Origin of the sequence: Tersicoccus mangrovi, from assembly GCF_036881825.1 — a bacterium.
GTDB classification, from domain to species: domain Bacteria; phylum Actinomycetota; class Actinomycetes; order Actinomycetales; family Micrococcaceae; genus Tersicoccus; species Tersicoccus mangrovi.
Genome location: NZ_JBAJMW010000001.1, coordinates 338764 through 768440, shown reverse-complemented (window position 1 = coordinate 768440; position 429677 = coordinate 338764). Strand labels below are relative to the sequence as shown.

Annotated in this window: 416 protein-coding genes, 2 tRNA genes, 9 pseudogenes and 1 riboswitch (1 of these 428 running past the window's edge); of the genes and pseudogenes, 255 read left to right on the top strand and 172 right to left on the bottom strand. The window is 72.0% G+C overall.

Going from position 1 to position 429677, the window contains the following annotated elements; translation table 11 throughout:
* The first annotated feature begins 86 nt into the window (after positions 1-86).
* From V6N00_RS03785 to rplI, 7 genes are all read left to right on the top strand, one after another.
* Positions 87-1286, top strand: coding sequence for an MFS transporter (locus V6N00_RS03785; RefSeq protein ID WP_334230710.1), 1200 nt, complete (start codon positions 87-89; stop codon positions 1284-1286).
* 50 nt (positions 1287-1336) lie between these two features.
* Positions 1337-2266: an ABC transporter ATP-binding protein gene (locus tag V6N00_RS03780; RefSeq protein ID WP_334230709.1), complete on the top strand. Its 930-nt coding sequence runs from the start codon at positions 1337-1339 to the stop codon at positions 2264-2266.
* On the top strand, positions 2263-3177 hold the full coding sequence (locus V6N00_RS03775; RefSeq protein ID WP_334230708.1) for an ABC transporter permease: 915 nt from the start codon (positions 2263-2265) through the stop codon (positions 3175-3177). The genes V6N00_RS03780 and V6N00_RS03775 overlap by 4 nt, the downstream gene beginning before the upstream one ends.
* A 155-nt stretch (positions 3178-3332) precedes the next feature.
* On the top strand, positions 3333-3638 hold the full coding sequence (rpsF, locus tag V6N00_RS03770; protein WP_334230707.1) for a 30S ribosomal protein S6: 306 nt from the start codon (positions 3333-3335) through the stop codon (positions 3636-3638).
* Between the two features lie 67 nt (positions 3639-3705).
* Entirely contained in the window at positions 3706-4272 is a 567-nt protein-coding gene (locus tag V6N00_RS03765) for a single-stranded DNA-binding protein (protein ID WP_334230706.1), read from the top strand.
* A 131-nt stretch (positions 4273-4403) separates the two neighbouring features.
* Positions 4404-4643: a 30S ribosomal protein S18 gene (gene rpsR, locus V6N00_RS03760; protein ID WP_076694200.1), complete on the top strand. Its 240-nt coding sequence runs from the start codon at positions 4404-4406 to the stop codon at positions 4641-4643.
* A gap of 20 nt (positions 4644-4663) precedes the next feature.
* Positions 4664-5113, top strand: a complete 450-nt coding sequence (rplI, locus tag V6N00_RS03755) for a 50S ribosomal protein L9 (RefSeq protein WP_334230705.1) — start codon at positions 4664-4666, stop codon at positions 5111-5113.
* 81 nt (positions 5114-5194) lie between these two features.
* On the opposite strand, the gene V6N00_RS03750 is transcribed toward rplI, so the two are convergent.
* From V6N00_RS03750 to V6N00_RS03735, 4 genes are all read right to left on the bottom strand, one after another.
* Complete coding sequence (locus V6N00_RS03750; protein ID WP_334230704.1) at positions 5195-6421, bottom strand: acyl-CoA dehydrogenase family protein; 1227 nt, start codon at positions 6419-6421, stop codon at positions 5195-5197.
* Entirely contained in the window at positions 6418-7446 is a 1029-nt protein-coding gene (locus tag V6N00_RS03745) for a 3-hydroxyacyl-CoA dehydrogenase NAD-binding domain-containing protein (protein WP_334230703.1), read from the bottom strand. Before V6N00_RS03745 ends, V6N00_RS03750 begins: the two co-directional genes overlap by 4 nt.
* 100 nt (positions 7447-7546) lie before the next feature.
* Positions 7547-8338 carry a crotonase/enoyl-CoA hydratase family protein gene (locus tag V6N00_RS03740; protein ID WP_334230702.1) on the bottom strand — a complete coding sequence of 264 codons (792 nt, stop codon included), beginning with the start codon at positions 8336-8338 and terminating at the stop codon, positions 7547-7549.
* A gap of 35 nt (positions 8339-8373) precedes the next feature.
* Positions 8374-9714: a CaiB/BaiF CoA transferase family protein gene (locus V6N00_RS03735; protein ID WP_334230701.1), complete on the bottom strand. Its 1341-nt coding sequence runs from the start codon at positions 9712-9714 to the stop codon at positions 8374-8376.
* A 93-nt stretch (positions 9715-9807) separates the two neighbouring features.
* On the opposite strand from V6N00_RS03735, the gene V6N00_RS03730 reads away from it, so the two are divergent.
* Complete coding sequence (locus V6N00_RS03730) at positions 9808-10611, top strand: IclR family transcriptional regulator (RefSeq protein WP_334230700.1); 804 nt, start codon at positions 9808-9810, stop codon at positions 10609-10611.
* A gap of 477 nt (positions 10612-11088) precedes the next feature.
* Positions 11089-12459: a replicative DNA helicase gene (dnaB, locus tag V6N00_RS03725; RefSeq protein WP_334230699.1), complete on the top strand. Its 1371-nt coding sequence runs from the start codon at positions 11089-11091 to the stop codon at positions 12457-12459.
* A 112-nt stretch (positions 12460-12571) separates the two neighbouring features.
* On the opposite strand, the gene V6N00_RS03720 is transcribed toward dnaB, so the two are convergent.
* Both V6N00_RS03720 and V6N00_RS17250 read right to left on the bottom strand, forming a co-directional pair.
* Positions 12572-13540: a reverse transcriptase family protein gene (locus V6N00_RS03720; protein WP_334230698.1), complete on the bottom strand. Its 969-nt coding sequence runs from the start codon at positions 13538-13540 to the stop codon at positions 12572-12574.
* A 364-nt stretch (positions 13541-13904) separates the two neighbouring features.
* Complete coding sequence (locus V6N00_RS17250) at positions 13905-15305, bottom strand: phosphoribosyltransferase-like protein (protein WP_465192699.1); 1401 nt, start codon at positions 15303-15305, stop codon at positions 13905-13907.
* Between the two features lie 218 nt (positions 15306-15523).
* Between V6N00_RS17250 and V6N00_RS03715 the strand changes: the two genes are divergently transcribed.
* From V6N00_RS03715 to V6N00_RS03700, 4 genes are all read left to right on the top strand, one after another.
* The gene (locus V6N00_RS03715) at positions 15524-15835 is read left to right on the top strand and encodes an alpha/beta fold hydrolase (RefSeq protein ID WP_334230758.1); all 312 of its coding nucleotides are present in this window, start codon (positions 15524-15526) and stop codon (positions 15833-15835) included.
* 62 nt (positions 15836-15897) lie between these two features.
* Positions 15898-17076 carry an acyl-CoA dehydrogenase family protein gene (locus V6N00_RS03710; RefSeq protein WP_334230697.1) on the top strand — a complete coding sequence of 393 codons (1179 nt, stop codon included), beginning with the start codon at positions 15898-15900 and terminating at the stop codon, positions 17074-17076.
* A gap of 115 nt (positions 17077-17191) precedes the next feature.
* Positions 17192-18160, top strand: a complete 969-nt coding sequence (locus tag V6N00_RS03705; RefSeq protein ID WP_334230696.1) for an amidohydrolase family protein — start codon at positions 17192-17194, stop codon at positions 18158-18160.
* 4 nt (positions 18161-18164) lie between these two features.
* A complete protein-coding gene (locus V6N00_RS03700) occupies positions 18165-19565 on the top strand; it encodes an amidohydrolase family protein (RefSeq protein ID WP_334230695.1) in 1401 nt (466 codons plus the stop codon).
* A gap of 41 nt (positions 19566-19606) precedes the next feature.
* On the opposite strand, the gene V6N00_RS03695 is transcribed toward V6N00_RS03700, so the two are convergent.
* Positions 19607-21037, bottom strand: coding sequence for an MFS transporter (locus tag V6N00_RS03695; protein ID WP_334230694.1), 1431 nt, complete (start codon positions 21035-21037; stop codon positions 19607-19609).
* Positions 21038-21216: 179 nt separating this feature from the next.
* On the opposite strand from V6N00_RS03695, the gene V6N00_RS03690 reads away from it, so the two are divergent.
* Together V6N00_RS03690 and V6N00_RS03685 are read left to right on the top strand one after the other, a co-directional pair.
* Positions 21217-21858 (top strand): NAD(P)-dependent oxidoreductase, encoded by a 642-nt coding sequence (locus tag V6N00_RS03690; protein WP_334230693.1) that lies wholly within the window; start codon positions 21217-21219, stop codon positions 21856-21858.
* Between the two features lie 52 nt (positions 21859-21910).
* Complete coding sequence (locus V6N00_RS03685) at positions 21911-22717, top strand: phosphotransferase (RefSeq protein ID WP_334230692.1); 807 nt, start codon at positions 21911-21913, stop codon at positions 22715-22717.
* Here the strand turns inward: V6N00_RS03685 and V6N00_RS03680 are convergent.
* Together V6N00_RS03680 and V6N00_RS03675 are read right to left on the bottom strand one after the other, a co-directional pair.
* A complete protein-coding gene (locus V6N00_RS03680; protein ID WP_334230691.1) occupies positions 22714-23229 on the bottom strand; it encodes an SRPBCC family protein in 516 nt (171 codons plus the stop codon). The genes V6N00_RS03685 and V6N00_RS03680 overlap by 4 nt on opposite strands.
* Positions 23226-24017, bottom strand: a complete 792-nt coding sequence (locus tag V6N00_RS03675) for a DUF899 domain-containing protein (RefSeq protein WP_334230690.1) — start codon at positions 24015-24017, stop codon at positions 23226-23228. The genes V6N00_RS03680 and V6N00_RS03675 overlap by 4 nt, the downstream gene beginning before the upstream one ends.
* A gap of 114 nt (positions 24018-24131) precedes the next feature.
* On the opposite strand from V6N00_RS03675, the gene V6N00_RS03670 reads away from it, so the two are divergent.
* Entirely contained in the window at positions 24132-25148 is a 1017-nt protein-coding gene (locus V6N00_RS03670) for an alcohol dehydrogenase (protein WP_334230689.1), read from the top strand.
* 45 nt (positions 25149-25193) lie between these two features.
* On the opposite strand, the gene V6N00_RS03665 is transcribed toward V6N00_RS03670, so the two are convergent.
* Together V6N00_RS03665 and V6N00_RS03660 are read right to left on the bottom strand one after the other, a co-directional pair.
* A complete protein-coding gene (locus tag V6N00_RS03665; protein ID WP_334230688.1) occupies positions 25194-25841 on the bottom strand; it encodes a 4a-hydroxytetrahydrobiopterin dehydratase in 648 nt (215 codons plus the stop codon).
* A 95-nt stretch (positions 25842-25936) separates the two neighbouring features.
* On the bottom strand, positions 25937-27388 hold the full coding sequence (locus V6N00_RS03660) for a D-alanyl-D-alanine carboxypeptidase family protein (protein WP_334230687.1): 1452 nt from the start codon (positions 27386-27388) through the stop codon (positions 25937-25939).
* Between the two features lie 180 nt (positions 27389-27568).
* Here V6N00_RS03660 and V6N00_RS03655 point away from each other — a divergent pair, with 180 nt between their 5' ends.
* Together V6N00_RS03655 and V6N00_RS03650 are read left to right on the top strand one after the other, a co-directional pair.
* Positions 27569-27859 (top strand): DUF1905 domain-containing protein, encoded by a 291-nt coding sequence (locus V6N00_RS03655; RefSeq protein WP_334230686.1) that lies wholly within the window; start codon positions 27569-27571, stop codon positions 27857-27859.
* Between the two features lie 54 nt (positions 27860-27913).
* On the top strand, positions 27914-28912 hold the full coding sequence (locus V6N00_RS03650) for a phosphotransferase family protein (RefSeq protein ID WP_334230685.1): 999 nt from the start codon (positions 27914-27916) through the stop codon (positions 28910-28912).
* A gap of 3 nt (positions 28913-28915) precedes the next feature.
* Here V6N00_RS03650 and V6N00_RS03645 read toward each other — a convergent pair whose 3' ends face one another.
* Both V6N00_RS03645 and V6N00_RS03640 read right to left on the bottom strand, forming a co-directional pair.
* Entirely contained in the window at positions 28916-29260 is a 345-nt protein-coding gene (locus tag V6N00_RS03645; protein WP_334230684.1) for a hypothetical protein, read from the bottom strand.
* Positions 29261-29419: 159 nt separating this feature from the next.
* Complete coding sequence (locus V6N00_RS03640; RefSeq protein ID WP_334230683.1) at positions 29420-30646, bottom strand: multidrug effflux MFS transporter; 1227 nt, start codon at positions 30644-30646, stop codon at positions 29420-29422.
* Positions 30647-30878: 232 nt separating this feature from the next.
* On the opposite strand from V6N00_RS03640, the gene V6N00_RS03635 reads away from it, so the two are divergent.
* The 4 genes from V6N00_RS03635 (at position 30879) to V6N00_RS03620 (ending at position 34100) form a co-directional block, all read left to right on the top strand.
* Positions 30879-31703 carry a DUF4397 domain-containing protein gene (locus V6N00_RS03635; RefSeq protein WP_334230682.1) on the top strand — a complete coding sequence of 275 codons (825 nt, stop codon included), beginning with the start codon at positions 30879-30881 and terminating at the stop codon, positions 31701-31703.
* A gap of 151 nt (positions 31704-31854) precedes the next feature.
* Complete coding sequence (locus V6N00_RS03630) at positions 31855-32565, top strand: class F sortase (RefSeq protein ID WP_334230681.1); 711 nt, start codon at positions 31855-31857, stop codon at positions 32563-32565.
* Positions 32566-32647: 82 nt separating this feature from the next.
* On the top strand, positions 32648-33220 hold the full coding sequence (locus tag V6N00_RS03625) for an RNA polymerase sigma factor (protein ID WP_334230680.1): 573 nt from the start codon (positions 32648-32650) through the stop codon (positions 33218-33220).
* Positions 33201-34100, top strand: a complete 900-nt coding sequence (locus V6N00_RS03620; protein WP_334230679.1) for an anti-sigma factor — start codon at positions 33201-33203, stop codon at positions 34098-34100. The genes V6N00_RS03625 and V6N00_RS03620 overlap by 20 nt, the downstream gene beginning before the upstream one ends.
* Positions 34101-34187: 87 nt before the next feature.
* Here the strand turns inward: V6N00_RS03620 and V6N00_RS03615 are convergent, their stop codons facing one another.
* The gene (locus tag V6N00_RS03615) at positions 34188-36425 is read right to left on the bottom strand and encodes an MMPL family transporter (protein WP_334230678.1); all 2238 of its coding nucleotides are present in this window, start codon (positions 36423-36425) and stop codon (positions 34188-34190) included.
* A gap of 95 nt (positions 36426-36520) precedes the next feature.
* Here V6N00_RS03615 and V6N00_RS03610 point away from each other — a divergent pair, with 95 nt between their 5' ends.
* The 6 genes from V6N00_RS03610 to V6N00_RS03585 all read left to right on the top strand — a co-directional run bounded on the left by V6N00_RS03610 (position 36521) and on the right by V6N00_RS03585 (position 39861).
* On the top strand, positions 36521-37174 hold the full coding sequence (locus V6N00_RS03610; RefSeq protein WP_334230677.1) for a MarR family winged helix-turn-helix transcriptional regulator: 654 nt from the start codon (positions 36521-36523) through the stop codon (positions 37172-37174).
* Positions 37175-37199: 25 nt separating this feature from the next.
* The gene (locus tag V6N00_RS03605) at positions 37200-37490 is read left to right on the top strand and encodes a helix-hairpin-helix domain-containing protein (protein WP_334230676.1); all 291 of its coding nucleotides are present in this window, start codon (positions 37200-37202) and stop codon (positions 37488-37490) included.
* Between the two features lie 32 nt (positions 37491-37522).
* A complete protein-coding gene (locus V6N00_RS03600) occupies positions 37523-38371 on the top strand; it encodes an NAD-dependent epimerase/dehydratase family protein (RefSeq protein WP_334230757.1) in 849 nt (282 codons plus the stop codon).
* Positions 38372-38387: 16 nt separating this feature from the next.
* Positions 38388-38633: a hypothetical protein gene (locus V6N00_RS03595; protein ID WP_334230675.1), complete on the top strand. Its 246-nt coding sequence runs from the start codon at positions 38388-38390 to the stop codon at positions 38631-38633.
* A 379-nt stretch (positions 38634-39012) separates the two neighbouring features.
* The gene (locus V6N00_RS03590) at positions 39013-39420 is read left to right on the top strand and encodes a hypothetical protein (protein ID WP_334230674.1); all 408 of its coding nucleotides are present in this window, start codon (positions 39013-39015) and stop codon (positions 39418-39420) included.
* Positions 39421-39579: 159 nt separating this feature from the next.
* On the top strand, positions 39580-39861 hold the full coding sequence (locus V6N00_RS03585; protein WP_334230673.1) for a YciI family protein: 282 nt from the start codon (positions 39580-39582) through the stop codon (positions 39859-39861).
* Positions 39862-39874: 13 nt separating this feature from the next.
* On the opposite strand, the gene V6N00_RS03580 is transcribed toward V6N00_RS03585, so the two are convergent.
* Complete coding sequence (locus tag V6N00_RS03580) at positions 39875-40642, bottom strand: phosphatase PAP2 family protein (protein WP_334230672.1); 768 nt, start codon at positions 40640-40642, stop codon at positions 39875-39877.
* Positions 40643-40727: 85 nt separating this feature from the next.
* Positions 40728-41639, bottom strand: coding sequence for a cation diffusion facilitator family transporter (locus V6N00_RS03575; protein ID WP_334230671.1), 912 nt, complete (start codon positions 41637-41639; stop codon positions 40728-40730).
* 167 nt (positions 41640-41806) lie between these two features.
* On the opposite strand from V6N00_RS03575, the gene V6N00_RS03570 reads away from it, so the two are divergent.
* From V6N00_RS03570 to V6N00_RS03535, 8 genes are all read left to right on the top strand, one after another.
* On the top strand, positions 41807-42610 hold the full coding sequence (locus tag V6N00_RS03570; RefSeq protein ID WP_334230670.1) for a Rossmann-like and DUF2520 domain-containing protein: 804 nt from the start codon (positions 41807-41809) through the stop codon (positions 42608-42610).
* A gap of 13 nt (positions 42611-42623) precedes the next feature.
* Positions 42624-43487: a pantoate--beta-alanine ligase gene (gene panC / locus V6N00_RS03565; protein WP_334230669.1), complete on the top strand. Its 864-nt coding sequence runs from the start codon at positions 42624-42626 to the stop codon at positions 43485-43487.
* Positions 43487-43876 (top strand): aspartate 1-decarboxylase, encoded by a 390-nt coding sequence (panD, locus tag V6N00_RS03560; protein WP_334230668.1) that lies wholly within the window; start codon positions 43487-43489, stop codon positions 43874-43876. Before panC ends, panD begins: the two co-directional genes overlap by 1 nt.
* The gene (panB, locus tag V6N00_RS03555) at positions 43873-44754 is read left to right on the top strand and encodes a 3-methyl-2-oxobutanoate hydroxymethyltransferase (RefSeq protein ID WP_334230667.1); all 882 of its coding nucleotides are present in this window, start codon (positions 43873-43875) and stop codon (positions 44752-44754) included. Before panD ends, panB begins: the two co-directional genes overlap by 4 nt.
* 27 nt (positions 44755-44781) lie before the next feature.
* The gene (locus V6N00_RS03550) at positions 44782-45651 is read left to right on the top strand and encodes a shikimate 5-dehydrogenase (protein WP_334230666.1); all 870 of its coding nucleotides are present in this window, start codon (positions 44782-44784) and stop codon (positions 45649-45651) included.
* Between the two features lie 48 nt (positions 45652-45699).
* The gene (locus tag V6N00_RS03545) at positions 45700-47685 is read left to right on the top strand and encodes a penicillin-binding transpeptidase domain-containing protein (protein ID WP_334230665.1); all 1986 of its coding nucleotides are present in this window, start codon (positions 45700-45702) and stop codon (positions 47683-47685) included.
* Between the two features lie 120 nt (positions 47686-47805).
* Positions 47806-48870 carry a YeeE/YedE family protein gene (locus V6N00_RS03540; RefSeq protein WP_334230664.1) on the top strand — a complete coding sequence of 355 codons (1065 nt, stop codon included), beginning with the start codon at positions 47806-47808 and terminating at the stop codon, positions 48868-48870.
* Positions 48871-48901: 31 nt separating this feature from the next.
* Positions 48902-49129 carry a sulfurtransferase TusA family protein gene (locus V6N00_RS03535; protein WP_334230663.1) on the top strand — a complete coding sequence of 76 codons (228 nt, stop codon included), beginning with the start codon at positions 48902-48904 and terminating at the stop codon, positions 49127-49129.
* Position 49130: 1 nt separating this feature from the next.
* Here V6N00_RS03535 and V6N00_RS03530 read toward each other — a convergent pair whose 3' ends face one another.
* Positions 49131-50573, bottom strand: a complete 1443-nt coding sequence (locus V6N00_RS03530; RefSeq protein ID WP_334230662.1) for an MFS transporter — start codon at positions 50571-50573, stop codon at positions 49131-49133.
* A 127-nt stretch (positions 50574-50700) separates the two neighbouring features.
* Between V6N00_RS03530 and V6N00_RS03525 the strand changes: the two genes are divergently transcribed.
* The 4 genes from V6N00_RS03525 to V6N00_RS03510 all read left to right on the top strand — a co-directional run bounded on the left by V6N00_RS03525 (position 50701) and on the right by V6N00_RS03510 (position 54759).
* Positions 50701-51246: a hypothetical protein gene (locus V6N00_RS03525; RefSeq protein WP_334230661.1), complete on the top strand. Its 546-nt coding sequence runs from the start codon at positions 50701-50703 to the stop codon at positions 51244-51246.
* A gap of 234 nt (positions 51247-51480) precedes the next feature.
* Positions 51481-53067: an MDR family MFS transporter gene (locus V6N00_RS03520; RefSeq protein ID WP_416385017.1), complete on the top strand. Its 1587-nt coding sequence runs from the start codon at positions 51481-51483 to the stop codon at positions 53065-53067.
* Positions 53068-53293: 226 nt separating this feature from the next.
* Positions 53294-54220, top strand: a complete 927-nt coding sequence (locus V6N00_RS03515) for an HNH endonuclease (protein WP_334230660.1) — start codon at positions 53294-53296, stop codon at positions 54218-54220.
* A gap of 47 nt (positions 54221-54267) precedes the next feature.
* Complete coding sequence (locus tag V6N00_RS03510) at positions 54268-54759, top strand: SRPBCC family protein (protein WP_334230659.1); 492 nt, start codon at positions 54268-54270, stop codon at positions 54757-54759.
* A 122-nt stretch (positions 54760-54881) separates the two neighbouring features.
* On the opposite strand, the gene V6N00_RS03505 is transcribed toward V6N00_RS03510, so the two are convergent.
* The 8 genes and pseudogenes from V6N00_RS03505 to V6N00_RS03470 form a co-directional block, all read right to left on the bottom strand.
* The gene (locus tag V6N00_RS03505) at positions 54882-55589 is read right to left on the bottom strand and encodes a LutC/YkgG family protein (RefSeq protein ID WP_334230658.1); all 708 of its coding nucleotides are present in this window, start codon (positions 55587-55589) and stop codon (positions 54882-54884) included.
* Positions 55586-57246: pseudogene (locus V6N00_RS03500) on the bottom strand (lactate utilization protein B). Before V6N00_RS03500 ends, V6N00_RS03505 begins: the two are co-directional and overlap by 4 nt.
* Entirely contained in the window at positions 57243-58043 is an 801-nt protein-coding gene (locus V6N00_RS03495; RefSeq protein ID WP_334230657.1) for a (Fe-S)-binding protein, read from the bottom strand. Before V6N00_RS03495 ends, V6N00_RS03500 begins: the two are co-directional and overlap by 4 nt.
* Before the next feature lie 83 nt (positions 58044-58126).
* Positions 58127-59245, bottom strand: a complete 1119-nt coding sequence (locus tag V6N00_RS03490; RefSeq protein ID WP_334230656.1) for an alcohol dehydrogenase catalytic domain-containing protein — start codon at positions 59243-59245, stop codon at positions 58127-58129.
* Positions 59246-59273: 28 nt separating this feature from the next.
* Positions 59274-60131 carry an ABC transporter ATP-binding protein gene (locus tag V6N00_RS03485; RefSeq protein WP_334230655.1) on the bottom strand — a complete coding sequence of 286 codons (858 nt, stop codon included), beginning with the start codon at positions 60129-60131 and terminating at the stop codon, positions 59274-59276.
* Entirely contained in the window at positions 60128-60931 is an 804-nt protein-coding gene (locus tag V6N00_RS03480; protein ID WP_334230654.1) for an ABC transporter ATP-binding protein, read from the bottom strand. The genes V6N00_RS03485 and V6N00_RS03480 overlap by 4 nt, the downstream gene beginning before the upstream one ends.
* A 159-nt stretch (positions 60932-61090) precedes the next feature.
* Positions 61091-62020, bottom strand: a complete 930-nt coding sequence (locus tag V6N00_RS03475; RefSeq protein WP_334230653.1) for an ABC transporter permease — start codon at positions 62018-62020, stop codon at positions 61091-61093.
* Entirely contained in the window at positions 62017-62970 is a 954-nt protein-coding gene (locus V6N00_RS03470) for an ABC transporter permease (protein WP_334230652.1), read from the bottom strand. The genes V6N00_RS03475 and V6N00_RS03470 overlap by 4 nt, the downstream gene beginning before the upstream one ends.
* 107 nt (positions 62971-63077) lie before the next feature.
* Between V6N00_RS03470 and V6N00_RS03465 the strand changes: the two genes are divergently transcribed.
* Positions 63078-63386 (top strand): hypothetical protein, encoded by a 309-nt coding sequence (locus V6N00_RS03465; RefSeq protein ID WP_334230651.1) that lies wholly within the window; start codon positions 63078-63080, stop codon positions 63384-63386.
* 27 nt (positions 63387-63413) lie between these two features.
* Here V6N00_RS03465 and V6N00_RS03460 read toward each other — a convergent pair whose 3' ends face one another.
* Both V6N00_RS03460 and V6N00_RS03455 read right to left on the bottom strand, forming a co-directional pair.
* On the bottom strand, positions 63414-65018 hold the full coding sequence (locus V6N00_RS03460) for an ABC transporter substrate-binding protein (protein WP_334230650.1): 1605 nt from the start codon (positions 65016-65018) through the stop codon (positions 63414-63416).
* A 143-nt stretch (positions 65019-65161) separates the two neighbouring features.
* Positions 65162-66292, bottom strand: coding sequence for an alpha/beta fold hydrolase (locus tag V6N00_RS03455; protein ID WP_334230649.1), 1131 nt, complete (start codon positions 66290-66292; stop codon positions 65162-65164).
* A gap of 160 nt (positions 66293-66452) precedes the next feature.
* Between V6N00_RS03455 and V6N00_RS03450 the strand changes: the two genes are divergently transcribed.
* From V6N00_RS03450 to V6N00_RS03440, 3 genes are all read left to right on the top strand, one after another.
* On the top strand, positions 66453-67808 hold the full coding sequence (locus tag V6N00_RS03450; protein ID WP_334230648.1) for an MATE family efflux transporter: 1356 nt from the start codon (positions 66453-66455) through the stop codon (positions 67806-67808).
* Positions 67809-67861: 53 nt separating this feature from the next.
* Positions 67862-68413: a hypothetical protein gene (locus V6N00_RS03445; RefSeq protein ID WP_334230647.1), complete on the top strand. Its 552-nt coding sequence runs from the start codon at positions 67862-67864 to the stop codon at positions 68411-68413.
* 71 nt (positions 68414-68484) lie between these two features.
* The gene (locus tag V6N00_RS03440; protein ID WP_334230646.1) at positions 68485-68850 is read left to right on the top strand and encodes a hypothetical protein; all 366 of its coding nucleotides are present in this window, start codon (positions 68485-68487) and stop codon (positions 68848-68850) included.
* A gap of 125 nt (positions 68851-68975) precedes the next feature.
* Here the strand turns inward: V6N00_RS03440 and V6N00_RS03435 are convergent, their stop codons facing one another.
* From V6N00_RS03435 to V6N00_RS03425, 3 genes are all read right to left on the bottom strand, one after another.
* Positions 68976-70109 carry an endo-1,4-beta-xylanase gene (locus V6N00_RS03435; protein ID WP_334230645.1) on the bottom strand — a complete coding sequence of 378 codons (1134 nt, stop codon included), beginning with the start codon at positions 70107-70109 and terminating at the stop codon, positions 68976-68978.
* A 273-nt stretch (positions 70110-70382) separates the two neighbouring features.
* Positions 70383-71465, bottom strand: a complete 1083-nt coding sequence (locus V6N00_RS03430) for a LacI family DNA-binding transcriptional regulator (RefSeq protein ID WP_334230644.1) — start codon at positions 71463-71465, stop codon at positions 70383-70385.
* 139 nt (positions 71466-71604) lie between these two features.
* Positions 71605-72153 carry a CGNR zinc finger domain-containing protein gene (locus V6N00_RS03425; protein WP_334230643.1) on the bottom strand — a complete coding sequence of 183 codons (549 nt, stop codon included), beginning with the start codon at positions 72151-72153 and terminating at the stop codon, positions 71605-71607.
* An 80-nt stretch (positions 72154-72233) separates the two neighbouring features.
* On the opposite strand from V6N00_RS03425, the gene V6N00_RS03420 reads away from it, so the two are divergent.
* Entirely contained in the window at positions 72234-73232 is a 999-nt protein-coding gene (locus V6N00_RS03420) for an EamA family transporter (protein WP_334230642.1), read from the top strand.
* 12 nt (positions 73233-73244) lie between these two features.
* Here V6N00_RS03420 and V6N00_RS03415 read toward each other — a convergent pair whose 3' ends face one another.
* The 4 genes from V6N00_RS03415 to trxB all read right to left on the bottom strand — a co-directional run bounded on the left by V6N00_RS03415 (position 73245) and on the right by trxB (position 77652).
* Positions 73245-75542 carry a heavy metal translocating P-type ATPase gene (locus V6N00_RS03415; RefSeq protein ID WP_334230641.1) on the bottom strand — a complete coding sequence of 766 codons (2298 nt, stop codon included), beginning with the start codon at positions 75540-75542 and terminating at the stop codon, positions 73245-73247.
* Positions 75543-75603: 61 nt separating this feature from the next.
* Positions 75604-75828 (bottom strand): heavy-metal-associated domain-containing protein, encoded by a 225-nt coding sequence (locus tag V6N00_RS03410; RefSeq protein WP_334230640.1) that lies wholly within the window; start codon positions 75826-75828, stop codon positions 75604-75606.
* A 49-nt stretch (positions 75829-75877) separates the two neighbouring features.
* Positions 75878-76558, bottom strand: coding sequence for a DUF305 domain-containing protein (locus tag V6N00_RS03405; protein WP_334230639.1), 681 nt, complete (start codon positions 76556-76558; stop codon positions 75878-75880).
* A gap of 122 nt (positions 76559-76680) precedes the next feature.
* Entirely contained in the window at positions 76681-77652 is a 972-nt protein-coding gene (trxB, locus tag V6N00_RS03400) for a thioredoxin-disulfide reductase (protein ID WP_334230638.1), read from the bottom strand.
* A gap of 190 nt (positions 77653-77842) precedes the next feature.
* Between trxB and V6N00_RS03395 the strand changes: the two genes are divergently transcribed.
* Positions 77843-78562, top strand: coding sequence for a hypothetical protein (locus V6N00_RS03395; RefSeq protein WP_334230637.1), 720 nt, complete (start codon positions 77843-77845; stop codon positions 78560-78562).
* Entirely contained in the window at positions 78559-79206 is a 648-nt protein-coding gene (locus V6N00_RS03390) for a hypothetical protein (protein ID WP_334230636.1), read from the top strand. Before V6N00_RS03395 ends, V6N00_RS03390 begins: the two co-directional genes overlap by 4 nt.
* 240 nt (positions 79207-79446) lie before the next feature.
* Here the strand turns inward: V6N00_RS03390 and V6N00_RS03385 are convergent, their stop codons facing one another.
* A complete protein-coding gene (locus V6N00_RS03385) occupies positions 79447-80343 on the bottom strand; it encodes an SDR family oxidoreductase (protein ID WP_334230635.1) in 897 nt (298 codons plus the stop codon).
* The gene (locus tag V6N00_RS03380; protein ID WP_334230634.1) at positions 80343-80735 is read right to left on the bottom strand and encodes a nuclear transport factor 2 family protein; all 393 of its coding nucleotides are present in this window, start codon (positions 80733-80735) and stop codon (positions 80343-80345) included. Before V6N00_RS03380 ends, V6N00_RS03385 begins: the two co-directional genes overlap by 1 nt.
* A 116-nt stretch (positions 80736-80851) precedes the next feature.
* Here V6N00_RS03380 and V6N00_RS03375 point away from each other — a divergent pair, with 116 nt between their 5' ends.
* Positions 80852-81388 carry a TetR/AcrR family transcriptional regulator gene (locus tag V6N00_RS03375; protein WP_334230633.1) on the top strand — a complete coding sequence of 179 codons (537 nt, stop codon included), beginning with the start codon at positions 80852-80854 and terminating at the stop codon, positions 81386-81388.
* A gap of 178 nt (positions 81389-81566) precedes the next feature.
* On the opposite strand, the gene V6N00_RS03370 is transcribed toward V6N00_RS03375, so the two are convergent.
* A complete protein-coding gene (locus V6N00_RS03370; RefSeq protein ID WP_334230632.1) occupies positions 81567-82421 on the bottom strand; it encodes an EamA family transporter in 855 nt (284 codons plus the stop codon).
* A 92-nt stretch (positions 82422-82513) separates the two neighbouring features.
* Here V6N00_RS03370 and V6N00_RS03365 point away from each other — a divergent pair, with 92 nt between their 5' ends.
* From V6N00_RS03365 to V6N00_RS03355, 3 genes are read left to right on the top strand one after another with little or no spacing between them, the layout of a single operon-like run.
* Positions 82514-83677, top strand: a complete 1164-nt coding sequence (locus V6N00_RS03365; protein WP_334230631.1) for a molybdopterin-dependent oxidoreductase — start codon at positions 82514-82516, stop codon at positions 83675-83677.
* Complete coding sequence (locus tag V6N00_RS03360; RefSeq protein ID WP_416385016.1) at positions 83674-84108, top strand: YidH family protein; 435 nt, start codon at positions 83674-83676, stop codon at positions 84106-84108. The genes V6N00_RS03365 and V6N00_RS03360 overlap by 4 nt, the downstream gene beginning before the upstream one ends.
* 47 nt (positions 84109-84155) lie before the next feature.
* The gene (locus V6N00_RS03355) at positions 84156-84488 is read left to right on the top strand and encodes a DUF202 domain-containing protein (RefSeq protein WP_334230630.1); all 333 of its coding nucleotides are present in this window, start codon (positions 84156-84158) and stop codon (positions 84486-84488) included.
* Between the two features lie 41 nt (positions 84489-84529).
* Here V6N00_RS03355 and V6N00_RS03350 read toward each other — a convergent pair whose 3' ends face one another.
* Positions 84530-85009, bottom strand: a complete 480-nt coding sequence (locus V6N00_RS03350; protein ID WP_334230629.1) for a septum formation family protein — start codon at positions 85007-85009, stop codon at positions 84530-84532.
* A 169-nt stretch (positions 85010-85178) separates the two neighbouring features.
* Here V6N00_RS03350 and V6N00_RS03345 point away from each other — a divergent pair, with 169 nt between their 5' ends.
* Positions 85179-86471: a GAF domain-containing protein gene (locus V6N00_RS03345; protein ID WP_334230628.1), complete on the top strand. Its 1293-nt coding sequence runs from the start codon at positions 85179-85181 to the stop codon at positions 86469-86471.
* Between the two features lie 10 nt (positions 86472-86481).
* Here V6N00_RS03345 and V6N00_RS03340 read toward each other — a convergent pair whose 3' ends face one another.
* The gene (locus tag V6N00_RS03340) at positions 86482-86949 is read right to left on the bottom strand and encodes a GNAT family N-acetyltransferase (RefSeq protein WP_334230627.1); all 468 of its coding nucleotides are present in this window, start codon (positions 86947-86949) and stop codon (positions 86482-86484) included.
* A gap of 121 nt (positions 86950-87070) precedes the next feature.
* Here V6N00_RS03340 and exaC point away from each other — a divergent pair, with 121 nt between their 5' ends.
* The 3 genes from exaC (at position 87071) to V6N00_RS03325 (ending at position 90167) form a co-directional block, all read left to right on the top strand.
* The gene (gene exaC / locus V6N00_RS03335; RefSeq protein WP_334230626.1) at positions 87071-88594 is read left to right on the top strand and encodes an acetaldehyde dehydrogenase ExaC; all 1524 of its coding nucleotides are present in this window, start codon (positions 87071-87073) and stop codon (positions 88592-88594) included.
* 126 nt (positions 88595-88720) lie between these two features.
* Positions 88721-89755, top strand: coding sequence for an alcohol dehydrogenase AdhP (gene adhP / locus V6N00_RS03330; protein ID WP_334230625.1), 1035 nt, complete (start codon positions 88721-88723; stop codon positions 89753-89755).
* Complete coding sequence (locus V6N00_RS03325; protein ID WP_334230624.1) at positions 89748-90167, top strand: DUF779 domain-containing protein; 420 nt, start codon at positions 89748-89750, stop codon at positions 90165-90167. The genes adhP and V6N00_RS03325 overlap by 8 nt, the downstream gene beginning before the upstream one ends.
* Positions 90168-90180: 13 nt before the next feature.
* On the opposite strand, the pseudogene V6N00_RS03320 reads toward V6N00_RS03325, so the two are convergent.
* A pseudogene (locus tag V6N00_RS03320) lies at positions 90181-90468 on the bottom strand (hydroxymethylglutaryl-CoA lyase); the annotation flags it as partial.
* A gap of 175 nt (positions 90469-90643) precedes the next feature.
* Positions 90644-92074 (bottom strand): AAA-type ATPase lid domain-containing protein, encoded by a 1431-nt coding sequence (locus V6N00_RS03315; protein WP_334230623.1) that lies wholly within the window; start codon positions 92072-92074, stop codon positions 90644-90646.
* 218 nt (positions 92075-92292) lie between these two features.
* On the opposite strand from V6N00_RS03315, the gene V6N00_RS03310 reads away from it, so the two are divergent.
* From V6N00_RS03310 to V6N00_RS03290, 5 genes and pseudogenes are all read left to right on the top strand, one after another.
* A complete protein-coding gene (locus V6N00_RS03310) occupies positions 92293-93354 on the top strand; it encodes an amidohydrolase family protein (protein ID WP_334230622.1) in 1062 nt (353 codons plus the stop codon).
* A complete protein-coding gene (locus tag V6N00_RS03305; protein WP_334230621.1) occupies positions 93351-94214 on the top strand; it encodes an iron-sulfur cluster assembly protein in 864 nt (287 codons plus the stop codon). The genes V6N00_RS03310 and V6N00_RS03305 overlap by 4 nt, the downstream gene beginning before the upstream one ends.
* A gap of 1 nt (position 94215) precedes the next feature.
* Positions 94216-95250, top strand: coding sequence for an NAD(P)-dependent alcohol dehydrogenase (locus V6N00_RS03300; protein ID WP_334230620.1), 1035 nt, complete (start codon positions 94216-94218; stop codon positions 95248-95250).
* A gap of 199 nt (positions 95251-95449) precedes the next feature.
* A pseudogene (locus V6N00_RS03295) lies at positions 95450-95742 on the top strand (DUF779 domain-containing protein).
* Between the two features lie 203 nt (positions 95743-95945).
* Positions 95946-98006, top strand: coding sequence for an acyltransferase family protein (locus tag V6N00_RS03290; RefSeq protein ID WP_334230619.1), 2061 nt, complete (start codon positions 95946-95948; stop codon positions 98004-98006).
* Between the two features lie 15 nt (positions 98007-98021).
* On the opposite strand, the gene V6N00_RS03285 is transcribed toward V6N00_RS03290, so the two are convergent.
* Positions 98022-98444 (bottom strand): MarR family winged helix-turn-helix transcriptional regulator, encoded by a 423-nt coding sequence (locus tag V6N00_RS03285; RefSeq protein ID WP_334230618.1) that lies wholly within the window; start codon positions 98442-98444, stop codon positions 98022-98024.
* A 115-nt stretch (positions 98445-98559) separates the two neighbouring features.
* Here V6N00_RS03285 and V6N00_RS03280 point away from each other — a divergent pair, with 115 nt between their 5' ends.
* The gene (locus tag V6N00_RS03280; protein ID WP_334230617.1) at positions 98560-100401 is read left to right on the top strand and encodes an ABC transporter ATP-binding protein; all 1842 of its coding nucleotides are present in this window, start codon (positions 98560-98562) and stop codon (positions 100399-100401) included.
* Positions 100402-101112: 711 nt separating this feature from the next.
* Complete coding sequence (locus V6N00_RS03275; protein WP_334230616.1) at positions 101113-101745, top strand: TetR/AcrR family transcriptional regulator; 633 nt, start codon at positions 101113-101115, stop codon at positions 101743-101745.
* A gap of 62 nt (positions 101746-101807) precedes the next feature.
* On the opposite strand, the gene V6N00_RS03270 is transcribed toward V6N00_RS03275, so the two are convergent.
* Positions 101808-102251 carry a pyrimidine dimer DNA glycosylase/endonuclease V gene (locus V6N00_RS03270; RefSeq protein WP_334230615.1) on the bottom strand — a complete coding sequence of 148 codons (444 nt, stop codon included), beginning with the start codon at positions 102249-102251 and terminating at the stop codon, positions 101808-101810.
* A 113-nt stretch (positions 102252-102364) separates the two neighbouring features.
* Here V6N00_RS03270 and V6N00_RS03265 point away from each other — a divergent pair, with 113 nt between their 5' ends.
* Both V6N00_RS03265 and V6N00_RS03260 read left to right on the top strand, forming a co-directional pair.
* Positions 102365-102988 carry a class I SAM-dependent methyltransferase gene (locus tag V6N00_RS03265; RefSeq protein WP_334230614.1) on the top strand — a complete coding sequence of 208 codons (624 nt, stop codon included), beginning with the start codon at positions 102365-102367 and terminating at the stop codon, positions 102986-102988.
* A 119-nt stretch (positions 102989-103107) separates the two neighbouring features.
* Positions 103108-104343, top strand: a complete 1236-nt coding sequence (locus V6N00_RS03260) for an MFS transporter (protein WP_334230613.1) — start codon at positions 103108-103110, stop codon at positions 104341-104343.
* Between the two features lie 113 nt (positions 104344-104456).
* Here the strand turns inward: V6N00_RS03260 and V6N00_RS03255 are convergent, their stop codons facing one another.
* Positions 104457-105359: a LysR family transcriptional regulator gene (locus V6N00_RS03255; protein WP_334230612.1), complete on the bottom strand. Its 903-nt coding sequence runs from the start codon at positions 105357-105359 to the stop codon at positions 104457-104459.
* Between the two features lie 50 nt (positions 105360-105409).
* Between V6N00_RS03255 and mdlC the strand changes: the two genes are divergently transcribed.
* A complete protein-coding gene (gene mdlC, locus V6N00_RS03250; RefSeq protein ID WP_334230611.1) occupies positions 105410-107020 on the top strand; it encodes a benzoylformate decarboxylase in 1611 nt (536 codons plus the stop codon).
* Between the two features lie 93 nt (positions 107021-107113).
* Entirely contained in the window at positions 107114-108571 is a 1458-nt protein-coding gene (locus tag V6N00_RS03245) for an aldehyde dehydrogenase family protein (RefSeq protein ID WP_334230610.1), read from the top strand.
* A 69-nt stretch (positions 108572-108640) separates the two neighbouring features.
* Here the strand turns inward: V6N00_RS03245 and V6N00_RS03240 are convergent, their stop codons facing one another.
* From V6N00_RS03240 to V6N00_RS03190, 11 genes are all read right to left on the bottom strand, one after another.
* Entirely contained in the window at positions 108641-109126 is a 486-nt protein-coding gene (locus tag V6N00_RS03240) for a hypothetical protein (RefSeq protein WP_334230609.1), read from the bottom strand.
* Positions 109127-109347: 221 nt separating this feature from the next.
* Positions 109348-110043, bottom strand: coding sequence for an NADPH-dependent F420 reductase (locus V6N00_RS03235; RefSeq protein WP_334230608.1), 696 nt, complete (start codon positions 110041-110043; stop codon positions 109348-109350).
* A gap of 113 nt (positions 110044-110156) precedes the next feature.
* Positions 110157-110807, bottom strand: coding sequence for an A24 family peptidase (locus tag V6N00_RS03230; protein ID WP_334230607.1), 651 nt, complete (start codon positions 110805-110807; stop codon positions 110157-110159).
* On the bottom strand, positions 110804-111694 hold the full coding sequence (locus tag V6N00_RS03225) for a type II secretion system F family protein (RefSeq protein ID WP_334230606.1): 891 nt from the start codon (positions 111692-111694) through the stop codon (positions 110804-110806). The genes V6N00_RS03230 and V6N00_RS03225 overlap by 4 nt, the downstream gene beginning before the upstream one ends.
* Before the next feature lie 14 nt (positions 111695-111708).
* Positions 111709-112719: a type II secretion system F family protein gene (locus tag V6N00_RS03220; RefSeq protein WP_334230605.1), complete on the bottom strand. Its 1011-nt coding sequence runs from the start codon at positions 112717-112719 to the stop codon at positions 111709-111711.
* Entirely contained in the window at positions 112716-114077 is a 1362-nt protein-coding gene (locus V6N00_RS03215) for a CpaF family protein (protein WP_334230604.1), read from the bottom strand. The genes V6N00_RS03220 and V6N00_RS03215 overlap by 4 nt, the downstream gene beginning before the upstream one ends.
* 254 nt (positions 114078-114331) lie before the next feature.
* Positions 114332-115534, bottom strand: a complete 1203-nt coding sequence (locus V6N00_RS03210) for an AAA family ATPase (protein ID WP_334230603.1) — start codon at positions 115532-115534, stop codon at positions 114332-114334.
* Positions 115531-116304 (bottom strand): Flp pilus assembly protein CpaB, encoded by a 774-nt coding sequence (cpaB, locus tag V6N00_RS03205; protein ID WP_334230602.1) that lies wholly within the window; start codon positions 116302-116304, stop codon positions 115531-115533. Before cpaB ends, V6N00_RS03210 begins: the two co-directional genes overlap by 4 nt.
* A gap of 12 nt (positions 116305-116316) precedes the next feature.
* Positions 116317-117225, bottom strand: a complete 909-nt coding sequence (locus tag V6N00_RS03200) for a pilus assembly protein TadG-related protein (protein ID WP_334230601.1) — start codon at positions 117223-117225, stop codon at positions 116317-116319.
* A gap of 38 nt (positions 117226-117263) precedes the next feature.
* Positions 117264-117632, bottom strand: a complete 369-nt coding sequence (locus V6N00_RS03195) for a TadE/TadG family type IV pilus assembly protein (RefSeq protein ID WP_334230600.1) — start codon at positions 117630-117632, stop codon at positions 117264-117266.
* A gap of 163 nt (positions 117633-117795) precedes the next feature.
* Entirely contained in the window at positions 117796-118002 is a 207-nt protein-coding gene (locus V6N00_RS03190) for a Flp family type IVb pilin (RefSeq protein ID WP_334230599.1), read from the bottom strand.
* 229 nt (positions 118003-118231) lie between these two features.
* On the opposite strand from V6N00_RS03190, the gene V6N00_RS03185 reads away from it, so the two are divergent.
* Positions 118232-118912, top strand: coding sequence for a DUF429 domain-containing protein (locus V6N00_RS03185; RefSeq protein WP_334230598.1), 681 nt, complete (start codon positions 118232-118234; stop codon positions 118910-118912).
* A 3-nt stretch (positions 118913-118915) separates the two neighbouring features.
* Here the strand turns inward: V6N00_RS03185 and V6N00_RS03180 are convergent, their stop codons facing one another.
* Positions 118916-119308 carry an MFS transporter gene (locus V6N00_RS03180; protein ID WP_334230597.1) on the bottom strand — a complete coding sequence of 131 codons (393 nt, stop codon included), beginning with the start codon at positions 119306-119308 and terminating at the stop codon, positions 118916-118918.
* 133 nt (positions 119309-119441) lie between these two features.
* On the opposite strand from V6N00_RS03180, the gene V6N00_RS03175 reads away from it, so the two are divergent.
* On the top strand, positions 119442-119660 hold the full coding sequence (locus V6N00_RS03175) for a type II toxin-antitoxin system Phd/YefM family antitoxin (RefSeq protein WP_334230596.1): 219 nt from the start codon (positions 119442-119444) through the stop codon (positions 119658-119660).
* Positions 119651-120046: a type II toxin-antitoxin system VapC family toxin gene (locus tag V6N00_RS03170; protein WP_334230595.1), complete on the top strand. Its 396-nt coding sequence runs from the start codon at positions 119651-119653 to the stop codon at positions 120044-120046. Before V6N00_RS03175 ends, V6N00_RS03170 begins: the two co-directional genes overlap by 10 nt.
* Positions 120047-120117: 71 nt before the next feature.
* Here the strand turns inward: V6N00_RS03170 and V6N00_RS03165 are convergent, their stop codons facing one another.
* Positions 120118-120963 (bottom strand): helix-turn-helix transcriptional regulator, encoded by an 846-nt coding sequence (locus V6N00_RS03165; RefSeq protein WP_334230594.1) that lies wholly within the window; start codon positions 120961-120963, stop codon positions 120118-120120.
* 103 nt (positions 120964-121066) lie between these two features.
* Between V6N00_RS03165 and V6N00_RS03160 the strand changes: the two genes are divergently transcribed.
* A complete protein-coding gene (locus tag V6N00_RS03160) occupies positions 121067-121873 on the top strand; it encodes an SDR family NAD(P)-dependent oxidoreductase (protein ID WP_334230593.1) in 807 nt (268 codons plus the stop codon).
* 26 nt (positions 121874-121899) lie between these two features.
* Here V6N00_RS03160 and V6N00_RS03155 read toward each other — a convergent pair whose 3' ends face one another.
* On the bottom strand, positions 121900-123258 hold the full coding sequence (locus V6N00_RS03155) for a nuclease-related domain-containing protein (protein WP_334230592.1): 1359 nt from the start codon (positions 123256-123258) through the stop codon (positions 121900-121902).
* Between the two features lie 122 nt (positions 123259-123380).
* On the opposite strand from V6N00_RS03155, the gene V6N00_RS03150 reads away from it, so the two are divergent.
* Positions 123381-123926: a DUF4396 domain-containing protein gene (locus V6N00_RS03150; RefSeq protein WP_334230591.1), complete on the top strand. Its 546-nt coding sequence runs from the start codon at positions 123381-123383 to the stop codon at positions 123924-123926.
* A 293-nt stretch (positions 123927-124219) separates the two neighbouring features.
* Here V6N00_RS03150 and purB read toward each other — a convergent pair whose 3' ends face one another.
* Positions 124220-125644 carry an adenylosuccinate lyase gene (purB, locus tag V6N00_RS03145; protein ID WP_334230590.1) on the bottom strand — a complete coding sequence of 475 codons (1425 nt, stop codon included), beginning with the start codon at positions 125642-125644 and terminating at the stop codon, positions 124220-124222.
* A gap of 117 nt (positions 125645-125761) precedes the next feature.
* Between purB and V6N00_RS03140 the strand changes: the two genes are divergently transcribed.
* Positions 125762-126928 carry an amidohydrolase gene (locus V6N00_RS03140; protein ID WP_334230589.1) on the top strand — a complete coding sequence of 389 codons (1167 nt, stop codon included), beginning with the start codon at positions 125762-125764 and terminating at the stop codon, positions 126926-126928.
* A gap of 431 nt (positions 126929-127359) precedes the next feature.
* On the opposite strand, the gene V6N00_RS03135 is transcribed toward V6N00_RS03140, so the two are convergent.
* From V6N00_RS03135 to V6N00_RS03105, 7 genes are all read right to left on the bottom strand, one after another.
* On the bottom strand, positions 127360-128001 hold the full coding sequence (locus V6N00_RS03135; protein ID WP_334230588.1) for a rhodanese-like domain-containing protein: 642 nt from the start codon (positions 127999-128001) through the stop codon (positions 127360-127362).
* Positions 128002-128113: 112 nt separating this feature from the next.
* The gene (locus V6N00_RS03130; protein ID WP_334230587.1) at positions 128114-129241 is read right to left on the bottom strand and encodes a HoxN/HupN/NixA family nickel/cobalt transporter; all 1128 of its coding nucleotides are present in this window, start codon (positions 129239-129241) and stop codon (positions 128114-128116) included.
* A gap of 235 nt (positions 129242-129476) precedes the next feature.
* Positions 129477-130829: an MBL fold metallo-hydrolase gene (locus V6N00_RS03125; protein WP_334230586.1), complete on the bottom strand. Its 1353-nt coding sequence runs from the start codon at positions 130827-130829 to the stop codon at positions 129477-129479.
* Positions 130830-130888: 59 nt separating this feature from the next.
* Complete coding sequence (gene trxA / locus V6N00_RS03120) at positions 130889-131278, bottom strand: thioredoxin (RefSeq protein WP_334230585.1); 390 nt, start codon at positions 131276-131278, stop codon at positions 130889-130891.
* A gap of 42 nt (positions 131279-131320) precedes the next feature.
* On the bottom strand, positions 131321-132184 hold the full coding sequence (locus tag V6N00_RS03115) for a sulfite exporter TauE/SafE family protein (RefSeq protein ID WP_334230584.1): 864 nt from the start codon (positions 132182-132184) through the stop codon (positions 131321-131323).
* A gap of 34 nt (positions 132185-132218) precedes the next feature.
* Positions 132219-132515 (bottom strand): rhodanese-like domain-containing protein, encoded by a 297-nt coding sequence (locus V6N00_RS03110; RefSeq protein ID WP_334230583.1) that lies wholly within the window; start codon positions 132513-132515, stop codon positions 132219-132221.
* 40 nt (positions 132516-132555) lie between these two features.
* Positions 132556-133143, bottom strand: a complete 588-nt coding sequence (locus V6N00_RS03105; RefSeq protein WP_334230582.1) for a rhodanese-like domain-containing protein — start codon at positions 133141-133143, stop codon at positions 132556-132558.
* A 132-nt stretch (positions 133144-133275) separates the two neighbouring features.
* Between V6N00_RS03105 and V6N00_RS03100 the strand changes: the two genes are divergently transcribed.
* Together V6N00_RS03100 and V6N00_RS03095 are read left to right on the top strand one after the other, a co-directional pair.
* Positions 133276-133533, top strand: coding sequence for a metal-sensitive transcriptional regulator (locus tag V6N00_RS03100; protein WP_334230581.1), 258 nt, complete (start codon positions 133276-133278; stop codon positions 133531-133533).
* On the top strand, positions 133530-133937 hold the full coding sequence (locus V6N00_RS03095) for a DsrE family protein (protein WP_334230580.1): 408 nt from the start codon (positions 133530-133532) through the stop codon (positions 133935-133937). The genes V6N00_RS03100 and V6N00_RS03095 overlap by 4 nt, the downstream gene beginning before the upstream one ends.
* Positions 133938-134076: 139 nt before the next feature.
* Here the strand turns inward: V6N00_RS03095 and V6N00_RS03090 are convergent, their stop codons facing one another.
* Entirely contained in the window at positions 134077-135096 is a 1020-nt protein-coding gene (locus tag V6N00_RS03090; RefSeq protein ID WP_334230579.1) for a zinc-dependent alcohol dehydrogenase family protein, read from the bottom strand.
* Positions 135097-135227: 131 nt separating this feature from the next.
* Between V6N00_RS03090 and V6N00_RS03085 the strand changes: the two genes are divergently transcribed.
* Complete coding sequence (locus tag V6N00_RS03085; protein ID WP_334230578.1) at positions 135228-136106, top strand: helix-turn-helix domain-containing protein; 879 nt, start codon at positions 135228-135230, stop codon at positions 136104-136106.
* A gap of 100 nt (positions 136107-136206) precedes the next feature.
* Here the strand turns inward: V6N00_RS03085 and V6N00_RS03080 are convergent, their stop codons facing one another.
* Entirely contained in the window at positions 136207-137529 is a 1323-nt protein-coding gene (locus tag V6N00_RS03080) for a glycoside hydrolase family 6 protein (RefSeq protein ID WP_334230577.1), read from the bottom strand.
* A gap of 207 nt (positions 137530-137736) precedes the next feature.
* Positions 137737-138255 (bottom strand): GNAT family N-acetyltransferase, encoded by a 519-nt coding sequence (locus V6N00_RS03075; protein ID WP_334230576.1) that lies wholly within the window; start codon positions 138253-138255, stop codon positions 137737-137739.
* Between the two features lie 283 nt (positions 138256-138538).
* On the opposite strand from V6N00_RS03075, the gene V6N00_RS03070 reads away from it, so the two are divergent.
* The 8 genes from V6N00_RS03070 (at position 138539) to V6N00_RS03035 (ending at position 149052) form a co-directional block, all read left to right on the top strand.
* Positions 138539-138856: a hypothetical protein gene (locus V6N00_RS03070; protein ID WP_334230575.1), complete on the top strand. Its 318-nt coding sequence runs from the start codon at positions 138539-138541 to the stop codon at positions 138854-138856.
* A gap of 106 nt (positions 138857-138962) precedes the next feature.
* The gene (locus tag V6N00_RS03065) at positions 138963-140621 is read left to right on the top strand and encodes an alpha/beta hydrolase family protein (RefSeq protein WP_334230574.1); all 1659 of its coding nucleotides are present in this window, start codon (positions 138963-138965) and stop codon (positions 140619-140621) included.
* Between the two features lie 69 nt (positions 140622-140690).
* Positions 140691-142370, top strand: a complete 1680-nt coding sequence (locus V6N00_RS03060; RefSeq protein ID WP_334230573.1) for a formate--tetrahydrofolate ligase — start codon at positions 140691-140693, stop codon at positions 142368-142370.
* A 54-nt stretch (positions 142371-142424) separates the two neighbouring features.
* The gene (gene hsdR / locus V6N00_RS03055; RefSeq protein ID WP_334230572.1) at positions 142425-144884 is read left to right on the top strand and encodes an EcoAI/FtnUII family type I restriction enzme subunit R; all 2460 of its coding nucleotides are present in this window, start codon (positions 142425-142427) and stop codon (positions 144882-144884) included.
* Between the two features lie 67 nt (positions 144885-144951).
* Positions 144952-145539 (top strand): type IV toxin-antitoxin system AbiEi family antitoxin domain-containing protein, encoded by a 588-nt coding sequence (locus V6N00_RS03050; RefSeq protein WP_334230571.1) that lies wholly within the window; start codon positions 144952-144954, stop codon positions 145537-145539.
* Positions 145536-146405: a nucleotidyl transferase AbiEii/AbiGii toxin family protein gene (locus tag V6N00_RS03045; protein WP_334230570.1), complete on the top strand. Its 870-nt coding sequence runs from the start codon at positions 145536-145538 to the stop codon at positions 146403-146405. The genes V6N00_RS03050 and V6N00_RS03045 overlap by 4 nt, the downstream gene beginning before the upstream one ends.
* Positions 146402-147913, top strand: coding sequence for a class I SAM-dependent DNA methyltransferase (locus tag V6N00_RS03040; protein WP_334230569.1), 1512 nt, complete (start codon positions 146402-146404; stop codon positions 147911-147913). Before V6N00_RS03045 ends, V6N00_RS03040 begins: the two co-directional genes overlap by 4 nt.
* Positions 147910-149052: a restriction endonuclease subunit S gene (locus tag V6N00_RS03035; protein WP_334230568.1), complete on the top strand. Its 1143-nt coding sequence runs from the start codon at positions 147910-147912 to the stop codon at positions 149050-149052. The genes V6N00_RS03040 and V6N00_RS03035 overlap by 4 nt, the downstream gene beginning before the upstream one ends.
* Positions 149053-149071: 19 nt before the next feature.
* Here V6N00_RS03035 and V6N00_RS03030 read toward each other — a convergent pair whose 3' ends face one another.
* Positions 149072-149749: a JAB domain-containing protein gene (locus V6N00_RS03030; protein ID WP_334230567.1), complete on the bottom strand. Its 678-nt coding sequence runs from the start codon at positions 149747-149749 to the stop codon at positions 149072-149074.
* A gap of 84 nt (positions 149750-149833) precedes the next feature.
* The gene (locus V6N00_RS03025) at positions 149834-150271 is read right to left on the bottom strand and encodes a phage holin family protein (RefSeq protein WP_416385015.1); all 438 of its coding nucleotides are present in this window, start codon (positions 150269-150271) and stop codon (positions 149834-149836) included.
* Positions 150272-150448: 177 nt separating this feature from the next.
* On the opposite strand from V6N00_RS03025, the gene V6N00_RS03020 reads away from it, so the two are divergent.
* The 8 genes from V6N00_RS03020 to V6N00_RS02985 all read left to right on the top strand — a co-directional run bounded on the left by V6N00_RS03020 (position 150449) and on the right by V6N00_RS02985 (position 160752).
* The gene (locus V6N00_RS03020; RefSeq protein WP_334230565.1) at positions 150449-151579 is read left to right on the top strand and encodes a histidinol-phosphate transaminase; all 1131 of its coding nucleotides are present in this window, start codon (positions 150449-150451) and stop codon (positions 151577-151579) included.
* 441 nt (positions 151580-152020) lie between these two features.
* Positions 152021-153121: a thiamine pyrophosphate-dependent dehydrogenase E1 component subunit alpha gene (locus tag V6N00_RS03015; RefSeq protein WP_465192717.1), complete on the top strand. Its 1101-nt coding sequence runs from the start codon at positions 152021-152023 to the stop codon at positions 153119-153121.
* Positions 153122-153210: 89 nt separating this feature from the next.
* The gene (locus tag V6N00_RS03010) at positions 153211-154170 is read left to right on the top strand and encodes an alpha-ketoacid dehydrogenase subunit beta (RefSeq protein ID WP_334230754.1); all 960 of its coding nucleotides are present in this window, start codon (positions 153211-153213) and stop codon (positions 154168-154170) included.
* Between the two features lie 11 nt (positions 154171-154181).
* On the top strand, positions 154182-155705 hold the full coding sequence (locus tag V6N00_RS03005) for a dihydrolipoamide acetyltransferase family protein (protein WP_334230563.1): 1524 nt from the start codon (positions 154182-154184) through the stop codon (positions 155703-155705).
* 1 nt (position 155706) lies between these two features.
* On the top strand, positions 155707-156678 hold the full coding sequence (locus V6N00_RS03000) for an oxygenase MpaB family protein (protein WP_416385014.1): 972 nt from the start codon (positions 155707-155709) through the stop codon (positions 156676-156678).
* A 111-nt stretch (positions 156679-156789) separates the two neighbouring features.
* Positions 156790-158934 carry a 4-alpha-glucanotransferase gene (gene malQ / locus V6N00_RS02995; RefSeq protein WP_334230562.1) on the top strand — a complete coding sequence of 715 codons (2145 nt, stop codon included), beginning with the start codon at positions 156790-156792 and terminating at the stop codon, positions 158932-158934.
* Between the two features lie 358 nt (positions 158935-159292).
* On the top strand, positions 159293-159871 hold the full coding sequence (gene sigK / locus V6N00_RS02990) for an ECF RNA polymerase sigma factor SigK (RefSeq protein WP_334230561.1): 579 nt from the start codon (positions 159293-159295) through the stop codon (positions 159869-159871).
* On the top strand, positions 159868-160752 hold the full coding sequence (locus V6N00_RS02985; protein WP_334230560.1) for an anti-sigma factor: 885 nt from the start codon (positions 159868-159870) through the stop codon (positions 160750-160752). The genes sigK and V6N00_RS02985 overlap by 4 nt, the downstream gene beginning before the upstream one ends.
* Positions 160753-160773: 21 nt before the next feature.
* Here the strand turns inward: V6N00_RS02985 and V6N00_RS02980 are convergent, their stop codons facing one another.
* A complete protein-coding gene (locus tag V6N00_RS02980; protein ID WP_334230559.1) occupies positions 160774-162030 on the bottom strand; it encodes an aminotransferase-like domain-containing protein in 1257 nt (418 codons plus the stop codon).
* 86 nt (positions 162031-162116) lie between these two features.
* On the opposite strand from V6N00_RS02980, the gene V6N00_RS02975 reads away from it, so the two are divergent.
* The 7 genes from V6N00_RS02975 to V6N00_RS02945 all read left to right on the top strand — a co-directional run bounded on the left by V6N00_RS02975 (position 162117) and on the right by V6N00_RS02945 (position 168902).
* The gene (locus tag V6N00_RS02975) at positions 162117-163175 is read left to right on the top strand and encodes a glutathione S-transferase family protein (protein WP_334230558.1); all 1059 of its coding nucleotides are present in this window, start codon (positions 162117-162119) and stop codon (positions 163173-163175) included.
* Between the two features lie 73 nt (positions 163176-163248).
* Positions 163249-163731: a MarR family winged helix-turn-helix transcriptional regulator gene (locus V6N00_RS02970; protein WP_334230557.1), complete on the top strand. Its 483-nt coding sequence runs from the start codon at positions 163249-163251 to the stop codon at positions 163729-163731.
* A 127-nt stretch (positions 163732-163858) separates the two neighbouring features.
* The gene (locus V6N00_RS02965; protein ID WP_334230556.1) at positions 163859-164776 is read left to right on the top strand and encodes an SDR family oxidoreductase; all 918 of its coding nucleotides are present in this window, start codon (positions 163859-163861) and stop codon (positions 164774-164776) included.
* 84 nt (positions 164777-164860) lie between these two features.
* Complete coding sequence (locus V6N00_RS02960) at positions 164861-165664, top strand: SGNH/GDSL hydrolase family protein (RefSeq protein WP_334230555.1); 804 nt, start codon at positions 164861-164863, stop codon at positions 165662-165664.
* A 70-nt stretch (positions 165665-165734) separates the two neighbouring features.
* Positions 165735-166214 carry a tRNA-dihydrouridine synthase gene (locus tag V6N00_RS02955; protein WP_334230554.1) on the top strand — a complete coding sequence of 160 codons (480 nt, stop codon included), beginning with the start codon at positions 165735-165737 and terminating at the stop codon, positions 166212-166214.
* 46 nt (positions 166215-166260) lie between these two features.
* Complete coding sequence (locus V6N00_RS02950; RefSeq protein ID WP_334230553.1) at positions 166261-167460, top strand: glutathionylspermidine synthase family protein; 1200 nt, start codon at positions 166261-166263, stop codon at positions 167458-167460.
* Complete coding sequence (locus V6N00_RS02945) at positions 167457-168902, top strand: APC family permease (protein WP_334230552.1); 1446 nt, start codon at positions 167457-167459, stop codon at positions 168900-168902. Before V6N00_RS02950 ends, V6N00_RS02945 begins: the two co-directional genes overlap by 4 nt.
* 45 nt (positions 168903-168947) lie before the next feature.
* Here V6N00_RS02945 and V6N00_RS02940 read toward each other — a convergent pair whose 3' ends face one another.
* Together V6N00_RS02940 and V6N00_RS02935 are read right to left on the bottom strand one after the other, a co-directional pair.
* On the bottom strand, positions 168948-169607 hold the full coding sequence (locus tag V6N00_RS02940; RefSeq protein ID WP_334230551.1) for a hypothetical protein: 660 nt from the start codon (positions 169605-169607) through the stop codon (positions 168948-168950).
* Between the two features lie 70 nt (positions 169608-169677).
* Positions 169678-170412 (bottom strand): DUF4386 domain-containing protein, encoded by a 735-nt coding sequence (locus V6N00_RS02935; RefSeq protein WP_334230550.1) that lies wholly within the window; start codon positions 170410-170412, stop codon positions 169678-169680.
* Between the two features lie 123 nt (positions 170413-170535).
* Here V6N00_RS02935 and V6N00_RS02930 point away from each other — a divergent pair, with 123 nt between their 5' ends.
* A complete protein-coding gene (locus tag V6N00_RS02930) occupies positions 170536-171267 on the top strand; it encodes a TetR/AcrR family transcriptional regulator (RefSeq protein WP_334230549.1) in 732 nt (243 codons plus the stop codon).
* A 12-nt stretch (positions 171268-171279) separates the two neighbouring features.
* Here V6N00_RS02930 and V6N00_RS02925 read toward each other — a convergent pair whose 3' ends face one another.
* Positions 171280-171777 (bottom strand): hypothetical protein, encoded by a 498-nt coding sequence (locus V6N00_RS02925; RefSeq protein ID WP_334230548.1) that lies wholly within the window; start codon positions 171775-171777, stop codon positions 171280-171282.
* 321 nt (positions 171778-172098) lie between these two features.
* On the opposite strand from V6N00_RS02925, the gene V6N00_RS02920 reads away from it, so the two are divergent.
* Positions 172099-172575: a peroxiredoxin gene (locus V6N00_RS02920; RefSeq protein WP_334230547.1), complete on the top strand. Its 477-nt coding sequence runs from the start codon at positions 172099-172101 to the stop codon at positions 172573-172575.
* Between the two features lie 32 nt (positions 172576-172607).
* On the opposite strand, the gene V6N00_RS02915 is transcribed toward V6N00_RS02920, so the two are convergent.
* Complete coding sequence (locus V6N00_RS02915; RefSeq protein ID WP_334230546.1) at positions 172608-173021, bottom strand: MmcQ/YjbR family DNA-binding protein; 414 nt, start codon at positions 173019-173021, stop codon at positions 172608-172610.
* 121 nt (positions 173022-173142) lie between these two features.
* Positions 173143-174753 (bottom strand): malate synthase A, encoded by a 1611-nt coding sequence (gene aceB / locus V6N00_RS02910; protein WP_334230545.1) that lies wholly within the window; start codon positions 174751-174753, stop codon positions 173143-173145.
* A gap of 262 nt (positions 174754-175015) precedes the next feature.
* On the opposite strand from aceB (V6N00_RS02910), the gene V6N00_RS02905 reads away from it, so the two are divergent.
* Positions 175016-175759, top strand: coding sequence for an SDR family oxidoreductase (locus tag V6N00_RS02905; RefSeq protein ID WP_334230544.1), 744 nt, complete (start codon positions 175016-175018; stop codon positions 175757-175759).
* A gap of 35 nt (positions 175760-175794) precedes the next feature.
* On the opposite strand, the gene V6N00_RS02900 is transcribed toward V6N00_RS02905, so the two are convergent.
* Together V6N00_RS02900 and V6N00_RS02895 are read right to left on the bottom strand one after the other, a co-directional pair.
* Entirely contained in the window at positions 175795-176880 is a 1086-nt protein-coding gene (locus V6N00_RS02900) for a DUF2332 domain-containing protein (RefSeq protein ID WP_334230543.1), read from the bottom strand.
* Between the two features lie 120 nt (positions 176881-177000).
* Positions 177001-177768 carry an IclR family transcriptional regulator gene (locus tag V6N00_RS02895; protein ID WP_334230542.1) on the bottom strand — a complete coding sequence of 256 codons (768 nt, stop codon included), beginning with the start codon at positions 177766-177768 and terminating at the stop codon, positions 177001-177003.
* Between the two features lie 149 nt (positions 177769-177917).
* On the opposite strand from V6N00_RS02895, the gene V6N00_RS02890 reads away from it, so the two are divergent.
* The 18 genes and pseudogenes from V6N00_RS02890 to V6N00_RS02805 all read left to right on the top strand — a co-directional run bounded on the left by V6N00_RS02890 (position 177918) and on the right by V6N00_RS02805 (position 196391).
* Entirely contained in the window at positions 177918-179102 is a 1185-nt protein-coding gene (locus V6N00_RS02890; protein WP_334230541.1) for a glycerate kinase, read from the top strand.
* 157 nt (positions 179103-179259) lie between these two features.
* A complete protein-coding gene (locus V6N00_RS02885) occupies positions 179260-179625 on the top strand; it encodes a hypothetical protein (RefSeq protein WP_334230540.1) in 366 nt (121 codons plus the stop codon).
* Positions 179626-179810: 185 nt separating this feature from the next.
* Positions 179811-180827 carry an LLM class flavin-dependent oxidoreductase gene (locus V6N00_RS02880; protein ID WP_334230539.1) on the top strand — a complete coding sequence of 339 codons (1017 nt, stop codon included), beginning with the start codon at positions 179811-179813 and terminating at the stop codon, positions 180825-180827.
* Positions 180828-180929: 102 nt separating this feature from the next.
* Complete coding sequence (locus V6N00_RS02875) at positions 180930-182228, top strand: MFS transporter (RefSeq protein ID WP_334230538.1); 1299 nt, start codon at positions 180930-180932, stop codon at positions 182226-182228.
* A 52-nt stretch (positions 182229-182280) separates the two neighbouring features.
* Positions 182281-183126 carry an HpcH/HpaI aldolase/citrate lyase family protein gene (locus V6N00_RS02870; RefSeq protein ID WP_334230537.1) on the top strand — a complete coding sequence of 282 codons (846 nt, stop codon included), beginning with the start codon at positions 182281-182283 and terminating at the stop codon, positions 183124-183126.
* Between the two features lie 118 nt (positions 183127-183244).
* The gene (locus tag V6N00_RS02865; RefSeq protein WP_334230536.1) at positions 183245-184279 is read left to right on the top strand and encodes an iron-siderophore ABC transporter substrate-binding protein; all 1035 of its coding nucleotides are present in this window, start codon (positions 183245-183247) and stop codon (positions 184277-184279) included.
* 43 nt (positions 184280-184322) lie between these two features.
* Positions 184323-185408, top strand: a complete 1086-nt coding sequence (locus V6N00_RS02860; RefSeq protein WP_334230535.1) for a FecCD family ABC transporter permease — start codon at positions 184323-184325, stop codon at positions 185406-185408.
* Positions 185405-186463, top strand: coding sequence for a FecCD family ABC transporter permease (locus tag V6N00_RS02855; protein ID WP_334230534.1), 1059 nt, complete (start codon positions 185405-185407; stop codon positions 186461-186463). Before V6N00_RS02860 ends, V6N00_RS02855 begins: the two co-directional genes overlap by 4 nt.
* 53 nt (positions 186464-186516) lie before the next feature.
* A pseudogene (locus V6N00_RS02850) lies at positions 186517-187368 on the top strand (ABC transporter ATP-binding protein); the annotation flags it as partial.
* 164 nt (positions 187369-187532) lie between these two features.
* Positions 187533-188639 carry a siderophore-interacting protein gene (locus V6N00_RS02845; RefSeq protein WP_334230533.1) on the top strand — a complete coding sequence of 369 codons (1107 nt, stop codon included), beginning with the start codon at positions 187533-187535 and terminating at the stop codon, positions 188637-188639.
* Positions 188640-188685: 46 nt separating this feature from the next.
* Complete coding sequence (locus V6N00_RS02840; RefSeq protein ID WP_334230532.1) at positions 188686-189363, top strand: nucleoside/nucleotide kinase family protein; 678 nt, start codon at positions 188686-188688, stop codon at positions 189361-189363.
* Between the two features lie 72 nt (positions 189364-189435).
* Complete coding sequence (locus V6N00_RS02835) at positions 189436-190230, top strand: SGNH/GDSL hydrolase family protein (protein WP_334230531.1); 795 nt, start codon at positions 189436-189438, stop codon at positions 190228-190230.
* Between the two features lie 540 nt (positions 190231-190770).
* Positions 190771-191007 carry a 50S ribosomal protein L28 gene (gene rpmB, locus V6N00_RS02830; RefSeq protein ID WP_334230530.1) on the top strand — a complete coding sequence of 79 codons (237 nt, stop codon included), beginning with the start codon at positions 190771-190773 and terminating at the stop codon, positions 191005-191007.
* 1 nt (position 191008) lies between these two features.
* Positions 191009-191176, top strand: a complete 168-nt coding sequence (gene rpmG / locus V6N00_RS02825; protein WP_076694457.1) for a 50S ribosomal protein L33 — start codon at positions 191009-191011, stop codon at positions 191174-191176.
* 3 nt (positions 191177-191179) lie between these two features.
* Positions 191180-191485, top strand: a complete 306-nt coding sequence (rpsN, locus tag V6N00_RS02820; RefSeq protein ID WP_334230529.1) for a 30S ribosomal protein S14 — start codon at positions 191180-191182, stop codon at positions 191483-191485.
* Between the two features lie 271 nt (positions 191486-191756).
* Positions 191757-192038 carry an HU family DNA-binding protein gene (locus tag V6N00_RS02815; protein ID WP_334230528.1) on the top strand — a complete coding sequence of 94 codons (282 nt, stop codon included), beginning with the start codon at positions 191757-191759 and terminating at the stop codon, positions 192036-192038.
* A 172-nt stretch (positions 192039-192210) separates the two neighbouring features.
* Positions 192211-194430 (top strand): bifunctional copper resistance protein CopD/cytochrome c oxidase assembly protein, encoded by a 2220-nt coding sequence (locus tag V6N00_RS02810; protein ID WP_416385013.1) that lies wholly within the window; start codon positions 192211-192213, stop codon positions 194428-194430.
* Positions 194427-196391 (top strand): NHL domain-containing thioredoxin family protein, encoded by a 1965-nt coding sequence (locus V6N00_RS02805; protein WP_334230527.1) that lies wholly within the window; start codon positions 194427-194429, stop codon positions 196389-196391. The genes V6N00_RS02810 and V6N00_RS02805 overlap by 4 nt, the downstream gene beginning before the upstream one ends.
* A 79-nt stretch (positions 196392-196470) precedes the next feature.
* Here the strand turns inward: V6N00_RS02805 and V6N00_RS02800 are convergent, their stop codons facing one another.
* The 7 genes from V6N00_RS02800 to V6N00_RS02770 all read right to left on the bottom strand — a co-directional run bounded on the left by V6N00_RS02800 (position 196471) and on the right by V6N00_RS02770 (position 203480).
* Positions 196471-197472 (bottom strand): hypothetical protein, encoded by a 1002-nt coding sequence (locus V6N00_RS02800; RefSeq protein WP_334230526.1) that lies wholly within the window; start codon positions 197470-197472, stop codon positions 196471-196473.
* 1 nt (position 197473) lies between these two features.
* Positions 197474-199054, bottom strand: a complete 1581-nt coding sequence (locus V6N00_RS02795; RefSeq protein ID WP_334230525.1) for a helicase HerA-like domain-containing protein — start codon at positions 199052-199054, stop codon at positions 197474-197476.
* Positions 199055-199094: 40 nt separating this feature from the next.
* Entirely contained in the window at positions 199095-200018 is a 924-nt protein-coding gene (locus tag V6N00_RS02790; RefSeq protein WP_334230524.1) for an AEC family transporter, read from the bottom strand.
* Entirely contained in the window at positions 200015-200320 is a 306-nt protein-coding gene (locus V6N00_RS02785) for a protealysin inhibitor emfourin (protein WP_334230523.1), read from the bottom strand. The genes V6N00_RS02790 and V6N00_RS02785 overlap by 4 nt, the downstream gene beginning before the upstream one ends.
* A gap of 58 nt (positions 200321-200378) precedes the next feature.
* Positions 200379-201554, bottom strand: a complete 1176-nt coding sequence (locus tag V6N00_RS02780) for a M4 family metallopeptidase (RefSeq protein WP_334230522.1) — start codon at positions 201552-201554, stop codon at positions 200379-200381.
* A 150-nt stretch (positions 201555-201704) separates the two neighbouring features.
* A tRNA-Gly gene (locus V6N00_RS02775) sits at positions 201705-201778 on the bottom strand.
* 307 nt (positions 201779-202085) lie between these two features.
* Positions 202086-203480 (bottom strand): CAP domain-containing protein, encoded by a 1395-nt coding sequence (locus V6N00_RS02770; protein ID WP_334230521.1) that lies wholly within the window; start codon positions 203478-203480, stop codon positions 202086-202088.
* A 194-nt stretch (positions 203481-203674) separates the two neighbouring features.
* On the opposite strand from V6N00_RS02770, the gene dcd reads away from it, so the two are divergent.
* Complete coding sequence (gene dcd, locus V6N00_RS02765; protein ID WP_334230520.1) at positions 203675-204256, top strand: dCTP deaminase; 582 nt, start codon at positions 203675-203677, stop codon at positions 204254-204256.
* 54 nt (positions 204257-204310) lie between these two features.
* Here dcd and V6N00_RS02760 read toward each other — a convergent pair whose 3' ends face one another.
* Positions 204311-205663, bottom strand: coding sequence for an MFS transporter (locus V6N00_RS02760; RefSeq protein ID WP_334230519.1), 1353 nt, complete (start codon positions 205661-205663; stop codon positions 204311-204313).
* Positions 205664-205871: 208 nt separating this feature from the next.
* On the opposite strand from V6N00_RS02760, the gene V6N00_RS02755 reads away from it, so the two are divergent.
* The 6 genes from V6N00_RS02755 to mnhG all read left to right on the top strand — a co-directional run bounded on the left by V6N00_RS02755 (position 205872) and on the right by mnhG (position 212272).
* Positions 205872-208814: a Na+/H+ antiporter subunit A gene (locus tag V6N00_RS02755; protein ID WP_334230518.1), complete on the top strand. Its 2943-nt coding sequence runs from the start codon at positions 205872-205874 to the stop codon at positions 208812-208814.
* Positions 208811-209332, top strand: a complete 522-nt coding sequence (locus V6N00_RS02750; RefSeq protein WP_334230517.1) for a Na(+)/H(+) antiporter subunit C — start codon at positions 208811-208813, stop codon at positions 209330-209332. Before V6N00_RS02755 ends, V6N00_RS02750 begins: the two co-directional genes overlap by 4 nt.
* Positions 209329-210948 carry a Na+/H+ antiporter subunit D gene (locus V6N00_RS02745; RefSeq protein ID WP_334230516.1) on the top strand — a complete coding sequence of 540 codons (1620 nt, stop codon included), beginning with the start codon at positions 209329-209331 and terminating at the stop codon, positions 210946-210948. The genes V6N00_RS02750 and V6N00_RS02745 overlap by 4 nt, the downstream gene beginning before the upstream one ends.
* Complete coding sequence (locus V6N00_RS02740; RefSeq protein ID WP_334230515.1) at positions 210945-211508, top strand: Na+/H+ antiporter subunit E; 564 nt, start codon at positions 210945-210947, stop codon at positions 211506-211508. The genes V6N00_RS02745 and V6N00_RS02740 overlap by 4 nt, the downstream gene beginning before the upstream one ends.
* Positions 211505-211765 (top strand): MrpF/PhaF family protein, encoded by a 261-nt coding sequence (locus tag V6N00_RS02735; RefSeq protein ID WP_334230514.1) that lies wholly within the window; start codon positions 211505-211507, stop codon positions 211763-211765. Before V6N00_RS02740 ends, V6N00_RS02735 begins: the two co-directional genes overlap by 4 nt.
* A gap of 96 nt (positions 211766-211861) precedes the next feature.
* Entirely contained in the window at positions 211862-212272 is a 411-nt protein-coding gene (gene mnhG / locus V6N00_RS02730; RefSeq protein ID WP_334230513.1) for a monovalent cation/H(+) antiporter subunit G, read from the top strand.
* A gap of 63 nt (positions 212273-212335) precedes the next feature.
* Here the strand turns inward: mnhG and V6N00_RS02725 are convergent, their stop codons facing one another.
* On the bottom strand, positions 212336-212596 hold the full coding sequence (locus V6N00_RS02725) for a DUF4235 domain-containing protein (RefSeq protein ID WP_334230512.1): 261 nt from the start codon (positions 212594-212596) through the stop codon (positions 212336-212338).
* A 74-nt stretch (positions 212597-212670) separates the two neighbouring features.
* A riboswitch (TPP riboswitch) is annotated at positions 212671-212815 on the top strand.
* Between the two features lie 37 nt (positions 212816-212852).
* On the opposite strand from V6N00_RS02725, the gene V6N00_RS02720 reads away from it, so the two are divergent.
* Genes V6N00_RS02720 through V6N00_RS02710 form a run of 3 tightly spaced genes read left to right on the top strand, consistent with a single transcriptional unit; the run spans position 212853 to position 215946 of the window.
* The gene (locus V6N00_RS02720) at positions 212853-213473 is read left to right on the top strand and encodes an ECF transporter S component (protein WP_334230511.1); all 621 of its coding nucleotides are present in this window, start codon (positions 212853-212855) and stop codon (positions 213471-213473) included.
* A gap of 50 nt (positions 213474-213523) precedes the next feature.
* Positions 213524-215122, top strand: a complete 1599-nt coding sequence (locus V6N00_RS02715; RefSeq protein ID WP_334230510.1) for an ABC transporter ATP-binding protein — start codon at positions 213524-213526, stop codon at positions 215120-215122.
* On the top strand, positions 215119-215946 hold the full coding sequence (locus V6N00_RS02710) for an energy-coupling factor transporter transmembrane component T family protein (protein WP_334230509.1): 828 nt from the start codon (positions 215119-215121) through the stop codon (positions 215944-215946). The genes V6N00_RS02715 and V6N00_RS02710 overlap by 4 nt, the downstream gene beginning before the upstream one ends.
* A gap of 36 nt (positions 215947-215982) precedes the next feature.
* Here the strand turns inward: V6N00_RS02710 and V6N00_RS02705 are convergent, their stop codons facing one another.
* From V6N00_RS02705 to V6N00_RS02685, 5 genes are all read right to left on the bottom strand, one after another.
* The gene (locus V6N00_RS02705) at positions 215983-216864 is read right to left on the bottom strand and encodes an aminodeoxychorismate lyase (RefSeq protein WP_334230508.1); all 882 of its coding nucleotides are present in this window, start codon (positions 216862-216864) and stop codon (positions 215983-215985) included.
* A 63-nt stretch (positions 216865-216927) separates the two neighbouring features.
* Positions 216928-217575 carry a nucleoside/nucleotide kinase family protein gene (locus V6N00_RS02700; protein ID WP_334230507.1) on the bottom strand — a complete coding sequence of 216 codons (648 nt, stop codon included), beginning with the start codon at positions 217573-217575 and terminating at the stop codon, positions 216928-216930.
* Positions 217533-218057, bottom strand: a complete 525-nt coding sequence (locus V6N00_RS02695) for a low molecular weight protein-tyrosine-phosphatase (protein WP_334230506.1) — start codon at positions 218055-218057, stop codon at positions 217533-217535. Before V6N00_RS02695 ends, V6N00_RS02700 begins: the two co-directional genes overlap by 43 nt.
* A gap of 64 nt (positions 218058-218121) precedes the next feature.
* Positions 218122-218946, bottom strand: coding sequence for a methyltransferase domain-containing protein (locus V6N00_RS02690; protein WP_334230505.1), 825 nt, complete (start codon positions 218944-218946; stop codon positions 218122-218124).
* Between the two features lie 72 nt (positions 218947-219018).
* Entirely contained in the window at positions 219019-220269 is a 1251-nt protein-coding gene (locus V6N00_RS02685) for a helix-turn-helix domain-containing protein (protein ID WP_334230504.1), read from the bottom strand.
* A 179-nt stretch (positions 220270-220448) separates the two neighbouring features.
* Here V6N00_RS02685 and V6N00_RS02680 point away from each other — a divergent pair, with 179 nt between their 5' ends.
* Positions 220449-220823 carry a hypothetical protein gene (locus V6N00_RS02680; protein ID WP_334230503.1) on the top strand — a complete coding sequence of 125 codons (375 nt, stop codon included), beginning with the start codon at positions 220449-220451 and terminating at the stop codon, positions 220821-220823.
* Positions 220824-221166: 343 nt separating this feature from the next.
* Here V6N00_RS02680 and V6N00_RS02675 read toward each other — a convergent pair whose 3' ends face one another.
* Positions 221167-221610, bottom strand: a complete 444-nt coding sequence (locus V6N00_RS02675) for a DUF1810 domain-containing protein (protein ID WP_334230502.1) — start codon at positions 221608-221610, stop codon at positions 221167-221169.
* A complete protein-coding gene (locus V6N00_RS02670; RefSeq protein ID WP_334230501.1) occupies positions 221607-222245 on the bottom strand; it encodes a DinB family protein in 639 nt (212 codons plus the stop codon). The genes V6N00_RS02675 and V6N00_RS02670 overlap by 4 nt, the downstream gene beginning before the upstream one ends.
* A gap of 183 nt (positions 222246-222428) precedes the next feature.
* On the opposite strand from V6N00_RS02670, the gene dnaK reads away from it, so the two are divergent.
* The 4 genes from dnaK (at position 222429) to V6N00_RS02650 (ending at position 226661) form a co-directional block, all read left to right on the top strand.
* A complete protein-coding gene (gene dnaK, locus V6N00_RS02665) occupies positions 222429-224306 on the top strand; it encodes a molecular chaperone DnaK (protein ID WP_334230500.1) in 1878 nt (625 codons plus the stop codon).
* A 2-nt stretch (positions 224307-224308) separates the two neighbouring features.
* A complete protein-coding gene (locus V6N00_RS02660) occupies positions 224309-225040 on the top strand; it encodes a nucleotide exchange factor GrpE (RefSeq protein WP_334230499.1) in 732 nt (243 codons plus the stop codon).
* Between the two features lie 123 nt (positions 225041-225163).
* On the top strand, positions 225164-226174 hold the full coding sequence (locus V6N00_RS02655) for a DnaJ C-terminal domain-containing protein (protein WP_334230498.1): 1011 nt from the start codon (positions 225164-225166) through the stop codon (positions 226172-226174).
* Positions 226175-226229: 55 nt separating this feature from the next.
* Complete coding sequence (locus V6N00_RS02650) at positions 226230-226661, top strand: heat shock protein transcriptional repressor HspR (protein WP_334230497.1); 432 nt, start codon at positions 226230-226232, stop codon at positions 226659-226661.
* A 34-nt stretch (positions 226662-226695) separates the two neighbouring features.
* On the opposite strand, the gene trmB is transcribed toward V6N00_RS02650, so the two are convergent.
* Complete coding sequence (gene trmB / locus V6N00_RS02645) at positions 226696-227496, bottom strand: tRNA (guanosine(46)-N7)-methyltransferase TrmB (RefSeq protein ID WP_416385012.1); 801 nt, start codon at positions 227494-227496, stop codon at positions 226696-226698.
* 327 nt (positions 227497-227823) lie between these two features.
* Here trmB and V6N00_RS02640 point away from each other — a divergent pair, with 327 nt between their 5' ends.
* On the top strand, positions 227824-229395 hold the full coding sequence (locus V6N00_RS02640; protein ID WP_416385011.1) for a DEAD/DEAH box helicase: 1572 nt from the start codon (positions 227824-227826) through the stop codon (positions 229393-229395).
* A gap of 73 nt (positions 229396-229468) precedes the next feature.
* Here the strand turns inward: V6N00_RS02640 and V6N00_RS02635 are convergent, their stop codons facing one another.
* A complete protein-coding gene (locus V6N00_RS02635; RefSeq protein WP_334230496.1) occupies positions 229469-230881 on the bottom strand; it encodes an amino acid permease in 1413 nt (470 codons plus the stop codon).
* Between the two features lie 264 nt (positions 230882-231145).
* Here V6N00_RS02635 and V6N00_RS02630 point away from each other — a divergent pair, with 264 nt between their 5' ends.
* From V6N00_RS02630 to V6N00_RS02620, 3 genes are all read left to right on the top strand, one after another.
* The gene (locus V6N00_RS02630) at positions 231146-231580 is read left to right on the top strand and encodes a YccF domain-containing protein (RefSeq protein WP_334230495.1); all 435 of its coding nucleotides are present in this window, start codon (positions 231146-231148) and stop codon (positions 231578-231580) included.
* Between the two features lie 2 nt (positions 231581-231582).
* Positions 231583-232596: an aldo/keto reductase gene (locus V6N00_RS02625; RefSeq protein WP_334230494.1), complete on the top strand. Its 1014-nt coding sequence runs from the start codon at positions 231583-231585 to the stop codon at positions 232594-232596.
* 75 nt (positions 232597-232671) lie between these two features.
* Complete coding sequence (locus tag V6N00_RS02620; RefSeq protein ID WP_334230493.1) at positions 232672-233172, top strand: pyridoxamine 5'-phosphate oxidase family protein; 501 nt, start codon at positions 232672-232674, stop codon at positions 233170-233172.
* Between the two features lie 22 nt (positions 233173-233194).
* Here V6N00_RS02620 and V6N00_RS02615 read toward each other — a convergent pair whose 3' ends face one another.
* A complete protein-coding gene (locus tag V6N00_RS02615; RefSeq protein WP_334230492.1) occupies positions 233195-234064 on the bottom strand; it encodes a PhzF family phenazine biosynthesis protein in 870 nt (289 codons plus the stop codon).
* A gap of 187 nt (positions 234065-234251) precedes the next feature.
* On the opposite strand from V6N00_RS02615, the gene V6N00_RS02610 reads away from it, so the two are divergent.
* The 3 genes from V6N00_RS02610 (at position 234252) to V6N00_RS02600 (ending at position 237327) form a co-directional block, all read left to right on the top strand.
* The gene (locus tag V6N00_RS02610) at positions 234252-236090 is read left to right on the top strand and encodes a glycoside hydrolase family 3 N-terminal domain-containing protein (RefSeq protein ID WP_334230491.1); all 1839 of its coding nucleotides are present in this window, start codon (positions 234252-234254) and stop codon (positions 236088-236090) included.
* Between the two features lie 107 nt (positions 236091-236197).
* Positions 236198-236908: a DUF899 family protein gene (locus V6N00_RS02605; RefSeq protein ID WP_334230490.1), complete on the top strand. Its 711-nt coding sequence runs from the start codon at positions 236198-236200 to the stop codon at positions 236906-236908.
* The gene (locus V6N00_RS02600; RefSeq protein ID WP_334230489.1) at positions 236905-237327 is read left to right on the top strand and encodes a VOC family protein; all 423 of its coding nucleotides are present in this window, start codon (positions 236905-236907) and stop codon (positions 237325-237327) included. Before V6N00_RS02605 ends, V6N00_RS02600 begins: the two co-directional genes overlap by 4 nt.
* 78 nt (positions 237328-237405) lie before the next feature.
* Here the strand turns inward: V6N00_RS02600 and V6N00_RS02595 are convergent, their stop codons facing one another.
* From V6N00_RS02595 to hutG, 3 genes are all read right to left on the bottom strand, one after another.
* Positions 237406-237954, bottom strand: coding sequence for a Dps family protein (locus V6N00_RS02595; protein WP_334230488.1), 549 nt, complete (start codon positions 237952-237954; stop codon positions 237406-237408).
* A gap of 63 nt (positions 237955-238017) precedes the next feature.
* Entirely contained in the window at positions 238018-238626 is a 609-nt protein-coding gene (locus V6N00_RS02590; RefSeq protein WP_334230487.1) for a putative antibiotic biosynthesis monooxygenase, read from the bottom strand.
* 60 nt (positions 238627-238686) lie between these two features.
* The gene (gene hutG, locus V6N00_RS02585; protein WP_334230486.1) at positions 238687-239664 is read right to left on the bottom strand and encodes a formimidoylglutamase; all 978 of its coding nucleotides are present in this window, start codon (positions 239662-239664) and stop codon (positions 238687-238689) included.
* A 99-nt stretch (positions 239665-239763) separates the two neighbouring features.
* Here hutG and V6N00_RS02580 point away from each other — a divergent pair, with 99 nt between their 5' ends.
* The 9 genes from V6N00_RS02580 to V6N00_RS02540 all read left to right on the top strand — a co-directional run bounded on the left by V6N00_RS02580 (position 239764) and on the right by V6N00_RS02540 (position 250876).
* Positions 239764-240540, top strand: a complete 777-nt coding sequence (locus V6N00_RS02580; RefSeq protein ID WP_416385010.1) for an IclR family transcriptional regulator — start codon at positions 239764-239766, stop codon at positions 240538-240540.
* Positions 240541-240727: 187 nt separating this feature from the next.
* Positions 240728-242479: a urocanate hydratase gene (gene hutU / locus V6N00_RS02575; RefSeq protein ID WP_334230484.1), complete on the top strand. Its 1752-nt coding sequence runs from the start codon at positions 240728-240730 to the stop codon at positions 242477-242479.
* Between the two features lie 2 nt (positions 242480-242481).
* The gene (gene hutI / locus V6N00_RS02570; protein ID WP_334230750.1) at positions 242482-243678 is read left to right on the top strand and encodes an imidazolonepropionase; all 1197 of its coding nucleotides are present in this window, start codon (positions 242482-242484) and stop codon (positions 243676-243678) included.
* Between the two features lie 42 nt (positions 243679-243720).
* Positions 243721-245295 carry a histidine ammonia-lyase gene (gene hutH / locus V6N00_RS02565; RefSeq protein WP_334230483.1) on the top strand — a complete coding sequence of 525 codons (1575 nt, stop codon included), beginning with the start codon at positions 243721-243723 and terminating at the stop codon, positions 245293-245295.
* Positions 245296-245414: 119 nt separating this feature from the next.
* Positions 245415-248021 (top strand): ATP-dependent chaperone ClpB, encoded by a 2607-nt coding sequence (clpB, locus tag V6N00_RS02560; protein ID WP_334230482.1) that lies wholly within the window; start codon positions 245415-245417, stop codon positions 248019-248021.
* A 90-nt stretch (positions 248022-248111) separates the two neighbouring features.
* On the top strand, positions 248112-249158 hold the full coding sequence (locus V6N00_RS02555; RefSeq protein ID WP_334230481.1) for a hypothetical protein: 1047 nt from the start codon (positions 248112-248114) through the stop codon (positions 249156-249158).
* 83 nt (positions 249159-249241) lie between these two features.
* On the top strand, positions 249242-249727 hold the full coding sequence (locus tag V6N00_RS02550) for a VOC family protein (RefSeq protein ID WP_334230480.1): 486 nt from the start codon (positions 249242-249244) through the stop codon (positions 249725-249727).
* Positions 249727-250113: a DnaJ family domain-containing protein gene (locus V6N00_RS02545; protein ID WP_334230479.1), complete on the top strand. Its 387-nt coding sequence runs from the start codon at positions 249727-249729 to the stop codon at positions 250111-250113. Before V6N00_RS02550 ends, V6N00_RS02545 begins: the two co-directional genes overlap by 1 nt.
* Before the next feature lie 43 nt (positions 250114-250156).
* Positions 250157-250876, top strand: a complete 720-nt coding sequence (locus V6N00_RS02540; RefSeq protein WP_334230478.1) for a DsbA family oxidoreductase — start codon at positions 250157-250159, stop codon at positions 250874-250876.
* A 108-nt stretch (positions 250877-250984) separates the two neighbouring features.
* Here V6N00_RS02540 and V6N00_RS02535 read toward each other — a convergent pair whose 3' ends face one another.
* The 3 genes from V6N00_RS02535 to V6N00_RS02525 all read right to left on the bottom strand — a co-directional run bounded on the left by V6N00_RS02535 (position 250985) and on the right by V6N00_RS02525 (position 254284).
* Positions 250985-251953, bottom strand: coding sequence for an aldo/keto reductase (locus V6N00_RS02535; RefSeq protein WP_334230477.1), 969 nt, complete (start codon positions 251951-251953; stop codon positions 250985-250987).
* A 190-nt stretch (positions 251954-252143) separates the two neighbouring features.
* On the bottom strand, positions 252144-253904 hold the full coding sequence (locus V6N00_RS02530; RefSeq protein ID WP_334230476.1) for an HNH endonuclease signature motif containing protein: 1761 nt from the start codon (positions 253902-253904) through the stop codon (positions 252144-252146).
* Between the two features lie 74 nt (positions 253905-253978).
* Positions 253979-254284 carry a hypothetical protein gene (locus V6N00_RS02525; RefSeq protein WP_334230475.1) on the bottom strand — a complete coding sequence of 102 codons (306 nt, stop codon included), beginning with the start codon at positions 254282-254284 and terminating at the stop codon, positions 253979-253981.
* A 340-nt stretch (positions 254285-254624) separates the two neighbouring features.
* Here V6N00_RS02525 and V6N00_RS02520 point away from each other — a divergent pair, with 340 nt between their 5' ends.
* On the top strand, positions 254625-254846 hold the full coding sequence (locus V6N00_RS02520) for a DUF3073 domain-containing protein (RefSeq protein ID WP_334230474.1): 222 nt from the start codon (positions 254625-254627) through the stop codon (positions 254844-254846).
* Between the two features lie 127 nt (positions 254847-254973).
* On the opposite strand, the gene purM is transcribed toward V6N00_RS02520, so the two are convergent.
* From purM to V6N00_RS02495, 5 genes are read right to left on the bottom strand one after another with little or no spacing between them, the layout of a single operon-like run.
* Complete coding sequence (gene purM / locus V6N00_RS02515; RefSeq protein WP_334230473.1) at positions 254974-256116, bottom strand: phosphoribosylformylglycinamidine cyclo-ligase; 1143 nt, start codon at positions 256114-256116, stop codon at positions 254974-254976.
* Entirely contained in the window at positions 256113-257684 is a 1572-nt protein-coding gene (gene purF / locus V6N00_RS02510; protein WP_334230472.1) for an amidophosphoribosyltransferase, read from the bottom strand. Before purF ends, purM begins: the two co-directional genes overlap by 4 nt.
* Before the next feature lie 7 nt (positions 257685-257691).
* On the bottom strand, positions 257692-258123 hold the full coding sequence (locus V6N00_RS02505; protein ID WP_334230471.1) for a hypothetical protein: 432 nt from the start codon (positions 258121-258123) through the stop codon (positions 257692-257694).
* Between the two features lie 49 nt (positions 258124-258172).
* The gene (locus V6N00_RS02500; RefSeq protein WP_334230470.1) at positions 258173-258550 is read right to left on the bottom strand and encodes a sterol carrier family protein; all 378 of its coding nucleotides are present in this window, start codon (positions 258548-258550) and stop codon (positions 258173-258175) included.
* A gap of 30 nt (positions 258551-258580) precedes the next feature.
* Entirely contained in the window at positions 258581-259597 is a 1017-nt protein-coding gene (locus V6N00_RS02495; RefSeq protein ID WP_334230469.1) for an asparaginase, read from the bottom strand.
* A gap of 69 nt (positions 259598-259666) precedes the next feature.
* Here V6N00_RS02495 and purD point away from each other — a divergent pair, with 69 nt between their 5' ends.
* The 3 genes from purD to V6N00_RS02480 all read left to right on the top strand — a co-directional run bounded on the left by purD (position 259667) and on the right by V6N00_RS02480 (position 262500).
* Complete coding sequence (purD, locus tag V6N00_RS02490; protein ID WP_334230468.1) at positions 259667-261040, top strand: phosphoribosylamine--glycine ligase; 1374 nt, start codon at positions 259667-259669, stop codon at positions 261038-261040.
* A complete protein-coding gene (locus tag V6N00_RS02485) occupies positions 261037-261963 on the top strand; it encodes a phosphoribosylaminoimidazolesuccinocarboxamide synthase (RefSeq protein ID WP_334230467.1) in 927 nt (308 codons plus the stop codon). Before purD ends, V6N00_RS02485 begins: the two co-directional genes overlap by 4 nt.
* A gap of 90 nt (positions 261964-262053) precedes the next feature.
* Positions 262054-262500 carry a peptidoglycan-binding domain-containing protein gene (locus V6N00_RS02480; protein ID WP_334230466.1) on the top strand — a complete coding sequence of 149 codons (447 nt, stop codon included), beginning with the start codon at positions 262054-262056 and terminating at the stop codon, positions 262498-262500.
* A 48-nt stretch (positions 262501-262548) separates the two neighbouring features.
* On the opposite strand, the gene V6N00_RS02475 is transcribed toward V6N00_RS02480, so the two are convergent.
* The 6 genes from V6N00_RS02475 to V6N00_RS02450 form a co-directional block, all read right to left on the bottom strand.
* Positions 262549-263151, bottom strand: coding sequence for a PadR family transcriptional regulator (locus tag V6N00_RS02475; RefSeq protein ID WP_334230465.1), 603 nt, complete (start codon positions 263149-263151; stop codon positions 262549-262551).
* Between the two features lie 69 nt (positions 263152-263220).
* Positions 263221-264633, bottom strand: coding sequence for a vanillate/3-O-methylgallate O-demethylase (gene ligM, locus V6N00_RS02470; protein ID WP_334230464.1), 1413 nt, complete (start codon positions 264631-264633; stop codon positions 263221-263223).
* Positions 264634-264673: 40 nt separating this feature from the next.
* On the bottom strand, positions 264674-265546 hold the full coding sequence (purU, locus tag V6N00_RS02465) for a formyltetrahydrofolate deformylase (protein ID WP_076694553.1): 873 nt from the start codon (positions 265544-265546) through the stop codon (positions 264674-264676).
* Positions 265547-265551: 5 nt separating this feature from the next.
* Positions 265552-266496: a methylenetetrahydrofolate reductase gene (locus V6N00_RS02460; RefSeq protein ID WP_416385009.1), complete on the bottom strand. Its 945-nt coding sequence runs from the start codon at positions 266494-266496 to the stop codon at positions 265552-265554.
* A 126-nt stretch (positions 266497-266622) separates the two neighbouring features.
* Positions 266623-268116 carry an aldehyde dehydrogenase family protein gene (locus V6N00_RS02455; RefSeq protein WP_334230463.1) on the bottom strand — a complete coding sequence of 498 codons (1494 nt, stop codon included), beginning with the start codon at positions 268114-268116 and terminating at the stop codon, positions 266623-266625.
* A 59-nt stretch (positions 268117-268175) separates the two neighbouring features.
* The gene (locus V6N00_RS02450) at positions 268176-269564 is read right to left on the bottom strand and encodes an aminomethyl transferase family protein (protein WP_334230462.1); all 1389 of its coding nucleotides are present in this window, start codon (positions 269562-269564) and stop codon (positions 268176-268178) included.
* A gap of 170 nt (positions 269565-269734) precedes the next feature.
* Between V6N00_RS02450 and ligM (V6N00_RS02445) the strand changes: the two genes are divergently transcribed.
* The 8 genes from ligM (V6N00_RS02445) to V6N00_RS02410 all read left to right on the top strand — a co-directional run bounded on the left by ligM (V6N00_RS02445) (position 269735) and on the right by V6N00_RS02410 (position 278729).
* Entirely contained in the window at positions 269735-271138 is a 1404-nt protein-coding gene (ligM, locus tag V6N00_RS02445) for a vanillate/3-O-methylgallate O-demethylase (RefSeq protein WP_334230461.1), read from the top strand.
* 164 nt (positions 271139-271302) lie between these two features.
* Positions 271303-272085 (top strand): ABC transporter ATP-binding protein, encoded by a 783-nt coding sequence (locus V6N00_RS02440; protein WP_334230460.1) that lies wholly within the window; start codon positions 271303-271305, stop codon positions 272083-272085.
* Complete coding sequence (locus V6N00_RS02435) at positions 272072-272782, top strand: ABC transporter ATP-binding protein (protein WP_334230459.1); 711 nt, start codon at positions 272072-272074, stop codon at positions 272780-272782. Before V6N00_RS02440 ends, V6N00_RS02435 begins: the two co-directional genes overlap by 14 nt.
* A 5-nt stretch (positions 272783-272787) precedes the next feature.
* Positions 272788-273669 carry a branched-chain amino acid ABC transporter permease gene (locus V6N00_RS02430; RefSeq protein ID WP_334230458.1) on the top strand — a complete coding sequence of 294 codons (882 nt, stop codon included), beginning with the start codon at positions 272788-272790 and terminating at the stop codon, positions 273667-273669.
* Positions 273670-273738: 69 nt separating this feature from the next.
* Positions 273739-274782: a branched-chain amino acid ABC transporter permease gene (locus tag V6N00_RS02425; RefSeq protein WP_334230748.1), complete on the top strand. Its 1044-nt coding sequence runs from the start codon at positions 273739-273741 to the stop codon at positions 274780-274782.
* Between the two features lie 2 nt (positions 274783-274784).
* Positions 274785-276050: an ABC transporter substrate-binding protein gene (locus V6N00_RS02420; RefSeq protein ID WP_334230457.1), complete on the top strand. Its 1266-nt coding sequence runs from the start codon at positions 274785-274787 to the stop codon at positions 276048-276050.
* A 171-nt stretch (positions 276051-276221) separates the two neighbouring features.
* Positions 276222-277295 (top strand): GlxA family transcriptional regulator, encoded by a 1074-nt coding sequence (locus V6N00_RS02415; RefSeq protein ID WP_334230456.1) that lies wholly within the window; start codon positions 276222-276224, stop codon positions 277293-277295.
* 207 nt (positions 277296-277502) lie between these two features.
* Positions 277503-278729, top strand: a complete 1227-nt coding sequence (locus V6N00_RS02410; RefSeq protein WP_334230455.1) for an integrase core domain-containing protein — start codon at positions 277503-277505, stop codon at positions 278727-278729.
* 59 nt (positions 278730-278788) lie between these two features.
* On the opposite strand, the gene V6N00_RS02405 is transcribed toward V6N00_RS02410, so the two are convergent.
* From V6N00_RS02405 to V6N00_RS02395, 3 genes are all read right to left on the bottom strand, one after another.
* Positions 278789-278865, bottom strand: a tRNA-Pro gene (locus V6N00_RS02405).
* A 398-nt stretch (positions 278866-279263) separates the two neighbouring features.
* Entirely contained in the window at positions 279264-280214 is a 951-nt protein-coding gene (locus tag V6N00_RS02400) for a metallophosphoesterase (protein ID WP_334230454.1), read from the bottom strand.
* An 84-nt stretch (positions 280215-280298) separates the two neighbouring features.
* On the bottom strand, positions 280299-282542 hold the full coding sequence (locus tag V6N00_RS02395) for a transglycosylase domain-containing protein (RefSeq protein ID WP_334230453.1): 2244 nt from the start codon (positions 282540-282542) through the stop codon (positions 280299-280301).
* Positions 282543-282577: 35 nt separating this feature from the next.
* Between V6N00_RS02395 and V6N00_RS02390 the strand changes: the two genes are divergently transcribed.
* The 3 genes from V6N00_RS02390 to V6N00_RS02380 all read left to right on the top strand — a co-directional run bounded on the left by V6N00_RS02390 (position 282578) and on the right by V6N00_RS02380 (position 284229).
* Complete coding sequence (locus V6N00_RS02390; RefSeq protein WP_334230452.1) at positions 282578-282784, top strand: DUF4177 domain-containing protein; 207 nt, start codon at positions 282578-282580, stop codon at positions 282782-282784.
* 61 nt (positions 282785-282845) lie between these two features.
* Positions 282846-283334 carry a RidA family protein gene (locus V6N00_RS02385; protein ID WP_334230451.1) on the top strand — a complete coding sequence of 163 codons (489 nt, stop codon included), beginning with the start codon at positions 282846-282848 and terminating at the stop codon, positions 283332-283334.
* Between the two features lie 4 nt (positions 283335-283338).
* The gene (locus V6N00_RS02380; RefSeq protein ID WP_334230450.1) at positions 283339-284229 is read left to right on the top strand and encodes an NUDIX hydrolase; all 891 of its coding nucleotides are present in this window, start codon (positions 283339-283341) and stop codon (positions 284227-284229) included.
* Between the two features lie 89 nt (positions 284230-284318).
* Here the strand turns inward: V6N00_RS02380 and V6N00_RS02375 are convergent, their stop codons facing one another.
* Positions 284319-284996, bottom strand: a complete 678-nt coding sequence (locus V6N00_RS02375; protein ID WP_188666104.1) for a Crp/Fnr family transcriptional regulator — start codon at positions 284994-284996, stop codon at positions 284319-284321.
* Between the two features lie 319 nt (positions 284997-285315).
* On the opposite strand from V6N00_RS02375, the gene V6N00_RS02370 reads away from it, so the two are divergent.
* Positions 285316-286497, top strand: a complete 1182-nt coding sequence (locus V6N00_RS02370) for a MarP family serine protease (protein ID WP_334230449.1) — start codon at positions 285316-285318, stop codon at positions 286495-286497.
* 12 nt (positions 286498-286509) lie between these two features.
* On the opposite strand, the gene aroQ is transcribed toward V6N00_RS02370, so the two are convergent.
* Both aroQ and acs read right to left on the bottom strand, forming a co-directional pair.
* Entirely contained in the window at positions 286510-286965 is a 456-nt protein-coding gene (aroQ, locus tag V6N00_RS02365) for a type II 3-dehydroquinate dehydratase (protein ID WP_334230448.1), read from the bottom strand.
* Between the two features lie 57 nt (positions 286966-287022).
* On the bottom strand, positions 287023-288978 hold the full coding sequence (gene acs / locus V6N00_RS02360) for an acetate--CoA ligase (RefSeq protein WP_334230447.1): 1956 nt from the start codon (positions 288976-288978) through the stop codon (positions 287023-287025).
* A gap of 237 nt (positions 288979-289215) precedes the next feature.
* Here acs and V6N00_RS02355 point away from each other — a divergent pair, with 237 nt between their 5' ends.
* The 3 genes from V6N00_RS02355 to V6N00_RS02345 are packed head-to-tail and all read left to right on the top strand — an operon-like array spanning position 289216 to position 292695.
* On the top strand, positions 289216-291165 hold the full coding sequence (locus V6N00_RS02355; protein ID WP_334230446.1) for a hypothetical protein: 1950 nt from the start codon (positions 289216-289218) through the stop codon (positions 291163-291165).
* A gap of 13 nt (positions 291166-291178) precedes the next feature.
* Positions 291179-292003, top strand: coding sequence for an endonuclease III (gene nth, locus V6N00_RS02350; protein WP_416385023.1), 825 nt, complete (start codon positions 291179-291181; stop codon positions 292001-292003).
* A complete protein-coding gene (locus V6N00_RS02345; RefSeq protein WP_334230445.1) occupies positions 292000-292695 on the top strand; it encodes an NUDIX hydrolase in 696 nt (231 codons plus the stop codon). The genes nth and V6N00_RS02345 overlap by 4 nt, the downstream gene beginning before the upstream one ends.
* A gap of 62 nt (positions 292696-292757) precedes the next feature.
* Here V6N00_RS02345 and V6N00_RS02340 read toward each other — a convergent pair whose 3' ends face one another.
* Complete coding sequence (locus tag V6N00_RS02340) at positions 292758-294407, bottom strand: bifunctional 3'-5' exonuclease/DNA polymerase (protein ID WP_334230444.1); 1650 nt, start codon at positions 294405-294407, stop codon at positions 292758-292760.
* Positions 294408-294755: 348 nt separating this feature from the next.
* Here V6N00_RS02340 and ssd point away from each other — a divergent pair, with 348 nt between their 5' ends.
* From ssd to V6N00_RS17200, 8 genes and pseudogenes are all read left to right on the top strand, one after another.
* A complete protein-coding gene (gene ssd, locus V6N00_RS02335) occupies positions 294756-295889 on the top strand; it encodes a septum site-determining protein Ssd (RefSeq protein WP_334230443.1) in 1134 nt (377 codons plus the stop codon).
* Entirely contained in the window at positions 295886-297091 is a 1206-nt protein-coding gene (locus V6N00_RS02330) for a TadA family conjugal transfer-associated ATPase (protein ID WP_334230442.1), read from the top strand. Before ssd ends, V6N00_RS02330 begins: the two co-directional genes overlap by 4 nt.
* Positions 297092-297336: 245 nt before the next feature.
* On the top strand, positions 297337-297960 hold the full coding sequence (locus V6N00_RS02325; protein WP_334230441.1) for a type II secretion system F family protein: 624 nt from the start codon (positions 297337-297339) through the stop codon (positions 297958-297960).
* A gap of 40 nt (positions 297961-298000) precedes the next feature.
* A complete protein-coding gene (locus V6N00_RS02320) occupies positions 298001-298621 on the top strand; it encodes a type II secretion system F family protein (RefSeq protein WP_334230440.1) in 621 nt (206 codons plus the stop codon).
* Between the two features lie 170 nt (positions 298622-298791).
* Positions 298792-299313 (top strand): DUF4244 domain-containing protein, encoded by a 522-nt coding sequence (locus V6N00_RS02315; protein ID WP_334230439.1) that lies wholly within the window; start codon positions 298792-298794, stop codon positions 299311-299313.
* Position 299314: 1 nt separating this feature from the next.
* Positions 299315-299848 carry a TadE family type IV pilus minor pilin gene (locus V6N00_RS02310; RefSeq protein ID WP_334230438.1) on the top strand — a complete coding sequence of 178 codons (534 nt, stop codon included), beginning with the start codon at positions 299315-299317 and terminating at the stop codon, positions 299846-299848.
* On the top strand, positions 299845-300219 hold the full coding sequence (locus tag V6N00_RS02305; protein ID WP_334230437.1) for an Rv3654c family TadE-like protein: 375 nt from the start codon (positions 299845-299847) through the stop codon (positions 300217-300219). Before V6N00_RS02310 ends, V6N00_RS02305 begins: the two co-directional genes overlap by 4 nt.
* A gap of 64 nt (positions 300220-300283) precedes the next feature.
* A pseudogene (locus V6N00_RS17200) lies at positions 300284-300415 on the top strand (EspF repeat-containing protein); the annotation flags it as partial.
* Here V6N00_RS17200 and V6N00_RS02300 read toward each other — a convergent pair.
* Together V6N00_RS02300 and V6N00_RS02295 are read right to left on the bottom strand one after the other, a co-directional pair.
* Complete coding sequence (locus V6N00_RS02300; protein WP_334230436.1) at positions 300387-300941, bottom strand: GNAT family N-acetyltransferase; 555 nt, start codon at positions 300939-300941, stop codon at positions 300387-300389. The pseudogene V6N00_RS17200 and the gene V6N00_RS02300 overlap by 29 nt on opposite strands.
* A 202-nt stretch (positions 300942-301143) precedes the next feature.
* Positions 301144-303492: a DEAD/DEAH box helicase gene (locus V6N00_RS02295; protein WP_334230746.1), complete on the bottom strand. Its 2349-nt coding sequence runs from the start codon at positions 303490-303492 to the stop codon at positions 301144-301146.
* A 205-nt stretch (positions 303493-303697) separates the two neighbouring features.
* On the opposite strand from V6N00_RS02295, the gene V6N00_RS02290 reads away from it, so the two are divergent.
* The 7 genes from V6N00_RS02290 to proC all read left to right on the top strand — a co-directional run bounded on the left by V6N00_RS02290 (position 303698) and on the right by proC (position 312745).
* The gene (locus V6N00_RS02290) at positions 303698-304123 is read left to right on the top strand and encodes a pyridoxamine 5'-phosphate oxidase family protein (RefSeq protein ID WP_334230435.1); all 426 of its coding nucleotides are present in this window, start codon (positions 303698-303700) and stop codon (positions 304121-304123) included.
* 22 nt (positions 304124-304145) lie between these two features.
* Positions 304146-306026 (top strand): DUF7059 domain-containing protein, encoded by a 1881-nt coding sequence (locus tag V6N00_RS02285; RefSeq protein WP_334230434.1) that lies wholly within the window; start codon positions 304146-304148, stop codon positions 306024-306026.
* A 34-nt stretch (positions 306027-306060) separates the two neighbouring features.
* Entirely contained in the window at positions 306061-306726 is a 666-nt protein-coding gene (locus V6N00_RS02280; RefSeq protein WP_334230433.1) for a pentapeptide repeat-containing protein, read from the top strand.
* A 190-nt stretch (positions 306727-306916) separates the two neighbouring features.
* Entirely contained in the window at positions 306917-309679 is a 2763-nt protein-coding gene (topA, locus tag V6N00_RS02275) for a type I DNA topoisomerase (RefSeq protein WP_334230432.1), read from the top strand.
* 46 nt (positions 309680-309725) lie between these two features.
* Positions 309726-310757 carry a Ppx/GppA phosphatase family protein gene (locus V6N00_RS02270; protein ID WP_334230431.1) on the top strand — a complete coding sequence of 344 codons (1032 nt, stop codon included), beginning with the start codon at positions 309726-309728 and terminating at the stop codon, positions 310755-310757.
* Positions 310754-311578, top strand: coding sequence for a sugar phosphate isomerase/epimerase family protein (locus V6N00_RS02265; RefSeq protein ID WP_334230430.1), 825 nt, complete (start codon positions 310754-310756; stop codon positions 311576-311578). Before V6N00_RS02270 ends, V6N00_RS02265 begins: the two co-directional genes overlap by 4 nt.
* A gap of 294 nt (positions 311579-311872) precedes the next feature.
* On the top strand, positions 311873-312745 hold the full coding sequence (gene proC / locus V6N00_RS02260) for a pyrroline-5-carboxylate reductase (RefSeq protein ID WP_334230429.1): 873 nt from the start codon (positions 311873-311875) through the stop codon (positions 312743-312745).
* 207 nt (positions 312746-312952) lie between these two features.
* On the opposite strand, the gene V6N00_RS02255 is transcribed toward proC, so the two are convergent.
* Together V6N00_RS02255 and V6N00_RS02250 are read right to left on the bottom strand one after the other, a co-directional pair.
* Complete coding sequence (locus tag V6N00_RS02255; RefSeq protein ID WP_334230745.1) at positions 312953-313591, bottom strand: potassium channel family protein; 639 nt, start codon at positions 313589-313591, stop codon at positions 312953-312955.
* Between the two features lie 22 nt (positions 313592-313613).
* A complete protein-coding gene (locus V6N00_RS02250; protein ID WP_334230428.1) occupies positions 313614-315023 on the bottom strand; it encodes a TrkH family potassium uptake protein in 1410 nt (469 codons plus the stop codon).
* A 161-nt stretch (positions 315024-315184) separates the two neighbouring features.
* Between V6N00_RS02250 and V6N00_RS02245 the strand changes: the two genes are divergently transcribed.
* The 5 genes from V6N00_RS02245 (at position 315185) to V6N00_RS02225 (ending at position 318001) form a co-directional block, all read left to right on the top strand.
* Positions 315185-316300 carry an acetoin utilization protein AcuC gene (locus V6N00_RS02245; RefSeq protein ID WP_416385022.1) on the top strand — a complete coding sequence of 372 codons (1116 nt, stop codon included), beginning with the start codon at positions 315185-315187 and terminating at the stop codon, positions 316298-316300.
* A 13-nt stretch (positions 316301-316313) separates the two neighbouring features.
* Positions 316314-316934 carry an ArsR/SmtB family transcription factor gene (locus V6N00_RS02240; protein WP_334230427.1) on the top strand — a complete coding sequence of 207 codons (621 nt, stop codon included), beginning with the start codon at positions 316314-316316 and terminating at the stop codon, positions 316932-316934.
* Between the two features lie 203 nt (positions 316935-317137).
* On the top strand, positions 317138-317347 hold the full coding sequence (locus tag V6N00_RS02235; RefSeq protein WP_334230426.1) for a helix-turn-helix domain-containing protein: 210 nt from the start codon (positions 317138-317140) through the stop codon (positions 317345-317347).
* Positions 317348-317531: 184 nt separating this feature from the next.
* A complete protein-coding gene (locus tag V6N00_RS02230; protein WP_003792170.1) occupies positions 317532-317630 on the top strand; it encodes a 30S ribosomal protein bS22 in 99 nt (32 codons plus the stop codon).
* 110 nt (positions 317631-317740) lie between these two features.
* Positions 317741-318001, top strand: a complete 261-nt coding sequence (locus V6N00_RS02225; protein WP_334230425.1) for a glutaredoxin family protein — start codon at positions 317741-317743, stop codon at positions 317999-318001.
* A 60-nt stretch (positions 318002-318061) separates the two neighbouring features.
* Here V6N00_RS02225 and V6N00_RS02220 read toward each other — a convergent pair whose 3' ends face one another.
* A complete protein-coding gene (locus V6N00_RS02220) occupies positions 318062-318949 on the bottom strand; it encodes a hypothetical protein (protein WP_334230424.1) in 888 nt (295 codons plus the stop codon).
* Between the two features lie 155 nt (positions 318950-319104).
* Positions 319105-319668 carry a YceI family protein gene (locus V6N00_RS02215; protein WP_334230423.1) on the bottom strand — a complete coding sequence of 188 codons (564 nt, stop codon included), beginning with the start codon at positions 319666-319668 and terminating at the stop codon, positions 319105-319107.
* A gap of 148 nt (positions 319669-319816) precedes the next feature.
* Here V6N00_RS02215 and V6N00_RS02210 point away from each other — a divergent pair, with 148 nt between their 5' ends.
* The 5 genes from V6N00_RS02210 (at position 319817) to ccsB (ending at position 324673) form a co-directional block, all read left to right on the top strand.
* A complete protein-coding gene (locus tag V6N00_RS02210; protein WP_334230422.1) occupies positions 319817-320473 on the top strand; it encodes a histidine phosphatase family protein in 657 nt (218 codons plus the stop codon).
* 9 nt (positions 320474-320482) lie between these two features.
* A complete protein-coding gene (locus tag V6N00_RS02205) occupies positions 320483-321100 on the top strand; it encodes a TlpA family protein disulfide reductase (protein ID WP_334230421.1) in 618 nt (205 codons plus the stop codon).
* A 74-nt stretch (positions 321101-321174) separates the two neighbouring features.
* Complete coding sequence (locus V6N00_RS02200; protein WP_334230743.1) at positions 321175-321885, top strand: cytochrome c biogenesis CcdA family protein; 711 nt, start codon at positions 321175-321177, stop codon at positions 321883-321885.
* Positions 321882-323621, top strand: coding sequence for a cytochrome c biogenesis protein ResB (gene resB, locus V6N00_RS02195; RefSeq protein WP_416385008.1), 1740 nt, complete (start codon positions 321882-321884; stop codon positions 323619-323621). The genes V6N00_RS02200 and resB overlap by 4 nt, the downstream gene beginning before the upstream one ends.
* Positions 323621-324673: a c-type cytochrome biogenesis protein CcsB gene (ccsB, locus tag V6N00_RS02190; protein WP_416385007.1), complete on the top strand. Its 1053-nt coding sequence runs from the start codon at positions 323621-323623 to the stop codon at positions 324671-324673. The genes resB and ccsB overlap by 1 nt, the downstream gene beginning before the upstream one ends.
* A 288-nt stretch (positions 324674-324961) precedes the next feature.
* Here ccsB and V6N00_RS02185 read toward each other — a convergent pair whose 3' ends face one another.
* Positions 324962-325423, bottom strand: a complete 462-nt coding sequence (locus tag V6N00_RS02185) for a PLD nuclease N-terminal domain-containing protein (protein ID WP_334230419.1) — start codon at positions 325421-325423, stop codon at positions 324962-324964.
* Between the two features lie 83 nt (positions 325424-325506).
* On the opposite strand from V6N00_RS02185, the gene V6N00_RS02180 reads away from it, so the two are divergent.
* Positions 325507-325944, top strand: coding sequence for a DUF4229 domain-containing protein (locus V6N00_RS02180; RefSeq protein WP_334230418.1), 438 nt, complete (start codon positions 325507-325509; stop codon positions 325942-325944).
* A 35-nt stretch (positions 325945-325979) separates the two neighbouring features.
* Here V6N00_RS02180 and V6N00_RS02175 read toward each other — a convergent pair whose 3' ends face one another.
* From V6N00_RS02175 to V6N00_RS02165, 3 genes are read right to left on the bottom strand one after another with little or no spacing between them, the layout of a single operon-like run.
* Entirely contained in the window at positions 325980-326861 is an 882-nt protein-coding gene (locus tag V6N00_RS02175) for a 1,4-dihydroxy-2-naphthoate polyprenyltransferase (RefSeq protein ID WP_334230741.1), read from the bottom strand.
* 2 nt (positions 326862-326863) lie between these two features.
* Positions 326864-328096, bottom strand: a complete 1233-nt coding sequence (locus V6N00_RS02170; RefSeq protein WP_334230417.1) for an AMP-binding protein — start codon at positions 328094-328096, stop codon at positions 326864-326866.
* Between the two features lie 16 nt (positions 328097-328112).
* On the bottom strand, positions 328113-329087 hold the full coding sequence (locus tag V6N00_RS02165) for a 1,4-dihydroxy-2-naphthoyl-CoA synthase (protein ID WP_334230740.1): 975 nt from the start codon (positions 329085-329087) through the stop codon (positions 328113-328115).
* 102 nt (positions 329088-329189) lie between these two features.
* Here V6N00_RS02165 and V6N00_RS02160 point away from each other — a divergent pair, with 102 nt between their 5' ends.
* Entirely contained in the window at positions 329190-330143 is a 954-nt protein-coding gene (locus V6N00_RS02160) for an L-lactate dehydrogenase (protein ID WP_334230416.1), read from the top strand.
* Between the two features lie 365 nt (positions 330144-330508).
* Here the strand turns inward: V6N00_RS02160 and V6N00_RS02155 are convergent, their stop codons facing one another.
* Both V6N00_RS02155 and V6N00_RS02150 read right to left on the bottom strand, forming a co-directional pair.
* A complete protein-coding gene (locus tag V6N00_RS02155) occupies positions 330509-331069 on the bottom strand; it encodes a hypothetical protein (protein ID WP_334230415.1) in 561 nt (186 codons plus the stop codon).
* Between the two features lie 1583 nt (positions 331070-332652).
* The gene (locus V6N00_RS02150) at positions 332653-334023 is read right to left on the bottom strand and encodes an ABC transporter permease (RefSeq protein ID WP_334230414.1); all 1371 of its coding nucleotides are present in this window, start codon (positions 334021-334023) and stop codon (positions 332653-332655) included.
* A gap of 128 nt (positions 334024-334151) precedes the next feature.
* On the opposite strand from V6N00_RS02150, the gene V6N00_RS02145 reads away from it, so the two are divergent.
* The 4 genes from V6N00_RS02145 (at position 334152) to V6N00_RS02130 (ending at position 337917) form a co-directional block, all read left to right on the top strand.
* The gene (locus tag V6N00_RS02145; RefSeq protein ID WP_334230413.1) at positions 334152-334763 is read left to right on the top strand and encodes a TetR/AcrR family transcriptional regulator; all 612 of its coding nucleotides are present in this window, start codon (positions 334152-334154) and stop codon (positions 334761-334763) included.
* Between the two features lie 279 nt (positions 334764-335042).
* Positions 335043-336239, top strand: a complete 1197-nt coding sequence (locus tag V6N00_RS02140; RefSeq protein ID WP_334230412.1) for a thiolase family protein — start codon at positions 335043-335045, stop codon at positions 336237-336239.
* A gap of 2 nt (positions 336240-336241) precedes the next feature.
* On the top strand, positions 336242-337054 hold the full coding sequence (locus tag V6N00_RS02135; protein WP_334230411.1) for an enoyl-CoA hydratase/isomerase family protein: 813 nt from the start codon (positions 336242-336244) through the stop codon (positions 337052-337054).
* Positions 337051-337917: a 3-hydroxyacyl-CoA dehydrogenase family protein gene (locus tag V6N00_RS02130; RefSeq protein ID WP_334230410.1), complete on the top strand. Its 867-nt coding sequence runs from the start codon at positions 337051-337053 to the stop codon at positions 337915-337917. Before V6N00_RS02135 ends, V6N00_RS02130 begins: the two co-directional genes overlap by 4 nt.
* 107 nt (positions 337918-338024) lie before the next feature.
* Here V6N00_RS02130 and V6N00_RS02125 read toward each other — a convergent pair whose 3' ends face one another.
* Complete coding sequence (locus tag V6N00_RS02125) at positions 338025-338387, bottom strand: hypothetical protein (protein WP_334230409.1); 363 nt, start codon at positions 338385-338387, stop codon at positions 338025-338027.
* Between the two features lie 100 nt (positions 338388-338487).
* Between V6N00_RS02125 and V6N00_RS02120 the strand changes: the two genes are divergently transcribed.
* Together V6N00_RS02120 and V6N00_RS02115 are read left to right on the top strand one after the other, a co-directional pair.
* On the top strand, positions 338488-339474 hold the full coding sequence (locus V6N00_RS02120) for an aldo/keto reductase (RefSeq protein ID WP_334230408.1): 987 nt from the start codon (positions 338488-338490) through the stop codon (positions 339472-339474).
* 150 nt (positions 339475-339624) lie between these two features.
* Complete coding sequence (locus tag V6N00_RS02115; RefSeq protein ID WP_334230407.1) at positions 339625-340563, top strand: 5'-3' exonuclease; 939 nt, start codon at positions 339625-339627, stop codon at positions 340561-340563.
* A 12-nt stretch (positions 340564-340575) separates the two neighbouring features.
* Here V6N00_RS02115 and V6N00_RS02110 read toward each other — a convergent pair whose 3' ends face one another.
* On the bottom strand, positions 340576-341814 hold the full coding sequence (locus tag V6N00_RS02110; protein WP_334230406.1) for an MFS transporter: 1239 nt from the start codon (positions 341812-341814) through the stop codon (positions 340576-340578).
* Between the two features lie 104 nt (positions 341815-341918).
* Between V6N00_RS02110 and V6N00_RS02105 the strand changes: the two genes are divergently transcribed.
* Complete coding sequence (locus V6N00_RS02105) at positions 341919-342485, top strand: helix-turn-helix domain-containing protein (protein ID WP_334230405.1); 567 nt, start codon at positions 341919-341921, stop codon at positions 342483-342485.
* Here the strand turns inward: V6N00_RS02105 and V6N00_RS02100 are convergent.
* Positions 342482-343969: a helix-turn-helix domain-containing protein gene (locus V6N00_RS02100; protein WP_334230404.1), complete on the bottom strand. Its 1488-nt coding sequence runs from the start codon at positions 343967-343969 to the stop codon at positions 342482-342484. The two genes, V6N00_RS02105 and V6N00_RS02100, sit on opposite strands and share 4 nt — an antisense overlap.
* A gap of 138 nt (positions 343970-344107) precedes the next feature.
* On the opposite strand from V6N00_RS02100, the gene aceA reads away from it, so the two are divergent.
* The 3 genes from aceA to V6N00_RS02085 all read left to right on the top strand — a co-directional run bounded on the left by aceA (position 344108) and on the right by V6N00_RS02085 (position 348512).
* Positions 344108-345418: an isocitrate lyase gene (gene aceA / locus V6N00_RS02095; RefSeq protein WP_334230403.1), complete on the top strand. Its 1311-nt coding sequence runs from the start codon at positions 344108-344110 to the stop codon at positions 345416-345418.
* Between the two features lie 375 nt (positions 345419-345793).
* Positions 345794-347437, top strand: a complete 1644-nt coding sequence (gene aceB / locus V6N00_RS02090; protein WP_334230402.1) for a malate synthase A — start codon at positions 345794-345796, stop codon at positions 347435-347437.
* A gap of 340 nt (positions 347438-347777) precedes the next feature.
* Entirely contained in the window at positions 347778-348512 is a 735-nt protein-coding gene (locus V6N00_RS02085) for a tyrosine-protein phosphatase (protein ID WP_334230401.1), read from the top strand.
* Between the two features lie 107 nt (positions 348513-348619).
* Here the strand turns inward: V6N00_RS02085 and V6N00_RS02080 are convergent, their stop codons facing one another.
* Entirely contained in the window at positions 348620-349996 is a 1377-nt protein-coding gene (locus V6N00_RS02080; RefSeq protein WP_334230400.1) for an MFS transporter, read from the bottom strand.
* A 149-nt stretch (positions 349997-350145) separates the two neighbouring features.
* Here V6N00_RS02080 and V6N00_RS02075 point away from each other — a divergent pair, with 149 nt between their 5' ends.
* The 5 genes and pseudogenes from V6N00_RS02075 to V6N00_RS17195 all read left to right on the top strand — a co-directional run.
* A complete protein-coding gene (locus V6N00_RS02075; RefSeq protein WP_334230399.1) occupies positions 350146-350739 on the top strand; it encodes a GNAT family N-acetyltransferase in 594 nt (197 codons plus the stop codon).
* 184 nt (positions 350740-350923) lie between these two features.
* Positions 350924-351322, top strand: a complete 399-nt coding sequence (locus V6N00_RS02070) for a nucleoside triphosphate pyrophosphohydrolase (protein WP_334230398.1) — start codon at positions 350924-350926, stop codon at positions 351320-351322.
* A gap of 36 nt (positions 351323-351358) precedes the next feature.
* Positions 351359-351670 (top strand): hypothetical protein, encoded by a 312-nt coding sequence (locus V6N00_RS02065; RefSeq protein WP_334230397.1) that lies wholly within the window; start codon positions 351359-351361, stop codon positions 351668-351670.
* Positions 351671-351976: 306 nt separating this feature from the next.
* Positions 351977-352129, top strand: coding sequence for a hypothetical protein (locus tag V6N00_RS02060; protein ID WP_334230396.1), 153 nt, complete (start codon positions 351977-351979; stop codon positions 352127-352129).
* A 647-nt stretch (positions 352130-352776) separates the two neighbouring features.
* Positions 352777-352875, top strand: a pseudogene (locus V6N00_RS17195) (cupredoxin domain-containing protein); the annotation flags it as partial.
* Between the two features lie 121 nt (positions 352876-352996).
* On the opposite strand, the gene V6N00_RS02055 reads toward V6N00_RS17195, so the two are convergent.
* Together V6N00_RS02055 and V6N00_RS02050 are read right to left on the bottom strand one after the other, a co-directional pair.
* Positions 352997-353596 (bottom strand): hypothetical protein, encoded by a 600-nt coding sequence (locus V6N00_RS02055; RefSeq protein WP_334230395.1) that lies wholly within the window; start codon positions 353594-353596, stop codon positions 352997-352999.
* Positions 353597-353713: 117 nt separating this feature from the next.
* Positions 353714-354087 (bottom strand): annotated as a pseudogene (locus tag V6N00_RS02050) (DUF1622 domain-containing protein).
* A gap of 70 nt (positions 354088-354157) precedes the next feature.
* Here V6N00_RS02050 and V6N00_RS02045 point away from each other — a divergent pair.
* Positions 354158-354703, top strand: a complete 546-nt coding sequence (locus tag V6N00_RS02045; RefSeq protein ID WP_334230394.1) for a DUF421 domain-containing protein — start codon at positions 354158-354160, stop codon at positions 354701-354703.
* A 65-nt stretch (positions 354704-354768) separates the two neighbouring features.
* Here the strand turns inward: V6N00_RS02045 and V6N00_RS02040 are convergent, their stop codons facing one another.
* Positions 354769-355248, bottom strand: a complete 480-nt coding sequence (locus V6N00_RS02040) for a MarR family winged helix-turn-helix transcriptional regulator (protein ID WP_334230393.1) — start codon at positions 355246-355248, stop codon at positions 354769-354771.
* Positions 355249-355288: 40 nt separating this feature from the next.
* Here V6N00_RS02040 and V6N00_RS02035 point away from each other — a divergent pair, with 40 nt between their 5' ends.
* Positions 355289-356233: an EamA family transporter gene (locus tag V6N00_RS02035; protein WP_334230392.1), complete on the top strand. Its 945-nt coding sequence runs from the start codon at positions 355289-355291 to the stop codon at positions 356231-356233.
* A gap of 6 nt (positions 356234-356239) precedes the next feature.
* On the opposite strand, the gene V6N00_RS02030 is transcribed toward V6N00_RS02035, so the two are convergent.
* Positions 356240-357211, bottom strand: a complete 972-nt coding sequence (locus V6N00_RS02030; protein ID WP_334230391.1) for an NAD-dependent epimerase/dehydratase family protein — start codon at positions 357209-357211, stop codon at positions 356240-356242.
* Positions 357212-357324: 113 nt separating this feature from the next.
* Positions 357325-358182: an SDR family oxidoreductase gene (locus V6N00_RS02025; RefSeq protein WP_334230390.1), complete on the bottom strand. Its 858-nt coding sequence runs from the start codon at positions 358180-358182 to the stop codon at positions 357325-357327.
* An 81-nt stretch (positions 358183-358263) separates the two neighbouring features.
* Between V6N00_RS02025 and V6N00_RS02020 the strand changes: the two genes are divergently transcribed.
* On the top strand, positions 358264-358974 hold the full coding sequence (locus V6N00_RS02020; protein ID WP_334230389.1) for a TetR/AcrR family transcriptional regulator: 711 nt from the start codon (positions 358264-358266) through the stop codon (positions 358972-358974).
* A 48-nt stretch (positions 358975-359022) separates the two neighbouring features.
* Here the strand turns inward: V6N00_RS02020 and V6N00_RS02015 are convergent, their stop codons facing one another.
* Both V6N00_RS02015 and V6N00_RS02010 read right to left on the bottom strand, forming a co-directional pair.
* Positions 359023-359526, bottom strand: coding sequence for a hypothetical protein (locus tag V6N00_RS02015; protein ID WP_334230388.1), 504 nt, complete (start codon positions 359524-359526; stop codon positions 359023-359025).
* A 91-nt stretch (positions 359527-359617) separates the two neighbouring features.
* On the bottom strand, positions 359618-360031 hold the full coding sequence (locus V6N00_RS02010) for a PaaI family thioesterase (protein WP_334230387.1): 414 nt from the start codon (positions 360029-360031) through the stop codon (positions 359618-359620).
* A gap of 144 nt (positions 360032-360175) precedes the next feature.
* Here V6N00_RS02010 and paaZ point away from each other — a divergent pair, with 144 nt between their 5' ends.
* Both paaZ and V6N00_RS02000 read left to right on the top strand, forming a co-directional pair.
* On the top strand, positions 360176-362245 hold the full coding sequence (gene paaZ / locus V6N00_RS02005) for a phenylacetic acid degradation bifunctional protein PaaZ (protein ID WP_334230386.1): 2070 nt from the start codon (positions 360176-360178) through the stop codon (positions 362243-362245).
* Between the two features lie 98 nt (positions 362246-362343).
* Entirely contained in the window at positions 362344-362838 is a 495-nt protein-coding gene (locus tag V6N00_RS02000) for a GNAT family N-acetyltransferase (RefSeq protein WP_334230385.1), read from the top strand.
* A gap of 187 nt (positions 362839-363025) precedes the next feature.
* On the opposite strand, the gene V6N00_RS01995 is transcribed toward V6N00_RS02000, so the two are convergent.
* The 4 genes from V6N00_RS01995 to V6N00_RS01980 all read right to left on the bottom strand — a co-directional run bounded on the left by V6N00_RS01995 (position 363026) and on the right by V6N00_RS01980 (position 366067).
* Positions 363026-363433 (bottom strand): VOC family protein, encoded by a 408-nt coding sequence (locus V6N00_RS01995; RefSeq protein WP_334230384.1) that lies wholly within the window; start codon positions 363431-363433, stop codon positions 363026-363028.
* A gap of 65 nt (positions 363434-363498) precedes the next feature.
* Positions 363499-364185, bottom strand: a complete 687-nt coding sequence (locus tag V6N00_RS01990; protein ID WP_334230383.1) for a TetR/AcrR family transcriptional regulator — start codon at positions 364183-364185, stop codon at positions 363499-363501.
* Between the two features lie 22 nt (positions 364186-364207).
* The gene (paaK, locus tag V6N00_RS01985; protein ID WP_334230382.1) at positions 364208-365536 is read right to left on the bottom strand and encodes a phenylacetate--CoA ligase PaaK; all 1329 of its coding nucleotides are present in this window, start codon (positions 365534-365536) and stop codon (positions 364208-364210) included.
* Between the two features lie 51 nt (positions 365537-365587).
* A complete protein-coding gene (locus tag V6N00_RS01980) occupies positions 365588-366067 on the bottom strand; it encodes a hotdog fold thioesterase (RefSeq protein ID WP_334230381.1) in 480 nt (159 codons plus the stop codon).
* 152 nt (positions 366068-366219) lie between these two features.
* Here V6N00_RS01980 and V6N00_RS01975 point away from each other — a divergent pair, with 152 nt between their 5' ends.
* From V6N00_RS01975 to V6N00_RS01955, 5 genes are all read left to right on the top strand, one after another.
* The gene (locus V6N00_RS01975) at positions 366220-366957 is read left to right on the top strand and encodes a TetR/AcrR family transcriptional regulator (protein ID WP_334230380.1); all 738 of its coding nucleotides are present in this window, start codon (positions 366220-366222) and stop codon (positions 366955-366957) included.
* A gap of 92 nt (positions 366958-367049) precedes the next feature.
* Entirely contained in the window at positions 367050-369170 is a 2121-nt protein-coding gene (locus tag V6N00_RS01970; RefSeq protein WP_334230379.1) for a PTS mannitol transporter subunit IICBA, read from the top strand.
* Positions 369167-370306 carry a mannitol-1-phosphate 5-dehydrogenase gene (locus V6N00_RS01965; protein ID WP_334230378.1) on the top strand — a complete coding sequence of 380 codons (1140 nt, stop codon included), beginning with the start codon at positions 369167-369169 and terminating at the stop codon, positions 370304-370306. The genes V6N00_RS01970 and V6N00_RS01965 overlap by 4 nt, the downstream gene beginning before the upstream one ends.
* A gap of 47 nt (positions 370307-370353) precedes the next feature.
* Positions 370354-370623, top strand: a complete 270-nt coding sequence (locus tag V6N00_RS01960) for an HPr family phosphocarrier protein (protein ID WP_076693404.1) — start codon at positions 370354-370356, stop codon at positions 370621-370623.
* A gap of 326 nt (positions 370624-370949) precedes the next feature.
* A complete protein-coding gene (locus V6N00_RS01955) occupies positions 370950-371753 on the top strand; it encodes a type IV toxin-antitoxin system AbiEi family antitoxin domain-containing protein (RefSeq protein WP_334230377.1) in 804 nt (267 codons plus the stop codon).
* A 453-nt stretch (positions 371754-372206) separates the two neighbouring features.
* On the opposite strand, the gene V6N00_RS01950 is transcribed toward V6N00_RS01955, so the two are convergent.
* A complete protein-coding gene (locus V6N00_RS01950; protein WP_334230376.1) occupies positions 372207-373946 on the bottom strand; it encodes a phosphoenolpyruvate--protein phosphotransferase in 1740 nt (579 codons plus the stop codon).
* Positions 373947-374172: 226 nt separating this feature from the next.
* On the opposite strand from V6N00_RS01950, the gene paaA reads away from it, so the two are divergent.
* The 17 genes from paaA to V6N00_RS01865 all read left to right on the top strand — a co-directional run bounded on the left by paaA (position 374173) and on the right by V6N00_RS01865 (position 393116).
* Complete coding sequence (gene paaA, locus V6N00_RS01945; RefSeq protein ID WP_334230375.1) at positions 374173-375180, top strand: 1,2-phenylacetyl-CoA epoxidase subunit PaaA; 1008 nt, start codon at positions 374173-374175, stop codon at positions 375178-375180.
* Between the two features lie 2 nt (positions 375181-375182).
* Positions 375183-375515, top strand: a complete 333-nt coding sequence (paaB, locus tag V6N00_RS01940) for a 1,2-phenylacetyl-CoA epoxidase subunit PaaB (protein WP_334230374.1) — start codon at positions 375183-375185, stop codon at positions 375513-375515.
* 81 nt (positions 375516-375596) lie between these two features.
* On the top strand, positions 375597-376421 hold the full coding sequence (gene paaC / locus V6N00_RS01935; RefSeq protein ID WP_334230373.1) for a 1,2-phenylacetyl-CoA epoxidase subunit PaaC: 825 nt from the start codon (positions 375597-375599) through the stop codon (positions 376419-376421).
* An 11-nt stretch (positions 376422-376432) separates the two neighbouring features.
* On the top strand, positions 376433-376951 hold the full coding sequence (paaD, locus tag V6N00_RS01930) for a 1,2-phenylacetyl-CoA epoxidase subunit PaaD (RefSeq protein WP_334230739.1): 519 nt from the start codon (positions 376433-376435) through the stop codon (positions 376949-376951).
* A complete protein-coding gene (gene paaE, locus V6N00_RS01925; RefSeq protein WP_334230372.1) occupies positions 376952-378148 on the top strand; it encodes a 1,2-phenylacetyl-CoA epoxidase subunit PaaE in 1197 nt (398 codons plus the stop codon). It begins immediately after the preceding gene.
* Positions 378149-378192: 44 nt separating this feature from the next.
* A complete protein-coding gene (locus V6N00_RS01920) occupies positions 378193-378960 on the top strand; it encodes an enoyl-CoA hydratase/isomerase family protein (RefSeq protein ID WP_334230371.1) in 768 nt (255 codons plus the stop codon).
* A 78-nt stretch (positions 378961-379038) separates the two neighbouring features.
* A complete protein-coding gene (locus V6N00_RS01915; RefSeq protein WP_334230370.1) occupies positions 379039-379926 on the top strand; it encodes a polysaccharide pyruvyl transferase family protein in 888 nt (295 codons plus the stop codon).
* A 106-nt stretch (positions 379927-380032) separates the two neighbouring features.
* Complete coding sequence (locus tag V6N00_RS01910; protein WP_334230369.1) at positions 380033-381136, top strand: zinc-binding dehydrogenase; 1104 nt, start codon at positions 380033-380035, stop codon at positions 381134-381136.
* Between the two features lie 90 nt (positions 381137-381226).
* Positions 381227-382864, top strand: a complete 1638-nt coding sequence (locus V6N00_RS01905) for a carbamoyltransferase family protein (protein ID WP_334230368.1) — start codon at positions 381227-381229, stop codon at positions 382862-382864.
* Positions 382861-384579, top strand: a complete 1719-nt coding sequence (locus V6N00_RS01900; protein ID WP_334230367.1) for an HAD-IIIA family hydrolase — start codon at positions 382861-382863, stop codon at positions 384577-384579. Before V6N00_RS01905 ends, V6N00_RS01900 begins: the two co-directional genes overlap by 4 nt.
* A gap of 2 nt (positions 384580-384581) precedes the next feature.
* Positions 384582-385736: a glycosyltransferase family 9 protein gene (locus V6N00_RS01895; protein ID WP_334230366.1), complete on the top strand. Its 1155-nt coding sequence runs from the start codon at positions 384582-384584 to the stop codon at positions 385734-385736.
* The gene (locus V6N00_RS01890) at positions 385724-386683 is read left to right on the top strand and encodes a glycosyltransferase (RefSeq protein WP_334230365.1); all 960 of its coding nucleotides are present in this window, start codon (positions 385724-385726) and stop codon (positions 386681-386683) included. Before V6N00_RS01895 ends, V6N00_RS01890 begins: the two co-directional genes overlap by 13 nt.
* Entirely contained in the window at positions 386680-388605 is a 1926-nt protein-coding gene (locus tag V6N00_RS01885) for a glycosyltransferase (RefSeq protein WP_334230364.1), read from the top strand. Before V6N00_RS01890 ends, V6N00_RS01885 begins: the two co-directional genes overlap by 4 nt.
* Entirely contained in the window at positions 388602-390020 is a 1419-nt protein-coding gene (locus tag V6N00_RS01880) for a PfkB family carbohydrate kinase (RefSeq protein ID WP_334230363.1), read from the top strand. The genes V6N00_RS01885 and V6N00_RS01880 overlap by 4 nt, the downstream gene beginning before the upstream one ends.
* On the top strand, positions 390017-391159 hold the full coding sequence (locus tag V6N00_RS01875) for a glycosyltransferase family 9 protein (RefSeq protein WP_334230362.1): 1143 nt from the start codon (positions 390017-390019) through the stop codon (positions 391157-391159). Before V6N00_RS01880 ends, V6N00_RS01875 begins: the two co-directional genes overlap by 4 nt.
* A gap of 35 nt (positions 391160-391194) precedes the next feature.
* Positions 391195-392169 (top strand): UDP-glucuronic acid decarboxylase family protein, encoded by a 975-nt coding sequence (locus tag V6N00_RS01870; protein WP_334230738.1) that lies wholly within the window; start codon positions 391195-391197, stop codon positions 392167-392169.
* Positions 392170-392186: 17 nt separating this feature from the next.
* Positions 392187-393116 carry an aminoglycoside phosphotransferase family protein gene (locus tag V6N00_RS01865; protein ID WP_334230361.1) on the top strand — a complete coding sequence of 310 codons (930 nt, stop codon included), beginning with the start codon at positions 392187-392189 and terminating at the stop codon, positions 393114-393116.
* Positions 393117-393125: 9 nt separating this feature from the next.
* Here V6N00_RS01865 and V6N00_RS01860 read toward each other — a convergent pair whose 3' ends face one another.
* The 3 genes from V6N00_RS01860 to V6N00_RS01850 form a co-directional block, all read right to left on the bottom strand.
* Positions 393126-393734 carry a TMEM175 family protein gene (locus V6N00_RS01860; RefSeq protein ID WP_334230360.1) on the bottom strand — a complete coding sequence of 203 codons (609 nt, stop codon included), beginning with the start codon at positions 393732-393734 and terminating at the stop codon, positions 393126-393128.
* A 99-nt stretch (positions 393735-393833) separates the two neighbouring features.
* Positions 393834-394748, bottom strand: coding sequence for a glycosyltransferase family 2 protein (locus tag V6N00_RS01855; RefSeq protein ID WP_334230359.1), 915 nt, complete (start codon positions 394746-394748; stop codon positions 393834-393836).
* Positions 394745-395671 (bottom strand): glycosyltransferase family 2 protein, encoded by a 927-nt coding sequence (locus tag V6N00_RS01850; protein WP_334230358.1) that lies wholly within the window; start codon positions 395669-395671, stop codon positions 394745-394747. Before V6N00_RS01850 ends, V6N00_RS01855 begins: the two co-directional genes overlap by 4 nt.
* Positions 395672-395935: 264 nt before the next feature.
* On the opposite strand from V6N00_RS01850, the gene V6N00_RS01845 reads away from it, so the two are divergent.
* Positions 395936-397633: an ABC-F family ATP-binding cassette domain-containing protein gene (locus tag V6N00_RS01845; RefSeq protein ID WP_334230357.1), complete on the top strand. Its 1698-nt coding sequence runs from the start codon at positions 395936-395938 to the stop codon at positions 397631-397633.
* A gap of 140 nt (positions 397634-397773) precedes the next feature.
* Here the strand turns inward: V6N00_RS01845 and V6N00_RS01840 are convergent, their stop codons facing one another.
* From V6N00_RS01840 to V6N00_RS01820, 5 genes are all read right to left on the bottom strand, one after another.
* Positions 397774-398442: a hypothetical protein gene (locus V6N00_RS01840; RefSeq protein WP_334230356.1), complete on the bottom strand. Its 669-nt coding sequence runs from the start codon at positions 398440-398442 to the stop codon at positions 397774-397776.
* Positions 398439-398720: a hypothetical protein gene (locus V6N00_RS01835; protein WP_334230355.1), complete on the bottom strand. Its 282-nt coding sequence runs from the start codon at positions 398718-398720 to the stop codon at positions 398439-398441. Before V6N00_RS01835 ends, V6N00_RS01840 begins: the two co-directional genes overlap by 4 nt.
* A 130-nt stretch (positions 398721-398850) precedes the next feature.
* Positions 398851-399582 (bottom strand): GAF and ANTAR domain-containing protein, encoded by a 732-nt coding sequence (locus V6N00_RS01830; RefSeq protein WP_334230354.1) that lies wholly within the window; start codon positions 399580-399582, stop codon positions 398851-398853.
* A 46-nt stretch (positions 399583-399628) separates the two neighbouring features.
* Positions 399629-399919: a hypothetical protein gene (locus V6N00_RS01825; RefSeq protein WP_334230353.1), complete on the bottom strand. Its 291-nt coding sequence runs from the start codon at positions 399917-399919 to the stop codon at positions 399629-399631.
* 227 nt (positions 399920-400146) lie between these two features.
* On the bottom strand, positions 400147-400587 hold the full coding sequence (locus tag V6N00_RS01820) for an Lrp/AsnC family transcriptional regulator (protein ID WP_334230352.1): 441 nt from the start codon (positions 400585-400587) through the stop codon (positions 400147-400149).
* Between the two features lie 332 nt (positions 400588-400919).
* Here V6N00_RS01820 and pdhA point away from each other — a divergent pair, with 332 nt between their 5' ends.
* The 5 genes from pdhA to V6N00_RS01795 all read left to right on the top strand — a co-directional run bounded on the left by pdhA (position 400920) and on the right by V6N00_RS01795 (position 405700).
* Positions 400920-402068: a pyruvate dehydrogenase (acetyl-transferring) E1 component subunit alpha gene (pdhA, locus tag V6N00_RS01815; RefSeq protein ID WP_334230737.1), complete on the top strand. Its 1149-nt coding sequence runs from the start codon at positions 400920-400922 to the stop codon at positions 402066-402068.
* An 11-nt stretch (positions 402069-402079) separates the two neighbouring features.
* Positions 402080-403192 (top strand): alpha-ketoacid dehydrogenase subunit beta, encoded by a 1113-nt coding sequence (locus V6N00_RS01810; protein ID WP_334230736.1) that lies wholly within the window; start codon positions 402080-402082, stop codon positions 403190-403192.
* On the top strand, positions 403189-404655 hold the full coding sequence (locus V6N00_RS01805) for a dihydrolipoamide acetyltransferase family protein (protein WP_334230351.1): 1467 nt from the start codon (positions 403189-403191) through the stop codon (positions 404653-404655). Before V6N00_RS01810 ends, V6N00_RS01805 begins: the two co-directional genes overlap by 4 nt.
* Positions 404656-404724: 69 nt before the next feature.
* Positions 404725-405180 (top strand): OsmC family protein, encoded by a 456-nt coding sequence (locus tag V6N00_RS01800; protein ID WP_334230350.1) that lies wholly within the window; start codon positions 404725-404727, stop codon positions 405178-405180.
* 7 nt (positions 405181-405187) lie between these two features.
* A complete protein-coding gene (locus V6N00_RS01795) occupies positions 405188-405700 on the top strand; it encodes a GNAT family N-acetyltransferase (RefSeq protein WP_334230349.1) in 513 nt (170 codons plus the stop codon).
* Positions 405701-405720: 20 nt separating this feature from the next.
* Here the strand turns inward: V6N00_RS01795 and V6N00_RS01790 are convergent, their stop codons facing one another.
* Positions 405721-405903 (bottom strand): VOC family protein, encoded by a 183-nt coding sequence (locus V6N00_RS01790; protein ID WP_416385006.1) that lies wholly within the window; start codon positions 405901-405903, stop codon positions 405721-405723.
* A 184-nt stretch (positions 405904-406087) separates the two neighbouring features.
* Between V6N00_RS01790 and V6N00_RS01785 the strand changes: the two genes are divergently transcribed.
* Entirely contained in the window at positions 406088-407431 is a 1344-nt protein-coding gene (locus V6N00_RS01785; RefSeq protein WP_334230348.1) for an FAD-dependent oxidoreductase, read from the top strand.
* Positions 407428-408030: a TetR/AcrR family transcriptional regulator gene (locus V6N00_RS01780; protein ID WP_334230347.1), complete on the top strand. Its 603-nt coding sequence runs from the start codon at positions 407428-407430 to the stop codon at positions 408028-408030. Before V6N00_RS01785 ends, V6N00_RS01780 begins: the two co-directional genes overlap by 4 nt.
* Here V6N00_RS01780 and gluQRS read toward each other — a convergent pair.
* Complete coding sequence (gene gluQRS, locus V6N00_RS01775) at positions 408011-408928, bottom strand: tRNA glutamyl-Q(34) synthetase GluQRS (protein ID WP_334230346.1); 918 nt, start codon at positions 408926-408928, stop codon at positions 408011-408013. The two genes, V6N00_RS01780 and gluQRS, sit on opposite strands and share 20 nt — an antisense overlap.
* A 168-nt stretch (positions 408929-409096) precedes the next feature.
* On the opposite strand from gluQRS, the gene V6N00_RS01770 reads away from it, so the two are divergent.
* From V6N00_RS01770 to V6N00_RS01760, 3 genes are all read left to right on the top strand, one after another.
* On the top strand, positions 409097-409630 hold the full coding sequence (locus V6N00_RS01770; RefSeq protein WP_334230345.1) for an AMIN-like domain-containing (lipo)protein: 534 nt from the start codon (positions 409097-409099) through the stop codon (positions 409628-409630).
* Between the two features lie 108 nt (positions 409631-409738).
* A complete protein-coding gene (locus V6N00_RS01765; protein ID WP_334230344.1) occupies positions 409739-410440 on the top strand; it encodes an SDR family oxidoreductase in 702 nt (233 codons plus the stop codon).
* A 57-nt stretch (positions 410441-410497) separates the two neighbouring features.
* Positions 410498-411757: an MFS transporter gene (locus V6N00_RS01760; protein ID WP_334230343.1), complete on the top strand. Its 1260-nt coding sequence runs from the start codon at positions 410498-410500 to the stop codon at positions 411755-411757.
* Here the strand turns inward: V6N00_RS01760 and V6N00_RS01755 are convergent.
* Both V6N00_RS01755 and V6N00_RS01750 read right to left on the bottom strand, forming a co-directional pair.
* Positions 411738-412442: an amidohydrolase family protein gene (locus V6N00_RS01755; RefSeq protein WP_334230342.1), complete on the bottom strand. Its 705-nt coding sequence runs from the start codon at positions 412440-412442 to the stop codon at positions 411738-411740. The genes V6N00_RS01760 and V6N00_RS01755 overlap by 20 nt on opposite strands.
* An 86-nt stretch (positions 412443-412528) precedes the next feature.
* Positions 412529-413446, bottom strand: coding sequence for a phosphatase PAP2 family protein (locus V6N00_RS01750; protein ID WP_334230341.1), 918 nt, complete (start codon positions 413444-413446; stop codon positions 412529-412531).
* Between the two features lie 86 nt (positions 413447-413532).
* Here V6N00_RS01750 and V6N00_RS01745 point away from each other — a divergent pair, with 86 nt between their 5' ends.
* The 3 genes from V6N00_RS01745 (at position 413533) to menD (ending at position 418673) form a co-directional block, all read left to right on the top strand.
* Positions 413533-414576, top strand: a complete 1044-nt coding sequence (locus tag V6N00_RS01745; protein WP_334230340.1) for an o-succinylbenzoate synthase — start codon at positions 413533-413535, stop codon at positions 414574-414576.
* A 125-nt stretch (positions 414577-414701) separates the two neighbouring features.
* Positions 414702-416783 (top strand): PhoX family protein, encoded by a 2082-nt coding sequence (locus V6N00_RS01740; RefSeq protein WP_334230339.1) that lies wholly within the window; start codon positions 414702-414704, stop codon positions 416781-416783.
* A 129-nt stretch (positions 416784-416912) separates the two neighbouring features.
* On the top strand, positions 416913-418673 hold the full coding sequence (gene menD / locus V6N00_RS01735; RefSeq protein ID WP_334230338.1) for a 2-succinyl-5-enolpyruvyl-6-hydroxy-3-cyclohexene-1-carboxylic-acid synthase: 1761 nt from the start codon (positions 416913-416915) through the stop codon (positions 418671-418673).
* Between the two features lie 116 nt (positions 418674-418789).
* On the opposite strand, the gene V6N00_RS01730 is transcribed toward menD, so the two are convergent.
* The 9 genes and pseudogenes from V6N00_RS01730 to V6N00_RS01690 form a co-directional block, all read right to left on the bottom strand.
* Entirely contained in the window at positions 418790-419596 is an 807-nt protein-coding gene (locus V6N00_RS01730; protein ID WP_334230337.1) for an amino acid ABC transporter ATP-binding protein, read from the bottom strand.
* A complete protein-coding gene (locus tag V6N00_RS01725; RefSeq protein WP_334230336.1) occupies positions 419593-420615 on the bottom strand; it encodes an amino acid ABC transporter permease in 1023 nt (340 codons plus the stop codon). The genes V6N00_RS01730 and V6N00_RS01725 overlap by 4 nt, the downstream gene beginning before the upstream one ends.
* A complete protein-coding gene (locus V6N00_RS01720) occupies positions 420612-421535 on the bottom strand; it encodes an ABC transporter substrate-binding protein (protein WP_334230335.1) in 924 nt (307 codons plus the stop codon). The genes V6N00_RS01725 and V6N00_RS01720 overlap by 4 nt, the downstream gene beginning before the upstream one ends.
* A gap of 199 nt (positions 421536-421734) precedes the next feature.
* Complete coding sequence (locus V6N00_RS01715; RefSeq protein WP_334230334.1) at positions 421735-423339, bottom strand: HNH endonuclease signature motif containing protein; 1605 nt, start codon at positions 423337-423339, stop codon at positions 421735-421737.
* A 131-nt stretch (positions 423340-423470) separates the two neighbouring features.
* Positions 423471-423808: pseudogene (locus V6N00_RS01710) on the bottom strand (integrase core domain-containing protein); the annotation flags it as partial.
* A pseudogene (locus tag V6N00_RS01705) lies at positions 423808-423927 on the bottom strand (IS481 family transposase); the annotation flags it as partial. The pseudogenes V6N00_RS01710 and V6N00_RS01705, both read right to left, overlap by 1 nt.
* Positions 423924-424361 (bottom strand): MarR family winged helix-turn-helix transcriptional regulator, encoded by a 438-nt coding sequence (locus tag V6N00_RS01700; RefSeq protein ID WP_334230333.1) that lies wholly within the window; start codon positions 424359-424361, stop codon positions 423924-423926. The pseudogene V6N00_RS01705 and the gene V6N00_RS01700, both read right to left, overlap by 4 nt.
* On the bottom strand, positions 424358-424738 hold the full coding sequence (locus V6N00_RS01695; RefSeq protein WP_334230332.1) for a hypothetical protein: 381 nt from the start codon (positions 424736-424738) through the stop codon (positions 424358-424360). The genes V6N00_RS01700 and V6N00_RS01695 overlap by 4 nt, the downstream gene beginning before the upstream one ends.
* A gap of 73 nt (positions 424739-424811) precedes the next feature.
* Positions 424812-426194 carry an isochorismate synthase gene (locus V6N00_RS01690; protein WP_334230331.1) on the bottom strand — a complete coding sequence of 461 codons (1383 nt, stop codon included), beginning with the start codon at positions 426192-426194 and terminating at the stop codon, positions 424812-424814.
* A 119-nt stretch (positions 426195-426313) separates the two neighbouring features.
* On the opposite strand from V6N00_RS01690, the gene V6N00_RS01685 reads away from it, so the two are divergent.
* From V6N00_RS01685 to V6N00_RS01675, 3 genes are all read left to right on the top strand, one after another.
* On the top strand, positions 426314-427033 hold the full coding sequence (locus tag V6N00_RS01685; RefSeq protein ID WP_334230330.1) for a demethylmenaquinone methyltransferase: 720 nt from the start codon (positions 426314-426316) through the stop codon (positions 427031-427033).
* Positions 427030-428382 (top strand): geranylgeranyl reductase family protein, encoded by a 1353-nt coding sequence (locus V6N00_RS01680; RefSeq protein ID WP_334230329.1) that lies wholly within the window; start codon positions 427030-427032, stop codon positions 428380-428382. The genes V6N00_RS01685 and V6N00_RS01680 overlap by 4 nt, the downstream gene beginning before the upstream one ends.
* Positions 428383-428474: 92 nt before the next feature.
* The gene (locus V6N00_RS01675) at positions 428475-429482 is read left to right on the top strand and encodes a polyprenyl synthetase family protein (protein ID WP_334230735.1); all 1008 of its coding nucleotides are present in this window, start codon (positions 428475-428477) and stop codon (positions 429480-429482) included.
* Between the two features lie 27 nt (positions 429483-429509).
* On the opposite strand, the gene V6N00_RS01670 is transcribed toward V6N00_RS01675, so the two are convergent.
* A protein-coding gene (locus V6N00_RS01670) for a trimeric intracellular cation channel family protein (RefSeq protein ID WP_334230328.1) crosses the window boundary here: on the bottom strand, positions 429510-429677 show its 3' end. It continues 462 nt past the right edge of the window; 168 of the gene's 630 nt are visible here — the last part of the coding sequence; its start codon lies beyond the right edge, outside the window; it ends in the stop codon at positions 429510-429512.

Below are 429677 nucleotides of genomic sequence, written 5' to 3'. Positions count from 1 at the left end.
ACACCGCCTGCGCCGACCAGCCACCCGCCAGCCGCGTCCCGGCCCGCGTCGCCAACGTCATGACCTCCTACACCTAGGCTGGAAGCGTGTCCACCCGCCCGACGCGCGCCGCGCTCGTCGCCACCTTCGTCGTCTTCGTCTTCAACGGCTTCCTCTTCGCCACCTGGGCGGCCCGCATCCCCGCCGCCGCGCAGCTCCTGCATCTGAGTTCCGGCCAGATCGGCGGCCTGCTCCTGTTCGGCGCCGTCGGCTCCCTGCTCGCCCTGCCGCTCAGCGGGGCCATCGTCAACCGCCTCGGCTCGGCGGCCAGCGTCCGGGTCGGCTCGGTCATCGCGGCGGCGGGCGCGGCCGGCCTCGGCGGGGCGCTCACCGTGTCCTCCGTCACCCTGACCGGCGTCGCGCTCTTCGTCCTCGGCGCCGGTATCGCCCTGTGGGACGTGTCGATGAACATCCAGGGCACGGAGGTCGAGCGGGCGCTGCGCGCCACCGTCCTGCCGAAGTTCCACGCCGGCTTCTCCGGCGGCGCCTTCATCGGCGCCCTCGTCGGCGCCGGCATGGCCGGCGCGGGAGTGTCGCTGCCCGTCCACCTCTGGGGGATCGTCGTCCTCGCGATCGTGGCGATGGCCGTCATCCCGCGCTGGTTCCTGCCGGACAGCGTCCACGAGCCGGACGGCGGCCCGGCGCCCGGACGGCTCGACGCGTGGCGGGAACCGCGCACCCTCGTGCTCGGGCTGATCGTGCTCGGGGCGGCCCTGACCGAGGGCGCCGCCAACGACTGGATCGCCAAGGCCGCCGTCGACGGGCTCGGCGCCGACCAGGCCACCGGCGCCCTCACGTTCGCGGCCTTCGTCCTGTCGATGACCGTCTTCCGCTACGCCGGCTCGTCCCTCGTCGACCGGTTCGGTCGGGTCGCGGTCCTGTACGCGAGCTTCGGCACCGGGCTGATCGGCGTCCTGCTGTTCGTCCTCGGTCCCGGTGTCGTGCCCGCCCTGATCGGCGCGGTGCTGTGGGGTGCCGGCGCGGCCATGGGCTTCCCGCTCGGCATCTCCGCCGCGGCGGACGAGCCCCGACGCGCGGCCGCCCGCGTCTCCGTCGTCACGACGATCGGCTACTCCGCGTTCCTCGCCGGGCCGCCGCTGCTCGGCTTCCTCGGGGATCACGTCGGGATCCGCACCGCCCTGCTGGCCGTCGGCGTCGTCGCGCTGGCCTCCACGCTCGCCGTGCGCGCCGCCCGACCCCAACCCGTGGGGGAACACACCGTCGAGAGCGGCGGCCGTATTCGGTAGCGTGGGAGCCACCGACCCGTCAGCCCCACGAGGGCACGAGAGGCAGCGGCATGATCCAGGTCGACCACCTGACCAAACGATTCGGGGACAAGGTCGCCGTCGACGACCTCTCCTTCACCGTCCGTTCGGGCACCGTGACGGGGTTCCTCGGGCCCAACGGCGCCGGCAAGTCCACCACGATGCGCATCGCCGTCGGCCTGGACCGGGCCACCTCGGGGTCCGTGACGTTCGACGGCAGGCGGTACCGGGAGCTCGCCGCCCCCCTGCGCGAGGTCGGCACCCTGCTCGAGGCGCGTGCCGTTCACCCCGGCCGCACGGCCCGCAACCACCTGCGCGCCCTCGCGGCGACGCACGGCATTCCGCGGCGCCGCGTCGACGAGGTGCTCGGCCTGACCGGGCTCACCGATGTCGCCGGCAAGCGGATCGGCGGGTTCTCCCTCGGCATGGGCCAGCGGCTCGGGATCGCGACCGCGATGCTCGGTGACCCCGGCGTCCTCGTGCTCGACGAACCCGTCAACGGCCTCGACCCCGAGGGTGTCATCTGGGTCCGCAACCTGGCCCGCGCGCTCGCCGCGGAGGGCCGCACGGTGCTGATCTCTTCCCACCTGATGAGCGAGATGGCGCAGACCGCGGACCACCTCGTGGTCATCGCCCAGGGTCGGCTGATGGCCGACGCCCCGATCGACGACATGCTCGAGGGTGAGAGCCAGCCGCGCGTGCTGGTGCGCTCTCCGGACACCGAGCGGCTCGGCCGCGCGATCGCCGGGGACGGCGTCGCCGTCGAGGCACGCGCCGACGGCGCGCTCGTCGTCACCGGCCGGGACCCGCTTCAGATCTCCCGGGCGGCGCTGGACCACGGGTTGCTGCTGAGCGAGTTGACCCCGCTGCGCGCGTCCCTCGAGGACACCTACCTGCGCCTGACCCACGACCACGTCGACTACCGCGCGACCGAGCCGGTCGCCGAAGGGAAGACCCGATGAGCGCCGCCGGCGAAGCCCACGTCCCCGCACACCGTGCGCCCGTTGCCGACGGCAGGACCGGCGGCGGGCCCGCCGGCAGGCCCGGGGCGGCTTCCCGTCCCGGGGCCGGCCCGTCGTTCGGGCGGGTGCTCTCCGCCGAGATCATCAAGTTCTTCGGCCTGCGCTCCACCTGGGTGCTGCTGCTCGTGACCGTCGTCCTGATGGTCGGCTTCGCTGCGCTGAGCGCGTGGGGCATCGCCTCCTTCACCCGCGACAACACCGGCGGCGGCCCGGGCGGTCCCGGTGGCCCGGGCGGGGCAGGAGGCACGGACTTCGTGCACACCGTGCCCTCGTCGGGCCTGTCCCTGGCCATCCTCGTGCTCGGCTCGATGGGGGCCATGTTCGTCTCCGGAGAGTTCGGCAACCGGTCGATCACGGCGACGATGACGGCGGTGCCCGCCCGATGGCCCGTGTTCGTCGCGAAGGCGATCGTGCTGACCGTCGTCTCCTGGGTGACCATCACCGTGTGCGAGCTGCTCGGCTACGTGGTCACCCAGCCGCTGCTGCGCCCGGCGAACCTCGACTTCGCGTTCGACGCGCGGCTCGTCCCGCAGATCGTCTTCCTCTCCGGGCTGTACGCCGCGGCCGTCGCCGTCATGGGGCTGGGTCTGGGCGCCCTGATCCGCAACACGGCCGCCGCGATCGTCGTCCTGGTCGCGATCCTGCTGGTCTTCCCCATCCTGGTGGCCATCTTCCGGCAGGACTGGGTGCAGTGGGTCGCGGCCTTCCTGCCGAGCACCGCGCACACGCAGGCCCTCGATCCGACGGCCTCGGGCAAGCTCGACGCCGCCGGCTCGTGGGCCGTGATCGCGGCGTGGCCCGTCGCCCTGCTCGGGGCGGGCATCGCCCTCGTCCAGTCTCGGGACGTCTGACTGGTAGGATGGGGAAGTCTGTGCTGGGCACGGCTCTGTCCGTGTGCGTCCGCCGTGGTCGCCGCGACGGGGTCATGAGCCCGCACCGACCAAGCGCACGAACCTCCTGCTGCGGAGAGACCGCAGCCGTTAGCCCGAAGGAGGTGGGTTCACTTATGCGTGAATACGAACTGATGGTTCTGATCGACCCCGAGGTCGAGGAGCGCTCGGTCCAGCCGTCGCTGGACAAGTTCCTCAACGTGGTCCGCAACGATGGCGGAACCGTCGACAAGGTCGACTTCTGGGGCCGTCGTCGCCTGGCCTACGACATCCAGAAGAAGAACGAGGCGTTCTACGCCGTCGTCAACTTCCACTCGACCCCGGCCGGTGCTCAGGAACTCGATCGTCAGCTCAACCTGAACGAGACGATCCTGCGGACCAAGATCATCCGTCCGGAAGAGCAGCGCGTCAGCGCCGAGTGATCTTCCGACCGGGTCACCCGACCCGGTCGATCCGATCGACTCACGTCAATCACGGAAGGCAGGGCAGATGGCAGGCGAGACCGTCATCACCGTCGTGGGCAACCTGACGGCCGATCCGGAGCTGCGGTTCACGCCGTCCGGTTCCGCCGTCGCGAACTTCACGATCGCGTCCACTCCCCGGACGTTCGACCGGCAGGCCAACGAGTGGAAGGACGGCGAGACGCTGTTCCTCCGCGCGTCGGTGTGGCGTGAGGCGGCCGAGAACGTCGCCGAGACGCTGACCAAGGGCACCCGCGTGGTTGCGCAGGGCCGCCTGAAGTCCCGCTCGTACGACACCAAGGAAGGCGAGCGGCGCACCGTCATCGAGCTGGAGGTCGACGAGATCGGCCCCTCGCTGCGGTACGCCTCGGCCAAGGTCAACCGCAACGCCCGCGGCGGCGGCCAGGGAGGCGGCGGCTTCGGCGGCGGCAACCAGGGCGGCTTCGGCGGGGGCAACTCCGGCGGTGGCCAGGGCGGCTACGGCGGCGGCAACTCCGGTGGCGGCCAGCAGTCCAACGACGACCCGTGGGCCACGCCCGGGACCTCCACCTCCTCGGGGTGGGGCAACGGCGCGGACTCCGAGCCTCCGTTCTGATCGGTCTTCCGACCGTCGCGTCCCGGCCTCGCCGGGACCACGGGGTGACGCACAAGCGTCGCCCCCATCCCCATTCACCCCATCCCGCGGACCGTGTCCGCGGGCTCCACGAAACATGAAGGAGCACCACGATGGCCAAGGCTGAGATCCGCAAGCCGAAACCGAAGCAGAACCCGCTCAAGGCGGCCGACGTCACTGTCATCGACTACAAGGACGTCGCCCTGCTGCGGAAGTTCATCTCCGACCGCGGGAAGATCCGCGCCCGCCGCGTGACCGGCGTGTCCGTTCAGGAGCAGCGCAAGATCGCCCTGGCGATCAAGAACGCGCGCGAAGTCGCGCTGCTGCCCTACTCCGGCGCCGGCCGCGGCTGAGCGGAAAGGAACCACTTCTCATGGCAAAGCTGATTCTGACCCAGGAAGTCACCGGGCTCGGCACCGCAGGTGACGTGGTCGAGGTGAAGAACGGGTACGCCCGCAACTACCTCCTCCCGCGTGGCTTCGCGCTGACCTGGTCCCGCGGTGGCGAGAACCAGGTCGCGTCGATCCGTGCGGCCCGCAAGGCCCGCGCCGTCGCCTCCCTGGCCGACGCCCAGGCGCTGGCCGCGAAGCTCTCGTCCACGCCCGTGCAGATCAAGGTCAAGGCCGGCGAGTCCGGCCGCCTGTTCGGCACGGTCAAGACCGACGACGTCGCCACGGCGGTGTCCTCGGCCGGACTGGGCTCGATCGACAAGCGCACGGTGGAGCTGCCCGGACACATCAAGTCCACCGGCACCTACCAGGCGACCGTCCGTCTGCACGAGGACGTCTCCGCCACGATCGACCTGCAGGTCGTTCCCCTCTGAGGAACCGTCTGACGGTTTGTTGACGCGAAGGGCCGGGCACCGTGACGGTGCCCGGCCCTTCGTGCGTCCGGATGCTGTCTCTCAGACGAACGCGCCCATCCCGGTGATCGCCCGGCCCACGATGAGCTGGTTGACCTCCTTGGTGCCCTCGTACGAGTAGATCGCCTCCGCGTCGGCGAAGAAGCGGGCGACGCCGTGCTCGAGCACGATGCCGTTGCCGCCCATCACCTCACGGGCCCGGGCGACGGTGTCACGCATCGCCAGGGTGGCCGTGGACTTCGCCAGCGCCGCCTGGTCGTCGGTGTCCTCGCCGGCGTCCTGCAGCTGCGCGAGCCGGACGACGAGGCCGAGCGAGGTGGTGATGTTCGCGAGCATCGTGGCCAGGTGCTCCTGGACGAGCTGGAACTTCGCCAGCGGCCGGCCGAACTGCTGCCGCTGCAGCACGTACTCCCGCGCCTTCTCGTAGGCGCCCATCTGCAGGCCCACGGAGCCCCAGGCCACCCCGCCGCGGGTCACCTTGAGCACCCGAGCGGTGTCGCGGAACGAGTTCGCGTTCTCGAGCTTGTTCGCGGCGGGGATGCGCACGTCGTCGAGCACGATGTCGGCGTTCTGCACGGTCCGCAGCGCGATCTTGCCGGTGATGGCGGTGGCGGAGAAGCCCGGCGTGCCCTTCTCGACGACGAAGCCGAGCACCTTGTCCGTCTCCTCGTCGCGCGCCCAGATGACCACGAGGTCGGCGAACGTGCCGTTGCCGATCCAGCGCTTGGCGCCGTTGAGCACCCAGGTATCCCCCTCACGCCGGGCGGTGGTCGCGAGGCCGCCGGCGACGTCGGACCCGTGGTCCGGCTCGGTCAGCCCGAACGCGCCGACGGCGCTGAAGTCCAGCATCGACGGGATCCACCGCTCTCGCTGCTCGGGGGAGCCGCACAGGTAGATGCTCGACAGGGCGAGGCCCGAGTGGACGCCGAAGAAGGTATTGATCGACGGGTCGACCCGGGCGATCTCGAGGTTGAGGAACCCGGAGAACAGGCGGCTCTGCACCCGGTCCGTGAACTCGGGGTACGTGAGGCCGACGATGCCGAGGCTGCCGAAGCCGGGAATGAGGTGGTGGGGGAACTCGGCGCGCTCCCACGCGTCGTCCGCGATCGGCGCGACCTGCTCCTGGAGGAAGGCGCGCACCCGGGCGATGATCTCGCGCTGCTGGTCGTCGAGCAGCTTCTCGTAGCCGAAGGCGTCGGAGACGTGCGGGGCGAAGGCGGCCGTCGATCCCTCGCTGCCGCTGGTCGGGGTCGTGATGGTGTCGGTCATGCGTCCTCCTCGGACTGGTGCAGGTCGGTGGCGGCGGTGTTGCCGGTGGTGCCGGTGGCATCGCGCGCGGTGATGACGGCGCGCTGAGCGGCGTCGCGGGCGGCCGTCGTCGCGGCGAAACGGCCCAGGGGCCAGGCCTGTTCGAGCTCGTCGACGATCGGCGCGACCGCCTCGGGGGCGAGATCCGGCGTGGCGGAGGTGTCCCACCGGACGAGCATGTCGGCGCCGAGGTGCTCGAGCATGTGGCGGACGCCGCCGGCACCACCGCCCAGGTGGAAGCTCGCGAGCGGTCCGTGCACGGCCCACCGAGGGCCGAGCGACGCGGTGACGATGCGGTCCAGGTCCGTGGCGCTGGCGTAGCCCTGCTGGACGAGCCAGAAGGATTCGCGCAGGATCGCCGCCTGCAACCGGTTGGCGATGAACCCGGTGATCTCCCGGCGCTCGAGCACGGGCTCCTTGCCCAGGGCGGTGAACACGTCCATGGCCCGCGCCAGCGCCTCCGGCGCGGTGCGTTCGCCGGGCACGATCTCCACCAGCGGCAGCACGTGCGGCGGGTTGAACGGGTGGGCGACGAAGAGCCGGGCGGCCACGTCGTCCGGCAGGTCCCGGGCGATGTCGGTGGGCAGGATGCCCGACGTCGACGTCGTCAGCAGCGCCTGCGCGGGGGCGGCGGCAGCGATCCGGGCGAACAGCTCCTGCTTGAACGGCAGCCGCTCGGGGCCGGCCTCGATCACCAGGTCGGCATCGGCGACGGCGGCCTCGACGTCCTCCGCGGCGCTCACGCGCGTCCGGGCCACGCTCGTCGCGTCGGAGTTCACCGTGTCGTCCGTCCCGTCGAACGCGCGGTCGAGGGCCTCGGTGAGGTCCGCGCGAGGGTCGGTGACGCGGACCGTGATGCCGTGGTCGGCCAGCAGCCGTACCCAGGACAGGCCGATGGTGCCGGCGCCGACGACGGCTGCCCGTGCGGGCAGGGTCGCTGGTTGCGCCGCTTGCGAGGTCTGCGACGCGGGAGTGGTGGGATTCATCGAGATGCCTCCTGGTGGGAGAGGAACGGCGAGGCCGGTGCGAGGCTGAGGTCGGCGATCGTCACGGCCCGCCTCGGGGAAGGGAGCGAGGCGTCGGCGGTCAGCGCCCGGTCCACTGCGGGGATCGCTTCTCGGCGAAGGCGCGGGCCCCCTCGGCGGCGTCGTCGGACTCCTTCAGGGCCGTGATGAGCGGGCGCTGGACGTCGAACGCGTCGGCGTCGGAGAGGCTCTCGGTCTGACGGACGATGCGGGTGACGGCCGCGAGGGCGAGCGGGGCGTTGGCCGCGATGCGCTGGGCGAGGTCGAGGGCGACCTCGAGGGACTGCCCGGCCTCGGTCGCCTCCACGGCGAGGCCGAGCTCGGCGGCACGAGCGCCGTCGATCGGTTCGCCCGTCAGCATCATCCGCAGGGCGACGGCGCGCGGGATGCGGCGGGGCAGTCGGAAGACGCCGCCGGCGCCGGCGACGAGGCCGCGGGTGACCTCCGGCAGGCCGAGGCGGGCGTCGCGGGCGGTGACGATCAGGTCGCACGCCAGCGCCAGCTCGAGGCCGCCGCCGAGGGCGTAGCCTTCCACGGCGGCGATCAAAGGCGTGGCGATCTCCGCCTCGACGAGGCCGCCGAAGCCGCGGCCGGGCACGGTCGGGGTCTGTCCGGCGGCGAAGGCCTTCAGGTCCATCCCGGCGCTGAAGACGCCGGCGCTTCCGGTCAGGACGCCGACGCGCAGGTCGGGCCGGGCGTCGAGCTCCGTGGTCGCCTCCGCCAGCGCCGTGGCGAGGCCGAGGTCGACCGCGTTACGGGCGTGCGGCCGGTTGATGGTCATGACCATGACCGGACCCAGCTCGGTGACAAGGAGGGGCCGATCGTCGGTGGCGTCGGTGTGCGTGCTGTCCATGAGGCGATTCTCCGGTAGTCGGGGGTGTAGGGCGATCATCGGGCGGTTCCCGCCGTGGTCAGGCCGGACGCGCCGGCGGTGCCGGTCGTGGCGTCCGTGGTGCTCGAGGTGCCGCCGTCGCCGTCCTCGCGGGCGGTCGCCGCCGCCGTGATGGGCGTGGGCCCGGCCGTGCTGGCCTCGGCCTCGCGGGTCAGCGCCGCGATCCGCTCGTCGTCATAGCCGAGGTCACGCAGCACCTCGACGGTGTCGGCACCGAGGGTGGCGGGCGCTCGACGGATGGTCACCGGGGTCTCGGAGAAGATCATGCCCGGCAGGGGCGACCGGAAGGAGCCGAGTGCCTCGTCCTCGACGACCGGCACGAGACCGCCGCTGGTGACGTACTCGTCGTCCATCACGCTGTCCAGGTCCGCGACGGCGGCGAAGGGGATGCTGCGGGCGACGCAGAGGTCCCCCCACTGCGCGGTGGTCCGCTGCGGGGCGCGCTCGCGGATCAGCGCGTACAGGTCGGCATAGTGCCGGGCCAGCGTCGCGTTGGTGGCGAACCGCTCGTCGTCGGCGAGTTGGTCCTCCTCGAGAGCGGCGAAGAAGTCGTGGATGTTCTTCGGGGTGTACGGCAGGATGCAGGCCCAGCCGTCGGCGGTCTCGTACGCGCTGTGGCCGGCCGAGAGCGAGCGGGGGAAACCGGCCGGGCCGAGGGCCGGCTGGAAGGTCTGCCCGGAGAGGTGCTCGACCAGGTTGAAGGACAGCAGGACGTCGGTCATCGGGACCTCGATGTGCTGGCCGCGGCCGGTGGCCCGCTGGTGCAGCAGGGCCGCGAGCACCGAGTAGACGATGGTCAGGGCGCACACCTTGTCGGCGAGGATGGTCGGGGCGTACGTCGGGGCACCGGTCGCGCGCCGCATCAGGTCGGTCATGCCGCCGGCGGACTGGACGATCTCGTCGTAGGCGGCGTGGTCGGCGCGGCTGGAGTCGGAGCGGAAGCCCTGGGCGGAGCAGTGGATGAGCCGCGGGTTGGTCTCCGCGAGGCTCTCGTGGTCGAAGCCGAGGCGGCGCAGCGCGGCGGGGCGCATGTTGGTCACCAGCACGTCGGCGGTCGAGATCAGGTCGAGGATCGCCTGTCGTCCGTCCGGGTCCTTGGCGTCGAGCCGCACGTTGCGCTTGTTGCGGTTGACGTTGACGCTCAGCGGGCCCATGCCCTCACCGGGCTGGGGCTGCGTGCGGCGGCTCACGTCGCCGGCGGGCGGTTCGACCTTGATCACGTCGGCGCCGAGATCGCCGAGCAGCTGGGTGGCGTACGGCCCCATCACCACGGTCGAGAGGTCGACGACCCGAATGCCGTCGAGGGCGCCGGGGGTGAGGGAGGTCTGGTCGAGCATCGTGCTGCCTCTTCCGTTTTGTTTAGGTGGTCTAACTGAATCCACGACTCACGCTAGGTGCCTCTCTCCCCATACAGCGACAAAACTATCCATATGGGTAACAACGATGCGGGGATCGCCGGGAGGACCGTCGACGGGCCGGCTGCGTGGACTGACGAGGCAGTACTCGACGAGACCGGGCGGCGACACCACCGGGCGGTGGACCGGGTGGTCCGCATCCTCGACCTCGTCGTCGCCGTGCCGGACGGGATGACGCTGACCGAGCTGGCCCGGGAACTCGGCGCGCCGGTCTCGTCCGTGCAGAAGCTCGCCGACGGTCTCGTCGCGACCGGCTACCTGGCCGAGGCGCACCGCCGCTTCACCCTTGGGCCCGCGGTGTTCTCTCTGACCCATCGGGCGGCGTCCCGGCCGCCGGTGCTCAGCGTGCGACACGCGGACCTGGAGCGGCTGCGAGCCGAGACGGGGGCGTCGGCCATCCTGGCGGTCCGGGTGGGCGCGGAGTCGGTGTACATGGACTGGGCGAGCACCGACGAGGCGTTCAGCTTCCGGATCAGCATGCAGAGCCGGGCGCACGTGACCGAGACGGCGGTCGGGCGGGTGCTGCTCGCGCACCTGGGCCCGGAGGAGCGACGGCGCATCGTCGCGGCTCACCTACCGGCGGAGGAGACGGTGCGCATGCTCGACCGCCTCGCCGGGATCCGGGAGAGCGGGTACGAGCTGGGCTTCTCGGGGGCGCGGTTGCCGGAGGCGCGGGCGATCGCGGTGCCCGTGGTGGAGGGCGGCGTGACGGTCGCGGCGGTGTCCCTGACGAACCACCGGTCCGAGGTCAGCGACCGGGCGCTGACCGCGCACCGGAGACTGCTGCGCGCCGAGGCGGAACGCTGGGCACAGCGGTGACGCGACGGCACGCAGCGTCGGGGTGAACCCTCAGTGATACGGCTCCGACGGCGCGGTTGTCAACAAGCATGCTGTGGGTTCGACACGCCGGACCACGGATCGCAATCCACAGTATGCACGCGACGTTGTCCCACGTCAGAACGGTGTTCACGAGTTATCCACGAATGAATCCACACCGCCGTCCCCATGGCGTGCACAGTTGTCCACGGCGTTTTCCACAGCCTCCGGCGTGTCGCCCACAGGGTCGGACCTCGGCGGTGGACGGTGAGGTTGGTGCTCCCGCGACCGGGGGCTAACGTGGCCCTGTTCCCCCACACGGCCGGCCTTCACGGGCCACCGTCACCACCGTGGTCGGGACGCTGCGGAGGTTCTGTCGGTAGGCGCCGATAGACCGGGAAGCAGCATCGCGGGCGTCCCGAAAGGACCGCGCGGGTGGTGGCAGGCAGCAGCACGGACAGCGGGAGCAGAGGGGTCGGCGTGTCGATCGGGGAACTGGAGCGCGAACAGCGGTCGAGGCAGGACGAGTTCTCCCGCACCCCGCCGCAGGACCTGGTGGCCGAGGAGAGCGTGCTCGGCGGCATGATGCTCTCGAAGGACGCGATCGCCGACGTCGTCGAGGTGCTCAAGGGCAACGACTTCTACCGGCCCGCGCACGAGAACATCTACGACGCGATCGTCACCCTCTACGGCAAGGGCGAGCCGGCCGATGCCGTGACGGTCGCGGACGAGCTGAACAAGCGTGGCGAGCTCTCCCGCATCGGTGGCCCCGCCTACCTGCACACCCTCATCTCCTCGGTTCCGACTGCGGCGAACGCCGGGTTCTACGCCGAGATCGTCCGGGAACGGGCGGTGCTGCGGCGGCTCGTGGACGCGGGTACCAAGATCGTCCAGCTCGGGTACTCCAGCGACGGCGAGGTCGACGACCTGGTCAACGCCGCCCAGGCGGAGATCTTCTCGGTGGCGGACACCCGCTCGAACGAGGACTACGCCCCGCTCTCGGCGATCATGGAGCACACGATCGACGAGATCGAGTCCGCCTCCGGGCGCGGCGAGGGCATGCTCGGGGTGCCCACCGGGTTCTACGAGTTCGACGAGCTGACCCATGGCCTGCAGGCCGGCCAGATGATCGTCATCGCCGCCCGTCCCGCGGTCGGCAAGTCGACGTTCGCCCTGGACATCGCCCGGTCGGCGGCGATCAAGCACGAGCTGCCCACCGTCGTCTTCTCCCTCGAGATGAGCCGCAACGAGATCGCCATGCGCATCCTCTCGGCCGAGGCGACCATCAACCTGCAGGACCTGCGCAAGGGGTCGCTCCGGCAGGAGCACTGGACCAAGATCGCGGCCGTCTCGCAGAAGCTCAACGACGCGCCGCTGTTCATCGACGACTCCCCGAACATGTCGCTGATGGAGATCCGCGCCAAGTGCCGGCGCCTCAAGCAGAACCACGGCCTCAAGCTCGTCGTGCTCGACTACCTGCAGCTGATGTCCTCGGGCAAGCGTGTCGAGTCCCGCCAGCAGGAGGTCTCGGAGTTCTCCCGTGCGCTGAAGCTGCTCGCCAAGGAGCTGGAGATCCCGGTGATCGCCCTCTCGCAGCTGAACCGTGGCTCGGAGCAGCGCACCGACAAGCGGCCGATGGTCTCGGACCTGCGTGAATCGGGCTCGATCGAGCAGGACGCGGACATGGTGATCCTGTTGCACCGCGAGGACCTCTACAACAAGGAGTCCGAGAAGGCGGGCAGCGCGGACATCATGGTCGCCAAGCACCGTAACGGCCCGACGAAGAACATCGAGGTCGCGTTCCAGGGCCACTACTCCCGGTTCAACAACATGGCCCCGGACGGGATGTAAGTCGCCGCAGTGACCTCTTGCCGCTGGCGGATTGATTTAGCAGAGCGGGAAGACTCGGCCAAATTCCCTTTGCTTAATCCTAGTCGCTAGTGCGCGTTCGATAGAGCGGGAATCAGATGCGCGGGACACCCGCGTCGATCAGCGCGACGCGGAGACTTGCTGCGAAGTCAGGGTCTACGTCGAAGCAGTAGGCGTAATGACCCCATATGTGCGCACAGAACTCAAAGTCTGATCCGAATCCTCTCGAACTTGAGTGGTCTCTTAGGCCGAACTTACGCAGTCCGTGCAAATGCCCTTGTATTCGCGCCTTGTATCGACGGTCCAGCCAAACCTTATTCTGGCCAATCTGCAGGCCAAGCATCTTGAATTCCTTGGCGCTCGGTATAACTCTCGTCTTCTTATTGTTTGGCGCAAAGTCGAACGATAATAAGACTTGACGCAACTCAAGAAGCAGTCTTTCAGACTTCTTCCTACTCATCGGGCGAGGCATGGAGAAGGAGATATCGTCTGCATAACGAGTGACTGACGCGCCTTCTCTAAGTGCGACATCTTGGAGCACCTTGTCAAGGTCGCGACATACTAGGTTCGACAGCTTCCCGCTTGTAGAGGAGCCTTGGGGCAAGACACCCCAGTCCAAAGGCTCATAGACGTAGCCGTCTTCCGCTGGCCCCCGAAGCACGACGCGATGCTCGACAGAGCAAATCAGAGACGTCTCCAGCGCAAGTAGCTCAGGATAGCCCATTGCAACAAACGTCGAATACACTTTCTGAGATCCAATCGATCCATAAAAGTTGGAGACGTCAAGCTGTATCATCGACCGAGCCCCGATGTGCTGCCGAGCCGCACTCGCGACGTTCCTGCCTTTTTCGAAGGCAAAGGCGATCGGGGACACGGGTACAGGGGAAAGGCAATTGCGATAGATGGCCGCCTGAAGCGACTTTAAATGGGGAGACGGTTCATGAATGGTACGAGTTCCACCACTCCTCTTTGCCAACTTTCGCTCTGTGTAGTGGGCGCTGTTGTCAAAAATTACATCTCGCGCAGCGTTATATGACACTCGGGAGATCACGCAGAGATGCATCAGAGTGTAAATAGGAGCGACCCCGAACCTCGCGCAGTCAGCGTCGACTCTGCCTATTTCGCGCGCCAGTCGATTCGAACGCCCGCGTCGGAGTAATTCCTTGGTATATGCATGGGGCGGGACGATGCCTACCATTGGATTCCCTCATGCCGGCGACAATTCATCAGAATTTCGTCGGCCTATAGTTCGAACTCAGTACTTTCTGATATCAAGTTCCAAGCGCCGGCATGAACCCACTATTCGCATACGCCAGCCTGAACGGCTTGCGCGCAGATCGTTAAGTTCAGCCGATCCCCATACGTTCGACGCAATGCGTCAAACGGTACGAGCCGCGTCATCCAGAAAGGACGACAAGTCTAGGCACCTATCCCGCCCCTCGCACTGAATGAGGGTAATACACCACGCCAGCAGCGTCAACTGATAGCTTCATGAAGCGTCTGGCGGATGCGAAGTCTGAGTAGTTGCCCTTACGTCCGAACCTTCTTACTATAGTCCTTCCCTGATCCGTTGGCTTGAATTCTGAATCGAGCCAGCCGAGTCTATGCAGTTCCCCTTCGGCTCTTCGAAACCGGTAGTACGGGGTGGTTAGGTGTTGTACGGCTTGGTTTCTGGCCAGACCAGCCATGGCTAGTAACAGAATTGCCCAGGTAGGATCGCCTGCGCGACCCACTCTCCGTGCTGCTTGGATTAATCTATCTGTTGCCAACGTTTCGAGAAGCGAACTCGTGATTTCAATTGGTGTGTCAGCCTCGCTGATCCCATTCGCCACTTCGACGATATCCGGCGGAATTCGCTTAGCTGGGAATAAGGGGACGTAGGGTTGTTTCTTGTGGGTCATGAATAGCAAGTCGGGCACTGTGTTTGGGCAGGAGGATCCCAGCAGGATGGTACGTGTAGCGCTCCTTCCGTACCCAAGTCCCTTGTTCCGCTTCGACGAAGAGTACTTACGAAAGAAACCTTCTAGAGTGGTACGCGCAATTGGATCTTCTGCGTCATTGAAAGAAAGGGTGGTTTGCAGAGATCGAAAAGAGCTGGACCCGTTGCCGGTACCGCCTGTCGTTGTCTGGTACTGGGTGAGCTTTTGTATAACTCTTGCTTCGCCTTGGGGCGAGGCTGTCCATGACGCGAGGTGCAGGTCTATCTTGTGCGCTGCCAGCAATCCGTAGCTGCACGACTGATATACATGGTCCAGGAAGTCTATAACTTGCTGTCCTGACCCGACATTGTCGGTTATAAGAATGAGAGAAATCTTCGTCGGGGAGGTGCCCAGGGTTCGTAATCCCGGCGTACTCTGAATCCAGTAACTTGGGCGATTTCGGCGCTCATACTCGTCTCGGATAACGATATCCAAGTATTTTTCTGACCCAGAATCGAAATCTCGAACTGCAATGGGTTCGAAGTCGTCATAGATTGCGAACGAGTCGACATTGACTTTCGTTGGCTTCGGGCAGAGATCGCCTTCTGTCCTGCTTCGCCACCATCTCCGTATGTCTTCGCGAGAATTGACCGCTTCTACCATAACGCAAGATCCTGCGGCTACAGCATTATCGACTAATTCAGAGATCAACGCACTAAGATCGCTCTTGATCCTGTCGGTAGGCACAATTCGTAGCGACTGAACTGTGAGCATCGCCAGTTTCCTGTCTTCTTCCGGAAACTGGTCTAACCATCTGGTGACTGATGGACAATCGAGCACTACTTCCCCCTGTGATGGCTTTTCGTCTACAGTATACGCTTCTTGAACGTTTCTAGGCGAGAGTCCCATAGATCCATCTGAAGGTCGAAGCGATTCAGTTAGATACTTGGTACGTGCACTCGCCGCTAAGGCTTTGACGCGGTGTCGTCGCCTGAATGTTCTCCCGCACGGGCGGAGAGGCAAGCATGTGGCCGATGCTCTCGAATGGCTAAGATGAGACCGAGGCCGTCCGCTGGCAGTACGTCCACGGCACCTCGGACGAGAGCCTCGTCGATCCCGACACCTGGCTGCGGGACAGCGCCTGGCTGGCCCGTCCCGGCAACGCCGAGGTCCAGCTCGCGCTCTACGGTGACTACCCCTCCAACCGCGAGCTCTACCCGGCCCTGCACGCGACGTTCCGCGAACACCCGGTGCCGCTGCTGGCCGTGTGGGGACGCAACGACGAGATCTTCGGGCCGGACGGCGCGCGGGCCTTCAGCGCCGACCTGCCCGACGCCCGGATCGAGCTGCTCGACGGCGGCCACTTCCTGCTCGAGACGCACCTGCCCGAGGTCGCCGCGCTGATGCGGGAGTTCCTGGGCGAACTGCCCGCGCGCTGACGGACGGCGCGTAGAACGCGGCGACGCCGTCGGGACGGTCGTCGCCCAGCAGGTCGTCGGCGATGCTGTACCCGCGGGTGGACAGCAGCCACGCCAGCAGGGCGTACGGCCGGCGGAACGGGGCGAGGGCGGCGGCGTCCACGGCCACGGTGGTGCCCGACGCGTCGATCGACGCGTTGCGGGAGGCCGGCGCCTTCCGGATCGGCACCCCGAAGCGCTACGGCGGCCTCGAGGGCACCGCGCAGGACATGCTCGACGTCGCGGCGGCCACCGCGTACGGCGACGGCGGCGCCGGTTGGACCGTGACGCTGGCCAACGTGTGCGGCTGGCTCGCCGGGCTCATGTCCCGGGAGCTGCAGGACGAGATCTGGGGCCAGGACCCGGACGCGTTCGTCACCGGCGTCCTCGCCCCGACCGCCCAGGCGACTCGCGTCGACGGCGGCTACCGGGTGACCGGGAAGTGGTACTACAACTCCGGCTCCTACCGGTCCACGTGGGCCGGTGTCGGCATCCCGATCCCCAACGAGGCCGGCGAGATCGTCAACCAGGGGCTCGCCGTCATCCCGCGCACCGACTACGAGATCGAGGACACCTGGTTCGTCACCGGCATGCGCTCGAGCGCGAGCAACTGCATCGTCGTCGAGGACGTGTTCGTGCCCGACCACCGCGTCATGATGGTGCCGCCGGCCATCGGCGGCCAGTACCTCAACCCGGACGTCGCGGACGAGCCCGTGCACCGCGCTGCGTTCGTGCCCGTGCTGGCGCTCGTGCTCATCGGCGCGCAGCTCGGCCTCGGCCGCGCCGCGTTCGACTTCGTCGTGGAGAAGGCCGCCACCAAGGCCGTCCCGTACAGCTTCTTCCAGACGCAGGCGGAGTCCACGGCCGTCCAGCTCGAGCTCGCCCGCATCGCCCAGCTGCTCGACACGGCGGAGCTGCACGCCCGGCGCGCCGCCGCGGACATCGACACCGCGGCCGTCGCCGGCACGTACCCCGACTACCGCACCCGGGCGCGGGTGCGGGCGGACACCGCGACGGTCGCCGAGTCGGTGACCCAGGTGATCGACCGGCTGCTCTCGATCCACGGCGCCGGCTCCTTCGCCGAGTCCAGCCCGCTGCAGCGGATCTGGCGGGACTCCAACACGGCCGCCCGCCACGGCGTCGTCAACCCCCTCGTCTCCTACGAGGTGTACGGCAAGGCGATCGTCGGCGACGAGCGGCCCGTCGTCTCCCCGCTGGTCTGACCCCGTTCCCGGTCCGGTCGCACCGGCGACCGGACCGGGCGTTCCCCCACCGACCTCCCGTCCCGCGGCCCCGTTCGTGCCGCGGGGCGGGACCACCACGACCACAGGAGAATCCGTGCCCGGTCTGATCGACGTCCACGCCCACTTCATCCCCGACTGGTACGCCGACGAGGCGCGCGCGGCCGGCCACGTCGAGAGCATCGACGGGATGCCGGGCTGGCCCGCCTGGAGCGAGGACGCGCACCTGGCGCTGATGGAGGCGAACGGCATCGACCGCTCGCTGCTCTCGCTCTCCGCGCCGGGCCTCCACTTCGGGGACGACGCCGCGGCGGTGTCGCTGGCCCGCCGGACCAACGACTTCGCCGCCGAGATCGCCTCCCGCCGACCCGACGCCTTCGGGGTCTTCGCCTCCCTGCCGCTGCCCGCGGTCGACGCCTCGGTCGCCGAGGCCGTCCGGGCACTCGACGAGCTGGGCGCCGACGGCATCGCCGTCAAGACGAACATCCACGGCGCCTACCTGGCCGATCCGGCGTTCGAGCCGGTCTGGGCGGCGCTGGACGAGCGGGACGCCGTCGTCTTCGTCCACCCGACCGCCGCGCCCGGTGCGGAGGTCACGACCTTCGGGCGCCCCTCCCCGATGCTCGAGTACCTCCTCGACACCACCCGCACGTTCGTCGACCTGGCCGTCTCAGGGGTGCTGGAGCGCTTCCTTCGGATCCGGTGGATCGCCCCGCACACGGGCGGGGTGCTGCCGCTCGTCGCCACCCGGATCAGCATGTTCCAGGAGGCGTTCGGGGAGCGGCTCGCCGGTGACCGGGCCGCCGTCGGCACCGACACGCTCGCCAGGCTGCTCCCGAGCCTCTGGTTCGACCTCGCCGGGACGCCGCTGCCGTCCGCCGCTCCCGCCCTGGTCGCCGCCGTCGGGCACGACCACCTGCTCTACGGCAGCGACTGGTGCTTCACGCCGCCGCCGCTGGTCGCCGCGCAGATCGCCGGCCTCGATGCGGGCTGGGGCGACCTCACCGACCCCGGCTGGCGGGAGCTGACCACCCGCAACGCGCGTACGCTGCTGGGCGGGAGGTGACGGTATGACGCTCGCCCTGACGAACTCGACCGTCGTCGACGTGGAAACCGGGCAGACCACCCCGGGCCTGACCGTCGTCGTCGACGGGGACCGCGTCGCCGCGATGACCACCGAGGCCCCCGACGGGGCACGCGTCGTCGACACCGGCGGCGCCTACATGGTGCCCGGCTTCAACGACATGCACGCCCACGCCCTCGAACTGGCCGACCCGTCCGGCGCCCACGAGCTCATGGTGGCCTTCGGGATCACCGGGTACCGGCAGATGTCCGGCTCCGACGCCCTACTCGCTCGGCGCCGGGCCGGGGACTTCGCCGAGTCGGCGGACGCGCCGTCGCTGCTGCAGCTGCCCGGCGCCCTGCTCACCCCGCTCAACGCCGCCGGCGAGGCCGACGTGCGGGAGACCGTCCGCGGCCAGCACGCGCACGGCGCCGACTTCATCAAGATGGGCATGGTCGCCGCGGCGCACTATCCCGCCGCGCAGGACGAGGCCAACCGGCTCGGCATCCCGCTCGGCGGCCACCTGCCGCCCACCACCATGGCGGAGGACGCCGCCGCGGCCGGCATCCGGTTCATCGAGCACCTCGGGCCCGGCCTCGGCCTCCTGGCCTCCTGCGCGAGCAACGCGGACGAGATCCGCGCCGACCTCGCCGCGCTGAAGGCCCCGCGCCTGCCGAGCGCGAAGCTCCCGTTCATGGATCGGGTGTTCGCCGCGATCCTCAAGCGCATCGTCGTCAACCCGCAGCTGCGCACCAGCCCGGAGCAGGTCGCGATCATGCGCAAGGCCCTGGACGCGTACAGCGACGAGCGGGCGCGGGAGCTGGCGGGCGTCCTCGTCGACCACGGGACCTGGCAATGCCCCACCCTGATCCGGGAGAAGACCAACGAGCGCGGCGACGACCCAGGCTGGGCCGACGATCCGGACCTGCGGTTCATGGCGCCGCGGACCCGCGCGCTGTGGGAGAAGACCGCCACGAAGGCGACGGCGCTGCCGGAACAGACGCGGCGGGTGTTCCACGACCTCTACGACGCGCAGCTGCGCCTGGCCGGGGTGCTCGCCGAGGCGGGCGTGCCGATGCTGGCCGGCAGCGACGTCACCGGCGCTTCCTGGGAGATCCCCGGCGCGAGCCTGCACCGGGAGTTCGACGAGCTCGCCGCCGCGGGGCTGAGCCCGCTGCAGGTGCTGCGGACGACGACGTCGGAACCGGCCCGGTTCCTCGGCCGGGACGACCTCGGCGCCGTCGCCGCGGGCAGGCGCGCGGACCTGGTGCTGCTGCGCGAGGACCCGACCCGGTCCGTCGCGGCGCTGCACGGCGTCGTCGGCGTCGTCCGCCACGGCACCTACCGGTCCGAGGCCGACCTGACCGCGATCAAGGACCGCGTCGCCCGCGAGCACACCGCGGGCTGAGGGCGGCCGGCACCGCGAGCGAGGACGCTGAGCGACCGATCTCAGCCGGCCGCTTCGGCCTTCAAGTCCGCGACCATCTCCTTGGCCTCCTGCTTCGAGCCGGCCGAGGGGGTGGAGCCCCACAGGGCCTTTCCGTTGGACTCCGGCACCCGCTGGATCGAGATCAGCCCGATGATGCCGGCCGCGATCAGGTAGTACGCCGGCCACATCAGGTTGCCGGTGCCGCCGACGAGCGCCTTCATCACGGTCGACGTCGTGCCGCCGAACAGCGAGACGGAGATGTTGAACGCGATGGACAGGGCGCCCGCACGGACGACCGTCGGGAACAGGGACGGCAGCGTCGACGGCATGGTCGCGCTGAAGCAGATCAGGCTCAGGCCCATGATCAGCAGGCCCGCGAGCACGCTGACCCCGCCGGTGCCGCGGATCAGCAGCAGGGACGGGATCGAGAGCACGATCAGGGCGACCGAGCCGATCCGCACGATCAGCTTGCGGCCGAACCGGTCCGAGAGCCGGCCGATGATCGGGATCATGACCACGCACACGGCCATCACGATGATCTGCAGGATCTGCGAGGTCACCTCCGAGACGCCGCCGGAGCCCTGGATCCGCTGGATGTCCGGGAAGAACGTGGGCATGTACGCGGTGAGCATGTAGTTGGTGACGTTCCACGCGAGCACCAGGCCGATGCAGGCGAGCAGGTTGGGCCACAGGGAGAAGATCTTCTTGAACTCGCCGGAGACCTTGTTCTCCTTCTCCCGATCCTCGGACTCCTTCTCCAGCGCCAGGTACGCCGGGGTGTCCGCGAGACGGGACCGCAGGTACACACCGACCAGGCCGAGCGGCAGGGCGAGGAAGAACGGCAGCCGCCAGCCCCAGGAGGTCAACTGGTCCTCGGTGAGCAGGACGCCGACGAGGGTCGCGATGGAGGCGCCGAGCAGGTAGCCGATGAACGTGCCGACCTCGAGCAGGCTGCCGAGGAAGCCGCGCCGCCGGTCCGGCGCGTACTCGGCGATGAACGTCATCGCGTTGCCGTACTCACCGCCGGTGGAGAAGCCCTGCACCAGCCGGCAGGCCAGCAGCAGGAACGGGGCGCCGAGGCCGATGGCCGCATAGCTGGGCAGGACGCCGATCGCGAAGGTGCCGAGCGCCATCATGATCATGGTGACGGCGAGGACCTTGTTGCGGCCGATGCGGTCCGCGAGCGGACCGAAGAACATGCCACCGAAGGGGCGGACCAGGAAGGCGACGGCGAACAGGCCGGCGACGATGATGCCGCCCGCGACGCCGGCGTCCTTGGGCAGGAAAACGCCCTCGATGGTGGTCTGGAGGTAGCCGTAGACGCCGAAGTCGTACCACTCGGTGACGTTGCCGATGGCAGCGGCGCCGATGGCGCGCTTGATCACATCGGGCTTCGTGACGGTGATGTCCTCGACGCGCCACCGCCGCCGGACATTGTCGGGACCGAACATGAGAACCGCTACCTTTCGTGGGGACCACTCCCGGGGCGGAGCACGTCCACCCTACGCCCGGGCCCACCCGGGCCGGGAGGCCCCCCGGAGGACCGAGAATCGCCCTCGTCCCGGGAATGCCGGGGATCGAGGCGGCCTTGACACCGGTGAGCACCCCGCTCGGACGTGAAGGAGAACACATGTCGCGCATCACCGTCATCGGCGGCACCGGATACGCCGGCGCCCACCTCGTGGCCGAGGCCGCCCGCCGCGGCCACACCGTCACCTCGATCAGCCGCACCGTCCCCGACGAGCAGCTCGACGGCGTCACCTACCGGGCCGGATCGATCACCGACGACGCCGTCGCGGCGGCCGCGGTGGACGCCGACACCGTCCTCGTCACCGTCTCCCCGCGCGGTGCGATGGCCGGGCAGGTGGCCCCCGCCGCCGAGAACGTCGCCCGGCACGCGCAGCAGCACGGCACCCGGTTCGGCATCATCGGCGGGGCCGGATCGCTGCGGGTCGCCCCGGACGGGCCGCTGCTCATGGACACCGACGACTTCCCGGACGCCTTCAAGGCGGAGGCTGTGGAGATGACCGACGTCCTCGACTGGCTGCGCGAGCAGGACGAGACCCTCGACTGGTTCTTCGTCAGCCCCGCCGCCGGCTTCGGCGCGTACGCGCCCGGCGAGGCGACCGGGACCTACCGCACCGGCGGCGACGTCCTCCTCACCGACGAGAACGGCAACTCCGACCTCTCGGGCCAGGACCTCGCCGCCGCCATCGTCGACGAGATCGAGCGGCCGGTCCATCACCGGCAGCGGTTCACCGTCGCCTACTGAGCTCATCCCGACCGACCAGACGCTCACGGAACCGACCCCCGAGAGGCTGCCCATGTCGACACCCGACGGCTCGTCCTCGGAGGAGCTCGTGCCCGAGCCCGAGCTCGAGCTCGTGCCCGAGCAGCGGCTCGCCGGCGGCAACATGGGGCCGGTGAGCCGTCGGGGCGACGTCGTCCTGCGGACCACCGGCCCGTGGACCCCGGCGGTGCATCGCCTGCTCGCCCACTGCCGTGCGCAGGGGATGGACGGCGTGCCCGAGCCCCGCGGCGTCGAGACCGACGACCAGCACGGCGAACGCGAACGGCTCGAGTACCTGCCCGGTGACGTCCCCGCGTACCCGATGCCGGCCTGGCTGTGGGCGCAGGAGGCGCTCGACTCCGCGACGGACCTGCTGCGCCGCTTCCACGCGGCCTCCGCGACCGCCGACCGCACCGGACCGTGGCGCTCGGCGTCGCACGAGCCCGTCGAGGTCCTCTGCCACAACGACGCGGCCCCGTACAACATGGTGTTCCGCGACGGCCGGGCGGTGGGCCTCATCGATGCCGACCACGCATCACCGGGCCCGCGCGTGTGGGACCTGGCCTACCTCGCCTACCGGATCGTCCCGCTGACCACCGACCGGGCGGACGGCTTCACCGACGCGCAGCGGGACGCGCGGCTCGACCGGCTGCTCGCCCGGTACGGTGAACCGGCCGTCACCGCCGACGTCCTGCGCGAGACCACGGCCGAACGCCTCGACGAGCTCGCCGTCTTCTCGGTCCAGAAGGCCGTCGAACTCGACAACCCGGAACTGGCCGAGCACGCCGCGCTCTACGAACGTGACGCGCTCGCCATCCGTGCCCGGATCACCGACCGCTAGCGGGTCCCGGTCACGGTGCCCGTGGCCGCGGCCTCGAGCGAGGCGAGGGACCGGTCCAGGAACTCCGGCTCGAACGGCGGGACGTTGACGTACTGGCGCAGCTTCTCGGGCACGGCCGACCAGTCGTAGGTCAGGGTCACCTCGGTGCCACCGCCGGTTCCGCCCCCGTCCGTACCGGTCGGCTGCAGGTCGTACCGCCACGTCCAGCCACCCGAGCGGATCGCTCCCTCGTGTTCTTGGCCGGGACGCCACGCGATCGTCCGGTCGGGTTCGAGCGCGATCACCGTGTTGTGCATGACGTAGTCCCCGCCCGCGCCCACGTGGAACATGTTCATCGCGAAGACCTGGCCGACCGCGGTCAGCCGCTCGGTGTCCCGCGCGTCCCTCACCCAGTCCGTGGGCTCGGTCTCCTGGTGCCGGGTCGGATCCGTCAGCACCGCGAAGATCGCCGCCGGGGTGGCGTCGATCGTGTGGGAGCGGACGAAGCGTTCCTCGGGGGGCGCCTGGGTCATCGGGTCGTCTCCTGCGTCGTCGGGGCGGTGGCGGCGGGGTCCGTCGCCTGGGTGGTGCGGGTGCTGGTGCTGGTGCGGGCCGGCGTCGGGTCGCACGTACCGTTCGGCCCATACAGCCGGGCGATGTCGGGGGAGTCCAGCCATCCCTCGTACGTGGTGTTCCGCGGCCAGCCCTCCGGGGAGTCCTGCCACTCCTCCTGCCGGCCCCACGGAAGCAGGTCGATCAGCGGGAAGGTGTGCGTGAGCTGCTCGGTGCCCCGGCCGTCGGTGTGCCAGGTGCGGTAGACGGTGTCCCCGTCGCGCAGGAACACGTTGACCGCGAAGCCCTCGCCGGGGCCCGCGCCCATGTCCGCACCGAACGGGCTGTCGTCGGTCGAGTACCAGGTCATCCTGTTGCCGACGGTGTCGCGGTACGCGAGGGCCTCGTCGATGGGGCCCTGCGTGACGACGACGAACCGGGCGTCGTAGGTGTCGAGGAAGTCCAGCCGCGTGTACTGGGACGTGAAGCCCGTGCAGCCGCCGCACTGCCACTGCTCGCCCGGGAACCACATGTGGTGGTAGGTGATCAGCTGCGAACGGCCGTCGAACACGTCGACCAGCCGGACGGGCCCGTTCTCGCCGGCCAGCGTGTACTCGGGCAGGCGCACCATCGGCAGGCGACGCCGCTGGGCGGCGATGGCGTCCAACTCGTGGGTCGCGGCCTTCTCGCGCCGGCGCAGATCGTCCAGCTGCTGCCGCCAGGTATCGGGGTCGACCACCGGGGGCAGTGCTGCGGGGGTGGCGTTCATGTCCTTCTCCTCATCGGTCGTGGGTGACAGATCGCCGTGCGACGTCCATATGTGGACGCTGTACACATACGATGGCACAGGCCGGGTGGAGGTTCAATGGGTAGCATCGCGAGCATGACCACCATGACGATCGCCCGGGTCCCCGAGGCCAACGCTCCCTTCGAGATCACCGAGGTCGAGATCCCCGAGCCGGGTCCCGGCCAGGTCCGTGTCCACGTGCGCGCCTGCGGCGTGTGCCACTCCGATTCCCTGACCGTGGCCGGTGCCATGGGCAACGACTTCCCCCGCGCGCCCGGTCACGAAGTGGCCGGCGAGATCGACGCGCTCGGCGAGGGTGTCACCGCCTGGACGGCCGGCCAGCGGGTGGGGGTCGGCTGGTTCGGCGGCTGCGATTTCACCTGCGACTCCTGCCGCCGCGGCGACTTCATCGCCTGCGAGAACGGTCTCGTGGCCGGCATCGCCTACGACGGCGGGTACGCCGAGTACATGATCGCGCCCGCCGAGGCCCTCGTCAGCATCCCCGACGACCTCTCCGACGTCGACGCGGCCCCGCTGCTGTGCGCCGGGGTGACGACCTTCAACGCGCTGCGTGAGTCCGTCGCGCGGCCCGGCGACGTCGTCGCCATCCTCGGCGTCGGTGGACTCGGCCACCTGGGTGTCCAGTACGCCGTGAAGATGGGCTTCGAGACGGTCGCGATCGCCCGGGGCTCCGAGAAGGAGTCCCTCGCCCGCGACCTCGGCGCCCACCACTACATCGACTCGACGACGTCGGACGTCGCGGAGGAGCTGAACAAGCTCGGCGGCGCCTCGGTCGTGCTCGCCACCGTCACCGTCCCGGACGCCATGACCCCGGCGCTCGGCGGCCTGCGGCCGCGCGGGCAGCTCGTCGTCGTGGGCGCCTCGGCGGACCCGATGCAGGTGCCGCCGTTCGCCCTCATCCCCGGCTCGACCGCCGTGCAGGGGCACGCCTCCGGAACGTCCAAGGACTCCGAGGACGCCCTGCGCTTCAGCGTCCTGACCGGGGTCAAGCCGACGATCGAGACGGTGCCGCTCGAGGAGGCCCAGCGGGCCTACGACAAGATGATGGCCGGCGACGCCCGGTTCCGGATGGTGCTCACCACCGGCAAGTGAGCCCGACGGCGTGCCGTATGCCTCATGGGGCATACGGCATGCCGCTCACCGTCCGAGGCAGGTGCACACGCACGCCCGGTTGCCCTCGGCGTCGGCGAGGACGGTGAAGGTGGGCGCCGGCGAATCGTCCACGATCGTGCCGCCCGCGGCGACCGCGGCCGCGATCCGCTCGTCGGCGACGTCGTGCGGGACCCACACGTCGAGGTGGAACCGCTGCCGCGGCGTCTCGTGCGGGTCGGTGTGCTGGAACCAGATCAACGGTGTCTGCCCCGTCCGGTCCACGACGTCGTCGCCGTCCACGTTCGTCGCCGACCCGGTGAGCAGCGCCGCCCAGAACGGACCGAGCGCCGCGACGTCCGCGGTGTCGAGCCCGAGCTCGACGAGGGCCAGCTTCTGCGGCGTCGCCTCGACCCCGAGCCCCGCCGCGATCTCACTGATGCGCCGGGCGAGCTCGACGTCGCGGTCGGTGACCCCGCCGGCGTCGTGGCTGAGCAGGCGGAACTCGACGGAGGCGTAGCGCAGCGTGACGTCCGGGTGGTGGTCGGCCTCCTCGGCGGCCTGCGCCGCCGCGTCGACCAGTGCCAGCCCCGTGCGGAAGTCCCGGGTGCGGTACCGGGCATGCAGCCCCTGGGCCAGGCGCCGCCAGTCGGTCAGCGACGCGTCGAGGATCTCGGTGACGGTGAGGGTGTCCATGCCGTCATCGTGGCAGGGATCGGCGCGCTCGGACAGGGCGGCCGGTCAGGTCCTGTCCGCGGTGCGGACGCACTCTCCCGACAACCTCGCGAGCCTCACGAGAGGATGCGATACGTGCTCCAGCCGGAGCCGACGACGATGCGCGGCGCGAATCGCCCGCCGATCAGCGGGTAGTACGACAAGGAGCCGTCGACCGCGCTGCGGGCGAGCACACCCTTGCTGCCGGCCCCGTTGAACCCGAACACCACGGAGACGGACGAGATGCCGTTCCACCCGCGGCCCAGCACCGCCCGGGTCTCCGGCACGAAGCCGCCGGCGCCGTTGCCGCGGTAGAGCAGCAGCAGCCCGTCGCTCCGCTTGGCGATGAGATCCTGGCGGCCGTCCCCGTCGACGTCGACCATCGTCGTGGTGGTCGTGCCCCAGCCGCGCCCGATCACGGTACGGGCACCGAGCCGATTGCCGGCGTTCGGGTACTGGTAGAGCACGCCGTCCGGGCCGCGGGCGATGATCGACGTCGCTCGCCCGTTGACCCAGGGGCCGGGGGTGACGGCCCACCCGTTCCAGCCGGTGCCGAGCAGCACGCCCGTACCGAGGCCCGGCGTCGACCGGCCGGGATAGAACCACAGGGTGCCGTCCGCGTGGCGGCCGATCACGTCGAGCCGGCCGTCGCCGTTCCAGTCGACGACGGCACCGCCGGTCACACCGCCCCAGCCGGCGCCGACCGCGACCCGCTGTCCCAGCGTCCCGCGTCCGGTGGCGGGGTAGCTCCACAGGGTGCCCGCCGGATCGATGGCGCCGAGGTCGGCGGACGTCGCGAAGGCGGGCCGCGGCGGGGTGCTGAAGTACTGCTCCATGGTCGCGATGCCGCGGTTGCGCATGTCCGCCGCCAGGGTCGGGCCGACGTAGCGCAGGTGCCACGGCTCCCACGTGTACCCGGTGATCGCGGTGTAGCCGTTGGGGTAGCGGACGATGAACCCGTACCGCCAGGCGTTCGCCGCGACCCAGCGGCCACCCGGGGTGCTGCCGAAGCAGCTGCCGAGACCGCAGCTGCCGTCCGCGTTGCCGACGTCCACGGCGAGCCCGGTCTGGTGCTCGCTGTGCCCGGGGTGCGCGGAGATCGTCTCGGCGTACGCCAGGCCGTACTGGTTGACATAGCTGGCGAAGAGCGCGGCCTGTTGGTCGTACGAGCGGTACGCGCTCACCGTCGCCAGGGGCGATCCGGCGGCGGCCGCACCCGCGCAGAGCCGGCCCAGCGCCGTGGAGGTCACCGAGCGCATGAGGTAGCCGCCGGGACCCCGCACGAGGTCCGGCGGCACGTAGCGCAGCGGGTCGAGCGGCCGCTGCTTGGTGACGAGCACCTGCACGTTGTTCGGGTCGGTGATGGGGACGGCCGCGACGGCGCCACCGGCGGTGATCAACTGCGTCGCCAGGACGCCGGCGACGGCGGCGAGCGTCGCCAGACGCCGCGGCACGACGGCGAACCAGCGGCGGCGCCCCACGGCCGCCGGGTTCGAGGAGGAACGGAGAAGGTGGTCCACAGCGACCATGGCGATGCCTCATCGACTCGATGCGCACGACCCCCACTGGCGGTGCGACCCACCGGACAGACTACTCGCGAAGGTGGCGGCTCGGCGCTTGGCAGGACACGATGGGCGCGGACGGATGTGCCGGACGGGCGACGGACGAGCAACGGTGCGAGTAACCCGTCCACGAGGAGAGCGGCGGCCATGGAGAGCCGGTTCGATGCCGAGGTGTGGCACTGGCGCGGCCCCGCGCCGTACCACTTCGTCAGCCTCCCGCCGCCGGTCGCGGCGGAGGTCCGGGACCTGGCCGCGGAGGTCACCTACGGCTGGGGCATGATCCCGGCGCGTGCCCGGATCGGCGGGACGACGTGGACGACGGCGATGTATGCCAAGGACGGCACGTACGCGCTGCCGGTCAAGGACGCCGTGCGCCGGGCGGAGAGCATCGACCTCGGCGACGTCGTCACCGTCCACCTCGAGGTGCCCGGCACCTGAGCCCAGGCCCTCGAGCGACCCCGGTGGTCCGCTTCCCCGTGGGACGATCGGACGATGGCCGCTCCGAGGATCACCGAGGCACTGATCTCCGCAGTGACGGCGGCCGCGACGGACGCCATCGGTGCGCCCGTGCACCTCGACCCCGCGTGGCGACCGCCCGTGCAGGGCGCCGTCGGCCACCTGCTCGGGCTGAGGGTGGCGGGGGAAGCGAGGGACCATCAGAGCGAGCCGCTGGTCGTCAAGGTCTTCCCGGCTGCCGCGGAGGAACGCGCCGCGACGGAGGCGCACGCCCTGCGGATCGCCGGGGTGCTCGGTGACCTGGTGCCGCGGCTGGTCGCGCGGGGCCGGTCCGACGACGGGATGCCCTTCGTGATCGTGAATCGGCTGCCCGGCGCCCGATGGGCGGATCGGCGGCCGGGGCTCTCGGCGGCGGAGGAGCGTCACGTCGTCGCCGAGGTCGGTGCGATCGCCGGGCGTCTGCACGCCGTGACCGGTCCCCACTTCGGCGCGCTGATCGACACGGGGCCCGATACCGCCGCCGACGCAGCCGGGACCGCAGGGGAGCGCCGGCCCGGTCTGCGGTCCTGGACGGACGCCCTCGTGGAGGGGACGGTCGCCGGGTTCCGGGCCGCCGGGGGCGAGGAGGAACTCGCGGCCGGCATCGAGCGCCTGGCCGGTACCACGCCGCTGGACGAGGAGATCCCGCCGTCGTTCTGCCATCAAGACCTCAACGGGGGCAACGTCCTGCTGCGGCACCTCCCCGGCACCCTGCCCGCGATCAGCGGCGTCGTCGACCTCGAACGCGCCGAATGGGGCGACCCGATGCACGACCTGGCGCTGACCGTCATCCACCTGATGCACGAGCGCGAGAGCGGCCTCGTGCCCGCGCTGCTCGACGCCCACGGTGGCATCGACGACGCGGCGCGGGCGAGGCTCCGGCTGCACGTGGTGCTGCGGATGGCCTCGGAATGGGCGTGGGTGACGATCGACCGGCCCGCCGACCGAGAGCTCAAGACGGCGACGCTGGCGGCCTGGATCCGCGAACGGGTGTGACGCTCAGGCGCGGCGCCGCCGTCCCCGGAGCAGCAGGGCGGCGGGAATCGCGGCCAGAGCGGCGAGCACGAACACGGGCATCCCGTTGATCACGCCGATGCCGCCGAAGCTGTTGATCGAGGCGAACGATCCGACGGATCCGATGGACGCGATCGAGCCGGAGGAGCCGATCGACGCGACGGACCCGGCCGACCCGATCGAGGCGAAGGAACCGACGGATCCGACGGACGCGATCGACCCCACCGACGCAACGGAAGCGATCGACCCGGCGGACAGCACCGACGCGAGCGAGCCGGCGGACGCGACGGAGGCGAGGGAGCCGTTCTCGGCGGCGGCGTGGGTGGTCATGACACCATCATGCCGACTCGGCGGTGCGCGCCGAACAGGGGCAGGGAGACTCCCGTCGATCGGAAGGAACCGGCGAGGTCAGCGCACGGGAGCGCGTGTGACTGCGCCGGAGTGCGTATCGGTCAGCGCGCCGGATGGGGTCCGACGCCGTGCGTGACGTCAGCGACTGAGTCGGCGGGCGAGGAACGCGGTCCCGAGAGCGAGGACTGACCACACCGCCATCGAGAGCGCCATCGGGACGGCCGTGTGCTGCCCGGCGATACCCGTCAGGGGGCTGACCAGGCCGCCGAGCACGAACTGCAGCAGGCCGAGCACCGCAGCGCCGGCGCCGGCCAGCCCGGGCACCCGGCTCTGTGCCTGGGCCACCGCGTTGCCCATGATGAAACCGATCGCGGTCTGCCCGATGAGCAGCTGCACCAGGGTCATCCACCCCGTGACGCCGCTGAGGATCAGCACGAGGCCGACGAGATTGACGGCCGCCATCACCATGACGGCGACGCGCAGGATGGCCGCCGGCTCCACGCGGTCCACCAGCCGGGCGTTGACCAGGCCACCGACGATGGCGCCGCACGCGTTGACGGCGAAGGCCACCGAGTACGCGAGCGCGGAGAAGCCCAGCACGTTCTGGATCACGAACGAGGACGCCGAGATGTAGGAGAACAGGGAGCCGAACGAGAAGGCGAACGTGAACGCGTACGCCATGAAGGAGCCGGTCCGCATCACCCGCAGCGACAGGCCGAGCACACCGCGCAGCGCGTGATGCCGGGCCGCCGGCGGCAGCGTCTCGGGCACGACCACGACCGAGCAGACCAGCATCACCGCCCCGAACACGGTCAGCGCCCAGAACACCGCCTGCCACGGGGCGACGGTCGCGATCACCCCTCCGAGCAGCGGTGCGACGACCGGTGACACCGAGGTGATCGTGGCGAGGATCGAGTAGAGTTTCGCCGCCTGCCGGCCCGTCGCGATGTCCGCCACGATGGCCCGCGCGATGACGACGCCGGCCGCTCCGGCCGCCCCCTGCAGCGCCCGCAGCGCGATCATCACCCCGATGCTCGGCGCGAACACGATGAGCACCGAGCAGACGAGGAACACCGCGTTGCCCGCGACGAGGAGCCGGTGCCGGCCCAGCACGTCCGAGACGGGGCCGAGGAAGAACTGCCCGAGTGCCATGCCGATCATGTACGAGGTCAGGGTCAGCTGGACGGCCGAGGCGGAGGTGCCGAACCACGCACTCAATCCCGGCATGGAGGCCAGGTACATGTCGGTGGCCAGGGGGCTGACCGCGCTGAGGATCCCGAGCGCGCCGATCAACACGGCGCGATCCCGCCCGCCGGACAGGCGCAGGCGGGACCGGACGGGTTCGTCGGGGGTCGCGGAGGTCATCGATTCCTCGAGGCGGCTGGTCAGGGTGCTGTCGGTTCCATCTCTAGCACGCCGGCCCACGACGGCCACCGTCCGCGGCGCCCCATGACCGGGAATCCGGCCTCGTCCGGGGCCCATTCCGCCCCGGCGGGGACACCCGTGCATCCGGGGACGGTGCGCGACCGGTAGCACGAGTGTCCCGACCCACTCGGACCGGCTCACGCGCCGGTTCCCTTCCCCCGGAGGAACCACCATGCGCACCACCCTTGCCGCCGCGGCCGTTCTCGGCCTCGCCACCGTCGGTCTCGCCACCGCGTCACCCGCCACCGCCGCCGACGGCGACGCGCAGCTCTCCGTGCTGCACGCCGTGCCCGGCACCACCGTCGACGTCTACGTCGACGGCGCCCTCACCCTGGACAACTTCACCCCCGGCACGCTCGCCGGCCCGCTGCCGGTGCCCGCCGGCAGCCACCAACTGGCGATCACGGCGCCCGACGCCGCGGACGCCTCCTCGCCGATCATCGGCCCGGTCGCCGCCGACCTGAAGGCCGGGGGCGACTACACCGCCGTCGCGCACCTGACCGCCGCCGGCAAGCCGGGCGCGACGCTGTTCACCAACGACACCTCGACCGTCCCGACCGGACAGGCGCGCCTGACCGTCCGGCACGTCGCCGCCGCCCCCGCGGTCGACGTCCTCGCCGGCGGCAAGGCCGTGCTGAGCGGGCTGACCAACCCCAAGGAGGCCTCCCTCGAGGTGCCCGCGGGCACCGTGTCCGCCGCGGTCGCGCTCGCCGGCACCACGAAGCCGGTGATCGGTCCCGCCGACCTCGCCCTCGGCGAGGGCACGACGACGGTCGTCTACGCGTGGGGCTCGGCCGCCGACGGCACCCTCGCCCTCGCCACCCAGACCGTGGGCGGCATGCAGCAGAACCCGAACGGGGTGCCAGCGGGTACCACCGGTGCCGCCGCCGATCCCGGGCCCGGGGTCGCCGTCGGTGCCGTGCTGGGCGTCGCCGCCGTCGCCGGCGCCCTGGTGCTCTCCCGCCGGGCGGCCCGGGCGGCTCACACCCGAGCCTGAGTGGAGCCCCAGCTCGATGATCCGCCCGTCCGACCCTGCCGATGCCGCGTCCCCTCGGCACCGGCAGGGTCACCCTTCCCGTCGATCCCCCGGACCGGTCCCGGCCCGGGGTGTCGGCGGTCCTCCGCTGCGTCTGACGCGCGGTTCGACCGTGCTCGGCGTCGCGGGGCTGCTCGTGCTCGGGTCGACGGGACTGGCCGCCCTGCCGGCACCCGAACCGGGGGAGCCCACCGGGTTGACCGTCGGTGCGCCCACGAGCACAGCACCGGACCCGACCTCGTCGACCGCCTCGTCGACCGCCTCGTCGACCGCCTCGCCGACTCCGGCGTCCACGGCGCCGTCATCCGCGGCCCCCCGCTCAGCCGTCCTCGGCCGCGTCCCCCTCGCGAAGGCCGTCCCCGCTCCCGCCCGCGCCGTCGCCACCCCCGTCGAGGTGCGCGCGCCGGCCCAGGACCTCGCCCTGCCCGTGGACGCGATGGGCGTCGACGACCGCGGTGCCCTGGCCATCCCCCTGACGCCGGGCCGCATCAGCTGGTACCGGTACGGCCCCGCGCCCGGCAGCGCCGCCGGGTCGTCCGTGTTCGCCGGCCACGTCGACGCACCCTGGGGCAAGACGCCGCTGTACCGGATCAAGGACCTGCGGCCCGGCGACACCGTCGACGTCGTGCTCAGTACCGGCAAGGTGCTCTCCTACCGGGTCCGTGCCGTCGACGCGATCACGAAGGCGCGGCTGGGATCGACCGACCTGTTCCGGCGCGACGGCTCCCCCGTGCTGCGCCTGGTCACCTGCGGCGGCCCGTGGCTGCCCGAGGCGCAGGACTACCGTGACAACGTCGTCGTCACCGCCGAACCCGTGCGGTGAGCCCTTCCGTATACTCGCGGTCAAGCAGACACGGGTCCGGCCCCGCCGTCGTCGATCGGGGCGGTCGATCACGGGAGTCGGCATGAAGCGCACCGCTCCGGTGTGGGATGCCGCGGCTGATCCGCGGTTCCGGGAGGGTGACCCGGAGGTGCTCGAGCGTGCGTTCCGGCACTGCGGCGCCGTCGTCCGGGGGCTCGCGCTGCGTGCCGTCCGCGATCCCGACGTCGCCGACGACGTCGTGCAGGACGTGTTCGTCCGGGCCTGGACCTACCGGGCCAGTTTCGACCCCGAGCGGGCGGTGCTGCCTGCCTGGATCATCGGCATCACCCGCCGCGTGATCGCCGACCGGGCCCGGCAGCTGGCCACGGACCGCAGCCGCACCGCCGACCTGGCCGATCACGACCCCGACGCCGCGGTGCCCGGCGAGGACGAGGTCGAGGCCGCCGTCACCCGGCTGATGGTCCGCGACGTGCTCGCGACCCTGCCCGACCCGCCGCTCTCCTTCCTCCACCTCGCGTTCTACGAGGACCTGACCCACCGGCAGATCGCCGACCGCACCGGGGTGCCGCTCGGTACGGTGAAGAGCCACCTGCGCCGTGGCCTGCTCGACCTGAGACGACGGATGGAGGCGAGCCGTGAAGCATCTGGATGGTGACACCGTCGCGCTGGCCGCCCTCGGGGAGGACGTCGGCGACGCCGCCCGGGCCCACCTGGACGGGTGTGCCCACTGCCGGGCCGAGGTCGTGGACCTCGCCGCGCTCGCCGACGCCGCCCGGACGAGCGGCCCGGAACTGGAACCGCCGTCCGACGCCGTGTGGTCCGGCATCCGGTCGCGGATCGACGCGAGGACGGACACGGAGACTGGCGCGGCGTCGGCGCCGGCCGGTGCATCGGGTGGCGGTGCCGCGGGCGGAGTGCCGGGCGCCGTGCAGGACGGCGCCTCCCCGGCGCCCGAGCGCGACTCGGCCGCGTCCGGGCCGGGTGCGCGTCCCGGCGCGTCCAACCGCCCGGCAGGTCGCCCGGGGGGCCGGGCAGGTCGCCGGGCGGGCCGGGACGAAGCCGCTCGGTCCGGTGCCGGCAGCGCGCCGCGCCGCCGTCGTCGTCCCGGCGCCCGGACCTGGAGCTTCGTCGCCGGGGCCGTCGTCGCCGCCCTCGTCGTGCTCGGCGTCGCGTGGGGCATCAGTGCGCGCTCGGGCGGCCAGGTGCTCGCGACCGCGAACCTCGCGCCCGTCGCGGCGTCCGGCGGCACAGGGTCGGGCTCGGCGGAGCTGGAGCGCACCGCGAACGGCATCGAAGAACTGCGCCTGCAGGTCGGCGGCGACCGCGTGCGCGGCTACCCCGAGGTGTGGCTGATCGCGAAGGACGGCAGACGAATGGTCAGCCTCGGCACCCTGCACGACGGGTCCGCGGTGCTGCCCGTGCCCGCAGGACTGGACGTGCACGACTACGCGACGGTGGACGTCTCCGACGAGCCCTTCGACGGGAACCCGGCCCACTCCGGCGACTCGGTGCTGCGCGGCTCGCTCACCTTCTGACGCCCGGCCTCCCGACTCCCGGTCCACTGGTCGATAGATGACGGAAATCCAGCCGCACAGCGCTCAGAACCGTCGAGAAGTGACCACTCAACGAGCTGGCGCCGGGTCCGGTCGAACGTCCGCGGCGTGGCGGCCGGCCGGACGGGACAGCCGGCCGGGCCACCAGATGGCCGGCCCGACCTGGTAGGTCAGCGCCGGGACCAGCAGCGTGCGCACGACGAAGGTGTCCAGGAGCACCCCGAAGGCCACGATGAACGCGATCTGCAGCAGGAACAGCACCGGGATGACGGCCAGGGCGGCGAACGTCGCCGCGAGCACGACGCCGGCCGAGGTGATCACCCCGCCCGTCACCGCGAGGCCGCGCAGGATGCCCGGCCGGGTGCCGTGCCGCGCGGACTCCTCCCGCACGCGCGTCATGAGGAAGATGTTGTAGTCGATCCCCAGCGCCACGAGGAACACGAAGCCGAAGAGCGGCACCGAGGGGTCCGCGCCGGGCAGGTTCAGCACATGGTTGAACACCAGCGAGGAGACGCCCAGAGCGGTGGCGAACGAGATCACCGTCGTGATGATGAGCAGCACCGGCGCGATCACGGCGCGCAGCAGCAGCATCAGGATGACGAGGATGACGGCGAGGGTCAGCGGGATGATCAGCGTCCGGTCATGGATCGACGTGTCGTTGGTGTCGATCGCCGTCGCCGTCTCCCCACCGACCAGGGCCACGCCGGCGAGGTCGGAGCGCAGCGAGCGCACGGTGGCCTCGGCGGCTGCACTGTCCGCCGGATCCGTCAGGGTCGCCTGCAGCAGCACGTCGCCGTCCGCCACCGTCGGTTTCGGTGCCGGGGTGCCGGGCCGTCCGACGGTCCCGACGCCGTCTTTCGTCACCGGCGCCGAGCCCGACGGCGAGTCCGCGCTCGTCACCGTCACGGCGTCGACGCCGTCGTGCGCGAGCAGCACGTCGGCCGCGCGTTGCAGGTCGCCCTGCTCGACGATGACCGAGGCGGGGGAGCCGGAGCCGCCCGGGAAGTGCTCGGCGAGGGCCTTCTGACCGTCGCGGGCGTCCGAGGTGCCGATCACGAGGTCGCTCTGCGGCACCCCGTCCGCGCGCAGGCCCACGATCCCGGCGGCACCGGCCAGCAGCAGCGCCACGCACGTGATCCACACCGTCCGCGGCCGACGGGCGACGAGGCGGCCCACCCGGGCGTACAGGCCGCGGGGGTCGACGGCGTTGTGCCGGTGTTCCGGCTCGAACCGGGGCCGCCGGGGCCAGTACGCCGCCCGGCCGAACGCGAACAGCAGCGCCGGGAGCAGGGTGAGGGCCGCGAGCATCGCGAACACGATGCCGAGCGCCGCCACCGGGCCGAGCGACTTGTTCGAGTTCAGGTCCGAGAGCAGCAGGCACAGCAGGCCGACGATCACGGTGCCCCCGGACGCGGCGATCGGCTCGACGGCGCTGCGCCAGGCCGCGAGGGTCGCGGCACCCTTGTCCGGCGTGGACCGCAGCTCCTCCCGGTAGCGGGCGGTGTAGAGCAGCGAGTAATCCGTCGCCGCGCCGATCACGAGGATGAAGAGGATGCCCTGGGTCTGCCCGGTGAGCGTGAGGATGCCGGCCTTCGCCAGCCACCACACCGTCAGCAGCGCGACGCACAGGGCGAACATGCTGGTCGCCAGCACCGCGACCGGCAGCAGCAGGGACCGGTAGACGATCACGAGGATGACGAGCACCGCGGCGAGAGCCACGAGCAGCAGCACCCCGTCGATGCCGGCGAAGGCGCCGACCAGGTCCGCGGTGAAGCCGGCCGGTCCCGTGATGTGGACGGAGACGCCGTCGGGCGCGGCCCGGGTCAGGCGGTCCCGCACCTGCTCGACGACGGTGGCCACCTCGCCGGAGGAGCTGATCGGGACGAACGCCTCGGCCGCCCGCCCGTCCTTCGCCGGGATCAGGGGCGAGATACCGCTCTCGACGCCGTCGATCTCTTTCAGCCGTGTGACGGCGGTGGTCAGTGCCTGCCGGTCCTGCGCGGTGAGGGTGCGGTCGGCGGTCATGACGGCGACGGCGGGGAGGGCATCGGAGGACGTGAAGTCGCCGAGCCGGTTCTGGACTTTCGTCGCGTCGGCGCTCGCGGGCAGGAAGCTCGTCTGGTCGTTGGAGGAGACCTCGTCGACCTTGCCGAAGTAGGGGCCGCCGATGCCGGCCGCGACGAACCAGATGGTGATGAGCAGCGCGGGCAGCACGATGCGCAGGGCCCGGCCGCCGGGGCGCCTGCCGCCTGCGCCGCCGCCTGGACGGGTGCCCGGCGCGGTGGTGGTCGGTGTGCGCGTGCTCATGATCGTTCTCCCGGTCGACGCGATGATCTTTCGCCAAGCTAACAAATAGCTCGGCGAGAAGGAAGCCGCCTAGCATGGACGCCGGAGGTGCACTGATGACGGAACAGCAGGCGGCGGAGTCCCGGGAGGGCGCGGCGGACCCTGCCGCGATCTACCGGCTCGACGCGAGCGATCCGCAGGGCCGCCTCGTGGACCGGGCCGGCCTGACGCCGGGCGACATCGCCCAGATCGACCGGCTGATGGGCGCAATGGGCCGGCTCAACGGCGTCGAGCGCGACCTCGCCGAACAGTCCCAGCGGTACATGCGCCTGAACGCGACGGACATGCGGGCCATCCACTTCCTCGTCGTCGCCGCCCACCGCGGCGAGGCCGTCACGCCCGGTGCGCTCGCCCGGCACCTCGGGATCGCGAGCGCCTCGACGACCAAGCTGCTCGACCGGCTCGAGGCGGCCGGTCACATCACCCGCACCCCGCACCCGACCGACCGGCGGTCCCAGGCCGTGCGGGTCACACCGGGCACCCACGAGACGGCGATGAACACGGTCGGCCGGGTGCAGGCGCGCCGGTACGGGGCCGCCGCGGACCTGACGCCGCAGGAACGGGAGGTGGTCATCCGCTTCCTCGACGCGACGGCCACCGCGCTCGCGGGCTCCGGCGGGCTCGACGCCGACGGCGCAGCCGCCGCGGACGCCGGCGGCGACGTCGCCCCCGCGGGGCCGGGTCGCCACGTGGACGGCCCTGTGACCTGAGCACGGCGTGCACTACCGTCGGGACATGAGCACCCCCCTGCCGGTCACCAGTGCGCCCGCGCATCGGGCTCTCGCCGCGCAGGGCATCGCGACGCTCGAACAGCTCAGCACCTACCCGGAAGCCTGGGTGGCCTCACTGCACGGAGTCGGCCCGAAGGCGATGCGCCTGCTGCGCGCCGCCCTCGCCGACGCCGGGTACGGCTTCGCGGCCGGTCGCCCACCGGCGACGTACGGGGTCGCCGGCCAGCAGACAGACCAGCAGACAGACCCGCAGACAGCTCAGCAGACAGACCGCGAGACAGGAGATCGCACGTGACCGATCAGAACAGCACTCACTCGGACACCCCGCTGCGCGTGGCGGTGACCGGCTCCTCCGGCAAGCTCGGCGTCGCCGTCGTCGAGGACCTGGTCGCCCACGGGCACCAGGTGATCACCCTCGACCAGGTCAAGCCCGCGGACCCCGCGACCGGTGCCCGCGTCGACCTGACCGACTACGGCCAGACGATCGACGCCCTCGGCGGGATCGAGGACCGGCACGACGGGATCGACGCCGTCGTGCACCTGGCCGCGCTGCCGTCGGCCGGCCTCGCGCCGGACGTCGCCACCTTCGAGAACAACATCCTCGCCAGCTACCACGTGTTCCGTGCCGCGCTGCGGCTGGGCATCCGCAACATCGTGCACGCCTCCAGCGAGACGCTTCTCGGCATCCCCTTCGCGCAGGACCCGCCGTACCTGCCCGTCGACGAGGAGTACCCGGTACGGCCCGAGTCCACCTACTCGCTGGTCAAGCACCTCGAGGAGACGATGGCCCACCAATTCGTGCGCTGGAACCCGGACCTGAAGATGGTCGGGCTGCGGTTCTCCAACGTGATGGCGGTCGAGGACTACGCGCAGTTCCCGAGCTTCGACGCCGACGTCACCAGCCGCGACTGGAACCTCTGGGCCTACATCGACCGGCGCGACGGTGCCCAGGCGGTGCGCAAGGCGCTGACCTGGCAACACACCGGGTACGAGACGTTCGTCATCGCCAACGACGACAGCGTGATGTCCCGCAGCAGCGCCGAGCTGGCCGCGACCCGGTTCCCGGACGTGAAGGTCACCAAGGAGCTCGGCGAGCACGAGAGCCTGCTCGCCAACGCGAAGGCCAAGCGCATGTTCGGCTTCGCGCCGGAGCACTCCTGGCGCGACCACGTGTGAGGACCGCGTCGACTCCATGAGGTGGCACGAGTTCCTCGGGCTGACCAAGCCGCGGGGCACGCCCCTCCGCGGTGAATTCGTCGCGCTGACCGTGTCCGCTCTGGTGGCAGCGGCGCTGCTGGCGATGTTCGCCCCGCAGACGCTGTTCTGGCTGGCCGCGCTCGTTGCGGCCGGCGTGTTCGCGGGCGTGCTCCTGGCCGTCACCGTCGTCGGTCGCCTCCGTGATCGGCGGGGGGACGTCGAAGGGCGCACGCCCGGATGACCCGCGCGCGTTTCGTGCTTCCCGGACGGCGTCCCCGGGCGTAGCCTCCGAGCCATGCGGATCACCCGGGTGACCACCGGCGTCACCGATCTGGACGAAGCGGAGCGCGTCTGGTCGCACACGCTGGGACTGCCGGCCGTCCGTCACGGCGAGGCGCTCGTCGTCGCCGTGGGGGACGCGACGTTGACGCTGGAGCTGCGGCCCGACGCCGACGTCGCCGACCACCTCGCACTCGCGATTCCCGCCGACGCGTTCGACGCCGCGCGGCGGTGGCTGACCGAACGGTGCGACCCTGCTCGCCCGGGACGGCCAGGACGAGTTCACCGGGCCGCCGGGGTGGGACAGCCGGTCGCTCTACTTCGCTGGGCCGTCGAGGGCGGTGCTCGAGCTCATCACGCGCGAACGGCTGCCCGACCGGATCGGCGAGCAGCCGTTCGGCCCGCACCACCTCCTGGGAATCAGCGAGGTCGGCGTCGCGGTGCCCGACGTGCCTGCCGCCGTCCGCACGCTCGCCGAGGTGGCGGGCCTGACGCCGTTCGCCGGCACCGAGTCCGCCGACTTCGCCGCCGTCGGGGACGACCACGGCCTCCTGATCCTGGCCGAGACCGGACGCGCATGGCTGCCCACCCGGGACCGGCGGGCCGCCGCCGCACCGTTGTCCGTCCGCCTCGTCGCCGGGTCGGCGGAGGATCCCTCCGGTCCGCACCGCGACACCGGGGGGACGACGTGCACCGCACGGCTCGGCGCCGCGACCATCACGGTCGCCGCCGGATGCCGGCCCGGCTGAGGCGCGGACCAGGTCCTGTGGCCCGAGCGCACGTCACACGGCGACCGCGCCGGGGTCCCGGCCGACGGTGAGGGCCTAGCGTGGGAGGCGAACGACGTCGCCGGATCCACTCGTCACGAGCGGGCCCGGCGGCGGCCCGCCGACCGAAGGAGTGCTGCGATGGCCCTGTTCGCCGTCACCTACCGCTACGCCGACGACACCGCTCGCCTGGACGAGCACCGGCCCCGGCACCGCGCCTTCCTGCGCGGCCTGCACGAGCAGGGCCGGTTGCGGCTCTCGGGCCCGACCGAGAACGGCGCGGCCCTGATCGTCATGGAGGCGGACACCGCGGAGGCGGTCGAGGCCGACCTCGACCAGGACCCGTTCAAGCTCGAGGGACTCATCGCCGAGCGCACCGTGCAGCCGTGGACGATCGTGATCGGCAGCCTCGACGGCCAGTGACGCCGTCATCGGCTCAGTCCGTTGCGACGGTCTCGGGTTCCCCGGACTCGTGGCCTTCGCGCGCGATGTCGCGAACCCGCGCCGTGAGGTGCGTGTCGACGGTGATCGCGAGTGCGGTGATCATCAGGGACAGCCCGACGGACGCGAGGGTGTCCGTCAACCAGTGGTAGCCGAGGTAGAGGCGGCTCACCACCTGCACGGCCATCGCCACCGCTGCGACGACGAAGAGCACCACGGTCACCCATTGCCGGTGCGTCCGTGACGCGACGAGGAGCGCCCCGATGAGGAAGAAGTCGCTGGCGCCCATGACGTGTCCGGACGGAAACGAGAACGTGTGGTCCGGGCCGAGGAGCATGAGCCGGACCGGTGGGCGGGGGTGCCGCACGACCGGCGCGAGGAGCTCGGCCGACGCGACGCCCAGCAGCATCCCGCACGCGAGGACCACGGGCCGCCAGGCGTGCCGGGCGAGGAACGCCCACGTGATCGAGACGACGGCGACGACGATCGGCATGCCGACCGGCCCGAACACCGTCGCGACGACGTCCATCACCCCGGTCCGTCCCGGATCGCGCTGCGCGTCGAACCACGACTCGACCGGCAGGTCGAGTCGCTGCACGCCCGTGTGAGTGAGGACGCCGACGAGCATCGTCGCAAAGACGACCGCCCCGACGAGAGCGAGCACGACCGAGCTGCGGAGGAGCAGCCGTCGTTCCCCCCGGCCGACCGTCCGGACATCAGGAGCGAACTTCCGCCGCCACCAACCGCGGTTGTCGTGGGTCATCGGTGATTCTGGAGTCGAGTCATACACGACATTGTCGAGCAGCGGCTTTCCAGGAACGACCAAGGGTGATCCGTTCAGGCGGCCGTCAGTGCGGGATGTGCTCCTGGTCCCGGTGGGCCACCGTCTCCAGCTGGAACGTCGAGTGCTCGATCGGCATCGCGAAGTGCTCGGCGACGCAGCGCTGCAGGTCGGCGAGGATGGCCGGGGCGTGCCCGTCCCGCAGACACTCGTCCTCCAGGGTGACGTGACCGGAGAGCACCGGCGTGCCACTGCCGACGAGACTTGCGTGCAGGTCGTGGACGTCCACCACGTGCGGCATCGCGAGGATGTGCTGCCGTACGCTCCCCAGGTCCAGCCCGCGCGGCGTGCTCTCCAGCAGCACGTCGGTGGTCTCCTTCAGCAGCCGAAGCGTGCGCGGGATGATGAGCGCTCCGATCAGCAGGGATGCGATCGAGTCGGCACCCGTCCAGCCCGTCGTCGCGATCACGAGGGCGGCGATGATGACGGCGATCGAGCCGAGCGCGTCGTTGACCACCTCGAGGAATGCCGCCCGGCTGTTCAGCGAACCGCCGTGGCCGCCCGCGAGCACGGCCATCGACACGAGGTTGCCCACGAGGCCGACGACGCCGAACCAGATCATGGCGCCGGACGCCACCTCGGGCGGTTCGACGAGACGGCGGATGGCCTCGACGATGACGAAGACGCCGACGATCAGCAGCAGGCCGGCCTGCATCGAGGCGGCCAGCACCTCGGCGCGGGCATACCCCCAGGTGCGGCGCATCGTCGGCGGCCGGCGGACGAGAGTCGCGGCGATGACGGCGATGAGCAGCCCCGCGGCGTCGGTGAACATGTGGCCGGCGTCGGCGAGCAGGGCGAGGCTGCCGGTGACGACGGCGCCGACGGCCTCCGCCACGAGGATCAGCGCGGTGATGCCGAAGGCGACGAGCAGTCGACTCCGGTCGGCCCCAGCGTTGCCGTGCGCGTGGTCGTGTGCCATGACCGCCTCCTCTCCTCGTCCGCTCGTCCTCCCTCCAGTGTGACGCCTCGACTCTGCCCGCGCATGCGTGACGGTCTCGATGAGGGGGCGGCCCGCTTGCCTGCGCTCGCTACCATGAGGTGACCCGATTCCGGGTGCGATCCCTCTCATCGACTGGCTGAACACCGATGCTCACCACCCTGCCCCCGCCGGGCACCGCTGCGTCCGTCGCCGTCGTCGGGCGTGGTCGACTCGGTCGTGTGCTGGCCCGCGCCCTGCGCGCCGCGGGCGTCCCCGTGCTCGGCCCCACCGGGCGGGGCGACGCGATCCCGGCGGCGGACATCGTGCTGCTCTGCGTCCCGGACGCGGCGATCGGTGACGCCACGGCCGCGGCCGCCGGGCGTGGCCGGCTGATCGGACACACCTCGGGCGCGACGCCGCTCGGTGCCGCGGACTTCGGGCTGCACCCGCTGCAGACCTTCACCGGCAACGAGGACCCCGCCGTCTTCCATGGCATCACCTGCGCCGTCGCCGGCCGCGACGAGGACGCCCTCGCCACCGCCACCGGCCTGGCCACCCTGCTCGGCGCTCACGCCCTCCCGCTGGCGGACGGGCAGCGCGCCGGGTACCACGCCGCGGCCTCGATCGCCTCGAACTTCCTCGTGACCCTGGCCGACACCGCCGAGCAGGTCGCCGCCTCGGCCGGCATCGCGCCCGAGCAGGCCCGGGCCATGCTCGCACCCCTGGTGCGGCGAACGGTCGAGAACTGGGCCGAGCAGGGTCCGGAGCGGGCGCTGACCGGTCCCGTCCGCCGCGGGGACACGGCCACCGTCGAGCGCCAGCGGGCCGCGGTCGCCACCCGGCCCGAGCTGCTGGTTCTGTTCGACGCGCTGGTGGCGCGCACATCCGACGTCGCGCGCCGGGTTGACGCGACCGACCAGCACAGCACCGACCAGCAGGACGAGAAGCCGATGAAGGACAGCAGGCAATGAGAGGCACCACCCGATGAAGATCGTCCGCACCATCGCCGACCTGATGGCGGCCGTCGCCGATGCCCGCGTCGCCGGCGGCACGGTGGGCCTGGTTCCGACGATGGGTGCGTTCCACGAGGGCCACCTGACCCTGATGCGCCGGGCCCGGGAGGCCAACGGGACCGTGGTCGTCTCCCTCTTCGTCAACCCGACCCAGTTCGGCCCCGCCGAGGATCTGACGACCTATCCGCGGGACGAGGAGCGGGACGCCGCGCTCGCGCAGGCCGAGGGCGTCGACATCCTGTTCGCCCCGTCCGTGGACCAGATGTACCCGGCCGGGTTCGCCACGACCATCCACGTCAGCGGTGTCACGGACGTGCTGTGCGGCGCCCACCGGGGTCCGCACCACTTCGACGGCGTCGCCACGGTCGTGACCCGGCTCTTCGGCCTCGTCCGCCCCGACGTCGCGTATTTCGGGCAGAAGGACGCCCAGCAGGTGATCGTGGTCCGGCGCGTCGTCCGGGACCTCGCCCTGCCGGTGCGGGTCGAGTCGGTGCCCATCGTCCGCGAGGCCGACGGCCTGGCGATGAGCTCCCGCAACGTCCACCTCGACACCGACGCCCGGCAGCGTGCGCTGGGCCTGAACCGGGCCCTGGCCGCCGCCCAGACCGCCGTCGACGCGGGGGAGCGTGACGCCGCCGCCGTCCTCGCCGCCGCCCGCGCGGATCTCGACGCCGCCGGCGTCGACCCGGAGTACCTCGAGCTGCGCGACCCGGACGACCTGCACGAGCTGACCCGGCTCGACCGACCCGCCCTGCTCGCCGTCGCCGCCCGCGTCGGCGCCACCCGCCTGATCGACAACCGTCTGCTGACCCCGCCCACGAGGAGTGACGCCTGATGCGCCGCACCATGCTCAAGTCCAAGATCCACCGCGCCACCGTGGTGGGCTCCGACCTCGACTACGTCGGATCCATCACCATCGACCCCGACCTGCTCGAGGCGGCGGACATCCGCGAGCACGAGCAGGTGCACGTGGTCGACGTGAACAACGGCTCCCGCTTCGAGACGTACACGATCAGCGGGGACCGCGGGAGCGGCGACATCCGTGTCAACGGCGCGGCCGCCCGCCTCGTCCACGCGGGCGACACCATCATCGTCATCTCCTACGCGGAGTACGACGAACTCGACCTCGAGGACTACGCCCCCGTGGTCGTGCACGTGGACCGGGACAACCGGATCATCACCGTCGACGACGCCGTCGACCGCCTCCTCACGGAACGCCGGTGAGCGCCCGCGGGACGCGCCGCGCCGCCATCGGCGACCTCGCCGCGAAGAAGGCGGCGGGTGAGCCCATCGTCATGGTCACCGCCTACGACTACCCCGGTGCCCAGGTGGCCGAGGCCGCCGGCGTCGACGTCGTCCTCGTCGGCGACTCGGGTGCCATGACCGTGCTCGGTTACGAGAGCACCGTGCCGGTCACGGTCGACGAGATGATCATGCTCGGCCGGGCGGTCCGGCGGGGCATGACGCGGCCGCTGCACGTCGCGGACCTCCCGTTCGGCTCCTACGAGGCCTCGGACGAGCTCGCCGTGACCACGGCACAGCGCTTCGTCAAGGAGACCGGGTGCGACGCGGTCAAGATCGAGGGCGGCGGGCGCACGGTCGACCGGGCCGCCGCCATCGTCGCCGCCGGGATCCCCGTGATGGGCCACGTCGGCCTCACCCCGCAGACCGCCGGCGCCCTCGGCGGGTACCGCGCGCAGGGCCGCACCGCGGACGAGGCGCTCGCCGTGTGCCGGGACGCCCTGGCGCTGCAGGGAGCCGGCTGCTTCTCCCTCGTGATTGAGGCCGTTCCCAGCCCGCTGGCCGCCGCCCTGATGCCGCGGCTCCACGTCCCGGTGATCGGCATCGGGGCCGGCCCGGCGGTCGACGGGCAGGTCCTCGTCCTCCACGACCTGCTGGGTATCCACGACGGGCCCGCCGCGCGCTTCGTCAAGCGGTACGACGGGCTGCGGGAGCGCATGATAGACGGGGTCGCCGCCTACGCCGCCGACGTCCGGGCGGGCAGCTATCCCGGCCCGGAGCACCAGTACGGCATGCCCGAAGCGGAGTCGGCGCGGCTGGCGGAGCTGCTCGGAGACCTGGAGGACGGGGCGAACCGCTAGCCGCCGCGCGTCCGGCAGGATGGAGCCATGCCCGCAACCTCCGCCGACCACGCCCGCTCCCTGACGAAGGACACGCGCCTCTGCATCTCGCTGGCCGCCCGGCCCTCGAACCACGGCACGCGGTTCCACAACTGGCTGTACAACGAGCTCGACCTGGACTTCGTGTACAAGGCCATGACGACCACCGACATCGCCGCGGCGATCGGCGGTGTGCGGGCCCTCGGCATCCGTGGCTGCTCGGTGTCGATGCCGTTCAAGGAGGCCGTGATCCCGCTCGTCGACGAGATGGACGCCTCGGCCACCGCGATCGACTCGGTCAACACGATCGTCAACGACGACGGGCGGCTCACCGCCTACAACACCGACTACCTGGCCATCGCCTCCCTGCTCGCCTCCCGCGCGGTGGACCCGGCCTCGTCCGTGCTGGTGCGCGGCTCCGGTGGCATGGCCAAGGCCGTGGTCGCGGCCTTCGCCGACGCCGGCTTCACCGACGTGACGATCCTCGCGCGCAACACCGACGCCGGCTTCGCGCTCGCGAGCCGCTACGGGTTCGCCCACCGGGTCTCCGCCGACGCGGCGGACAGCGCGGACGCGCGGGCGGACGTGCTCGTGAACGTGACCCCCATCGGGATGGAAGGGAGCAGCATGCAGGGGGCGGACGCCGACGCCCTCTCCTTCGACCGGGCCGTGATCGACGCCGCGACGGTCGTGTTTGACGTCGTCGCGATGCCCGTGCGCACCCCACTCGTCGCCGCCGGGCAGGCGGCCGGGAAGACCGTCGTCACCGGTGGCGAGGTGATCGCCCTGCAGGCCGCGGCCCAGTTCGAGCTCTACACCGGCACCCGGCCGACCCCCGAGCAGGTCGACGCGGCGGAGGCGTACGCGGCGGCTCACTGACGGCGTGGACGGGCGCCGATCCCCGGCTTCATGCGCTTGACTGGTGCCATGCAGCTCACCTCCGGCCCTGCCGCGCGACGTCCGCGACCCGGCGCCCGCGTGACCGCCCTCGTCGCCGCCGGCCTGCTCGCCGGCTCGCTGACCGCCTGCACGGACGCCGGGGATCCCATCCAGCCGGCCGCGGACAAGCTGGCCGCCGCCCTCTCGGCCCGCAACACGGACCAGATCGCGTTCACCGGAACCACGGGCGCCGCCGTCACGAAGCAGCTGGCGACGCGGTCGGAGCAGCTCGGGGGCCTTGCGCCGAAGGTCACCGTCACCCGGGTGAACCGGCCCGACGACAACACGGCGAACGTCGCCCTGGACGTCACGTGGGACGTCGACGCCACGGACCGGGACTGGACCTACGCCGTCACCGCCCAGATGTCCCGGAAGGACGGGCACTGGTCGGTCACCAACGGCGACGGCCTGATCGACCCCTCCCTGCAGCCGGGAGAGCAACTGGCGCTGCGGCGGGTCGCCCCGGCGCGCGGCAACATCCTCGGCGCCCGGAACAGCCGTCTCGTCACGGCTCGCCCCGTCGTCCACGTCGGACTGGACAAGGCGAAAGTGCCGGCCGCCGACCAGAACCGGGCCGCCCGGGCGATGGCCGCCGCCGTCGACATCGATCCGGCCGGCTACGCCGCCGCCGTCAAGGGCGCCGGCAAGCAGGCCTTCGTCGAGGCCATCACCTACCGGGACGACAGCAGCCACGACGCCGAACGCCGTCGCGCGGCCGCCGTCACCGGCGCGGTCGAGGTGGCGGACAAGATCCCGCTCGCCCCGACGGCCGGCTTCGCCCGCGCCGTGCTCGGCACGGTGGGACCGGTGACGGCCGAGATGGTCGCCCAGTCCGGCGGCCGCTATCGCGCCGGGGACACCGCGGGCCTCTCCGGTCTCCAGGCCCAGTACGAGGACCGGCTCGCCGGCACCCCCGGTGCGCGCGTCCTCGCCGTGCCCGCCAAGGGCGACCCGCGCGTCCTGTTCGAGAACCAGCCGCAGGCCGGCTCCGACGTCCGCACGACGCTGGACCCCACGCTGCAGACCCTCGCGGAGGGCCTGCTCGCCGACCAGGAACCGGCCAGTGCGCTCGTCGCCATCAAGCCGAGCACGGGGCAGATCCTCGCCGCCGCGAGCGGCCCCGGCAGCAAGGGCTACAACACGGCGATGCTCGGGCAGTACGCGCCCGGGTCGACGTTCAAGGTGGCCACCTCGCTCGGCCTGCTGCGCACCGGCGCGACCCCGCAGACGAGGGTGCCCTGCACCCCGAGCGTCACCGTGGACGGGCGCACCTTCAAGAACTTCCCCGGCTACCCGACCGCGTTCCTCGGCACCGTGCCGCTGCAGACCGCCATCACCTTCAGCTGCAACACCGCCTTCATCTCGCAGCAGGGCCGGGTCTCCGATACGGCGTTGACGTCGGCGGCGGCGAGCCTCGGCGTCGGGCGGCCGAACCAGACCGGCGGCGCCGCCTTCCTCGGCTCGGTGCCCACCGGCGTCGGCACGACCGACCACGCCGCGTCGATGATCGGCCAGGGCAAGGTGCTCGTCTCCCCGCTGACGGCGGCGACGATGGCCGCGTCCGTGGCGCACGGCGCCACGGTCACGCCCCGGCTCGTGGAGGACGCGACGTCGTCCTCGGCATCGCCCAGTGCCTCTGCCTCTGCCTCGGCGACGTCATCGACGTCGTCGCCGTCCGCGTCGGCCACGCCGGCCGTGCCGCTGACCGGCACGGAGGTCGCCGGGCTGCGCACCCTGATGCGCTCCGTCGTCACCGGCGGCGGCGTAGACCCGCTCAAGAACGTGCCCGGCGGCCCCGTCTACGCCAAGACCGGCACGGCCGAGTTCGGCAACGCGTCGCCCCCGCAGACCCACTCGTGGATCATCGCGTACCAGGGGGACCTGGCCGTCGCCGTCTTCGTCGAGGTGGGCGACCACGGGGCCATCACCAGCGCTCCGATCGCGGCCCGCCTGTTCACCGACCTGGCCCGGTAGGCCGACACGGTAGCGGTCCGCAGCCGTCCGGCCGGGGACGACGGCGAGGTGAGGCTCCCCTTCGTCACGGGGCTTCACACGGCCGTGACCGCAGGTGGGGCCCGTGGTTAGCCTCGACGAATGCTTCTCTCCGGACTGGCGGTCGGTGCCGCCCTCGGTTTCGCCATGCAGCGCGGCCGCTTCTGTGTCACGGGTGCGTTCCGAGACCTGTGGATCACGCGGAACACGCGGTGGTTCACGGCGTTCATGGTCGTCGTCGCCCTCCAGAGCGTCGGGGTGTTCGCCCTGAACGGGCTCGGCGTCATCCACCTGACCACCCCGCACTTCGCCTGGCTCGCGACGATCGTCGGCGCCTTCGTCTTCGGGTTCGCCATCGTTCTGGCGGGCGGCTGCGCGACCGGGACGTTCTACCGGTCCGGCGAGGGTCTGGTCGGCTCCTGGATCGCGCTGGCGATGTACATGCTGGTCGCGGCCGTCGCCAAGTACGGTCCCCTCGGGCCGTCCACCAAGGCGTTCCGGTCCATCACCGTGCCGGGCGCCACCATCCACGAGTCGCTGGGCATCTCCCCGTGGCTGCTCGTGCTGCTGCTCGTCGCCGGCGTCGGGCTCGCCGTCCGCCACCACCTGACCCGGCCGAAGCGCGCCGTCGCGACCCTCCCGCCCGAGCGCACCGGACTCGCGCACCTGCTGTTCGAGAAGCCGTGGCACCCATTTGCGACCGCCATCGTCATCGGCGTCCTCGCGATCGCCGCGTGGCCGCTGAGCTGGGCCACCGGCCGGCACTCGGGCCTGGGCATCACCACCCCGTCCGCCAACGCGCTGACCTGGCTCACCACCGGGGACACCGACCTGATCGACTGGGGCGTGCTCCTCATCGCCGGCCTGCTCGTCGGGTCGTTCATCGCCGCGAAGGCCAGCGGCGAGTTCAAGATCCGCGTGCCCGACGCGCGCACCACGGTCCGCTCGATCGCCGGCGGCGCCCTCATGGGTCTCGGCGCCTCCTGGGCCGGCGGCTGCACGATCGGCAACGCCATGGTCAGCACCGCGACCTTCGCCTACCAGGGCTGGGTGTCGCTGCTCTTCATGGTGCTGGGCACCGGCGTCGCGACCCGCCTGTTCATCACCGGTCGCCGTCGCAACCGCTCGACGGCGACGGCGGCGTCGCCCGCGCCCGTCCCCACCTGATCCACTCGATTCCCTGACGAAGGAGACTCCCATGACGCAGCACGTTCTCGAGACCGACGGCCAGGTCTGCCCGTTCCCGCTGGTCGAGGCGAAGCAGGCGATCGACGCCCTGCCCGTCGGCGACGAACTGGTGATCAACTTCGACTGCACCCAGGCCACCGAGGCGATCCCGCAGTGGGCGGCCGACGAGGGCTACCCGGTGACCAACTTCGCCAAGCGCGGCGCTGCCGAGTGGACGATCACTGTCCAGAAGGCCTGAGTCACGCGGTCGCCGGGGCCGACTGAAGCGGGTGGAGCACCTCGTCCCGGCGCATCCGGCCCGCCAGCCACGCCGCCACCCCGGCGACGGGGCTGAGCACGGCGATCGCCACGAAGATCACCGGCACGTCCACCACGGTCGACAGCGGCCCGGCGACGGCCATGGACACCGGCATCAGGGCGAGGGAGACGAAGAAGTCCAGGCTGGAGATCCGGCCGAGCAGCGCCGGTGGCACCCGCCGCTGCAGCAGCGTCCCCCAGATCACCTGCCCGACACCGCTGGTGAAGGCGCACACGAACAGGGCCGCGGCCATCACGGCGAACGACCTCGTGAACCCGACGACGGCCATCGGCACCACGCCGAATCCCCACACTGCCATCATCAGCGTCAGGTACCGCCGCGGCAGTGGCACGGACGCCGTCAGCAGCGAGCCGACCGCCCCGCCGGTGCCGTAGATCGCGAGCAGGAAGCCGAAGGTCTGGCTGCCACCGCCGAGCTGATCGCGCACGAGGAACGGCATCAGCACCTCGAGCGGTCCCATGAACATGAGGACCCACACGACGGCGAACAGCAGGGTCCACAGCAGCCACGGGGTCCGCACGGTGAACGCGACGCCCTCGCGCAGGTCGGCGACGACCGAGCGCAGCTGCGAGGCCACCCCCACGCGGGAGGACGCATCGGGATCCGGCGTCGTGACCACGACGTCGACGGGCAGAACCGTCGCGTCCGGAACCGCGCGCTCGGGCACCGTCGTCTCCGGCGCGGCCGACTCAGGTCCAGCGGGTACCGGGCTCTCGGACGTCTCCCCGTGCGGAAGGGGGCTCCCGCTCACCCGCAACGGGGCCGTGTCCAGGGACCGGGGGAGTCCGACGAGCAGGACGACGAAGGCAGCGGCGTGGCAGGCGGCGATGGCGAGGATCGCCGGGCCGGGCGCGAGCGCGGCGACCAGGACACCGGCGACGGCAGGGCCGGCGGCCTGCTGCAGCAGCGGCCGCACGGTGCCCTCCATGCCGTTGGCCGCGAGGAGCTGGTGGTCCGGAAGGATCTGGGGCAGCAGCGCCGACCAGGCCGGGTAGAAGAACGCCACGGACAGGCCGAGCACGAATCCCGTCACGCACAGCGGTGCCAGGCTGAGCGCGCCGGTCACAGACAGGACGCCGCTGAGGGTGACGGCGAGCAGGTTGGCGATCTCGACGGCGAGCAGGATCCGCCGACGGGGGAGCCGATCGGCGGCCACGCCGCCGAGCAGGACGAAGGCGAGCATGCCGACGCTGGTGACCGTGGCGACCAGGGAGAGCTCCAGGGCTCCGCCACCCAGGGCGATGACCTGGTAGACCATGGCGACCGCCCACATGCCGCTGCCGACCATGGACGCGGACAGGCCGGCGACGAGCACCCGGTACCGGGCGTCGGCGAAGGGGGCGAACGCTGCCGGCAGTCTCACGCTCGTCAGCCTAGACGGCGCCTCCGACGGCGGTTTCACCGGATCCTCACCGGCGGCCCTCGACGAACCGTAAGGCTACTGATTAGTGTGGGTCGTGACCATGTTCGACCAGGCAAGGGGTATTCCGATGGCCAACGCACTGCTCTCCCGTTCCCTTCACGACCTCAGCGCCGCCGCCTGGTTCGGTGGCTCGCTCATGGGTGCCGTCGGCGTCAACGGCGCCGCTGCCGCCGCCAAGGACCCGGCCGAGCGCACCCGCCTGTCCACCATCGGCTGGGGCAAGTGGACCCCGGTGGTCGTCGGCGCGTTCGCCGCCCACGCCGTCGGCGGCATCGGGCTGATCCTCGAGAACAAGGGCCGCGTCGTCGGCCAGACCGGCGTCGGCGCCAACACGCTGATCAAGAGCGCCGTCACGGTCGCCGGCATGGGCCTCTCGCTCTACTCCGGCGTGCTCGGCCAGAAGGTTGCCAAGCTCTCCGACCAGGGCGCGGTCGGTGCCACCGAGCCGCACCCGAACGCGTCGCCCGAACTGAAGTCGGCGCAGCAGCAGCTCAAGATCCTGCAGTGGGCCATCCCCGTCGTCAGCGGCACGGTGATCGTGCTCGGGGCGCAGCAGGGTGAGCAGCAGCGGCCCACCAACGTGGCGAAGGGCCTGCTGAAGAAGCGTCGCTGACGCAGCTCCGCGTTGACGATCCGGCGGGCCGGCTCCGGCCCACCGCCGCTCGGGCCCCGGTGCGCGCACGTCGCACCGGGGCCCGACGTCTGTCCGGGGCGCCTCGACACGGCCGTGTCATGACCCCGGCTGACGACGGCGCAGGCCGCCGGTTCCCCCGCCGAGCGGCCTGGGGAAGAATGAGAGTACGGGCACCGTTGCTCCATCACCCCCTTCTTCGTCTTGAGGACACTCATGCCTTCTGCCCTGCCCGAGGATCCGGCGCCCCGCACCGGCCGCACCCAGGTCGTCTGCGAACCCGATCCCCAGTCCGGCGTGCAGCCGATCGTGCCGGCGTCCGTCGACACGGCCGTCGCCCAGCCCGGCTCCCGGTCGACCGGCTCGACTCCGGCCGAGGTCGAGCGCATCCCGGCCGGCGGCGTCGCCGTCATCGTCACGATGCTCGTGGCCGCCTTCGTCGTCATCCTCAACGAGACGATCCTCAACGTCGCCCTGCCGCGCATGATGGTCGACCTCGGCGTCAACGCCACCACGGTTCAGTGGCTCTCCACCGGGTTCCTGCTGACGATGGCCGTGGTCATCCCGATCACCGGCTTCGTGCTGCAGCGGTTCTCCACGCGCGCCGTCTTCGGAACCGCGATGGGCCTGTTCAGCGCCGGCACCCTGCTCGCCGCGCTCGCGCCCGGGTTCGGTGTCCTGCTGGTCGCCCGCGTGATCCAGGCCGGCGGCACCGCGATGATGATGCCGCTGCTCATGACGACGATCCTCACCCTCGTCCCGCTCAGCCGGCGCGGGGCGGTGATGGGCAACCTCAGCATCGTCATCTCCGTCGCCCCGGCGCTCGGGCCGACGGTCTCCGGCCTCATCCTGCAGGCCTTCTCCTGGCGTTTCGTCTTCGTCTTCGTGCTGCCGATCGCACTCGCGGCGCTTGCCTACGGCGTGTGGAAGCTGACGAACGTCAACGAGGGCGGCGACCAGCGGTTCGACATCGTCTCCGTCATCCTCTCCGTGCCCGGCTTCGGCGGCCTCGTCTACGGCCTCAGCCACATCGGCGAGGGTCAGGGCGGCAGCGTGGACCCGGTCGCGATCGCCGTCATCGTCGGCGCCGTCGTCGTCCTGGCCGTCTTCGTCGCGCGGCAGCTCCAGCTGCAGCGGCGGGACCGCCCGTTCCTGGACCTGCGCACCTTCCGATTCCCGATGTTCAGCATCTCCGTGGCCATCATGTGCATCGCCATGGCGGTGCTGCTCGGTTCGGCGATCATCCTGCCGATCTACCTGCAGACGGTCCTCGGGCTGCCGGCGATCGTGACCGGGCTCGTCGTGCTTCCTGGCGGCCTGCTGATGGGCGTCATGGGGCCGATCGTCGGGCGCCTGTTCGACCGGCTCGGGCCGCAGCCGCTGACGGTCACCGGGTCCGCCCTGCTGGTCGTGGTGCTGTGGCTGTTCTCGCGGATGGACACGACGACGCCGGTGTGGGCCGTCGTGGTGCTCTACCTCGTGCTCACCCTCGGCCTGGCGCTGCTGTTCACGCCCTGCTTCACCGGCGGCCTCAACCCGCTGCCGCCGCACCTGTACTCGCACGGCTCGGCCATCCTGTCGACGCTGCAGCAGGTGGCCGGCGCTGCCGGTACCGCGGTGCTGGTCTCGATCATGAGCGCAGCGGCGGTCACGACGACGACGGCGGCCGGCACCCGGGTCGACCTGGTGCCCGGCATGCACGTCGCGTTCTTCGTGGCGGCCATCGGCGCGCTCGGCGCGGTGGTGCTGTCGCTGTTCACCCGGCGCGAGGCGTCGGCAGCGGGTGGTCACGGGGGGCACTGAGAGGTTCGGGGCTCGGGCTTGGCGGCTGTAGGTGCCGTCGTCCTTCGCCCGGTCCCACGACACGCCGGCGTCCTTTGGGATATAGCGCTACATCCCGGATTCGTCCGGCGTGTCTGGGGATGGGCTCAGAGACTGGGGTCCGGCGCGTGTCGGACGACTGGCCCGTAGCGTCACGGGCCAGCAGCTGACGGGTTCCGCTGTTGTCGACGACGGTTAGGCTCATCACGTGGCGTATGGGGGAGTATTCGGCGATGACGACGATGATCGGCTGCGTCGTGAGGCGATGGCTTGGCTGACCATCCGCACGAATGACGGCGCGGATCCGTTGACGTGGCTCGACATCGAGGACTTTCGCTTCGACGACGACGGCATCATCCTTCGTAACCGGTATAAGGGAATCTGGAAGCCGCGTCAGCTGGAGTCGGCATTCTCCATCACCACGGCGTACCGTGCGCCGGGAGCAGATCGTCCGTACGAGGACGCTATTCATGCCGATGGGCGCATACGCTACAAGTGGCGAGGTGACGACCCTGATCACCCCGACAACCGTGCGCTACGTGAGGCAATGCGGCAGAGAAAGCCGCTCATTTGGTTCCACGGCGTCGGGCGGGGACTGTATCAAGCAATATTTCCCGTCTTCCTCGTTGCTGAGGAGCCCCAGATGCAGCAGTTCGTCGTCGCGACGGACGGAACGCAGGACATTCCTGTGGCGCCAGCTTCTGTTGCTGAGGAAGCACTCCGCCAGTACGTCGAACGGACAACGCTGGCACGCGTTCATCAGCCGGTCTTCCGCTCGATGGTGATGCGCGCCTACGACACACGGTGCGCTGTCTGCGAGTTGAAACACGGTCAACTTCTTGATGCCGCGCACATCACCCCGGATAGCCACGCCGATGGGATTGCCGCGGTCACCAACGGGTTGGCGTTGTGCAAGATCCACCACAGCGCATTCGATGCGCGCATCTTGGGAATCGACCCCGACTACACCGTCCACATTCGTCCCGACCTTCTCGATGAGATCGACGGGCCGATGCTCCGTTACGGCTTGCAAGAGCGGCACGGGCAGAAGCTCATGGCTCTACCGAAGTTGCGCGGTGAAAGACCCGACCGGCAGAGGCTGGAGCACTCCTTCGAGCGTTTCCGCGCCGGCTGAGTGGTGCAGCTACCGTGGAGCCGAACTCCACCGAAAGGACCCCACACATGAGTGAGAACCACGAGGACCTGACCTTCGGCTCCCTCGGCCCCGCCGACAGCGAGGTCGTCATCGACCGCGAGTTCGCCGTCGCCAAGGAGCTCGTGTTCCGCGCCTTCACCGACCCCGACATGGTGGCCGCCTGGTTCGGCCCCGAGGGCTGGCCGGTGCCGCGCGAGACCGTCGAGATCGACCTGCGCGAGGGCGGCGCCTACCGCCTCACCATGGTGGCCGAGGACGGGTCGGGGCAGTCCCCGGTCGACGCCGTCATCGAGGTGCTCGACGAACCGCACCGCATCCACAGCACCGAGGCGCCTCAGCCGATCACGGGCCTCACCGAGCGCAGCCACCTGAAGCTCGAGTTCGAGGACGGCCCCAGCGGCGGCACTCTCCTGCGCCTGCGGCAGGGGATGTTCCCGGCCGCCGTCATCGCCCCCGCGACGGAGGGCTGGCACAGCTCCTTCACCAAGCTGGACGCCCTGCTCGCGCAGACCTGGTGACGTCGCTGCGGTGACCATTCGATTTCAGGGGTCACAGCGGCTGGGAAGCCCAGAAATGCGATTCTCGACGAGGTGGTGGACGCCGGGGGCGCGGACGTCGCGCGAACGAGCCGCCCCGCCGCCTACCGGACGATGAGCACGTCCAGCCGACGCGGCCCGTGCACGCCCTCGACCCGCTCCAGCTCGATGTCGCTCGTCGCCGACGGGCCCGAGATGAGCGTCGTCGGCCGTGTCGGCTCCAGCCGGGCGACCGCCTCGGGCACCAGCGCGACGATCGTGTCGACCGGCACGAGGCAGATGTGGTGGTCGGGCACCAGGGAGATGGCCCGGCGTCCCTGATCGGCGGAGCCGTCGAGGATGATCGTGCCGGTCTGGGCGATCGAGACGGCGCTGCTCGTGATCACGGCGCCCGCCTGGTCCAGCATGTGCACGTCCAGCGGCGCGTCCTCGGTGTCCACCATCCGCCGCGCCGCCGTCGCGATCTCGGCCAGCGGATGTCCCGCCTCGTCGAGGGCGGGCGGGACGACGTACGAGTCGGCTCCGTCGAGGCGGCGGGCGACGGCCGCGGGCACGTCGGCCGCGTCGACCACCTCGACCTCCGCCCGGTAGTCCACGAGCCGGTCGACCAGCTGGTCGATCCGCTCCTGCTCGCTCATCGTCGAGGAGTGCCGGTAGTCCCGCGGCACCTCGACCGGGGCATGGCCCGCACGGGCGTCATCCGTCTCCGCGCACCCGTCGTCCAGCGCAGAGCGGACGCGTGCGAGGATCTCCTCTTTCGCGCTGCGGCCGGCCGCGGGGGAGACTCCGGCCGTCGCCGTCCCGTCGCTCACGGCCTCTCCTCCGAACCGGTCGGTTTCGATCCGGTCGGTCCCGACGCGCTCGGTCCCGACGACGTCGCCTCCGTCGCGTTGCCCCCAGTGGACGCCGCCTTCTGCCGCTTCCGCCACATGGTGTGAAACGACTCGCTGGGTGGGGCGGGGACGTCGCGGCTGGACGTCCACTTGCCCGCGAGGCCGGGCAGCCGGGAGAACCGCCGGTCCTTCCCGGCGAACAGCGAGGCGAGTGGCATCACCCGTTCGGCCGCGGCCATCCGGCGCCCGTCGCTCATCATCCACTGGGCGCCCTTGAGCGCGACGTCGAGCTGGCTGGGACGCGCTCCGGACGACTTCCGCGCCTCGACGTCCTTGCCGCGCAGGTGCACGAGGATCTCCGGGATGTTGATCTTGACCGGGCACACGTCGTAGCAGGCCCCGCACAGCGAGGAGGCGTACGGCAGGGACCCGTTCTCACCCTCTTCGACGCCCGTGAGCAGCGGCGAGAGGATCGCGCCGATCGGCCCCGGATACGTCGAGCCGTAGGCGTGACCGCCGGCGCGCTCGTACACCGGGCACACGTTCAGGCACGCCGAGCACCGGATGCAGTGCAGCGCGGATCGGCCCACCTCGTCGGCCAGCGCCGCCGTCCGCCCGTTGTCCAGCAGGATCACGTGCACGTTCTGCGGTCCGTCGCCCGGTGTCACGCCCGTCCACATCGACGTGTACGGGTTCATCCGCTCACCGGTGGAGGACCGGGGCAGCAGCTGGAGGAACACCTCGAGGTCGGCGTAGCTGGGCAGCAGCTTCTCGATGCCCATCACGGTGATCAGCGTCTCCGGCAGCGTCAGGCACATGCGGCCGTTGCCCTCGGACTCGACCACGGTGAGCGTCCCGGTGTCGGCGATGCCGAAGTTGGCGCCCGAGACGGCCACCTTCGCGGCGAGGAACTTGGCCNCGTCCCGGTGTCGGCGATGCCGAAGTTGGCGCCCGAGACGGCCACCTTCGCGGCGAGGAACTTGGCCCGCAGGTGCTTCCGGGCGGCCATCGCGAGCAGGCGCGGGTCGTCGGAGAGCGCGGGGTCCACGTCGGTCATCTCCCGCAGGAAGATCTCCCGGATCTCGCTCCGGTTCCGGTGGATCGCAGGGACGAGGATGTGGCTGGGGGTGTCGTGCCCGAGCTGGACGATCAGTTCGGCCAGGTCCGTCTCGAACGCATCGATGCCCACGTCCTCGAGGTACTCGTTCATGCCCATCTCCTGCGTGGCCATGGACTTGACCTTGACGACCTCGCGACGCCCGTTCGGCAGCACCGGCGCGTACCGTGTGGCCAGCTCCTCGACGATGCGGTTCGCCTCGTCCGCGTCGCGCGCCCAGTGCACGACGCCGCCGCGCGCGGTCACGTTCGCCTCGAACTGCTCGAGCAGACTCGGCAGCTCCGCCATCACCCGCGCCTTGATGGCCGAGCCCGCGTCGCGCAGCGCCTCCCAGTCGTCGAGCTCGCCGACGACCCTGGCCCGCTTGGCGCGGATCGTCGATGTCGCCCTCCCGAGGTTGGCGCGCAGCTGCTCGTTGGCCAGCTCGCGACGCGCGTAGTCCGGGAACGGCTCGCGCTCGACGATGTTGCCGGTCCCGTGCGCGGGGCGCACGCGCGGCATGCCGAGGTCCGTGCTCATCGCAGACTCCCTCCGGAGAGCTGGGCCACTCCGTCGTAGACCAGCGGATCCTCCCGCGTGCTGGCGAGGATCTGGGCGAGGTGGACGGTGCCCGCCCCGGTGGCGGCCCGGGACATGCCGCCGCCCATGTGCATGAGGCACGAGACGTCGCCGCCGGCGCACAGGGGCGCCCCGGTCGCGACCACGTTGGCCACCTTGTCCTCGAGCATCGCGGTGGAGACCTCCGGGTTCTTGACCGAGAACGTGCCGCCGAAGCCGCAGCACTCCTCCTCGTGCGGCAGGTCCCGCAGCTCGAGGCCCTCGACGGTGCGCAGCAGGTCGCGCTGCCGGTCCCCGAGCCGCAGCAGGCGCATCCCGTGGCAGGACGGGTGGTAGGTGACCGGGTGCGGGAACCAGGAGCCCAGCTGCGCGGCGGCGTCGGTGACGCCGAGGACGTCGGTCAGCAGGGCGGAGAGCTCGTACGTGCGGGCTCCGACGGCGTCGGCGCGGTCGGCCAGGCCCCCGTCTCCGGCACGGCGGGCGACCATCGCGTGCTGGTGCTTGACGGAGGCGACGCACGAACCGGACGGGGCGACGGCGACGTCGTACTCCTCCGACTCGAACGCCCGCACATGGTTGGCCACGACGGGCAGCGCGGCGTCCAGGTAGCCGGAGTTGACGTGCATCTGCCCGCAGCACGCCTGCCCGGCCGGGAAGACCACCTCATGGCCGAGCCGCTCGAGGAGCGTGACCGTCGCGACGGCGACCTGCGGGTACATGGCGTCCACGAGGCAGGTGGCGAACAGGGCGATCTTCATCCGGTCTCTCCTGAGCGGTCGTGGCTTGCGGTCATGGTATCGCCGGGCGTTGTCGTGGCTCCCTGATCCAGCGGCTCAGCGGCTCAGTCGCCGAACCGGATGATCTGCCGCACCGCCCGCCCGTCGGCCAGCTCGTCCATGGCCGTGTTGAGGTCCTCGAGGCCGATGGTCGACGAGACGAGCTCCTCGACGGGCAGCCGGCCTTCCCGCCACATGGCCTCGTACGTGGGGATGTCCCGCGCAGGCACGGCGGAGCCGAGGTAGGAGCCGATGATGGTGCGGGCTCCGGCGGTGATGCCGAGCGGGGCGATGCTCGCCCGCGCGTCCGGCGAGGGGAGGCCGACGGTGACGAGGGTGCCGCCGGGCGCGGTGGCCGTCACTGCCGTCTCGAACGCGCGCGGGTGGCCGGCGGCCTCGATGACGACGGGCGCCGTGACGCCCTGCTCGGCGATCTCCGCGGGGCTGTAGGCCGCGCCGGCGCCGAGCTCGCGGGCCCGGTCCAGCTTGTCGGGGTTCGCGTCGACGCCGATCACGGTGCCGCGACCGGACGCGGTGACCGAGAGGGCGACCAGCAGCGCGGCCATCCCGACGCCGCCGAGCCCGACGACCATGACGTCGTCGTCCGGCCCGGGCCTGCCCGCGTTGAGCACCGCGCCGCCGCCGGTGAGCACGGCACAGCCGAGCACGGCGGCGACCTCGGGCGGCACGTCGTCGCCGACCGGCACGACGGAGGCGCGGTGCAGGACGGCGTGGGTCGCGAAACCGGAGACACCGAGGTGGTGGTGCACGGGCTGCCCGTCGCGGTGCAGCCGCCGCCCGCCGCCGAGCAGTTCGCCGGCCTCGTTCGCGGCGGAGCCGTTCGTGCAGGGCAGCCGGCCCCCGGTGCGGCAGGCGGCGCACTCCTCGCACCGCGGCAGGAAGACGGTGACGACGCGCTGCCCGACGAGCAGGTCCGTGACGCCGTCCCCGACCTGCTCGACGATGCCGGCGGCCTCGTGGCCGAGCAGCATCGGCGTCGGGCGGACCCGGTTGCCGTCGACGACGGAGAGATCCGAGTGGCACACGCCGGCGGCCTCGATCCGCACGAGCACCTCGTCCGCGCCGGGGGCGTCGAGGTCGAGCTCGCCGATGGTCAGCGGCCGGCTGGACGCGAAGGGCCGCTCACGGCCGGTGGACTCGAGCACGGCTCCGGTGATGCGCATGCTGCCCACCCTAGGGGCGACGTGGCCCCTACAGGCGGGGAACCGCCGCCAGGAGGTCCCGCGTGTAGCCGGCCCGCGGGTGCGCGAGCACCTCAGCCGTCGCGCCGGACTCCACCGCGCGGCCGTCCTTGAGCACGAGCACCTGGTCGCACAGGTGGGCGACGACCCCGATGTCGTGCGAGACGAGGACGAGCGTGAGGCCGAGCTCGGCGCGCAGCCCCTGCAGCAGGTCGAGGATCTGGGCGCGGACGGTGACGTCCAGGGCGCTGAGCGGTTCGTCGCCGACGAGCAGGCGGGGCCGGTGCACGAGCGCCCGGGCGAGGGCGATGCGCTGCCGCTGCCCGCCCGAGAATTCGTGCGGGTAGCGGTCCACCATGTCCGGCTCTAGCCCGACGGCGGTGAGCACGCGGGCGACGGCGTCCGCCTCACCGGCGGATCCCGCGTCGGAGCCGGCACCACCCGCCAGCCCGAGGGCATGCAGCGGCTCCGCGACGATCCGGCCGACGTCCATGCGCGGGTCCAGCGACGCGTACGGGTCCTGGAAGACGATGCCGGTCTGCCGCCGCAGCCACCGCAGGTCCGCGCCGCGACCGCGCCGCACGGGACGGCCGTCGACGGTCACCGTGCCGCGCGTGGGGGTGTCCAGGCCCAGCAGCAGGCGGACCAGGGTCGTCTTGCCCGAGCCCGACTCGCCGATCACCCCGAGCGACGCCCCCTCGGCCAGGTCGAGGTCGACCTCGTGCAGTGCGGTGCGCACGGGCCGCGGCCCGGTCAGCCGTTCCCGGCGCAGCGTGTGGTCCCGGCCGAGGCCGCGGGCGGTGACGAGGGGCGCAGTGCTGCCCGCGTCCTCGTACCGGTCGCCGTCGTGCGGGAGAGCCGTGCTCATCGCGTCACCTCCGTGCCGGGCTCGCCCGGCGTCAGCCCGGTCGCCCGCGCCGCCGAGACGAGACCGCGCGTCACCGGGTGTTCCGGGGCGTCGACGACCCGCGCCGTCGGGCCGGCCTCGATGATCCGTCCACCGGCCATGACGACGACGTCGGTGCAGACGCGGGCGAGCACCGCGAGGTTGTGGGTGATGAAGACGAGGCCGGACGACTGCTCGGCGACGAGCCGGTCGAACAGGTCGAGGATGGCCGCCTGCACGGTCACGTCGAGCGCCGTCGTCGGCTCGTCCGCGATCAACAGCCCCGGGTTGCAGGCGACGGCGATCGCGATGCCGACCCGCTGGCGCTGCCCGCCCGAGAGCTCGTGCGGGTACCGGTCGACGATCCGCTCCGGCTCGGGCAGGCCGACGCGGGTGGCGAGGTCGACGGCGGCCTGCCGCGACTGGCGCCGGTCGAGCCGGTAGTGCAGCCGCAGCGGCTCGGACATCTGCCGGCCGATGCGGCGCAGCGGGTTGAGCGCGGTGCGCGGCTCCTGGAAGACCATGCCGATCGCGTCGCCGCGGATCTGCGCGAGCTCGCGCTCGCTCGCACCGAGCAACTCCCGCCCGTCCAGGGTCACCGAGCCGGTGGCCGTCGCGGCGGCCGGCAGCAGCCCGGTGAGCGCCAGGGCGGTGAGCGTCTTGCCGGAGCCGGACTCGCCGATGATGCCGAGCCGACCGCCGTCGGGCACGGTGAACGAGACGCCGTCGACGACGGCGCGCCCGTCGATGGTCACGGTCAGGTCGGAGACGGTCAGGGTCATCGCTGCCCCCTCGACTCGATCGCGCGGACAGACGCCGACGCGCACGTCCACTGGTCACACGATGCCGCTTTCCCGGCCGATCGGGGCCGAGAACCGTCATCTATCGACCAGTGGATGGAGAGGTGGACGGAGAAGTCGGAGGAGCGGAACGTCATCGCCTCACGCCCCCAGACTCAGGGCGCCGGCGGACTCCGCGCCACGGCGGCGTCCGGAGCGGGACGAGCCGAGCGTGGGGTCGCTGGCCTCGCGCAGGGCGTCGCCGAGCAGGTTGAGTGCCAGCACCGTGACGGCGATCGCCGCGCCGGGCCAGAACGCGGCCAGCGGGTGGGTCGTGACGTGGTCCTGCATCTCGGCGAGCATGCGGCCCCAGCTGATCACCGACGTCGGCGCCCCGTACCCGAGGTAGGAGAGCCCCGCCTCGGCCAGCTGGGACAGCGCCATCGTCAGGGACAGCTGCACGATGAACGCCGGCGCGATGTTCGGCAGGATGTGCCGGGCGAGGATCCGCCCCCGGGTCAGCCCGGCGGCCTCCGCGGCGAGCACGTAGTCGGCACCGGCGACGCCGCGGAACTCGCTGCGCAGCACCCGCGAGGCGCCCACGCCGTACCCGATGCCGACGGCGATGACGACGACGGCGAGCGACCCGCCGAACGTCGCCGCGAGCATCATCGCGATCAGCAGCGTCGGGAACGCGATGAGCACGTCGACGAGGATGGCGACCGGCTCCCGCACCCACCGCGCGGTCAGGGTGCTCAGCGCGCCGAACACGAGCCCGACGACGGCGGCCAGCGCCGCGGAGAACACGGCGACCTGCACCGCGACGCGGGACCCGACCATCACCCGGGAGAGGATGTCGCGGCCGATCTGATCGGTGCCGAACCAGTGCGCCGGGTTCGGGGCGTCCCACAGCCGGGACGAGGCCGCCATCGGGTCGTACGGCGTCCACACGAGGGAGACCAGCGCGGTGAGGACGATGACGGCGAGCACGACCAGCGCCCCGACCCCGACGGGCGAGCGCACTAGGCGGCGGACGGCGCCGGGACGACGACGTCGCCGTGCCGACGACGGCCCGGACGAGGCCGCGCTCACGCGACCACCTCCCGCTGCCGGGGGTCGATCAACCGGTGCACGACGTCGACCAGCGTCCCGACGGCCAGCACGAGGGCGGTCAGGATCAGGATCGTCGACTGCACCTTCGGCAGGTCCCGGTTGCCGACGTCGGCCACGAGCATCCGGCCCAGCCCCGGCAGGGCGAACAGCTGCTCGATGACGACGGCCCCGACGATCAGGCCCGCGACCTGCAGGCCGAGCACCGAGATGATGGAGAGCCCGACACTGGGCAGCCCGTGGGTCACGAGCGCCCGCGTGCGGGTCATGCCCTTGGCCGCGGCGGTGCGCACGTGGTCCTGGCCGAGCGCGGTGAGTGTCGCGGAGCGGACGAACCGCATCAGCACGGCGCCCTCGACGACGCCGATGGTCAGCGCCGGCAGCATGAGGGAGTGGAACGCCTGCCACGGCCGGGCCCAGCCGTCCAGCGGGAATCCCTGCGCCGGGAAGAGCCCGAGCCCGAGGGCGAGGACGGCGATGAACATCATCCCGGCCCACACGGCGGGCACGGCCGCGAACAGCTGGCCGACGACGCCGAGGATCCCGCCGTCGGGGTGGTGCCGCCGCACCGCCGCGACGACGCCGAGGGGCAGGGCGATGAGCAGCGCGATGAGCAGGCTCAGCACCGTCAACGGCACGGTGACCTGCATCTTCTGCGCCAGCTCGTCCGCGACGGGCACCCCGGTGAGCAGGGACCGGCCGAGGTCGGCGTGCAGGACCCCGCCGATCCAGTGCAGGTACTGCACCACGAGCGGCTCGTCGAGACCGAGGCCGGCGCGGATCGCGGCCAGCTGCTGCGGCGTCGCCGTCGTCCCGCCGATCACCTGCGCCACGTCCCCGGGCAGCACCCGCAGCGCCAGGAAGATCAGCACGCTCGTCACCCACAGGGCGACCAGCAGCAGCCCGAGGCGGGTGAGGAGGAAGCGGAGCACGGGTTCCAGTCTGGCAGGTCGCCGCCGGTGGCCGGACACGCACGGCCAGCCCGGGCGCGTGCCGCGCGACGGTGGTGCCGCCCGGAGCCAGCGGTCATCATGGAGGCATGGGAAAGCAGTATCGAGCGATCGCCGAGGCGAACAGCCGGAACCCGCAGGACTGGGGCCGTGCGATGGCGTGGGCCATGTCCGACCTGTCCACCCAGGCCCTCGCCGACGACAGTCACGAGCGCCTCTTCGGGAAGGACCTCGTGATGCGGGTCGACCCCACCGACGAGGGGGTCTCCATCAGCCTGTGCTGGGACGCGCCCGAGGGCGTCGAGCGGACCGACACCGGGGCCATCCCGATGGGAACGGGTCACGACCGTGACGACGACGTCGCCGACCCCGAGGAGGGCGCGGCCCACCCGACGTGATCGGGAGCGGGCCCGCCGGCGGAGCAGCTACTTCGTGAGGTAGACGCCGCCCAGGTTCAGGCGCGACGTCGTGGCGTCCGTCGGGAAGCCGTGCACCTTGTCCGAGACGGCGGTCAGCGCCTTGCCGCTGTAGAGCCACTTGGCGGGGGCATCCTCGGCCACGAGCCGGGCGGCCTGCTTCAGGTCGTCGCCGGCCTGCTGCTCGCTGACCGCCTGCTGCGCCTGCTGGTAGAGCGCGGTGACCTTCGGGTTGCGGTAGTTGAAGTAGTAGTCCGGGTTCGCGTAGTTCCCGAAGTCCCGGGCCTCGGCGTGGTTGACGAAGCTGAGGTCGTAGTTCTTGTTGGTGAACACGTCGGTCAGCCAGGTGGGGAACTCGACCTGCCGCACCTTGAGCGTGACGCCGACGGCGGCGAACTGGGAGACCAGCAGGTCCGAGACGGTCGTGCCGTACACGTTCGGGATGGTCAGCGTGAGGGTGAGCTTGCCGACGCCGGCCGCGGCGAGCAGCTTCTTCGCGTTGTCCGGGTTGTAGGCGTTGATCGAGGTCAGGTCCACGTAGCCGGGGTCGAGTTCCGGGATGGGGCTGCCGAGCTTGGTGCCGCCGCCGTTGATCGCCTTGATGATGGCGTCGGTGTCGATGGCCTGGCTGAGCGCCTGCCGCACCTCGAGCTTGTTCAGGGGAGCGCGGCCGCTGTTGTAGGCGAGCGTGTACTCGTCGTTGGTCCGGCCCTCGGCGATCGTGTACCCGCGGGCGCCGCGCACCTGGTCCAGCAGCGTCGGGTCCAGGGCGGTCTGCACGTCGACGGAGCCGGAGAGCACGGCGTTGTTGGCCGAGGCTGCCTGCGGCAGGTAGGTGAAGTCGACGCCGGCGAGCCTGGCCTTCTCGCCCCAGTAGCCGTCGTAGCGCTTCAGGGAGAGGGTCGAGCCCTGCTTCCAGGAGGCGAGCCGGAAGGGGCCGGTGCCGATGGCGGTCGAGGCGAGGTCGTTGCCCGCGCCCTGCTTGAGCACGAGGCCCGCGCGTCCGGCGAGGGCGAACATGAGGTTCGAGTCCGGGTGGCTCAGGGTCAGCCGGATGGTGGTTCCGTCGGCGGTGATGGACCGCACCGCGGCGAGGTCGGCGTGGTTGGCCAGGCTCGCGTCGTTCTTGACCTGGGTGAGGGAGGCGACGACGTCCTGCGGCGTCAGGGCCGCGCCGTTGTGGAAGGTGACGCCGTCCCGGAGGGTGAAGGTGTAGGTCTTCCCGTCGGCCGAGACCTCGTGGTGGGAAGCGAGGGCGTCGCGGTACTGACCGTCGGCGGTGCGGGAGACGAGGCCCTGGTAGACGTTGTCGATGAGGGCCTGGTCGAGCGCCACCCCGGCCGTCCTGCGGATGTTCAGGTTCGTCGGTTCGAGCCGGAGGCCGAGGCGCAGCGTCGCGCTGGTGTCGGCGTCGCCGGTGCCCGCGGACGACGAGGCGGTGGGCCGGCCGTTGAGATTGCTGATCACCGCGATGGCCCCGACGACCAGGGCGAGGACGATGACGCCGATGATGATCGGCAGAACCGGGCCGCGCCGGCGACGCCGCTCGAATCCGACGCGCGAGGGGGATCCGGGCGACGGTGTGCCGGGGGCGGGCGTGCGGGGGTCAGACATGGGGTCCTCATCGTTGAAGCAGGTGGGCAGCGAACGGAAGCTTGACCCGTCAAGCGAAGAAGTCTAGACGCCCGGACGGTCCTCGGCGTGAGGGGTTGGTCACACCGACCTCGGACGGGCCCGGAACAGGATTCAGCCGGGGCTCAGGCCGGTGAGGGCCGCTCGCCGAAGGCGCGGATCAGGTCGGCGAGCGCGGCGGGGGAGTCCTCCTGGACGTTGTGGCCGGAGTCGAGGTCCACGACGTCGTCGCCCGGTGCCCGGCGCAGGAACTCGGCCACCTGCGCGGTGTCGACCACGCCCTGCCGGCCGCGGATCAGCAGCACGGGGATGGTCAGGGACGTCAGGGGCTCCCACAGGGCGGACGTGTCCCGTCCGGCGGCCATCGCGACCTCGGGGTCGAGGTGGGCGAGGTGATGCTTGAACTCGTACTGCCCGTCGTCGCGTCTGCGGGTGTTCAGGGTGACGCCGCGGGTGAGCGCGCCCCGGTCCGGTCCGTAGCCGAACGCGAGGGCGCGGTCGATGATCTGGTCGCGGCTCGGGTACTGGCGCTGCCCCGTCATGAACTCGCGGATCTGGGCGAGCGTCGGCTTGCCCGGGGTGGCCGTCGGTTCCTCGCCGCCCGGGTCGGTGGCCGGCGCCCCGGCGGCGACGGGGGTGGATGCGGCGGGCGTGGACGGGGCGCGTTCGGTCGACGCCGTCTCGCCCGCGTTCTCGCCGACCGTGCCGACCGTGCCGTCCCCCGGGGCGTCGTCGGTCGGCAGCGTCGGCACGATGTCGACGAGGATCAGGTGGGAGACGAGCTCGGGGTGCTCGGCGGCCAGCACGATGCCAGTCAGCCCGCCGAGCGACTGGCCCACGATCACCTGGGGACCGGCGCCGAGCCCGGCCAGCACGTCCGCGACCGCCTCGGCGTTGCGGGCCGGGCCGTAGTCGGCGTCCTCGCGCCACGTCGAGTCCCCGTGGCCGGGCAGGTCGATGGCGAGGGTCCCGACGTTCAGGCACAGCACCGTCGGGTCCCAGGTGTGCGCGTTCAGGCCGGCGCCGTGCAGCAGCGTCACCTGCGGCGGGTGCGAGCCCCACTCGATCGCGGAGACCACCGCTCCGTCCTCGCGGGTGACGCCGACCCGTCGGTGTGCGGGCAGCGCCGAGCCGATGCCGACCCGGTCGGCGTCCTCGGGCAGGAAGGAGAACTCGTCCGGCTCGGCGGGCCGGTCGGTGTTCTCACCGGCGCCCTCGGCGGACCCGTGCTCGGTGGACGCGTGCGGATCGGTCATGGTGCTCCCTCGACGGACGGCCCTGTCACTTCCCATCCTGCCGCACGGTCGCCGCCGGTCCGCGGCTCGGTGGCGGATCGCTCGGCACGGCGGTAGATCATCGCCGTCACGCGGCGTTCCCGGGTCCGGTCCCGTCGGTGCCGGTGTCTAGGCTCGAGAGGTGAGGACGACTCCACGCCGGACGGTGACGCAGCCCGCGATCTCCGGCGTCAACCGGCGGATCCTCGCGCTCGCGGTGCCCGCGCTCGGGGCGCTCGTCGCCGAACCGCTCTTCCTGCTCGCCGACTCGGCCGTCATCGGCCACCTCGGCGTCGACCAGCTGGCCGGCGTCGGGCTGGCCGCGACCGTCGTGCAGACCGCGGTGGGGCTCATGGTGTTCCTCGCGTACTCGACGACGGCGGCCGTCGCGCGCCGGATCGGAGCCGGGGACCGGGCGACGGCGCTCGCGATGGGCCGCGACGGCATGTGGCTCGGCGTTGCCCTCGGCGTGGTGCTGGCCGTCGTCGGCTGGTTCACGGCCGGCCCGATCGTCCGTGCGCTCGGGGCGGACGGCGCCGTCGCCGGCTTCGCGACCGACTTCCTGCGCTTCAGCATGCCCGGGCTGATCGCGATGCTGCTCGTGCTCGCCGCGACCGGTGTGCTCCGCGGCCTCCAGGACACCCGCACCCCCCTCGTCGTCGCCGTCGGCGGCTTCGGCCTGAACATCGTGCTCGAACTGGCGCTCGTGTACGGCGCCGGCTGGTCCGTGGCGGGCGCCGCGATCGGCACGTCGGTGGCCCAGTGGGCGATGGCGCTCGTCTACCTGGTGATCCTCGGCCGGGCCTTCGCGGTACAGCACCTGAGCCTGCGCCCGTCGGTCGCCGGCGTCGTCGCCGCCTCCCGCGTCGGCTCCTGGCTGATGCTGCGCACGCTGAGCCTGCGCGTCGCTATCCTCACCACCGTGGTCGTGGCGACGGCGCAGGGGCCGGTGAACCTCGCCGCGCACCAGCTGACGATGACCATGTTCAACGCGCTGGCCATGGTGCTGGACGCGCTCGCCATCGCCGGCCAGGCTCTGATCGGCAAGGAACTCGGCGGGGCGAACCTGCCGCTGGTGCGGGCCCTGACCCGGCGGATGATCGTCTGGGGCGTGGGGTTCGGCGTCATCACGGGGGTGGTCCTCGCCGTCGCCGCGCCCTGGTTGGGGCTGCTGTTCACGGGGGACGTCGCCGTGCGCGGGGCGTTCACGGTGGCGGTCCTGGTGCTGGCCGCGGGGCAGCCGGTGTGTGGCCTCGTGTTCGTGCTCGACGGCATCCTCATCGGTGCGGGGGATGCCCGCTACCTCGCCCTGACCGGGCTCGTGAACCTGGCCACGTACCTGCCGCTGCTCGCCTGGGTGCACGTCGGTGGGGCGCAGGGCGTGGCCGCGCTGGCCTGGCTGTGGGCGGCGTTCGGCATCGGGTACCTCGCCTCCCGCGCGATCACGCTGAGCCTGCGCGCCCGGACGGGGGCCTGGATGGTGACCGGCGCGCTCTGAGGACCGCCCGGACGGGCCAAGGACCGGCGGGACGCCGCACTAGACTGGACGGGATGTCTTCCTCCGTCCACGGGCCCCGCCATCTGAGCCGCGCCTGGCCGCTGCTGCTCGTGCGCGGCGTCGTGTGCGCCGCCTTCGGGTTGACCACCGCGTTCTGGGCGACTCCCGGCGACACCGCGATGCGCCTGATGATCGCCGCCTACATGCTGCTGCTCGGCGTCGTGAACTGGCGGCTCTCGGTCACCGTGCAGGACCGGCGGGTGCTCTCCTACGCCCTGACCATCGCGATCTTCGGGCTCATCGTGCTCGTCGCGCCGAGCCGGGCGATGCTCGCGTTGGTCGCCGCCCTCGGGTTCACCCTCTTCGGGCTGATGGAGGCGACCGTGGCGTGGATGTCCCGCCGCGCCCACCCTGTCGTGCGCGACGGCGCCATCATCGGTGTCGCGATGGCCGGCTCCGGCATCATCCTGCCGCTCGTGCAGGATCTGGGCCCCCACGGCATGCTCGGCGTCCTCGGCGGCGGCGCCATCATCAGCGCCGTCATCATGCTCATCGGGGCCCTGACCGTCCGGCACGAGGCGGCCTCCGGGTCATTGCCCGCCTGACGACGACGTAGACTGGGAGTACCGGGCCGCCCGCACCACTGGCGGCCCGTTGTCGTGAAGGAGGAGTGCCCGTGCCGCAGGACCGGCAGCGGTCGACGCGAGGAATCAAGGCCACCGTCAAGGCGCCCCTGATCTTCTCCGCGGTGCTGGCCGCCGTGACCTTCGTGGTCGTTCTCTTCGCGGCCTCGGGCGGGACCGCCAATCAGATGCGCTTCGACACGGCGTCCGTCGCCGCGGCCATCGCGTTCATCGTCTCGCTCGTCGTCGCTGCGATGCTGATGATGATCGAGAAGCCCAACGCCGATCACCTCGGCAAGGGCAGCGGCATCAACCGGGTCTCCTCCCGCATCCCCGGTGGCGCCGCGAAGGCCCCCACCGACCCCCATCACGTCGAGGACCCGGAGTACGGCCAGCGCCACGCGGCCGACGACGACTGATCCCTCCAGCCGTCCGGCTCGGCACGCCGCGAGAGCCCGCCGGGACGGCGAGGAGCCGGCAAGGATGTCGCCACCCTCACCGGCCCCCCGGGTACACGACCGCCCGTGACGGGCCGCCGCCGGACTCAGCTGCGGCCGGCGCCGATCCCCGTGCGGTGCGGAGCTCCCGAGCCGAGCGCGAGCGCCTGCTGGAGCGCGAAGTACTGGGCCTTCGGCTGGAAGGCAGCGTCGTAGATGGTGGCCGCACCCTCGCCCGCGAACACCCCCGGGACCCACGAGTCGCCGTCGTCGAAGCCCCACACGGTATACGAGATGCACCGCTTGACCGCCATGCAGGCCTGCAGGGTCTGGGTATACCCGGCCACCTGGGCGGACTGCTCGGTCGGGGTGACGGGCAGCGGGGTCCGCACGTCGACCTCGGTCTCCGCGACGTCGAGGCCCAGGGCGGCGAAGCGCTGCAGGTTGGCCTGCAGGTCCGGAAGCGGGTACTGCGTGTCCAGGTGCGTCTGGAAGCCGACGCCGTCGATCGGAACCCCCTGCGCCTGCAGGTTCTTCACCATGGCGTAGACCGCATTGCTCTTGGGCCCGGTGTACTCGATGTTGTAGTCGTTGTAGAAGAGCTTGGCCTTCGGGTCGGCCTGGTGCGCCCAGCGGAAGGCGTCCGCGATGTACCCGGGGCCCAGCTTCTGCAGCCAGATGCTGTCGCGCAGGGTGCCGTCGTCGTTGAACGCCTCGTTCACCACGTCCCACTGCCAGATCCTGCCCTTGAAGTGCGTGACCTCGTCGGTGACGTGCTGGCGGAGCACGGCCCGCAGCTGGTCGGCGCTCATCTGGGGGGCGGCGGCGGTGAGCCAGCCGGGCAGCTGGCTGTGCCAGACGAGCGTGTGACCACGCACGAGCTGGTGGTTCGCCTGCGCGAAGGAGACGAGCCGGTCGGCGGCACTCCAGTCGTAGGTGCCCCGGGTCGGTTCCACCACCTCCCATTTCATGACGTTCTCCGGCGTCACCGTGGAGAACTGGGACGCGGTGATGGAGCGGTAGGTCGGGTTGTTCGCGAGCTGATCCGTGTTGACGGCGGTACCGATGCGCAGGCCGATGCCGGAGGCGAGCGAGCGCAGGGAATCGGAGTGGTGTGACGCCGCTGCGGCGTTCGACGGCGCGGGTGCCGGCGTCGCGGGTGCCGCCGTGGCGGCGGTGGGGGCGACGAGAACGGCGCTCAGGCCGAGGACGCCGGCGAGCAGGGGACGGTGCAAAGCCATGGATACTCCTGGGTGCGATGGGGTACTGCACGGGGATCTGCCGGCTGATTCCAGCGCGCGGCCGTCGTGGCCGCTCCGGCGTCCGTTCTGCGCCGTCCGGAAGAGGAGCGACGCATCGGTGTCCCGGATCGAGTCGACCGGGAGACACGGCGTGAAGGCGATGAGATCGAAAAGAGAGCGCTCTCTTTTCTGGGTCAAGTGTGGCAAGTGACTCAGGTCACGTCAAGATGTCGCCTTCTGCGCGGTGCCCGTCGAGCCGCCCGGCGACGACGGTCAGGTCGTGGGCAGGTCCGACGGCGTCACCGAGCAACGGCGGGTCAGTTCAGGCGCGATGACCCGGCTGACCGGGCGGGATCCCGGAGAGGCGAGCAGCTCCAGCAGGGCCTCGACCATCATCGATCCCATCTGCTCCAGCGGCTGGCGGACCGAGCTGAGGGGCGGCTCGAGCGTCCCGGCCACGACGAGGTCGTCGTAGCCGACCACGGAGACGTCTTCGGGAACCTGCCGACCGGAGGCCCGGATGACGCGGAGCGCACCGACCGCCATGAGGTCCGAGGACACGAATACCGCGTCCAGGTCGGGGAAGCGCGTGAGCAGGGTGCCCATCGCCGCTTCGCCGCCCTCGACGGAGAAGTCGGCCCGGGCGATCGCGTCGTCGGCCAGCCCGTGCTCGCGGAGGACGTCCCGCCACCCGGCGGTGCGGTCGATCGCCACCCCGAGGTCGGTCGGACCGGCGATGTGCGCGATGCGTGCCCGGCCGGCGTCCACCAGCTCCTGCGCCGCGATCCGGCCGCCGGTGTAGTTGTCCACGTCGACGTAGGAGAACAGCTCCGGGTGCTGCGGCGGGCGGCCGAGGTAGACCACCGGGAGCGGGACGTCGCGCAGCTGCCCGGGCAGGTATGAGCTGTGGGCCTCGAGCACGACCATGGCGCCGTCCACGTGCCCAGCCTCCAGGTAGCGCCGCAGCCGGTCCTCGTCCTCGTCGGAGTCGGACGCGAGCAGCATCACCAGCTGTTTGGACGCCCGGGCGATGCCCGTCATGACGCCGCGCAGGGGCAGGGCGAAGAACGACTCGCTGCTGGCGGCGTTCATGGCGGAGAGGTCCGGCTCGGTCAGGATGAGGGCCACCGACCCCGTCCGTCCGCCGGCCAGCAGGCGGGCGGCGGTGTTGGGGCGATAGCCGAGGTCCTCGACGGCCTTCGCCACGGCGGCGGCCGCGGCGGGCTTGACCGACGACAGTCCGTTGATCGCGCGCGACGCGGTTGCGCGTGACACGCCGGCCGCTGTCGCGACGTCCTCCAGCGTCGGCGCCGTGGCCGCACCGGGACGCGTCGGCGACACCGGGGAGGACTCCATGCCCGCATCGTAGCCCGCCGTCCGGGCCGTCCGGCTCAGCCCACCGCGCCTGGCTCTCCGGCCGCCGCGCCTGGCTCTCCGGCCGCCGCGCCTGGCTACCCGGCCGCCGCGGCCTGGCTACCCGGCCGCCGCGGCCTGGCTACCCGGCCGCCGCGGCCTTCCGTGCCCGGTACGCGGCCACGTTCGCCCGGTTCCCGCAGTTGCCCACGTCGCAGTAGCGCTTGGACCGGTTCTTCGACAGGTCGACGAGCACGGCGTCGCAGTCCTCGGCCGCGCACACCTTCAATCGGTCGCGCTCGCCCGCACGGATGACGTCGACCAGCGCCATCGCCGTCTCCACCCCGACGCGTTTCGCCAACGGATCGGTCTGAGCGGTGGCGTGCAGGTGCCAGTCCCAGTGGTCGTGCTTGACCAGCTGCGGCAGGGCTCGGGCGTCGGCGAGCAGCGCGTTCACCGCCGTCACGAGGTCGTCCTCGGAGAGGGTCCACAGCTCGCGCACGCGTTCGCGCAGCGCCAGCATCTCGCCCAGCTCGGCCTCGCCCCCGGCGCGCACGCCCGAGTACTGCTCGCGGTCGAGGAAGGCGTCCAGGTCCGCGGGCGTGGTCATCGGATCGCCGCCCTCGACGGTGGTGTTGACCAGACGCGCGGCCGAGAGCAGCGACATCTCTGTGTCATGAGCAAAGACCATGTTGACTCCTGACGTCGCCTCGATCTACTGTCACGAGTGTAACGACTTTGACTCATGACAGCCCTGGAGGGAGGTGCGCCATGGCCTCCCAGCGTCCCCTGGCCGCCGGTCTGATCGCCGCACTCGTCTCCGCCGCCGTGTTCGCCACCTCCGGCAGCTTCGCCAAGGCGCTCCTGGACGCCGGGTGGACGCCGGGCGCCGCCGTCACCGTCCGCATCACGGGCGCCGCCCTCGTGCTCGCCGGCCCCGCGATCGTCATGCTGCGCGGCCGCTGGGGCGTGCTGCGCCGGTACGGGTCGATGATCTCCGTCTACGGGCTGGTCGCCATCGCGGGTTGCCAGCTGTGCTACTTCAACGCCGTGCAGTACATCTCGCCCGGCATCGCCCTGCTGCTCGAGTACCTCGCGCCGATCATGATCGTCGGACTCGTGTGGCTCCGCACCCGGATCCGCCCCGGCGCCCTGACCCTCGCCGGATGCGGCTTCGCCATCGGCGGTCTGCTGCTGGTCATCAACGTCTTCGCGGGCGTGTCCGTCCACCCGATCGGCATCCTGTGGGGCGTGGGCGCGGCCGTGTGCCTCGCGGTGTTCTTCCTGCTCGCGGCCCGGTCCACCGAGGACCTCCCGCCGCTCGTGATGGCGACGGCGTCGATGGTCGTGGCCGCGGTCGTACTCATCGCCTGCACGGTGTCCGGTGTGCTGCCGGCGCGCTTCGCGTTCACCGACGTCACGTTGGCCGGCGCGCGCATGTCCTGGCTGGTGCCGGTGATCGGCGTCATCCTCGTCTCCACCGCGGCCGCCTACGTCACCGGCATCATCGCGACCCGCGCTCTCGGCTCGACGATGGCGTCCTTCGTCGGCCTGACCGAGGTGATGTTCTCGATCCTCTTCGCATGGCTGCTCGTCGGGGCGACGCCGATGCCGATCCAGCTGGGAGGCGGGGTGCTCATCATCGTCGGCCTCGTCCTCGTGCGGGTCCAGGAGGCGCGGTCCGGCGGCACCCGGCAGCCCGCGCTCACCGACGTCGACCTGGCCGACCCGGCGACGGGCGCGCTCCCGGTGGTGCGTCAGCCCCAGTGAGGCAGGCCCGCGTCAGCCTCCGGGTGTGAAGCGCCGCAGCCGGAGGCTGTTGAGCACGACGAACACCGAGCTGAATGCCATCGCGCCGCCGGCGATCATCGGGTTGAGCAGGCCCAGGGCCGCCACCGGGATGGCGAGCACGTTGTAGGCGAAGGCCCAGAACAGGTTGGACCGGATGATGCCGAGCGTGCGGCGGGACAGCTCGACGGCGTCGGCGACCTGGCCGAGGTGATGGCCCATCAACGTGATGTCCGCGGCGTCGATGGCCACGTCGGTGCCGGAGCCCATCGCGAGCCCGAGGTCGGCCTGGGCGAGGGCCGCCGCGTCGTTGACGCCGTCGCCGGCCATCGCCACGGTGGCGCCGCCGACCTGGAGCCGCTCGACCACCGCGACCTTCTCGGCCGGGCTGACGCCGGCGTGCACGCGCTCGGCGTCGATGCCGACCTGCTCGGCCACGTACCGCGCCGAGTGGGCGTTGTCGCCCGTGAGCAGCACGGGCGTCAGGCCGAGCCGGCGCAGCCGGGCGATGGCGTCCGCCGCGCCGGGCTTGACGGCGTCCCGGAGGGTGACGAGGCCGGCGACCCGGCCGTCGACGGCGACGAGGACCGCGGTGGCGCCGTCCCGCTCGGCCGCGGCGAGGCTCAGGCGCGTCTCGTCGTCGACGTCCACCCCGCTCGCCCCGAGCCACTCCTCGCGCCCGACGACGACCATGTGCCCGGCGCCGCCCTGCTCGGAGAACGGCTCCACGACGAGTCCGCGGACGCCGCCACCCGGTGCGGAGGCGAAGTGCTCGACCGTCGCGGGGGAGGGCTGCGTGCGCGCGATGGCCCAGGCGATCGGGTGCTCGCTGGCGTGCTCGACGGCGGCGGCGAGCCGCAGCAGGCGCGTCTGCCCGCATTCGACGTCCTCGAACGCTTCGACGTGCTCGACGGTGAGCCGCCCGGTGGTGACCGTGCCGGTCTTGTCCAGGACGATCGTGTCGACCCGACGGGTGTCCTCGAGGACGGCGGGACCCTTGATGAGGATGCCGAGCTGGGCGCCGCGACCGGTCCCGGTCAGCAGGGCCGTCGGCGTCGCCAGTCCGAGCGCGCACGGGCACGCGATGACGAGCACGGACACGCCTGCGGTCAGCGCCGCCGTCGCGTCGCCCGTGGTGAGCAGCCACACGGCCGCGGTGACGACGGTGATGGCGAGGACCACGGGGACGAAGACCGCGGAGACCCGGTCCGCGAGCCGGGCGATGGGCGCCCTGCCGTTCTGGGCGGCGCTGACCAGCCGGCCCATCTGGGCCAGGGCGGTGTCGGCGCCGACGGCCGTCGCCCTGACCAGCAGCCGGCCGCTCGTGTTGACGGTCGCGCCGGTCACCTCGTCGCCGTCGGTCACCTCGACGGGCACGGGCTCACCGGTGATCAGGGAGGTGTCGACCGCGCTCGCGCCGTGCACGACGACCCCGTCGGTCGCGATCTTCTCGCCGGGGCGGACGACGAAGGCGTCGCCGACGCGCAGCTGCGCGACCGGGACCGCGACCTCGACGAGACGGCCGTCCTCGCCGCGGCGCAGTACGGCCGCGGTGCGCGCGCCGAGGTCGAGCAGGCGCCGGAGGGCCTCGCCGCTGCGGGCCTTCGCGCGGGCCTCGGCGTACCGGCCGACCAGCAGGAACGTCGTGACGACGGCGGCGGTCTCGAAGTAGAGCGGGACGTGGCCGTGGCCCGGGTGCGCGGTGAGGTCGGGCTGGACGAGCAGCTGGACGAGGGAGAAGAGCCAGGCGACGGCGACGCCGAGGGACACGAGCGTGTCCATGGTGCTGGCGCCGTGACGGGCGTTGACGGCCGCCGCGCGGTGGAACGGCCAGGCGGACCAGGTGACGACGGGCAGCGAGAGGGCGGCGACCACCCAGCCCCACTGCGGGAACCGGAGGGCCGGGACCATCGCGACGAGGAAGACGGGAACGGTCAGGACGAGGGCCGTGATCATCCGCGGCCGCAGCAGCGCCGCCGCGTCAGGCCGGTCGCTGGGGGCGACGTCGGCGTCTGCCCCAGCGGCGTGCTGGTCTCCGTCTGCATCGGTGGCGTCGGCGGGGGCAGTGGCCGGCCGCGCCAGCCGGGCGCCGTACCCGGTCGCCCGCACGGTCTCGAGCAGCTGGTCGTCGGTGACGCCGGCGGGGACGGTCACGCGAGCGGACTCGAGCGGCAGGTTGACGACGGCGTCGACGCCCTCGATCCGCTTGAGCTTGCGCTCGACCCGATTGACGCACGAGGCGCACGTCATGCCCTCGATGGCCAGGTCCACCACACGGGTGTCGGTACTCATGACCCGTCTACCCCTCCTGCCGGCGGCTGCGCCGGCATCGTTCGTGTCCGCTGTCGCGACGTCAGTTCGCGTCGGCGCCGAGCATCACGTAGCCGGCCTCGGCGACGGCCTCGCTGATGGCGCTCTCGCTGACCTGGCTCGTCGTCGTGAGCCGGGCGGTGGAGATGCCGCCGTTGACGAGCTCGACCGCGACGTGGTCGACGCCGTCCAGGGCGCCCAGTTCCTCGGTCACGGCGTTGACGCAGTGGCCGCAGGTCATGCCGGAGATCTTCACGGTGGTGGTCATGGATTCCTCGTTCTCGGTCGTGGCGGTCGGATACTCGTCGTCGGGCAGGTCAGGAGGCCTGCAGCATCGCCTTCATCTGGGCGATCTCGGCGCTCTGGCTGGTGATGACGCGTCGGGCAACGCCGACCCCGTCCTGATTCTGCCCCGTCGCGACCTCGTCCTTCGCCATCGCGACCGCGCCCTCGTGGTGGCCGATCATCTGCGCGAGGAACATCGAGCTCGCGGTGGTGCCGTCGGCGTCGCGCAGGGCCTTCACGTCGTTGTCGGAGACCATGCCGCTCATGCCCATCCTGTGGGCGCTCGTGGTCGCCGGGGCGCCCCAGGAGCTGAGCCAGCCCGTCATCGTGGTGATCTCGGGGGCCTGGGCGGCCTTGATCTTCTTCGCCAGGGCGGTGACCTGCGGCTTCACGCCGGTCTTGGCGAGGATGATGTCGCTGAGCTGCACGGCCTGCTGGTGGTGGGGGATCATCATCTGCGCGAACATGACGTCGGCGTCGTTGTGCGCGCTACTCGACGTGGTGCTCGAGGCGGAGGCGCCGGCCGTCGCGGGCGCGGACGTCGTCGAGGTCATGCCGACCATGCCGGACATCGCGTGCCCGCTGTGGTCGCTGCTCGCGTCCGTCCCGCCGGCGCAGCCGGTCGCCAGGAGGACGGTGACGGCGGCGACGCCCAGAGCGGCGAGGCCGCTGCGACACCTCCGGGAGGCGGACGTGGGTCGGACGGGGGTCATCGCTGTGGGTGCCATTGTCGTCAGACTATACCCCCACGGGGTATAGGAGACAAGGGGGGAGACGGCGTCGGCCGCCACGGAGGATTCCGTGACGGCCGACGTCAGGCCAGGATTCGAAAGGCTCAGCCCTCGGCGGCGACGGCCGTGGCCATCGCGTCCGCGTCCTCGAGCGCGGCGAGGTACCGCTCGGCGTCGAGCGCGGCGGAGCAACCCGAGCCGGCGGCGGTGATCGCCTGGCGGTACCGGTGGTCCACGGCGTCACCGCAGGCGAAGACGCCGGAGAGGTTCGTCATCGTGGTCGGGGAGTTGACGACGATGTAGCCCTCGTCGTCCAGGTCCACCTGGCCCTTGACGAGCTCGGTGCGCGGGTCGTGGCCGATGGCGACGAAGATGCCGGTGGCGGCATGCTCGCGCTCCTCGCCCGTGACGGTGTCGCGCAGGGTCACGCCGGTGACCTTGCCGTTGTCGCCGCCGTGGATCGCGGTGACCTGACTGTTCCAGGCGAAGCTGATCTTCTCGTTGTCGATGGCGCGCTGGGCCATGATCTTCGAGGCCCGCAGCTGGTCGCGGCGCACGACGATGGTGACCGACTTGCCGAAGCGGGTGAGGAACGTGGCCTCCTCCATGGCGGAGTCGCCGCCGCCGACCACGATGATGTCCTGGTCGCGGAAGAAGAAGCCGTCACACGTGGCGCACCACGAGACGCCGTGGCCGGAGTAGCGCTGCTCCTCGGGCAGGCCGAGCTCCTTGTAGGCGGAGCCGGTGGCGAGGATGACCGCGGGGGCCTGGAAGGTCTCGCCGTCGGCGGTGGTGACCGTCTTGAGGTGGCCCTGCAGGTCCACGGACGCGGCGTCCTCGAACAGGATGCGAGCACCGAAGCGCTCGGCCTGCTCCTGCAGGTTCTGCATCAGGTCCGGGCCCTGCACGCCGGTGGGGAACCCGGGGAAGTTCTCCACCTCGGTGGTGTTCATCAGGGCGCCGCCGCTGGTCACGGAGCCGGCCAGCACGACGGGGTTCAGCCCCGCGCGGGCGGCGTAGATGGCGGCGGTGTACCCGGCGGGGCCGGATCCGACGATGATGATCTGCTCAGTCACTGCTGCTTCTTTCCTCTGGCGGTTCTCCGGAAGTCCGGTCTGCCTCGGCGGCTCACGTCCGACGGCGGTGCGCGGGGGCTGCCGTGGGGTTCTCGCTCGGGTCGATCGGCGTCTGTGGAAAGAACGCCGCGTCCCGGGGTGGCATTCCCACGATACCGGGGCGCGGCGCGTATCCCGGGCCCCTTCTCCGGTGCTGCTCCGGCCGAACTCTGACCTTGCTCTGGTCAGCCACATCGGTGCATGTCAGGATGCCGCCAAGACATCGGGGGATGGGTCGGCCGGTCTCGACGCCGGCCCGGGGGCGGCCGAGGACGACGCGCGCCGGTGGGCGCAGGCGGAGCAGCGGGCGGCCGGGGTGGTGGTGCCGGACGAGTGGTCGGTGCTGCGGCGCTTCCTGCTCGTGGAGCTGCCGCTGGTGCTGGTGGGGTGTATGGCGCTGGCGGTAGTGGCGACGCTGATCTGGGGTGACGGGCGGAGCTGGCTCGGATTGGCGCTGGTGGTGACGGCGCTCTTCTGCGTGTTCCGCCATTTCCGGCGTCGACTGCGCCGGGATCGGCATCCTTTGAACTCTGCTCACGGCGCCGTCCTCAGCTGGCAGCAACGCAAGAGCATCCACCGGCAGGTGAAGGGACGCGAGCCCGTTGAATTGGCCCACCTCGCCGTCGTGGGACTCGTCGCTCGACGTGAACGACGAGACATGATGCGCAGCATGCCCGCGGTCGTCGGCATGGAGCTGTTGCTGTTCGGCAACGCCGTGTCGGGTTGGAATCGCGGGTGGGTCAGCGTCTACGTCGTTCCCGCTGCGATCGTCGGCCTCGTCATGCTCCTTGGGGCGGTCGGCCAGATCCGTCGGACGAGCGCCTTCCTCCGTCGCTACCCTGAGCCGTCGTCGGAAGCGCCGTCGGCGTGAGCGACTGGTGGGCACGGACGCCCGACGGCGAGCACAGCGACGTATGGCGCTGGAACCGGGCCCAGCGAGAGGCGGAGCGGAGTCCCGCGCCGGACCTGCGGCCGGCCTTCCGCCGCTTCGTCCTGGTGGAGGTGCCGGGGCTGCTGATGCTCGGGGTGGGTCTGGCTGTCGCGGTGGCGCTGCTGCGCGGTCGTGAGAGTGACGTGTGGCTGGCCGCCCGCTGGGGCCTTCTCGCCGCCGTCCTCGGCATGATGGGATTCGGCCTTGTGCACCTGACCCGAAGCCTGCCGGGGTTGTCGAATGTCCTCGGGGTGCTGTCTCCGGCACAGCGGGGGCGCGTGCAGCGGCAACTCCGCGGCGCCGTCACCGTCGCGCCGCACGAGCTGGTGGTCACCCGCGCAGCGGCACGTGAACGGCAGGCTGCCATGCTGCGGCTGTCCTTCACCTTCATCCCCATGGGTTTCCTGGACCTCGTCCAGGCGGCCAACCCCCGGAACGACTCGGGCCTCGATGTGATCTGGGTCGTGCTCATCGCGGCGGTGGTGGCCGCCGCCGTCGTCGCGTGGTGGCAGTACCGGCGGGCTGCGGTGTTCCTGAGAATGCACCCCGAGTCCTCCCCGTCGGCTGTCGATGGGGGAGGATGACGTCATGCAGGCACGCAGAGACCGACGTCCGCAGCAGAAGCGCACCTGGGTGGAGTGGCTGAGCGCCTGGATGCGCCGCCGCAGGTGGCGCTGACCGCCGTCGTCGCCGTTCCGCCGCCCGCGCTCGCGCTCAATGGGACAGGTATTCACGAATGGGACAGGTAGACACCGCCTCAGCGGTACTAGCTGTCCCAACGGCGAAGTGGCGGCCGGGGACGGGTCGATCAACGGCATGGCCGCTCAGCGGTCGAAGTACTCCGGGCGGTCCAGGTCGGCCAGCAGCGCCGGTCCGCTCGGCCGCCACCCGAGCAGGTCGCGGGTGACGTTGCTCGACGCGGGACCGTCCGCACCCGCGTAGGCGGCATAGACGCCGAGCCGCAGGAACGCCGATCCTCGAGACCGGCCGACGGCGGGGACCCCCAGTCGCCGGCCGATCACCTCGGCGACGGACCGGAACGGCACGCCCTCCTCGGCGACGGCGTGATAGCGGGCCCGTGGCACCGCCCGCTCGGCCGCGAGCCGGAACACCGCCGCCGCGTCGCGATGATGGACGGCGGGCACCCGGTTCGTCCCGTCGCCGACGTACACCGACTCGCCGTGCTTCCGGGCCAGGGCGATGAACCGGGGGAGGGTGAAGCGGTCGCCGTCGCCGTGCACGATGGGCATCCGCACGACGGACGCGTTCACCCCGCGATCGGCCAGGCGCATGATCGTGCGCTCGACGTTGCGCCCCAGCGGTCCGGCACTCGACGACGCCGGATCCTCCTCGGTGACGAGCGGCCCGGACCTGATCGCGGGAGCGAAACCGCCCGCGGCGACGAGGGGTCGGTCGGTGCCGGCGAGGACGTCGCCCACGGCGTCGAGCGCGCGTCGTTCGATCCGGCTGTTCCGGCGGAAGAGGAGCACGCCGGCGTTGTCGAACGCGGTGTGGATGACGGCGTCGCTGCGTGCCGCCGCCGACCGCAGCGCGGCGAGATCCTCCAGCGAGCCGGGATGCGGATCGGCGCCCATCGCCCGGAGGGTCGCGGCGGACGTGGCGCTGCGCGCGAGCGCGAGAACGGTGTGCCCGGAGGTGAGCAGGTCGCGGACGACGGCGGCTCCGACGAAGCCCGTGCCGCCGGTCACGAAGACGCGCATCAGGACTCCCGGTGGGCCGGCCGGCGCGGACTCATGTAGTCCCGCATCCGGGTCACGAGCCCGTCCCGACGCGTGATGATCCACAGGTAGCTGAGGTCGAACGGCTCACCGGTGACGGCGTCGGTGTGATGGCCCTCGGCCTCGACCAGCAGCTCCTCGCCCCGGTCGTCGACCCGGATGTGGTCGAGGCTGCCGAACCTGACGCTGCCTCCCATCGCGGCCATGTACCGCCGGATGGCGGTCTTGCCCTCGAGTCGTCGTGGTTCGGGCGCGAAGGGGAACTCGTGCACGGCGTCGTCCGCGTACATCGCCATCCACGCCTCGACATCGCCGGCCGCGAGTCCCTGGGCGGCCTGCACCAGCCACGTGGGCGCCGTCGTCTGCTCGGTCATCACACTCTCCTCTAGAATTACGGACCATGAGTCCAGATGACGCTAGCACCATTACGGACCAACGGTCCACAAACGAGCGACCGCGTCGTGGTCGTCCTCCCGTCCCCAGGGAGTCCGTGCTCGCCGCCGCGGAGACGCTGCTCGCCGGGACCACCAGTCCGGCCGCGGTGTCGATGGACGAGATCGCCGCCGCCGCCGGCGTGGGCAAGGGCACGCTCTTCCGCGCCTTCGGCAGCCGCGACGGGCTGCTGGACGCCGTCTTCGCCAGCCGGCTCGACCCGCTGCGGCAGGAACTGAACCGACCGGGATCTCCCGTCGGGCCCGACGTCCCGGCCGCCGACCGACTCGTCGGCGTCCTGCTCCTGCTGCTCGACTTCAAGCTGGACAACCCCCGGCTGACGACGGCGCGCGAGATGAACGGCACGGCGCTCCTGCAGGCGCCGCACTATCGGTGGGTGCACCGTCTGCTCCAGGACCTCGTCGCCAAGACGGGGCGGACGGCGGACTCGGCCGACGTGGCGGCCCACCTGCTCCTCGGTGCCCTGCGGGTCGAGGTGATCACGGAGCTGCAGGCCGCGGGGATGACGCGGGAGCAACTCGGCCGCTACCTGGAGGACGTCGTGCACCGGCTGGTCGGCCCAGATGAGCACTGATCGGCGTCCATTCGAAGCGCGCCGCCGCGGGTCGTGCTGGTGGGCGTGGTGGTCGCTCCGGCGCCGTCATCGATTCAGCGCCTCGTGGCGATCCGCCGATGGGACCGTTGTCACCGTTCGGGACGGTTGAGCACCGTCATTCCGGTAAGAGCAGTCCCAACTGGCGCTGGACCGAGCCCTACCGCGCCGGGGAGCGGAGTGCCCCCATCGCGGCGACCACGACGAGCGCCACCCCGGCCGACTCCAGCCAGCCGACGTGCTGGGCCAGCAGGACGGCGCCGGTGAGGGTCGCGACCGCCGGAGCCAGCGCGATGAGCACCGAGAACGCCGCGGCCGGCATCCGGCGCAGCGCGAGCAGTTCGACGGCGTACGGCACCGTCGAGGAGAAGAGGGCCACGAGGGCGCCGAGGGCGAGGACGCCCGGGTCGAGCACCGCCGCTCCCGCCTGCGCGAGGCCGATCGGCAGGGCGAGGATCGTGCCGACCGTCATCGCGATCGCCAGGCCCTGCAGCCCCGAGAAGGCCGCCCCGACGTGCCGGGACGCCAGGATGTACGCCGCCCACATGGCCCCGGCGCCGAGGGCGAACAGGACACCCGGCCCGGTCAGGTGGCCGAAGCCGCCGCTGCCGAGCAGACCCACGCCCACCGCCGCGAGCAGTGCCCACAGCCATGCCGCGGCCCGCCGGGCGAGAATGACGGAGAGCACGAGCGGGCCGAGGATCTCGAACGTCACCGCCGCGCCCAGCGGGATCGAGGACAGTGCCGCGTAGAAGAGCAGGTTCATGACGCCGATCGACACGCCGAACAGCGCCGCCGCGGCCCCGTTCGCCCGGGTGATTCCGCGCAGGGTCGGCCGGCTGACGGCCAGCAGGTACAGCGCGGAGAAGAACAGGCGCAACAGCACCATGCCCGCCGGACCCGTGCGGGGGAACACGAGGACCGCGACGGCGGCGCCGATCTCCTGGACGAACAGCCCGAAGACCACCAGCCCGGCGGCTCCGGCGGTGGATCCGGAGGGGGCGGCGGGCGTCATGGAACCACGGTACGTCCCCGTCACGGGCAGGATGGGCAGCACAATGGTGCACGGAGTCCGGGGAAACAGCGACCGATGAGGACAGGCAGCCGATGATGTGGGACAAGCGCGAGGACATGGTCGTCCATGGGCAGGAGCCGTTCAACGCGGAGCCACCCCCGCAGGCCCTGGCCGGTGATCCGATCACCCCGGTCGACACCTTCTACAGCCGCAATCACGGCCCCATTCCGGAGATCGACGCCGGCAGCTGGCGCCTCACCGTCGACGGCCTCGTCGACACCCCGCTCACCCTCGACCTGAGCGACCTGCGCAGCCGGTTCGCCGAGCACACCCTCCCCGCGACCCTCCAGTGCGCGGGCACCCGCCGCACCGGTCTGATCGCCGTCCGCGACATCCCCGGCGAGACGCCGTGGCGCGAGGCCGCCGTCTCCACCGCCACCTGGACCGGGGTCCGGCTCGCCGACGTGCTCGCCGCCGCCGGCGTCAGCAACGATCCAGACGACGACGCCGCTGTGAAGAACGCCGTCCGGCACGTCGCCTTCCTCGCCCCCGACGTCGCACCGGGCCCGGGTCAGCAGTTCGGCGGCTCCGTCCCGCTGGGCAAGGCCCTCGGCCCCGAGGTGCTGCTCGCATGGGCCATGAACGGCGAGCCGCTGACGGCGGTGCACGGGGCGCCGCTGCGCGTCGTCGTCCCCGGCTGGATCGGCGCCCGCAGCGTCAAGTGGGTCGAGCGGATCACCGTGCAGACCGAACCCTCGGAGAACTGGTTCCAGGCAAATGCGTACCGGATGCTGCCGGCGGATGCCGGGCCCTCCGCCGTCGAGGCCGGTGAGGGCTTCTCGCTCGGTGAGCTGGCCCTGACCAGCGCGATCCTCGAGCCGGTCGACGGCGCGACGGTGCCTGCGGGCCCCGTCACGGTCACCGGCTACGCGCTCGCGGGCGGCGGCCGCGGGGTGGCCCGGGTCGACGTCTCGGCCGACGGCGGCGCCACCTGGACGCAGGCCGACCTCGGCGAGGACCGCGGCCCCTGGTGCTGGCGGCAGTGGACGACGACGACGACGGTCGACGGCGACGGCGGACGTGCCGGCACGCTCGAACTCGTCGCCCGCGCGTGGGACACGTCCGCTGCCCTGCAGCCGGAGGATCCTGCCGGGCTGTGGAACCCGAAGGGCTACATGAACAACGCCTGGCCTCGCGCCCGCGTGCAGGTCGCCGCGGCCGTCCAGGCGGGAGACGCACAAGGCCGCATCGCGTGAGCGCGTCCTCGACGCCGGGCGCGTCGCAGCCTGCCCAGCCGCCCGCCGAGGCCGGCGACGAGCCAGCCGCGCGAGGAGCGCTCAGCCGTCGGCTCCTGCCGGGTGGCCGCGAGCCGGACCCGCGCTTCACCCTGGCCAACGAGCGGACGTTCCTCGCCTGGATCCGCACGTCACTGGCGCTGCTCGCCGGGGGCATCGCGATCGAGGCCTTCGCCGTCGGCGTGTTCGAGGCACCCTTCCGCAAGGCCGTTTCGGTCATCCTCATCGTGCTCGGGATGCTGGTCAGCGGCGGCGCCTTCACCCGGTGGGTACGGGTCGAGCGGGCGATGCGGGAGAAGCGGCCGCTGCCGTTGCCCCTGATCGCCCCGATCCTCGGCTTCGGCGCCGCCCTGGGCGCCCTCGTCGTGCTCGTGCTGATCGTGCTGCGCTGAGCCGAGTGTGTCGATTCGAGAATGCTGAGCCGAGACCTGAGCCGATGATGAGTTCCCGCGCATGGCCCGCGACCAGCGACCCCGGACTGCAGCCGGAGCGGACGACGCTCGCCTGGTCCCGCACGATGCTCTCCCTGCTCGTCGCGAGCGCGGTCGGGCTGCGGTGGCTGCCGCACTACGGGCCGGCCGTCCTCGCCCTGCCCCTGCTGACCGTGGCGGCCGCCGCCGCCGTCGTCCTCGGTGCCCGACGGCGCCACACCCGCAGCGTGCACGGCATCCACCGGGAATCGGTCCACGCCGCCGTCGGGCCCGTGGCGGCGATGACGCTCGTGTGCCTGGCGCTCGGGGTCGTCGGCCTCGTACTCGTATCCGCCGACTGACGATCGATGGCGACGACTGACCGGAATGACGCCGGCGGCCGCTACTGCTTGGTGTCCTTGAGGGAGCCGGTGATCCCGCCCGATGCCCGGCCGGCGAGGCACATCACCTGCCGGTCGGTCTGCTCGGTCCAGCTGCGCTCGGTGGGATGCAGGTCGATCATCGTGTACTGGGAGCGATCCAGTGGCACACCGACGAACTCGGCGTACGCGGTGCGGCACTCGCGATCGGCGGACGCGGCCGCCGCGTCCATGCCCGGGAACGTCGGCTCCGTCATCGTGTGCGATGCGTACGCCTCGAAGGCGTGCGGCGCGTCGCAGGGCACGATGTCGATCGTCTCCGTCGTGCCGGTCTCGTCCAGCGCTGACGTGCAGTCGCCCACGGTGACGGCGAAGGCGCTCGTGCGGGCGGACTCGGTGACACGGCCCAGCCCGTCACGCGGCGGGTCCGTCACCGTCGACCCGCACCCGGCCAGGAGGCTTGCCGCGATGAATCCCACGGGCAGCAGAAGCCGAGCGCGCATGCCGGCCTCCCTCCCGGATCGCGGGAGCCGCGGTCCCCTCCGCCGTTCAGCGTAGCCGCGCCGTCCGCGAGGAGGCGCTGCCCCGGTGGGGATGGTGCGGGGCGTCCGCGCTCCGTAGACTCCGTGCACACCGGCGCCGCGCCGGTCCCCCGCCTGCGACGACGGAGTCATGATCGGCGACCTGACCTCGACCTCAGCACAGGGCCGTGCCCGGCACGCCCACCAGATCCTCGGCGACGACGCCGCCGATCTGGGAGGTCTGCGTGCCGTCGTCCGGTCCTCCTGGCTGCGCTCGCTCGACCTGCGGTCCGGTGCCGCGCCCGCCCCGGCGCCCGGCGGCTTCCTCGACGAGCTGGACCGCTACCGCCGCGCTCACCCGATGGCCACCGTCATGCCCGTCATCGACCGGCTGCTGGTCCGGCCGAGCGCGTCCACCGGGCTGCTCGTGGCGGTCGGCGACGAGCTCGGCAACCTGCTGTGGGTCGAGGGTGACGACGACGCGGTGCGGCGGGCCGAGTCCCGCTCCTTCGCGCCGGGCATGGACTGGTCCGAGGCCGTGATGGGCACGAGCGCCCCCGGGACGGCCCTGGCCACCGGTTCCGGCGTGCAGATCAGCGGCGCGGAGCACCTCAGCGAGCTGGCGCACATCTTCTCCTGCACCGCCGTACCGCTGCACGACCCGGACACGGGCGCCGTGATCGGCGTCGTCGACATCACCGGAGGGCCCGACGCCGTCGCCCCGCACACCCTGACCCTCGTGCAGGCCACGGTCGCAGCCGCCGAGGCCGAGCTGCGGATCGCCCGGCTCACGCGAGAGCAGGAGCGGGACCGGGCCGGGGCCCGGCCGTCCGGCGGTCGCGCCGCCGCCGGACCCGCCCTGCACCGCAACACGCTGCAGATCACCGGCCGGGACCGCGGCCTGCTCAGCCTGGCCGGCACGAGCCGGGAGCTCAGTGTGCGGCACACCGAGATCCTCACGCTGCTGACCCGGCACCCCGACGGGCTGACCGCACAGGAGCTGGCCGACCTGCTGTACGCGGACCCGGACCCCACGACGCTGCGCGCCGAACTGGTCCGGTTGCGCCGGGTGCTCACGGGGCTCGGAGCGGCGGGTGTGCTCGCCTCCAACCCGTACCGGCTGACCGTGGAGCTCACGGTCGACGCCGACCAGGTGGTCCGGTACGTCCGGCGCGGGGCCCACCGGCTCGCCCTGAACCTCTACCGGGGCCGGCTGCTGCCGCGCTCCGCCGCCCCGGGCATCGCGGCCCTGCGGGCGGAGGTGTCCGCGCACCTGCGCGAGTCGATGCTCGCCGACGCCGGGCCGGACGCGCTGATGACCTATCTGGAGCTGCCCGAGGCTGCCGACGACGTCGACGCGTGGCGGCTGGCGCTGGACATCCTGCCGCCCCGGTCACCGCGCCGGGCGGGGGTCGTCGCCCACCTGGAGAGCCGGGAGCGCTGACGCGCGTTGCCTACCGGCCGGGGCGCGCCATCGGCAGGTGCGGGATGTCGTCCTCCGCGTACGGGTCGCCGCTGACGGCGAAGCCGAACCGGGCGTACCAGTCGGCCAGGTGCGCCTGGGCGCCGAGCAGGATCGGGGCGCCGGGGGCGATCTCCTCGCAGCTCTCGACGGCCGCGCGCATCAGGTCCGAGGCGACGCCGCGCCCCCGGGCCACCTCGCCGGTGGCCACCCGCCCGATCCGCATCACGGGCGCGCCGTCGGCCGCCGCCTCGCGCAGGATCCGCAGCGTCGCGACCGGCAGGCCGTCCTCGCCGGATGCCCACATCAGCTCGGCGCCGGGCTCGATGTCCCGGCCGTCCAGTTCGTCGTAGGCCGCGCCCTGCTCGACGACGAACACCTGCACCCGCAGCCACAGCAGGCGGTAGAGCAGCGTCGGGTCACAGGCGGCGACGGGGGCGCGATGGATCTCGAAGGGCACACCCCCACGGTAGCCACGCCGGCACCGCACCGCTGCAACCCCACTGCAACCCCTCGGCGACCCACGCCGTCCTAGCGTGATCCGCATCACGTCGATGACGACGTCCGTCAGGAGGACCAGCATGACCGTCTACGCGCAGCCGGGCCAGGAAGGCTCGGTCGTTTCCTTCAGGTCCCGGTACGACCACTGGATCGGGGGCGACTGGGTCGCCCCCGTCAAGGGCCAGTACTTCGAGGACATCTCCCCGGTCACGGGCAAGCCGTTCTGCGAGGTGGGACGCGGCACCGCCGAGGACATCGAGGCGGCCCTCGACGCCGCCCACAAGGCCGCCCCCGCCTGGGGGAAGACCTCGGTCGCCGAGCGGGCCGTCGTCCTCAACCGGATCGCGGACCGGATCGAGGAGAACCTCGAGATGCTCGCCGTCGCCGAGACCTGGGACAACGGCAAGCCCGTCCGGGAGACCCTGGCCGCGGACCTGCCGCTGGCGGTGGACCACTTCCGCTACTTCGCCGGCGCCATCCGTGCCCAGGAGGGCGGCATCAGCCAGATCGACGAGGACACCACGGCGTACCACTTCCACGAGCCGCTCGGCGTCGTCGGGCAGATCATCCCGTGGAACTTCCCGCTGCTGATGGCCACGTGGAAGCTGGCCCCCGCGCTCGCGGCCGGCAACGCCGTCGTGATCAAGCCCGCGGAGCAGACCCCGGCCTCGATCCTCGTGCTGATGGAGCTGATCGGGGATCTGCTGCCCGCCGGCGTCGTCAACGTCGTCAACGGGTTCGGTGTCGAGGCCGGCAAGCCGCTCGCGTCGAACAAGCGGATCCGCAAGATCGCGTTCACCGGCGAGACCACCACCGGCCGGCTGATCATGCAGTACGCCTCGCAGAACCTCATCCCGGTCACCCTCGAACTCGGTGGCAAGAGCCCGAACATCTTCTTCGAGGACGTGGCCGCGGCCGACGACGCGTTCTACGACAAGGCGCAGGAGGGCTTCACCATGTTCGCCCTCAACCAGGGCGAGGTGTGCACGTGCCCGTCGCGGGCGCTGATCCAGGAGTCGATCAAGGGCGACTTCCTCGACGCCGTCGTCGAGCGGACGAAGAAGATCGTCCAGGACAACCCGCTGGACACCGCCACCCAGGTCGGCGCGCAGGCGTCCAACGACCAGCTGGAGAAGATCCTCTCCTACCTCGACATCGGCAAGCAGGAGGGCGCGGACGTGCTCACCGGCGGTGCCCGGGCCGAGCTGTCCGGTGACCTGGCGGGCGGCTACTACGTGCAGCCGACCATCTTCTCCGGCCGCAACAGCATGCGGATCTTCCAGGAGGAGATCTTCGGTCCGGTCGTCTCGGTCACCTCGTTCACCGACTACGACGAGGCCATCCAGATCGCCAACGACACCCTCTACGGCCTCGGCGCCGGGGTGTGGAGCCGCAACGGCAACGTCGCCTATCGCGCCGGCCGCGACATTCAGGCCGGCCGGGTCTGGGTGAACAACTACCACGCCTACCCGGCTCACGCGGCCTTCGGCGGGTACAAGTCCTCGGGCATCGGCCGGGAGAACCACCGGATGATGCTCGACCACTACCAGCAGACGAAGAACCTGCTCGTCAGCTACGCCGAGAGCAAGCTCGGCTTCTTCTAGGCCGCCGCGCTGTGCACCGGACGGCTCCGGACCGCCGCGGGCGGAGCCGTCCGGGCGGTCGCCCCTGCCCCGGACCGTCCGGCACCGACGCCGGCGGGCTCGTGTTCGACTCCGAGAGGAACCCCCATGACCACCATGAAAGCCGCCGTCGTCGAGTCGTTCGGCGCCGACCTGGCCGTCACCGACGTCGAGGTCCCCACGCCCGGCCGCGGCCAGGCCCTGATCAAGCTCATCGCGTCGGGCGTCTGCCACACCGACCTGCACGCCGCGCAGGGCGACTGGCCGGTCAAGCCCGCCCCGCCGTTCATTCCCGGCCACGAGGGCGTGGGCACCGTCGTCGCCGTCGGCGAGGGCGTCACCCGGCTGAAGGAGGGCGACGTCGTCGGCAACGCCTGGCTGTGGAGCGCCTGCGGCGAGTGCGAGTACTGCCGCACCGGGTGGGAGACGCTGTGCGAGGCGCAGACCAACGGCGGCTACAGCGTGGACGGGTCGTTCGGCCAGTACATGCTGGTGGATGCCCGGTTCGCGGCTCGCGTACCGGACGGCGCCGACCCCTACGAGGTGGCGCCCGTGCTGTGCGCCGGCGTCACCGTCTACAAGGGCCTCAAGCGGACCGAGGTACGCCCCGGCCAGTGGGTCGTCATCTCCGGCATCGGCGGGCTCGGGCACATCGCAGTGCAGTACGCCGTCGCGATGGGCATGCGGGTCGTCGCGGTCGACGTCGCCGAGGAAAAGCTCGCCCTGGCGAGCCGGCACGGCGCCGAGGTGGTGGTCAACGCCTTCGCCGAGGATCCGGCGCAGGCCGTGCAGGACGCGACCGGCGGGGCGCACGGCGTGCTCGTCACCGCGGTGCACCCGAAGGCCTTCGGTCAGGCGATCGGGATGACCCGGCGCGGCGGCACCATCGTCTTCAACGGCCTGCCGCCGGGCGACTTCCCGGCGCCGATCTTCGACATCGTGCTCAAGGGCCTGACCATCCGCGGATCGATCGTCGGCACCCGGCAGGACATGGAGGAGGCGCTCGCCTTCTACGCGGAGGGCAAGATCCACCCGACCGTCTCGAAGCGACCGCTCGGGGACATCAACGCTGTGTTCGACGAGATGCACCACGGCAAGATCGACGGCCGGGTCGTGCTGGACTACGAGGCGGTCGATGCCTGAGTCGGCCCTCGACGCGCGGGTCGTCGTCGCCGGGGAGACGGAGTCCCGCGTGGCTCTCTGCCCGGCGGCGATCGCCCTGCTGCAACAGCTGTGGGACCAGCACGGCCCGCTGATGTTCCACCAGTCCGGCGGGTGCTGCGACGGCTCCTCGCCCATGTGCTATCCGGCCGGAGAGTTCCTGACCGGGGACGCCGACGTCCTGCTCGGGGTGTTCGACCTGCCCGCGGGGGACGCCTCAACCGGCGGCGCCGCTCTCGGGGAGCTCGAGTTCTGGATGTCGGTGGAGCAGTTCGCCTACTGGCGGCACACCCGGCTGCTCGTCGACGTCGTCGACGGCCGCGGCAGCGGCTTCTCCGTGGAGGCGCCCGAGGGTAAACGCTTCCTCATCCGCAGCACGCTCATCGGCACGTGAGGGATTTGACCGGTCAGTGTGACGGATCGCGCTCGCCCGGGATGACCCAGGGGAAGGCGTCGGCCCGGGACCGGGCACCCTGGGCGGCGCGGGAGCGGTTCGGCTCGTCGACGTCGCCGAGCACCGCCTCGGACAGCCGGACGATCTCGGCGAAGTCGGCGGGGTCGAGCCACGCCGGCCGGGTCGCGAACAGCAGGTCCTCGCTCGAGGTGTTGCCGCTGGCGCCGGGCGCGAAGGGGCAGCCGCCGAGGCCCCCGAGGGCGCCGTCGACGACGGAGGCGCCGGCCGACGCGGCGGCGAGGGCGACTTCTCCCCGATGACCGGCACGATGCCGGGGAAGCCGACGTCCTCGAGCACCTGCTCGCCGGTCGAGACGGGCAGGCGCTGAATCATGTTCCAAGCGGCGTACTGCTCGTCCTCGACGATGTGCGCGGGCCGCGGACCACCCGGCGCAGTCTCGCCGACATCAACCCGGTCTAACCGCCGGGACCGGTCGGCACGCTGATCCCCAGCCGTGCCATCCGCCGGTACATGGTGGCCCGGCTGATGCCGATCTCCGCTGCGGCCCGACCCACGGTCGTGCCGGGCCGGGCGAGGCTGCGGATGATCTCGTCCCGCTCGAGCGCCTCGAGCCGGGTGAGGCGGGACCGGGCGGGGCTGAGCACGTCCGGGGGCAGGTGCTGGACGTCGACCGTGTCGGTGCGCGAGGCCGCCGCTCGGACGACGCGGACGAGTTCGGCGGCGTTGCCGGGCCACGCGTGGGAGGTCAGGGCGTGCTCGGCGGCGCGGGTGAACGCCACCTCACGCAGCCGCGCCTCACGGGCCGCATGCCGGGCGATCGGCATCACGTCCGCCGTCCGCTCCCGCAGGGGCGGCAGGTCGACGACGGTGGCCACGAGCGCCGCGAGGGGCGGCGGTACGTCCGGCAGCAGGCCGGCCGTCGTCGCCCAGAGCGCCGCCCCGGCGCTCCCGGCCGCCCGGAGGATCCCGGCCTGCATCTCGTGGGCGGCCCACGCGGGCAGCGCGTCCACGTTCTGGACGATGACGGCGGTCTCGGGCTTCGCCAGTTCGGGCATCCACAGGGAGAGCCAAGCCTCCACCTGGGTGGGGTCCGGGGTGTCGGCCGCGAGGATACGCACGCCCGGTCGTGCTCGCCGCAGGGCCTGCGCCAGCACGGTCGCCCGGCCCGAGCCCCGCTCACCGACCACCGCCACGGGTCGCCCCGCCGCCAGCGCCCCGGCCGTCCTCTCGACGGCGTCGCCCCAGGCGGAGGACATCTCCCGGAGGGTCTCCGCGGTGGGAGCGAGGCGGAGTCCGTGGATCCGGAACACCGCTCCGGCCGGCTGCGGCCGTGGTGTCCGGCCGCCCGCGCGAGCGAGCATGAGGGCGGCGGTGTTGCCGGCGGCGGACTGGGCCAGGGCGAGCAGGAGGCCATGGGACTGCCGGGACCAGGTGGTGATGTTGACGCTGCCCTCCAGCCGGCCGGTGAGCGGGTCCAGCACGGGAACGGCCGCGCATGTGTACCCGGCCAGGCTTGCGTTGTAGTGCTCCTCGGCCCGCACGAGGCTGGGGGACCGGTCGGCGAGGGCGAGGCCGAGACCCGTCGTGCCGGCCTCCCGCTCGGAGAACGCGAAACCCGGGGCGAGATGAACCCTGTCCAGGGCCTGCAGGAGTGACGGGTCCGAGCTGATGCGGTTCAGGACCAGCCCGTCCGGGTCCGTGAGCATCAGACTGACCGGCTCGTCCGCGAGCGTGGCGTGCAGGGCCGTGAGCACCTCGCGCCCGCACGTGAAGAACAACGAGTCCGCGATCACCTCCCCGGTCCACACCGGATCGATCGACTCGGGGGAGACCCCGTACCCCTCGCTGCGCTGCCACGACGCGAGGATGCGGCGGGATGCCGGCATCACGGCACCCTGCGACGTCGCGGTCGACCGCCGCGAGTGATGGTCCGGCATCCGCACCGCACTCCTGCCTCAGCGCCGAGGTCCCCGCTCCCTCTCGAGGATAGACCGCTACTGTGACCCACGTCTCAGAATGAGACACCGCGACCGTCCCGGCGCCGCGCCGTCGTCCCTACCGTGATGTCCACGGCGACCACGACGGTCGCGAGAAGGAGACAGTCATGTACAGCAAGGATGGCGAGCGCTACTTCATCGTCGATGCGCACATCGCCCTCTGGGACGCCCGGCCGGAGAACCAGCGCAACATCCACGGCAAGCAGTTCATCGACTGCTTCTACGACTACCACCGCAACCTCTCGCCCGAGTCGGAGCTGTGGACCTATGAGGACTACCTGTATCAGGGTGGCGAGCGGTTGATGAAGGACCTCTTCACCGACGGCTACGTGGACCACGCCATCTTCCAGCCGGCGTACCTCGGCGAGTTCTACAAGCGCGGGTTCGGCCAGACCGAGGAGGCGTACGGCCTGGCCGCAGCCCATCCGGACAAGCTGACCTACAACCACTGCTTCGACCCGCGCAACGGGGAGAACGGGCTCGAGCGGCTCCGCGCCGACCACGAGCGGATGGGCTTCACCGGCGTCAAGCTCTACACCGCCGAGTGGCACGGGGACTCCCGCGGGTACAAGCTCTCCGACCCGGAGACCTACCGGTACTTCGAGGAATGCCAGAAGCTCGGCGTGAAGAACATCCACGTCCACAAGGGCCCCACGATTCGCCCGCTGGACCGGGACGCCTTCGACGTCGCCGACGTCGACCACGCCGCCTCAGACTTCACCGACCTCAACTTCGTCGTGGAGCACGTCGGCCTGCCGCGGCTCGAGGACTTCTGCTGGATCGCGACCCAGGAGCCCAACGTTTACGGCGGTCTGGCCGTCGCGATGCCGTTCATGCACACCCGGCCGCGGTACTTCGCGCAAATCCTCGGTGAACTCCTCTACTGGATCGGTGAGGACCGCATCTTCTTCTCCAGCGACTACGCCCTGTGGACCCCGCGCTGGCTGGTCGAGCGGTTCGTGGACTTCCAGATCCCCGAGGACATGACGGAGTACGCGCCGCTGACCGTCGCCCAGAAGAAGAAGATCCTGGGCCTGAACGCCGCGGCGATGTACGACATCCCGGTGCCCGAGGAGCTGCGGGTCCCGGAGGCGGACGAGACGGCCACCGGGCCGCGGCAGTCGGAGCTGGCCGACATCGGGGCGGGGACCGCCGGGGACGCGCGGTGACGGCGGTCCAGGCCGAGCGGCCACCGGTCGAGGTGGCCGGCGTCCTCGGATCCGGCGCCGACGACCCGCTGCGGGCCGCCGTCGTCGCGGCCCTCGCCACCGTGGTCGACCCGGAGCTCGACGAGCCGATCACCGATCTCGGGTTCGTCCGCTCGATCGACGTGCACGCCCGGCCCGGCGGTGACGCTCCGGCGTCGTCGTCGGCCGCGGTGGCGGCCGTCATCCACCTCCGCCTGCCCACCTCGTTCTGCTCGCCGAACTTCGCGTACCTGATGGCCTCGGACGCCAAGGACGCGGTCGCTGCACTGCCCGGGATCGACACGGTGGTGGTCGAGCTCGACGACCACCACGACTCGGACCTGATCAACGCCGGCCTTGCCGCCGACGCCGGGTACCGGGGCACGTTCCGGCACGAGGCCGAGCAGGACCTCGAGGAGCTGCGGCTGACCTTCAAACGGAAGGCGCACACCGCCGCGGCCGAGCGCTGCCTGACCGAACTCCTGCGCGCCGATCCGTCCCTGGTCGAGGCGGCCGTGGGCACCGTGACGCTCGCCGACCTGCCCGCGGGACGGCACACGGATGCGCTGGTGCGCCGGCGCGAGGCGCTCGGCCTGCCGAGCCGGCCGAACGCCGTCGTGCTGGTCGACCAGGACGGGCACGGCTACCCGCCCGACGCCGTGCCGCTGGCCCTGCGCCGCGCCCGGTCCACGCGCATCTCGATCGACGGCAACGCCCACTTCTGCCGTGGTCTGCTGCGCACGCGCTACGCGGGGTCCGGCACCGACCAGACGGAGCGGGTCGACGGCGCCGAGCCGGCGGACCATCACCACCTCATTCCCATCCACGTGAAGGAGAGCTGACATGAGCACGATGCGCGCGGTGCAGGTCGTGGGCTACCACGACGACTTGACGATGGCCGAGGTCCCGAAGCCCGAGGCGAATGGGCCGTGGGACGTCGTGGTGCGGATCGGCGGCGCCGGGGTGTGCCGGACGGACCTGCACATCCTCGAGGGCCAGTGGGCCGAGAAGTCGCAGGTCGCCCTGCCCTACACGATCGGCCACGAGAACGCCGGCTGGGTCGACGCCGTGGGCAGCGCGGTGACCAACGTCAGAGCGGGCGACAAGGTGATCCTGCACCCGCTGATCACGTGCGGCCTGTGCCGGGCCTGCCGATCCGGGGACGACGTGCACTGCGAGAACAGCAGGTTTCCCGGCATCGACACCGACGGCGGCTACGCCGAGTACCTGCTCACCTCGGCCCGCTCGGTGGTCAGGATCGACGACGCGCTCGAACCGGCCGACGTCGCCGCGCTCGCCGACGCCGGCCTGACGGCCTACCACGCGGCGGCGAAGGCGGTGAAGCACCTCACCCCGCGGGACACGTGCGTCGTGATCGGCGCCGGCGGCCTCGGCCACATCGGCATCCAGGTGCTCAAGGCGCTGACGCCGGCCCGGATCGTCGTCGTCGACCGCAACCCGGACGCGCTGCAGCTCGCCGAGTCGATCGGCGCCGACGTGGGCGTGCTCGCGGACGGCTCTCAGGTGGAGAAGGTGCTCGAGCTGACCGGAGGGAACGGGGCCGAGGCCCTGATCGACTTCGTGGGTGAGGGCGGGGCCACCGCCGAGGGCGTGGCGATGCTGCGCGGCGCCGGCAATTACTACGTCGTCGGGTACGGCGAGAACATCTCCGTGCCCACCATCGACCTGGTCTCGAACGAGATCAACATCATCGGCAACCTGGTCGGCTCCTACAACGACCTCCAGGACCTGATGGCGCTCGCGGCCCGGGGCTCCGTCACGCTGCACACCCAGAAGTACGCGCTCGACGACTTCGCCCAGGCGATCGCGGACCTCGACGGCGGCCGTGTCCGGGGCCGGGCGATCCTCGTGCCGTAGCCTGTCGTGCACAGCGACGGACCTGCGGAAGGACACCCGTGACCTCCAGCCCAGCAGCCCTCTCGATCCGGTGGTACTCCCGATGACGGCGACGCTGGACGCGCAGGTGGTGGTCGCGGGGGAGAGCACGTCGCGCGTGGCGCTCTCTCCCGCGGCGATCGCGCTGCTGCAGCAACTGTGGGCGCAGCACGGACCGCTGATGTTCCACCAGTCGGGGGGTGCTGCGACGGGTCCTCGCCCATGTGCTATCCGGCGGGCGAGTTCCTGACCGGCGACGCCGACGTGCTGCTCGGCGTCTTCGACCTGCCCGCGGCCTCCCCCGGGGCCGGATCGCTCGGAGAACTCGAGTTCTGGATGTCGGCGGAGCAGTTCGGTTACTGGCGGCACACCCGGCTGCTGGTCGACGTCGTCGACGGGCGGGGCAGCGGCTTCTCCGTCGAGGCTCCCGAGGGCAAGCGGTTCCTCATCCGCAGCACCCTCATGGGCGCCTGACGGCTCCCCCTCGCTGACTGGTCAATAGATGACGGTTTCCGGCCGATCCAGGGCGGGATTTCGACGACAATCGACCAGTCAACGCCGCCGGCCGGCGCGGCCGGTACGGGGCCGGGCGTCATGTTCGGTGGTTCGCCGCAGAACCGTCGGTGCCGGCGCTTAGCCTTGGAACACCAGGGGCGGGCCGGAGCGAGGGGACACCGGTGGAACGAAGGACACTCGACGACGGGCTCCCGGTCGTGCCCGCGACGCGCGCCGACCGGGAGCCCGATCGCGGGTTCGACCGCTCCGATCGGCCCGGCCACATCGGCGGCCTGGACGGCCTGCGGGCGCTCGCCGTCGTCGCCGTCCTGCTCTACCACCTCAGCCCCTCGCTGCTGCCCGGCGGCTATCTCGGGGTGGACGTCTTCTTCGTCGTCTCCGGCTTCCTCATCACGAGCCTGCTCATCCGTGAGCGGGAACGCACCGGGACGCTGGCGCTCGGTCGGTTCTGGCTGCGGCGCGCACGTCGCCTGCTGCCGGCCCTTGCCGTCGTCGTGGCCGTCAGCGTCGCCCTCGGGTTCCTCGTAGGCCGCGATCTGCTGGTCGGCATCGGTCGGCAGACCCTCGGCGCCCTCACGTTCTCCAACAACTGGCTGGAGATCGCGGCCGGCTCCAGCTACTTCGCCCACACGTCGCCGCAGCTGTTCGTCAACTTCTGGTCCCTCGCGGTCGAGGAGCAGTTCTACCTGCTCTGGCCGTTCCTCTTCCTCGGCCTCGTGGCGCTGCCCGTGCGGTGGAGCACACGCGCGTGGATCGCCGCGGGCGCCGCCCTCGTCTCCGCGCTGATGATGGCCGTGCTGTACACGCCGGGCACCGACGCCACGCGCGTCTACTACGGCACGGACACCCACGCCTTCGGCCTGCTGCTCGGGGTCGCCCTGGCCTTCGCGTGGGCCGGAGGCCGGGGACTCGATCTCGGCCGTGCGCTGTGGCGGCACCGCCGGGTCCCCATCTCGGTCGGCTCGCTCGTGCTCCTGATCGGGGCGATGACGGTCGTTGCGTCCGACGGCGCCTTCGCCTACCGCGGCGGCATCCTGCTGACCTGCCTCATCACGACGGTTCTCGTTCTCACGCTGCTCGAGGGGGCCAGCCCGGTGCAGCGGATGCTCGACAGCCGGCCCGTCGCCTGGGTCGGGGAGCGGTCCTACGGCATCTACCTGTGGCACTGGCCGGCGCTCGTGATCGCCGACGCGCTCGTGCCGACGGCGATCGGCAGCACCGGCTGGTGGACGGTGCGGATCCTCGCGCTGGTCGTGACCGTCGTGGTCTCCGCCCTGTCCTACCGGTGGCTCGAGGTACCGATCCGCCGACACGGGTTCCGGTCGGCGGGTCGTGCGGTCGCCGATGCGGTCGTGTCGGGCGGCCGGAGCGTGACGGCGCCGCGCGTGCTCGCCGGGGTGGCGGGGCTCGTCGTGTTGTTCGCCGTGCTCGGGGTGATGACCGCGCCGGCGAAGTCGGCGGTGCAGGCGACGATCGAGCAGAACCAGTCGCTCATCACGGACACGGCGCCGGCCCCGCGGGCGCCGGCTTCTCCCGGCGCCCCTGGTGCGTCGCCCGGTGCACCGCGGGCGACGGCATCGGCCTCCCCGACTGCCTCCGTCTCTGCTTCCGCCACCGCGTCAGCCGCTCCTGTGCCGTCGGCGCCGGCGTCCTCCCCGCCGCCCGGCGACGGGGGACCGGGGCTGGCGTACCCCGCGGGGCAGGACATCATCGCGATCGGCGACTCGCTCGTCGTCACCAGCGCGGACGGCCTGAAGGACCGGTTCCCCGGCCTGGCCTTCGACGCGCGATCCAACCGGCAGTGGCCCGACGGCGTCGCCGCGGTCGACGCCCGGCTCGCCGCCGGGACGATGCCGCGGGCGGTCATCCTGCACTTCGGCACGAATGCAGGCGTGCCCGATCCCGGTGTCGTGCGGCAGGTGCTGGACAAGCTCGGACCGGACCGGATGGTCGTGCTCGTCAACCTCTACGGGGCGAGCTCGTTCGTGCCGGAGGCCAACCGGGCGTACGCGGACCTGGTCCAGGGCCGGCGCAACGTCATCGTCGCCGACTGGAACCGGGCCATCGCGGGCCGGGTGGACCTGCTGCAGCCGGACCAGATCCATCCGGGCATCCTCGGCGCGCACCTCTACGCGGACACGATCAAGCAGGCATTCCACGACCTGGCGGTGCGCACGGGCGGCGCGGTACCGGCGGACTGGGCGATCAGGAAGGACTACTGAGGCGGAGCGACGTCGTCAGTCCAGCGGCAGCGACCCGAGGATGCGCTGCAGCGCTTCCCGGTCCTCCGCCGTGAGCGCTCCGAAGAACTCCGCGTTCCGCTCCGCACGGGCGGCGTCGATCTGCTCGACGAGGCGCAGTCCGTCCTCCGTGGGGGAGACGAGGGTGGCGCGGCGGTCCTGCGGGTCCGGCTCCCGGGTCACCAGACCCTTGGCCTCGAGGGCGTCGACCACCTCGGTCGCGGAGCGGGCGGCGATGCGCAGCCGGTCGGCGACGTCGCGTAACCGGGCCCGGTCCGTCTCGCTGATGCTCCGCAGCGCCCGGGCGTGGTGCGGCGTGATTCCCCACGGCTCGAGCTGCGCCAGGGTCCGCCGGCGCATCGTCCGCGAGACGGCGTGGAACAGCTCGGCCAGTTCGCGGGGATCCGGGGCGTTGCTCACCACCCCAGTCTACCTATTGCGGGGCTGCCACATAGTGAGGTAACCTCCTGAATAGTGGCGAGTCGCCCGGGTGTCCGTTCCCCGCCGACCGCCGACCTCGTCGCCAGGAGGACGCATGACCGAAGCCGCCATGATCGATGGACTCTCCCGTTCCCGCGGTCCCGGCCGCGTGGACCCCGCCGACGCCGCCCTCCTCGCGGAGTCCCCCGTCTCCCTCCGCCGCGTCGCCGGCCTCTTCCGCCCCCACGCCGCGACGCTGACCGTCGTCTTCGTCATCATCGCGATCGCCTCCGTCGTCGGCCTCGCCCAGCCCTTCCTCGTCAAGGAGGTGATCGACGTCGCGCTGCCCCGGCGGGACGTCACCGTCCTGCTCTGGTGTATCGGGGGCATGATCGCGGTCGCCGTCGTCACCGCCCTGCTCGGCGTCGTGCAGACGTACCTTTCCACCGCCGTCGGGGAGCGCGTCATGCACCGGCTGCGCACCGACGTCTTCACCCACGTCCAGCGCCAGTCCCTGGCCTTCTTCACCCGTACGCGCAGCGGCGAGGTGCAGTCCCGCCTCACGCACGACATCTCCGGCATGCAGGCGGTGTTCACGACGACGGCCACGTCGATCGCGGCGAACCTCACCACCGCGGTCGCGACCGCCGTCGCCATGCTCGCCCTGTCGTGGCAGCTGAGCCTGATCAGCCTCGTCGTCATCCCGCCGGCCGTGTGGCTGAGCCGCCGGGTGGCCCTTGTCCGGCGCGACGTGACCGCTGAGACGCAGCGCCACCTCGCGCAGATGCACTCGCAGGTCGAGGAGAAGCTCTCTGTCAGCGGCGCCCGGCTGGCCAAGACGCTCGGCACGACGGCGCGGGACACGGCCGCCTTCTCGGCCACCTCCGAGCGGCTCGTCGACCTGGACATCCGCTCCCAGCTGGCCGGCCGGTGGCGGATGGCGACGATGAGCATCGTCTTCTCGGCGATCCCCGCGGTGCTGTACCTCGTCGCGGGCCTGCCGGCGACGTCCGGCGCCATGACCATCGGCACCCTGGTGGCGTTCATCGCCCTGCAGACGACGATCTTCCGGCCGATCATGGCACTGCTCAACGTCGGTGTGCAGTGGGTGTCCTCGATGGCGCTGTTCAGCCGGATCTTCGGCTACCTCGACCTGCCCGTCGAGATCGCCCCGCCGGCGCACCCGGTGCCGCTGGACCCGGCCACCGTGCGCGGCGAGGTCCGCTTCGACGGCGTCTCCTTCGGCTACGGCCCCGGCCGCCGGGTGCTCACCGGCATCGACCTGACGGTGCCTGCCGGCGGCTCGCTCGCCCTCGTCGGGCACACCGGTGCCGGCAAGAGCACGCTCGCCTCGCTCGTCCCGCGACTGCAGGACGTCGATGCCGGGTCGGTGTCCATCGACGGCGTGGACGTGCGGGACCTCGCGCCCGAGACACTCGCCGCGATCGTCGGCGTCGTCTCCCAGGAGACCTACCTGATCCACGACACCATCCGCGCGAATCTGCTGCTGGCCGCGCCCGATGCGACGGAGCCCGAGCTGTGGGACGCCCTCGGTACCGCCCGGCTCGCGACCCTCATCTCCAGCCTGCCCGAGGGGCTCGACACCGTCGTGGGCGCACGCGGCCACCGGTTCTCCGGCGGCGAGCAGCAGCGCCTCGCCATCGCCCGCACCGTGCTGCGCGACCCGCGCGTCCTCGTCCTCGACGAGGCGACCAGCGCCCTGGACAACGACACCGAGCGAGAGGTGCTCGCGGCCCTCGACGCGCTCTCCTCCGGCCGGACGACCATCTCGATCGCCCACCGGCTCACCACGGTGCAGACCGCGGACGAGATCGCCGTGCTCGACGGCGGCCGCGTGGTCGAGCGGGGCACGCACGACGAGCTGCTCGCCGACGGTGGCGCCTACGCCCGCCTCGTCCACGCCGTCGAGCGCGAGCAGGAGCGACCGGCCGCCTGAGCGTTGAGCCCCGGACGGCGGACCCCTCTCGAGCGATTCGCCCTGGGTAGGGCCGGGTTGCGCCCGGTGGGCGGGCGATGTGCCGGCGGGGGGCGGGACGACGCGTCAGCCGTCCACTCGGCGGGAGAGCAGCGTCGAGTGGGCGGATGTTGTGCCGGCGGGGGCCGGGACGACGCGTCAGCCGTCCACTCGGTGGGAGAGCAGTGCCCAGTGGGCGGGCGATGTGCCGGTGGGGCCGGGACGACGCATCAGCCGTCCACTCGGCGGGAGAGCAGTGCCTAGTGGGTGGTCGACGTGCCGGCGGGGCCGGGACGACGCGTCAACCGTCCACTCGGCGGGGAGAGCAGCGTCGAGTGGGCGGACGATGTGCCGGGGACGGGTGGGACGACGCATCAGCCGTCCACTCGGCGGGAGAACAGCGTCGAGTGGGCGGGCGATGTGCTGGCGATGGTCGGGACGACGCGTCAACCGTCCACTCGGCGGGAGAACAGCGCCCAGTGGGCGGACGATGTGCCGGCGGGGGCGGAGCGACGCGTCAACCGTCCACTCGGTGGGGGGTGGCGACGAGGGAGCGGCGCACAGTCCCCAGGGTGCTGGTCTCAGCCGAGAACCAGCAGCAACCGGCCGCGACGAGCCGTCGGACGCCGCGACGCGACACACGTTGTGTACGACGTTCACATCGGCCGCCGGCCGTGGGTAGAGTCGGCAGACATGGCCCGCTCCACGTATCGACACGGCGATCTGCATCGCGCGTTGATCGACGCCGGGCTCCAGCTGGCCCGCGAGAGCGGCCCGGACGCCGTCGTGCTGCGCGAGACGACGCGCAAGGCGCAGGTCGCCGCGAGCGCGGCCTACCGGCACTTCGCCGACCGGGACGCCCTCGTGCACGCCGTCTCCATGGCCGCCCAGGCGCACCTGGCGGAGGCGATCGAGCAGGCGCAGGCGGCGGAACTGGCGAAGCTGCCGGACGACGCCGACGACGTCGCCCGCTCCCGCGCCCTGCTCCGCTCCGTCGGCGCCGGCTACCTCGGGTTCGCGTGGGCCGAGCCGGGCTGGTTCCGCACCGCCTTCTGGGTGCACGAGGACCTGCGGGACGCCGCCGCCCCGATGGCCGCGGGGCCGGCTGGCAAGACGCCGTTCCAGATGCTCGGGCACGCGCTCGACGCGATGGTGGAGGCGGGCGTGCTGCCGGCCGATCAACGACGCGGCGCCGAAGTGCTGGCGTGGTCCACCGTGCACGGCATGGCGACGTTGACGATCGACGGACCGCTGCGCGTCATCGACGCGGCGACGCGGCTGGTCCTCGCCGAGCGGCTGCTCTCCATGGTCGAACGCGGGCTCTAGCCGGCCGAGGCCGCACCCGCTGAGCCGGCGCTGGGCGTCGGCGGCGTCAGTCGCACCACTCGTCAGTCACCCAGGATCTCCCACTCCTCGATCGGGCCGGGCACGACGTCGAACAGGGGATGAGGCCGGCGCTCGGCGGCGACCACGTGGGCGTGCCACGCCGCATCCCGCGCCTCGGTCTTGACGAGCAGGTGCGCCCACTCGTGGTCGAGCTGGCCCGACGTCACCGTCATCCGCGCCGGGGGCACCGCCACCGACGGCGGCACGACGATCAGGCCCCGGTTGAACGTGAACTCCCGCGCGTCGGCCTCGTCCGCCAGTCCCGCGAGATACGCACCGACGGAGGCCACCGGGTCCACCATGCGCCGGAACCGGGTCAGCTGCGGGTGCCGGGTGTAGCCCTTCGTCTGCCCGCGCAGCACCTTCTGCGCCAGGAGGGTCTCGCGCCAACAGGCCACCAGCCCCCTCCGGTCCAGAAGGGAGGGGTGAAGACTCCACAGACGCATCCAGCGAGCTTATCGGCGGCACGGGTAACCTCGGGACCGGCGGCCGGCCCCCGAGCACCGGGACCCCCGGAACGCCGACCGATCGCGACACCCCGAGGACGGAACCGAGACCGATGACGACGCCGACGACCCGCTGGGACGCACCCGAGAACGAGGTGATGCGTCGGCTCTACGAGCACCGGTTCCGCGGGCTGCACGCCGACGGGGTCGACGTCGACGGAGAGGGCCGACTCGTGGACGCCCTGCTCGACCGGCAGGCGACCGTCCTCGACGCCGGCTGCGGCACCGGCCGCCTGGCCGCCCACCTCACCCGGCAGGGTCACCGGGCCGTCGGCGTCGACAAGGACGCCGCCCTGATCCGCGCGGCCCGCGAACTGCAGGACGAAGGCATTCCGTTCCTCGAGGCCGACCTCGCCGAGCTCGACGGCGCCACGTTGACCGGTGCCGGGCTGCCCGCGCGATACGACGCGATCGCCGCGATCGGCAACGTGCTCGTCTTCGTCGCACCCGGCTCCGAGCGCACCGTGCTCGACCGATTCCGTGCGCTGCTGACCGACGACGGCGTCCTCGTCACGGGCTTCGCCACGGACCGTGAGTACACCGTCGAGCACCTGGACCGGGACGCCACCGCGGCCGGGTTCACGCTGCGCCAGCGCTTCGGCACCTACCAGCTGGCCCCGTTCACCGCGGACGCCGGTTGGGCGGTGTCCGTCTTCGACGCCACACCCCGCCCATAGATCCTGTCGATGACGTGCTGTCCCATCATTGATTGGACCCGAGGAGCCGCGGCGGCCACACTGTTCGGTGACACGGATCACGCCGGCTCGGGCCGGCCGAGGCGCAAGGAAGCACACTCATGGCCGTCACCACCCGCACCCCCTGGACGTTCGCCCTCTGTTGGTTGACCGTCGTGTTCGAGGGTTACGACATCGTCGCGCTCGGCGCCGCGATCCCCCGGCTGCTGGACAGCCACCACGCGGGCATCACCGCCCTGGACGCGACCTTCATCGCGACCATCTCCCTGGTGGGCGTCGGCATCGGCGCGGCCGCGATCGGCCCCATCACCGACCGGTTCGGCCGCCGCATCCCGCTGATGCTGTGCGTGCTCGTCTTCTCGGTCTTCACGCTGATCTTCCCCGTGCTGCCCAGCGCCGGGCTGCTCGGACTCGTCCGGTTCCTCGCCGGCCTCGGCCTCGGCGGCTGCATGCCGGTGGCTGTGACGATCATGCAGGAGAGCGCCCGGGACAACGGCAAGGCGCACTCCAGCACCATGACGATGACGGGCTACCACACCGGTGCCGTCGCCGCCTCGCTGCTCGCCATCGTCTTCGGCGCCCACTGGGGCTGGCTCTTCACCGTCGGCGGCGTGCTCGGGCTTGTGCTGCTGCCGGTCATGTGGGCGAAGCTGCCCGAGACCAGCGAGGTCGCCGGCGCAGCCGGCAGGAACGCAGCGCACGCGCGGGTGCGGCCCTCCGACGTCCTGCGCCAGCCCTACCTGCGCACCACGCTCGGCCTCTGGGTCGCCGCGTTCATGGGTCTGCTGCTCGTGTACGGCCTGAACACCTGGCTGCCGCAGCTGATGCGCGGTGCCGGCTACGGCGTCTCCAACTCCCTGCTCATGCTGTTCGTGCTCAACGTCGGCGCCATCGTCGGCCTGCTGGCCGGCGGCCGGATCGCCGACCGGCGCGGGGTCAAGGGCACGACGATGTTCTGGTTCGGCGCGGCCGCGGTCCTCCTGCTGGTGCTGAGCATCCGCATCCAGAGCGAGTTCCTGCTCGACGTCGTCGTCTTCGTCACCGGGGTGTTCGTCTTCTGCGCCCAGGTGCTCGTCTACGGTTTCGTCGGCTACCTGTACCCGCGCCGGATCGTCGGCACCGGCATGGGTCTGACCTCCGGGGTGGGCCGTATCGGCGCCATCGTCGGCCCGTGGTTCACCGGCCTGCTCGTCGCGGCGGGGTCTGCCTACCCGGGCGGGTTCTACCTGTTCGCGGTCGCCGCGGTGCTCGGCGTGCTCGCCGTCGCGATGATCCCGAAGCCGCGCACGACGACGCCGGTCGACGAGGACGCGCCGCGCGCCGCCCGCGCCGCATGACCGGCAGCGCCCACGAGCGGGTCCGAGGAACCGGCTCAGGCCTCGACGTCGGCGCCGCGCACCGCCCGCGCCGCATGACCGGCAGCGCCCACGAGCGGGTCCGAGGAACCGGCTCAGGCCTCGACGTCGGCGCCGCGCAGCGCTGCCGCCACGAGGTCACGGAACCAGGCGGCCGCGCCCGTCCCGGCGATGTCCTCGTTCCAGGACAGCGTGACGTCGAACCGGGGCACGTCGATGGGCAGCTCGCGCATCACGATCGGCCAGCGTTCGGCCCACAGCGCCGCCAGCTGCGCGGGCACGATCGCGGCCATGCCGCAGCCGGCCACCACGCCGGGCAGCGTGGAGAAATGGTGCACGTAGAGGCCGATGCGGCGCTGGATCCGCATCGACTCGAGCACGGCATCGGCCTGCCGGTGGCCGAGCGCCGGGTCCACGGCCACGTGCGGGACGGTGAGGAAGGCCTCCAGCTCGATCCGGTCGCCCTCCGGTGCCCGGTCGGCGGGCAGCACGCACACGTACCGTTCGCGGTGCACGAGCGTGCGGTGCCCGGAGGCGTCGATCGGCACGCTCGCCACAGCGGCGTCGACGTCGCCGTGGGCCAGCCAGCTCGCGACGCGCTCGATCTGCATCGGCACGGACTCGACACTGACCCGGGGCGCCCGGTCGGACAGCCGCTCCATGATCTGCGGCAGGAACGTGGCCTCCCCGACGTCCGAGAGCGCGATGCGGAAACGGCGCTCACTGGTCGCGGGGTCGAACACCCGGTCCGCGTCGACGGCGTCGTCGACGGCCGTCACCGCCCGGCGGAACACGAGCGCCAGCTCGACGGCGCGCGCCGTCGGCGCGACCCCGGTGCCGGAACGCACGAACAGGGGATCGCCCAGATGCCGCCGCAGCCGGCCGAGGGCGTGACTGACCGTCGGCTGCGTCAACGACAGGTCCGCCGCCGCCCGCGTCACACTGCGGGTGTCGTAGATGCTCAGGAACGTCCGGAGCAGATTCAGGTCCAGGCTCACCCGCCCATCATGCGGCAGAACCGGGACGAAGCCAGCAGAAGGAGAACACCGTGACCACCGTGAACGAAGCCGCCTGGGAGCTGCTGCGGCGCAACGGCATGACGACCGTGTTCGGCAACCCCGGCTCCAACGAACTGCCCTTCCTCGCCGGCATGCCCGAGGACTTCCGGTACGTGCTCGGCCTGCACGAGGGGGTCGTGCTCGGCATGGCCGATGGTTTCGCCCAGGCCACCGGCCGCCCCGCGTTCGTCAACCTGCACGCGGCGTCGGGCAGCGGCAACGCCATGGGCGCCCTGACCAACGCCTGGTACGCCCACACGCCGCTCGTCATCACCGCCGGGCAGCAGGTCCGCTCCACCGTGGGCCAGGAGGTGATGCTCTCCAACGTCGACGCGACCGTGCTGCCGCGCCCGCTCGTCAAGCACGCGGCCGAGCCGACCTGCGCGCAGGACGTGGTCCGCTCCCTCTCCCAGGCCCTGCACACCGCCACGCTGGACCCGGCCGGCCCGGTGTACGTCTCGGTGCCCTACGACGACTGGTCGGAGGCGGTCGGGACCGACGTCGCGCACGTGCTCGAGCGCCGCGTCGCCGGGGGTGGCGGTGTCGCCGAATCCGAGATCACCCGGATGGCGGCCCTGCTCGACGCGGCGGCGGCGCCGGTCCTCGTGCTCGGCCCGGATGTGGACAGCGCCCGCGCCAACGACGACGCCGTCGTGCTCGCCGAGCGGCTCGGGGCGGACGTGTGGGTCGCGCCGTCGGCCTCCCGTTGCCCGTTCCCGACCGACCACCCGGCGTTCCGCGGGGTGCTGCCCGCCTCCGTCGCCGGCATCACGGAGCGGCTGACCGGCCACGACCTCGTCCTCGTCGTCGGCGCCCCCGTCTTCCGCTACCACCAGTACGACCCGGGCGAGTACCTGCCTGCCGGCACCCGGCTGCTGCACGTCAGCTGCGACCCGGGCGAGGCGGCGCGCGCGCCCATGGGTGACGCCGTCGTCGCCCCGATCGGGCCCGCGGTCGCGGCGCTCGCCAAGGCCGTCACGGAGCGGGACCGCCCCCAGCGCTGGGAGAGGACGGACGACGCCGCGACACCCGCCGCCTCCGCTTCGGGCACCTCAGCGTCGGGTCGCCTCGTCGCCGCCGACGTCCTCGCCACGATCGACGAGCTCGCGCCCGAGGACGCCGTCTACGTCAACGAGGCGACGTCCACGGTCGGCGACTTCTGGGCCACCATCTCGATGCACCGGCCCGGCAGCTACTACTTCCCGGCCTCGGGCGGCCTCGGCTTCGGGATGCCCGCGGCCGTCGGCGTGCAGCTGGCCGATCCGCAGCGGCGGGTGATCGCCGTGATCGGCGACGGCTCCGCCAACTACGGCATCACCGCCCTGTGGAGCGCGGCGCAGTACGGCATCCCCGTCGTCTTCGTCATCCTCGCCAACGGCACCTACGGCGCGTTGCGCGGCTTCGCCACCAAGCTCGACGCGCTGAACGCCCCCGGCCTCGACGTGCCCGGCATCGACTTCGTGGCACTCGCGGAGGGTTACGGCGTCACCGGCCGGCGCGCCTCGACGCTTCCCGACCTGCGCGACGCGGTCACGGTCGCCCTCGCGGCGGACACCCCCACCCTGATCGAGGTCACGACCGAGGCCCTCGCCCGCTTGTGACAGCCGGGATGTGACCGGGAACACGTCGGCCCGCCCGACCGTTGCTCACCCTGACACCTCGTCATCACCACCCCCTCTCTCGAAGGAGCACCGATGAGCCTGCTGGACACGTCCACCTGGGACGGCAAGATCTTCCTCGACGGCTGGCGCGCCGGCCGCGGCGGCGCCGCCGATGCGCTCGAGCCCGCCACCGGCCAGGCGCTCGGCAGCTACGGCGTGGCGACGGCCGAGGACGTCGCCGAAGCGGCCGAGAAGGCCGCCGTCGCGCAGCGCGCCTGGGCCGCCACCAGCCCGGAGGACCGGGCCGCCGTCCTGCGGCGCGCGGGAGACCTCTGGCACGAGCACGCCGAGGAGGTCGAGGACTGGATCATGCGCGAGTCCGGTGCGATCAAGCCGAAGGCCCAGCTCGAGACGCACATCGCTGCGAACGAGTGCTACGAGGCGTCCGCACTGCCGAGCCACCCGGCCGGTCAGGTGCTCGCCACCAACGACGACCGGTGGTCCTTCGCCCGGCGCAAGCCCGTCGGCGTCGTCTCCGTGATCGCTCCCTTCAACTTCCCGCTCATCCTCTCCATCCGGGCCGTCGCTCCCGCCCTGGCCCTCGGCAACGCGGTGCTGCTCAAGCCGGATCCCCGCACCGCGGTCTGCGGCGGTGTCGCGCTGGCCCGGGTGTTCGAGGAAGCCGGACTCCCGGCCGGGCTGTTCGCCGTCCTGCCGGGCGGTGCCGAGGTCGGGGCCGCCGTCGTGGAGGTGCCGCAGGTCCAGGTCGTCGCCTTCACCGGCTCGACGGCGGCCGGCCGCGCGGTGGGCGAGGCGGCAGCGCGGAACCTGAAGAAGGTGCACCTCGAGCTCGGCGGCAACAACGCGCTCGTCGTCCTGCCCGGTGCCGACGTCGCGAAGGCGGCCTCGGCGGGGGCCTTCGCCTCGTTCCTGCACCAGGGGCAGATCTGCATGACGACGGGCCGGCACGTGGTGCACGAGTCGCTCTATGACGCCTACGTGACGGCCCTCGCCGAGAAGGCCGAGAACCTGCCGGTCGGCGACCCGATCAGCGGCACCGTGGCGCTCGGACCGATCATCGACGAGAAGCAGCTCAAGCGGATCGACGGCATCGTCCAGGACGCGGTGCTCCACGGCGCCCGGCTCGCGGCGGGCGGGTCGAACGACGGCCCGTTCTACCAGCCGACCGTGCTTGCCGACGTCGCGACCGACAACCCGGCGTGGACGCAGGAGATCTTCGGGCCGGTGGCTCCCGTGGTGCCCTACGCGACGCTCGACGAGGCGGTCGAGCTCGTCAACGACAACGAGTACGGCCTCTCGGTCGGCATCCTCGGTGACGTCGGGACAGCGATGACGCTGGCCGACCGGATCGAGTCCGGCAAGGTGCACATCAACGAGCAGACCGTGATGGACGAGGCCAACGCCCCGTTCGGCGGCGTCAAGTCGTCCGGCAACGGGTCGCGGATCGGCGGCGCCGAGGCGAACATCGACGCCTTCACCGAGGTGCAGTGGCTGACGGTCCGCCCGGAGATCGCGGACTACCCGTACTGAGCCATCACCTGACGCGCGCGACGACGACCGCTGGCCGGAGCATTCCGGCCGGCGGTCGTGGTGTTCCGGTCAGGCGCGGCGGTGTTCGGCGATGACGCTGACCACACCGTGGGCGAGCACGCAGGCCACCATGGCGACGCCGATCGGGTTGTAGCCGGCGCCCTGCAGCAGCACGGTCGGCGCCCATGCGTCGGTCGTGACGAGCGTCCCGGCGCCACCCGTCATGGAGGTGAGGCTGACGCCGGTCGCCAGCAGCAGGGCGAGCACCCCGACGATGCCGATGCGCAGGGCCGGCAGGAACTGGATCACCGCTGCCATCACGGCCGCGAGGGCGACGGTGACGATCATCAGGGCGGTGGCCTCGGGTAGCGGCCGGGCCAACGGACCCGTCTCCGCCGCCACCGCGGACAGCAGCGACGACGAGACGACGCCGGTCAGATAGGCGAAGACGAGGCCGACGGCGCCGCCGGTGACGAGCCAGTGCCGGTGCCCGGGACACGCGCCCTCGGCGGTGATCGCCGCGCCCGGCACCTCGGTATGGACGTGGTCTTTCATGGTGGGCCCCCTGCCCGCTGGGCGCCCCGGAAGTGGTTCGTTCCGGGGGTCCGCAACCCTTGTTGAGGTGACCGTACGTCACCGCACGGGCTCCCGCCAGATGCTCTCGTCACCTACCGGCCGGTACCGACTTCTACCCGTCGGTAAGCCACTTTCTACCCGTCGGTAGTTGATTTCGGGCGGTGCCGTCAGGGTGTCGAGAGGCTGTCCGAGAGGTCCGGTCAGACGTCCGCGCGTGCCCGTGCGACGACGTGGCCGCGGGCCGAGTTCGGGAAGTCGGCGAGGAAGCGGCGCACCGAGTCGGCGTCGACGTCGGCGCCGAAGAGGGCGGTGTTCGGCTCCATCGCGACGCCGGCCGCGAGGGTCCCGGCGGTGACGGCGTCGAAGCCGAGGGCGTCGACGATCGCGGAGGCGGCAGCGACGTCGGCGGGGTCGTCACCGGCGACGGCGATCGCCGTGCGGCCGGGTGTCCCCGTCGGCCGGGCCTCGTCCTCGAGGTCGTGGTAGCCGACGTGGTTCAGGGTCTTGACGACGCGGGAGGTGGGCAGGAAGTCCTGCACGAGTTCGCTCGTCGAGGTGCGCGGATCCGTCAGGTCGTCCCGGATCCCGTCGACCTCCCACCAGTAGTTCGTGGCGTCGAGCACGAGCCTGCCGGCCAGTGCCTCGACGGGAAGAGTGCGGTACTTGCCGAGCGGGATGGCGAGGATGACGGCGTCGGACTCCCGTGCCGCGTGCTCGGCGGTGACGGCCGTGGCTCCGGGGACCAGCACCTCCACGGTCAGCCTGATCCGGGCGGGATCGCCGCTGCCGGCCACGAGCACCCGGTATCCGGCCGCGACGGCCAGGCGAGCCAGGACGGTGCCGAGCTTGCCGGCGCCGAGGACGCCGAGGGTAGGGATGCTGGTCGATGCGTTCACAGGAGATGTCAACCCCTGGTGGCGCGACCTTATGCCGGCCCCCGGTGTGAGACGCAGGGGTGTGAGGCCCGTTCCGGACCCCCGCTCAGAACCGTCCGCTCAGAACCGCCTGCTCAGACGAAGCAGGCCACCAGGGCGCCCGCGAGCATGGCAGGGCCGAACGGGAAGGAGCTGCGCAGGCCGCCGCGGCGCGTGAGCAGCACACCCACCGAGATCACCGCACCCACCGCGAACCCGAGGAACGCACCGGTCATCAGCGTGGTCCACCCGTCGAAGGCGAGCGCGAGCCCGAGGAGGGCGGCCAGCTTCACGTCACCCATGCCGAGGCCGGCCGGATTGATCAGCGCGAGCACGAGGTAGAGGACGAAGAGCAGTACCGCGCCGACCACGGCGCGGATCGCCGCACCTCCGTCGGCGCCCGCGACGGCCGCCGCGAGGACGAGCACCGCGACGACGCCGAGCGCGGGCATCACGACGGCGTTGGGTAGCAGGCGGTGGCGCAGGTCGATGGCGGCCAGGGCGACGCCGATCGTGGCGACGAAGAGGTACAGCGCCAGCTCCGGGGTCACGCCGAACCGCCAGGTCAGCGCGCCGAAGACGAGCGCGGTCAGCGATTCGAGCAGCACGGGCGGACGGCACGGAGGTGCGGTGTCGGCCGGGTCGAAGGCGGCCGCGAGGTGACGGGCGTAGTGCCCGGCTGCCAGGCCGGCCAGCATCGCGAGGGTCAGCAGGAGCGGAGGGACCGCCTCGGCGACGCCCGTCATGGGTTGAGGGTGTTGATGACGCCGATAGCCGCGGGGCCGAGCATGATGATGAAGAGCACCGGCAGGATGCAGAACATCAGCGGGAAGAGGACCTTGACCGGGATCTGCATCGCCTTCTCCTCGGCCCGCTGCCGGCGTTTGAGTCGCATCTCGGCTGCCTGGGTACGGAGGACTCCGGAGATCGCAATGCCGTACTGGTCTGCCTGGATGATCGAGCGGACGAACCGGCGCAGATCCGTGACCCCGGTGCGCTCGGAAAGGTCCGTGTAGGCCTCGCGACGGGAGCGACCCACCTGCATGTCCTGGATCGTGCGGACGAGTTCCTCGGAAAGGGCGCCCTTGCCGTTGTAGGCCGCGCGGCTCATGGCCGCCTCGAAGCCGAGGCCGGCCTCGACGGCGATGGTCATCTGATCCAGCGTGTCCGGTAGTTCGCGCGCAATGGCTGCCTGTCGTTCCATTCCGCGGCTGTAGAGGAGAAGGTCGGGCACGAAATAGCAGAGAACGGTGGCGAAGACGGCCAGCAGCAGCCGGCGGACATCTGGCGAACCGACGGCGAACAGCAATCCGAGTACGGCGGCGCCTGCAGCAAGGACCACTTTGGCAGACAGCACGCGCCACATCGGCCAGGCGGCGGGCCGCCCTGCGCGCGCCAGCTGCTGGTCGAGCCGAGCGATGAAGCTCTGCGGGGTGAATCGTCGGGCGAAGTCGGCGAGCTGTTGACCACGGCTGGGGCCGTCACCGGCGTCCATCGGAGCCGTTGTCATGCCGCGCGCGAGATTCCGCTGCACAGCCCGGTCCCGGTACAGGCGTGGTGACAGTACCGCCCAGCCGAGCAGGGGTAGAGCGATCGCCATGGCGGCGATGGCGACGGCGACGGTCAAGGGCATGGTGATGGTCCTCGTCAGAACTTGAAGCTGATGACTTTGCGCAGCCAGAATCCGCCCGCGATGAGCAGGATGCCCGCGGCGGCAAGCATTACCAAGCCGAGCGGGTTGCCGAGGAGCTGCGCCGGATAGCTGGGAGTCATGAGGAACAGAAGGCCACCGAGTGCGAACGGCAGCACCATGAGCACGATGGCGGAGATCCGGCCCTCCGCACTCAGCGCCTTGACCTGACGCCGGATCTGGTTGCGCTCGCGGATCGTCTCACCCACCTGATCGAGCACCTCGGCGAGGTTGCCGCCCACTTCGCGGTGAATGGCGATGGCCTGCGCCACCCAGGTGAAGTCCTCGCTGCGCATCCGCTCCGCCGCCGCATCGAGAGCCTGGCTCAGATCGCGGCCGAGGCGCGTCTCGTTGGTGATGCGCGTGAATTCCTCGGACGTCGGGGCGTCCGCCTCGGTCGAGAGGGAGTCGATAGCCCGCGCGAGGCTGTGTCCGGCGCGCAGGCCGCTGGACATGAGTTCGAGCGTGTCGTCGAGCTGGTCGGCAAAAGCGGCCCGCCGCCTGCCAGCCAGGAAGCCCAGGAGAAAACGGGTGCCGAGGGCGGCTACGACGACGACAAGTACGGCACCCAGCGGTCCGGCGACAAGCGTGACCAGCAGGGCGAGTGCCGCGGTGACGGACCCTGCCAGAACGATGAATTCGGCCGGCTTCATCCGCAGTCCGGCGGACTCCAGCGCGGCGGCGAGGGCAGGGGCGCTCCTCAACTGCAGCAGCATGCGCTCGATCAGGTTCGTGGTGGCGGCGGTGAAGTCGGCCAGACGCGATTCCTGCGGTGTGGTGGCCGCCGAAGGACCGGTACGCGAGAGCGAGATCTTCGGTCGGGGCGGAAAGATCACCAGGTAGACGGCTCCCAGTGCGGCCAGGCCGAGCACAAGGCCGAGGATGAGGAGCAGGGGGGAGGGCCCGTCCGGGATCGCAGCGTCGGCGGCGACGGGAGCAGCGGCGTCCAGCCAGATCGTGGCTGTCATCGGCGTGCCGCCCCGGCGGGTACCGCCGGTGCCGCGCCGAAGACCCGCGGGGACAGCTCGATGCCGAGCTCCTCGAACCGGTCGGTGAATCGCGGGCGCACGCCACTCGGAACGGGCTTGCCGAGGAATCGGCCGTTGGCATCCAGCCCGGCGCTGTAGTCGAACACGAAGGCGTCCTGAAGGGTCACGATCTCGCCTTCCATGCCCTGGACCTCGGTGACGTGGGTGACGCGACGGGTGCCGTCACGCAGGCGGGTCAGCTGGACGATGACGTCCACGGCGGAGGCGATCTGCTCTCGCACTGCGCGCAGCGGCAGGTCCATGCCCGCCATCAGCACGAGCGTCTCGAGGCGGGAGATCGCATCGCGCGGCGAGTTGGCGTGCACGGTCGAGAGGGAGCCGTCGTGGCCCGTGTTCATCGCCTGCAGCATGTCCAGGCTCTCACCGCCGCGGCACTCGCCGACGACGATCCGGTCCGGCCGCATACGGAGGGAGTTGCGGACCAGGTCGCGGATGGTGACCTCGCCCTTGCCCTCGACGTTGGACGGGCGACTCTCCAGCGTGACGACGTGCTCCTGCTGCAGCTGCAGCTCCACGGCGTCCTCGATCGTCACGATGCGCTCGTCGGCCGGGATGAAGGAGGAGAGGACGTTGAGCAGCGTCGTCTTGCCGGTACCGGTGCCGCCGGAGACGAGGATGTTCAGCCGGCCCTTGACGCACGCGTCGAGCAGTTCGGCCATCTCGGGGGACAGAGTGCCGAAGCCGATCAGGTCGTTGACCTGGAACGGGTCGGTGGAGAACTTGCGGATGGTCAGCGAGGAGCCGCGGACGGCCAGCGGGGGGATGATCGCGTTGACGCGAGAGCCGTCGGAGAGGCGGGCGTCGACCAGCGGCGAGGACTCGTCGATGCGTCGGCCCACCTTGGAGACGATGCGCTCGATCACGCGGCGCAGGTGCTCCTCGGAGGTGAACTGGACGCCCGTCAGGGTGAGGCGGCCGCGGTACTCGGCGTAGATCTGGGAGGGTCCGTTGACCATGATCTCAGTGACCTGGTCGTCGTCGAGCAGGGGCTGCAGCGGGCCGTAGCCGATGACGTCGTCGGTCACCTCCTTGATCAGGCGCTGGCGCTCGTCGCGGGAGAGCGGGACCGCTTCCGCCTCGACGACGCGGATCAGCTCCTCGTGCACCAGTTCGTAGAGGGCTTCCTCGGTCAGGGACGCGTCGAGCAGGCGCGTGCCCATGCGCTCGAACAGCTCGTCTCCGGCACGCTGCTTGAGCTTGGCCAGGGCGTCGTGCTGTCCCGCCGAGGCGGACGTGCTGATCCAGGTGGTCGAGGACCGTGCGGCGGATGCGGACATGGCCGTCCAGGTGACCGGTGTTCCGGACGAGAGATCGGTGACCCGCTCCGCCGGCGCCTGGCCATCCGAGCGGTTCTCGGACGAAGCGCTCGGCGCAGGCGCCGAGGCCGTGCCCGGAGTCGATCGACGGGACGCCGGTTCGGTCGACCCTGCCGAGGACTGGTGCGAGGGCGTCGCGTTCGGTGTCCGTGCCGGAGCGCTCGGTGTGGCGGTCGTCGTGCCGCCGTCGGCGGCGGCGAGTCGTTGGGCGAGGTTCACGATGCCCCCTTGCGGTGTCGTGCGGTGCTGGTGGGCCGGCTCTTCGGTACGGGCGGCTCGAATCGGCGCACCAGCTGACGGAGGTTGCGCCCGGCCTTGTCCCGGGTGCCGGCCTGCAGCAGCGGCACGCCACGGTTGGTGGAGAGCCGGACCGAGCGGCTGAACGGGACCACGACGTCCGCCTTGTGCCCCAGGGTGGTCTCGATGTCCTGCTGGGAGAGACCGTCGCGGGTGTCCGAGTTGTTGATGACGACGTGGCGGTGGGCCGGCACGAGGCCGAGCTGCCGCAGGATGTCGAGCTCCTTGCGCAGGCCCCGGACGCTCGGCACGTCCGTGCCTCCGACGAAGACGTGGTCGGTGGCGCGGTCGAGCGCGGCGAGCGTCGCGGCGGAGAGCCCGGCGTCGGTGTCGACCACCACCCAGGAGTACTGGGCGGCGAGCTGGTCGATCAGGTGGGTGATGTCAGCGGCAGTGATCTGCGACTCGTCGGCCGGCGAATCCGGCGCGCAGAGCGCGAACAGCCCCGACGGGTGCGCGCTCAGGTAGGACTTGAGCACCATGGTGTCGCGGGCCGCGGCGCGGCCGACCGCCTCGGAGAGGGTCTGCTCCGGGGCGAGCTGCAGCGTGTGGGCGACGTCCCCGAACTGCAGGTCGAGATCGACCAGAACGGTGCTCTGCGGTGCCGTGGCGGCAAGACCCACGGCCAGGTTGGTGGCCACCGTGGTCTTACCGGCACCGCCCTTGGGGGAGAGCACGACGACGACGCGGCCGCGGGTGGACCGGCGCTCACCGTCCGCGTCCTGCAGCCCGGCCGCAGCACGCCGGTCGGCGGCAGCACGGGCAGCGCGACGCAGTAGATCGCGGAACTCGACGTCGTCGATGCCGGGCGCCACCAGGTCCCGGATGCCGGCGCGCATCGCGGCGACCGGCAGGCCGCGCTCGACCGGGCGCACGAGCAGCACGGTGATCTCGGGGTGGGCGGCGTCGAGGGCGCTCGCGATGGTCAGCCCATCGGCGATCGACAGGTCGGGGGACAGGATGACGACGTCGGGCCGGAACCCGTCCCGCGAGACGGAGAACAGCACACCGGGATCGGCCGGAAGCGCCGGATCGCTCCAGTGGTCGAGGTCCCCGCCGACGGCGTCGGAGACGCGGTCGACGAAGGCGTCGTCGCGGCTGATCACCAGGAACTGGCTCACTTGAAGACTCCGTCCACGTTCAGTTCTCGCGTCCCCGTCTCGGAGGCCGTCGACGGTTCCTTGGTCAGCCAGATGGTGCCGTTCTCGGCGGCCCACACGATCTTCTCGACATCCGGAGCGGTCCGCGCCAGTGTCACGAGAACAGCGCCGCTGGGAACGGCGGCAGCACTGGGCGAACCCCCGCTACTGGACGGGCTTGCGCTCGACTGGGCCGCCGGCGCCGCGGTGGGAGTGGGAAGGCCCTGCACGCTCGTCACGAGCACCTTGTGCATGGCGAGGTGAGTGATCGCGTCGCTCAACGGGTCCTTCTTGACGTTGTAGCTGATGACGATGCCGACCGTGTCGCCCGGCTGGAGCTGGCCGCCGACGACGCGCTGGGGATCCAGCTGGATGGTGATCTCCTGCATTCCTTTGGGCACCGCCACCCCTTGCTTCTCCTCCTTCAGTGACGCGGGATCGACGAAGCGGCTGGTGAGCAGTTGTTCGCCGGGCAACAGACCGGTCGAGGGGACCTTGCCGTCCAGCTGGGAGAGCTCGGTGACGGCGCCGTCGGCGACTGCGCTGGCGGGCACGGTCTGCCGGCCGGTGTACTGCGGCAGCTGGTCGGAGGTCGTGCCCTTCGGGATGGCCTTGCGCACGACGTAGACCTGCCGGGACTCGGCACCCTTGAGCGCGCGCTGGTCGGCGCCCGAGACGTAGTTGGTCAGGGCGACGGCAGCAAGCACGGCGAGCAGGATGGCCACGACCGCGGCGATGATGCGGACTTTCACTTCGTGATGCTCCTACTGGCTCAGGGAGACGAAGGACGCGTTCAGCGTCGGACCACCGAGCCGGGATACCGACCACTTCGCGACGGTGTCGAGACTGACGAGGCGGATGAACGAGCCCTTGATGCCGGTGCACTTGTCGCACGCGGCGGACGGGTTGGTGGTCCAGTTGCCGGGCCAGCTCGCATCGGTGATCTTGAAGGCGGCGAAGCCGTAGACCGTGTAGGTAGCGTTCTGGCCCTGGCCCTGAGCAGTGGAGTAGATGGGCAGGAGGATGGTGGTATTGAGGATCTTCGACTTGTCGCAGGGTGGGGCGCTCTTGCCCGGGTCGCTGCCCACCTGCACGAGGATGTCGACGTTCGCCGCGCAGTTGCCGCTCTCGTCCAGCCACCCGAAGCCGCCCGGGACCACGTTGCCCTTGTCGTCCGTGCAGGTGTTGTCCGTGGTGATCCAGCGCTCCGTGTTGGCCGGGGTGCCGTTGTAGATGCAGTGGGCGATGGTGAAGGGGAAGACGACCGCGGCGGAGGGACTGCCCCAACTGGCCTTCGCCGATGCCGAAACGGTACTCGTCGGCACACCGACGATGGCCGCGAAGGTGTTGGTGAGAACGTGAGCTCCGCTCGCAGTCAGCACACCGGTCTTGACGGTAACTGTGCCGGCGGCGGTGTCGACCGTCGTGGTCGCCTGGGAGGCGCCGTCGTTGGCGTTCTTCCCCGCGAAGGAGAGGGCGGTAGCGCTCGGGCTTCCGCAGTTGCCGGCGGCGCAGTTCTGCGCGACGGCGAGCGCTGCCGCGTCCGCCCCGTTCTGCAACTGCCGGCGCTCGACGTAGATGCCGCCGACGTCGATGACCAGGGCGGTGATGCCGAGCAGGACGACCATGCACAGGGCAACGATGACGGCAACCGCACCTCGCTCTTCCTGCATAGGAAGTGCGTGACGAATGTAGTGGCTAAGCCACTGGCTCATCCTCCGCATTGCATGGTGCTTCTTCCGGTGACGTTGACCGCAGCGCCGAACATTCCAGTGAGAAACCTCATCCGATAGGTGGCAGTCACAGTGACGGTGGGATAAGTGCCGCCGGTGCTCGGCTGACAGGTAGTTCCGGTGCTGAAAGCGATAGCGATCTGGGCGTTGGTCAGCGCAGGGTTGAGCGATGGAGTGGCTGTGCGCGCTGCCGTCATGGCCGCGACCGGGTCGTTACGCACGGCCACGACGCGTGCGGCCTCACGGGCGGCGCCGGACAGTTCGATCTGTGCGTTGTAGACGCGACCGAACTCGATGATGCCCATCAGCAGGAGCAGGAGAACGGGAACGACGAGGGCGAACTCCACTGCCGCCGCTCCCCGCTCGGACCTTAAGCGAAGGAGGTGCTGGCAGCGTGTGGCCGATCGCAGCGGTCGAGCGGGGGACGACACCGGGGTGCCGTCCCCCGCCAGGTACCCGTTCCCGAAGTGTGTCATCTCGGGAACCGTGCTTGACGTCTGGTGTCGGGTGCTAGCCGTTGATACCGATGCGAGCGGGAAGACCCTGGAAGAAGTCACGCAGCGCCGGGCCGAAACCGACGAGTCCCGCGACGAGAAGAACGGCGATGAGGCCCACGAGCAGCGCGTACTCGACGGCGGTGGCCCCAGTCTCCTCGCGCCGCAGGCGCTGCTGGAAGGTGAATCCGAGGGTGGACAGTGTGGCGATGAACTTGACCATGGTGATGGCTCCCCTGTGAAAGCCGGCCCGACGCCGGCGAGATGGTGGTCGAGGGACGGCCCGGATCGGTCGGAGAACCGACCCGCCCCTCGGACGACACTGTCGGCACGGACCGCCGGACGGTAAGCAGCCTGTGGAGCAACCGATACCATCGAATGAACGCCCATGTCAGAGCACTGTTCATCAATGAAAGAGAGCGCGCCGGACGGCCGACTGGCATGCTGTCCGCATGACGACGGTGGCCGGTCTGGACGGGTGTCGAGGCGGATGGGTGCTCGCGGTGGTCGAGGCGCGTCGTCGCGGGCTTCGACTGCGCGACCTGCGGGTGATCCGCTCGCTCACCGAGCTGGATCGAGCGGGACGGATGGCGTGCATCGGCATCGACATCCCGATCGGCCTGCCGGAGCGGGGGACGCGGGACGCGGACCGCACGGCGAAGGCCGCTCTGGGAGACCGCCGTTCCTCGGTGTTCTGGACCCCGACCCGCGCGGCCCTCGCCGAGCCGACCCGCGCCGCGGCCGACGTCGTCAACCGCGCTCACGACGCGGGCGGCCTCTCGGCGCAGAGCTTCGGCCTGTTCGCCAAGATCCGTGAGGCCGACGCCTGGGTGCGCACCTCGAGGGACCGGGTCGTCGAGGTGCACCCCGAGGTGAGCTTCACCACGCTGCTCGGGCACCCCGCGCGCTTCGGCAAGAAGACGACGGCCGGCCTCTTTGAGCGGATGGAGGCCCTGCGGGCCGTGGGGCTGGACCCCCTTCCGGCGCGGGATCTCGAGTGCGCGCCGGACGATGCCGTGGACGCGGTGGTGGCCGCCTGGTCGGCCTGGCGCGCAGCGGAGGGGACGGCAGTGGCCTACCCGCCCGACCGCGTCCTCGATTCCACGGGCCTTCCGATGCAGATCATCGCCTGAGCCTCAGGCGACCGACGCCTGCTCCCGGACCCGTGTCCGCGCGACCGTCGACGGGATGAACGCGATGGCGATCGCCGCGATGAGCAGCGGCACGATGAAGAGCAGGTAGACGCCCGACTGCGGCCACCGTGCATCCAGGAGCGCGCCGGCCAGGGCGGGCGAGATGATCGCGCCGATGCGTCCGACGCCGATCGCCGCGCCCATGGCGGTCGATCGCTCCGCCGTCGCGTACTCGGTCGGCGTCAACGCGTACACGCCGGCCATCGCTCCGTTGGTGAAGAAGCCGATCGCGATGGCGGCGGCGAGCACGGGGCCGAGCTGGCCGATGGTCAACGCGAAGGCGAGGAAGCGGTCCCCCCCGCGAGATTCGACGGTTGAGTTGCGGAAGCCCGTCACCCGCGATGATGGTGATCGCGCTGCTCGTGGCAGGGCCGGCGGCATGGTTCATCCGGCGCTCCCTGCGGATCGTGCAGCGCTGTGGTGCTGCCAGACCTTCCTGCTCGCAGTTGGTCCATCTACCATGGACTACATGACGACCGTCAACGTCGCTGAGGCCAAAGGGAGGCTCTCCGAACTCGTGGCTCGTGCCGAGGCCGGCGAGGAGATCATTATCGCCAGAGCCGGCCATCCTGCGGTCCGACTGGTTCCGGCAGTTGCGCAGACCCGTCGTTTCGGTCTCCTCGATGTCCGCGTGCCGGACGACTTCGACTCGCCCCTGGCGGACGAGGAACTCGTCGCGTGGGAGTGAGCTACCTGCTCGACACGCACGTGCTTCTCTGGCTGCTCGGTGATCCGGGTCGCGTTCCGGCGAGCTGGCGTGCGCGGTTGGCCGACCCGGAGACGACGCTCATCGTTTCCGCCGCGTCCGCCCTCGAGGTGGCGACGAAAGAACGTCTGGGCAAACTCCATGCCCCCGGTCTGGTCGCCGGGTGGGACGATCATCTGCGGTCGGCCGGCATGAGTTCCCTGTCGATCACCAGCCGTCACGCGACCGTCGCCGGAACGCTCAACTGGCAGCATCGGGACCCGTTCGACCGCAACCTCGTCGCTCAGGCGCAGTGCGAGGGTCACGTCCTGCTCACGGTGGACCGCGAGGTCCTCGCGTACGGCGACGTCACGACCGCGACCTGGTGACCCGGACGATCGGCTCCCGGCGGGCTCCGCAGCGTTGACGGCAGCTCACCCGTCGTGCTGACGCCGACGGTTCAGTCCACCAGCGACTGGGTGCCGACGACCGTCGCGAGCGCGAGGCGGTCGGCGTCCTCCGTGCCGGGTTCGGCCGTGTAGATCATGATCCGCAACCCGTCCGTGGCGTCCACGAGCGTGTCGCAGTCCAGCGTGATGGGACCGACCACGGGGTGGACGACGATCTTGCGCCGCGACGGGTCCGGCATGGCGGTGAGCGCCCCACCGTCCCACAGCTCCCGGAACCGTGCGCTGTGCGCGGTCAGGTGCGCGACGAGGCGGCGCACGCCCGGGTCGGCCGGGTACCGGGCGGCGGTCACGCGCAGGTCGGCGGCCATGCGGGCCTGCAGCTCGGCGCGCTCCTCGTCGTTCTGGGCGGCGCGGCTGCCGGAGCCGAGGAAGTTGCGCCAGATCGCGTTCCGCTCGAACCCGGTGAGTCGGCTCGTGTCGCCCATCAGCGCGTCGTATGGGGCGTTGGCGACGACGAGGGTCATGCCGGCGTCGTACACGGCCACCGGGGTGTGCGCGAGCCGGTCGAGGAGCCGCTGCACGCTCGGCGGGACGTGGGAGGGCACGAGGTCCCGCCCCGGTGCGGCGAGACCGGCCAGCTGGTGGAGCAGGTCCCGCTCGGCGGCGGAGAGCCGCAGCCCGCGGGCGAGCGCCTCGACCACCTGCGCCGACGGCGACGTCGCGCGGCCCTGCTCGAGGCGGGTGAGGTAGTCGGTCGAGATCCCGGCGAGGCCGGCGAGCTCCTCCCGGCGCAGCCCGGCCGCACGCCGTCGTCGTCCCGCGGGCAGGCCCACGGTCTCCGGGTCGACGCGGTCACGCCATCGGCGCAGCGCGGGACCGAACGCGGAGGACTCCATGGCACCAGTGTGCGTCAGGCGGCTCGCCGGTGTCGTGGCCCTGCCAGTCCCAGGATGACCGGACGGCTGCCTGAGGCTTGCGATCCGGCCCAGACTGGAGGACATGACTGAGACCCCTGCACCCCTCGCCCTCGTCACCGGCGCGTCCTCCGGCATCGGGAAGGCTTTCGCCGAACGCCTCGCCGCTGACGGCTACGACCTCATCCTGGTCGGCCGCCGCCGTGAGCGCCTCGACGCGCTCGCCGTTGCCCTGCGTGATGCGCATGCGACGGTCACGGCCGACGTCCTCGTGGCCGACCTCGCCACCGACGCGGGCATCGACGCCGTCGCCCAGCGATGCGCGGACCGGCCCGTGACGCTGCTGGTCAACAATGCCGGCGTCGCCCACTACATGCCGCTGGCCGAACTGCCGCCCGAGAAGGCGCGCGAACTGGTCGGCGTCAAGGTCGTGGCCCCGACGATGCTGACGCGGGCGGTGCTGCCCGGCATGCTCGAGCGCGGCAGCGGCACCGTCCTGAACGTCGCGGGCATGCTCGCGTTCTCCGGCCCGGCACCGGCGGCTCCCGCCCCGGGCCAGCGCGCCGTCTACGTCGCGAGCCTCGCGGGCACCGTCGCGATGTCGCAGACGCTGCACGCGGAGCTGGCGGCGACGGGCGTCGGGGTGCACGTCGTGTGCCCGGGCATCGTCGCCACCGAGTTCCACGAAGTGCAGGGCATGGACCTCTCGGCGGTGCCGCGCATGAGCGCCGAGGACGTCGTCACCGCCGCGCTCGTCGGTATCGCGCTGGGGGAGACGGTCATCGCCCCCGGGGTGGAGGACGCGAGCCTGCTCGGCCGGGTGTTCGACGCGGACCTCGCCGCCTTCCACGGGCAGAGCCCGCAGCTCGCGTCGCGGTACCGGCAGGGCTGAGGGCGCCGGAGCGCTTCAGGACAGCGTCAGCGCCATCGGCGCCGCGGCGGCGTCCAGTCGCGGGGTCCCGGCGTCCGCGGTGCGTGCCGCCGCCCGCCCCGTGAGGGCGCCACTGGCGCACTGAGACCGGAGGGAATGACCGCCGGGCGGCCGGTCCGCGATGGGGCGGGCCGCTTCGGCGTCCGCGGCATCGTCATCCGCTCGCCCGACGGGTCCGTCCGTGCGTCGTCTCCCTGCCACCCTTTCAGCTGGGCGGCCAGCTGACGGGCCAGACCGGGCTGGTAGTTCGTCCGGCTGTGGACGTTGACCCAGGCGCCCCAGTCCACGAAGCTGCGGGCGGTCTCGATGCTCAGCCGATGATCCGTGGGCATCCCGCTCGTCGTGACACCCTCTCCGTGGATCACGATCATCGCGGTGACCAGCAGATGCGGGTATCGGACGGCCATCCGGTCCACGGCGGCCTTCATGTGATTGTCGATCGTGCGTCCCGAGACGGTGTCCCGGACCTGGGACCACTCGTTGAGCGTGTAGTCGCCGGGGCGATACATCTTCGAGTCGATGAGCAGCAGATTGGTGCCGAAGAGGACGGCATGGTCGATGTCCGCGTTGCGCGAGCCGGGGAAGCGCAGGCCGTGGAACACCGCGACGCCGGGAATCAGCGCGAAGAACTTCAGCAGTTCCGCGGTGTACCGCTCGCCGTCGACTCCGCGGGCGACCCGCGCCTCGCCGAAACGGTCGACGGCGGCGGCGACAGAACCTGGGCTGCCGAAGACGCGGGACGGCGGCTCGCAGTGATTGAGGTCGGGCAGATAGCTGCCCAGGGTCTGGATGCGGCGGTACTTCGGGTCGAGGCGCAGCCTGGCAGCCCGGGGAATCGCCGCGGCCATGATCAGCAGATAGGCGCTCCACCACCCGTTGCACCCGGTGAGATACCAGGGCACCAGAGAGACGAGCGCGATGCCGACGACGGCGACGTGACCGATACGGCGGGTGAGCACTTCGAAGCGCTCCGTCGGGAAGGTGCGCACCACGGCGGCAAGGGTCAGGGCGAGCGCGAAGAGGAGTGCCGTGCCCGTGAACGACGGCAGGTGGGCGTGAGTGGCCAGCCATCGCGCAGGCATGTAGACGTCGGGCCCGATCTTGACGGGCCGCGGGAGCACGGCGTCGAACGGCCGGGTCAGCGCGACGAACGCCAGGCCGCCGAGCCAGACAAGTCCGGTGACGAGGAGGAATCCGAGCTGCCGACGAACGACGGCATTTCGGGCCATCACCGCCGCGGTGGGCTGAATCGGCTCGGTGATGGCGTCCAGCCACGCGGGCCGGGCGTCGACGCCCGTCGCTTCCAGTACCTCCGCGTCGACCGACGGTGTCGCCACCGGCTGCATGCGTCCCCCTGTCGCCTCGATTCCGGGCGCAACGACATCCGCCCTCTCCAGACTGTCGGCCGGCCGGGGTCCGACGTAACGTCGGACGGGGACCGGAGAGCAGACACGGCAGGAGCGAACACGTGAGCACCACGCAGAACCACGACATGTCCTCGATGGCGGTCGGGGCGACCCTGCACTGTCTGACCGGCTGTTCGATCGGCGAGATTCTCGGCCTGTCGGTCGGCACCTTCGCCGGATGGGGCAACCTGGGGACGACCGTGCTGTCGATCGCGCTGGCCTTCGTCTTCGGCTACAGCCTGTCGTCGCTCCCGCTCCTGCGTTCGGGGGTCGCCGTCGGCGCGGCGCTGAGCCTGGTGCTGGCCGCGGACACGCTCTCGATCGCCGTCATGGAGGTCGTCGACAACCTCGTGGTGCTCGTCGTGCCGGGCGCGTTGAACGCCGGCCTGACCAACCCGATCTTCTGGGCGTCCATGGCGCTCTCGCTCGCGGTGGCCTTCGCCGCCGCTCTGCCCGTCAACCGCGCGCTGCTGCGTCGCGGCAAGGGGCACGCCATCACCCACCACGCGACGAGCGACGCGGTGCCGATGAACAACACTCCGCTCGTCGTCGGCATCGCCTGCTTCCTGGCCGGCGGCCTCGTCGCGTCGCTGGGCTCACTGCTCTGAGTGCAGATGCCCGCCGACGTCCCATCGGCCGCACGGCTTCGTCGAGTGGACGGCTGGCGTTCTCGTATGCGGCTGATCGGCGCACCTGCCGTCCACTCGGCCGCACGGCTTCGTCGAGTGGACGAACGACGTCGCCGGACCAAGGGATCCAGAGCATCTGCCGTCCACTCGGCGAGCGGCCGTCGGTCGCCGAGCCAGCGGATCGCCGCGTTGTCCACTGATGGCGGCGTTGGTCGCGGCGATCAGTGACGAACCCGGCAACCTGCGGGCGAGAGAATCAGGCGGGACGAGCCCTACGCCCGCCGCGCCAGCTTCGCCGCGATGCCGATGTACGAGCCCGGCGTCAGCCGCTGGAGTCGGCCCTCCGCGCCGTCGGACAGGCCGAGCTCGCCGACGAACTCCCGCAGCCGCGCCTCGTCGACCCGGTGCCCGCGGGTGAGCTCCTTGAGCCGCTCGTAGGGGTTGTCCATGCCCGGGGTGCCGGCGATGGCCTCGGCCCGCATGACCGTCTGGATCGCCTCGCCGAGCACCTCCCAGTTGTGGTCGAGGTCGTCGGCGAGCGTCTCGCCGGCGACGTCGAGCTGCCGCAGACCCTTGGCGACGTTGTTCAGCGCCAGCAGACCGTGCCCGAGCGCCACCCCGACGTTGCGCTGCGACGACGAGTCCGTCAGGTCGCGCTGCCAGCGGGAGGTGACGAGCGTGGCGGCGAGGGTGTCGAGCAGCCCGTTCGCGATCTCGAGGTTCGCCTCGGCGTTCTCGAACCGGATCGGGTTGACCTTGTGCGGCATGGTCGAGGAGCCCGTCGCGCCCGCCACCGGGATCTGCTTGAAGTAGCCGATGGAGATGTAGCTCCACACGTCCGTGCAGAAGTTGTGCAGGATGCGGTTGAACCTGGCGACGTCGGCGTACAGCTCGGCCTGCCAGTCGTGCGACTCGATCTGCGTCGTCAGCGGGTTCCACGTCAGGCCGAGGCCCTCGACGAAGGTGCGCGAGACCTCGAGCCAGTCGACGGCGGGCGCGGCGGCCACGTGAGCGGCGAAGGTACCGGTGGCCCCGTTGATCTTGCCCAGGTACTCCTGGCGGCCGATCCGGGCGAGCTGCCGGTCCAGGCGGTGCGCGAACACCGCGAGCTCCTTGCCGAGTGTCGTCGGCGTCGCGGGCTGGCCGTGTGTGCGGGAGAGCATCGGCGTCTCGGCGTGGGCCTCGCCCAGCTCACGGATCTGGTCGACGACGCGCTGCGCGGTGGGCGCCCACACCTCGCGGACGGCGTCGCGGATGCCGAGCGCGTACGCCAGGTTGTTGATGTCCTCGCTCGTGCACGCGAAGTGGACCAGCGGGGTCAGCGCTTCGAGCCCGAGGGCCGGGAGGCAGCGACCGATGAAGTACTCGACGGCCTTGACATCGTGCACGGTCTCCCGCTCGATCGCGGCCAGCTCGGCGATCTCCTCCGGCCCGAAGCCGGTGACGATCGACCGCAGCCCGTCGCGCTGCTCCGCGTTGACCGGGGAAAGGCCCGGCAGCACCGCCTGCTCGGTCAGGTGCAGGAACCACTCGACCTCGACGTGGAGCCGGTTGCGGTTCAGGGCCGCCTCGGAGAGATGGTCCACCAGGGGAGCGGCGTCCACACGATAGCGGCCGTCGAGCGGGCCGAGCGCGATGTCGGTGGCGGCCAGCGAGCGGCGGCCGGAGGGCAGGGTCGAATCCGCGGCGGAAGGCATGGGCCCATTCTCCCACGCGGCACCCGTGCCACCTCGGCGATGACGCCGACCAGGCAGCCGAAGCTCGAGGGGCTCAGGCACTCCCGCTCCGACGTGGGGCGATCTACGGTGGTAAGCATGTCGATCACCGCGTTCACCCATGCCCACGTCGTCCCCGTCGACGGCGATCCCTTCGACGGCACGGTCGTCGTCACCGATGGCACCATCACCGCGCTCGGCCCCGACGTCGAGATCCCCGACGGCGCGCAAACCGTCGACGCCGCCGGGAAGTGGCTGCTGCCCGGCTTCGTCGACGCGCACGTGCACCTCGGAACCCACGAGGAGGCCGAGGGCTGGGCCGGAGACGACACCAACGAGAAGACCGACCCGGTCACCGCCCACGTACGCGCCATCGACGCCATCAATCCCGCCGACCTGGGCTTCGGGGACGCCCTGACGGGCGGCGTCACCACGGTCAACGTCAACCCGGGTTCGGCCAACCCGATCGGCGGACTCTCCGCCGCCATCCACACCGCCGGGCGCACCGTGGACGCCATGGTGCTCAAGTCCCCGGCCGGCCTCAAGTCGGCGCTGGGCGAGAACCCGAAGCGCGTCTACGGGGACCAGAAGAAGATGCCGAGCACCCGCCTCGGCGTCGCCGCCGTCATCCGGCAGGCCTTCGTCGAGGCCACCAACTACCGGGCCACGCGCGACGCCGCCGGCGACGCCTTCGCGGGGCGCGACCTGAAGCTGGACGCGCTCGCCCTCGTGCTCGACCGGGAGATCCCGTGGCGGCAGCACTGCCACCGGGCCGACGACATCGCCACCGCCGTGCGCATCGCCGACGAGTTCGGGTACCGGCTCGTCATCGACCACGGCACCGAGGCACATCTCGTGGCGGACCTGCTGGCCGAGCGGAACATCCCCGTGCTGATCGGGCCGCTCATGACGTCGCGGTCGAAGGTCGAGCTGCGGAACCGGTCCCTGCGCAACCCTGGGCTGCTCGCGAAGGCCGGCGTGGAGATCTCGATCATCACCGACCACCCGGTCGTGCCGATCCACTTCCTCATCCACCAGGCGTCGCTGGCCGTGAAGGAGGGGCTGGACCGCGAGACGGCGCTGCGGGCCATCACGATCAACCCGGCGCGCGTGCTCGGCCTCGACGACCGGCTCGGGTCCCTGACGCCGGGCAAGGACGCGGACCTCGTGCTCTGGTCCGGCGACCCGCTCGACCTGTACTCGCGTGCGGAGCAGGTGTGGATCGGCGGCGAGCCCGTCTACCGGTACGAGGCGCCTGCCGCCTGACGCGGATCACCCTGTCCGGCCGTCCTGACGGTCGGACAGGGACCGGGGCGCGGGAACGGGGTACCGGCAGCAACGGGCAAAGAAGAAGCCGGGACGGGCGCATGTCCCGCCCCGGCGACGCCGGTCGCGCTGGGGACACGACCGGCCGGTGCCGGACGGGTGGGGGGATACCCGACCGGCGGTCTCGGCGATGCTGTCACGGGTGCCTGCCGCGGTCTCAGGACGGCGGGCGGAGCCGGATCTGCCGAGGTGAAGCCTCGGTCGGAACGGTCGATGTGAACGGTGCCCCGGAACGGGGCGTTCTGACGTCGGCTTCTCCTCAAGGATGCCCTGTCGACCTTGACATTCGCTGAACACGGAGCCGATTTCGCCGACGGGATAATCCGGTCGGACGGGGGACGCCGACGGGTGCCGCCGTGAGGCGGTCGGGCTCAGGCGGTGGGGCGCGGCAGCCGGTCGAGCGCCGACGCCGCGGTCAACTCCTCGGCGGTGCGGTTCCACGGCAGGACGCCGAGGACGCGCGCCATGGCGCACGTGTTCGTGGCTGCGGAGAACGCCAGGCCGCCACCGATGACGCCGGCCACGGTGCGCAGCTTCGGGGAGACGAATCGACCGCCGATCAGCCCGGCGAGGACCAGCGAGCCCGCGACCATGCGCACCTGCCGCTCCATGGCCCACGGACCGGCGCCGCGCACGACGTCGCCGCCGGCTCGCGCGAAGGCCGGAACGCCGCCGTCGAGCACGACCGCGGTGTCCAGACCGGCCCCCGTCAGCTTCTGCCGCGCCTGCTCGGCACGGACACCGGACTGGCACACGAGGACGACCCGCTCGCCCAGTCGGGACACGAGGTCCTCCGTGTGGGCGGTGAGCAGGGGCAGCGGCACGTTGTACGAGCCGTCGATGTGGAGGGTCTCGAACTCGGCGGCCGAGCGGACGTCGACGAGCACGAGGTCGTCGTGGGTGCCGATCCACTCGCGCAGGAGCGCGGAATCGACGGTGGTGAGACTTTCGGCGGTGACGGTCACGGGGGTCCTCCTCGGCGCGGTGACGGATCGCGGGCAGAGGACCAGCATGACCCCGCGGCGGGAGCCACCTGAAGGAGCGCGTAACGCGGCGCCATGTGGGTGCCCACGTCAGACGCCGGGCGGACCCGTGCCGATCAGCCGGCGGTCGTCCCCGTGCCGATCAGCCGGCGGACGGGCCTGTGTGACGCGCGGGGACGACGGCGGGACGCAGTCGCCGGGACAGGAGGATCGCCGCCCACACGAGCGCCGAGAAGGCCGCGAGCAGGATGCCGAGCACGTTCAGGTCCACGTCGGCCACGGCGCCGAGCACCGGGATGCCGGACAGGGGCCCGACCACGTCGCGGAGGACGCCGATCAGGTTGGCCCCGCCGACGAGGAAGGCGACGCCGACCGAGACGGCGGTGATCACGAGGTTCAGATCCAGGGTGCGGCGGACGTCGGCCGCGGCGTCCCGGTACACGCGGCTCATCAACACGCCGTCCGCGCTGTCGAAGGCGCTCATGCCCGCGGTGAACAGGACCGGCAGCACGAGGGCGGCGTACCAGGGCAGCCCGGGCGCGAGCGCCCCGGCGAGGACGAACAGGCCGATCGAGGCGGCCGTGTCCAGCCCCAGCCCGAACAGGAAGCCGACGGGGTACATCGCGGCGGGCCGGTTCACCCAGCGCGCGGCTGGGCGGAGCACGCGGTGCAGCACGCCGCGCCGGTCCAGGTGGGCGGTCAGAGCCGCCTCGTCGACGGACGCGTGCCCGGTGCCGGCCCGGAAGCCACGGGCCCCCGCGGACCGGCGCAGCCGGAGCAGCCCGCGCAGGGTCGGCACGTTGAGCAGTCCCGCGGTCAGCAGGAAGAGGCCGGAGACGCTGCCGCCCCAGATGCCGGCGCCCTCGCGCAGCGCCGAGTGCTCGTCGGCCAGGCCACCGGTCAACGACGCGACGCCGAGGGAGAACCCGACCACGGCGAGCAGCACCACGGAGGAGTGGCCCAGGGCGAACCAGAAGCCGGTCGTGGAGCTGGGGCGGCCGCGAGCGAGCAGGCGGCGCGTCGCGTTGTCGATCGCGGCGATGTGATCGGCGTCGAACGCATGCCGCACCCCGAGTGCCCAGGCGCTCAGCGCGAGACCCAGCAGAACCGCTGCGTCGCCCCCGGCGGCCGCCTGCGCCGGGAGCAGCCACAGGACGAGGGCACCGATCCCGAGCAGGTGCAGCCCGACGACGGTCGCCGTCATGCCGCGCACGGCACCGGAGCCGGCGCGCGCGGGTCGTGCGGAGGTCGCGGGTGTCGCGGAGGTCACGGAAGTCACGGTAGCCCTCTCGGGGAGACGATCACGAGCGAATCGGACGGGGAGACGAGGAGGAGAAGGGGCCGGGACGAGTCGGGGGAGAACTCGTCCCGGCCCGTCCGGGACGCACTGGGGACGCGTCCCGGGGCAGGGCCGGAGCAGGTGGGGGGAAACCCGGTCCGGCCGGGTCGGGAAGAACGGGGCCCGGCTGCGGCCGGCGTGCCGCAGCCGGGGAGTGCGACGCGGCTCAGGCCGCCATCGGCAGGCCGGCGCCCGCGGCGTCGCCGAAGGAACCGTCGACGTGCACGGGGGTGCGGCCGGCGCGCTCGAGCAGGGAGGAGGCCACCCCGGCGCGGTAGCCGGAGCCGCAGTGGACCCACACGCGGCCGGCGGGGACCTCGTCCATCCGGGTCACCAGCTCGTGCAGCGGGATGTTGACCGCGCCCTCGATGTGCGACGCGGCGAACTCCTCGGTGCGGCGCACGTCGAGGATCGGCTCACCCGCCGGACGGTCGTTGAGCAGGCCGGCCCAGTCGACCCGGTCGTAGGAGAGCACGGTCGCGCCCGGGGCGAGCTGACGCGGGTCCTCGCCGACGGCGGCGTCGGGGGAGTCGATCCCGATCCGGGACAGGTCGCGGATCGCGTTCTCGACGTCGTCCTGGGAGCCGACGAGGGTCAGCTGCGCCTCGTACGGGAAGATCCAGCCGAGGAACGTGGTGAAGCTGCCGCCGTTGCCGTACTCGAAGCTGATCGTGCCGGCCAGGTGGTCCGCGGCGTAGGCCACGCGCTGGCGCAGGTCGACGACCCACTCGCCGCGGTCCAGCCGGGCGGTCAGCTCGTCAGCGGTCAGGGACTCGGGCACGCTCAGGTCCGCCTCGACCGGGCCGGCGCTGTTGGCCGGGCCCATGTGGACGTAGTAGCTCGGGTACGCGGTGAGGTTCGCGATCAGCTCGCGGACGAAGTGCTGCTCGTCGGCGTCGGTGTACACGTGGTTCGCGGCGAACTGCTCGCCGAGCGTGGACTCGGAGGCGCCGGTCGCGGGACCGGAGGAGCAGAACGAGCCGAAGCCGTGCGTCGGGTACAGGGCCGCCGCGGCGGTGGCCTCCCGCGCCAGCCGGCGGGCGGACGCGTACTGGTCGTGGGTCAGGCCCTCGGTGTGCTCGTGGCCGAGCAGGTCGGTGCGGCCGACCGAGCCGTAGAGCACGCCGCCGCCGGAGAACACGGCCTCGTCCTGCCCGTGGGTCACGACGTAGGAGAGGTGGTGGTGGGTGTGACCCGGGGTCGCGACGGCCTTGACGGTCAGCTCGCCGACCTGCACCGTCTCGCCGTCGCTGATCGGGGTGCGGTCGTAGGCGACCTCGTCCGCGGCGTTGACCAGGTAGGTCGCGCCGTGCTTCCGGGCGTAGATCAGCCCGCCGGTCACGTAGTCGTTGTGGATGTGGGTCTCGGCCACGTGGGTGACGGTGACGCCGGCGGCCTCGGCGGCCTGCTCGACGCGGTCGATGTCGCGCTGGGCGTCGATGACGAGCGCGGTCGTGCCGTCGTGCACGAGGTAGCTGCGGTCGCCGAGCTGGGGGGTGTCGATGACGATGACGTCCATGGTGGTCCTCCTGGGATGGTTCTCGGGTCGGTGAAGCTGGTGAGGTGATGCGGTGTCGGTCAGGACGCGGTGGCGGCGGCCTGCTGCTCGCTCTGGTGCTCGGCGAGCCGGGCGCGGACGTCGTCCATGTCGAGGTCCTTGACCGCGGCGATGACCTTCTCGAGGCCCGACGCGGGCAGCGCGCCCGGCTGGGAGAAGACGAGGATGCCCTCGCGGAAGGCCATCAGGGTCGGGATCGAGGTGATGCCGGCGGCGGCGGAGAGACGCTGCTCGGCCTCCGTGTCGACCTTCGTGAACACCACGTCGGCGTGCTTCTCGGAGGCGGCGGCGTAGGTCGGGGCGAACTGGCGGCACGGGCCGCACCAGGACGCCCAGAAGTCCACGAGGACGACGTCGTTGGTCTCGATGGTGTCGGCGAACTGCTGTTCGGTGATGTCGATGACGGCCATGGGGTACTCCTTCGGGTTGAGCGGGTCGGTGAGGGGTGAGGATCAGGCGGTGACGGTGCGCCGGAGCGGGCACCGGGCGACGGCGAACCAGCAGACGACGGCCCCGGCGGCCAGGGCCACGGCGACGCCCGCGAACGCGAGGCCCGTCGCTCCGGGCAGGTTCTGCGCCATGACGAGGACGCCCATGGCGAGGACGAACACGCCGAACCAGCGGCGCAGGGCGGCTGCGGGGATGCGGTTGACGAGCCGGGCCCCGACGAGGCTGCCGGCGATCGCGACGAGCGTCACCGCGCCGACCAGGGGCCAGTTCAACGTCGCGCTGGAGGTCAGGTGACCGGCCAGCCCGGCCGCGGAGTTGACGGTGATGACGAGCAGGGACGTGCCGACGGCCTGCGGCATGGACAGCCCGGCCAGCAGCGTCAGCGCGGGGACGATCATGAACCCGCCGCCCGCGCCCACCAGGCCGGTGAGCACGCCGACGCCGAGGCCGACGGCGAGGACGAGCGGGACCCGCCGTCGTGTCGGATCCGCCGTCGTGCCCGCACCTCCGCGCCGACCGCGGATCATCGCGATCGACGTCACGAGCATCATCAGGGCGAAGAGGATCATCAGCACCGTGCCCGGGATGAGCCGGCCCAGCAGGCCGCCACCGAACGCGCCGAGCACGCCGGCGGCCCCGAAGAGCAGGCCGGTACGCCAGGCGACCCGGCCGGCCCGGGCGTGGGCGATGACGCTGACCGCGGAGGTCGCGCCGACCACCACCAGGGAGGCGGTGATCGCCTGCGCCGGAGCGAATCCGGCGACCCACGTCAGGACGGGGATGGTCAGGATGGATCCACCCCCGCCGAGCAGGCCGAGCAGGAGCCCGATCAGCACGGAGAGGAGCAGGGTGAACGTGACGGTCATCGGTGACGTCCTTCGCGGTCGTGCGGCAGTCGGATCAGGAGACCGGCAGGCCGGCGCGCTGCCAGGCGATCATGCCGCCGGCCATGGTGTCGGCCGTGAAGCCGGCCTGGTTCAGGGCATCGGCGACCCGGGCGCTCCGGTTGCCGCTGCGGCACACCACGATCACGGACCGGCTCGCGTCCAGTTCCTGGACACGGTCGCCCAGTCGGCTCATCGGGATGTGGATGGCACCGGGAATCATGCCGGCGGCCACCTCGACGTCCTCGCGGACGTCCAGGACCTGCTCGGTCGAACGGCGCCGATCGGCATCGGCAACGGTGATCTCGGACATGACGTCGTCTCCTCGGGGTTCGTGGTTCGGGGTGGGTGACTCAGGCGGTGGGACGGGGGAACTGTCCGATCGCGGTGGCCGCGGTCGGTTCCTCGGTGGCGCGGTTCCACGGCATCTTCCCCAGCACCTGCGCCATGGTGCAGGTGTTCGAGGCGGCGGACCACGCGAGGCCGCCCCCGATGACGCCGGCGACGGCGCGCAGCTTCGGGGAGACGAAGCGGCCGCCGAGGATGCTGGCGAGCACGAGGGAACCGGCGGCCATGCGGACCTGGCGCTCCATGGCCCAGGGACCGGCGCCGCGGACGACGTCGCCGCCCGCCGCCGCGTAGCCGGGCGCACCGCCGGTGAGCACGGCCGCGGTGTCCAGGCCCGCACCGGCGAGCTTGACGCGGGCTTGCTCGGCGCGGACGCCGGACTGGCAGACGAGCACGACGCGCTTGCCCAGGCGGGCCGCGAGCTCGGAGGTGTGCTCGGCGAGCAGGGGGAGCGGGACGTTGTAGGAGCCGCGGATGTGCAGCGACTCGAACTCGGCGGCCGAACGCACGTCCAGGATCAGGAGGTCGTCGTGCTGGTCGATCCACTCGCGCAGGGTGGCGGGCTCGACGGTGGTGATCGTGGCGGTGGTCATGAGGTCCTCTCGACGGGTTCTCGATGGGCTGTGACACCAGCATGACAGATACCCCCGGGGGTATGCAAGACACCCCCCGGGGTATACGATGGAGATCACTTCCGCAACTCGGACACGCCACAGGAGGCACCCGTGCAGCTCGACACCGATGAACTCACCCCCGTCATCAACCGCCTCAAGCGCGCCCAGGGGCAGCTGGCCGGCGTCGTGCGCATGCTCCAGGAGGGGCAGGACTGCAAGGACGTCGTCACCCAGCTCTCCGCGGTCTCCAAGGCGCTGGACCGGGCCGGTTTCGCGATCATCGCCAGTGGCCTGCAGCAGTGCCTGAGCAACCCCGACGAGTCGCTCGACACCAAGGACCTCGAGAAGCTGTTCCTCTCGCTGGCGTGAGCCGCGGTGAAGACTCGACGGGCGTGGCGACCGAGGGCGAGGACAGCATGACGGCGAACGGATCGGCAGGACTGCTGCTGCACGTGTTCGGCGGCGACCCGGCGGCCGTGGCTGCGGGCGCCCGCGTGGCCCAGAACGCGCGACGGGACCTGGGGCCGGTGACGGCCGTCGAGCTCGTCGTCCAGGGCGGCGCCGTGCGGGGCCTGATCGCGGACAGCGAGCCCGCGGCGTCCCTCGCGCCGCTCGACGACGACGCCGGCATCGCGGTGCTGGCGTGCGAGAACAGCATGCGCTCGGCCGACGTCGAGGCAGCGGCCCTGCGCGCCGGCGTCGGGACCGTGCCCGCCGCGGTCGGGCACCTCGCTCGCCGGCAGTGGGAGGGCTGGGCGTACGTGCGCCTCTGAGCCGGTGCAGCACGATCGGTCGGACCCGACGACCTCCCGGACACCTCCACCCGGGGCGACGACCACCCGCACACGACGAAGGCCCCCGGCAGATGTCGGGGGCCTTCGTCGTGGGCCGGGCGGAACGCCCGGGATCGGTTCAGACGGTGAGCAGCACCTTGGTGGCGCGCCGCTCGTCCATCGCCTTGTAGCCCTCGGGCGCCTGGTCCAGGGGCAGCGTCAGGTCGAACACGGCGCCCGGGTCGATCTTCCGGTCCCAGATGAGCTGGATCAGCTCGGGCAGGTACTGGCGGACGGGGGCGGGGCCGCCGTGCAGGTGGACCATCGAGCCGAACAGCTCCTGGCCGGGCAGCTCGACGTCGTGCGAGACGCCGACGAAACCGACGTGACCGCCGTGCCGCGTCGAACGGATCGCCTGCATCATCGACTCCTGGGTACCGACGGCCTCGATGACCGAGTGGGCGCCGAGCCCGTCGGTCAGCTCCTTGATCTTCGCAACACCCTCGTCACCGCGCTCCTCGACGATGTCGGTGGCACCGAACTTCCGGGCCAGCTCCTGCCGGTCGGCGTGCCGGCTCATCGCGATGATGCGCTCCGCGCCCAGCTGCTTCGCCGCGAGGACGCCGAGCAGCCCGACCGCGCCGTCGCCGACCACGGCGACCGTCTTCCCGGGACCGGCCTCGGCGGCGACCGCCGCGAACCAGCCGGTGCCGAGCACGTCGGACGCGGCGAGCAGCGACGGGATGAGGTCCTCGTCGGGCTGGCCCGGGGTGGCGACGAGCGTGCCGTCGGCCAGGGGGATGCGGGCGTACTCGGCCTGCGTGCCGACGCGGCCCATCGGGACGACGTGCACGCAGCGCGACTGATACCCCGCCTGGCAGATCTCGCACGTGTTGTCCGAGGCCATGAACGAGCCGACGACGAAGTCGCCCGGCTTGACGGTGCTGACCGCATCGCCGATCTCGGTCACGACGCCGACGTACTCGTGGCCCATGGGGGCGCCGTCGACGTCGTCCGCCCCGCGGTAGGGCCACAGGTCCGAGCCGCAGATGCAGCTGGCGGCCAGCTTGATGATCGCGTCGGTGGGCTCGACGATGACCGGGTTGTCGCGTTCCTCGACCCGGACGTCGCCGGGCGCGTGCATGATGACTCCGCGCATGAATGTTCTCCTTGGTCTCGGATGGGTTCGGTTCCCATTCCATCGTGCCTCACGCGCGCGGGGGAGTCCCTGTCGGGGGGTGTACCGGGAGGGCACCCCACGGCGGCGCGCGACTGCCTAGGCTGGAGACCATGGATCATCGGGCTGAGGTGCGGGAGTTCCTCATGTCGCGCCGGGCGAAGCTGTCCCCGGAGGACGCCGGACTGCCGGCCGGCCGCAACCGGCGGGTGCCGGGCCTGCGGCGCACGGAGGTGGCGACCCTGGCGGGCGTCAGCGTCGAGTACTACGCGAAGCTCGAGCGGGGCGCGATCGCAGGGGCGTCCGCGTCGGTGCTCGACGCCGTCGCCGGCGCCCTGCGCCTGGACGAGACCGAGCGGGCGCACCTGTTCGACCTGGCTCGCGCGGCGGACGGGATCCCCACCAGTGGGCGGGCGCGACGGCGTGCGACCCCGCCGCCGGTGGCCCGGCCGGGCCTGCAGTGGGCGCTGGACGCGATCACCGAGGGCGTCGCCTTCGTTCGGGATCCCCGGCAGAACCTGCTGGCCACCAACGCGCTGGGCCGCGCGTTCTACTCGCCCGTGATCGGCGACGGCGGCCGCACCCCCAACCTGGCGCGGTTCCAGTTCCTCGACCCGGCGGCCCGTGACTTCTACCCCGACTGGGACCGGTTCGCCCAGATGTGCGTCGGCGTCATGCGGGCCGAGGCCGGCCGCGATCCGCACGACAAGGACCTGCAGGAGCTCGTGGGCGAGCTGTCGACCCGCAGCGAGACCTTCCGGCAGCTGTGGGGTGCCCACGACGTGCGCACCCACGGGTCCGGCCTCAAGCGGTTCCACCACCCCGTCGTCGGCGACCTCACGCTCACCTACGAGGAACTCGGGCTCACCGCCGAGCCCGGACTCGTCCTGCTCATCTACACGGCCGAGCCCGGCTCGGACTCCGCAGAACGGCTGCGGCTGCTGGCCAGCTGGCAGGCCACGCGGACCGCGGAGGCGGCGCCGAGCGCCTGAGGGCCGAGCGCCTGAGGGCAGGCCAGTGAGGGCGGCCCACTGAAACGACGAGCGGGGCGGCCTCCGTCGAACGGAAGGCCGCTCCGCGGTCGGGCAGGGGTCAGAAGAGTGCCGGCTGCGCGAGCTTCGCCAGCTGCAGCGCCTGCTGCGGGAACCAGGCGCCGGCCGCCGGGTCGGTGATCCCGCCCCATTCCGGGTCCGTGGTGCTGCCCGCGATCCCGCGGTTGCACTGGCCGTCGGACTGGCCCGGCGTCTTGATCCACAGGTAGGCGTCGAGCAGCGGGTAGGCCGACGACGGGTGCGCCGCGGGCCGGGCCCCGAGGCCGCGGTCCGGCGGGTTGCACCAGGTCTGCGGGTCGGGGTAGGCGGTGGTCGCGGCCGGCGTCCAGGGGCCGCGGCCGTTCCGGCTCGTGTCGAGAACGAAGCCCGTGGTCGGCTTCACGCCGGCGGCCTGGAGCTCCTGGGCGTAGCGGGAGTCGATGCCGGCGACGTTCGCCGTCGGGTCGGTCGCCGTCGTGCTCCAGACCTTGCTGCCGTCGAGGGCGCCGCCCTGCCAGTTGTTCGCGGGGCCACCGGAGTAGTACTGGTCGCCACAGTCGGTGGGCGTCGTCGTCGCGGCGTCCGGATGCAGGGCGATGCAGTCGGAGATCCAGGTCCCGTACTCGGAGAGGTTCGGCGTCCACTGGTAGTTCGAGACGTTCAACGAGAATCCGCGCACGGAGCCCACGCCGGCCTTCTCGAGCCGGGACGTCGCGTCCGCGACGCTGTGCCAGCCGCTGTGGCCGGCGTCCAGGTACACCTTCGTGTTCCGGTTCCGGGACGCGATGGTCGTGCCCGCGTACTTGACGTCGGCGATGCGGCCGGCCGTCAGGGCGGCGACGTCCTGACCCGGGTAGGCGGCCGGGCAGTCCGAGGGGAGGTTGGCGAGGCCGTCGGGCTCGACGATGACGATCGCCTGCTGCTTCGTCCCGAGACCCCGGACGAAGCCGTCGATCCAGGTGCGGTACGCCGCGTCGGAGCCGGCGCCGCCGGACGAGTACTGCGAGCAGTCCCGGCCGGGCACGTCATAGACGACGAGCGTCGGCACGGAACGCTGCCGTGCGGCCCGTTGCATCGTCGTGCGGACCGACTTCTCGACCTGCTTCGCGGTGCCGTCCGTGAACCACACCGCCTGCGGGGTGGTGACCTCACGGGCGACCAGCGCGGCGTCGTGCACGTCACCCGCGACGAGCAGGGAGCGGATCTGCGTCGCGGAACCGGCGGGGGCGGGCGGGACGTAGTACCGGGTGGACGGCGCGGAATGGGCGGGTGAGGAGTGGGCGGGTGACGCGGGCGCCGCGGCGGCACCGGTGAGGGGAGTGGCGACGACGAGGGCGGCGGCCGTGACGGCCACCGCCATCCGCGTCGGAATACGGTTGACCATGGTGCTCCTGGGTCGAGGGCTGCATGCGCGAGGGGGATTGCCGTCGCCCCGGCTGCTCGAGACCTAAGACACCACCGACGTGTGGATCAAGGAGACCGCACCGACGGTGTGAGCGCAAGCACATTTTCTCGGCGGACGCTCAGCCGACGATCGTCAGGCCTCCGTCCGGTCTCGGGTCGGTGCCGCGCCCGGTAACGGCGCCCCGCCTCAGCCGACCCCGACCGCGCGGCTTCGCCGCTCGACGAGCACGACGTCCCGCCAGCGTCCGGCGAATGGACCGTGCGTCATCCGGCCGAGATGCTCCCGGGTGCCCACGACCCGAAACCCGACCGCGCGGTGGAGCGCCAGGCTCGCAGCGTTCTCGGGGAAGATGCCGGACTGGATCGTCCAGATCCCGGCCCGTTCGGTGCTCGCGATCAGCGCCTCCAGCAGGAGCCGCCCGACGCCGCGCCCTCCGTGCCCGGGGTCGACGTAGACCGAGTGCTCGACGACGCCGGCGTACACGCAGCGGTCGGAGACCGGCGTGGCGGCGACCCAGCCGAGCACGGTCGCTCCTTCGAGGGCGACCTGCCGGTGCTCGGCCGGCCTCGACGCGCTGAACCGCTCCCAGCTCGGGGCGTCGGTCTCGAACGTCGCGTGGCCGGTGGCGATCCCGGCCCGGTAGATCCGCTCGACGGTGGGCCAGTGCTCGGCGGTCATCGCGCGGATCTCGATCGGTGCGGCCATGGAGCCATTCTCCCGGGTCACCAGTTCCCACTCGCTTGTCCCGGGCGCGCTTGTCCGGGCGCGTCGCCGGTCCCGGCTCCCGGGTGCTCGCTGCGGTTCGGACGCCGGGCGTTTCTCCCTCCCCAGACCGCTCCGCGCGGTCCGTCGTCCACATCGGCTCCCGGACGAGGTCGCAGGCGCGGCACCCGGGCCTAGCGTCGACGCGAAGGACGAAGGACGAAGGACGGCAGGCGGAACGGTGGACCGGGTGCGGCGGGACGGTGGGGGCGATGGTGCGCGGCTCGTGGCGGCGGTCCTCGTGGAGGAACTGGCGGCCCGCGTGTGGGCGGAGGACGCCGCCCTGGCCCGACATCACGCCGACCTGCTCCGCTGCGCGTGCGCCACGTGGCAGTCCGTGGCCGCGCGGGCCTACCGGGACGCCCTGCAGTCCGCAAACGGGGGGATGACCGGCGTCGAGACGGAGGTCCAGTCCCTGCACCGGCACCTCACGGCGCTGGCCGGCGACCTCCGGTACGGCGTCGCCGGCGACCTCGTCGACGCCCAGGAACGGCTCGCCGACGCCGTTCTGCGGGGGTACGCCGCGCCGGGTGGCGTGCCGTGACGCGGGTGTCGGCCGTCGGCGGTCCATGCGGAGGGCGCTCCGGTCCGGGTCCTGGCCACGCCCGCCTGCGTGACGTCCCCGGCGTCACGAAGGAGGGCAACGGCCGATGAGCTTCTCCTGGGATCCGATCGGGACGGGGACGGCCTCACCGGTGCCGGTGTTGCCTCCGAGCGGAGGAAGCGCCGGCGGCACCCTGACCGTACGGGGCGGCGTCAACGGGATCACCTGCAGCCTCGAGGAGCTGGACGAGGCGGCGGCCCTGGTCCAGGCCGTCGCGGAGGGTGTGTGTCGGGTCAGTGCGGATCTGTCCACGGTCGCCGACGAGCTGTGGCGGCTGCCCCCGGCCGCGCAGTTCCCAGCGACGGCGGCACGTCTGGCCGGCGGATCCGCTCAGCTGGCCGCCGGCACACTCGGCAGCCGACTGCTCGACCTGGCCGTCGACGTGCGCACCGCACGCGCCGTCTACGAGCGGGGCGAGGCGATCGCCGTCGCGGCCGTCCTCGCCCGCCGGCACGGCGAACTGGAGGTCCTGCGCCTGGCCGGAGCGACGGCGGCCGGAGCGCCGGGCGCCGGCCCGCTCACGGTTCCGCTCGGAGCGGTGGCCGGTGCGGGCGTCGTCGGCTGGTTGGCGGCCCTCGCCACGCGCGCGGGAGACGTCGGTTACCGCGACGCGGTCCAGAGCGAGGTGGCGACCCTGCCGCGGCTGATCGACCCGACCGATCCACCCCTCGTGCTTCCCGCTCTCGACGCCCTGCTGCGGGACTCCGGCCACGCCACGGGCGCGCTCGCCTGGGTCACCGCCAGTGCCGTCGCCGTGGGACGGCGCACCGGCGTCGTCACCCCCGGCACGCTGACCGTGACTCCCGTCGGCCGGCCACGCACCGAGCCCGCGACGCCCGCGACCCTCTCCTCGTTGACGGCCAATCTGCAGGCGGCCGGCGTGAGCTCCCGAGCAGGACCTGACGGCGTCGCCCGCAGCACGGTGACCGTCCGCCGGCTGGACGGCGGCACGGAGCCGGTGTGGGAGATGGACGTGCCCGGCACTACCGGCTGGGAGCTCGCCGACGGCCCCGGCCTGTTCGACCTGGAAGGCAACGCGGAGGCGATCACGGCCATGGACGACCACGGCGTCACCGTCCGGCCCACGCAGGTCGGCGCCCTCGTCACGGCCTCGCTCGCCGCGGCCGGCGCGCCGCGCGGTGCCCGGGTGATCCTCACCGGTCACAGCCAGGGCGGCATCCACGCCACCGCCCTGGCCGCGGACCCGGCGTTCCGCCGCCGCTACGACGTCCGGCAGGTCGTCACGGCCGGCTCGCCCGTCGCCGGCTTCACCGTTCCGGCGCGGACGCCCGTGCTCAGCCTCGAGCACCGCGACGACATCGTGCCGGCCCTCGACGGGCGCCCCAACCCGGATGAACGCAACCGTGTCACGGTCACCGGGTCGGCCGCGCCCCTGCCGGCCGGCGCACGGGATGCCCCGGCTGCCGGCACCCCGCCCGGCACCCGGCGGACCGTCACGGCGCCCGCAGTGATCCGGACGATCGCCGCCGCTCACGGCATGGACTCCTACCGGCGCATCGCGGCCGAGGCCGACGGGTCGGCGGACGCCAGCCTGGCCGCCCAGCGGGCCGGCCTGCGGGACCTGACCCGCGGCGTCGACCGGCAGACGGTGTGGGTGTTCGAGGGCCGCGACGTGCCGGCCGGGACGACGGCGGCGCGTACCGCCGAGGCGTCGCGCGCCCCTTCCCGCAGGTCGGCGCGCTGATGTTCGGGCTCACCCTCGGCTACGGTGTGACCAGGACCACAGCCGGACCCACCACGGGAGGTCACGACGATGCTGTCGGACATCGAGATCGCCAATGCCGCCGACCTGCGCCCCATCCGCGACGTCGCCGCCGAGACGCTGGGTATCGCGGAGGAGCACCTCTCGCCGTACGGGAGGCACAAGGCGAAGGTCGACCTCGGGTACCTCGCGGGGCTCGCGGATCGGCCGCTCGGCCGGCTCATCCTCGTCACGGCGCTCTCCCCGACCCCGCCGGGGGAGGGCAAGACCACGACCACCGTCGGGCTGACCGACGCCCTCCACGGGCTCGGCCACCGCACCGTCGCGTGCCTGCGGGAGCCGTCGATGGGTCCCGTGTTCGGCATGAAGGGCGGTGCGGCCGGCGGAGGCTACAGCCAGGTGGTGCCCATGACGGACATCAACCTGCACTTCACCGGGGACTTCGCCGCGATCGCCGCCGCGAACAACCTGCTCGCGGCATTGATCGACAACCACGTCCACCACGGCAACGCCCTGGACCTGGACACCCGCACCATCACGTGGCGGCGGGTGCTCGACGTCAACGACCGGGCGCTGCGCGAGGTGGTCGTCGGCCTCGGCGGCCACGCCAACGGCTTCCCGCGCGAGGACGGGTTCGACATCGTCGTCGCCTCGGAGCTGATGGCCATCTTCTGCCTGACCGAGTCCTGGGCCGATCTCAAGCGCCGCATCGGGGACATCGTGATCGGCTACAACCGCTCCGCCGCGCCCGTCACGGCCCGGGACCTGCAGGCCGACGGGGCCATGGCCGCCCTGCTGCGGGACGCGCTCGCGCCCAACCTCGTCCAGACCCTCGAGGGCGCACCGGCGTTCGTGCACGGCGGCCCGTTCGCCAACATCGCCCACGGGTGCAGCTCGGTCGCCGCGACCCGCGCCGGGCTGAGGCTCGCGGACTACGTCGTCACCGAGGCCGTATTCGGGGCGGACCTCGGCGCGGAGAAGTTCGTCGACATCAAGTGCCGCAAGTCCGGGCTGCGGCCCGACGTCGCCGTCGTCGTCGCCACCGTGCGCGCCCTGAAGTACCACGGCGGGGTGGCGCTGGCCGATCTCGGCACCGAGGACCTCGCCGCCGTCGAGGCCGGCATGGTCAACCTGCGCCGCCACCTGGCCAACGTGCGCGGCGTCTACGGCATCCCGTGTGTGGTCGCCGTCAACCGGTTCCCGACCGACACCGACGCCGAGGTCGCGCGGGTGGTGGACCTGGTGGCCGCCGAGGGGGTGCGGGCGTTCCCTGCCACCCACTTCGCCGACGGGGGCGCCGGCGCCCAGGACCTCGCCCGCGGCGTGCTGGAGGTGCTCGACGAGCCGTCGGAGTTCACGTTCTCCTACACCTACGACGACGGCGCGACCCTCACGGAGAAGGTCGAGGCCATCGCCACCCGGCTCTACGGCGCCTCCCTGGTCACGTGGGACGCCCCGGCACGGCGGCGGCTCGAGCGGATCGAGCACGACGGCTACGGCGCCCTGCCGGTGTGCGTGGCGAAGACGCAGTACTCGTTCACCACCGATCCCGCCGCCGTGGGCGCCCCGACGGGACACGAGATCCACGTCCGGGAGGTGCGGCTCTCCGCCGGGGCCGGGTTCGTGGTGGTGGTGTGCGGCGACATGATGACGATGCCCGGGCTGCCCGCCGTGCCGGCGGCCGGCCGCATCGACCTGGCCGACGACGGGACGATCCTGGGCCTGTCGTGATCGACCTGTCCCGACGGCGGCCGTTCTGACAGTACCCGTCGGTATGCTCAGGGCATGGTGAGGGGGCCGATCGAGTCGGTGACGTGCAGAGACGTCATCATTCCTGCGCTGATGGCAGCAGGGTGGACGCACGAGCAGATCTCCGAGCAGTACATGCTGCAGAACGCCGACTCCGAGCACGCGGTGCGAAGTGCGCATGGCAACCTTCGGGTCGCAGACTTCGTGCTCGAGATCGACGGCGTTCCGGTGGCGGTCGTGGAAGCCAAGCGACTGTACGGGTCGGCCGCCGACGGCATGGGCCAGGCCATCGACTACGCGAGGCGGCTGGACGTCCCCTTCGCCTTCGCGTCGAACGGCTCTCAGATTCTTCAGCACGACCGCAACGCGGGCAGCGAGCGAGAGGTCGTGAACTTTCCATCGCCGGATACGGTGTGGACCGCGTTCGTCAGAGGCCGTGCCCTCACCGAGCGCGCGGCGGCCACCTCTCGCGTCGGCTACAACCGATCGCTGCGAACGCACGGTGGACGCGATGTCCGAGAGCCGCGCTACTACCAGCGCGTGGCTGTCCAGCGCACGATCGAAGCCATCGACAGCGGACGGACTCGTGCTCTCCTCCTGATGGCGACGGGCACAGGCAAGACCTTCACGGCGCTGCAGTTGATCCACAAGTTGCGAGAAGCGAGCCGCCGCCTCGACGGGGGCCGCACGTACCGCGTGCTTTACCTGGCGGACCGCGACATTCTCATCACCGACCCCATGCGCGACTTCAGTGAGGCCTTCGGCCACGAGGCGGTCGTCCGCTTGAGCAAGAACTCGTCGACGCGAAGCCGGGACATCTACTTCGCCACCTACCAGGGGATCGACAGCGACGCCGCCCCGGAAGCGGCAGGACGCGCCGCGGATGCGACCCCGATCAGCGTCTTCGAGACGCTGCCTCGCGACTTCTTCTCCCTCGTTATCGTCGACGAATGTCACCGCGGCAGCGCCGCCCGGAACTCGCAGTGGCGGTCGATACTCGAGCACTTCGACGCCGCGGTCCAGGTCGGCTTGACGGCGACGCCGAAGCGCGACACGAACATCGACACGTACGAGTACTTCGGGGAACCGGTCTACGAGTACTCGTTGAGGCAGGGGATCGAGGACGGCTACCTGGCGCCATACCGCGTGCGCCGGGTCGTCCTCGACATCGACGCGTTCGGCTGGGAGGCGCATCCCGGACAGCTCGACGCCTACGAGCGCCCGGTGCCGGAGGGCGTCTATACGACGAAGGACTTCGAACGGCGGATCTCTTTGCCGGACCGGACGGCGGCGATGGCCACCTACCTCGTCGAGCTTCTGCGGGAGAACCCCGGCGCGCGGGCAATTGTCTTCTGCGTGAGCGGAGACCACGCCTACCAGATGAAGCAGGCGCTGCTGAACGCCGACCCGGACAAGACGCGACAGGACCCGGAGTGGGTGGTGCGGATCGTCGGCGCCGAGCCGGACAAGGAACGGTTCCTGGAGTTGATGACCGACCCGAGCCGGGACACTCCCCAGGTGGCCACTACCATGCGCCTGTTGAGCACGGGCGTCGACATGGAGGATCTGCGCTTCGTCGTGCTGTGCCGGACGGTGGGCTCCATGGTCGAGTTCAAACAGATCGTCGGGCGAGGAACCCGGCTGTACCCGCTGAAGGGCAAACAGTACTTCGAGGTCATCGACTACACCGGTGCCTCGCTCAAGTTCCACGATCCCGAGTTCGACGGGCCGCTCCCGGCACCACGCAAGGAACGGGTGACCATTGACGGTGAGGTTCTCGTCGACGACGAGGGAGACGATCCCGTCGGCGGAGGTGATAGCGAGGGTCCCGTGCTGTCCGTGGAGGAGCCCACGCCCGTCTTTACCGTCGAGAGTGGTGGTGCTCTTGATGCCGACGGAGCCGGAGGGGCGCCGGTGCGCATGCTGACGATCGAGGGGCAGCCGGTGGAGCTGCTCGGTGAGCGGCTGCAGATCATCGACTCCAGCAGCGGAAAGCTGATGACCATCGAATATCGCTCGTACGCTCGAAGGACAGTGCGCTCGATCTTCCCGACAGTGGCGGCGTTGCGCGACTCCTGGGTGGATCCGACGCATCGACGTGACCTGCTGGAGCGACTCGACTTCGCCGGACTCGATCTCGCGGTCCTGGCCAAGCACGTGCATCTGGAGGACGCCGACCCGTTCGACGTTCTCGCGACCGTGGCGTGGGACCTCGAGCCGCAGACCCGCCGGGAGCGAGCAAATCGCGTGCGGGCGGCGCACGGGGAGAAGATCGACGCGATGAGCACCGCAGCGCGCGAGGTGATCGATACCCTGCTGTCCCGTTATGCCGAACGCGGCGTCGGAGAGATCACTCCCGCCGCCCTGCAGGTGCCTCCCCTGACCGAACGCGGGACGGTATACGAGCTGGCGCAGGCTCTCGGAGGTCCGGACGGGCTGCGAACCTGGATTGATGACCTCCAGCGGTGGCTGTACGAGGACACTGCCTCTGTTTGAGGGTGATGGGTGGGGTTCGCATTGAACTAAAGGAAACTTTGAGTTCGAGCGACTGTAGACTTGCGGGGTGACGCAGCGACGAGAATCCCTCCAGGCGCTGCAGGCCCTTGGCTATCGGCAGGCGGGATACTTCTCTGCCGCTCAGGCCGTCACGGCCGGCTTCAGTCACCAGGCGCAGAAGTATCACGTCGACAGCGGTAACTGGCTGCGGATCGAGCGCGGCATCTTCCGTCTGCGGGACTGGCCGGCCTCCATCGACGACGCTCTCGTGCTGTGGACGCTCTGGAGTCGGCACCGCGGCGTCATCTCCCACGCGAGCGCGCTGGCTGTTCATGATCTCGGCGTGCTCGACCCGGGCACGGTGACCATGACCGTTCCACCCGGCTTCCGGGCCAGTACGCCGGCGGTCCGCACGGTCACGGCCGTGCTGCCGACCACCGACATCGAAGAGCGGGAGGGATACCGCGTGACCACCCCGCTTCGTACCCTGCTCGATGTTGCGGCGACCGAGCGGCAGGAAATGGTGGACGACGTCGTGACCGAAGCGATCGCCCGCGGCGTCGTCTCGCGCCGGGCGCTGCGGCTCCGAGCCGATGACTTCGGGGACCGCGCCGCCCTGCGCGTCGAGCGGGCGCTGACGGCGGGTGACGGATGAATCCGCGAGAGCCGCGCGCGCTCCGGGCCAGTCTCGACGCGCGTCTGCAACTGCTCGCCCACGACCGCGCGCAGGACGTCAACCGCCTCCGGCGACACCTGACGTTCCAGCGGGTCCTGCGACGACTCGACGATTCCTGGGTGCTCAAAGGCGGGTACCTGCTGGAAGCGAGGCTGGGAGGACGCGCCCGCGCGACCAGGGATCTCGATCTTGCCCTGTTCGGCACTGCCGATGATCTGGCCGACGCTCTCGTGGAGGCACTTCACGCCGACGTCGACCACGACGGATTCGCCTTCCGGGTCACCGCCGCTCGGGCGCATCTGGCCGACGTCGAGCAGCTCGGAGGCCCCGGCGCCAGGTTCTCCGTGACGGCTCTGCTGGCCGGACGCACCTTTGCCGACATCAGGATCGACGTCGTCGCGCGGCAGCGCGAGATCAGTGGTGGCACCGAACGGGTGACACTGCCCGTCGTGGTGACGGAGCCGGAGTGGGCGCCGGTCACCGTCACGGCGGTCGACCTGCCTCAGCACGTCGCCGAGAAGTTTCACGCGCTCACCGCTGTCGACGCCCATCCGCGCCCGTCCACGCGGGTCAAGGATCTGATCGATGTCATGCTCGTGTCCGACCTGGGTGTGCTCGATGAGCAACGCCTCTCGGCTCGGCTTCGAGCGGTCTTCGAGGCCCGCAACGGGGCGCCACCGCCTCCGGATCTGCCCGTTCCGCCTGCCGCCTGGGAACTCGACTATGCCGTCATGGCCGCGGAGCACTCGATCTCCGCCCGCACACTCGCCGAAGCAATGACCGAAGCTCGACAGCTCTACGTTCGGGCCCTCGGCACCAGTACGTCTTTGAAGGAGCAGCAATGAACGCCGCAGCGCGTCCGACCACCTCTCGCGCCGAACTGACGGCGGTGATCAAGCGGGCACGGAACATCATGCGGAAGGATCCGGGGCTGAACGGTGACGCCGACCGTATCCCTCAACTCTCCTGGCTGCTCTTCCTCAAGTCCCTGGACGACCACGAGAAGAGCCGCGAACTCGTCGAGGACGACTACCGGCCGGTCATCGATGAGCCGTTCCGGTGGCGTGACTGGGCAGGGCCCGATGTGTCGAAGCCGCGCACCGGGGAGAGCCTGACCGGGTTCGTCAACAACGAGCTCCTTCCGCATCTTGCCGGACTGCGCGGGTTGGCGCGGCAGGGACGCGAGCGCGACGTGGTCGCCCAGGTGTTCTCCGATGTCCACAACCGGATGCTGTCCGGATACCTGCTGGCCGAACTCGTCGAGCAGATCGACCGCGTTAACTTCAACTCCTCGGACGACCTGCACACGATGGCGCTCGTCTACGAATCTATGCTCAAGGAGATGCGGGACTCGGCGGGTGACGCCGGTGAGTTCTACACGCCGCGGCCCGTGGTCCGCTTCATGGTCGACATGCTGGACCCGCAGATCGGTGAGACCGTGATGGATCCGGCGGCCGGCACGGGCGGCTTCCTGGTCGAGGCCCACGAGCACGTCAAGACGAAGGTGTCGTCGGTCCAGGACCGGGAACGGACGCGCGGGACCATCCGCGGATTCGAGAAGAAGCCGCAGCCGTTCCTGCTGGGCCAGATGAACCTGCTGCTCCACAATGCGCACGAGCCGGCAGTGGTGCGGGGCAACGCTCTCCTCCCCTCGCTGACCGAGCAGAAGGACGACGGGGTCGACATCGTGCTGACCAATCCACCGTTCGGCGGTGAGGAAGAGGCGAGCGTCGTCAAGAGCTTCCCGGTCGGCATGCGCACGTCGGAGACCTCGTGGCTGTTCCTGCAGGCGGTCATGGCCCGTATCGACCGTTCCCGGGGGCGAGCCGCCGTCGTCGTGCCGAACAGCACGCTCTTCGACAAGGGCATCGGTGCGGCCATCAAGAAGAAGCTGCTGACGGAGTTCGACCTGCACACCGTGGTGCGTCTGCCCAACGGGGTGTTCGAGCCCTACACGGCCATTCCGTCGAATCTGCTGTTCTTCGAGGCCGGCCGTCCGACGCGGGACGTCTGGTTCTACGAGCTGCCGCTGCCGGAGGGCAGGAAGAAGTACACCAAGACCAAGCCGCTGCGCTACGAGGAGTTCGCCGATCTCGCGACCTGGTGGGGTTCGCCCGGTGCGGGGACGGAGCGGCGGGAGGACCGGACGGAGAATGACCACGCGTGGACGGTGCCGGTCGAGCAGATCGTGGAGCGCGGCTACGACCTGGATCTGCGCAACCCCCATCAGGCCGACAGTCTGGAGAATCGGCCCGTGGCGGAGATCCTCGACGAGCTCGTCGAGGTCGAGAAGGAGATCCTCGAGCTGCTGCAGGGCCTTCGTGCCGAGGTCGGTTCAGGGGCGCGGCGGTGAACGTCAATTGGGTAAAATTCGGTGACGTGTTCCGCCTCGAGCGCCGAGACCCTGGACTCGCCTTCGGTGCCGAGACCCCAGAGATTGGTATCAAGTCGTTCGGACGAGGCGTCTTTCACAAGCCGCCGGTCTCCCTCGCCGACCTCGGCACGAAACGAGTCTTCCGGGTCTGCGAGGGTGACCTGCTGATCTCCAACATCTTTGCATGGGAGGGCGCCGTCACAGTCGCCAGTTCCGCAGAGGAAGGACTCATTGGCTCGCACCGATTTATGACGTGGATCCCAGACCGGCCCGACGTCCACGCTCCGTATGTTCGAGACTACTTCCTCACGATCGCCGGTTTGGAGGCGATAGGGAAGGCATCGCCAGGGTCTGCCGGGCGGAATCGGACCCTCGGGGTTGAGGCTCTCAAGGGCATCAGCATTCCTCTGCCCGACCTCGGCACCCAGCGAGACATTGCGGCGCGCCTCAGCCGCTATCGCGACTTCGTCCCTGTCGTGCGCATCAATGAGAGCAACGATTTGGTTCGTGTGCGCGAGCGCATGGTTTCCGATGCCACCGAGTCAGTTCCGTTGCATCCGATCGGTGATCTTGTCCAGCTTGTTCGAGTGGCCATCGAGTTGGACTCCGAGGCGAGATATCGCCCGATCGGCGTGCGATCGTTCGGCAAAGGACTCATCCAGTACCCGGAAACCGATGCCGACGGTCTCAGCAAGCTCGCGTACTTCGAGGTTCCCGCCGACTCCCTCGTCGTCAGCAACATCAAGGCGTGGGAAGGGGCGGTGACTCACTACCCCGGCGGCAGTCAACTTGTCACGTCAAGCCGATTCCTCTGCTATACGGCCAAGAGCTCCCACGTTTGCACTGCCTTCCTGGCCGAGTACTTCAAGACCGGCGAAGGGACCGCACTGCTCGCCGCGGCATCGCCCGGTTCTGCCGACAGGAACCGAACACTGGGGAGAACGCGATTCGAGCAGATTCGAGTGCCGGTGCCGAGTCTCGACGTGCAGGAGGCACTGCTGATGAAAGTCTCGCGTCTGGGCGACCTCGGGCACCGGTACAGCCAGAGGAAACAACTCGTCGACGCGCTCCTCCCTGCGGCTCGGAACGAGGAATTCCGCAAGCTGCTCACCGACTGAGTGGCCACGGGCGACCGGGTCACCGGGACGCCGTCACCGACCGCCATTCGCTTCCGGCCAGGACGATGTGGTCGAGCAACCGAAGACCCACTCCCGCCGCTGCGCCCCGCAACGCCGTCGTCGTCCGGCGGTCGACCTCGGTCGGCGTTGGGTCGCCGCCGGGGTGGTTGTGCGCGAGAGCAAAGGCGACGCCGTCGCGTCGCAGCACCTCGGCGAGCAGTTCGCGAACAGGGAACGTCGTGGTGTGGGCGGCGCCGTCCGACAGGACGACCACATCGATTACCCGGTTCCTTGTCCCACACACCACCAGGACGGTCCGTTCACGCCGCAGGTCGGCGAACCGCGATTCGACTATCCGGCCGACGTCGGACGAGCAGGTGATCAGCGGGCGCACGTCCTCGCCGTTCATAGCGCGGGTGGCGAGTGCCAGTGCTGCTACCAGTCGCGTCGCCTTGGCGTCGCCGAGACCGGGCTCCCGGATGAGGGTCGTGACGTCCGTCCGCTGCAGCCCGGCCACACCGCCGTGCTTCTGCAGCAACTTCCCCGCTAGGTCGATCGCATTCACGCCGGCGTGACCGGTGCCGATCAGGAGCGCGACCAGTTCGGTGTCAGTGAGTGCCACCGCTCCGTGGTCGCGCATCCGCTCACGAGGCCGTTGGTCTGCGGGTAGGCCGTGAAGGCTGGAAGTGGAAGCCATGGAGAAACCATGTCAGGAACGGGTGGTTGGGTGCTGCGGATTTCCACAGACCGGGTGGCGCTTCAGGCGGCAGCCCGACTCCGGTCAGTCGCGCTGAGCGCGCTGACGCAGCCGGCGCCGCTCCTTCGGCTCCAGCCAGCCGGTCAGCAGGGAGACCACCGAGACGATCAGCGCGGCGAGCACCGCGGTCCAGAAGAACGTGTCGATGATCAGCTTCGCCGGGGTGAACGTGCTCAGCCAGGCGGTCAGCCACAGCATCAGTGCGTTGATGATGATGCTGAACAGGCCCAGCGTCAGGCACGTGATCGGGATCGACAGGAACGCCAGTACCGGCCGGATGATCGCGTTCACGAGCCCGAAGATGAGGCTGATGATGACGTAGGCGGCCATGGTCGCGGTCTGGGCGCTGCCGAACGTGCGCACCATCGCGGCGTCGGCGGTGATCGCCAGGCCCGGCAGCAGCCAGGCGGCGACGGCGAGGGCCAGGGCGTTGACCACCCAGCGGAAGAGGAACCGGCTCACGGGCACCATCGTGCCATGGGTCGTACCGGGTGCGCAGGGGTCGGCCCGCGCTCCGGGGGCCGCGGACACCGGCTCGGGCCGGGGAGCGCGGAGGGCCGGCCACCGCCCCCTCAGCGGCCGGGAGCGGACGCCGCTCGGCGGCCATCCGGCGCCGCACCGGTGACTAGGGTGTTGCCCATGACGTCGACCGACCCGACCCCCGCCTCCGCCGACGCGCCCACGCCGTCGCCCGGTGTCCGCCCCCGCGCGGTGCTCGACGCGCTGCCCCGCTACGCGGCGGGCCGCCCCGCCACCGTCGTCGAGGGCCTCGAGAGCTTCAAGCTCTCCTCCAACGAGAACCCGCTGCCGCCGATCCCGGCCGTGCTCGACGCCATCCGCGACCTCACGTCGATCAACCGGTATCCCGATGCCGTCAGCACGCGGCTGCGCGAGCGGCTCGCCACCCACCTGGGCGTCCCGGCCGACGACATCGTCACGGGCGGCGGCAGCCTCGGCGCCCTCAACCAGGTGCTCGCCACCTACGCGGGCCAGAACGACTTCGGCGCCCCGGACGAGGTGGTCTACGCGTGGCGCTCCTTCGAGGCGTACCCCATCTCGGTCGGCCTCTCCGGCGCGTCCAGCGTGCAGGTCCCGCTGCTGCCCGACGGGCGGCACGACCTGGACGCGATGGCGGCCGCCGTCACCGAGAACACGCGGGTGATCCTGCTCTGCACCCCGAACAACCCGACGGGCCCGATCCTCACCCACGACGAGGTGGTCTCCTTCCTCGGCCGGGTCCCGCGTCACGTCGTCGTCGTGCTCGACGAGGCGTACCTCGAGTTCGTCCGCGACCCGGAGGCCGTCGACGGCGTCGCCCTCTACCGGGAGCACCCGAACCTCGTGCTGCTGCGCACCTTCTCCAAGGCGCACGGCCTGGCCGGCCTGCGCGTCGGCTACACCGTGGCCCAGCCGGGCATCACCGAGAACCTGCGGGTCAGCGCCGTGCCGTTCGCGGTCTCGTCCGTCGCCGAGCAGGCCGCGATCGTCTCCCTCGACCACCTCGACGAGGTGCTCGCGCGGGTCGACGGCCTGGTCGCCGAGCGGGAACGCGTCGTCGCCGCCCTGACCGAGCAGGGCTGGGACCTGCCGCAGGCCCAGGGCAACTTCGTGTGGTTGCGGCTCGGGGATCGCTGCGGCGCGTTCGCCGAGGCGGCCGAGCGCAAGGCCCTCGCCGTGCGCCGCTTCGGCGACGAGGGCGTGCGCGTGAGCATCGGGGAGGTCGACGCCAACACCCGGTTCATCGACCTCTGCCGCGAGTTCGGCGCCTGAGCCGGCTGCTGCGCAGCGCCACGCGCGCCGAACCCGGCACCGCGGGTCGTCCGGTGGGCCGTGACATCGCCGGTGCCTGCCGACCTGACCGAGTCTCGCGCTCTCAGGTCGGGACGAATCGGCGAACTCACGCCACGAACGCGCCAGCGGTTCACGGCGTCCGCATCCCGCGAATAGTGGCCGCCGACGCCGATGGCTAGGCTAAGGCCGTCACTGCAGGTCATATGCGCCATGCGGAATACACGGGCCGTCCCCCGTCCGCGCGCTGACGACCCGTCCTTCGCTTTCCAGGGCCACCCCGCCCGGACAGGAGCCGGATCGATGTCTTCCCGCGCCACCACGGGCATCCCCGAGCCGAGACCGGAAGCACCCGGACAGGACGCGGGCCTGCCCGCCGACGACGCGACCGTCGATCTGCCCGAGCTGCCGAGCGCGGACGAGATGGTCCAGCTGCTCGACGAGCAGGGCCACCGGCACCCGCACCCGTTCTTCGACGCCTACCTCGCCGACATCACCGCCGACGAGCTGCGGACCTTCTACCGGGACATGGCCGTCACCCGGCGCTTCGACGACGAGGGCACCGCGCTGCAGCGGCAGGGCCAGCTCGCCCTGTGGGTGCCGTCCCGCGGTCAGGAGGCCGCCCAGGTCGGTTCCGGACGCGCCGCCGCCCCGCAGGACTACATCGTGCCCACCTACCGCGAGCACGCCGTCGCCCGCACCCGCGGCGTCGATTTCGCCGACATCATGAAGCTGTTCCGCGGGGTCTCCAACAGCGGCTGGGACCCCCGCGAGCACAACTTCCACGTCTACACGCTCGTCCTGGCCGCCCAGGTCCCGCACGCGGTGGGCTACGCGATGGGCATCGCTCGAGACGGCGCCGTGGGCAACGAGGACCCCGCCCGCAACGAGGCGGTGCTCGGCTACTTCGGCGACGGTGCGAGCACCGAGGGCGAGGTGCACGAGGGCATGGTCTTCGCCTCCTCGTTCACCGCCCCGATCGTCTTCTTCTGCCAGAACAACCAGTGGGCGATCTCCGTCCCGTCGGCCGTGCAGTCCCGTGTTCCGCTGTCCCGACGGGCCGCCGGGTACGGCTTCCCCGGCATCCGCGTGGACGGCAACGACATCCTCGCCGTGCACGCCGTGACCCGCTGGGCCCTCGAGCGGGCGCACGCCGGCTCCGGCCCGGCCCTGATCGAGGCGTTCACCTACCGGCTCGGCGCCCACACCACCGCCGACGACCCGACGAAGTACCGCGCCGCCTCGGAGGAGGCGGAGTGGGCCGGGAAGGACCCGCTGACCCGGTTCGAGGCCTGGCTGCGCGCCGAGGGCATCGCCGACGATGCGTTCTTCGCCGACGTCGCTGCCGAGGGTGACGCCGTCGCCGCGCACGTGCGCGAGGCGACCCTCGCCCTGTCCCTGTCCGGCCTCGACACCTCGTTCGCCAACGTCTACGGCCAGCCGCACCCCCTCGTCGACGAGGAACGCCGCTGGCACGAGCAGTACGAAGCGTCCTTCGACGACGCCGGCGACGGCACCCACTGAAGGGGATCGACCACGTGACCACGACCCACACCAGCCCCGCGCCGGCCGCGAGCGGCCGCGACACCGCGACGGGCACCACCACGCTGACCATGGCCAAGGCCCTCAACGCGGGCATGCGCGCCGCGATGGAGCACGACGACAAGGTCCTGCTCATGGGGGAGGACATCGGCGACCTCGGCGGTGTCTACCGCATCACCGAGGGACTGAAGAAGGACTTCGGCGACCACCGCGTCGTCGACACCCCGCTCGGCGAGGCCGGCATCGTCGGCACCGCGATCGGCCTGGCGATGCGCGGCTACCGGCCCGTGTGCGAGATCCAGTTCGACGGCTTCGTCTTCCCCGCGTTCAACCAGATCACGACGCAGCTGTCCAAGCTGCGCACCCGCACCGAGGGCAACCTCAGCGCGCCCGTCGTGATCCGGATCCCCTACGGCGGCGGCATCGGGTCCATCGAGCACCACTCCGAGTCGCCCGAGGCCTACTTCGCGCACACCCCGGGCCTGCGGGTCATCACCCCGTCCACCCCGCACGACGCGTACTGGATGATCCAGCAGGCCGTGCAGGGGCAGGACCCGGTGATCTTCCTCGAGCCGAAGCGGCGCTACTGGCTCAAGGGCGAGGTCGACACCCACCGCCCGACAGCGGACCCGTACCGCGCGCAGATCGTCCGCGAGGGTGACGACGTCACCGTCGTGGCCTACGGCCCGCTCGTCCCGGTCGCGCTCGCGGCCGCCGACGCCGCCGCGGAGGACGGCCACGCGATCGAGGTGATCGACCTGCGCAGCATCTCGCCGCTGGACGCCGACACGATCGAGAACTCGGTGCGGCGCACCGGCCGGCTCGTCGTCGCCCACGAGGCGCCGACGTTCGGCGGCATCGGCGGGGAGATCGCCGCGCGGCTCACCGAGCGCTGCTTCTACAGCCTCGAGGCGCCCGTGCTGCGGGTGGGCGGGTTCCACCTGCCCTATCCGCCGGCCAAGGTCGAGGAGCACTACCTGCCCGACATCGACCGCATCCTCGACGCGGTCGACCGCGCGCTGGCCTACTGAGGGGAACGGACATGGCTCAGACGTTCAACCTGCCCGACGCCGGCGAGGGACTGACCGAGGCGGAGATCGTCTCCTGGAAGGTCTCGCCCGGCGACACCGTGGCGATCAACGACGTGCTCGTCGAGATCGAGACGGCCAAATCACTCGTCGAGCTGCCCAGCCCGTGGGCCGGCACGGTCGGTGAACTGCTCGTCGCGGAGGGGGTGACGGTCGAGGTCGGCACCCCGATCATCACGGTCCTCGAGGCCGGGGAGTCCGGTGCGCCCGCGCCCGCCGCGGCGCCGCCGGCCGTCGAACACGAGGACCCGACCCCGCCCGACGTGGGGCCACAGGCCGCACCCGGGCCGCTCGTCGGGTCCGGGCCCCGCGCCGACGCCGTCAAGCGCCGGGCCCGGCACACCGCCGCCCGCCCGCAGCCGACGTCGGTCGGATCCGGGCAAGGCCGCCCGGCCGCGCAGGAGCCGAGGGCCACCGCGTCCGCGTCGGCGTCCGCGTCCACCGACGCGACGGTGCCGGCTCCCGAGCCGAGCCCGCGGCCGCAGACGAGCCCGACGCCGCCGAGCCCGTCGCCGACCAGCCCCCAGCCGAGCCGCACCGTTCCGGCTCCCGCGCCGTCGCGCCCGGCCGGCAACCCCATCGAACGCCTCGTCCAGCGGGTGCTCGCCAAGCCGCCCGTCCGCAAGGCCGCGAAGGACCTCGGCATCGACCTGGCCGACGTCACCGCTTCGGGCGCGGGCGGCGAGGTCACCCGCGACGACCTGCTCTCCTACGCGGAGCAGGTGGCCCGCAACCAGGCGAACGCCCCGCAGTTCTGGGACGCGAAGGCCGACCACGGACGGATCGAGAAGGTGACGGTCCGCGGCGTCCGCAAGGCGACCGCACAGGCCATGGTGCAGTCCGCGTTCTCGGCCCCGCACGTGTCGATCTTCGTGGACGTGGACGCGAGCCGGACCATGGAGTTCGTCAAGCGGCTCAAGGCGTCCCGCGACTTCGAGGGCATCAAGGTGTCCCCGCTGCTGATCCTGGCCAAGGCCGTCATCTGGGCCGCGGCACGCAACCCGCAGGTCAACGCCAGCTGGGTGCCCGGCGAGAACGGCGACGAGATCCACATCAAGCACTACATGAACCTCGGCATCGCCGCGGCGACCCCGCGCGGGCTCATGGTGCCGAACATCAAGAACGCGCAGGACCTGACCCTGAAGGAACTGGCCATCGCCCTCGGCGACCTGGCCACGACCGCCCGGGCGGGGAAGACCAAGCCCGCACAGATGCAGGGCGGCACCCTGAGCATCACCAACATCGGCGCTCTCGGCATCGACATCGGCACCCCGATCATCAATCCCGGCGAGGTGGCGATCGTCGCGTTCGGTACCATCCGGCAGAAGCCGTGGGTGGTCTCGGGCGAGGTCATCCCGCGCTGGATCACGACCCTGGGTGGCTCCTTCGACCACCGTGTGGTCGACGGCGACCTCTCGGCCCGCTTCATGGCCGACGTCGCCGCCATCATGGAAGAACCGGCCCTGCTGCTGGAGTGACGTGGTGCGCCTCGACCTGCGCGGCGTGTTCCGCCGCGAACTGCAGCTGACGTTCACCGGCTCCCCCGGACGGGAGCCGGAGTGGTCCGCCGCGCTCGCCGACGGCGACGACGCCGGCTTCCTCGGCCCGGGCTCGGCGGCCTGGGCGGTCCACGGGTCGATGGCGCCCATCGTCGCCGGCGTGCGCGCCCTGATGATGCAGGCCCTGCATCCGGCCGCCCTCGCCGGCGTCCACGACCACTCGCGGTTCCGGGAGGATCCTCTCGGGCGGCTGGCGGGCACCATCCGCTGGATCTTCACGGTGACTTACGGGGACACGACGACGGCCCGGACGGCGTCCGAGCACGTCCTGCGCCTGCACCGGGCCGTCACCGGGACCTATCGCGACGCCGCCGGGATCGAGCGGGCCTACGCGGCCAACGACCCCGACCTGCTGCGCTGGGTGCACCTGGCCTTCACCGACTCGTTCCTCGCCGCGCACCTGATCTGGGGTTCCTACTGGGGCGGCCGCGGGTCCATCCCGGGCGGCCCCGATGCCTACGTCGCCGAGTGGGCGGTCGCGGGCGAGCTGATGGGTGTGCCCGACCCGCCGCGCACCGCGGCGGAGTTGCGGAGCCAGCTCGACGCCTACCTGACCGGCGGCCGGCTCGCCCACAGCGCACGGCTGGACGAGGTGATGCGCTTCCTCCGCGCGCCGGGACTGAGCCCGCTGCTGCAGCCGGGCTACCGGCTGCTGTTCGACGGCGCCGTCGCCAGCCTGCGGGAGCCCTACCGGGCCCTGCTCGGCCTCGAACGTCGCAGGATCGGTCCCTTCCGGCTGCCCGCCGTCCTCGCGACCCGACTCGTCCTGGCCGGGGTCCGGCTCGCGCTCGGACGCCGCGGCCCGACGGAGACCAGCGCACGACGCCGCCTGGCCCGGCTGCGGGGTGGCAGCACGGCATCGGGAGCGGAGCGTCCCGGGACCGCGCCCTGACATAGGGTGAACGAGGGCCACCGGGCCGTCCCGCGCCGGCAGCGGCCACCCCGCCGCATCGTCAGCGTCGACGTCTCGGGCCAGCACACCGCACGTCGACAGGGCAGGATCATGACCGACACTTCCGAGCATCCCGCGACCGCCACGCTGTCCCTCGACCGCCTCCGGGCCCTCGCCCGTGCCTGGCGCGTGGACACGACGGTCACCGGTTTCGACGGCGTCACCCGCGACATCCCGGCGACCACGCTGATCGCCGTCCTCGCCGCGCTCGGGGTCAGCGTGACCAGGGACGCCGACGTCGACGCCGCTCTCCGCGAGCACGAACTCTCCCCGTGGCGCCGCCTCCTGCCGCCCGTGCTCGTCGTCACCGAGGGCGAGGAGCGGACCTTCGGGGTGCACGTGCCGCACGGGGACGACGTGCTCGTGTGGGTCGAGACCGAGGACGGCCGCAACCTGCCCGTCGAGCAGCGCGACGTGTGGACCGATCCCCGCGACGTGGACGGGACCCTGACCGGCCGTGCCACCTTCGCGGTGCCCGCCGGCCTGCCGCTGGGCTGGCACACCGTCGGTGCGAAGTCCGGCAGCCGCCTGGCCAGCTGCCGTCTCATCGTCACACCCCGCCGCCTCGCGACCGCGGACACCGTCGGCACCACCCGCCAGTGGGGCCTGATGACGCAGTTGTACTCGGTGCGATCCCGCCGCTCCTGGGGCGTGGGCGACCTCGCCGACCTCGCCGACCTGGCCGCGATCAGCGGCCGCGAAGGCGCCGGCTGGCTGCTGATCAACCCGCTGCACGCCGCCGAGCCGGCCCCGCCCGTCGAGCCGTCCCCGTACCTGCCCACGAGCCGCCGCTTCTTCCACCCGCTCTACATCCGCGTCGAGGACATCCGCGAGTACGGCTACCTGCCGGAGGCGGAGCGCGCCCGCGTGGCCGCGCTGGCGGCCCGGTGCTCGGCGGACAACACGAGCGTCGACGCGATCGACCGCAACCCCGTCTACGCGGCCAAGCTCGAGGCGCTGGCCCTCGTGCACGCCGTCGAACGCAGCCCCTGGCGGCAGGACGCCTACACCGCGTTCGTGCAGCGTGAGGGCGCCGGCCTGCGGGACTTCGCCCTCTGGTGCGCCCTCCGGGAGCGGCACGACCCCGACGACGGCGCGTGGGTCAACCCCGAACTCTCCGACGCCGAGATCGGGCGCCTGCGGTCCCAGCTGGCCGGGCGCATCGACTTCTTCTGCTGGCTGCAGTTCGTGTGCGACGAGCAGCTCGCCGCTGCCCAGCGCGTCGCCGAGGGCGCCGGCATGGGCGTCGGCATCCTGCACGACCTCGCCGTCGGCGTCCACCAGCAGGGCTCCGACGCGTGGACCCTGCGCCACGTGCTCGCCCGGGGCGTGACCGTGGGCGCACCCGCGGACATGTACAGCGCCCTCGGGCAGAACTGGAACCAGCCGCCGTGGCACCCGGAGCGGCTCGCCGAGGCCGGCTACGTCCCGTTCCGCGACATGCTGCGCACCATCCTCCGGCACGCCGGCGGCATCCGCGTGGACCACATCCTCGGCCTGTTCCGGCTGTGGTGGGTGCCCGAGGGCACGATCGCCGCGGACGGCACGTACGTCGGCTACGACCACGAGGCGATGATCGGCGTCCTGGCCCTGGAGGCCCAGCGGGCCGGCGCGGTCGTCATCGGCGAGGACCTCGGGCTGTTCGAGCCGTGGGTGCGACGGTACCTGGCCGACCGCGGAATCCTCGGCACCTCGATCCTCTGGTTCGAGTTCGACGAGAAGCACGACCCGCTGCCGGTCGAGCGATACCGCCGGCTGTGCCTGGCGAGCGTGAACACCCACGACCTGCCCCCGACCGCCGGGTACCTCAGCGGCGAGCACATCCGGCTGCGGGAGCGGCTCGGCATGCTCGACGCGCCGCTGGAGCAGGAGCTCGCGGCGGACCGGGCGGAGCAGAGCGCGTTCCTGGCGATGGCGCGGGAGCGGGGGCTGCTGCCCGAGGGCGCGGACGAGGAGCGCACCATCGCCGCCCTCCACGAGCTGCTCGGGGCGTCCCCGGCCTGCATGATCGGCGTCTCCCTGGTGGACGCGGTGGGCGAGAAGCGGGTGCAGAACCAGCCCGGCACCAAGGACGAGTACCCCAACTGGCGGGTGCCGCTGGCCGACGCCGACGGCAAGGCCGTGCTGGTGGAGGACCTGGCCGCCAGCCGGCGCGCCCGCAGCCTGTTCGCCGCCGTCGCCCACGCGTTGCGCTGAGCCGCCCGGCCGCGCTCGCCGGCGCAGCCGACGCCTCCCCTCCCGTTCCGGTACCAATCCGGCGGAGAGACGTGCTCCGAACAGTTCGTGCCAGCACCCGCATTTCGGGGGTGGCGGAGTGTGGACTGTTGCTCGAGACGTGGAGGTGGGGACATGGTCACGCAGCAGATCCGGCAGCGTCCCGCCGGGGTCGAGCGGGACCGTCCGGGGGGAGTGCGGTGCGTCGGGCGGCGTGTGGGGCCGCCCGACGCACCATGCCGCGGACGGGCGGCGGCCTCGGTTGCCGCCCCGACGAGGCGCATGTCCGGCCGGTGTGCCGCGGTTACCTCCCCCAGCGGGGAAGTGACATGCTGGGGACATGAGCACACCGTCGGAATCCGCGAGGGCTTCCGACGCGCACCTGGAAGCAGTGATGATCCGCGTGGCGGCCGGCGATCAGGACGCGTTCAGCGCCCTCTACGACGCCACGTCGGGCCATCTGTTCGCCGTCATCCAGAAGGTGCTGCGCAACCAGGCGCTCAGCGAGGAAGTCCTCCAGGACGTCTACGTGCAGATCTGGCAGAACGCCGGGGCGTACGAGGCCGGTCGCGGGAGGGTGATCACGTGGTGTCTCACGTTCGCCCACCGGCGCGCCGTCGACCGCGTGCGTTCGGTCAGGGCCAGCCAGGAGCGTGACCTCGCCCAGGGCATGAAGGAGTACCAGGAGTCCTACGACGACGTCGAGGACACGGTGACCCTCCGCCTGGAGTCCGAACGGGTCAACCGCGCGATGGAGGACCTGAACTCGGGCCAGGCCACGGTCATCAAGCTGGCCTACTACGGCGGGTACACACAACAGGAGATCGCCCGGATCATGGACCTGCCGCTCGGCACGGTCAAGACGAGGATCCGGGACGGCATGAACAGACTACGCACCACGTTGGGGGTGAGGACATGAGCGACCAGCACGCGAACGATGACGTCTACGACGACGAGGTGGAGGCCGAACTCGGTCTCGCCCTGTCGCCGGTCCAGCCGCGCCCCGAGGTCAAGGCGAGGCTGATGGCGGCGATCGCCGACCTGCCGCAGAACGCGCAGACCACGCACCGGTCGCTCGAGGACCGGGCGCAGACGGACCGGCCGGACGACGGCGTCCGGCCGATCCCCATGGGGGTCGCGACCGACGGCGCCCGTGCTGACGGCGCCTCGCCCGATGCTGCCCCGCGGCACGGCGCCCCCGTGGACGATGACCGCATCGCCCCGGTCGATGAGCGTGCCTCCGTCGACCGGCGGCCGGCCCGCACCACCGCATCCGAGGACGCCGCACCCGACAACGTCGTGCAGCTGAACCGGTGGCGTCGCACCGCGACCTGGCTCGGTGCCGCGGCGGCCGTCCTGCTCGTCGCCGGTGTCGCCCTCGGCGGGTGGGCCGGCAGCCTCAACCAGCAGCGAGCCGAGGCGGAGCAGCGGCTCGCGGCGCAGACCGCGGGGCGCGACGCGGCGCTCGAGGTGTTCACGGCGCCCGACGCCGTCATCCGCGCCGGCAAGGCCGGCAACGGCGGTTCGATGAGCGTCGCCTCGTCCAAGTCGCTGAACCGGTCCGCGGTGATCAGCCGCGACCTGCCGGCACTGGCCTCGGGCAAGACGTACGAACTCTGGTACATCGCCGGGCAGCAGGCCCGGCCGGCCGGCACCTTCTCGGCGTCCGGAAACGTCACCTACACGGCGCTGGAGGGTCAGCTCGACGGTGCGACGCACGTCGGCGTGACCGTCGAGCCGGCCGGTGGCTCGAAGGCCCCGACCACGACGCCGATCGTCCTCCAGCCGACCGAGGCCTGAGCCCCGGCAGCGGGGTTCGCGCTATCGGGTCGTCTCGAGGGCGGCGCTGATCACCCCGGCCAGCCGCCGCACGCCCTCGGCGATGCCGTCCTCCTCGACGGCGCTGAACGACAGACGCAGGCTCGGGCTCGGTCCGTCCGCGGCGGTGAAGGCGCTGCCGGGGACGAAGACGACGCCGGCCTCGATGGCCGGGCCGAGCAGGGCCTCGGTGTCCACGTGCTCCGGCAGGGTCAGCCACACGAAGAAGCCGCCGGTCGGCGTGGTCCAGTGCACCCCGTCCGGCATCGCGTCGGTCAGCGCGGCGACCATCGCCTCCGCCCGCTTGCGGTAGACCTCGCGGTAGGAGCGCACCTGGGCGACCCAGTCGAACCGGTGGAGGTACTCGACGGCGAGCATCTGGTTGAACGCCGGCGGGCAGAGCACGACGCACTCGTTCGCCAGGTAGAGGCGCTGCTTGAGGTGCGCGGGGGCGAGCATCCAGCCCAGCCGCAGCCCGGGCGCGAAGATCTTGGAGAACGTGCCGAGGTAGACGACGTCGTCCGGGTTGTCCGCCCGCAGCGGCCGCGCCGGCTCGCCGTCGAAGGCCAGCATGCCGTACGGATTGTCCTCGACGACGAGGACGTTCGCCTTCCGGCAGACGTCCACGACCCGCTGCCGCCGGTCCGCGGCCAGCACCGCGCCGGACGGGTTGGCGAACGAGGGGATCGTGTAGAGGAACTTGACCCGCTTGCCCTCGGCCTCCACCGCGGCGACGGCCGCCTCGAGCGCATCGGGCAGCAGCCCCTGCTCGTCCGAGGCCACCGGCCGGACGTCCACCTCGTACGCCTCGAACGTGTTCAGGGCCCCGACGTAGGTCGGATCCTCGGTGAGCACGACGTCGCCCGGATCGCAGAACACGCGGGTGCACGCGTCGAGCGCGGACTGGGCGCCGGCCGTGACGATGACGTTCTCGGGCACCGCGTCGGTGATCGCCTCCTCGGCCATCACGGTGCAGATCGCCCGGCGCAGCTCGTCGGTGCCCTGACCGCTGCCGTACTGCAGGGCCGTGGCCCCGTGCTCGGCGATGAGGTCCCGGGCGATGTCGCCGAGTTCGTCCATCGGCAGGGTCTGCAGGAACGGGTTCCCGCCGGCGAGCGAGATGAGCCCCGGGCGCATCGAGATGTCGAAGACGTTCCGCACGGCCGACTGCTTGATGTGCAGCGCCCGCGCCGAGAACAAGGTGGTGTGCCGGTGCGCGTCCGCGAGGCGCGTCTCGACGTCCGGGAGAGGGGAGTTCATGCGGCCAGCCTAACGGGCGGTTTCCTCGTGGTCACCCGCTGATTCCTGATCGATACGCCGCGTCGTCGCGCTCCTAGACTGACGGCATGACCACCGCGAACGACCAGCAGGCCCCCGGGGCCGACGACGCGCACAGCACCCAGGGCTCGTACGTGCACGAGGGCGAGGAGTTCACCCGCGACACCGCGTACATCGAGGGCCGGATCACCCGCGACGCGCGGGACGGCTGGCCCGTCGAGGCGGGCCGGTACCGGCTGATCGCGGCACGGGCGTGCCCGTGGGCCAACCGCACGGTGATCGTGCGCCGCCTGCTCGGCCTCGAGGACGCCATCTCCCTCGGCCTGCCCGGGCCGACGCACGACGCGCGGTCCTGGACCTTCGACCTCGACCCGGACGGCAAGGACCCCGTGCTCGGCATCGAGCGGCTGCAGCAGGCCTTCTTCGCCCGGTTCCCCGACTATCCGCGCGGCATCACCGTCCCCGCGATCGTCGACGTGCCGACCGGTGGCGTCGTGACCAACGACTTCCCGCAGATCACCCTCGACTTCTCCACCGAGTGGACCGACTTCCACCGGCCCGGCGCCCCCGCTCTCTACCCCGAGGACCTGCGGGAGGAGATCGACACCGTCAACCGGCGGGTCTACACCGAGGTCAACAACGGTGTGTACCGGTGCGGTTTCGCCGGCAGCCAGGAGTCCTACGAGGACGCATACGACCGGCTGTTCACCGCCCTGGACTGGCTCGAGGACCGGCTGCGCACCCAGCGGTACCTCGTCGGCGACACCATCACCGAGGCCGACGTGCGGCTGTTCACCACCCTGGTGCGCTTCGACGCCGTCTACCACGGCCACTTCAAGTGCAACCGGTCCAAGCTCTCCGAGATGCCGGTGCTCTCCGCCTACGCGCGCGACCTGTTCCAGACACCCGGATTCGGCGACACCGTGGACTTCGTGCAGATCAAGCGGCACTACTACATCGTCCACCGCGACCTGAACCCGACGCAGATCGTCCCCGTCGGGCCCGACACGACGTTCTGGCGCACGGAGCACGGCCGTGAGCGGCTCGGTGGGTCCCCGTTCGGCGCGGGCACCGCGCCCGCGCCGGTCCACGCGGGCGAGGAGGTCACGCCCGGCCACGGCGCCTGAGGGGGTCGATCCATCACGGGCTGCGTCCGACTCGAACTGCTTGAAGGTTTGACCGTGTGACATCATCGGGGGCATGGCGGCGAAGTGGTTGAACGAGCGGGAGCGGGACGCGTGGCTGTCCTATCTCTTCGCGTCCATGCTCGTTCCCTCCGCGCTGGACCAGGAGTTGCAGCGTGCGGCGAAGATCTCCTTCTTCGACTATTCCGTGCTCGCGCACCTCTCGGAGAAGCGGGACCGGACGCGCACCATGAGTGACCTGGCGGCGTGCACGTCGTCGTCCCTGTCCCGGCTCTCCCACGTGGTGACCAAGCTGGAGAAGCGGGGCTGGGTCGAGCGGTCCGCCTCGTGCGAGGACGGGCGGGTGACCGAGGCGCGGCTGACCGACAGCGGGTTCGAGCTGCTCGAGCGCCTCGCTCCGCAGCACGTCGCCCAGGTGCGGACCCTCGTGTTCGACGCGCTCGACGCGCAGGACGTGCGGGACCTGGACCGCGTGAGCCGGAAGATCCTCGCGAACATCGACGAGGACCACTGGTTCTTCCGGCGCGACGAGGACTGACCGCCCGCACCCTGCCGTGACCCTCCGGTGGCGCCCACCGCGCATCATCAGTAGGCTGATGAACGGTTCGCGTCCCGCCGTGCGGCATCGGTTCCCCGTTCCGCACGGCACCCGAGATGGAGGTGCCATGTCCGACCAGAACGCCAGTAACCAGAACGACCAGACCACCCTGCAGAACCCGGTGGACCAGCACGAGTCGATCAGCCCCTCGAAGCAGCACCAGGATCCGCCGGGTCTGGACAGTGAGATGACGCCGAAGGCCGACCTCGGCGAGTCCACCTACACCGGATCGAACCGGCTGTCCGGCCGCCGCGCCCTCATCACCGGCGCCGACTCGGGCATCGGAGCCGCCGTGGCCATCGCCTTCGCCCGTGAGGGCGCCGACGTCGCCCTCGCCTACACCCCGGCCGAGCAGAGCGACGCCGAGCGCATCGCCGGCCTCGTGAAGGACGCCGGCCGCACCGCCGTGCTCCTGCCGGGCGACCTGCTCGACAAGCAGTACCGGGACGGGCTCGTCGACGACGCCGCCGGGCAGCTCGGCGGTCTCGACATCCTCGTCAACAACGCCGGCAAGCAGGTGGCCGTCGAAACGCTCGAGGAACTGACCGACGAGCAGGTCGAGCAGACGTTCGCGATCAACATCGTCGCGATGTACGCGCTGTCCCGGGCCGCGCTGAAGCACCTGCCCGCGGGCGGCGCCATCATCAACACGACGTCGATCCAGGCGTACGAGCCGTCCCCGACGCTGCTGGACTACGCGGCCACCAAGGCCGCGATCAACGCCTTCACCAAGGGCCTGGCCCAGCAGCTCGCCGAGCGCGGCATCCGCGTCAACGCCGTCGCGCCCGGTCCCATCTGGACGCCGCTGCAGGTCTCCGGCGGCCAGCCGAAGGACGCCCTGCCCGAGTTCGGCAAGAGCACCCCGCTCGGCCGCGCCGGCCAGCCCGCCGAGCTCGCCCCGGCCTACGTGTTCCTGGCCTCGGCCGAGTCCAGCTACGTCCTCGGGGAGACGCTCAACGTCAACGGCGGTATGCCCACCCCGTGACCGCGGGACTTCCCGACCCGGCGACGGGAGGCCGTTCACCCCGTGTTCGGCCTCCCGTCGTCTGCTGTCCCTAGCGTGCCCACCATGGCGGGACGATTCGTGGCCCTCGGCGACTCCTTCACCGAGGGCGTCGGCGACTGGAACGCCGCGCGCCCCAACGGCGTCAAGGGATGGGCGGACCGCGTCGCCCGGCAGCTGGCGCGGCAGGACCCCGCCTGGGAGTACGCCAACCTGGCGATCCGGAGCAAGCGGCTGCGGCAGATCGTCGCGGAGCAACTCGAACCGGCGCTCGCACTCGAGCCGACCCTCATCACCGTCTACGCCGGCGGCAACGACATCCTCGATCTGCGCACCGACGTCGACGCGCTGCTCGCGCAGTACGAGCAGTTCGTCGCCGCGCTCAGCGCGACCGGTGCTCGCATCGTCCTGTTCACCGGGTACGACCTGAAGATCAGTCCCCTGCTCGAGCCGTTCCGGCGCCGGCACGACGTCTACAACGACGGCGTCCGCCGCATCAGCGCCGCCCACGGCACGGACCTGCTCGACTTCTGGGCGCTCACGGCGTACCGGGACCCGCGCATGTGGGACCCCGACCGGATGCACATGTCCACCGCGGGCCACCGGTACATGACCGCGCGGGTGCTCGACCTGCTCGGGGTGACGTACGTGCCGGACCTGCCCGACGACGACCCCGAGCGGCCCGGACTGCGGGACGCGCTGCGAGCGGAGCGGCAGTGGGTCACCGACTGGGTGCTGCCGATGTTCGGGCGCAAGCTGCGCGGCGTCACCCTCGGCGACGACCTCGAACCCCGGTGGCCCGACCCGATCCGGCCGGCGGACGGCATGAAACGGCTCGCCCGGGCACGGATGGCGCGACTGGCCGGGTAGGAACCCCGGCCCTGTCCGGCCCCGCATCCCGTACGCTTCGACCAGCACCACATCAGCAGGGGGACACCGCATGATCGAGGACGCCACCGCGCGCCCGGAGCCGGGCCGTCGAGCCGACGAGCCCGCCACCGCCAGCACCACCGCATCGCCCGCACGCCGCCGCTTCCGGGCCAGCACCACCGTCGGCCTCGGGGTGACCGCGGTGCTGGCCAGCGCGCTGATGACCGGGTGCTCGCCGGACGGGGACGTGATCGACGCGGACTACGCGCAGGTCTGCCAGGACCGCACCAGCCAGCAGCGGGTCGAGGACGACAAGTGCTCGGACTCCGGCCGCGCCGGCGGCCACTACGGCTGGTACTTCTTCCCGATGGGCTCCCGGGGCTCCAGCAACACCCGCTCCCTGCCCGGCGTCGGCGACCGGCTGTCCGGCGGCACCACCTCCGTTCCCGCCGGGGCGAGCGCGAAGTCCGGTGTGCCCGCGAAGGGCTCGTCCAGCGTCAGCCGCGGCGGATTCGGCGGTGGCGGCAAGGGCGTCCACGTCGGCGGCTGACCGATCCCCGCGACCACCCTCCCTCCAACCGACTGAAGGAGCGCGCATGGAGCGCATCCGCAGTACCCCGCGCCCCGACTGGCGGCAGAAGACCGAGGCACAGGGCCTCATCTACTCGACCACCGTCAAGGACGACGGAAGCACCATCGAGTACTGGCACGAGGACGCGTACTACCTGTTCACGATGCCCGAGGTGGAGACGCTCGAGACCGTCACGGAGGAGCTGCACCGCATGAGCCTGGAGGCCGCCCGGTTCCTGGCCACCGGCGCCATGGGCGACCTCGGCATCGGCCCGGCCGCGATGGAGCTGGCCCGCCACTCCCTCGAAGCGGCCGACCCGGCCGTCTACGGGCGGTTCGACCTGGCGTACGACGGCACCGGCCCGGCGAAGATGCTCGAGTACAACGCGGACACCCCCACCGGACTGGTCGAGGCCGCGATCTGCCAGTGGTACTGGCTGCAGGACGTCAAGCCGGCCAACGACCAGTGGAACGGGATCCACGAGGCCCTCGTCGCGGCGTGGGCCCGACGGCGGACCGAGACCGGCCTGACGCGGCTGCACGTCGCCCACGTGGGGGAGGAGGGCACCGGGGAGGACTGGATGAACGCCGCCTACCTGCTGGACACCGCGCAGCAGGGCGGCTGGCAGACCCAGGGTCTCAACATCGCCGACATCGGCTGGGACCGCGACGCGAAGCGGTTCGTCGACCTCGACGACGCCCCGATCGAGGCCGTCTTCAAGCTCTACCCGTGGGAGCTGATGATGGCCGACCCCTTCGGCATGCACGTGCAGGACCATCCCGACGCGGTCACCTGGTTCGAGCCGGCCTGGAAGATGTTCCTGTCGACCAAGGCGCTGCTGGCCGCGCTGTGGCACCTCTACCCGGGCCACGAGAACCTGCTGCCTGCCTACCTGGACCAGCCGGGCCCGCTCACCGAGTGGGTCGCCAAGCCCCTGCACGGACGGGAGGGCGACAACATCGTCATCCACGCCGAGGGCATCGACCTGGTCCAGCCCGGTCAGTACGGCAACGAGGGCTGGTGCTACCAGGCCTTCCACCCGCTGCCCGACTTCGGCGGCAACCGGGCGGTGCTCGGCGCCTGGGTGGTGGACGGCGAATCGGTCGGCGTCGGCGTGCGGGAGTCCGACGGGCTGGTGACGGACTACTTCGCCCGGTTCCTGCCCAACGTCATCGACGCCCCTGCTCCGGTCCTCGCGCCGACGGCGACCGAGGGCAGCCGATGAGCGCCGCACCGGGCCACGAGGTCACCGACGTCCCCACCGGGCCCAAGGGCCTGGCGGCCGGCAGGCTCGGCCTGGCCGGCTCCACGGCGCTCGGCATCGCCTCCACGTCGCCGGCCTACTCCCTGGCCGCGACGCTGGGACTGGTGATCGCCGCGTGCGGCCCGCAGACCCCGATCGTCATGGTCCTCGCCTTCGTGCCGATGCTCGTCATCGCGATCGCATACCGGGAGCTCAACGCGTATCTGCCGGACTGCGGCACCACCTTCACGTGGGTGTCCCGCGCCTTCGGTCGCCGTACCGGCTGGATGAGCGGCTGGGCGATGGCGCTGGCCGGCATCATCGTCCTCGCCAACCTGGCGCAGGTCGCCGGCCAGTACCTGTGGCTGCTGATCGCACCCGACGCCGCGGGGAACACGTGGCTGGTCACCGGCACCGGGGTGGCGTTCATCGCCGCCATGACCTGGGTGAACCGGCGCGGCATCGAGATCGGCCAGCGACTGCAGTGGGCCATGACTCTCGTCCAGTACGCGGGGCTGGCCGTCTTCGCCGCCGTCGCGATCCCCGCGCTGGCCGGCGGTACGGCCCCCGGTGCGGCCAGCCCGTCGCCGGACTGGTTCAACCCGTTCACCGTCGCCGACGGGCACGCCCTCTGGTACGGGATCCTGCTCAGCCTGTTCATCTACTGGGGCTGGGACACCTGCCTGGCCCTGAACGAGGAGACGAAGGACCCGCGCACCACCCCCGGCCGCGCCGCCGTCCTGTCGTCGGTGATCCTGATGGGCACCTACGTGGTCCTGGCCGTGCTGGTCACCGCCCTGACCGGCGCCCGGTCCGGCGACGACGTCGTCGACGTCCTGCACGACGTGAGCGCGGCCGTGATGGGCCCGTGGGCGCCCGTCGTGCTGGTCGCGGTCCTCGTCTCGGCCACGGCCTCGACGCTGACGACCATCCTGCCCACCGCCCGCGGCACCCTGTCGATGGCGGTGCAGGGCGCCCTGCCCGAGGCATTCGCCCGCGTCCACCCGCGATTCCTCACCCCGTCGTTCTCGACCACCGTCGTCGGGGTGTCCGCCGTCGGCTACTTCGTGGTGATGACGGCGATCAGCGCGGACCTGCTGGCCGACTCGATCGCCGCGATCAGCCTGTTCATCGCCGTCTACTACGCGTTGACGGGCTTCGCCTGCGCGTGGCTGTTCCGTCGTGATGCCCGCGGGCCGCGGCAGTGGCTCAACCGGGTGATCCTGCCCCTGGCCGGCGCCGTCATCATGACCGTGGCGCTGATCGCCTCCGCGGTCGACCTGGCCGATCCGGCGTCCGGCGCCACGAGCGTGTTCGGGATGGGCGGCGGACTGGTGATCGGGCTCGTGGCCCTCGCGGCCGGGATCCCGCTCATGGCCGTCTGGTACGCGCGTCGTCGACGGCCGGCCACGGTCGGCACCTGAGCCTGCCGGCCCGGTCGCCGGGACGGCCCCGGTGTGCCGGCGCGCTCAGCGGTGGGGTCGGGTGATCCAGTCGGAGTCGTAGCTCACGGGCGTCCGGGGGCCGCGGTGCGGACCGTGCCCGCCGAATCCGCCGTCGCCCGGTTCGTCGTCCCGGCCCTCGGAGAGCACCGCGACGGTGACGGCGATGGCCGCGGCGATGAACAGGGCGAGCGCGAACATGAGGCAGGCGAGCACGAGCGACGTGCCCGTCTCCTGCGCGCCGGTGGCCTGGGCGAGCGGCACCATCAGGGTGCTCGCCACGAGCAGCAGAAGGCCGAGTACGGCGAGGACGACGGCGATCCGCCCCGGGCGAGTCCGCAGCACGGTCCGCGCCCGCGACGGCTCGCTCGGGCCCGCGTGGCGGGGCAGTCGGCCGGTGTTGACGAGGACGTACCCCGTGACGCCGACGACGGCGAGCAGGGCGGCGACGACGACCAGGACGACACCGGCCGTGCCGCCGACGGTGAGGCCGCCCGTGCCGAGCAGCAGGCCCAGGACGAGGGCGGAGAAGGACAGGCCGCGCGCCATCCGCCGGTAGGCGACCAGTTCGCGGCCGACGAGCTCACGCCGGGCCGACGGCGGGGGCACGGCGACGCGCTGTCCCCAGCGCGGAGGCGCGGGATCCTGCGGGGTCGGCGGCGTGCGGTCCGGGTGGTCACTGCTCACGCCATCGAGCCTATGCCCGCCACCGCGCGGCCACATCCGGCCACGGCCGATCCGGTGGACCGGTCCGGCGTCAGGATTCGTCCGGCGCGCTCGAGGCGAGCCCGGCCGGCGCGAACCCCTTGAGCAGCAGCCACACGCCCAGCGAGCCCTCCCACACGATCTCCGGCAGGGTGAGCACCGCCGAGACCGGGGAGAACTGCGGGTAGGCCCCGAACATGACCGCGATGCCCGACACCGTCATGAGCGGACCACCGATCACCCCGCAGAGCGCCATCGCCCGCGGGACGAGCCGCGAGCGGTACATCATCACCCCGAGCAGGAGGCCGTTGCCGACGCCGACGACGAAGCCCGGGCCGAGCAGGAAGGCCCAGTCGTGGAGCGCGACCAGGGCGCCGGCGACGGCCGCGACGGACGGCTCGGACCCGGCGGAGCGGTGCAGGGAGACCAGCGTGAGCACGGCGACGATGCCGAGCGCGATGAACCCGCACTCCACGATCCGGGCGGCGACGTAGCCGAGCGAGAGGGCCGGGAAGCGGCGGCGCAGCACGGGGAACAGTGCGAGCGCGGTGCCGATGTTGGCCGCGATCAGCACCAGTTCGCACACCGCGCCCAGCAGGGCACCGGTGGCGGTGCCGGCGCCGAGGGCGAAGCGCGGGTCGGTGAGGGCGGTGCCGTACAACTGGGCGCCGGCGATCGCCGAGACGAAGGTGAGCAGGAAGAGGGCGCCGGCGGCCAGGGAGAGCCGCCGGGCGGAGGAGAGTGCGGCGCCGCGCGCGGCGGAGGGGGACGGAGCTGCGATGGTCATGACGGGTCCTTCATCGAGGGTGATCCGACGGCAGGTGTACGGCGTACACCTGGTGATGCGAGTGACTCTAGGTGTACGGCGTACACTCGGTCAAGACCCGAGCGCCGACGAGAGGAGGCGAGCATGAACCCCGCGACCACCGGATCCCCCGCGCCCCGGCAGCGCCTCTCCCGCGACGTCGTCCTGGCGGCCGCCCTCGACCTCGCCGACCGGGAGGGCGACGGCGGCCTGAGCATGCGCACGCTGGCCACCGAGCTGGGCGTGGTGCCGATGGCGCTCTACAAGCACGTGGCCAACAAGGACGAACTGATCGACGGCATCGTCGACCTGGTCTGGGCGCAGGTCGAGCCTCCCGACACCTCCGACGACGTCACGCACTGGAGGCCGGCGATGCGCTCCCGGGCGGCCTCCCTCCGCCGGACGCTGCGCCGCCATCCGTGGGCGGTCGGCCTGCTGGAGACGCGGATGCGGCCGGGGCCGGCCAACCTCGCCCAGCACGACGCGATGATGGGGTGCCTGCGCCGCGCGGGCTTCTCGTTCCGCACGACGGTCCACGTCACCTCGGTGCTCGACGCGTACGTGTACGGTTTCGCGCTGCAGGAGCAGACGCTGCCGTTCGACACCGCCGAGGAGTCCGGGGACGTCGCCCGCCAGAAGCTGGAGCAGCAGCCCGCGGAATTCGCCGCGGCGTTCCCGTATCTGGTCGAGGTGGTCACCGAGCTGGGGGCCGCCGGATACGACTACGATTCCGAGTTCGCGACCGGGCTCGACCTCATCCTCGACGGGGTGGAGCACCTCCGCCCGGCGTGGTCGACCGTGGACGCCCCTCCGCCCGCCGCGGGCGCGTCCCGCTGAGCGGGTGTCCGCTCAGTCCGACAGGAGCGCGAGCACCCCGGACAGCAGCGAAACACCGACGAGGGCGGACGCGGACACCGTCACGGAGGCCCGGGCCCTGGCCGGCAGGGCCAGGCACAGCCCCATGAAGAGCACCGTCGACCCCACGACGAGGATCGCCGGCAGCAGGAACAGCACGCCCAGGTAGAGCCCCGCGTCGGGGCCGCCGGCCACGGTTCCGTACAGCGCCACGGCGAGCACCAGGACCGTAGCGACCAGGAGGATCCCGGCGAACAGCCAGGGCAGTCTGCGGCCGGCCACGGCCCAGACCCCGATCGCCAGGCCCATGACGACGCTCGCCGCCGCCGCCGTCGTCGCCGCGGCGGACACCGCCGCCCGCGGGACGAGGGCCGGCTCCGGGCTCACGGAGAAGGCGATCCCTCCACCGACGACCAGGGCCAGCAGCACCGATCCGGCGACGCCGCCGGTGGCCACGGCCAGCAACCGTGCCGTGTCATTCCTGTTCGCCACGCCTCGACGGCCTCTCGCTCGGATCCCCTGCCACGCAGACGCGGCTGATGTGCCGGGGCGGTCACCTCGTGCTGTCACGCACGGTAGGTCACCGTCCGCCGCCGGACGCGGACGTGGGACCGGAGGGACCGGCGTGGCGCGAGCGCGCGGCACGACCGCCGGCCGCTCGGCCCCGCCGGGTGCCACCAGCCGAGACGGGGTGGCCGGCGCGCCGGACCGCCTGCGAGGATGGCCGGGTCGATCGCGATGACGTGACGACCGCGCCGCACGACGGCGCCGATCCGCGTGGTTCCCCCACGCGTCCGTGACGGAAGGAGCCCCATGACCGCGCAGCTCGCGCCCGGCAACCCCGCCCCCGACTTCTCCCTGCCCGATGCCTCCGGCGGGACCGTGTCCCTGCAGGACCTGGCGGGCAAGCGGGTCGTCCTGTACTTCTACCCCGCCGCCTTCACCCCCGGCTGCACCACCGAGGCCTGCGACTTCCGGGACAACCTCGCCTCGCTCTCCGGCGCCGGCTACACCGTGCTCGGGGTGTCCGGCGACCCGGTGGAGAAGCTGGCCGACTTCACCCGCGAGTACCACCTGAACTACGGGCTGCTCTCCGATGAGGGCGGGGTCGTCGCCCAGCGCTACGGCGCGTGGGGGGAGCGGACGAGGTCCGACGGCACCACGACGGTCGGGCCGCTCCGGTCGACTTTCGTCATCAACGAGGATGGTGCCCTGGTGCTGGCCGACACGAGTGTGCAGGCGGACGGGCACGTGGCGCAACTGCGCCGCGACCTCGGCCTGGACCCGTGAGCCGACAGCCCTGAGCCGGCGGCTCCCGGTGCTCAGTGCCGGGGGCCGCGGGTGAGGATCGGCGGCGCCGTCGCGCGCCAGGACGCGTCGATCAGCTCGGCGATCTCGATCCAGTCGACGCCGTCGGCGCCGTCGCGATGGGTCAGGTCGATGCCGACCCAGCCGGAGGCCGCCATGTAGGCCGGCGCGTAGCTGGACGGCTGGGCCAGCAGGTACGCCTGCTCGGACGGACCGGGATGGACGAGCACCGACTGTTGGTAGCGGGTGATGATGCCCGTCTGGGCGTCCGCCTTCGTCGACCCGCCGTACAGGGCGAAGACCTTGACGGTGCGGAACACCGGCCGCCCGTGGGAGATCAGCTCGCTGGCCCCCGGCAGGGCGAGGGAGAGCCGGCGGACGTGGGCGAGGTACGGGTCGTCCTCGTCGAACATCCGCGGGTGGGCCATGCGAGCATTCTCCGACCCCCGCGCGGTGGCCGACAAGGCCCGCGGCAGGGCACACGGGAACGCCCGGATACCGTGGCGGCGTCCGGGCGTCCGGGCGTTCAGGCGTCCTGGTCGGCAGTGATCAGCGGGCATCGGCCAGGACGCGCTCGTAGGCCGGCACGGTGAGGAAGTCGGCGTACTGCTCGGAGAGCACCAGGTCGGCGACGACGGCCGCGGCCGGCTCGTAGAACCGGGTGTACTGCTCCTCGCCCACCTCGCCGCGCAGCTTCTCCTTCTGCGCGTCCAGGGCCGCGGTCACCAGCTCGCGGGTCGCGGTGTTGCCGGTGTCGGTGTAGACGACGCCGTTGGCGATCTGCTGCCACACCTGCGAGCGGGAGATCTCGGCGGTGGCGGCGTCCTCCATGAGGTTGTGGATGGCGACGGCGCCGTTGCCGGAGAGCCACACGGCCGTGTAGGCGATGGCCACATAGAGGTTGGCGTTCAGCTCGGCCTCGGTGCGCTCGGCGCCGGCGGACGGCACGTCGAGCAGCTGCTCGGGGGTCACCTGAACCTCCTCGCGCAGCCGGTCCACCTGGTTGGGCTTCTCGCCGAGGACGCCGTCGAACACCTCCTGGCACACGGGCACGAGGTCCGGGTGGGCCACCCAGGAGCCGTCGAACCCGTCGTTCGCCTCGCGAGTCTTGTCGCTGCGGACCTTCTCGAATGCGGCCCGGTTGATCTCCTCGTCCTTGCGGGACGGGATGAACGCGGCCATGCCGCCCATGGCGTGGGCGCCGCGGCGGTGGCAGGTCTTGACGAGCAGCTCGGTGTAGGCGCGCATCAGGGGCGCCGTCATGGTGACCTTCGAGCGGTCGGCGAGGACGAACCGGTCTCCGGCGTCGCGGAAGTACTTGATGATGCTGAACAGGTAGTCCCAGCGCCCGGCGTTCAGGCCGGCGGCGTAGTCGCGCAGCTCGTAGAGGAACTCCTCCATCTGGAACGCGGCGGGGATGGTCTCGATCAGCATGGTGGCGCGGATGGTGCCGTGCTCGATGCCGAGGTCCTCCTCCGCGGCGGCGAAGACCTCGGCCCACAGGCGCGCCTCGAGGTAGCTCTCCATCTTCGGCAGGTAGTAGTAGGGGCCCTCGCCGTTGTCGATCAGCTGCTGTGCCACGTGGAAGACGTGCAGGCCGAAGTCGACCAGGGCGCCGACGGCGGGCCGGTCGTCGATCATCACGTGCTCCTCGTCCAGGTGCCAGCCGCGCGGGCGCATCACGACGGTGGCCAGCGGCGCGTCGGTGCGCAGCGCGTACGTCCTGCCCTCGGGGGAGATGAAGGCGAGAGTGCCCCGGGCGGCATCGCGCAGGTTGAGGACGGAGTCGACGACGTTGTGCCACGTGGGCGAGCTCGCGTCCTCCATGTCGGCGAGCCACACCTTCGCCCCGGAGTTCAGCGCGTTGATCGCCATCTTCGCGGGGCTGGCCGGGCCGGTCATCTCGACGCGGCGGTCCTGCAGGGCCGGGGGTACCGGGGCGACCGTCCAGTCGCCCTCGCGCACGTCGCGGGTGGCCGGGTCGAAGGTGATGGTGCCGGCGGCGGCGACGGCCTGCTGCTGCTCGGCGCGCTTGCCGAGCAGCTCGTCGCGGCGGGCGGCGAAGCGGGTGTGCAGCGACTCGACGAAGGCGAGAGCCTCATCGGTGAGGATCTCGTCGGCGCGGTCGACGGGGGTCCGGTCGGTGATCTCGATGCTCATGGGGCACTCCCGTGGGTAGGAAGGGGATCGGATGGTCGGTGATGCCGAGGTGGCGACGGGATGGAACGTACGGTGAGGTCATCCCCGCGCCGGGCTCCCGATCGACAGAGCGCGAGCCCGTCACGATGACGACGGGCCGTCGGGAGCGGCGCTGGGTGAAACCGCGACGCGGTATGCCGCTGTTCCACGATATGGACTTTATGTTCTATTCAATGAAAGTACAACCCGCTCCGGTCGCGCCCGGCAGCGGAGGGGAGGCGTCATGGGCGGCATCGCGGTGGTCACAGGAGCCGGCAGCGGCATCGGGCGGGCGGTCGTGCGGGAGCTGTTCGCGAGCGGTTGGCGGGTGGCGCTCGCGGGTCGCCGGGCCGGGCCCCTCGCGGAGTCCGCGGCCGGGCACCCGGACAGTCTCCTCGTCCCGACCGACGTCACCGTCGAGGCCGACATCGAGGCCCTGTTCGACGCCGTCGTCGACCGCTGGGGACGCGTCGACCTGCTCGTGAACAACGCCGGAGTGTTCGGCACGGCCGCTGCGCCGGATCAGATCGACCCGGCGGTCTGGCGCCAGGTGCTCGACGTCAACGTCACCGGCGCCCTGCTGTGCGCTCGCGCTGCCTTCACCCGGATGAAGGCCCAGGCGCCACGCGGCGGGCGGATCATCAACAACGGTTCCGTGTCGGCGCACGTCCCTCGTCCGCTCAGCGCCGCCTACACGGCGAGCAAGCACGCGATGACGGGGCTGACGAAGAGCCTCTCCCTCGACGGGCGGGATGCGGGGATCAGCGTCGGCCAGATCGACATCGGCAACACGGCGACGGCGCTTCTGGACGACCTCGGCGCCGCCACCGGGGCGCTCCAGGCCGACGGCAGCCGTCGCGTCGAGCCGACGTTCCCCGTCGAGCAGGCCGCCCGCGCCGTCGTCTTCATGGCCTCGTTGCCGCTGGACTGCACGGTCGACTCCCTCGTCATCACCGCCACGGGCATGCCCTTCGTCGGCCGGGGCTGACGGCGGGTCCGGCCGGCTCCGCGCCGCGATCCCGCTCAGGCGGGGTCCGACCACCGGGTGGGCACGCCGTGCGCCGGGGCGACGCCGAGGGTGCGGCTCACACCGTCGTCGGCGCCTCCGTGCCACAGGTCCGCGATCACCGGGAAGCCGCGCCGCCAGCGGTCGCCCGGCTCCATCGCCAGGTGGAGGAACGGGGCCTCGGCCGTGGCGCCGGCACCGATCCGCCGGATCGCCTCCGCGCTCGCGGCGGCCTCCTCCGGGCCGATGTACTGCCACATGACGGAGTGCCACAGCACCGTCAGAGTGCCGGGCCGGGGCTCGATGGCCTCGATGAACGGGAGGGCGCTGATGCGCTGCAGCCGCGCCGGCACCCGGTGGGCGACCTCGATGGCGCCGCGCAGCCGGTCCATCCGCGCCGTCTGGTCCGGCCACACGAACGACATCAGGCGCAGCGCCCCCGCGTCGGTCGCCGCGTCGATCGGGTTGACGTCCGCGCCGACGCGCTCGACGACGTCGACACGGTCCGGGCCGCTCGCCGGCGCCGTCGACCACGCACCGGTCAGGCGCACGGGGGAGTCGGCCGGGCCCCAGGCGGCGCCGTGCCCGTCCGTGTACCGGTAGTGGTCCGCCCGCAGGTTCAGGCCGCCGGAGGTGCCGAGCTCGAAGATGCGCACGGGGGTGTGTGGATCGATCGCCCCGCCGCCGAGAACGGTCAGCAGGCCGCCGAGCAGGGCGGACGAGCGGCCCACCTCGTTCGTCTGCGGGGCGAGGTCCAGGCCGTGGCGCAGCGCGTCGTGGTCGTCGACCAGCAGCCGGTGCAGGGCCGCCCAGGCGCCGTCGACGTCGGCGTCCCCGCCGCAGCTGGGCAGGTGCGCCGCCAGGTCCGGCGCGAGACCCGAGAGGGCGAGCCGGTGCGCTCCGCCGAGCAGCCGGAGGGAGAGGGCGTCGGACTCGGGCCGGTGCTCGTGGCCGGCGACGACGTCCGCGGTCGGCCCGCCCGCGAGCAGGTCGTCGGCCAGGCGCGGCAGCAGGGCCGCGTAGAGCGGGGACCCGAGTCGCTCGCACGCCGCCGCCTGGTGCTGGAAATGGGTGGCGACGTCGGAGAGCAGCACGGTGACCATCCTCCGATCATGCGCCGTCGGGCGGCTGCGGCACCGCCCGGCCGTAACACCGCGTCGTCCACCGGGGTCCGCGTCGGGGTCGCCCGCCGGGGCCGGCGTCGGCGCCGGGTCAGGCGCGGATCAGCGGGGGCTCAGCTCCGCGGAGATCCGGCGTGCCGAGGCCTGCAGAGCGGGCACGGCCCGCTCGCCGAAGTCCTCGCCGACCCGCGTGGTCGGTCCCGAGACGGAGACGGCCATCGGCGTGGGGGCGTCGGGGACGGCGACGGCGAAGCACCGCACGCCCACCTCCTGCTCGTTGTCGTCGATCGAGTAACCCCGGCGACGGATCTCGGCCAGGTCCTCGAGCAGCGACTCGGTGGTGGCGTGGCTGTGCTCGGTGTGCACGGGCATGCCCGCACTGGCGACGATCCGCAGCACCTCGGCGTCCGTGAGCTGGGCCAGGATGGCCTTGCCGACGCCGGTGTCGTGGGTGTGGGCGCGCCGGCCCACCTCGGTGAACATGCGCATCGGGTGCGGCGACGGCTTCTGTGCCACGTAGACGATCATGTCGCCGTCGAGCACGGCCATGTTGGCGGTCTCGCCGAGCTCGTCGACGAGGGTGGCGAGCTCCGTGCGGGCCGCCGAACCGAGCTGCCGACCGGCCATCTCGCCGAGCTGGATCAGCCGGGCGCCGAGCGCGTAGCGCCGGGAGGGCAGCTGCCGCACGTAACCCAGGGCCACCATGGTGCGCAGCAGCCGGTGGATCGTCGGCATCGGCAGTCCCGAGACGGCGGCCAGATCGCTCAGCGAGATCTCCCCGCCCGCCCCGGAGATGGCCTCGAGCAGCTCGAACACCCGCTCCACCGACTGCACGCCGGTGCCGGCGCGCGCCTTCGCTTCTTCCGTCACTCCGGGCTCCTCCCGCTCAGGGCGCCATCACGCCGTATTTTCCACGATACAGAATTGGCTGATCGCTGGGCGCGGTCGAGCGGTGATTATCCTGACGACACCGTGCCCGTCGCATCGACCCTCCCACGGCACCCCGAGACGAGGAGCCCATGCCCCACTCACCGACACCTGCCCGCCCCGCCGGGCGACTCCGCGTCGTCGTCGCGTCGGACAAGTTCAAGGGATCGGCGACCGCGGCCGAGGTCGGGGACGCGCTCGCCGCGGGCATCCGCTCGGTGCGGGCGGACGCCGTGGTCGACGTCGTGCCGGTCGCGGACGGCGGGGAGGGAACGCTGGACGCCGCGCTGGCCTCGGGATTCGTCCGGTACGAGACCGCGGTGCACGGACCGACGGGGGAGTCGCTGACCGCGGCCTTCGGTATGCGGTCCGACGAGGCCCTCGTCGAACTGGCCACCGCCTCGGGCCTGGACCTGCTGCCCGGCGGGGTGCCGGCACCGCTGCGCGCCACGAGCCGCGGCACCGGCGACCTGATCCGCGCCGCCCTGGACGCCGGTGCCCGCCGCCTCGTCCTCGCCGTCGGCGGCAGCGCCTGCACCGACGGTGGTGCTGGCCTCCTGGCCGCCCTCGGGGCACGGCTGCTGGACGCCGCGGGCGAGGACCTGCCCGACGGGGGTGGCGCCCTCGACCGGCTCGATCGCGTCGACCTGTCCGGCCTCGATCCGCGGCTGGCGGACGTCGACGTCGTCCTCGCGAGCGACGTCGACAACCCCCTGCTCGGCGCGCGCGGCGCCGCTGCCGTCTTCGGGCCGCAGAAGGGCGCCTCCCCCGCAGACGTGCGTCACCTCGATGCCGCCCTCGCCCGATTCGCTCACCTGCTGGGGGACGCGCTGGGGCCGTCCCGAGCTCACGCCGAGGACGCGTCGGGAGCCGGGGCCGCCGGGGGCGTGGGCTTCGCCGTGCTCGCTGCGCTCGGCGCACACCGAGCGGTCGGCGTCGACGTCGTCCTCGACCTGGTCGGACTTCCCGACCGGATCGCCGGTGCCGACCTGGTGATCACCGGGGAGGGCAGCCTCGATGAGCAGTCCCTGCACGGTAAGACGCCGATCGGGGTCCTCGCGGCTGCCGGTCGGGCCGGCGTACCGGTCCTCGCCGTCGCCGGGCGGAGTCTTCTCACCGCCCAGCAGGTGCGCGAGGCCGGGTTCTCCGCGGTCCACACGCTGACCGAGCTCGAGCCGGACCCCTCTCGGAGCATGGCGGGTGTGGTGTCGCTGCTGCGGCTCGTCGGGCAGCGGATCGGCGCCGGCCTGCCCGGTGGCGCGGATGTCAGCGGCTGACGCCAACCGCAGACGCCAGCCGCAGACGCCAGCCGCTGACGCGCGGATCAGCGGAAACGGAATCGCCTGTGACCTGGGACACTTGAATCCTCAAGCGTCATCAGCCTACGATGTATTCCGTCAGTACCGCATCCCAAGTTTCCGTGGGGGGAACACTGTGAATGCCTCGTACTCCGTCGTGCTCGACCGTGGTCTCAATGCACCGGATGCTCTCGAACGCCTCGTCCTGCCTGCCGACTCGATGGCTCATGCCCGGCAGTTGCTCGGCAACATCATCTCCGGCCTCAGCCCGCTCTTCGTCACGCGCGGGCGGCGCACCGACATCGTCGGGGTGAAGGAGGATCACTTCATCCTCGTCACCAAGGGCCGCTTCGGCACCATCAAGGACATGACGCGAGCGCAGATCGTCGTCTCCCTCGGCGCCGCGATCGACAGGGCCGCGAAGACGAACGTCGTGCCGGACGTGGTCATGAGCACGCCGGGGCCGCTCGACCAGGACGAGCCGGACCTCCTGGTCTCCTGAGGCTGCTTCCTCGATTAACACCGCTTCGTCGGCGCGCGTCATCGGGGCCGTCTCCCAGCGATGCCTGCTGCCCGGCGCCCCGCGCCGGAATACCTCGCCCCTTCCGCGGTTGTACCCGGAAGAGACGGCGCGCCACGCCCCCACACGCGGCGCTCCCCGACGGACGAGAAGAGAAGGGGTGAACCGTGGTCGCGCTCTCCATCCTCGACCTGGTCCCACGCAGTGAAGGACAGGACGCGTCCGACGCCCTGCAGGCCAGCGCCGATCTGGCGGTCGTCGCCGACGCCACCGGGTACCGGCGGCTCTGGTACGCCGAACACCACAACACGGGCGTCTTCCTCAGTTCCGCGACCGCGCTGCTGATCGGCCGCGCCGCGCAGCTGACCGAGCGGATCCGGGTGGGTTCGGGCGGCGTGATGCTCCCCAACCACCCGCCGCTGACGGTCGCCGAGCAGTTCGGCACCCTCGCCGCCATGTACGGGGACCGCATCGACCTCGGCCTCGGCCGGGCGCCCGGCACCGACCCGCGCACCGCGTCCCTGCTGCGCCGCGGCGACTCGTCCGAACCGGCCTTCGCCGCCGAGATCGCCCAGTTGCAGGCGTGGTTCGGCGACCAGCGGCAGCTGCCGGTCAAGGCCGGCCCGGCGCTCAACCGGCACGTCCCGCTGTGGGTGCTCGGCTCCTCCACCGCCGGCGCGATGGTCGCCGGGCAGCTCGGCCTGCCCTACGCGGCGGCCTCCCACTTCGCCCCGCAGAGCCTCATGGACGCGCTCGCGGTCTACCGCCAGTACTTCGACCCGAAGGCGCCGACCGCCCAGATCGACCGGCCGTACGCGATGGCGGGCGTCAACGTCGTCGTCGCCGACACGGACGACGAGGCCGAGCGCCAGTTCACGACCCACCTGCAGATGGCCCGCGGCATCGTGCGCAACGACCGCCGTGCCCTGCTGCCCCCGGACCCCGCCGCCGTGAACAGCTGGGACCCGTACGAGCTCACGATGGTCCGCTCCCGGCTCACCGCGAGCGCCGTGGGCAGCCCCACCACGGTGCGCGAGCAGCTCGACCGCTTCGTGGCCACGACCGGCGTCGACGAGCTCATGACGGTCACCTACACGCACGACCCGGCCGTCCGGCTGCGGTCCGTGCAGCTCCTCGCCGACGCGGTGCGGCCCACGGCCGAGGCGGACGCCACCACGGTGTAGTGCGGTGGCGCAGTGAACGGCCGGCACCCGATCCTGACCGGCGCCCCGCCGCCGACTAGGCTGAACCCGTCCCGGGCTTCCCGGGGCGGGGAGGGGCGGTCCGTGTCCACCAGCAGGCCGACGAGCGGAGCCGGCAACGCGCCCGGCGCACCGACGACGGACTCCGCCGCCGTGCCCGCGGCCCTCGCCGAACCCGTCGACGCCGTCCGGCCGCGGTGGGTCCTCGCCGTCACCCTCGCGACCCTCGGCGTCAACGCCGTCCTCTTCGCGTGCATCAAGATCTACCTCGCTCTCCAGGCGCAGCAGTTCGACGCCGGCCAGAAGGAAGCGGTGCTCGCGCTCGTCACCGGGGTCGGGGCCGCCGTGTCCCTCATTGCGAATCCGGTCTTCGGCGCGGTGTCCGACCGCACCGTCTCCCGGTTCGGGCGGCGCGTGCCGTGGGTCGTCATCGGGGCCGCCGTCGCCGTCGTCGGCCTGCTCGTGCTCGCGGTCAGCCCTGGCATAGGTGTGATGGTCGTCGGGTGGTCCCTCGTCCAGGCCGGCTGCAACGCCATGACGGCGGCCCTGACCGCCGCGGTGCCGGACCGGGTGCCCCGCCGGCAGCGCGGCCGAATCGGCGGCTGGATCGCCCTCGGCACCACCACCGGGATCCTGCTCGGCATGATCATCGCGAACGTCGCCCGGGACCTGCTGCCCGGCTACGTGCTGTGCGCCGTGGTGATCGTGGCGCTCGCCGTGCCGTACCTGCGCTCCGCGCGGGACGTGCCGCTGCAGCGGCACGAGCGCACCCCGCTGCGGGCCCGCGGCGCGCTCGCCGGCTTCTGGATCTCGCCCCGGCGGTACCCCGACTTCGGCTGGGCCTGGATCACCCGGTTCCTCGTGTTCCTCGGCAACTCGATGTTCACGCTCTACCTGCTCTACTTCCTGCAGGACGCCGTGCATCACCCGGACCCGACGTTCGGGGTGCTGATCCTCACCGGCTGCTACGCGGCCGCCGTGCTCGTCACCGCGGTGATCGCCGGCCCCGCCTCGGACCGGACGGGCCGGCGCAAGCCGTTCGTCATCGGCGCGTCGCTCGTGATCGCGGCCGCCTCCCTCATCGCCGCCTTCGTGCCCACGTTCCCCGGTGCGCTCGTCGCCGCCATCGTGCTCGGCATCGGGTTCGGCGCGTACCTGGCCGTCGACTTCGCTCTGCTGACCGAGGTGCTGCCCGCCGCCGCCGACCGCGGCAAGGACATGGGGGTGATCAACATCGCAGCCTCCCTGCCGCAGGTGCTCGCCCCGGTGATCGCGTGGTCGCTGGTGACCTCGGGCGGCGGCTTCGTCGCCCTGTTCTGCTGCGCGGCCGCGGCCGGCCTGCTCGGCGGCGTGTTCGTCGCCCCCATCCGATCGGTGCGCTGAACCCGTCCGACGCAGATCGAACCCGGCCGGGTGCCTGTCCTAGGCTTGAACCATGCCCGTCCTCCGCAATCAGCGCGCCGCTGCCCTGCCCGCCACCCTCTCCCGTTCCTGGCTGCTCGCCGCCGCCGGGGAGAACGCCGACTTCCCGGCCGCCCTGGCCTCCGAGGCCGATTCGGTCGTCTTCGACATCGAGGATGCGGTGCCCGCGGACGGCAAGGCCGCGGCCCGTGAGCGCGTGCTCGAGGCCCTCGACAACGGCATGTCCGGGTGGGTGCGGATCAACGACATCAACACCGAGTTCTGGCAGGACGACCTCGACGCGCTCGCCAACGCCCCGGGCCTGCGCGGCGTGATGCTCGCGAAGACCGAGAAGCCCGAGCACGTCACCCTGACCGCGATGCGGCTGCGGCCCGGCACGCCCGTGCTCGCCCTCGTCGAGTCGGCGCTCGGCATCGAGAACGCGACCGACATCGCCAAGGCGCCCGGCACCTTCCGGCTCGCCTTCGGCATCGGCGACTTCCGCCGCGACACCGGCGTCGGCGACGACCCGATGGCGCTCGCCTACGCGCGCGGCCGCCTCGTCATCGCCTCCCGCGTCGGTCAGCTCCCGGGCCCCATCGACGGTCCGAGCGTGGGCGCCGCGGGTGACGACCTGATGGCCGCGTGCGGCGTCTCCGCCACGATGGGCATGACCGGCAAGCTGACGCTGAAGGTCGAACAGACCGAGACCATCAACGCCGGGCTGAGCCCGAGCGCGAGCGAGATCATGTGGGCGCACGAGCTGCTCGAGGCGCACGAGCACGGCGGTGCCGGGGGCGACGGCAGCTACCTGCCGCGCCTGGCCCGCGCCCAGAAGATCCGCAATCTCGGCGAGTCCTACGGCCTCTGGAACGAGTGATCGCCGCCCGGTGAGGCGGATTACACAAGCAAAGCGGTTTCTAATCCGCGTAGCACGGGGTTAGGGTTGCCTTACCCGTTCGACGCGGCCCCCGGGTCGCCCTGCCCCGAGGATACCCATGACCCGCGTGCTCCGACTGCTGGCCGTCCTGGTCAGCGGCATGCTGCTGCTCAGCGCCTGTTCGACCGGCCCCGCCTCCGGCGGCGGTAGCTCGGCGAACGCGTCCGGGTCGGGCGGCACCGCCGAGGCCGGGGCGTTCCCCGTCACCATCAAGCACGCCTTCGGGCAGACGACGATCGACAAGGAGCCCACCCGCGTCGCCACCGTCGGGTGGAGCGACCAGGACATGGCGCTCAGCCTCGGCGTCGTGCCCGTGGGCTCGACCAAGATCACCTACGGCGGCAACGGCAAGGGCTCCACCGCCTGGTTCGACGCGAAGCTCGCCGAGCTCGGCGGCACCCAGCCGACCCGCTGGGACGAGAACGACGGCATCCCGTTCGACGCGATCGCGAAGGCGAACCCCGACGTCATCCTCGCGACCAACTCCGGCCTGACCCAGGCGGACTACGACAAGCTCTCCAAGATCGCCCCGGTCGTCGCCTACCCCGAGAAGGCGTGGACGACGCCGTGGCAGACGTCGCTGTCGATGGTCGGCCAGGCACTCGGCCGGCCGGCGGCCGCGAAGAAGGTCGAACAGGAGACCGTCGACCGGATCCGCACGGCCGTCGACCAGCACCCCGCGATCAAGGGCAAGTCCTTCATCTTCGCCGCGGCCATGTCGACGGACACGTCCAAGCTGTCCGTCTACACCTCGGTGGACAACCGGGTGCGCATCCTCTCCGAGCTCGGCCTCACGGTGGCGCCCGTCGTCGAGCAGTTGAACACCTCGAAGGGCGCCTTCTACTACGACGTCTCGGCCGAGCGGGCGCCGAAGCTCACGTCCGACGTCGCGATGATCTACTCCGACGCCAAGGACGTGGTGACGAAGGACAAGCTGCTCAGCCAGATGCCGGCGGTCAAGCGCGGGGCGTCGGTCGTCGTGACGAACGAGCCGGAGGCGGGCACGCTGAGCACCCCGTCGCCGCTGTCCATCCCGACGCTGCTCGCGACCTACCTGCCCCAGCTCGACGCGGCCGCGCAGAAGGCCGGCTGAGCGGCCGCCCCGGCGACCGGCGGCCACGGACCGACCCACCGGCATGAGCACAGGACACGCGACGCAGCAGGCGACGACGACCGGGAGCACCGCCTCCCGGTCGGCGGACGGCCGCGGCCCCCGACGCCGGGTCGTGTCCTCCCGGGTGGCGCTGCTGGCGGTCGGCTGCGCCGTCGTGCTCGTCGTGCTGTCCTTCGCGTCGCTCGCGATCGGCTCGCAGCCGTTCAGCCCGGGCACGGTCGTCGCCGCCCTGACGTCCCCGGACCCGAACGACCCGGCCACCGCGATCATCGGCGCCCGCGTGCCCCGGACCGTCGCCGGGCTGCTGGTCGGGGCCGCCCTCGGCCTGTCCGGCGGCGTCCTGCAGGGCGTCACGCGCAACCCGCTCGGTGACGCCGGGCTGCTCGGCATCAACGCGGGCGCGGCCGTCGCCGTCGTGCTCGCGATCTTCACCGTCGGCGTCGGATCCCTCACCGGCTACGTGTGGTTCGCGCTCGCCGGTGCGGCGGCCGCCACGGTCCTGATCTTCGCCCTGGCCGGGCTCGGGCCGGGGCGGGCGACGCCGCTCAAGCTCGCGATCACCGGAGCGACGGTCAACGCCGGCCTCGCGTCCGTCATCTCCGGGGTGCTGGTCTCCAGCTCCGAGAGCTTCGACGCGTACCGGCAGTGGCAGGTGGGGCTGATCGCCGGCCGCGACTGGGAGCAGGTGCTCGTGGTCGCGCCGTTCCTCGGGGTCGGGGCGGTGCTCGCCCTCGTCAGCGGGCCGGCCCTGAACGGGCTCGCGCTCGGCGACGATGTCGCGCGCGGCCTCGGCCAGCGCATCGGGCTGACGCGGGCGACGGTGTGCGTCAGCGTCGTCCTGCTGGCCGGCGGAGCGACCGCCCTGGCCGGGCCGGTCGCCTTCGTCGGCCTCGTCATCCCGCACGCCGTCCGCTCTCTGACCGGCCCGGACTACCGCACCGTCCTGCCGCTGTGTGCGCTGCTCGGCCCCACCCTGCTGCTCGGTGCGGACATCGTCGGCCGGGTCATCGCCCCGCCGGGGGAGATCGCCGTCGGTGTCATGACGGCGGTGATCGGGGCGCCGGTCTTCATCGCCCTCGTCCGCCGACGGAAGCTGGGAGCCCTGTGACCTCCACCGTTCCCGCCGCCGACCTGGCCGCCGTCGAGCGGACGCTGGCCGGGATCCGGCGCGCCGCCCGCCGCCGCTGGGGCCTCGTCGTCGGTGTCCTCGCCGTGCTCGTGGCCGCCTTGTTCCTCTGCCGCGTGCTGCTCGGCGACTACACCGTGACCATCCCGGACTTCCTCCGCCTGCTCGGCGGCCAGGACATCCCCGGGGCCCGGTTCATCGTCATGGAGTCCAAACTGCCGCGGGCGATCATGGGCCTGCTGACCGGGCTCTCGTTCGGGGCCGCCGGGGCCGTGTTCCAGACCATGCTGCGCAACCCGCTCGCGAGCCCGGACATCATCGGGGTGAGCCTGGGGTCGAGCGCGGGCGCCGTCATCGCGATCGTCCTGATCGGGAACGTGGGTGCCCTGGTGCCGGTCGCGGCGCTGATCGGAGCGCTCGTCGTCGCCACGGTGATCTTCCTGCTCTCGCGGCACCAGTCCACCGCCGGCATCCGGATGGTGCTCGTGGGCATCGGCATCGCCGCCCTGCTGCAGGCCGTCGTCGTCCAGTTGCTCTCCCGCACGGACATCTACCGCGCCAACGACGCCCTGCAGTGGATCGTCGGCAGCCTCAACGGCGCGACGTGGGAGCGGCTGACGCTGCTGACCGTCGGGCTGGTCGTCGTGGCCCCGTTCCTCGCCGCGTACGGGCGACGGCTGGCGATCCTGCCGCTGGGCGACGACCTCGCCGCGGGGCTCGGGCTCGACGTCGACCGCACCCGACTCGCGCTGCTCGTGGTCGGCGTCGCGCTGACCGCATTCCCGACGGCGGCCGCCGGGCCGATCTCCTTCATCGCCCTGCTGGCCGGGCCCATCGCCCGGCGCCTCAACGGCGGCCGCGCCACCGTCGTCATCGCCGCCCTCGTCGGTGCCGCGATCGTCCTCGCTGCCGACTACGCCGCGGCCTACCTCATCCCCGGCACCGTGCTCCCGGTCGGCGTGCTGACCGGCGGGCTGGGTGCCCCCTTCATGCTGTGGCTCCTGCTGAGCCGCCGCGCCACGGCGAGCGAGGGCTGACCATGCGCACGAGGACACAACCGACACCGACCACACCGACCCGGGAGGATCCCATGGCCGCTCCCTTCGACTCCCAGGCCTTCGCCGATGCGACCTCCGCCTCCGTCGCCGGAGCGCGCCGCGAGCCGAGCCTGCGCACCGACGCCGTGACGCTCGGCTACGACGGCCGGACCGTGGTCGACGGGCTGACCGTGGCCGTGCCCCCGGGCCGGATCACCGTCATCGTCGGCGCGAACGCGTGCGGCAAATCCACGCTGCTGCGCGGCCTCTCCCGTCTGCTGACCCCGCAGGGCGGCGCGGTGCTGCTCGACGGCAAGGACGTGCACCGCTATCCCGCGAAGGAACTGGCGCGTCGGGTGGGGCTGCTGCCGCAGTCGCCGACGGCGCCGGAGGCGGTCACCGCCGTCGACCTCGTCACCCGTGGCCGGTACCCTCACCAGGGCTTCTTCCAGCAGACCACCCAGCGGGACCGGGACGCCGTCGCGGAGGCCATGGTCGCCACCGGCACCCTCGACCTGGCCGCGCGGCCCGTCGACGAGCTCTCGGGCGGCCAGCGGCAGCGGGTGTGGTTCGCGATGGCTCTGGCCCAGCAGACCGACGTCCTGCTGCTCGACGAACCCACCACCTACCTCGACGTGACCCACCAGGTCGAGGTGCTCGACCTCATCACCGACCTGAACCGCAGCCGCGGGACGACCATCGTGCTCGTGCTGCACGACGTGAACCTCGCCAGCCGCTATGCCGACCACCTCATCGCCATGAAGGACGGCGCCGTCGTCGCGGAGGGCGCCCCCGGTGCGATCCTCACGGCCGAGCGCGTGCGCGAGGTGTTCGGGCTCGAGTCGCAGGTGCTGACCGACCCGGTCAGCGGCACGCCGATGATCGTCCCCATCGGCCGGCACCACCGGCACCACCGGCCCCCGACCGACAACGACAGCACCCCGGAGCGCGGTCCCACGACGGGCGTCCCGTGGGCCATGCGCCGGCTCGACGACGGCCAGGCCGCGGACCCCGCCACCGCAACCGCAACCGCAACCGAGCCCGCGCGATCCCACGAGGAAGTACGCCCATGACCGCCACCACCACGTCCGCCTCCCCGGTCGTCGCCGTCGACGCCGAGGTGGTCGCCGTCCACCGGCTCAGCCCGCACTACCGGCGCATCGTGTTCGGCGGCGCCGGGCTGGCGGGCTTCGGCCCCGATCGCGACCCGCTCGACCTGCGGATCAAGCTGCTCATCCCGAGCCCCGGCCGTCCCGCACCGACGCTCGAGGTGGGCGACGACGGCTGGTACCAGCGGTGGCTCGCGGCCGACCCGGACACCCGTGGACTGATGCGCACGTACACGGTGCGCTCGATCGACGACACCGTCGACGATGCCGGGAACCTCCGCCGGACCATCACGGTGGACTTCGTGCTGCACGGTGCGGGAGACGACGGTGCTGAAGACGACCGTGCTGAAGTCGACGGTGCCGGCACCGCAGCCCACGGCCCCGCCGGCCCGGCCGCGCAGTGGGCCGCCGCCGCGCAGCCGGGGGACCGCCTGAGCCTGCTCGGCCCCAACCGGGCCGTGGGAGGCCGGTCCGGCATCGAGTTCGATCCCGGCCCGGCCGGACGGATCCTGCTCGTCGCGGACGAGACCGCCGTGCCCGCCGTCGCGTCCATCCTCGCGAGCCACCCCATGCAGGGCGGAGACGTCTACCTCGAGGTCCCGACGGCCGATGACATCCTCGACCTGCCCCCCGTTCCCGGCATCACCGTGACCTGGCTGGCCCGTGACGGCGCCGAGCACGGAGACCTGCTGATCGGCGCCGTCCGCAGCGCCCTGGGGCTCACGTGCGCGCACCGGGACTGCGGGTCGGACTGCGTGCTGCTCGGCTACGCCGCGGACCACATGACGGTGCTGCCCGCGCCGCACGCCGACGCGGACGCCATCGACGCCCCCGACAGCCTGCTCTGGGAGACGCCGCAGTATTCGTCGGGTGGGGAGCCGCTCGAGGACGAGCCCGTGCGGGCGACGCCCTCGACGGCGGTGGTGGACGATCCGCTGTACGCGTGGATCGCGGGAGAGTCCGGCATGGTCAAGCACCTGCGGCGCTGCCTCGTGCGTGAACGCGGCATGGAGCGGCACCGGGTGGCCTTCATGGGCTACTGGCGGCAGGGGGCGGCTCAGCACTGACCCGGGCGCGCCCTGCCCGGTGCCGTCCCTCGGTAGGGTGAGGCGCGTGCCCACCTCCCTGGACCTCGACGCCGCGCTGCGCCGCTTCGACGTCGCCGCCGCGGAGGCCGTCGTCTCCGGCCGTCGGCTGCTGCTCGGGCTGACGGGTGCCCCCGGAGCGGGCAAGTCGACGCTCGCCGAGCGGCTCGTCGACCGTGCCCGCGCGGCCCACGGCCCGGCGGCCGCCGTCGTCGTGCCCATGGACGGGTTCCACCTGGCCAACGCGCTGCTGATCGACCGGGGCAGCCGGGACCGCAAGGGCGCGCCCGACACCTTCGACGACGCCGGCTTCGCCGCGCTGCTGGTCCGGGTGCGCGAGCAGGGGGACCTTGAAGCCGGCCGCGGCGACGGGCGCACCGTCTACGCCCCGCGGTTCGACCGCGAGCACGACGAGTCGATCGGCTCCGCGGTCTCGGTGCCTACCGCCTGCCCCGTCGTGGTCGTCGAGGGCAACTACCTGCTCGTCGCCGACGGCGCCTGGCCCGACGCTGCGCGTTGCCTGGACGAGGTGTGGCACCTGACGCTGCCCGAGACGCAGCGGCACGAGCGGCTGATCGCCCGGCACGTCGCGCACGGCATGGATCATGACGCCGCCCGCGCGTGGGCGCTCGGGCCGGACGAGGCCAACGCCGTGCTGATCGAGGCGGCCGGCACCCGGGCCGACGTCGTCGTCGCCGTCGACTGAACGCGGCCCGATCCAGCCTCGCCGTGTCGGCCCCTGGTCCGCTCAGGTCTCCGGTGGTGGCAGACTGGATCGGTGGTTGAACAGCAGGCTGAACACACCCGATACGTGGCCCTGGGGGATTCCTTCACCGAGGGCGTCGGCGACCCGGACCCCTCCCTGCCGAACGGCGTGCGCGGCTGGGCCGATCGCGTCGCCGAGCAGCTCGCCCTCGCCGACCCTCGGACCGAGTACGCGAACCTCGCGATCCGCGGCCGCAAGTTGGTCGAGGTGGTCGACGAGCAGATCGAGCCCGCGGTGGCGATGGCGCCGACCCTGGTGACCCTCTACGCGGGCGGGAACGACATCCTGCGGCCGCGCGTGGACATCGACGCCCTCATGGCCCGGTACGACGACGCGGTGGGCCGTCTGCGGGCCACCGGTGCCTCCGTGCTGCTCTTCACCGGCTTCGACACCGTCGCCTCGCGGTTCTTCTCCGTCAACCGCGGCCGCACCGCGATCTACAACGAACTGGTGCGGGAGGTGGCGGACCGGCACGGGGCGACCCTCGTGGACTACTGGCGGTTCGAGGAGTACGACGACCCGCGGATGTGGGACGTGGACCGGCTGCACATGTCCACCCGCGGCCACATCACCATGGCCGGCCGGGTACTCGACACGCTGCGGCACGAGCACACCCTGCGGCAGGACCCGCTGCCCGCGCTCGTTCCCGTCCGCCGCCTCGACGCCGTCCGCGCCAACGTGCGATGGACCCGCGAATACGTCGGTCCGTGGGTGATGCGCCGGATCCGCCGCACGTCCTCGGGCAAGTACCTCGAGCCGCGTCGTCCGGTGCCGAGCCCCCTCGCGGTCACCCCTATCGCGGGCTGACGCGCGCGTCCGGCCGCACTGTCGTCGCAGGTCACTGGGGCCGGGGCATGGAAAAGCCCCGACCGGGCACCATCGGGGGAAACGATGCCCGGCCGGGGCCGAACGGGGTCCATCGGCCGAGGCGGACATGCGGCGGTAACTGGCCCTCACGATGACGTGGTTCCCGTACCCGGCGGATGGAGATGCTGGGACCGACCGTCCCACCATCGAGGGAGATACTACCGATCATCCAGCGGTCCACCAACCGGCTCGCCGGAGGCCCGGATTTGCACAGGTCCGGCCGCAAACGTAGACTTGATCGCTGTCGTAGGTGGTATCCACTGCTCGACACCTGATCTTCACCGTCTTCCCCGCGGCGAGGGGTCCGGATCGGCTTGTTCACGCCGATGTACCGGTCCGCCACGACGCCGCAGTCGTTTCGGTGTCCATGGTGACGGGACGCAATCAGCCGCGCATGATCCGCCGACTCCGCGCACGCTCACGCGTGCCGGTCGACGTGAGTCCACAACCGCGTACCGTCCGAGCTATTTGGAGGAGAACATGGCAGCGCACTGCCAGGTGACCGGGGCCCAGCCGGGTTTCGGCCACAGCATTTCGCACTCGCACCGCCGCACCAAGCGTCGGTTCGACCCGAACATCCAGAAGAAGCGTTACTGGGTCCCGTCGCTGCGCCGGACCGTGGTGCTCAATGTGAGCGCTCGCGGCATGAAGGTCATCGACGTCAAGGGCATCGACGCTGTCGTGGCCGAGATCCGGGCGCGCGGGGAGAAGATCTGAGATGGCCAAAGACAAGGACGTTCGTCCGATCATCAAGCTGAAGTCCACCGCGGGGACCGGGTTCACCTACGTGACCCGCAAGAACCGGCGCAACGACCCGGACCGGATCACGCTGAAGAAGTACGACCCGGTCGTGCGCAAGCACGTCGAATTCCGAGAGGAGCGCTGACCCATGGCCAAGAAGTCCAAGATCGCCCGCAACGAGCAGCGCAAGCTCGTCGTCGACCGCTTCGCGCAGAAGCGGCTCGAGCTGAAGAAGACCCTGGTGAACGAGAACGCGACCCCGGAGGAGCGTGAGGAGGCCCGCCTGGGTCTGCAGAAGCTCCCCCGCAACGCGTCCCCGATCCGCCTGCGCAACCGCGACCAGATCGACGGTCGCCCGCGCGGCACCCTCCAGAAGTTCGGCATCTCCCGGGTGCGGTTCCGTGAGATGGCCCACCGCGGCGAGCTCCCCGGCGTCTCCAAGTCCTCCTGGTGACCTCCGGTAGCAGCGTGAACGCGGAGACGACCTGACGTCGTCACCGACCATCGACGAAGGCCCGTCAGCATCGAGCTGACGGGCCTTCGTCGTGCCTGCACCGCCGTCGAGGCTCCCGACCGGCGGAAATGGCGGAAAATCAAGGCAGTTCGGGGGTCGAAACTGCCGGAACGGCGCGAGTCGGCTGGTAGGTTGGCCGATGAGTGGCGGCCCGACGGGTCGTTGCCAGTTTCGAACGAGTACCCGAACGAGTACCAGGAGGACCAGACGTATGGCTAAGAATCGCAGTGAACTGGTGGCCGAGGTCGCCGAGAAGGCCGGCACCACCCAGACCGCGGTGAACGGTGTCCTCGACGCCCTGTTCGACGTCTTCTCCTCGTCCGTGAAGAGCGGCGAGAAGATCACGATCCCGGGCTGGCTGGCCGTCGAGCGCACCGAGCGCGCCGCCCGCACCGGTCGCAACCCGCAGACGGGTGAGACCATCCAGATCGCCGCTGGCCACAGCGTCAAGCTGACCGCGGGCAGCAAGCTGAAGGCTGCTGCTTCCCAGTGATCTCCCGGCCGCGGCATCACGCCGCGGCACGACGACGAGGCGGGGACGACCGACGACGGTCGACCCCGCCTCGTTCCGTGTCCGGGGTCGTGCGTGCGGGCACGGATGACGCCGCGTGTGGCGTGGGTCGCCCGTTTTCGGGCCCGCCACCCCCGTGACGGACAATGGGAGCGTGGTGAGCACGCAACAGCAGCAGGGGCCGCGCCGGGGCCCGACCGGCCGGCCACCCGTGACCCGTGACCCGGACCGGACACCCGCGCTACCCCCGAACGCCGCGTTCTGGCTCGCGCCGGCGGCGGTGGCCGCCGTCATCGGTGTCGTCGCCGGCCTCCAATTGACGGGCGCCGCCGCGCCCCGCTCCCTCTCCGACCCGGGTTCCGTCGTCCGGTGGGGCCTGCCGGTCGCCCAGATGACGAGCTACCTCAGCATGGCCGTCGTCATCGGCTGCCTGCTGTTCGCCGCGACCCTCGTCCCCGCCTTCGCCGACCGGCGCCGGCCGCGGTCCCGCACCGTCCCGGACCGGGACGCCGAGCACCCCGCCTTCCGCCGGTTGATGACCGCCGCGGCCGCCGGCGGCGTCGTGTGGACCCTCGCCGCGATCGTCGTCACCGTCCTGACCTACTCGGACGTCTCCGGCCTCCCGGTGTCCGGTGCCCCGGCGTTCACCGCCCAGCTCGCCTACTTCGTGACGTCGCTCGGCACCGGCCAGGCGTGGCTGACCATCACCGTCATCGCCGCACTCGTCAGCACCCTCGCGCTCGGGGTCCGCAACCTCACCGGGCTCGCCCTGACCACGCTGCTCGCGCTCGGGGCCACCATTCCGCTCTCCCTCATCGGGCACTCTGCCTCCGCGGGCGATCACGAGGGCGCGGTCAGCTCCCTGGGCCTGCACCTCGTGGGCATCTCGCTGTGGGTCGGCGGCATCGGCGCCCTCGCCGTCGCCGCTCCCGCCCTCGGCGCGCTGACCGGCGTGACCCTGCGGCGGTTCTCCGCCCTCGCGGGCATCGCCTATGTACTCGTCTTCGCCTCGGGCGTGGTCAACGCCGCGATCCGGCTCGGGGACTGGGCGGCGCTGGGCTCGCCCTACGGCCTGCTCGTCGTCGCCAAGGCGATCGCGACCGTCGTGCTCGGCGTCTTCGGGTTCGTGCACCGCCGCTGGGTCATCCCGCGCTTCACCGACGGCCGGTTCGGCGCCCGCCGTGTCATGGGCCAGCTCGTCGTCGGCGAGATCGTCGTGATGGCCGCGACCATGGGCCTGGGCACCGCGCTGTCCCGATCGGCGACCCCGGTGCCCGAGAACCTCACTCCCGACGCCTCGCCCGCCTACCTGCTCTCGGGCTACGACCTGCCTCCCGAGCTGACGCCGGCCCGTCTGCTGACGGAGTGGCGCTGGGACTGGCTGTGGGTCGCCGTGGCGCTGCTCGGCGCGGTCGGGTACCTGCGCGGGGTGTGGGTGCTGCACCGCCGGGGCGACGCCGTGCCGGTGCTGAGGACCATCAGCTGGCTGGTCGGCTGCGTCGCGCTCGTCTTCGTGACCTCCGGCGGCCTGTCCGTGTACGGCCGCGTCCTGTTCAGCATCCACATGGTCGACCACATGGCGCTGACGATGGTCGTCCCGATCTTCCTCGTCATCGGCGCCCCCGTGACGCTCGCCCTGCGGGCGATCAAGCCCCGCACCGACGGCACCCGCGGGCCGCGCGAGTGGATCCTGCGGATCGTGCACTCACGGTACTCGGCACTGATCACCCACCCGATCGTGGCGGCCGTCCTCTTCGCCGGATCGCTGCTCGTCTTCTACTACACGCCGCTCTTCGGATTCGCCCTGACCGAGCACGTCGGGCACGAGCTGATGAACCTGCACTTCACGCTCACCGGCTACCTGTTCGTGCTCGTGCTCATCGGCGTCGACCCGCTGCCGCGCCGGCCCGCGTACCCGCTCCGGCTCGTCCTGCTGCTCGCGACGATGGGCTTCCATGCCTTCTTCGGCGTCACCCTGATGAGTTCGACGACGCTGCTCGAGCCGGACTACTTCGGCAACCTCGGGCGCACGTGGGGACTCTCGCCGATCGCCGACCAGCAGCTGGGCGGCGGCTTCGCCTGGGGCATCGGAGAGATCCCGACCCTGGTGGTCGCCATCGGCGTCGCCGTCATGTGGTCCCGCGCCGACAGCCGCGAGTCCCGGCGCCGGGACCGGGCCGCCGACCGGAATAACGAGGCGGAACTGTCCGCTTACAACGACATGTTCGCCCGGCTGGCGGACGGGCCTGCACGGCCCGGCGATCCCCGGACCACGGGCGCGACGGGCGGTACGCCCGTCCGGACGGCCACCACGACGCGCACGAACGACACCGCCCCCGACGACACCGGCGACAGCCCGAAGGAGACCTCGTGAGCAGCCCCACGACCAGCACCACGACCGAGCCCACCGGAGCCGAGTCCGCGGTGAGTCTGCGCACCGACTACCGCGTGCGGGCCTCCGACCTGGTCGGCCGTGGCTGGCTGAACACCGGCGGCGCCGATGTGAGCCTCGCGTCGCTGCGCGGCAAGATCGTCGTCCTCGACTTCTGGACGTTCTGCTGCATCAACTGCCTGCACGTGCTCGACGAGCTGCGCCCGCTCGAGGAGAAGTACGGGGACGTGCTCGTCACGATCGGTGTGCACTCCCCGAAGTTCGAGCACGAGGCCGACCCGGACGCGCTCGCCGCGGCCGTCGACCGCTACGAGATCCACCGGCCCGTCCTCGACGACCCCGAGCTGACCACGTGGCAGGCCTACGCCGCACGGGCCTGGCCGACCCTCGTCGTCATCGACCCCGAGGGCTACATCGTCGCCCACCTGACCGGGGAGGGGCACGGCCACGGCCTCGCCTCGCTGATCACCGAGCTGGTCGAGGAGCACGACGCGAAGGGCACGCTGCACCGCGGACAGGGCCCGTACGTGCCGCCGCCGGCCTCCGAGTCCGCCCTCCGCTTCCCGGGCAAGGTGCTGCCGCTGGGCGACCGCGGCCAGGGCCACTACCTGGTCAGCGACACCGGCCACCACCGGATCGTCGAGCTCGACGCCGACCTGACCACCGTCGTGCGGGCCTGGGGTGACGGGCAGCGCGGTGACACCGACGGCGGCGCCGACAGCGCACGCTTCAGCGAGCCGCAGGGCGTCGCCCTGCTGCCGGCCGACGTGGCCGAGACGGTCGGGTACGACGTCGTCGTCGCCGACACCGTCAGCCACCGGCTGCGCGGCCTGAACCTGGCCGGGGGCACCGTGACGACCGTCGCCGGCAACGGCGTGCAGCGGCTCATCCAGGACCCCGCCGACGCCGCCCGTGAGCCCGCGCGGCTTGCCGGTGCCGACCCGGTGACCGTCGCGATCTCCTCGCCGTGGGACGTCGTGTGGTCCGCCGAGCTGCGGTCCGTGGTCGTCGCCATGGCCGGCACCCACCAGATCTTCGCCTTCGACCCGGCCGCTCCGTCGCTGCGGATCCTCGCCGGCAACGGCAACGAGGGACTGCTCGACGGCGCCGGCCCGGACGCCTGGTTCGCCCAGACCTCCGGCCTGGCCACCGGCCCCGACGGCTCGATCTGGGCCGCCGACTCCGAGACCTCGTCCCTGCGCCGACTGGTGCCCGCCGACGACGGCACCGTCACCGTCGAGACCGCGGTCGGCGAGGGACTCTTCGACTTCGGGTTCCGCGACGGCGACGCCGCCCAGGCCCGGCTGCAGCACCCGCTCGGCGTCACCGTGCTGCCCGACGGCTCGGTGGCGATCGCGGACACCTACAACGGCGCGATCCGCCGGTACGAGCCGGCCACCGGCCAGGTCAGCACGCTCGCGCGCGACCTCGCCGAGCCCTCGGACGCGCTCCTGGACGCCACCGCCGCCACGCCGCTCCTGCTCGTCGTCGAGACCAACGCCCACCAGCTCGTTCGCCTGCCGGTGCCGGCGACGGCCCTGACCGTCGACGAGGGTGCCGCCCGGACGCAGCGCCCGCGCAGCGCCGTGACCGCCGGCGACTTCGGCGTCACCATCCGGTTCAGCGCCCCGAAGGGGCAGAAGCTGGACGACCGGTGGGGGGACCCGACCCAGCTGAAGGTCTCGTCCACCCCGGCCGAGCTGCTGCTCGACGGGGCCGGCTCCTCGACGGGCCTGAGCCGGACGCTCCGGATCAACCCGGACGTCCCCGAGGGCGTCCTGCACCTGACCGCCCGCGCGGCCGCCTGTGACGGTGAGAAGGACGGCCCGATCCCGGATCACGCCGCCTGCCACCTCTACCAGCAGGACTGGGGCATCCCCGTGTCCGTCGGCACCGACGGCGAGAGCGAACTGGTCCTGGACCTGCGCGGCGTCAACGCCTGACACCGGGCATTCACACGACGTCGGCGGGACCCCGAGGGGTCCAGCCGTCGCCGTCTCTCTGCACTCCCTTTCTGCGTCCTCAGCCCGCCGGGCCGGTGACCCGCGGATGGACCGTGACGCCGTCGCCCTCGACGTCGAGCGTCGCGGTGAAGCTGAAGTCGGCCGTCGTGCGCAGCGGCTTCTCGACGCCGGTGTACAGGTCCGTCTCCCGGGTGTTCAGCTCGGCCTGCCCGCTGAGCGGCTGCACCGACCATGCGCCGTTCCGGTAGGTGAGCCGCGGCTGCGGGTACCGCGTGATCTTCCACGCGACGGGTCCGGTGATCAGGTTGTCGGAGAAGTGGTAGAACGGGCACCCCGTGGGGGCGAGGACCTGCTGGCTCGCGCACTGGTCGAGCATCCGCCGCACCTGGTCGTCGACCGAGCTGACCATCGCGGGCGTGGGCGTCGCCGTGAGGCCGAGGGTGTTCGCGTCGCCCAGACCCGTCACCGCCGTGCTCCGGTCGGTCGCCTGCATCATCGCCTCGGACCAGCCGGCCGTCACCTTCGCCGGAGCGAAGCTGAGCACGGTCGCCTTCCCGTTCGGCGCGGCCACCGTCGCCCCGTTCACGCGGGCGCGATCCTGCCCGGGGAAGGTGACGGTGGTGTGCGGCAGGCTCGTGCCGGCGAGCTCCCACCGGTCGAAGAAGAGCCACGTGAAGCCCACGCGGCGCACGGGAAAGGCCGTGGAACCGCGCTGACCGTCGAGCGTGTACTGCGCCGTCACGGTCGCGTCCTCGCCGTTGCGATCCGTGATCGCCAGATCCACGTTCTTCAGCTGCGCGACCGAGCGCTTGAGCGGCGTTCCGTTCAGCAGCGTCGGATTCCCGGCCGGCACCGTCGCGCCGAGCAGCCCCAGCGCACGGGACCCGTCGCCGTCGTGCAGCGCGTCCAGGTACGCGCGCACCGCATGCTCGGGGCCGTAGCCGCGCGCGTTGACCGTGGTCACGACGACGCCGGCGACGGCGAGCACGGCCAGCAGGAGCAGCGTCCAGAAGAGGGCGGCGCGCCGGAAACGGTGTGCCTCGTCGAATCGGCCCGCCACGTCAGCGACGACGGCGGCGCGTGCCGAACAGCCCGCGCACGAACTCGCGACCGACCTGACCTGCGATGTCCGCGGCGACGTCGAGCAGCGGATTGTGCGCGGGGCGGGGAGCGCTGCGTGCGCGCTCCGGCTCCCGGCGCTCCGGCTCGCGGGTGATCTGCTCCTCGATCCGCTGAGCCTCCGTGTCGGTACCGCCCGCAGGGGCGCCGCCGGAGGATGCCGGGGCCGTCGTGCGGGCGTTGAGCTTCTCGTAGGCCGACGGGGAGTCGACGGGCGTGCCGTAGGCCGCCTGCCCCGGCGACGCGGCGACGGTCGCCTGCATGGCGTCCGCGGGCGCGGGACCCATGAGGGACCGCGGCGCGATCATCCGCGTCCAGGCCACCGGGGTCGGCGCGCCCCGCTCGTTCATCACGGTGATGACGGCCTCGCCGGTGCCGGCGGAGGTCAGCACGGAGGTCAGGTCGTACGGGCTCACGGGGAACGTGGCGACCGTCGCCTTGAGGGCCTTCGCGTCGTCCGGGGTGAAGGCGCGCAGGGCGTGCTGCACGCGGTTCGCGAGCTGTCCCAGCACGTCACCGGGCACGTCCTTCGGCGTCTGGGTGACGAAGAAGATGCCCACGCCCTTGGAGCGGATCAGGCGCACGGTGGTGAGGATCGAGTCGAGGAACGCGGGGGAGGCGTCCTTGAACAGCAGGTGCGCCTCGTCGAAGAAGAACACCAGCTTGGGCTTGTCCACGTCGCCCACCTCGGGCAGATCGGCGAACAGGTCCGCCAGCAGCCACATGAGGAACGTCGAGAACAGGGCCGGCTTCGTCTGCACGGTGGGCAGCTCGAGGCACGAGATGACCCCGCGCCCGTCCGCCGCGGTGCGCAGCACGTCCTTGCTGTCGAACTCCGGCTCGCCGAAGAACTTCTCCATCCCGTCGGCCTCCAGGCCCACGAGCTCGCGCAGGATGACGCCGGCGGTGGCCTTCGACAGGCCGCCGAGCTCGGCGAGGGACTCCTTGCCCTCGGGCGAGGTCAGGTGGGTGATGACGGCGCGCAGGTCCTTGAGGTCGTACAGCTCCAGGCCCTGCTGGTCCGCCCAGTGGAAGATCAGCTGCAGGCTGGACTCCTGCGTCTCGTTCAGGTCCATGATCCGGGAGAGCAGGATGGGGCCGAAGCTGGAGACGCGGGCGCGCAGGGGGACGCCGGTGCCGTCGCCGCCCAGCGCGTAGTACTCGACCGGGAACGACGCGGGGGACCAGTCCATCCCGACGTCGGACGCGCGGGCGGTGATCCTCTCGTTCGGCGTCCCCGGGGCCGACAACCCGCTCAGGTCGCCCTTGATGTCCGCGAGGAACACCGGCACGCCGGCGGCGGAGAGCTGTTCGGCCATCAGCTGGAGGGTCTTCGTCTTGCCCGTGCCGGTGGCGCCGGCGACGAGGCCGTGCCGGTTCATCATGGCCAGGGGCAGCCGGACGGGCGCATCGGCGTGCACCTGCCCGTCCACGAGAGCGGCGCCCAGCGCGATGGACGCGCCGCTGAACGTGTAGCCCTCGGCGATGGCGCGGACCTGATCCGTGGAGGTCTTCTCGGTCATGCGCCCAAGGCTAGCCCAGCAGGGGTCGGATCCGCCCAGCTCAGGCGAGCATGGCGGCGACGACGACGAGAACCGGCACGGAGAGCACGGTGGTCACGAGCACGGTGTCCTTGGTCTGGCCGACGGCCGTCCCGTACCGGGCGGCGACGACGTAGGCGTTCTGCGCGGTCGGCAGCGCGGCCATGACGACGACGGCGAACAGCGCCCGCCCCGACAGGCCCAGCACCAGGGAGCCCAGGGCGAGGGCGACGAGCGGCTGGACGAGCACCTTCGACGTCGTCGCGGAGGCCACGTCCAGCCACTGCGACCGGTCGCGCAGGGGGCGGGAGCCGTGCAATCCGATCCCGAAGGCGAGGAGCATCCCGGGCACGGCGATGCCGCTGATCAGCCGGAACGGCTCCATGACGAGGTCCGGCAGGTGGACGCCGGTGACGGAGAGGACGATGCCGACCACGGAGGCGATGAGCACGGGGTTCGCGGCGACCTGCCGGATCCGGCGCAGCGCGCTCGTCCCATGTCGGGCTGTGGCGACGTCGAGGGACGCGGTGATCAGGGGCGTGAGCAGCGTCATCTGGAAGACGATGATCGGGGCGGCCACCGCGGCGTCACCGAGCACGTAGACCGCGATGGGGATGCCGAGGTTCGCGGCGTTGACGATCGAGCCCGTGGCGCCCGTCATGATGGCCACCGGCCAGGGCCGCCGCAGGACAAGCCGGGACCAGAGCAGGTAGAGCGCGAGCACGATGCCGGCGCTGGCCGCGGCGACGAACAGCTGCACCGAGAACACGCGGTGCAGGTCGGTCCGGCCGAAGGTGACGAGCATGAGGGCCGGCGTGCCGACGAAGAACACGGTGCGGCTGAGCACCTGCTGTGCGTCGGGGCCGAGCACGCCGGAGCGGCCGATCAGGTAACCGATCCCGATGACGACCCAGACGATCGAGAATCCGGCGAGGACCCCGCTCACGCGGGGGGAGTCGTTCCGGTGTCGCTGCGCGCGCGGTCGAGCAGCTCCCGCCAGGGGCCGTCGAGGCGGGACTCGGCGATGGTGATCCGGTGGCCCTCGGCGGCGAACACGTAGCTGAATCCGTCACGGACCTCGGGGGCACTGCTGCGTGCGGTGACGCCACCGTCGTTCATCCGGCCGTCGCTCGTCCGGCCGTCGCCCATCTCACCGACCAGCCGGGTGGCCGTCTGGTCGTCGACCGTCACCACCCACTGCCGGCGCAGGCCGGCGAATCCGCCGGTGCGCGTGATCGTGATCTCCATGGCTGCCTCCCGGTCCCCATTCTGGCCCGGGGACGGCGTCGACGGGAATCGCGACCCATCAGTCCCCGGCCGGTGCGTCGGCGGCGCGGACCGCCTTGCCCGGGGTCACCCCGACCCCCTGCCACGCGTCGGTCACGGCGCTCACCTCGGCGCTGTCGGCGCCGTACCGGTCGGCGGCGACGTCCAGCGTCTCCTGCGCGAACCGGGCGAAGTCCGCGCTCGCGGGCAACCGGTCGGACGTGACGGTGTCGTACCAGATCCGGCCCGCCCGCTCCCACGCGTTGCCGCCGAGCGCCGTCGCCGCGAGGTAGAAGGCGTGGTTCGGGATGCCCGAGTTCAGGTGCACGCCGCCGCTGTCCTCGGTGGTCTCGACGTAGCCGTCCATGTGCGCCGGCTGCGGGTCCTTGCCGAGTACCGGATCGTCGAACGCCGTGCCCGGCGCGGCGAGCGAGCGCAGCGCCGTGCCGTGGATCGACGGGCCGAAGATGCCCGCGCCGACGAGCCAGTCGGCGCTCGCCGCGTCCTGGCCCCGCACCCACTGCTCGGTCAGCACCCCGAACACGTCGGAGACCGACTCGTTCAGGGCGCCGGACTGCCCCTGGTAGACGAGGTTCGCGCTGTACTGCGTGACGCCGTGCGTCAGCTCGTGCGCGATCACGGTCAGGGCGGACGTGAACGAGACGAACACGTTCCCGTCGCCGTCGCCGAACACCATGCGTTCGCCGTTCCAGAAGGCGTTGTCGTACTGATGTGAGAAGTGGACCGTCGCGTCCAGCGGCAGGTCGTCGTCGTCGAGCGAACGGCGGCCGTAGGCCTGGGCGTAGAAGTCCCACGTGCGGCCCAGGCCGTCGAACGCCTCGTCGACCGCGCGGTCCTCACCGGGGCCCTGGTCCTCCGTGCGCACCGTGGCGCCGGGCAGCGTCTCCCCGTGCTCGGCGTCGCTGATGGTGCGGGCGAGCCCCGTGCGGGTGACCGGCGGTGCGACGGAACCACGGAGGCCACGCCGCTGGGCGTGGATGCGCTCGAGGTGATCGAGCGCGTGCCGGGCCGCACCGGCGGCGTCGAGCAGTGGGGGATCCTGCAGCCCCGCGAGCCGGCGCAGCAGGTAAGGCGGCACGATCGAGCACACGGGCGGAAGATCGGGTGAGATGTCCGTGTCGTGGTGACCGGTGCCCGGCCGTACCGTGCCCGGCCGTACCGTGTCGTGGTGACCGGTGCCTGATCCTGTGGCCATGTGATGCCTCCCGTCGCTGTTCCGTCAGCCTAGTGACGGCCACCGACAGTTCTCACGGGCCGCGGTCGAGGGCGCAGGGATCAGCGTGGACGAACGCGAACGGCGCCGGCCCGTCGGTGAGAACGGACCCGGCGCCGTCGGCGTGGGTGGTGGAGCGGCTGACGGGAATCGAACCCGCGTATCAGGCTTGGGAAGCGTGCGCTCTACCATTGAGCTACAGCCGCATCGACGCCGTTTCCCGCCGGGTCCTGGCCCCGTCGGAGCACCGTGATCACGGCGCGACGTCATCGGACAGCCTAGCGCACCCCGACCTGCCCTCCACACCACGGCGACCCACCCGGCGACGCGCGGACGCCTCGGTGCCGTTGCGTGCTCCACTCGATGCGCCGGGGCCGGCCGACGGCCCGTCCCGGTCCGCCCGAGGCCATCGCGCGGCGCCCCGGAGAGCGCCGCACGGATCAGCGGGCGGACCGATGCGAGCCATCGGTGGGTGAGGATCGGTGCGAGCGGGCAGAGCTCAGCGGGTCGGCATCACTTGACCAGCGCGTACGAGGTCCAGCCGTGCCCCTCCGCCGAGCCGGCACGCAGGCCGCCGCTCGCGATCGGGTAGTAGCTCAGGCGACCGTCGGTCCACTTGGCGACGAGACCCTTGCTGCCGGCACCGGTGTAGCCGTACAGCGTGCGGGTGCTGACCACGGGACCCCATCCGGACCCGATGGTGCGGCGCGCCTCGGAGAGGAAGTGGCCGCGACCGTCGGAGCGGTACAGCAGCATCGACCCGTCTCCCCGGCGCACGGCCAGGTCCGCGCTGCCGTTGCCGTCGACGTCCGCCATGCTGAACTTCAGGCCCTGCCAGCCGGCACCGATCTTGATGCCGTTGCTCGCGCCGGTGCCGGTCGCGTTGCGGTAGTAGAGCATGGTCCCGTCGGGCCGGTGGGCGACGATGGCCGGGAAGCGGTCGCCGGAGCACCACAGGCCCACGGTGGCGGTCATGCCCGCCCAGCCGTTGCCGATCTGCACGGCACCGCCGAACCCGCCGCCGGCCAGTCCCCGGTTGAGGGTCAGCAGGCCGGAGCGCCAGATGGTGACGACGTCGACGACGCCGTCCTGGTTCCAGTCGGCGGCGAACGCATCCTGGGCACCCCCGAAGCCGGTCATCAGCGAACGGCGCGACGCCAGGCTGCCGCCGCCGGTCGCGGGGTAGTCCCACAGGACGCCGGCGGTGTCGACGGCGAGCACGTCCGCGGTGCTGCGGATCGAGGCCGCGGCCGGCGGCGTCGTCGTGGCGTGCCCGGCGACACCGGCGGGGCAGATGCCCGCGGGAGCGGCCGTCGGCGCGGGCCCGCTGCTCGGCGTCGAGGTCACGGTCGACGTCGCGTTGGACGGCACCGGGTTGTAGTGGAAGAGGTTGACGACGCCCCACATGGTGTACCGGGTGGGCGTGGTGACGTAGTTGCCGTTGGTGAAGGTCACGCCGACGCCGATCACGTTGACGTTGGGGTCGATCAGCGCCGCGTTGTGGGCGGGCGAGGTCTTCCACCAGGCGATCAGCGCGGAGGCGTTCCGGCTCCAGGCCACGGCGATGATCTCGTGCACGTTGGTCACGGGGCCACCGACCCGCGGGTCGGTCCAGAAGTTGGGGCGGTGGGTGTACGGCGTCTCGTTGGCGGCGATGCGGTTGGACCATTCCTGGCTCATCACCGAGACGGTCGGGCTGTACTTGACCGGCCTGAGGCCCTTGGACGCCCGGTACGCATTGATACCGTTGAGCAGGTCCCGGACCTGGGTGAGGTTCGAATCGTGGACGATGTCGCTCGCGGACGCCGGAGCGACGATCGGGAGGGCCGAGGCGGCCGGGGCCGTCGTCACGACGGCGGTGGTGGTGAACAGGCAGGCCAGCAGGCAGGCCAGAAGTCGTCTGGGCATGGGATTCCTCAGGCAGGCGAATCAGGGCAACGCGGTCACCCTTCGGTGGCGGCTCGAGACCATGCCGTTGCGTCGTTACGGAACAGTAATCCGTGTCACGGCGTGGCGCCACCAGAAGGCTCTCTGAGTGTGTTATCGACACCTCACCGTGATCTGTAAGCCGCGATCATCTCGAGTCGGTTATCCTGCTCGACGTGCTGCTCTCCGACCGCGACATCCGCCGCCAGCTCGACGACGCCCGGATCGTGCTCGATCCGCTGCAGGACGAGATGATCCAGCCCTCGAGCGTCGACGTCCGGATCGACCGGTTCTTCCGGCTCTTCGACAACCACAAGTACGCGCACATCGACCCCTCGATCGAGCAGAGCGAGCTGACCCGCCTGGTCGAGGTCGATCCCGACGAGCCCTTCATCCTGCACCCGGGGGAGTTCGTGCTCGGATCGACGTACGAGGTGGTGAGTCTGCCCGACGACATCGCGGCACGGTTGGAGGGCAAGTCCTCCCTGGGCCGCCTGGGCCTGCTGACCCACTCGACGGCCGGCTTCATCGATCCCGGCTTCTCGGGGCACGTGACGCTCGAGCTCTCCAACGTCGCGACCCTGCCGATCAAGCTGTGGCCGGGCTCGAAGATCGGCCAGCTGTGCTTCTTCCAGCTGTCCTCCGCCGCCGAGCACCCCTACGGCAGTGGTCCCTACGGCAACCGGTACCAGGGGCAGCGCGGCCCGACGGCGTCCCGGTCGCACCTGAACTTCCACCGCACGCAGCTGCCCAGCTGAGGCGACGAGGCCAGCTGAGGCGACCACTGCGCGGACGAGCGCGCTCCCGCGGCGTCAGCGCCCGACGTCGATCGGGTCCGGCTGCGGCGCGTGCTCGGGCGGGTGCACGGGCAGCAGCACCAGCAGGCCCGCCAGCAGCACGACGAGGATGCCGAGGATGCCCCATCGCTGCGCCCCGAAGAGCGTCACCGCGGCGGCGAACAGGGTGGGCGCGAGGAAGCTGACCGCGCGGCCCGTCGTCGCGTAGAGGCCGTACAGCTCGCCCTCCTGTCCCGCGGGCGCGAGACGGCCGAGGAACGAGCGTGCGGAGGCCTGCGCGGGCCCGACGAAGAGGCACAGGACGAGGCCGCACACCCAGAAGCCCGCCTGGCTCGTCATGAACAGCATGGCCGTGCCGGAGGCGAGCAGCCCCAGCAGGGACAGGATGATCACGCGGCGGGGACCGAGTCGGTCGTCCAGCACGCCTCCCGTGGCCGCCCCTACCGCGGCGACCACGTTGCCCGCGATCGCGAAGACGATCACCTGGGACAGGGTGAAGCCGAACGTGCCGGCCGCGATCACCCCGCCGAACGTGAAGATGGCGGCCAGGCCGTCCCGGAACACGGCGCTCGCGGCCAGGAAGTACACCGTGTGCGGGCTGCGGCGGTAGAGGGCGATCACCCGGCGCACCAGCACCCGGTACGAGGCGAGGAAGCCGACCCGCTCCCCGGCGACGTCCGGCCGGATCTCCGGCACCCGCGTGAGCACCGGCAGGGCGAAGACGGCGAACCACAGGGCGGAGAACAGGGCCACGGTGCGGATGTTCAGGGCGTCGGCGGTCGGGATCCGCAGCAGGTTCGGCTGCACGAACCCGAACAGCACGACGGCGAGGGCCAGGATGCCGCCGACGTAGCCCATCGACCAGCCGAGGCCCGAGACCCGGCCGATCGTGGCCGGCGTGCTGATCTGGGGGAGCATCGCGTTGTAGTTGACGCCGGCGAACTCGTTGAAGACGTTGGCCACGGCGATCAGGATCGCGCCGAGCAGCAGGAACTCCGGGGCCGGCCGCACGAGGAAGCAGGCGGCGGTCGTGACGACGACGATGCCGGTGTGCACCGCGAGCCAGAATCGTCGCCTCCCGGCCAGGTCGGCCCGCTGGCCGGTCACGGGAGCGAGGACGGCGACGGCGAGACCGGAGGCGCCGAGCGCCCAGCCGAGCACCGACGAGGCGTGGTCGGGGTCGCCGAACGAGGACGAGGTGAGGTAGACGGTGAAGACGAAGGTCGTCATCACGGCATTGATCGCCGAGTCGCCCCAGTCCCACCACGCCCACGCCAGCACCTGGCGTCGGTCGGTCCGTCCGGCTCCCCCTCGTGCGGGACCCCTTCGCGCGGGACCCCTCCGTGCGGGACCGCCGGCTGTTCGCATGGCTGCAGGATAACCCGCAGTGCGCGCCGGCCCGGTTGGCGCGCTTGATAGGCTGAAACGGTCGTCACGGCGTCCGATCTCGACTCGCGCCCCGCCGTGACCGGTCCTTTCGTCCCCACCACCGTCGCGGCCCTGCCGCCGGCGCCATGGTGGGGTCCGGGCCCCCGACGCCAGCGGGCGCCGTCGAGCCGAGTGCGAGGAGGGTGCCGTGATCGCCGTCCTCGCGATCCACGCGATCGTCGCCCTCGCCGCCCCGCTCCTCTTCCGCGCCGGCCGTACCGTCGGATTCGGCGCCCTCGCCGCCGTCCCCGCCGGCAGCCTCGTGTGGCTGCTCTCGCAGTACGGGCCGACCCATGCCGGTCCCGGCGCCGCCATCCGCGAGGGCGTGCCCTGGGTTCCCCAGCTGGACCTGGCGCTCGAGTTCCGGATGGACGCGCTGAGCTGGCTGTTCTGCGTGCTGATCCTGGGGGTGGGCGCCCTCGTCCTGCTCTACTGCACCCGCTACTTCCACGCGGGCGACGCGTCCCTGCCCGCCTTCGGGGCGCAGCTGCTCGCCTTCTCCGGCGCCATGGTCGGGCTCGTCGTCGCCGACGACCTGATCCTGCTGTTCGTCTTCTGGGAGATCACGACGATCCTGTCGTACCTGCTGATCGGGTACAACCGGAACAAACTCTCCGCCCGCCGTTCTGCCCTGCAGGCCCTCGTCGTCACGACGGCGGGCGGCCTGGCGATGCTGGTCGGGCTCGTCGTCCTCGGCACGGTCGCCGGCACCTACCGCGTCTCCGCGATCCTCGCCCTCGGGCCGGCCCTGCTCGAGCACGGCCCGGCGGTCTCCCTCGCCCTCGTGCTGATCCTGGCCGGGGCCATCACCAAGTCCGCGCTGCTGCCGTTCCACTTCTGGCTGCCGGGCGCCATGGCGGCCCCGACCCCGGTCAGCGCTTACCTGCACGCCGCCGCGATGGTCAAGGCCGGCATCTACCTGATCGCCCTGTTCGCGCCGGTGTTCGGGGAGAGCCCCCTGTGGCGGTGGCTGCTGCTGATCGTCGGCGCCGGGACGATGCTGCTGGGCGGCTGGACCGCGCTGCGGCAGACGGACATCAAGCTGATCCTCGCCTACGGCACCGTCAGCCAGCTCGGCTTCCTCGCCCTGAACGCGGGCGCCGGCACGCGGGAGACGGCGCTCGCCGGTCTCGCCCTCGTGCTCGCCCACGGGCTCTTCAAGGCCACCCTGTTCCTCGTCGTCGGGATCATCGACCACCAGGCCGGCACCCGTGACACCCGGCGGCTCAGCGGCGTCGGCGCGCAGGCGCCCCTGCTCGCCGTCGTCGGCGTCATCGGTGCCGCCTCGATGGCCGGGATCCCCTTCCTCGGCGGCTTCGTGGCGAAGGAGTCGGCGTACGAGGCCTTCGTGCACGCCGCCGAGGTCGACGGCCTCTGGGGGCTGCTCGGGCTGATCGGCATCGTCGCCGGGTCGGTGCTGACCGTCGCCTACAGCGGCCGTTTCCTGTGGGGCGCGTTCACCACCAAGCACGGCGTCGACCCGATCGACTTCCCGGCCCCGACCCCGCTCTTCCTCGCCTCGCCGGTGGTCCTCACCGTGCTGACCGTCCTCTACGGGCTGTGGCCGGCCCCGGTCAACGCGTGGATCGGCCCCTACCTGCAGGCGTTCCCGGCCGAGGCCGGGGCGAAGGACCCCTACCTGGCCCTGTGGCACGGATTCACGGTCGCGCTCGGACTGACGGCGATCACCCTCGCCCTCGGCCTCACGCTCGTCGTGCTGCGCGAACGCGTCGAACGGGTGCAGGCCGGCCTGCCCCGGATACGGGCGGCGGACATCGTCTACCGCGACGTCGTCAACGCCCTCGACATCGTGGCGGTGTGGACCACGGGCCGCACCCAGCGCGGCTCCCTGGTGTTCTACCTCTTCATCATCCTCGGCGTGTTCGTCGTCGCCTCCGTCGGGGCCGCGGCCGTCGCGGGCGGCCCCGCGGGCACCTCCGCCGCCGGCGCCCCGCAGTGGCTGCTCGCCGACAGCCCCGTCCAGATCGCCGTCGGCGCGTGCGTCGTCTTCGGCGCCGTCGCCGCCACCCGCGCGTCCAAGCGCTTCCTGGCCGTGCTGATGGTCTCGGTCACCGGCTACGGGATGGTCGTGATCTTCGCCCTGCAGGGCGCACCGGACCTGGCGCTGACGCAGATGCTGGTCGAGACCATCGTCCTCGTCGCCCTCGTCCTCGCCCTGCGGGTGCTGCCCGCGCGGCTGTGGCGGCGGACCGCGTCCAGCTTCCGGCTCGGTCGGCTGGTGCTGGCCCTCGCCGTGGGCGGCGGCATGGTCTTCGTCGCGGCGACCGCGATGGCGTCGAGGACGGCCGAGCCGATCTCCCTGGCCTTCCCGGACCTCGCCTATCACGGGGGCGGCGGCCTGAACATCGTCAACGTGACCCTCGTCGACATCCGCGCGTGGGACACCTTCGGCGAGATCACGGTGCTCGCGGCCGCCGCCACCGGCGTCGCGTCCCTCGTGTTCGTGCACGGCCGGGGCCGCCCCCTCCAGCGGGCGACGCCGGAGCAGATCGCCTCGGTCGGCCGCAGCCGGGCCGGCGACCCCGCCGGGCTCGCCGCCGTCCGCCGGTTCGCGGACACGGACCGGGATCCCTGGCTCGTGGCCGGGCGCACGCTGGCCCCGGAACGCCGCTCGATCCTCTTCGAGGTGATGACGCGGCTGATCTTCCACACCATGGTGCTGTTCTCCGTCTTCCTGCTGCTCAACGGCCACAACGCGCCCGGCGGCGGCTTCGCCGGTGGCCTCGTGGCCGGCCTCGCCCTCACCGTCCGGTACCTCGCCGGTGGCCGGTTCGAGCTCGCCGAGGCCACCGTCCTGACCGCCGGCCAGCTGCTCGGCGGCGGCCTGACCATCGCCTGCGTGTCCGGGGTGCTGCCCCTCTTCTTCGGCGGGCAGGTGTTCCAGACGGCCATCCTGCAGATGGACTGGATCGTGTTCGGGCACGTCAAGATCGTCACCTCGACCCTCTTCGACATCGGCGTCTACCTCGTCGTGGTGGGCCTCGTGCTCGACGTGCTGCGCAGCCTCGGCGCCGAGGTGGACCGGCGCAGCGAACAGTCGCGGATCCCGGCGGAGGTGGGGCACGGGTGAGCATCAATGTGACCCTCCTGGTCGTCATGGGCGTCCTGTACACGTGCGGCGTGTACCTGCTGCTCGAGCGGTCCCTCACCCGGGTGATGCTCGGGCTGATCCTCATCACCAACGCGACCAACCTGCTGCTGCTGGCCACCGCCGGGGCCGCCGGGATGGCGCCGATCGTCGTCTCCGGCACCGATCCCCACGCCTACACCGACCCGGTGCCGCAGGCCCTGACCCTGACCGCCATCGTCATCAGCTTCGCGGTCACCGCGTTCCTGCTCGGCGTCATCTACCGCTCGTGGACGCTCGCGCGCCAGGACGACGTGCAGGACGACATCGAGGACCGCCGTGTGGCCCACCAGCCCAGCTTCCAGCGGGAGGAGGACGCCGTCATCCCCGACGACACCTCGGAGTTCACCGGGGCGACGGAAACGCCGCTGGAGGACGAGGACGAGCGGCCGGGCCGACCCGGGCACACCGACGCCGCGCGCGCCGCGGGTCACGGGAGTCACCGGGGGGTGGACGCATGACCGGCTTCTCGATCGTCTCCCTCGCGCCGCTCGCCGTCGTGCTGCCCTTTCTCGGGGCGGCCCTGGCCTTCCTGCTGATCCGCCGGCGCCGCGCGCAGGCCCTCATGTCCAACGGCATCCTGGCGGCGACGCTCGTGCTCGAGTGCGTGATCCTGGCCAACACGTGGAACCAGGGGCCGCGGTCGATCGACCTCGGCGGCTGGCCGGCGCCGCATGGCATCGTCATGGTCGTCGACCAGTTCTCCGCCCTGATGCTCGTGGTCTCCAGCGTCGTCAGTCTCGCGGTGCTCGTCTACGCCACCGCGCAGGGCGCCGCGGGTGGTGAGGAGGAGGAGCCGATCTCGGTGTTCCACCCGGCCTTCCTCATCCTCGTGGCCGGGGTGTCCAACGCGTTCCTCGCCGGGGACCTGTTCAACCTCTACGTCGGCTTCGAGATCCTGCTGACCGCCAGCTACGTCCTCATCACCCTCGGCGGTACCTCCCCACGGATCCGGGCCGGCGTGACCTACGTGGTGGTCAGCGTCATCTCCTCGATGCTGTTCCTGATCGCGATCGCTCTGGTCTACGCCGCCACCGGCACCGTCAACCTCGCGGACATCGCCGTCAAGGTCTCCCACCTCGACCCGGGCACCCAGACGCTGCTGCACCTGATGCTGCTCGTCGCCTTCGGCATCAAGGCCGCCGTCTTCCCGCTCTCCTTCTGGCTGCCCGACTCGTACCCGACCGCGCCGGCCCCCGTGACGGCCGTCTTCGCGGGCCTGCTGACCAAGGTCGGCGTCTACGCGATCGTCCGGCTCGAGACCCTGCTCTTCCCCGGGGACGAGCTGAACGCTCTGCTCATGGTCGTCGCCCTGTTCACGCTCGTCGTCGGCATCCTCGGCGCGCTCGCCCAGACCGACATCAAACGTCTGCTCTCCTTCACCCTGGTCAGCCACATCGGCTACATGATCTTCGGGCTCGCGCTCTCCTCCCGCGTCGGCCTCGGAGCCACCGTCTACTACGTCGTCCACCACATCGTCGTGCAGACCGCACTGTTCCTCGTCACCGGGCTGATCGAGCGCCGAGGAGGCACGACGGCGATCGACCGCCTGGGGGGGATGGCGAGGATCGCCCCCGTCCTGGCGGTGCTGTATTTCATCCCCGCGATGAACCTCGGCGGGATCCCGCCGTTCTCCGGGTTCCTGGGCAAGCTCGGCCTGCTGCAGGCCGGCGTGCAGGACGGCAGCCCGCTGGCCCTGACCCTGGTCGTGGCGAGCGTGGCCGTGTCCCTGCTGACCCTGCTGGCTCTGGCCCGCGTCTGGAACCGCGTGTTCTGGCGCAGCCCGAAGGACGCCGAGTATCCGGACCCGGTGCTGCTGGCCACCCGGGCGGACGGGCGGTCCGTGCGCACCAGTGCGATCGTCATGGATGCCCCGAAGGGCCGCTGGGCGGGCGCCGAGTCCACCCGGCTGCTGCCGGCCGGCATGGTGGGCGCGACCGTGGGCATCGTCGCCGTCGGGGTGGCCCTGACCGTCGTCGCCGGACCGTTGTTCGCCCTCGCGGACTCGGCGGCCTCGTCGATGCTGGAGCGGACCCCGTACATCGAGTCCGTGCTCGGCCCGGGGTCGGCGCGATGAGCCGGCAACGCATCTCCCTGCGCACCGAGGCGCCGCTGCTCGTCTGGCTCGTGCTCGTGTGGGGCGCGCTGTGGCAGGACTTCAGCCTCGGCACCCTCGTCTTCGGCGCCGTGCTCGCCCTCACCGTCGTCCACACGTTCTACCTGCCGCCGGTGCAACTGGGTGGCCGGTTGAACCTCGTCCAGTTCGCGATCGCGGTGGTCGAGTTCCTGCGGGAACTGACGATCGCGAGCTTCCACGTGTTCGCCCTGGCGGTGTTCCGGGGCCGGTCCATCCGCAGCTCGGTGATCGCCGTGCCGCTGCGCACCCACTCCGACCTCATCCTCACCGCGACGGCGAGCGTGACGGGCCTCGTGCCCGGCTCCGTCGTGGTCGAGGTGGACCGGGCCGGCTCGACCCTGTACCTGCACTGCCTCGACGTGACCACGCCCGAGGGCGCGGACCGGGTCCGGGCCACCGTCCGGGCCACCGAGGCACGACTGATCCGGATGATGGGCTCACGCGAGGAGGTCGCGCGGCTGGCGGCCTCCGAGCGCGGCCGGATCGGGGGCACCGCATGATGCTCGTCGCCGTCGTCATCAGCGCCGTCATGCTGGTGGTCGCCGCCGCGGGGGCCATCTACCGGCTCGGCCGCGGGCCGTCGCTGCTCGACCGGGTGCTCGCCGCGGACGTCCTGCTCGTCATCATCGTCTCGGCCGTGGCCGTCGACGCGGTGTACCGCCACAGCATCGACTCGGTGCCCCTCATCGCGACCATCACGATCGTCGGCTTCATCGGCTCCGTCGCCGTCGCCCGGTTCGTGGCGACGAGGCGGTGACGCGGTGAGAATCTCGTGCACGACGTCGCGACCAGCCGCAGGAGCACCACGAGGAGCACCACGCCGACCGGGCCGGACGAGTGAGGAGGGACGACGATGAACGGGATCCTCGAAGGCGTCGCCGCCGTGCTCATGGTCGTCGGCGCCTCGATGTCGCTGGCCGCCGCCATCGGCCTCTTCACGTTCCCGGACCTGCTGACCCGGATGCACGCGGCCACCAAGCCCCAGGTGTTCGGGCTGCTGCTCCTCCTGCTGGCCGTCGCGCTGGCGCTGCGCGCGTGGGCCCTCGTCCCCCTGCTGGTCCTGATGTGGATCTTCCAGCTGCTGACCATCCCGGTCGGCGGCCACATGGTGGCCCGCGCCGGCTACCGGACACGCCACCTGGACCGGGACTCCGTCGTCATCGACGAACTGCGCGACGTCGTGCAGGGCCCGGGGGCCGGCACCGCAACCGGCCCCGGCAACGACGAAGGCGGATCGACCGCAGTCGACCCGCCTTCCCGCTAGGCGGCACCGGAAGCCCGGCTCGCGCCGGCTCAGACCTCGCGCCGGCTCACACCTCGTGCCGGCTCAGACCTCGCGCGGGTCCCGCATCGAGCGGGCGGCACGCTGGGTCGACTTGGCCACGCCGAACTTGATCGCGGTGCTCACGACCGTGGTCAGCACGGCCCAGATGAGGATCTCCTTGACCGTGTCGTCGTCGTTGTCGCCCGGCTTCGTGGGCGGCTCCTTGCCGACGACCTTCTGCCAGCCGGCGGTGAGCAGCTTGTTCGCGACCATGACGGCGCCGATCGACAGACCGGTCCCCGCAAGTTTGACGACGGTATCCATCGCGTGTTCTCCCTCTGCATCGATGTCCCTGGGGTTCGTCATCAGCCTACTGCGTGGCGACGCGTAGAATGATGCGACAACGACAGGGGAGCGCCTCCTGCTCGTCGGCCGGGTCTGAACACCCGGGCGGCGGTCGGCCGGCGCTGAGAGTGCGGACCGCCGCAGACCCTCGAACCTGCTCCGGTTAGCACCGGCGAAGGGAGTCGAGTTTCTCGAAGCCGTGGGCTTCCCCCTCCTGACCTCCAGGAGGACACACATGAGCACGTCACGCGGTTTCGCTCCCGCAGCCCCCGCCACCGCCCAGCGCGGATGGCGCGTCATCGACATCATCGTCGCCTCCGTCGTCGCCGTCGCGTGCGGCGTCGTCTTCTGGGCGTGGAGCCAGGGCTACGCGGCGGTCGCCGTCGCCACGGCCCCGTTCCCGTTCCTGGGCGGCCTGTACGGCGGAGGCTGGCTGATCGCCGGCGTCATCGGCGGCCTCATCATCCGCAAGCCCGGCGCGGCCCTGTACTGCGAATTGATCGGCGCCTGCGTGGAGGGCGTCCTCGGCACCCACTTCGGCCTGACCGTGATCCTCTCGGGCCTCATCCAGGGCCTGGGTGCCGAGGCGGTCTTCGCGCTGTTCCGGTACCGCCGGTTCGGCGTCGGGGTCGCCATGCTCGCCGGTCTCGTCTCGGGCCTGGTGATGGGCATCAGCGAGGACGTCCTCTACAACGTCGAGTGGGCCGCCGGCTGGCAGGTGGTCTACGCCGTGCTGGCGGGGGTCTCCGGCCTCGTGATCGCCGGCCTGGTGAGCTGGCTGATCGTGCGGGCGCTCGCCGGCACCGGCGTGCTGAGCGGGCTCGCCTCCGGTCGCGCCGCCCGGGCACGGGTCTGACCACGGTGCCGGGCCGCCCGAGAGTGGGGTCCGCGCCGCGGCCGGCCGCCGTGGACGCCCGCGGCTGGGGATGGCGCCACGGCGGGCGGCGTGCCGCCGCCGTCGACGGTCTCGACCTGCACATCGAACCGGGGGAGCGTGTGCTTCTGCTCGGGCCGTCCGGGGCGGGCAAGTCCACGGTGCTGCACGGGCTCGCGGGCCTGCTCGACCCGCAGGACGCCGAGTCGCGCGGCGAGCTGCTGATCGACGGCGTTCCCGCGATGGATGCCCGCGGCCGGGCCGGTCTGCTCCAGCAGGATCCCGAGGCGCAGATCGTGCTCTCCCGGGTGGGCGACGACGTCGCCTTCGGGCCCGAGAACCTCGCCGTCCCCCGGGAGGCGATCTGGCCCCGCGTGCGGGACGCGCTCGACGCCGTCGGGCTCGCCCTGCCGCTGGACCACCCGACGGCGGCCCTCTCGGGCGGTCAGCAGCAGCGGCTCGGCCTGGCGGGGCTGCTCGCCATGGCCCCCGGCCTGCTGCTGCTGGACGAACCCACGGCCAACCTCGACCCGGCCGGGGTGCTGCAGGTGCGCGACGCCGTCGCGGCCGCGCTCGACGCCACCGGATCGACGCTCGTCGTCGTCGAGCACCGCGTCTCGGTGTGGGCGCCGGTCGTGGACCGGGTCGTGGTGCTCGGTTCGGGCGCCGACGGCAGGACCAGCGCGATCGTGCACGACGGTCCGCTCGACCGGATCCTCCACGAGCACGGCGCCGAACTCGCCGCCGCCGGCATCTGGGTGCCCGGCCACGAACCCGACCTTGCCCGCCGGGCTCCCACCGGTGCCTCGGGTGCGGGCGAGGCCCTGCTGACGGCGCACGACCTCGCGGTCAGCCGGCAGGCGACGGCCGTGAAGCCGCGCCGCCGCTCCGGCCGACGCCCCGGCCGTCGCCTCGACCGACACGCGCTGATCGACATCGCCGCTACCGGCATCGACGTGAGCCTGGCCGCCGGACGCGCGCTGAGCGTCACCGGCCCGAACGGGGCCGGCAAGTCCACCCTCGCTCTCACCCTCGCCGGGCTGCTCCCGCCCGCGGACGGGTCCGTCACCGCCTCGTCCGCGCTCGCCGGCTCCGCCGGGGCCGACCCGTATCGCTGGAGCGCCGGCGAGCTCATCGGCCGGATCGGCACGGTCTTCCAGGAGCCCGAGCACCAGTTCGTCACCGGCACGGTGCGCGACGAGCTCGCCTTCGGGCCGCGGCGCGCGTCCGGCACCCCCGCGGACGGGCCGGCGCTCGAAGCGCGGGTCGACGAGCTGCTCGACCGGCTGCGCCTCGGTCACCTCGCCGCGGCCAACCCCTTCACGCTCTCGGGCGGTGAGAAGCGACGCCTGTCCGTCGCGACCGTGCTGGCCGCGAGCCCCCGCGTCGTCGTCCTGGACGAGCCGACCTTCGGGCAGGACGCCGTGACGTGGCGCCGGCTCGCCGAGCTGCTGGCGGGTCTGCTCGACGAGGGCCGCGCGGTCGTCTCCGTCACCCACGACGCCGCGTTCACCGCCGTCCTCGGCGGCGACCGGCTGGACCTGCCGGGGCGGCCCACGCCGCCCGCCCCCGACGCCGCGGGCGCCGCGAGGGATCCTGCGACCGACCCGGCGCGGGCAGGCGCACGATGACGGCCACGGCCGTGCCCCGGCCGGCCGGGGCGAGCGAGGCGCGGGACCGTTCGGTGCTGGCCCGCGCCCACCCGCTCGCCAAGCTCGCCGCGGCCCTGGTGCTCACCGTCGCCCTGCTGGCCACGACGGACCCGGTGTGCGCCGGCGTCGCCCTCGTCGGCGAGCTGGCGCTGCTGCCGCTGGCCGCGCTGCGGGTACGGACCCTGCTCGTGCGCGGCTGGCCGATCCTGGTCGCCGCCCTGATCTCCGGCTACGGCACCGCGGTGCTGGCCCCGCCGTCGGGCGCCGTCCTGGTCCACGCCGGCCCGTTCGTCCTCACGGCCGGGGCACTGACGGCCGGGGTCGGCATCGCCCTGCGCGGTCTGGCACTCGCGGTGCCGGGCATCATGCTGCTGGCCACGACCGACCCGACGGACCTGGCGGACGCCCTCGCCCAGCGTCTCCACCTGCCGCACCGGTTCGTGCTCGGCGCGCTCGCGGCGATGCGGCTGGTGGGCCTGCTCGTGCAGGAATGGTCGACGCTCACCATGGCCCGGCGGGCGCGCGGGGTCGGTGCCGGCACCGGTCGCGGCCTCTCCCGTGTCGTGGGGCGGGCCCGGGCCGGCGCGGGACAGACCGTCGCGCTGCTCGTGCAGGCGATCCGCCGCGCCGGGCGGCTGGCGATCACGATGGAGGCGCGGGGGTTCGGGACCGCGCGGCGCACGTGGGCGCGGCCGTCGACGTTCCGCCCGTCGGACGCGCTCGTCGTCGCGGGCGGGGTGCTGCTCGCCGCGGTCGCGGTCACGGCCGCCGTCCTCGCCGGCACGTGGAACCCGATCCTCTGAGCGGTCCCGCGTCAGGGTCGGGTTCGTCAGGGCTCGTCAGCGGCGGGTGGCGGTGAGCAGCAGTTCCGTCAGCTCATCGGTCAGCTCGGCGCTGACAGGGATCTGCCGGCCGTCGACGCTGCGGATGGGGGCGAGCAGCCGCACGCTCGAGGCGAGCCACACGCCGTCGTTGCCGATCAGGTCCTCCGGCGTCAACGGGCCGTAGCCGAGCTGCCAGCCGGCCGGCTCCGCCGTCGCGAACAGGGCGCCCTGCGTCGTTCCCGCAAGGATGCCGCTGCGCAGCAACGGCGTCACGAGCTCGCGGACCCCGTCGCGGGTGCGGGCGATCAGCACGGTCGAGGTGGGGCCCTCGAGGACGCGGCCGTCCGAGCTGACGAAGACGGCGTCGTCCGCCCCCTGCCGGTGGGCGTACCGCAGGGCCGCCATGTTCACGGCGTAGGACGTGGTCTTGGATCCGAGCAGCAGCCACGGCGCGACCGAGGCCGCCTCGCTCGAGTAGCCGCGGTCGAGCAGGACGACGTCGAGCCCGCGGTCGCGCAGCTCGCGGTTGCCCGCCGGCACCGGCTGCAGGTACACCCAGCACGTGGGCGGGCCGGCCGCGTCGACGCCACGGGTGCCGACGAGGCGGATCATCGCCTCCCCGTCGCCGTGCCGGCGGGCGAACTCCGCCAGGCCGGTCTCGATCGCGGCGCGCCAGTGGGCGCCGTCGGGCAGCGTGAGGTCCAGCGCCTCGGCGGAGGACGCGAGCCGGTCGAGGTGGGCCTCCAGCTGCAGCGGCCGCCCCCCGACGGCGAGCAGCGTCTCGAAGATGCCGTCACCCCGGACGACGCCGAGGTCGGTGACGAGCAGCTGCGGGGCCTCCGGGTCGGCGATCCGGCCGTCGGGGGCGTCGGGGGTCAGCAGGACGAGGGCGCTCATGCCCTCACAGTAGTGCGGTCACCCGACACGGCCGGGGACGGCGCCACGGGGAGACATCGGCGCTCAGGCCCGGGGCCGGCCGGCGGGGTCGAGCCGCGAGCGGAGGACGTGGCCGATCGCGCCGAGGTCCGGTTCACCGGTGACGACGACGTCGGCCGCGGAGGCGACGTCGTCGTGCTCCAGCCACGCCTCCTCCTCCGCCGCCCAGCGCGACCAGTGGGGCCGGTACAGGTCACCGTCACGCGCCAGGGCGCGATCCCGGCGCTGTGCCGCCGGCATCTCGATCCACACGAGTGTGTCCAGCAGGGGACGCGCGGCCGCGTGACCGGCGCCGACGCCCTCGGCGATCAGCACCCCGCCCGGCTCGATCTCGTGCGTGTCACCGGGGCGGTCCCGTGCCCAGTCCCAGGCGGTCCAGCGGGCCGGCCGGCCCGCGGCGAGAGGTTCGAGCACCTGCCGCCGGTACTGCTCCATGCCGGCGGCGAGGCCGTCCCAGCCCGGGTAGAGGTCCTCGAGATGGAAGACGTGGACGCGGGCCGGGCCGCCGTCGGGGCCGTCCGTGTCGCCGTCCACCGGCGCCAGGACGTCGGCCAGCCGGGCGGCCAGGGTGGTCTTGCCCGCACCCGAGCGACCGTCGAGGCCGATCAGCCGGGTACGGCCGCCCCCGGTCACCGGTGCGGCGCTCCCGCGGTCCGGTGGTCGCGGATCCACGCGACCAGGGAGGGCAGCGCCTCGGTGATCAGCCGCTCGGTGTCCTCGAAGTCGGCGTCCGTGCCGTACCAGGGATCGCTGATGCCGGCGTTCTGCGGGTCGGTCTCGGCGGTGTCGCCGCGGGCGTCCTCGTCCATGAACCCGCGGAACAGGTGGACCCTGTCCGCGTCCTGCGGGCTCGGGGCGAGATCGCGCAGTTCGTCGAGGTGATCGACGTCCATCGCGAGGACGAGGTCCAGGTCGGCGAACCACGCGGGATCGAACTCGCGGGCCCGGTGGTCCGACGGGTCGATGCCGTCGGCCAGCAGCAGGGCCCGTGCGCGCGGATCGATCGGGTTGCCGCGTTCCCACCGCGAGGTGCCGGCAGAGGTGACCTCGACGTCGTCCCCGAGGTCCTCGTCCTCGAGCGCGCGGCGCAGGAGGTACTCGGCCATGGGGGAGCGGCAGATATTGCCGGTGCAGACGGTCATCACGCGGAACATGCCCCCACCGTACCGAGCTGCGGCACCCGCACGTCGACGGCCGCCCGTCGCCTCTCGTCCTCGGTCAGTGCTTGACGGCGAGCACCTCGATGCTGGGCACGAGGAACACGGCGTCGGGATTCTCCGCCCACTGCCGCCAGCCCTGCGCCAGCCGGTCGAGGTAGAGATGGGAGGCGAATCCGCGCTGGACGGCCTGCTCGGCGAACGACGACCGCGTGATCCGGTCCGACCACAGCTCGGCCCACCAGCGCCCCTCGTCACCCGTGTAGCACCAGGTGCTCGCCGTCACGGTCACGTCCGTCAGCCCCGCCTGGTGCAGCCACGAGAGCAACCGGCGACCGGCGTCGGGCTCCCCGCCGTTGGACCGGGCGACGCGCTGGTACAGGCTCATCCACTCGTCCATCTCGGGCACCTGCGGGAACCACGACATGGCCTGATAGTCGGCGTCGCGCACGGCGACCAGCCCGCCCGGCCGCAGCACCCGGCGCATCGACACCAGGGCGCGGACGGGCTCGGTCAGGTGCTGGAGCACCTGGTGGGCGTGCACGACGTCGAACCGGTCGTCGGCGAAGGGAAGGTCCAGGACGTCGCCGAGCCGCCAGTGCAGGTTCGGCGGGCCGGGTTCCGCGGCCGCCGTGTCGAGCACGTCGGCCGCGCTGTCGAGGCCGATCACCTCTCCGGGCACCACGCGCTCCGCCAGGTCACGCGTGATGGTGCCGGGGCCGCAGCCGACGTCGAGAAGGCGTGTGCCCGGTGCGAGGTGAGGCAGGAGATAGCCCGCCGAGTTCTCGGCGGTGCGCCATCGGTGGGAGCGGAGCACGCTCTCGTGGTGGCCGTGGGTGTACTGCGGCAACCCGGCTGCGGGGACCGCCGGTGGTCCTGACGTCATTGTCATCCCTGTGTTGAAAGCTGGTCACATCCCGTTCGACCGGAGGTCACCCACCGTTCGCACGGACATCGGTCACGCCGAGGCAGGCGCCGTGAGGGTCACGTACTGCTTGAAAGCATCGGTCGCACGCTCGTACGCGCCGGCCCCTTCGAAGGCGTGAGCCGCGCGGAGCAGGGCCCGCGACGAGTCGGTGATCCGGCCCATGGCCTGCAGAATACGGGCGTGGATGAGCTCGGCCTCGCCCGCGGTCTGCGGGGCGAGGGTCTCGAGTTCGGCGAGGACCGGCCCGAGGTGCGTCAGCGCCTCACCCGCTCGCGAGCAGCTGAGCGCCCACCGTGCGCTCACCATGGCGAGCTCGAGCTTGTCACTGCGGTTGCCGACGACGTCGATGGCGAACTGGGCGCGCTCGAGGTACTCGGTCACCTGCTCGCTGCCGGAATCGGCCGCGATCCTCATGTCCGCGGTCGTCTTGTTCAGGCGGCCCCACTGCCGCAGGCCCATGGCGGGCGAGAGCAGGTCGATCGCCTGGTTGTGCAGGCGGACGCCCTCCTCGGGGTGTCCTTGCAGGAACGCCATGTTGCCGACAGCCCAGGCACCGCGTCCGCGCATCTGCGCCGACACGCGCGGGCTCGGCTGAAGGTCTACCTGGGCGGCCACCTCGTTGGCTTCGGCAATCTGGTCGCTCTCTGCCAACGTCGCGACGAGTGCGCACTGCGCTTCGAGCAGGGTGGACGGATTGGCCGACGGGTGTCCTTGCAGGAGATCTACAGCGGCTCGGGCATGGTGCACCGCGTCGGGTAGCCGGCCCATGCCCTGCTTGGCGGCGGCGGCAATGATCTCCGCCTCGGCCGCGAGGTTGACGGACTCACGCGCGATCGGGTGGTTGCGGAGCTGTTGACAAGCGTCCCAACACGGTTCGTACTTCTCGCTGACCATGAGGCATTCCGCATACAGCATGCTCAGGGACCACCACGCTGAGGGGTTGTGCTCCGCCTGGGCATGCGTCAGGGCTTTGGAGGCGAACTCCGCGGCCTGCTCGTAGTCGTAGTTCTTCCAGGCGGCTCTGGCCTGCATCTCGAGTTCGATCGAGGCGATCGATCCTCCTGAGGTTGCTTCTTGCTGGAAGCTGCGCAACTCGTCGATGGGCACGCTCAGACGCGCGGCCAGTTCGGTCAGGATCGCGTCCGTCGGACGTCGTCGTCCGCTCTCCAGGAGGGAGATGTAGCTCGCCGTGTAGGCATCGCCGGCGAGTTCGGCCTGGGTGAGGCCGCGGGCCAGGCGGGCCGCCTTCAGCTTCTTGCTGAAACTGGTGCTGGTGGACATTCTGTCATACTAGCAGCCTTGATTGACAAGAGCTGTCAAGTGTTTGGGTCAAATTATTTTGCTCATCGGTTGTCATATCGATGCATCATCGCGTAACCTGACAGCACGCCGCCCAGCGGGGCGGCCCCTCGGCGACGTCGGGGAACGGTGACCGCGCAGGCGGAAAGGTATGGGGAACCATGAACGTCAAGACTCGAGTTGCGAAGGCACTGCCGGTCGTCCTGGGTGCAGCGATGGCGCTGCCGTTGCTCGCTGGGGGAGCATCGGTCGCGAATGCCGCAGCCACGCCGGCCCACAGCGTCTCCTCGACCTCCGTCGCGGCGTCCGTCGCCCCCGCGGTCGGCAACTGGCCCGATCGCTTCTACACCGTCACTCCCGCGGTCGGTAACTGGCCCGATCGCTTCTACACCGTCACTCCTGCAGTCGGTAACTGGCCGGACCGCTTCTACACCGTGACCCCGGCCGTCGGTAACTGGCCGGACCGCTTCTACACCGTGACCCCGGCCGTCGGTAACTGGCCGGACCGCTTCTACTCCGCGCCCATCGCGGCCTGACAGATTTTTCAAGACCGGTTCTTGCGGTCGGTAACTGGCCCGACAGAACCAATGGGGGCTCGCTCCCGTGATCCCTGGCCGGCGCTCCGCGCCGAGGATCGACACTGGCGACGTGTCGCCCGTGGTGCACTCATCGACCCAAACCCGGTGCACCTCGGGACCATCTCGCCGACAGGTGTCAGTCCTGACCAAGTCCATCGCCCCCCCAATTGGATGGCATGTCATCGATCGTGAGCGAGTCCCGCAGGTGCCCCGAGAGAACGGCTCGGGGCACCTGCCTTGTTAACGGGCCGGTCGGCCGTCACCTCCCGTGACCGCCGGCCGGCCCGAACGGTGTACCTGCTCAGAGGCGGTCGAGCGTCGCCGGGTCCGGTTCGCCGGCGAAACAGCGGTCGAGCACCCGGGTGAAGGCGTCCTGCCCGGGGTCGGCGCGGGCGAAGAGGGTCATCGAGGAGCGGAGCTTGACCGCGTCGATCCCGCCGACGATCTCCTCCGCCGTGCCGGTGGCCGCCGCGACAGTCTCCGCGCCCCGGATCAGCCGGGGGCCGAGGACGGGATGGCTCAGGTACGCCCGGGCCTCCTCGAGCGAGCCGATCGCGTAGCGCTGGGCCATCGGGCTGCGTCCGAGGCCGGCGATCTGCGGGAACACGAACCACATCCAGTGCGTCGTCTTGCGGCCGCGCTCGAGCTCCGCCAGCGCCGACTCCCAGGTCCCGCCGGCCTGGGCCCGCACGAACCGATCGAGGTCGTACCGATCGGCGTCCGGCCGCCCGGTGTCGCCCGTCATCGTTCGTCCCCGATCGGATCCGTCGCGTCGGTGCCGCCGAAGCTCTCCGCGATGCCCGTGAGTCGGTCGTGGTAGTCCGCCCACCACTGCTCGTCCTGCGTCATCAGGTTGTCGTTGCCGTCCGAGAGCCCGGCGCTGCCGTCGATGGCCTCGCGCACGACGTCGGCGTGGCCGGCGTGACGGGCGAGATCGGTGATGACATGGACGAGGATCTGCTGCAGCGACACCGTGCGCCGCTCCTCGGACCACCACGGGACCAGGCCGAGCTCGTCCAGCGGCAGGTCGGTGATGGTCGCGTCGGCATGCAGTTGGACGCGGTGGTAGAGGCCGACGACGTCGTGCGCGGGGACGTCCGCGGGCGTCCAGAAGTCGTCGTTGTCGGCGTATTCGGGATCCCATGGCATCGGCTCCGGGAAGGGCCGGTCGAACACCTCGCCGAAGTAGCCCGCCTCGATCCCGGTGGCGTGCCGGACCAGGCCCAGCAGGTTGGTCCCCGTGCGGGTCATCGGCATCCGCAGGTGCATCTCGTCCAGTCCCTCGAGCTTCCACTCCAGGTCGCGCCGCACACTGCGCAGGTACCGGTGCAGCACGTCCTTGGCCGGGAGCGGGGTCGGCGGCGTCACGGAATCGGTCACGAGAGGCAGGCTACCGAGGTCGACGCGCGAGCGGCAGGGGCGGGGAACAGGACGACTCGACCCAGGGTTGAGTCGAGTGAACTCAAGTCGTCTTGACAACCGCGCGACGTCTCGGCAAGCTTGAGTGCAGAAGGCTCAAGACGTGCCCTCCCGCATCGTCTGTCTCGTCGAAAGGAACCACCCATGTCCCGTGCAGTAGGCATCGACCTCGGTACCACCAACTCGGTCGTCTCCGTCCTCGAGGGCGGCGAGCCCACCGTGATCGCCAATGCCGAGGGTGCTCGCACCACGCCGTCGGTCGTCGCGTTCTCCAAGTCCGGCGAGGTCCTCGTCGGCGAGATCGCCAAGCGCCAGTCGGTCAACAACATCGATCGCACCATCTCGTCGGTCAAGCGCCACATGGGCACCGACTGGACCATCGACATCGATGACAAGAAGTACACGCCGCAGGAGATCTCGGCGCGCATCCTGATGAAGCTGAAGAACGACGCGGAGAGTTACCTCGGCGAGAAGGTCACCGACGCGGTCATCACCGTCCCGGCGTACTTCAACGACGCCGAGCGCCAGGCCACCAAGGAGGCCGGCGAGATCGCCGGTCTGAACGTCTCCCGCATCGTCAACGAGCCGACCGCGGCCGCCCTGGCCTACGGCCTGGACAAGGGCAAGGAGGACGAGCTCATCCTCGTCTTCGACCTCGGTGGCGGCACGTTCGACGTCTCCCTGCTCGAGGTGGGCAAGGACGACGACGGCTTCTCGACCATCCAGGTCCGTGCCACGGCCGGTGACAACCGCCTCGGCGGCGACGACTGGGACCAGCGCGTCGTGAACTACCTGCTCGAGCGCGCGAAGGCGGGCACCGGCGTCGACCTGTCCAAGGACAAGATCGCGCTGCAGCGTCTGCGTGAGGCCGCCGAGCAGGCCAAGAAGGAGCTCTCCAGCGCCACGAGCACCAACGTGTCGCTGCAGTACCTCTCCGTCACCCCGGACGGCCCGGTGCACCTGGACGAGCGCCTCACCCGCGCCAAGTTCCAGGAGCTGACCTCGGACCTGCTGGACCGGACCAAGAAGCCGTTCCACGACGTCATCGCCGAGGCCGGCGTGAAGGTCTCGGACATCGACCACGTCATCCTGGTCGGCGGCTCGACCCGCATGCCCGCCGTCTCCGAGCTCGTCAAGGAGCTCGCCGGCGGCAAGGAGCCCAACAAGGGCGTCAACCCGGACGAGGTCGTCGCCGTCGGCGCGGCCCTGCAGGCCGGTGTCCTCAAGGGCGAGCGCAAGGACGTGCTGCTGATCGACGTCACCCCGCTGAGCCTCGGCATCGAGACCAAGGGCGGCGTGATGACCAAGCTGATCGAACGCAACACCGCGATCCCGACCAAGCGCAGCGAGACCTTCACGACCGCCGACGACAACCAGCCGTCCGTGTCCATCCAGGTCTTCCAGGGCGAGCGCGAGTTCACTCGCGACAACAAGCCGCTCGGTACCTTCGAGCTGACCGGCATCGCGCCGGCTCCCCGCGGCGTGCCGCAGGTCGAGGTCACCTTCGACATCGACGCCAACGGCATCGTGCACGTGTCCGCCAAGGACAAGGGCACCGGCACCGAGCAGTCGATGACCATCACCGGCGGTACCTCGCTGGCGAAGGACGACATCGACCGCATGGTGCGCGAGGCCGAGGAGCACGCCGCCGAGGACAAGAAGCGCCGCGAGGCCGCGGACGCCCGCAACAACGCCGAGCAGCTCGCCTACTCGACGGACAAGCTGCTCAAGGACAACGCCGACAAGCTGCCCGAGGACGTCAAGACCGAGGTCCAGGGCGACGTCGACGCGCTGAAGTCGGCCCTCGAGGGCTCCGACGACGACGCCGTCAAGTCCGCGCTGGAGAAGCTGCAGGCGTCTCAGTCCAAGCTCGGTGAGGCGATCTACTCCCAGGCCCAGGCCGGTGGCGCGTCCGCCGGTGCCGGCGCCGAGGACGCTTCCTCCACCGGGGAGAGCTCCGCGAAGGCCGACGAGGACATCGTCGACGCCGAGGTCATCGACGAGGACGAGGACAAGAAGTAGTCATGGGCGCACAGACACCGCAGGATCCCCACGAGTCCGAGGATCCCCGGGAGCCCGGGCGCGACGGCGAGAACGGCGAGGGTCCCGTCTTCCGGGACAACCGCCGGATCGACCCGGTGACCGGTGAGGTCCGCGGCGGGTCCGGGAGCGAGGCTCCCGGGTCCGTGGACGGACCCGCCGGGCCGCCGGCCGCCGGTGACGCCGCGGAGGGCACCGACCGCGACGTCGTGGCCGAGGCCGAGGCGATCCTGGACGGGGCCGGAGCCGAGGGCATCAGCACCGCCGACGCCGACCGGGAGGCCGCTGAGGCGGTCAGCGACGGCGACCGTCTCGCGGCCGAACGGCTCGCCGACCTGCAGCGGCTCCAGGCGGAGTTCGTCAACTACCGGCGCCGGGTGGACCGGGACCGGGACGTGGCCCGGACCAACGCGGTGATCTCCGTGCTCACCGCCCTGCTGCCCGTCCTCGACGACCTGGACGCCGCGCGTCGGCACGGCGACCTCGCCGAGGGGCCGTTCGCGGCGATCGCCGCGAAGCTCGACACCGTGCTCACCCAGCAGGGGCTCGAGCGCTACGGCGAGGTCGGCACCGTCTTCGACCCCGCCATCCACGAGGCGCTGCTGCAGCAGCCCAGCGACGAGGTCGACCCCGGCCACGTCAGCCACGTGCTGCGCTCCGGCTACCGTGTGGGGGACCGCGTCCTGCGCGCCGCGCAGGTGGGCGTCGCCTCCTGATCCCTCCGGGGTGCCGGGCGACCGGCACCCCCTCGAGACGGACCGTCGTCGTGCGCTGACCCAGCGACGGCGGCGGTCCGCTCGTCCTTCACTTCCCCGTCACTCCCGCAGAATCGAGACGCCATGGCCAGTCAGGACTGGATCGAGAAGGACTTCTACCAGGTCCTCGGTGTGTCCAAGGACGCCACGGAGGCCGACATCAAGAAGGCGTACCGCAAGCTCGCGCGGAAGTACCACCCCGACCAGAATCCCGGCGACGCCGCGGCCGAGGAGAAGTTCAAGGACATCGCCGAGGCGAACTCCGTGCTCTCCGACCCGGAGGACCGGCGCCAGTACGACGCCATCCGTGCCATGGGCTCGGGCGCCCGGTTCAGTGCCGGCGGCGCCGGTGCCGGGGCGGGCGGCGGCTTCGAGGACGTCTTCGGCGGCCTGTTCAACGGCGGCGGGCGCACCCGGACCCGCTACTCGACGCCCGGCGGCGGGGGCGGGTTCGACGCCTCGGACCTGCCGCCCGAGTTCCGCGACCTCTTCGGTGGCGGCGGCTTCGGCGGGGGCGGCGGGTTCGGCGGCTACGGCCAGCAGGCGACCCGGAAGGGCGGCGACCGCCAGGCCACGACGTCGATCTCCTTCGCCGGCTCCATCCGCGGCACGACCATCGGTCTGCGCGAGGGCGACGGCGACGTGATCGAGGTCCGTGTGCCGGCCGGCGTGCGGGACGGCCAGAAGATCCGCGTGCGTGGCAAAGGCCACCCCGGGGCGGCCGGCGCGGGCGACCTCATCGTCACCGTGCACGTCAAGCCGCACGACCTGTTCACCCGCGACGGCGACGACATCCGCATCACCGTGCCGGTGACCTTCCCCGAGGCCGCGCTCGGCGCGTCGGTCGCGGTGCCGACCACCGACGGTGAGACCGTGAACGTCAAGGTGCCGGCGGGGACGCCGTCCGGCCGGACGCTGCGCGTCAAGGGCCGCGGGGTAGCCACGAAGAAGCGCACGGGCGATCTGCTGGTCAAGGTCGAGGTCGCGGTGCCGCAGAAGCTGAGCGGAGCGGCACAGGACGCGGTCAAGGCCTTCGCCGAGGCGACCGGCGACGCGGATCCCCGACGGGACCTCGCCGCCCGCGCCCGCCTGTGAATCGGTCCGGTCGACCCGGCGCCACGGGTCCGCCCACCACGCGAGAGGAGTGAGCATGGACATCGACGCCGACGCTCCGATCTTCGTCATCTCGGTCGCGGCCGAGCTCGCCGAGATGCACCCGCAGACCCTGCGCCAGTACGACCGGATGGGCATCGTCACCCCGCAGCGCTCGCCCGGCCGATCACGGCGCTACTCGAAGCAGGACGTGGACGCCCTGCGCATGGTGCAGCGCCTCTCGCAGGAGGGCGTCTCCCTCGAGGGCATCCGCCGGGTGATGCAGCTGGAGAACCAGGTGCGGGCGCTCCAGGGCCGCGTCACCGAGCTGACCGAGGAGCTCGCCCGGGCGCAGGCCGCCGGCGGGGTGGTCGACGCCTCCCGCGTGTTCGCCGCAGGCATCGCCGGCGACGTCGTCTCCCTCACTCGAGGTCAGCGCCCACGCGGCCGCTCGCAGGCCGTCGTGCTCTGGCGCCGACCGGCGCGCTGAGGCCGCTCGGCACACCCGCCCGGATGCGGCGTCGTCAGCGCCGCACGTACGTCAGGTCGCGGATGACCCTGCCCGCCGCGATGCCCTTGCGCTCGAAACCGGTCTCGATGCGGCGCTCGAACCGCGGGGACCAGCCGTCGGCCCCCTCGTTCGCGGCACTGAACTCGGCCACCTGGTCGAGGGTCTCGCGCATCTGCTCCGCGTACTCCTCCCAGTCCGTCGCCAGACGCCACCGGCCACCGGGCCGCAGTACCCGCGCCACCAGGGCGGCGAACTCGGGGGAGACCAGGCGGCGCTTGTGGTGCCGCTTCTTCGGCCACGGGTCGGGGAAGAACATCCAGACCTCGTCCACGGACGCCGGGACGAGCATCGTGGCGAACACGTCGGGCGCGTTCGCCTCGATCACCCGGATGTTCGGCGCGCCCGCGGTGTCCGCCTTGCGCATCAGATCCGACAGGCCGGGACGGTAGACGTCGAGGGCCAGGAAGTCCTGCTCCGGGGCGGCCGCGGCCGCGGCGACGACGGCGTCCCCCAGGCCGGATCCGATCTCCACGACGAGGGGAGCGCTCCGCCCGAAGGCGCTGGCGGCGTCGAACCGGGCCTCGGGGTCGACGGACGTCGCGGCCGAGGCACGCGGCACGTCCACCAGGTAGTGCCCGCTCAGGCGCTCCCACGCGGCCAGCTGCTTGCCCTGCAGGCGGGTGCCCCGCCGCACGAAGGAGAGCACGCCACGGTGGTGCTCGTGCCCCGGGTCGCCGGGATCCGCAGGGCTCTCCGGGCTCGACGTCGGCGTTCCGTCGGCGGCCTGCGCGGTCTCGTCCTCGTGTTCCGTCACGGCGGTCAAGCCTAGCGGGACGGCCGCCGACAGCACCCCGTGTGACCAATCACGCCGCTCCCGATCCGCCCGTCGACGCGCCTGCGACGTAGGATCGAGAAGGTACCGGCACGTCGGACGGCATTTCCGTCCTGGTGCGCCATCATCGGCCCGCTCGATCCCGCGGGCCGCCCTGCGGCTCCAGCCGCACCGGCTCACGCCGGTTGCGACCACCCGCCGGTACGCGTCGCGAATCTGACGACCCGCCGTTCACCCGGCCCTTCCTTTTCCGGCGCACCCGCCGTGATTCCTCGCGCGCGGGCCCGACCATCGAGAGGTTCCACCCTCGTGACATCCTTCGCCGACCTCGGCGTACCCTCCGTTCTCGCGGACTCCCTGACCGCCGCCGGCATCGCCGCTCCCTTCCCCATCCAGGAAGCGACCCTCCCCGACTCGCTGGCCGGCAAGGACGTGCTCGGCCGCGGCCGCACCGGTTCCGGCAAGACCCTGGCCTTCAGCCTGCCGCTCGTCGCCCGCCTGGCCGGCGTCACGCGCCGTCCCTCGCGCCCCACCGGGCTCGTCCTCGCACCGACCCGTGAGCTCGCGACGCAGATCAACGCGACCCTCGAGCCCCTGGCCAACGCCCTCGGTCTGCGCACCACCGTCATATTCGGCGGCGTCTCGCAGAAGCGGCAGGAGACCGCGCTGCGCGCCGGCGCCGACATCGTCGTCGCCTGCCCCGGACGGCTCGAGGACCTGCTCCGCCAGAAGGTCCTGACCCTGGCCGACGTGCGGATCACCGTGCTGGACGAGGCGGACCACATGGCCGACCTCGGCTTTCTCCCGGTCGTCCGGCGCCTGCTGGACACCACCGCCAAGGACGCCCAGCGGCTGCTGTTCTCCGCGACCCTGGACAACGGGGTCGACGTGCTGGTCAAGCGGTACCTGCACAACCCGACCGTGCACTCGGTCGACGAGTCCTCCGCGGCCGTCACCACGATGGAGCACCGCGTGTTCCTCACGGATGCCGACGGCAAGAAGGACCTCGTGCGCATGCTCGCCTCGGGCACGGGCCGGCGCGTCATGTTCATGCGCACCAAGCACCACGCCAAGAAGATGGCCAAGCAGCTCACCCAGTCCGGCATCCCGGCGGTCGACCTGCACGGCAACCTCTCCCAGAACGCCCGCGACCGGAACCTCGCGCAGTTCTCCTCCGGCGAGGTGCGCGTGCTGGTCGCGACCGACGTCGCCGCCCGCGGCGTGCACGTCGACGACGTCGAGCTGGTCGTCCACATCGACCCGCCGACGGAGCACAAGGCCTATCTGCACCGGTCCGGGCGTACCGCGCGGGCCGGGTCGGACGGCACCGTTGTCACCGTCGTGCTGCCCGAGCAGCGCCAGGACGTGCGCAAGCTGCTGCGTGCCGCCGGGGTGAACGCCGCACTGGAGACCGTGACCGCGCAGTCGCCTGAGGTGGCCGCCGTCGTCGGTGAGGTCGCCCCGTACGTCGCTCCCGCTCCGGCCCGCCAGCCGGCCGCCGCCAAGGCCACGCCCGCGCGGTCGGGTGGCGCGGCGAAGCCGGCTCGCTCCAGCGGTGGTCGCTCCGGTGGCGGCCGTGGCCGGCCCCGCGACGGTCAGGGTGACGCCGTATCGGCGCCCCGCTCGACGGCGGGCGGCCCGCGCGGCTCGCGTCGCGGTGGCGGTTCCGGCCGCAGCGCGTCGTCCTCGACCTCGCGGCCGGCGACGACGGTCGCGTACAGCACGTCGACCGGCGCGCCCGGTGGTTCGTCCACCGGGAACGGTGGCTCCCGCCGCGCCGGTGCTCCGGCCGGACCGGCGCGCGGCGCCGGATCCGGTGCCGGCCGTCGTCGTGGTCCTCGCCGCGCCGACTCGCCGAACACCGCGCGTCGCCAGGGCTGAGGCCGCCTCACGCATCACTCACCGGCTCGTCACGGGACTGCTCCCGTGGCGAGCCGGCGTCGTCTGCGGGTGGTCAGCGCCGGGCGTTGCCTCCCAGCCGCGGGCTGTCCGGGTTCATCACCGAGTGGCGCCGCGAGTACAGGAAGTAGATCAGCAGGCCGATCGCGAGCCAGACGACGAACCGCACGTAGGTCTCGAGGTTCTGGATCGAGACGATCAGCCACAGCGAGAACAGGACGCCGACGGCCGGGGTGACCGGCATCAGCGGGGTGCGGAACTCGCGTTGCAGGTCGGGACGGCGGTAGCGCAGCACGATGACGGCGACGCAGACGACGACGAACGCGGACAGGATGCCGATGTTCGTCAGGCCCGCCGCCTCCTCAATCGGCAGCACGCCCGCAATGATCGCCGCGCCGATCCCCGCCAGCCACGTGACGCGCACCGGGACGCGCCGCTTGGCATCGGTCTTCGCGAACCAGGCCGGCAGCAGCCCGTCCCGGCTCATCGAGAACCACACGCGGGTCACCCCGAGCGTGAAGGTGATCATGACCGTCAGGATGGAGATGATCGCCCCGACCGCGATGACGTTCGCGATCACGGGCATCCCCACGGCGTTGAACGCCGAGGAGAAGCCGCTCTCCGGGTCGATCTCGGTGTACTTCTGCATGCCGGTCAGCACCAGCGTCGCGAGCACGTAGAGCACCATCGCGATGGCGAGCGAGTACAGGATGGCCTTGGGCATGTGCTTCGTGGAGTCCTTCGACTCCTCGGCGGCCGTGCTCATCGCGTCGTACCCGAAGACCGCGAAGAACACCGTCGCCGCGCCCGCCATCACCCCCGAGAACCCGAAGGGGAAGTACGGCGAGTAGTTGGCCGTGTTGATGTGGAACACGCCGAGCACGACGATCAGCAGCACGAGCGCCACCTTCAGGCCGACGAAGAACATCTCCGCCCGGGCCGCGCTGCCGATGCCGCGCGTGAGGATGAACGCGGTGAGCAGGCAGAGGATCATCGCGAACAGGTCGACGACGTGCCCGTCGCCCGTGCCGGGAGCGCCCAGCATCCAGGCGGGCAGGTGGATGCCCACCTGCCCGAGCAGGAAGCCGAAGTAGCCCGAGATGCCGATCGCGACGACGGCGACGATGGCGATGTACTCCAGCAGCAGGTCCCAGCCGATGAACCAGCCGACGATCTCCCCGAGTGCGGCGTAGCCGTAGGTGTAGGCGGAGCCGGCCTTGGGCACCATGCCCGCGAACTCCGCGTAGGAGAACGCCGCCGCCGCGCTCGCGACGCCGGCGATGAGGAAGGACAGCAGCACCGCCGGGCCGGCCTTGCCGTTGGCGACCGCGCCGGCCAGGGAGAAGATGCCGGCGCCGATGATGCCGCCGACGCCGATCGCGGTGAGCTGCCACAGGCCGAGGGTGCGCTTGAGGGAGTTCTCCTCGACCTCCGGCTCGATCTCGCCGATCGGCTTGCGGCGGAGCACGGAGTACGGATTGGCCGCGCGTGCCGTCCGCGGCGCCGTCCCCGGCGCTCTCCCTCCGGGGGGTGTCGATGGTGATGATGACACGGTGACCTCCTGCGTGCGAGTGCGGGAAGCGGGCCCGGGCGCCGAGCCGGAACAGGCGTCCCGTGAGCGCGGTGCGGGGGCTCGGATGCTGTGATGCTACCCGTGTTGCGGGCCTGTGGCAGGGGACGTCGCCTGCCGGCGACGGTGGCGGCCGGGAAAAGTTCGGGACAGAATCGGACCATGAGGACCCTGCTGAATCTGATCTGGCTCGTGCTCGGTGGCCTCTGGCTGGCCGTCGCCTACGCCCTCGCCGGCGTCGTGTGCTGTCTGCTGATCGTCACCATCCCCTTCGGCATCGCGTCCTTCCGCATCGCCGCGTACGCCCTGTGGCCCTTCGGCCGGACGATCGTGGATCGCGGCGGCAGCCCGGGCATGGTCGCGACGCTCGGCAACGTCATCTGGTTCGTCGTCGCCGGCATCTGGATCGCCGTCGGGCACGTCGTGACCGCGGCCGCCCAGGCGGTCACGATCGTCGGCATCCCGCTCGCGATCGCCAACCTGAAGATGGTGCCCGTCTCCCTGATGCCCCTCGGCAAGCAGATCGTGCCCACCACCCGCACCCTGACGACCGTCGGCGGCCGTCCCGTCGGAGCCTTCGGGTACGAGGGACGCTGACCATGGAGCACGTCACCCTCGGCACCGGGGCGGCCGGTCCGCTCACCGTCAGCGCCCTCGGCTTCGGCGGCATGGCCCTGACCTCCGCGTACGGCGGGCTCGCGTCCGACGAGGCGCTCGCCGTGCTGAACGCCGCCGTCGACGACGGCATCACCTTCATCGACACGGCCAACGTCTACGGCGACGGCACGAACGAGGAGCTCGTCGGCCGGCTGCTCGCGGACCGTCGGGACGAGGTCACGGTCGCGACGAAGTTCGGCATCGTGCACGGCGCGGACGGCACCCGCCACGCGCGCGGCGACGCCGATTACGTGCGCCGGTGCGCGGAGGAGAGCCTGCAGCGGCTCGGCACCGAGACCATCGACCTGTTCTACCTGCACCGGCGGGACCTCTCCGTGCCGCTGAGCGAGACCGTCGGCGCGATGGCGTCCCTCGTGACGGACGGCCTCGTCCGGCACCTCGGGCTGTGCGAGGTGACCGCCGAGGAACTGCGGGAGGCGCACGAGGTCCACCCGATCACCGCCGTGCAGAGCGAGTGGTCCGTGTTCAGCCGGGACGTCGAGCGCGCCGTCGTGCCCGCCTGTGCGCAGCTCGGCGTCGGCTTCGTCCCGTTCTCGCCGCTCGGCCGCGGGTTCCTCGCCGGCTCCGTGCGCTCCGCCGCCGACCTGGGCCCGGACGACGCCCGGCACGGCTTCCCCCGCTTCGACGACGCCAACCTCAAGGCGAACCTCGCACTGCTGGCCGAGATCGAGGCCAGCGCCCACGAGACCGGCATCACCCTGGCCGAGATGTCGCTGGCCTGGCTCTACGCCAAGGGGGAAGAGGCCGGCGTGACCGACGTGCCCATTCCCGGCTCGCGGCACCCCGAGCGCAACCGGCAGAACGCCGCCGCGGTGGACATCAGCCTGTCGGCCGAGCAGGTCGCCGAACTCGACGGCGCGGCGGCCCGTGTGTCCGGGGGCCGCTCCCGCGACCGGTCCTGGGTGTCGGAGGGCCGCGAGGACGCCGACGCCTGATGTCATCTGTGTTTCGACAACCGAGGGATCTAGGCTGACGTGGTCAGACCCGACCACGAACGTCAGGAGCGCGACATGACCCAGCCCAGCACCAACAGCCCGTCCGAGGACACCGCCAAGATCGTCGACCTGATGCGCAAGGACCGCACCGTCATGGTCGGCACCGTGCTGACCGACGGATCGATCCAGTCTCGGCCGATGTCCGTGCAGACGGTCGAGGACGACGGCACCCTGTGGTTCTTCGCCCACGACGACGGCCCCCTGGCCGAGCAGCTGACGTCGCACCCGCAGGTCAACGTCGCCTTCGCCGGCTCCGATCACTGGGTTTCCCTGTCCGGTTCGGCGCGTCTCGAGCACAGCCGCGCGAAGGTCGACGAGCTGTGGGACTCGACGACGGACGCCTTCTTCCCCGACGGCAAGGAGACGCCCGGCCTGACCCTCATCGAGGTCAGCCCCGACTCGGCCGAGTACTGGGACCAGCCCGGCGGCGGCGTCGGCGCCCTGTTCAACTTCGTCAAGGCGAAGGTCACGGGCGGCACCTACGACGGCGGCTCGAGCGGCAGCACCGAGCTGTAGCCGGACTCCGGGGTATCCCGGGTCAGATCAGGACCGCGCCCCGGATGCACGGGACCGCGTCGCCGCCGACCCACACGTCGTCGCCGTCCGCGGTCACGTGCACCCGGCCGGCCCGGCCGATCACGGTGCCCTGCGCAGCGACGTAGGACCGGGGGAGCACCCCGTCGGCGATCAGCCACTGGGCCAGGGAGGCGTTGAGGCTGCCGGTGACGGGGTCCTCCGCGATGCCGGCTCCGGCCGCGAACGCGCGCACCTCGAGCTGCGTCGGTCCACCGGCCGGTTCGAGCCCGGCGACGCCCACCTTCAGGTCCCCGAGGACGGCGCCGTCCGGCTCGAGCTCGCGGACCGTCACAGCGTCGGGCAGCAGGACGCCCACCCAGCCGGGTCCGTTGTCGACCCAGCGGGAGGCCACGACCTGGTCCGGGGTGATCCGCAGGCCCGCGACGACCCGGTCCAGCGTCTGCCGGTCGACCGGGCCGGACCGGATCGTCGGCGGGGCGGCGAAGGCCAGCCGGCCGCCGTCGCGGCGGATCCGGATCAGCCCGGCCGCGCACTCCTGGATCAGGTCGCCGTCGGGGTCGCGCGGTCCGCCGCCGGCGGCGAGCCACGCCTGCGCGCTCCCCAGCGTCGGGTGGCCCGCGAACGGTAACTCCTCGGCGGGCGTGAAGATCCGCAGCCGGTAGTCGGCGCCCGGGTCCGTGGGCGGCAGGACGAACGTCGTCTCCGAGAGGTTCGTCCACGCGGCAAACCGGCGCATGGTGGCCTCGTCCAGGCCCTCGGCGTCCAGCACGACGGCCACCGGGTTGCCGCGGTAGGGCTCGGCAGTGAAGACGTCGACCTGCGCGAAGGCGCGCTCACGGGCAACGGCGGGGGTGGCGGTCGGCTCGTTCATGGGAGCGACTCTAGGTGACCGCGGGACCGGGGCGGATGCGGGACCGTTACCGAATCGCCGTCTCGCCCGTCGTCCGCCGGTGGCGGCAGCGCGTAGCCTGTGGCTGGCGACCGAAAAGGGGTGGATCGCAATGGGGCGGTTGACGAGAACGGCGCGGTCGGTGACGACGGGGCGATCGAGACGGACGGTGCGACGCACCGCCGGCGTGCTGGCCATGGTGCTCGTGCTCGCCACGGCGACGCCGGCGACGGCGAGCGTCATCCCCACCTCGGGCAACCTGATCGGCCGGTTGTCCCTCGAGCAGCGGGTCGGGCAGCTGTTCATGGTCTCCAACGGTGCGAGCGCCGTCGACCCCGCGGTCACCGCCCTGATCCGGGACCGCCATGTCGGCAACGTCATGCTCAGCGGGCGCAGCAGCGCCGGCGTCGGTGCGACCGCGACGGTCACGCGCACCCTGCAGGCCACGGCCGGCGCCTCGACGGGCGGGTACCGGCTCGCCGTCTCCACCGACCAGGAGGGCGGCGCCGTCCAGGTGCTCAGCGGCCCCGGCTTCTCCACGATCCCGCGAGCGCTCACGCAGGGCACGTGGGACGACGCGACGCTGCGCACCTCGGCCGCGGCCTGGGGCCGGCAGCTGCTCCTCGCGGGGGTCTCCGTGGACCTCGCCCCCGTGGCGGACACCGTCCCGAGCGCCGCCTTCGCCCCGTACAACGCGCCGATCGGCGCCTTCTCGCGGCAGTACGGGTACACGCCCGCGCTGGTCTCGGCGAAGTCGCGGGCCTTCGCAGCCGGGATGACGGACGCGGGCGTCGCCGCCACGCCCAAGCACTTCCCGGGCCTCGGCCGGGTCACCGGCAACACCGACACGACGTCCGGGGTCACGGACACGCAGACCACCCGCACCGACCCCTACCCGCAGCCCTTCCGGGACCACGTCGCGGCCGGCGCCCGCTGGATGATGGTCTCGACCGCCTACTACAGCCGCATCGACGCGGCGAACCCGGCCGCGTTCTCGCCCACCGTGGTCACCGGCATGATGCGTTCCGACCTCGGGTTCACCGGCGTCATCGTCTCGGACGACCTGTGCAACGCGAAGCAGGTCGCCGCCTGGACGCCCGCCCAGCGCGCCCAGAACTTCATCAACGCGGGCGGCACCATGGTGCTGTGCGGGAGCTCCACCATGACCGCCCAGATGTACGACGCGGTGCTCGCGCGGGCGAAGGTCGACGCTGCGTTCGCCGCGAAGGTCAACCAGGCCGCCCTGATCGTCACGCGCACCAAGGCGACCAGTGGCAGCCCCACCATTCCGAGCGCGGGGGACCTGATCGCCCGCTCCTCGACCGGTGACCTGCTCGACTACGGCGCCACCGGCCACGGCGCCGTCCTGCCCGCCCGCCGGATCGGGTCCGGCTGGAGCACGCTGCACGCGGGTGCGACGGTCGACTGGAACGGCGACGGCACGTTCGACGTCGTCGCCTCCTTCGCCGGCGGGGATCTGCGGCTCTATCCCGGGTACAACGGCGGCGGCTTCGCGCCGGCCACGACCATCGGGCGCGGGTGGGACGGGTACCAGCTGATCCCGGGCACCTGGCTCGACGGCGCCCGCTTCCCGGGGATGCTGGCGAAGAGCCCGGCCGGCCAGCTCGTGTACTACGCCAACGCCGCCGGGACCGGGCTGACCTCGGGCGTGGTCGTCGTCGCCTCGTGGCCCGCCGTCGAGACCGTGATGGTCGACGCCGACGGCAACGGGCACAGCGACCTCGTCACCCGCGGGGCCGACGGCACGCTGCGGCTCTACCGCAGCGACGGCGCCGGCCGGTTCGTACCCGGGTCCACCGTGATCGGCACCGGGTGGCAGCACGCCCTGAGCATGACCGTGGTGAACGGATTCGCGTTCCCGGGCAGCACGGGCCTGCTGGTCCGGTTCGACGACGGGTCGCTGCGCTACTACGCGCTGGCGGGCGGCCAGGTCACCTCCGGGCCGATCATCGGTCACGGCTGGGGAACGCTGACGACGCTGCACTGACGGCACTGCACTGACGGGCGTCTGTACGGGCGCAGCAGCTCTTGTCGGCCCGCCGACCGCGACCTAGGCTCGATGTGGACGTTGTTCACATCGTGTCGGGAGGACCCATGACGACCACCGCCCCTGCGCTGCCCGAGATCGTCGACCGTGACACCTGGGAGCAGCGCCGCCAGGACCACCTGGAGCGGGAGAAGGCGTGGACGCGTCTCGGTGACGAGGTCAGCGCCGCCCGCCGCCGCCTGCCGATGACACCGATGCCCGCCTACACGTTCGACGGACCGGACGGGCCCGTGACGCTGCTGGAGCTCTTCGCCGGCCGGCGCCAGCTGATCGTGCAGAACTTCATGTTCGACCCGGCGTGGGACGCGGGCTGCCCGTCCTGCTCCAACCTCGCCGACAACGTCCCCCACCTGGCCCACTTCGGGCCGTACGACATCGCGTGGGCGCGGATCTCGGCGGCGCCGGTGGAGAAGCTGACCGCATACAGCCGGCGGATGGGCTGGACGGTGCCGTGGGTCTCGTCCGGGAACAGCGGTTACAACCGGGACTGGGGCTGGACCCGGGACGACGGCGAGTACCCCGGCGTCAGCTTCTACGTGCGCGACGGGCAGGACGTCTACCTCACCTTCGCCACCGAGGGGCGGGGCGTCGAACCGCTCAGCGCGCTCGCCGGCTACCTCGACCGCACCGTGTGGGGGCGGCAGAAGGACTGGGAGGACTCGCCTCCGGGCTGGCCGCAGACCGAGTCGTTCATGCGGAACCGCCGCCACGACGAGTACGACGGTGCCGGCGAGCCCGGCGGGCAGGCGACCCGATGACCGCCGAGGTCGCGGAGGGCTGGCCCCGCGTCTACGTCCTGTTCCCGGCGACGGCGCGGGAGGCCCTCGGCTTCTACCACCGGGCGTTCGGCGGCGACCTCGTCCTGCACACCTACGAGGAGTTCGGACGCGACGACGGGCCGGCCGACGCCATCGCCCACGGGGAGCTGCGCGGACCCGTGACCGTCTTCGGCGCGGATGCCGGCTCCGGAGAGGCGAGCCTGCGGATGGACGGCATGATGCTCTCCATCCTCGGCACGGACGACGCGCGGCTGCGCGCGTGGTTCGCGGCCCTCGCCGAGGGCGGTCAGGTGCTCGACGACCTGCAGGAGCGGGCCTGGGGCGCCGTCGACGGCCAGGTGCGCGACCGGTACGGGCTGCGCTGGCTGATCGGCATCGAGCCGGCCACCGGCGCCTGACCCCTCCTGGCCCGTCGGACGACGAAGGGCGGCGGCACCCGTCGTCGGGTGCCGCCGCCCTCGCGGGGGTCGGGCGCATCAGGCCTTCGCCGCGGCGTCCTTCTCGGTCGTCGCGCCCTCGTGGCGCAGGCCGCCGCCGGTGTTCTCCAGGTGGGCCCGGATGAACCACTGGAACTTCTCGAGCTCGGCCACCTGGCCGATCAGCATGTCCTGGGTGACCAGGTCCAGGTCGTCGAGGACCTGGATGTCCGCGCGGTGGTCCTCGATCACGCCGTTGTAGACGAGGTCGAGCGCCGCGAGGTGCTCGGAGGTGTTGGCACGGCCGATGGAGTAGTCCTCCCACGTGCGCCGGGCCACCAGGTCACCGGGCAGGCCGTTCGGCGGCACGCCCAGGGCGGCCATCCGCTCGGCAAGGTCGTCGACGAAGCCGCGGACCAGTTCGATCTGCGGGTCGAGCATCTCGTGGACCCCGATGAAGTCGCGCCCGATGACGTTCCAGTGGGCGTGCTTGAGGGTCAACTGCAGGTCGTTCAGGGCGTGCAGGCGGATCTGCAGCAGCTCCCCGACCTTGTGCCCGTCCTCCACGCTCAGGCCGGGAACCGTGAATTTCGCATCGTTCGTTGCCATGCTCGGACTGCTCTCCTCACCATCGACTCACGATCGGCACCGTCGTGCCGTTCTGCGAAACCATCATAGTGCTGATGATTCCGGGCCCTCCACCGTGCTCGGCCGAGAGGACGTCCTCGCGCGGCGGGGCGCATGCAGCCACGGGGACAGCACGCGCGTGCTCCAGGGCAGGAAGAAGTACGTCATCAACGGCACGGCGACCACCGTGGACGCCAGCACCCGCAACGGCAGCACCCAGCCCCCGATCACCGGGCTCATCAACCACTGCAGGGCCAGGCTGACGGGGAAGAACACGACGAAGATGCTGATCATCTGCTTCCAGCGCGGCGGCGTGCGGAGCGGCTCGGCGACGATTCCGTCCGCAGGCTCCTCGAACCAGCCCTCGATGCCGGTGCGGCGCTGCTCCCGGTCGTGCTGGACCATGCCCTCGGCCGTGTTCATCCACCAGAGGCGCTCGGGCGACTCCTCCCACACCCGCAGGGTGCGCTCGCTGCTGAACCGGTAGAGCATGTGCCACCGGTCGGCCGACTCCTGCGACTGGATCCAGCCCGACCCGAGGTAGCCGGGGAAGTGGCGGGCCAGGTCCTGGCCGGCACGCGCCCACACCTCCACCTGGCGCAGCCGGGAGGGGTCGACGACGCGCGTGATCGACACGGTGACGGCAGGGTTCATGCCACCAGTCAACCGCACGTTGACGACACCCACGCGACCCGAGTGGCGCACACCACGCCCTCAGGACGCGGCCGCGGCCTCGTGCACCAGGGTCGTGATCAGCCGGGCGGCGGTGCGGGCGGTGCGCTGGTCGATATCGAGCGCGGGCAGCAGCTCGACGACGTCGACGAGCGCGAGCCTGCCGCTCGCGGCCACGTGCCGGCAGACGGTATGGATCACCTCGAGGGCCACGCCGTAGCCGGCCGGGGCGCTGACGCCGGGGGCCACCGCGGCGGGGAGCACGTCCAGGTCGATGCTCAGGTGCACGACGTCGACGTCGGCCAGGAGCGCGTCGACGGTCGCCAGCACCGCCGGCAGATTCGCCGTCGTGCACTGCTCGTCCGTCAGGTACTGCACACCGAGGTCGGCCGCGGTGTCGAACAGGGCGCGGGTGTTGGACGGCTCGCTGATGCCGAGGACGGTGTACCGGAAGGCGCGGCCGGCGGCGCGGTCCGCGTCGGCCATCTGCCGGAACGGGGTGCCCGAAGACGGGGCGTCGGCGGTGCGCAGGTCGAAGTGGGCGTCGAGGTTGAGCACACCGACGCGAGAATCAGGCTGTCCCGTCCCGCCGAGGCGGGTGCTGCGCGCGCGGCCCAGGTAGCTGCCCCACGCCGTCTCGTGGCCGCCGCCGAGCACGACGACGAGGTCGTGCGCGTCCAGGGCCACCGCCACCCGGTCGGCGAGGCGGTCCTGGCCGCCCTCCAGATCCGTGCCGTCGACCGTCACCGTGCCGGCGTCGACGATCGGGACGTCGGTGTGCAGGGCGAGCGGTGCCAGCGCGCGGCGCAGCGCGTCCGGCCCCGCGGCCGCCCCGGTCCGCCCCTGGTTGCGCCGCACGCCCTCGTCACTGGCGAAGCCCACGAGGGCGACGCCCCGCTCGGCCGCCGGCATCGTCCCGTCGGGCGCAGGGCGCCGGACCACCTCGTGCCAGCGCCGGTGCTCGGGGCCGGCGCCGTCGGTGCGGCCGTGCCAGGGGGAGTCAGGGGCGTCGGGGCTCATGCTGCGATTCTCCGTTGCCGGGACCGGTGTCACCGCGACCGGACACGGCGGTATCGTCTGAGATCCCGGACAGGGGACGAGAGGCGGGAGATGCGGTCCATGGATTCGAAGGTCCCCGCGGCGACCAACACGCTGCGCATGCTGCGCTTCCTCGCCAGCCGGCGCGGGCCGGTGTCGGCCGCGTCGATCGGCGTGGCCCTCGACCTGCCCCGGTCGACCGTCTACCACCTGCTCGCCGTCATGATCGACGAGGGGTTCGTGACGCACCTGCCGGAGGAGCGGATCTACGGGCTGGGCATCGCGGCGTTCGAGCTGTCCTCGGCGTGGGTGCGGCACGACCCGATGGCCCGTCTGGGGGCGCCCCTGCTGCGCGCGCTCGTCGACGCCGTCGGGGAGAACGCCCACCTCGCCCTGCTGCACGCGCGCGACGTCGTCTACGTCGTGGAGGAGCGAGCGGCGGGCCGCCCGTCGCTCGTGACCGACGTGGGGGTGCGGATCCCCGCGCATCTGACCGCGAGCGGCCGCTCGATGCTCGCCGATCTGCCGCCGGCCCAGGTGAGGGCGCTCTACCCCAATCGCGACGCCTTCTCGACCCGGTGGGAGCACACGACGATCACGACGCCCAGCCGGCTCCGCGCCGAGCTCGACCGGACCCGCGCGCGCGGGTGGGCCGTCGAGGAAGGGGACGTCACGCCCGAGTTCGCCTCGGTCGCCGTCGCCGCTCACGACCACCGGGGCCTGCCGGTGGCCGGCGTCGCCCTGACCTTCCTCTCCCACCGCGTGGACGAGGAGCGACGCCGGGCGCTGGTCGACGAACTGCGCCGGACCGCCGATGCGCTCTCGACCCGGCTGCACGGGAGTCCGCGGACCACCTGAACGGGGCCCGTCTGGGCCCGAGCAGGACTGCCGAGCGTGTCCGGGATCCCGGACAGAAGGCGCGGCGGCGACGGTTCACGGTGTTGCCGGCGTGGTGCCATGGAGGCAGTCCCGGGCCCGGTCGGCCCGGTCGACGTCCCGACCCCGCGCGGCATCGCACCGCCGTCGAGTACCAGGAGAGATGACCATGGCCCTGCCCGGAGCCCGTCCCGTCCGCGCCCCTCGTGGCACCGAGCTCAGTGCCCGGAGCTGGCAGACCGAGGCGCCGCTGCGGATGCTGATGAACAACCTCGACCCCGAGGTCGCCGAGCGCCCCGACGACCTCGTCGTCTACGGCGGCACCGGTCGCGCCGCGCGCAGCTGGGCCGCGTACGACGCCATCGTCGACACCCTGAAGGACCTGGCCGACGACGAGACGCTGCTCGTGCAGTCCGGCAAGCCGGTCGGCGTGTTCCGCACGAACGTGTGGGCGCCGCGCGTGCTGATCGCCAACTCCAACCTCGTCGGGGACTGGGCCACCTGGCCCGAGTTCCGCCGGCTCGAGGCCGAGGGTCTGACCATGTACGGCCAGATGACCGCCGGCTCGTGGATCTACATCGCGACCCAGGGCATCCTGCAGGGCACTTTCGAGACGTTCCACGCCGTCGCGAAGGTCATGCACGAGGACGGCCGGCTGACCGAGCCGACGCTCGCCGGGACGCTGACCCTGACCGGCGGCTGCGGCGGCATGGGCGGCGCGCAGCCGCTCGCCGTGACCCTCAACGGGGGCGCCTGCCTGGTCGTCGACGTCGACGAGACCCGGCTGCGCCGGAGGCAGGCCAAGCGCTACCTCGACGAGGTGGAGACCGATCTCGAGACCGCGCTCGCCAAGGTCGTCGCCGCGAAGGCCGAGCGCCGCGCCCTGTCCGTCGGGTACGTGGGCAACGCCGCGACCGTCTTCCCCGAACTGCTGCGCCGGCACCAGGCCGGGGACCTGACGGTCGACGTCGTCACCGACCAGACCTCCGCGCACGACCCGCTGTCCTACCTGCCGACCGAGTACACCGTCGAGCAGTGGGAGGCCGAGGCCGCCGCGGACCCCGACGGGTTCACCAAGAAGGCCCGCGAGTCCATGGCGACCCAGGTGCAGGCCATGGTCGAGTTCCGCGACGCGGGCGCCGAGGTGTTCGACTACGGCAACTCGATCCGCGACGAGGCCCGGCAGGCCGGCTACGCCCGCGCCTTCGACTTCCCCGGATTCGTGCCCGCCTACATCCGGCCCCTGTTCTGCGAGGGCCTGGGGCCCTTCCGCTGGGTGGCGCTCTCGGGCGACCCGAAGGACATCGAGATCACCGACGCCGCGATCAAGGAGCTGTTCCCGGAGAACGAGCACCTGCACCGGTGGCTCGACGCCGCTGCGGACCGGGTCGAGTTCGAGGGCCTGCCCGCCCGGATCTGCTGGCTCGGCTACGGCGAGCGGCACCGTGCCGCGCTGCGGTTCAACGAGCTCGTGGCCGACGGCACCCTCTCCGCCCCGATCGTCATCGGGCGGGACCACCTGGACTCCGGCTCCGTCGCCTCGCCGTACCGGGAGACGGAGGCGATGGCCGACGGGTCCGACGCGATCGCCGACTGGCCGCTGCTCAACGCCCTGACCGCCGCCTCCTCCGGGGCCACCTGGGTCTCGATCCACCACGGCGGCGGCGTCGGCATCGGCCGCTCCCAGCACGCCGGGCAGGTGGGCGTCGCGGACGGCACCCCGCTGGCCGCTCAGAAGCTCGAGCGGCTGCTGACCAACGACCCGGGCATGGGCATCATCCGGCACGCCGACGCCGGCTACGAGCGGGCGCTCGAGGTCGCCGACGAGCGCGGCGTCCGGATCCCCATGAGCTCCCCAACCTCGCAAGCTCGGTCGGGGGCCCCTGCTCACGTGGGCCCACCCATGCGGGACCAGCGGTGAGCATGTCCGGTCCCGCCTCGACGCTCGTCACCGGCATCGCGGAGCTGACGACGGTCGACGACGAGTTCGGCACGTTCCGCGACGCCGCGCTCGTGATCGAGGGCGATCGGATCGCGTGGGTCGGGCCCGCGTCCGGCGCGCCGGCGGCCGATACGGCCGTCGACGTCGGCGGCCGGGCCGTGCTCCCGGGCTGGGTCGACTCGCACACCCACCTTGTGTTCGACGGGGACCGGGCCGCCGAGTTCGCCGCCCGGATGGCCGGGCAGGCGTACGAGGCCGGGGGTATCGCCGTGACCACCGATGCCACCCGTGCCGCCGACGACGCCCGGCTCGATGCCCTGGTCGCCGCCCGGGTGCGGGAGGCGCTGGCCGGGGGCACCACAAGCCTGGAGACCAAGACCGGGTACGGCCTCACCGTGCCGGACGAGGCCCGCAGCGCGCGGATCGCCGCCGCCCACGTCGAGGACGTCACCTTCCTCGGGGCCCATCTGGTGCCCGACGGACTCGACCCGGACGCCTACGTCGACACCGTGTGCGGGCCCATGCTCGACGCCGTCGCCCCGCACGTGCGCTGGGCGGACGTGTTCTGCGAACGCGGGGCGTTCACCGTCGAGCAGTCCCGCCGCGTGCTCACCGCCTGCCGCGAGGCCGGCCTCGGGCTGCGCGTGCACGGCAACCAGCTCGGCCCCGGCGGGGGCGTCGCGCTGGCCGTCGAGGTCGGCGCGGCCTCGGTGGACCACGTCAACCACGTCACCGACGACGACGTCGCGGCGCTCGCGGCCTCGGACACCGTGGCCACCGTTCTCCCCGCGTGCGACCTCTCGACCCGGGCCCCGCTCGCCCCGGCCCGCCGGCTGCTCGACGCCGGGGCCACCGTCGCGATCGCCTCCAACGCCAACCCCGGCACGAGCTGGACGACGTCGATGGCGTTCTGCGTCGCGACCGCCGTGCTGCAGATGGGCCTGACCGTCGAGGAGGCGGTCACGGCCGCCACGCTCGGTGGCGCGAAGGCCCTGCGGCGCGACGTCGGGACCGCCGACCGGCCCGCCGCCGGGCGCCTGGCCGTGGGCGCCCGCGCCGACCTGCAGGTCCTCGACGCCCCGTCCGCCGTGCACCTGGCCTACCGGCCCGGCATGCCCCTGACGTGGGCCGTCTGGCAGCGCGGCCGCCAGGTCGTCACCCCCGCCGGCCGCCCCTGAACCTCGACCCCTCTCACCCCCCCTCTTCCGCAGGAGAATCCCATGACCGCCACCACCACCGACCGCCCCACCGACCAGGTGGCCCCCGTCACCCTCGGAACCGCGGGCACCACCGCGGCCGACGTCGTCGCCGTCGCCCGGCACGACGCCAGGGTCGAGCTCGCGCCCGAGGCCCGCGAGCGGGTCCGCGCCGTGCGTGCCCACATCGACGCGCTCGCCGCGTCCACGACGCCGGTCTACGGCATCTCGACCGGCTTCGGCGCCCTGGCCAACACCCCGATCCCGCCGCAGAAGCGCACCCGGCTGCAGAAGTCGCTCGTGCGCTCGCACGCCGCGGGCGCCGGGCCGGCCGTCGAGCGCGAGGTGGTCCGTGCCTTGATGTTCCTGCGGGCCAAGACCCTCGCGTCCGGGCGCACCGGCATCCGGCTCGAGACCCTGCAGACGCTGATCGACGTGCTCAACGCCGGCATCACGCCCGTGGTGCACGAGTTCGGCTCCCTCGGCTGCTCGGGCGACCTCGCGCCGCTCGCCCACTGCGCCCTCGTCCTCATGGGGGAGGGCCGGGCCACCGGGCCCGACGGCGTCGAGCGTCCCGTCCCCGAGCTGCTCGCCGAGGCCGGCATCGCCCCCGTGACCCTCGAGGAGAAGGAGGGTCTCGCGCTGATCAACGGCACGGACGGCATGCTCGGCCAGCTCGTCCTCGCCCTCGCGGACCTGACGGACCTCTTCACCGTCGCCGACATCACCGCGGCCCTCTCGGTCGAGGGGCTGCTCGGCACCGACCGTGTGTTCGTCCCCGAACTGCACGAGCCGCTGCGGCCGCACCCCGGCCAGGTCCGGTCGGCCGCCACGATGCTCGCCGTGCTCGCCGACTCCGCGATCGTCGCCTCCCACCGGTACGGGGACGACCGCGTCCAGGACGCCTACTCGCTGCGCTGCGCCCCGCAGGTCGCCGGGGCGGCGCGGGACACCGCGGCATACGCCACCCAGGTAGTCGAGCGCGAGCTCGCCGCGGCGATCGACAACCCGGTGGTGCTCGACGACGGCACCATCTCGTCCAACGGCAACTTCCACGGCGCCCCCGTGGCCTACGTCCTGGACTTCCTCGCCATCCCCGTCGCCGACGTCGCCTCGATGGCCGAGCGCCGCACCGACCGGATGCTCGACCCGGCCCGCTCCCACGGCCTGCCGCCCTTCCTCGCCGAGGACCCCGGCACGGACTCGGGCCTGATGATCGCCCAGTACACCCAGGCGGGCCTGGTCTCGGACCTGAAGCGACTCGCGGTGCCGGCGTCCGTCGACTCCATCCCCAGCTCGGCGATGCAGGAGGACCACGTGTCGATGGGCTGGCACGCCGCCCGCAAGCTGCGCCAGGGGGTGGCCAACCTGCGGCGCGTCCTCGCCATCGAGCTGCTCGCCGCCACCCGGGCGATCGCGCTGCGCGCCCCGCTGCAGCCCGGCCCCGCCGGTGCGGCGGTCCTGGCCGACGTCACCGCCCGGATCGGCGCGCCGGGGGCCGACCGCTTCCTGGCCCCGGAGATCGCCGACCTCGAGGAGTACGTCGCCTCGGGCCGGCTGCTGCGGACCGTCGAATCGGTGGTCGGGCCGCTGCGCTGACGGGTCTTGCCGGGCCGTCCCGCGGCGACGGAGGATGAGGGAATCACGCGTTCCTTTCGCGGGTTGAGTTGGGTAGACTCAAGTCTGAGACCTCACCCCCATCGTCGAGAGGACCCCCGGTGAGCCCCCGATTCACCACCCGCAGCCAGGAGGCGCTGGCCGCCGCCGTCACGGCCGCCACCACCGCCGGCAACCCCCAGGTCGAACCCGCGCACCTGCTCTCGGCCCTGCTCGAGCAGACCGACGGCGTCGCGGTCGCCGTCCTGCGCAGCGCCGGGGTGGACCCGGCCGTGCTCGCGCCGAAGGTCGCGTCCACCCTGCAGGCGCTGCCGGCCTCGTCCGGGTCGTCCGTCCAGCAGGCGCAGCTCTCCCGCGCCGGTCTCGCCGTCGTGCAGGCCGCGCAGGCGGAGGCCGAGAAGCTCGGGGACGAGTACGTCTCGACCGAGCACCTGCTGCTCGGCGTCGCCGCCGACCAGGGCGCGGCCGGTACCGTGCTGCGCGACGCGGGGGCGACCCCCGACGCCCTGCGGGCCGCGATCCCGTCCGTGCGCGGCGGCCGGAAGGTCGACAGCCCGGACCCCGAGGCGACGTTCCAGTCGCTCGAGAAGTACGGCACCGACCTGACCGCCGTCGCCCGCTCGGGCAAGCTCGACCCGGTGATCGGCCGTGACGCCGAGATCCGCCGCGTCGTGCAGGTGCTCTCGCGCCGCACGAAGAACAACCCGGTGCTCATCGGCGAGCCCGGCGTCGGCAAGACCGCCGTCGTCGAGGGCCTGGCCCAGCGCATCGTCGCGGGGGACGTGCCGGAGTCCCTGCGCGGCAAGACCCTCATCAGCCTCGACCTCGGGGCGATGATCGCCGGCGCCAAGTACCGCGGCGAGTTCGAGGAGCGGCTCAAGGCCGTGCTCGAGGAGATCAAGGGGGCCGAGGGGCAGGTCGTCACGTTCATCGACGAGCTGCACACCGTGGTCGGTGCGGGCGCGTCCGAGGGCGCCATGGACGCCGGCAACATGCTCAAGCCCATGCTGGCCCGCGGGGAGCTGCGCCTGATCGGCGCGACCACGCTGGACGAGTACCGCGAGAACATCGAGAAGGACCCGGCGCTGGAGCGTCGGTTCCAGCAGGTGTACGTGGGGGAGCCGAGCGTCGACGACACCATTGCGATCCTCCGCGGGCTGAAGGAGCGCTACGAGGCGCACCACAAGGTGGCCATCGCCGACGCCGCCCTCGTGGCCGCGGCCTCTCTCTCCCACCGGTACATCACGGGTCGTCAGCTGCCGGACAAGGCCATCGACCTCGTCGACGAGGCCGCGTCCCGGCTGCGGATGGAGATCGACTCCGCGCCGGAGGAGATCGACACGCTCCGCCGTGCCGTGGACCGGTTGACCATGGAGGAGCTCGCCCTGCAGGACGAGACGGACGCCTCCTCGGTGGAGCGCCTCGCCGCGCTGCGCGAGGAGAAGGCCGACAAGCAGGAGCAGCTCGACGGGCTCAACGCCCGGTGGGAGGCCGAGAAGGCGTCCCTGAACCGGTCCGGCGACCTGCGCGCGAAGATCGACGAGCTGCGCTCGACCGCGGAGAAGGCCCAGCGCGAGGGCGACCTCGCCGAGGCCTCCCGCATCCTCTACGGGGAGATCCCCACCCTGGAGCGGGAGATGCAGGCCGCCGACGACCAGGCCCAGCATGCCGACCTCGGCGCCAGCTCCCTGCTCGTGAACGAGGAGGTCACCGCGGACGACATCGCCGAGGTGGTCTCGGCCTGGACCGGGATCCCGGCCGGCCGGATGCTGCAGGGCGAGTCGCAGAAGCTGCTGCACATGGAGAACTTCCTCGGGGAGCGCCTCATCGGGCAGCGGCCTGCGGTCGCGGCCGTCTCCGACGCCGTCCGCCGTGCCCGCGCGGGGATCAGCGACCCGAACCGGCCCACCGGCTCGTTCCTGTTCCTCGGCCCCACGGGCGTCGGCAAGACGGAGCTCGCCAAGTCGCTCGCGGACTTCCTGTTCGACGACGAGCGCGCCATGGTGCGCATCGACATGAGCGAGTACTCGGAGAAGCACACGGTCAGCCGGCTGGTCGGCGCCCCTCCGGGCTACGTCGGGTACGACGAGGGCGGTCAGCTCACCGAGGCCGTGCGGCGCCGGCCCTACTCCGTCGTCCTGCTCGACGAGGTGGAGAAGGCCCACCCCGAGGTCTTCGACATCCTCCTGCAGGTGCTCGACGACGGCCGGCTCACCGACGGGCAGGGCCGCACGGTCGACTTCCGCAACGTCATCCTCGTGCTCACGTCGAACCTGGGCTCCCAGTTCCTCGTGGACCCGTCGATCGACGACGCGAAGAAGCGTGAGCTCGTGATGGGCGTCGTCAACGCCTCGTTCAAGCCGGAGTTCCTCAACCGCCTGGACGAGATCGTCATGTTCGACGCGCTGTCGATCGACGAGCTGTCCCGGATCGTCGACCTGCAGGTCCGCGATCTCGCCTCGCGGCTGACCGACCGGCGGCTGACCCTCGACGTCACCGACGCCGCGCGGGAGTGGCTGGCCCTGACCGGGTTCGACCCGGCCTTCGGGGCCCGGCCGCTGCGCCGCCTGGTGCAGCGCGAGATCGGGGACCGGCTGGCCCGCGGCATTCTGGCCGGCGAGATCACCGACGGCGACACCGTGCGGGTCGACCGGGCGACCGGCGAGGACGGCGTTGACGCCGACGGGCTGACGGTCACGGCGGCCTGAGTCGGACGTCGGGTCCTCCTTCCGGTTCACCTCCGACCGATCCAGTGCAAGGATGGTCAGCATGCTTCGTAGTTCAACGGAAGGACCGTCATGACGAACACGCTGACCCGCGGCCTCCTCGCCGGGGCCGCCGGCACCGCCGCCCTGAACGCCGTCACGTACGCCGACATGGTGCTGCGCGGCCGGCCCGCCAGTGAGGCGCCCGGACGGACGGTGGAGGCCGCCCTCGACCGCCTCGGCGTCGCCGTCCCCGGGCGGGGAGCGGAGCGGGACAACCGCCGCAGCGCCCTCGGCGCCGTCGGCGGCATCGCCGTAGGGCTCGGGATCGGCGTGCTCGCCAGCGCCGCCCGGTCGGCGGGCCTGCGGTTCTCGGGACCGACCGGCGCCGCCCTGACCGGTGCTGCGGCCATGGCGGCGAGCGACGTGCCGATGGCCGCGCTCGGCATCAGCGACCCACGCACCTGGTCCTCCGCGGACTGGGCGACCGACGTCGCCGGGCACCTCGCCTACGGGATCACCACGCGCGCCGCGCTCGCAGCCACCGAACCGGGCGGGCCTGCCGACGCCACCCTCCGGCGCGCCGAGCGGCGCTCCCGTCGCCGTGCGGCCCGCGCGTCGGCGTCACTGATCGCCCGGTCGAGCATGCTCGGGATCGCGGCCGGGATCCGCAGCTCGCTCGGCGTCGCCGCGCCGGTGCTCGCCGGCCGTCCGGCGGGCGCCTCGGGTGCGGCGTCGGGCGGCCGCAGCGTCGGACGCGCGGTCGCGGCACTGGCCGTCGCCGGTGAGCTGGTCGTCGACAAGCTGCCGGCCACCCCGAGCCGACTGGACCCGGGCCCGCTCGTGGGCCGTCTCGTGTCCGGGGCGACCGGGGCCACGATCCTGGCCCGACGGGAACGTTCCGTGCTCGATGCCCCCGTCGTCGCCGGCGCTGCCGGTGCCCTGGCCGGATCCTGGGGCGGAGCGGCCTGGCGCGCCTGGGCCCAGCGAGAATTCGGGTGGACGTGGCAGGCGGCGCTGATCGAGGACGGTGTCGGCGTCAGCCTGGCGGCGCTGGCGAGCCGGCGGACGACGCCGTCGTCCCGCCCGGCGTTCTCCCAGCCGGCCGTCGCGCATCCCTTGTCCTCGGGCGCGCGCTGATCCTAGACTTCCCCCGATGTGAATGACGTTCACATCGGGGGCGGTCGCCGTCCGAGGCCGTCCCGCCGATCGAGGAGGCTGTCATGAAGGATGTCCTCACCTGCCTGTGGTTCGACGGGCAGGCCCTGGAAGCCGCCCGGTTCTACACGTCCGTGTTCCCCGACTCGCGGATCCTGACCCAGGTCGACCACCCCGACAACAGCCCCAGCGCGGGCACCGGCGACGTCATGGTCGTCGAGTTCGAGCTGGGCGGACGGCGTTTCGCCGGCCTGAACGGCGGCCCCGCCTTCCCCTTCAGCGAGGCCGTGTCCCTGCAGGTCATGTGCGAGGACCAGGCCGAGGTGGACCGCTACTGGGAGGCGCTGACGGCTGACGGCGGGCAGGAGAGCCAGTGCGGCTGGCTCAAGGACAGGTACGGCCTGTCGTGGCAGGTCACCCCCGTCGTGCTGACGGAGCTGCTGGCGTCCGCCGACGCCGCGACCGCGCAGCGCATCACCGCGGCGTTCCTGCCGATGACGAAGCTCGACATCGCGACCATCGAGGCCGCGGCCCGGGGCGACGGAGGCTGATGGACCGGTTCGAGAGTCTGGCCGAGCGTCGGATCCGGGAGGCGATGGAGCGCGGGGAGTTCGACGACCTGCCGTTGGCCGGCCAGCCCCTCGACTTCTCCGACGCGGACGACCCGCAGTGGTGGATCAAGCGCTGGATGAAGCGCGAGCACATCGACACCGCCGCCCTCGCCCCCATCGTCGTCCAGCTGCGGCGGGAGGCCGACGGGTTCCCGGGGTCGCTGGGCCGGTTCACGCGGGAGGACGACGTGCGGGAGTACCTGACGGACTACAACCACCGGGTGCGGCAGGACCGGGTGGAGTCCCGGTTCAGTCGCGAGTCCCGGATCATCGCACCCGTCGTCGACGTCGAGGCGATGGTCGCACGCTGGCGAGAGCTGCAGTGAGCGCAGCCGGAATGAGCGCGAGCGCGACCGCGTTGGTGCGTTCGTGAACATCGACATCTGGTCCGACATCGCCTGCCCCTGGTGCTACATCGGCAAGCGCCGCTTCGAATCCGCGCTCGCCCGCTTCGAGCACCGGGACGACGTGACGGTCACCTGGCACAGTTTCCAGCTCGACCCCTCGCTGCCCGCCCACTACGACGGCAGCGAGATCGAGTACCTCAGCGAGCGGAAGGGCATGCCCGCCGACCGGGTCGCCCAGATGTTCGCGCAGGTCACCGAGGTGGCCGCGGGGGAGGGGCTCGCCTACGACTTCGACTCCGTCGTCGTCGCCAACAGCCTGCCGGGCCACGAACTGCTCCACCTGGCCGCCGATCACGGGGTGGCCGGGGCGGTCAAGGAGGCGCTGCTCTCGGCGCACTTCGAGCACGGTGAGGACATCGGCTCACGGGAGGTGCTCGTGCGGATCGGCACGGAGGCAGGCCTCGCCGCGGACGATATAACGGCCGCGCTGGACTCCGGGCGCTACGCCGACGCCGTGAACGCGGACATCCGGCGCGCCCAGAGCCTCGGCATCACCGGGGTGCCGTTCTTCGTCCTCGACGACACGTACGGGATCTCCGGGGCCCAGCCCGCCGAACTGTTCGAGCAGGCGCTGCGCACCGCGTGGTCCGAGGCGAACCCGCTGGTCATGGTCAGTCCCGACGGCGGCACCGACGAGACCGGTGGGCTGAACGGCCAGGCCTGCGGACCGGACGGCTGCTGACCGGCGCTGCCTGCCCTGTTCGCTGCGTGCCCCCGCTCACGACGGAGCCCCTCGACCCGATCGGGTCGGGGGGCTCCGTCGTGGCGCGACCGTGGCGCCGTGGCCGCCTCAGAAGCCGGCGGGCTCGTGCGGGGTGTAGGAGGCCTGGAGCTCGGCGACGTCGTCGTCGGTCAGCGTGACGTCCAGAGAAGCGACGGCGTCCTCCAGGTGCTTCGCCTTGGTCGCCCCGACGATCGGGGCGGTCACCACGGGGTTGCGGAGCACCCAGGCGAGGGCGACCTGGGCGCGGGAGACGCCCTGGCGCTCGGCGACGGCACTGACGGCGTCGACGATCGGGCGGTCCGACTCGGGGTAGAGCCGCTTGCCGAACTCGTCCGTGGCGGAGCGCTCGGTGTCGGTGTCCCAGGGGCGGGCGAGACGGCCGCGGGCGAGGGGGCTCCAGGGGATGACGCCGACGCCCTGGTCCTCGCAGAGCGGGTACATCTCGCGCTCTTCCTCGCGGTTGAGCAGGTTGTAGTGGTCCTGCATCGAGACGAAGGGGGTCCAGCCGTTGGCGCGGGCTACCTCCTGGGCCTTGGCGAACTGCCACGCCCACATGGAGGAGGCGCCGAGGTAGCGGGCCTTGCCGGACTTCACGACGTCGTGGAGAGCCTCCATGGTCTCCTCGATGGGCGTGTGAGGGTCCCAGCGGTGGATCTGATAGAGGTCGACCCAGTCGGTGCCGAGGCGGCGGAGGCTCGCGTCGAGCTGGGCCATGATCGCCTTGCGGGACAGGCCCGCGCCGTTGGGCCCTTCGTGCATGCGGCCGTGGACCTTGGTGGCGAGGACGACGGTGTCGCGGTCGGTGAAGTCGGCCAGAGCGCGACCGACGATCTCCTCGCTGCTGCCCGCCGAGTAGACGTTGGCGGTGTCGAAGAAGGTGATCCCGGCATCGACGGCCTGCTTGATCAGGGTGCGGCTCTCGTCCTCGGGCAGACTCCACGAGTGGTTGCCGCGATCCGGCTCGCCGAAGCTCATGCAGCCGAGCGCGATCCGGGAGACCTCGAGACCGGTGCTGCCGAGACGGGTGTACTCCATGTCAGTTCCCTGCCTTCATCAGTGTGCTGTGCATTCCGATCGAGCGTACGCCCCGCGGGGACAGGGTTGCATCCGACGTGGGTCGACGTTGCGTCGGCCGGCTGTCGATGGCGTGTGGCGACGAACAGGGGCTGGCGTACACGGCAGGTGGTCTTGCGTCGGCCGTCACCTGGATACCGGCGTTCGCCGCTCAGAACGGGGCGGGGCCGTCGATCTCGACACCGTCGGGCTCGGTCGCGTAACGGCGTCCGGCCGGCGACGTCCAGACGAGGTGCCCACTCGCGTACTGCTCGCCGCGGTGAGTGGATGCGGCTTCGGGCGCCGATCGTGCGGTGACCTGGCCGTAGCCATGAACGGTCGTCGCACTCTCCCCCGGCGGGCCGGTGTGCGGGGCGGCCATCGTGACCGTCCAGCCCGAGTGGTGCTTGAGGACGTGATGCCGGCGGCACAGGTGCGCCAGATTCTCCGCGGTGGTGGCTCCGCCGTCGACCCAGGCGACGACATGGTCGAGATCGCAGCCGGCGGCGTTCCGGCGGCAGCCGGGGAACCGGCACGTGCCGTCCCGGACGGCCAGTGCCCGGCGGAGGGCGGCCGGGATCCGGTACTGGCCGCTGTCCGTGGCGACGACCGGCAGCACGCGCGCGTCGATAGAACCGTTCCACCCCTGGGAGGCATCGAGAGCAGCGGTGACTCCCAGCATGAACGACGTCGCTCGAGCCGCGAGCTCACGCGCGGCTGCCGCGGGAATGGGACCGAAGGCACCGAGGACGCCGGGTCGGTTGCCGCCGAGCAGGGTCTCCGCGCCAACGGTCAGCAGCACCCGCGGCGCCGTACCCGCATCCTCGTGCGGCGCCCCATCCCGGGATCCGACGGGGGGCGACGTGGCGCCGCACCCGGCGAGCAGGCCGGCGAGCACGTCGGCCCGCAGCTGTGCCACGGTCGGCCGAGCAGGCTCTTCCCCGACCGGTTCCGCTCCACCGGCTGGTGTCCCCTCAGTCCTGTTGTCACCGACGCAGACGCCGTCGTCGTTGGTGCGGCCGCCGGTACCGTCCTGGTCCAGCTCGCGGTGCTGGCGAGCCAGCGCCGTGAGCCGTTGGTCGATGCACCAGGCGGTGGCGGCAGGCAGGAGCGCGGTGAGATGAGCCATGCCGTCCCGGTCGGGCATGATGCGGACGTATCGGCAGGCGCGCGCGGCCCGCTCCCTCTGCTCGAAGGACTGGGGGTGGTGCAGGTCGCGCAGTCGCCTAGCCCGATCGCGGAGCCAGGAGGGCGTGCGACCGCTGACAGCTCCGTCGAGAAGCACCGTCTCGGTGACCGTGATCGCCTGCGTGAACCGGGCAGTGGTCCTCGGATCTGTCCCGCTGCTGGCGAGCAGGTCGGCATATTCGGTGGTCGCGTCGGCGATGTGGATGGCGGCCTTCGCCGTGATGGTGCCCGCCTCGAGGGCCGCGGCGGTCGACGGCAGATGCTCGGTCAGTTGGCCGGCCTGCAGGAGGAGCGTGTGGACGGCGGCTTCACTGAGGTGCAGGACGCCGGCGATCTCGGCGATACCGGACCGGTCGGCGATCGCGAGCCGTTCGGCACGCGGCAGCCCCGGTGCATCGGCGTCGTCGAACGCGTGCGGATGGCCGTCGATCCACCATTCGTGCTCCGCGCGAGCGGCATCCATGGCGGTCAGGACGAGCCGGTGCTTGGTCGCGGTGGCCCACGACTCGAGCCGGCGGACGTCCTCGAGGGCTCCGATGGTCTGCTCCAACCCGACTTCCGCGTCGCGGGCCCCGGTGAGCCGAGCCACCCACGACGTCGGGTCAGCGCCGTGCCCGGTCGAAGCCGCGCAGGGCGCGGAGGACGCCGCCGCGGCGACGGCCATCACCGTGTCGACCAGACCCGGCAGCACCGGCGTGACCGCACCATCGAGGGGTCGAGTCGTCGGCGCCGTGGGTGCTTCCATGACCTCACTCAACCAGCCGCCACCGACAGAACTCGTCGGCGCGCGGGCGGCGGGTCACCCCCGAACGCGACTCCCTACTGCGGCCCCGACGTCGGGTCGGCGTCGATGTCCCGGCCGGAGCCCGGCGCGCCACCGACCTCGTCGCTGGCCCGCTGCGCCTCGCCCTCCACGGCGCTCGCCTCGGCCAGGGCTGAACGCACGTCCTCGTCCTCCACCTCCGCCGAGAGCACCGGGTCCCCGAGCTCCGGCTCGGGCAGCGCCACGGCGTCCGGATCGGTGATCTCCGGCACCGATCCTGCGGCGTCGGCAGCGATCCCCGACGGGTCGGCGAGGCCCTCCTCGTCCGCGATCGGGCGGTCCTGACCAGTGGGTTCGCTCACGGCTGATCGTCCCTTCTCCAGCGGGTCGAGGCGCATCCACCAGGACGCGTCCCCGGGGTCACTGAGCCGCCCGCGACCTGCGGTTCCGGCTCGTGCTGGCACCCTAACCGATCCTCCGGCGGGGGTCACCCGTCGCCCGGGACCGCATCCGGCCGTGACGGTCACCACGACGCCTGCCCTCCGGCCGGCGGACCGGCGGCCATGGGCGGGTCTGGACGTGCTGAGCGCGGCGGACGAGCATGTACCCTAGATCTACGAAACATTGACCACATCATCCCTGGGCCCGCACACTCGTGTGCCCTGCCCACGGGGGTCCGGACAGAGCAGAGGGGGTCACGCCATGGGGCGCGGCCGTCAGAAGGCGAAAGCCACCAAGCAGGCGCGGGACATCAAGTACTACAGTCCCTCGACCGACTACTCGGCGCTGCAGCGCGAACTGGCCGGTTCCACCGGTCATGCCCCTGCCAGCCGATATCCGCAGCCGGCCGAGGATGATGAGTCCTACGTCGACCGGTACGCGGACGATGACGATGATGACCGAGGGAGCCGTCGCCTCGGCTGAGCCGACGCGAACCGGCCCCTCACCCAGGTCGACCTTCTCAGCCCCCCGCGGCTGATCTCCGCACGACGCAGCACCTCACCTTGGTGGGGTGCTGCGTGCTGTGCCGGAGAGCCGGGGAGGACCGTGCTCAGGCGTACTGGTTGACCAGCCGCACCGCGCCGCCGTCCACGCCCTTCGCGCCCTGGACGACGTCGGGGTCGCCCGCGGTCACGAGCCCGGTGGTCTGGTCCACCCGGCCCATCACCCAGGCGGACGTGCCACGCGCCCGCAACCGGGTGACCGCGGCGTCGGCCGCGTCCTCGGCGACGACGGCGACCATGCCGACCCCCTGGTTGAGCGTGCGCTCCATGTCCGCCTGCGGCACCCGGCCCAGCTGCGCGACCAGGGAGAACACCGGCGGCAGCTGCCAGGTGGCCCGGTCCACCGTCGCCGTCACGCCCTGCGGCAGCACCCGCGCCAGGTTGGCGGCGAGCCCGCCCCCGGTCACGTGGCTGACGGCGTGCAGGTCCTCGTCGAGCGCCTCGGCCAGGTCGAGGATGTCCGCGGTGTACAGGCGCGTGGGCTCGAGCAGTTCCTCGCCGAGCGTGCGCCCCAGCTCTGAGACCTGCCGCTCGAGCGCCCAGCCCGCGTGGTTGATGACGCGGCGCACGAGCGAGTAACCGTTCGAGTGCAGCCCCGAGGACTCGAGGCCGATGACGACGTCGCCGGACCGCACCCGGTCCGGCCCGAGCACCCGGTCCGCCTCGACGATCCCGGTGGCCGCGCCAGCGACGTCGTACTCGTTCGGGGCCAGCAGCCCGGGGTGTTCCGCGGTCTCCCCGCCCACGAGGGCGGTGCCGGTCTGCTCGCAGGCGGCGGCGATGCCGCGCACGATGTCGGCGATCCGCTCGGGGACCACCCGGCCGCACGCGATGTAGTCGGTCATGTAGAGCGGCTTCGCCCCGACCACGACGATGTCGTCGACCACCATGCCGACCAGGTCGAACCCGATGGTGTGGTGGATGTCGAGGGCCTGCGCGATGGCGACCTTGGTGCCCACGCCGTCGGTCGACGTGGCGAGCAGGGGCTTGCGGTACGCGGTCAGTGCGCTGGCGTCGTAGAGGCCGGCGAACCCGCCGACCCCGCCGAGGACCTGCGGACCCTGCGTCGCGCGGACGGCGTCCTTCATCAGCTCGACGGCGCGGTCACCGGCCTCGACGTCCACGCCGGCGCTGGCGTAGGTGATGCCCTGGGCGGCGCCGGCGTCCGTGCGCTGCTGCGGGGCGCTCATGCGCGGGCCCGCAGGTCCGTGGCGGCCTTCTCGGCGGCGTGCTGCTCGTCCGGGTTGAGCACCCGTTCGAGGTCGTCGTCCGGGCCGGGCTCGCACCCGCCCGGGTCCTCCCGCTCGAGCAGGTTCTTGCCCAGCCGGTCCCGCGACGGCAGCGGGATGGGGTACTCCCCGGTGAAACACGCGGTGCACAGGCGTTCCCGCGGCTGCTCGGTGGCGGCGATCATGCCCTCCTGCGAGATGTAGCCCAGGGAGTCCGCGCCGATCGACGTGCGGATGTCGTCGACGCCGAGACCGGTCGCGATGAGCTCCGCACGCGAGGCGAAGTCGATGCCGTAGAAGCAGGGCCACGTGATGGGCGGCGAGGAGATCCGCACGTGCACCTCGGCCGCGCCGGCCTCCCGAAGCATGCTCACGAGCGCGCGCTGGGTGTTGCCGCGCACGATCGAGTCGTCGACGACGACGATCCGCTTGCCCCGCACCACGTCCTTGAGCGGGTTGAGCTTGAGCCGGATGCCGAGCTGACGGATCGTCTGACTGGGCTGGATGAACGTGCGCCCGACGTAGGCGTTCTTCACGAGGCCGTTGCCGAACGGGATGCCGGACTTCTCCGCGTAGCCGATGGCCGCGGGCGTCCCGGACTCCGGGGTGGGGATGACGAGGTCGGCCTCGACGGCGTGCTCCGCGGCGAGGCGGCGGCCCATCTCCACGCGCGACGCGTAGACGTTCCGGCCGGCGATCGTCGTGTCCGGCCGGGCCAGGTACACGTACTCGAAGACGCAGCCGGCGGCGCCCCGCTCGGCGAACCGCTGGGACCGGAGGCCGTTCTCGTCGACCGCGATGAACTCGCCGGGCTCGATCTCACGCACGAGGGACGCGCCGATGATGTCCAGGGCGGAGGTCTCCGACGCCACGACCCAGCCGCGCTGCAGGCGGCCGAGGACGAGGGGACGGACGCCGTACCGGTCCCGCGCCGCGTACAGGGTGCCCTCGTCCATGAAGACGAAGCAGAAGGCGCCCTCGAGCTGGGGGAGGATCTCCATCGCGGTGGACTCGAGGTCCTCACCGGGCCGGCCCTGGAAGAGGGCGGTGACGAGCGCCGTGTCGGTGGTGTTGCCCTGCGCCAGCTCGCCCGTGCGCGGGATGCCGTAGCGCTCCCGCACGAGGTCGTTCAGGGCGGCGGAGTTGGTCAGGTTGCCGTTGTGGGCGAGTGCGACGGTGCCCGACGAGGTGGCGCCGAGCGTCGGCTGGGCGTTGGCCCAGACGGAGGCGCCGGTCGTCGAGTAGCGGCAGTGGCCGACGGCGATGTGGCCGGTCAGGGTGTTGAGGGTCGCCTCGTCGAACACCTGGGAGACGAGGCCCATGTCCTTGTAGACGTTGATGCGGCTGCCGTCGCTGGTCGCGATACCGGCCGATTCCTGGCCGCGGTGCTGAAGGGCGTAGAGGCCGAAGTAGGAGAGCTTGGCGACCTCCTCGCCGGGAGCCCAGACCCCGAAGACACCGCAGGCGTCCTGCGGTCCTTTCTCCCCGGGGAGCAGATCGTGCGAGAGTCTTCCGTCAGGACGCGCCACGGGTCGATTATCGCACGGTCCCGGTGACCTCATCGGCCGACCCCCGCCGCACCCGCCGGTGGCTGCGCCGGTCGAGGGCGAGCGCGAGCAGCGCTCCGAGACCCACGCCGACGACGGCGAAGAGCATCGCGAAGAAGCCGAAGGCCGCGGCCGGGGTGTACTGCGGATCCTCCGGAACGCTGAAGACGAGGATGCCCGCGACGACGAAGCCGAGGACGGCGCCGCCGACGAGGAACGGCGCGAAACGCGGTGCGCGGCGGACGACGACCTCCCGACGCTCGACCGACTCCGTCACCTGCGGCTGGCCTCCCTGCTGCTCGGCGTGCGGGGCCACCGGTCGGCTCACGGGACGCGAGGCCGGGGCGGCGGATCCGGCGTCGGGCTCGGCGGTCGACTCCGTGTCAGACTCGGCGTCGGGGGAGGGCACAGCGGAACTCATGCCGTCCAGCGTAGTCGCGGCGGTGCGCGGTCGATCACCCGGCCGCCGGTCACGAGGAGCCGGTCGCGAACCGCGACCACAGGGGCAGCAGGTCCGCCAGGTCGGCTCGGGTCCCCGACGCGGCCACCGTGCCGGCCTCGCGCTCGTTCACCCACGCCGTGCGGCCGGTGACGAGAGCCAGGAAGGTCGCCGCGTCCGTCTCGATGACGTTGGGCGGGGTACCGCGGGTGTGCCGGGGGCCGGCCACGCACTGGGCGACGCCGAACGGCGGGACGCGCACCTCGACGCTGTTGCCCGGGGCCCGCGCGGTCAGCTCCTCCAGGGCGTACCGGACCGCGGTCGCGACCGTCGTGCGATCCGTGGCGCCGTCGGCCCAGCGGCTCAGGGCCGCGTCCCCGTCGGCCCACTCGATCCGTCGTCGTGCCATGCCGGTCCCGGTCCTCTCAGAAGAGCGTGCTCAGGCGGGGTCCCGCTCGAGCAGGGCGGCCACCGGTTCCGCGAGGCCGAGACGGCCCACCGGCCGCCCGCCGCCGAACACCGGGCGGGAGGCCTTCGGCAGCACCGCGGCGACCCGGTCGGCGTCCAGCACGCCGGCGGCCTGCAGCAGGCTCAGCCCCACCAGCGGGGCGGCCCGGCCGGCGCCGTCGAGCATCTTCAGGGTCATCGTGACGCCGGAGGAGGTCCCCATGGCGAGGATGCCCTCGGCGCCGCTCTTCGTCAGCACCTCGAGCTCGTCCATCACCACGGTGTCCGGGGCGCCCGCTCCGGCGACCGCCCACGGGTAGTCGAGCATCGCGGTGGCCACGGTCGCGGCGCGGGCGTCGGCCATGATCTCGCGCGGCGCCTGCGCCAGCGTCGAGTAGGCGCGGGCCAGCCCGTACAGGGAGACCGTCGAGACCGGTGCCCCGCACCCGTCGACGCCCACGTGGGCCACCTTCTCCCGCGCGTACTCCTCGATCACGTTCTTCACGCGCTGCTGGAGCGGGTGCTCGGGGTCGAGGTAGGTCTCGGTGTCCCAGCCGGCCTCGGTGCACGCCCACAGGAAAGCGGCGTGCTTGCCCGAGCACTCCATCGCCAGCCGCGACTTCCCCCGCTCGGTGCGCACGAGCCACGCGCGCACCTCCTCGTCGTAGGGCCACGCGGGCGGGCACTGCAGGTCCGACTCGTCCAGGCCCGCGGCCGCGAGCATGCCCTCGACGACGTCGCGGTGGTCGAAACCGCCGTGGTGGCTGCCCGCGGCGATGGCCGCCTGCGGCCCGCGCAGCGGTACACCGGCCTGCATCGAGGCGATCGCCTGGAACGGCTTGAGCGTCGACCGCGCGAAGATCGGGGCGCGCACGTCCCCGAGTTCGAGGATCACCTGCCCGTCCCCGTCGACGACGACGGCGGCACCGACGTGCCGGGACTCGATGAAGCCGTTGCGCTCGACGACGGCCAGTTCCACGGCGGTGTCCGCGGCGAAGGTCTGTGGCATGCCTCCCAGTATCCCGGATCGCGCTCCGGGATCGCGGTGATCGCCGCCGTCCCCGTACCCTTGAGCACTGTGAAGGTACTCGTGCTCGGCTCCGGTGGCCGCGAACACGCCCTCGTCCGCTCGCTCGCCGGTGACCCGTTCGTCACCGAGCTGCACGCCGCGCCCGGCAACGCCGGCATCGCGCAGGAGGTGACCTGCCACCCCGTCGACGCCGATGACGGCGCCGCCGTCACCGACCTCGCCCGGCGGCTCGGCGTCGAACTCGTCGTCATCGGCCCCGAGGCGCCCCTGGTGGCCGGTGTCGGCGACGCACTGCGCAAGGCCGGGGTCGCCGTCTTCGGCCCGTCCGCCGCCGCAGCCCGGCTCGAGGGCAGCAAGGCCTTCGCCAAGGAGGTCATGGCGGCCGCCAACGTGCCCACCGCCATGGCCCGCGTCGCCGCGACCCGCGAGGAGGCCGTCGAGGCCCTCGACACCTTCGGGTCCCCCTACGTGGTCAAGGACGACGGGCTCGCCGCCGGCAAGGGCGTCGTCGTCACCGAGGACCGCGACGCCGCGCTCGCCCACGCGCAGGAGTGCTTCCGCGCCGGCAGCACCGTGCTGATCGAGGAGTACCTGCGCGGCCCCGAGGTCTCCCTCTTCGTCGTGTGCGACGGCCGCACCGGCATCCCCCTGAGCCCCGCGCAGGACTTCAAGCGCATCGGCGACGGCGACGAGGGCCCCAACACGGGCGGCATGGGCGCCTACACCCCGCTCGACTGGGCCCCCGCCGGCCTGGTCGACGAGGTGATGGACCGCGTCGCCAATCCGGTGATCGCCGAGATGGCCTCCCGCGGCACGCCCTTCGTCGGCGTCCTCTACTGCGGCCTCGCACTCACCCCGCGCGGCATCCGCGTCGTCGAGTTCAACGTCCGCTTCGGGGACCCCGAGACCCAGGCGGTCCTCGCGCGGCTCAAGACGCCGCTCGGCTCGCTCCTGCTCGACGCCGCGAAGGGGCGGCTCGACGAGGACGAGCAGCTGCACTGGCGCCACGAGAGCGCCGTCGCCGTCGTGCTCGCCGCCCCCGGCTATCCCGCGGCTCCCCGCACCGGTGGCCGCATCCACGGACTGAAGAAGGCCGCCGAGGCCGGCGTCACCGTGCTGCACGCGGGCACCGGGACGGCCACCGGCAAGGATGGCAACGGCAAGGTGGTCGCCACCGGCGGCCGCGTCCTCGCCGTCGTCGGCCAGGGGGAGGGGCTCGACGCCGCCCGGGAACGTGCCTACGCCGGCATCGCGCGGATCCGCCTCGAGGGCGGCCAGTACCGCACGGACATCGCCGCGACGGCCGCCGCCGGCACCATCGAGGTGCCCGCCGCCGCGCGTCCGCCGCGGCCGTCCCGCGCGGCCACCGAGCCCGCCGCCGGTGCCGACACGATCATCCCCTCGATGGGCACGACCGTATGAGCGCCGGCCTGGCCCAGGCGCCGCAGGTGCCCGGCTGGACGCACGTGTACTCCGGCAAGGTGCGCGAGCTCTACGTGCCGACCGTGCCCGAGGACGGCGACGGGGACGGCGACCCGCAGCTGACGCCCGAACGGCACGTGCTCGTCGTCGCGACCGACCGGATCAGCGCCTACGACCACGTGCTCGCGACCCCGATCCCCGACAAGGGCCGGGTGCTCACCCAGCTCTCGCTGTGGTGGTTCGAGCAGCTCGCCGACATCGAGAACCACGTCGTCTCCACGGCGGTCCCCGAGGAGGTGGCCGGCCGCGCCATGATCTGCCGGAACCTGACGATGTTCCCGATCGAGTGCATCGCCCGCGGCTACCTGACCGGGTCCGGGCTCGAGGAGTACCGGCGGTCCGGGACGGTGTGCTCGCTGCCCCTCCCCGCGGGCCTGACCGACGGATCGCGGCTCGAGACCCCGCTCTACACCCCGTCCGCGAAGGCCGAGGTGGGGGAGCACGACGAGAACATCACGTTCGAGCAGACGGTCGAGGCCGTCGGGTTCGACGTGGCCGACCGGATCCGCGAACTGACGCTGCGCGTGTACGGCACCGCGGAGCGGATCGCTCGGGAGCGCGGCATCATCCTCGCCGACACCAAGGTGGAGTTCGGCCTGGACGTGCACGACGGCACCATCACGCTGGCCGACGAGGTGCTCACCCCGGACTCGTCCCGGTTCTGGGACGCCGCGGCGTGGGAGCCCGGCAGGCCGCAGCCGAGCTTCGACAAGCAGTTCGTCCGCGACTGGCTCACCTCCCCGGCCTCGGGCTGGGACCGCGCGTCGGACACCTCGCCGCCCGCCCTGCCCGACGATGTCGTCGGCGCCACCCGGGACCGCTACGTCGAGGCGTACGAACGGCTCACGGGCCGCTCGTTCTGAGCCGGTGACTCCCGCCGGTCGCCGTGCTAGCTTTCAGGCAGCTGCATGCTCGAATCCAGGCAGTGCAGAACCTCTCGAGGGGACATTCCCGTGAAGCGTCTGAAACTGATGATCGGTGCCGTGGCGACCACGATGGCAGTCAGCGGCTTGGCCCTCGGCGGTGCGGCGCCCGCGCAGGCGGCATCGTGTACGAGTTACATCTACGGCTCGGGTGGTTCCGGTCCGTGCGTGGCCAACATCCAGAAGATGCTCAACGGGGTGGCGAACGCGGAGGCGCACGGTGACCCGACGCGGGGTTGCAACTCCCTCTACCTGCACTACATCGCGACGGACGGAAGCTGGGGTCCCCGGACCGACACCGCGGTCCGCCGCTTCCAGGGCTGGACCTGCTCGAAGGTCGACGGGGTCGTGGGGCCGGCGACGTGGCGTGCGCTGTGCGGTGAGGCCGGCGATCACTACATGCACGTCAGCCCCGTGTCCTGGCAGCGCATCGCGTGGGCTGCGGCGAAGAACTCCGGGTGCACCGTTCACTCCTGACGGTTCGTCGCTGACTCGCCGCCGACGCCGTCCTGCAGAGGTGGCCTGCTACCGGGCCCAGGAGCCGTCGTCGGCGACGAGGGTGTCCATCAGATGGAGGCCACGCCGTCCCCAGGAGACCTCACCGCGCGCCCGCTCCACCAGTCCCTCGTAGGCGAAGCGCTTGAACGCGATGGTCCGGTCCCGGTCCTGCGGGGCCGTGACGGCGATGCGGCGGGCGAGCATGGGATTCTCGACGGCGTCGATTCGGGACAGCTCCGCCTCCCAGCGGGCGATCTCCCCTTGCCACTGGGCGATGTGCGCGGACAGGAACGCCCGCGCCGCCGCCGGCGTCGTCGTCTCCAGGTAGGCGGCCCGCAGGTGGGCGGGGTCCCGGACCCGGGAGTACGCCAGGGGCGTGCGCATCCAGTCGGTGAAGGCCCGGTCCCCGGCGTCCGTGACGTGGTAGACCCGCCGGGTCGCGCGTTCGCCGCGGGGCTGCTCCTCGGCCGCCACCAGCCCCTCGGCCTCCATCTTGCGCAGCTCGGGGTAGATCTGCGAGTCCGGGGCGTGCCAGACGTGACCCACCGACTCGGAGAACTGCTTCTGCAGGTCGTAGCCCGACAGCGGGCCGACGCGCAGCAGCGCGAGCAGCGCGAAACGCAGGCTCATCGGGGTGGGCTCCTTCGGCGGCACACGGCGCGAGGGGGCCGGATGGCCCCCTCGCGGGTGAGCACCACCCTAGGCGGGCTGGTAGTTCGTCCGCCAACCGCCCTGGTACGACGAGCGGGCGACCGTCGAATACGGCACCGGGCTCACGACGGCCCGGATCGGCAGCTGCTCGTGCGGCTCGACGGCGGCCTTCGAGGTGCCGCCGTTCGGCTCACCCCAGATGACGGAGAGCTCGGTTCCCTCGGGCACGTTCGCGTCGACCGTCGCGAGCGAGAGCGCCCGGCGTTCGTTCGCGCTGTACCCGGTGAACATGGACTGCCCGACGACGGTGCCGTCCGCGTCCACCACGGAGTCGTAGTTCGCCGACCCGTAGTTCGCCAGCGGCAGGTCGAAGAACTTGTAGTGCGGGCCGTCGACGTCGAACAGGGAGCCGAAGAGCTTCGTCATGTCCTCGGCGTTCCAGGCCAGCGTCACCTTCTTGCGCTGGGTCTCCTTGTCGATCTTCTCGAGGGCGTCCCGGCCGATGAAGTCGTGGTCGAACTTGACGAACGAGCCGTACCCGAGCTCCCACGGGGTCCGGTAGTAGTCCTCGATGTTCTCGGACACGAAGGACCCGGCGAGGGTGCCGGTGGCCTCGTAGCTGTCGGCGGGCAGCCACTCGCGGTAACCGCGCTCGGCCTCACCGGTGTAGATGGCCGGCAGCGGGGAGGGGATCCAGCCCGACTCGAGAGTGTTCGACGGGTAGGCGCGCGAGCCCACCGGAACGAGGCCGAACTCGGCACCGGCGGCGACGATCGCGTCCCGGATGCGGTCGTGGTCCTCGTAGGGTCCCCACAGCTCCAGGCCGGGGGCGCCGGCCATGCCGTGACGCAGGGTCCGCACGGTGGTGCCGTCGATCTGCATGGTGGCCATGGTGAAGAACTTCAGCTGCTCGACCGGGCCGCCGTTGAGCTTCTCGATCACCGGCCACGCGTTCGGGCCCTGGATCTGGAAGCGGTAGTAGCGGCGGTTGACCTCGTGGCCGTACGGCCGGGAGGGGGAGCGCCGGTCCACGGTGATGTCCAGGTCCCGGTAGCCGCCGGTCTCGCCGTGGTAGAGCAGCCAGTTGGCGGCGGGGGAGCGGCCCACGTAGACGTACTCGTCGTCGGCCTCGTGGAAGAGGATGCCGTCGCCGATCACGTGCCCCGCGGCGGTGGTGGGCACGTACTGCTTGGCCTTGTTCACGGGGAAGGTCGCCGTGGAGTTGATCGCCGTCGCGGAGATCAGCTTGATGGCGTCCGGGCCCTCGAGGAACAGGTTGTCCATGTGGTGCGACTGGTCGTACAGCACCGCCGTGTCACGCCACGCGGTCTGCTCCTTGATCCAGTTCTGGAAGTCCGCGGGGACCACGGGGTAGATGTACGAGCCGATCTGCGACGTGCGCAGCAGCTCCACGGGGTTCGCGGACGCGTCGAGCACGTCCTGCAGATTCTTCGGTGCCACGGGTTTTCCTCTCGTTGGAAGGGGTCGGAAGGAGAAGAGCTCAGAAGACGATGGTCTGGTTGCCGTGCCGGATCACGCGGTCCTCCGCGTGCCACTGGACGGCGCGGGAGAGGACGGCGCGTTCGACGTAGGCGCCGCGGGCCTGCAGATCGGCCGCGGAGTACGCGTGGGTGGCCCGGGCGACGTCCTGCTCGATGATCGGGCCCTCGTCCAGGTCCTTCGTCACGTAGTGGGCGGTCGCGCCGATGAGCTTGACCCCGCGCTCCTTCGCCTTGCGGTACGGCGCGGCGCCGATGAACGCGGGCAGGAACGAGTGGTGGATGTTGATCAGCGGGACGCCGACGGCGTCGAGGAAGTCCGGCGAGAGGATCTGCATGTAGCGGGCGAGCACGACGAAGTCGACGTTGCCGTCGAGCAGCCGCGCGATCTCCGCCTCCGCCTTGCTCTTGTCCGGCCCGGTCGCGGGCACGTGGAAGAACGGGATGCCGAACGCGCGCACGTCCTCCGCGGTGTTCGTGTGGTTGGAGATGATCATCGGGATCGTCACGGGCAGCTCGCCGCGCCGGTGCCGCCAGAGCAGCTCGAGCAGGCAGTGGTCCGAGGTGGAGACCATGATCGCCATCCGCTTGGGCACGGAGCGGTCCGTGAGCGACCAGGCCAGCCCCAGCGGGTCGAGCGTCTCCGCCAGGTCCGCCTGGATGTCGGGCAGGGCCACGGTCAGCCCGGGCCGGCTGAAGACGACCCGCTGGAAGAAGTCGCCGCCGCTGGGATCGGAGGAGTACTGGTCGAGGGTGACGACGTTGCCCTGGTTGCGGGTGATCAGCGCGGCGACGGCGGCGACGATGCCGGGCCGGTCGGGGCCGTGCACGATCAGGCACGCCTCATCGCGGTTGGCGTCGGTGTGCGGTGCCACGGCGCTCAGCCCCGGTCGGCCGGGTCGCCCGCCGACCGCTGGGCCGAGCCCTGGGTGGACCGCTCGGTCGCGAACCGGGTGGCCCAGTCCGCCGTCGCGCCGAGGCCGCCGAAGGTGTAGAAGTGCAGTCCGACCTCGCCCGGCTTGTCCGGATGATTCAGCCCGGTGCCCGGGGTGCGCTCGGCCAGGGTCGCGGCGAGGTCGTCGACGAAGCGGTCCGGTCCGGCCTCGCCCATCAGGTTGGTCAGGGAGAACCCGTACTTCTTGACGATCATGGCGTTGGCGCCGACGCCGAAGCGGCGGGCGAAGCCGAGCAGCCGCTTGATGCCGGCCGGCCCCGGGGTGCCCACGCGGATCGGGGCGTCGATCCCGGCCTGCCGGACGGTGTCGATCCAGGCGACGACCGGGTCGATGTCGAAGGCGAACTGGGTGATGACGACGGCGTCGAGCCCCTGCTCCTTCAGCGCGGCGGCCTTGTCCCGCACCGCCCCGGAGAGCGTGTCCTTCCCGATGTCCGGGTGGCCCTCCGGGTAGCCTCCGATGCCCACCTCGCGCACGCCGTACCGCTGCAGCACGCCGCTGGTGATCAGGGACAGCGAATCCTCGTACGGGCCCTCGGGGGTCGCGGGGTCACCGCCGACGGTGAACACGTGCTCGGAGGCGCCGACCTCCTGGAGGCGGCCGAGGAACTCCTCGAGCTCGGCCTGGGACTTCAGGCGCCGGGCGGAGAGGTGCGGCACGGGGACGAAGCCGTGCTCGCGCACGGCGGCCGAGGCGGCCACGCGCATCTCGAGGTCCTCGTTGCCGAGGAAGGTGACGTTGATGCGGGTGCCGGCCGGGATGCGGTCCTTCGCCTCCATCAGACTGGGGACGTCCTTGCCGGTCATCTCCAGGGAGAAGCCGTCGATCAACGTCAGCGAGGCGTCGGCGTTCGATGCGGGTCGTGCCACGATCCGGACTCCTTTCGGCCGGGCGCCGCGATGCGCCCGTGTGACGACTGTAACTATGGCGATAGGTAATGTCCAGAGGTATTCGTCGAGCGGATCGACGTCCGGTCCGGCGCGCGGATGCGCGTGTCAGTGCTCCGCGAGGGCGGCCGGGTCGAGGTCCGCGACGGCGCGGGTGTCCTGGAACGCGCGGACGCCGTCGATGCCCTGTTCCCGCCCGAAGCCGGACTGCTTCATGCCGCCGAAGGGCGCCCGCAGGTCCAGCCGGGTGGCGCCGTGGTCGTTGATCCACACGTAGCCGCAGGCCAGGCGGTTGGCGATCGTCCGGGCGTGCTCCGGGTCCGCCGACCACACCGACCCGCCGAGTCCGGCCCAGGTGTCGTTCGCGGCGGCGACCGCGTCGTCGTCGGCGTCGAAGGGCAGCAGCGGGATGACGGGCCCGAACTGCTCCTGGGTGACGACGCGCAGCGACGGGTCGGGGTCGACGACGATCGCCGGCCGCAGGAAGTTGCCGTCGGCCAGCGCAGGGTCGGTGGGCAGCGTCCCGAACTCGCGCACGTCCGCGCCGGCGCTCTTCGCCTCCTCGATCAGCTCGGCAACGAAGGCCTTCTGGGCGGGCGAGTGCAGCGGGCCCATCGTCGTGCCCTCGTCCAGCCCGTACCCGATGACGGCCTTCTCGAGTCGCGCGGCCAGCCCGGCGGCCACCTCCTCGAGGCGCGAGCGGTGCACGTGGACGCGCTTGGCATTCATGCAGATCTGGCCGGTCGTGTCGAAGATCGCCGCATACAGGCGGTCCAGGTGGGTGTCGTCGAGCACGGCGTCGGCCAGGACGACGGCCGCGTCGTTGCCGCCGAGCTCCAGGGTCACGCGGGTCAGCGACGAGGACGCGAGCTCCATGATCTTCTTCCCGCCGCCGACGCTGCCGGTGAAGCAGACCTTGGCGACGTCCGGGCTCGTGATCAGGGCGGACATGTCCGCGTCCCGGCCCGTGACGACGTTGAGGACCCCGGGCGGCAGCTGCTCCGCGACCCGCTGGACCACCCGGGTCGTGGCCAGCGGGGCCGAGGGCGGCGGCTTGACGATGGCGGTGTTGCCGGCGAGCAGGGCGTGCGGAAGGGCGGCGCCCAGGATCGCGATCGGCCAGTTGAACGGCACGATGACGGTCACGACGCCGAGCGGCTGGTGGGCCACCGTCGTGGTGACGGGGATGCCGGGAGCGGGTTCGAGGGTCCGGGTGGCGTCGACCTCGTCGGCCAGGGCCAGCGCCAGGTTCCAGCGCAGCTCGAAGACGAGGGAGTCGACCCAGGACTCCATCCGGATCTTCCCGTTCTCGCGCGAGAGGATCGCGGCGTCCTCGTCGCGGGCCTCGGCGATGCCCGCCAGGGCGGCGCGCATCTGCTCCGCCCGGTCGGCGGCGCTCAGGGCGGCCCACGCGGGGAACGCCTTCTTCGCCGCGGCGATCGCGTCGTCCACGTCGCCGGGGCTCGCCGCGGCGGCGTGCCCGACGGTCTCGCCTGCGCGGCCAGGGTCGGGCACCGTGAGGGTGTCCTCCGTCCGCCTCTCCTCCCCGCCGATGTAGAGGCCGGTGGTGACCTGGTTGTTCGTGGTGGTGGTGTCGCTCATCGGGGGCTCGTTCCTCGCGTGCTGGGTGGACGGGGGTGCCGGGTGTTCTGGTGCTGCCGTCAGGCGTTCGCGCGGTACACGGTCCGGGCGAACTCGTGGAACGGCGCGGGCGCGACGGTCGCGCGGATGTTGACCTGCCGGTGGTCGGCGTCGACGCCGGACTTGCGGGACACGGGGTTCTCGCCCCAGACCACCTCGACCTCGTCGCCGTCGGGGATCTCGACGTCCAGCGTCGCCAGCGACATGTAGAGCTGGTCGTGGGCGACGTAGCCGGCGTCGGTCGAGATGCCGACGCGGGCGCCGTCCTTGACCACCTCGTCCATCTGGAACAGCCCGTAGCGGGCCTTCGGGAAGTCGAGGTACTTGGCGGGCGTGCCCGGCTCGAGCTGCGAGCGGACGACGGCGGCCACGTCCTCGGCGTTCCAGATCAGCGTGACCTTGCGCCGCCGCTGGTTCTCGGCGTGCTTCTCGAGGGCCTCCCGGCCGTGGAAGTCGTGGTCGAAGCGCACGGACCGGCCCAGGCCGATGTCCCACGGCGTCATGTAGAAGTCGTGCACGTCGGTCGAGTAGAGGGACCCGCCGATGGAGCCGGCGCGGGCGGACGGCAGCCACGCGCGGTACTCGGCCAGGTCCTCGTCGAAGATGGCAGGGAACGGCGTGGGAACCCAGCCGGACTCCAGCGGCGACGCGGAGTAGGCCTTCGCCCCAACGCGGCGGATGCCGAACTCCTCACCCGCCGCCATCAGGGCGTCGAGGACCGTCTCGTTGTCCTCCCACGGCCCGTAGAACTCGAAGCCGGGCTGGCCCGCCATGCCGTGCCGCAAAGCGCGCACGGGCCGGCCGGCGATCGTCACCTCGCCGATGTGGAAGAACTTGATCTCCGGCACCGGGCCGCCGAACACCTTCTCCATCACGCGGTCGGCCTGCGGGCCCTGCAGCTCGTAGCGGTAGAACGTCGGCGGCCCCTGCCGCATGTGCGAGTTGGCCTCGAGGCGGTGGGACACGTCCTTGCCCGCGGCGGCGGCCTTCTCCACGTTGAACCGCACCCAGTCGATGAGCAGGTGGTGGCCGATCAACACGAGGCCCTCGGGCTCGTCGGCCCGGTGGTAGAAGAGGATGCCGTCGCCGATCAGGTACCCGTCGGCGTTGACGGCGATCAGCTGCTTGGCCACGCCGGGACGGAACGTGGCGAACGTGTTGGGCGAGATCGAGGCGAGCAGGTCGATCAGGTCGCGGCCGCCGAGGAACAGCTGCGTCATGTGGTGGGACTGGTCCATCAGGGCGACGGTGGTGTTCCACGCGCGCTGTTCGTCGCGCCAGTTGGTGAACTCGGGGGCCACCGGGAAGGTGAAGGCGGGCCAGTCCTGGTTGCGGAGCAGCTCGACCGGGCTCCCGGCCCGATCGATGGCCCGTGCGAGCGATTCATCGGAGAGTGATTCGGACGTCATCGTCGATCCTTCTGCGTGCGGTTGGACGGCAGGAGTGAGAACCGCTGTCAGCGAACCACGACGCTGGTGCCCGGTCAAGGCTTCGTCTACATTATTGTCACCAATTCCGTCGTCAATGCCGTGACGGGACCTCCGCCGCGGCGTACGACCGACCCAGAGGAGACAACGCGATGGCTTCGAGGACCCTCCAGGATGTGCTCGACGCGTCGGGGAACACGGTCGAGCTCCTGCGCAACTCGCAGCTCGGCGCGTACATCTACCCCGTCGTTCCGGCAGAGTTCACCAACTGGCGACGCGAGCAGCGGGCCTGGCGCGAGACCGCCGTGCTCTACGACCAGTCCCACCACATGGTCAACTTCTTCCTCAAGGGCCCCGACGCGCTGCGGCTGCTCTCGGAGACGGGCATCAACAGCTTCGCCGACTTCCCCGTGGACACCGCGAAGCAGTTCGTGCCGGTCGCCTCCAACGGCGGCGTCATCGGCGACGGCATCCTCTTCCACGAGGCGGAGGACGAGTTCGTGTTCGTCGGCCGCGCGCCCGTGGCGAACTGGCTCCAGTTCCACGCCGAGACCGGCGGGTACGACGTCGAGGTGCGCTACGACGACCGCTCCCCGTCCCGGCCCTACGGTGCGGCGGTGCAGCGGGAGTACTACCGGTTCCAGATCCAGGGCCCGAACGCCTGGCAGATCATCGAGAAGCTGGCCGGCGGCCCCGTGGAGAAGGTCAAGTTCTTCCGGATGGGCCACACGACGATCGCCGGCACCCAGGTGCGCACGCTCCGCCACGGCATGGCCGGAGCGCCGGGCCTGGAGATCTGGGGACCGTACGAGGCGCACGGCGCCGTGCGTGATGCGATCCTGACCGCGGGCTCCGAGTTCGGCATCGAGCCGTGCGGGTCCCGGGCGTACTCCTCGAACACCCTCGAGTCCGGTTGGATCCCCTCGCCGCTGCCCGCCGTGTACACCGGCGAGGCCGAGCGCGCCTACCGCGAGTGGCTCCCCGCCGCCAGCTACGAGGCCGGCAACGCCCTGGCCGGTTCCTTCGTCTCGGAGAACATCGAGGACTACTACCTCAACCCGTGGGAGCTGGGCTACGGCTCCTTCGTCAAGTTCGACCACGACTTCATCGGCCGGGACGCCCTCGAGGCCCTCGACCCGGCCGCGCAGCGCAAGAAGGTCACCCTCGCCTGGAACGACGAGGACCTCACGTCGATCTGGGCGTCGTTCCTCGACCGCGACCGCCCCGGCTACCAGTTCTTCGATCTGCCCAACGCCAACTACGGCTCCTCGAACTACGACGCCGTGGTCGACGCGGACGGCACGACCGTCGGCCTGTCCCTCTTCACCGGGGTCACGGCCAACGAGCGCCGCGGCCTGTCCCTGGCGACGCTGGACGCCGACGTGCCGATCGGCACCGAGGTGCGCGTCGTGTGGGGTGAGCCGGACGGCGGATCGGGCAAGGCCACGGTCGAACCGCACGAGCAGATCAGCGTGCGCGCGGTCGTCAGCCCGACGCCGTACTCGGTCACGGCGCGCACCGAGTACCAGGGCGGATGGCGCACCGCCGCCCGCTGATCCACCCCGCTGGAGCTGTCCGCGATCCGCATCGCGGACACGTCCGGCAAAATCGTTGACAATCTCGTTGCCTACTCCGTACGGTCAGGTCACCGGGGGGCGAGAATCGCCATGTCAGTCCCGTGCACGAGTCCACGCAATGGCGCAAGAATGGGGTGCAGGAGATGGCCGCTGGCCTGAGCCTTCACGACGTCAGCCTGCAGTTCGGCGGCGTCAAGGTGCTGTCGGGGGTGAGCTTCGACGTCGAACCAGGATCGATCCTCGGTCTCGTGGGCCCCAACGGGGCGGGCAAGACGTCGCTGTTCAACTGCATCAGCGGCCACTACCGGCCCACCGGCGGCTCGATCACCATCGACGACACCGAGGTGGTGGGCAGCGCGCCGTCGAAGCTCGCGCGGCTCGGGCTGTCCCGGACCTTCCAGCATCCGGCCCTGCGCCTGAACGCGACTGTGCTGGACAACGTCCTGCTCGGCGGCCACACGCGGCTGCCCGGCGGCCCGGTGTCCTGGGCCCTCGGACTGCCCTCGACGGCGCGGGCCGAACGGGACCTGCGGGGCGAGGCGCTCGCGATGCTCGAGGGTGCGGGCCTGGGCTGGGCCGCGCACCTGCCCGCCGACGAGCTCTCCCACGGCCTGCACAAGGGCATCGAACTGTGGAGGGCCCTCCTGTCGCGGCCCTCCCTGCTGCTGCTCGACGAGCCCGCCGCCGGCCTCTCCCACGGGGAGGTCGACCAGCTGATCGCCTCGGTGCGGCAGATCCGGGACGAGCACGACATCACGGTCGTCATCGTCGAGCACCACATGGGGCTGATCTCCGCGCTGACCGACCGCGTCGTCGTCCTGGACCACGGCAGCAAGCTGATGGAGGGCACCGCGGCGCAGGCGCAGGCGGATCCGCGGGTGATCGAGGCCTATCTGGGGAAGGACGCGGCCGATGACGCTGCTTGAGCTCGACGGCGTCACTGCCTCGTACGGCCCGGTGCAGGTGCTGGACGGGATCACCCTGTCCGTGCCCGAGGGCGGGGCGGTCGGCGTGCTCGGCGCGAACGGCGCCGGCAAGACGACGACCCTGCGCGCCATCAGCGGCGCCGTCCGCACGGGCGGGACCATCACCTTCGACGGCCGGAGCATCCGGGGGCTGCGGCCCGAGCAGGTCGCGGCGCTCGGCATCGCCCACGTGCCGGAGGGTCGAGGCACCCTCGCCCAGCTGACCGTGCGGGAGAACCTGGCCGTCGGGGCGTACCGGCGGCGGGACCGCCGGCAGATCGCCGCCGACGTCGACTACTGCCTCGACCTCTTCCCCCAGCTGCAGGAGCGGATCGGCTCACGGGCCGCGGCGCTCTCCGGCGGGGAGCAGCAGATGCTGGCCGTCGGGCGCGCCTTCATGGCCCGGCCCCGCCTGCTCCTGCTCGACGAGGCGTCCCTCGGCCTGGCGCCGGGAACGGCGAAGACCGTGTACGCGGCCATCCGCCGGCTGCGGATCGAGTCGGGCATCGCGATGCTCGTCGTCGAGCAGAACGCCAATCTCGCCTTCACCCTCGTCGACACCGCGACCGTGCTCGAGACGGGCCGGTCCGTGCTGACCGGCACCTCGGCCGAGCTCGCGGGCAAGGACGAGATCCGCCGCGCCTACCTGGGGGGCTGAGCCGCATGGGAACCTTCATCCAGCTCGTGATCGACGGACTGTCGACCGGGTCCATCTACGCGGCCCTCGCCCTGGCTATCGTGCTCGTCAACCAGGCGACCGGCCTGATCAACTTCGCGCAGGGCGGCCTGGCCGTGCTCAGCGCCTACGTCGCGTACGCCTGCGTCAACGCCGGGGTGCCGCTGCTGCTCGCGGTGCTCATCGCGATCGTGCTGTCCTTCGTGCTCGGCGGCCTGCTCGAGCGGTTCCTGATCCGGCGGTTCGAGGGCGGGGACCCGGACACCGCCGTCGTCGTCACCATCGGCCTGCTCACCCTCGTCACCGGTGTCACGGCGCTGATCTGGGGCTACAACAACCTCCAGTTCCCCTCGCTGTTCCCGCTGACGAGCGTCGACGTGCTCGGCGCCGTGGTGAGCGTCCGGTCCCTGGCGACGACGGCCACGATCGTCGTCATCATGGTGATCCTGCAGGTGCTGTTCCAGCGCACCAAGCTCGGGCTCGCCCTGCGCGCAGTGGCCGACAACCCGCGCTCCTCCGCCCTGTCCGGGCTGCCCGTCGGGCGGCTGCTGATGGTCGGCTGGGGCCTGGCCGCCGCGCTCGGCGCCGTCGCCGGCTCGCTGGTCGCCCCGCAGCTGACCCTGACGCCCGGCATGCTCGACGGCGCCCTCGTCTACGCGCTCGCCGCGGTGATCCTCGGGGGCCTCGACAGCCCGCTCGGCGCCGTCGTGGCGGCCTGGGCGATCGGCGTGCTGGAGAACCTCGTGTCCGTGTACGTGCCGTTCATCGGGCACGACCTGAAGATCGCGGTGCCGTTCGTGCTGATCTTCATCATCCTGATCCTCCGCCCCCAGGGCCTGTTCGGCCGGAAAGTCGTGGTGCGCGTCTAGATGAGCACAGTGACCCGTTCGTCCCGGCGATCCTCCCGGGCTCCCGGCGCTCGTCGCCGGCCGTTGGTGGTGGGCTTGACCGTGCTCGCCGTCGTCGTCGTGCTGGTACTCCCGTTCGTCCTGCCGCCGCTGGGCAACCAGACCCTCGTGCGCATCGGCGTCTACGCCGTCGCCATCCTCGGCCTGAACGTCGTGATGGGCTACACGGGCCAGGTGAACCTGGGGCAGATCTTCTTCCTCGGCCTCGGCGCCTACGTCACCGCCTACGGCGTCACGCAGGGGTGGAACATCGTCGTCGTGCTGATCGCCGCCTGCGTCATCCCGGGGGTCGTCGGGCTGCTGGTGGCCCTGGCCGCCGCCCGGCTCGGGGGACTGGCGATCGCCATGGTGACGATCGCCCTGCCCATCGTCGGGGTGCCGCTCGCCAAGCGCCTCGACGAGTTCACGGGCGGCTCGCAGGGCGTCTCGGCGATCTTCTCGAACGCCCCCGACTGGTCCGGCCTGTTCAACGACCAGTGGCAGTACTACATCATCCTCGTCGTCGCGGGCGCCGGTTTCCTGCTGGCCCGGCGGCTCGTGCGAGGCAAGTACGGCCGCGCGTTCAGCGTCGTCAAGAACAACGAGGCCGTCGCCTCCGCGATGGGCATCTCCCCGTACTGGACGAAGGTGCTCGCCTTCACGATCGCCTCGATCTTCGGCGGCGCCAGCGGCTTCCTCTACATCGCCGCCGTGCAGTACACCTCCCCGGAGACCATGAGCTTCGGGCACTCGATCTCGCTGCTGGCGGCCATGGTCATCGGCGGCGCCGGCAGCATCGCCGGGTCGCTGATCGGCGGCGCCTTCTACGTGCTGGTGCCCCAGCTGACCAACGCGATCGACCCCAACCTGACCACGGTGACGCAGGGCGTCCTGCTGCTCGCCGTGCTCTTCCTGCTCCCCGACGGCCTCGTCAGCCTGCCGCGCGCGCTGCGCCGGCTGGCCCGGCGCCGTTCCGGCGGGGCACCGCGGACGGGCGCCCCGCCCGGCCCCTCGACCACCACCACACAGAACGCTCCCGCGCAGGATCCGGCCACGGACGACGCGCCGGAGACCACACCCACCAGAGAGGCATGACCATGACCGTTCGGACAGGCACCCGCGGGACCCCGCGCGCCCGCTGGGTCGGCGCCGTCGCCGTCGCATCGGTGCTGGCGATCTCGCTGACGGGTTGCCGCGGCAGCGCGCAGAGCGGCGGCTCCGCGGCGGCGCCGGGCATCACCGACACCTCCATCACCCTCGGCATCACGACGCCGCTGAGCGGGACGACCGCCGGGCCGGGCACCTGCACCGTCGCCGGTGTCAAGGCCTACTTCGGCGCCAAGAACGCCGAGGGCGGGGTGAAGTTCGGGGACGGCAAGACCCGCAAGGTCGAGATCAAGACCTACGACGACGCCTACGACCCACAGAAGTCGCTCGCCAACTTCCAGCAGATGACCTCCGACGGGGTGTTCGCGGAGACATCCGGTCTCGGCACGCCCACCAACCGGGCGTTCCGCGAGGCCGCCATCAGCCAGAAGGTGCCGCAGGCCCTCGTGATGACCGGTGACCCGCTGTTCAGCAACCGGCAGCAGAGCCCCTGGCAGCTCGGCCTCGTGCCGATCTACCAGAACGAGGGTGCCGCGTTCGGCAAGCTCCTCGCCTCCTCCGGCGGCACGCACAAGGTCGCGATCCTGTCCCAGAACGACGACTACGGCAAGGGCTACGTCGCCGGCTTCAAGGACGCGGTCAAGGGCACGTCGGGCATCTCGATCGTGGGGGAGCAGACCTACGAGGCGACCGACACCTCGGTCGACGCGCAGATCACCCAGCTCGCGTCCTCGAAGGCCGACGTGCTCGTCAACGCGATGTCCGTGACGCCGCTGGCCATCTCGGCGCTGCAGAAGGCGCAGCAGATCGGCTGGAAGCCGAGCTGGTTCCTGCCGTCGAACACCTCGAGCCCGACGGCGATCCTCGAGCCGGGCAAGGCAAGCGCCTACCCCGGCATCTACTCGGTCTCGTTCGCGAAGGCGCCGCAGAGCCCGGCCTTCGCCAAGGATGCCGACGTCGTCAAGTTCCTCTCCGACCTCAAGCAGTACGGCGACTACAAGGAGACCCCGGCGTTCCCGCACTGCATGTGGAGCTACATCGCGGGGGCGACGCTCGAGAAGGCGTTCTCGACCATGACGGAGCCGACGCGTGACAGCTTCATGTCGGCCCTGAAGAACATCAAGGGCTTCCAGGCGCCGCTCATGCTCAAGGGCACCCAGGTCGACACCACGGTGGACGGCCAGCCGGCCATCTCCTCGGTCGTGGTGCAGAAGTTCAACGGGAAGGGCTACGCCACGGCGGCCAAGTTCGGCTGATCGGCCTCACTCTCAACCGGTAGCACCGGCACGGGAGCCCGGACCCGTGAGGGTCCGGGCTCCCGTGCTGTCCGGGCGCCGCGGGCGGGGGGCGGCCTGTTCCATGACGGTGTGTTCCATCCGTCGACGCCGGGGTCGCGCCGATCGGGCCACGAGTGCTAGGAATGGCGCATGTCGCAAGGATCCTGGCACGCGCCTATCCCGTCCGCTCCGGGTACGGACGACGAGCCGCATCGCGTGGCCCTGCTCGTGGATGACGGCTCCAACCCCTTCGAGATGGCGTGCGCCTGCGAGATCTTCGGCGCGTCACGGCGGGCCGAGATCGGCTTCGACCCGTACAGCCTCACCGTGGCGGCACCGACCCGGCGGACGCGCATGCGCGGCGGCCTGTTCGACCTCTCCGCGACCGGCACCCTCGACGACCTCGTCGACGCCGAGACGGTCATCGTCCCGAACCGGCCGGACGTCGCGACGCCCACCCGGCCCGCGGTGCTCGACGCGATCCGTGCGGCACACGAGCGCGGTGCCCGTCTCGTGGGGCTGTGCACGGGGGCCTTCACCCTCGCCGAGGCCGGACTGCTGGACGGGCGTCCCGCCGCGGTTCACTGGCAGCTGGCCGCGGCGTTCCGCGCCCGGTTCCCGCGCGTGCAGACGCAGCCCGACGTCCTCTTCGTCGACGACGAGGACGTCCTGACGTCGGCGGGCAGCGCCGCGGCGCTGGACCTCGGGCTGTACATCGTGCGGAAGGACCACGGCGCGGCGGTCGCCCACCACGTGGGGCGGCGCCTCGTCTACGCCTCGTTCCGGGACGGCGGCCAGCAGCAGTACGCGGAGCACGCCGCGCCCGAGGCCGCCGACCGGTCCTTCGCCGAGACGATCGCCTGGGCCGAGGGCCAGTTGGACACCGCGCTGAGTGTCCAGGACCTCGCCCGGCACGCCGGCGTCAGCGTCGCGACGGTGCACCGGCGCTTCCGGACGGCCTTCGGCACGACGCCGCTCGCGTGGCTCACCCTCCGCCGCGTCGAACTGGCGCGCCGGCTCCTCGAGTACGACGCCGGGTCCGTGGAGATGATCGCAGCGCGCAGCGGCCTGGGCTCGGCGGCCAACCTGCGGTCCCTGCTGCGGCGCCACACGGGCCTGACCCCGAGCGACTACCGGGCGCGCAACCGGGTGGCGTCGTCCCGGCCGGTCGACGCGGTGCTGTCCGAGGGCGAGCTCCCCGAGGACGGCCTCCTGCGGACCTGATGCGGGGCGGGATCGGGCCCGTGACGACCACCCCGGAGACGACGAAGGCCCGGATCCACTGACGGATCCGGGCCTTCTCGACGTCCTGCGACGCCATCTGGTCGGGGTGACAGTGTGTGATCTCAGGACATCGGAATGGGGTGTCTCGCGTCATCGGCATAGCGTGTCTCGGGTCATTGGCATGGGCACGAAGCGGCAGGCTCGGAGGTGTCGAAGCGTCGTCTGGTCATCACCGCTGTCCTTGCCGGATCGTCCCAGTCCGAGGTCGCCCGCCGGTACGGTGTGTCCCAGGGTTGGATCAGCCGGCTCCTCACCCGCTACCGGATCGAGGGTGAAGCGGCCTTCGAGGTCCGCTCACGCCGCCCGACCACGAGCCCGCACGCCACCACCGCCGAGCACGTCGAATTGATCCTGACCCTGCGCAAGCAGCTGGTCGAGTCCGGTCACGACGCCGGGGCCGAGACCATCGCCTGGCACCTTCAGCATCACCACGGCAGCACCGTCTCCCGGGCCACCATCCACCGGATCCTGGCCCGCCACGGCACCATCACCCCGGAGCCGAGGAAGCGACCCCGCTCCTCCTACATCCGCTTCCAAGCAGAGCAGCCGAACGAGACCTGGCAATCCGACTTCACCCACTACCCGCTCACCCACACCCGGGCCTTCCCGACCGGCGTGGAGATCATCACCTGGCTCGATGACCACTCCCGCTACGCCCTACACATCACCGCCCACCCCCGGATCACCGCCGCGATCGTCGCCGCCACGTTCACCGCCACCGCGGCCCAGCACGGGTACCCGGCCTCCACCCTGACCGACAACGGCATGGTCTCTCCCCCGCAAGCGGGAGGTGCCCCCTCCGTCCGCCTCGCCGGTGCCGCGAACCGCGGCGGGCGGAGCATGCTCGAACACGAACTGCGTCGCCACCACGTGGTCCAGAAGAACTCCCGACCCGGGCACCCGACCACCTGCGGGAAGGTCGAACGCTTCCAGCAGACGATGAAGAACTGGCTGCGCGCCCAACCGGACCAACCGGCCACCATCGACCAGCTCCAGGCCCTGCTCGACCGGTTCCGCCACGAATACAACACAACCCGCCCGCACCGTTCCCTGCCCCACCGGGCCACCCCGGCCACCGCCTACACGGGCCGACCCAAGACCGGACCAGGCGGCGTCGACCGCACCACCGACACCCACGACCGGGTCCGCGAGGACGTCATCGGCGCCACCGGCACCGTCACCCTGCGCGTCGCCGGCCAACTCCGCCACATCGGCATCGGCCGAACCCACGCCCGAACCCACGTCATCCTGCTCGTCCAGGACCTCCGTGTCCGCGTCGTCAACGCCGCCACCGGCGAACTCCTCCGCGAGCTGACCATTGACCCCACCCGGGACTACCAACCCACCGGCAGACCACCCGGATCCCGGAAATGACAAAAGCCCGAACCTACGAAACGTAGGTTCGGGCTATGTCGATGTCCTGAGACATCACATGGTCGGGGTGACAGGATTTGAACCTGCGGCCTCGTCGTCCCGAACGACGCGCGCTACCAAGCTGCGCCACACCCCGCGGAGGCCGCCTGACAGGCGGCCGACGCAACTTGTCAAGGATAGCCGACGAACGGCCCGATCCCGAAACCGGCGCCGTCGCGCTGCCGTCCCGACGCCGGGAGATGAACGGTCCGGAGACGGACGTGGGCCCGGCACCGAAGTGCCGGGCCCACGCGGCGCGGGTCGACGTGCGCGGTGCGAATCTGGGGTAAGCACCGATCACGGCCCCGGGCGCCAGCGGCAACCGCTCCGCAGCCAGCCAGGGGGAACGGGTTGGTGTGCTGCAGGACGGCGCCGCTGTTTCAGATCAACGCTGATCCACGTGAAATCTATCCCGAGACCGCCGGTGGCGTCGATGGGTAGAAGTACCCATCGACGTCGGCCGCCGCCGTGATCGGTGCAGCGGCGGGCGCGAGGTCAGCGCTGCGACGCCGTCAGCGTCAGCAGCACCGCCTCCGGCGGGCACGCGAAGCGCACGGGTGCGTAGAAGGAGGTGCCCAGGCCCGCGGAGACCTCGAGGAGGGACTCGCGCCCGGCCACCCGCCAGCGGTGCACGCCGCTGGCCATCGACGTCGGCAGGTCCGAGTTGGTGACGAGGGCGCCCATCCCCGGCACGCACACCTGACCACCGTGGGTGTGGCCGGCAAGGATGAGCCGTACCTGGTCCCGGGTGAACGCGTCAAGCACCCGGCGGTACGGCGCGTGGGTGACGCCGATGCGCACGTGGGCGGACGCGTCCTGGTTGACGGCACCGAGCGGGAAGCCGGTGTAGCGGTCTCGGCCGATGTGCGGGTCGTCGACGCCCGAGAAGTCGATGCGGGTGCCCTTGACCGCCATGGACTGGTTGCGGTTCGCCAGGGAGATCCAGCCGGCGTTGCCGAAGGCGGTGTGCAGCGCGCCGGTCGGCAGGGAAGCGGGCGGCTTCGCGGACCGGCCGGTGGGGCCGGTGAAGTAGGTGAAGGGGTTCTTCAGCACGGGCGCGAAGTAGTCGTTGGAGCCCGGCACGAAGACACCCGGGTAGCGCATGACCGGCGCGAGCGCCTCGAGCAGCGGCTCCAGCGCGTCCCGGTGACCGAGGTTGTCGCCGGTGTTGACGACGAAGTCCGGCTCCAGGTCGCCGAGCGACCGCAGCCACGAGGACTTCAGGCGCTGCCCCGGCACCATGTGGATGTCGGAGATGTGCAGCACCCGCACGTCCGGGGCGTCCGGCGGCAGGATCGGCAGGGTCGCCTCGCGCAGCTGGAAGCGCTGCCGCTCGACGAACACCCCCCACCCGGTCAGCGCGAGGCCACCGGCGACGGCGGCGCCCGCGGTCAGCGCGGCACTGGCCAGCAGGGGGGTGTGCGAGCGGGTGCGAGTGCGGGTCATGGCCATCCTGTGATCGAGGGTCGTTGGGAGGGGCGCGGTGGCATACCGGTCGACGGGCCCGTCAGGAACGGGCCCGTCGTCGGGTCAGCCGGTGAAGCCGTTGCCGGCGGTGGTGCCGGTGTCGTTCGTGGTGCCGGTGTTGTTCGTGGCGTTGTCGGTGGCGGCCGTGCCATCGGGCGTCATGCTGTCGCGCACGACACTCTGCGGCGGGTCACTGAAATCACCCGTGTTGTAGAGCGGGGCGACCTCCTTCATGTACTCCTGCCAGGCGCTGCCGGCGACCGTCGCGCCGTCCACGTAGGGAAAGGTTGTGCCGTCCCCGTAGAACTGGGCGCCGGGGTTGCCGTCGCGCGCATTGGGAGAACGGTTGCCGTCGATGTAACCGACTCGCGACGCCGTCGCCAGGCCCTTGGTGTAGCCGACCATCCAGGTCTGCTCCGAGTTGTCGGTCGTGCCGGTCTTGGCGGCGGCGGGGACGTCGATGCCGCGCTGGTAGCCGGAGCCGCGGATCAGCACCTGCTGGAGGACGCTGTTGACGCCCTGCGCGACCTCGGACTTGATGGTCTGCCGGCAGTTGGCCTGCGGGACCTCGTAGTTCTTGTTGTTCGCGTCCGTCACCGAGGTGATGCCGACCGGGGCGCAGTACTTGCCGTCCGTCGAGAAGGTCGCGAAGGCGCTGGCCATGGTCAGTGGCGAGACGCCCTCGGTGCCGCCGATGAAGCTGGCGATTTGAAGAGAGTTGATCGGATCCCCGGTCGAGGCGTTGTGGATGCCGAGGTTCTGCGCGATCTGGCCCATGTTGCACAGGTCGACCTTCGAAGCCATCGCGTAGGTCGCGGTGTTGATCGACTGGTAGATGCCCTCCGCGGCCCGCATGCTGCGGTACCAGCCCTCCTCGGCGTTCTTGAGGTCGTTCGAGTCCTGCTGTGTGGAGTCGTAGAAGCCGGCGACGCGGTGGTCGGCCGTCTGGCAGGACGCCTTCCACGGGAAGTCACGGGGGTAGCGACGCTTGGAGGCGTCGACGATGTCCTCGGTGTGGTGCCCCTCGTCCAGCCAGGTGGCCAGGGTGACCGGCTTGTACGTCGATCCCGGCTGCCAGCCGTTGCCGCCGCCGTCCTTCTTGTCGACGTTGAAGTTGATCTCGCTGATCCAGTTGTCCTTGCCGGTCAAGCGCGAGTTCTGCGCCATCGCGAGGATCTTGCCGGTGCCCGGTTGGACCGTGACGAGGGAGGAGCCGATCTTCGACGGGTTGGCCCGCGGCGGGGCGATCCGGTCGGCCTGGGCCTGCGCCTTGTCCTGCAGGCGGGGGTCCAGGGTCGTCTTGATGGTCAGGCCGCCGCGCACCAGCAGCGCCTGCCGGTCCTCGCGCGTCTGCCCGAAGGCGGCGTTGTTGTAGATCTGCTGCTCGACGTACGAGCAGAAGTAGGGGGCGCGGCTGGAGGCCGCGCAGCCCTGCTTCGGCTGGTTGACCTTCAGCGCGAGTGGGGCCTTCACGGCCGCGTCGTGCTGGGCCTTGCTGATCTTCTTCTGCGCCAGCATCACGTCGAGCACGAGGTTGCGGCGCTTGGTGGCCTGCTGGGGCTCGGTGACGGGGTTGTAGAGGGTCGGCCCGTTGACGAGACCTGCGAGCATCGCGGACTGCGGCAGGTCCAGGTTCTTCGCCGCCGTGCCCCAGAAGTAACGGGCGGCGGCCTCGACGCCGTACGCGTTCGGGTTGTAGAAGACGATGTTGAGGTAGTTCTCGAGGATCTGGTCCTTCGAGTACTTCTTCTCGACGGCGATCGCGAGCTTGGCCTCGCGCAGCTTGTCGCCGATGCCCTTGGCGCCGTTGAGCGTGATGGACGCGTCCTGGCCGGAGCGGGCGCGGGCCTCGTTGAGCACGTTGTTGACGTACTGCTGGGTGATGCTGGAGGCGCCCTGCGTGCTGCCGCCGGCGATGTTGTTCACCAGCGCCCGCATGGTGCCCTGCACGTCGATGCCGCCGTGCTCGTAGTAGCGGCTGTCCTCGATGGCCAGCAGCGACGTCTTCACGTACGGCGACATCTGGTTCAGCTTCACCGGCTGCCGGTTCTCGACGTAGAAGGAGGCGAGCTGTGAACCGTCCGCGGCGAGGACGCGGGAGGGGACGGAGAGCGGGCCGACCTCGAGCTCGGTGGGCAGCTCGTCGAAGAAGTCCATCGACGCGGTGGCGCCCATCGCCGAGACCGCGGCACCGGGAACGAGGAGCCCGGCGGCGAGGACGCCGCACAGCGCGCTCACCCCCAGGAACGTGAGAAATCGGGCCAGCGTCGTGATGGTCCGAGCCCCAGCGGACTTGCCTGATGCCATGACGGCCAGTGTACAGAGAGCGTTACGCTGACCTCATGACCACCTGGGAGTACGCCACGGTGCCTTTGATGGTGCACGCAACGAAACAGATCCTCGACAACTGGGGCTCGGACGGGTGGGAGCTGGTGGCCGTTCTACCGGGCGCACCCACCGGAGCGCCCACCACCACGCCGGAGGGCAACATGGTGCCGCCGCCGCCCGGCAATCCCGTCGCGTACTTCAAGCGGCCGCGCGAGGACTAGTCTGTCGGCAGACAACGGGCACCGGTCGGTGCCCCGCCGATGTGACGAGTGGAACCCCTCCATGACTGAACTCTCCTCCGCCAAGGCGGCCGGAGCCGTCGAGAAGCGGCTGGCCGACCTCGGCCGTGACCTGCCCGAGGTCGCCGCGCCCGTGGGCGTCTACGCGCCCGCGGTCACCAGTGGTCGCTACGCCTGGACGTCCGGCCAGCTGCCGTTCGTGGACGGGAAGCTGACCGCCACCGGCAAGGTGGGGCAGACCGTCGACCCCGAGACCGCCCAGGAGCTCGCCGCCACCAGCGCGCTGAACGCGCTCGCCGCGGTCAAGAGCGTGATCGGCGACCTGGATCGCGTGGTCCGCGTCGTCAAGGTGGTCGGCTTCGTGGCGTCCGATCCCTCCTTCACCGGTCAGCCGCAGGTGCTCAACGGCGCCTCGGACCTGATCGGTTCCGTGTTCGCAGACGCGGGCGTGCACGCCCGCTCGGCGGTCGGCGTCGCCGTCCTGCCGATGGATTCCCCGGTCGAGGTGGAGTTGGTTGTCGAATTCGACTAGCCGGTTGCTGCCCATGCCCGCCCCCTGGCGAGACGAGGCGGAGCACTGGAACGAGGACGACGCGCTGCCGCCGGCGAAACCCCGCTGGGCGGTGGCCGTGATGATGCTGCGCGACGGGCCCGACGGCGTCGAGGTGTTCCTCGAGTACCAGACCGCCCGGTCCGGGCTCGGGGCCGTGACGTTCGTCGGCGCGCCCCTGCGCGAGGACGACACCGCCCCGCTGCCGTGGACGGGCCCCGTAGCGGCGCGCTGGAGCCAGCTGCTGGACGTCGACGACGCCGAGCTGGCGCAGCGCCTCGTGTGCGGTGCCGCCCGCGTCGCGTTCGAGCGGGCCGGCGTGCTGCTGGCCAGCAGCGACGGCGACCGTGCCGCCGAGGTGACGAGCGGGCCCGACGGGGAGCGGCGTCGCCTCGAGGTGCACGACGGGGAGCGCACGCTCGGTGACGTGCTGCGCCGCCGGGCGCTCGACCTGGACACGAGCCTGCTGCGCCCGCTGAGCCGGTGGATCTCCCCGACGTTCCTGCACAAGCGCCTGTGCACCCAGTACTTCGCGGTCGTGCTCCCGCTCGGCCAGGAGCCCGCTCCGCTCGACGGGGTCACCGGCTGGGGCCGCTGGTGCTCGCCGACGGAGCTGATGGCCGACCCCGCGTCGACCGCGCTGGGCGACGAGATCGGTCAGCCCGACACCGTCGGGCAGCGGGTCGAGGACCTGGTCCTGCCCGCCGTGCTGATCATGCTGCGCAAGCTCGCGAATCTCTCCTGCACCATCTCCTACGTCTCGGAGAAGCGCCCGTCCCGGCAGTTCGAACCGGTGCTCGTCGACGAGGCCGGCACGCCGATGCTGCGGGTCGACGGCCTGCCCGCCCCCGCGCGACCGGTCGTCCACTCCCTGTAGACGCTCCTCCCGGCGCGGCCCGCTCCGCGGTCGCCCGGGAACGACGAAGGGCGCCGGAGATCCGGCGCCCTTCGTCATCGGTCGGCGTGTCAGCGGGAGCGCTGGCGCAGCCGCTGCATGTCCAGGATGACGACGGCGCGGGCCTCGAGCCGCAGCCAGCCGCGCTGGACGAACTCGGCGAGCGCCTTGTTCACGGTCTCGCGGGAGGCGCCGACCAGCTGGGCCAGCTCCTCCTGCGTCAGTTCGTGCGCGACGAGGATGCCGTCGGTCGCGGGGCGGCCGAACCGATCCGCCAGGTCCAGCAGCGCCTTGGCGACACGGCCGGGCACGTCGGAGAAGACCATGTCGGCGAGCGACTCGTCCGTGCGGCGCAACCGCTGGGCGAGGGCGCGCAGCAGCTGGGTGGAGACCTCGGGACGGGTCTCGATCGCCTTGCGCAGGTCGTCGTGCTTGAGGGCGACGAGGCGGGTCTCGGAGACCGCGGTCGCGGTGGCGTTGCGGGCGGCCGGGTCGAACAGGGCCATCTCGCCGAACAGGTCGCCGGGGCCGAGGATCGCCAGCAGGTTCTCGCGGCCGTCCGCTGCGGTGCGGCCGAGCTTGATCTTGCCCGCGAGGATGAAGTACAGCTCGTCGCCCTGGTCGCCCTCACGGAACACGGAGGACCCGCGGGACAGGTTCACCTCGGTCAGGCCCTCGGTGACGGCGGCGAACACGTCGTCCGCGAGCGGGGCGAACAGCGCCGACCGACGCAGTACCTCCAGGTCCATCGACATTGCTGTTCCTCTCCGCCGGGCGCGGCTGATTGTCGTCTCGCGGTCTGACCGGTTGAGACCCGGCTTGCGACGTCGTCTGCGTTCATTGTGGCATGAGCCACAGCCCGAGGCGTGCGCACCGGGCCGGAGGCCACCGTCAGAACACTACCCACGGACGGAGGGCGTTCGCTGACAGGGAACGACGCCGGTCCCACGCGCGACGCGGCACCGGCGAGTTGACGGGTCCGGTCCAGTGGGCTCGCAGCGCCGGCCGCTACGCTCGGTTCACGGTCCGGCCGGCCACCGGCTCGGAACCGCGAAAGGACAAACACCCGTGCCCATCTCCCTGCTCGACGTCGTCCTGGTGCTGATCCTCGTCGGCTACCTGATCCACGGTCTGCGCGTCGGGTTCCTCGTCAGCATCGGCAGCCTCGCCGGCTTCGCCCTGGGTGCGGTCGCCGCGTTCTTCGCCGTCCCCCTGGTCAGTCAGTGGGTCACGGACAGCGCCTGGCGGACGCCGGCGGCCATCGCCGTCATCGTCGTCCTGCTGCTGATCGGCAGCAGCCTCGGCTCCCGCCTCGGCGCGCTGATCCGGCGAGCCGTCGGCCGCCTCGGTCCCATCCGGGCGCTCGACCGGGCCCTCGGCGCCGCGGTCAACGTCGTCGTCTGCGCCCTCGTTCTCAGCCTCGTCTCCTTCGCGGTCTCGACCCTGGGCGTGCCCATGCTCTCCCGCGCGATCGCCGGCTCCGCGGTGCTGCAGACGGTGGACCGGCTGACCCCGCCGCCGCTGGCCGCGTCCATGGCCAAGGTGCGGGCGGGCCTGTTCGCCGACGGCGGCATCCCGCGCATCCTCGCTGAGAACCTGCACAGCACCCCGGTCCCGGTCCCTGACGAGTCCACCGACACCCCGGCGCTGCGGGCGGCCGCCGGCTCGGTCGTGCGGATCACGGGCAACGCCTACCAGTGCGGCCAGAACCAGACCGGCTCCGGCTGGGTGATGTCCGCCGGCCGGGTCGTGACCAACGCCCACGTCGTCGCCGGCGTCGGCCAGCCCGTCGTGGAGGTGCCGGGCCAGAACGCCCTTCCGGCCGACGTCGTGCTGTTCGACCCGGTCAAGGACATCGCCGTGCTCGCGGTCGACGGACTCGGCGCCCCGGCACTGCAGCAGGGCACCCCGCTGACCGGGGGTGACTCGGCGGTGTTCGCCGGGTACCCGCTCGGCGGCCCGTACCAGGCGAAACCGGCCGGGGTGCAGTCCCGGGGCACGGTGCGGATCCCCGACATCTACGGGAGCAGCTCCTCGACCCGCGAGCTCTACCAGCTCTCCGCCGACGTGCAGCAGGGCAACTCGGGCGGCCCGCTGCTGGACACCCGCGGCCGGGTGGTCGGCATGGTGTTCGCCAAGTCGCGGGAGAACGTGCCGGTGGGTTACGCCCTCACGCTCGCGCAGGTGCGGTCCGTGGTGGACGGGGCCGGCACGTCCGAGGTCTCGACGGGAGCCTGCATCCGCGGCTGACGCCGGCTCGGGTCAGCTCACGTCGGCCAGCAGGTGCGCGAGGTGCTCGACGGCGAGCGCGTACCCGTGCACCCCGGCGCCGATGATGACGGCGTCGGCCTGCGCGGAGACGTAGGAGTGGTGCCGGAACGCCTCGCGCCGGTGCACGTTGCTGATGTGCACCTCGACGACGGGCAGCGGCTGGACGGCCTCGAGGGCGTCGGGAAGCGCGATCGAGGTGTGGCTGTAGGCCCCGGGGTTGATGACGATGCCCGCGTGTACCCCGCGCGCGGCGTGGATCGCGTCCAGCAGCTCGCCCTCGTGGTTGGACTGGAGGAACGCCACGTCCATCTCGTGCGCCGCGGCCGCCTCGCGCGCGAGCGCCTCGACGTCGGCCAGCGTGGTGCGGCCATAGGTCTCGGGCTTGCGCGTGCCCAGCAGGTTGAGGTTGGGCCCGTTGAGCACGAGCAGGCTGCGGCGATCACTCATGGCACCAGTGTGCCGCAGCCCGCCCGTGCATCTCTGCGTTGTGCCTGAGCTGCCCGCCTACTTGGCGAAGCCCGCGGCGATCTGGTTCATCACCGTGCTGTCCGCCAGCGTCGTCGCGTCGCCCACCTCGCGGCCCTCGGCCACGTCCTTGAGCAGGCGCCGCATGATCTTGCCCGAGCGGGTCTTCGGCAGTTCGGGGACCACGAGGACCTTCCGCGGCTTGGCGATCGCGCCGATGTCCTTGCCGACGTGCTGCCGCAGCGTCTCGCCCATCGCGTCCGGGTCCTCGTTCGCGGCCGACCCGCGGAGGATGACGAAGGCGATGACCGCCTGGCCCGTGGTCTCGTCCGCGGCGCCGACGACGGCGGCCTCCGCCACCGCGGGGTGGCCGACGAGTGAGGACTCGATCTCGGCGGTCGAGAGCCGGTGCCCGGAGACGTTCATGACGTCGTCCACCCGGCCGAGCAGCCAGACGTCGCCGTCGTCGTCCTTCCTGGCCCCGTCCCCGGCGAAGTACATGCCCTCGAACCGGGACCAGTAGGTGTCCACGAACCGGTCCGGGTCGCCCCAGATGTTCCGCAGCATCGACGGCCACGGCTCGCGGATCACGAGGTAGCCGGCCCCGCCGTCGCCCACCGGGGCGCCCGTCTCGTCGACGACGTCGGCCGTGATGCCGGGCAGCGGCACCTGCGCCGAGCCCGGCTTGGCGGCCGTCACGCCCGGCAGCGGAGAGATCATGATGGCGCCGGTCTCCGTCTGCCACCACGTGTCGACGACGGGGCAGCGGTCCTTGCCGATCACCCGGCGGTACCACATCCACGCCTCCGGGTTGATGGGCTCCCCGACCGAGCCGAGCACGCGCAGCGACGAGAGGTCGTACTCGCCGGGGATGTCCTCGCCCCACTTCATCATGGTGCGGATCGCCGTCGGCGCCGTGTAGAGGATGGTGACTCCGTACTTCTGCACGAGCTCCCACCAGCGGCCCTGGTGCGGGGTGTCGGGCGTGCCCTCGTAGATCACCTGGGTGGCGCCGTTGACCAGGGGGCCGTAGACGACGTAGCTGTGCCCGGTGACCCAGCCGATGTCCGCCGTGCACCAGTAGACGTCCGTCTCCGGCCGCAGGTCGAAGACGTTGCGGTGGGTGAACGCGGCCTGGGTGAGGTAGCCGCCCGTCGTGTGCAGGATGCCCTTCGGCCTGCCCGTGGTGCCGGACGTGTAGAGGATGTACAGCGGCTGTTCGGCCTCGAAGGCCTCGGCGGTGTGCTCGGCGGACGCCGTCTCCACGGTGTCCGACCACCAGGTGTCCCGGCCCTCGGTCCACTCGACGGGCTCGCCGTTGCGCTTGACGACCACGACGTTCTCGACCGTGGACCTCCCGTCCGTCAGCGCCGCGTCGACGGCGGTCTTCAGGGCGCTCGGCTTGCCCCGTCGCCACGTGCCGTCCGCGGTGACGACCAGCTTGGCCTCGGCGTCGTCGATCCGGCTGCGCAGGGCGTCGGCGGAGAAGCCCCCGAAGACGACCGAGTGGGCGGCACCGATGCGGGCGCAGGCGAGCATCGTGATGACCGCCTCGGGGATCATCGGCAGGTAGACGGCCACGCGATCGCCGGCGGCGACGCCGAGGGCGGTGAAGGCGTTGGCGGCCTTCTTCACCTCCTCGGTCAGCTGCGCGTAGGTATAGGTACGGGTGTCGCCGGGCTCGCCCTCGAAGTGGATGGCCACCCGGTCGCCGTTGCCCGCCTCGACGTGCCGGTCCAGTGCGTTGTACGCGGCGTTGAGGCGCCCGTCCCCGAACCAGCGCGCGAACGGCGGATTGGACCAGTCGAGGGTCTCCGTGAAGTCCTTCTCCCAGGTCAGCAGCTCCCGCGCCTGCGCCGCCCAGAACGCGAGCCGGTCCTCGCCGGCCTCGGCGTAGAGGGACTCCTTCGCGACGGCGTCGCGGGCGAAGGCCGGATCGGGAGCGAAGGAGCGGTTCTCGTGGGAGAGGTTGTCCAGGGGAGTCTCCGGTGACATGGCGCACCTTTCTGTGGTCGCGTTCGCGCTCGTCTGGTGTCGTTTCCGTCAGACTACGGGACGCAGCCGTCGCGGTGTGCCGTGGGTCACGGGCCGGGGGTTGCCGCGGGGTCGCACCGCCGTGCGCCGTGCTGCGGGCGGTCGCGCGGCTGGTTCCTGCGTCCGCGCCATGACTAGGCTGGACGCGAATCGACGCCGTGCGCCGCGGCACCCGGCGCTGCACCGCGAGGAGGACCCATGGGTCAGGACCCGCTCGAGAACGACCGGACCGGCAGCCGCCGCCCGGAGACGACGACGCCGGGTTCCCCGGGGCAGGCCTCCGGCGGGGGTGGATGGACGGCGTTCCGGTCGGCGACCGGCATCGGTCGGGGGACTGCCGCGTCGTCCTCGCCGTCATCCGATGCCGCCCCCGAGTCCGGCCGGGTGACCGGCGCGGGGAACGGGCAGGACCGGCGGCAGCGCGCCGTCGCAGGCCCGTTCACGGTGCGCGACCTGACGGTTCTCGGGTCGATCCTCGTCCTGCTCATCGGCAGCGTCATCCCGCTCTTCGTCGACGCGGGGAACGGCTACACCGCATATGGCAATCTCTGGAACGTCGGTGCCACCCCGCAACTCGTCGTCTTCGGCCTGTTCCTTCCGCTCGTGGTGGGCGGCCTCTTCGTCGCGCGACGACTGAGCGGCAAGGACGAGGTCCTGCGGATCGGCTCCCTCTCGCTGGACCAGTTCGCCTCGGTGGTCGCGTCGGTCGCCGCTGTCTTCCACTTCCTCAGTGTCGTCACCTTCTTCCAGGCCGGCCCGATCATCGCCCTCATCGGGGCGCTGGGCATGCTGGTCGCGACGGTCGGCGGTCCTCACATCCCGGGCTTCTCCTCCGACTTCGTCGTGCGCCCCTCCGTCGAGGCGCGGCTCGTCGCCCGTCCGGCGGTGCCGGCCTACCAGGCGCCCAGGCCCGTGACGCCTCCGTCGCCCGCCGGGTCCGACCGGAACGCGTCCGGGGCGAACGGACCGGGGACCGGTACATCGGCTGAGACCGGCACGTCGGCGGTGACCGGGACGTCCGATTCATCCGGCGCGGGCACGGCGACCGGCAGTTCTGCGGCGTCCGGCACGTCCGCGGGCGCCGGAGCAGCGGGGGCCGGTGCCGTGATCGGGGCCGGCACGGTCGGCGCGCTGGTGGGTCGGTCGGCCGGGTCGCCGCGCGAGCAGGAGAGCTCGGACGGCGACCTCACGGACGACGACACCCGGGTCACCTCGTCCTCGTCCACCCCGTCTGCTCCGCCCTCGACCACCGCGTCGGGGGCCGACCGGACCGTCGAGCGCGACGACGACGCGAACGGCGCCGCCGAGACCGATGCCGCCGACGCCGACGTCGCGGTGACGGCCGCATCCGGCACCGACGCTGACGACACTCGGACGACCGTCGTCCCCACGATCGGCGCGTCCGGTCGCGGCCTCGACGACGATCGGCACGGCGACGAGCTCAGCGGCGACGAGCTCGGCGGCGACGAGCTGGCCCGCGATCGAGTCGACGACCACGCGTCCCACCACGACCTCGCCGACGACGCGTCGCACGGCGACGTGGACGACAGCGACCGGGGCGACCGCGACGACACGGTCGTGCGTCCGGCCGTCACCGACGAGGGCACGACCAGGGTCGGCGACACGGCCGACGAGGACCACGACATGACCGCCGTCCGTCCGGCGCAGTGGCAGACGGCCGACGCCGCCACGGCCGACGACGCGGACACCGTCGCGCGCCCGGTCGGGCACGACGCCGACCCGCGGACGCGCCCGACGGAGCTGCAGGACGAACCGGGAGCGGACGAGCAGGACGTGACGCGGGCCGGCGCTCGCGTCGGCGCGTCCGCCGTCTCGGCGCCCATCGGTGCCGTCGTCGACCCGGCCGATGAACGGCGCGAGGACGGGGGCTACGACGACGTACGCGACGGCTCGCGGGACGACCGGTACGGGCGCGACGGCGGCGACCGGCAGGACTACGAGGCCTTCTGGTTCGCCGTCGCCTATCCCCGTCCGGTCTTCGAGGAGCGCACCGGTCGGCAGGCGTTCCAGCTCGAGCCCGGTGCGTGGATCCTCGCCCTGCAGGACCGCGGAAGCTCCTTCCTCGTCCAGCACACGGACGGCCGGGTCGCCGTCCTGCACGACCTGAACAGCATCGAACGTGCCTGAGTCCGCGAACCGGGTGCCCCGAGCCGCCGGCAGCAGCCGCGCCGGGACGCGAGCGGTCAGCGCCGAGTCGCCCCTGGCGAGAAAGCGGCGGTCGCGGCGGATCAACCGGGAACTCGCCGAGGCCTACCCGTACGCGGTCGCGGAGCTGGACTTCCGCAATCCGTACCAGCTGCTCGTCGCCACCGTGCTCTCCGCGCAGACCACCGACGTCCGCGTCAACATGGTCACGCCCGCGCTGTTCGCGGCCTACCCGGACGCGCGGGCGCTCGCGGAGGCGGACGAGGCGCGGCTGCAGGAGCTGATCCAGCCCACCGGATTCTTCCGGGCCAAGTCCCGCAGCCTGCTCGCCCTGGCGAACAAGCTCGTCGACGACTTCGACGGGGAGGTGCCGCCGAAGCTGGACGCCCTCGTCACGCTGCCCGGCGTCGGACGGAAGACGGCCAACGTCGTCCTCGGCAACGCCTTCGGGATCCCCGGCCTGACCGTCGACACGCACTTCGGGCGTCTCTCGCGGCGGCTCGAGCTGACGACGTCGGAGGACCCGGTGCAGGTCGAGAAGGACGTCGCCGAGCTCATCGAACGCTCCGAGTGGACGATGTTCTCGCACCGGCTGATCTTCCACGGCCGTCGCGTGTGCCATGCCCGCAAGCCCGCGTGCGGGGCCTGCGTCATCGCCGGACTGTGCCCGTCCGCCGGGATCGGGGGGACCGACCCGACGGCTGCCCGCAAACTGCTCAAGTACGAGCTCGCCCCCGGCCGGGAGGCGCTGCTGGCCCGGGCGCGCGAGGGTGCGACCCGCGACGAGCTGCGCGCCGAGGGATTCTCGCTCGGGACATGAGTGCCTACACCGACCTGTCCTCCCTCGGTGCCCGCGGGGACGCGCTGATCCGCGGCTCCGCCGCCGACGCCCTGCGGGAACTCGACCCGTCCACGGCCCGCGCGGCCGCCGTCCTCATGCTCTTCGGCGTGCTCGACGACCGGCCCGCGGACGCGGGGAACACCTTTGCTCCCTCCGACCTCGATGTCCTGCTCGTCGAGCGCTCACGACGCCTCGGTCACCACCCCGGGCAGATCGCCTTCCCCGGCGGCGGGGTCGACGCCACCGACGCCTCCGTCGAGGACGCCGCGCTGCGGGAGGCCCGGGAGGAGACCGGGCTGGACCCCGACGGCGTCGAGCTGCTCGGCACGATGCCCGAGGTCGGCGTCCCGGTCTCGGGCTATCGCGTCACGCCCGTGCTCGGGTGGTGGGCCACCGCCTCCGCCGTCGACGTCGTCGACCGCGGCGAGTCCGAGCGGGTGTTCCGTGCCCCCGTCTCGGACCTGCTGGACCCGGACCGGCGCGTGACCGCCGTCGTCGAGCGCGGCGGATTCCGGCACACCTCGCCCGCGTTCCTGCTCGACGGGGACCCCGCAGCCGGCGACGCCGGCGTCGTGTGGGGCTTCACCGGGCTGCTGCTCAGCGGCCTGTTCGACCAGCTCGGCTGGACCGTGCCGTGGGACGCGTCACGGCGCGTCCCGGCGCCGCTCTGACGTCTTCCCCGGCCTGCTCTGAGCCGGCCCGTTCTGATCCGGCCTGTTCTCCTCGGCCTGCCCTACTTGGCCTGGTCGTAGCTGTCGACGACGGCCACGGTGACGGGGAAGTCGTCCCGCCCGGAGCCGAAGAGCAGCCCGGCGGCCGCCGCGGCGGCGTCCTGGACCTCCTCGACGACGGCGTCGACCTCGTCGTCCGGGACGTGCAGCACGATCTCGTCGTGCACGAAGAACACGAGACGAGCGGCGCGCTGCTGCTCGCGCAGGCGCCGGCGCACGTCCGCCAGCCACGACATCGCCCACTCGGCTGCCGAGCCCTGGACCACGAAGTTGCGGGTGAAGCGCCCGTTCGCGCGCAGCACGGGCTGATCACCCCGGGCCAGGGCCGCCCGTAGCCGGGGGCTCGCCGGTGGGGTGCTGCGGCCGAGGTGCGTGCTGACCGGCCGGCCGGCCTCGCCGAGCCGGGCGGCCGCCTCGACCAGGGCCACGGCGCGCGGGAACGAGCGGGCCAGCTGCGGGACGAGCCGCCCCGCCTCGCCCGTCGTCGCGCCGTACATCGCGCCGAGCATGGCGACCTTCGCCGCGGAGCGCTCCCCGCCGAAGCCGCGCTCGGCGACACCGGCGTACAGGTCCCGGCCCCGGGCCGCGGCCGCCAGGGCGTCGTCCACCGCCATCGCGCCGAGCACGCGGGGCTCCAGCTGGGCCGCGTCCGCGACGACCAGCTTGTGGCCGGGGTCCGCGTGCGCCGCCGCACGGATCTGGTGCGGGATCTGCAGCGCGCCACCGCCGCTCGTCGCCCATCGGCCGGTGACGACGGCGCCGACGACGTAGTCCGGGCGGAACCGGCCGTCCCGCACCCACGCGTCCTGCCACGCCCAGCCGTTCGCGGTGTGCAGCCGGGACAGCTGCTTGTACTCCAGCAGCGGGGCGATCGCCGGGTGCGTGTGCTTCGCCAGCTCGCCCTTGCGCGTGGTGGCGACGTCGATGCCGGCCCGGTGCAGCGCGCGCAGCAGGTCCTGCGGTGAGTCCGGATTCAGGACCGGCGCGGCAAGCCGCTCCTGCAGGACGCCGGCGAGCTCCTGCAGCCTGGCCGGGCGCTGCCCGTACGGCACCCGGGGCCCGAGGACCCGGCGCAGGTACGCATCGTGCAGGTCGGCGCGGAACGGCAGACCCGCCTGGTGCATCTCGGCCCCGGCCAGGGCGCCGGCCGACTCGGCGGCCAGCAGCAGGCGGAGCCGCCACGGGTGCTCACTGGTGGCGACGGCGCTCAGCTGGGCTGCCAGCTCGGCGAGCAGGTCGGCCATCGGGAGGTCCTGCTCGGCCGCAGGGCCGGCACCGAGTGCGGCGTCGAAGAGGGCGACCTGGCTGTCGTCGCGCTCGCTCTCGACGTCGGCGTCCTCCACGGTGCGCGGGGCCAGCCGCGGGTCCGGGGTGTACCCGGCGGCAGCCGCGTCCTGGGAGTGGGCAAGGATTCGGCCGCAGAGACCGACGTCGTGGGCCCGGCCGACCGTGATCCCGGCGCGGAGCCAACGCGGATACCAGTCCGTCGTGCGGGCGAACACCCAGCGGGTGCTCGTGGTCTCCTCGCGTCTGGCGACGGCGGCCACGACCTCCGCCGGGCGCAGTCGCTGCGGGGCGGCCATGGGCGCGCCGGCGTCGTCGACGTCCTGCAGCAGGACGCCGTCCGCGTCGCGGGCGACCAGGGTGTACATGCTCTCCATCCTGCCGTGCGCCGCCGACCGTTCTCGTCCGGATTGCGCCCTGGGCCGGGCTTCTCCCTCCCCAGGTCCGCGTTGTCCCCAACCGGGGGCGATGCCCTTGGTCAGGACGGAGGCTCTGGCGCACGGTGGGGCATGGCCCTCTCGCCTCTCACCCGGCCCTCCTCTCTCGCCCGTCCGTCGCCCGGGACCGGGCCGGCACGTCACCGTTCGGCGCCGGTCGGTGGCACGGTCCGGGCCGGCCCGCCGTCGTCCCTGGCTCCCTCACCCGCGTCCGTCACGGCGGCGTCGAGCGATGCGGCGCTCCCGTCTGCTGCGGTCGGGTGGGTGCCGGGACTGCCGGTGGGACCGGGCGTCGTCGCGGTCACCGGTTCCGCGCTGCTGCGGGCGGAGATCGAGCGGGTCGCATCCGCAGCGGGGCGTTCCGTCGTGGTCATCCCGGACGTCGTGGACGCAGGGACCGTCGGTCCGGGGGATGCCTTGATCCCCGACCCGGTGCTGCCGTCCGCGCCGGTCGTGCTGCTCGGCAGCGACGTGGCGCTCGCCGGGATGGCGGCGGACGGTGCTGCGTATCGCACCCGCGACCGGCCCCGGCCGGGCACCACGATCATCGTCGGGCTCGCCGGGGAGGGAGCCGCCCTGTGGGACGCGGCGACCCACTGGGGTGCGGACCGGGTCGCCGTCGTGCCGGAAGCCTCGGCGTGGCTCGTCGACGTGCTCGCCGAGGACGCCGCGACCCCGCGCGACCACGACCGCATCCGGCGGCCGGAGGGGAGTGAGCACGGTGTCGTCCTCGGCGTGATCGGCGCCTGCGGAGGCCTCGGATCGACCGCGCTGTGCGTCGCGGTTGCCGAGGCGGCCCGACGTGCCGGGACCGACGCGCTGCTGATCGACGCGGATCCACTGGGCGGCACCCTGGAGGTGGCGCTCGACGCCGTCGAGGAGCCAGGCGTGCGATGGGCCGAACTCGGCGAGGCGGTCGGCCGGATACCCGGTGACCAGCTCCGGGAGGCGGTCCCGCGCGCCCAGGGCCTGCCGCTGCTGACCGGTGCCGCCGACGCGGTCCCCGCGACCGTGCTGGCCGCGGTCGCGGCGGCGTCCCGGGAGGCGTTCGCGGTGGCGCTCGTCGACGTCGGCCGCGACCGCGGCTCGGTGCGGGAGTGGAACCGGTTGGTCGATCGCCTCGTCGTCGTCCTGCCTCCGCGGCCGGTGGACCTCGGGGGCACCCTGACGGCCGCTCTCGCCGCGGTCGACCCGGCCCGGGTCCTCGCCGTGGTCGCGGGCAGTCCGCCCGACGGGCTCGACGCCGAAGAGGTGGCCGCGTCCGCCGGGGTGCGCCACTACGTCGCGTGGCCCGGCCTCGCCGCGGCCGGGCGACGCCTGACCACCGGTCACCGTCCGGCGGATCTGGCCGGACGCCGGTGTCACGCCCCGAGCGCGGTCCTGCACTTCGCCATCGCCGGAGCACCGGGATGACCGGCCCCGCCGGCCACGGCGCCCTCCGGCCCGCTTTGTCGGCCGCTGCCGGTCTCATCCTGGACCAGGGCGAGTCGGTCACTCCGGCCAGCGTGGCCCGCGCCCTCGCCGACAGCGGGCACCTGCTCGGCTCGACCGGAACGCTGGCCGCGATCGACGAGATCACCGCCGAACTGACCGGGCTCGGCCGGCTGGCGCCGCTCACGCGGGACGCCGCGACGACCGACATCGTGGTCAACGGTCCCGACGCCGTGTGGGTCGACCGCGGCCGGGGCATGGAACGGACGGCGGTGCGCTTCGGCTCCGAGGCGGAGGTCCGCGCCCTCGCGGTCCGGCTCATCGCGGCAGCCGGTGGCCGCCTCGACGACGGGCGGCCCACTGCCGACGCGCAGCTGGCCGGCGGCACCCGGGTGCACGCTGTGCTCCCCCCGATCTCCGTGGCGGGCACCCTGTTGTCGGTCCGGCTGCAGCGCCACCGTCGCGCCGCGCTGGCCGACCTCGTCCGCGCCGGCATGCTCGCCGAGCCTGACGCCGCCCTCCTGCGAGCCGTCATGGCCGCACGCCGGAACCTGCTGATCAGCGGCGCAACGGGCAGCGGCAAGACCACGCTGCTGGCTGCCCTGCTCGGCGAGGCCGACCCGAGTGAGCGATTGCTGCTGATCGAGGACGTCCCCGAGCTCGAACCGGGTCACCCGCACGCCGTCCGGTTGCAGGCGCGTCGCGGCAACGTCGAGGGCGCCGGTGCCGTCGACCTGACCGACCTCGTCCGGCAGGGGCTGCGCATGCGTCCCGACCGGCTGATCGTGGGGGAGTGCCGGGGTGAGGAGATCCGTGACCTGCTCGGCGCCATGAACACCGGACACCGCGGTGCGGGCGCGACGGTACACGCCAACACAGCGGCGACCGTGCCGGCGCGACTCGTGGCGCTCGGGGCGCTCGCCGGCTGGTCACCCGAGACGACGGCGCTCCAGTGTGTCTCCGCCCTCGACCTGGTGATCCATGTGACCCGAGAAGCCGGTGGCCGTGCCGTCACGGAGATCGCCGCCCTGGACCTCGACACCGGCGGACGGCTCCGGGCGGAGGCGGCGCTGTGGTCGCCCACCGTCGAGGCCGCCCGATCGGGATTGCGTCGCGGACCGGCGTGGGAGCGCCTGCTGGGGCTCCTCGACCTGGCGGACGTCGAGTCCGGGGGTCCGCCGTGACCGGGGTGCTGGTCGCCTGCCTGCTGGCGGGAGCCGTGGTCCTCTGGTTCCTCACGAATCGAGCCGTCGAGGTCGTGACGGCACCCGGTCGAGTGCGACGACGGGCGCGGACCGGCCGCGCGGGGGACGGCCCGGCTCTGTCACCCACAGCACCGTTACCCACAGCCCCGTCGCGCACAGCCCCGTCGAGCAGGGGGCGGTCGCGCAGGCGTCGCCGGTCGGCCGCCGACGACCTCGACGACCAGGTGCGCACGCTGCGCGAGCTCAGTGCCCTGCTCGCCGCCGGGCGGCCGTTGACGGCGGTGTGGACGGATGTCCTGGCCGGCCGTTCGGCCGCAGCGGCGGCAGGACCGGGCGGCGAGGCGACCGGCTCGGTGGACCGGATGCTGCGCGCGGCCGCTCGATCGGCCCGTTGGGGCCACGACCCGACCGAGGCGCTGCGCGACACGCGGTGGTCGACACCCGAGCCGTCGGCCGGTCCACGGACCCGCCGTCCCGCGGGATCGGACCGGCCGATCACCGCGGCGCTGGTCGCCGGGTGGGCGGGACTGGCCGACTGCATCGACATCGCCCGGGCGACGGGCGCCCCGCTCGCCGGCCTGCTCGACCGTTTCGCCGCCGCGCAGGCGGATGCCCGCGACGCCGACGCGGCGCGCGCCGTCGCTCTCGCCGGACCGGCCGTGACCGTCCGCATCCTGCGGTGGCTGCCCGCTGCGGGACTCGGACTCGGCGTGCTCATGGGCGCCGATCCGGTCCGCGTCCTGGTCACGACCCCCGCCGGATGGGTGCTGACGGCCGTGGCCGGGGGACTCATGCTGCTCGGCCATGGATGGGTCCGTCGGCTGCTGGCAGCGGCGACGGACCTGTGATGGGCTCCCTGGACCGGGTCGCCCGAGCCGACGGATCACCGTGCTGACCGGTCTGGTGGTCGCCGTCCTGTGCGGAGCGGCCGTCCTCGTGTCCGGGGTGCCGCACGGGCGCCGCGCGGCGCACGCCGGCGTCAGGAACCGTCGCACAGCGTCGGGCCCGGTCCGGGCCGGACACCATGCCCGGCCTGACGCCGCCCTCCTGCTGGAGCTGCTCGCGGCGATGCTCGACGCCGGCGTCTCCCCGGACGTCGGCCTCGCGTTGTTGTCCCAACTGCACCCGCACTCGGTGGGGCCGGCCCTGGCGCGGGTGGTCGCAGGCCGGCGGCTCGGTGCCGACTGGCCGAGCGCGGTCGCCCTGGCGGCCCGGAGCCGGCCCGGATCCCGTGACCGGGCGGCGCCGGAGCATCGCGAGGCGCTGGCGGCGGTCGGGCCGCTGCTCGAGGCCGTGGTCTTCGCGGCGACCACGGGAGCACCGTCGGCGGGCTTGCTGCGGTCCCGCGCCGGCGAGCTGCGTACGCGTCGACGGCAGGAGACCGAACGGAGGGCCGCCTCGCTCGGGGTCCGGCTGGTCCTGCCGCTCGGGCTGTGCCAGCTGCCCGCGTTCATCTGCCTGGGCATCGTCCCGGTGGTCCTCGCCCTCCTGCCCGCGCTCGGTTCGTGAGCCTCCGACGAGTCCTTCGGGTCGCCGGTCATCCCGCCGTCTCTCCCTCCACAGGGGTCGCCGCTGCCCGAGTTGTCCACCGACGACGCCATGCCGCTCCACCGGCCACGCGGCCAGGCCGACGCTGGAGGCAGTGGCCGTCACCGACGGCCCCGACGAAAGGACCTGCCATGTCCCAGCCCGCGCTCCAGCCCCCGCTCGCCGACGCGTCGCCGGGTGCACCCGTCCCGGCCCCGGTCGAGGGCTCGGACGGTGATGTCCGGCTCCTGCCGATGGACCACCCCGGCGCCCGCCGCTCGACCCTCGAACAGGCGCCGGAGGACACCGGCCGCCGGCGTCGCGATCGGACGGACGACCACCGGGTGATCCGGCTCGACGTGCACCGCGCCCGTCGTCACGGCGGCGCGCCCGGATCCGCGGAACGGGCCGCCGTGGTCGACGCGTCCCAGGACACGAACGACGCCGAGCCGACCAGGTCACGGTGGCAGCCCCGTCATGCCCGCCACGGGGTGAGCGCCCTGTTCGCCTTCTGGCGCCGGATCCTGCGGGGTGATGACGGCATGGCCACCGCCGAGTACGCGATCGCGACGCTCGCCGCCGTCGGCTTCGCCGGTCTGCTGGTCCTCATCCTCAAGGGCAACGAGGTCAAGGGCCTGCTCTCGGCCATCATCCGGCAGGCCCTCGGCGGCTGAGATGTGCCCGTCCACGGTGCGCCGGGGGATTCGCGCTGAGCGTGTCCTGCGTCGCGCTGCGCAGTCCGAGCGCGGCGCGGTCACCGCCGAACTGGCGGTGGTCATGCCCGCCGTCGTCGTCCTGCTCGCTCTACTGCTGACAGGGGCGGCCGCCGGGATGGCCCAGGTGCGGGTCGAGGGAGCGGCCCGCACTGCCGCGCGTGCCCTTGCCCGCGGTGACGCCGAACCGGCAGCGGCGGCGCTCGCGCTGGCGCAGACCGGTCCGGGAGCGCATGTCGCCGTCTCCGGCGCCGGAGCTCTGGTGCACGTCCGCGTCGAGCAGCGGGTGCCCGTCATCGGAGGGGTCGTGCTGCCGCTGTCGGTCGTGGCCGAGGCGAGCGGTCCGTGGGAGAACCCAGCGCAGGGGGCCGCCGTCACGGGGTTCGATCGAACGGCATCGGGGCGGCAGGGCGTCGCAGCGGCTGGGGCCGGTGTGGCATCCGGCGGCGTCACGCCGCTCCCGGACTGCTCGTCCTCCCGCGGGGCCCGCGGATGAGTGCGATCGCCGGGCGGCGGAACCCGGAGCGCGAGCGTGGTGCCGGCACCGTCCTGGTCGTCGGCCTGTGCGCGGTGGCCCTGGCGCTGCTCGGTGTCCTGGTGCTGCTCGGCCAGGCCGCTGCCGCGCAGGCGAGAGCGGCCACGGGGGCCGACCTCGCGGCGCTCGCCGCGGCGGACATCGCGCGCGGACTGCGGGCCGGTGACCCGTGCGCCGCCGCCGGCAGCATCGCCGCTGCGAACCGGGTCCGGGTGGCCGGCTGCCGGATCACGGACGAGCGCGGCGGCACGGCGGAGATCGTCGTCACCGCACCGATGCCGTACCCGTGGCCGGCCGCCACCGGCCGAGCCCGGGCCGGAGCTCCGCCGTGACGAGGCCGTCGTCTCCCCGGGCAGCTGATCGGGGCCTCGCCCGGCCACGGAATCCGCAGCCCTCGACGGCCCGCCGGCCCGCCGGCCCGGGTGGCCGGCGGCGACATCACCGGTCCGTGCGGTCATCTCTCGGCCGGTCGGGGATGCCACCGACCGCTTCGATCGGATCAGTGGGACGGGAGCGTCGGTGGCGTGATGGGCAGGAGGGGCTGGTCGGGTGACGGGGTGCCGATGAGCTTCTCGAAGGAGTGCAGCCCGATCTGCTCCGGGTCCGCGGCGATGTCGAACAGCGGGGTGTATCCCGAGCTGAGGTACAGGGCGATCGCCTGGGGCTGCCGGGGCCCGGTCGTGAGGAACACGCGCACGTACCCCCGCCGGGCGGCCTCGGTCTCGAGCTCGGCCAGCACCCGGCGACTCAGGCCCTGCCGTCGATGATCGGCGTGCGTCCAGATCCGCTTGAACTCCGTGGTGCCGGCGCTGTGCGGCATGAACGCGCCACCCGCGACCGCGACGCCGTCGCGCATCAGCAGCATGAACGCACCGTGCGGCGGGTCGAACAGATCCGCCGGGTACCGGGTCATCTCGTCCTTGGCACCGGGGCCGTAGAGCACGCCGTACACGTCGGCGAGGTCCGCGATCATCTCGGCCGCCTGCGGGTCGGTGGCGCGCAGGTACACCGGCGTCACCGCGGCGGACCGGCCGTCCGGCTCCGTCGTGCTCATGCGCTTCCTCCCTGGGGCGTGTTGCGGGGCGAACGATCCGGGTGCTCCGCCCCGAACCATTCTGCCCTCAGCTCGCCGGTTGAAGGCTCAACCTCACGGGGCCGAGCAGATCGTCATCCAGGGGACCGGACACCGGATCGAGCCCTGTCGGGGACCCGGCGCCGGATGAGGACGAGGAACGAGGACACCGGACCACCAGGCGTCAGGACGGGCCGGCCGCCGACTCGTCAGCAGGACCGGGTTCGTGCCGCAGCAGCTCGTCGAGCAGCGCGATGGCGGCCGCCTTCTCCAGCGGGTTGTTCCGGTTGCCGCACTTGGGTGACTGGATGCAGGACGGGCACCCGGTCTCGCACTCGCAGGACCGGATGGCGTCCGTCGTCGCCCGCAGCCACGTGCCGGCCGCCTCGTACCCGCGCTCGGCGAACCCGGCACCGCCCGCGTATCCGTCGTAGACGAAGATGCTCGGGTGCTCGGTGTCGGCGTGCAGGGCCGTGGAGACGCCGCCGATGTCCCACCGGTCGCTCGTCGCCACGAGCGGCAGCATGCCGATCGCGGCGTGCTCGGCGGCGTGCAGCGCCCCCGGTAGTTCAGCGGTGCTGATCCCGGCCGTCTCCAGCAACGGCCCGGGCGCCACGAACCACACCGCCTGGGTGATCAGCTCACGCACCGGCAGATCCAGCGGCTCCTCGCCGATCACCTCGTTACTCGCGAATCGCTTCCGCTGGAACGCGACCACCTGCGTCGAGACGCGCACCTGTCCGAAGCACACCGTGACCGGCCCCCACGGCACCGTGCGGTCGGTGCGCAGCACCTCGATGTCGGTGATGTCGCGGGCCGTCGTGTAGTAGTCGGGCTCGCCGCGACTGACGATCGCGCAGTGGTTCGCCTCGTCGAGGTCGTCGACGACGAACGTGACCTGCTGGTGCGTGTACACGGCGCCCGGGTGCAGCTGGTGGTGGCTCTGCCCGGCGCCGACCGTCCCGAGCAGGGCCCCGGTGGCCGCGTCGATGATGTCGATCGGTTGGCCGCCCTCCCCGCGCAGGCTCACGGACGCAGCGGCGCTCTGCGGGTGCGTCCAGAACCAGCCCGCGGGTCGGCGCCGCAGGAACCCCTGGGCGGTCAGGTCGTCGACGACGCCGGGAGCCGCGGGGCCGAACAGGTCGAGGTCGGCCCGCGTCAGCGGCGCCTCCGCCGCGGCCGCGCACAGGTGCGGCCCGAGCACGTACGGGTTCTGCGGGGCGAACACGGCGGCCTCGACGGGCCGGTCGAAGATGGCCTCGGGGTGGTTGACGAGGTAGGTGTCGAGCGGGTCGTCGCTCGCGACGAAGACGGCGAGCGCGTCCTGGCCAGCCCGCCCAGCGCGTCCGATCTGCTGGAAGAGCGAGGCGCGGGTGCCCGGCCAGCCCGCAACCAGCACCGCGTCCAGGCCGGCGATGTCGATGCCGAGTTCGAGCGCGGACGTGCTCGCCACCCCGAGCAGCCGGCCGTCGCGCAGGGCGTGTTCGAGCGCCCGCCGCTCCTCGGGCAGATACCCGGACCGGTAGGCGGCCACCCGGCCGGGCAGCGTGCGGTCGACGTCGGCGAGCAGCCGCTGCGCCGTCGCGGCGATGCTCTCCGCGCCGCGCCGGGAGCGGATGAACGCGATGGTGCGCACGGCGCCGGAGACGAGGTCCGCCATCAGGTCGGCGGACTCGGCGATCACCGTGCGCCGGCGCGCGGCGCCGTTCTCGCCGTCGTGATCGGTCAGCTCCGGCTCCCAGAGGGCGACCGTCACCTCGCCGTGCGGGGAGAAGTCGGTCTCCACAGCGGTGGCCGGCGCCCCGATCAACCGCGAGAAGGACTGCTCGGGCTCGAACGACGTCGCCGACGCCCCGACGAACACCGGATCGCCCCCGTACCGGGCGCACACCCGGCGCAACCGGCGCAGCACGTTGGCCACATGAGCCCCGAAAACGCCGCGGTAACCGTGCGCCTCGTCGACGACCACGTAGCGCAGCCGCCGCAGGAACCGGGCCCACCGGGCGTGGTTGGGCAGGATCCCCACGTGCAGCATGTCCGGGTTGGCGAGCACGACGTTCGCGTGCTCCCGGATCCACGCGCGCTCGGTCTGCTCCGTGTCCCCGTCGTAGGTGGCCGCGCGCACGCCGGGCACGGCGAGCCCGTTCCAGGACGCCAGCTGGTCCGCGGCGAGCGCCTTGGTGGGGGAGAGATAGAGGACGACGGCGCCGTCGGGATCCAGGCTGGTCGCGGCGCGCTCCTCCGCACGGACGACGGCGTCGAGCGCCGGCAGCTGGAAGGCCAGCGACTTGCCCGACGCGGTCCCGGTCGCGAGCACGACGTGGTGGCCGGCGTGCGCGGCCTCGGCCGCCTGGACCTGGTGCACCCACGGCGCCGGGACCCCGCGGCGCTCGAACGCCTCCACGACGGACGGGTGCACCCACGTCGGCCACGGAGCGGTCACGGCTTCACGGGCCGGCAGCACCCGCACGTGACGCACCTGGGGCGGCGTGGCATCCCCGCCCGGCTCGAGGGACGCGAGGGCAGCGCCCAGACCGGCCGCGCCGTGGTCGCGGAGATCGGTGGGCCCCGCGACGCGCGTGGAGGCGTCGTCCCGGCCCGGCACGGACCCACCAGTGCCGTGGCCGGGCCCCAGCATCGCTGGGCTAGTGCGTCCGTCCCTCATCTGCTTCATTGTCCCACCGGACACCGACGGAACCGCCCTTTTCTACGAAGCGTAGAAGTGACATCATCGAGGCATGAGCACCGATGATGTTGCCGCCATCCGTTCCCTGACCGACGCCGAGTGCTGGGAGTTCCTGGAAGGAGCCCGGTTCGGCCGCCTCGCGGTGGCGCCCGCCGGACGGATCGACCTGTTCCCCGTCAACTTCGTCGCCCGCGACGGCCGGATCGTGTTCCGGACCGCCGAGGGCACCAAGCTGCTGTCGCTGACGGTCAACACCGCGGTCGCCGTCGAGGCCGACGAGGTCACCGGTGGTCAGGCCCGCAGCGTCGTCGTGCACGGCACCGCGCGCGCCCTCGAGACCAGCGACGAGATCGAGGCTGCCGAGCGCCTTCCGCTGCGTCCCTGGATCCCCACTCTCAAGCAGATCTTCGTCGAGGTCGTCCCCACGGAGCTCACGGGTCGCGCCTTCGCACTCGGCCCCGAGCCCGAGCGGTGGTGAACCGCCCGCTACGCTGAGGACCGTGTCGCCCGCCTCCTCCCGACCACCGATCACGGCCGACCCGGCGTCGACCCGAGCCGCGACCGACACGTCGACCGGCGCGTCGACACCGGCAGGGCGCCTCGACGACCCGCGTGACGCGCCCGACGCCGACGATCCCGCCGTCCTGGCCCGGATCGTCGCCGGGTTCACGGCCGCCGGCTGGACCGTCGACGGCGTGGCGGAACTGCTCGGCGAGGAGGCCACCGCCGCCGTCGACCGCGACGAGACCGTCCCCGCCGAGCTCGCCACGGCGCGCGTCCTGGACTCCGCCGCGGACGCGGACCGCGCCATCCGGGTGTGCGCGGCGCTGACCCGGCTGCTGCTGCTCGGACTGCCCGTCCCCGTGCACGCCGTGGGCACCGCTCTGGCCGCGGCCCTCGTCGCCTGCCGGGTGGCAGAGCGGGTGGACGCGCGCTCCGACACGGCAGACGACACCGCCACGGCCGAAGGCGCCGAGGCGGACGCGGACTCGGCCGACGGCACGGCCACGGCGGGTGACGCCGACTCGGCAGCCGGCGCCGGTGCGGTGATCGGCACGGGCGACGCGGACTCGGCCGACGGCACGGCTACGCCGCGGATGCTGCGCTCCCGCGTCGACCTGCGCCCCTACGAGGCGGACGACGGTACCCGCCTGTGGGTCGCCGCCGACCTCGGCGCGCTGCAGACGGACGGCCCGCTGCGTCACGACCACGTGCTCGGCATCGGGCACGCCTCCTTGACCCTGGCGCAGGTGACCGCCCGCCGCCCCGTCGCAAGAGCGCTGGACCTCGGCACCGGCTGCGGCATCCAGACCTTCCATCTGCTGCGCCACGCCCGGCACGTCACCGCCACGGACCTCTCGGCCCGTGCCCTGGCCTACACACGGTTCAACCTGCTGCTCAACGCCGCGGCCCTCGATCTCGACCCGGCCGATCTGTCCGCCCGCGTCGACCTGCGCCAGGGCAGCCTGCTCGAACCGGTCGCGGGCGAGACGTTCGACCTGATCGTCTCCAACCCGCCGTTCGTCATCACCCCGCGCGCCGCGGACGAGACTGCCGACTCCCGGTACACCTACCGCGACGGCGGTCAGGCGGGAGACCGCCTGATCACCGCCCTCGTCCGGGCCCTGCCGGGCCACCTGACCGAGGGAGGCACCGCCCAGCTGCTCGGCAACTGGGAGACGCCGCGCGGCGCCGCCTGGGACGAGGCGCTCGCCGCGGCCTGGTTCGAACAGGACGAGAAGCCCGACGACGGCCTCGAGTGGTGGGTCATCCAGCGCGACACCCAGGGCCCGGCCGAGTACGCCGAGCTGTGGCTGCGGGACGCCGCGCAGGCGTCCGATCCGGCCGCGTACCGGGCCGCCTACGCCGCGTACCTGGCCGACTTCGCGGCCCGCGACGTCGCCGAGATCGGCTTCGGCATGATCTGGCTGCGCCGCGGCGACGGCACCGGTGCCGCCACCCGACCCCGCACGCCCCTGCGCCGCCTCGAGACCGTGACCCACGCGGTCGACCAGCCCCTCGGCCCCGCGCTCGCCGCCACCGTCGAACGCCACGACCGGCTCGCCGGGCTCGACGACGCCGGCCTCGCCGCCCTCCGGTTGACCACGGCTCCGGACGTCACCGAGGAACGGCACGGAACCCCGGGAGCGCCGGACCCGACCGTCATCCTCCTGCACCAGGGCGGCGGGTTCCGCCGCACCGTGCAGGCCTCCACCGCGCTCGCCGGGTTCGTCGGGGCGTGCGACGGCGAGCTCACGGCCGGGCAGCTGACCGCCGCCCTCGCCGTCCTGCTCTCACCCGAGGACCCGGACTTCACGGCCACCCTGCTCGGCCACGCCAGGCGCGCCGTCGTCGACGGCTTCCTGACCGTGGCCGACTGAACGCCGCAAGAACGCCGCAAGAAGGAGGACATGCATGGCCACCTCCCGCCCGGCGATCGCAGCCCCCCGCATTGACGCGCTGCGGCTGGTCGGTCTGACCGATGCCGACCCCGCCACCATCGCGGCCGGCGCCCACCACGAGGCGCACCGGTGGACCGGCGCGGACCTGGGCGGTCGCGACCTCACCGACGCCGTGTTCAGCGAGTGCGCCTTCGTGGGCGTGGACGCCGGCGACGCCGAGCTGCGCGGCGCCCGGTTCCTCGAGACCCGACTCGAACGACTCACCGCCCCTGCGCTGCGGGCGTCCCGGTCCGGCTGGCGGGACGTGCGCCTCGAGGGCTCCCGCCTCGGCGCCGCCGACCTGACCGACGCGGACCTGCAGTCCGTCGCGGTCATCGGCAGCCGCCTCACCTTCGTCAACCTGCGGGGAGCAAGGCTGCGCGACGTCCTGTTCGCCGACAGCGTCGTCGACGAACTCGACCTGACCGGGGCGCGGGCCGAGCGCGTCGCGTTCGAGGACTGCACCGTCGGCGCCCTGGTCCTCGACCACGCCCAGCTGCGCCACGTCGACCTGCGCAGAGCGCGGCTGCGCACCGTCAGCGGCGTCGACTCCCTGCGCGGCGCCGTCCTCTCCTCCACCCAGGCGGCCGACCTCACCGCGGCCTTCGCCGCCCACCTGGGCATCACCGTCCGCGACTGAGCCCCCCGGCCGCCCCCGCGACGGGAAGCAACGGGCAGAGTCGGGCACAAGCACCACACGGCCGTCAAGGGCCCCGGAACGGTGACCAGCGCCTCAGCATGACGCCCGGTGGACGTCCGGGACCCGGTCGTATGATTCGATGGTCACGAACTCGACCGGTTCGGAATCGAAGGAAAGTCAGGAATCCGCAGTGCCCGCAAAGGCCCGCCAGCAGACCGGCAAGAAGCTCGTGATCGTCGAGTCGCCGGCCAAGGGGAAGACCATCGCGTCCTACCTCGGCCCGGGATTCGAGGTCGAGGCCTCGATGGGACACATCCGTGACCTGCCGCAGCCCTCCGAGCTGCCCGACGCGCTGAAGAAGTCGTCCGTCGGCAAGTTCGCCGTCGACCTGGACAAGGACTTCGAGCCCTACTACGTCATCACGCCGGACAAGAAGAAGAAGGTCAGCGAGCTCAAGGCCGCGCTCAAGGACGCCGACGAGCTCTATCTCGCCACCGACGGTGACCGCGAGGGCGAGGCCATCGCGTGGCACCTGCTCGAGGTGCTCAAGCCGCGCGTGCCCGTGCACCGGCTCACCTTTCCCGAGATCACCCGCGAGGCGATCCAGCGGGCGCTGGGCAACATGCGCGAGGTCGACATCGCCCTGGTCGACGCGCAGGAGACCCGCCGTGTCCTCGACCGGCTCTACGGCTACGAGATCTCCCCGGTGCTGTGGCGCAAGGTCGCCCGCGGCCTCTCCGCCGGCCGCGTGCAGTCCGTCGCCACCCGGCTCGTCGTCGAGCGGGAACGCGAGCGGATGGCGTTCGTCGCCGCCGGCTACTGGGACCTGACCGGCGAGTTCGCGGTGCCGGAGGAGAACCGGACCGACGCGTCGGCCCCCGCCTTCACCGCGCGGCTGGCCACCCTCGACGGGGCCCGCGTGGCCACCGGCCGTGACTTCGACGACGCCGGGCAGCTGAAGAACCGGCAGGCCGTCGCCCTCGACGAGGCACAGGCCCGCGGCCTGGTCGAGGCGCTGGGCAGCGCCGACTTCGCCGTCCGTGCCGTCGAGACCAAGCCGTACACGCGCCGCCCGACGGCGCCGTTCACCACCTCGACGCTGCAGCAGGAGGCGGCCCGCAAGCTGCGTTTCAGCTCGCGCAGCACGATGCAGGTGGCCCAGCGGCTGTACGAGAACGGCTACATCACCTACATGCGTACCGACTCGCCGGCGCTGTCCGACGAGGCGATCAACGCCGCCCGCCGGCAGGCCGCCGAGCTGTACGGCCCCGAGTACGTGCCGGATTCCCGCCGCGTGTACAAGGGCGGCGACAAGAACGCGCAGGAGGCGCACGAGGCCATCCGTCCCGCCGGCGACGCGTTCCGCACCCCGGCCCAGGTGTCCGGGCAGCTCAGCAGCGACGAGTTCCGGCTCTACGAGCTGATCTGGAAGCGCACCGTCGCCTCCCAGATGGCCGACGCGAAGGGCTCGACCGCGACCATCCGGGTCGGCGCCGTCGCCACCGACGGCCGGGACGCCGAGTTCTCCGCGTCCGGCACCGTCATCACCTTCCGCGGCTTCCTCGCCGCGTACGAGGAGGGCACGGACGAGGCCCGCAGCGACGCCGGGAGCCAGTCCGGCGACGCGCGGCTGCCGGACGTGCACGAGGGCGACGCCCTGACCGCGGACGACCTGGCCGCCCACGGCCACGAGACCTCCCCGCCGCCGCGCTACACGGAGGCGTCGCTGGTCAAGGCGCTCGAGGAGGCCGGCATCGGCCGCCCGTCCACGTACGCCGCGACCATCTCGACGATCATGGACCGCGGCTACGTCCGCAACCGCGGCTCGGCGCTCGTGCCCAGCTGGGTCGCGTTCTCCGTCGTGCGACTGCTCGAGCAGCACTTCCACGACTACGTCGACTACGACTTCACCGCGCAGATGGAGGAGGATCTCGACCGGATCGCCCGCGGCGAGCAGGCGCGCGCCGACTGGCTGCGCGACTTCTACTACGGCGACGGCGACGACTCGGGCCTGAACACCATCGTCGAGAACCTCGGCGACATCGACGCTCGGGCCATCAACTCCCTGCCCGTCACCGACGACATCGTGCTGCGCGTCGGCAAGTTCGGGCCCTATCTGGAGCGGGCCGCGGCCGCGGACGCGCCGGAGGGCACCGAGCCCGAGCGAGCCAACGTGCCCGAGGACCTCGCTCCGGACGAGCTGACCGCCGAGAAGGCGCGTGAGCTGATGGCCAGCGCCGGTCCGGAGGAGAACGAGCTCGGCATCGACCCGGAGACCGGGCACACCATCGTGGCGAAGAATGGCCGCTACGGCGCGTACGTCACCGAGATCGTCCCGGAGCCCTCGGTCGAGGACCAGCCGGTCGAGTACTACAAGAACGGCAAGCCGAAGCCGCCGAAGAAGCCCGTCAAGGCGAAGCCGCGCACCGGTTCGCTGCTCTCGTCCATGAGCCTGCAGACGGTGACCCTCGAGGACGCGCTGAAGCTGCTCAGCCTGCCGCGTGTGGTCGGCACCGATCCCGACGGCGTCGAGATCACCGCCCAGAACGGCCGGTTCGGGCCGTACCTGAAGAAGGGCACGGACAGCCGCTCCCTGACCAGCGAGGAGCAGATCTTCACCGTCACGCTCGACGAGGCGCTGAAGATCTACGCCGAGCCGAAGCAGCGAGGACGGGCCGCGGCGAAGCCGCCGCTGAAGGAGCTGGGCACCGATCCCGTCTCGGAGAAGCCGATCACCGTCAAAGAGGGCCGGTTCGGGCCGTACATCACGGACGGCACGACGAACATCACCGTCCCGCGTGCCGACACGATCGAGGAACTGACCCACGAGCGGGCGGTCGAGCTGCTGGCCGAGAAGCGCGCCAAGGGCCCGGCCAAGCGACCGACCGGTCGCACCCGTGGCGGCGGCAAGGCCTCGACCGGTCGCGCCCGCAGCCCCCGCAGCAAGGTCTGACCGCATCCCCGCGGCCGGCCGCGGGCAACCCGACAGGAGGTGGCCATTGCGTCTGGGCGTCCTGGACATCGGCTCCAACACCGTCCATCTGCTGCTGGTCGACGCCTACGCGGGCGCTCAGCCGGCCGCCTACGCGTCCCATAAGCGGCCGCTGGCCCTCGTGCGCTACCTCGACGACGAGGGGCGCATCTCCGCCGAGGGTCAGCGTGAGCTGGTCGGGTTCATCCGCGAGGCGCACGACGTCGCGCGGGACCACGGCGCGGAGGACCTGCTCGCGTTCGCGACATCGGCGATCCGGGAGGCGACGAACGGGCAGGAGGTGCTCGACGCCGTCGCCGAGCAGACCGCGGTGACCCTGATGGAGCTGCCGGGCGACCGGGAGGCCGCCGTGACGTTCTTCGCCACCCGACGCTGGTTCGGCTGGGGCGCGGGCACCATCCTCGACCTCGACATCGGCGGCGGCTCGTTCGAGATGGCGATGGGTGACGACGAGCTGCCCGCCCGCAACGTCTCCGTGCCGCTCGGCGCGGGCCGGCTGACGCGGGACTGGCTGCCCGAGGACCCGCCCAGCGCGGCCAGCGTCAAGGCGCTACGGTCGCACATCAAGGCCACCCTCAAGCCCGCGGTCGAGTCCTTCGCCGAGCTCGGGCGGCCGACCCTGGTCGCCGGGACCTCGAAGACGTTCCGCTCCCTGGCCCGGATGGCCGGGGCGGCCCCGAGCGGTGCCGGGCCGTACGTGCGCCGCACCCTCGACCGGCACGATCTGTCCCTGTGGGCGCAGCGGATGTCCGCGATGTCCTCGACGGACCGGGCCAACCTGCCCGGCGTCTCGGACCTGCGGGCCCGCCAGGTGCTCGCCGGGGCGCTCGTCGCGGAGGCCGCGATGCTCGCCTTCGACGTCGAACAGCTGCAGATCTGCCCGTGGGCGCTGCGCGAGGGGCTGATCCTGCGCCGCCTCGACCAGCTGGTCATCACCGGTGCCGCCCCGTCGGAGTGGCGGGACGAGAACCAGCGGCGCCTGCCGCAGGAGCTGCGCCGCCCGGCCGCCGCGACCTCCGCCGCGGGACCGACCGCGTGAGCGCGCCCCGGGACATCCCGGTCGGACTCTCGTCCTCGTCCGTCTACCCGCTCACCGTGGTCGACACGTTCGCGATGGCCCGTGATCTCGGGTACGACGGCGTCGAGGTGATGGTCACGAACAACGCCGTCAGCCGGGACCCGTCCCGGCTGCGGGACCTGCGGGAGCACTACCAGCTGCCCATCCTCTCCGTGCACGCGCCGACGCTGCTGCTCACCCAGCAGGTGTGGGGCACGGCGTGGACGAAGGTCGAGCTCAGCTGTGCGATGGCCGCGGAGGTGGGCGCCCCGACCGTCGTCGTGCACCCGCCGTTCCGCTGGCAGAGTGGGTACGCCGAGCACTTCGCGACGGGCATCCGGCGGATCATGGCCGACTACGGCGTCACCATCGCGGTGGAGAACATGTACCCGTGGCGGGTGCGTGGCCGGGACCGCCGGGCGTACCTGCCGCACTGGGATCCGGTACCACTGGAGTACGAACACGTCACCTGGGACTTCTCCCATGCGGCGTGTGCGGGGTCGAACAGCGTGAAGTCGGTGCGTGAGCTGGGCTCGCGGCTGCGGCACGTCCACCTGACGGACGGCTCCGGCGCCCAGAACCGCGACGAGCACCTGCTGCCGGGGGAGGGAAACCAGGACCCGGCGGCGGTGCTGCAGTACCTCGCGGAGAACGACTGGGACGGCTCGGTCATCGCCGAGGTCGCGACCCGGAAAGCGAAAGGTGCCGGCGAGCGGGAACAGCTGCTGGGAGACACGCTGTCCTTCGCTCGCCGGCACCTGGACCGGGCGGGGCAGCCCGATCCGTCATCTCTCGCACCTTGAGGAGGTAGTTCCCACGGTAGGGGCGGCGCATGAGCAGCCGCTCGACACCGTCTGGGGATTGTCTGGACGTCCGTCGAACGTCAGCGGTTTAGCCTCCGGCAACGAGAAAGGCCGGTGGTCCGGTCCGCCGAAGCGGCCGGGCCACCGGCCCTCGAACCAGGTCGGGCAACCCGGTTCTTCATCATCATCACTCGCACCTTCATGAGGTAGAACCAGCGTAGGAAGCGAACGTGTGACGGGGCCGTGCACCGGCTGAGAAGTGGCTGGCAACGGGTGGCTGGCACAATCGGCTGCATGACCGAGACGACCACCAGCCCCGTTCCGTCCGCGACCGACGCCCGCCTGGCCTTCATCGGCACCGGGTCGATGAACGAGTCGATCCTCGCCGGTGTGCTCGCCTCCGGGAAGGACCCCGGCACGGTCGTCGCGACCGTCCGCCGCCCCGAGCGCGCCGACGAGCTCCGCTCCCGCTTCGGCATCACCGTGCACGCCACGGGTGACGACGACGCCGCTAACGCCCGCGCCGTCGAAGGCGCCGACGTCGTCGTGCTCGGCGTCAAGCCCGTGGGCATCGAGGACATGGCCCGGGAGATCGCCGGCGCCCTCGCACCGACCACCGTCGTCGTCAGTGTCGCCGCGGCGGTGACCAACGCCATGATCGAGGCGGCGCTGCCGGCGGGCCAGCCCGTCGTGCGCGTCATGCCCAACACCCCCTCGCGCGTGCAGCGCGGCGTCCTCGCCGTCTCGCCCGGTACGTCCGCCACGGACGATCAGACGGCCCTCGTGGAGGGTGTGCTCGCGGGCTCCGGCCTGGTCGTGACCGTCCCGGAGGAGCAGCAGGACGCCGTCTCGGCGATCAGCGGTTCGGGGCCGGCCTACGTCTTCTACCTCGCCGAGGCGATGACCGATGCCGGCGTGGCGCTGGGCCTGGACCGGGAGCTGGCCGCGCGGCTTGCGGAGGAGACCGTGTCCGGGGCGGGCGAGCTGATGCGCACCTCCGACGACGACGCGGCGACCCTGCGCCGGAAGGTCACCAGCCCGAAGGGCACCACCGAGCAGGCGATCGCGACCTTCGACCGGGAGGGACTGCGGGACGTCGTCGCGCACGGCACCGCCGACGCCGCCGCCCGGGCCGCGGAGATCACGAAGGAGCTCTCCGGCAACTGAGCCGGCCGGCACGCCCGCCCGTCCGTCCGGGCGGTGCTTGCTGCCCGTGCGTGCGGCGCTGGCGCGCCTACGGGCGCGCTGTGCCGTCTGCCCGTCCGGGCGGTGCTTGCTGCCCGTGCGTACGGCGCTGGCGCGCCTTCGCCCGGGCACACCCGCGCACCTACGGACGGGCTGCGCCGTCTGCGCGCCCGGTCGGCGCTGGCGCGCCTACGGGCGCGCGGCGAACCGCTCGATGAGGTCCACGTGGCCCGAGACGATCAGCAGGTCCCGGCCGGAGACCTTGGTGTCTCCGGTGGCGTAGGTGAAGTCCTCGCCGGGGGACTTCACGCCCACGATCGTCACGCCGTACTTCTTCCGCACGGACGCCTCCCGGATGGTGAAGCCCTGGGTCTCGCGCGGTGGCCGCATCTTGACGATCGCGAAGTCGTCGTCGAACTCGATGTAGTCCAGCAGCCGCCCGGAGACCAGGTGGGCGGCGCGTCGGCCGGCGTCGGCCTCGGGGTAGATCACGTGGTTCGCGCCGATGCGGGAGAGGATCTTGCCGTGCGCCGGGGTGATCGCCTTGACCCACAGGTGCTCGACGCCGAGGTCCACGAGGTTCACGGTGATCAGCACGGACGACTCGATGGACGTCCCCACGCCCACGACCGCGGAGTTGAACTCCTGCGCGCCGAGCTGGCGCAGCGCGTCGATGTCGGTGGCGTCCGCGTCGACGACGTGCGTGAGCGTGCCCGCCCACTTCTGCACGAGCACGGGGTCGCGCTCGATCGCGAGCACCTCGCGGCCCTGCTTGACGAGCTGGTCGGCCGTGGCGGACCCGAACCGGCCGAGGCCGATTACGAGCACCGGCTGGTTGTGGGCGGGGCGGTCAGCCAAGGATGGGCCTCTCTTCGGGGAAGTGGTAGAGGGTGCGGCGCTGGCGCAGGGCGAGCGCCGTCGAGACGGTGATCGGCCCCATGCGGCCGAGGAACATGAGCACCGAGAGCACGTCCTTGCCCACCGGCGAGAGCTCCGCGGACAGGCCGTTGCTCAGCCCGCAGGTGGCGAACGCGGAGATCACCTCGAACAGCACCCGGTCCAGGGACTGCCCGCTGATCTGCAGCAGCACCGCCGTCGCGACCATCACCATGGTCGCACTGATGGCGATGACGGCCATGGCCACCCGCATCGCCGACGGCGGGATGGTGCGCCCGTGGCTGCGCACGTCGGCGTCGCCCCGGGCCTCGGCGACGATGGCGAGGACGACGACGGCGATCGTCGTCACCTTGATGCCGCCGGCCGTGGACGCGGAGCCGCCGCCGGCGAACATGAGGGCGTCCGTCACGAGCACCGACGTCTGGTCGAGGTGGTTCATGTCGACGAGGTTGAAGCCGCCCGAACGGGTCATGACCGACGCGAACACCGAGTGCAGGATCTTGTCCGCGGTGTTCATCGAGCCGATGGTGCCGGGGTTGGACCACTCGAACGCGCCCCACGCGATCGAGCCGAGAACGAGGAGGATGACCGACACCTCGACGGTCAGCTTCGCGTGCAGCGTCCACGCGTGGAACCGAGCCCGCGTGAACAGCAGCACCATGATCACGGGGAAGCCGAGGGAGCCGATGAACACGCCGGCCATCAGGGGGAGCAGGATCCACGGGTCCTCGCCGTAGGGGACGATCCCGTCGCTGTGGGGGGTGAAGCCGGCGTTGTTGAACGCCGAGATCGCGTAGAACACGGCGTGCCAGACGGCCTGGCCGAGCGGCTCGCCGAGCATCATGAACCGCGGCGCGAGGATGACGGCGATGGCGAGCTCGATCGTCGCCGACGTCGCCACGACGATCCGCAGCAGTGCGCCGACCTCGCCGAGCCGGCCGATGTTCATCTCCTCGAGGGCGATCAGCTTTCCGCGCACCCCGAGCCGCCGGCTGACCGCCATCGCCAGGATGGAGGCGAGGGTGAGCACGCCCAGGCCGCCGATCTGGATCGCGAGCAGGATGACGATCTGGCCGAACGCGGACCAGTGCGTGGCCGTGGAGACGACCGTCAGGCCCGTCACGCACACCGCGGAGACGGCGGTGAACAGGGCATCGTGCAGCGGGGTCACCCGGCCGCTGGCGGCGGCCCACGGCAGCGAGAGCAGGCCGGTGAACACGAGCACGATGCAGGCGAAGGTGATGAGCGCCAGGCGCGCCGGGGAACTGCCTGCGAGGCGGTCGACGGCGTCACGTGCGACCGACAGCAGCCAGAACGGGCTGCGGTCGTCGTCCCTCGTCCAGGGGGTGCGGGTGGTGGCCATCGCCTCCATTGTCCACGCTTGCGCGCGCAACGGGGGAGGCACGACCGGCGGGCTCGCCCCGTAGGGTAGGGACGGTGAGGGACCGACCGGGCAGCAGCGACGCTTCCGCCGTCGTGTGGGACGAGTCCTTGACCGCGTACAACTTCGGCGAGCAGCACCCGATGCACCCGAGCCGGCTGGACCTGACCGCGCGGCTCGCGACGGAGCTCGGCCTGTTCGCCCGCGACGGCGTCCAGCGGCTCGCCCCGCACGTGGCCTCCGACGCCGAGCTCGCCACCGTGCACGACCCCGAGTACATCGACGCCGTCCGCCGCGTCAGCGACGATCCGAGCGTCCCGGACGAGACGCGCGGCCTCGGCACCACGGACGACCCGGCGTTCGCGGGCATGCACGACGCCAGTGCCCGGATCGTCGGCGGCTCCCTGCAGGCCGCCGACGCCGTCGCCGACGGCACCGTCACCCGGGCGGTCAACTTCGCGGGCGGCATGCACCACGCCGCGCGGCACCGGGCGAGCGGCTTCTGCATCTACAACGACGCCGCCGCCGCGGTCGCCCGACTGCTGGACCGGGGCGTGTCCCGGGTCCTCTACGTCGACGTCGACGCGCACCACGGGGACGGCACCGAGAGCATCTTCTGGGACGAGCCGCGGGTCATGACGATCTCGCTGCACGAGACCGGGCTCGCCCTCTTCCCCGGCACCGGGTTCGCCAACGACATCGGCGGCCCCGACGCGCAGGGCTCCGCGGTCAACGTCGCGCTCCCCCCGACCACGGGCGACGGGGCGTGGCTGCGCGCCTTCCACGCCGTCGTCCCGCAACTGGCGCGCGCGTTCGCGCCCGAGGTGATCGTCAGCCAGCACGGGTGCGACAGTCACTTCCAGGACCCCCTGACGGACCTGCGCACCAGCGTCGACGCGCAGCGCCAGGTGGCCCTCGACATCCGCGACCTCGCCACCGACCTGTGCGAGGGCCGCTGGCTCGCGACCGGAGGCGGCGGCTACAGCACGACCGCCGTCGTCCCGCGCGCGTGGGCCCACCTCGTCGGCATCGTCACGGGCGAGCCCGTCCCGGTCCAGGCGCCGACGCCGCGGGCCTGGCAGGAGTACGTGCTCGAGCGCTACGGCAAGGAGGCGCCGCTGTGGATGACGGACGACGTGGACCTGTGGTGGCGCTCCTGGGAGGTCGGCTACGACCCGAACGACGACGTGGACCGCGCCGTGATGGCCACCCGCAAGGAGCTGTTCCCGCTGCACGGCCTGGACCCGTGGTTCGACTGAGCGGGAGGCACTGATGGCCCAGTCCCTGGACGACGACTCCGCCGGCACCACCCCCGTGCCGGTGCCGAGTGCGCCTCGACCCAGTGCGGCGCCCTCGGCGTCCCCCCGCCCGGACGGGCGGACCGCCGACGTGTACGCGGTGCTGGCCGACCCCACCCGCCGTCGGCTCCTGACCGCGCTGCGCGGGCAGGAGAAATCGGTCGGAGACCTCGTCATCGAACTCGCCGTCAGCCAGCCGACCGTGTCCAAGCACCTGCGCACCCTGCGCGAGGGCGGCCTCGTGCGGATGCGCGCCTCCGGCCAGCGCCGGCTCTACTCGATCCGGCTTGAACCCCTGCAGGAGGCCGCGCGGTGGATCGGGGAGTTCATGCCGGCACCCGTGGTCGCCGTGACGCCCGCGGGGGAGACGACGGACGGGGGCCGGCGTGCCACCGAGGCCGGGGTGGCCGCCCGGGCGACGTCCGGTACGGCGTACGCGGGGTCGCGTCGACCGGCCGCGCCGGGGGAGACGCCCGAGACCACCGACGAGGACGGGTCCTCGCCCATCGGACGCACCGTGGGCCGGGCCGCCGGCCGCGCGGCCGAGATGATCGCCAACATCCCCCGCCTTCGCCGCCGCAACGGCCGGTACTGACGGAGGAACCTCCAGCCCGAGGCCGGCCCGTGGAGGTGACACGCGGATCAGCGTGTCGTCACGCTCGCGTCTTCCGCACGCGTTACCCTGCTCGCTTTCACTTCTGCCACGCCAGCCACTAGAGTGGCGAGAGCACCGTCCCCGGCGTGTCGAACACACCCGTGCATGGGACCGTTCGTCGCGCACAGAGAGGGACAGGGGAGATGGCTCCAGAGCAGAACTTCGCCAACGTGAAGTTCCTGACCGTGGCGGAAGTCGCCGACATGATGCGGGTCTCGAAGATGACCGTCTACCGACTCATCCACGCCGGCGACCTGCCCGCGGTGCAGTTCGGCCGCTCCTACCGGGTCCCCGAGTCCGCCGTCACCGACTACCTGCGCCCCGCAGGCATGCCGGACGTCGACACGGCCTGAGCGTGACCGCCCCCGGGCAGTCGCGAGCGACGAACGGGCGGTGACGTGGGGACGACCGCCCGGTGACGGCCGGAACCGGTGATGCGGGTACCCTTGAGGGGAACCGCCGGCACGGCGACGGGCATCAGCGTGTGCCCGCAGCGGTCACCGGACCGTCAACAGACATCGAACGAGTGGAGGACACGTGGGTTCCGTCATCAAGAAGCGCCGCAAGCGGATGGCCAAGAAGAAGCACCGCAAGCTGCTGCGCAAGACCCGTCACCAGCGCCGCAACAAGAAGTAAGCGACGCGACCTGTCATCGAGCGCCGGACCCACACCTGGGCCGGCGCTCGACTGCGTTGCGGGCCGATGACGGCCCGCTTCCCCGCCGTCCGAGACCGGAGGAGGAACCGATGACCGCGACCGGCGCACGCTCGCCCGAGGTGGTCCTGCTGACCCGTCCGGGGTGCCACCTGTGCGACGACGCGCGCGCCGTGGTGGCCGACGTGACCGCCTCGCTCGGCCTCGACTGGACGGAGCGGTCCATCGACGGTGACGCCGAGGCGACCGCGCGATTCGGCGAGGAGATCCCCGTCGTGCTGATCGACGGGGTGCAGCGCGATTTCTGGCGCATCGACCCGGTCCGCCTGCGCCGTCTCCTCACGACCGGCTGAGGCGCGGGCGAGGACTCCGCGGCGGCGGGGTGGTGCCGCGGGCGGTGACGACGAGGGTGCTCAGCGGCCCCAGGGCGCGGCGAGGGGGGCCTTGCGGAACCACGGCCGGGCCGGGCGCAGCCACAGCATGACGATGCCGACGATGCCGACGATCGCCGCGAGGCCGCCGAGGTTGATGCCGAGGAAGACGAGGGAGAGCGCCGCGAGCACGGTGCCGAGGATCCGCGCCCAGTTCTTCCCGCGCCGCACGAAGACGACGACGAGCACGTACAGGACGAGCGCGATGACCCCGCCGACGAGCAGGACCGACTGGGCGGCGCTCGCGAGTTCGGACGCGCTGAAGTTCTGGGAGCTCTGGCCCGTCTGCTGGAGGGCCCGCTCGATGTAGTCCTGTCCCTGCGGGGAGCCGATGAACATCGCCTGCATGACCGTGTAGATCATGGCGAGCAGGGCGCCGGCGGCGATCAGCCACGATCCGATGTTCACCTCGCGCGGCATCGCGGCCGGGCGGGACGGGGCGCCTGTGCCCCACGCGTTCGCGTCCTGCGCGGGGTGGTTGCCCTGACCCCAGGCGGGGTACTGCTGACCGTACGCGGGCGGCTGCCCGTACTGCCCCGGGTCCTGCTGACCGTAGGACGGCTGCTGACCGTACGTCGGCTCCTGGCCGTAGGACGGCTGCTGGCCGTACGAGGGCTGCTGCCCGTACGAGGGCTGTTGTCCGTAGGGCTGCTGCTGACCGTACGACGGCTGGTCGCCGTAGGTGGGCTGCTGCTGGCCGTAGCCGGGCTGTTGGCCGTAGGACGGCTGCTCGCCGTAGCTGGGCTGCTGACCGTGGCGCGGCGGTTCGTCGGCGCGATCCGCGGACGGCTGGCCGTACTGGGGGTAGCGGGGACGATCCTGGCCGTCGTCGTCGGACGATCGAGGGTTCTCCGGGTTGCCGTTGCTCATCGATCCAGCTCCTGGTCTCGGCCGTCGTCCCCGCGGCGGGCGGGGACGGTGACGGGAACCGCCCCGACCCGGAAGACACAGCAGGGTTGCAGCACGTCACTGCGGACGTACTGCAACCCTACCGTGTGGAGGACCCGCCGGATCGGCGGATCAGATCAGGCCGCCTGGGGGGCGGTGTACTCGACGTCGAGGTCGATGGTGACCTTGTCGCCGACGAGCACGCCACCGGCCTCGAGCGCGGCGTTCCAGGTGATGCCGAAGGCCTTGCGGCTGATCGAGGTGGAGGCGCTCACGCCGGTCCGGGTGATGCCGAAGGGGTCGGTGGTGACGCCGGCGAGCTCGCCCGTCAGGGTGACCGGAGCGGAGGTGCCGCGGATGGTCAGCTCGCCCTCGATGACCAGGTCGTCCGGGGTGCCGGAGACGGAAGTGGACCGGAACGAGATGGCCGGGTGGTTCTCGGCGTCGAAGAAGTCAGCGCCGCGCACGTGGCCGTCACGGTTCTCGTCACGCGAGTTGATGCTGGCGACGTCGATGTCGGTGACGACGGAGCTCTGCTCCAGGGTCTCGCCGACGTTCAGGGTCGAGGTGAAGGAGTCGAAGGTGCCGCGCACCTTGCTGATGCCGGCATGCCGGACCGACCAGGTGATGTGGCTGTGGGACGCGTCCGCGGTCCACTCGCCCTGGGAGAGTCCCTTGATCTGCTCGATGGAGGTCGTCATGATCTGATCCTTCCCGGCAGGACTGGCTGCCGTGATTCGATGGCTGTTCGGTTCATGCAGATGCATAAGTTGAAACCTCAACTGTCTGACGTCAACCGGGGGTGTGCGGAATCTATTCCCCGCCCTCCGGTCTGCGAGACTGGGACCCATGCCCACGGTTCACCTGCTTCGCCACGGCGAGGTCCACAACCCCGCCCATGTGCTCTACGGCCGGCTGGACGGCTACGGCCTCTCGGACCTCGGCCGGCGGATGGCCGACACGGTGGCCGAGGACTTCGCCCGGCGCGCGGCCGACGGGGCCGACGTCGTGCTCGTCAAGGCCTCCCCGCTGCTGCGTGCCCAGCAGACCGCCGCCCCGCTCGGCGCCGCGCTCGGCCTGACCATCGGCACCGAGCCGCGCATCATCGAGGCGGAGAACCACTTCGAGGGCCTGCACATGACGCGCGACGAGCTGCGCAAGCCGAAGCACTGGCCGTACCTGATCAATCCGCTGCGCCCGAGCTGGGGTGAGCCCTACCGGGCGCAGGTGGCCCGCGTCGTCGCCGCGGTGCACGACATCCGGGCGGAGGCGGAGGCGGCCGGCGGTCCCGACGCGGAGGCCGTCATGGTCAGCCATCAGCTGCCCATCTGGGTCACCCGGCTCAGCGCCGAGCACCGTCCCCTGTGGCACGACCCGCGCAAGCGCGAGTGCGCCCTGGCGTCGATGACCAGCTTCCACTTCACCGGGACGGACCTGACCGGCGTGAGCTACCGCGAGCCCGCGGGAGCCCTGCTTTCAGGTGCTGACCAGCTTCCCGGGGCATAATCCCCGGTGATGTTCTCGCGCCACTTCCCCCGTTCCTCCGCCCGCGCGCGTGCGGCGCTCGCCGCGTCCCTGCTCCTGCTGACGGCCCCCGTGCTCGCCGGCTGCGCTGCGAGCGACAGCCTGTCCCAGCAGGCCCGCGCCGGGGACGAGAAGAACTACATCGCCGGCGACGGATCTGTCCGCGAGTACGCGGCCGGCAACCGCGGCAAGCCCGTCTCCTTCAGCTCGACGCTGTTCGGGGGCACGAAGGTCGACGCGTCCAGCTTCAAGGGCAAGGTCACCGTCCTGAACTTCTGGTACGCCGGGTGCGCCCCGTGCCGCGTCGAGGCGAAGGACCTGCAGTCGCTGTACTCGCAGTTCAAGAGCTCCGGGGCGCAGTTCTACGGCGTCAACGTCCGCGACGAGGAGCCGACGGCGGCTGCCTTCGAGCGCACCTTCGGCCTGACCTACCCGTCCTTCGAGGACCGCAACGGCACCGTGCTGCTGGCCATGACGCAGTACGTGCCGCCGCAGGCCGTCCCCACCACGCTCGTCCTGGACAAGGAGGGACGGGTCAGCGCCCGCATTCTCGGCACCGCCGAGAAGGGCACGCTGAAGTCCCTCATCCAGTCCGCCCAGCAGTCGTGAGCGCGCTCGCCGCCGCCCCGCTGAGCGTCCCCGCCGCAGCCAACTCGTTCGCCGAGGCCGCCTGGGGCGGGTCGATGCTCGTGGCCGTCCCGGTGGCGATGCTCGCCGGGCTCGTCTCCTTCGCCTCGCCGTGCGTCCTGCCCCTCGTGCCGGGCTACCTCGGATACGTCACCGGCCTGACCGGCGCGGACCTGCGGGATCACCGCCGCGGGCGTGTCCTGGCCGGCGTCGGCCTGTTCGTGCTCGGCTTCTCCGTGGTGTTCGTGCTCATCGGCGCGGTGTTCGGGCAGGCCGGAGCGTGGCTGAAGGGCGCGCCCTGGGTCTCCCAGGCTCTCGGGCTCGTCGTCGTCGTCATGGGCGTCGTGTTCCTCGGCGGCTTCTCGTGGCTGCAGGGCGAGCGGCGCATCCACGCCCGGCCGCCCGCCGGCCTGTGGGGCGCCCCCGTGCTGGGGCTGACGTTCGCGCTCGGCTGGGCGCCGTGCATCGGCCCGACCTTCGCCGCCGTGCAGGCGCTCTCCTTCTCCGACGGCGCGGGCGCCGTCCGCGGTGCCTGGCTCACCCTGTTCTACTGCCTCGGCCTCGGCGTGCCGTTCCTGCTCATCGCCCTGGCCCTGCGCCGCAGCGCCAGCGCGCTCGCCGTGCTGCGACGGCACCGCCTCGCCATCCAGCGGATCGGCGGAGGCCTGCTCATCGTCGTCGGCCTGCTCATGGTCACCGGGGTGTGGAACACCTGGGTGGCCGACCTGCAGGCCTGGTTCTCCGATTCCGTGAGGTTGCCGATTTGACACCGCAGAAGACCGATCCGGCCACCGGCGACACCGCGGCGCCGGTCTCCGGGGCCACCGCCGCGGGCGCCGGGGCCGGCCGGAAGCCGCCGCGCGGCGGCGGTCCCGCGCTGCCGCGGCTCGGCGTCGTCGGCACCCTGCGCTGGGCGTGGCGCCAGCTGACCAGCATGCGGGTGGCGCTCATGCTGCTCCTGCTGCTCGCCGTCGCCGCCGTGCCCGGGTCCATCTTCCCGCAGCGGCCGTCCAACCCGACGGCGGTCACCACGTACCTGCAGAACAACCCCGTCACCGGCCCGTGGCTGGACCGGTTCCAGTTCTTCGACGTCTACGCGTCCGTCTGGTTCTCGGCGATCTACATCCTGCTGTTCATCTCCCTCATCGGGTGCGTCGTGCCGCGCACGATCGCGCACGTCAAGGCCCTCCGGCAGCCGCCGCCGAGGACACCGCGCCGCCTGTCCCGGATGCCGCAGTACGGCACGCTCGTCGTGCCGGCCGAGTCGGGCGTCGACGCCGCCGAGGTCACCCGCCGCGCCCAGGCCGTGCTCAAGCGCCGTGGGTACCGCGTGCGCCTTCAGGACCTCGAGGGGGACCGGCCCTCCGCCGCCGCCGAACGCGGCTACCTCCGGGAGACCGGCAACCTGATCTTCCACACCGCGCTGATTGGGGTGCTCGTCTCCGTCGCCGTGGGCGGCCTCTTCGGCTACCGCGGGCAACGGACCCTCGTCGAGGGCGACAGCTTCGTCAACACCCTCGTCGGCTACGACTCGTTCAACCCGGGCACCAACTTCGCGGACGACCACCTGGACCCGTTCTCGATCCAGCTGGACAAGTTCGACGTCACGTTCGACCGGGAGTCCACCTCCCACTACGGCCAGCCGATCGACTTCACCGCCCACCTGACCACGCGGCAGACGCCGACGTCCGCCCCGGAGAAGCAGACCCTCAAGGTCAACTCCCCGGTGGCGCTGGGGGGCAGCAACGTCTACCTCGTGGGCAACGGGTACGCCCCGGTCGTCACCGTGCGCGACGGGCAGGGCAAGGTCGCGTGGAGCGGCCCGGTGGTCAGCAACCCCACCGACGCCATGTACACCTCGGCATTCGTGCTCAAGGTGCCCGACGCCAAGCCGCAGCAGCTCTCCTTCGTCGGGTTCTTCCTGCCGACGGCAGTGGCCGGCGCGGACAAGGTGGCCTTCTCCGGCGACCCCGACCCGCTGCTGCCGCAGCTGAACCTCAACTCCTTCAAGGGCGACCTCGGCCTGAACAACGGCGTCCCGACGTCGGTGTTCGCCCTGGACACGTCCAAGCTCACCCCGGTCAACGCGCGCAACCTGCCTGCTGGCGGCATCGTCCTCGACGGCTCGCGGCGCACCCAGAAGCTCCCGAACAACCTTGGGTCGATCACCTTCGAGGGGGTCAAGCGCTACATCGCCATCGACGTGCGGCACGACCCGGCCACCACCGGCGCGCTGGTGTTCTCCACCGCCGCCCTGCTCGGGCTCATCGGCTCCCTGTTCGTGCCCCGCCGGCGCGCGTGGGTGCGGGCCGGGAAGGCCGCGGACGGGCGCGTCATGGTCGAGTACGGGCTGCTGGCCCGCGGCGAGGACCACCGGCTCGAACGGGCCCGGGAGTCCCTGGGCCGTGATCTCGACGCCGCGCTGGTGGCCGATGGCGCGCAGAGCGGGAAGAATGACGCCGGGGGCACCACCGGCGACGACCGTCGAACGACAGGACTGTGATGGGAATCAACGAGACCCTCGGCCAGTACAGCGAGCTGCTGATGCTCTCGGCCGCGTTCGTCTACCTCGTGGCGTTCGTGGCGTTCGCCTGGGACATGGCGGCGAGCTCGAAGACGCTGCGCGCGATCGATGCGCGCGCCGCCGCGGACGCGACCGAGCGGAACCGCGAACGCACCCCGGCGATGGCCGGTGGCGGGGGCGTCGAACGCCCCGTGGCCCCCGAGGGCACCGGCCCCGACGGTCACGTCCAGGCCGACACCGTGCCGCGCGAGGACCTGCGCTACACGAATGCCCGGCGCCGTGCCGCCCGCATCGGCGTCTCCCTGACGACCCTCGCGTGGGTCATCCACGCGGCCGCCGTCGTCAGCCGTGGCATCGCGGCCGCCCGCGTGCCGTGGGGCAACATGTACGAGTTCTGCACGACCGGCGCACTGATCGTCGCCGGCGTGTTCCTGCTCTCCCTGATCCGCCGCGACCTGCGGTTCCTCGGCACCTTCGTCGTCGGCCTCGTGCTGATCATGCTGTGCGCGGCCACCATGGCGTTCCGCACCCCGGTCGCCCACCTCATCCCGGCGCTGCAGAGCTACTGGCTGGTCATCCACGTCTCCGTGGCCGTGTTCTCGTCCGCCCTGTTCACGCTCTCGTTCTGCATGAGCGCGCTGCAGCTGCTGCAGTCGCGCCGCGAGGCCGCGATCGCGGAGGGCCGGACGCCGCGCATGTCCTTCCTCGCCCGGGTGCCCACCGCCCTGACGCTGGAGAACGGCGCCTATCGGATCAACGCGGTCGGCTTCGTGTTCTGGACGTTCACGCTGATGGCCGGCGCCATCTGGGCCGAGCACGCCTGGGGACGGTACTGGGGCTGGGATCCCAAGGAGGTCTGGACCTTCGTCATCTGGACCGTCTACGCCGGCTACCTGCACGCGCGGGCGACGCGCGGCTGGACCGGCACCCGGGCCGCGTGGCTGTCCATCGTCGGGTACCTGTGCGTGATCATCAACTTCACCCTCGTCAACACGGTGTTCAACGGGCTGCACTCCTACTCGGGGCTGTGAGCCGCTGAACCCCGGCTCTCCGCGACCGGGCCCGCTGGGCCGCGACCGCTGAGGACGAAGCCCCCGCCCGGGTCCGGGCGGGGGCTTCGTCGTTCCGTCTGTCCGGTCGGTTCTCGGCATCCCCATCGCTCACGGCTCGCATCCGGTCCCACCGAGCGGCGGTGAATTCCGGGATGGGGTGCTCTGTCCCGACCAAGGTCCGCACTGTTCGGGACCCGGTGCGGTCATGGCCGCGGAAGAGCACAGCCACGAACCCGTGGTCACAAATCGGTGGTCAGGAGTCGGAGCTCAGGAGCCGGTGATCTCGTCCGGGCCGGTGCCGGCAGAACCCTGCGCCGGGTTGCGACCGTTGCGGTCGGGGTGCTGGTCGCGGACCGTGTCGTCGACCGGTCGGTCGGCGTCGGGCGTCTGCGTCGGCTCGGCGGCCGACTGCTGGGCAGCACGCTGTTGAGCGGCGCGCTCGGCCGCCTGCTGCGCGGCCCGCTCCCGACGACGGCGCTCAGCCAGGTCGGAGAGGAAGCGTGGGTCGTCGTCGGGCGCCAGCGGCCGGGAGATCGGGGCCGACGCCGTGACCGTCTGCGGCCGCCCGAAGAGGAACCACAGCACGATGCCGACGACCGGCAGGATCAGGATGACGAGGAACCAGGCGGCCTTCGGCATGGCCCGCACGTGGCCGCCGTCGGACCGGACACAGTCGACGAGCGTGTAGATCATCGCGATCGCCAGCACGGCGAACGGCAGGTAACGCATGTCGAGAGTGTAGTCGCGGGATCTGGATGTGCGCTGGGGGAGGGCCGAGAGGGTGGACCGGGACCGGCGACTAGAATGCTGCGGTGGCTCTCCTGAAGTACTCCGCCGCCCGCCTCGGCCTCGTCGCCCTCATCTTCGTGCTCGGCCTGCTGCTGCACCTGGGCGTCGTCATGTCGATGGTCGTGGCGCTCGTCGCCTCGTTCTGCATCAGCTACCTCTTCTTCGGTCGGATGCGTGACGCCGCCGCTTCGCAGGTCGGCAACCGCATCACCGGACGCACGGGCCGCCGCACGAAGAGCGAGCTGGACGACGCCGCCGCGGAGGACGGCTACTGGGACGAGCACGACCAGGTGGCGCCCGTCGACCCGCAGCAGAAGGGCAGCACCGCGGTCGATGCGGACCGGACGCGCAGCACCGCCGACGAGGCACCTCGCCACGACGCGGTCGGACGGGAAGCGGCCCGGCACGACGCCGTCCCCGACGAATCCGTCCCTCACGACGCCGGTCACCGCGACGGCTGACCGGCCCGTCCGGCCGGTCGGCTCGGGCGGTCGACTCAGACCGCGAGGTTGAGCACCACGCCGACCGTGAACAGCAGGCTCCAGGCGAGGTTGATCAGCCCGGTCTGTCGCAGCACGGGGATGAGGTCGGCCCGCTGGGTGGCCGTCAGCACCCGGCGGCACGCCGGCACGCACACCGGGGCCAGCAGGAGGACGAGGAGCAGCCACGGATGCGCCGGCGCCACGGTGAGCACCAGCAGCAGCGCGACGGCGAGCATCCCGACATAGGTGGCCCGAGCCGCGCGGTCGCCGAGCCGCACCGCGAGAGTGCGCTTGCCCACCGCCCGGTCCGTCGGGATGTCCCGGATGTTGTTGGCCATCAGCAGCGCGGTCGCGATCAGGCCCGTCGCGACGGCGGCGACGACGGCCGGCCCGTCGACCGTCAGGGCCTGCGTGTAGGTGGTGCCGAGCGCGGCCACCAGCCCGAAGAACACGAAGACGAACACCTCCCCGAGCCCGTGGTAGCCGTAGGGGCGCGAGCCGCCGGTGTAGTACCAGGCCGCGACGACCGAGACGGCGCCGACCAGCAGCAGCCACCAGGTGCCGCTGAGCACGACCAGGAGCAGGCCCGCGACCATGGCGGCGCCGAAGCAGGCGAAGGCGGCACGCTTGACCGCGGCCGGGGACGCCGCTCCCGATCCGACCAGGCGCAGCGGGCCGACCCGCGCGTCGTCGGTGCCGCGGATGCCGTCCGAGTAGTCGTTGGCGTAGTTGACGCCGACCTGCAGAAGCAGGGCGACGACGAGCGCGAGCAGCGCACGGGCCGGGTGGAACGCCCCGAGCCCCGCCGCCGCGGCGGACCCCGCGATCACCGGGGCCATCGCCATCGGCAGGGTCCGCAGCCGGGCTCCCTCCACCCACTGCGCCGTCGTCGCCACGCTCATGCCTCCTGTCCGGCCCGCGGGGCCGTGGTGTCTGGTGCTGTCGCTGCTGATGCCAGCGTCTGGATCATGCGCTGCCGGTCCGGTTTGCCGGTGGGCAGCATCGGCAGGGCGTCGGACGTTTTCACGACCTTCGGGGCGAGCCGGGCGCCGAGCCGGGCGGTCACGTGCGCGCGGATCGCCTCCGGGGTCGCCGAGCCGGCGACCCAGGCGGCCACCAGCTGGCCCCAGACGGGGTCCGGCAGCCCGGTGACGAAAGCGTCGCGCACGTCGGGCAGTTCCTCGATGGTCTGCGCGAGGACGGTAGCGGAGACCTTGAGGCCGCCGGTGTTGATGACGTCGTCGGCGCGACCCGTGACGGTCAGGACGCCGTCGGTCAGCGTGCCGGTGTCGCTCGTGGTGAACCAGCGGGTGCCGTCCCGCTCGGTGAAGGCGGCGGCGGTGCGCTCCGGGTCCGCGAGATAACCGCCGGCGACGACGGGACCGCCGAGACGGACGATCCCGTCGGTCAGGTCGACCCGCACCCCGGCCAGGGGAACGCCGTCGTACACGCAGCCGCCGCAGGTCTCGCTCATGCCGTAGGTCGTGATCACCCGCACCCCGGCGTCGCGCACCCGGCGCAGCAGGGCCGCATCGGCGCGGGCACCGCCGAGCAGGATCGCATCCAGCCGGCGCAGGGCTGCCAGGTTCGCGGTGCGCTCGTCGGCGTCGACGGGCCGGACCGCCGTCCCGTCGAGCAGCAGGGCCAGCTGGGCGGGCACCATCGAGGCGTACCGCCGAGCGCTGTCCATCTCAGCGCCGCCCATCCGGGCGACCGCCGACCGGAAGGCCCCGCCGTCGAACGGAGCGTCGTCGGGGACCACGACCGGGCGGGTGCCGTCGAGCACCGACCGGGAGAGCACCTGCAGGCCCGCCACGTAGTAGCCGGGCAGGGCGAGCAACCACTGACCGGGGCCGCCGAGGAGGGCGCGGGTGGCGTCGGCGGAGGCGCGCAACGCGGCGGCGGGCAGCAGCGTGTGCTTCGGGGTGCCGGTCGACCCGGACGTCGAGACGATCGCCGCGGTGCCGTCGGGCACGCCCGCACGCGCTGCCAGCGCGGTCACGGTGGCGAGGACCTGCGGGTCGGGGGAGGCGACGACGGCGGGGCCGCCGTCCAGCGCCGCCGTCAGCGGGCCGAGCAGCGCGAGCGGGTCGGCGCCGCGCGGGGTGAGCAGAGGGGTCAGGCCGGTCACGGGTGCGGGAGCCGCCTCAGAAGTAGTGCGGGAAGCGCGACCAGTCCGGGTCCCGTTTGCCCAGGAACGCGTCGCGGCCCTCGACGGCCTCGTCGGTCATGTACCCGAGACGGGTCGCTTCCCCGGCGAACACCTGCTGGCCGAACAGGCCGTCGTCGGGCAGGTTGAACGCGAACTTGAGCATCCGGATGGCCTGCGGGGACTGCCGGGCGATGTCCGCGGCGTACTCCAGGGCGGTCTTCTCGAGGTCGGCGTGGTCGACGGCCTCGTTGACGGCACCGAGGCGCACCATGTCCTCGGCGGAGTACTCGCGGGCCAGGAAGAAGATCTCGCGGGCGGCCTTCTGCCCGACCTGCCGGGCCAGCAGCGCGGACCCGTAGCCGGCGTCGTAGGAGCCGACCGTCGCATCCGTCTGCTTGAACTTCCCGTGCTGGCGGGAGGCGATGGTCAGGTCGCAGACGACGTGCAGGCTGTGGCCGCCGCCGGCCGCCCAGCCGTTGACGACGGCGATGACGACCTTCGGCATGGTGCGGATCAGGCGCTGCACCTCGAGGATGTGCAGGCGCCCGGCGCGGGCGGGGTCGACGGTCTCGGACGTCTCACCCTCGGCGTAGCGGTAGCCGTCCCGGCCGCGGATGCGCTGGTCGCCGCCGGAGCAGAAGGCGTGGCCGCCGTCCTTAGGGGAGGGGCCGTTGCCGGTCAGCAGCACGGTCCCGACGTCGGGCGTCATCCGGGCGTGGTCCAGGGCCCGGTACAGCTCGTCCACGGTGTGGGGACGGAAGGCGTTGCGCACCTCGGGCCGGTCGAAGGCGATGCGCACGGTCGGCAGGTCCGTGACGACGGAGCCGTCGGCGTCGCGCTCGACCTGCCGGTGGTAGGTGATGTCGGTGAAGTCGAAGCCCGCGACGACGCGCCACTGCCGCGGGTCGAAGAGATCGGAGACGGACGCGGGGACCTCGTCCCGCCGCGAGGGGTTCGGCTCTCCTGGCATCGTCACCCCGCAAGTCTAGTGGTGGCGCGGGGGTCGCTCCCTTCCTAGGCTGATGGCGGAACCGTCGCCGCGCAGCAGGCCTCGAGAGGGAGAGGGATCGCCATGACCACGCTGACCCGGACGAAGCTCGCGATCGTCGGTGCCGGGGCGGTGGGCACGTCGCTGGCGTACGCCGCCCTGATCCGCGGTTCCGCGCGGGAGGTGGCGCTGTTCGATGTCGCGACGGAGAAGGTCGAGGCGGAGGTGCTGGACCTGGCCCACGGCACCCAGTTCACGGGGTCGTCGACCGTCGTCGGCGGGGACGACATCGGGGTGGTCGCGGGCGCCGACGTGGTCGTCATCACCGCCGGCGCGAAGCAGCAGCCGGGGCAGACCCGGCTGGACCTGGCCGGCGCCAACATCGCGATCCTGCGCAGCGTGCTGCCCCGGCTGCTCGAACAGGCCCCGGACGCGGTGTACGTGCTGGTGACGAACCCGTGCGACGTCCTCACGGTGGCAGCCCAGCAGATCAGCGGCCTGCCCTCGCACCGGGTCTTCTCCTCGGGCACGGTGCTGGACACGTCCCGTCTGCGGTGGCTTATCTCGCGGAAGGCCGGCGTCGCGACGTCGAGCGTGCACGCGACCATCGTCGGCGAGCACGGGGACAGTGAGTTCCCCCTGTGGTCCAGCGCGACGATCGGGCTGGTGCCGATCCGGGACTGGACCGTGGACGGGCGGCAGTTGTTCACGTGGGAGTACCTCGAACAGCTCACGGACCAGGTGGTCAACGCCGCCTACACGGTGATCCGCGGCAAAGGCGCCACCAACTACGCCATCGGGCTCTCGGGTGCGCGGATCGTCGAGGCGGTCCTGCGGCACGAGGACGCCGTGCTGCCCGTCTCCAGCGTGCTCGACGACTACGCAGGCGTCTCCGGCGTCGCGCTGTCGGTGCCGACCGTCGTCGGCGGCAGCGGGATCGAGCGGGTGCTCGAGGTACCGATGAACGGCCGCGAACTGGGCCTGCTGCAGGACTCGGCGGCCACGCTCCGGCGTTCGCTGGCCGGCCTCGGCTTCTGAGGTCGGCCTCGCGGGCACCGGTGCGGCTCGCGCGCCGGAGAGGCCGCGCCGAGTGGACGGTCGATGTCGCGACACGGGTGACGCTGTCGCACCTGTCGTCCACGCGACACCTCGTCGGCATCGAGTGGACCGACGATGTCGGGGAGAGCGACGCGGTGGCGCACCTTCCGTCCACTGGACGCGTGGCGCTTGCCGAGTGGGCGGACGTTGCCGTTGACAGGGCTTCGGTGTCGCATCTTCCGTCCACTGGACGCGTGGCGCTCGCCGAGTGGGCGGATGTTGCCGTTGACGCCGGCTTCGGTGTCGCTCCTTCCGTCCACTGGACGCGTGAGCCGCTCACGCCCTCATCTCGTCGCCACCGGATCTCACCGCGTCCCGGGACCTCGCGCCCTCAAGGCATCGTGCACCTTCGCCACGGCCCGGGGTACGCGACCCAGGCGGTGCTCGACGACGATGCGCAGATCATCGGCGCTGATCCGCACCTCGACCCAGCCGGCGCGGGTCGTCAGGTCCGCACGTTCGATGTCGAGCCGGTGCTGGCGGGGGTCGGCGTGATGGGCGCCGTCGTACTGCACGCTCACCCGTTGAACCACATACGCCAGGTCGGGAAGGACGTCCCGCGACCAGGGGTCGATCGGCACGACGACGCCGAGCTCCGGCTCGGGCAGACCGGCACGCACGAGAGCGAGGCGCAGTCGCGTCTCCGGCGGCGAATCGCTGCCCACGCGGACCAGTTCGAGCGCCGCCCTGGCCAGGCGTACCCCGCGCGCCGGCCGAGCGCAGCGGTCGACCAGGTGCTGCAGCGTGCTCAGGGGCTGGCGGGCAGGCCGTCCGTCTCCGATGTGGGCGCACACGATCGCGTCGCCGAGCTCCACGAGTTCGTCCAGGTTGAGGTAGGGCGCGAGATCGAGATAGGTCCGTTCCACGCTCGTCACCGCCCAGGAACCGCGTGACCGGACGTCGTCGCGGTCGAACCGCGTGCGATGTGCGACGACACCCCGTCGGCGGATGCGCGTTCCCGACGTGTTGCTGCCCGCCACGCTGAGGTGGACCCGTGTGTCGGCCACCAGGCGTGGGGGCAGCGGAAGTCCCCACCAGAGAGCTGCCGTGTGGTGGCTGACAACTCCGTGCGGGTGGAGGCCGAGCAGCGCCCGCGCCACCATCAACGGTGCCACGGGGACGGACCCTGGATGGCGCAACCCGCGCGACGGCATCGTGAGGTCGCGATAGCGCAAGCGGGACACGGAGACACCGAGCTCATGTGCGTCGTGCACGGTGAAGCACCGGTCCTGCAGCTCGGGCGGCAGAGGGCGAGCCGAATTCATGACGTCAGCATGGCCGATGTCGTGTCGACGCCGCCGACGTTGTCCACAGGCTCGGCGTCGACGAGGGAGGACGAGGCTCGGCAGGCTTCCGGAGCGTGCAGAGGCAGGACACCGAGTGGACGGTAAGTGTAACGACGGTGGTTCCGGCGGCGCATCGTCGGTCCACTCGACGCGGCTCCGTCGCCGAGTGGACGGCAGATGCGGCACGGGAGTCGATCGGTCGCATCGTCCGTCCACTCGGCGCCGATGAGGCCCCGCGAGCCAGATCACGCGCATCCGTTCGCTCAGGGAGAGGGAGAGGGAGAGGTCGTGTCGACGCCGCCGACGTTGTCCACAGGCTCGGCGTCGACGAGGGAGGACGAGGCTCGGCAGGCTTCCGGAGCGTGCAGAGGCAGGACACCGAGTGGACGGTAAGTGTAACGACGGTGGTTCCGGCGGCGCATCGTCGGTCCACTCGACGCGGCTCCGTCGCCGAGTGGACGGCAGATGCGGCACGGGAGTCGATCGGTCGCATCGTCCGTCCACTCGGCGCCGATGAGGCCCCGCGAGCCAGATCACGCGCATCCGTTCGCTCAGGGAGAGGGAGAGGGAGAGGTCGTGTCGACGCCGCCGACGTTGTCCACAGGCTCGGCGTCGACGAGGGAGGACGAGGCTCGGCAGGCTTCCGGAGCGTGCAGAGGCAGGACACCGAGTGGACGGTAAGTGTAACGACGGTGGTTCCGGCGGCGCATCGTCGGTCCACTCGACGCGGCTCCGTCGCCGAGTGGACGGCAGATGCGGCACGGGAGTCGATCGGTCGCATCGTCCGTCCACTCGGCGCCGATGAGGCCCCGCGAGCCAGATCACGCGCATCCGTTCGCTCAGGGAGAGGGAGAGGGAGAGGTCGTGTCGACGCCGCCGACGTTGTCCACAGGCTCGGCGTCGACGAGGGAGGACGAGGCTCGGCAGGCTTCCGGAGCGTGCAGAGGCAGGACGCCGAGTGGACGGCAGATGCGCTGACGGTGGTTCCGGCGGCGCATCGTCGGTCCACTCGATGCGGCTCCGTCGCCGAGTGGACGGCAGATATGACAGAAGGGGCGATCGATCGCCTCATCCGTCCACTCGGCGAAGAGGAGGGCGAAGAGGAGGGCGGGGCGGCGCAGGCCGGGACGGCGACGGGCGGAGGCGCCGCGCCGCCTCGCCTGTCAGACCTGCGCGGCGTGCCGGCCGTGGGACGCGGTGACCGGCTCGGCCTCGACGGTCGGCCGGGACCCGGAAGAACCGGCCCGCTGATCGGCCCCCTCCAGGTGCACCGTCTCCTCGTTCCGGTGCCGGCCGAGCACCGCCAGCAGCACGCCGGCCACCGACCAGCACGCCAGCACGAGCCACCCGTGGGCAGTGCTCGCGTCGGGGAAGTAGGAGAGGTCGCGCAGCAGGTTGCCCGTCGCGCCGGGGACGAACCACTGGCCGATGGCACCCCACGCCCCCGGCAGGAACTCCGGCGGCGAGGCGAGGGAGGAGAGCGGGTTGCCGACGAACATGGTGAGGATGGCGCCGACCGGGATGCCCGCGCGGCCGAGCAGCGACTCGAGGCCGACGATCGTCATCGCCGTCGCGAACAGGCCCAGGCCCATCGCCAGCCAGTTGAGCAGGAACGGGCCCTGCAGCAGGCCGAACCAGGGCTGCATGATGAGGATCAGCACGAGGCCGCCGACGAGCGCGTAGGTTCCCGCGGCCGCGATCCGGCGACCGAATCCGGAGATCAGCAGCGCCACGATGAGGCCGCCGATCATGCCGCCCATCGCGAGCGGCAGGCCGAGCAGGCCGAGCCCCGTGCCGCGGGGGTCTCCGGAACTCAGCGGGGCGATGTCGGTGATGGTGATCGACGGCTTCGGGGCGGCGGTCACCGCCGCGGCGGCGGTCGTCGCCGTGCTCTTCGCGGCGGCCGCCTGCTGCTGAGCGCCGGCCAGCTGGGCGGAGAAGGCCTCCCAGGCCGGGCCGGTGTGGGATGCCGGCGTCGGGAATTGGGCCGCCGCGACCCGCTGCAGCGTCCCGACGACCGCTCCGGCGGCCGCCGCCTTCGCGCCGTCCTGCGCCGCCGTGCGCGCGAGCCCGGTCTGCGCCGTGATGGCGTCGCGCTGCAGGCCCTGCCCGATGATCCCCACCTTCTGCGCCACCAGCTGGGTGACGACGGGGGAGGCCGCCGACGCCGTCAGGACCTCGATCGAGGAGCCCGAGACGACGAACGCCGCGTACGCCTCGCGGTGGGTGAGCGCCGTGCGGGCCTCGTCCTGCGTGGCAGCGTCGCGCACGTCGAAGCGTCCGTCGTCGGTCAGGGTGCGGTGCAGCGCGTTCGCGGCGTCCTCGGTGCCCACGACGACGACGGGCAGGTCCTTCACGCTCGAGGTGACGGTGGGCCAGACGAAGGCGAGCAGCACGACGGCGACGGCCGCGGCCGCGGCGAGCCCGGCCATCATCGTCACCCGCCAGCGGGTGCGGGTCCGGGTCGGCGGTCCGGCCGGGGTGGTGGGCGTGGCCGCGTGGTCGGACGCGGCGAGGGGAGCGGTCGTGGTCATGGGTCCTCGGATGACGAGAGGAGCGGCACGCGGCCGCCACGAGCAAAAAGAATGGTTGTTCTCTATGGGACCATGACCTCGGGAAAAAATCAAGAACGATCATTCTTTTTGGTTGCTAGGATGTGCAGATGCCCCGCGTCAGTGATGCCCATCGGCAGCAGATGATCGACCGGATCATGGAGGCCACCTTCGCCCGCGCCCAGCAGCGCGGGCTGCACGAGATCTCGATGGCGGACATCATCGACGCCTCCGGCCTGTCCGCCGGTGCGATCTACGGCTACTTCTCCGGCAAGGACGAGCTGATCCGGGCCGTCGCCCACCGCGCGTTCGAGGTCCGGCTCACCGCCCTCGCCGCGGCGTCGCAGGCCCGGCCCGTCCGGCCGCCCGCCGAGGTCCTCGGCGACCTGCTGGGAGCGCTTGCCGCCCCGCGGGACACCGGGCTCGTCGTCCAGGTCTGGGCCCTCGCCACCGTGTCCGAGCCGATGGCTGCCCTGGCCCATGAGGCCTACGGCCGTGTCAGCGCCGCCGTCGCCGGCTACCTGACGGCCTGGTTCGCCGCCGGTGCGGACGGCCCCCGCCTGTCCGACGACGAGGCGGCGCAGCGGGCAGCGCTGTTCACCCCGGCGATCGTCGGACTGCTCCAGGCGTGGATCGTGCGCCCCGTCGTCGCGCCCGGCCAGGACCAGGACTACGAGGACGCCACACGCGCCGTGCTCACGGCCATCGCCGCCGCCGGCTGACCTGTCCGCGACGGCTGTCCGCCGGGCGACGGCCGACGCCGACCGACCGGACGCCGACGCGTCGCGATGACGGTCGACGATCGACGACGGCCGCGATGGCGGCCGTCGGGCGACCGAAAAGATCCGGCGGGTGCCGGGTCGACACGACCGCGTCATGACATTGACCGGTTCCCGCACGCCGTGACATTCTTGAACGATCGGTCGGTATTTCGTCGCCGGACACCCCTGTGCCCGCGACGAGGAAGCACCCGACCCAGCAGCTGGACGAAGGAGTTCCCGATGCCCGAAGCGTTTCTCGTCGGCGGTGCGCGCACCCCGGTCGGCCGATACGGCGGCGCCCTGTCGTCCGTACGCCCGGACGACCTGGCCGCCCTCGTCGTCAAGGAGGCCGTGCAGCGGGCCGGCGTGCCGTCGGACGTCGTCGACGAGGTGATCGTCGGCAACGCCAACGGCGCCGGTGAGGAGAACCGCAACGTCGCGCGCATGGCGTGGCTGCTCGCCGGCTTCGAGGACAGCGTCCCCGGCATCACCGTCAACCGCCTCTGCGCCTCGGGCATGAGCGCCATCATCATGGCCAGCCACATGATCAAGGCCGGTGCCGCGGACGTCGTCGTCGCCGGCGGCGTCGAGTCGATGTCCCGCGCGCCCTGGGTCATGGCGAAGCCGACGACGGCGTTCGCCAAGCCCGGCGACGTCTTCGACACCTCGATCGGCTGGCGCTTCGTCAACCCGATCTTCCAGGCGCAGGAGAAGACGACGTACTCGATGCCGGAGACGGCCGAGGAGGTCGCCCGCGTCGACAGCATCAGCCGCGAGGACGCCGACGCCTTCGCCGCCGGTTCGCAGGAGAAGGCGCTCGCCGCCATCGCGGCCGGCCGTTTGGCCGACGAGATCGTCCCGGTGACCGTCAAGACCCGCAAGGGCGAGACCGTCGTCGACACCGACGAGGGCCCGCGCGAGGGCACCACCACCGAGGTGCTGAGCAAGCTGCGGCCGGTCGTCACGGGCGGGTCCGTCGTCACCGCCGGCAACGCCAGCTCCCTGAACGACGGCGCCTCCGCCATCGTCGTCGCCTCCGAGGCGGCCATCCAGAAGTACGGGCTGACGCCCCGTGCCCGGATCGCCGACGGCGCCTCCGCCGGTGTCCCCGCCCCGATCATGGGCATCGGCCCGGTCCCGGCCACCCACAAGGTGCTCGACCGCACCGGCTGGAACCTGGGCGACATCGGCGCCGTCGAGCTGAACGAGGCCTTCGCGACCCAGTCGCTGGCCTGCATCCGCCGGCTCGGCCTGGACCCGTCGATCGTCAACAACGACGGGGGCGCCATCGCGCTCGGCCACCCGCTCGGCTCCTCTGGCTCCCGCATCGCCATCACACTGCTCGGCCGGATGGAGCGCGAAGGCGCGGACAAGGGCCTGGCGACGATGTGCGTCGGCGTCGGCCAGGGCACCGCCCTGCTGCTGGAGCGGGTCTGATCATGACCGACGACGCCGCCGACTACACGACGCTGCTCGTCGACGAGCGGGAGGACCGGCTCCACGTCGCCCTCAACCGGCCCGAGGTGCGCAACGCGATCGACGCCACCATGGTCGCCGAGCTGCACGACGTGTGCGCCCGGCTCGAGCGCGACCCGCGGATCCTCATCCTCTCCGGCACGCCGCCCACGGAGGGCCGCACGGGCATCTTCGCCTCCGGCGCGGACATCGCCCAGCTGCGCGAACGCCGCCGGGAGGACGCGCTGGCGGGCATCAACTCGGGCATCTTCGTCCGCATCGCCCAGCTGCCGATGCCGGTCATCGCGGCGCTGGACGGCTTCGCCCTCGGCGGCGGCGCCGAACTCGCCTTCGCCGCCGACTTCCGCCTCGGCACCCCGAGCGTGAAGATCGGCCAGCCGGAGACCGGGCTCGGCATCACGGCCGGCGCCGGCGCCACCTGGCGGCTCAAGGAACTGGTCGGCGAGCCGCTGGCCAAGGAGATCCTGCTCGCCGGCCGCATCCTGGACGCCGACGAGGCGCTCGCGGCCCGACTGATCACCGAGGTGCACGAGTCCGCGGACCTGCTCGACGCCGCGCACGCGCTCGCCGATCGCATCGCCGCGCAGGATCCGCTCGCGGTCCGGCTGACCAAGACCGTCTTCCACGCCCCGCGCGAGTCGCATCCCGTGATCGACACCCTCGCGCAGGGCATCCTCTTCGAGTCCGACGCCAAGTTCGCCCGCATGGACGCGTTCCTGGCCAAGCGGGTAGCGAAGACCTCGGCATCCGCCCCCACGAAGGGAACCCCGGCATGAGCGCCACCAGCGTCCCCACCTCCATCCCCACGCGCATGGGTGTCCTCGGCGGCGGCCGGATGGGCGCGGGCATCGCCCATGCCTTCGTCCTCGCCGGGGCCGAGTTGGTCGTCGTCGAGCGCGACGAGGCGGCCGCGACGGCGGCGCGGGAGCGGGTGGAGTCCTCGCTGCAGGCCTCCGTCGAGCGCGGCACGACGAGCGAGGACCTCGCAGCCCTGACCGGCCGGCTGTCCGTCTCCACCGACTACGACGACTTCACCGGCCGCGGCCTGGTCGTCGAGGCCGTCCCGGAGGACGTCGACCTCAAGGTCACGGCGCTGACCGAGGTCGAGAAGCGGCTCGGCGCCAACGCGTGGTTGGCGACGAACACGTCCTCGCTGTCCGTCGACGTCCTCGCCGCCAGGCTGCGCCACCCCGAGCGGTTCTGCGGGCTGCACTTCTTCAACCCGGTGCCCGCCTCGGGCCTCGTCGAGGTCGTCATCGGTGGGCAGACCGGCGACGAGCTGCGCGACCTCGCGCCCGCGTGGGTCCACGACCTGGGCAAGACCCCGGTCGTCGTCCGCGACGCCCCGGGCTTCGCCTCGTCCCGCCTCGGCGTGGTCATCGGTCTGGAGGCGATCCGGATGCTCGAGGAGGGCGTCGCCTCCGCCGAGGACATCGACGCCGCGATGGTGCTCGGCTACAAGTACCCGATCGGGCCGCTCAAGCTCACCGACATCGTCGGCCTGGACGTGCGGCTCGACATCGCCGACTACCTCGCCTCCACCCTTGGTGACCGGTTCGCCCCGCCGCAGCTGCTGCGGGACAAGGTCGCCGCGGGCGAGCTCGGCAAGAAGTCCGGCCGTGGGTTCTACGACTGGTGAGTCGCTGCTGACGAGAGCATGACGACGCACCGCGGCCCGGGCTGGTGATCAGCCCGGGCCGTCGTCGCGCTCGGTGTTCGTGCGTACCGTCGCGTCAAGACCCGGAATCAGCCCGGCGCCTGGGTGAACGCGCCGGGGTCGGACTTGCCTGAGCCGCTCTCGCCGTAGGCCTCCTGCTCGAGCTGCTCGGTGCGCCCCTCGTTCGGCTCCGCGGACTCGTCGTCCTGCGCGGTGGTGCCGCGCTCGCCGGGGGTACCCGCGTTGCTCTCCGACGCGGTGCCGTCTGCAGCGGTGTCCTCCGACGGGGCGGCCGCCTCGTCGTGGACGTGGAAGTGGTCGTCGTCGACGTGCTTGGCGCTGCCGTCGGAGTAGCTCTCCGCGTCCCCGTAGCCGTGCTCCTGCGCGTACTCGCCGCCGAGGTTGCGGCTCAGGCCGTCCGCCGTCAGCCGTGACTCGCTCTCCCTGGACATGGGCCTCTCCCTCCGGTCATGGCCGGCGACTTTCTCCGGCCCCTGAACCGCAGCATACTGAGGATGAAGGACGAGAGACAGACGACGCGAAGGAGTTGCCGTGAAGACGGTGGCATGGGGCAGCCAGGGGCTGCGGGCCAGCAACGAAGGACTCGGCGCGATGGGCATGAGCGCCTTCTACGGACCGCGGGACGACGAGGAATCGGCCGCGACCCTCAACCTCGCGCTCGATCTCGGGGTCAGTCTGATCGACACGGCCGAACTGTACGGGCCGTTCATCAACGAGCAGCTGATCGCGAAGGCGATCGGCCACCGCGCCGACGAGTACGCACTGGCCACGAAGTTCGGGTCGGAGATCGGCGAGGACGGCAGCCGGGGCCCGGTCAACGGGAGCCCCGAGTACGCCCGCAAGGCGCTCGAACGGTCGCTGACGAATCTGAAGCGGGACCACGTGGACCTCTACTACGTGCACCGCATCGACTCGAACCGGCCGATCGAGGAGACCATCGGGGCGCTCGCCGAGTTCGTCACCGAGGGCAAGGTGCGCTACCTCGGCATCAGCGAGGCGTCCGCGGAGACGATCCGCCGGGCGCACGCCGCGCACCCCATCAGCGCGGTGCAGACCGAGTACTCGCTGTTCCAGCGCGAGCCCGAGTCCAACGGTGTGCTGGCCACGACGCGGGAGCTCGGCATCGCGTTCGTCGCCTATTCGCCGCTCGGCCGCGGCCTGCTGACCGGGGCCATCACGAGCCGGGACCAGCTCGCCGACGACGATTTCCGCAAGAACGCGCCGCGCTTCAGCGGTGACAACCTCGACGCGAACCTCGCCGTCGTCGCGAAGGTCACGGAGCTGGCCGACGCTCGCAAGGTCACGCCGGGTCAGCTCGCGCTGGCCTGGGTGCTCGCGCAGGAGTCCGTGGTCGCGATCCCCGGCACCAAGCGGCGCACCTACCTGCAGGAGAACGTCGCGGCGGCCGATCTCGAGCTGACCGCCGACGAGCTCGCCGCCCTCGACGAGGTGGCCCCCGTCGGTGTCGCTTCCGGTGAGCGGTACGACGAGAACGGGATGCGCTCGGTCAACCACTGAGTTGGGTCGACCACTGACCAGCACACGCGTGATGGGCGGCCGTCCGCTCCCCGGCTGAGCCGGTGGGTGGACGGCCGCCCGTCGGCGTCGGTGAACCGGGCGGCTCGTGGCAGCTCGTGACCGCGGCCGGCGGCGTGTCATGATCACCGCATGGCCGATCGCCTCATGCTCCTGGACACCGCCGCCATGTACTTCCGCGCCTTCCACGGGCTCCCGGAGTCCCTGAAGGCGCCGGACGGCACCAGCGTCAACGCCGTGCGCGGCCTCCTCGACGCCATCGCACGCCTCGTCGGCGAGTACGAGCCGACGGACCTGGTCGCCTGCTGGGACGCGAACTGGCGGCCGCACTGGCGCACCGCGCTGATCCCCGAGTACAAGGCGCACCGCGTGCGCCGGGAGGTGCCCGACGGCGTCGACGTCGAGGAGACCCCCGAGCTGCTCGACCCGCAGATCCCCGTGATCCGGGAGGTCCTCGAGGCCCTCGGCATCGCCCGGATCGGGGCCGAGGACCACGAGGCCGACGACGTCATCGGCACCCTCGCCACGCGCGCGGACATGCCCGTCGACATCGTCACCTCCGACCGCGACCTGTTCCAGCTGGTCGACGACGACGCCGGCATCCGGGTGATCAACACCGCGCGCGGCATGAACAGGATCGAGGTCGTCACCGACGCCGTGATCCGGGACAAGTACGGCATCGGCGCGGCCCAGTACGCCGACTTCGCGGTGCTGCGCGGCGACACCTCGGACGGGCTGTCCGGCGTCGCCGGGGTCGGGGAGAAGACCGCGGCCGGGCTCATCGCCGACCACGGGGACCTCGACGGCGTCATCGCGGCCGCGGCCGACGAGGGCGGCGGGATGTCCCGCGGCGCCCGCGCGAGGATCACCGCGGCGGCGGACTACCTGGCGGCCGCCGCGCCCGTCGTCCGGGTGGTCCGCGACCTGGAGCTGGACCTCGACCTGGGGTCGGGCGACGCCCGTCTGCACCCGGTCACCGGCAAGGCGCGGGAACGGGTCGAGGCCCTCGGCGAGCAGTGGAACCTCGGCGGCTCCGTCGGACGCATCCTCGCCGCGCTCGACACGCGGTGACACCGGCGCCGCTCAGGAACCGCCGGTGTCAATCTCGTCCGGCAGAGCAGGCACGACTCGGCGCTCGCGCACGGCATGCGCCGTCACCAGCACGGTGGACAGTACGAGCAGGGCGAACGAGCCGACCAGGGCGGCGGTGAGGCCGAGGACGGCGAGCAGCCCGCTCACGGCGATGACGCCGAGGTTGTTCGCGGTGCGCAGCACGGCGAACAGTTCCGCGCGCCGGTGGGGCGGGGAGAGCCGGTCGACGACGAGCGAGTAGAACGTCCCGAGCACGGGCAGCAGGAACCCGATGACGGCGGCGCCGACCAGGGTCGTCGCCAGGTTGCCGCCGACGAGGACGAGGCCGGCCGCCGCGGTGGTGGCGGCGAGGAAGACGGCGACCTTGCCGAGCCCGGGTACCCGGTTGCGGATGCTGACCCACACGCCGCCGCTCACCGAACCCACGCACAGCACGAGCGCGAACAGGAAGGCCCACCCGGGCCCGAGTCCGAAGGACAGGGCGAAGGACACCGCCCCCACCTCGATCGCCGCGACCACGGCGCCGCTGGCCCCGGCGCACAGCAGCCACAGGAGCACGCCCGGCGGAAAAGGCTGCCGCGGTGTCCGCGGTCGGTGCGACGGGGTGTCGAGTGCCGGCGCCGGGACGGGCACGTTCGGCAGCAGGACGAGGGGAGCGACGCCGAGGACGGTGACCGCTGCGAGCGCCCACGTGGGGGAGAGCGCGCCGAGCAGCGCGGCGAGCGCCGGCGCGACAGCGAACGTCACCTCGTTCAGCGTCGCGGCGACCCCGAGCGCGCGCGGCAGCCGGGCCGGGTCGACGAGATGGTTGAGCAGCATCCGCTGATACCCATAAGCGGCACCGTTGACCACCCCCGCGACGACCACCGGCGCCACGAGCCAGGGGAACGGTGCGGCCACCGCCGCGAGGACGGTGAGCACGCCGAAGGCGGCCGTCCTCATGGCGATGAGCATGCGCAGGTAGGGGACGCCGGCGAAGCGGGTGCCGAGTCGCGCCACGGGCACGGCGCCGAGCACCTGCGCCGTCGTCATCGTGAACACCAGCGCGGCACCGGTCGCGGCGGAGCCGGTGATCGCCAGGGCGACGAGGGCGAAGGCGATCGGCGCCGCCGCCTGCGGCACCCCGAAGGTCCCGTAGCCGATCTGCCAGCGCAGGACGTCGGTGCGGCGACGTGACGACCGTTCGATCGTCGGGGCGTTCACGTGGCCGTCGGCGCGCGTCTCCGTCATCGCGTCGCCCCCGTTTCGATCACCGCGCATCTCACCATGAGCACTATAGTGCTCAATCGGTCGTGGTAGGACAGAGACGCCGACCACAAGCGAACGAGGAGTGCATGAGCGAGCAGATCCGCCCCGACGTGGCCCGGCTCGTCGGCGACCGCATCCGCGCCGTGCGGACGAGCCAGGACCTGAGCGTGGTCGCCCTGGCCGAACGCAGCGGCGTCAGCCGCCGGATGCTGACCCAGGTCGAACTGGGTCAGGCCAACCCGAGCCTGTCGACCGTCGACAAGATCGCCGGCGCGCTCGGCACGAGCTTCGCCGCGCTGGTCGGCGTCCATGACCGGCCGGCGCCGGACGGCGTCGAGATCTGGTCGACCGACGCGGGCAGCTGGGCCTACCTCGTCAACGCCGTCGAGACCCCCGAGGCCACGGTCGAGCTGTGGACCTGGCACCTCGTCCGCGGCGACCGGTACGAGACCGGGCCGGCGGTCGGAGCGCCGCCGTCGATCGTGCACGTGACCGCCGGCGAGGTGCGGGTGCTCGGCGGCGAGGCGGAGACGCGGATCGGCGAACGGGGTTCGGCGCGGATCGACGCGGACCAGGACCGCGCGTTCGACGCCGTCACGCCCGCGGCGGACTTCGTCTGGGTCGTGACGGTTCCCCGGCCCGGACGCTCCTAGCGTTCCGCCTGCGTCTGTAGGAACTCGTACACCTCGGTCTCGTCCACGCCCGGGAACGCGCCCGGCGGCAGCGCCGCCATCAGGTGCGAGTGGGCCCGGGCGCTGGGCCACGCCTGCCCGGCCCACGTCTCCGCGAGCGCCGACGGCGGTCGGCGGCAGCAGTCCGGATCCGGGCAGCGCGACACCGAGCGGGCCGTGGTCTCCCGGCCGCGGAACCACTTCACGTGCGCGTAGGGCAGGCCGATGCTCAGCGAGAACAGGCCGCCCGCGCTGTGCTCGGTCCGCGCCGTGCACCAGTAAGTGCCCGCCGGGGTGTCGGTGTACTGATTGAACGCGGAGAACTGGTCCGAGACGTCGAACACCTCGCGCGAGGTCCAGTACCGGCACACCGGCTGGCCCTCGATCGCGCCCGTGTGGTCTGCGGGGAAGCTCACGCCGTCGTTCTCGTACGCCTTGTAGATGATCCCGGAGCGGTGCACCTTCTGGAAGTGCAGCGGGATACCCAGGTGGTGGGTGGCCAGGTTGGTGAACCGGTGGGCGGCGGTCTCGTAGGAGACGGCGAAGGCGTCCCGGATGTCCTCGACGGCGAGCTCGCGCGCGGCCTTGGCCCGCTGCAGGAACGAGACCGTCGCGGCCTCGGGCAGCAGCAGCGCGGCGGCGAAGTAGTTGGTCTCCACGCGCTGGCGGAGGAACTCCCCGTAGTCGCTCGGCGTGCCGTGGCCGAGGACGTGGTGGCCGAGCGCCTGCAGCAGCACGGACCGCGGGTCGTGACCCTCGGCGTTGCCGCGCGGCAGGTAGATCCGCCGGTTCTTCAGGTCGGTGACCGAGCGGGTCGAGTGCGGCAGGTTGCCGACGTGGTGCAGCGTGAAGTCCAGATGCCGGGCGATGTCCGCGATGACGTGCTGGGACAGGGGGCCGCCGGTGTACTCGACGGCGTCGAGCAGGGCACCGGCCTCCTGCTCGATCGCGGGGAAGTAGTTGTCCCGCCGGCGCATCTCGGCCCGCAGCTCGGTGTTGGCGCGGCGGGCCTCCTCGGGGGTGGCGATCTGCTCCTCGAGCTGCCGTTCGAGGGCGCTCTGCAGCCCGACGATGGCCTCGAGCACCTCGGTCGACGTGCGGGGCCCGACGCGGATGGTCGGCAGCCCGAGTGACTGGTACAGCGGCCCGCGCTGCGCCTTCTCCAGGGCGATCTCCAGGGCCGCCCGCCGGCTGGGCGGCTCGGCGCCGAGCAGGTCGTCGAGCGTGACGTCGAGGGTGGTGGCGAGCGCGCGCAGCAGGCTCAGCCGCGGCTCGCGCTTGCCGTTCTCGATGAGGCTGAGCTGGCTCGGCGCGGTGCCCACGGCGGCGGAGACCTGGTCCAGCGTCATGCCCCGGCGCTTGCGCAGGTGCCGCACCCGGCGGCCGAGGCTGATCACGTCCAGGTCCGGAGTGTCCTCCCGCACGCGGCGGTCGGCGGGGTCTCGGTACCATCCGTCGGCGGTCATTTCTGCACGATACGTGAAGAAGGTCACTTCTTCACGACATTTCGCGGGTTCAGGCCGGTGCAGATCGAGAAAAGTGAGGTGCACAGCAAGGCGCACCGAGTCGGGTGCGCCACCCGCATCGACGCGAAGGAGTATCCGATGAGCACGGATCGCCAGAACCAGTCCCTCCAGCAGCAGGCCGAGGCCCTGACGCTGGAGTGGGAGGCCGACTCCCGGTGGGACGGCGTCACCCGCGACTACACCGCCGAGGACGTCGTCCGTCTCCGCGGCCGCGTGCAGGAGGAGCACACCCTCGCCCGCCGCGGTGCCGAGAAGCTGTGGGACACCCTCCAGGCGGGCCGTGCGGACGGCGGCTACGTCCACGCGCTCGGCGCGCTGACCGGCAACCAGGCCGTGCAGCAGGTCAAGGCCGGGCTGCAGGCCATCTACCTCTCGGGCTGGCAGGTCGCGGCCGACGCCAACACGTCGGGCAACACCTACCCCGACCAGTCGCTCTACCCGGTCAACTCCGTGCCGACGGTGGTGCGCCGGATCAACAACGCGCTGCTGCGGGCCGACCAGATCGAGTTCGCGGAGGGCAAGCGATCCGTCGAGGACTGGCTGGTGCCGATCGTCGCCGACGCCGAGGCCGGCTTCGGCGGCCCGCTGAACGCCTACGAGCTGATGAAGTCCATGATCGCCGCCGGCGCCGCGGGCGTGCACTGGGAGGACCAGCTGGCCAGCGAGAAGAAGTGCGGCCACCTCGGCGGCAAGGTGCTGATCCCCACCCAGCAGCACATCCGCACCCTCAACGCCGCGCGGCTCGCGGCGGACGTCTCCGGCACCCCGACCGTCGTCGTCGCCCGCACCGACGCGGAGGCGGCCACCCTGATCACCTCCGACGTCGACGAGCGGGACGTCCCGTTCCTCACGGGCGAGCGGACCGCCGAGGGCTTCTACACGGTGCGCAACGGCATCGAGCCGTGCATCGCCCGGGCCAAGGCCTACGCCCCGTACTCGGACCTGATCTGGATGGAGACCGGCACCCCGGACCTCGAGCTGGCGCGCCGCTTCGCCGAGGCGGTCAAGGCCGAGCACCCGGACCAGATGCTGGCCTACAACTGCTCGCCGTCGTTCAACTGGAAGAAGCACCTGGACGACGCGACCATCGCGAAGTTCCAGCGCGAGCTCGGCGCCATGGGCTTCACCTTCCAGTTCATCACCCTGGCCGGGTTCCACGCCCTGAACTACTCGATGTTCGACCTGGCGCACGGGTACGCCCGTGACGGCATGTCCGCCTACGTGGACCTGCAGGAGCGCGAGTTCGGTGCCGAGTCCCGCGGCTACACCGCCACCAAGCACCAGCGCGAGGTCGGCACCGGCTACTTCGACCTGGTCTCCACCGCGCTCAACCCGTCCGGCTCCACCCTGGCGCTGGTCGGGTCCACCGAGGAGGGCCAGTTCCACTAGGCCGAGCGGACGCCTGAGCCGGACGCACGCCTGAGCCGCGTGCACCGACCGGCTGGAGGGCCGGCACCACCGACGACGTCGGGGTGTCGGCCCTCCGTCATGTCCGGAGTCGTGTCCAGTGTCCCCACGTGCCGTCCCGGGCAGGACGGGCGTTCGCTCGCGCCGCTCACCTTCCTGGCCGGACGCCTTCTTGCTCACGTGCGAAGAACGGCACAACTTCTTTCGATCGTGCGGGTGCAGGAGGGGTGGCGAGCCAGCAGGCTTGAAGGACGCGGAGATTTTCCGCCGCATCACCGAACACCAGCACGGAACACCAGAAACCGAAGACCGCGAACCGGACACGTCGCAAGGCAGGGTCGCAAGGAGGGAATCGAGATGAACCACATCAGCACCGAGGGTTGCACCATGAACGGCGTGACGCTGCTGGCGCCGTCGATCCGACGGGAGGAGGAGGTCCTGACCGCGGAGGCACTGCGGTTCGTCGCCGCCCTCCACCGGGCGACGTTCGCCCGCCGGGACGAGCTGCTCGAGGCCCGCCGTACGCGGCGCCGGTCGATCGCCCTCGGCAAGGACCCGGCGTACCGTCCGGACACGGCTGCGCTGCGGGCCGACACCGAGTGGCAGGTCGTGCCCCCGGCGCCGGACCTGACCGACCGGCGCGTCGAGATCACCACCCCCGTGGACCGTTCGTCGACCGTCACCGCCCTGACCTCGGGCGCCGACGTGTGGCTGGCCGACCTCGAGGACGCGAGCGTGCCGACGTGGGAGAACGTCATCAACGCGCAGCTCAACCTGCACGACGGGCTGCGCGGCGCCATCCCCGAGCTGGCCGACGCCGGTGCGCGGCCGACCGTCGTCGTGCGCCCCCGCGGCCTGCACCTGCCGGAGAAGCACCTGCAGATCGCCGGCCGGCCCGTGTGGGGCGGCCTGGTGGACATGGCGCTCTACCTGTTCCACAACGCTGAGCACCTGATCAGCCACGGCTCCGGGCCCTACTTCTACCTGCCGAAGATCGAGTCGGCGGAGGAGGCGCGACTGTGGAACGACGTCTTCGTGCTGGCGCAGAAGCTGCTGGGCCTGCCGCGCGGCACCATCCGCGCCACCGTGCTGATCGAGACCATCACGGCCGCATTCGAGATGGAGGAGATCCTGTACGAGCTGCGCGAGCACGCCGCCGGGCTGAACGCCGGCCGCTGGGACTATGTGTTCAGCATGATCAAGAACTTCCGGCAGCGCGGGCCGCGGTTCATCCTGCCGGACCGGGAGCGGGTGAGCATGAGCCAGCCGTTCATGCGGGCGTTCACCGAGCAGCTCGTCGCCGTCGCCCACCGCCGCGGCACCCACGCCATCGGCGGGATGAGCACCGTGATCCCCGCGCCCGAGCACGGCGACGAGAACGACCGGGCTCTGGCCCGCGTGCGGCGCGACAAGGAGCGGGAGGCCGAGGCCGGCTTCGACGGGTCGTGGGTGGCCCACCCGGGCCTGGTGCCGCTGTGCCGCGAGGTGTTCGACGACGCGCTCGGCGACGCCCCGAACCAGCTGCACCGGACGCGCGAGGACGTCGAGTTCTCCGACCGGGCACTGCTGGACGTGGCCGCCACGACGGGCAGCATCACCGAGGGCGGCATCCGGGAGAATCTGCGCATCGGGCTGCGCTACCTCGAGTCGTGGCTCCGCGGTACCGGCGCCGTCGCCGTGGGGGACCGGATGGAGGACGTCGGCACCGCCGAGATCTCCCGGGCGCAGATCTGGCAGTGGATCCACTGCGAGGCCCTGACCCGCGACGGCGAGATCGTCACCGCGGACTGGGTCGAGCGGCTGCTCGACGAGGAGTTCGACGCGCTCGAGCGTTCGCCCGAGGACCGGTTCGACGAGGCCCGGGAGATCCTGGAGCGTTCGGCCATGCGCGCCGAGTTCCCGGACTTCATCACCTCGATCGCCTACGCCGAGTACCTGTGCCGCCGCACCCGGCCGGCGCGGTGGGTCGAGGAGGAGATGGCCGAACTCGTCTCGGCCTGAGTCTGATGCGTTGCAGGGGCGTCGACCGTGAGGTCGGCGTCCTTGCTTCGTTCGCCGTCCTTCCTTGTGGTTGGGTCCGGCGCGGACCGGACCGCACACGGGGACTGGATCTCCCGGCGCTCGCAGAGCTCGCTTGGTCGACACGTCCCCTTTCGTGCGGACCGGGCCGTGCCTGGCGATCGACGATCAGGATGGCGGTGGGTGAGTTCGTCTTGCGGGGCGGACACGGGAGTTCGGGGAGGGCGGTCGTGTTCTGGGGACGAGTTCGGAGGGTAGGGAGCGTGGGGATGGAGAGCGGGCTTGGTATTTCGAGTACCGAGAGAATTGATAGCCTCCCGGCATGGGAGTGAGCACGCCGCAGTGGGAAGGTGCCATCAACGTCCACGATCTGGGTGGGCTGCCGGTGGCCGGGGGAGGGCGCACCGCGGTGGGGCAGTTGTTCCGGTCCGGACGCACCGAGACCATGACGACGGCTGGGTGGGTCCAGCTGCGTGCCGACGGTGTCAGCACCGTGATCGACCTGCGCAACGACGACGAGCGGGGCCGGCGTGAGACGGACGCCGTCGTCGACGACGGGACGCTGAACGGCCTGAATCAGCTGGTGCGTCCCACCGAGGACCCCACCGACCTGGACTTCAAGCAGCTGTGCTGGCCCTACCTGAACACCCCGCAGTACTACGCGGACAACCTGCGGCTCTGGCCCGAGAGATTCGTGGCGATCGTGCACGACATCGCCGTGGCCCCGCCCGGCGGTGTCCTCGTGCACTGCTCCGGCGGGCGGGACCGCACCGGACTCGTCGTCATGCTCCTGCTGCAGCTGATCGGCGTGCCGCACGACGCCATCGCCGACGACTACGAGCGCGGCGTCCGTGCCGCCAACGAACGGTTCCGGGTGATCGACCACCCCGTCGAGCGCTACCGCACGCCCGAGCAGCTCGACGCCTGGGTCGCCGAGACCCGCGCCCACCTGTTCCACACGCTCGACGAGATCGACGCCGCCGCCTTCCTGCTGCGGGCCGGCCTCCCGGCGGAGGACCTCGAGACGATCCGCCGCCGGTTCACCGAGGACGCCTGAGCCGGGACGGCTCGGGCGTCACGGCCTGATCGACGCGACTCAGCGGCTCGACTGCCTCATCGACGAGACTGCCTCATCGACGAGACGGCCTCATCGACGAGACGGCCTCATCGACGAGACTGCGTCTCGGGAGCGACGTCGTCCTGGTCGAACGAGGACCCGCGCGGGTGGCGCTTGCCCGGCACGAAGAAGATGTACACGATCAGCGAGAGCGCGATCGCGATCGTCACGTAGGCGAAGAGCCACTCCTTGTGCCCCGCCGAGGACAGCGACTCCCCGATGAACGGCACGGTGCCGCCGAACAGCGAGTTCGCCACCGCGTAGGCCAGGCCGACGCCGAGGGCGCGGATGGACGCCGGAAACATCTCCGCCTTCACGATGGCGCTCACCGACGTGTAGAGGGCGTTGATCGTCAGGCCGGCCAGCATCAGCCAGAAGGCGGCCATCGCGTCGTTGACCCCGGCGAGGGTGGCCATGATCGGCCAGGTGAAGAGGGTGCCGAGCACGCCGAACAGGATGAGCTGCGCCTTGCGGCCGATCCGGTCGGACAGCGCGCCGAAGACCGGCTGCAGCAGCATGAACACGAACAGCGCCCAGAAGTTGATCACCGAGGTCTGCGTCTTCGGGATGTGGGAGACGTTGTTCATGAAGCTGAGGATGTAGGTGGTGAACAGGTAGAACGCCATTGTCCCGCCCATCGTCAGGAAGACGACGATCAGGAACGGCTTCCAGTGCTGGGTGAACAGGAGCTTGAGGCTGCCGGGACGGGCCGCGAGCCCGTGGCTGGCGGCGTCGGCGGTCGACGAGGCGGCCCGGCGCTGGTCCTCGGTGATGGTCTCGTCCATGGTCCGGCGCAGCCAGAGGACGACGAGCGCGGCGATCGCCCCGATGAGGAACGGGATGCGCCAGCCCCAGGCGGTGAGCTGGTCCGCGCCCAGCACGTTCTGCAGGATGACCAGCGTCAGCAGGGCCAGCACCTGGCCGCCGACGAGGGTGACGTACTGGAAGCTGGAGAAGAAGCCGCGCCGGCCCGCGGTGGCCGCCTCGGACATGTAGGTGGCGCTGGTGCCGTACTCGCCGCCCACCGAGAAGCCCTGCAGCAGGCGGGTCAGGTAGAGCAGCACGGTGGACCAGAGGCCGATCTGATTCAGGCCCGGCAGAATGCACATGATCAGCGACCCCGCGCACATGAGCGTGACGCTGAGCGTCAGAGCCGCCTTGCGGCCGCGCTGGTCGGCGAACCGGCCGAAGAACCAGCTACCCACGGGGCGCATCAGGAAGGTCAACGCGAAGGTCAGGTACGCGTCGATCTGCGCCTGCGTGGGGTCCTTCTGGTTGAAGAAGTACGTGGCGAAGTAGGACGAGAACGCCGCGTAGACGTACAGGTCGTACCACTCGATGAGATTGCCGGCCGACCCCTTCAGGGTGTTGCTGATGGCCCGGCGCGTGCCGGTGCGCGTGGGTGCCGCGGTACTGGTGGACATGTGATCCCCTCGTCGACGCTGATCGAGGACGGACGACCGCCCGACCTCTGTCAGGCTACTCCCAGCTTTTCGGCGACCCCGTCCTGCTCTCGTCTGCCCTCGTCCTGCGCTCGCGACGACGGCGCCGGCGGGCCGGTACCGTCGTCGTCATGACCGACTTCGCGCCCGTGACGCTGCGCGGCGACCTCGTGACCCTCGAACCGCTCACGCTCGACCACCACGACGCGCTCGCCGAGGCGGTGACCGACGGCGATTTGTGGACCCTCTGGTACACGACGGTGCCCCGTCCCGAGGGCATGCGCGCGGAGATCGACCGGCGGCTCGCGCTGCAGGAGGCCGGCTCGATGATCCCGTTCGTCGCCCGCCGCAACGCCGACGGCGTCGTGCTCGGTATGACGACGTTCATGAACATCGACCGCACCAACGGGCGGGCGGAGATCGGGTCCACCTGGAACCGGGCGTCGGCGCAGCGCACCGGCACGAACACCGAGTCGAAGCTGCTGCTGCTGGCGCACGCGTTCGAGGCGCTGGACTGCATCGCGGTCGAGTTCCGCACCCACTGGATGAACCAGCAGTCCCGGGCCGCGATCGCCCGGCTCGGGGCGCGGCAGGACGGCGTGCTGCGCAACCACCAGCGGATGGCGGACGGGTCCCTGCGCGACACCGTGGTCTTCTCGATCATCGCCTCGGAGTGGCCGGCGGTCCGGAACGAACTGCGCCGTCGGCTGGACGCGCACCGCTGACTGCCCTTGTGGGCGCTGTCGAGAGTGTCGCAGAAAAGGCCCCGTTGCGGGCAATGTCATCGGGCGGGTCTATCGGGCACCGACTCCTGACGTGGGATGACGGTCAGCGCGCGAAACGATGGCCGTGCGTTAGACGTTCGTCTATCGGGCGGGCAAGCGCTGCGCGTTCGATTACGGTGAGGTGGTGGACGATTCGGTGATGGGTAGCCCCGATGGCGCGAAAGATTGTGCGGGGTCGACTGGAAAGCTCGTCCGAGACGGGGTGCCGGAGATCACGGCCAGCCGAGGGGGTCGGTACGTCACCCGAATCATGGACCACACCGAGTATGTCGCTTGTCTACGTTCCAAGCTGGCCGAGGAGGCAGACGAGGTCATCGAGGCAACCACACGAGCGGGCCGGCTCGAGGAGATCGGTGACGTGCTCGATGTTGTCGACGCCCTGATCGAGGCCGAGGGATTCCACCCCGAGCAGGTGGATGAGCAACGGCGTCAGAAGCGCCGGTCACATGGCACGTTCGCCGGCAGAGTGCTGTCCACAGAGTTCGTGGCGTCGTCGGACGCCACCGAGGAACGAGACCGATAGACGACGAGCCGCCAGCAGTGACCGAAGGAGTGATTGTTGCCCCACCGACCCGAGATCGTCTGCATCTGCGGTTCCACGCGGTTCCTCGACCAGATACGAGCAGCGAATCGTGATCTGACCTTTTCCGGAGTCATCGTCCTTGCGCCGGGCGAAGCGGACGTCTCGATCACCGACGAGCAGAAGGCCGCGCTGGGCGCCCTTCACCTGCGCAAGATCGACTTGGCTGACCGGATCATGGTCGTCAACCCTGGTGGGTACATCGGCGAGTCCACGAGCAGAGAGGTCGCGTATGCACGCGCCGCTGGCAAACCGATCTCCTTCACCGACCCAGCCCAGGATGTGAGCTGAGCAGTCTCTCAGCTTTTGTCCAGCTGCCATCGAGGCCGTGTGAAGCTTTCAAAACGTCCGATAGACGATCGTCAATCGGGCACTCACGATCCCGCCCCCGACTCGGAGGCAGGGTCCGAAGGAAGCTGCGCGCCGTTCGGTTGCCCTTCATCTACCGGACGCGGCGCTTCGGGGACCGAACAGGTCGAGTTCGATGGACTGTGGCGGCGACTGCCGATAGCCTGCGCCTGAAGTGGTCTGACTAGGTCTTGGAAGCGAAGTCGCCCATGATCGTCACCTTTCGTCGACGTTGACCGAGGAGCCCGCGTGCTGCACCTGATGGCCGTCCACCAAGAGCTCTCTGCGATTTCCGGGTCGAATCCCAATGCGGGCGGCATCAACCTGGGCCCTATTGGCATTGTCGCTTTCGTCGTGATCGCGATCGTCGTCTCACTCGCGGTTCTGAAGCGTCGCAAGTAGCTCAGCTTCCTCGTCAGGAGTGGCCAAGCCGACCGCACTGGAGACCGCCCTCGCGGCTTCCCAACGTCACACACGTCGCACACAGTCAACGCGAAGATTGCGAAGTGCCCGAAGACGATGGTCTATCGGGCGGCATCCTGCGGCGCCCCGTGCCCGTCGTCCGGGCCGGGGTCCAGCTTTTTCATTTCCATATTGACCAGCGCACCGGTCGGTCGCGTCGAAGCAGATCACGGTCTGGTTGAAGAACCGGATTGCGGTCACGGTGGTCAAGGCGTAGCGGCGTCGAGGACTCCCGGCGGTGACGCAGTGTCTCCGCCGGCACTCGAGGCTTCGGACCGAGTGCGTCCTGGCTGTCGCGATGCTCGAGACGGGCAGCGAGCGCCGGGCCGGAAGGCGTGACGGCGGGAAGCCCGACACCCGGAGTCGCATCTGTGCTGCCCGTCGCTACGAATACAGGGAGAACCGACGTCAGAAGCCGGGCCGAAGGTCCGCGAGAACGAGGCTGCCATGAACATCAGACGAGAACTCGCCTACCCCGCCGTGGGCGTCGCCATCATTCTCGCTTCGGCGGGGTGTTCCTCGAGTAGTGGCGGTTCCGCCTCGTCCGGCACGGCGTCGCCCATGGACAGCTCCTCGATGTCAAGCCCGGTGAGTCGATGACCTTCACGGCACCGGCAAAGCCGGGACGCTATCCCTTCCACTGCGAATTCCACGGGAACATGCAGGGCGATTTGACCGTCACGTGAGCACCGGCCGTCGTTCCGCGACATTCGCGTGAGAGCCGGTGGTCGTTTGACGCAACGGTGTGCGGATGGCGGTGGTACGTGTGACTGGCGTCGTCGTCCGGGACGGATGGCTAGCTGGGTCTCAGCCGTGTGGCCACAAGGCCACCGCTCGGCTGCTGAGGGCGACGATCGCCGATCCGTCGAGTGCGGTATGCGATTCGTCGAGACCGAGGTCTGGCCACTGGAAGACAAGATCCAGCGGACCTGCCGGCGGTAGGGGCCACAGCCACAGGCGGTCGGTGGTGGAGAACGAACGGTCGTCTCCGCTACCTCCGCCTCCCTGCCGGGTGAGTACCGACGATGAGGGTGTCAAGAAGGGATCCGCGCTGCCGGCCGCGGGTCCGCTGTCGAATACATTGCGGCCGTCGTCGAGGACGAGGCCGTACCGGAGTCGGCCGGGTGCATCCTCAGCGTCGTGGCCCAGGAAGACCTCACGGTGCCGAGACCATGTCTGTCGCGGCATCGTCAGCCGCCGGAGCCGCCGCTCGATGCGGAGGATGACCCCGTCGGAGAAGACTTCGGCGCCGATCAGGGCGACGGCGACATGGTCGGTGACACCGAGCATCGCAGGAGATGCCCACGTCATCGGGATCTCGTCGTCAGGTGGCCCCCACCACGCCGGCTGCTGCGGATCGGGCCGCTGCCCGTCGTCGATCACCTCGTCGGGCGGAAAGAATCCCATGGGCGAAGCACACACCACGCGCTGTCGCGGCACAAGCGGCGAGTACGCCGAACCAGTCGGGTTGCCGGACCGACCCACAGCCGGCGGCGCACGGCTCGTTCGTCCCGGTCAATACTCTCAGGCGGACGGCTGCGGCGTCGTCCCGGCCTGCTCGTCCGGGCGCTTCTGCCAGGGCCAGCGCCCGGTGATCTCGAGCTCGAGCGAGAAGCTGAGGAAGGTCCGGATCAGGACGATTCCCGCCAGCACCGCGATGCTCGTGAGGGGGGAGTGACGGCGACCGTGCGGATGATGTCCGCGGCGACGAGGAGCTCCAGGCCGAGCAGGATGGACCGACCGAGGAACTGCCGGTAGGGCCGGTAGACGGGACGTCGGCCCTGCATGCCGCGGACGGCCGCGTACACCGAGGCGGCGATCACCCCGATCACGACGGCCGCGACCCCGGCGCCGTCGATGGCCCGTCCCGCCAGTTCGATCCAGTCCTGGAAGCTCATTCAGCGACAATAGGCCCCGGGCTTGTCGACCGTTGTCGCACGGGAGCTCAGGAGCACGAGGAGGGTGGCCATGTGGGATCGACTCGGCACGGACGGCGCTGGCGTGATCGCGGTGATGATCGCGGCGGCCGGCATCTACGTCGTGTTCCTGGTCATCGTCCGCCTCTTCGGTCAGCGACCGCTCGCGCGGATGGCCACCGCGGACGTCGTCGTCGTGCTCGCGCTGGGACCGATCGCCGGTCGCGCGGTGCTGGGCACCTCCGTGACGCTCACCGCCGGCGCCGTGGCGCTCCTGACCCTGTTCGTGCTGCGCTTGATCGTCCAACGGATCAGCCGCAACGGGTGGGGTCGGCACCTCGTACGGACCGAACCGCTGGTGCTCATGGCGGGCGGGCGCGTACAGCACGACCTGCTGGCACGCGCACGCGTCTCCGAGGGGGAGCTCTACGGGGCGCTGCGCGGCTCGGGTATCCGGGACTGCCGGGAGGTCGCGTGCGTCGTGCTCGAGCCGACGGGGTCGGTGAGTGTGATCCGCACGGGCATGCCGCTCGACCGCGTGATGTTCGCCGATCTCGTCGGCGGGGAACGGATGCCCCGGGACCTCTTCGCCGACTGACGTCGGCGCAGGCAGGACCGTGTCGTCAGGAGGACCCGCCCCGACCCGCCATAGCACCAGCCGGGCTACGTGGACGGCGTCAGGTGTGCCAGGAGCTGAGCGAGCTGATGCCGTTCTCCCGCGCTCAGCGGCTCGAGGATGCTTTCCTCGGTGGCGAGGTGGTCGGGCAGCACCTGGTCGACCACCGCCCGTCCCGCGGACGTGATCTCCACCAGCTTCCCCCGCCCGTCCCCGGGCCGCGGCTGCCGTCGGATCCAGCCGCCGCGCTCGAGTCGGTTCAGGCGCTGCGCCACCGCGCTCGAGGTGATCATCGCGTCGGCGGCGAGCTCGGCCGGCGACATCCGATACGGCGGACCCTGCCGGACCAGGGTGGCGAGGACGTCGAAGGTCGCCGCGTCGATGCCGTGAGCGGTGAAGGTTGCGGCGAGGCGGGCGTCGACGGCGGCGGAGGCGCGGCTGAGCCGGCCGATGACCCCCATGGGCGAGGTGTCGAGGTCCGGCCGTTCCGCCTGCCATTGCCGCAGGACGTGGTCGAGGTGGTCCATGACCCTAGTTTAACGCTAAGCACTTAGCTATATTGGCTAAGTGCTTAGCAATCGACTCGTACTCCCGGTGGCCCTCACGGCGCTTGCACCGATGCTGTGGGGAACGACGTACTGGACCACCACCCGCCTGCTCCTGCCGGATCACCCGCTCACGACGGCCACGCTGCGCGCCCTGCCGGCGGGCCTCATCCTGCTGGCGATCGGCCATCGACTCCCCCGGGGTGACTGGTGGTGGAGGGCCGCGCTTCTGGGCGCCCTGAACATCGCCGTGTTCTTCATCTGCCTCTTCGTCGCGGCGGGCCGTCTGCCCGGCGGCGTGGCGGCCGTCGTCGGGGGCATCCAGCCCCTGCTCGTCGCCGTCCTCGCGTCGGTGGTCCTCGCCGAGCGTCTCACGGGCGCGGTGATCGTCGCGGGACTCGCCGGCGTTGCCGGGGTGGCACTCCTCGTGACGCAGGCCCGGTCGGCGCTGGATCCGGTCGGCGTCGTCGCGGCACTGCTCGGAGCCGCGTCGATGGCCACGGGCACGGTCCTGACCCGGCGGTGGGGCAAGGACGTCCCTCCGCTCGTGCTCACGTCGTGGCAGCTACTCCTCGGCGGCCTGCTGCTCGTGCCGATCACCCTGGTCGTGGAGCCACTGCCCGCGGCGAGGTTCTCGCCCACCGCCGTCGCCGGCTACGCCTACCTTGCCCTGCTCGGCACCGCCGTGGCGTATCTGCTGTGGTTTCGCGGGATCGCCCGGTTGCCCACCAGGGTCCCCGCGTTCCTCGGCCTCCTCAGCCCGGTCGTCGCCCTGACCATCGGTGTGACGATGGCCGGAGAGACGCTGGCGTGGGCCCAGGTGGCCGGCCTGGTCCTGGTCCTCGGCGCGATCGCCGTCGTGATCCGCAGTGCCACTCGCGCCGTCGCGGCCGATCTTGCTGAACCGGTCGGCTCAGGACCGGAGCGGACGAGCTGGCGACGGGCGACGGCGCGCCGGAATGCGTGAGCCCGTTCAGACGACGAGCGGGGCCGCCACCTCGAGCCGATCGTGCTCGACCAGCCAGCGCACGGCCTCGCGCGTCGTCTCCTCGACCGTGTACCGCGGCGCGTAGCCGAGCAGCTGCCGCGCCTTCTCGATCGAGAAGACGTGGCTGCGCACGAGGTGCTCCCAGCTCGTCTGCCCATCCTGTTCGGAGAGGCCGGACCGGAACTCCTCCCAGCTGACCGACTGCAGGTCCGCTGACCTGCCGAACCACGACGCCGCGGCCTCCGCGTACCCGCGCACCGAGAACGCGTCGGCCGCGACGACGGAGAAGTCCTCCCCGGCGGCGGCGTCGCGATGGGTGACGGCGAGTTCGAACGCCTGGGCGACGTCGTCGGCGTGCACGTGGTGCATCGTCTCCGCGCCGAGCCCGGGGATGCGCAGCGGCTCACCGGCCGAGAGCGTGCGCCAGACGGCGGGGTCGAGGTTGCCGGTGGGGCCGATCGGCGCCCACCCCGGACCGCTGATGTGCCCCGGGTGCAGCGAGGTCGTGACCAGGCCGCCGGACGCGGTCTCCTCCTTCAACAGGCGGGCGATGCGGTCCTTCTGCACGCCGTACTCGCCGAACGGGGGCGTCGCATTGGTCTCGGTGACCGGCAGGACGTGGCTGACTCCGGCACGCCATATCGAGCCGCAGTGCACGAGGTGCGCGACGTTCCCGCGCAGGCGTTGGACCAGGGCCGTCGCCGACTCGGCGGTGAAGCAGACCAGGTCCACGACGACGTCCGCGTGCAGCCCGCCGATCCGGTCGCCGAAGGTGCCGTCGCGCTCCTCCGCCTCACGGTCCGCGGTCACCTGCTCGACATCGCTCCACTCCGGGGCGTCCGCGTACGGGGCGCGGGCGCCGCGGCTGAGGCTGAGGACGTCGTGCCCGGCACGGACGAGGCGGGGGACGAGGAACGTGCCGATGTGGCCGGTTCCTCCGATGACGGCGATGCGCATGGTTCTCCTGACGGTCGACCGGCCTGGGCTCTGCTGCCGCGAGGCGGGCGGGGTGAGACCCGCAACCTATCAGCCGGTTCCGACAGTTCGGGGCGGCGGCGCCCGCCCGGGGCTCAGGCCGGCGCGGAGGCGGCGAGCACGTCGCGAACCGTGGTGGGCTGCCGGCCGAGGAGCCTGCCGAGCAGCGGATCGGTGCCGGCGAAGAAGCCCGCGTCGGCCGCCTCGTACATGCCGAGAGTGAAGTGCGCCGCTGCCTCGGGCATGCCCTCGGCGATGCGCGCCGCGACCCACTCGTCCGGATCGACCAGCACGCGCTCCACGGGGGAGCCCGTGAGCTCGGAGGCGATCCGGGCGACGTCGGCGAAGGTCGGGGCGGCGTCCGCGGTGATGGTGGTGGGACCGTCGTAGCCACCGTCGGAGGTGATGATCGCGGCGGCGGCCTCCGCGGCGTCCTCCCGCGTTGTCCAGGACACCGGCCCGTCGGCGGGCACGGCGATGACGCCGGTCTCGCGCCATCCTCCGGCCAGCCAGGCGAGGCTGTGCGCGTAGAAACCGTTGCGCAGCGACGTCCACGGCAGCCCGGACTCGGCCAGGAGGTCCTCGGTGGCGGCGTGGACCCGGGCGGGTGCGAACGGCGAATCGGCGGCGGCGCCCTGGTGGCTCGTGTAGAGGATGCGGCCGACGCCCGCGGAGACCGCCGCGTCGATCGCGGCGCGGTGAAGACTCACGGTGTCGGCGTGCGGGTCGTTCGAGGACACCAGCAGCAGCTGGTCGGCTCCCCCGAACGCCGCCGGGAGGGAGGCGGCGTCGGCGTAGTCGCCGTGCCGCACCTGGACGCCGCGGTCGGCGAATCGCCGCGCCTTCGCGGGGTCGCGCACGGCGACGACGATCTCGTCGGCGGGCAGACGGCCGAGCAGGTGGTCGGCGGTCGAGCCGTTCAGGGCTCCGGTGGCCCCGGTGATGACGATCATGAGCAGCCTCCTGTTATCAACGTTTCTCATCAAACGTTATCAATGGAAACAATCGGGGGGAAGAGCCGATATCGTGGAGCGATGACGGAGGGCAGTGCGCGGTCGGCGACGCGGGAGCGCATCATCGAGGCGGCCGCGGCCCTGCTGCGCGACGGCATGCCGGCGGTGACGACCCGCGGCGTGGCGGAAGCGGCCGACGTGCAGGCGCCGGTGATCTACCGACTGTTCGGCGACAAGGACGGCCTGCTCGAGGCGGTCACCGAACACGTGCTGGCCACCTATGTCGCCGGCAAGACCGAGGCCCTCCGTGACGCCGCCGGGGCGGAGGTCGACCCGGTCGAGGACCTCCGCGCGAGCTGGACGGTGCAGATCGAGTTCAGCCTGGCCAACCCCGCGGTCTACCAGCTCCTCAACGATCCGCAGCGGGCGGCCCGCTCGCCGTCCGTGCAGGCGGGGCAACGGATCCTCGAGGCGCGCGTTCATCGGGTCGCTGCTCGCGGCTGGCTCCGCACCGACGAACGCCGCGCCGTCGACCTGATCCAGGCCGCCGGCGTCGGGACCGTGCAGACGCTGCTGAGCAGGCCGGTCGACCAGCGGGACCCGGGCCTGGCGGAGGTGATGTTCGACGCCGTGCTCCGGCAGATCCTCGTCGACGCGCCGCCGCGATCGGGTGGCGACACCCGTGCCGCGGTGGAGACGTTCCGGGCGCTCGCTCCCCACCTGCCGGGACTCACGGCGAGGGAACGCGACCTGTTGGTCGAATGGGTCGACCGCGCGGCCGACGAGCTCTGAGCGGCGCCGCGGCATCGCCCGGCGGGTGACTTCAGGGCGCGGGTCAGGTCAGGTGAGCCGGTGGAACACCTGCGACAGGTCGTCTCCCCACGGGCCGCCGTGCTCGGAGATCCGACCGGTGCTGACGAGCGTGCCGTCCGGTTCGGCGCGGACGGTCACGGACTGGGCGATCGTCGGGTCGTCGCGAGACCAGGTCACGGCGGCTTCGCCGACGCTGACGTCGTAGATCCGCGACACCTCCCGCTCGTCGACGTACACCATGACGAGCCGGGGGTGATCGGTCGTGCGACCGTTGTCGCTGCCGATGAGGGCCAGACCGTCGGGGAAGCCGGGCTCGTCGACGTGGGTGCGCACGAGCAGGAAGGCGCCACCCTCGTGCCACGTGAAGGACGCCCGTCCGTCGACCGTCCTGCCGGCCAGCGCCGGGTGCGTCCCCGTCGTCCGCCACTCGCCCACGAGGAAGGCGAGCGGCGCCAGCGCCGGGTTGGGGATCCGCGCGCGCGGCCCGATCTCCGGTTCGGTCGCGGCCGGTTCCGTCGCGTCTGGTGCCATGGCAGCGCCTCCGATGCCCGTGGGTGGTGACAGGCGTGAGGCTACTCCGCGGAGTCGGGCCCGTCCCCTCCGGACACCGGTACCGTCCGGTCTACTTCCTGTCCACGATGAGGTTGGTGATCCGCAGCGTGCAGAGCCGGCGGTCCTGCTCGTCGGTGATGACGACCTCGTGGCTGGTCATGGTCCGGCCCAGGGAGATCGCCGTCGCGGTGATCGTGACCGTGCCGGAGGTCGCCGAGCGGTGGTGGGTCGCGGAGACGTCGACGCCCACGGCGCTGCGGCCCATCGTGCTCGCGTGGATCACGGCCGCCCAGGAGCCGACCGCCTCGCCCACGGCCAGGGACGCCCCGCCGTGCAGCAGCCCGAAGGACTGCCGGTTGCCCTCGACAGGCATGGTGGCGACGACGCGCTCGGCCGATTGCTCGACGATGCGCACGCCCATCTTCTCGTCGAGCTCACCCAGGGTGATCTGCCACGGCTCGTGTGCCGGCGCTGCCTCGGTCATCGTTCTCCTTCCGCGGTGTGCTCCCGCTCACCCATCCTGTACGCTGACAATACTGAACGATCGGTCGGTAACGCCACCGTGCTCGTGTCGAGCAGGGTGGCGGTCCGTACATCTGCAGTGCGAGAAACGAAAAGGACGTCGACGATGACCGCACCCGCCCCCGCCATCGAGTTCGTGGCCAGCTTCGTCCAGGACGCGTGGTGGCACCCCGCCGACGACGTCGCCGGCACCGAGGTGCGGGACGCCGCCACGGGCGAGCCGGTGGCCCGCGTCAGCACCGACGGGCTCGACGTCGCTGCCGCGGTCGAGCATGCGCGCACGGTGGGCCAGCGATCCCTCGGCGAGCTCAGCCTGCACGAGCGGGCACTGAAGCTCAAGGAACTCGGGGCCTACCTGACGGCCCACAAGCAGGAGCTCTACGACCTCTCCCACCGCACCGGCGCCACCGACGCGGACAACCTGGTCGACGTCGACGGCGGCATCGGCACCCTCTTCACCTTCTCCTCCAAGGGCCGCCGCGAGCTGCCGAACAGCCAGGTGCTGATCGACGGCGCCGTCGAGCCGCTCTCCCGCGACGGCTCCTTCATCGGCGAGCACATCTACACCCGGCTGCCCGGCGTCGCGGTGCAGATCAACGCCTTCAACTTCCCCGTGTGGGGCATGCTCGAGAAGTTCGCCCCCGCGTTCGTGGCCGGCGTGCCGACCATCGTCAAGCCGGCGACGCCCACCGGGTACGTCACGGCGGCGTGCGTGCGGCTGATGGTCGAGTCCGGGCTGCTGCCGGAGGGCTCGCTGCAGCTGATCTCCGGCTCCGCGCGGGACCTGCTGGACCGCCTCGACCACCGCGACCTGGTGGCGTTCACCGGCTCCGCCGGCACCGCGGCGTCGCTGAAGGCCCACCCGCAGGTCGCCGACGGCGGCGTCCGCTTCACCGCCGAGACGGACTCCCTCAACGCGGCCATCCTCGCCCCCGACGCGACGCCGGGCACCCCCGAGTTCGACGCGTTCATCCGCTCGGTCGTCACGGAGATCACCAGCAAGGCCGGCCAGAAGTGCACGGCCATCCGGCGCACCATCGTCCCGGCGGCCCTCGTCGACGACGTCGTCGAGGCGCTGCGCGGCAGGCTCGCGAAGGTCGTCGTCGGCGATCCGCGCACCGAGGGCACGACGATGGGCGCGCTCGCCTCCGTCGGCCAGCGCGAGGAGGTCACCCGCTCGGTGCGCCGCCTCGAGGCCGCCGGCGGGCAGGTCCGGATCGGCGGGGCGCCGGACGGCAACGGCGACGACGCCTTCTTCCCGCCCACGGTGCTCACCTTCGCCGACCCGGACACCGAGCAGGCGCACAGCGTCGAGGCCTTCGGGCCGGTCACCTCGGTGCTCGGCTACACCGACGTCGACGACGCCGTCCGGCTCGCCGCGCTCGGACAGGGCTCGCTCGTCGCCACCGTCTGCACCAACGACCCCGCGACCGCCACCGTGCTGATCACCGGCATCGCCGCCCACCACGGACGCGTGCTGATCCTCAACCGGCAGGACGCGAAGACGTCCACCGGCCACGGTTCCCCGGTGCCGCACCTGATCCACGGCGGCCCCGGCCGCGCCGGTGGCGGTGAGGAACTCGGCGGCATCCGCGCCGTCAAGCACCACATGCAGCGCACCGCCGTGCAGGGCTCCCCGGACATGCTCACCGCGGTCACGGGCGTCTGGCACGCCGGCGCCGCCGTGAACTCCGTCGGTCGCTCCGACGTCGACGCCGGCACCGGCGAGCACCCGTTCCGCAAGTCTCTGGCGACGCTGCGGATCGGCGACCAGTTCGCCTCCGACCTGCGCACCGTCCACCTCAAGGACATCCTCGACTTCGCCGAGACGACGGGTGACAAGTTCTACGCCCACACGGACGAGGAGGCGGCCACCGCCAACCCGTTCTTCCCGCGCCGGGTGGCCCACGGCTACCTGCTGGTCTCCTGGGCGGCCGGGCTGTTCGTCGACGCCGCGCCGGGACCGGTGCTGGCCAACTACGGGCTGGAGAACCTGCGGTTCATCACCCCGGTCACGTACGACGACGCCATCCGCGTGACCCTGACCTGCAAGCAGATCACCCCGCGCGTGACCGACGAGTACGGCGAGGTGCGCTGGGACGCCGTCATCCACAACCAGAAGGACGAGATCGTCGCGCAGTACGACGTCCTGACGCTGGTGGCCAAGCAGGCCTGAGGCCGCACGGCGGTTCGGCACCGAGCCGCAGCGTCACCGAACCGCGCGGAAGCGGTCCGATTGGACAGCGGGTACCGGGTGGACGGCACTATTGTCCGGTGGATGTCACGACCGAACGCCTCACGCTGCACCCCTTGACCCGGGACGAAGCCGTCGCGCGCGCCGATGCGAACATCCCGGCGGACGAGCGGTGGGGGACCGGGTACCCCGTCGTGGACCAGCGCAGCGCCCTCACCTCATTCGTGGAGATGTGGGACGAGGTCGGTGACACCCGCCCGTTCGGCGTCTACGACGTGTGTGAACGCGAGACCGGCACCCAGGTCGGTGGTGTCGCCTTCTTCGGGCCGCCCAGCAAGGACGGTGTCGTCGAGTTCGGGTACGGCCTCGTGCCCGGGGCCCGCGGCCGCGGCTACGCCAAGGAGGCGGTCAGCGAGGCGCTGCGCATTGCGCGCGACGCCGGCGCCCGGACCGTCAAGGCGACGACGACCCCGGACAACATCGCCTCGCAGGCCGTCATGCTGCGCGCCGGCATGCGCGAGGTCCGCCGCGCGGGCCGGCTCGTCTACTTCCAGGTCGACTTCGACCGGGTCTGACGCCCTCTGGGCGAAGCCCGTCGAGGGCCTGGTTCGTCGAGTGGACCGACGTTGTCGTCGTCGGGCGGGTTCAGCCGCATCGTCCGTCCACTGGGCGTGATTGGTTCACCGAGTGGACGGACGATGTCGCCGTCGGGTGGGTTCGGTCGCGTTGTCGGTCCACTCGGCGCAACTCGCCGACCGGGCCTCAGCCCTTCCGCGGTTCGCCGGGGTAGGTGCCGAAGGTCCAGGTGTTGCCCTCTGGGTCCGAGGCCCGGAAGTCGGTGCTGCCGTAGTCCGTCCGGGTCAGCTCTGAGAGGTCGATCCCGCCCGCGTCGGCCGCGCGCCGGTGCAGGCCTTCGACGTCGGCGCTGACCACGTAGGCGGAGAACGTGCCCGGCTCGAGCGTGAACGGGCCCTCCGGCTTGTGGGACCCGAGCATGATGCCGCCGCCCTCGGGCCAGTCCAGCTGCGCGTGGGCGATGGTGCCGTCGTCGTTGGGGTGCACGACGGTCTCCTCGAAGCCGAAGACGCGGACCAAGTAGTCGATCAGCCCGCGGGCATCCTTCGCCTGCAGGGTCGGCCAGACCTGCGGGGCGGGTGTGGTGGTGTCCATGGCCCCAGTCAACGCCTTGGCGGCCCCCTTGTCAGCGGCCCGACGGTGCCGAGGGAGACAAGCGCTCAGAGCCCGACGAGGCCCGTCGCGTCCGCGTTCTCGGCGCTGCGCCGACCCTCGTGCAGCCCGTCGAACAAGATGGCGACGACGTCGTCGGCCAGTTCCTCCTGCGAGAGCGAGCCGCCCGGCCGGTACCACTCGACGATCGAGTTGATCGTGCCGAACAGCAGCCGGCTGGCCACGCGGGGCGCGATGTCGCTGCGCACCGAGCCCTCCTTGCTCGCCTGCTCGACGAGGACGGCGATCTGCCGGTCGAAGTAGCGGCGACGCTCGAGCGCCTGCCGTTCCATCTCCGTGTTGCCCCGCAGCCGCAGCAGCAGGGTCACGAACGGCAGTTCGTCCACCAGGACGGCGACGGTGCCGCGAACGACGAACTCGAGCCGCTCGTCGGCCGTCCCGGTCGTCGCGCCCGGTTGGTGCAGGGTGGACTCGAGGCCGCCGAGAGCCCGCTCCAGGGCAAGGCGGAGCAGGTCCTCCTTGCCGGGGACATGGTGGTAGATCGCCGACTTGGAGATGCCGAGCTCGTCCGCGAGCACGCCCATCGACGTCGCCTCGTAGCCGTGCCGGTTGAACACGTCGACGGCGATCCGCAGCACGGTCTGCTGGTCGTATCCCGGCCGACCGCGGCGGGATGCGCCGCGGGCCGTCGCACGGGCCGGCTCGCGGGTCTCGTCGGGGGTGGTCTCAGGCATGACGATCAGTCTCCCACGCGGATCAGGCCTGGTCGGTCTCGCGCAGATCGTAGATGCGGCGCAGCTTGCCGCTCGAGCGCTCGAGCGTGCCCGGCTCGCAGATCTCGATGGTGGCCGTCGAGCCGATGTGGATCTTCATCTGGCGGCCGAGCTCGGCGGCGGCGCCCTTCGCGGTCTCGGCGGTGCAGTCCTCGCGCCGCTCGATCTTCACCGTCAGCTGGTCCATCCGGCTCGGTCGGGTCAGGTGCAGCTGGAAGTGCGGGCTCAGGCCCGGGATCCGCAGCGCGATCTCCTCGATCTGGCTCGGGAACATGTTGACCCCGCGCAGGATGATCATGTCGTCGCTGCGGCCGGTGATCCGGCCCATGCGGCGGTGCGACGGGCGCGCGGTACCCGGCAGCAGTCGGGTCAGGTCGCGGGTGCGGTACCGGATGATCGGCAGTGCCTGCTTGGTCAGGGACGTGAACACGAGCTCGCCGTGCTCGCCGTCGTCCAGCACCGCGTCGGTGAACGGGTCGATGATCTCGGGCCGGAAGTGGTCCTCCCAGATGTGGGCGCCGTCCTTCGTCTCGTTGGACTCGCCGGCCACGCCCGGGCCCATGACCTCGCTGAGCCCGTAGATGTCGGACGCATCGATGCCGAAGCCGACCTCCAGCTCGTGTCGCATCTCCGCGGTCCAGGGCTCGGCGCCGAGGACGGCGACCTTCAGCGTGGTGCTCGTCGGGTCGATGCCCCGGGCGACCATGGCGTCCATGATCGTGAGCAGGTAGGTCGGCGTGCACAGGATCGCGCGGGGGCCGAAGTCCTGGATCATCTGGATCTGCTTCTCGGTCTGCCCGCCGGACATCGGGACCACCGTGCAGCCGAGCTTCTCCGCGCCGTAGTGCGCGCCCAGGCCGCCGGTGAAGAGCCCGTAGCCGTAGGAGTTCTGCAGGACGTCACCGGGCCGGACGCCGGAGAGGCGCAGGCAGCGGGCCACCAGCGACGCCCAGTTGTCGATGTCCTGGCGGGTGTAGCCGACGACGGTGGGCCGGCCGGTGGTACCCGAGGAGGCGTGCACCCGCACGACCTCGTTCATCGGGACGGCGAACATGCCGAACGGGTAGGCCTCCCGCAGGTCCGCCTTGGTGGTGTAGGGGAACTTCGCGAGATCGCCCAGTTCCTTCAGGTCGTCCGGGTGCACTCCGGCTTCGTCCCACTTGCGCTGGTACAGGGGAACGTTGGCGTACGCGCGCTGGACGGTGTCCTGCAGCCGGGTCAGCTGGAGCGCCTCGAGCTCGTCGCGGCTGATGGTCTCCTCGCGGTCGAGGCCCTCGGGGGTGGTGGTGGCAGGGGTGGCGGTGGCCGTCACGGCAGGCTCCTTCGCATGTCGTCGGTGGTGCTCACGTCCGGGCTGAGGCGATCAGCGCAGGCGACGGGCGGGCTGGGGAATGGTGCGGCTGCGGCCGCGGAACTCGGCGATCAGCTGGTCCTCGCCGTCGGTGTTTCCTTCACCGGCTCCGCCGGCGGCGGTGATCGTCACGTCGTACAGTCCGCTTCGGCCGGCGGTCGCCCGACGGACGGCGGTGGCCGTCAGGGTCTGCCCCTGCCGCGCGGAGCGGATGAAGGTGACGTCAGCGCCGGAGGCGACGGTGATCGTCTTCTCGCTGCCGGCGACGTCGTTGCAGGCGAGCGCGAACGCGGTGTCGGCGAAGGCGAAGATCATGCCCCCGTGGGCGATGCCGAAGCCGTTGAGCATCTCGCGGCGCAGGTCCATGGTGATGACGGCGCGGCCGTCGCCGACCTCGACGACCCGGATGCCCATCCATTCGGAGGCGAAGTCGTCGCGCAGGATCTCGTGGTGCTCGGCGAGTTGCTCGAGCGTGGGCGTGCTCTCGGCCATGTGATCCCTCTCACCATTAATTACCGAATGTTCATTAGGTAATCCGATTCGGTGGTCGATGTCAACCGTGTGACGGGGCGTCGGGACAGGCGAGAACGAGCGCGCATGTGAGGCGTGCCATATAGCGTCGCTACAGGTGTTACTGTATCGCCGTGAGCAGCGTCGACCACAGCCTCCCCGCGCGTGAGCGCCTGATCCAGGCTGCGACGATCCTGCTGACGCAGGCACAGGGTGGGGCCGTCTCCACGCGTCAGATCACCGATCTGGCGGGGGTGAAGGCGCCGACGCTGTACCACCACTTCGGTGACAAGGAAGGCCTGCTGGACGCCGTCGTCGCCCGGGGCTTCGAGCAGTACCTGGCTCGGGAACGCGGGCTGGGCGTCTCGGAGGATCCGGTGGAGGACGTGCGCCGGTTCTGGGATGCCCACGTGCAGTTCGGCCTGGAGCAGCCCGACGTCTACTCGGTGATGTTCGGCAACGTCCGTCCCGAGCAGCGGCCCGCCATCGTCATCGAGACCGAGGCGGTCCTGGAGGGCATCCTGCAGAACGCCGCCCGGCAGGGGCTGCTGGTGGTGCCTCCCCGACAGGCGGCGCGGAGCATCCTCGCCGCCAACGTGGGGGTCACGCTGATGCTCATCGCCGAACCGGCTCAACGACGCTCCATGGGGCTGAGCGAGCTGAGTCGGGATGGTGCCATCTCCGCCGTCCTCGCGGACGGCGCGGCAGCCCGATCCAACCCTGACGACCCCGAGCAGCCGTCCTACGTGGTGGCGGCCATCGCTCTGAACGCGACGCTGCAGGCGTCGCATCCGGAGCAGCTCTCGAGCAGCGAGATGCGACTGTTCCTCGAATGGTTGCAGCGTATGACGCACCACCCCACCACGACCTGAGCATCACCCGCATCGACCACCGATCTCGACGATCCAGCAGAACTGCGACCCGTCACCCCGCAACGTAGCGGGCCAACCCTTGAGAGGGAACCATGGCAACGACAGTGGAGAGGTCGCGCGGCTCGAACGCCCGCGCGCACGTCCAGCGATTCGGCACGTTCCTCTCGGGCATGATCATGCCGAACATCGGCGCCTTCATCGCCTGGGGCCTCATCACCGCCCTGTTCATCAAGGCCGGACCCTTCCCGGTACCCGCCATCGGCGGCTTCGGCACGCACACGGTCGCCGGCGCCGAGGTGCCGTGGACCGGCCTCGTCGGCCCGATGATCACCTACCTGCTGCCCCTGCTGATTGCCTATACCGGTGGCCGCATGATCTACGACGTCCGCGGCGGCGTCGTCGGTGCGATCGCCACCATGGGCGTCATCGTCGGCACCGACATCCCCATGTTCATCGGCGCCATGCTGATGGGCCCGCTCACGGCGTGGCTGATGAAGCATGTGGATGCTATCTGGGACGGCAAGATCAAGCCCGGCTTCGAGATGCTGGTGAACAACTTCTCGGCCGGCATCCTCGGCGCCATCATGGCGCTCATCGCCTTCTGGGTCATCGGCCCCGTCGTCGAGTTCCTGAGCAGCATCGCCGGGAACGTCGTCCAGTTCCTCGTCGGAGCCCACATCCTGCCGCTGACCTCGATCCTGATCGAGCCGGCCAAGGTGCTGTTCCTGAACAACGCCGTCAACCACGGCATCCTGACCCCGCTGGGCACCGAGCAGTCCGTGCAGACCGGTAAGTCGATCCTGTTCCTGCTCGAGGCCAACCCCGGCCCGGGCCTCGGTCTGCTGCTGGCCTACGTGTTCTTCGGCCGTGGTGCGGCTCGCGCGTCCGCCGGTGGTGCCGCGCTGATCCAGTTCGTCGGCGGTATCCACGAGATCTACTTCCCGTACGTGCTGATGAAGCCGGTCCTGATCATCGCCACCATCTGCGGTGGCGCCACGGGCATCCTCACCAACGTCATCTTCAACTCGGGTCTGCGGGCCCCGGCCGCGCCGGGATCGATCATCGCCGTCTGGCTGCAGTGCCCGCCGGACAGCTTCATCGGTGTCACGCTGTCGGTCATCCTCGCCGCCGCCGTCTCCTTCCTCATCGCGTCGGTCATCCTTCGCACCAGCAAGGACAAGGGTGAGGGCGACCTCGGCGACGCGACGGCCCGCATGGAGGCCATGAAGGGCAAGAAGAGCTCCGTCGCCTCCACGCTGACCGGCGGCGGTGTCGCCACCGCCCAGGGCACGATCAACAACATCGTGTTCGCCTGCGACGCCGGCATGGGGTCGTCCGCGATGGGCGCCTCGGTGCTGCGGAACAAGATCAAGGCGGCGGGCTTCAACGACGTCAAGGTCACCAACGCCTCGATCGCCAACCTGACCGATACCTACGACATGGTCGTCGTCCACCAGGACCTGGCCGCCCGGGCTGAGCCCAAGGCGCCGTCGGCACAGCTCGTGACCGTGGACAACTTCATGGGCAGCCCCCGCTACGACGAGATCGTCGAACTGCTGGAGCAGACCAACCGCGGTGACGGTGCGGGTACCGCCACCGGCACCGCGCAGCCCGACGGCCGGACCGCCGAGCAGGCCGGCCTGGCGCCGACCGCCGGGGCCGGCACGACCGGCGCCGGGTCGAACGTCACGGGTGCCGCCGCCGGTGGCGCTGCCGGTGCCGCGGCGGGCACGTGGGTCGCTCCGGACGACGCGCGGCGCACCGCGGTCGACAACCGGGACGGCATCCTCGCCGAGCGCAGCATCGTGCTCGACGGCTCCGCGGCCAGCCAGGCCGCGGCCATCGAGGAGTCGGGCAAGCTGCTCGTCGACTCGGGCGCCGTGACCGGTGACTACGTCGCGGCGATGCACGACCGGGAGCGGTCCGTGCCCACCTACATGGGCAACTTCCTGGCCATCCCGCACGGCACCAACGAGGCCAAGGGGTTCATCCAGCGGTCGGCGATCTCCTTCGTCCGCTACCCCGAGGGCATCGACTGGAACGGCAAGCCCGTCAAGTTCGTCGTCGGCATCGCCGGGCGGAACAACGAGCACCTGAACATCCTGTCCTCGATCGCCAAGGTGTTCTCGGACAAGGACCAGGTGGCGCGGCTGGAGCAGGCGCAGTCCGCTCGTGAGGTGCTCGACATCTTCGACACGGTGAACAACGCATGAGGGCTGTCCATTTCGGGGCGGGCAACATCGGCCGCGGATTCGTCGGGCTGCTGCTGCACAACGCGGGGTACGACCTGGTGTTCGCCGACGTCGCCGCGCCGCTGATCGACGCGCTCGACGCGACGCCGAGCTACCAGGTGCACGAGGTGGGGGAGGAGTCGGCGACCCACACGGTCGACGGCTACTCCGCCCTCAACTCGGGCACCAACGAGGCGGGCGTGGTCGAGGCGATCGCGGGCGCCGACGTCGTCACCACGGCGGTGGGCCCCAACATCCTCAAGTTCGTGGCCCCGGTGATCGCGGCCGGCATCGCCGCCCGCAGCGCGGACGCGCCGCGGGTGGCGGTGATGGCGTGCGAGAACGCGATCAACGCGACCGACATCCTGGCCGGTCAGATCCGGGAGAACTACACCGGGGACGACCTGGACGCCCGCGCGATCTTCGCGAACACCGCGGTGGACCGGATCGTGCCCGCCCAGGACCCCGACGCGGGGCTGGACGTGACGGTGGAGACCTTCTACGAGTGGGCCATCGACCGCACGCCGTTCGGCGGCGAGGAGCCGGAGATCCCGGGCGTGACCTGGGTCGACGACCTCGCCCCGTACATCGAGCGGAAGCTGTTCACGGTCAACACCGGGCACGCCACGAGTGCCTACTTCGGCTATGCGGCGGGGGTCCACAAGATCTCCGACGCGCTGGCGGATCCGGCGATCCGGGACTCGGTCAACGCGGTGCTGCAGGAGACCAAGGCACTGCTCGTGGCCAAGCATGGCTTCAGCGAGGAGCAGCAGCAGGCGTACGTCGAGAAGATCCTCGGCCGGTTCGCCAACCCGCACCTGCCGGACACGGTGGAGCGGGTCGGCCGGGCGCCGATGCGCAAGCTGAGCCGGCACGAGCGGTTCGTGGGCCCGGCGGCGGAGGCGGCCGAGCGTGGCCTCTCGACGGCGGCCCTGGAGGCGGCGATGGCCGCGGCCCTGCGTTTCGACGTTCCCGAGGACGCCGAGGCCGCTCAGCTGCAGCAGCTGCTGTCCTCCGCGACCACGGAGGACGTCGTCGCGCAGGTCACCGGGCTCACGCCCGAGGACGTCCTGTACGAGCGGGTCGCCTCGCTTGTCCGGGATCGCCAGGCCCGATAGTTTCGTCACCAGATTTCCCCAGTAATCCCGACCACGGAGGTAGACCCATGCCCGAGCGTTCCGTCAAGATCGCCAGCTCGTCCGGACTGCACGCCCGCCCCGCGGCGATCTTCGCCCAGGCCGCCGGTGAGCAGCCGGCGGAAGTGACCATCGAGAAGCCCGGCGTCGAAGCGGTGCCCGCGGCCAGCATCCTCTCGCTCATGACCCTCGGCGCCGAGCACGGCGAAGAGGTCACGCTGCGGGCCGAGGGCGACGGGGCCGACGAGTCCCTCGACGCCTTGGTCGCCGTGCTGAGCCGGGACCTCGACGCGGAGTAATCTCCGTCCCGAACACGTATGGCCGGTACCCCTCGGGGTGCCGGCCATACGGCGTCTGTGGGGGTCTCGTTCGCGCTCTCGCCGCACCCGGTCCCGGGACACGCCGGGTTCAATTGGGATATGGCGCCATGTCCTGAACCCGTACGGCGTGTCGCGGGATGGGGTCGAGCGCCGTCAACTGGGTCCATTCCGCGCCCGGCAGGGTCCGGGACCGGCTCCGACGCGGGGCGTCCTTCTCCCTCCCCAGCTCGGCTGGACCGTCGAGTCGTCCACACGCGATGCCAGATGCCCGGCCGGGCCCGCAACGACGGCGCACGCTGGCGGTCATGGACGTAAGGGAACTGGGGCGCCGGCACGGCGGTGTCGTCCGGTGGCGTGAACTACGGGAGATCGGCCTCTCAGCAGCGGGGATCGCCCTCCTGGTGAAGGACGGGGCCCTGGCGTCGGCCGGCCATGGTGTCTATGCCCTGCCCGGAGCTGATCCCGCCGTCGTCGCCCTTCGCCTTGCGGGCGGTCGCCTCACCTGCGTGAGCCGGGCTCGCGCCCTCGGCCTGTGGGTGCTCGCCGAGCCGGAGCGTCCGCACGTCGGCGTCCTCCGGACGACGGCCATGCCCGGGTGCGTCGTCCATCGCGTCACCCGCGATCAGTCGCTGGTCGACCTGCTTCGGCAGTGCTGCCGCTGCCTCCCGGAGCTGGAGGCCCTCGCCATCGTCGAGTCGGCCGTCGTGCAACGGCGCGTGAGTTGGGACCATCTGCGCCTGTTGGTCGGCGATGCCCGCAGTTCTCGCGAACGGCAGGTGGTCGATCAGGTGAATCCCGCCAGCGCGTCCATTCTCGAGACCGTCGGCCGGTACCGGCTGACGAAAGCGGGCTTCCATGTGCACTGCCAGGTCGTGGTGCCCGGTGGCGGTCGTTACGACTTCCTCGTCAACGGCGTCCTCTACGTCGAAGTGGACGGCGCCGGGTTCCACAGCGATCGGCAGTCCTACCGCAACGACCGGCGTCGATGGAACCTGCTGACCGTCCGGGGACTGCCGTTGCTGAGCGTGCCGTTCGAGATGGTGATGTACGAGCCCGAGGTCTTCGTGCGGCTGGTGGGCGACGCCGTCCGCCGCCACCGGGTCTCCTGAGCGCACCGTCCCTCGGGCCGTGTCCTGGTCCATCCCGGTTGGGCGCGGTGTGCCGCGGGACCTCGAGCCGACGGCGAGACCGTGACACCACCCGATCCCGTGACTCGCCGACGTCGACCGGGATATGGCGCCATATCCCGAACGGGTGCCGCATGTCGTGGGACGGGGTAATGGCTGTGTCCGTTCCCGCGTCCGTTCCCGCGGACGGTGCCCGCAGTGTCATCCGTGGCGGCCGCCCGGCCTTTCGGCCTTCCGGAGCGAGACCTGCCGAACCGAGTGCTCTTCTGCTCCACGTCGAGCCCATCCCGGGACACACCAACGTCGCCGGGGATATGGCGTCATTTCCCGAACGGGTGCCGGCGAGTCGCGGGACGGGGTGCCGGGCCGGCCCAGAGACGCGCGTGGCCGGTACCCCACGGGTACCGGCCACGCGGCGTTCTGGCTGCCCGGCTTCTACAGGCCCAGTTCCTCCAGCAGGGGGATCTGCTCCCGGACGCGGGCCTTCGCCTCGGCCGCCGACGGAGCCGAGAGGGCGAGCTCGGCGATGCGCGTCGTGTCCGCCTTCGACACCGACGCGAGGATCTCCGCGACGTTCGCCAGGCTGCGCGGCGTCATGGACAGGGTGCTCACGCCGAGCCCGACGAGGACGACGGCGAGGGCCGGGTCGCCCGCGGCCTCCCCGCACACGCCGACCGGGCGGGCCGGGTCGCCGTGGTGGTGCTCGTCCGGCGCCGTGGCGTCGCCGGAGACCTGCTGTCCCGCCCGCGTCGCGCCGTCGACCGACGCCTTGACCAGGGCGAGCAGGCCCGGCTGCCACGGGTCGTTCAGCTCGGCCAGGGAACCGAGCTGCCGGTCGGCCGCCATCGTGTACTGCGTCAGGTCGTTCGTGCCGATGCTGGCAAACGTCGCGTCCGTGAGCAGCCGGTCCGACGTCAGCGCCGCGGCCGGGATCTCGATCATGATGCCGGGACGCTTGATGCCGGCCGCCATGCACTGCTGCGCGAAGTCGGAGGACTCGGCCGCGGTGGCGATCATCGGCGCCATGACCCACACGTCCGCCTCGCTGGCGTCCGCCGCCTGCGCGATCGCCCTCAGCTGGTTGGTCAGCACGTCGGGGTAGTGCCAGGAGGTGCGGTAGCCGCGCACACCCAGAGCCGGGTTGGGCTCGGTGTCGTCGGTGACGAACGGCAGCGGCTTGTCCGCGCCGGCGTCGAGCGTGCGGATGACCACCTTCTTGCCCGGGAACTCCGCGAAGACGTCGGTGTACTGCTTGACCTGCACGTCCACGGGCGGTTCGTCCGCCTGATCGAGGAAGAGGAACTCGGTGCGGAACAGGCCGACGCCCTCGGCGTTGGCGGCCGCGGCCTTCTTCGCGTCCTTCGCGTTGCCGATGTTGGCCAGCAGCGGGACGGAGAAGCCGTCGGAGAGCTTGCCGACGCCGTTGAAGACGCTCGGGTTGGCGGCACGCTCGGCCCACGTGGCCGCATACTGCCGCTCGGTGTCGCCCACCTCGAGCGAGACGGTGCCGGCCGCGCCGTCGACGAACACCTCGGTGCCCTCGGCGATCGCATCCGCCCCGTGGGCGGCGACGATGGCGGGCAGGCCGAGCTGGCGGGCGAGGATCGCGGTGTGGGACTGGGGGCCGCCCTCGCTGGTCACCAGCGCCTGCACGAGGGCCGGGTCCAGGGTCGCGGTGTCCGCCGGCGCCAGGTCGACGGCGACGAGGACGAACGGGGTGCTCGATGTCGGCACTCCAGGGGGCTGCTCGCCGCGCAGTTCCGCGACGATCCGGCTGCGGACGTCGTAGATGTCGTTGGCGCGCTCGGCCATGTAGCCGCCGAGGCCCTTGAGCATGTCCGCGACCTTCTCGGCCGCGTCCCAGACGGCGCGGGGCGCACTGGATCCGCCGTCGGTGACGCGCTTCGCGGCGTCCTTCGTCAGCGCGGGGTCGGCCGCCATCATCGCGGTCGCCTCGAGCACCTTCTTCGAGTCCCCGGTCGCGGCGGCGGCGCGCTCCTGCAGCTTCGCCTTGACGACGCCGGCGGCGTCCTTGATGCGCGCGGCCTCGGCGGCGGCGTCCGTACCCGGGGCCAGGCGCTCACCCTCGGGCGGCGCGGCCACGGGCGGGGCCATCTTCAGCACGGTCCCGACCACTCGTCCGGCACTGACACCGACTCCGGACACCTGATTCATGAGAGTCCCTCCGCGCTGGCTGGCATGGTCCGTTCATCCTAGACGGGCGCCCCTGCTCGGGGCACGTCGGCCGGGAGGCGGCCCGGGGCCGTCCGGGGTCGTGCGCGGGGATCGGCGACCTTGACGGTCGCGCACGTCACGCATATTCTGAACGAACGGTCGGTAATTCGATTCGGCTCCACCGACCCGCTCCGACCGCCGACACTGCGACCACGAGGTGATGACCATGGCTGCCCCAGCAGATCAGACGCTGCGCGCCGTTCCCGACCACGCGACGGTCGACGTCGACGTCGAGGGCCAGGCGGCGTTCGACCGCATCATCGCGGCCGACTCGCGCGTCGAGCCGAGGGACTGGATGCCGGAGAAGTACCGGAAGAGCCTGACCCGGCAGATCTCCCAGCACGCCCACTCCGAGATCATCGGCATGCAGCCCGAAGGAAACTGGATCACCCGGGCTCCCTCGCTCAAGCGCAAGGCCATCCTCATGGCCAAGGTCCAGGACGAGGCCGGCCACGGGCTCTACCTCTACTCGGCCGCCGAGACGCTGGGCACCACCCGCGACGAGATGATGCAGCAGCTCATCGACGGCAAGGCGAAGTACTCGTCGATCTTCAACTACCCGGCCCGCACCTGGGCGGACATGGGCGCGATCGGCTGGCTCGTCGACGGCGCCGCGATCTGCAACCAGGTGCCCCTGTGCCGGGCCTCCTACGGCCCCTATGGCCGGGCCATGGTGCGCGTGTGCAAGGAGGAGTCCTTCCACCAGCGGCAGGGCTTCGAGATCCTGCTCGAGCTCTCGAACGGCACCCCGGCGCAGAAGCAGATGGCGCAGGACGCCGTCAACCGGACCTACGCGCCGGCCCTGATGATGTTCGGCCCGCCGGACGGCGACTCGCCGAACTCGGTGCAGTCCATGCAGTGGAACGTCAAGCGCTTCAGCAACGACGAGCTGCGGCAGCGCTTCGTCGACATGATCGTCCCGCAGGCCGAGGTGCTCGGCCTGACGCTGCCCGACCCGGACCTGAAGTGGAACGAGGAGCGCGGCCACTACGACTTCGGCGAGCTCGACTGGCACGAGTTCACCGAGGTGATCGCCGGGCGCGGGCCCTGCAACACCCAGCGGCTCGAGCGTCGTCGTGCCGCCCACGAGGACGGCGCCTGGGTCCGCGAGGCCGCGAAGGCCTACGCGGCCCGCACCGAGGGTCGCCAGTCGACCGAGCTGATCGGAGCCTGAGCATGTCGCAGCAGAACGACGCCGCTCAGGCGAACGGCGCCGAGCAGCAGGACACCCGGGAGTGGCCCCTCTGGGAGGTATTCGTCCGGCCGTCCCGCGGCCTGTCGCACGTCCACGCCGGCTCCCTGCACGCCCCGGACGCCACCATGGCGGTTCGCAACGGCCGGGACCTGTACACCCGCCGCAACGAGGGCACCTCCGTGTGGGTCGTGCCCGCCGACGCCATCACCGCCTCGGACCCGGACGCCAAGGGCGCCTTCTTCGAGTCCGCGGCCGGCAAGGCCTACCGGCACGCCACCTACTACACGCGCAGCGAGGGCGTGAAGCACCTCTGACCCGGGGTGCGCTCACCGAGTGCATCCACCGAGCTGCCTGCGCCACCGAGCTGCCTGCCCCACCGACACCGAGGAACCCGCATGTCCAACGACTCCGCCACCCGGATCTCCGTCGGCGACGCCCTCACCCCCGAGGACATCGCCGCCTCCGGTGCCACCGCCCCCGAGCTCGTCGCCCAGTACGCGCTGCGCCTGGGCGACGACGCCCTGATCCTCGCCCAGCGCCTGGGCTGGTGGATCTCCCGGGCGCCCGAGCTGGAGGAGGACATGGCCCTGGCCAACATCGCCCTCGACCAGATCGGGCACGCCCGCTCCTTCCTCACCTACGCCGGGAGCGCGTGGGGAAAGACCGAGGACGACCTGGCCTACTTCCGGGACGAGGAGGAGTTCCGCAACGCCTGGATCGTGGCGCTGGAGAACGGGGACTTCGGGCAGACCATCGCCCGGCAGCTCGTCATCGCCTGCTACCAGCACGGCCTCTACACGCGGCTCGCCGCCTCGACGGACACGACGCTCGCCGCGATCGCCGCCAAGGCGCTCAAGGAGGTCGACTACCACCGCGACCACGCCGCGCAGTGGGTGCTGCGCCTGGCGCTCGGCACCGACGAGTCCCGCCGTCGGCTCGAGCACGGCCTGACCGTCGTCTGGCCCTACGTCGACGAGCTGTTCGAGGACGACGCCCTGATCGAGAACAGCGAGCTCGACGGCGTCGCCGTCCGCCCGTCCGAGTTGCGCGCCGGCTTCGACGCCGACATCGCCGCCGTCTTCGCTCAAGCCGAGCTGACCGTGCCGGACGTGCAGCCCAGCAGCACCGGCGGCCGCCGCGGCGAGCCCCACGAGCAGCTCGGCTACATCCTGGCCGAGATGCAGTCGCTGGCCCGCAAGCACCCCGGAGCAACCTGGTGAGCGCCGCGACGATGGAGAACGACGCCATGACGACCGACGCCGACCGCCGCGTCTGGGACATCGCCGCCACCGTGTGCGACCCGGAGATCCCCGTGCTGACCATCGAGGACCTCGGCATCCTGCGCGACGCCGGATTCGACACGACGACCGGCGACGGGGGCACTGCCCGCGTCACCATCACCCCGACCTACTCCGGCTGCCCCGCGATGGACACCATCCGCGACGACGTCGTGACCGCGCTGACCGCGAACGGCTACCGGGACGTGCGCGTCGACTTCTCCCTCAGCCCCGCCTGGACCACCGACTGGATGAGCGAGGACGGCAAGGCCAAGCTCACCGAGTACGGCATCGCCCCGCCGTCGGGCCGCGCCGCCGCGTCCGGCCCCATCCGGCTCGCCCTCAGCGTCAAGTGCCCACGCTGCTCCTCCTTGCGGACCCGGGAGATCACCCGCTTCGGCTCCACGTCCTGCAAGGCCCTCTACGTCTGCAACGACTGCCAGGAACCCTTCGACTACTTCAAGGTGCTGTAGATGACGGCGACGACCGAGAATATCCCCGCCGAAGGTGGAAAGAACAGGAAGCGGGCGTCCTTCCACCCGCTCACCGTCAGCGAGGTGCGCCGGCTGACCGCCGACGCCGTCGAGGTGACCTTCGCGGTCCCGGCGGACCTGGCCGCGCAGTACGACTACGTGCCCGGCCAGTACGTGGCCCTGCGCGCCGACATCGACGGCCGCGAGGTGCGCCGCAGCTACTCGATATGCGCCGAGCCGGCCACGTTCGACGACGGCAGCTCCCGCATCAAGGTCGGCATCAAGCGCGACCTCGGTGGCGTGTTCTCCACCTGGGCCACGAGCGAGCTGACGGCCGGTGACACCCTGGAGGTGATGAGCCCGCAGGGCGCGTTCATCTCCCAGCACGCCCTGACCGGCCTGAACGACCCCGAGGCGATCGGCGCGGAGGTGGCCGACGCCGGCCGCGCCGCCTACGTCGGCATCGCCGCCGGTTCCGGCATCACCCCCGTCATCGCGATCGCCCGGGCCGTGCTCGCGGCCAACCCGCAGGCGAGCTTCGACCTGGTGTACGCGAACCGGGCCGCGCAGGACGTCATGTTCCTCGAGGAACTGGCCGACCTGAAGGACCGGTACCCGACCCGGCTCGCCCTGCACCACGTCCTCTCCCGCGAACAGCGCATCTCCCCGCTGCTGACCGGCCGCATCGACGCCGAGAAGCTGACCACCCTCGTCGACTCGGTGATCCGGACCCCCGTGGTGGACGAGTGGTTCCTGTGCGGGCCGTTCGAGCTCGTCCAGCTCGCCCGGGACACCCTCGCCGAGCGGGGCGTGGCCGCCGAGAAGGTCCGCTTCGAACTGTTCACCACCGGGCGGCCCGAGAGCGGACCCGACGCGAACGCGGGTCGGCCCGTGGTCGAGGACCCGACGGGTGAGAACTACGAGATCGAGTTCAACCTCGACGGCCTGCACGGCGCGGTCAAGAGCCCGCGCAGCGCGCGGGAGACCATCCTCAACGCCGCCCTGCGCGTGCGCGGCGACGTGCCGTTCGCCTGCGCGGGCGGGGTCTGCGGCACGTGCCGGGCCAAGGTCGTCTCCGGCACCGTCGACATGGACGAGAACTACGCCCTCGAGGCCGACGAGGTGGAGCGCGGCTACGTGCTCACCTGCCAGTCCCGGCCCACGTCGGACACGGTCACCGTCGACTACGACGCCTGACCACGCCCGGTGACCCGACCCCTTCGACCCGCAGGAGTGCGCCCGTGATCGAGCTGTCCATCGCCGACGACGTCGCCGAGGTGGTGCTGAACGCACCGCAGAAGATGAACGCCCTGGACGAGACGGCGCTGGGGGAGCTGCGGCAGGCCTACGCCGACGCGGCCGCCGCGAACGTGCGCGCCCTCCTGCTGCGCGGTGAGGGCCGCGGCTTCTGCGCCGGCAGGGACATCTCCGGCGTCCAGCCGGCCACCGACGACGCGCTGGGCTATCTCGCCGACGTCGTCACGCCCGTGCTGCGCGAGATGAGCGCCTTCCCGGCCCCCACCTTCGCCGCGGTGCAGGGCGCGGCGCTCGGCGTCGGCCTCGGGCTGCTCGTCGCGACCGACGTGGTCTACGTCGCGGATACCGCGAAGATCGGCTCGCCGTTCGCCAACCTCGGCGCAACCCTGGACTCGGGCGGGCACTGGCTGTTCACCGAGCGGCTGGGTGCCCACCGGACCCTGGATCTGATCTACACCGCCGAGCTGATGAGCGGCGCCGACGCCGTCGCCTCCGGACTGTTCAGCCGCGCGATGCCCGCGGACGAACTGCTCGAGACGACGCGCGTGACCGTCGCGAAGGTCGCCGCCGGGGCCACCGGCGCGTTCCGGGCGTCGAAGGCGCTGGTGGCGCAGATCCGTGACGAGCGGCTCGGCCTGTGGGACTCGATCACCGCCGAGAACACGGCCCAGGGCGACCTCTGCCGTACCGCCGACTACGCCGAGGGCTTCTCCGCCTTCCAGCAGAAGCGCACGCCCGTCTTTCACGGCTGAGCGGCGGTCCTCCGCCGGGGAGGGCCGACGAGACGGGACTCACTGCGACGGCCCGCCTGCGTCGATACGCTCGGGACCATGCGTGCACTCGTGGTCGGTTGGTCCAGCGTCGAGCACGGCGAGGCGACCGCCGGCGACGTCCTCGCCATGCGCGCCGTGACCGAGGCGCTGGGATCCGCCGGCATCGACCATGACGTCGCCTGGAGCGCCGTCATGCGTCCCGCGGGCGGCCTCGCCCTGACCGACGCCGACCCGCAGGCCTACTCCCACCTGGTGTTCTGCTGCGGGCCGGCCACGGGAACCCCGATCGCCGACCTGCACGAGGCCTTCGCCCACGCGACCCGCATCGCCGTCGGCGTCAGTGTCCTCGACCACGACGACCCGGTGACCGCGGGCTTCCACACCGTCATCGCCCGCGACGCCCCCGGCGCGGACCCGCACCGCGACCTCGCCGCCCGGATCGCCCCCGGCTCCGGGCACGTGCCCGTCCTCGGGGTGTACCTGACGGGCGAGCAGGGCGAGTACGGGGGCGCCCGCCGCCACGACGACGTCACTGCCGCGCTCACGGGCTGGCTCCGTGGCGTTGACGCGGCGCTGCTGCCGCTGGACACCCGCCTCGACCCGCGCGACTGGCGGCTGCCCTCCAGCCCGGCGCAGGTCGACGCGGTGCTCGGCCGGGTGGACGCCGTCGTCACCATGCGCATGCACGGCCTCGCCCTCGCGCTGCGCCAGGGGGTGCCGGTGCTCGCGATCGACCCCGTCGCGGGCGGCGGCAAGGTCACCGCGCAGGCCCGCGCCTGGGAGTGGCCCGCCCTCGTCACCGCGGAGGACGCCGGCGCCGCGGCGTTCGAGGCCAACCTCGCCTGGTGCCTCTCCGAGGCCGGCCGTGACGCCGCGCGCGAGCGGCGGGACTGGCCGCTGAGCGGGCAGGACCAGCTGGACCGGCTGCTCGCCGCGCTGGCCTGACGCTGCTGCGGCGCCGGACGCATCGTGCCTCGTCGCACGGCCCTCTCGACGTGGGCAGCGTGATCGGGAACAGTGGTCCTGACCATCAGCTACGCAAGGAGGCGGCATGCGCGCACACGTCCTGGACACCGTCGGCAGCGATCTGCGGGAGGGCGACGTCCTCCTGGATCCGCCGAAGGCGGGGGAGGTGGGCGTCCGGGTCGCGGCCTGCGGTGTGTGCCACACCGACCTGCACGTGATCAAGGGCGAGGTCGCGTTCCCGACGCCGTGCGTGCTCGGCCACGAGATCTCCGGCTGGGTCGAGTCCCTCGGCGAGGGCGTCACGGGCCTCGAGGTGGGGGACCGGGTGGTCTGCAGCTTCATCATGCCGTGCGGGTCCTGCCGCCAGTGCGACCGCGGGCGGGAGGACCTGTGCGAGACGTTCTTCGCGAAGAACCGGCTCAGGGGCCAGCTCTACGACGGCTCCTCCCGGCTCTCGGCCGAGGACGGCAGCCCCGTGGCCATGTACTCGATGGCCGGGCTCGCCGAGCACGCGGTCGTGCCCGCCACGGCCGTCTTCCGGCTGCCCGAGGAGATCCCGCTGGATGCGGCCGCCGTCCTGGGGTGCAGCGTCTTCACCAGCTACGGCGCGGTGCACAACGTCGGGAAGGTGACCGAGGGGGACACGGTGGCCGTCGTCGCCGCGGGCGGCATCGGCCTGAACATCATCCAGATGGCGGTCGCGCACGGCGCCTCGCGCGTGATCGCGATCGACATCGACGACGAGAAGCTCGCCCTCGCCCGGCGGGTGGGCGCGACGGACACCGTCAACTCCCGCACCGAGGACGCCCTCGAGGCGGTCCGCGGCCTCACCGACGGCCACGGTGTCGACGTCGCCTTCGAGGCCTTCGGCAGTGCGCCGACCGTGCGGACCGCCGTGGACGTCGTCGACGACGGCGGCCGGGTGGTGCTCGTCGGCATCGCCCCGGTGGGCGTGGAGGCTCAGTTCGACGTCGCGCGCGTCGTGCGCCGGAAGATCCAGATCCTCGGCTCGTTCGGGGCACGGGCCTCCGTCGACATGCCCGCCGTGCTCGACCTCGTGACCTCCGGGCGCATCCGGCTCGACGACCTCGTGACCGATCGGTACGCGTTCGCCGACGCCGGGCAGGCCTACCGCGATCTCGCCGACCGCAGGATCCGCGGACGTGCCGTCGTGACCCTGACGACCTGAGACCCGGCACATCCCGGAGCACTTGTCCAATCGGACAAACGCCTCCGGAAGCGGTTATGCAGCCGTCTGATAATCAGTACACTGCGGACCATGAAGGTTCTCGGTGTCAACGCGATCTTCCACGATCCCGCGGCTGCCCTGGTCATCGACGGACACGTGGTCGCCGCCGCGGAGGAGGAGCGGTTCTCCCGGCGCAAGCACGGGAAGCGGCCCGTGCCGTTCTCGGCGTGGGAGCTGCCCGAGCAGGCGATGCGGTGGGTGCTGCGCGAGGCCGGGCTGCGGCCGGAGGACCTCGACGCGGTCGGGTACTCGTTCGATCCGGCGATCGCCGCGCACATGCCGGACGATCCGTACGACCCGATCCGCGTCGACTACGCCCGGCGTGCTCCCGGCTTCCTCGCCGAGTCGCTGCCAGGCCTGCGCGCCGACACGGTCCACTTCGTCCAGCACCACGTGGCCCACGCGGCGTCCTCGGGGTTGGCCGGCCCGTACCCGACGGGCAGCGTGCTCGTCGTCGACGGCCGCGGTGAGGCCCACTCCCACCTGGCCGGCCGGTACGAGAACGGCAAGCTCGAGATCCTGTACCGCCAGGAGCTGCCGGACTCGCTCGGCCTGCTCTACGAGTCGCTGACCGGGCACCTCGGCTTCGAGCGGTCCAGCGACGAGTTCAAGGTCATGGCCCTGGCCTCCTACGGGACGCCGCGGTTCCTCGACGACCTGCGCGAGATCGTCCACGCCACCGGCGACGGCGGCTTCCGGGCGCAGGCCCCCGACTGGACGCGGTTCGCGCCGGCGCGCATCGACGACGGCACGTGGGGCGGCGACCACGCCGACCTCGCCGCCTCCGTCCAGGCCGTCGTGGAGGAGACGCTCGTGGACCTGGCCACCTGGCTGCACGGCCAGACCGGGGACCGGTATCTCACGATGGCCGGCGGCACCGCGCTGAACTGTGTGGCCAACTCGCGGATCTGGCGGGAGTCGCCGTTCGACGACGTGTGGGTCCAGCCCGCCGCCGGGGACTCCGGCACCGCGCTCGGCGCCGCGCTGCACCTGGCCGCCGAGGGCGGCGACACGATCGTGCCCGCCCCGACCGCCGCGCTCGGGCGCAGCTGGACCGACGACGAGCTGGCCGGCTGGCTGACCACCGCGCAGGTCCCGTTCACGACGCCGGACGACCTGGCCGGGGAGGTGGCCGACGTGCTCGCCGGCAACGGCGTCGTCGCCTGGTTCGACGGGCGCAGCGAGTTCGGGCCGCGGGCGCTCGGCCGCCGCTCGCTCATCGCCAACCCGATCCACGCGGAGAACCTCGAGCGGCTCAACGACGTCAAGGGCCGCGAACAGTTCCGTCCCGTGGCGCCCATGGTGCTGGCCGACCGCGCGAGCGAGATCTTCAGCGGCGGGCCCATTCCGAGCCCGTACATGCTCTTCGTGCACGACGTCGCCGAGCCGTGGCGGGAGAAGATCCCCACCGTCACCCACGTGGACGGCACCGCGCGGATCCAGACCGTCAGCGACGAGGACAACGCCGGGATCGCTGCCCTGCTGCGTGCGTTCGACGAGCGCACCGGGGTGCCCGTCGTCGTCAACACGTCGCTGAACACCGCCGGCCGGCCCATGGTCGACGACCCGCGCGACGCGCTCGAGCTCTTCGGTTCCGCGCCCGTCGCGGCGCTCGTCCTCGGCCCGCACCTCGTGCGCCGCACCGACCTCTTCCGGGCGGCCCCGTGACGGCGGCCGACTCGACGACGCGGTTCGCCGCGCCCTCGTACGCCGTCGTCATCCCGTCGGTCGGGCGCCCGAGTCTGCAGCGGTTGCTGGACACGCTCGCCGCGCAGTTCGCCGGCGCCGCGGAGGCACCTTCCGCCCCGGCCGCCGTCGTGGTCGTCGACGACCGGCGGGGCGACGTCGAGGCGCTCACCCCGTCGTTCGCGGTGCGCGCCGCCGACGGCACGGACGTGCCGCTGACCGTGGTCCGGGGGCACGGCCGTGGCCCGGCCGCCGCCCGGAACCGGGGTTGGCGCGTGGCTGCCCGCACCGGCGTCGCGTGGATCGCCTTTCTCGACGACGACGTCGAACTGCCCGCCGGATGGGCCGAGGGGCTCGCCGCCGACCTCGCCGCCTGCGGACCGGCCGACGCCGCCACGCAGGGCCGGATCCACGTCCCGCTGCCCGCGGACCGCCGGCCCACCGACTGGGAGCGCAACACCGCGGCCCTGATGGACGCCGACTGGGCGACCGCGGACATGGCCTACCGGGTCTCCGCGCTCACACAGGTCGCTGGTTTCGACGAACGCTTCCCTCGCGCCTTCCGGGAGGACGCCGACCTCGCCCTGCGCGTGCGCGACGCCGGCTGGACGCTGCGCCGGGGCGAACGCACCATCCTCCACCCGGTGCGGCCGGCCGACGCGTGGGTCAGCCACCGGGTGCAGGCCGGCAACGCCGACGACGCCCTGATGCGCCGGCTGCACGGCCCGCAGTGGCGTGACCGTGCCGACGCTCCCGCCGGCGGATTCCGCTGGCACCTCGCGACCGTCGCCGCAGCCGCCATCGGGGTGCTCGGCGCCGCCGTCGCCCTCGACGGACTCGCCGGCGGGGCGATCGCCCGGACGGTGCCGGCACCGGATCCGACCGCCGGCCGCGCCCTCGCCCGCCGCGCCGGTCTGGTCACCCTCGCGGCCGGCGCCCTGGCCTGGGCCGGGCTGACCGGCCGGTTCCTGCGGCTGCGGATGACGCCCGGCCCGCGCCCCGGCGATCCCGGGTACCGCGACGAACTGACGCGGATGGCCCTGACCAGCGCCACCATCCCCGCCGCCGCCGTCGCCCACCACGTGCGCGGCATCCTGGCCCACCGGCGCACCGGTCCGTGGCCGCGACCCGTGCGCGCCGTCCTGGTCGACCGGGACGGCACCCTGGTGCGCGACGTGCCCTACAACGGGGACCCGGAGCGCGTCGAGCTGATGCCCGGCGCCGTCGAGGCGGTCCGCCGCGTCCGCGCCGCGGGTCTGGCGGTCGGGCTGGTCAGCAACCAGTCCGGCATCGGCCGCGGCCTGCTGACCCGGGACCAGGTGGACGCGGTCAACGCGCGTGTCGCGGAGCTGGTGGGCGGACTGGACACCGTGCGTGTCTGCCCGCACGCGCCCGAGGCCGGGTGCGCGTGCCGCAAGCCGCGACCCGGGCTCGTCCTCGCCGCCGCCGCCGACCTCGGCGTCGACCCGGCCGAGTGCGTGGTGATCGGGGACATCGGCGCCGACGTCGAGGCCGCACAGGCCGCCGGCGCGCGCGGCATCCTCGTGCCCACCGACGTCACCCTGCCCGCCGAGGTCGCGGCCGCACCCGGCGTGGCCCGCGATCTGCTCGACGCCGTCACGCACGCGCTGGGTGCTGCACCGGAGTCCGGCGCCACGCAGGACGCCGCGACGAGGACCGCGCGGGCGGGGGCCTGACGGTGGGGCGCATCCTGGCGGTCCGCCTCGACTCGGACGGCGACGTGCTGCTGACCGGTCCGGCCATCCGCGCCCTCGCCGGGCTCGGGGACGTCGACCTGCTCGCCTCGCCGGCGGGCGCGGCGGCCGGGCGGCTGCTGCCCGACGTCGCCGACGTCCTCGTCTTCGACGCTCCCTGGTCCGGGTTCGCGCCGCCGCCGGTCGACGCCGAAGCGACCCGCGCGCTCGTCGAGGATCTCGCCGCCCGGCAGTACGACGCCGCGGTGATCTTCACCTCCTTCCACCAGAGCCCGCTGCCGATGGCCCTGCTCTGCCGGCTCGCCGGGATCGGCCACGTCGCCGCGACGAGCGAGGACTATCCCGGCTCGCTGCTGGACGTCCGGCACCGGCGGGACGCGCCCCCGGGCGGCGGCCACGAGGCCGAGGCCGCGCTCGCCCTGGCGCTCGCCGCCGGCGCCCCGGATCCGGGGCCGGGCGGCACCGCGCTCGCGGTGCGCCGACCCCTGCCGCGCATCCCCGCCGGCCTGCTCCCGGACGAGCTGCTGCCCGACGTTCTGCTGCCGGGTGGCCTGGACACCGGTGCTGTGGACGCCGACCGGCGCGGCTTCGTCGTCCTCCACCCCGGCGCCTCCGTTCCCTCCCGGGCGCTGACCACCGAGCACGCCGCCACCCTGGCGGTCTGCCTCGCCGCCGCCGGCCGGACCGTCGTCGTCACGGGCGGCCCGGCCGAGGCGGACCGGTGCGCCGACGTCGTCGCCCGGGCCCTGGCATGCGCGCCCGACGCCACCATCGTCAGCATCGCCGGCCGCACCTCCCTGGCCGAGCTGGCGGCCGTGCTCGACGCCGCCGCGTGCGTCGTCGTCGGCAACACCGGTCCCGCCCACCTCGCCGCCGCCGTCGGCACACCCGTTGTCAGCCTGTTCTCCCCGGTCGTACCCGCCGAACGCTGGGCGCCGCACGGGGTGCCCACCGTCCTGCTCGGCTACCAGCACGCCGCCTGCCGCGACACTCGCGCCCGTGAGTGCCCCGTCCCCGGCCACCCGTGTCTGAGCGAGGTGGGCGGCGCCGACGTCGTGGCCGCGGTCGCCGCGCTGACGACGAACCGGACGACGACACCCACGACGACGACCGAGGAGGTGCCCTCGTGCGCACCCTGACCTGGCACGTGCACGGTTCCTGGTCCACCGCCTTCGTGCAGGGCCGCCACACCTACCTGCTGCCCGTGCTGCCCGACCGGTCCCGCGACGGGCTCGGCCGCGCGCAGACCTGGGACTGGCCGGAGAACGCCGTCGAGCTGAGCCCCGAGGAGCTCGCCGACACCGCGATCGATCTCGTCGTCCTGCAGCGGCCCGAGGAGGTCGAGCTGGCCGAGCGGTGGACCGGCCGCCGTCCGGGGCGCGACCTGCCCGCCGTCTACGTCGAGCACGACGCCCCGCGCGGCCACGCCGTCACCTCCCGGCACCCGTTGTCCGAGCAGACCGCCATCCCGATCGTCCACGTCACCCACTTCAACCGGGTCATGTGGGACAACGGGGACGCGCCCACCCACGTCATCGAGCACGGCGTGATCGACCCCGGCGCGCGGTACACGGGGGACACGGCATCCCTGGCCGTCGTCGTCAATGAGCCGGTGCGCCGCGGCCGCGTGGCCGGCACCGACATCGTCACCGACCTCGCCGTCGACCTGCCCGTCGACGTCTACGGAATGGGCATGGACGCCCTCGCCGACTCGGCACCCGGTCGCCGCTGGCAGCTGCACGAGAACTACCCCCAGCACCGGCTGCACGACGCGCTCGGCAGCCACCGCGCGTACCTGCACCCGTACCGGTGGACGAGCCTCGGCCTCGCCCTGATCGAGGCGATGATGCTCGGCCTGCCCGTGCTCGGCCTCTCCACGACCGAGGGGCCCCGCGCGGTGCCGCCGGAGGCCGGGCTGCTGACCAACGACCTGACCGCCCTGGCCGGGCAGGCGCGCCGCTGGCTCGACGAGCCGGACGAGGCCCGCGCCGCCGGTGCCGCCGGCCGCGCGCACGCGCTGACCCACTACGGCCTCGACCGCTTCCTGACCGACTGGGACGACCTCCTGGGAAAGGTGAGCCGATGAAGATCGCCATGGTGTCCGAACACGCCAGCCCCCTGGCCGCCCTCGGCGGCGTCGACGCCGGCGGGCAGAACGTGCACGTCGCCCAGCTGGCCTCCGCGCTGGCCGCCCGCGGCCACGCCGTCACCGTCTACACCCGCCGGGACGACGACGCCCTGCCGGACGCGGTCGAGCTGACGGCCGGCGTGCGCGTCGTGCACGTGCCCGCCGGCCCGGCCCACGCCCTGCCCAAGGACGAGCTGGCCCCCTTCATGGACGAGTTCGGCCGCTGGCTGACCCGCGCCTGGATCGCCGACGGCGCACCGGACCTCGTCCACGCCCACTTCTGGATGTCCGGGCTGGCCGCGCGCCGGGCCGCCGACGCCCTGCAGCTGCCCCTCGTGCAGACGTTCCACGCCCTCGGCGCGGTCAAACGCCGGCACCAGGGCCTGGCCGACACGAGTCCCGCGCACCGGCTGGCCGCCGAGACCGCTCTGCTCGGCGCGGCCGACGCGGTGCTCGCCACGTGCGAGGACGAGAAGCGCGAGCTGATGGCCCTCGGCGCGGACCCCGACCGGGTGGCCGTCGTGCCCTGCGGCGTGGACCTGACCGCGTTCGCCCCCACCGACCCGCCGCCGCACGAGGCCGGCGAGCCCGCCCGCATCGTCGCCCTCGGCCGGCTCGTGGAGCGCAAGGGCGTCGACACCGTCCTCGCCGCGCTCGCCGCGACGGATGACGCCGTCTCGGGCAGTTCCGTTCTCGGCGACTCCGTTCTCGGCAGTGCCGTCCTCCACATCGCCGGCGGCCCCGACGCCGCGGCGCTGGACGAGGACCCCGAGGTCGTGCGGCTGGCCGCCCTCGCCCGCGAGCTCGGCGTCGAGGACCGGGTCGTGCTGCACGGCCGGGTCGACCGCCCCGGTGCCGCGGCGCTGCTGGCCGCCGCCGACGTCGTCGCCTGCACCCCCTGGTACGAACCGTTCGGCATGGTCCCGCTCGAGGCGGCGGCGTGCGGGCGGCCCGTCGTCGGCTCCGCCGTGGGCGGCCTGCTGGACAGCGTCGAGGACGGCGTCACCGGCCTGCTCGTGCCGCCCCGCGACGTCGACGCCACCGCGGCTGCCCTGCGCCGGATCCTCGACGACCCCGGCCTGGCCGCCCGGATGGGCCGGGCCGGCCGCGACCGGGTCGAGCGCCTGTTCGGCTGGGACCGGATCGCCGAGAGCACCGAGACGGTCTACGAGCAGGTGCTGCAGGCCCACGGCGCCCGGCAGCACCGGCCCCGCACGGGAACCCGCGAGTGGATCACCGACCACCTCGCCGAGCTGCAGCGGGCCGTCACGGACGCCTCCGCGCACGCCGACGTCGTCGACCGCTGGGGCGCCCAACTGGCGGCGCTGCTCGGGCGCGGGGGTCGGGTGCTCGTGGCCGGCAACGGCGGCAGCGCCGCGGAAGCGCAGCACTTCACCGCCGAACTGGTCGGCCGGTTCGAGGGGGAGCGGACGCCCCTGTCCGCCCTCTGCCTGTCCGCCGAGACGTCCAGCCTCACCGCGATCGGCAACGACTACGGCGTCACCGAGGTGTTCGCCCGGCAGGTGCAGGCCCACGGGCGGCCCGGCGACGTCGTCGTCCTGCTCTCGACCAGCGGCCGCAGCCCCAACATCATCGCCGCGGCCGAACGGGCCCACGCCGGCGGGATGCACGTGTGGGCGCTGACCGGGCCCGGCCCCAACCCGCTGGCCGACGCCGCCGACGAGGCGCTGGCCGTGGACGCGAGCAGCACGTCGGTCGTGCAGGAGATGCACCTGATGCTGCTGCACGCGGTGTGCGCCGCGGTCGACGCGCGGCACGCCGCGACAGCGGTTCGGGCCGAGGCGGCCGGCACGGCACCCGGCGCGCCGCCGATCACGACGCCGGACGACGCCCTGCTGGTCGAGGCGGACGCCGGATGAGCCCCCGCATCGTCGTCGTCGGCGACGTCATGCTGGACCGCGACGTCGTCGGCACGAGCACCCGGCTGAGCCCGGACGCCCCCGTGCCGGTCGTCGACGTGGACGAGGTGCTCGTCAGCCCCGGCGGTGCGGGCCTGACGGCGCTGCTGTGCGCGGCGGGCGACGGCGCGGGAAGTCGGACCGTGGTGACCCTCGTGGCGCCCGTCGCGGACGACGCCGCGGGCCGCGAACTCGTCGACGCCCTGCCCGGCGTCACCGTGCACCGGCTCGGCCACGACGGGCCGACCCGCACCAAGACCCGCATCCGCTCCTCCGGCCAGGCCATGCTGCGGGTCGACGAGGGCGGCCCCGGCGCACCCGTCGACGTCGACGCCGAGGCACTCGCCGCGCTGCTCGCGGACGCGGACGTCGTGCTCGTCTCCGACTACGGTGGCGGTGTCACCCGCGACACTGTCGTGCGCGAGGCCCTGGCCGCCCACGCCGCGCACGCCACCGTGGTGTGGGACCCGCATCCGCGCGGCGGCACCCCCGTGCCCGGGTGCACCCTGATCACCCCGAACGCCGCGGAGGCACAGGCCGCGACGGCCGGCCTCACGTCACCGACCGACGGGGAGACGACGGGGGCCGCCGCTCGGGCCCGCGCCCTGCGCGCCGGCTGGCGGGCGCACGGCGTGGCCGTCACCGTCGGCGCCGACGGCGCGCACCTGGCCACCCGCGCCGGCGTCACCCACGTGCCGGCCGCCCCCGTCGAGAGCACCGACCCCTGCGGGGCGGGCGACCGGTTCGCCGCGACGGCGGCCCTCGTCCTGGCCGCCGGGGGCACGCTCGACGCCGCGGTAGAGGCCGCGGTCGAGTCGGCCGGCCAGTGGGTCGCGGCCGGCGGCGCCCTGTCCTTCCGCGCCGGGCTGCGCGCCCGGGCCTCCACGGCGGACCGCCCGGCCGACCCCTCGCTGCCGGCGGAGGTGCGCGACCTGATCGACCGGGTGCGCGCCTCGGGCGGCACCGTCGTCGCCACGGGCGGCTGCTTCGACGTCCTGCACGCGGGGCACATCGCCTGCCTCGACGCGGCCCGGAACCTCGGCGACGCGCTCGTCGTGCTGCTCAACTCGGACGACTCGGTGCGCCGACTCAAGGGGCCGACCCGGCCGGTGGTCGCCGCGCCGGACCGGGCGAGGGTGCTCGCCGCGCTGCGCAGCGTCGACGCCGTCGTCGTGTTCGAGGAGGACGACCCCCGCACCGCGCTGGCCGCCCTGCGGCCCGACGTGTGGGTCAAGGGTGGGGACTACCTGCCCGAGCACCTGCCCGAGGCCGACGTCGTGACCGCCGGCGGCGGGAGGGTGACCGTCCTGCCGTACCTCTCGGGCCGCTCGACCAGCGCGATCCTCGCGCGGGCGGGACAGGAGAGCCGGCCATGAGCGACGACGACCGCGCCGCCGGAAGCGCCCGGCCCGAGCCGTACACAGCGGCCGCCCTGGCCGCCGACCCCGCCGCGCACTCGAATGCCGGCGTCCCGCACGCCATCGACCCCGCCGGCATCGGCGAGGGCGACGTGCTCGTGCTGCGGGCGCTGGGCCTCGGCGACGCGCTCACCGGCATCGCCCCGCTGCGCGGACTGCGCCGCCTCTTCCCGGACCACCGGCTGATCCTGGCCGCCCCGGGCCCGGTCGGTGCGTGGTTGACCGAGCTCGGCGTCGTCGACGGCGTCCTGCCCACGCCGGGGCTGATCGACCTGCCGCCGCTCGCCGGCGGACACGTGGCCGTCGACCTGCACGGACGCGGCCCGGCCAGCCAGCGGCTGCTCGCCGCTCGGGGGGCCGAGGACGGCGGCCCGTCCCGGCTGATCGCCTTCTCCTGCCCCGAGGTGGGCCACGACGGGCCCGCGTGGCGTGCCTACGAGCACGAGGTGGAGCGCTGGTGCCGCCTGGTGGCCGACGCGGGCGGCCCCTGCGGCCCCGCCGACCTGCTCCTGCGCTACCACCGGCCCGCTCCGGCGGACGCGCCCGTCGTCCTGCACCCCGGCGCCGCCTTCGCCTCCCGCCGCTGGCCCGTGGACCGGTGGCGTGCCGTCGCCGAACACCTGACCGGCCGAGGACGCCGCGTGCTGGTCACCGGCTCGGCGTCCGAACGGGACCTCACCGCCGCGGTGAGCGACGGCCTGCCCGGCGTGCGGGACCTCGGCGGCGCCCTCGACCTGAGCGGCCTGACGGCCGCGGTCGACGGTGCGGCGCTCGTGATCAGCGGCGACACCGGCACCGGGCACCTCGCCACTGCGCTGGCCGTCCCCTCCGTGCTCCTCTTCGGGCCGACGCCGCCGTCCCGCTGGGGACCCGTCGTCGACCCCCACCTGCACACCGTGCTCTGGCACGGCGACCCTGACGCCGCTGCATGGGGCGACCCGCACGGCGAGACCCTCGACGAGCGCCTCGCCGCCCTCACCGTCCCCGAGGTGATCGCGGCCGCGGCCGCGCACCTGCCGGAGCCGGCCCCGCCGACGGGCTCGCCGGTGCACCGCGCCGAACCCGCACCCGTTCCCGCACCGGAAGGATCATCGTGACCGATTCCCTGCAGACCCTCGGCGGCTCCCGGCCGATGCGCCGCGCCGTCGTCACCGGCGGCGCCGGCTTCCTCGGCAGCCACCTGTGCACCGAGCTGCGCCGCCGCGGTGTCGAGGTCGTCGCCCTGGACAACTTCCTCACCGGCAACCCCGGCAACGTCGCGCACCTGGCCGACGACCCCGGGTTCCGGCTCGTCCACTGCGACGTCACCGACTACATCCACGTGCCCGGCGACGTCGACCTCGTCCTCCACTTCGCGTCCCCCGCCTCGCCCGTGGACTACCTCAAGCTGCCCATCCACACGCTCAAGGTCGGCTCGATCGGCACCAACCACGCCCTCGGGCTCGCGAAGGACAAGGGCGCGCGGTTCCTCATCGCCTCCACGTCCGAGGTGTACGGGGACCCGCAGGTGCACCCGCAGCCGGAGACGTACTGGGGGCACGTCAACCCCGTCGGCCCGCGCGGCGTGTACGACGAGGCGAAGCGCTACGCCGAGGCGCTGACCATGGCGTACCGGCAGACCCACGGCGTGGACACCGCGATCGTCCGGATCTTCAACACCTTCGGCCCGCGGATGCGGCCGAGCGACGGCCGGGCGATCCCGACGTTCATCCGGCAGGCGCTCGCGGGCGAGCCCGTGACGGTGGCCGGCGACGGGGCCCAGACCCGCTCCGTGTGCTTCGTCTCGGACCTCGTGAGGGGCATCCTCGCCCTGGCCGAGAGCGGCCACTCGGGACCCATGAACATCGGCAACCCGCACGAGCTCTCGGTGCTGCAGATCGCCCGCGACGTCATCGCCGCCACCGGCTCCGACTCCGAGATCCGCTTCGTCGGCCGCCCGGTGGACGATCCGATGGTCCGCCGCCCCGACACGACGCTGGCCACCGAGGTGCTCGGCTGGACGCCCGAGGTCGCCTGGCAGGAGGGGCTCGAGCGGACCGTCGCGTGGTTCCGGGAGGCGGTCGCGGGCGACGACGCCGGGGAGACGGTGGACGCGACCGCCCGCTGAGGCGCTACCGTGCTCCGATGACCGACGAGGTGCGCCCCGCCGTCGACACGGAGCTCGTCACCCGGCTCGTCGCCGCGCAGTTCCCCGCGTGGGCTCACCTGCCGGTGCGGGCCGTCCCGGCGCAGGGCAACGACAACCGCACGTTCCGCCTCGGCGAGGACCTGGTGGTGCGGCTGCCGAGCGTGACCGGATACGTCGCCGCTGTCGCGAAGGAGGACCGCGTGCTGCCCCGGCTGGCCGGTGCGCTGCCGGTGGCCGTGCCGGAACCCGTCGCGAGCGGTGCTCCGGGGCAGGGGTACCCGTTCCCCTGGTCGGTGCGGCGCTGGCTGCCCGGGGTGACGGCGGACGAGGACCCTGCGCTGGACCGGTCGGCCCTCGCGGAGGACCTGGCGGCCGCCCTCGTCGCCCTGCGGCGGATCCCCACCGACGACGGGCCCGTGGCGGGGCAGCACAGCTTCTTCCGTGGTGCGCATCCACGGGCCTACGACGGCGAGGTGCGCGAGGCCCTGAGGACGCTGCGCGGGCGGGACGGCGTCGGCAACGACAGCAGCATCGACGTCGACGCCTGTGCCGCGGTGTGGGCGGAGGCCATGGCCACCGGGATCAGTGGTCCGCCGGTGTGGTTCCACGGCGACGTCGGCGTCGGCAACCTCCTGACCGTCGACGGCCGGCTGTCCGCCCTCATCGACTTCGGCACCTGCGGTGTCGGCGACCCGGCGTGCGACCTCGTCATCGCCTGGACCTTCCTCGGTCCAGCCGAACGGCGCCTCTTCGCCGACACCGTCGACCTCCCGACGTCGACCTGGCGCCTGGCCCGCGGCTGGGCGTTGTGGAAGGCCCTCATCACGGTGACGGGCGCCGAGCGGGACACGGCATACGACCGGTACCACCGGGCGATCCAGGAACGGACGATCCGCGCGGTGCTCGCCGACCCGGTCGCGGGCTGACGACGCGCCTCATTCCGTCGTCGACGCGTCCGGCACCTCGGCGTCGCGCGCGAGCTGGCGTTCGATCCGGGCGTCCGGGATCAGCCAGATCGCCGCGACGACGACGTACGTCGCGATGGCCAGCCACGGGTGCACGAGGGTGAGCAGGATGCCCGCGACATAGAGGAACGGGGAGAGTCGGCCCTTGAGGTCCCGCCCGAGCGCGCGGTGCAGCGTGGAGCGGCCGTCCTGCGCGTGCAGCAGCCGCGCCTGCAGGAGCATGTACGCGAGCGCGTTCATCAGCAGCACGATGCCGTACGCGGCGACGGGCACGGCCGCGAAGTCCTGCTCGCTCATCCACGCCGTCGTGAACGGCACGAGCGTGAGCCAGAACAGCAGGTGCAGGTTCGCCCACAGCACCGAGCTGGAGACCCGGGAGACCGCGGCGAGCATCTGGTGGTGGTTGTTCCAGTAGATCCCGAGGTAGACGAAGCTGAGCACGTAGGCCAGCAGCACGGGCACGTCCGCGCGCAGGGCCGCCCACGACGGGCCGTCCGGCTTGGGCAGTTCCAGCACCATGACGGTGATCGCGATGGCGATGACGGCGTCGCTGAACGCCCCGGTTCGTTCACTTCTCACGGCTGCGCCTCCGTCCGTCGGCCCCGGCAGCCCGCGCTGCGTCCATCCTGCGGGCCGCGGCGCCACGGGACCAGCCCCGCGAGGGGGGGACGTGGGCCGTCAGCTCACGTAGCGGCGTGCCGTGCTCGTGCGCTGGGACGCCTCGAGCGCCCGGAACCGCCGTTCGACGTGCCGCGGCAGGGGCCGGCGATGGCGCAGCACCCACGGCAGCCCGCGCACGGCGTCGAGCACGGCGCCGGCGGTCACCCGGTCCCGCGGGGCACCGGCGAGCACGTGCCCCGTGCGCCGCAACGCCGCCGGGAACGGCCGTCGCAGCCACGTGAACCACAGGGTGTTGCGCAGACCGTGGCGGCGCCGCAGGTGGGGGTCGCGGGCGGTGGAGGCCTGATGATGGACGACGACGTCGGGCAGGTGGCACAGCTCCCAGCCGGCGGTCGCGAGGTCCGCGGCCATCAGCTCCTCCTCGCCGCCGAGCCACAGCCGCTCGTGGAACCCGCCGACCGCGGTGTAGGCCTCGCGGCGGATCACGGACGCGCCCGCGAGGAAGCTGCCGAGCGCCGGCCCGGGCATGGACCCGGCCGTCTCGAGGGGGGAGTGCAGCAGCTCGGCGTTGATGGGATCCTCGGTGCCGCCCGGCTCGACGAGGATCTTCCCGGTCACGACGCCGAGGGTCGGGTGGGCGTCCAGCGCATCGGCGGCCCGGCGCAGCGACCCGGGCTCCCACCACGTGTCGTCGTCGCAGAAACCGACGTACGGGGTGTCCAGCCGGGCGACGGCGATGTTGCGGCCCACGGCGCCGAGGTTCTCGGGGCTCGCGATCAGTTCGGCCCACGGGTGCTCGGCCTCGATCGCGGCGGCGGTGCCGTCCGTCGAGCCGTTGTCGACGACCACGACGTGGGGCCGCTCGGGCAGCGCACGGAGCCGCGTCAGGGAGCGAAGCGCCTCCTCGCGCCGGTTCCATGTGATCATGACGACGGCGAGCCGCGTGTCCGGCGCGGCGGCGGCCGCCGTCATCGGGTGCGGATCGGCACGCGCGGGTCGCCGGCGGATCCGGGGGTGGGGGTGGTGCCGGAGCGCAGCGCGGCGAGCGACGCCTCGGTGGCCGGTGAGAGCCGTCGCCGTGCGCGCAGGGCCGCGGGCACACGACGCATCGCCGCGACCAGCCCGCGGCGACCCGTCGAGGAGAACAGGGCGGCGCCGGCCTGGCGGGCGACCACGGGCCACCCGCGGCGCAGCACCGCGGTGAGGATGCGGCTGCGCACGAGCTGCGCCTGCCGACGCTGGTCGGGGTCCCGGTCGAGGGAGGGGTGGTGGTGCGCGCGGACGGCTGCCACGTGGGCCACCTGCCATCCGGCGTCGACCAGGTCGAGGGCGAGGCGCTCCTCCTCGCCCGGGAACCGCACGACGTCGTCGAACCCGCCGACGGCCAGGAACGCGCGACGGCGCACGATGGTCCCGCAGGCGACGAAGCCCAGCAGCGCCGGGCCCGGCCAGCCCGGCGGGGTGCCCAGCGGCGAGGCGGCCAGCACGGCGTTGATGGGGTCGGGGTCCTCGTCCGGTCCGACGACGAGGGACCCGGCCAGGGCGCCGAGACCCGAGTAGGCGTCGAAGACGTCGGCCGCGGTGGCCAGGGCGCCGGGCGCCCACCACGAGTCGTCGTCGGCGAAGGCGACGTAGGGGGTGTGGGCGAACTGGGCGCCGAGCGTGCGTCCGGCCCCGCCGGCGTTGACCATCAACGGGATCACCCGCACCTCGGGGAACTCGGCGGCGATGGCCGCGGCGGTGCCGTCGGTGGACGCGTTGTCCACGACGATCACGGGAGCCTCGTGGTGCCGCAGGTTCGCGAGCAGTTCGTCCCGCCGGTTGCGGGTGGCGATGACGACGGTCACCCGGGCGTCGAGGGCGGCAGCGGGCCCGGATTCGGGGCTGGCGGTCACGGTTCTCCCTCTCGAACTCACCGACGCCCGGACCGGGCCGTCGGCACACGGGTCAATCGTACGGTGCGGCCGTCGCGAGCCCGGCCGTGACGCGGCCACCGGCGCCCGCTACGATGGCACGCATGTTCCGGTGACGAGTCAGCTTCCCGCGCCTGCGGCCTCCGACGACGAGCCCTGCTCCCGGTCGATCCGACCGGTCCGTCCTCAGGAACCCCGATCAGGGGAACGGCCCGGTGGGATCCCTCTCGTCCCGTCAGGACACCCATGACCGCCACCTCCTCCCGCCCTGCCGTCGTCCGCCCGACACCGCTCCGGCTGGACGGCGTCGGCTTCACCTATCCCACCCGCCCGGACCACCGCGTGCTCACCGACGTCACCCTGACCGTCGGTGCGGGGGAGCGCATCGGCCTGATCGGGGAGAACGGCAGCGGAAAGTCCACGCTGCTGCGCATCGGCGCGGGCCGGCTGGCGCCGGATCGCGGCGCCGTGCACCGGCCGGACGACGTCGGCCTGCTCCACCAGCAGGCCCCGCACGACGCCGCGGCGACGGTCGGATCCGTGGTCGAGGACGCCGTCGCCGAGGTCCGGGCCCTGGCCGGCCGCATCGAGGACCTGGCCGAGCAGCTGGCGGACGGGAACCCCGCGGTGGCGGAGGCGTGGGACGCCGTCCTGCGGGAGGCCGACCGGACCGGGCTGTGGACCCTGGACGCGCGCGTCGCCGCGGTCCTGACCGGGCTCGGCCTGGCCGATCTGCCCCCGGAGCGCCCCGTCACCGGCATCTCGGGTGGTGAGCGCCGCCGCCTGCAGCTGGCGGCCCTGCTGCTGGCCCGGCCGGAGGCGCTGCTGCTGGACGAGCCGACCAACCACCTCGACGACGGCGCCATGGACTTCCTCGTCCGGGAGCTGACGGCCTGGCGCGGGGCGGTGCTCATCGCCAGCCACGACCGGTGGTTCCTCGACGCGGTCGCGACCGGCATCGTCGACCTCGACCCCGGCCTGGACCCGGACGGCGCCGGCGGCCACCGGCAGGGCACCGCCTGGACCGGCGGGTACAGCGACTACCTGCGGGCCCGCGCGCGTGCGCGACGCCGGTGGGCCGACCGGTACGCCGATCAGGAGGAGCAACGTGCCCGGCTCGAGGAGGCCGCAGGGCTGGGCGAGGGCGACATCTTCCATCGCTCGACGTCGAAGAGCGAGACCCGCGCCTCGGCCAAGTTCTCCGCCGACCGGGCCGCGAAGACGCTGGGGAACCGGGTGCACGCGGCCCGGAACAGGCTCGACGCGCTGGAGCGGGACGCGATCGTCGCGCCGCCGGCGCCGCTGCGACTGGCGGCCCTCAGCGCCGTCGGGAAGGACGCGGTCCGCACGGGTGCGGACGACGCCTCGACGCTGATCCGCGGCCGCGCCGTCGCGGTCCCCGGCCGGCTGGATCCCGTCGACGTCGACCTGCGCGCCGGCGACCATCTCCTCCTGACCGGCCCCAACGGCGCGGGCAAGTCCACGCTGCTCGCCGTCCTGGCCGGGCGCCTGCCCGCGTCGGGGGAGCTGGACCGGCAGGAAGGCCTGGCCGTCGCCACGCTGAGCCAGCACGACCTGGACCCGGACGGCGCCGTGACGGCGGTCGAGGCGTTCGAGGCCGCACTCGCCCCCGGCGCACGGGCGAGGGCGGCGGGCGCCGTGCCCGGACCGGTCGAGCTCGGGCTGCTCGCCGCCGAGGACCTCAACCGCCCCCTGCGGGACCTGTCGCCGGGGCAGCGGCGCCGCGTCGCGCTCGCCGCCGTCCTGGCCTGCCCACCCGACGTCCTGCTGCTGGACGAGCCCACCAACCACCTGGCCCTCGGACTGGTCGAGGACCTCGAGGCGGCGCTCGCGGCATGGAACGGCACCGTCGTCCTCGCCACGCACGACCGGTGGCTGCGCGAACGCTGGACCGGACGGCGGCTCGTGCTCGACGCGGGGTGACGCCAGCCGTCGAGACCGGCGGAGGAAGAGGACGGTGACGCGGTCCGGCCGCCGGGCAGGCAGGCCGCGGTGCGGAGGACCGGACGAGAACTCCATCGGTGACCATGACGCTGACAGCGGGACGGGTGCAGCGGGTGGGGTCAGGCGGCCAGCTGCGCCGCCAGGCGGAGGAGGCGGGCGGCGCCGTCGACGCGCTCGCGGACCTGCTGGATGGCCGCGCTGCTGAAGGCGTGCGCCCGTGGTGCATAGGCGCTCAGCGCCGCGGGCCCGACGCCGGGAAGCACGAAGGGAACCACGATCATCGACGATGCACCGTACTGGGCGGCCGACCAGGCGAAGGTTTGCCACCGGGTCTCCGTCGTGACGTCCCCGACGAGCACGAGCGACTGGGTGCGCCCGGCCAGCAGGGTCGGGTCCTCGTCGGCGTCGAACTGCAGCGCGTCGAGGTCGCGGGCGCTGTCGGTGCTCACGGCGACCGTCCGGCCCGTTCCACCGCCGAAGGCCGCGATCGTGCACCGCACGTGCGGGTCGGTCGAGCGCAGATCGTCCGTCACGGCGACGACGAGGCGCTCGAGGAATTCCTGCACGTCCGTCACGTCGAGCAGCCCGTCGTACCCGTTGCCGGGGGCGCGGGGTGGGCGCGTTGCGGGTGTGGACGCGGTCACCCAGGCCACCAGGACGTCCGGCTGGATGCCGAGCAGCCGGGCGACCGAGAGTACCGGCGACGGCACCGCGGGGTCCGGCCGGTGGTCCTGGACCATCCGCACGGCCTGCGCCTTGAACTGGTCGGAGTACACCTCGACCGTCATCGGGTGACGCTCTGCACGAACTGCCGTTCGCGACGGTCCAGTTCCTCGGCCAGCTCCTGCTGGCGGTCCAGCGTCTCGACGCTCGGACCGTCCAGGGAGAACAGGTATTCGCGGTCCACCTGTCGGCAGACCCGGCTGTGCAGGGCCTGCACCGCGGTCAGGGGAAGATTCTCGAGTCCGGGGAACTCGTCCGTCGGGCAGAGGTAGGTGCTCGACGGGGCGTCCGCGGCGGCATCGTGGGCCGATCCGGCAACGGTGACAGCGGTGAGATCCGACATCACAGTGGCCTTTCATCCTGCGCCGTCCCACGAGGGATCACGGCGCGAACGGCCACTGTTCGACCGATGAGAGGAACGCTACACCGGGAAAGCGGCCTCAGGGGTGTCTCGACCAACGAGGAAACATTGCTCAGTTGTCGAAGCGCGTCGCGGGCCGGCCGCCGCCGACGCTCGCGACGAGATCGGCGGCGAGACGACGCAGTTTGATGTTGCGGTGGTTGGAGGCGGACTCGAGCATGGCGATCGCCTCCTGCTGGCTGCACCCGTTCTGCCCCATGAGGATGCCGACGGCGAGGTTGATGTCGGTGCGGGACTCGAGCGTGGCCCGCAGGTCCGCCTCGGTGTCGCGGTGGCGGGCCAGGCGCAGGGCGAGGCGAAGGGCACCGGTGGCCTGGCGGGTCTGCCGCTCGATCAGGTCGATCGCGGCGGCGTCGAACGCGTGGGCCTCGCTCGCGTACACGTTGAGCGCGGCTCGTGCCTCGCCCTCGAGTTCGAAGGGGACGGCGATGATCGAACCGACGTCGGCCTGCGCGGCCGTCGCCGTGTACTCGGGCCAGCGCGTCTCCGTCGCGGTGTCCTCGACGTGCACGACGACCTGCTCGCGCACCGACGTGAGGCACGGGCCCTCGTCGTGCCGGCCCTGGGACTCGTCGAGGGAGCGCGCCTGGTCGCTGGACGCTGACACGGTGCCGGGCCGACGCTCGCGCAGCAGGGTCACCGCGTAGCAGAGTTCGCCCATGTCACCGGGCATGAGTTCGGCGAGCATCGCCGTGAACTGTTCCAGGAAGTCGGTGAACTCGTCGCTGCGCAGGATCAGCTCCTGCAGCTGGGCGAGGAAGTCGTCGGAGGTCTGGGTGGACACGGGGTCCCTTTCCGGATGCGGGTGGAGCAGGTGCCGGATGTGGCACTCAGGGCTGGTGGTGGTCCCTCGCGTCGAGGATGCGGGAGAGCTCCTCGAGGCGGTCGAGCGTGACGGGGTGGGGGCCTTCGAGCGAGAGGTACTCCGCCTCCCGCTGCCGGGCGGCCCGGCTGTGCAGGATCTGGAGGTCGCCCAGCGTGAGCACGGTCAGGTCCGGGAAGGGATCGGTGGGTCGCAGGAAGGTGCTGCTGCCGGCACGTTGACTGGGGGCCGAGAAGATGTCGCGGACCGCCGGCAGGTCCGGAACCGACGACTCGTCGCCGATCACGTCGTCGGTCATGCGGTCCCCGGCCGGCGAGGCGACTCGTCCGCCGTCGCTCGCCCACGCGCGCAGGCAACAGCGCAGGGGGCGGTACGGGGAAGTCGGGGGGTCACGGCGGCGCTCTCCTCGGGCATGACGACACACTGAAGGGGCGGCCGCTGCTTGACCAGATCATCAGCATACGAAGGAGCGCTCAGGCGGACAAAACGCCGCGCGACGGCGTGTCCGAGCGAGGACACGGAGGATCACACCGCCCGGGTGTCCGTGTCCTCGAAGATGAGGAACGTCTGCGTGTCCAGCACGCCCGGCATGGTCTGGAGCTGATCGAACACCACGCGCCGCAGGTCCGCGTTGTCCCGGGCGCGCACGAGCAGGATGACGTCGAAACTGCCGCCGACGAGGGCGATGTGGGCGATCTCCTCGACCGCCTCGAGCCGGGCCCGCAGCTCCCGCCACGAGTGCTGCCGCAGGCGCAGGGTCACGTAGGCGGAGGCACTGAGCCCGAGCTTGACCGGGTCCACGACCGCGGTGAACCCGCTGATCACCCCGTCCGTCGTGAGCCGGTTCAGTCGCGTGTAGCAGTTGGCGCGCGAGACGTGCACGCGGGCGGCGAGCGTCGCCACGGGCAGGCGTGCGTCCCGGCGCAGTTCGGCGATGATCGCCCGGTCCGTCTCGTCCAGCTCCACGGCACTTCTCCTCTGCTTCTTCTCCGCGCCCGACGCCGGCGGAGGCGTCGCAGAATCGTCCAGCCGGACCGGGACGGCAGTGCGGGGGTCGAGCATATCGTCCACGGAAGGTGGGCAGGTGGACAATTCGTCTCGTCGTCTGTGCTCATCAGCATACGGAATGCGGCTGCATCGCATACTGGTGCGACAAGGACCGACGTGTGCCCTGAGTCACAGCAGGGTCCACCGGGACGCAGGAAGGACACCGCATGAGCGACACCACCATCGACGCCGTCGATGCGAGCGGCGGCGTGGCCGGGGAGGCCGGCGGACGCTGGCCGCGCCCGGGGACGATGTCGTTCGGCATCAGCCTCGAGGACTACATGCTGCCCGCCGCGGCACCGATCCAGATGGTCGACGAGCACGGCGTGCGGCAGACGCCGGGCGAGGGTCGTGTACAGCCGGGCCACGAGTACGCGTTCCCCGACGACGCCACGCTGCTGGCCGCCTACCGCAAGCTCGTCGTCGGACGCCGCGTCAACGACCAGAACTCCGCCCTCGTCCGGCAGGGCCGGATGGCCGTCTACCCCTCCAGCCACGGGCAGGAGGCCTGCCAGGTGGCAGCCGCGTTCTGCCTCGCCGCGCAGGACTGGTTGATGCCGACCTACCGCGACAGCGTCGCCGTCGTGAGCCGCGGTGTCGACCCGGCGGAGGTCATGGTCTCCTTCCGCGGCGACTGGCACGCGGGGTACGACCCGATGGCCGAGCACGTCGCCACCCAGTCGACCCCGCTGACGACCCAGCTCCTGCATGCCGTCGGCGTCGCCCACGCCGCGAAGCTGCGCGGCGAGGACACCGTCGTCCTCGCCATGTGCGGCGACGGCGCCACGAGCGAGGGCGACTTCCACGAGGCGCTGAACTTCGCCGCCGTGTTCCACCTGCCGGTGATCTTCTTCATCCAGAACAACCAGTACGCGATCTCGGTGCCCCTGGCGCAGCAGAGCGCGGCCCCGTCGCTGGCGCACAAGGCCATCGGCTACGGGCTGCCCGGCGAACGCGTGGACGGCAACGACCTGGCGGCGCTGCTCGCGGTGCTCGGCCGCGGCGTGCAGATCGTGCGCGACGGCAGCGGCCCGGTGCTGGTCGAGGCGCACACCTACCGCATGCAGGCGCACACCAACGCCGACGACGCCACCCGCTACCGGCAGGACGAGGAGGTCACCTCGTGGTCCGCGAAGGACCCGGTGACCCGGCTGCGCACCTACCTGACCGGCGCGGGCGTGCTCGACGACGCCGCGGAGGCGGAGATCGCCGCCGAGGCCGAGTCCGTCGCGACCGCCCTGCGCGCCGCCCTGAACGCGGACAGCGACCTGGACCCGCAGGAGCTGTTCGCCCACGTCTACACCGAACCGACCCCGCAGCTGCGCGAGCAGTCCGCGCTGCTGGCGGACGAGCTGTCCCGCGAGGCGCCGGCGTCCGGATCCGAGGAGAGCGCATCATGAGCCAGACGACGATCAGCCCGGCGACGATCCCGACGTCGTCGGACGCCAACGGCAACGTCTCCGCCGCGACGGCGAGCGCGGCCGAGGCCGCCGGCCAGGCCCGCGCCGCGGCGGCCCCCGCGCCCGTGACGTTCGCGAAGGCGCTCAACACCGCGCTGGCCGACGCCATGGCCGAGGACCCGTCCGTCGTCGTCTTCGGCGAGGACGTCGGGACGCTCGGCGGCGTCTTCCGCATCACCGACGGGCTGACCGCGCGGTTCGGCAAGGACCGCTGCTTCGACACCCCGCTGGCCGAGTCCGGCATCGTGGGCATGGCCGTCGGCATGGCGATGAACGGGCTGCGCCCGGTGATCGAGATGCAGTTCGACGCCTTCGCCTACCCGGCGCTCGAGCAGATCTTCAGCCACGTCGCCAAGATGCACAACCGCACCAGGGGCGCCGTCTCGCTGCCCATGGTCATCCGCATCCCCTACGGCGGCGGCATCGGCGGCGTCGAGCACCACTGCGACTCCTCGGAGGCGTACTACGCCCACACGCCGGGCCTGAAGATCTTCACCCCGGCCACCGTCGCGGACGCCTACCGGATGCTGCGCGAGGCCATCGCCTCGGACGACCCGGTCGTGTTCTTCGAGCCGAAGAAGCTGTACTGGTCGAAGGAGACCCTCGACCTCGCGGCCCTGCAGGATTCCGTCGAGTCCGACGGCGACGACCGGGCGGAGGGCAGGGCCGTGCTCGCGCGGTCCGGCACTGACGCGACGATCGTGACCTACGGCCCCTCGGTGCCGACGGCGCTCGCCGCGGCGGCCGCCGCGGAGGCGGAGGGCCGCTCGGTCGCCGTGCTCGACCTGCGCACCCTGGTGCCGCTGGACGACGAGGCGATCACCGCGGCGGTCAATGCCACGGGCCGCGCCGTCGTCGTCGCGGAGTCCCAGGGGTTCGTCTCCGTCGCCTCCGAGCTCGTCGCCCGCATCCAGGAGCGCTGCTTCCACCGGCTGGCCGCACCCGTCCGCCGCGTCACCGGCTTCGACATCCCGTACCCGTCCCCGAAGCTCGAACACCATCACCTGCCCAGCGTCGACCGCATCCTGGACGCGCTGGACGACCTGCAGTGGGAGGACCGATGACCACCGCCACGACGACCGTCCGCACCTTTCTCCTGCCCGACCTGGGCGAGGGCCTGACCGAGGGCGAGCTGGTCCGCTGGCTCGTCGCGGTCGGCGACCAGATCGTCGTCGACCAGCCGGTCGCCGAGGTCGAGACCGCCAAGTCCGTCGTCGAGGTGCCCTCCCCGTTCGGCGGCATCGTCGCGACGCTGCACGGTGACGCCGGCGCGGTGATCGACGTCGGAGCCCCGCTCATCAGCGTCGACGAGGGCGGCGACGCCGCTACCTCCGACGCCGCTGTTCCGGCTGCCGCCGCCGCGCCCGCCGAGCGCGCTCAGAGCTACCGCGAGGAGGAGCGCGCCGGCGCCACGCCACCGGCGGAGGTCACGCCGGACACGGCGGGCGGCACCGCCGCCGAGGCGGCCTCCGCGTCCGCCGACAGCGGCTCCGGCAACGTGCTGATCGGCTACGGCACGAGCGGCACCGCCGCCCGCGGCCGCACCCGGCGCCCGCGCGGTGCGGCACCGACTCCAGCCGCTCCCACTGCCGAGGTCCGGCGTGCGCCGGCGGTCATCTCGCCGATCGTGCGCCGCCTGGCCCGCGACCTGGGCGTCGCCCTGGAGGCGGTCACCGGCACCGGCCGGGACGGGCTCATCCTCCGCCGTGACGTCGAGGCGGCCGCCAGCGGCAGCACGACGGCGACCGAGGGCCACCGGGGGGAAGCCCCGTCGTCGTCGGCCGTGGCCACCGCGCCCGTCGGCACCGCCGGCGAACTCGACCGCCGCAGCGGTCTGCCGATCGCCGCTCGCACCGAGATGCGCGGCGTGCGGAAGGTGACCGCGGAGGCGATGACCCGCAGTCGCCGGGAGATCCCCGAGGCCACGGTGTGGGTCGATGTCGACGCCACCCGCCTGCTGAAGCTGCGTGCACGCCTCAAGGCGGCCGACCCCGCAGGGGCGCCCGGCCTGCTGGCCCTGATCGGCCGGTTCACGGCGGCGGCGCTGATGCGATACCCGGAGCTGAATGCCCGCATCGACGGCGAGCACATCGTCGCCGTCGACGGCGTCAACCTCGGGTTCGCGGCCCAGACCGACCGCGGCCTCGTCGTCCCGTCCGTCCCGAACGCCCACCGGCTCAACGCCCGCGAGCTCGACGCCGAGCTGAAGGCGCTCACCGCGCGGGCCCGCGACGGCAAGTGCACCCCGGAGGAGCTGCGCCGCGGCACCTTCACGCTGAACAACTACGGCGTGTTCGGGGTGGACGGCTCGGCCGCGATCATCAACCACCCCGAGGTCGGCATCCTCGGCGTCGGGCGGATCATCGAGAAGCCGTGGGTCGTCAAGGGCCGGCTGCGCGTGCGCCAGATGACCCAGCTGACCCTGGCCTTCGACCACCGGGTGTGCGACGGCGGGACGGCCTCGGCCTTCCTCGGCTTCATCGCCCGTGCGATCGAGGACCCGGCCGCGGTGGCCGCGGAGCTGTAGGCCACCCGATCCGGGGCCGGACGTCATGAGCCGGCACCGCACGTCAGGAGCCGGTGCCATCATGGGGCCATGATCGAGACCCCGGATCCCGCCCAGCGCTCCATCGACCTGACCCGCGACGCCACCGGCCGCTACACCGCGCGCAACGCCGCCGGTGCGTCCGTCAGCTTCGGCCAGGCGGACGACCTGCTCTCCCCGGTGGAGCTGCTGCTGGCCGCGATCGCCGGCTGCTCCGCGATCGATGTCGACACCGTGACGTCCCGCCGCACCGAGCCGACCGAGTTCCGCGTCGAGGCGGCGGGACGGAAGATCGTCGACGAGAACGGCGGCAACCGGGTCGAGGACCTGCACCTGTCGTTCCACCTCGGGTTCGCCGCCGACGACGCCGGGCGGCAGGCCGCGGGCCTGGTCGACCGGCTCGTCGCACTCTCGCACGACAAGAACTGCACCGTCTCGCGCACCGTCGAGCACGGCACGTCGGTCGGGTTCGACGTGCAGGTGCGCGTCGGCGACGGCGAGAGCTGATCCGCCGGTGATCGCCACCCTCGACCTGCCTGCCGAACTCACCACGCCGGTCGGCCCCGTCACCCTGCGCCGGGCACGACCCGGCGATCTCGACGCCGTCATGGCACTGCTCGCCGACGACCCGGTGAGCGCGAGCCGCGGCGACCGGGCCCGGGACGCCGACCGGCCGCAGTACGCCGCGGCGCTGGCGGGCATCCTGGCCGACCCGTCCAACGACCTGCTCGTGGCCGTGACCGACGACGACGCGCCCGTCGCCACGATGCAACTCACCCTCATCCCCGGCATGGCCCGCCGCGGTGCGAGCCGCCTGCAGGTCGAGGCGGTGCGCGTCGCGAGCGCCCGCCGCTCCGGCGGCATCGGCGGCGCCCTGATGCAGTGGGTGATCGGGCCGGCGGTCGAGGCCACCGGTGCGGGACTGGTGCAGCTCACCTCCGACGCCGCGCGGGCCGACGCGCACCGGTTCTACGAGCGGCTCGGTTTCGCCGCCTCGCACGTCGGCTTCAAGTACCGGGTCGGGTGACGCGGGCCGATCCTGACGGCTCAGCCGCGCGACGGCAGCTGCTGGAGCGTCCAGGTGTTCCCGTCCGGGTCGGCGAAGGTGACGAAGCGGCCCCACGCGAGCTCCTCCACCCCCTGGGCGTCCACGCCGTGATCGCGCAGGTGCGCCAGCGCCTCGTCCACGTCGGCCACGGGGAAGAAGATCAACTCGATGCGCCAGTCCATGGTGCACTCATCCGGTTCGGCGGTGATGGACGCGAGCGTAGGGCCGCCGAGCCGGACGGAGAAGGCCGATGCGGACCGCTTCCGACCGCGGCGACGGGTCGCTGTCCCATCGCTCTTCCCCTTGCGCGCACACCGGCGTATCGTCAATTCAACAAGCGTTGAATTCCCAGCCAGGGAGGCCGCCATGTCCACCGGAACGCCCGCCGATCCGACCGCCACGCCCACCGCGGACGGCATCGTCACGGAGGCGCGCGACTGCATCGTCGTCGGCGGGGGACCGGCCGGCGTCATGCTCGCCCTGATCCTCGCCCGCGGCGGCGTCCGCGTCACCGTCCTGGAGAAGCACCGGGACTTCCTGCGCGACTTCCGCGGGGACACCGTGCACGCCTCCACCATCCGCCTCATGGACGAGCTCGGCTTCGGCGAGGCCTTCGCCGCGCTCCCGCAGGACCGGCTCGGCAACTTCGAGCTGCCGGCCGGCGACGGGACGACCGTGACGATCGCGGACTTCGGTCGCCTGGACCCGCCTTACGACTACATCGCGATGATCCCGCAGTGGGACCTGCTGGACTTCCTCGTCGAGCAGGCGACGCCCGAACGCGGCTTCGACATCCGGATGCAGGCGGAGGTCACGGGCCTGACGTCCGAGGACGGCGCCGTCACCGGCGTCGAGTACCTCGACCACGCCACCGGCACCCGGCACCGGCTCACCGCCCCGCTCACGGTGGCGTGCGACGGCCGCAGCTCCCTGCTGCGCGAGCAGGCCGGGCTCGTGCCCACCGAGTACCCCGTCCCCTTCGACACCTGGTGGTTCCGGTTGCCGCGGCACGAGGGCGAACGGCAGCACTCGGCCCTCATGCCGGTGTTCGGCGACGGCGAGCTGGCCCTCTCGCTCGTGCGCGACACGTTCTTCCAGATCGCCTACTTCCGGGAGAAGGGCGCCGACGCCGCGCTGCGCGCCGAGGGCCTCGACCGGTTCCGCGAGCGGATCGCGCACCTGCGGCCGGACCTGGCGGACCGGGTCTCCGCCATCACGTCGCTGGACGAGGTGCACCTGCTCGACGTCAAGCTCAATCGCCTGCGCCGCTGGCACCGGCCCGGTCTGCTGCTGATCGGCGACGCCGCGCACGCGATGTCACCGGCCGGCGGGGTGGGCATCAACCTCGCCGTGCAGGACGCCGTCGCTGCGGCCACCCGGCTGGCCGGCCCGCTGCGCTCCGGCACGCTGACCGAGGGCGATCTCGCCGCCGTGCAGCGGCGCCGCTACCCGCCGACCGTCATCATCCAGACCCTCCAGCGCGGGCTGCAGAAGGCGATCTTCGGGCCGGCGGTGCAGGGCAGGCGCAGCGCGCCGCCGGCCGCCCTGATCGCCCTCGTCCGCCGCGTCCCGGCGCTCTCCGCGCTCCCGGCCCGGCTGATCGCCCTCGGTCCCCGGCCCGAGCACGCCCCCGCCTTCGCCCGGCGGCCCGGCCGCACGAGCACGTCCGCCGGCGCGCCGGGGGCCGCCACGTCGGACGCCGCCGGATGACGGCAGCGGGACCGCGGCGCGGCCGGCGCGGTGGTGGACACGACACCCGGGGCCTGATCCTCGCAGCGGCCCGCCGCCGGTTCGCCGCCGACGGCTTCGACGGGGCCACCGTGCGGGCCATCGCCGCCGACGCCGGGGTGGACCCGGCCATGATCAACCACCACTTCGGCGGCAAGGAACCGCTCTTCCTCGCCGCGGTCGAGGCGCCCTTCGACCCGGCCCAGTACGTCCGCTCGGTTCGGCCCGAGGCCACCGACGGTCTCGCGGCACGGCTGCTGGCGACCCTGCTGCCCGTCTGGGACTCCCCGGCGGGCGCGGCCGCCGTCGGGCTCTTCCGCTCCGGCCTGCACCGGGACTGGGGCGTCGCCCTGCTGCGTCAGTTCATCCAGCGCCGTGCGCTCACGCCCATCGTCGAACACCTGCCCGGCGACGACGCCGAGCGGGCCCTGCGGGCGTCGCTGGTCGCGAGCCAGATCGCGGGCCTCATCCTCACCCGGTACGTGGTCAAGCTCGAGCCCATCGCCTCGATGCCGCACGAGCAGATCGTCGCCCTCATCGCGCCGAACCTGCAGCGCTACCTCACCGGCCCGCTGCCCTGACGGGCGTGGACGACTCCGGCGTGAACGTCCACGGGTGGCGGGGGAGCGCGGCCGGGTCGAACGCGGCGAGCAGGCCGGCGGCGGTCCGCACGCCGGGCAGGTCCAGCGAGTCGGCGATCATCCCGACGACGTCGGCCACCGAGGAGCCCGCCGCGACGAGGTCCCGGAGCGTCACCGCGCCGTCGCGCTTGGCCAGCCGCGCCCCGGTCGGGCCGAGGACCAGCGGCACGTGCGCGTACGTGGGCGGCGTCAGCCCGAGCACCGTCGCCAGGTACGCCTGCCGCGGGGCGGAGGAGAGCAGGTCGTCGCCCCGCACCACCTGGTCGATGCCCAGTTCGCCGTCGTCGAGCACGACGGCGAAGTTGTAGGCGACCGTCCCGTCGTTGCGCACGAGCACGAGGTCGTCGACCGGCCCGGTCCAGTGCCCGGCGATGACGTCGTGGACGGTGAAGGCATCCACCGCCGCGCGCAGCCGCAGGGCCGGGGGCCGGCCGCTCGCCCGCCGGGTCGCCCGCTCGGCGTCGTCGAGGTTCCGGCAGGTGCCGGGGTAGGCCCCGGGCGCCGCGTGCGGGGCCGACGCCGCCTCGGCGATCTCCCGGCGGGTGCAGAAGCACTCATACACGAGCCCCCGCTCGCGCAGGGTGTGCAGGGCCTCCTCGTAGAGGGTGCCGCGCGCGGACTGGACGACGACGTCGCCGTCCCAGTCGGTACCGATCGCCGCCAGGTCCGCCAGCTGTCGCTCCGCCGAGCCGGACCGGGCCCGGTCCAGGTCCTCGACCCGCAGGAGAAACGCCCGCCCGGTGGCGCGCGCGAAGGCCCACGCCAGCAGCGCCGTCCGCAGGTTGCCGACGTGCAGGTCCCCGGTCGGGGACGGGGCGTAGCGGCCGGCGGGACTCACCCGTTCACCCTACTGAGGCCGCAGCGCGACCTCGATCACGGTCCGGGACCAGGAGAACCCCTCTATCCGGGCGCGATCGGGCGTCCCTACGATCGAGCCACCGATGCGTCATGCACGGGGCGTGACGCCGGAATCGGCGGCCGTTGGGGGCCGTCGGAGGAGGTAGTCATGAGAAGGACGCGATCGGCCGTCGCCGCCGTGGCGCTGGCCGGTTCGTTGCTGGTGGTCCCGTCGACGGCGACGGCGGCCACGACGACGGCGGCACCCTGGTGCGGGATCACCTGGGGATCGACGCCGAAGGGAACCCTGCCGTGGACGGCGGCCAGCCTGACGGGCGTGCGCGCCGGCCAGCACGACTGCTACGACCGGCTGGTGGTCGACGTGCGGGGCTCCACCGTGGGCTTCCGCGTGCAGTACGTGAGCCAGGTGCTCCGGCAGGGCTCCGGGCAGCCGCTCGCCCTGCGCGGCGGCGCCTCCCTGGACGTCACGATCAACGCGGCCGGCACCAGCCCGGCGCTGAACAGCTCCGAGATGGTGAACGTCAGCGGGTACCAGACGCTGCGTCAGGTGGCCTGGGGCGGCAGCTTCGAGGGGCAGTCGACCGTCGGCGTCGGCGTCCGGGCGCGGCTGCCCATGCGGGCGTTCGTGCTCACCGACGGGACCACGAGCCGGCTCGTGGTCGACGTCGCCCACCGGTGGTGAGCGCATCCCTGTCCGATCGAGAAGAGGAACGACGAGGGGTGTCGCGGCTCGACGCCGCGGCACCTCCCGTGTGTCCGGCCTTCACCGCGGCGCCCCTAGGCTGGACCGATGGACAACCGCCTGGACACCCGCCCGCACGTGCTCATCACCGGCGGCACCCGTGGCATCGGCCGCGCGGTCGCCGACGAACTCGCCGCCACCCACCACCTGCTGATCGGCGGCCGGGACCGTGACGCGGTCGACGCCGTCGTCGCGTCGTATCCCTCCGCCGAGCCGTTCGTCGCGGACCTGACCTCGGAGGACGACGTCGCCGCGGCCGCCCCGGGTGTCGACCGGCTCGACGCCCTCGTCCACTCGGCGGGCATCACGGCGATGGGCACCGTCGAGGACCTGGCCCGGGCGACGTGGCGTGAGGTGTTCGAGGTCAACGTCGTCGCCGTGGCGGATCTGACCGCCCGGTTGCTTCCCGCCCTGCGCCGGGCCCACGGCCAGGTGGTGCTCATCAACTCCGGGTCCGGGTTCTTCACGAGTCCGGGCAACAGCGTCTACAGCGCCAGCAAGTTCGCGCTCCGGGCCTTCTCCGACACGCTGCGCGAGGAGGAACGGGAGCACGGCGTCCGCGTCACCTCGATCCACCCCGGCAAGGTGGACACGGACATGCAGCGCCAGATCGTCGACCACCAGGGCGGCGACTACCGGGCCGACTCCTACCTCACGCCCGAGTCCGTGGCCCGGGCCGTGGTCTTCGCGCTCTCGGCCACCCCCGAGGCACAGGTCGAGTCGCTCAACGTGCGCCCGATGGGCCGGTAGCCGGCACCGACCAGAAGGCACCGCCGCGCCCGCGCAGGCGCGCGTAGAGTGGAATCGATGGCCGGACGCGACGACTTCTCCCTGCGCAGATTCGTCATTCCCGTGTTCGGCCCCTCGGTCCTCTTCGCCGTCGGCGAGGGCGCCATCCTCCCGCTGGTGCCGCTGACGGCGCGCGACCTCGGCGGGTCCGTCGCGGTCGCCGCGCTCATCGTCACCCTGATCGGCGTCGGGTCGCTGCTGTCCAACATCCCCGCCTCGATCGTCACCGCCCGCATCGGGGAGCGGTGGGCCATCGTCTCCGCCGCCGTCCTGTGCGCGGTCGGGATGCTGCTGGCGCTGCTCGCGCCGAACCTCGCCGTCCTCGCTGTCGCCGTCTTCCTCATCGGCTGCTCCGGCGCCGTCTTCAACCTCGCGCGCCAGCTGTACCTGACCGTCATGGTCGAGCCGCGGTACCGGGCCCGCGCCCTGTCCAGCCTCGGCGGGTCGATGCGGATCGGCCTGTTCATCGGCCCGTTCATCGGTGCCGGCGTCATCCGGCTGTCCGGGCTCGGCGGGGCCTACCTCGTGGGCGTCGTCGCCCTCGTCGTCGCCGGCGCCATCGCCCTGTCGATGCCGGACCCGTCCGTGTCGTCCCAGCCCGACCGGTCGCTGCCGGTGGTCACGACCGACGAGGTGGCCGGCGGCACCGCGTCGGCGGGCCCGCGCGCGGACCAGCCCGAGCGGTCCCCGGTGACGATCCGGTCGGTGCTGCGCAGCCACGCCCGGATCTACGCCACGATCGGGGTGGCCGTCGTCTTCGTCTCCGCGATCCGGCAGGCGCGCCAGGTCGTCATCCCGCTGTGGGCGGAGAGCCTCGGCCTCGATCCGTCCGCCACGTCGCTGGTCTACGGCATCTCCGGGGCCGTCGACATGCTCGTCTTCTACCCGGCCGGCAAGCTCATGGACACCCGCGGGCGGCTCGCGGTGGCCGCGCCCAGCATGCTCGTCATGGGGGTGGCCCTGCTGCTCTGCCCGCTGACGACGACGACCGTCCCGTTCCTGCTCGTCGCCGTGATGCTCGGATTCGGCAACGGCATCGGCTCCGGGCTGGTGATGACCCTCGGCGCCGACTACTCTCCGCCGGACGGGCGCGTGCAGTTCCTCGGCGTGTGGCGGTTCATGGCGGACGCGGGGTCGACCGCGGGACCACTGCTGCTCTCCGCCGTCACGGACGCGGTCTCCCTCGCCGCCGGCGTGGCCGTCACGGGTGTGCTCGGCCTGATCGCCGCGGCCCTCTTCGTGATCCTGCTGCCGCGGATCAGGCCCGCCCGGGGATGACGGCGGGCAGCGCCCCGACCCGGTAGAACGCGGCGGCGTTGCCCCACCGCACCGCGTCCCGGTGCTCGCCCGCCGCGTCCGCCAGCAGGTCGAGGTCAGCGTCCGCGAACGGGCGCCGGGCCCGCGTCGACGGAAGGTCGGTGCCGGCCAACAGCGCCGTCGGGTCGACCTCCAGGATCGCCGCGATCGTCTCCGCCGGATCCAGGTCCACACGGCCGAATCCGGTGGCCTTGACCCGGGCGCCGTGCTCGACGGCGGCCAGCAGGTGGGGCAGGCCGTCCCGGTGCAGGCCGAAGTGGTCGATGCTCACGGCGGGCAGGCGCCGCAGGACGGGCAGCAGGTCGGGCAGGTCCCGGGCGTCGATGTACAGTTCGGCGTGCCAGCCGGCGACGTCGTGCACGCGCCGCGCCAGTGACTCGAGCGTCTCGAGCGCGGCCGACCCGCCGCGACGGACGTTGAACCGCATTGCCCGCACCCCGGCCGCGTCCAGCCGGGTGATCTCCGCGTCGGTGACGGTCGCGGGAAGCTGGGTGACGCCGACGAAACCGGGCCCGAGCCGGGCCAGCGCGTCGAGCAGGTAGGTCTGGTCGAAGCCCTGGAAGGATCCGGAGACCACGGCGCCGCCGCGAACGTCGAGCGACGCCACGCGGGTGCGGTAGGCGTCCACCGGGAACGGCTCGGGCACGAACCCGTCGTTGGGGATCAGCGGAAAGGCCGGATCGACGATGTGCAGGTGGGCGTCGAACAGCGGTGCGCGCGCCGCCGGAGCGCTCAGGGGAGCACCGTTCGCCGGCCGAGGACGAGGGTCAGGGCGGCGAAGAGCGCGCACGCCGCGGACGTCTCGAACAGCAAACCCGCCCACAGGTTGCCGCCGGTGCCGGCGATCGAGGCCGGGATCACCCCGGTGTAGAGCAGCCCGGACACGCACAGGGCGACGACGGCGATCCCGAACAGCACGAGCCCGGCGAGCCGTGCCTGCTCGGCGACGGCGCGGTTGCGGGCGGCGCCGCCGGTGGCCCGGCCGCGCCGGCGGGTGGCCCGCGGGTCGGTGAACGCGGCGGCCGCGAACGTCCACGCCCCGACCACGGCCATCGCGGCGACCGTGTCCGAGGGCCGGTGCCAGTAGCTGATCAGGGTCGAGCCGGCCACGGACATCGTGAAGGCGGCGCCGGCCACCCCGAACACGGGCCGCCACTCGCGGGGGACGGCGAGCAGCAGCGCCGCCGCGGCGGCAGCGGCAGCGGTCGTGTGGCCGGACGGCAGGGAGTTCAGGGTTAGGGTGTCCAGCCCGAGATCCGGACGCTCGAACACGGCGTACTTGAGGAACTGGGTGGTCAGTGTGGACCCGGCGATCGTCACCAGGACCGCGATCAGCACCGCCCACCGGCGCCGGACCACGGCGATGACGACGGCGATGGCCATCAGCACCCCCGCGATGAGGAACCACGGCAGCGTCTGGAGCCACACCGCGATCGGGTCGTCGGCGGTGTGCAGCTTCTGCGCGCTCGTCAGGGGCGCCTCGTCGAGCTGCTGGCCGAGGACCGTGCGGACGAAGAACGCGTAGACCGCGAAGACGGCGGCGGCGCACAGGCCCGCTCCGGTCCACAGGACGGCGACGGGCAGGGGACGGGCGGCCGTCCGGCGGCTGCCGGCACGGCCACGGCTGCGGGTCAGTTCGGACAGGCTCATCGGCCCCATTCTCCCATCCGTGTCGCGGCCCCGGCCACCGCGAGCCTGACCGTTGAGGCGGGATTCCCGGTGGATACGCTGAACCGATGAGCGATGCAGCACAGCCCGACGACGTCACTCTGCCTCCCGTGCGGTCGGCCGACCTCCCGCCCCTGGCGGACCTGCAGGACGTCGCCCGCGTCGTCAGCGTCCCGATGCGGGTCCGGTTCCGGGCCACCGAGACGCGGGAGGTGCTGCTCCTGCGCGGGCCGGCCGGGTGGGGCGAGTTCGGGCCGTTCCCCGAGTACGACGACGCCGAGGCGGCCGCGTGGCTCGCCGCCGGGATCGAGGCCGCCTGGACGGGGTACCCGGCGCCGGTGCGCGACCGGATCCCGGTCAACGCCACCGTCCCCGCGGTCGGCGCCGACCGGGTCCCCGAGGTGCTCGCCGGCTTCGGGCCCGTCGGGACGGTCAAGATCAAGGTCGCCGAGCGCGGGCAGAGCCTGGACGACGACGTCGCCCGGGTCGCCGCGGTGCGCACGGCGCTGCCCGACGCGGACCTGCGGGTGGATGCCAACGCGGGCTGGTCGCACGAGGCCGCGGTCGAGGCGCTGACCGCGCTCGGCCCGGTGCACCTGCAGTACGCCGAGCAGCCCGTGGACGGCATCGACGGGCTGGCCCGCCTGCGGGAGGCGCTGCGGGAGCGCGGCGTCGACACCCCGATCGCGGCCGACGAGAGCGTGCGCCGGGCCGACGACCCGCTGCGGGTCGCTCGCGCGCGGGCCGCCGACCTCATCGTCGTCAAGGCCGCCCCGCTCGGCGGGGTGCGCCGCGCGCTCGCCGTCGTCGCCGCCGCGGGCCTGCCCGCCGTCGTCTCGAGCGCGCTCGACACGAGCGTCGGCATCCGGGGCGGGGTCGCTCTGGCCGCGGCCCTGCCGGACCTGCCGTACGCGTGCGGGCTCGGGACGGTGGCCCTGATGGCCGACGACGTCGTCACCGACTCCCTCCGGCCCGTCGACGGGTACCTCGACGTGTGCGACGTCGTGCCCGACCCCGACCGGCTGGACGCGCTCGCCGCGTCGCCGGAACGCGAACGGTGGTGGCGGGACCGCCTCGCTCGCGTGTACGCCGTGCTGGCCGCCAGGGTCTGACGCTGAGGGCACCACCCGGCCACCGCGTGTTCACCGTGCGGTCACCCGGGCGTCGCGCCGCGCTGACCGCCCTCTGGCAGTGTCACGATCCGGGGCCATCACACGCACGAGCCGATGAGGGAACGATGAACGAGACCACGCGCGCACCGCTGTCGCTCCTGCCCATGTCCGGGCACACCAAGGGCAAACGCAGTCCGGTGACCTGCCACTTCAAGTGCGGCAACGCCTGCCTGGGCGAGACCTGCAACACCACGGACAACGAGTACTTCCGCGACGTCGCTGCCGCGGCGCTCAGCCGGCGCAACGTGCTCGGCCTCGGGGCGGCCGGCGCGGTCCTGATCGCCGCCGGAGCCACCGCCGCCCCCGCGGCCGCGGCGCCGGTCTCGTCCGCCCTCCCCACCGGCCACGGGCATGGCCACGGGGACGCCGGACGGCTGCCGTTCACCCCGATCACCCCGGTGGACAGGACGGTCGACGCGTTGACCGTCCCCGCCGGCTACACCTGGTCGCCGATCATCCGTTGGGGCGACCCACTCTTCGCCGACAGCCCCGCGTTCGACCTGCAGCACCAGACCGCGGCCGCCCAGAAGCGGCAGTTCGGCTACAACAACGACTACACGGACATCCTGGTCGACCACGGGAACGGCCGGACCGGCCTGCTCGTCTGCAACCAGGAGTACGTCAACCCGGGCATCATGTTCCCGGCCACCTCGGACCCGGCCCAGCAGGCCACCAACCGGGCGGTCGCCCGCGCCGCGCACGGCATGTCCGTCGTCGAGCTGACCCGGCGCCGCAAGGGCCGGCCCTGGGACTACACCGTCGGCGGCCGCCGCAACCGCCGCATCGACGCCGACACCACCTTCGCGTTCGACGGTCCCGCCGCCGGCTCCGCGCTGTTGCGCACCGTCGAGCACGCCGACGGCACCACGACCCGCGGCACCATCGGCAACTGTTCCGGCGGCACGACGCCTTGGGGCACCGTGCTCTCCGGCGAGGAGAACTTCAACGGTTATTTCCGCACCCCGGGCACGAGCGCCGAGGACAAGCGGTACGGGCTGAAGGACGCGCCGAGCACGTACGGCTGGGAGGCCGACGAGCAGCGCTGGGACACCCGCAATACCGGGTACGAGAACGCGTCGAACCACTTCGGCTGGATCGTCGAGATCGACCCGCAGAACCCGACGTCCACGCCCGTCAAGCACACCGCGATGGGCCGGTTCAAGCACGAGGGCGCCAACGTGCGGGTGGACGGCGAGGGCCGCGTCGTGGCCTACATGGGCGACGACGAGAAGTTCGACTACCTGTACAAGTTCGTCTCCCGCCGCCGGGTCTCGAAGAACCGCGCCGAGAACCTGACGCTCCTCTCCGAGGGCGACCTGTTCGTCGCGAAGTTCCGGGGCGACAGCGCCGCGAGCGAGATCGACGGCACCGGGAAGCTCCCGACCGACGGCGCCTTCGACGGCAGCGGCATGTGGTTGCCGCTCGTCGTCGGCGGCCGGTCCATGGTCAGCGGCATGAGCGTCGAGGAGGTGCTCGTCCACACGCGCCTCGCGGCCGACCAGGTGGGCGCGACGAAGATGGACCGCTGCGAGGACGTCCAGCCGAGCCTGATGACCGGCAGGGTGTACGTCGCCTGCACCAACAACAGCGACCGCGGCGCGGCGGGCAAGGCCGGCCCCGACGAGGCCAACCCGCGCACGGCCAACCGGGACGGGCACATCGTCGAGATCAGCGACACCGGGAACCGGGCCGCCGCCACCACCTTCCGGTGGAACCTGCTGCTGGTCTGCGGCGATCCCGCGAAGAACGCCGCCACGTATTTCGCGGGCTTCCCGAAGGACAAGGTCTCGCCGATCTCCTGCCCCGACAACGTCGCGTTCGACTCGGTCGGCAACCTGTGGATCTCCACCGACGGGGCGCCGTCGACCATCGGGTACAACGACGGGCTGTTCAAGGTCACCATCGAGGGCCGCGATCGGGGCCGCGTCCAGCAGTTCCTCTCGGTGCCCACCGAGGCAGAGACCTGCGGGCCCGTCATCCACGACCGGGACGGCATGGTCTACGTCGCCGTGCAGCACCCGGGCGAGGAGGGCACGTTCGCCGATCAGCACTCGCTCTTCCCGGACTACGTCCGCCCGGGAACGACGCCGCGCGCCGGCCAGGTCGCCGCGCCGCGCCCGTCGGTGGTGCAGGTGCACCGGCGCTGAGCCACCCCGGCCGGGGCGTGAACGAACGGCACGCCCCGGATGACGCCGCCCAGCGGCGTCCACCGACCCGGCCGGCCGATGCGTCCGGCCGGGTCGGTGTCGTCCGGGTGAGGGCGGCATGATGGACCGGTGACTGATTCGACGACCGTGGCCCGGGCGGTCGTGCGCCTGCTGATCGACGGCGGGGTGCGCGACGTCGTGGTGTGCCCCGGCTCCCGCAGCGCCCCGCTGGCCTACGCGCTGGCCGAGGTGGCGGTCGCGCCCGACGAGGACGAGGGTCCTGCCGGCCGGCTGCGGCTGCACGTGCGGATCGACGAACGCTCCGCCGGCTTCACCGCTCTGGGCCTGGCCCGCGGCACCGGCGTCCCGGCAGCCGTCGTCACCACGAGCGGCACCGCCGTCGGCAACCTGATGCCCGCGGTCATGGAGGCCAACCACAGCGCGGTGCCGCTGCTCGTCATCAGCGCCGACCGACCCGAGGAACTGCGCGGCACCGGCGCCAACCAGACCACCCGGCAGGCCGGCCTCTTCGGGGTCCACGTGCGGGAAGCGGTCGACGTGCCGGCCGACGACATCGACGCGGCGCTGGAGGCGGCGAGCCGGGTGCTGGCCGCCGCGCAGGGGCTGTTGCCGGGATCCTCCACCCCAGCCGCGACGGCGCCCGGGCCGGTCCAGCTCAACCTGGCCTTCCGGGACCCGCTGGTGCCGGCGGGCGATCCGGCGGTCGACGGTGACGTCGCTGCCTCGGACTCGTCCTCGACCGACGCCGGATCCGTGTCCGGTTCGGGCGACGAATCCACCCCCGTGAGCCACGCGGCCCGCTCCGCCGCCGCCACGACACCTCATCGCACCGTCGTCGTCGCCGGGGACGGCGCCGGGCCCGAGGCCGCCCGCTTCGCCGCCGACCTCGGCCTGCCGCTGCTCGCGGAGCCCTCCTCGAACGCCCGGCACGGGGCCACGTCCGTCGCCGCCTACCGGCTGCTGCTGCCGCACTTGTTCGAACGGGTCGAACGGGCGGTGCTGTTCGGGCGGCCGACGCTCAGCCGGCCGGTCGCCGCGCTGCTCAGCCGTCCCGAGATCGAGACCGCCCTGTATGCGCCGACGCCGGTCGCCTGGTTCGACCCGGGCCGCCGCCGGGAACGGGTCATCACCGACCTCGCCGAGCTGGCCGCCTTCGCCGGCAGCGGACCGGATGGCTGGGCGGCCGAGTGGACCGGCCTCGGTGCCCGCCTGGCCACGCGACTGACCGCCCTCGCCGAGGCCGACGCGCGCGAGGGCCACGGGCTCAACGGCCCGCTGCTGGCCGCGCACCTGTGGGCCGCCACCGACGGCATCCTCGTGGCCGGATCGTCCAACCCCATCCGGGACCTCGACCTGGCGGCCCCCGTGGACGGTCCCGGGCCGCTGCGGGTGATCGCCAACCGTGGGGTCGCGGGCATCGACGGCACCATCTCGACGGCGTCCGGCGTCGCGCTCGGTACCGGCCGACCCGTGCGGGTACTGCTCGGGGACGTCACCTACCTCCATGACGCCACCGGCTGGTACCTCGGAGCAGGGGAGCGGGAGCCAGACCTGCAGGCGGTGGTGCTCAACGACGCCGGGGGAGCGATCTTCGGGCTGCTCGAGCACGGCCGCGTCGCCCGGCGACCCGGCTGGACGAGCGCCGTCGAGCGGCTCTTCGGCACGCCCCAGCAGGTCGACCTGGCCGCCCTCGCCGCCGCCTACGGGGTCCGGCACCAGCGCGTCGCGGACCTCGACGCGCTCGACGACGCCCTCGCGGCGCCGATCCGTGGCCGCAGCCTGATCGAGGTGGTCGCCGACCGGAGCCGCCTGGCGGAGCTGCACGCGTCGTTCACCGCGGCGGCCGCCGACATCGCCGCCGGGCGCTGACCGGCCGTTCCGCACCGACCCCGGACAGCGACATGCCGCGTTGCTCGTCGACTGCCGCGACCAACGGGGCAATCGCCGACCAACGCGGCATTCGAGGGTGAAGCCGGGCCGTCAGGTCACAGCACCTTGGAGAGGAACTCCTGGGTGCGCGGGTTCTGCGGGTTGCCGAGCACCTCGCGCGGGTGACCGGACTCGACGACGGCGCCCTGGTCCATGAACACCAGGGTGTCGCCGACCTCGCGCGCGAATCCCATCTCGTGGGTGACGACCATCATCGTCATGCCCGAACGGGCCAGGTCCTTCATCACCTCGAGCACGTCGCCGACGAGTTCGGGGTCGAGCGCCGAGGTGGGCTCGTCGAACAGCATCAGCTCCGGCTCCATGGCCAGGGCCCGGGCGATCGCCACGCGCTGCTGCTGACCGCCGGAGAGCTGCGACGGGTAGTGCCCTGAGCGTTCGCCCAGGCCGACCCGTTCCAGCAGCTCGTGCGCCCGCCTCGTCGCCTCGGCCTTCTTGACGCCCTTGACCTGCATGGGCGCTTCCATCACGTTCTGCAGCGCCGTCATGTGGGGGAACAGGTTGAACCGCTGGAACACCATGCCGACCTCGCGGCGCTGGGCCGCGATCTGCCGGGGCGTGAGGTCGTGCAGCCGGCCGTCCTGCTCGCGGTAGCCGATCAGCTCGTCGCCGATGTAGATGCGCCCGGCGCTGATGGTCTCGAGCTGGTTGACGCAGCGCAGCACCGTGGACTTGCCGGAACCGGAGGGCCCGACGACGACGCACACCTCGCCGCGGCCGACGGTCAGGTCGATGCCGCGCAGCACGTGGTGGTCGCCGAAGAACTTGTGCAGCCCCTCGATCTTCACGAGTGGCTCGGTGCCGCGCTCCGTCGTCGTGGTGGCGCTGGTGGTCTCGCTGGTCATCGTCCGTCGCCTCCTGCGCCGCGGTTGCCGGGGAGGTCGCCCTCGCCCGTCAGCGCCCGCGCGTCGGTGGTGTCCGCGCCGTCCGCGGGCGCGTGGTGGGCCGCCGGCGTCACCTTCACCGGCGCCGGGGAATCCGCGTCCACACCCCGCCCGAAGTGCCGCTCGATGTAGTACTGGCCGACCATGAGGACGCTCGTGATGAGCAGGTACCACAGGGCCGCGACGATGAGCAGCGGGATGGGCAGGTAGATGCGGTTGGCGATGGCGTTGGTGGAGAAGGTCAGGTCCAGGGTGAACGGGACCGCCAGCACGAGCGACGTCGTCTTGAGCATGCCGATGGTCTCGTTGCCCGTGGGCGGGACGATGACGCGCATGGCCTGGGGGAGCACGATGCGCCGCATGATCACGGATTTGCGCATGCCCAGGGCCTCGGCCGCTTCCTCCTGGCCTCCGTCCACGGACTTCAGGCCGGCACGGAAGATCTCCGCCAGGTAGGCCGACTCGTTCAGGGCCAGGCCGATGGTGGCCGGCCAGAAGTAGTTGCCCACCAGGTCCGAGGTGTTGATCTCGAACAGGGAGGGTCCGAACGGAACGCCCAGCGCGATCACCGGGTACAAGGTGGCGACGAGACCCCAGAACACCAGCTGGGTGTACACGGGGGTGCCGCGGAAGAACCACACCCACACCCAGCTGACCGCGCGGAACAGGGGATTGTCCGACTGCCGCATCAAAGCCAGGGTGATCGCCAGCACGATGGCGATGACCATCGACAGGACGGTCAGGAGCAGGGTCCAGCCGACGCCGGCGATCACCCGGGTGTCGAGCATGTACTTGGCGACGACGTCCCAGCGGTAGTTCTGGTTCGTCACCAGGCTCTGCGCCAGCAGAGCCACGAGCACGAGGAGCACCGCCGCGCCCACCCAGCGCCAGGGGTGCCGGACGGGGACGGCGTTGATCAGGTCCGGCCGGGCGCTGCCGCCGGTCCCGGGGTCCTTGCGGGTGGTGACGCCGTGGCTCACGACTGCGCCGGGTTCAGCTCTGACGTCTTGATGGCGCCATCGGTGTTGCCCCAGGCCGCGAGGATCTTGGTGTAGGTGCCGTCGTCGATGAGCTTCTGCATCGTCTTCTGCATCAGGGCCGCCAGGGCGGTGTCCTTCTTGGCCACGGTGATCGCCTGCGGGGCGGCGTCGTAGACGTCGCCGAGCTTCTCGATCTGCCCGTTGGTCTGGGTGATCGCGTAGTTGGTGATCGGGGAGTCCGCGGCCATGGCGTCGATGCTGCCGTTGACCAGGCGGGTGGTGACGTCCGTCTGGTTCTTCAGGGAGACGACGGTGATCTCGCCCTTGCCGGCCGACTTGCACTTGGCGTTGCGGTCGGTCAGGTCCGGGGTCTCCTGGACGGTGCCGGTCTGGACGCCGACGGTCTTGCCGCAGATGTCGTCGATCGAGACGCCCTTGGGGTTGCCCTTCTTGACCGCCCACTGGGTGCCGGCCTTGAAGTAGGACACCATGTTGACGGCCTTCAGGCGGTCGGCGTTGACCGTGAAGGAGGAGATGCCCACGTCGTACTTGGTGCCGAGGCCCGGCAGGATCGAGGGGAACTCGGCGGTCTGGACGGTGGCCTTCAGGCCGAGGGTCGCGGCGATCGCCTTGGCCAGGTCCACGTCGTAGCCCTGCGCGGTCTGGCCGTCGGCCTTGAGGAACTCGGCCGGGGCGTAGGAGGTGTCGGAGCCCACGGTCAGGGTGCCCTTGGACTTGAGCGCAGCGGGCACCTGGCCGGCGAGGGCGTCGTCCTTGGAGACCGAGGTCGGGTCGAAGCTGGCGGCGGCGGAACCCGAGGCGTTGGTGGCCGGGCTGGACGTCGTGTCCGAGTTGGTGCAGCCGGTGACGGCGCCGAGGACCGTGAGGACCAGGGCAGAAGCGAGCAGTCGTGAGCGCAAAGCGTCCTCCTGTGAACGGGCAGGCAACGGTGCGGCAACGGCCCACTGCCGCTGCGCATGCTGTGACGAGTATGCACCACCTGATGTGTCCACGTTGTTTCGCGCGCCGGGACGTCCAGATCGAGATGACGGTCGATGCCAGGGGGAAATCGAGGTCCAGGCCGAGGCGACGTCACGGGAACGCGCCGGCGGACGGATCTCAGAAAGGCGGGTCGTCGGGATCGCTCCGGTATCGCCGGCCGGTGGGTGAAACCCAGAACACCGGCGGGGACGCCGGGTGGGTCGGCACTGATCCCGACCCGGCGTTCGTCGCCTCGGGTGGACCGGTGACCTGCCAGCCGGAATGGTGCTTGAGCACGTGATGTCGACGGCACAGGTGTTCCAGGTTGTTCTCGTCGGTGTCGCCCCCGTCGGCCCAGGCGACCCGGTGGTCCAGATCGCAGCGCAGGACGTCACGGCGGCATCCCGGGAACCGGCAGGTCCCGTCCCGCACCTGCAGGCGGCGACGCAGTTCGGCCGGGATGCGGTACTGCCGGCCCGCGCTGACCAGCCGGGTCCCGGTCGGCGACGCGTCGTCGTCGACGGTGACCCCGAGCGTGAACGATGCCGCCGTCGCGGCGAGTTGCCGCGCGTCCTCGACGGCGATGACTCCGAACGGTCCGAACACCGCCGGGCCGTCGCCCCCGATCAGGACGGACGCGGGCATGGTCAGGACGAGCGACGGCCGCGGACCGATCGGACCGACCGGTTCACCAGCGTCCTCGGGCGCGTGAGGGGTGGCGTTCTCGACGGCGTCGGCACCAGCGGGACGAACAGGTGCGTGCATGACCAGGTCGGTCAGCACGTCCGCGCGCGCCTGACCCACGGTCCGTTCCTCCGCGTCGTGGCCCGAACCGAGGCCCGGGCTTGGGTCCGAACCCGCGGCGAGCTGCGGTCCCAGTGCGGCCCGGGCCAGGGTGGTCAGGTGATGGTCGATGGCGTGGGCGTCGGTTGCCGGCAACCATGCCGAGAGGCGTGCCATGCCGTCCTGCCCCGGCCCCACCCGAACACAGCGGTCGGACCGAGCCACATCGTGACGCTGCTGTCGCGACACGGGGTGGAAACGCTCCCGGAGGCGGCGGGCTCGCGCTCCCACCTCGCCCGTCGCGGCACCCGCACGGGCCACGTCGAGGAGGAACCGTTCGGTCTGCTCGACGGCGGTCCGCACGCGAGCGTCGGTCTCCGCGTCGGGGATCGGCACCGTGGTGTACTCCCGGGCGAGGTCGACGATGACGCGGGCGGCGGCACCGGTGATGGCGCCGGCGGCCAGGGCCGCGGCCGTGTCCGGCAGCGAGGCGCCGAGCAGTTCGCCGTTCGATACCAGCGTCTGCGCCGCGGACTCGCCGATCCGGAGTGCGCAGGCGATCTCCGCGATCGCGCTTCGTTCGGCGACCGCCGCCCGCTCGGCACGACCGAGCCCGACTCCCGTCGCGTCCGTGTGTCTGAGGCCCGGCTGAGCGTCGTCCCAGGTGGGATCGGCGGCCATCCACGCGGCGTGATCGTCCACGGCGGACCGGAACGCGTCGCGAGCGAGGGCATACTTGCGGGCGGCCAGCCAGGACTCGAGCCGTCGCACGTCCTCGAGGGCTTCCACGAGCGTGTCGGTCGCGTCGGCGTCGTCGGCGGACGACGCCCCACGGATCCGGCGCAGCATCGCGGCCGCGTCCATCGGAGGGTGCGTGGCCCCCGTGACGGCCGGGGACGCCCCTGTCCCGTCGGCGTGGTCGCATCCGCCGACGTCCTCGAGCGTGAACAGCTCCTCCATGACACGAGTCAACCCGCCGCCACCGACAGAACTCGTCGGAGTGAACGAAGTCGTGGAGGGAGTTCGACGGACCGGCCCGGTTAGAGGCCCGGGCATGACGCCCCCTGCACCGAGCTCGAGGGAAACGTCCCCTAGTTGTATGAGGGCTGGACGTTGGTGACGCCGTCTCGAAGTCGATATGCTGCTGGCCGACCACCGGCTCCGCTGTGTGGGCGGTGGTAGTTGTCGTGGATGATCCAGACGCCGATCGCGGAAGTGCGGGCGTCCTCGCTCGTGAACTCGCGGCGTAGAGCAGTTCCTCGGCCACAATTCGCTGGTAGCGCTCTACGTTGCCGTTGTGGCGTGGGGTGTACGGCTTCGTCTTCTGATGGCGAGTGCGTTGTCCGACGATTCGAGCGAAGTCACCAGATCGGTAGCAGGCCCCGTTGTCGGTGACGATCCGGTGGATGTGCGTGATGCCGTGTCCCGCGCGCATGCCCACGAGATCCCCATCTCTGCAGCCACGTGGGCGGTAGGACGCGCCTTGCGGCGCTCGACCAGTCGACGGCGTCGTCCCTCGATGCTGAGCGGGGCGTTGGCGTGACTCATGCGTCCAGCGCGTAGGAGCGCTCGATGAGGTCGGTCATCGCCTGCTGGAAGTCGCGGTGCTTCTTGTCGCTCCATCCTCTCGTCAGCTCAGCGAACACGTCGTCCTGCCAGCGATGTGCGTGGTCCAGCATCGACCGGCCCGCTGCGGTGAGTGATGCTTCGCGCCGTCGGCCGTCAGTCGCGGACGACGCCATGACGAGGTAACCGGCGACGGCGGCGCTCTTGATCAACCGAGATGCGCCGCTCTGGTCGATTCCGATCTCCTGAGCGATCGAGTTCACCGTTGTCGGGATGGCGCGCAGATTCAAGGCATGGACGGCCTCGCAGACGAGCACGAGCCGCCCCTGATCGATGCCCGTGTCTGCTGCGACAGACCGACGTGACCAGTGCCTGACGAATTGAAACAGGACCTGCCCGCGGCCGAGGCCGGTCACTCGGTTGCCGCCATCTCGCGGCAGATGTAGGCCAGCTCAAGAGCGGCCTTGAGGCCCGGCAGCCTGAGAGCAGCCGTCACCTTCCCATCTGCGGCGCGGAAGACTGTCGCTACCCGCGTAGATTCGGCGCTCTCGGGCCAGGTCGCGTCCTCTTCCACCACCATCAGTCGTTCACTGACAGGGTGCCAGGACCGCGGGACCAGCTTGATCCCCGATCGCTCCACCCACTCGGCGAACTGGGCAGGTGTGATCGGACCAGCGCCCTTCGGGCCGAGAACAACGACCGGATCGCCGACCGCTCGCGCAGAACGTTGCAGGTCCGCGGCATTGACGCTCGCGTGCCACTCGTTGATCGCTTCTTCAAGGTTTGGTTCCATGACCACAACTCTATGCGATACGCATACACCTGTACGTGGGTGGCGGCGACATCAACCTCCCGCCCTGCAACACCTAGTGCGCCTGCACCCCGAGCGCCTGCAGCATCGGGCGGAATTTCGCCCAGGTCTCCCGTAGTTCCGCCGCGGGGTCCGACGCCTCGACGATCCCGCAGCCGGCGTACAGGCGCGCCGTCGTCGGGGACTCCAGCACCGCCCCGCGCAGGGCGATGCCCCACTCGCCGTTGCCCGTCGAGTCGACCCACCCGACCGGGCCCGCGTAGGGGCCGCGATCGAGATGCTCGAGCTCGCTGATCAGGTCCGCGGCCGTCGCCGTCGGCGTCCCGCACACCGCCGCCGTCGGGTGCAGCGCCTCCGCCAGCGCGAGCGCTCCCGGGGTGCGGTGCTTGCCGGTGGGGGAGGGTGCGTCGTTCAGGACGGCGGTGACGTCCGAGGCCAGGTGCCACACGTTGGGCAGTTCGAGCACGAACGGCTCGCTCGAGACCGTCATCGTGTCGGTGTAGCTGGTGAGCCGGTCCAGCAGGGAGTTGATGGCGAACTCGTGCTCCTGACGCTGCTTCGTCGACCCCCACAGCACCCGCTGCGCGTAGTCGGGGTCGTCCGCCGGGGCACTCGCCCGGTCCAGCGTGCCCGCGAGCACCCGGGCGCGGGCGACGTTGTCCTCGACCTTGATCAGCATCTCCGGCGTCGAGCCGATGAGCCCCTCCACCGAGTACGTCCAGCAGTCCCGGTAGCGGTGCGCGAGGTCGGAGAGCACGGCCGCCGGCTCCACCGCGGTGTCCAGGTCGACGACGACGTCGCGCGCGAGCACCAGCTTGTGCAGCTCGCCCGCGCTGATCCGCCGGACCCCGGCCGCGACCGCGTCCATCCACTGGTCCCCGCTCAGCGACCCGTCCCGCACCCGGCCGCCGCTCGGAACGTCGGGTCGCCCCGGCGGTGAGTCGAGCAGCGCCTCGAACGCGGCGAGGGCGGTCGCGGCGGTGGGGGGATGCTCGTCCACGCTCTGCTGCGTGAGCCAGGTACGCCCGTCGTCCGCGGTGCCGATCACGAGCGCGGGCACGACGAGCCGGGACTCGAAGGCCGAGTCGTCGGCGAAAGCGAAGGATCCGAAGGCGAGGGGACCGGTGCCCGGGCCGCCCACCGTGTTCTCCCGCCGGGCCGTCGCGCTGACCCGGCGCCACCACTGGCGGGCCCGGGTGAACCGCTCCGTGCCGGACGCCTCGAAGCGGGCGGCGGTGCCGATGCCGACGAGGCCGTTCTCGCGCCGCAGCCACACCGCGGGAAGGCCCGACCGCCGGGTCGCCTCGACCAGTCCCACAAGGCCGCCCGGCAGGCGTGCCGGGTCGAGGGGGACGGTGACGGTCGAGAGGAGGGGAGCGGGGATCTCGGTGTCGGCCGGGGAAGGGTCCCCGGCCACCCGCGAGGAAACGGAGGCCATGGTGCCCTCAATCTACTCGGCCGGTCCGCGGTATCCCGTCCGGCGGCCGGGCCGTCCGCTGCCGGCGAAGAGGTGGGCGCTCGCCGGTCGCCGCCCGCTCGGCATGCCAGAATGAACGCGTGAATCGCGCGTCCCTGGAGAAGGATCCCGACGACGTCGCCCGGATGTTCGACGACGTCGCACCCCGCTACGACCTCGTGAACGACGTCCTGTCGGCCGGCCAGGTGCGGTACTGGCGCCGCATCGTCGTCGACGCCGTCGGCGCGCGCCGCGGCCAGCGCGTCCTCGACCTGGCCGCCGGGACCGGCACCTCGTCCGAGCCCTACGCCGACGCCGGCGTGGACGTCGTCGCCGCCGATTTCTCCGCGGGCATGCTCGAGGTCGGCCGCCGTCGCCGCCCCGACATCACCTTCGTCCAGGCCGACGCGATGGCCCTGCCCTTCGGCGACGACGAGTTCGACGCCACGACCATCTCCTACGGGCTGCGCAACATCCACGACCCGAAGCAGGCCCTGCGCGAGATGCTGCGGGTGACGAAGCCCGGCGGCAAGCTCGTGATCGCCGAGTTCTCCCGTCCGACGTTCGCGCCGTTCCGCACCGTCTACACCGAGTACCTGATGCGGGCCATCCCGCCGATCGCCCGCGCGGTCTCCTCGAACCCCGACTCCTACGTCTACCTGGCCGAATCGATCCGCGCCTGGCCGGACCAGGACGAACTGGCCGCCTGGCTCACCGAGGCCGGCTGGACCGACGTGAAGTACCGCGATCTGACCGGCGGCATCGTCGCCGTGCACCGGGCCACCAGGCCTGCGGCGAAGAACAGCACACTCGCGTCGTGACCGTCGTCATCGTCGGGGCGGGTCCCGCCGGCTCCACCGCCGCCTGGCACCTGGCCCGCGCCGGCGTTCGGACCGTCGTGCTCGAGAAGACCCACTTCCCCCGGGAGAAGGTCTGTGGTGACGGGCTGACGCCGCGCGCCGTCCGCGAGATGCAGCGCATCGGGCTGCCCCACGAGGTCGACGCCGGGTGGCGCCGGATGAAGGGGCTCCGCCTGATCGCCGCGGGCCGCACCGTCGAGGTCCCGTGGCCCGAGCTGACCGACTTCCCCGACTACGGGCTCGTGCGCACCCGGCTCGGCTTCGACGAGGCCCTCGCCCGGCACGCCGAGGCGGCGGGCGCCACCGTGCTGACCGGCCACAACGTGCTCGGGGCCGTGCGCGACGACGGCGGCCGGGTGATCGGGGTGCGGGCCGCCGTGCTCGACGCCGACGGCCGCCGCACCGGTGAGGAGCGGACGTTCGACGCCGACGTCGTGCTCGCCGCCGACGGCAACTCCGCGCGCACCGCCCTCTCGATCGGCATCGAACGCCGCGAGGACCGCCCGCTCGGCGTCGCCGTCCGCACCTACTACACGTCGCCCCGTCACGAGGACGACTGGATGGAGGGCTGGCTGCAGCTGCCCGACGCCTCCGGCCGCCCGCTACCCGGGTACGGCTGGATCTTCGGCGTCGGCGACGGCACCTCCAACGTGGGGCTCGGCATCCTCAACTCATCGAAGCAGTTCGGGCGGATCGACTACCGGCGGGTGCTGCGGGACTGGACCGCCGCGATGCCCGCCGAGTGGGGCTACCGGCCCGAGAACCAGGTGGGCCCGATCCGCGGCGCCGCCCTGCCCATGGGCTTCAACCGGACGCCGCACGCGGTGCCGGGCATGCTGCTGCTCGGCGACGCCGGCGGGATGGTCTCCCCGTTCAACGGCGAGGGCATCTCGTATGCGATGGAGTCCGCGCGCTTCGCCGCCGAGCGGATCGTCGACGCACTCGCCGCAACCGACGCCGCCCGCCGGGACGCCGCCCTGGCCGCCTACCCGGACGTCGTGCGCGGCGAATGGGGCTCCCACTTCCAGCTCGGCGCTCTCTTCGCCCGGCTCATCGGGCACCCGCAGGTGATGAACGCGGCCCTGCGCACCGGCATGAGCGCCCCGCCCCTGCTGCGCCTCGTCGTGCGGATGCTCGCCAACCTCACCGACCACCCCGGTGGGCTCGAGGACCGGGCCATCCACCTGCTCGAGCGCCTCACGCCCCCGGCGAGCAACCAGCTGACCGGCCGGCCGAGCAGCCGGGCCGCCGGTCACGGAGCCGCCGGTCGTCCGGCGTCGCCGTCGCGGAAAGCTAGGGTTGACGCGTGAACGAAACCTCGAACGCCGAGACGATCCCGGCCGGAGGGTCGGCGAGCCGTGCGCCCGGTGGGTCCGGGTCGGGCCGACTGCCCACGGCCGGGATGGTGCTGCCCGCCGCGTTCTCCCTCGTCGCCGAGCACGCCGATCTGGGCCCCGCCGTCGTCGCCTCGCTCGGGCGCGTCGAGGAGCGCCTGCGCACCTCCATCGCGCACGCGGACCCGCTCGCGGACACCATCAGCCGGCACCTGTTCGACGCCGGCGGCAAGCGCATCCGCCCGCTGCTGACGATCCTCGCCGCGCACCTGGGCGACCCGGACCGGCCCGAGGTGGAGCAGGCGGCGGTGGTCGTCGAGATGACCCACCTGGCCACGCTGTACCACGACGACGTCATGGACTCGGCCCAGTTCCGCCGCGGAGCGCCGTCCGCCCACCAGATCTGGGGCAACTCGGTGGCCATCCTCGCCGGGGACCTGCTCTTCGCGCGGGCCTCCCGGCTCGTCTCCGACCTCGGCGGCCGGGCGCTCGCGATCCAGGCCAGCACCTTCGAGCGGCTCTGCCTCGGCCAGCTGCACGAGACGGTCGGCCCCGCCGAGGGCGAGGACCCCGTCGCCCACTACCTCTCGGTGATCGCCGACAAGACCGGCTCCCTCGTGGCGGCGAGCGGCCAGCTCGGCGCCATCTTCTCGGGCGCGGACGAGACGTACGTCGAGACCATGGTCAGCTACGGCGAGAAGATCGGCGTCGCGTTCCAGCTGGCCGACGACGTCATCGACGTCACCGGCGCCCGCGCCGTCTCGGGCAAGACCCCGGGCACCGACCTGCGCGAGCATGTGCCGACCCTGCCCGTCCTGCTGCTGCGCCGTGCGGCGGCCGACGGGGACCCCTCCGCGGCCCGCGTGCTCGAGCTGGTCGACGGCGACCTCGGCTCCGACGAGGCGCTGCGCACCGCCGTCGCGGCCGTCGCCGAGCACCCCGCCACCGAGGAGTCCTGGACCGTGGCCCGCCGCTGGGCCGACGACGCCGTGGACGCCCTCGACCCGCTGCCCGACGGTGTGGTCAAGGACGCGCTGGTCGGCTTCGCCCGCGCCGTCGTGGACCGCTCCGCCTGAGCCGGAGCTTCCCCGCTGCGGGCACCGCTATTCGACGACGCTGCGGCTGGCCAGCGGGATGCCCCACCGCAGCCGCCGCCCGGCCACCCGCAGGCCGAACACGAACACGATGATCGGCACGGTCGTCAACGGGTGCAGCACGCCGAGCGACGCCGCGATCGCGGTCAGCGTCGCCCCGATGAACGCCGGGATCGC

Coding starts and splice junctions, on each gene's coding strand:
- V6N00_RS01960 (WP_076693404.1), top strand. CDS start 370,354: ATGCCCGAGCGTTCCGTCAAGATCGCCAGCTCGTCCGGACTGCACGCC.
- V6N00_RS02600 (WP_334230489.1), top strand. CDS start 236,905: ATGACCGCCGAGGTCGCGGAGGGCTGGCCCCGCGTCTACGTCCTGTTC.
- V6N00_RS01785 (WP_334230348.1), top strand. CDS start 406,088: ATGTCCACCGGAACGCCCGCCGATCCGACCGCCACGCCCACCGCGGAC.
- V6N00_RS02770 (WP_334230521.1), bottom strand. CDS start 203,480: ATGCCCAGACGACTTCTGGCCTGCCTGCTGGCCTGCCTGTTCACCACC.
- V6N00_RS03425 (WP_334230643.1), bottom strand. CDS start 72,153: ATGGTCTTTGCTCATGACACAGAGATGTCGCTGCTCTCGGCCGCGCGT.
- V6N00_RS03165 (WP_334230594.1), bottom strand. CDS start 120,963: ATGGAGTCCTCCGCGTTCGGTCCCGCGCTGCGCCGATGGCGTGACCGC.
- rpsR (WP_076694200.1), top strand. CDS start 4,404: ATGGCCAAGGCTGAGATCCGCAAGCCGAAACCGAAGCAGAACCCGCTC.
- V6N00_RS01740 (WP_334230339.1), top strand. CDS start 414,702: ATGAACGAGACCACGCGCGCACCGCTGTCGCTCCTGCCCATGTCCGGG.
- V6N00_RS03685 (WP_334230692.1), top strand. CDS start 21,911: ATGTCGACACCCGACGGCTCGTCCTCGGAGGAGCTCGTGCCCGAGCCC.
- V6N00_RS01770 (WP_334230345.1), top strand. CDS start 409,097: ATGAGAAGGACGCGATCGGCCGTCGCCGCCGTGGCGCTGGCCGGTTCG.
- V6N00_RS02140 (WP_334230412.1), top strand. CDS start 335,043: ATGCCCGAAGCGTTTCTCGTCGGCGGTGCGCGCACCCCGGTCGGCCGA.
- V6N00_RS02920 (WP_334230547.1), top strand. CDS start 172,099: ATGACCGCGCAGCTCGCGCCCGGCAACCCCGCCCCCGACTTCTCCCTG.
- V6N00_RS02500 (WP_334230470.1), bottom strand. CDS start 258,550: ATGGCACGACGACGGATCGAGTGGGCCGACGGGGACGCGGCCCTGAGC.
- V6N00_RS03060 (WP_334230573.1), top strand. CDS start 140,691: ATGCTGTCGGACATCGAGATCGCCAATGCCGCCGACCTGCGCCCCATC.
- V6N00_RS01840 (WP_334230356.1), bottom strand. CDS start 398,442: ATGACGGTCGAGGTGTACTCCGACCAGTTCAAGGCGCAGGCCGTGCGG.
- V6N00_RS02225 (WP_334230425.1), top strand. CDS start 317,741: ATGACCGCGACCGGCGCACGCTCGCCCGAGGTGGTCCTGCTGACCCGT.
- V6N00_RS01715 (WP_334230334.1), bottom strand. CDS start 423,339: ATGGAGGAGCTGTTCACGCTCGAGGACGTCGGCGGATGCGACCACGCC.
- V6N00_RS02760 (WP_334230519.1), bottom strand. CDS start 205,663: ATGCGAACAGCCGGCGGTCCCGCACGGAGGGGTCCCGCGCGAAGGGGT.
- V6N00_RS03535 (WP_334230663.1), top strand. CDS start 48,902: ATGACGCAGCACGTTCTCGAGACCGACGGCCAGGTCTGCCCGTTCCCG.
- V6N00_RS03610 (WP_334230677.1), top strand. CDS start 36,521: ATGACGGAACAGCAGGCGGCGGAGTCCCGGGAGGGCGCGGCGGACCCT.
- V6N00_RS01910 (WP_334230369.1), top strand. CDS start 380,033: ATGCGCGCACACGTCCTGGACACCGTCGGCAGCGATCTGCGGGAGGGC.
- V6N00_RS03075 (WP_334230576.1), bottom strand. CDS start 138,255: ATGGCCGCACCGATCGAGATCCGCGCGATGACCGCCGAGCACTGGCCC.
- V6N00_RS02330 (WP_334230442.1), top strand. CDS start 295,886: ATGACCGGCCCCGCCGGCCACGGCGCCCTCCGGCCCGCTTTGTCGGCC.
- V6N00_RS02205 (WP_334230421.1), top strand. CDS start 320,483: ATGTTCTCGCGCCACTTCCCCCGTTCCTCCGCCCGCGCGCGTGCGGCG.
- V6N00_RS02440 (WP_334230460.1), top strand. CDS start 271,303: ATGGCCGCTGGCCTGAGCCTTCACGACGTCAGCCTGCAGTTCGGCGGC.
- V6N00_RS03240 (WP_334230609.1), bottom strand. CDS start 109,126: ATGAAAGACCACGTCCATACCGAGGTGCCGGGCGCGGCGATCACCGCC.
- V6N00_RS02680 (WP_334230503.1), top strand. CDS start 220,449: ATGAACGTCAAGACTCGAGTTGCGAAGGCACTGCCGGTCGTCCTGGGT.
- V6N00_RS02395 (WP_334230453.1), bottom strand. CDS start 282,542: ATGGCATCAGGCAAGTCCGCTGGGGCTCGGACCATCACGACGCTGGCC.
- V6N00_RS02620 (WP_334230493.1), top strand. CDS start 232,672: ATGACCCAGCCCAGCACCAACAGCCCGTCCGAGGACACCGCCAAGATC.
- V6N00_RS02705 (WP_334230508.1), bottom strand. CDS start 216,864: ATGAGCGCCCTCGTCCTGCTGACCCCCGACGCCCCCGACGGCCGGATC.
- V6N00_RS03080 (WP_334230577.1), bottom strand. CDS start 137,529: ATGGTCAACCGTATTCCGACGCGGATGGCGGTGGCCGTCACGGCCGCC.
- V6N00_RS03380 (WP_334230634.1), bottom strand. CDS start 80,735: ATGACCGAGCAGACGACGGCGCCCACGTGGCTGGTGCAGGCCGCCCAG.
- V6N00_RS03660 (WP_334230687.1), bottom strand. CDS start 27,388: ATGGTCGCTGTGGACCACCTTCTCCGTTCCTCCTCGAACCCGGCGGCC.
- V6N00_RS02475 (WP_334230465.1), bottom strand. CDS start 263,151: ATGAGCCTGCGTTTCGCGCTGCTCGCGCTGCTGCGCGTCGGCCCGCTG.
- V6N00_RS03735 (WP_334230701.1), bottom strand. CDS start 9,714: ATGCTCGACCAGACCTCCCTCACCCCCGGCGCCCTCGACGGCATTCGG.
- V6N00_RS02210 (WP_334230422.1), top strand. CDS start 319,817: ATGCCCACGGTTCACCTGCTTCGCCACGGCGAGGTCCACAACCCCGCC.
- V6N00_RS02900 (WP_334230543.1), bottom strand. CDS start 176,880: ATGGTCACCGTGCTGCTCTCCGACGTCGCCACCCATTTCCAGCACCAG.
- V6N00_RS02455 (WP_334230463.1), bottom strand. CDS start 268,116: ATGAGCGACACCACCACCACGAACAACCAGGTCACCACCGGCCTCTAC.
- V6N00_RS02015 (WP_334230388.1), bottom strand. CDS start 359,526: ATGGCACCAGACGCGACGGAACCGGCCGCGACCGAACCGGAGATCGGG.
- V6N00_RS03140 (WP_334230589.1), top strand. CDS start 125,762: ATGTCGATCACCGCGTTCACCCATGCCCACGTCGTCCCCGTCGACGGC.
- V6N00_RS03675 (WP_334230690.1), bottom strand. CDS start 24,017: ATGAACGCCACCCCCGCAGCACTGCCCCCGGTGGTCGACCCCGATACC.
- V6N00_RS02340 (WP_334230444.1), bottom strand. CDS start 294,407: ATGTACACCCTGGTCGCCCGCGACGCGGACGGCGTCCTGCTGCAGGAC.
- V6N00_RS03415 (WP_334230641.1), bottom strand. CDS start 75,542: ATGAGTACCGACACCCGTGTGGTGGACCTGGCCATCGAGGGCATGACG.
- V6N00_RS03520 (WP_416385017.1), top strand. CDS start 51,481: ATGCCTTCTGCCCTGCCCGAGGATCCGGCGCCCCGCACCGGCCGCACC.
- V6N00_RS03625 (WP_334230680.1), top strand. CDS start 32,648: ATGAAGCGCACCGCTCCGGTGTGGGATGCCGCGGCTGATCCGCGGTTC.
- V6N00_RS02740 (WP_334230515.1), top strand. CDS start 210,945: ATGAGCCGGCAACGCATCTCCCTGCGCACCGAGGCGCCGCTGCTCGTC.
- V6N00_RS02310 (WP_334230438.1), top strand. CDS start 299,315: ATGTGCCCGTCCACGGTGCGCCGGGGGATTCGCGCTGAGCGTGTCCTG.
- V6N00_RS02430 (WP_334230458.1), top strand. CDS start 272,788: ATGGGAACCTTCATCCAGCTCGTGATCGACGGACTGTCGACCGGGTCC.
- V6N00_RS03365 (WP_334230631.1), top strand. CDS start 82,514: ATGATGTGGGACAAGCGCGAGGACATGGTCGTCCATGGGCAGGAGCCG.
- V6N00_RS02105 (WP_334230405.1), top strand. CDS start 341,919: ATGAGCGAGCAGATCCGCCCCGACGTGGCCCGGCTCGTCGGCGACCGC.
- V6N00_RS02950 (WP_334230553.1), top strand. CDS start 166,261: ATGGAGCGCATCCGCAGTACCCCGCGCCCCGACTGGCGGCAGAAGACC.
- V6N00_RS03190 (WP_334230599.1), bottom strand. CDS start 118,002: ATGGTCAAGTTCATCGCCACACTGTCCACCCTCGGATTCACCTTCCAG.
- V6N00_RS01870 (WP_334230738.1), top strand. CDS start 391,195: ATGCGCCGCGCCGTCGTCACCGGCGGCGCCGGCTTCCTCGGCAGCCAC.
- V6N00_RS03270 (WP_334230615.1), bottom strand. CDS start 102,251: ATGCGTCTGTGGAGTCTTCACCCCTCCCTTCTGGACCGGAGGGGGCTG.
- V6N00_RS01800 (WP_334230350.1), top strand. CDS start 404,725: ATGATCGAGACCCCGGATCCCGCCCAGCGCTCCATCGACCTGACCCGC.
- V6N00_RS01950 (WP_334230376.1), bottom strand. CDS start 373,946: ATGAATCAGGTGTCCGGAGTCGGTGTCAGTGCCGGACGAGTGGTCGGG.
- V6N00_RS03310 (WP_334230622.1), top strand. CDS start 92,293: ATGTACAGCAAGGATGGCGAGCGCTACTTCATCGTCGATGCGCACATC.
- V6N00_RS02025 (WP_334230390.1), bottom strand. CDS start 358,182: ATGATCGTCATCACCGGGGCCACCGGAGCCCTGAACGGCTCGACCGCC.
- V6N00_RS03020 (WP_334230565.1), top strand. CDS start 150,449: ATGACGTCGACCGACCCGACCCCCGCCTCCGCCGACGCGCCCACGCCG.
- V6N00_RS01965 (WP_334230378.1), top strand. CDS start 369,167: ATGAGGGCTGTCCATTTCGGGGCGGGCAACATCGGCCGCGGATTCGTC.
- V6N00_RS01990 (WP_334230383.1), bottom strand. CDS start 364,185: ATGCCTGAGACCACCCCCGACGAGACCCGCGAGCCGGCCCGTGCGACG.
- V6N00_RS03370 (WP_334230632.1), bottom strand. CDS start 82,421: ATGACGCCCGCCGCCCCCTCCGGATCCACCGCCGGAGCCGCCGGGCTG.
- V6N00_RS03225 (WP_334230606.1), bottom strand. CDS start 111,694: ATGCCCTTGACCGTCGCCGTCGCCATCGCCGCCATGGCGATCGCTCTA.
- V6N00_RS01880 (WP_334230363.1), top strand. CDS start 388,602: ATGAGCCCCCGCATCGTCGTCGTCGGCGACGTCATGCTGGACCGCGAC.
- dnaK (WP_334230500.1), top strand. CDS start 222,429: ATGTCCCGTGCAGTAGGCATCGACCTCGGTACCACCAACTCGGTCGTC.
- V6N00_RS03680 (WP_334230691.1), bottom strand. CDS start 23,229: ATGACCCAGGCGCCCCCCGAGGAACGCTTCGTCCGCTCCCACACGATC.
- V6N00_RS03245 (WP_334230610.1), top strand. CDS start 107,114: ATGAGCCTGCTGGACACGTCCACCTGGGACGGCAAGATCTTCCTCGAC.
- V6N00_RS01675 (WP_334230735.1), top strand. CDS start 428,475: ATGGTGCTGCCCGCCGCGTTCTCCCTCGTCGCCGAGCACGCCGATCTG.
- V6N00_RS03485 (WP_334230655.1), bottom strand. CDS start 60,131: ATGAGCACGGCTCTCCCGCACGACGGCGACCGGTACGAGGACGCGGGC.
- V6N00_RS02860 (WP_334230535.1), top strand. CDS start 184,323: ATGAGCACAGGACACGCGACGCAGCAGGCGACGACGACCGGGAGCACC.
- V6N00_RS17250 (WP_465192699.1), bottom strand. CDS start 15,305: ATGGGACTCTCGCCTAGAAACGTTCAAGAAGCGTATACTGTAGACGAA.
- V6N00_RS01765 (WP_334230344.1), top strand. CDS start 409,739: ATGGACAACCGCCTGGACACCCGCCCGCACGTGCTCATCACCGGCGGC.
- V6N00_RS02450 (WP_334230462.1), bottom strand. CDS start 269,564: ATGACGTCCGAATCACTCTCCGATGAATCGCTCGCACGGGCCATCGAT.
- V6N00_RS03135 (WP_334230588.1), bottom strand. CDS start 128,001: ATGCTGGTCCTCTGCCCGCGATCCGTCACCGCGCCGAGGAGGACCCCC.
- V6N00_RS02555 (WP_334230481.1), top strand. CDS start 248,112: ATGACGAACACGCTGACCCGCGGCCTCCTCGCCGGGGCCGCCGGCACC.
- V6N00_RS02690 (WP_334230505.1), bottom strand. CDS start 218,946: ATGACGTCAGGACCACCGGCGGTCCCCGCAGCCGGGTTGCCGCAGTAC.
- V6N00_RS03575 (WP_334230671.1), bottom strand. CDS start 41,639: ATGGCACACGACCACGCGCACGGCAACGCTGGGGCCGACCGGAGTCGA.
- V6N00_RS01875 (WP_334230362.1), top strand. CDS start 390,017: ATGAGCGACGACGACCGCGCCGCCGGAAGCGCCCGGCCCGAGCCGTAC.
- proC (WP_334230429.1), top strand. CDS start 311,873: ATGACCGAGACGACCACCAGCCCCGTTCCGTCCGCGACCGACGCCCGC.
- V6N00_RS03510 (WP_334230659.1), top strand. CDS start 54,268: ATGAGTGAGAACCACGAGGACCTGACCTTCGGCTCCCTCGGCCCCGCC.
- V6N00_RS02240 (WP_334230427.1), top strand. CDS start 316,314: ATGGCCCAGTCCCTGGACGACGACTCCGCCGGCACCACCCCCGTGCCG.
- V6N00_RS03690 (WP_334230693.1), top strand. CDS start 21,217: ATGTCGCGCATCACCGTCATCGGCGGCACCGGATACGCCGGCGCCCAC.
- V6N00_RS02080 (WP_334230400.1), bottom strand. CDS start 349,996: ATGTCCACCAGTACCGCGGCACCCACGCGCACCGGCACGCGCCGGGCC.
- V6N00_RS02725 (WP_334230512.1), bottom strand. CDS start 212,596: ATGGATACCGTCGTCAAACTTGCGGGGACCGGTCTGTCGATCGGCGCC.
- V6N00_RS02615 (WP_334230492.1), bottom strand. CDS start 234,064: ATGAACGAGCCGACCGCCACCCCCGCCGTTGCCCGTGAGCGCGCCTTC.
- V6N00_RS03720 (WP_334230698.1), bottom strand. CDS start 13,540: ATGCATCTCTGCGTGATCTCCCGAGTGTCATATAACGCTGCGCGAGAT.
- V6N00_RS02980 (WP_334230559.1), bottom strand. CDS start 162,030: ATGAACTCCCCTCTCCCGGACGTCGAGACGCGCCTCGCGGACGCGCAC.
- V6N00_RS03585 (WP_334230673.1), top strand. CDS start 39,580: ATGGCCCTGTTCGCCGTCACCTACCGCTACGCCGACGACACCGCTCGC.
- V6N00_RS01980 (WP_334230381.1), bottom strand. CDS start 366,067: ATGGCCGAGAGCACGCCCACGCTCGAGCAACTCGCCGAGCACCACGAG.
- V6N00_RS03230 (WP_334230607.1), bottom strand. CDS start 110,807: ATGACGGGCGTCGCCGAGGCGGTCCCTCCGCTCCTGCTGACCCTCGCG.
- V6N00_RS01845 (WP_334230357.1), top strand. CDS start 395,936: ATGACCGCCACCTCCTCCCGCCCTGCCGTCGTCCGCCCGACACCGCTC.
- V6N00_RS01995 (WP_334230384.1), bottom strand. CDS start 363,433: ATGGACACCACCACACCCGCCCCGCAGGTCTGGCCGACCCTGCAGGCG.
- V6N00_RS03430 (WP_334230644.1), bottom strand. CDS start 71,465: ATGGAGTCCTCCCCGGTGTCGCCGACGCGTCCCGGTGCGGCCACGGCG.
- V6N00_RS03085 (WP_334230578.1), top strand. CDS start 135,228: ATGGATCATCGGGCTGAGGTGCGGGAGTTCCTCATGTCGCGCCGGGCG.
- paaC (WP_334230373.1), top strand. CDS start 375,597: ATGTCCAACGACTCCGCCACCCGGATCTCCGTCGGCGACGCCCTCACC.
- V6N00_RS01695 (WP_334230332.1), bottom strand. CDS start 424,738: ATGGAACCAAACCTTGAAGAAGCGATCAACGAGTGGCACGCGAGCGTC.
- V6N00_RS02130 (WP_334230410.1), top strand. CDS start 337,051: ATGAGCGCCACCAGCGTCCCCACCTCCATCCCCACGCGCATGGGTGTC.
- V6N00_RS02290 (WP_334230435.1), top strand. CDS start 303,698: ATGAGCACCGATGATGTTGCCGCCATCCGTTCCCTGACCGACGCCGAG.
- V6N00_RS02815 (WP_334230528.1), top strand. CDS start 191,757: ATGGCTAAGAATCGCAGTGAACTGGTGGCCGAGGTCGCCGAGAAGGCC.
- V6N00_RS01690 (WP_334230331.1), bottom strand. CDS start 426,194: ATGGCCTCCGTTTCCTCGCGGGTGGCCGGGGACCCTTCCCCGGCCGAC.
- V6N00_RS02085 (WP_334230401.1), top strand. CDS start 347,778: ATGGGAGTGAGCACGCCGCAGTGGGAAGGTGCCATCAACGTCCACGAT.
- rpsN (WP_334230529.1), top strand. CDS start 191,180: ATGGCCAAGAAGTCCAAGATCGCCCGCAACGAGCAGCGCAAGCTCGTC.
- V6N00_RS01915 (WP_334230370.1), top strand. CDS start 379,039: ATGCGTGCACTCGTGGTCGGTTGGTCCAGCGTCGAGCACGGCGAGGCG.
- V6N00_RS02345 (WP_334230445.1), top strand. CDS start 292,000: ATGAGTGCCTACACCGACCTGTCCTCCCTCGGTGCCCGCGGGGACGCG.
- V6N00_RS02870 (WP_334230537.1), top strand. CDS start 182,281: ATGCCCGTCCTCCGCAATCAGCGCGCCGCTGCCCTGCCCGCCACCCTC.
- V6N00_RS03495 (WP_334230657.1), bottom strand. CDS start 58,043: ATGAAGATCGCCCTGTTCGCCACCTGCCTCGTGGACGCCATGTACCCG.
- rpmG (WP_076694457.1), top strand. CDS start 191,009: ATGGCCAAAGACAAGGACGTTCGTCCGATCATCAAGCTGAAGTCCACC.
- V6N00_RS02495 (WP_334230469.1), bottom strand. CDS start 259,597: ATGCCACAGACCTTCGCCGCGGACACCGCCGTGGAACTGGCCGTCGTC.
- V6N00_RS01865 (WP_334230361.1), top strand. CDS start 392,187: ATGACCGACGAGGTGCGCCCCGCCGTCGACACGGAGCTCGTCACCCGG.
- V6N00_RS03695 (WP_334230694.1), bottom strand. CDS start 21,037: ATGTTCGGTCCCGACAATGTCCGGCGGCGGTGGCGCGTCGAGGACATC.
- V6N00_RS02550 (WP_334230480.1), top strand. CDS start 249,242: ATGAAGGATGTCCTCACCTGCCTGTGGTTCGACGGGCAGGCCCTGGAA.
- V6N00_RS01760 (WP_334230343.1), top strand. CDS start 410,498: ATGGCCGGACGCGACGACTTCTCCCTGCGCAGATTCGTCATTCCCGTG.
- V6N00_RS02915 (WP_334230546.1), bottom strand. CDS start 173,021: ATGGCCCACCCGCGGATGTTCGACGAGGACGACCCGTACCTCGCCCAC.
- V6N00_RS02625 (WP_334230494.1), top strand. CDS start 231,583: ATGGAGCACGTCACCCTCGGCACCGGGGCGGCCGGTCCGCTCACCGTC.
- V6N00_RS02890 (WP_334230541.1), top strand. CDS start 177,918: ATGCCCCACTCACCGACACCTGCCCGCCCCGCCGGGCGACTCCGCGTC.
- V6N00_RS03215 (WP_334230604.1), bottom strand. CDS start 114,077: ATGTCCGCATCCGCCGCACGGTCCTCGACCACCTGGATCAGCACGTCC.
- V6N00_RS02965 (WP_334230556.1), top strand. CDS start 163,859: ATGTCCGACCAGAACGCCAGTAACCAGAACGACCAGACCACCCTGCAG.
- V6N00_RS03645 (WP_334230684.1), bottom strand. CDS start 29,260: ATGACCACCCACGCCGCCGCCGAGAACGGCTCCCTCGCCTCCGTCGCG.
- V6N00_RS02660 (WP_334230499.1), top strand. CDS start 224,309: ATGGGCGCACAGACACCGCAGGATCCCCACGAGTCCGAGGATCCCCGG.
- V6N00_RS02355 (WP_334230446.1), top strand. CDS start 289,216: ATGGGTCAGGACCCGCTCGAGAACGACCGGACCGGCAGCCGCCGCCCG.
- V6N00_RS03480 (WP_334230654.1), bottom strand. CDS start 60,931: ATGACCCTGACCGTCTCCGACCTGACCGTGACCATCGACGGGCGCGCC.
- V6N00_RS02215 (WP_334230423.1), bottom strand. CDS start 319,668: ATGACGACCTCCATCGAGCAGATCAAGGGACTCTCCCAGGGCGAGTGG.
- hutI (WP_334230750.1), top strand. CDS start 242,482: ATGTCCGGTCCCGCCTCGACGCTCGTCACCGGCATCGCGGAGCTGACG.
- V6N00_RS01955 (WP_334230377.1), top strand. CDS start 370,950: ATGGACGTAAGGGAACTGGGGCGCCGGCACGGCGGTGTCGTCCGGTGG.
- V6N00_RS02110 (WP_334230406.1), bottom strand. CDS start 341,814: ATGACGGAGACGCGCGCCGACGGCCACGTGAACGCCCCGACGATCGAA.
- V6N00_RS02115 (WP_334230407.1), top strand. CDS start 339,625: ATGGCCGATCGCCTCATGCTCCTGGACACCGCCGCCATGTACTTCCGC.
- V6N00_RS02535 (WP_334230477.1), bottom strand. CDS start 251,953: ATGGAGTACACCCGTCTCGGCAGCACCGGTCTCGAGGTCTCCCGGATC.
- V6N00_RS02970 (WP_334230557.1), top strand. CDS start 163,249: ATGGCGGCGAAGTGGTTGAACGAGCGGGAGCGGGACGCGTGGCTGTCC.
- V6N00_RS03655 (WP_334230686.1), top strand. CDS start 27,569: ATGGAGAGCCGGTTCGATGCCGAGGTGTGGCACTGGCGCGGCCCCGCG.
- panD (WP_334230668.1), top strand. CDS start 43,487: ATGCGCCGCACCATGCTCAAGTCCAAGATCCACCGCGCCACCGTGGTG.
- V6N00_RS03105 (WP_334230582.1), bottom strand. CDS start 133,143: ATGACCACCGCCACGATCACCACCGTCGAGCCCGCCACCCTGCGCGAG.
- V6N00_RS01805 (WP_334230351.1), top strand. CDS start 403,189: ATGACCACCGCCACGACGACCGTCCGCACCTTTCTCCTGCCCGACCTG.
- V6N00_RS02165 (WP_334230740.1), bottom strand. CDS start 329,087: ATGCCAGGAGAGCCGAACCCCTCGCGGCGGGACGAGGTCCCCGCGTCC.
- hutG (WP_334230486.1), bottom strand. CDS start 239,664: ATGAGCCCCGACGCCCCTGACTCCCCCTGGCACGGCCGCACCGACGGC.
- V6N00_RS02100 (WP_334230404.1), bottom strand. CDS start 343,969: ATGACCGCCGACGGATGGTACCGAGACCCCGCCGACCGCCGCGTGCGG.
- V6N00_RS02075 (WP_334230399.1), top strand. CDS start 350,146: ATGACCGACTTCGCGCCCGTGACGCTGCGCGGCGACCTCGTGACCCTC.
- V6N00_RS03455 (WP_334230649.1), bottom strand. CDS start 66,292: ATGACCGATCCGCACGCGTCCACCGAGCACGGGTCCGCCGAGGGCGCC.
- paaB (WP_334230374.1), top strand. CDS start 375,183: ATGTCGCAGCAGAACGACGCCGCTCAGGCGAACGGCGCCGAGCAGCAG.
- V6N00_RS02675 (WP_334230502.1), bottom strand. CDS start 221,610: ATGACGGGCGACACCGGGCGGCCGGACGCCGATCGGTACGACCTCGAT.
- pdhA (WP_334230737.1), top strand. CDS start 400,920: ATGTCGTTCGGCATCAGCCTCGAGGACTACATGCTGCCCGCCGCGGCA.
- paaE (WP_334230372.1), top strand. CDS start 376,952: ATGACGGCGACGACCGAGAATATCCCCGCCGAAGGTGGAAAGAACAGG.
- V6N00_RS01855 (WP_334230359.1), bottom strand. CDS start 394,748: ATGACGGCGGCCGCCGCCGCGCCGGACACGCGGCTCGCCGTCGTCATG.
- V6N00_RS03730 (WP_334230700.1), top strand. CDS start 9,808: ATGGGTAACAACGATGCGGGGATCGCCGGGAGGACCGTCGACGGGCCG.
- V6N00_RS02745 (WP_334230516.1), top strand. CDS start 209,329: ATGACCGGCTTCTCGATCGTCTCCCTCGCGCCGCTCGCCGTCGTGCTG.
- V6N00_RS03300 (WP_334230620.1), top strand. CDS start 94,216: ATGAGCACGATGCGCGCGGTGCAGGTCGTGGGCTACCACGACGACTTG.
- V6N00_RS03280 (WP_334230617.1), top strand. CDS start 98,560: ATGACCGAAGCCGCCATGATCGATGGACTCTCCCGTTCCCGCGGTCCC.
- V6N00_RS02605 (WP_334230490.1), top strand. CDS start 236,198: ATGACGACCACCGCCCCTGCGCTGCCCGAGATCGTCGACCGTGACACC.
- V6N00_RS03665 (WP_334230688.1), bottom strand. CDS start 25,841: ATGGACACCCTCACCGTCACCGAGATCCTCGACGCGTCGCTGACCGAC.
- V6N00_RS03220 (WP_334230605.1), bottom strand. CDS start 112,719: ATGACAGCCACGATCTGGCTGGACGCCGCTGCTCCCGTCGCCGCCGAC.
- V6N00_RS02375 (WP_188666104.1), bottom strand. CDS start 284,996: ATGGACCTGGAGGTACTGCGTCGGTCGGCGCTGTTCGCCCCGCTCGCG.
- V6N00_RS02305 (WP_334230437.1), top strand. CDS start 299,845: ATGAGTGCGATCGCCGGGCGGCGGAACCCGGAGCGCGAGCGTGGTGCC.
- V6N00_RS02045 (WP_334230394.1), top strand. CDS start 354,158: ATGTGGGATCGACTCGGCACGGACGGCGCTGGCGTGATCGCGGTGATG.
- aceB (WP_334230545.1), bottom strand. CDS start 174,753: ATGAGCATCGAGATCACCGACCGGACCCCCGTCGACCGCGCCGACGAG.
- purB (WP_334230590.1), bottom strand. CDS start 125,644: ATGCCTTCCGCCGCGGATTCGACCCTGCCCTCCGGCCGCCGCTCGCTG.
- V6N00_RS03650 (WP_334230685.1), top strand. CDS start 27,914: ATGGCCGCTCCGAGGATCACCGAGGCACTGATCTCCGCAGTGACGGCG.
- V6N00_RS02955 (WP_334230554.1), top strand. CDS start 165,735: ATGATCGAGGACGCCACCGCGCGCCCGGAGCCGGGCCGTCGAGCCGAC.
- V6N00_RS03545 (WP_334230665.1), top strand. CDS start 45,700: ATGCAGCTCACCTCCGGCCCTGCCGCGCGACGTCCGCGACCCGGCGCC.
- trxA (WP_334230585.1), bottom strand. CDS start 131,278: ATGGCCGTCATCGACATCACCGAACAGCAGTTCGCCGACACCATCGAG.
- paaZ (WP_334230386.1), top strand. CDS start 360,176: ATGACCGCACCCGCCCCCGCCATCGAGTTCGTGGCCAGCTTCGTCCAG.
- V6N00_RS02695 (WP_334230506.1), bottom strand. CDS start 218,057: ATGTTCCGCGTGATGACCGTCTGCACCGGCAATATCTGCCGCTCCCCC.
- exaC (WP_334230626.1), top strand. CDS start 87,071: ATGACCGTCTACGCGCAGCCGGGCCAGGAAGGCTCGGTCGTTTCCTTC.
- hsdR (WP_334230572.1), top strand. CDS start 142,425: ATGGTGAGGGGGCCGATCGAGTCGGTGACGTGCAGAGACGTCATCATT.
- V6N00_RS03275 (WP_334230616.1), top strand. CDS start 101,113: ATGGCCCGCTCCACGTATCGACACGGCGATCTGCATCGCGCGTTGATC.
- V6N00_RS03490 (WP_334230656.1), bottom strand. CDS start 59,245: ATGCGCATCACCGGAGCCGTGCTCGAGTCCACCGGCCGTGAGCGGCCC.
- V6N00_RS01790 (WP_416385006.1), bottom strand. CDS start 405,903: ATGGACTGGCGCATCGAGTTGATCTTCTTCCCCGTGGCCGACGTGGAC.
- V6N00_RS03640 (WP_334230683.1), bottom strand. CDS start 30,646: ATGACCTCCGCGACCCCCGACGAACCCGTCCGGTCCCGCCTGCGCCTG.
- paaD (WP_334230739.1), top strand. CDS start 376,433: ATGGAGAACGACGCCATGACGACCGACGCCGACCGCCGCGTCTGGGAC.
- V6N00_RS03065 (WP_334230574.1), top strand. CDS start 138,963: ATGAGCTTCTCCTGGGATCCGATCGGGACGGGGACGGCCTCACCGGTG.
- V6N00_RS03775 (WP_334230708.1), top strand. CDS start 2,263: ATGAGCGCCGCCGGCGAAGCCCACGTCCCCGCACACCGTGCGCCCGTT.
- V6N00_RS03155 (WP_334230592.1), bottom strand. CDS start 123,258: ATGCAGCCGGTGGCGACACCGTCGGTCGACGCGGAGGTACTGGAAGCG.
- V6N00_RS02710 (WP_334230509.1), top strand. CDS start 215,119: ATGACGGCCACGGCCGTGCCCCGGCCGGCCGGGGCGAGCGAGGCGCGG.
- V6N00_RS03410 (WP_334230640.1), bottom strand. CDS start 75,828: ATGACCACCACCGTGAAGATCTCCGGCATGACCTGCGGCCACTGCGTC.
- V6N00_RS02975 (WP_334230558.1), top strand. CDS start 162,117: ATGACCACCGCGAACGACCAGCAGGCCCCCGGGGCCGACGACGCGCAC.
- V6N00_RS01780 (WP_334230347.1), top strand. CDS start 407,428: ATGACGGCAGCGGGACCGCGGCGCGGCCGGCGCGGTGGTGGACACGAC.
- V6N00_RS02390 (WP_334230452.1), top strand. CDS start 282,578: ATGACCACCTGGGAGTACGCCACGGTGCCTTTGATGGTGCACGCAACG.
- V6N00_RS02530 (WP_334230476.1), bottom strand. CDS start 253,904: ATGGAAGCACCCACGGCGCCGACGACTCGACCCCTCGATGGTGCGGTC.
- V6N00_RS03045 (WP_334230570.1), top strand. CDS start 145,536: ATGAATCCGCGAGAGCCGCGCGCGCTCCGGGCCAGTCTCGACGCGCGT.
- V6N00_RS03765 (WP_334230706.1), top strand. CDS start 3,706: ATGGCAGGCGAGACCGTCATCACCGTCGTGGGCAACCTGACGGCCGAT.
- V6N00_RS02420 (WP_334230457.1), top strand. CDS start 274,785: ATGACCGTTCGGACAGGCACCCGCGGGACCCCGCGCGCCCGCTGGGTC.
- V6N00_RS03010 (WP_334230754.1), top strand. CDS start 153,211: ATGGCCAAGGCCCTCAACGCGGGCATGCGCGCCGCGATGGAGCACGAC.
- V6N00_RS03550 (WP_334230666.1), top strand. CDS start 44,782: ATGCCCGCAACCTCCGCCGACCACGCCCGCTCCCTGACGAAGGACACG.
- V6N00_RS03670 (WP_334230689.1), top strand. CDS start 24,132: ATGACCACCATGACGATCGCCCGGGTCCCCGAGGCCAACGCTCCCTTC.
- V6N00_RS03710 (WP_334230697.1), top strand. CDS start 15,898: ATGCTGTACCCGCGGGTGGACAGCAGCCACGCCAGCAGGGCGTACGGC.
- V6N00_RS03580 (WP_334230672.1), bottom strand. CDS start 40,642: ATGACCCACGACAACCGCGGTTGGTGGCGGCGGAAGTTCGCTCCTGAT.
- V6N00_RS01970 (WP_334230379.1), top strand. CDS start 367,050: ATGGCAACGACAGTGGAGAGGTCGCGCGGCTCGAACGCCCGCGCGCAC.
- V6N00_RS03040 (WP_334230569.1), top strand. CDS start 146,402: ATGAACGCCGCAGCGCGTCCGACCACCTCTCGCGCCGAACTGACGGCG.
- V6N00_RS03315 (WP_334230623.1), bottom strand. CDS start 92,074: ATGCCGGCATCCCGCCGCATCCTCGCGTCGTGGCAGCGCAGCGAGGGG.
- V6N00_RS02245 (WP_416385022.1), top strand. CDS start 315,185: ATGCACCCGAGCCGGCTGGACCTGACCGCGCGGCTCGCGACGGAGCTC.
- V6N00_RS03345 (WP_334230628.1), top strand. CDS start 85,179: ATGATCGGCGACCTGACCTCGACCTCAGCACAGGGCCGTGCCCGGCAC.
- V6N00_RS03445 (WP_334230647.1), top strand. CDS start 67,862: ATGTCTTCCTCCGTCCACGGGCCCCGCCATCTGAGCCGCGCCTGGCCG.
- V6N00_RS03185 (WP_334230598.1), top strand. CDS start 118,232: ATGACGACGGTGGCCGGTCTGGACGGGTGTCGAGGCGGATGGGTGCTC.
- V6N00_RS02685 (WP_334230504.1), bottom strand. CDS start 220,269: ATGTCCACCAGCACCAGTTTCAGCAAGAAGCTGAAGGCGGCCCGCCTG.
- V6N00_RS02935 (WP_334230550.1), bottom strand. CDS start 170,412: ATGACCATCGCAGCTCCGTCCCCCTCCGCCGCGCGCGGCGCCGCACTC.
- V6N00_RS03005 (WP_334230563.1), top strand. CDS start 154,182: ATGGCTCAGACGTTCAACCTGCCCGACGCCGGCGAGGGACTGACCGAG.
- V6N00_RS03200 (WP_334230601.1), bottom strand. CDS start 117,225: ATGCAGGAAGAGCGAGGTGCGGTTGCCGTCATCGTTGCCCTGTGCATG.
- V6N00_RS02930 (WP_334230549.1), top strand. CDS start 170,536: ATGAACCCCGCGACCACCGGATCCCCCGCGCCCCGGCAGCGCCTCTCC.
- V6N00_RS02055 (WP_334230395.1), bottom strand. CDS start 353,596: ATGGGATTCTTTCCGCCCGACGAGGTGATCGACGACGGGCAGCGGCCC.
- rpmB (WP_334230530.1), top strand. CDS start 190,771: ATGGCAGCGCACTGCCAGGTGACCGGGGCCCAGCCGGGTTTCGGCCAC.
- V6N00_RS02385 (WP_334230451.1), top strand. CDS start 282,846: ATGACTGAACTCTCCTCCGCCAAGGCGGCCGGAGCCGTCGAGAAGCGG.
- V6N00_RS02780 (WP_334230522.1), bottom strand. CDS start 201,554: ATGGCCACAGGATCAGGCACCGGTCACCACGACACGGTACGGCCGGGC.
- V6N00_RS02040 (WP_334230393.1), bottom strand. CDS start 355,248: ATGGACCACCTCGACCACGTCCTGCGGCAATGGCAGGCGGAACGGCCG.
- V6N00_RS02845 (WP_334230533.1), top strand. CDS start 187,533: ATGACCGCCACCACCACGTCCGCCTCCCCGGTCGTCGCCGTCGACGCC.
- V6N00_RS02160 (WP_334230416.1), top strand. CDS start 329,190: ATGACCACGCTGACCCGGACGAAGCTCGCGATCGTCGGTGCCGGGGCG.
- rplI (WP_334230705.1), top strand. CDS start 4,664: ATGGCAAAGCTGATTCTGACCCAGGAAGTCACCGGGCTCGGCACCGCA.
- aceB (WP_334230402.1), top strand. CDS start 345,794: ATGAACCACATCAGCACCGAGGGTTGCACCATGAACGGCGTGACGCTG.
- V6N00_RS02030 (WP_334230391.1), bottom strand. CDS start 357,211: ATGCGCATCGCCGTCATCGGAGGAACCGGCCACATCGGCACGTTCCTC.
- V6N00_RS03175 (WP_334230596.1), top strand. CDS start 119,442: ATGACGACCGTCAACGTCGCTGAGGCCAAAGGGAGGCTCTCCGAACTC.
- V6N00_RS02020 (WP_334230389.1), top strand. CDS start 358,264: ATGACGGAGGGCAGTGCGCGGTCGGCGACGCGGGAGCGCATCATCGAG.
- V6N00_RS02795 (WP_334230525.1), bottom strand. CDS start 199,054: ATGACCGAGAAGACCTCCACGGATCAGGTCCGCGCCATCGCCGAGGGC.
- hutU (WP_334230484.1), top strand. CDS start 240,728: ATGGCCCTGCCCGGAGCCCGTCCCGTCCGCGCCCCTCGTGGCACCGAG.
- V6N00_RS02220 (WP_334230424.1), bottom strand. CDS start 318,949: ATGAGCAACGGCAACCCGGAGAACCCTCGATCGTCCGACGACGACGGC.
- V6N00_RS02280 (WP_334230433.1), top strand. CDS start 306,061: ATGGCCACCTCCCGCCCGGCGATCGCAGCCCCCCGCATTGACGCGCTG.
- V6N00_RS03595 (WP_334230675.1), top strand. CDS start 38,388: ATGAGGTGGCACGAGTTCCTCGGGCTGACCAAGCCGCGGGGCACGCCC.
- paaA (WP_334230375.1), top strand. CDS start 374,173: ATGGCTGCCCCAGCAGATCAGACGCTGCGCGCCGTTCCCGACCACGCG.
- V6N00_RS02985 (WP_334230560.1), top strand. CDS start 159,868: ATGAGCGACCAGCACGCGAACGATGACGTCTACGACGACGAGGTGGAG.
- V6N00_RS02785 (WP_334230523.1), bottom strand. CDS start 200,320: ATGGAGATCACGATCACGCGCACCGGCGGATTCGCCGGCCTGCGCCGG.
- V6N00_RS03570 (WP_334230670.1), top strand. CDS start 41,807: ATGCTCACCACCCTGCCCCCGCCGGGCACCGCTGCGTCCGTCGCCGTC.
- V6N00_RS01885 (WP_334230364.1), top strand. CDS start 386,680: ATGAAGATCGCCATGGTGTCCGAACACGCCAGCCCCCTGGCCGCCCTC.
- ccsB (WP_416385007.1), top strand. CDS start 323,621: ATGGGAATCAACGAGACCCTCGGCCAGTACAGCGAGCTGCTGATGCTC.
- V6N00_RS03355 (WP_334230630.1), top strand. CDS start 84,156: ATGAGTTCCCGCGCATGGCCCGCGACCAGCGACCCCGGACTGCAGCCG.
- V6N00_RS02145 (WP_334230413.1), top strand. CDS start 334,152: ATGCCCCGCGTCAGTGATGCCCATCGGCAGCAGATGATCGACCGGATC.
- V6N00_RS03605 (WP_334230676.1), top strand. CDS start 37,200: ATGAGCACCCCCCTGCCGGTCACCAGTGCGCCCGCGCATCGGGCTCTC.
- V6N00_RS02945 (WP_334230552.1), top strand. CDS start 167,457: ATGAGCGCCGCACCGGGCCACGAGGTCACCGACGTCCCCACCGGGCCC.
- V6N00_RS03405 (WP_334230639.1), bottom strand. CDS start 76,558: ATGACCCCCGTCCGACCCACGTCCGCCTCCCGGAGGTGTCGCAGCGGC.
- V6N00_RS03160 (WP_334230593.1), top strand. CDS start 121,067: ATGACTGAGACCCCTGCACCCCTCGCCCTCGTCACCGGCGCGTCCTCC.
- panC (WP_334230669.1), top strand. CDS start 42,624: ATGAAGATCGTCCGCACCATCGCCGACCTGATGGCGGCCGTCGCCGAT.
- V6N00_RS03460 (WP_334230650.1), bottom strand. CDS start 65,018: ATGTCTGACCCCCGCACGCCCGCCCCCGGCACACCGTCGCCCGGATCC.
- hutH (WP_334230483.1), top strand. CDS start 243,721: ATGACCGCCACCACCACCGACCGCCCCACCGACCAGGTGGCCCCCGTC.
- V6N00_RS02150 (WP_334230414.1), bottom strand. CDS start 334,023: ATGACCACGACCGCTCCCCTCGCCGCGTCCGACCACGCGGCCACGCCC.
- V6N00_RS03350 (WP_334230629.1), bottom strand. CDS start 85,009: ATGCGCGCTCGGCTTCTGCTGCCCGTGGGATTCATCGCGGCAAGCCTC.
- sigK (WP_334230561.1), top strand. CDS start 159,293: ATGAGCACACCGTCGGAATCCGCGAGGGCTTCCGACGCGCACCTGGAA.
- V6N00_RS03700 (WP_334230695.1), top strand. CDS start 18,165: ATGACGCTCGCCCTGACGAACTCGACCGTCGTCGACGTGGAAACCGGG.
- V6N00_RS03385 (WP_334230635.1), bottom strand. CDS start 80,343: ATGCGCGTCTTCGTGACCGGCGGCACGGGCTTCGTCGGAGCCGCCGTC.
- V6N00_RS02590 (WP_334230487.1), bottom strand. CDS start 238,626: ATGAACCCTGCCGTCACCGTGTCGATCACGCGCGTCGTCGACCCCTCC.
- V6N00_RS03015 (WP_465192717.1), top strand. CDS start 152,021: ATGGTCCAGCTGCTCGACGAGCAGGGCCACCGGCACCCGCACCCGTTC.
- V6N00_RS02010 (WP_334230387.1), bottom strand. CDS start 360,031: ATGACCGAGGCAGCGCCGGCACACGAGCCGTGGCAGATCACCCTGGGT.
- V6N00_RS02595 (WP_334230488.1), bottom strand. CDS start 237,954: ATGGCAACGAACGATGCGAAATTCACGGTTCCCGGCCTGAGCGTGGAG.
- V6N00_RS03115 (WP_334230584.1), bottom strand. CDS start 132,184: ATGACCGTCACGTTCACCCTGCTCCTCTCCGTGCTGATCGGGCTCCTG.
- malQ (WP_334230562.1), top strand. CDS start 156,790: ATGACCGACACTTCCGAGCATCCCGCGACCGCCACGCTGTCCCTCGAC.
- V6N00_RS01825 (WP_334230353.1), bottom strand. CDS start 399,919: ATGACCGACGACGTGATCGGCGACGAGTCGTCGGTTCCGGACCTGCCG.
- adhP (WP_334230625.1), top strand. CDS start 88,721: ATGACCACCATGAAAGCCGCCGTCGTCGAGTCGTTCGGCGCCGACCTG.
- V6N00_RS02200 (WP_334230743.1), top strand. CDS start 321,175: ATGCTCGTGGCCGTCCCGGTGGCGATGCTCGCCGGGCTCGTCTCCTTC.
- V6N00_RS02300 (WP_334230436.1), bottom strand. CDS start 300,941: ATGAGCACGACGGAGCCGGACGGCCGGTCCGCCGCGGTGACGCCGGTG.
- V6N00_RS03090 (WP_334230579.1), bottom strand. CDS start 135,096: ATGCGCGGAGTCATCATGCACGCGCCCGGCGACGTCCGGGTCGAGGAA.
- V6N00_RS03750 (WP_334230704.1), bottom strand. CDS start 6,421: ATGACCGACACCATCACGACCCCGACCAGCGGCAGCGAGGGATCGACG.
- V6N00_RS02905 (WP_334230544.1), top strand. CDS start 175,016: ATGGGCGGCATCGCGGTGGTCACAGGAGCCGGCAGCGGCATCGGGCGG.
- mnhG (WP_334230513.1), top strand. CDS start 211,862: ATGAACGGGATCCTCGAAGGCGTCGCCGCCGTGCTCATGGTCGTCGGC.
- V6N00_RS02655 (WP_334230498.1), top strand. CDS start 225,164: ATGGCCAGTCAGGACTGGATCGAGAAGGACTTCTACCAGGTCCTCGGT.
- V6N00_RS03780 (WP_334230709.1), top strand. CDS start 1,337: ATGATCCAGGTCGACCACCTGACCAAACGATTCGGGGACAAGGTCGCC.
- V6N00_RS03635 (WP_334230682.1), top strand. CDS start 30,879: ATGCGCACCACCCTTGCCGCCGCGGCCGTTCTCGGCCTCGCCACCGTC.
- V6N00_RS03465 (WP_334230651.1), top strand. CDS start 63,078: ATGGGAAAGCAGTATCGAGCGATCGCCGAGGCGAACAGCCGGAACCCG.
- V6N00_RS02960 (WP_334230555.1), top strand. CDS start 164,861: ATGGCGGGACGATTCGTGGCCCTCGGCGACTCCTTCACCGAGGGCGTC.
- V6N00_RS01905 (WP_334230368.1), top strand. CDS start 381,227: ATGAAGGTTCTCGGTGTCAACGCGATCTTCCACGATCCCGCGGCTGCC.
- V6N00_RS03615 (WP_334230678.1), bottom strand. CDS start 36,425: ATGAGCACGCGCACACCGACCACCACCGCGCCGGGCACCCGTCCAGGC.
- V6N00_RS02400 (WP_334230454.1), bottom strand. CDS start 280,214: ATGACCCGCACTCGCACCCGCTCGCACACCCCCCTGCTGGCCAGTGCC.
- V6N00_RS02580 (WP_416385010.1), top strand. CDS start 239,764: ATGGATTCGAAGGTCCCCGCGGCGACCAACACGCTGCGCATGCTGCGC.
- V6N00_RS02720 (WP_334230511.1), top strand. CDS start 212,853: ATGAGCACGTCACGCGGTTTCGCTCCCGCAGCCCCCGCCACCGCCCAG.
- V6N00_RS03125 (WP_334230586.1), bottom strand. CDS start 130,829: ATGGACGTCATCGTCATCGACACCCCCCAGCTCGGCGACCGCAGCTAC.
- V6N00_RS02865 (WP_334230536.1), top strand. CDS start 183,245: ATGACCCGCGTGCTCCGACTGCTGGCCGTCCTGGTCAGCGGCATGCTG.
- V6N00_RS02185 (WP_334230419.1), bottom strand. CDS start 325,423: ATGCGTTACCTGCCGTTCGCCGTGCTGGCGATCGCGATGATCTACACG.
- V6N00_RS02485 (WP_334230467.1), top strand. CDS start 261,037: ATGAGCGCCGGCCTGGCCCAGGCGCCGCAGGTGCCCGGCTGGACGCAC.
- V6N00_RS02505 (WP_334230471.1), bottom strand. CDS start 258,123: ATGAGTTCCGCTGTGCCCTCCCCCGACGCCGAGTCTGACACGGAGTCG.
- V6N00_RS03265 (WP_334230614.1), top strand. CDS start 102,365: ATGACGACGCCGACGACCCGCTGGGACGCACCCGAGAACGAGGTGATG.
- V6N00_RS02235 (WP_334230426.1), top strand. CDS start 317,138: ATGGCTCCAGAGCAGAACTTCGCCAACGTGAAGTTCCTGACCGTGGCG.
- V6N00_RS01730 (WP_334230337.1), bottom strand. CDS start 419,596: ATGACCAGCGAGACCACCAGCGCCACCACGACGACGGAGCGCGGCACC.
- V6N00_RS02125 (WP_334230409.1), bottom strand. CDS start 338,387: ATGTCCAGGGAGAGCGAGTCACGGCTGACGGCGGACGGCCTGAGCCGC.
- V6N00_RS02415 (WP_334230456.1), top strand. CDS start 276,222: ATGTCGCAAGGATCCTGGCACGCGCCTATCCCGTCCGCTCCGGGTACG.
- V6N00_RS03740 (WP_334230702.1), bottom strand. CDS start 8,338: ATGGACAGCACGCACACCGACGCCACCGACGATCGGCCCCTCCTTGTC.
- V6N00_RS03435 (WP_334230645.1), bottom strand. CDS start 70,109: ATGGCTTTGCACCGTCCCCTGCTCGCCGGCGTCCTCGGCCTGAGCGCC.
- V6N00_RS03540 (WP_334230664.1), top strand. CDS start 47,806: ATGCTTCTCTCCGGACTGGCGGTCGGTGCCGCCCTCGGTTTCGCCATG.
- V6N00_RS02520 (WP_334230474.1), top strand. CDS start 254,625: ATGGGGCGCGGCCGTCAGAAGGCGAAAGCCACCAAGCAGGCGCGGGAC.
- V6N00_RS03325 (WP_334230624.1), top strand. CDS start 89,748: ATGCCTGAGTCGGCCCTCGACGCGCGGGTCGTCGTCGCCGGGGAGACG.
- acs (WP_334230447.1), bottom strand. CDS start 288,978: ATGTCACCGGAGACTCCCCTGGACAACCTCTCCCACGAGAACCGCTCC.
- V6N00_RS02650 (WP_334230497.1), top strand. CDS start 226,230: ATGGACATCGACGCCGACGCTCCGATCTTCGTCATCTCGGTCGCGGCC.
- V6N00_RS03030 (WP_334230567.1), bottom strand. CDS start 149,749: ATGGCTTCCACTTCCAGCCTTCACGGCCTACCCGCAGACCAACGGCCT.
- V6N00_RS02735 (WP_334230514.1), top strand. CDS start 211,505: ATGATGCTCGTCGCCGTCGTCATCAGCGCCGTCATGCTGGTGGTCGCC.
- V6N00_RS03110 (WP_334230583.1), bottom strand. CDS start 132,515: ATGTCCGAGATCACCGTTGCCGATGCCGATCGGCGCCGTTCGACCGAG.
- ligM (WP_334230461.1), top strand. CDS start 269,735: ATGGCTTCGAGGACCCTCCAGGATGTGCTCGACGCGTCGGGGAACACG.
- V6N00_RS02545 (WP_334230479.1), top strand. CDS start 249,727: ATGGACCGGTTCGAGAGTCTGGCCGAGCGTCGGATCCGGGAGGCGATG.
- V6N00_RS02435 (WP_334230459.1), top strand. CDS start 272,072: ATGACGCTGCTTGAGCTCGACGGCGTCACTGCCTCGTACGGCCCGGTG.
- aceA (WP_334230403.1), top strand. CDS start 344,108: ATGAGCACGGATCGCCAGAACCAGTCCCTCCAGCAGCAGGCCGAGGCC.
- rpsF (WP_334230707.1), top strand. CDS start 3,333: ATGCGTGAATACGAACTGATGGTTCTGATCGACCCCGAGGTCGAGGAG.
- V6N00_RS03420 (WP_334230642.1), top strand. CDS start 72,234: ATGGCCTCCCAGCGTCCCCTGGCCGCCGGTCTGATCGCCGCACTCGTC.
- purM (WP_334230473.1), bottom strand. CDS start 256,116: ATGAGCGCCCCGCAGCAGCGCACGGACGCCGGCGCCGCCCAGGGCATC.
- V6N00_RS03745 (WP_334230703.1), bottom strand. CDS start 7,446: ATGAATCCCACCACTCCCGCGTCGCAGACCTCGCAAGCGGCGCAACCA.
- V6N00_RS02315 (WP_334230439.1), top strand. CDS start 298,792: ATGTCCCAGCCCGCGCTCCAGCCCCCGCTCGCCGACGCGTCGCCGGGT.
- V6N00_RS02630 (WP_334230495.1), top strand. CDS start 231,146: ATGAGGACCCTGCTGAATCTGATCTGGCTCGTGCTCGGTGGCCTCTGG.
- V6N00_RS03260 (WP_334230613.1), top strand. CDS start 103,108: ATGGCCGTCACCACCCGCACCCCCTGGACGTTCGCCCTCTGTTGGTTG.
- V6N00_RS01745 (WP_334230340.1), top strand. CDS start 413,533: ATGAGCGATGCAGCACAGCCCGACGACGTCACTCTGCCTCCCGTGCGG.
- V6N00_RS03525 (WP_334230661.1), top strand. CDS start 50,701: ATGGCCAACGCACTGCTCTCCCGTTCCCTTCACGACCTCAGCGCCGCC.
- V6N00_RS01835 (WP_334230355.1), bottom strand. CDS start 398,720: ATGTCGGATCTCACCGCTGTCACCGTTGCCGGATCGGCCCACGATGCC.
- V6N00_RS02250 (WP_334230428.1), bottom strand. CDS start 315,023: ATGGCCACCACCCGCACCCCCTGGACGAGGGACGACGACCGCAGCCCG.
- aroQ (WP_334230448.1), bottom strand. CDS start 286,965: ATGAGTGATCGCCGCAGCCTGCTCGTGCTCAACGGGCCCAACCTCAAC.
- V6N00_RS01750 (WP_334230341.1), bottom strand. CDS start 413,446: ATGAGCCTGTCCGAACTGACCCGCAGCCGTGGCCGTGCCGGCAGCCGC.
- V6N00_RS02135 (WP_334230411.1), top strand. CDS start 336,242: ATGACCGACGACGCCGCCGACTACACGACGCTGCTCGTCGACGAGCGG.